General features: G+C 53.8%; 409 protein-coding genes, 11 tRNA genes, 4 pseudogenes and 2 riboswitches (1 of these 426 cut by a window edge). Of the genes and pseudogenes, 216 read left to right on the top strand and 208 right to left on the bottom strand.

All coding sequences use genetic code 11. The annotated features are described in order from the left end of the window. Positions 1–919 carry the 5' portion of a hypothetical protein gene (locus tag IE090_RS02995; protein WP_189386836.1) on the bottom strand. The gene continues 131 nt to the left of window position 1, outside the view, so the window shows 919 of its 1,050 coding nt (coding positions 1–919); its start codon is at positions 917–919; the stop codon falls past the left edge of the window. Positions 920–1,045: 126 nt separating this feature from the next. Continuing rightward, the gene (locus IE090_RS02990; protein WP_189386835.1) at positions 1,046–5,914 is read right to left on the bottom strand and encodes an NAD-glutamate dehydrogenase; all 4,869 of its coding nucleotides are present in this window, start codon (positions 5,912–5,914) and stop codon (positions 1,046–1,048) included. Positions 5,915–6,240: 326 nt separating this feature from the next. Here IE090_RS02990 and IE090_RS02985 point away from each other — a divergent pair, with 326 nt between their 5' ends. The 7 genes from IE090_RS02985 (at position 6,241) to IE090_RS02955 (ending at position 14,260) form a co-directional block, all read left to right on the top strand. Continuing rightward, positions 6,241–7,200 carry an AAA family ATPase gene (locus IE090_RS02985; protein WP_189386834.1) on the top strand — a complete coding sequence of 320 codons (960 nt, stop codon included), beginning with the start codon at positions 6,241–6,243 and terminating at the stop codon, positions 7,198–7,200. Beyond that, positions 7,200–8,129, top strand: a complete 930-nt coding sequence (locus tag IE090_RS02980) for a DUF58 domain-containing protein (RefSeq protein WP_189386833.1) — start codon at positions 7,200–7,202, stop codon at positions 8,127–8,129. Before IE090_RS02985 ends, IE090_RS02980 begins: the two co-directional genes overlap by 1 nt. Next, a complete protein-coding gene (locus tag IE090_RS02975; protein ID WP_189386832.1) occupies positions 8,126–8,578 on the top strand; it encodes a DUF4381 domain-containing protein in 453 nt (150 codons plus the stop codon). The genes IE090_RS02980 and IE090_RS02975 overlap by 4 nt, the downstream gene beginning before the upstream one ends. After that, complete coding sequence (locus IE090_RS02970) at positions 8,571–9,569, top strand: vWA domain-containing protein (RefSeq protein WP_189386831.1); 999 nt, start codon at positions 8,571–8,573, stop codon at positions 9,567–9,569. The genes IE090_RS02975 and IE090_RS02970 overlap by 8 nt, the downstream gene beginning before the upstream one ends. After that, positions 9,566–11,503, top strand: a complete 1,938-nt coding sequence (locus IE090_RS02965; RefSeq protein ID WP_189386830.1) for a vWA domain-containing protein — start codon at positions 9,566–9,568, stop codon at positions 11,501–11,503. The genes IE090_RS02970 and IE090_RS02965 overlap by 4 nt, the downstream gene beginning before the upstream one ends. Further along, the gene (locus tag IE090_RS02960; protein WP_189386829.1) at positions 11,497–13,170 is read left to right on the top strand and encodes a BatD family protein; all 1,674 of its coding nucleotides are present in this window, start codon (positions 11,497–11,499) and stop codon (positions 13,168–13,170) included. Before IE090_RS02965 ends, IE090_RS02960 begins: the two co-directional genes overlap by 7 nt. 73 nt (positions 13,171–13,243) lie before the next feature. Continuing rightward, positions 13,244–14,260, top strand: coding sequence for a CNNM domain-containing protein (locus IE090_RS02955; RefSeq protein ID WP_189386828.1), 1,017 nt, complete (start codon positions 13,244–13,246; stop codon positions 14,258–14,260). A gap of 17 nt (positions 14,261–14,277) precedes the next feature. Here IE090_RS02955 and IE090_RS02950 read toward each other — a convergent pair whose 3' ends face one another. Then, positions 14,278–16,572 carry a methyl-accepting chemotaxis protein gene (locus tag IE090_RS02950; RefSeq protein WP_189386827.1) on the bottom strand — a complete coding sequence of 765 codons (2,295 nt, stop codon included), beginning with the start codon at positions 16,570–16,572 and terminating at the stop codon, positions 14,278–14,280. 205 nt (positions 16,573–16,777) lie between these two features. On the opposite strand from IE090_RS02950, the gene IE090_RS02945 reads away from it, so the two are divergent. The 3 genes from IE090_RS02945 (at position 16,778) to IE090_RS02935 (ending at position 19,563) form a co-directional block, all read left to right on the top strand. After that, positions 16,778–17,179: a RepB family plasmid replication initiator protein gene (locus IE090_RS02945; protein ID WP_189386826.1), complete on the top strand. Its 402-nt coding sequence runs from the start codon at positions 16,778–16,780 to the stop codon at positions 17,177–17,179. A 141-nt stretch (positions 17,180–17,320) separates the two neighbouring features. After that, positions 17,321–18,292, top strand: coding sequence for an Abi family protein (locus IE090_RS02940; protein WP_189386825.1), 972 nt, complete (start codon positions 17,321–17,323; stop codon positions 18,290–18,292). A 173-nt stretch (positions 18,293–18,465) separates the two neighbouring features. Next, a complete protein-coding gene (locus IE090_RS02935; protein ID WP_189386824.1) occupies positions 18,466–19,563 on the top strand; it encodes an endonuclease NucS domain-containing protein in 1,098 nt (365 codons plus the stop codon). 113 nt (positions 19,564–19,676) lie between these two features. Here IE090_RS02935 and IE090_RS02930 read toward each other — a convergent pair whose 3' ends face one another. Both IE090_RS02930 and IE090_RS02925 read right to left on the bottom strand, forming a co-directional pair. Then, entirely contained in the window at positions 19,677–20,459 is a 783-nt protein-coding gene (locus IE090_RS02930) for a Fic family protein (RefSeq protein WP_229815401.1), read from the bottom strand. A 402-nt stretch (positions 20,460–20,861) separates the two neighbouring features. Beyond that, on the bottom strand, positions 20,862–21,230 hold the full coding sequence (locus tag IE090_RS02925) for a helicase-related protein (RefSeq protein WP_268247111.1): 369 nt from the start codon (positions 21,228–21,230) through the stop codon (positions 20,862–20,864). A 201-nt stretch (positions 21,231–21,431) separates the two neighbouring features. Here IE090_RS02925 and IE090_RS02920 point away from each other — a divergent pair, with 201 nt between their 5' ends. The 3 genes from IE090_RS02920 (at position 21,432) to IE090_RS02910 (ending at position 25,941) form a co-directional block, all read left to right on the top strand. After that, positions 21,432–21,674, top strand: a complete 243-nt coding sequence (locus IE090_RS02920; RefSeq protein ID WP_189386822.1) for a hypothetical protein — start codon at positions 21,432–21,434, stop codon at positions 21,672–21,674. A 10-nt stretch (positions 21,675–21,684) separates the two neighbouring features. Then, positions 21,685–25,677, top strand: a complete 3,993-nt coding sequence (locus IE090_RS02915; RefSeq protein ID WP_189386821.1) for an RNA-directed DNA polymerase — start codon at positions 21,685–21,687, stop codon at positions 25,675–25,677. A gap of 75 nt (positions 25,678–25,752) precedes the next feature. Then, positions 25,753–25,941 (top strand): hypothetical protein, encoded by a 189-nt coding sequence (locus IE090_RS02910; RefSeq protein WP_189386820.1) that lies wholly within the window; start codon positions 25,753–25,755, stop codon positions 25,939–25,941. Positions 25,942–25,988: 47 nt separating this feature from the next. Here IE090_RS02910 and IE090_RS02905 read toward each other — a convergent pair whose 3' ends face one another. The 3 genes from IE090_RS02905 to IE090_RS02895 all read right to left on the bottom strand — a co-directional run bounded on the left by IE090_RS02905 (position 25,989) and on the right by IE090_RS02895 (position 27,676). Then, the gene (locus IE090_RS02905; RefSeq protein ID WP_189386819.1) at positions 25,989–26,522 is read right to left on the bottom strand and encodes a GNAT family N-acetyltransferase; all 534 of its coding nucleotides are present in this window, start codon (positions 26,520–26,522) and stop codon (positions 25,989–25,991) included. Between the two features lie 402 nt (positions 26,523–26,924). Further along, positions 26,925–27,012, bottom strand: a tRNA-Ser gene (locus tag IE090_RS02900). A gap of 97 nt (positions 27,013–27,109) precedes the next feature. Further along, positions 27,110–27,676 carry a nitroreductase family protein gene (locus tag IE090_RS02895; RefSeq protein ID WP_189386818.1) on the bottom strand — a complete coding sequence of 189 codons (567 nt, stop codon included), beginning with the start codon at positions 27,674–27,676 and terminating at the stop codon, positions 27,110–27,112. 201 nt (positions 27,677–27,877) lie between these two features. Between IE090_RS02895 and IE090_RS02890 the strand changes: the two genes are divergently transcribed. After that, positions 27,878–29,266 carry an adenylate/guanylate cyclase domain-containing protein gene (locus IE090_RS02890; RefSeq protein ID WP_189386817.1) on the top strand — a complete coding sequence of 463 codons (1,389 nt, stop codon included), beginning with the start codon at positions 27,878–27,880 and terminating at the stop codon, positions 29,264–29,266. Positions 29,267–29,328: 62 nt separating this feature from the next. Here the strand turns inward: IE090_RS02890 and queF are convergent, their stop codons facing one another. The 3 genes from queF to IE090_RS02875 are packed head-to-tail and all read right to left on the bottom strand — an operon-like array spanning position 29,329 to position 31,856. Next, entirely contained in the window at positions 29,329–30,150 is an 822-nt protein-coding gene (gene queF, locus IE090_RS02885) for an NADPH-dependent 7-cyano-7-deazaguanine reductase QueF (protein WP_189386816.1), read from the bottom strand. 12 nt (positions 30,151–30,162) lie between these two features. Continuing rightward, positions 30,163–30,939 (bottom strand): ABC transporter permease, encoded by a 777-nt coding sequence (locus IE090_RS02880; protein WP_189386815.1) that lies wholly within the window; start codon positions 30,937–30,939, stop codon positions 30,163–30,165. Beyond that, positions 30,936–31,856: an ABC transporter ATP-binding protein gene (locus IE090_RS02875; RefSeq protein WP_189386814.1), complete on the bottom strand. Its 921-nt coding sequence runs from the start codon at positions 31,854–31,856 to the stop codon at positions 30,936–30,938. The genes IE090_RS02880 and IE090_RS02875 overlap by 4 nt, the downstream gene beginning before the upstream one ends. A 10-nt stretch (positions 31,857–31,866) precedes the next feature. Between IE090_RS02875 and IE090_RS02870 the strand changes: the two genes are divergently transcribed. After that, on the top strand, positions 31,867–32,280 hold the full coding sequence (locus tag IE090_RS02870; protein ID WP_189386813.1) for a PA2817 family protein: 414 nt from the start codon (positions 31,867–31,869) through the stop codon (positions 32,278–32,280). Positions 32,281–32,697: 417 nt separating this feature from the next. Here IE090_RS02870 and IE090_RS02865 read toward each other — a convergent pair. The 6 genes from IE090_RS02865 to IE090_RS02840 all read right to left on the bottom strand — a co-directional run bounded on the left by IE090_RS02865 (position 32,698) and on the right by IE090_RS02840 (position 33,879). Then, positions 32,698–32,773 (bottom strand) — tRNA-Gly (locus tag IE090_RS02865). Between the two features lie 3 nt (positions 32,774–32,776). Continuing rightward, positions 32,777–32,852 (bottom strand) — tRNA-Glu (locus IE090_RS02860). 520 nt (positions 32,853–33,372) lie between these two features. Further along, positions 33,373–33,448, bottom strand: a tRNA-Gly gene (locus tag IE090_RS02855). Positions 33,449–33,451: 3 nt separating this feature from the next. Next, a tRNA-Glu gene (locus IE090_RS02850) sits at positions 33,452–33,527 on the bottom strand. 176 nt (positions 33,528–33,703) lie between these two features. Further along, a tRNA-Gly gene (locus IE090_RS02845) sits at positions 33,704–33,779 on the bottom strand. A 24-nt stretch (positions 33,780–33,803) separates the two neighbouring features. Further along, positions 33,804–33,879: transfer RNA gene (locus tag IE090_RS02840), tRNA-Glu, on the bottom strand. A gap of 153 nt (positions 33,880–34,032) precedes the next feature. On the opposite strand from IE090_RS02840, the gene IE090_RS02835 reads away from it, so the two are divergent. Beyond that, positions 34,033–34,779 (top strand): hypothetical protein, encoded by a 747-nt coding sequence (locus IE090_RS02835; protein ID WP_189386812.1) that lies wholly within the window; start codon positions 34,033–34,035, stop codon positions 34,777–34,779. A gap of 71 nt (positions 34,780–34,850) precedes the next feature. Further along, positions 34,851–36,914 (top strand): response regulator, encoded by a 2,064-nt coding sequence (locus IE090_RS02830; protein WP_189386811.1) that lies wholly within the window; start codon positions 34,851–34,853, stop codon positions 36,912–36,914. A 21-nt stretch (positions 36,915–36,935) separates the two neighbouring features. On the opposite strand, the gene IE090_RS02825 is transcribed toward IE090_RS02830, so the two are convergent. The 3 genes from IE090_RS02825 to msrB form a co-directional block, all read right to left on the bottom strand. Continuing rightward, complete coding sequence (locus IE090_RS02825) at positions 36,936–37,397, bottom strand: MarR family winged helix-turn-helix transcriptional regulator (RefSeq protein WP_189386810.1); 462 nt, start codon at positions 37,395–37,397, stop codon at positions 36,936–36,938. A gap of 26 nt (positions 37,398–37,423) precedes the next feature. Next, positions 37,424–37,903, bottom strand: coding sequence for a glutathione peroxidase (locus tag IE090_RS02820; protein ID WP_189386809.1), 480 nt, complete (start codon positions 37,901–37,903; stop codon positions 37,424–37,426). A 92-nt stretch (positions 37,904–37,995) separates the two neighbouring features. Next, entirely contained in the window at positions 37,996–38,409 is a 414-nt protein-coding gene (msrB, locus tag IE090_RS02815; RefSeq protein WP_189386808.1) for a peptide-methionine (R)-S-oxide reductase MsrB, read from the bottom strand. Between the two features lie 87 nt (positions 38,410–38,496). On the opposite strand from msrB, the gene IE090_RS02810 reads away from it, so the two are divergent. Together IE090_RS02810 and IE090_RS02805 are read left to right on the top strand one after the other, a co-directional pair. Next, positions 38,497–39,714: a pyridoxal phosphate-dependent aminotransferase gene (locus IE090_RS02810; RefSeq protein WP_189386807.1), complete on the top strand. Its 1,218-nt coding sequence runs from the start codon at positions 38,497–38,499 to the stop codon at positions 39,712–39,714. Positions 39,715–39,724: 10 nt separating this feature from the next. Next, a complete protein-coding gene (locus IE090_RS02805; RefSeq protein WP_189386806.1) occupies positions 39,725–40,132 on the top strand; it encodes a hypothetical protein in 408 nt (135 codons plus the stop codon). Between the two features lie 15 nt (positions 40,133–40,147). On the opposite strand, the gene pdxB is transcribed toward IE090_RS02805, so the two are convergent. Then, on the bottom strand, positions 40,148–41,407 hold the full coding sequence (gene pdxB, locus IE090_RS02800) for a 4-phosphoerythronate dehydrogenase PdxB (RefSeq protein WP_229815391.1): 1,260 nt from the start codon (positions 41,405–41,407) through the stop codon (positions 40,148–40,150). A 268-nt stretch (positions 41,408–41,675) separates the two neighbouring features. On the opposite strand from pdxB, the gene acnB reads away from it, so the two are divergent. Further along, the gene (acnB, locus tag IE090_RS02795) at positions 41,676–44,279 is read left to right on the top strand and encodes a bifunctional aconitate hydratase 2/2-methylisocitrate dehydratase (RefSeq protein WP_189386805.1); all 2,604 of its coding nucleotides are present in this window, start codon (positions 41,676–41,678) and stop codon (positions 44,277–44,279) included. A 265-nt stretch (positions 44,280–44,544) separates the two neighbouring features. Next, positions 44,545–45,519, top strand: a complete 975-nt coding sequence (gene yihG / locus IE090_RS02790; RefSeq protein ID WP_189386804.1) for a 1-acylglycerol-3-phosphate O-acyltransferase, YihG family — start codon at positions 44,545–44,547, stop codon at positions 45,517–45,519. Here yihG (IE090_RS02790) and cyoE read toward each other — a convergent pair. From cyoE to IE090_RS02770, 4 genes are read right to left on the bottom strand one after another with little or no spacing between them, the layout of a single operon-like run. Next, on the bottom strand, positions 45,442–46,353 hold the full coding sequence (cyoE, locus tag IE090_RS02785) for a heme o synthase (RefSeq protein ID WP_189386803.1): 912 nt from the start codon (positions 46,351–46,353) through the stop codon (positions 45,442–45,444). The genes yihG (IE090_RS02790) and cyoE overlap by 78 nt on opposite strands. Next, positions 46,346–47,386: a COX15/CtaA family protein gene (locus IE090_RS02780; RefSeq protein WP_189386802.1), complete on the bottom strand. Its 1,041-nt coding sequence runs from the start codon at positions 47,384–47,386 to the stop codon at positions 46,346–46,348. The genes cyoE and IE090_RS02780 overlap by 8 nt, the downstream gene beginning before the upstream one ends. After that, complete coding sequence (locus IE090_RS02775) at positions 47,379–47,885, bottom strand: hypothetical protein (protein WP_189386801.1); 507 nt, start codon at positions 47,883–47,885, stop codon at positions 47,379–47,381. The genes IE090_RS02780 and IE090_RS02775 overlap by 8 nt, the downstream gene beginning before the upstream one ends. Beyond that, a complete protein-coding gene (locus IE090_RS02770) occupies positions 47,867–48,610 on the bottom strand; it encodes an SURF1 family protein (RefSeq protein WP_189386800.1) in 744 nt (247 codons plus the stop codon). Before IE090_RS02770 ends, IE090_RS02775 begins: the two co-directional genes overlap by 19 nt. 21 nt (positions 48,611–48,631) lie before the next feature. On the opposite strand from IE090_RS02770, the gene IE090_RS02765 reads away from it, so the two are divergent. Further along, complete coding sequence (locus tag IE090_RS02765; RefSeq protein ID WP_308428478.1) at positions 48,632–48,817, top strand: DUF2909 domain-containing protein; 186 nt, start codon at positions 48,632–48,634, stop codon at positions 48,815–48,817. A gap of 3 nt (positions 48,818–48,820) precedes the next feature. On the opposite strand, the gene IE090_RS02760 is transcribed toward IE090_RS02765, so the two are convergent. From IE090_RS02760 to aspS, 5 genes are all read right to left on the bottom strand, one after another. Further along, complete coding sequence (locus IE090_RS02760) at positions 48,821–49,678, bottom strand: cytochrome c oxidase subunit 3 (RefSeq protein WP_189386799.1); 858 nt, start codon at positions 49,676–49,678, stop codon at positions 48,821–48,823. Next, complete coding sequence (locus tag IE090_RS02755; RefSeq protein ID WP_229815418.1) at positions 49,675–50,175, bottom strand: cytochrome c oxidase assembly protein; 501 nt, start codon at positions 50,173–50,175, stop codon at positions 49,675–49,677. Before IE090_RS02755 ends, IE090_RS02760 begins: the two co-directional genes overlap by 4 nt. Before the next feature lie 71 nt (positions 50,176–50,246). Continuing rightward, complete coding sequence (gene ctaD, locus IE090_RS02750) at positions 50,247–51,836, bottom strand: cytochrome c oxidase subunit I (protein WP_229815384.1); 1,590 nt, start codon at positions 51,834–51,836, stop codon at positions 50,247–50,249. An 8-nt stretch (positions 51,837–51,844) separates the two neighbouring features. Further along, entirely contained in the window at positions 51,845–52,993 is a 1,149-nt protein-coding gene (gene coxB / locus IE090_RS02745) for a cytochrome c oxidase subunit II (RefSeq protein ID WP_189386797.1), read from the bottom strand. A gap of 391 nt (positions 52,994–53,384) precedes the next feature. Beyond that, on the bottom strand, positions 53,385–55,157 hold the full coding sequence (gene aspS / locus IE090_RS02740) for an aspartate--tRNA ligase (protein WP_189386796.1): 1,773 nt from the start codon (positions 55,155–55,157) through the stop codon (positions 53,385–53,387). 339 nt (positions 55,158–55,496) lie between these two features. Between aspS and IE090_RS02735 the strand changes: the two genes are divergently transcribed. From IE090_RS02735 to IE090_RS02725, 3 genes are all read left to right on the top strand, one after another. Further along, a complete protein-coding gene (locus IE090_RS02735; RefSeq protein WP_189386795.1) occupies positions 55,497–55,835 on the top strand; it encodes an HU family DNA-binding protein in 339 nt (112 codons plus the stop codon). Between the two features lie 330 nt (positions 55,836–56,165). After that, positions 56,166–56,714, top strand: a complete 549-nt coding sequence (locus IE090_RS02730) for a uracil-DNA glycosylase family protein (RefSeq protein ID WP_229815382.1) — start codon at positions 56,166–56,168, stop codon at positions 56,712–56,714. Beyond that, positions 56,711–57,469, top strand: coding sequence for an SGNH/GDSL hydrolase family protein (locus IE090_RS02725; RefSeq protein WP_189386793.1), 759 nt, complete (start codon positions 56,711–56,713; stop codon positions 57,467–57,469). Before IE090_RS02730 ends, IE090_RS02725 begins: the two co-directional genes overlap by 4 nt. On the opposite strand, the gene IE090_RS02720 is transcribed toward IE090_RS02725, so the two are convergent. Further along, positions 57,435–58,223, bottom strand: coding sequence for a hydroxyacylglutathione hydrolase (locus tag IE090_RS02720; RefSeq protein WP_189386792.1), 789 nt, complete (start codon positions 58,221–58,223; stop codon positions 57,435–57,437). The genes IE090_RS02725 and IE090_RS02720 overlap by 35 nt on opposite strands. A 22-nt stretch (positions 58,224–58,245) precedes the next feature. Then, positions 58,246–58,704 carry an HIT domain-containing protein gene (locus tag IE090_RS02715; RefSeq protein ID WP_189386791.1) on the bottom strand — a complete coding sequence of 153 codons (459 nt, stop codon included), beginning with the start codon at positions 58,702–58,704 and terminating at the stop codon, positions 58,246–58,248. Positions 58,705–58,771: 67 nt separating this feature from the next. On the opposite strand from IE090_RS02715, the gene IE090_RS02710 reads away from it, so the two are divergent. The 9 genes from IE090_RS02710 to IE090_RS02670 all read left to right on the top strand — a co-directional run bounded on the left by IE090_RS02710 (position 58,772) and on the right by IE090_RS02670 (position 74,400). Continuing rightward, positions 58,772–59,899, top strand: coding sequence for a GNAT family N-acetyltransferase (locus IE090_RS02710; protein WP_189386790.1), 1,128 nt, complete (start codon positions 58,772–58,774; stop codon positions 59,897–59,899). Between the two features lie 101 nt (positions 59,900–60,000). Next, positions 60,001–60,366 (top strand): hypothetical protein, encoded by a 366-nt coding sequence (locus IE090_RS02705; protein ID WP_189386789.1) that lies wholly within the window; start codon positions 60,001–60,003, stop codon positions 60,364–60,366. Between the two features lie 75 nt (positions 60,367–60,441). Continuing rightward, positions 60,442–61,677 (top strand): TolC family protein, encoded by a 1,236-nt coding sequence (locus tag IE090_RS02700; RefSeq protein WP_189386788.1) that lies wholly within the window; start codon positions 60,442–60,444, stop codon positions 61,675–61,677. After that, positions 61,667–62,950, top strand: a complete 1,284-nt coding sequence (locus tag IE090_RS02695) for an efflux RND transporter periplasmic adaptor subunit (protein ID WP_189386787.1) — start codon at positions 61,667–61,669, stop codon at positions 62,948–62,950. The genes IE090_RS02700 and IE090_RS02695 overlap by 11 nt, the downstream gene beginning before the upstream one ends. 12 nt (positions 62,951–62,962) lie before the next feature. Further along, the gene (locus tag IE090_RS02690) at positions 62,963–66,097 is read left to right on the top strand and encodes an efflux RND transporter permease subunit (RefSeq protein WP_189386786.1); all 3,135 of its coding nucleotides are present in this window, start codon (positions 62,963–62,965) and stop codon (positions 66,095–66,097) included. Between the two features lie 92 nt (positions 66,098–66,189). Further along, the gene (locus IE090_RS02685) at positions 66,190–66,429 is read left to right on the top strand and encodes a hypothetical protein (RefSeq protein ID WP_189386785.1); all 240 of its coding nucleotides are present in this window, start codon (positions 66,190–66,192) and stop codon (positions 66,427–66,429) included. Between the two features lie 71 nt (positions 66,430–66,500). Then, a complete protein-coding gene (locus tag IE090_RS02680) occupies positions 66,501–72,326 on the top strand; it encodes a PAS domain-containing protein (protein ID WP_189386784.1) in 5,826 nt (1,941 codons plus the stop codon). Positions 72,327–72,349: 23 nt separating this feature from the next. Then, complete coding sequence (locus tag IE090_RS02675) at positions 72,350–73,246, top strand: diguanylate cyclase (protein ID WP_189386783.1); 897 nt, start codon at positions 72,350–72,352, stop codon at positions 73,244–73,246. Between the two features lie 35 nt (positions 73,247–73,281). Further along, entirely contained in the window at positions 73,282–74,400 is a 1,119-nt protein-coding gene (locus IE090_RS02670; RefSeq protein ID WP_189386782.1) for a response regulator, read from the top strand. Positions 74,401–74,428: 28 nt separating this feature from the next. On the opposite strand, the gene IE090_RS02665 is transcribed toward IE090_RS02670, so the two are convergent. Further along, positions 74,429–75,484 (bottom strand): tRNA-queuosine alpha-mannosyltransferase domain-containing protein, encoded by a 1,056-nt coding sequence (locus IE090_RS02665; RefSeq protein ID WP_189386781.1) that lies wholly within the window; start codon positions 75,482–75,484, stop codon positions 74,429–74,431. A gap of 57 nt (positions 75,485–75,541) precedes the next feature. Between IE090_RS02665 and IE090_RS02660 the strand changes: the two genes are divergently transcribed. From IE090_RS02660 to IE090_RS02615, 10 genes are all read left to right on the top strand, one after another. Beyond that, on the top strand, positions 75,542–79,012 hold the full coding sequence (locus IE090_RS02660; protein ID WP_189386780.1) for an ATP-binding protein: 3,471 nt from the start codon (positions 75,542–75,544) through the stop codon (positions 79,010–79,012). After that, a complete protein-coding gene (locus IE090_RS02655; protein WP_189386779.1) occupies positions 79,009–80,265 on the top strand; it encodes an ABC transporter substrate-binding protein in 1,257 nt (418 codons plus the stop codon). The genes IE090_RS02660 and IE090_RS02655 overlap by 4 nt, the downstream gene beginning before the upstream one ends. 45 nt (positions 80,266–80,310) lie before the next feature. Beyond that, a complete protein-coding gene (locus IE090_RS02650; protein ID WP_189386778.1) occupies positions 80,311–82,872 on the top strand; it encodes a hybrid sensor histidine kinase/response regulator in 2,562 nt (853 codons plus the stop codon). Positions 82,873–83,140: 268 nt separating this feature from the next. Continuing rightward, a complete protein-coding gene (gene rimO / locus IE090_RS02645) occupies positions 83,141–84,508 on the top strand; it encodes a 30S ribosomal protein S12 methylthiotransferase RimO (RefSeq protein WP_189386777.1) in 1,368 nt (455 codons plus the stop codon). Positions 84,509–84,709: 201 nt separating this feature from the next. Then, positions 84,710–85,882: a N(2)-acetyl-L-2,4-diaminobutanoate deacetylase DoeB2 gene (gene doeB2 / locus IE090_RS02640; RefSeq protein ID WP_189386776.1), complete on the top strand. Its 1,173-nt coding sequence runs from the start codon at positions 84,710–84,712 to the stop codon at positions 85,880–85,882. A 261-nt stretch (positions 85,883–86,143) separates the two neighbouring features. Then, positions 86,144–87,400 carry an aspartate aminotransferase family protein gene (locus IE090_RS02635; RefSeq protein WP_189386775.1) on the top strand — a complete coding sequence of 419 codons (1,257 nt, stop codon included), beginning with the start codon at positions 86,144–86,146 and terminating at the stop codon, positions 87,398–87,400. 2 nt (positions 87,401–87,402) lie between these two features. Further along, positions 87,403–88,731, top strand: a complete 1,329-nt coding sequence (gene doeA / locus IE090_RS02630) for an ectoine hydrolase (RefSeq protein WP_189386774.1) — start codon at positions 87,403–87,405, stop codon at positions 88,729–88,731. An 11-nt stretch (positions 88,732–88,742) separates the two neighbouring features. After that, the gene (locus IE090_RS02625) at positions 88,743–90,113 is read left to right on the top strand and encodes an NAD-dependent succinate-semialdehyde dehydrogenase (RefSeq protein ID WP_189386773.1); all 1,371 of its coding nucleotides are present in this window, start codon (positions 88,743–88,745) and stop codon (positions 90,111–90,113) included. A 145-nt stretch (positions 90,114–90,258) separates the two neighbouring features. Then, entirely contained in the window at positions 90,259–92,472 is a 2,214-nt protein-coding gene (locus tag IE090_RS02620) for a DUF6351 family protein (RefSeq protein ID WP_189386772.1), read from the top strand. A 37-nt stretch (positions 92,473–92,509) separates the two neighbouring features. Then, positions 92,510–92,797, top strand: coding sequence for a hypothetical protein (locus IE090_RS02615; RefSeq protein WP_189386771.1), 288 nt, complete (start codon positions 92,510–92,512; stop codon positions 92,795–92,797). Here the strand turns inward: IE090_RS02615 and IE090_RS02610 are convergent. Beyond that, the gene (locus IE090_RS02610; protein WP_189386770.1) at positions 92,788–93,426 is read right to left on the bottom strand and encodes an LON peptidase substrate-binding domain-containing protein; all 639 of its coding nucleotides are present in this window, start codon (positions 93,424–93,426) and stop codon (positions 92,788–92,790) included. The two genes, IE090_RS02615 and IE090_RS02610, sit on opposite strands and share 10 nt — an antisense overlap. Before the next feature lie 202 nt (positions 93,427–93,628). Between IE090_RS02610 and IE090_RS02605 the strand changes: the two genes are divergently transcribed. Further along, positions 93,629–95,809 carry a DUF6351 family protein gene (locus tag IE090_RS02605; RefSeq protein WP_189386769.1) on the top strand — a complete coding sequence of 727 codons (2,181 nt, stop codon included), beginning with the start codon at positions 93,629–93,631 and terminating at the stop codon, positions 95,807–95,809. An 81-nt stretch (positions 95,810–95,890) separates the two neighbouring features. On the opposite strand, the gene IE090_RS02600 is transcribed toward IE090_RS02605, so the two are convergent. Next, positions 95,891–96,451 (bottom strand): DUF3833 domain-containing protein, encoded by a 561-nt coding sequence (locus IE090_RS02600; protein ID WP_189386768.1) that lies wholly within the window; start codon positions 96,449–96,451, stop codon positions 95,891–95,893. 70 nt (positions 96,452–96,521) lie between these two features. Between IE090_RS02600 and IE090_RS02595 the strand changes: the two genes are divergently transcribed. Next, on the top strand, positions 96,522–97,154 hold the full coding sequence (locus IE090_RS02595) for a class I SAM-dependent methyltransferase (RefSeq protein ID WP_189386767.1): 633 nt from the start codon (positions 96,522–96,524) through the stop codon (positions 97,152–97,154). Between the two features lie 54 nt (positions 97,155–97,208). On the opposite strand, the gene IE090_RS02590 is transcribed toward IE090_RS02595, so the two are convergent. Continuing rightward, positions 97,209–98,384, bottom strand: a complete 1,176-nt coding sequence (locus IE090_RS02590; protein WP_189386766.1) for a permease — start codon at positions 98,382–98,384, stop codon at positions 97,209–97,211. Next, positions 98,381–98,827: a MerR family transcriptional regulator gene (locus tag IE090_RS02585; RefSeq protein WP_189386765.1), complete on the bottom strand. Its 447-nt coding sequence runs from the start codon at positions 98,825–98,827 to the stop codon at positions 98,381–98,383. Before IE090_RS02585 ends, IE090_RS02590 begins: the two co-directional genes overlap by 4 nt. A 151-nt stretch (positions 98,828–98,978) precedes the next feature. Here IE090_RS02585 and IE090_RS02580 point away from each other — a divergent pair, with 151 nt between their 5' ends. Beyond that, a complete protein-coding gene (locus IE090_RS02580) occupies positions 98,979–100,571 on the top strand; it encodes a diguanylate cyclase domain-containing protein (protein ID WP_189386764.1) in 1,593 nt (530 codons plus the stop codon). Here the strand turns inward: IE090_RS02580 and purT are convergent. Genes purT through IE090_RS02560 form a run of 4 tightly spaced genes read right to left on the bottom strand, consistent with a single transcriptional unit; the run spans position 100,525 to position 103,075 of the window. Next, positions 100,525–101,760: a formate-dependent phosphoribosylglycinamide formyltransferase gene (gene purT, locus IE090_RS02575; RefSeq protein ID WP_189386763.1), complete on the bottom strand. Its 1,236-nt coding sequence runs from the start codon at positions 101,758–101,760 to the stop codon at positions 100,525–100,527. The genes IE090_RS02580 and purT overlap by 47 nt on opposite strands. Next, positions 101,757–101,966, bottom strand: a complete 210-nt coding sequence (locus IE090_RS02570) for a DUF1289 domain-containing protein (protein ID WP_189386762.1) — start codon at positions 101,964–101,966, stop codon at positions 101,757–101,759. The genes purT and IE090_RS02570 overlap by 4 nt, the downstream gene beginning before the upstream one ends. After that, a complete protein-coding gene (locus tag IE090_RS02565) occupies positions 101,963–102,487 on the bottom strand; it encodes a gamma carbonic anhydrase family protein (protein WP_189386761.1) in 525 nt (174 codons plus the stop codon). Before IE090_RS02565 ends, IE090_RS02570 begins: the two co-directional genes overlap by 4 nt. Positions 102,488–102,502: 15 nt before the next feature. Then, positions 102,503–103,075, bottom strand: coding sequence for a CoA pyrophosphatase (locus IE090_RS02560; protein WP_189386760.1), 573 nt, complete (start codon positions 103,073–103,075; stop codon positions 102,503–102,505). 159 nt (positions 103,076–103,234) lie between these two features. On the opposite strand from IE090_RS02560, the gene IE090_RS02555 reads away from it, so the two are divergent. Beyond that, positions 103,235–103,618 carry a DUF3135 domain-containing protein gene (locus tag IE090_RS02555; RefSeq protein ID WP_189386759.1) on the top strand — a complete coding sequence of 128 codons (384 nt, stop codon included), beginning with the start codon at positions 103,235–103,237 and terminating at the stop codon, positions 103,616–103,618. Positions 103,619–103,676: 58 nt separating this feature from the next. Continuing rightward, positions 103,677–104,216: an NUDIX hydrolase gene (locus IE090_RS02550; RefSeq protein WP_189386758.1), complete on the top strand. Its 540-nt coding sequence runs from the start codon at positions 103,677–103,679 to the stop codon at positions 104,214–104,216. 11 nt (positions 104,217–104,227) lie between these two features. On the opposite strand, the gene IE090_RS02545 is transcribed toward IE090_RS02550, so the two are convergent. Then, positions 104,228–104,539: a YqfO family protein gene (locus tag IE090_RS02545; protein WP_189386757.1), complete on the bottom strand. Its 312-nt coding sequence runs from the start codon at positions 104,537–104,539 to the stop codon at positions 104,228–104,230. A gap of 396 nt (positions 104,540–104,935) precedes the next feature. Here IE090_RS02545 and IE090_RS02540 point away from each other — a divergent pair, with 396 nt between their 5' ends. After that, positions 104,936–106,546, top strand: coding sequence for a methyl-accepting chemotaxis protein (locus IE090_RS02540; protein ID WP_189386756.1), 1,611 nt, complete (start codon positions 104,936–104,938; stop codon positions 106,544–106,546). A gap of 6 nt (positions 106,547–106,552) precedes the next feature. Here IE090_RS02540 and IE090_RS02535 read toward each other — a convergent pair whose 3' ends face one another. Both IE090_RS02535 and IE090_RS02530 read right to left on the bottom strand, forming a co-directional pair. After that, positions 106,553–106,804: a YkgJ family cysteine cluster protein gene (locus IE090_RS02535; RefSeq protein WP_189386755.1), complete on the bottom strand. Its 252-nt coding sequence runs from the start codon at positions 106,802–106,804 to the stop codon at positions 106,553–106,555. Further along, on the bottom strand, positions 106,804–107,184 hold the full coding sequence (locus IE090_RS02530; protein ID WP_189386754.1) for a hypothetical protein: 381 nt from the start codon (positions 107,182–107,184) through the stop codon (positions 106,804–106,806). Before IE090_RS02530 ends, IE090_RS02535 begins: the two co-directional genes overlap by 1 nt. A 135-nt stretch (positions 107,185–107,319) precedes the next feature. On the opposite strand from IE090_RS02530, the gene IE090_RS02525 reads away from it, so the two are divergent. Genes IE090_RS02525 through IE090_RS02515 form a run of 3 tightly spaced genes read left to right on the top strand, consistent with a single transcriptional unit; the run spans position 107,320 to position 108,662 of the window. Then, entirely contained in the window at positions 107,320–107,826 is a 507-nt protein-coding gene (locus tag IE090_RS02525) for a hypothetical protein (protein ID WP_189386753.1), read from the top strand. A gap of 33 nt (positions 107,827–107,859) precedes the next feature. Next, positions 107,860–108,012, top strand: coding sequence for a cell developmental protein SirA (locus IE090_RS02520; protein WP_189386752.1), 153 nt, complete (start codon positions 107,860–107,862; stop codon positions 108,010–108,012). Next, positions 108,009–108,662 carry a pseudouridine synthase gene (locus IE090_RS02515; RefSeq protein ID WP_189386751.1) on the top strand — a complete coding sequence of 218 codons (654 nt, stop codon included), beginning with the start codon at positions 108,009–108,011 and terminating at the stop codon, positions 108,660–108,662. Before IE090_RS02520 ends, IE090_RS02515 begins: the two co-directional genes overlap by 4 nt. Positions 108,663–108,671: 9 nt before the next feature. Here IE090_RS02515 and IE090_RS02510 read toward each other — a convergent pair whose 3' ends face one another. Next, positions 108,672–108,908: a GrxA family glutaredoxin gene (locus IE090_RS02510; protein ID WP_189386750.1), complete on the bottom strand. Its 237-nt coding sequence runs from the start codon at positions 108,906–108,908 to the stop codon at positions 108,672–108,674. Between the two features lie 282 nt (positions 108,909–109,190). Between IE090_RS02510 and IE090_RS02505 the strand changes: the two genes are divergently transcribed. The 3 genes from IE090_RS02505 (at position 109,191) to IE090_RS02495 (ending at position 115,120) form a co-directional block, all read left to right on the top strand. Then, the gene (locus IE090_RS02505; RefSeq protein WP_189386749.1) at positions 109,191–110,210 is read left to right on the top strand and encodes an efflux RND transporter periplasmic adaptor subunit; all 1,020 of its coding nucleotides are present in this window, start codon (positions 109,191–109,193) and stop codon (positions 110,208–110,210) included. Further along, on the top strand, positions 110,207–113,407 hold the full coding sequence (locus IE090_RS02500; RefSeq protein ID WP_189386748.1) for an efflux RND transporter permease subunit: 3,201 nt from the start codon (positions 110,207–110,209) through the stop codon (positions 113,405–113,407). Before IE090_RS02505 ends, IE090_RS02500 begins: the two co-directional genes overlap by 4 nt. Positions 113,408–113,518: 111 nt before the next feature. Further along, positions 113,519–115,120: a sensor histidine kinase gene (locus IE090_RS02495; protein WP_189386747.1), complete on the top strand. Its 1,602-nt coding sequence runs from the start codon at positions 113,519–113,521 to the stop codon at positions 115,118–115,120. Here the strand turns inward: IE090_RS02495 and IE090_RS02490 are convergent. From IE090_RS02490 to IE090_RS02445, 10 genes are all read right to left on the bottom strand, one after another. Next, positions 115,114–115,434 (bottom strand): putative signal transducing protein, encoded by a 321-nt coding sequence (locus IE090_RS02490; protein ID WP_189386746.1) that lies wholly within the window; start codon positions 115,432–115,434, stop codon positions 115,114–115,116. The two genes, IE090_RS02495 and IE090_RS02490, sit on opposite strands and share 7 nt — an antisense overlap. Positions 115,435–115,516: 82 nt before the next feature. Further along, positions 115,517–116,545, bottom strand: a complete 1,029-nt coding sequence (locus IE090_RS02485) for a 3-deoxy-7-phosphoheptulonate synthase (RefSeq protein ID WP_189386745.1) — start codon at positions 116,543–116,545, stop codon at positions 115,517–115,519. Positions 116,546–117,016: 471 nt separating this feature from the next. Continuing rightward, positions 117,017–117,901: a DMT family transporter gene (locus IE090_RS02480; protein ID WP_189386744.1), complete on the bottom strand. Its 885-nt coding sequence runs from the start codon at positions 117,899–117,901 to the stop codon at positions 117,017–117,019. A 39-nt stretch (positions 117,902–117,940) separates the two neighbouring features. Further along, positions 117,941–119,131 carry a quaternary amine ABC transporter ATP-binding protein gene (locus tag IE090_RS02475; protein ID WP_189386743.1) on the bottom strand — a complete coding sequence of 397 codons (1,191 nt, stop codon included), beginning with the start codon at positions 119,129–119,131 and terminating at the stop codon, positions 117,941–117,943. After that, a complete protein-coding gene (locus IE090_RS02470) occupies positions 119,132–120,013 on the bottom strand; it encodes an ABC transporter permease (RefSeq protein WP_189386742.1) in 882 nt (293 codons plus the stop codon). Positions 120,014–120,211: 198 nt separating this feature from the next. Further along, on the bottom strand, positions 120,212–120,763 hold the full coding sequence (locus IE090_RS02465; RefSeq protein WP_189386741.1) for a methylated-DNA--[protein]-cysteine S-methyltransferase: 552 nt from the start codon (positions 120,761–120,763) through the stop codon (positions 120,212–120,214). A gap of 202 nt (positions 120,764–120,965) precedes the next feature. Further along, complete coding sequence (gene cmoB, locus IE090_RS02460; protein ID WP_189386740.1) at positions 120,966–121,949, bottom strand: tRNA 5-methoxyuridine(34)/uridine 5-oxyacetic acid(34) synthase CmoB; 984 nt, start codon at positions 121,947–121,949, stop codon at positions 120,966–120,968. 38 nt (positions 121,950–121,987) lie between these two features. Beyond that, positions 121,988–122,725 (bottom strand): carboxy-S-adenosyl-L-methionine synthase CmoA, encoded by a 738-nt coding sequence (gene cmoA / locus IE090_RS02455; protein ID WP_189386739.1) that lies wholly within the window; start codon positions 122,723–122,725, stop codon positions 121,988–121,990. Positions 122,726–122,806: 81 nt separating this feature from the next. Further along, entirely contained in the window at positions 122,807–124,288 is a 1,482-nt protein-coding gene (locus IE090_RS02450; protein WP_229815379.1) for a DNA recombination protein RmuC, read from the bottom strand. 2 nt (positions 124,289–124,290) lie between these two features. Then, a complete protein-coding gene (locus IE090_RS02445) occupies positions 124,291–124,854 on the bottom strand; it encodes an outer membrane beta-barrel protein (protein WP_189386738.1) in 564 nt (187 codons plus the stop codon). A 157-nt stretch (positions 124,855–125,011) separates the two neighbouring features. On the opposite strand from IE090_RS02445, the gene IE090_RS02440 reads away from it, so the two are divergent. Further along, positions 125,012–126,121 (top strand): endonuclease/exonuclease/phosphatase family protein, encoded by a 1,110-nt coding sequence (locus IE090_RS02440; protein ID WP_189386737.1) that lies wholly within the window; start codon positions 125,012–125,014, stop codon positions 126,119–126,121. After that, on the top strand, positions 126,112–126,996 hold the full coding sequence (locus IE090_RS02435) for a hypothetical protein (RefSeq protein WP_189386736.1): 885 nt from the start codon (positions 126,112–126,114) through the stop codon (positions 126,994–126,996). Before IE090_RS02440 ends, IE090_RS02435 begins: the two co-directional genes overlap by 10 nt. Positions 126,997–127,013: 17 nt before the next feature. On the opposite strand, the gene IE090_RS02430 is transcribed toward IE090_RS02435, so the two are convergent. Both IE090_RS02430 and rpe read right to left on the bottom strand, forming a co-directional pair. After that, positions 127,014–127,700: a phosphoglycolate phosphatase gene (locus tag IE090_RS02430; RefSeq protein ID WP_189386735.1), complete on the bottom strand. Its 687-nt coding sequence runs from the start codon at positions 127,698–127,700 to the stop codon at positions 127,014–127,016. After that, positions 127,693–128,364, bottom strand: coding sequence for a ribulose-phosphate 3-epimerase (gene rpe, locus IE090_RS02425; protein WP_189386734.1), 672 nt, complete (start codon positions 128,362–128,364; stop codon positions 127,693–127,695). The genes IE090_RS02430 and rpe overlap by 8 nt, the downstream gene beginning before the upstream one ends. Positions 128,365–128,484: 120 nt before the next feature. Between rpe and IE090_RS02420 the strand changes: the two genes are divergently transcribed. The 3 genes from IE090_RS02420 to IE090_RS02410 are packed head-to-tail and all read left to right on the top strand — an operon-like array spanning position 128,485 to position 131,081. Continuing rightward, positions 128,485–129,699 carry a DUF3530 family protein gene (locus IE090_RS02420; protein ID WP_268247109.1) on the top strand — a complete coding sequence of 405 codons (1,215 nt, stop codon included), beginning with the start codon at positions 128,485–128,487 and terminating at the stop codon, positions 129,697–129,699. Between the two features lie 35 nt (positions 129,700–129,734). Next, positions 129,735–130,325, top strand: coding sequence for a hypothetical protein (locus tag IE090_RS02415; protein ID WP_189386732.1), 591 nt, complete (start codon positions 129,735–129,737; stop codon positions 130,323–130,325). A gap of 21 nt (positions 130,326–130,346) precedes the next feature. Next, positions 130,347–131,081 (top strand): oxygen-binding di-iron domain-containing protein, encoded by a 735-nt coding sequence (locus IE090_RS02410; protein WP_189386731.1) that lies wholly within the window; start codon positions 130,347–130,349, stop codon positions 131,079–131,081. A 65-nt stretch (positions 131,082–131,146) separates the two neighbouring features. Here the strand turns inward: IE090_RS02410 and IE090_RS02405 are convergent, their stop codons facing one another. From IE090_RS02405 to fadB, 3 genes are all read right to left on the bottom strand, one after another. Next, the gene (locus tag IE090_RS02405; RefSeq protein ID WP_229815377.1) at positions 131,147–132,520 is read right to left on the bottom strand and encodes a YjiH family protein; all 1,374 of its coding nucleotides are present in this window, start codon (positions 132,518–132,520) and stop codon (positions 131,147–131,149) included. A 362-nt stretch (positions 132,521–132,882) separates the two neighbouring features. Then, entirely contained in the window at positions 132,883–134,058 is a 1,176-nt protein-coding gene (gene fadA / locus IE090_RS02400) for an acetyl-CoA C-acyltransferase FadA (RefSeq protein ID WP_189386730.1), read from the bottom strand. Positions 134,059–134,082: 24 nt separating this feature from the next. Next, positions 134,083–136,230 carry a fatty acid oxidation complex subunit alpha FadB gene (gene fadB, locus IE090_RS02395; protein WP_189386880.1) on the bottom strand — a complete coding sequence of 716 codons (2,148 nt, stop codon included), beginning with the start codon at positions 136,228–136,230 and terminating at the stop codon, positions 134,083–134,085. Positions 136,231–136,650: 420 nt separating this feature from the next. Between fadB and IE090_RS02390 the strand changes: the two genes are divergently transcribed. Continuing rightward, entirely contained in the window at positions 136,651–137,445 is a 795-nt protein-coding gene (locus IE090_RS02390; protein WP_189386729.1) for a hypothetical protein, read from the top strand. Positions 137,446–137,448: 3 nt separating this feature from the next. On the opposite strand, the gene IE090_RS02385 is transcribed toward IE090_RS02390, so the two are convergent. Beyond that, entirely contained in the window at positions 137,449–138,210 is a 762-nt protein-coding gene (locus IE090_RS02385; protein WP_189386728.1) for a sulfite exporter TauE/SafE family protein, read from the bottom strand. A gap of 334 nt (positions 138,211–138,544) precedes the next feature. On the opposite strand from IE090_RS02385, the gene IE090_RS02380 reads away from it, so the two are divergent. Then, complete coding sequence (locus IE090_RS02380) at positions 138,545–139,729, top strand: aromatic amino acid transport family protein (protein ID WP_189386727.1); 1,185 nt, start codon at positions 138,545–138,547, stop codon at positions 139,727–139,729. Positions 139,730–139,806: 77 nt separating this feature from the next. Further along, on the top strand, positions 139,807–140,565 hold the full coding sequence (locus IE090_RS02375; protein WP_229815376.1) for a substrate-binding periplasmic protein: 759 nt from the start codon (positions 139,807–139,809) through the stop codon (positions 140,563–140,565). 41 nt (positions 140,566–140,606) lie between these two features. Here the strand turns inward: IE090_RS02375 and IE090_RS02370 are convergent, their stop codons facing one another. The 6 genes from IE090_RS02370 to IE090_RS02345 form a co-directional block, all read right to left on the bottom strand. Beyond that, positions 140,607–141,860: a DUF945 family protein gene (locus IE090_RS02370; protein ID WP_189386726.1), complete on the bottom strand. Its 1,254-nt coding sequence runs from the start codon at positions 141,858–141,860 to the stop codon at positions 140,607–140,609. A 196-nt stretch (positions 141,861–142,056) separates the two neighbouring features. Next, on the bottom strand, positions 142,057–145,176 hold the full coding sequence (locus tag IE090_RS02365; RefSeq protein ID WP_189386725.1) for an efflux RND transporter permease subunit: 3,120 nt from the start codon (positions 145,174–145,176) through the stop codon (positions 142,057–142,059). A gap of 5 nt (positions 145,177–145,181) precedes the next feature. Then, on the bottom strand, positions 145,182–146,309 hold the full coding sequence (locus tag IE090_RS02360; RefSeq protein ID WP_189386724.1) for an efflux RND transporter periplasmic adaptor subunit: 1,128 nt from the start codon (positions 146,307–146,309) through the stop codon (positions 145,182–145,184). Then, a complete protein-coding gene (locus tag IE090_RS02355; protein WP_189386723.1) occupies positions 146,306–147,688 on the bottom strand; it encodes a TolC family protein in 1,383 nt (460 codons plus the stop codon). Before IE090_RS02355 ends, IE090_RS02360 begins: the two co-directional genes overlap by 4 nt. Positions 147,689–147,822: 134 nt before the next feature. Continuing rightward, a complete protein-coding gene (locus IE090_RS02350) occupies positions 147,823–148,311 on the bottom strand; it encodes a chemotaxis protein CheX (RefSeq protein ID WP_189386722.1) in 489 nt (162 codons plus the stop codon). A 156-nt stretch (positions 148,312–148,467) separates the two neighbouring features. Beyond that, positions 148,468–149,031, bottom strand: a complete 564-nt coding sequence (locus IE090_RS02345; protein WP_189386721.1) for a hypoxanthine-guanine phosphoribosyltransferase — start codon at positions 149,029–149,031, stop codon at positions 148,468–148,470. A 152-nt stretch (positions 149,032–149,183) separates the two neighbouring features. On the opposite strand from IE090_RS02345, the gene dapE reads away from it, so the two are divergent. The 5 genes from dapE (at position 149,184) to IE090_RS02320 (ending at position 155,811) form a co-directional block, all read left to right on the top strand. Continuing rightward, positions 149,184–150,314 (top strand): succinyl-diaminopimelate desuccinylase, encoded by a 1,131-nt coding sequence (dapE, locus tag IE090_RS02340; RefSeq protein ID WP_189386720.1) that lies wholly within the window; start codon positions 149,184–149,186, stop codon positions 150,312–150,314. Beyond that, positions 150,311–151,141 (top strand): putative RNA methyltransferase, encoded by an 831-nt coding sequence (locus tag IE090_RS02335; RefSeq protein ID WP_189386719.1) that lies wholly within the window; start codon positions 150,311–150,313, stop codon positions 151,139–151,141. Before dapE ends, IE090_RS02335 begins: the two co-directional genes overlap by 4 nt. Positions 151,142–151,340: 199 nt before the next feature. Next, positions 151,341–151,772 (top strand): DNA polymerase III subunit chi, encoded by a 432-nt coding sequence (locus IE090_RS02330; protein WP_189386718.1) that lies wholly within the window; start codon positions 151,341–151,343, stop codon positions 151,770–151,772. Positions 151,773–151,777: 5 nt separating this feature from the next. Continuing rightward, the gene (locus tag IE090_RS02325) at positions 151,778–152,503 is read left to right on the top strand and encodes a hypothetical protein (RefSeq protein WP_189386717.1); all 726 of its coding nucleotides are present in this window, start codon (positions 151,778–151,780) and stop codon (positions 152,501–152,503) included. Positions 152,504–152,862: 359 nt separating this feature from the next. Beyond that, the gene (locus IE090_RS02320; protein WP_189386716.1) at positions 152,863–155,811 is read left to right on the top strand and encodes a valine--tRNA ligase; all 2,949 of its coding nucleotides are present in this window, start codon (positions 152,863–152,865) and stop codon (positions 155,809–155,811) included. A gap of 84 nt (positions 155,812–155,895) precedes the next feature. Here the strand turns inward: IE090_RS02320 and IE090_RS02315 are convergent, their stop codons facing one another. Next, entirely contained in the window at positions 155,896–156,135 is a 240-nt protein-coding gene (locus IE090_RS02315; protein WP_189386715.1) for a DUF3297 family protein, read from the bottom strand. A gap of 187 nt (positions 156,136–156,322) precedes the next feature. Between IE090_RS02315 and IE090_RS02310 the strand changes: the two genes are divergently transcribed. Then, positions 156,323–156,559 carry a hypothetical protein gene (locus IE090_RS02310; RefSeq protein WP_189386714.1) on the top strand — a complete coding sequence of 79 codons (237 nt, stop codon included), beginning with the start codon at positions 156,323–156,325 and terminating at the stop codon, positions 156,557–156,559. A 28-nt stretch (positions 156,560–156,587) separates the two neighbouring features. Here the strand turns inward: IE090_RS02310 and IE090_RS02305 are convergent, their stop codons facing one another. Further along, on the bottom strand, positions 156,588–156,875 hold the full coding sequence (locus IE090_RS02305; protein ID WP_229815373.1) for a hypothetical protein: 288 nt from the start codon (positions 156,873–156,875) through the stop codon (positions 156,588–156,590). 106 nt (positions 156,876–156,981) lie between these two features. Further along, positions 156,982–157,710: a Bax inhibitor-1/YccA family protein gene (locus tag IE090_RS02300; RefSeq protein WP_189386713.1), complete on the bottom strand. Its 729-nt coding sequence runs from the start codon at positions 157,708–157,710 to the stop codon at positions 156,982–156,984. A 141-nt stretch (positions 157,711–157,851) separates the two neighbouring features. On the opposite strand from IE090_RS02300, the gene IE090_RS02295 reads away from it, so the two are divergent. Further along, a complete protein-coding gene (locus IE090_RS02295; protein ID WP_189386712.1) occupies positions 157,852–158,775 on the top strand; it encodes a LysR family transcriptional regulator in 924 nt (307 codons plus the stop codon). Here IE090_RS02295 and IE090_RS02290 read toward each other — a convergent pair. Both IE090_RS02290 and IE090_RS02285 read right to left on the bottom strand, forming a co-directional pair. After that, on the bottom strand, positions 158,720–159,850 hold the full coding sequence (locus IE090_RS02290; protein ID WP_189386711.1) for a putative solute-binding protein: 1,131 nt from the start codon (positions 159,848–159,850) through the stop codon (positions 158,720–158,722). The two genes, IE090_RS02295 and IE090_RS02290, sit on opposite strands and share 56 nt — an antisense overlap. A gap of 358 nt (positions 159,851–160,208) precedes the next feature. Further along, positions 160,209–162,137, bottom strand: coding sequence for a beta-propeller domain-containing protein (locus tag IE090_RS02285; protein WP_189386710.1), 1,929 nt, complete (start codon positions 162,135–162,137; stop codon positions 160,209–160,211). Positions 162,138–162,566: 429 nt separating this feature from the next. On the opposite strand from IE090_RS02285, the gene IE090_RS02280 reads away from it, so the two are divergent. Further along, positions 162,567–162,788, top strand: coding sequence for a DUF6584 family protein (locus IE090_RS02280; RefSeq protein WP_189386709.1), 222 nt, complete (start codon positions 162,567–162,569; stop codon positions 162,786–162,788). A gap of 26 nt (positions 162,789–162,814) precedes the next feature. Here the strand turns inward: IE090_RS02280 and rsgA are convergent, their stop codons facing one another. The 4 genes from rsgA to IE090_RS02260 all read right to left on the bottom strand — a co-directional run bounded on the left by rsgA (position 162,815) and on the right by IE090_RS02260 (position 167,786). Beyond that, a complete protein-coding gene (gene rsgA / locus IE090_RS02275) occupies positions 162,815–163,846 on the bottom strand; it encodes a ribosome small subunit-dependent GTPase A (protein ID WP_189386708.1) in 1,032 nt (343 codons plus the stop codon). Between the two features lie 266 nt (positions 163,847–164,112). Then, entirely contained in the window at positions 164,113–165,279 is a 1,167-nt protein-coding gene (locus IE090_RS02270; protein ID WP_189386707.1) for a nucleotide sugar dehydrogenase, read from the bottom strand. A gap of 86 nt (positions 165,280–165,365) precedes the next feature. Then, entirely contained in the window at positions 165,366–166,823 is a 1,458-nt protein-coding gene (gene sbcB / locus IE090_RS02265) for an exodeoxyribonuclease I (protein ID WP_189386706.1), read from the bottom strand. 15 nt (positions 166,824–166,838) lie between these two features. Further along, positions 166,839–167,786 (bottom strand): alpha/beta fold hydrolase, encoded by a 948-nt coding sequence (locus IE090_RS02260; protein WP_189386705.1) that lies wholly within the window; start codon positions 167,784–167,786, stop codon positions 166,839–166,841. 213 nt (positions 167,787–167,999) lie between these two features. Between IE090_RS02260 and IE090_RS02255 the strand changes: the two genes are divergently transcribed. The 7 genes from IE090_RS02255 to IE090_RS02225 all read left to right on the top strand — a co-directional run bounded on the left by IE090_RS02255 (position 168,000) and on the right by IE090_RS02225 (position 179,625). Beyond that, positions 168,000–170,663: a DUF349 domain-containing protein gene (locus IE090_RS02255; protein ID WP_189386704.1), complete on the top strand. Its 2,664-nt coding sequence runs from the start codon at positions 168,000–168,002 to the stop codon at positions 170,661–170,663. Positions 170,664–170,823: 160 nt separating this feature from the next. Further along, positions 170,824–173,103, top strand: a complete 2,280-nt coding sequence (locus tag IE090_RS02250; protein WP_189386703.1) for a response regulator — start codon at positions 170,824–170,826, stop codon at positions 173,101–173,103. Positions 173,104–173,181: 78 nt separating this feature from the next. Further along, positions 173,182–173,424 carry a glutaredoxin family protein gene (locus IE090_RS02245; RefSeq protein WP_189386702.1) on the top strand — a complete coding sequence of 81 codons (243 nt, stop codon included), beginning with the start codon at positions 173,182–173,184 and terminating at the stop codon, positions 173,422–173,424. A gap of 56 nt (positions 173,425–173,480) precedes the next feature. Next, positions 173,481–174,632: a patatin-like phospholipase family protein gene (locus tag IE090_RS02240; protein ID WP_189386701.1), complete on the top strand. Its 1,152-nt coding sequence runs from the start codon at positions 173,481–173,483 to the stop codon at positions 174,630–174,632. Between the two features lies 1 nt (position 174,633). Further along, positions 174,634–175,323: a Sir2 family NAD+-dependent deacetylase gene (gene cobB, locus IE090_RS02235; RefSeq protein ID WP_229815371.1), complete on the top strand. Its 690-nt coding sequence runs from the start codon at positions 174,634–174,636 to the stop codon at positions 175,321–175,323. 148 nt (positions 175,324–175,471) lie between these two features. Continuing rightward, positions 175,472–176,560, top strand: coding sequence for an efflux RND transporter periplasmic adaptor subunit (locus IE090_RS02230; RefSeq protein ID WP_189386699.1), 1,089 nt, complete (start codon positions 175,472–175,474; stop codon positions 176,558–176,560). Positions 176,561–176,562: 2 nt separating this feature from the next. Continuing rightward, a complete protein-coding gene (locus IE090_RS02225) occupies positions 176,563–179,625 on the top strand; it encodes an efflux RND transporter permease subunit (protein ID WP_189386698.1) in 3,063 nt (1,020 codons plus the stop codon). 65 nt (positions 179,626–179,690) lie between these two features. Here IE090_RS02225 and IE090_RS02220 read toward each other — a convergent pair whose 3' ends face one another. The 3 genes from IE090_RS02220 to IE090_RS02210 all read right to left on the bottom strand — a co-directional run bounded on the left by IE090_RS02220 (position 179,691) and on the right by IE090_RS02210 (position 183,256). Next, on the bottom strand, positions 179,691–181,262 hold the full coding sequence (locus IE090_RS02220; RefSeq protein WP_189386697.1) for a BCCT family transporter: 1,572 nt from the start codon (positions 181,260–181,262) through the stop codon (positions 179,691–179,693). Positions 181,263–181,397: 135 nt separating this feature from the next. Next, positions 181,398–182,771, bottom strand: coding sequence for an AmpG family muropeptide MFS transporter (locus IE090_RS02215; RefSeq protein WP_189386696.1), 1,374 nt, complete (start codon positions 182,769–182,771; stop codon positions 181,398–181,400). Continuing rightward, a complete protein-coding gene (locus IE090_RS02210) occupies positions 182,771–183,256 on the bottom strand; it encodes a YajQ family cyclic di-GMP-binding protein (RefSeq protein WP_189386695.1) in 486 nt (161 codons plus the stop codon). The genes IE090_RS02215 and IE090_RS02210 overlap by 1 nt, the downstream gene beginning before the upstream one ends. Before the next feature lie 137 nt (positions 183,257–183,393). On the opposite strand from IE090_RS02210, the gene IE090_RS02205 reads away from it, so the two are divergent. From IE090_RS02205 to IE090_RS02185, 5 genes are all read left to right on the top strand, one after another. Then, positions 183,394–184,332 (top strand): hypothetical protein, encoded by a 939-nt coding sequence (locus IE090_RS02205; protein WP_189386694.1) that lies wholly within the window; start codon positions 183,394–183,396, stop codon positions 184,330–184,332. A gap of 85 nt (positions 184,333–184,417) precedes the next feature. Further along, positions 184,418–185,305, top strand: a complete 888-nt coding sequence (locus IE090_RS02200) for a ketopantoate reductase family protein (protein ID WP_189386693.1) — start codon at positions 184,418–184,420, stop codon at positions 185,303–185,305. Beyond that, a riboswitch (cobalamin riboswitch) is annotated at positions 185,302–185,492 on the top strand. Its footprint overlaps the gene before it by 4 nt. Positions 185,493–185,576: 84 nt before the next feature. Next, positions 185,577–187,478, top strand: a complete 1,902-nt coding sequence (locus IE090_RS02195; protein ID WP_189386692.1) for a TonB-dependent receptor plug domain-containing protein — start codon at positions 185,577–185,579, stop codon at positions 187,476–187,478. A 10-nt stretch (positions 187,479–187,488) separates the two neighbouring features. Then, positions 187,489–188,718 carry an NHL repeat-containing protein gene (locus IE090_RS02190; RefSeq protein ID WP_189386691.1) on the top strand — a complete coding sequence of 410 codons (1,230 nt, stop codon included), beginning with the start codon at positions 187,489–187,491 and terminating at the stop codon, positions 188,716–188,718. Positions 188,719–188,727: 9 nt separating this feature from the next. Continuing rightward, a complete protein-coding gene (locus IE090_RS02185) occupies positions 188,728–189,285 on the top strand; it encodes a cob(I)yrinic acid a,c-diamide adenosyltransferase (protein WP_189386690.1) in 558 nt (185 codons plus the stop codon). A gap of 63 nt (positions 189,286–189,348) precedes the next feature. Here IE090_RS02185 and IE090_RS02180 read toward each other — a convergent pair whose 3' ends face one another. After that, positions 189,349–191,370, bottom strand: a complete 2,022-nt coding sequence (locus IE090_RS02180) for a methyl-accepting chemotaxis protein (RefSeq protein WP_189386689.1) — start codon at positions 191,368–191,370, stop codon at positions 189,349–189,351. Positions 191,371–191,584: 214 nt separating this feature from the next. Between IE090_RS02180 and cobO the strand changes: the two genes are divergently transcribed. After that, positions 191,585–192,175: a cob(I)yrinic acid a,c-diamide adenosyltransferase gene (gene cobO, locus IE090_RS02175; RefSeq protein WP_189386688.1), complete on the top strand. Its 591-nt coding sequence runs from the start codon at positions 191,585–191,587 to the stop codon at positions 192,173–192,175. Between the two features lie 33 nt (positions 192,176–192,208). On the opposite strand, the gene secF is transcribed toward cobO, so the two are convergent. The 5 genes from secF to queA all read right to left on the bottom strand — a co-directional run bounded on the left by secF (position 192,209) and on the right by queA (position 197,689). Continuing rightward, entirely contained in the window at positions 192,209–193,123 is a 915-nt protein-coding gene (gene secF / locus IE090_RS02170; protein WP_189386687.1) for a protein translocase subunit SecF, read from the bottom strand. Further along, positions 193,120–194,979 (bottom strand): protein translocase subunit SecD, encoded by a 1,860-nt coding sequence (gene secD / locus IE090_RS02165; protein WP_189386686.1) that lies wholly within the window; start codon positions 194,977–194,979, stop codon positions 193,120–193,122. The genes secF and secD overlap by 4 nt, the downstream gene beginning before the upstream one ends. Positions 194,980–195,058: 79 nt before the next feature. Beyond that, positions 195,059–195,421: a preprotein translocase subunit YajC gene (yajC, locus tag IE090_RS02160; protein WP_189386685.1), complete on the bottom strand. Its 363-nt coding sequence runs from the start codon at positions 195,419–195,421 to the stop codon at positions 195,059–195,061. A gap of 56 nt (positions 195,422–195,477) precedes the next feature. After that, the gene (gene tgt, locus IE090_RS02155; RefSeq protein ID WP_229815364.1) at positions 195,478–196,638 is read right to left on the bottom strand and encodes a tRNA guanosine(34) transglycosylase Tgt; all 1,161 of its coding nucleotides are present in this window, start codon (positions 196,636–196,638) and stop codon (positions 195,478–195,480) included. Continuing rightward, on the bottom strand, positions 196,628–197,689 hold the full coding sequence (queA, locus tag IE090_RS02150) for a tRNA preQ1(34) S-adenosylmethionine ribosyltransferase-isomerase QueA (protein ID WP_189386684.1): 1,062 nt from the start codon (positions 197,687–197,689) through the stop codon (positions 196,628–196,630). Before queA ends, tgt begins: the two co-directional genes overlap by 11 nt. A gap of 270 nt (positions 197,690–197,959) precedes the next feature. Between queA and IE090_RS02145 the strand changes: the two genes are divergently transcribed. From IE090_RS02145 to IE090_RS02095, 11 genes are all read left to right on the top strand, one after another. Then, positions 197,960–198,046, top strand: a tRNA-Leu gene (locus IE090_RS02145). 36 nt (positions 198,047–198,082) lie between these two features. Continuing rightward, a tRNA-Leu gene (locus IE090_RS02140) sits at positions 198,083–198,169 on the top strand. Positions 198,170–198,238: 69 nt separating this feature from the next. Then, positions 198,239–198,325, top strand: a tRNA-Leu gene (locus tag IE090_RS02135). Positions 198,326–198,512: 187 nt separating this feature from the next. Beyond that, the gene (locus IE090_RS02130; RefSeq protein ID WP_189386683.1) at positions 198,513–200,789 is read left to right on the top strand and encodes a c-type cytochrome; all 2,277 of its coding nucleotides are present in this window, start codon (positions 198,513–198,515) and stop codon (positions 200,787–200,789) included. 9 nt (positions 200,790–200,798) lie between these two features. Further along, a complete protein-coding gene (locus tag IE090_RS02125; RefSeq protein WP_189386682.1) occupies positions 200,799–202,151 on the top strand; it encodes a DUF1501 domain-containing protein in 1,353 nt (450 codons plus the stop codon). A 63-nt stretch (positions 202,152–202,214) separates the two neighbouring features. After that, positions 202,215–202,688 carry a TlpA family protein disulfide reductase gene (locus IE090_RS02120; RefSeq protein ID WP_189386681.1) on the top strand — a complete coding sequence of 158 codons (474 nt, stop codon included), beginning with the start codon at positions 202,215–202,217 and terminating at the stop codon, positions 202,686–202,688. Between the two features lie 10 nt (positions 202,689–202,698). Next, positions 202,699–202,902 carry a DUF4266 domain-containing protein gene (locus IE090_RS02115; RefSeq protein WP_189386680.1) on the top strand — a complete coding sequence of 68 codons (204 nt, stop codon included), beginning with the start codon at positions 202,699–202,701 and terminating at the stop codon, positions 202,900–202,902. Continuing rightward, positions 202,902–204,077, top strand: a complete 1,176-nt coding sequence (locus IE090_RS02110) for a DUF3570 domain-containing protein (protein WP_189386679.1) — start codon at positions 202,902–202,904, stop codon at positions 204,075–204,077. Before IE090_RS02115 ends, IE090_RS02110 begins: the two co-directional genes overlap by 1 nt. Further along, the gene (locus tag IE090_RS02105; protein WP_229815362.1) at positions 204,074–204,943 is read left to right on the top strand and encodes an FAD:protein FMN transferase; all 870 of its coding nucleotides are present in this window, start codon (positions 204,074–204,076) and stop codon (positions 204,941–204,943) included. Before IE090_RS02110 ends, IE090_RS02105 begins: the two co-directional genes overlap by 4 nt. A 126-nt stretch (positions 204,944–205,069) precedes the next feature. Further along, complete coding sequence (locus IE090_RS02100) at positions 205,070–206,653, top strand: amidase (RefSeq protein WP_189386678.1); 1,584 nt, start codon at positions 205,070–205,072, stop codon at positions 206,651–206,653. Continuing rightward, positions 206,650–207,471 (top strand): SDR family oxidoreductase, encoded by an 822-nt coding sequence (locus IE090_RS02095; protein ID WP_189386677.1) that lies wholly within the window; start codon positions 206,650–206,652, stop codon positions 207,469–207,471. The genes IE090_RS02100 and IE090_RS02095 overlap by 4 nt, the downstream gene beginning before the upstream one ends. A gap of 6 nt (positions 207,472–207,477) precedes the next feature. Here the strand turns inward: IE090_RS02095 and IE090_RS02090 are convergent. From IE090_RS02090 to IE090_RS02040, 11 genes and pseudogenes are all read right to left on the bottom strand, one after another. Next, positions 207,478–207,809, bottom strand: a pseudogene (locus IE090_RS02090) (SMR family transporter). A gap of 84 nt (positions 207,810–207,893) precedes the next feature. After that, a complete protein-coding gene (locus tag IE090_RS02085; protein WP_189386676.1) occupies positions 207,894–209,048 on the bottom strand; it encodes a porin in 1,155 nt (384 codons plus the stop codon). A 73-nt stretch (positions 209,049–209,121) separates the two neighbouring features. Beyond that, a complete protein-coding gene (gene choV, locus IE090_RS02080; RefSeq protein WP_189386675.1) occupies positions 209,122–210,291 on the bottom strand; it encodes a choline ABC transporter ATP-binding protein in 1,170 nt (389 codons plus the stop codon). A 2-nt stretch (positions 210,292–210,293) separates the two neighbouring features. After that, positions 210,294–211,124, bottom strand: a complete 831-nt coding sequence (choW, locus tag IE090_RS02075; RefSeq protein WP_189386674.1) for a choline ABC transporter permease subunit — start codon at positions 211,122–211,124, stop codon at positions 210,294–210,296. 60 nt (positions 211,125–211,184) lie between these two features. After that, on the bottom strand, positions 211,185–212,078 hold the full coding sequence (locus IE090_RS02070; RefSeq protein WP_229815409.1) for a choline ABC transporter substrate-binding protein: 894 nt from the start codon (positions 212,076–212,078) through the stop codon (positions 211,185–211,187). Positions 212,079–212,131: 53 nt separating this feature from the next. Next, positions 212,132–213,814, bottom strand: a complete 1,683-nt coding sequence (gene betA / locus IE090_RS02065; RefSeq protein WP_189386672.1) for a choline dehydrogenase — start codon at positions 213,812–213,814, stop codon at positions 212,132–212,134. Positions 213,815–213,821: 7 nt separating this feature from the next. After that, positions 213,822–215,276, bottom strand: coding sequence for a betaine-aldehyde dehydrogenase (betB, locus tag IE090_RS02060; RefSeq protein WP_189386671.1), 1,455 nt, complete (start codon positions 215,274–215,276; stop codon positions 213,822–213,824). Continuing rightward, positions 215,267–215,881 (bottom strand): transcriptional regulator BetI, encoded by a 615-nt coding sequence (gene betI, locus IE090_RS02055; protein WP_189386670.1) that lies wholly within the window; start codon positions 215,879–215,881, stop codon positions 215,267–215,269. Before betI ends, betB begins: the two co-directional genes overlap by 10 nt. A 571-nt stretch (positions 215,882–216,452) precedes the next feature. Continuing rightward, on the bottom strand, positions 216,453–217,565 hold the full coding sequence (locus IE090_RS02050) for a porin (protein WP_189386669.1): 1,113 nt from the start codon (positions 217,563–217,565) through the stop codon (positions 216,453–216,455). 152 nt (positions 217,566–217,717) lie between these two features. Further along, entirely contained in the window at positions 217,718–218,836 is a 1,119-nt protein-coding gene (gene zapE / locus IE090_RS02045) for a cell division protein ZapE (protein ID WP_229815360.1), read from the bottom strand. A gap of 97 nt (positions 218,837–218,933) precedes the next feature. Then, complete coding sequence (locus IE090_RS02040) at positions 218,934–219,569, bottom strand: alpha/beta hydrolase (RefSeq protein WP_189386668.1); 636 nt, start codon at positions 219,567–219,569, stop codon at positions 218,934–218,936. Positions 219,570–219,740: 171 nt separating this feature from the next. Here IE090_RS02040 and cysD point away from each other — a divergent pair, with 171 nt between their 5' ends. Beyond that, positions 219,741–220,649 carry a sulfate adenylyltransferase subunit CysD gene (cysD, locus tag IE090_RS02035; protein WP_189386667.1) on the top strand — a complete coding sequence of 303 codons (909 nt, stop codon included), beginning with the start codon at positions 219,741–219,743 and terminating at the stop codon, positions 220,647–220,649. Next, on the top strand, positions 220,649–222,259 hold the full coding sequence (gene cysN, locus IE090_RS02030) for a sulfate adenylyltransferase subunit CysN (RefSeq protein ID WP_189386666.1): 1,611 nt from the start codon (positions 220,649–220,651) through the stop codon (positions 222,257–222,259). The genes cysD and cysN overlap by 1 nt, the downstream gene beginning before the upstream one ends. Before the next feature lie 46 nt (positions 222,260–222,305). Here cysN and IE090_RS02025 read toward each other — a convergent pair whose 3' ends face one another. Together IE090_RS02025 and acs are read right to left on the bottom strand one after the other, a co-directional pair. Further along, positions 222,306–222,995 carry a response regulator transcription factor gene (locus IE090_RS02025; RefSeq protein ID WP_189386665.1) on the bottom strand — a complete coding sequence of 230 codons (690 nt, stop codon included), beginning with the start codon at positions 222,993–222,995 and terminating at the stop codon, positions 222,306–222,308. 191 nt (positions 222,996–223,186) lie between these two features. Then, the gene (gene acs / locus IE090_RS02020; protein WP_189386664.1) at positions 223,187–225,136 is read right to left on the bottom strand and encodes an acetate--CoA ligase; all 1,950 of its coding nucleotides are present in this window, start codon (positions 225,134–225,136) and stop codon (positions 223,187–223,189) included. Positions 225,137–225,533: 397 nt separating this feature from the next. On the opposite strand from acs, the gene IE090_RS02015 reads away from it, so the two are divergent. Next, the gene (locus tag IE090_RS02015) at positions 225,534–226,670 is read left to right on the top strand and encodes a DcaP family trimeric outer membrane transporter (RefSeq protein ID WP_189386663.1); all 1,137 of its coding nucleotides are present in this window, start codon (positions 225,534–225,536) and stop codon (positions 226,668–226,670) included. Between the two features lie 38 nt (positions 226,671–226,708). Here the strand turns inward: IE090_RS02015 and IE090_RS02010 are convergent, their stop codons facing one another. The 4 genes from IE090_RS02010 to IE090_RS01995 all read right to left on the bottom strand — a co-directional run bounded on the left by IE090_RS02010 (position 226,709) and on the right by IE090_RS01995 (position 229,579). Further along, positions 226,709–228,091 (bottom strand): substrate-binding domain-containing protein, encoded by a 1,383-nt coding sequence (locus tag IE090_RS02010; RefSeq protein WP_189386662.1) that lies wholly within the window; start codon positions 228,089–228,091, stop codon positions 226,709–226,711. Between the two features lie 97 nt (positions 228,092–228,188). Next, positions 228,189–228,452, bottom strand: a complete 264-nt coding sequence (locus IE090_RS02005) for a TIGR03643 family protein (RefSeq protein ID WP_189386661.1) — start codon at positions 228,450–228,452, stop codon at positions 228,189–228,191. Between the two features lie 42 nt (positions 228,453–228,494). Then, positions 228,495–229,175, bottom strand: a complete 681-nt coding sequence (locus IE090_RS02000; RefSeq protein ID WP_189386660.1) for an START domain-containing protein — start codon at positions 229,173–229,175, stop codon at positions 228,495–228,497. 101 nt (positions 229,176–229,276) lie between these two features. Further along, the gene (locus IE090_RS01995) at positions 229,277–229,579 is read right to left on the bottom strand and encodes a BolA family protein (RefSeq protein WP_189386659.1); all 303 of its coding nucleotides are present in this window, start codon (positions 229,577–229,579) and stop codon (positions 229,277–229,279) included. Between the two features lie 123 nt (positions 229,580–229,702). On the opposite strand from IE090_RS01995, the gene IE090_RS01990 reads away from it, so the two are divergent. Continuing rightward, positions 229,703–230,257 (top strand): hypothetical protein, encoded by a 555-nt coding sequence (locus tag IE090_RS01990; RefSeq protein ID WP_189386658.1) that lies wholly within the window; start codon positions 229,703–229,705, stop codon positions 230,255–230,257. A 7-nt stretch (positions 230,258–230,264) separates the two neighbouring features. Here IE090_RS01990 and IE090_RS01985 read toward each other — a convergent pair whose 3' ends face one another. Continuing rightward, positions 230,265–230,456: a hypothetical protein gene (locus IE090_RS01985; protein ID WP_189386657.1), complete on the bottom strand. Its 192-nt coding sequence runs from the start codon at positions 230,454–230,456 to the stop codon at positions 230,265–230,267. A 283-nt stretch (positions 230,457–230,739) separates the two neighbouring features. On the opposite strand from IE090_RS01985, the gene ylqF reads away from it, so the two are divergent. Further along, complete coding sequence (ylqF, locus tag IE090_RS01980; RefSeq protein WP_189386656.1) at positions 230,740–231,642, top strand: ribosome biogenesis GTPase YlqF; 903 nt, start codon at positions 230,740–230,742, stop codon at positions 231,640–231,642. Here ylqF and IE090_RS01975 read toward each other — a convergent pair. Continuing rightward, the gene (locus IE090_RS01975; protein ID WP_189386655.1) at positions 231,605–232,042 is read right to left on the bottom strand and encodes a DUF695 domain-containing protein; all 438 of its coding nucleotides are present in this window, start codon (positions 232,040–232,042) and stop codon (positions 231,605–231,607) included. The two genes, ylqF and IE090_RS01975, sit on opposite strands and share 38 nt — an antisense overlap. A 135-nt stretch (positions 232,043–232,177) precedes the next feature. Between IE090_RS01975 and IE090_RS01970 the strand changes: the two genes are divergently transcribed. Both IE090_RS01970 and IE090_RS01965 read left to right on the top strand, forming a co-directional pair. After that, positions 232,178–232,654, top strand: coding sequence for a DUF2489 domain-containing protein (locus IE090_RS01970; protein ID WP_189386654.1), 477 nt, complete (start codon positions 232,178–232,180; stop codon positions 232,652–232,654). Between the two features lie 33 nt (positions 232,655–232,687). Further along, positions 232,688–233,257 (top strand): YceI family protein, encoded by a 570-nt coding sequence (locus IE090_RS01965; protein WP_189386653.1) that lies wholly within the window; start codon positions 232,688–232,690, stop codon positions 233,255–233,257. Here the strand turns inward: IE090_RS01965 and IE090_RS01960 are convergent. The 3 genes from IE090_RS01960 to IE090_RS01950 all read right to left on the bottom strand — a co-directional run bounded on the left by IE090_RS01960 (position 233,254) and on the right by IE090_RS01950 (position 235,503). Next, entirely contained in the window at positions 233,254–233,484 is a 231-nt protein-coding gene (locus IE090_RS01960) for a hypothetical protein (protein WP_189386652.1), read from the bottom strand. The two genes, IE090_RS01965 and IE090_RS01960, sit on opposite strands and share 4 nt — an antisense overlap. 109 nt (positions 233,485–233,593) lie before the next feature. Next, positions 233,594–234,421, bottom strand: a complete 828-nt coding sequence (gene ppk2, locus IE090_RS01955) for a polyphosphate kinase 2 (RefSeq protein WP_229815358.1) — start codon at positions 234,419–234,421, stop codon at positions 233,594–233,596. A gap of 65 nt (positions 234,422–234,486) precedes the next feature. Further along, the gene (locus tag IE090_RS01950) at positions 234,487–235,503 is read right to left on the bottom strand and encodes a sensor domain-containing diguanylate cyclase (protein ID WP_189386650.1); all 1,017 of its coding nucleotides are present in this window, start codon (positions 235,501–235,503) and stop codon (positions 234,487–234,489) included. A gap of 126 nt (positions 235,504–235,629) precedes the next feature. Between IE090_RS01950 and murI the strand changes: the two genes are divergently transcribed. From murI to cls, 3 genes are all read left to right on the top strand, one after another. Beyond that, positions 235,630–236,418 carry a glutamate racemase gene (gene murI / locus IE090_RS01945; protein WP_189386649.1) on the top strand — a complete coding sequence of 263 codons (789 nt, stop codon included), beginning with the start codon at positions 235,630–235,632 and terminating at the stop codon, positions 236,416–236,418. An 82-nt stretch (positions 236,419–236,500) separates the two neighbouring features. Next, positions 236,501–237,055, top strand: a complete 555-nt coding sequence (folE, locus tag IE090_RS01940; RefSeq protein WP_189386648.1) for a GTP cyclohydrolase I FolE — start codon at positions 236,501–236,503, stop codon at positions 237,053–237,055. Positions 237,056–237,111: 56 nt separating this feature from the next. Continuing rightward, on the top strand, positions 237,112–238,494 hold the full coding sequence (gene cls, locus IE090_RS01935; RefSeq protein WP_189386647.1) for a cardiolipin synthase: 1,383 nt from the start codon (positions 237,112–237,114) through the stop codon (positions 238,492–238,494). 187 nt (positions 238,495–238,681) lie between these two features. On the opposite strand, the gene IE090_RS01930 is transcribed toward cls, so the two are convergent. Continuing rightward, complete coding sequence (locus IE090_RS01930; protein ID WP_229815350.1) at positions 238,682–239,269, bottom strand: OmpW/AlkL family protein; 588 nt, start codon at positions 239,267–239,269, stop codon at positions 238,682–238,684. A gap of 351 nt (positions 239,270–239,620) precedes the next feature. Here IE090_RS01930 and IE090_RS01925 point away from each other — a divergent pair, with 351 nt between their 5' ends. Further along, the gene (locus tag IE090_RS01925; protein WP_189386646.1) at positions 239,621–241,408 is read left to right on the top strand and encodes a hypothetical protein; all 1,788 of its coding nucleotides are present in this window, start codon (positions 239,621–239,623) and stop codon (positions 241,406–241,408) included. 121 nt (positions 241,409–241,529) lie between these two features. Here the strand turns inward: IE090_RS01925 and IE090_RS01920 are convergent, their stop codons facing one another. After that, on the bottom strand, positions 241,530–243,254 hold the full coding sequence (locus IE090_RS01920) for an AMP-binding protein (RefSeq protein ID WP_189386645.1): 1,725 nt from the start codon (positions 243,252–243,254) through the stop codon (positions 241,530–241,532). Positions 243,255–243,547: 293 nt separating this feature from the next. On the opposite strand from IE090_RS01920, the gene IE090_RS01915 reads away from it, so the two are divergent. From IE090_RS01915 to IE090_RS01900, 4 genes are all read left to right on the top strand, one after another. Further along, the gene (locus IE090_RS01915; protein ID WP_189386644.1) at positions 243,548–244,567 is read left to right on the top strand and encodes a helix-turn-helix transcriptional regulator; all 1,020 of its coding nucleotides are present in this window, start codon (positions 243,548–243,550) and stop codon (positions 244,565–244,567) included. Between the two features lie 64 nt (positions 244,568–244,631). Beyond that, complete coding sequence (locus IE090_RS01910; protein ID WP_189386643.1) at positions 244,632–245,723, top strand: fatty acid desaturase family protein; 1,092 nt, start codon at positions 244,632–244,634, stop codon at positions 245,721–245,723. Between the two features lie 21 nt (positions 245,724–245,744). Beyond that, on the top strand, positions 245,745–245,999 hold the full coding sequence (locus IE090_RS01905; protein ID WP_189386642.1) for a DUF2789 domain-containing protein: 255 nt from the start codon (positions 245,745–245,747) through the stop codon (positions 245,997–245,999). A 128-nt stretch (positions 246,000–246,127) separates the two neighbouring features. Continuing rightward, the gene (locus tag IE090_RS01900) at positions 246,128–246,586 is read left to right on the top strand and encodes a hypothetical protein (protein WP_189386641.1); all 459 of its coding nucleotides are present in this window, start codon (positions 246,128–246,130) and stop codon (positions 246,584–246,586) included. A gap of 37 nt (positions 246,587–246,623) precedes the next feature. Here IE090_RS01900 and IE090_RS01895 read toward each other — a convergent pair whose 3' ends face one another. The 6 genes from IE090_RS01895 to IE090_RS01870 all read right to left on the bottom strand — a co-directional run bounded on the left by IE090_RS01895 (position 246,624) and on the right by IE090_RS01870 (position 252,414). Then, positions 246,624–247,787, bottom strand: a complete 1,164-nt coding sequence (locus IE090_RS01895; RefSeq protein WP_189386640.1) for a dihydrolipoamide acetyltransferase family protein — start codon at positions 247,785–247,787, stop codon at positions 246,624–246,626. A 13-nt stretch (positions 247,788–247,800) separates the two neighbouring features. After that, entirely contained in the window at positions 247,801–248,784 is a 984-nt protein-coding gene (locus IE090_RS01890) for an alpha-ketoacid dehydrogenase subunit beta (RefSeq protein WP_189386639.1), read from the bottom strand. A gap of 3 nt (positions 248,785–248,787) precedes the next feature. After that, on the bottom strand, positions 248,788–249,855 hold the full coding sequence (gene pdhA / locus IE090_RS01885) for a pyruvate dehydrogenase (acetyl-transferring) E1 component subunit alpha (protein WP_189386638.1): 1,068 nt from the start codon (positions 249,853–249,855) through the stop codon (positions 248,788–248,790). Further along, entirely contained in the window at positions 249,843–250,925 is a 1,083-nt protein-coding gene (locus tag IE090_RS01880; protein ID WP_189386637.1) for a Glu/Leu/Phe/Val dehydrogenase dimerization domain-containing protein, read from the bottom strand. Before IE090_RS01880 ends, pdhA begins: the two co-directional genes overlap by 13 nt. A 236-nt stretch (positions 250,926–251,161) precedes the next feature. Then, entirely contained in the window at positions 251,162–251,644 is a 483-nt protein-coding gene (gene bamJ, locus IE090_RS01875) for a BamJ family beta-barrel-assembly machinery protein (RefSeq protein ID WP_189386636.1), read from the bottom strand. Further along, positions 251,644–252,414 carry a DUF599 domain-containing protein gene (locus IE090_RS01870; protein ID WP_189386635.1) on the bottom strand — a complete coding sequence of 257 codons (771 nt, stop codon included), beginning with the start codon at positions 252,412–252,414 and terminating at the stop codon, positions 251,644–251,646. Before IE090_RS01870 ends, bamJ begins: the two co-directional genes overlap by 1 nt. Before the next feature lie 189 nt (positions 252,415–252,603). Here IE090_RS01870 and IE090_RS01865 point away from each other — a divergent pair, with 189 nt between their 5' ends. After that, the gene (locus IE090_RS01865; protein WP_229815343.1) at positions 252,604–254,271 is read left to right on the top strand and encodes an amidohydrolase; all 1,668 of its coding nucleotides are present in this window, start codon (positions 252,604–252,606) and stop codon (positions 254,269–254,271) included. Here IE090_RS01865 and IE090_RS01860 read toward each other — a convergent pair. Further along, the gene (locus IE090_RS01860) at positions 254,268–255,149 is read right to left on the bottom strand and encodes a LysR family transcriptional regulator (RefSeq protein WP_189386634.1); all 882 of its coding nucleotides are present in this window, start codon (positions 255,147–255,149) and stop codon (positions 254,268–254,270) included. The genes IE090_RS01865 and IE090_RS01860 overlap by 4 nt on opposite strands. 134 nt (positions 255,150–255,283) lie before the next feature. On the opposite strand from IE090_RS01860, the gene IE090_RS01855 reads away from it, so the two are divergent. Then, entirely contained in the window at positions 255,284–256,534 is a 1,251-nt protein-coding gene (locus tag IE090_RS01855; protein WP_189386633.1) for a saccharopine dehydrogenase family protein, read from the top strand. Here IE090_RS01855 and IE090_RS01850 read toward each other — a convergent pair. The 10 genes from IE090_RS01850 to IE090_RS01805 form a co-directional block, all read right to left on the bottom strand. Further along, the gene (locus IE090_RS01850) at positions 256,531–256,887 is read right to left on the bottom strand and encodes a hypothetical protein (protein ID WP_189386632.1); all 357 of its coding nucleotides are present in this window, start codon (positions 256,885–256,887) and stop codon (positions 256,531–256,533) included. The genes IE090_RS01855 and IE090_RS01850 overlap by 4 nt on opposite strands. A 20-nt stretch (positions 256,888–256,907) precedes the next feature. Further along, the gene (locus IE090_RS01845; protein WP_229815341.1) at positions 256,908–257,579 is read right to left on the bottom strand and encodes an SDR family oxidoreductase; all 672 of its coding nucleotides are present in this window, start codon (positions 257,577–257,579) and stop codon (positions 256,908–256,910) included. A gap of 113 nt (positions 257,580–257,692) precedes the next feature. Further along, positions 257,693–258,832 carry a fatty acid desaturase gene (locus tag IE090_RS01840; RefSeq protein WP_189386630.1) on the bottom strand — a complete coding sequence of 380 codons (1,140 nt, stop codon included), beginning with the start codon at positions 258,830–258,832 and terminating at the stop codon, positions 257,693–257,695. Between the two features lie 191 nt (positions 258,833–259,023). Next, on the bottom strand, positions 259,024–260,247 hold the full coding sequence (gene nqrF, locus IE090_RS01835) for an NADH:ubiquinone reductase (Na(+)-transporting) subunit F (protein ID WP_189386629.1): 1,224 nt from the start codon (positions 260,245–260,247) through the stop codon (positions 259,024–259,026). 11 nt (positions 260,248–260,258) lie between these two features. Next, positions 260,259–260,873: an NADH:ubiquinone reductase (Na(+)-transporting) subunit E gene (gene nqrE, locus IE090_RS01830; RefSeq protein WP_189386628.1), complete on the bottom strand. Its 615-nt coding sequence runs from the start codon at positions 260,871–260,873 to the stop codon at positions 260,259–260,261. Then, on the bottom strand, positions 260,873–261,535 hold the full coding sequence (locus IE090_RS01825; RefSeq protein WP_189386627.1) for an NADH:ubiquinone reductase (Na(+)-transporting) subunit D: 663 nt from the start codon (positions 261,533–261,535) through the stop codon (positions 260,873–260,875). Before IE090_RS01825 ends, nqrE begins: the two co-directional genes overlap by 1 nt. A gap of 1 nt (position 261,536) precedes the next feature. Continuing rightward, on the bottom strand, positions 261,537–262,340 hold the full coding sequence (locus IE090_RS01820) for a Na(+)-translocating NADH-quinone reductase subunit C (RefSeq protein ID WP_189386626.1): 804 nt from the start codon (positions 262,338–262,340) through the stop codon (positions 261,537–261,539). Continuing rightward, positions 262,330–263,541 (bottom strand): NADH:ubiquinone reductase (Na(+)-transporting) subunit B, encoded by a 1,212-nt coding sequence (locus IE090_RS01815; RefSeq protein WP_189386625.1) that lies wholly within the window; start codon positions 263,539–263,541, stop codon positions 262,330–262,332. Before IE090_RS01815 ends, IE090_RS01820 begins: the two co-directional genes overlap by 11 nt. A gap of 2 nt (positions 263,542–263,543) precedes the next feature. After that, positions 263,544–264,878 (bottom strand): Na(+)-translocating NADH-quinone reductase subunit A, encoded by a 1,335-nt coding sequence (locus IE090_RS01810; RefSeq protein ID WP_189386624.1) that lies wholly within the window; start codon positions 264,876–264,878, stop codon positions 263,544–263,546. A gap of 381 nt (positions 264,879–265,259) precedes the next feature. Then, complete coding sequence (locus IE090_RS01805; protein WP_229815339.1) at positions 265,260–266,705, bottom strand: glyceraldehyde-3-phosphate dehydrogenase; 1,446 nt, start codon at positions 266,703–266,705, stop codon at positions 265,260–265,262. Positions 266,706–266,847: 142 nt separating this feature from the next. Here IE090_RS01805 and mfd point away from each other — a divergent pair, with 142 nt between their 5' ends. Together mfd and IE090_RS01795 are read left to right on the top strand one after the other, a co-directional pair. Continuing rightward, a complete protein-coding gene (mfd, locus tag IE090_RS01800) occupies positions 266,848–270,357 on the top strand; it encodes a transcription-repair coupling factor (RefSeq protein WP_373296367.1) in 3,510 nt (1,169 codons plus the stop codon). Continuing rightward, complete coding sequence (locus IE090_RS01795; RefSeq protein ID WP_189386623.1) at positions 270,354–271,142, top strand: CsiV family protein; 789 nt, start codon at positions 270,354–270,356, stop codon at positions 271,140–271,142. The genes mfd and IE090_RS01795 overlap by 4 nt, the downstream gene beginning before the upstream one ends. A 37-nt stretch (positions 271,143–271,179) precedes the next feature. Here IE090_RS01795 and IE090_RS01790 read toward each other — a convergent pair whose 3' ends face one another. Together IE090_RS01790 and yaaA are read right to left on the bottom strand one after the other, a co-directional pair. Next, on the bottom strand, positions 271,180–271,764 hold the full coding sequence (locus tag IE090_RS01790; RefSeq protein ID WP_189386622.1) for a YajG family lipoprotein: 585 nt from the start codon (positions 271,762–271,764) through the stop codon (positions 271,180–271,182). After that, on the bottom strand, positions 271,742–272,527 hold the full coding sequence (gene yaaA, locus IE090_RS01785) for a peroxide stress protein YaaA (RefSeq protein WP_189386621.1): 786 nt from the start codon (positions 272,525–272,527) through the stop codon (positions 271,742–271,744). The genes IE090_RS01790 and yaaA overlap by 23 nt, the downstream gene beginning before the upstream one ends. A 53-nt stretch (positions 272,528–272,580) precedes the next feature. Between yaaA and IE090_RS01780 the strand changes: the two genes are divergently transcribed. Further along, a complete protein-coding gene (locus tag IE090_RS01780; protein ID WP_189386620.1) occupies positions 272,581–273,288 on the top strand; it encodes an adenosylcobinamide amidohydrolase in 708 nt (235 codons plus the stop codon). On the opposite strand, the gene IE090_RS17980 is transcribed toward IE090_RS01780, so the two are convergent. Further along, a complete protein-coding gene (locus IE090_RS17980; RefSeq protein ID WP_308428477.1) occupies positions 273,236–273,712 on the bottom strand; it encodes a prepilin-type N-terminal cleavage/methylation domain-containing protein in 477 nt (158 codons plus the stop codon). The genes IE090_RS01780 and IE090_RS17980 overlap by 53 nt on opposite strands. 166 nt (positions 273,713–273,878) lie before the next feature. Here IE090_RS17980 and IE090_RS01770 point away from each other — a divergent pair, with 166 nt between their 5' ends. The 5 genes from IE090_RS01770 (at position 273,879) to IE090_RS01750 (ending at position 279,875) form a co-directional block, all read left to right on the top strand. Beyond that, positions 273,879–275,177: an acyl-CoA dehydrogenase family protein gene (locus IE090_RS01770; RefSeq protein ID WP_189386619.1), complete on the top strand. Its 1,299-nt coding sequence runs from the start codon at positions 273,879–273,881 to the stop codon at positions 275,175–275,177. Positions 275,178–275,252: 75 nt separating this feature from the next. Continuing rightward, entirely contained in the window at positions 275,253–276,473 is a 1,221-nt protein-coding gene (locus IE090_RS01765; protein WP_229815337.1) for an acyl-CoA dehydrogenase family protein, read from the top strand. A gap of 29 nt (positions 276,474–276,502) precedes the next feature. Then, on the top strand, positions 276,503–278,350 hold the full coding sequence (locus IE090_RS01760; RefSeq protein WP_189386618.1) for a long-chain-acyl-CoA synthetase: 1,848 nt from the start codon (positions 276,503–276,505) through the stop codon (positions 278,348–278,350). Positions 278,351–278,614: 264 nt separating this feature from the next. Then, positions 278,615–278,965, top strand: a complete 351-nt coding sequence (locus IE090_RS01755) for a DUF3892 domain-containing protein (protein WP_189386617.1) — start codon at positions 278,615–278,617, stop codon at positions 278,963–278,965. A gap of 238 nt (positions 278,966–279,203) precedes the next feature. Beyond that, positions 279,204–279,875 carry a phospholipase D-like domain-containing protein gene (locus IE090_RS01750; protein WP_189386616.1) on the top strand — a complete coding sequence of 224 codons (672 nt, stop codon included), beginning with the start codon at positions 279,204–279,206 and terminating at the stop codon, positions 279,873–279,875. A 251-nt stretch (positions 279,876–280,126) separates the two neighbouring features. On the opposite strand, the gene IE090_RS01745 is transcribed toward IE090_RS01750, so the two are convergent. The 7 genes from IE090_RS01745 to IE090_RS01715 form a co-directional block, all read right to left on the bottom strand. Further along, positions 280,127–280,849 (bottom strand): hypothetical protein, encoded by a 723-nt coding sequence (locus IE090_RS01745; RefSeq protein ID WP_189386615.1) that lies wholly within the window; start codon positions 280,847–280,849, stop codon positions 280,127–280,129. 75 nt (positions 280,850–280,924) lie between these two features. After that, entirely contained in the window at positions 280,925–282,550 is a 1,626-nt protein-coding gene (locus IE090_RS01740) for a PepSY-associated TM helix domain-containing protein (RefSeq protein ID WP_189386614.1), read from the bottom strand. Then, positions 282,550–282,834 (bottom strand): hypothetical protein, encoded by a 285-nt coding sequence (locus IE090_RS01735; protein WP_189386613.1) that lies wholly within the window; start codon positions 282,832–282,834, stop codon positions 282,550–282,552. The genes IE090_RS01740 and IE090_RS01735 overlap by 1 nt, the downstream gene beginning before the upstream one ends. Then, positions 282,834–283,106, bottom strand: a complete 273-nt coding sequence (locus tag IE090_RS01730; protein ID WP_189386612.1) for a hypothetical protein — start codon at positions 283,104–283,106, stop codon at positions 282,834–282,836. Before IE090_RS01730 ends, IE090_RS01735 begins: the two co-directional genes overlap by 1 nt. Positions 283,107–283,163: 57 nt before the next feature. Beyond that, complete coding sequence (locus IE090_RS01725; RefSeq protein WP_189386611.1) at positions 283,164–284,093, bottom strand: helix-turn-helix transcriptional regulator; 930 nt, start codon at positions 284,091–284,093, stop codon at positions 283,164–283,166. Between the two features lie 329 nt (positions 284,094–284,422). After that, the gene (locus IE090_RS01720) at positions 284,423–284,995 is read right to left on the bottom strand and encodes a glutathione peroxidase (protein ID WP_189386610.1); all 573 of its coding nucleotides are present in this window, start codon (positions 284,993–284,995) and stop codon (positions 284,423–284,425) included. 42 nt (positions 284,996–285,037) lie between these two features. Beyond that, positions 285,038–285,925, bottom strand: a complete 888-nt coding sequence (locus tag IE090_RS01715) for a LysR family transcriptional regulator (RefSeq protein WP_229815334.1) — start codon at positions 285,923–285,925, stop codon at positions 285,038–285,040. 92 nt (positions 285,926–286,017) lie between these two features. Between IE090_RS01715 and IE090_RS01710 the strand changes: the two genes are divergently transcribed. After that, positions 286,018–287,142, top strand: a complete 1,125-nt coding sequence (locus IE090_RS01710) for an S-(hydroxymethyl)glutathione dehydrogenase/class III alcohol dehydrogenase (RefSeq protein ID WP_308428476.1) — start codon at positions 286,018–286,020, stop codon at positions 287,140–287,142. A 9-nt stretch (positions 287,143–287,151) separates the two neighbouring features. Next, the gene (fghA, locus tag IE090_RS01705; protein ID WP_373296366.1) at positions 287,152–287,994 is read left to right on the top strand and encodes an S-formylglutathione hydrolase; all 843 of its coding nucleotides are present in this window, start codon (positions 287,152–287,154) and stop codon (positions 287,992–287,994) included. 39 nt (positions 287,995–288,033) lie between these two features. On the opposite strand, the gene IE090_RS01700 is transcribed toward fghA, so the two are convergent. After that, positions 288,034–289,326: an NCS2 family permease gene (locus tag IE090_RS01700; protein ID WP_189386609.1), complete on the bottom strand. Its 1,293-nt coding sequence runs from the start codon at positions 289,324–289,326 to the stop codon at positions 288,034–288,036. Between the two features lie 157 nt (positions 289,327–289,483). On the opposite strand from IE090_RS01700, the gene IE090_RS01695 reads away from it, so the two are divergent. Together IE090_RS01695 and IE090_RS01690 are read left to right on the top strand one after the other, a co-directional pair. After that, positions 289,484–290,026 carry an adenine phosphoribosyltransferase gene (locus IE090_RS01695; RefSeq protein WP_189386608.1) on the top strand — a complete coding sequence of 181 codons (543 nt, stop codon included), beginning with the start codon at positions 289,484–289,486 and terminating at the stop codon, positions 290,024–290,026. Between the two features lies 1 nt (position 290,027). After that, positions 290,028–291,062 (top strand): nucleoid-associated protein, encoded by a 1,035-nt coding sequence (locus tag IE090_RS01690; RefSeq protein WP_189386607.1) that lies wholly within the window; start codon positions 290,028–290,030, stop codon positions 291,060–291,062. 8 nt (positions 291,063–291,070) lie between these two features. Here the strand turns inward: IE090_RS01690 and IE090_RS01685 are convergent, their stop codons facing one another. The 5 genes from IE090_RS01685 to IE090_RS01665 form a co-directional block, all read right to left on the bottom strand. After that, positions 291,071–291,754 (bottom strand): hypothetical protein, encoded by a 684-nt coding sequence (locus IE090_RS01685; RefSeq protein WP_189386606.1) that lies wholly within the window; start codon positions 291,752–291,754, stop codon positions 291,071–291,073. A gap of 119 nt (positions 291,755–291,873) precedes the next feature. Beyond that, entirely contained in the window at positions 291,874–292,665 is a 792-nt protein-coding gene (tcdA, locus tag IE090_RS01680) for a tRNA cyclic N6-threonylcarbamoyladenosine(37) synthase TcdA (RefSeq protein ID WP_189386605.1), read from the bottom strand. A 33-nt stretch (positions 292,666–292,698) separates the two neighbouring features. After that, positions 292,699–293,304 carry a hypothetical protein gene (locus tag IE090_RS01675; RefSeq protein WP_229815333.1) on the bottom strand — a complete coding sequence of 202 codons (606 nt, stop codon included), beginning with the start codon at positions 293,302–293,304 and terminating at the stop codon, positions 292,699–292,701. A gap of 265 nt (positions 293,305–293,569) precedes the next feature. Beyond that, positions 293,570–294,916: a TonB family protein gene (locus tag IE090_RS01670; RefSeq protein WP_189386603.1), complete on the bottom strand. Its 1,347-nt coding sequence runs from the start codon at positions 294,914–294,916 to the stop codon at positions 293,570–293,572. Positions 294,917–295,029: 113 nt separating this feature from the next. Then, a complete protein-coding gene (locus tag IE090_RS01665; protein ID WP_189386602.1) occupies positions 295,030–295,497 on the bottom strand; it encodes an SUF system Fe-S cluster assembly regulator in 468 nt (155 codons plus the stop codon). Between the two features lie 206 nt (positions 295,498–295,703). Here IE090_RS01665 and sufB point away from each other — a divergent pair, with 206 nt between their 5' ends. The 6 genes from sufB to sufT all read left to right on the top strand — a co-directional run bounded on the left by sufB (position 295,704) and on the right by sufT (position 301,562). After that, positions 295,704–297,197 carry a Fe-S cluster assembly protein SufB gene (gene sufB / locus IE090_RS01660; protein WP_229815324.1) on the top strand — a complete coding sequence of 498 codons (1,494 nt, stop codon included), beginning with the start codon at positions 295,704–295,706 and terminating at the stop codon, positions 297,195–297,197. A gap of 87 nt (positions 297,198–297,284) precedes the next feature. Further along, positions 297,285–298,040, top strand: a complete 756-nt coding sequence (gene sufC, locus IE090_RS01655) for a Fe-S cluster assembly ATPase SufC (RefSeq protein ID WP_189386601.1) — start codon at positions 297,285–297,287, stop codon at positions 298,038–298,040. 12 nt (positions 298,041–298,052) lie between these two features. Next, positions 298,053–299,363, top strand: coding sequence for a Fe-S cluster assembly protein SufD (gene sufD, locus IE090_RS01650; RefSeq protein WP_189386600.1), 1,311 nt, complete (start codon positions 298,053–298,055; stop codon positions 299,361–299,363). An 11-nt stretch (positions 299,364–299,374) separates the two neighbouring features. Beyond that, positions 299,375–300,592: an aminotransferase class V-fold PLP-dependent enzyme gene (locus IE090_RS01645; RefSeq protein WP_189386599.1), complete on the top strand. Its 1,218-nt coding sequence runs from the start codon at positions 299,375–299,377 to the stop codon at positions 300,590–300,592. A gap of 19 nt (positions 300,593–300,611) precedes the next feature. Then, positions 300,612–300,986, top strand: a complete 375-nt coding sequence (locus tag IE090_RS01640) for a HesB/IscA family protein (protein WP_189386598.1) — start codon at positions 300,612–300,614, stop codon at positions 300,984–300,986. Positions 300,987–301,034: 48 nt separating this feature from the next. After that, the gene (gene sufT / locus IE090_RS01635) at positions 301,035–301,562 is read left to right on the top strand and encodes a putative Fe-S cluster assembly protein SufT (protein ID WP_229815323.1); all 528 of its coding nucleotides are present in this window, start codon (positions 301,035–301,037) and stop codon (positions 301,560–301,562) included. Positions 301,563–301,647: 85 nt separating this feature from the next. Here sufT and IE090_RS01630 read toward each other — a convergent pair whose 3' ends face one another. Beyond that, positions 301,648–302,946, bottom strand: coding sequence for an acetyl-CoA C-acetyltransferase (locus tag IE090_RS01630; protein WP_189386597.1), 1,299 nt, complete (start codon positions 302,944–302,946; stop codon positions 301,648–301,650). Positions 302,947–303,224: 278 nt separating this feature from the next. Here IE090_RS01630 and IE090_RS01625 point away from each other — a divergent pair, with 278 nt between their 5' ends. Both IE090_RS01625 and IE090_RS01620 read left to right on the top strand, forming a co-directional pair. Further along, a complete protein-coding gene (locus IE090_RS01625; protein WP_189386596.1) occupies positions 303,225–304,643 on the top strand; it encodes a 3-oxoacyl-ACP reductase in 1,419 nt (472 codons plus the stop codon). 99 nt (positions 304,644–304,742) lie between these two features. Further along, positions 304,743–306,929: an EAL domain-containing protein gene (locus tag IE090_RS01620; RefSeq protein ID WP_189386595.1), complete on the top strand. Its 2,187-nt coding sequence runs from the start codon at positions 304,743–304,745 to the stop codon at positions 306,927–306,929. 30 nt (positions 306,930–306,959) lie between these two features. Here the strand turns inward: IE090_RS01620 and IE090_RS01615 are convergent, their stop codons facing one another. After that, positions 306,960–307,142: a tRNA (uracil-5-)-methyltransferase gene (locus IE090_RS01615; RefSeq protein ID WP_189386594.1), complete on the bottom strand. Its 183-nt coding sequence runs from the start codon at positions 307,140–307,142 to the stop codon at positions 306,960–306,962. Positions 307,143–307,245: 103 nt separating this feature from the next. On the opposite strand from IE090_RS01615, the gene hrpB reads away from it, so the two are divergent. The 7 genes from hrpB (at position 307,246) to IE090_RS01580 (ending at position 314,487) form a co-directional block, all read left to right on the top strand. Beyond that, positions 307,246–309,690: an ATP-dependent helicase HrpB gene (hrpB, locus tag IE090_RS01610; protein WP_189386593.1), complete on the top strand. Its 2,445-nt coding sequence runs from the start codon at positions 307,246–307,248 to the stop codon at positions 309,688–309,690. Positions 309,691–310,510: 820 nt separating this feature from the next. Then, on the top strand, positions 310,511–311,050 hold the full coding sequence (locus tag IE090_RS01605) for an NYN domain-containing protein (RefSeq protein ID WP_189386592.1): 540 nt from the start codon (positions 310,511–310,513) through the stop codon (positions 311,048–311,050). A 113-nt stretch (positions 311,051–311,163) separates the two neighbouring features. Then, the gene (locus IE090_RS01600; RefSeq protein WP_189386591.1) at positions 311,164–311,883 is read left to right on the top strand and encodes a DUF4339 domain-containing protein; all 720 of its coding nucleotides are present in this window, start codon (positions 311,164–311,166) and stop codon (positions 311,881–311,883) included. A gap of 261 nt (positions 311,884–312,144) precedes the next feature. Continuing rightward, positions 312,145–312,423 (top strand): hypothetical protein, encoded by a 279-nt coding sequence (locus IE090_RS01595; RefSeq protein WP_189386590.1) that lies wholly within the window; start codon positions 312,145–312,147, stop codon positions 312,421–312,423. Between the two features lie 640 nt (positions 312,424–313,063). Beyond that, on the top strand, positions 313,064–313,525 hold the full coding sequence (locus tag IE090_RS01590) for an aegerolysin family protein (protein WP_189386589.1): 462 nt from the start codon (positions 313,064–313,066) through the stop codon (positions 313,523–313,525). A 90-nt stretch (positions 313,526–313,615) separates the two neighbouring features. Next, positions 313,616–313,867, top strand: coding sequence for a LysE family translocator (locus IE090_RS01585; protein WP_268247107.1), 252 nt, complete (start codon positions 313,616–313,618; stop codon positions 313,865–313,867). A 263-nt stretch (positions 313,868–314,130) separates the two neighbouring features. Next, positions 314,131–314,487 (top strand): LysE family translocator, encoded by a 357-nt coding sequence (locus tag IE090_RS01580; protein ID WP_308428481.1) that lies wholly within the window; start codon positions 314,131–314,133, stop codon positions 314,485–314,487. Positions 314,488–314,591: 104 nt separating this feature from the next. Here IE090_RS01580 and IE090_RS01575 read toward each other — a convergent pair whose 3' ends face one another. Further along, positions 314,592–316,619 (bottom strand): OPT family oligopeptide transporter, encoded by a 2,028-nt coding sequence (locus IE090_RS01575; RefSeq protein WP_189386586.1) that lies wholly within the window; start codon positions 316,617–316,619, stop codon positions 314,592–314,594. A 1,079-nt stretch (positions 316,620–317,698) separates the two neighbouring features. Between IE090_RS01575 and IE090_RS17800 the strand changes: the two genes are divergently transcribed. The 4 genes from IE090_RS17800 (at position 317,699) to IE090_RS01560 (ending at position 320,263) form a co-directional block, all read left to right on the top strand. Then, positions 317,699–317,917 (top strand): DUF6500 family protein, encoded by a 219-nt coding sequence (locus tag IE090_RS17800; protein ID WP_229815322.1) that lies wholly within the window; start codon positions 317,699–317,701, stop codon positions 317,915–317,917. Positions 317,918–318,030: 113 nt separating this feature from the next. Beyond that, positions 318,031–318,537, top strand: a complete 507-nt coding sequence (locus IE090_RS01570) for a GNAT family N-acetyltransferase (RefSeq protein WP_189386585.1) — start codon at positions 318,031–318,033, stop codon at positions 318,535–318,537. 15 nt (positions 318,538–318,552) lie between these two features. Beyond that, the gene (locus IE090_RS18045) at positions 318,553–319,020 is read left to right on the top strand and encodes a GNAT family N-acetyltransferase (RefSeq protein ID WP_189386584.1); all 468 of its coding nucleotides are present in this window, start codon (positions 318,553–318,555) and stop codon (positions 319,018–319,020) included. A gap of 553 nt (positions 319,021–319,573) precedes the next feature. After that, positions 319,574–320,263, top strand: coding sequence for a DUF2711 family protein (locus IE090_RS01560; RefSeq protein WP_189386583.1), 690 nt, complete (start codon positions 319,574–319,576; stop codon positions 320,261–320,263). A gap of 428 nt (positions 320,264–320,691) precedes the next feature. Here the strand turns inward: IE090_RS01560 and IE090_RS01555 are convergent, their stop codons facing one another. Continuing rightward, entirely contained in the window at positions 320,692–321,630 is a 939-nt protein-coding gene (locus IE090_RS01555; protein WP_189386582.1) for a LysR family transcriptional regulator, read from the bottom strand. A gap of 130 nt (positions 321,631–321,760) precedes the next feature. Between IE090_RS01555 and IE090_RS01550 the strand changes: the two genes are divergently transcribed. Continuing rightward, positions 321,761–322,660 carry a DMT family transporter gene (locus tag IE090_RS01550; RefSeq protein WP_189386581.1) on the top strand — a complete coding sequence of 300 codons (900 nt, stop codon included), beginning with the start codon at positions 321,761–321,763 and terminating at the stop codon, positions 322,658–322,660. Positions 322,661–322,708: 48 nt separating this feature from the next. Here the strand turns inward: IE090_RS01550 and IE090_RS01545 are convergent, their stop codons facing one another. The 3 genes from IE090_RS01545 to IE090_RS01535 form a co-directional block, all read right to left on the bottom strand. Further along, positions 322,709–323,431, bottom strand: a complete 723-nt coding sequence (locus IE090_RS01545; RefSeq protein ID WP_308428474.1) for a MarC family protein — start codon at positions 323,429–323,431, stop codon at positions 322,709–322,711. Positions 323,432–323,611: 180 nt separating this feature from the next. Beyond that, complete coding sequence (locus IE090_RS01540) at positions 323,612–326,656, bottom strand: efflux RND transporter permease subunit (protein WP_189386579.1); 3,045 nt, start codon at positions 326,654–326,656, stop codon at positions 323,612–323,614. A 7-nt stretch (positions 326,657–326,663) separates the two neighbouring features. After that, positions 326,664–327,665 carry an efflux RND transporter periplasmic adaptor subunit gene (locus IE090_RS01535; protein ID WP_189386578.1) on the bottom strand — a complete coding sequence of 334 codons (1,002 nt, stop codon included), beginning with the start codon at positions 327,663–327,665 and terminating at the stop codon, positions 326,664–326,666. A gap of 233 nt (positions 327,666–327,898) precedes the next feature. On the opposite strand from IE090_RS01535, the gene IE090_RS01530 reads away from it, so the two are divergent. Continuing rightward, positions 327,899–328,915, top strand: coding sequence for a helix-turn-helix transcriptional regulator (locus tag IE090_RS01530; RefSeq protein WP_189386577.1), 1,017 nt, complete (start codon positions 327,899–327,901; stop codon positions 328,913–328,915). A 149-nt stretch (positions 328,916–329,064) separates the two neighbouring features. Here IE090_RS01530 and IE090_RS01525 read toward each other — a convergent pair whose 3' ends face one another. Continuing rightward, a complete protein-coding gene (locus IE090_RS01525) occupies positions 329,065–331,680 on the bottom strand; it encodes a TonB-dependent receptor plug domain-containing protein (RefSeq protein WP_189386576.1) in 2,616 nt (871 codons plus the stop codon). 843 nt (positions 331,681–332,523) lie between these two features. Here IE090_RS01525 and IE090_RS01520 point away from each other — a divergent pair. The 8 genes from IE090_RS01520 to gcvP all read left to right on the top strand — a co-directional run bounded on the left by IE090_RS01520 (position 332,524) and on the right by gcvP (position 344,031). Next, positions 332,524–334,677: an ABC transporter substrate-binding protein gene (locus tag IE090_RS01520; RefSeq protein WP_189386575.1), complete on the top strand. Its 2,154-nt coding sequence runs from the start codon at positions 332,524–332,526 to the stop codon at positions 334,675–334,677. Between the two features lie 7 nt (positions 334,678–334,684). Continuing rightward, positions 334,685–335,659, top strand: a complete 975-nt coding sequence (locus IE090_RS01515; RefSeq protein ID WP_189386574.1) for an ABC transporter permease — start codon at positions 334,685–334,687, stop codon at positions 335,657–335,659. After that, complete coding sequence (locus tag IE090_RS01510) at positions 335,656–337,032, top strand: ABC transporter permease (RefSeq protein WP_189386573.1); 1,377 nt, start codon at positions 335,656–335,658, stop codon at positions 337,030–337,032. The genes IE090_RS01515 and IE090_RS01510 overlap by 4 nt, the downstream gene beginning before the upstream one ends. After that, the gene (locus tag IE090_RS01505; protein ID WP_189386572.1) at positions 337,032–338,645 is read left to right on the top strand and encodes an ABC transporter ATP-binding protein; all 1,614 of its coding nucleotides are present in this window, start codon (positions 337,032–337,034) and stop codon (positions 338,643–338,645) included. The genes IE090_RS01510 and IE090_RS01505 overlap by 1 nt, the downstream gene beginning before the upstream one ends. 90 nt (positions 338,646–338,735) lie before the next feature. Next, entirely contained in the window at positions 338,736–339,371 is a 636-nt protein-coding gene (locus IE090_RS01500; RefSeq protein ID WP_189386571.1) for a TetR/AcrR family transcriptional regulator, read from the top strand. Between the two features lie 124 nt (positions 339,372–339,495). Beyond that, complete coding sequence (gene gcvT / locus IE090_RS01495) at positions 339,496–340,593, top strand: glycine cleavage system aminomethyltransferase GcvT (RefSeq protein WP_189386570.1); 1,098 nt, start codon at positions 339,496–339,498, stop codon at positions 340,591–340,593. Positions 340,594–340,690: 97 nt separating this feature from the next. Next, on the top strand, positions 340,691–341,074 hold the full coding sequence (gene gcvH, locus IE090_RS01490) for a glycine cleavage system protein GcvH (protein WP_189386569.1): 384 nt from the start codon (positions 340,691–340,693) through the stop codon (positions 341,072–341,074). A 62-nt stretch (positions 341,075–341,136) separates the two neighbouring features. Further along, positions 341,137–344,031: an aminomethyl-transferring glycine dehydrogenase gene (gene gcvP / locus IE090_RS01485; RefSeq protein ID WP_189386568.1), complete on the top strand. Its 2,895-nt coding sequence runs from the start codon at positions 341,137–341,139 to the stop codon at positions 344,029–344,031. A gap of 39 nt (positions 344,032–344,070) precedes the next feature. Here the strand turns inward: gcvP and bla are convergent, their stop codons facing one another. Beyond that, positions 344,071–344,925, bottom strand: a complete 855-nt coding sequence (bla, locus tag IE090_RS01480; protein WP_229815320.1) for a class A beta-lactamase — start codon at positions 344,923–344,925, stop codon at positions 344,071–344,073. A 190-nt stretch (positions 344,926–345,115) separates the two neighbouring features. After that, positions 345,116–345,219: riboswitch (glycine riboswitch) on the top strand. A 23-nt stretch (positions 345,220–345,242) separates the two neighbouring features. Between bla and IE090_RS01475 the strand changes: the two genes are divergently transcribed. Beyond that, complete coding sequence (locus IE090_RS01475) at positions 345,243–345,854, top strand: trimeric intracellular cation channel family protein (protein ID WP_189386567.1); 612 nt, start codon at positions 345,243–345,245, stop codon at positions 345,852–345,854. 36 nt (positions 345,855–345,890) lie between these two features. On the opposite strand, the gene IE090_RS01470 is transcribed toward IE090_RS01475, so the two are convergent. The 3 genes from IE090_RS01470 to IE090_RS01460 form a co-directional block, all read right to left on the bottom strand. Further along, a complete protein-coding gene (locus IE090_RS01470) occupies positions 345,891–346,550 on the bottom strand; it encodes a hypothetical protein (protein ID WP_189386566.1) in 660 nt (219 codons plus the stop codon). A 113-nt stretch (positions 346,551–346,663) separates the two neighbouring features. Further along, positions 346,664–347,272: a 3'-5' exonuclease gene (locus IE090_RS01465; protein ID WP_189386565.1), complete on the bottom strand. Its 609-nt coding sequence runs from the start codon at positions 347,270–347,272 to the stop codon at positions 346,664–346,666. Beyond that, positions 347,272–349,068: a DUF294 nucleotidyltransferase-like domain-containing protein gene (locus IE090_RS01460; RefSeq protein ID WP_189386564.1), complete on the bottom strand. Its 1,797-nt coding sequence runs from the start codon at positions 349,066–349,068 to the stop codon at positions 347,272–347,274. The genes IE090_RS01465 and IE090_RS01460 overlap by 1 nt, the downstream gene beginning before the upstream one ends. A 238-nt stretch (positions 349,069–349,306) precedes the next feature. Between IE090_RS01460 and IE090_RS01455 the strand changes: the two genes are divergently transcribed. Together IE090_RS01455 and IE090_RS01450 are read left to right on the top strand one after the other, a co-directional pair. Continuing rightward, on the top strand, positions 349,307–352,729 hold the full coding sequence (locus tag IE090_RS01455; protein WP_189386563.1) for a PAS domain-containing hybrid sensor histidine kinase/response regulator: 3,423 nt from the start codon (positions 349,307–349,309) through the stop codon (positions 352,727–352,729). Positions 352,730–352,783: 54 nt separating this feature from the next. After that, complete coding sequence (locus IE090_RS01450; protein WP_189386562.1) at positions 352,784–353,806, top strand: DUF2804 domain-containing protein; 1,023 nt, start codon at positions 352,784–352,786, stop codon at positions 353,804–353,806. Positions 353,807–353,817: 11 nt separating this feature from the next. On the opposite strand, the gene ccmI is transcribed toward IE090_RS01450, so the two are convergent. From ccmI to ccmA, 9 genes are read right to left on the bottom strand one after another with little or no spacing between them, the layout of a single operon-like run. After that, on the bottom strand, positions 353,818–355,044 hold the full coding sequence (ccmI, locus tag IE090_RS01445; protein ID WP_189386561.1) for a c-type cytochrome biogenesis protein CcmI: 1,227 nt from the start codon (positions 355,042–355,044) through the stop codon (positions 353,818–353,820). Beyond that, positions 355,041–355,502: a cytochrome c-type biogenesis protein gene (locus tag IE090_RS01440; protein ID WP_189386560.1), complete on the bottom strand. Its 462-nt coding sequence runs from the start codon at positions 355,500–355,502 to the stop codon at positions 355,041–355,043. The genes ccmI and IE090_RS01440 overlap by 4 nt, the downstream gene beginning before the upstream one ends. After that, the gene (locus IE090_RS01435; RefSeq protein WP_189386559.1) at positions 355,502–356,023 is read right to left on the bottom strand and encodes a DsbE family thiol:disulfide interchange protein; all 522 of its coding nucleotides are present in this window, start codon (positions 356,021–356,023) and stop codon (positions 355,502–355,504) included. The genes IE090_RS01440 and IE090_RS01435 overlap by 1 nt, the downstream gene beginning before the upstream one ends. Then, positions 356,020–357,987 carry a heme lyase CcmF/NrfE family subunit gene (locus tag IE090_RS01430; RefSeq protein WP_189386862.1) on the bottom strand — a complete coding sequence of 656 codons (1,968 nt, stop codon included), beginning with the start codon at positions 357,985–357,987 and terminating at the stop codon, positions 356,020–356,022. Before IE090_RS01430 ends, IE090_RS01435 begins: the two co-directional genes overlap by 4 nt. A gap of 23 nt (positions 357,988–358,010) precedes the next feature. After that, positions 358,011–358,475 (bottom strand): cytochrome c maturation protein CcmE, encoded by a 465-nt coding sequence (ccmE, locus tag IE090_RS01425; RefSeq protein WP_189386558.1) that lies wholly within the window; start codon positions 358,473–358,475, stop codon positions 358,011–358,013. Further along, positions 358,459–358,647: a heme exporter protein CcmD gene (gene ccmD / locus IE090_RS01420; RefSeq protein WP_189386557.1), complete on the bottom strand. Its 189-nt coding sequence runs from the start codon at positions 358,645–358,647 to the stop codon at positions 358,459–358,461. Before ccmD ends, ccmE begins: the two co-directional genes overlap by 17 nt. Continuing rightward, complete coding sequence (locus IE090_RS01415) at positions 358,629–359,393, bottom strand: heme ABC transporter permease (protein WP_189386556.1); 765 nt, start codon at positions 359,391–359,393, stop codon at positions 358,629–358,631. Before IE090_RS01415 ends, ccmD begins: the two co-directional genes overlap by 19 nt. A 7-nt stretch (positions 359,394–359,400) precedes the next feature. Continuing rightward, positions 359,401–360,069 carry a heme exporter protein CcmB gene (gene ccmB, locus IE090_RS01410; RefSeq protein ID WP_189386555.1) on the bottom strand — a complete coding sequence of 223 codons (669 nt, stop codon included), beginning with the start codon at positions 360,067–360,069 and terminating at the stop codon, positions 359,401–359,403. Next, positions 360,066–360,713: a cytochrome c biogenesis heme-transporting ATPase CcmA gene (gene ccmA, locus IE090_RS01405; protein WP_189386554.1), complete on the bottom strand. Its 648-nt coding sequence runs from the start codon at positions 360,711–360,713 to the stop codon at positions 360,066–360,068. Before ccmA ends, ccmB begins: the two co-directional genes overlap by 4 nt. Positions 360,714–360,928: 215 nt before the next feature. On the opposite strand from ccmA, the gene IE090_RS01400 reads away from it, so the two are divergent. Both IE090_RS01400 and IE090_RS01395 read left to right on the top strand, forming a co-directional pair. Further along, entirely contained in the window at positions 360,929–362,842 is a 1,914-nt protein-coding gene (locus IE090_RS01400) for a flagellar hook-length control protein FliK (protein WP_189386553.1), read from the top strand. A gap of 9 nt (positions 362,843–362,851) precedes the next feature. Then, positions 362,852–363,163 carry an EscU/YscU/HrcU family type III secretion system export apparatus switch protein gene (locus IE090_RS01395; RefSeq protein ID WP_189386552.1) on the top strand — a complete coding sequence of 104 codons (312 nt, stop codon included), beginning with the start codon at positions 362,852–362,854 and terminating at the stop codon, positions 363,161–363,163. Position 363,164: 1 nt separating this feature from the next. Here IE090_RS01395 and IE090_RS01390 read toward each other — a convergent pair whose 3' ends face one another. Continuing rightward, complete coding sequence (locus tag IE090_RS01390) at positions 363,165–363,827, bottom strand: TetR/AcrR family transcriptional regulator (RefSeq protein ID WP_189386551.1); 663 nt, start codon at positions 363,825–363,827, stop codon at positions 363,165–363,167. 302 nt (positions 363,828–364,129) lie between these two features. On the opposite strand from IE090_RS01390, the gene hemN reads away from it, so the two are divergent. Together hemN and IE090_RS01380 are read left to right on the top strand one after the other, a co-directional pair. Next, positions 364,130–365,506: an oxygen-independent coproporphyrinogen III oxidase gene (hemN, locus tag IE090_RS01385; protein ID WP_189386550.1), complete on the top strand. Its 1,377-nt coding sequence runs from the start codon at positions 364,130–364,132 to the stop codon at positions 365,504–365,506. Next, positions 365,475–366,008: a TlpA family protein disulfide reductase gene (locus IE090_RS01380; protein ID WP_189386549.1), complete on the top strand. Its 534-nt coding sequence runs from the start codon at positions 365,475–365,477 to the stop codon at positions 366,006–366,008. The genes hemN and IE090_RS01380 overlap by 32 nt, the downstream gene beginning before the upstream one ends. Here IE090_RS01380 and IE090_RS01375 read toward each other — a convergent pair. Then, a complete protein-coding gene (locus IE090_RS01375) occupies positions 365,990–366,598 on the bottom strand; it encodes a hypothetical protein (RefSeq protein ID WP_189386548.1) in 609 nt (202 codons plus the stop codon). The two genes, IE090_RS01380 and IE090_RS01375, sit on opposite strands and share 19 nt — an antisense overlap. 109 nt (positions 366,599–366,707) lie before the next feature. Between IE090_RS01375 and IE090_RS01370 the strand changes: the two genes are divergently transcribed. From IE090_RS01370 to IE090_RS01325, 10 genes are all read left to right on the top strand, one after another. After that, positions 366,708–367,469, top strand: coding sequence for a GNAT family N-acetyltransferase (locus IE090_RS01370; protein ID WP_189386547.1), 762 nt, complete (start codon positions 366,708–366,710; stop codon positions 367,467–367,469). A 72-nt stretch (positions 367,470–367,541) separates the two neighbouring features. Next, a complete protein-coding gene (locus tag IE090_RS01365) occupies positions 367,542–368,012 on the top strand; it encodes a DUF4442 domain-containing protein (RefSeq protein WP_189386546.1) in 471 nt (156 codons plus the stop codon). A gap of 64 nt (positions 368,013–368,076) precedes the next feature. After that, entirely contained in the window at positions 368,077–368,415 is a 339-nt protein-coding gene (locus tag IE090_RS01360) for a hypothetical protein (RefSeq protein ID WP_189386545.1), read from the top strand. A 75-nt stretch (positions 368,416–368,490) separates the two neighbouring features. Further along, positions 368,491–369,312, top strand: coding sequence for a glucosaminidase domain-containing protein (locus IE090_RS01355; protein ID WP_189386544.1), 822 nt, complete (start codon positions 368,491–368,493; stop codon positions 369,310–369,312). Between the two features lie 3 nt (positions 369,313–369,315). Then, on the top strand, positions 369,316–369,678 hold the full coding sequence (locus IE090_RS01350; RefSeq protein ID WP_189386543.1) for a PilZ domain-containing protein: 363 nt from the start codon (positions 369,316–369,318) through the stop codon (positions 369,676–369,678). Between the two features lie 20 nt (positions 369,679–369,698). Then, complete coding sequence (locus IE090_RS01345; protein WP_189386542.1) at positions 369,699–370,889, top strand: acetate/propionate family kinase; 1,191 nt, start codon at positions 369,699–369,701, stop codon at positions 370,887–370,889. After that, positions 370,886–373,000 carry a phosphate acetyltransferase gene (gene pta / locus IE090_RS01340; RefSeq protein WP_189386541.1) on the top strand — a complete coding sequence of 705 codons (2,115 nt, stop codon included), beginning with the start codon at positions 370,886–370,888 and terminating at the stop codon, positions 372,998–373,000. The genes IE090_RS01345 and pta overlap by 4 nt, the downstream gene beginning before the upstream one ends. Before the next feature lie 13 nt (positions 373,001–373,013). Further along, entirely contained in the window at positions 373,014–373,898 is an 885-nt protein-coding gene (gene yihG / locus IE090_RS01335) for a 1-acylglycerol-3-phosphate O-acyltransferase, YihG family (RefSeq protein WP_189386540.1), read from the top strand. Between the two features lie 251 nt (positions 373,899–374,149). Continuing rightward, positions 374,150–375,100, top strand: coding sequence for a cysteine synthase A (cysK, locus tag IE090_RS01330; protein WP_189386539.1), 951 nt, complete (start codon positions 374,150–374,152; stop codon positions 375,098–375,100). Then, complete coding sequence (locus IE090_RS01325) at positions 375,101–375,694, top strand: alpha-ketoglutarate-dependent dioxygenase AlkB family protein (RefSeq protein ID WP_229815318.1); 594 nt, start codon at positions 375,101–375,103, stop codon at positions 375,692–375,694. It abuts the gene before it with no gap. Here the strand turns inward: IE090_RS01325 and IE090_RS01320 are convergent. Together IE090_RS01320 and IE090_RS01315 are read right to left on the bottom strand one after the other, a co-directional pair. Further along, positions 375,688–376,674 carry a hypothetical protein gene (locus IE090_RS01320; protein ID WP_189386538.1) on the bottom strand — a complete coding sequence of 329 codons (987 nt, stop codon included), beginning with the start codon at positions 376,672–376,674 and terminating at the stop codon, positions 375,688–375,690. The genes IE090_RS01325 and IE090_RS01320 overlap by 7 nt on opposite strands. Before the next feature lies 1 nt (position 376,675). Then, positions 376,676–377,536, bottom strand: a complete 861-nt coding sequence (locus tag IE090_RS01315) for a cation diffusion facilitator family transporter (RefSeq protein ID WP_189386537.1) — start codon at positions 377,534–377,536, stop codon at positions 376,676–376,678. Between the two features lie 191 nt (positions 377,537–377,727). Between IE090_RS01315 and IE090_RS01310 the strand changes: the two genes are divergently transcribed. Beyond that, entirely contained in the window at positions 377,728–378,579 is an 852-nt protein-coding gene (locus tag IE090_RS01310) for a response regulator (RefSeq protein WP_189386536.1), read from the top strand. A 220-nt stretch (positions 378,580–378,799) separates the two neighbouring features. After that, a complete protein-coding gene (locus IE090_RS01305) occupies positions 378,800–379,591 on the top strand; it encodes a tetratricopeptide repeat protein (RefSeq protein ID WP_189386535.1) in 792 nt (263 codons plus the stop codon). Between the two features lie 13 nt (positions 379,592–379,604). Here IE090_RS01305 and choX read toward each other — a convergent pair whose 3' ends face one another. From choX to IE090_RS01275, 6 genes are all read right to left on the bottom strand, one after another. Next, complete coding sequence (gene choX, locus IE090_RS01300; protein ID WP_189386534.1) at positions 379,605–380,549, bottom strand: choline ABC transporter substrate-binding protein; 945 nt, start codon at positions 380,547–380,549, stop codon at positions 379,605–379,607. A 153-nt stretch (positions 380,550–380,702) separates the two neighbouring features. Further along, on the bottom strand, positions 380,703–381,638 hold the full coding sequence (locus tag IE090_RS01295) for a glycine betaine ABC transporter substrate-binding protein (protein WP_189386533.1): 936 nt from the start codon (positions 381,636–381,638) through the stop codon (positions 380,703–380,705). Positions 381,639–381,812: 174 nt separating this feature from the next. Continuing rightward, the gene (locus IE090_RS01290) at positions 381,813–382,565 is read right to left on the bottom strand and encodes an S-methyl-5'-thioinosine phosphorylase (RefSeq protein WP_189386532.1); all 753 of its coding nucleotides are present in this window, start codon (positions 382,563–382,565) and stop codon (positions 381,813–381,815) included. Positions 382,566–382,595: 30 nt separating this feature from the next. Continuing rightward, positions 382,596–383,639, bottom strand: coding sequence for a beta-N-acetylhexosaminidase (nagZ, locus tag IE090_RS01285; RefSeq protein WP_189386531.1), 1,044 nt, complete (start codon positions 383,637–383,639; stop codon positions 382,596–382,598). After that, on the bottom strand, positions 383,621–384,151 hold the full coding sequence (locus IE090_RS01280; RefSeq protein WP_189386530.1) for a L,D-transpeptidase: 531 nt from the start codon (positions 384,149–384,151) through the stop codon (positions 383,621–383,623). Before IE090_RS01280 ends, nagZ begins: the two co-directional genes overlap by 19 nt. Before the next feature lie 60 nt (positions 384,152–384,211). Beyond that, positions 384,212–384,844 carry a TetR/AcrR family transcriptional regulator gene (locus tag IE090_RS01275; protein WP_189386529.1) on the bottom strand — a complete coding sequence of 211 codons (633 nt, stop codon included), beginning with the start codon at positions 384,842–384,844 and terminating at the stop codon, positions 384,212–384,214. A 180-nt stretch (positions 384,845–385,024) separates the two neighbouring features. Here IE090_RS01275 and lexA point away from each other — a divergent pair, with 180 nt between their 5' ends. The 7 genes from lexA to IE090_RS01240 all read left to right on the top strand — a co-directional run bounded on the left by lexA (position 385,025) and on the right by IE090_RS01240 (position 390,574). Beyond that, a complete protein-coding gene (lexA, locus tag IE090_RS01270; protein ID WP_189386528.1) occupies positions 385,025–385,621 on the top strand; it encodes a transcriptional repressor LexA in 597 nt (198 codons plus the stop codon). 17 nt (positions 385,622–385,638) lie between these two features. Then, on the top strand, positions 385,639–386,064 hold the full coding sequence (locus IE090_RS01265) for a SulA-like leucine-rich domain-containing protein (RefSeq protein ID WP_189386527.1): 426 nt from the start codon (positions 385,639–385,641) through the stop codon (positions 386,062–386,064). Positions 386,065–386,131: 67 nt separating this feature from the next. Further along, the gene (gene purE, locus IE090_RS01260; RefSeq protein WP_189386526.1) at positions 386,132–386,626 is read left to right on the top strand and encodes a 5-(carboxyamino)imidazole ribonucleotide mutase; all 495 of its coding nucleotides are present in this window, start codon (positions 386,132–386,134) and stop codon (positions 386,624–386,626) included. Positions 386,627–386,649: 23 nt separating this feature from the next. Continuing rightward, positions 386,650–387,723 carry a 5-(carboxyamino)imidazole ribonucleotide synthase gene (locus tag IE090_RS01255; RefSeq protein ID WP_229815316.1) on the top strand — a complete coding sequence of 358 codons (1,074 nt, stop codon included), beginning with the start codon at positions 386,650–386,652 and terminating at the stop codon, positions 387,721–387,723. Between the two features lie 3 nt (positions 387,724–387,726). Further along, positions 387,727–388,272 carry a DUF2058 domain-containing protein gene (locus tag IE090_RS01250; protein ID WP_189386525.1) on the top strand — a complete coding sequence of 182 codons (546 nt, stop codon included), beginning with the start codon at positions 387,727–387,729 and terminating at the stop codon, positions 388,270–388,272. 179 nt (positions 388,273–388,451) lie between these two features. Further along, on the top strand, positions 388,452–388,901 hold the full coding sequence (locus IE090_RS01245; protein WP_229815314.1) for a BLUF domain-containing protein: 450 nt from the start codon (positions 388,452–388,454) through the stop codon (positions 388,899–388,901). Further along, positions 388,895–390,574 (top strand): methyl-accepting chemotaxis protein, encoded by a 1,680-nt coding sequence (locus tag IE090_RS01240; protein ID WP_189386524.1) that lies wholly within the window; start codon positions 388,895–388,897, stop codon positions 390,572–390,574. The genes IE090_RS01245 and IE090_RS01240 overlap by 7 nt, the downstream gene beginning before the upstream one ends. Positions 390,575–390,622: 48 nt before the next feature. Here IE090_RS01240 and IE090_RS01235 read toward each other — a convergent pair whose 3' ends face one another. The 8 genes from IE090_RS01235 to IE090_RS01200 all read right to left on the bottom strand — a co-directional run bounded on the left by IE090_RS01235 (position 390,623) and on the right by IE090_RS01200 (position 401,384). Continuing rightward, positions 390,623–393,052 (bottom strand): TonB-dependent siderophore receptor, encoded by a 2,430-nt coding sequence (locus IE090_RS01235; protein WP_189386523.1) that lies wholly within the window; start codon positions 393,050–393,052, stop codon positions 390,623–390,625. Between the two features lie 426 nt (positions 393,053–393,478). Then, positions 393,479–394,960, bottom strand: coding sequence for a PepSY-associated TM helix domain-containing protein (locus tag IE090_RS01230; RefSeq protein WP_189386522.1), 1,482 nt, complete (start codon positions 394,958–394,960; stop codon positions 393,479–393,481). Beyond that, complete coding sequence (locus IE090_RS01225; protein WP_189386521.1) at positions 394,951–395,184, bottom strand: hypothetical protein; 234 nt, start codon at positions 395,182–395,184, stop codon at positions 394,951–394,953. The genes IE090_RS01230 and IE090_RS01225 overlap by 10 nt, the downstream gene beginning before the upstream one ends. A gap of 392 nt (positions 395,185–395,576) precedes the next feature. Continuing rightward, positions 395,577–397,148 carry a methyl-accepting chemotaxis protein gene (locus tag IE090_RS01220; RefSeq protein WP_189386520.1) on the bottom strand — a complete coding sequence of 524 codons (1,572 nt, stop codon included), beginning with the start codon at positions 397,146–397,148 and terminating at the stop codon, positions 395,577–395,579. Positions 397,149–397,600: 452 nt separating this feature from the next. Next, positions 397,601–398,461 (bottom strand): HDOD domain-containing protein, encoded by an 861-nt coding sequence (locus tag IE090_RS01215; RefSeq protein ID WP_189386519.1) that lies wholly within the window; start codon positions 398,459–398,461, stop codon positions 397,601–397,603. A gap of 79 nt (positions 398,462–398,540) precedes the next feature. After that, the gene (locus IE090_RS01210) at positions 398,541–400,505 is read right to left on the bottom strand and encodes a methyl-accepting chemotaxis protein (protein ID WP_189386518.1); all 1,965 of its coding nucleotides are present in this window, start codon (positions 400,503–400,505) and stop codon (positions 398,541–398,543) included. A 136-nt stretch (positions 400,506–400,641) separates the two neighbouring features. Then, complete coding sequence (locus IE090_RS01205) at positions 400,642–401,013, bottom strand: DUF3127 domain-containing protein (RefSeq protein ID WP_189386517.1); 372 nt, start codon at positions 401,011–401,013, stop codon at positions 400,642–400,644. A gap of 89 nt (positions 401,014–401,102) precedes the next feature. Next, on the bottom strand, positions 401,103–401,384 hold the full coding sequence (locus IE090_RS01200) for an antibiotic biosynthesis monooxygenase family protein (RefSeq protein WP_189386516.1): 282 nt from the start codon (positions 401,382–401,384) through the stop codon (positions 401,103–401,105). An 89-nt stretch (positions 401,385–401,473) separates the two neighbouring features. Here IE090_RS01200 and IE090_RS01195 point away from each other — a divergent pair, with 89 nt between their 5' ends. Beyond that, positions 401,474–402,190: an SDR family NAD(P)-dependent oxidoreductase gene (locus IE090_RS01195; protein ID WP_189386515.1), complete on the top strand. Its 717-nt coding sequence runs from the start codon at positions 401,474–401,476 to the stop codon at positions 402,188–402,190. Between the two features lie 118 nt (positions 402,191–402,308). Further along, positions 402,309–402,488, top strand: coding sequence for a hypothetical protein (locus IE090_RS01190; RefSeq protein WP_189386514.1), 180 nt, complete (start codon positions 402,309–402,311; stop codon positions 402,486–402,488). Between the two features lie 110 nt (positions 402,489–402,598). Here the strand turns inward: IE090_RS01190 and IE090_RS01185 are convergent, their stop codons facing one another. Then, positions 402,599–403,225, bottom strand: coding sequence for an alpha/beta fold hydrolase (locus IE090_RS01185; protein WP_189386513.1), 627 nt, complete (start codon positions 403,223–403,225; stop codon positions 402,599–402,601). 419 nt (positions 403,226–403,644) lie between these two features. Between IE090_RS01185 and ccoN the strand changes: the two genes are divergently transcribed. The 12 genes from ccoN to ttcA all read left to right on the top strand — a co-directional run bounded on the left by ccoN (position 403,645) and on the right by ttcA (position 414,832). Continuing rightward, positions 403,645–405,078, top strand: a complete 1,434-nt coding sequence (ccoN, locus tag IE090_RS01180) for a cytochrome-c oxidase, cbb3-type subunit I (protein WP_189386512.1) — start codon at positions 403,645–403,647, stop codon at positions 405,076–405,078. Between the two features lie 13 nt (positions 405,079–405,091). Further along, complete coding sequence (gene ccoO / locus IE090_RS01175; RefSeq protein WP_189386511.1) at positions 405,092–405,700, top strand: cytochrome-c oxidase, cbb3-type subunit II; 609 nt, start codon at positions 405,092–405,094, stop codon at positions 405,698–405,700. 4 nt (positions 405,701–405,704) lie between these two features. After that, a complete protein-coding gene (locus tag IE090_RS01170; RefSeq protein WP_189386510.1) occupies positions 405,705–405,881 on the top strand; it encodes a cbb3-type cytochrome oxidase subunit 3 in 177 nt (58 codons plus the stop codon). 3 nt (positions 405,882–405,884) lie between these two features. Continuing rightward, positions 405,885–406,808, top strand: coding sequence for a cytochrome-c oxidase, cbb3-type subunit III (gene ccoP, locus IE090_RS01165; RefSeq protein ID WP_189386509.1), 924 nt, complete (start codon positions 405,885–405,887; stop codon positions 406,806–406,808). A gap of 195 nt (positions 406,809–407,003) precedes the next feature. Then, positions 407,004–408,413, top strand: a complete 1,410-nt coding sequence (gene ccoG, locus IE090_RS01160) for a cytochrome c oxidase accessory protein CcoG (protein WP_189386508.1) — start codon at positions 407,004–407,006, stop codon at positions 408,411–408,413. 116 nt (positions 408,414–408,529) lie between these two features. Next, on the top strand, positions 408,530–409,033 hold the full coding sequence (locus IE090_RS01155; protein ID WP_189386507.1) for a FixH family protein: 504 nt from the start codon (positions 408,530–408,532) through the stop codon (positions 409,031–409,033). Further along, positions 409,030–411,444 (top strand): heavy metal translocating P-type ATPase, encoded by a 2,415-nt coding sequence (locus IE090_RS01150; protein ID WP_189386506.1) that lies wholly within the window; start codon positions 409,030–409,032, stop codon positions 411,442–411,444. Before IE090_RS01155 ends, IE090_RS01150 begins: the two co-directional genes overlap by 4 nt. 2 nt (positions 411,445–411,446) lie before the next feature. Next, positions 411,447–411,635, top strand: a complete 189-nt coding sequence (ccoS, locus tag IE090_RS01145) for a cbb3-type cytochrome oxidase assembly protein CcoS (RefSeq protein ID WP_189386505.1) — start codon at positions 411,447–411,449, stop codon at positions 411,633–411,635. After that, positions 411,628–412,299, top strand: a complete 672-nt coding sequence (locus IE090_RS01140) for a sulfite exporter TauE/SafE family protein (RefSeq protein ID WP_189386504.1) — start codon at positions 411,628–411,630, stop codon at positions 412,297–412,299. The genes ccoS and IE090_RS01140 overlap by 8 nt, the downstream gene beginning before the upstream one ends. A gap of 198 nt (positions 412,300–412,497) precedes the next feature. Next, positions 412,498–413,259, top strand: coding sequence for a fumarate/nitrate reduction transcriptional regulator Fnr (gene fnr, locus IE090_RS01135; RefSeq protein WP_189386503.1), 762 nt, complete (start codon positions 412,498–412,500; stop codon positions 413,257–413,259). A 163-nt stretch (positions 413,260–413,422) separates the two neighbouring features. Next, positions 413,423–413,917, top strand: a complete 495-nt coding sequence (locus IE090_RS01130; RefSeq protein WP_189386502.1) for a hypothetical protein — start codon at positions 413,423–413,425, stop codon at positions 413,915–413,917. A gap of 63 nt (positions 413,918–413,980) precedes the next feature. Next, the gene (gene ttcA, locus IE090_RS01125; RefSeq protein ID WP_189386501.1) at positions 413,981–414,832 is read left to right on the top strand and encodes a tRNA 2-thiocytidine(32) synthetase TtcA; all 852 of its coding nucleotides are present in this window, start codon (positions 413,981–413,983) and stop codon (positions 414,830–414,832) included. Between the two features lie 17 nt (positions 414,833–414,849). On the opposite strand, the gene IE090_RS01120 is transcribed toward ttcA, so the two are convergent. Further along, positions 414,850–415,317, bottom strand: a complete 468-nt coding sequence (locus IE090_RS01120) for a hypothetical protein (protein WP_189386500.1) — start codon at positions 415,315–415,317, stop codon at positions 414,850–414,852. A gap of 9 nt (positions 415,318–415,326) precedes the next feature. Further along, entirely contained in the window at positions 415,327–415,869 is a 543-nt protein-coding gene (greB, locus tag IE090_RS01115; RefSeq protein ID WP_189386499.1) for a transcription elongation factor GreB, read from the bottom strand. Between the two features lie 127 nt (positions 415,870–415,996). Here greB and IE090_RS01110 point away from each other — a divergent pair, with 127 nt between their 5' ends. Genes IE090_RS01110 through IE090_RS01100 form a run of 3 tightly spaced genes read left to right on the top strand, consistent with a single transcriptional unit; the run spans position 415,997 to position 417,946 of the window. Beyond that, positions 415,997–416,266, top strand: a complete 270-nt coding sequence (locus tag IE090_RS01110; protein ID WP_189386498.1) for a hypothetical protein — start codon at positions 415,997–415,999, stop codon at positions 416,264–416,266. Positions 416,267–416,316: 50 nt separating this feature from the next. Next, positions 416,317–416,913, top strand: coding sequence for a DNA-J related domain-containing protein (locus tag IE090_RS01105; RefSeq protein ID WP_189386497.1), 597 nt, complete (start codon positions 416,317–416,319; stop codon positions 416,911–416,913). 4 nt (positions 416,914–416,917) lie between these two features. Further along, positions 416,918–417,946, top strand: a complete 1,029-nt coding sequence (locus IE090_RS01100) for a polysaccharide deacetylase family protein (RefSeq protein ID WP_189386496.1) — start codon at positions 416,918–416,920, stop codon at positions 417,944–417,946. On the opposite strand, the gene IE090_RS01095 is transcribed toward IE090_RS01100, so the two are convergent. Continuing rightward, positions 417,933–419,054: a DNA alkylation repair protein gene (locus IE090_RS01095; RefSeq protein ID WP_189386495.1), complete on the bottom strand. Its 1,122-nt coding sequence runs from the start codon at positions 419,052–419,054 to the stop codon at positions 417,933–417,935. The two genes, IE090_RS01100 and IE090_RS01095, sit on opposite strands and share 14 nt — an antisense overlap. Before the next feature lie 140 nt (positions 419,055–419,194). Continuing rightward, positions 419,195–419,890 (bottom strand): M48 family metallopeptidase, encoded by a 696-nt coding sequence (locus IE090_RS01090; RefSeq protein WP_189386494.1) that lies wholly within the window; start codon positions 419,888–419,890, stop codon positions 419,195–419,197. 58 nt (positions 419,891–419,948) lie between these two features. Here IE090_RS01090 and IE090_RS01085 point away from each other — a divergent pair, with 58 nt between their 5' ends. Continuing rightward, on the top strand, positions 419,949–420,521 hold the full coding sequence (locus IE090_RS01085; protein WP_189386493.1) for a YecA/YgfB family protein: 573 nt from the start codon (positions 419,949–419,951) through the stop codon (positions 420,519–420,521). A gap of 53 nt (positions 420,522–420,574) precedes the next feature. Here IE090_RS01085 and IE090_RS01080 read toward each other — a convergent pair whose 3' ends face one another. Continuing rightward, positions 420,575–421,654 carry a DUF4377 domain-containing protein gene (locus IE090_RS01080; protein WP_189386492.1) on the bottom strand — a complete coding sequence of 360 codons (1,080 nt, stop codon included), beginning with the start codon at positions 421,652–421,654 and terminating at the stop codon, positions 420,575–420,577. Positions 421,655–421,707: 53 nt separating this feature from the next. Further along, the gene (locus IE090_RS01075) at positions 421,708–422,823 is read right to left on the bottom strand and encodes a 1-acyl-sn-glycerol-3-phosphate acyltransferase (protein WP_189386491.1); all 1,116 of its coding nucleotides are present in this window, start codon (positions 422,821–422,823) and stop codon (positions 421,708–421,710) included. Positions 422,824–423,002: 179 nt separating this feature from the next. On the opposite strand from IE090_RS01075, the gene IE090_RS01070 reads away from it, so the two are divergent. After that, positions 423,003–423,395, top strand: coding sequence for a hypothetical protein (locus tag IE090_RS01070; protein ID WP_189386490.1), 393 nt, complete (start codon positions 423,003–423,005; stop codon positions 423,393–423,395). Here the strand turns inward: IE090_RS01070 and IE090_RS01065 are convergent. Together IE090_RS01065 and IE090_RS01060 are read right to left on the bottom strand one after the other, a co-directional pair. After that, positions 423,377–424,999 carry an ATP-binding protein gene (locus IE090_RS01065; protein ID WP_189386489.1) on the bottom strand — a complete coding sequence of 541 codons (1,623 nt, stop codon included), beginning with the start codon at positions 424,997–424,999 and terminating at the stop codon, positions 423,377–423,379. The two genes, IE090_RS01070 and IE090_RS01065, sit on opposite strands and share 19 nt — an antisense overlap. 30 nt (positions 425,000–425,029) lie before the next feature. Then, positions 425,030–425,593 carry a helix-turn-helix domain-containing protein gene (locus IE090_RS01060; RefSeq protein ID WP_229815312.1) on the bottom strand — a complete coding sequence of 188 codons (564 nt, stop codon included), beginning with the start codon at positions 425,591–425,593 and terminating at the stop codon, positions 425,030–425,032. Positions 425,594–425,790: 197 nt separating this feature from the next. Here IE090_RS01060 and IE090_RS01055 point away from each other — a divergent pair, with 197 nt between their 5' ends. From IE090_RS01055 to IE090_RS01045, 3 genes are read left to right on the top strand one after another with little or no spacing between them, the layout of a single operon-like run. Continuing rightward, a complete protein-coding gene (locus IE090_RS01055; RefSeq protein ID WP_189386488.1) occupies positions 425,791–427,539 on the top strand; it encodes a response regulator in 1,749 nt (582 codons plus the stop codon). A 50-nt stretch (positions 427,540–427,589) separates the two neighbouring features. Next, on the top strand, positions 427,590–427,850 hold the full coding sequence (locus IE090_RS01050) for a hypothetical protein (RefSeq protein ID WP_189386487.1): 261 nt from the start codon (positions 427,590–427,592) through the stop codon (positions 427,848–427,850). 19 nt (positions 427,851–427,869) lie between these two features. Next, positions 427,870–430,683 (top strand): insulinase family protein, encoded by a 2,814-nt coding sequence (locus tag IE090_RS01045; protein WP_189386486.1) that lies wholly within the window; start codon positions 427,870–427,872, stop codon positions 430,681–430,683. A 75-nt stretch (positions 430,684–430,758) separates the two neighbouring features. Here IE090_RS01045 and IE090_RS01040 read toward each other — a convergent pair whose 3' ends face one another. Both IE090_RS01040 and IE090_RS01035 read right to left on the bottom strand, forming a co-directional pair. Continuing rightward, positions 430,759–432,612, bottom strand: coding sequence for a TIGR03545 family protein (locus tag IE090_RS01040; protein WP_189386485.1), 1,854 nt, complete (start codon positions 432,610–432,612; stop codon positions 430,759–430,761). A gap of 3 nt (positions 432,613–432,615) precedes the next feature. Beyond that, positions 432,616–433,122: a TIGR03546 family protein gene (locus IE090_RS01035; protein ID WP_189386484.1), complete on the bottom strand. Its 507-nt coding sequence runs from the start codon at positions 433,120–433,122 to the stop codon at positions 432,616–432,618. A gap of 187 nt (positions 433,123–433,309) precedes the next feature. On the opposite strand from IE090_RS01035, the gene IE090_RS01030 reads away from it, so the two are divergent. Continuing rightward, positions 433,310–433,897 carry a chalcone isomerase family protein gene (locus tag IE090_RS01030; RefSeq protein ID WP_189386483.1) on the top strand — a complete coding sequence of 196 codons (588 nt, stop codon included), beginning with the start codon at positions 433,310–433,312 and terminating at the stop codon, positions 433,895–433,897. On the opposite strand, the gene IE090_RS01025 is transcribed toward IE090_RS01030, so the two are convergent. Genes IE090_RS01025 through IE090_RS01015 form a run of 3 tightly spaced genes read right to left on the bottom strand, consistent with a single transcriptional unit; the run spans position 433,894 to position 436,840 of the window. After that, positions 433,894–434,271, bottom strand: a complete 378-nt coding sequence (locus tag IE090_RS01025; RefSeq protein WP_189386482.1) for a DUF4124 domain-containing protein — start codon at positions 434,269–434,271, stop codon at positions 433,894–433,896. The two genes, IE090_RS01030 and IE090_RS01025, sit on opposite strands and share 4 nt — an antisense overlap. A 14-nt stretch (positions 434,272–434,285) precedes the next feature. Then, positions 434,286–435,980: a single-stranded-DNA-specific exonuclease RecJ gene (gene recJ / locus IE090_RS01020; RefSeq protein WP_189386481.1), complete on the bottom strand. Its 1,695-nt coding sequence runs from the start codon at positions 435,978–435,980 to the stop codon at positions 434,286–434,288. Between the two features lie 11 nt (positions 435,981–435,991). Next, positions 435,992–436,840, bottom strand: coding sequence for a DNA ligase (locus tag IE090_RS01015; RefSeq protein WP_189386480.1), 849 nt, complete (start codon positions 436,838–436,840; stop codon positions 435,992–435,994). 102 nt (positions 436,841–436,942) lie between these two features. Between IE090_RS01015 and folK the strand changes: the two genes are divergently transcribed. Next, on the top strand, positions 436,943–437,332 hold the full coding sequence (gene folK, locus IE090_RS01010; RefSeq protein WP_189386479.1) for a 2-amino-4-hydroxy-6-hydroxymethyldihydropteridine diphosphokinase: 390 nt from the start codon (positions 436,943–436,945) through the stop codon (positions 437,330–437,332). On the opposite strand, the gene IE090_RS01005 is transcribed toward folK, so the two are convergent. Both IE090_RS01005 and IE090_RS01000 read right to left on the bottom strand, forming a co-directional pair. Beyond that, positions 437,311–438,021, bottom strand: coding sequence for an SDR family oxidoreductase (locus IE090_RS01005; RefSeq protein WP_189386478.1), 711 nt, complete (start codon positions 438,019–438,021; stop codon positions 437,311–437,313). The genes folK and IE090_RS01005 overlap by 22 nt on opposite strands. A gap of 82 nt (positions 438,022–438,103) precedes the next feature. Further along, positions 438,104–438,427, bottom strand: coding sequence for a hypothetical protein (locus IE090_RS01000; protein ID WP_189386477.1), 324 nt, complete (start codon positions 438,425–438,427; stop codon positions 438,104–438,106). Between the two features lie 190 nt (positions 438,428–438,617). Here IE090_RS01000 and katG point away from each other — a divergent pair, with 190 nt between their 5' ends. Both katG and IE090_RS00990 read left to right on the top strand, forming a co-directional pair. After that, entirely contained in the window at positions 438,618–440,813 is a 2,196-nt protein-coding gene (katG, locus tag IE090_RS00995) for a catalase/peroxidase HPI (RefSeq protein ID WP_189386476.1), read from the top strand. A gap of 172 nt (positions 440,814–440,985) precedes the next feature. Beyond that, complete coding sequence (locus IE090_RS00990; protein WP_189386475.1) at positions 440,986–441,447, top strand: hypothetical protein; 462 nt, start codon at positions 440,986–440,988, stop codon at positions 441,445–441,447. A 222-nt stretch (positions 441,448–441,669) separates the two neighbouring features. Here the strand turns inward: IE090_RS00990 and IE090_RS00985 are convergent, their stop codons facing one another. From IE090_RS00985 to IE090_RS00960, 6 genes and pseudogenes are all read right to left on the bottom strand, one after another. Then, positions 441,670–442,032, bottom strand: coding sequence for a hypothetical protein (locus IE090_RS00985; protein ID WP_189386474.1), 363 nt, complete (start codon positions 442,030–442,032; stop codon positions 441,670–441,672). A 61-nt stretch (positions 442,033–442,093) separates the two neighbouring features. Further along, entirely contained in the window at positions 442,094–442,414 is a 321-nt protein-coding gene (locus IE090_RS00980; protein ID WP_229815310.1) for a GFA family protein, read from the bottom strand. Positions 442,415–442,478: 64 nt separating this feature from the next. Continuing rightward, a pseudogene (locus IE090_RS00975) lies at positions 442,479–442,844 on the bottom strand (GNAT family N-acetyltransferase); the annotation flags it as partial. Between the two features lie 219 nt (positions 442,845–443,063). Further along, complete coding sequence (locus IE090_RS00970) at positions 443,064–444,068, bottom strand: transposase (RefSeq protein ID WP_189386472.1); 1,005 nt, start codon at positions 444,066–444,068, stop codon at positions 443,064–443,066. Between the two features lie 103 nt (positions 444,069–444,171). Continuing rightward, positions 444,172–444,273 (bottom strand): annotated as a pseudogene (locus tag IE090_RS00965) (alpha-amylase family glycosyl hydrolase); the annotation flags it as partial. Positions 444,274–444,559: 286 nt separating this feature from the next. Beyond that, a complete protein-coding gene (locus tag IE090_RS00960) occupies positions 444,560–445,369 on the bottom strand; it encodes a DUF7947 five-stranded beta-barrel domain-containing protein (RefSeq protein WP_189386471.1) in 810 nt (269 codons plus the stop codon). A 983-nt stretch (positions 445,370–446,352) separates the two neighbouring features. Here IE090_RS00960 and ccoG (IE090_RS00955) point away from each other — a divergent pair. The 3 genes from ccoG (IE090_RS00955) (at position 446,353) to IE090_RS00945 (ending at position 449,542) form a co-directional block, all read left to right on the top strand. Next, complete coding sequence (gene ccoG, locus IE090_RS00955) at positions 446,353–447,684, top strand: cytochrome c oxidase accessory protein CcoG (protein WP_189386470.1); 1,332 nt, start codon at positions 446,353–446,355, stop codon at positions 447,682–447,684. A 327-nt stretch (positions 447,685–448,011) separates the two neighbouring features. After that, a complete protein-coding gene (locus IE090_RS00950; protein ID WP_189386469.1) occupies positions 448,012–449,382 on the top strand; it encodes an aspartate aminotransferase family protein in 1,371 nt (456 codons plus the stop codon). 69 nt (positions 449,383–449,451) lie between these two features. Continuing rightward, a tRNA-Ser gene (locus IE090_RS00945) sits at positions 449,452–449,542 on the top strand. 132 nt (positions 449,543–449,674) lie between these two features. On the opposite strand, the gene IE090_RS00940 is transcribed toward IE090_RS00945, so the two are convergent. Then, positions 449,675–451,267: an OmpP1/FadL family transporter gene (locus tag IE090_RS00940; protein WP_189386468.1), complete on the bottom strand. Its 1,593-nt coding sequence runs from the start codon at positions 451,265–451,267 to the stop codon at positions 449,675–449,677. 249 nt (positions 451,268–451,516) lie between these two features. On the opposite strand from IE090_RS00940, the gene tsaA reads away from it, so the two are divergent. Further along, a complete protein-coding gene (gene tsaA / locus IE090_RS00935) occupies positions 451,517–452,227 on the top strand; it encodes a tRNA (N6-threonylcarbamoyladenosine(37)-N6)-methyltransferase TrmO (RefSeq protein ID WP_229815308.1) in 711 nt (236 codons plus the stop codon). A 112-nt stretch (positions 452,228–452,339) separates the two neighbouring features. On the opposite strand, the gene tmpT is transcribed toward tsaA, so the two are convergent. The 3 genes from tmpT to IE090_RS00920 form a co-directional block, all read right to left on the bottom strand. Further along, positions 452,340–452,999 (bottom strand): thiopurine S-methyltransferase, encoded by a 660-nt coding sequence (tmpT, locus tag IE090_RS00930; RefSeq protein WP_189386466.1) that lies wholly within the window; start codon positions 452,997–452,999, stop codon positions 452,340–452,342. A 114-nt stretch (positions 453,000–453,113) separates the two neighbouring features. Next, positions 453,114–453,452, bottom strand: a complete 339-nt coding sequence (locus tag IE090_RS00925; RefSeq protein WP_189386465.1) for a VOC family protein — start codon at positions 453,450–453,452, stop codon at positions 453,114–453,116. Positions 453,453–453,489: 37 nt separating this feature from the next. Further along, on the bottom strand, positions 453,490–454,053 hold the full coding sequence (locus IE090_RS00920) for a PhnA domain-containing protein (protein ID WP_189386464.1): 564 nt from the start codon (positions 454,051–454,053) through the stop codon (positions 453,490–453,492). 93 nt (positions 454,054–454,146) lie between these two features. Here IE090_RS00920 and IE090_RS00915 point away from each other — a divergent pair, with 93 nt between their 5' ends. Next, the gene (locus tag IE090_RS00915) at positions 454,147–454,929 is read left to right on the top strand and encodes a substrate-binding periplasmic protein (RefSeq protein ID WP_229815305.1); all 783 of its coding nucleotides are present in this window, start codon (positions 454,147–454,149) and stop codon (positions 454,927–454,929) included. On the opposite strand, the gene IE090_RS00910 is transcribed toward IE090_RS00915, so the two are convergent. Further along, the gene (locus IE090_RS00910) at positions 454,926–455,774 is read right to left on the bottom strand and encodes a metal-dependent hydrolase (RefSeq protein WP_189386463.1); all 849 of its coding nucleotides are present in this window, start codon (positions 455,772–455,774) and stop codon (positions 454,926–454,928) included. The genes IE090_RS00915 and IE090_RS00910 overlap by 4 nt on opposite strands. Positions 455,775–455,898: 124 nt before the next feature. Here IE090_RS00910 and IE090_RS00905 point away from each other — a divergent pair, with 124 nt between their 5' ends. From IE090_RS00905 to IE090_RS18040, 5 genes and pseudogenes are all read left to right on the top strand, one after another. After that, on the top strand, positions 455,899–456,921 hold the full coding sequence (locus IE090_RS00905; protein WP_189386462.1) for an AraC family transcriptional regulator: 1,023 nt from the start codon (positions 455,899–455,901) through the stop codon (positions 456,919–456,921). A gap of 86 nt (positions 456,922–457,007) precedes the next feature. Further along, the gene (locus tag IE090_RS00900; protein ID WP_189386461.1) at positions 457,008–458,369 is read left to right on the top strand and encodes an RsmB/NOP family class I SAM-dependent RNA methyltransferase; all 1,362 of its coding nucleotides are present in this window, start codon (positions 457,008–457,010) and stop codon (positions 458,367–458,369) included. Between the two features lie 818 nt (positions 458,370–459,187). Further along, on the top strand, positions 459,188–459,637 hold the full coding sequence (locus IE090_RS00895) for a hypothetical protein (RefSeq protein WP_189386460.1): 450 nt from the start codon (positions 459,188–459,190) through the stop codon (positions 459,635–459,637). A gap of 412 nt (positions 459,638–460,049) precedes the next feature. Then, positions 460,050–461,054, top strand: coding sequence for a transposase (locus tag IE090_RS00890; protein ID WP_189386459.1), 1,005 nt, complete (start codon positions 460,050–460,052; stop codon positions 461,052–461,054). Positions 461,055–461,290: 236 nt separating this feature from the next. Beyond that, positions 461,291–461,373, top strand: a pseudogene (locus IE090_RS18040) (Type I secretion system protein TolC); the annotation flags it as partial.

The raw sequence follows: 461,373 nt of genomic DNA, 5'->3' as shown, positions 1-461,373 counted from the left end.
AATGCTCTGCCAGCACCGATAATCCCTGAGCATTTAGCAAGCGCTGAGCTAACGCCTGATAACGCTGCTTGGGCAACTGGCGCGGTGTGCAGCTGGGGCCATGTTGGGCGACCTGTTTTAACAACGCAGGCGTGCGCAAAGCCACGCAGTTAATGCTCTCATTCCAGCCGGCATCGACGTAATCAGCCAACCAAAAATTACCAGAAACGCGCCAGCGCTTATTTTCACAGCGAACATAGGGCTCTGGCGTATTGCCAATCAGCGGATCGCGCTGGCGCGCTAAAATTCGATTCCAAAAACGCAAACCTTGGTAGTTCGCTACCAAATCAGCAAACGAAAACACCCCCGTGGTTTGCGCACCAAAATACAAAGACTCCGACCAATCACCAAACAACAAACCAGCATCAACACCCTCTTCTAGGCGATCGGTAATTTCGAAGTAGCTGCTGCCTTCGGTAAAAAAGTGGCCAAGTTTATCTGTGCCGATTTCATGCTCGCCGATGCGAATAACGGCGGCCAAGCGCTCGCTCAGTACCAAAGACGGCGATTGCTGCCAGGGAAAATCGCGATAAATGGAGTTTTTAAAACCAACGCGACGCTTTTCAACCAGTGGCGAGCGCTCAGCAAAGGTTTCCACTTGGCCAATGACGGGCCGCGCTAAGTACCACCGCAAGCTGTCGTATAAACGTTCTTCATCGCACTGTGGTCGCCGGCGCATGGCATGGACTTTATAGGGGCGTTGCCTAGGGTAAGGGCTATTGGCTAGCTCCACCGCACGCTCAATACGGCGCATGACCTCACGTTCAATAACCGCCGCACTGTCTTTTAACTGTTGCGGTTCAGCTGAACTGAACTGATCGACCTCGGCCGCGCGAACTGCGACGGAGCAAAACATCAGCCATAACAGGATTTGTCGCACGTTTGCCCCTCCCCCAATGTTGGCAGGCATTATCCATCGCAATCGAGCCGTCGTCACCCAATCAACAAATCATAGGCATAAAAAAGCGCTGCCCTGGGGCAGCGCTTTGATCGCATTCAGCGCCGCTTATTCAGCGCTGGTCGATGCCTCTTCGGCCACTGTCTCTACCACCGCTTTATGGCGGCGACTGGCTTGCGCTAAGTCCAACAGTTCCCGCAGAGCGACCGCAACCATGGCGAACTCAAGACCATCGGCGGCCTTGAGCTCTGCCAACATGCTGCGCCAGCGCGATACCAGCGCATCCTGGTCTGCGGCCCAAGCATCAATCGACTCATCCAAAGTAGCGTGACCGCTGTAACCAGACAACAAACCAACCGTCAAAGCGCGTTGCTGCCAATCCAAATCGTCGCGCAGGGTCTCACGCGCTAAGGCTTCCCAGTGATTCGCCATGGGCAACAGGTTAATCTGCTGCATAAACCAATCCAGCGATAAATGCTCGCCTATTTCGAAGTAGGCTTGTGCCACCTCTTGCGGCTGTCGCTCGGTTTGGCCAGCGGCTTCAATGATGCCCAGCGCCGAGTAGAGGTTAGACGCGCCCGCGGTAATGGCGGCCAACTCTTCTGGTACACCAGCTTCAACACGCTGATTGTAGGTGTCGCGCCAGCTTTCCAAGGCAGAGCCTTTAAGCGTGTCGCCCAGCTGGGTGGCCAATGTGCGTACCGGCTCGCGGAACTTCTGCACCTCGGCATCAATGTCATCCAACATGCGACGGTTACGCAAGAACCAACGCGTCGCGCGGCGCACCAAGCGCATCAGATCGGCCATCATGCTTTCTTGCACATCGGTATCAATCTGATAATCCAGCTCGGTAATTTGCTGCCATAACAGCGGCAAATCAAATACATCGCGGGCGGTTAAATAGGCCCGGGCAATTTCCGTCACGCTAGCGCCGGTAGAAGCCTGCTGGCGGTTCACAAAGGTAATGCCCATGTAGTTAACCATGTCATTGGCTAACTGCGTGGCAATGATTTCGCTGCGCAGGCGGTGACGGTACATAGCCTCACCAAAGCGCTCGAACAAGTTCTCTGGGAAGGCCGTGGTTAAAATGCGCGAAATGTAGTTATCGGCGCAAATTTCGGCGGTATTTAAGCGCTCTTTTAAATCCGCTTTAGTATATGAAATCAGCACCGACAACTCTGGGCGCGTCAGGCCTTGGTTATCGCTGCGGCGATCCTGTAACGCTTCTTCTGTAGGTAAAAACTCCAGCGCGCGATTAAGCTTGCCTTGGCTTTCGTAATCACGCATCAGACGCGAATACTCATCCAGTCGGGTTTTACAATCACGCTCGGCCAAGGCAATGGCTTGGGTCTGGTAGTAGTTATTAGTCAACACCAGATCCGCTACTTGATCGGTCATGGACATAAAGATCTCGTTGCGCTGTTTGCGCGTCAGATCGCCGTTATCCATGATCTCGTTCAGCATGATTTTGATATTCACTTCGTGGTCGGAGCAATCCACACCACCCGCGTTATCAATAAAGTCGGTGAACGATGCACCCCCATTCAAGTTGAACTCGATCCGTCCGAGCTGGGTAATGCCCAGGTTGCCGCCTTCACCGATCACTTTCGCGCGTACTTCGTTGCCGTTAATACGCACGCCATCATTGGCTTTATCGCCCACCTGCGCATGGCGCTCGCTGCTGGCTTTGATGTAGGTGCCAATACCACCGTTCCAGATCAAATCCACTGGCGCCCGCAAGATGGCGCGAATCAGTTCGTTTGGTGGCAAACGGTCGTCATAAATGCCAAACAGCTGCTTCATTTCACGAGAAATCGGGATGCTCTTGGCATCGCGCGAGAAAATACCGCCGCCACGCGAAATTAACTCGCGGTTGTAATCGGCCCAGCTGGAGCGTGGCAATTCAAACAAGCGCTTGCGCTCTTCAAAGCTGCTGGCCGCATTGGGGGTTGGGTCAACAAAAATGTGCATATGGTTAAAGGCCGCCACCAGGCAAATATGCTCAGACAACAGCATGCCGTTACCAAACACATCGCCGGCCATGTCACCAATGCCGACCACGGAAAAGTCTTGCTTTTGCACGTTAACGCCCAGCTCGCGGAAGTGGCGCTGTACCGATACCCAACCACCGCGTGCGGTAATGCCCATTTTTTTATGGTCATAACCAATCGAGCCACCCGAGGCAAAAGCATCGCCCATCCAAAAGCCGCGCTTAACCGCAATTTCATTGGCAATGTCGGAGAAAGTCGCCGTACCTTTATCGGCAGCAACCACCAAATAAGGGTCATCGCTGTCGTGGCGAATCACTTGCTGCGGCGGTACCAGCTCACCTTCTACTAGATTGTCGGTAACATCCAGCAGCGCCGAAATAAAGGTTTGGTAGCAGGCAATGCCTTCGGCCATAAAGGCGTCACGACCGCCGTCTTTAGGCAGCTGCTTGGCAACAAAGCCACCTTTGGCACCCACAGGCACGATCACAGCGTTTTTCACCTGCTGCGCTTTTACCAGACCCAGCACTTCGGTACGGAAATCCTCGGTGCGGTCTGACCAGCGCAAACCGCCGCGAGCTACGCGACCACCGCGCAAGTGCACACCCTCGACACGCGGCGAATACACAAAGATTTCGAACATCGGACGTGGCAGCGGCATGTCCGATACCGCCGATGGGTCAATCTTCAGTGACACGTAGTCTTTCGGCTGACCTTGCTCATCACACTGGAAGAAATTGGTACGCAGCGTCGCTTTCATCAGCTCGACGTAGCGACGGAAGGTGCGGTCTTCGTTGAGCTGATCCACTTCATCAATGGCCGCTTTCAGCTGTTCTTCGCATTCTGCCATTTGCAGCAGACGCTCTTGCTGGCTATCGAACTGCAAACCAAAGCGCAGGTGGAAAAACTCCACCAAGCGCGCAGCAATCGGAATATAACGACTCAGCGCATTGGCGATGTAGCTTTCAGAAATACCAAAGCGAATCTGCTTCATGTAGCGCGCGTAGGCACGCAAAATGGCAATGTCTTTCCAGCCCAGCTTGCCGCCCAACACCAAACGGTTAAAGCCGTCGTTTTCAGCACGCCCCTGCCAAATCGCACGAAATGCATCTTGGAATAATTTTTTCACTTCCGCGATGGTGATTTTATCGGACAGTGTGTATTCCAATAAGAAGTTGTGGATCCACACAGTGCGATCGCCATCAACGGTGATCTCGTAAGGATGCTCACCCAAAACGCGCAAGCCGAGGTTTTCCAACACCGGAATCACATCAGACAGCGGCAAAATGGTATCGCGATTAAACAACTTAAAGCGCAGCTGGTTGTCGTTTTCTTCCAGCTCGCGATAAAAACTCATGGCCAAATCGTCTTCACACTCGTGTGTGAACAACGACTCCATATGCTGTACATCAGACACCGCCGTGCGCGGCGTAAAGCTCTCACGGTAGCCCGCAGGGAAGGCCGCACGATAACGATTAAACTGGCGATTGCCTTTTTCTTCACCCACTTGCTCAACTAGGGCATCGTGCAAATCGTCCTGCCAAGAGCGCGCCACTTGGCGAATCTTGCGCTCAACTAAATCAGCGTCGTACTTAACCGGTTTATCTGGGTCGAGACGCACCATAAAGTGGGTACGTGCTAGAACTGACTCAGAGAAATAGGTGTTAAATTCAACATCGGTGGGCGAAAATTCAGCCTCCAATACCGATTCGATTTTCTGGCGCAGTTCGGTGTTGTAAATATCCCGCGGGGTATACACCAAGCAAGAAATAAACTTGCCATAGGTATCACGACGCAAATACACACGCGTTTGACGGCGCTCTTGAATGTTCAACACCGAAATCGCAGTGTCGTGCAGTTGCTCCACCGAGGATTGGAAAAGCTCATCTCGCGGATAGACTTCCAAAATACGCGCCAGCTCTTTACCGCTGTGCGAGTTCGGATCAAAGCCCGCCATCGCGCGCACATCATCTAGCTTCTGGCGAATAATCGGAATGTTATTAGGCGACTCGATATACACCATCGAGGTGTACAAACCTAAAAAGCGCACACCGCCAATCACTTCGCCTTCGTCATTGAGGCGCTTCAATACCACGTAATCTGGGTACGCTGGGCGATGCACGCGGCTACGATAGCCAGATTTCATAAAGCTGATCAGCTGTGGACTTTTAATAAAGTCCTGAATTTCTTCAGGCAGCTCATCCAGCTTTAAGCGATCATGCTCAGCTTTGCGAAAGCGGAACACACCCAAGTCGGCAGCAGAATTACGGCACACGTATTGAACGCCGCCGTCACTTTGCATCTCAAACTCGTCATACGCCAAGAAGGTAAAGTGGTTATCAATCAACCACTGCAAAAACTCGCGAGCTTCTTTGCGCTCTTTGGTACGCTTGCGGCCGCCTTCCAAACTGCTCACGGCTTTGTGGGCGTGATCCATAATCGCTGGGAAATCGGCGACACAGCACTGCACCTCGTCCAGCACGCTGACCAATGCTTGACGCAACTCCTCCAACACTTCTGGGCTGGAGTGGTGATCAATTTCGATATAAATAATGGCTTCTGGGTGCGTGGCTTTGCCTGCTTTTTCCCAGTTACCGGAAGGTTTTAGCTGGCCATCTTTATTGCGCTCAACGTTCCATACGCAGTAGTGGATGGCGTGCAGCGCCATCTGCCGTGCGTTCAGCTCAATGCGTACCGAGTCTACAAGGAAGGGAACATCCTCGCAGACAATTTCGATAATGGTGTGGTTGGACTGCCAGCCATGATTTTCATAATCTGGGTTAAGTACCCGAACTTTGTTTTCGCCAGTCGGGCGCTGTTGCACCAGTTGCCAGCAGGACATGGCTGCCCCATAAATGTCTTCTACTGGGCGAGCCATGACCTCTTCCATCGGGGCACCCGAATAGTAGAGACTGGCAAAGCGGCGCAAAATGTCGGCTTGCTTTGCGTCATTGCGTTCGTCAATGAGATTATTGAGCGCAGTCAGCATTGAATCCTTCCTTATCGAAATATCGGCACAGAGTAAGGGGCAAAGTTGACCACACAGTGGCATGTGACTTCAGCCCCATAAATCGCGTAATTGACAAATAAAACTACGTACGTTGAAAGCCTAGTAAAGAACTGGCTTTCTGCGCGTTGCCATCAACACACAGCAAGGCAGTGTGTCGCCGGTGGAACTAAGCGCATTAATTCAGGGTCTCAGGCCCGGTTTTGACTCTGGCCCAGATAGCAACATAAAGCGCCGCGGACCATTGAGTCATTGGCAGTTTCACGCATAAAATCATGCGCCTCAACGGCATAGGAAGACAAGCTCACATGGCAGTAAAAGACGCTGTTCTGGCCCTGCGCCAACAATTGCAACAACAAATCATCGGCCAGCCTACGTTAGTCGATCGCATGCTGATCTGCTTGCTCGCAGACGGCCATCTATTGGTTGAAGGTGCCCCGGGCCTGGCTAAAACCAAGGCGATTAACGCCTTGGCGCGCCAGCTTGAGGGTGACTTCAAGCGCATCCAGTTCACTCCGGACTTGCTCCCTGGTGACATCACCGGCACCGATATTTACCGGCCACAAACCCAGAGCTTTGATTTTCAGCCCGGCCCTATTTTTCATCATTTGATTCTGGCCGATGAAATCAACCGCGCCCCCGCCAAGGTGCAAAGTGCTCTGCTGGAGGCCATGGCCGAGCGACAAATCACCGTCGGCGGGCACACACGTGCGTTACCCGAACTATTTATGGTGATGGCAACGCAAAATCCGATTGAGCAAGAAGGCACCTACCCGCTGCCGGAAGCCCAGCTGGATCGCTTTTTGATGCAAACCCTCATCGACTACCCCGACGCCGATGCGGAACTGAATATTTTGCGCCTAGTGCGCGGCGAGGCTTTGCATCAGCCGGTGGCAGATGCTCCACACCTAAGCCAAGAGAGTATTTTCGCTGCACGCCAAGAAATTCTTGGCCTGCACTTTAGCGCCAGCGTCGAGCAATATTTGGTGCAACTTGTCATCGCCACCCGTAAGCCCGAGCGCTATGACCAAGAGCTGGCGCAGTGGCTGGAATACGGCGCTAGCCCACGTGGCACCATCGCCCTTGAGCGCTGCGCACGCGCCCACGCTTGGCTGCAAGGCAAGGACTACGTCAGCCCGGATGACGTGCAAGCCGTGATTCACGATGTGCTGCGCCACCGTCTGATTTTAAGCTTTGAAGCGCAAGCCAGTGGCGTGGGCATCGAACAGGTAATCGATCGCTTAGTGCAACACGTACCGGTTAGCTAATGAGTCAGGTCGAGTTCAGCCGCGGAGCGGCCATTGGTCGCGATAATTTAATTGCCTTACGGGCATTAGCGAGCCAGCTACCGCTGCGCCGCCAACGCAAAGTATTGAGCGACCAAGCCGGCACCCACACCTCCGCCATGCGTGGTCGCGGCATTGACTTTGCCGAAGTGCGCGAGTACCAAGCAGGCGACGACATTCGCGCCATGGACTGGCGGGTGACCGCCCGCACCGGCGATGCCCATATCAAGGTGTTTCGCGAAGAGCGCGAGCGTCCAGTCATGCTGGCATGCGATTTACGCCAACATATGCGCTTTGGTACTCGTCGCGCATTCAAACACGTGTTAGCCGCGGACATCACCGCGCTGTTGGCGTGGGCAGCCCTGCAAAACGGCGACCGCATCGGCGCCCTGTTATTTGATGATGGCCACGAAATCGACCTGCGCGCGCGCAACGGCCAGCGCCAAGTGCTGGCATTGCTGCATCAACTGGCCAGTTGGGAGGCATCCAAGCAAGTGTGTTCAGCTCAGCGCCTGGGGCAAATGCTGCGCCATACCCAACGTTTGTGCCGGCCTGGCACAGCGGTTTATGTGATCAGCGACTGGTATGGCTTTGACGACACCTGCGAGCAGGCACTGTTTCGTCTTAGCCGCCATTGTGATGTCACCGCCATTCACCTTTACGACCGCCTAGAAGCCACCCTGCCACCGCCCGGCGATTACGACCTCAGCGATGGCCAACAACGTTTGCATCTGGACACTCATAGTAAGGCGCTGCGTCAACGTCACGAACAGGCGTTCGATGAGCGGCGCAACGCCATCAAACAGGCGTTAGTACCACTGGGCATCCCTTGGTTATCGTTAGCCACCGACGACGATGCCCTAACGGTCCTTCATCAAGGGCTGGGCTTGCAGCGGGAGAGCAAACGATGACCCCAGAGCTGCAATTAGAACCTTTGATTGAACCCAGCGCCGTCAGCCAATGGCCGGCCTACGGCTGGTGGCTGCTGCTGGCTTTAATACTGACTCTGGTCACCGTCATCGGTGGGTGGCTATGGCGACGCTGGCGCTGGCAGCGCCCCTTAAAACAAGCGGCACAACTGCTGCAGCAACACCCGCCCGAGCAGCCTGAGGCGCTGTGTCAGCACTGCAATGCCCTGCTTAAGCGCGCCTGCCATCAACTCGACCCCAGTGCCTTAACACTGCACGGCCAAAACTGGCAGCGCTTCTTAGAACAGCGCGGCATGCCAGAGCGCAGCAGTGAGGCGCTGGCCTTTGGCGGCTATAACCCACAGCTGGCCCAGCAAATAGATGCACCCACATTGCTGGCGGACTGTCGTCGCTGGCTATTAAGCCAACGCCCAGGAGGTCGCCATGTTTGAGTGGAGCTGGCCTTGGGCCTTTTTACTGCTGCCGCTACCGCTCTTGGTACGGTGGCTGCCGCCTCGCACCCAGCCACGCGCGGCGCTAAAAGTGCCAGAGCTGGAAAGCTGGCAAACACTGGCCAGCGATCACGCCGCCAGCCCACTTAGGCAACGCTGGCAATGGCTATTGCCAGCGTTAATTTGGTGCGCCCTGGTCACAGCCTTGGCACGCCCACAAATCATTGGCGAGCGCGTCGAACTGCCACAAAGTGGCCGCGATTTGATGCTGGCGGTGGATATTTCGCAAAGCATGAGCTTGGAAGACATGCAGTGGCAGGGCCGCACCGTCGATCGCTTAAATGTGGTCAAAGACGTGCTCGATGATTTCATTACCCAGCGTCGCGGCGATCGCTTAGGGCTGATTTTATTTGGCAGCCAAGCCTATTTGCAGTCACCCCTAACCTTTGACACCGAGACAGTGCGCACCTTTATGCGCGAAGCGGCCATCGGCTTGGCCGGCAAGCAAACCGCCATTGGTGATGCCATTGGCCTCACCATCAAGCGCTTACAAAATAACCCGCAAGATAGCCGAGTGATGATTTTGCTGACCGACGGCGCCAATACCGCAGGCGAAGTCGAACCATTGCGCGCCGCCGATCTGGCCGAACAGGCTGGCGTAAAAATCTACACCATTGGCTTAGGCGCCGAAGTGATGGAAGTCAGCAGCTTTTTTGGCACCCGCCAGGTCAACCCGTCGCGCGACCTCGATGAGCCCACCCTGCGCCGGATCGCCCAACAAACCGGCGGCGCCTTCTTCCGTGCTCGCAACAGTGACGAGCTGCGCCAGATTTATGCCTTGATAGACGAACTTGAACCCACCCCCAAAGACCCACAAACCCTGCGGCCCAGACGCAGCCTTTACCACTGGCCGCTGGCCGCAGCCGTGCTGCTGGGTCTGATGCTGACGTTACAGCAAGCAGGTGCTTTACGCTTTAGGAGCCAAGCATGATGGAGTTTCAGCTGCTGCGCCCTGAGTGGCTGTTAATGTGGTTGCCGCTGTTCGCCGTCTGGTGGTTATGGCGCCAGCGCCGGGCCCGCGCGGGCCAATGGCAACAGGTGGTCGATGCCGAGTTATTGCCGTATTTGGTGGAAACCGGACCGGCGGTCAAACGTCGCTTCGATGGCTGGTTGCTGGCCATTGGTACCCTAGCGATTATCGCTTTGGCCGGCCCAGCGTGGGATAAACAGCCAACAGCGGTGGCCGAGCAAGAAGACGCAGTGGTGATCTTGCTCGATCAATCCCTATCCATGGCAGCCACGGATCTAACGCCCGATCGCCATACCCGCGCGGTGCAAAAAATCACCGACATATTGCGCAGCCGCCACGATGGCCAAACCGCACTGGTGACCTACGCTGGCAGCGCACACACAGTAACGCCTTTGAGCAATGACATGGCGACGCTGGAAAACTTATTGCCCTCGCTGTCACCCTTCATTATGCCCAAGCCCGGCAGCCGCCCCGACATCGCCATCGAGCAAGCGCAGCAGCTGGTGCAGCGCGCCGGCATCAGTGCCGGCCGCTTGCTGCTGCTGACCGATGGCATTCAGCCCAAAGACATTGAGCGCATACAGTCCGCACTGAACGCCCGTCAGTTTAGCCTCGGCATCATTACCGTTGGCACCGCCGAAGGCGCCCCTGTGCCGATGGCCGAGCAAGGCTTTTTGCGCGATGGCAATGATCAAATCGTACTGCCCAAGCTAGATACCACGCCGATTCAGCGCCTAGCACAGCAAAACAGCGCCATCGACTGGCGCACGCTGCAGCTGAGCGATGACGATTGGCAAGGGCTATTGCAGCAAGGTCAGCAACAACAGCGTCTGCGCGAGCAGCAGCAAGGCGAGTTTGATCAATGGTACGACCGCGGTTATTGGCTGATTTGGCTGCTGTTGCCGGTAGCATTATTAACCTTTCGACGCGGCGCTCTGCTGTGCTTGCCGCTGCTTTTGTGGCTACCCATCGACGCCACTCAAGCAGAGCCGCAAGCGGCGGATGCCGAGCCCAGCATCAAAGAGACCGTGACACAAGCCTGGCAGCGTGCTTGGCAAACGCGAAATCAACGCGGCGAAGCGCTGCTGCAACAGCAGGATTACAGCGCAGCCGCCGATGCCTTTGAACGCCCCGACTGGCGTGGTTACGCCGCTTACCAGGGCGGTGATTATCAGCGGGCGGTCGATGCCTTTGCCCAGGGCGATTCTGCCGCCGACCACTACAACCGCGGCAACGCGCTGGCACGCAGCGGTCAGTTGCCGCAAGCCATCGACGCTTACGATCAAGCGCTGGCAAAAGACCCAGCGCTGGAAGCCGCAAAAATCAACAAGCAACGCGTGCAAGAGTTGCTTGAGCAGCAACAGAACGAACAGCAGAATCAGCAGCAACAAGATCAGCAGCAACAAGATCAGCAGCAAAACCAGCAGCAAAACCAGCAGCAGAATCAGCAGCAGAATCAGCAGCAGAACCAGCAGCAGAACCAGCAGCAGAATCAGCAGCAGAATCAGCAGCAGAATCAGCAGCAGAATCAGCAGCAGAATCAGCAACAGAATCAGCAACAGAATCAGCAACAGAATCAGCAACAGAATCAGCAACAGAATCAGCAGCAGAATCAGCAGCAGAATCAGCAGCAGAATCAGCAGCAGAATCAGCAGCAGAACCAGCAGCAGAACCAGCAGCTGAATCAGCAGCAAGATGCGCAACAAAGCCAACAGCGCGACGCCGCTGATCAGCAAGACGAAGCGCTGCCGCAGCTAGACCGAGAACAACAGGCCGCACTGCAACAGTGGCTTAATCGCGTGCCCGACGATCCGGGCCAGCTTTTGCGGCGCAAATTTTTATATCAGTACCGTCAACAACAGCAACAGCCGCCTGAGGAGGAAGTGCTATGGTGAGCCCACGCATCTGGTGGCTCTGCCTGTGTTTATGGCTGCCAGGACTGGCCCTGGCCGCTACCGAGTTCAGCGCCAGCGTCGATCGCAAACAACTGACCGAGCAAGACACCTTTAGCTTGCAGCTGCGGTTTCACCAGCAAGTGATGAGCGGCCAGCCGGATTTCAGTCCGCTGCAAAAAGATTTCGAAGTGCTCAATACCCGCCGCTCTAACCAGTTCCGCATGGTCAACGGCCAAAGTGAGTCCTATACCGAGTGGCAACTGCGACTGATGCCCAAGCGCACCGGCCAGCTGATGATTCCCGCCATCAGCTTTCGTGGCAGCCGTACCACGCCCATCAATATCAGCGTCAGTCCATTGTCAGAGGCGGTACGCCAACAAAAAGCAAAAGACGTTTTTTTTCACGTCGAAATCAGCAACGGTCCCTATCCGGTACAGGGGCAGATTCTGTATATCGAAAAGCTCTACTATCGCCAAAATCACGAAAACGCCAGCCTCTCTGAGTTGAAGGTGACCGACGCTCGGGTAGAACCACTCGGCGATGTGCGTCAGTACACCACCGTCATCGACGGTGAGCGCCTAGGCGTGTATGAACGCCGTTACGCAATATTTCCAGAGCAAAGTGGCGAGCTGGTGATTCCCGGCCAGCGCTTTCGTGCACGACTGATCAACCCCTACAATCGCTGGGATCGCGGCCAAGAAGTGTCTGCTGTGAGTCGTTTAATACGGCTAACGGTGGAGCCCATGGATGATGCCTACCCACAAGCTCCGTGGCTGCCCGCGCGTCAGCTCACCATCATGGAAACGCTATCGAGCCAGCAATGGCAGGTGGGCGAACCCGTGACCCGCACCTTTATGGTTACGGCCGATGGTTTGAGCGGCAGCCAAATTCCGGCACTGGCCATGCCCGAGGTCGATGGCCTGCGCTACTATCCGGATCAAAACCAACACCAAGACAGCGTGGGCGACAAAGGCATTACCGGCACCCTGACCCAATCGCTGGCCATCGTGCCGACGCAAGCGGGTCAACTGACGCTGCCTGAAATTCGCGTGCCTTGGTGGAATATGCGCAGCCAACAACTGGAGTACGCCACCGTGCCAGCACGCACCATCGACGTGGCACCGGCGGCCAACAGCGCCCAAAACAGCACGCCATCCAGCGCACCGAGCAATGCCCAAGCCAGCGGCCAAAATAACCAGATACCCGCCCCGGCACAGCCCATTGCGGCGACCTCAGCCACGCCCGCATGGTGGCCGTGGCTAACGCTGGCATCGGGCGTGATGAATCTGCTGCTCATTGCCGTAATCGCTTGGCTGTGGCGTCGCCAGCCAGCAGCAACCAAGCCAACCGCTCAGGCAACCCCAGAGATCAGCACAGAGCCGCTCAAGCAGGCCTGCCGCAGTGGTGACCCGGCCCGCATTCGCACCGCAGTAATAGCCTGGGCTAAGCAACAGCCGACCTTGCAAGGCTGCCATAATTTGCAGCAACTGGCGCAGCGCATCGACCAGCCAGAGCTGAGTCGCGCTTTAGCCGAGCTAGATCACACCCTCTACAGTGCCAGCGGCAACAGCGCCTACCAGGCAGAGCCACTGTGGCAACTGCTGCGACGCTGGCAGCCCAACGATCAAATCAACAACAATGGCGAGCTAAAGCCGCTGTACCCGTGACTTTGCATTTATTGACGGCATTGAAGCAGGGCTCAGTGTAAGCTGAGCGCCTGACTCATCAACGACCACCTTTATGACCCTACTGATTGTTTTTGCCTTATTGTCCATTTCGGTATCGTTCGTGTGCTCGGTACTGGAAGCCTCCCTGCTGTCGCTGACACCCAGCTACATCGCCAGCCTAAAAGAAGAGCGCCCAACTCTGCATTTGCGTTTATCGCGCCTAAAAGATGCCCTCGACCAACCGCTGGCCGCCATTCTGACGCTCAATACCATTGCCCACACCATGGGGGCGGCTGGCGTCGGTGCTCAGGTGACCAAGCTCTATGGCGATGCCTATTTGGGCGCAGCCTCGGCCATTATGACGCTACTGGTATTGGTGCTTTCAGAAATTGTGCCGAAAAGTCTGGGCGCACGTTATTGGCGCCGCCTAGCGCCCATGCTGCCTAGCGTGCTGAACACCATGATTTTGCTGCTCAAGCCGTTTATCTGGCTGTCGGATCAACTGCTAAAACTGCTCGGCAGCCATGAGCCGCATTCGGATTTGCGCCATGAAATTAAATCCATGGCTTCGATGGGGTATGAACTAGGCCAACTGGACCGCGACGAACAACGCGCCATTATTAACGTGCTCGACCTGCACGACATTCGTGTGCGTGACATCATGGTGCCACGCACCGTCTGCACCACACTCTCCCCCAGCGCCAGCATTGAAGAAATCCGCCACTACAGCCGCAAGCAGCCGTTTTCACGCTTTCCCGTGTTAGACGACGACAACGCCCCAGTGGGCATTTTACTGCGTCAGGATCTATACGATCAGGACCGCGACCCACAGCGCTCGATTCGGCCATTGCTTAAACAAGCGCACGTCATTCTCGACCAAATGAACGCCGAGCAAGCCATGGGCCTGCTGCTGCGCGAGCGCCAGCAAATGCTGCTGGTATACGATGAATACGGCAGCTGGCAGGGTCTGATTACCATGGAAGACATTCTCGAGACCATTCTTGGTCAGCCGATTCTCGATGAGACCGACACCATCACCAACATGCGCCGTTTTGCCCGCCGGCGCTGGCAGTATTTGAACCGCAGTTGAACGCGGCCGCTCGGCTATCAGCGCCCAAGGGCCTGCTGCACCTCATCCAATTTGGCCGCCACGGTATGACTGAGGGCTTCTACCTGCGTCAACAGCTGCTCAGCTTGGGCCGGATCACCGGCCTCCTTGGCACTCATCAGTTCACCGATGGTGGCATGCAGCTGGGCATGCGGTTGCTCAAGTTGCTGCATGGCCGGTAAATGGCGCAGGTGCTCACTGGCAGTGCTGTAATACCACCGGCCGAGCTTGCAATTATGATGATTGGTGGCTTCTTCTCGAGTCATCACCTTATCGCCGTCGCGCGCATTTAAATAGGCGCGCAGTCGTGCCTTCCAAGCCAGATGTGCAGACCGCGCCTGAGCCAGCGTCAACTCATCGCTGGCACTGTTAAACTGCCCCAGTAATGCCATCAAGGCTTCCGTATCACTCGCCAGCTGTGCCGCAATGTCGGCGGTATGTTCACTCACTTGGGCAGTATGATGGGTGATATCGCGAATGGTCAGGACATTGCGGTTTATTTCTTCGCTGACACTGCTTTGCTGTTCTGATGCGGTAGCAATCTGGGTATTCATGTCACGGATTTCATCGACCGCCTGCTTAATGCGTGTTAGCGCCAAGCCTGTGGCTTGAGCCTCATCCACGCGCTGCCCCACTTGCTCACGACTCAACCGCATTTGCTCAACGGTTTGACTGACGCTGCTCTGCAAGCCTGCAATCATCTCTTCGATTTCGCTGGTCGACTCTTGGGTGCGCTGGGCCAAGGTTCTCACCTCATCCGCCACCACCGCAAATCCACGCCCTTGCTCACCGGCACGCGCGGCCTCAATAGCAGCATTCAAGGCCAACAAGTTGGTCTGCTCGGCAATGTTGCGAATCACGCTCAGTACCTTGGCGATACGATCCGAGGCGCTCACCACCTCCTGCACCACCTCGGCTGTTTCGCCGACCGCGGCCGATAAAGTCTGCATACCCACAATACTGTTTTCCACCAGCTGCACTCCCTGAGCCGCTTGGTCATCAGCGTTGACGGCACTTCCTGCAGCCTGATTGGTGCTTTCGGCGACGCTGTGCACCGTGCTGACCATCTCGGTCATGGCGGTGGCGATCTGATCGGTCTCATCCTGCTGGTGCTGCATTCCGGCGTGCGCCTGCGCCGCCTCATCGGCCATGATGGCGATTTGCGCAGTCATATCACACACAGCCTTCACCAACTCGGATACCGTTCGCCCCAGTTTGGTTGTGAAGGCATTAAAAGCCGCGGCAACCTGCTCAATTTCCACCACGCCCGAGACCTGCAAACGATCACTCACACTACCTTGGCCACTGGCCAGCGCCTGCATGGCGACAATCAGCTGTTTCAGCGGCCGCATGCTGCGCCGCACCAAAACCGAAAACAGCGCACCAGACAACACCACCATCAAGCCGCCGAGCCACACCATCTGCCAATGAGACTGCGCTACCGCCTGCGACATATCGGTGCGATCACGCATCAGCTCAACCACCCCGATGCTGTGGCCACTAAAGTCTTTTAATGGCGACAGCAACACCTGATAAGCGCGCTGATCAAGCGATAAACGCTGCTGCTGCGCCGTGCTCAAAGCCTGCTGATAACGCTCGCGGGGTAAAGGTCGTGGACGATATTGTGGCGCCAACGCAGTCTGCCAACGGCCATCCTGATGCAGATAAATCGCCATATCCAAGCGTTCATCCGCTAGTAAAGAGGCAAACAGCTCGCGGTTTAACGCCATGCCCATTTCCACCGTACCAACATGCTGGCCCCGATAGTTGACCGGCACAACGGCACGAATACCGGCTCCGGCAACGCCCTGTTCTAGCCCAACAACTGCCCGACGACCTTGGTTGGCTGCCACCACAGTTCGGCGAAATGACGACAAGTCATCGCCATACTTTTCTGGACGATGAACGCGATAAAACGAGGTAGCATCCGGTAAATGAAACTGAAACTGCGCCATGCCTTGCGCTTGAAAACGTGACCACTGGGGTTGATACATGGCCGCCAGCGCCTCACGGTCGGCACTGGCTAGCGCAGCACCTACTTGAGGGTTAGCCGCCACCGCCAATGCCGCTAAATGGGCACGCTGTGATAACTCTGCAATAACCCCTTGAGTACGCTGCTCTAAGGCCTGCAACGCCATTGCTTCATATTCATCACTGAGGTCTGTGGTCGACTGCCAAGCTAGCGTAATTAACAAGCCGATGGCCAATAACAAAGCGGCAACACCCGTCACTACCACCCGAAAAGACAAACGCCGAGGATTCAGAAAAGCCTCCTGAGAGCCAAACGAAGACATAACGCCACTACCCTTTCATCAAATTCATCAGCAAATAAAACAACCGCTATTGATAGCCTTCACACAACCATCAGCGAGGCTTCACTGGTCATGGCATATCTATCGGCCGTTCAACCCTGTACTTGAGCAACCTTGGTATCACGACTCCAACCTGGCGCCAGCCTATGCAATAGTAAACATACACCCAACCTGACTGGAGACAGCCATGACCGCTGGTTTGTATTTGCGCGAAATGATACGTGACTTGCTCTCCATGACCTTGGCCGAGCGACGCTTGATTTTACTGACCTGCACCAAGCTGGAGCGCGACTTGCAAACGCTCACGCACGTTCACAGCGTATCCGCCCAACAATGGGAGAGCGTATTTGGCCAAGCCGACATACCGGCCTACACCCTGATGGCCGACGCCGCCGACACCCTACTGCACCGGCCACCTACCTCCGTCGGCAACAGCAGCCATGTTGAAACCTTTCATTGGCTGTGCAGCGTGAATTTTTTGCCCAGCGCCCAAATATTAGAAGTATCACTAACGCCGACAACGTCGTTTATTTTTCAAGGGCTCAGCGTCGGTGATGGCAAATTTGAAGTGCTGACGGGGCTGAGCTGAGCACAACATTAGTTATCATGAAGCAGTGCCGAACGCGGATGAGTACAAGCTGAACTTTGTTCAGCCTGAGTAAAAAAGTCCTGCAAAGCATTTTCATTGCATTACGATGGCACCGTAACTGGTTAGATTGATGGATAAACGATGACCTATACCCGCCCATGGCTTAGCTTCGAGCAACAACTTCAGCAACTCAAAGGCCGCGGCATACAGGTTTCTGACGATGCTGCGGCCCTCAAGGCCCTAGAGCAATTTGGTTATTACCGGCTGAGTGCGTACTGGTATCCCTTCAGGCAAAAGAAGTTTGATGCAAAGGGACGAGTATCAGGTGTAACAGATGATTTCATTCCCAATACTGAACTGAAAGACTCGGTACAACTTTATCTATTTGATAAGAAGCTCAGATTGCTTCTACTCGATGCTCTGGAGCGCATTGAGATTGCATTGCGGGTGGATATCGCTCACCTGTTGGGCAGACTAGATACCTTTGCACACACCAAGCAAGACAAGTTGCACAGATCATTCGCCAATAAAGCCAAGGGCAGTGGCAAGCAAACTGCATTCGATGCCTGGAATAAGAAGCGTATTAACGTTGAAGCACGTTCTAAAGAGGACTTCGTCGAACATTATAAGACGAACCATGGTCCAGACTTGCCTATCTGGGTTGCCGTAGAGACTTGGGACTTTGGTGCTTTATCGCAATTATTTGCCATGATGAGAGTAAAACATCAGACTCAGATTGCCCGAAAATACGGGGTACCTGATTGGGAAGCCTTCCAGAGCTGGCTACGTTCTTTAAACTATCTGCGGAATATCTGTGCGCACCATAGCCGCTTATGGAATCGCAACATTATCGACCAGCCTTCTTTACCCAGTTCAGGAGCACTTTCGTGGCTGGATCAACTACGATCAAGTGGCCTGACAGACGACGAACTCAAATCCCGTCCTTTCCTGTTAGTCACTATATGTCGCCACATGGTCTTGCAACTGAATCCTTCGAGCAAATGGCACAATCGCGTGAGAGAACATCTGAATGAATTCCCTAGCGTTGCTTCAGATTACAAGGTTAGCATCGAAGCAATGGGGGCTCCGAGCAACTGGGACACGTGGTGGTAGGCTTTCATCAGGCAATAAAAAACCCCCGCGTATGACATCCTACCGAAGTAAGAGCAAAGAGGCGAGGGCCGTGTTAGCAACAACTTTAGTTGCTAACCTTGCATCCCGTCAAGCAACTATTACCTGTAAGGTTAACAACTCTCAGTTTGGAATAAATAGTCAGGAAAAATCAAATGGCCATTCAACAAGGCATTTGGCGCATTAACACCACCAACAACACCAGCGCGCAGCGGCTGCAGACCGCCCGCCTGGACGATGAAAACCAGCTGGAAGCGCTGATTGTGCAAGACGTATCCATCATCAATGCCGACTGGTTGATTATTGGCCGCCAGGTGCGCACCAGCTTTGATAAACGCATCGACCTGCTGGCGCTGGATGCCAACGGCCAGGTCATTATTATCGAGCTGAAGCGCGATAAAACGCCGCGCGATGTGGTGGCTCAGGCCATCGATTACGCCTCTTGGGTCACCAAACTGGAGGACAATGATCTGGTGGATTGCTTCGTCGAGTTTGCCAGCAAGCACCAGTTAGACACGCAAAGTCTGGATGTGGCGTTTCAGAATAAATTCCATCTGCCGCTCAGCGATGTCACCTTAAACGAAGCCCATCAAATCGTGATTGTGGCATCGGAGCTGGATGCCAGTACCGAGCGCATCATTAATTATCTGAACGAGCAACACGGTGTTGGCATTAATGCGGTGTTTTTTTCCGCTTTTAGAGACGGCGACCATCGCTATTTGTCCCGAGCCTGGATGATCGATCCGCAAGAGGCACAACAGCTCAGCCAAAACCGCGGCGCCAAGCAGGCCTGGAATGGCGAGTTTTACGTTTCCTTCGGTCAGGACCAGCGCCGCAGCTGGGAAGATGCCAGACGCTACGGCTTTATCTCCGCAGGTGGCGGCTCTTGGTATTCCAATACGCTCAATATGCTGTCCGAAGGCGATCGGGTGTGGGTCAATATTCCCAAAACCGGCTACGTAGGCGTTGGCATTGTCAGCGGCGAGCGTTGTCGAATCCATGACTTTACCGTCGATGGTAAAACACTCGCCGAACTCGATACCGTCATCGACTACGACCTCTTTCTACATGAGCCAGATGACGACGCTGAGTACGCCGTACCAGTGAAGTGGCTGTACACCACCGAGCTGGCCAACGCCTTTAGCGAAACCGGGTTATTCGGCAACCAAAACAGCGTCTGCAAGCCCACCGCCGCCAAATGGGCACATACCATTCAAAGGCTTTGCAGTGTGTGGCCGATGCACGAAAAATGAAGGCACCAGCTAGGCAAGGCTGCAGAAACCTGCCCGCTTGCCCGCCATTAGCGAATAGCTTGCATCACTAAGTCAGCATGTTGCTAAAGAGCTCACCCAGATGGGTGCTTAGGTTACTGGTCATATCCCAACCCCTCCAGATGCTGAGCAACGTCAACTTCAATGCCTAGAGCCCACCAGTAGGGCGCAAAACTTTTTTCAACCGCCTTGGCGACCAACTCGATAAAATCGCTGTAGTCATCGCTGCAATGGGCTTTGTCTAATGCTTGGTAATAGTGCAGTCGTTGGGCCACTTCGATGACGGTGGCGGGAAAGCCGGCTTTCATCAGCTCTAGGTTCATCAGCAGACGTGAGGTTCGACCGTTGCCATCGGCAAAAGGGTGTATTTTGACAAACTCGCCATGCACACGGGCCGCACGCTCGATGGGATGCAGTTGCTGTGCGCCATTGCGGCACCATTCGCTGAAGGCCGCCATTTGTTCTGCGACTTGTAAGGCGCTGGGCGGGCGGTGTTCGGCACCAGAAATCAGTACATTCACTGTTCGGTAGCGTCCAGCGTTTTCTGTGTCGATATTTTTAAGCACCAGCTGGTGCAGGTTTTTGATGGTCCATTCATTCAGGGGTTGCTGCTTCTCGACCAGCTCTTCCACCATCAGGATGGCATCACGGTGGTTAATGGCTTCAAAGTGTTCGCGCAGGGTTTTGCCGCCAATGGTGATGCCTTCCAGCGCGACCTTGGTTTCTTTCAGCGTCAGGGTATTGCCTTCAATGGCGTTGCTGTTGTACGTCCATTGCAGTACCAGCTCTTCGTGCAGACTGGCGGTAACGGTCTTGTCTAGCGGCCGGTATTCGTCCAGTTTGGCTTTCAGGGCATCGAGCTTAGCGAATGGATTCATAACCCTACTCCTCATACTTGGCCATCTTAATTTCCAGCTCGGTCAGTCGCGTTTTAAGTTGCTCACGCTCGGCACGCACCGCCAGCCAATCAATTTTTTAATCTTCTTCAAAGGTACCAGCACAGCGCGGAATGTTCAGGTTATCGTCGTTCCACAGCGCGTGGTTGATGCTGCCTTGGCCGATTATACCAACCAAGCTGATGGCGCACGGTCCGGATGAACCTGGTTGCTGATCATGTGATTGAGGTCATATGCAAATTGTGTAAACAACTTCCAATCAAGGTGTATCCATACCGGGTGTCGTCGGATTTGGGCTTATTATACTAAGCCTTATGTCAATGTCCTGCCGGTGACTCACTCACGTGGGTCCGCTTAACTGCTGCACCGGCACTCTTTATGCTCTCACGATAACCCCAGCGCTTTTGTCATCGCACTCTCGGTAACACCTTCGCTGGTGACCACCGCATCTTTCAGCATCAGCTTGCCTTGCAGCAGCCGATCGAGGTGCACGTCAAAAGCATCGTGCTGTGGGTGCAGCGCTGCGGGCAGGTAGATACTGACGGGCTTTTTCTGGCCGATGCGGTACACCCGGTCAGAGGCCTGTGCCTCTTTGGCTGGGTTCCAATGGCGCTCAAGGTGCACAACATGATTGGCTCCAGTAACGGTTAACCCCACACCCGCCGCCACCGGCAACATTATCAGGATGTTGAACCTTTCATTGGCTGTGCAGCGTGAATTTTTTGCCCAGCGCCCAAATATTAGAAGTATCACTAACACCGACAACGTCGTATATTTTTCAAGGGCTCAGCGTCGGTGATGGCAAATTTGAAGTGCTGACGGGGCTGAGCTGAGGCCACTGCAAGCCTAAGTATCGGTTCGCCTTGCCTGAGCGGCGCCCGTGCTTTTCGATACAACAGCGGCTGTAGTAGACTCACTGCTAAGAAAAAACTCAACTAGAAGCCACTGGGTCTTATGGATAAGAAAGCACTAACAGAGACGGATATCCGCACCAAATGCATTTCCCCCGCCATCGTCAGCGCCGGGTGGGATATTCATAGCCAGGTCTACGAAGAGTTCTCCAATACAGATGGCTGCGTCGGTGCCAAAGTCGACAGGCTATTCGCCCTATGCGGCCAGCAAAAAGACCAACTTCAGCAAGCCGGCGATACCGAACGACACCTCACCAACGCCATCGTTGAGCAGGCGCTGAGTTAAGGACAACGTAATGCCTCAAATACAAGAAAAATACGACAGCCTTAAGCTGACGAAAGACTACCTGACCGATCCTATGCTGATGGCTTTGGCATGGAAGAAGGCACATGAATATATCCGCAATACCAATTGGTATGCCGATAATTTTGAACTCGATAAGTCGGCTCTGAATCTGCCGAAGCTATGTGAGGAATGGCGTAATGGTATTCTAGGGGGCTCAATACGGTTTGATGACCTTAAGCTCGTACCAGCGCCAAAGACCTCCCAATGGCACTTTACGCCCCGGAAAACTATGGACGAGTTGCTAAAAAGCAACTTCGATGAAGTGGATTTAGAAGTAAAAAATTGCTACTGCTTAAAATGGCAGCCAGTCCACCTGAGAGATGTAAAGTTACGGCCACTCGCCCATATCGGCATCAAAGAACAGACAATCATGACTCTAGTGATGATGTGTCTGGCCAACGAAGTCGAAGCACTGCAAGGCGATCCATCGACCGATTACGATGAAGTTCACGATAAACAGGTAGTCAGTTATGGGAACCGCCTTTACTGCACATACAACGAAGAGTCAGAAGGCAAGCTAACCGCAGAACACAACTACGGCGCCACGACCATCTACAGCAAGTATTTCACGGATTACCGTAAGTTTTTGCAGCGGCCCTATCACTTTGCAGCAAAAGCGCTTCCTGAGAAATCACCGGATGAAGAGATCTATCTGATTGAGCTAGATCTTAGTCAGTTCTTTGATCTGATCAATAGAAAAAAGCTCTTAGAAAAAATTACGGGCGTCGTGCGAGATAAGCAGAACGCGGCAATTAATGAAAAAGGTGCAGTAGAAACCCTGCTACAGGCATTTGATGATTGGGACTGGTCTGCGTGCGCTAAAGAAAATTATCACATCTGTGCGACAGAAGAAGTTAAAGAACCAAGAAAAGGCTTACCTCAAGGGCTCGTCGCATCGGGCTTTCTATCTAATATTTACATGCTCGACTTTGATTCTCAGATGCTTGCCTGGATTAAAAATGGGCTACCGAAAGAAACTGCAAAGACCCTCACCCTGATTGACTACTGCCGCTACGTAGACGATATGCGACTGATCGTAACAGGGCCAGCAAGAGGTGAAAATAACTCTAAACCCCTTTCCAATATTCGAAACGCAATAAATACCTGGCTCGAACCGGAGCTTAAAAAAAATGGACTGAAACTAAATAAAGAAAAAACAAAGGTAGAAGTCTATCGTGGTAAATCAAAAGGGATATCCAGCTCGCTTGAAGCTCTACAAAGCAACCTGAGTGGCCCTTTGAGCAACGAGGGTGCTGATGAGCTGGTTACCCAGCTAGAATCGCTGTTAATGCTCTCTGATAACTCTAAGGTTGATCAGAGTTCGGAAGAAGGCGAGTGCCGTATAAACCGGCTCGCTATGATTGAAAAAAGTGTCTTCGATGTACGAGAGGACACGCTTAAACGCTTTGCAGCCAATAAAATCTCTCGTGTACTTAATGAGAAGCGTCACTTCACTTCACGGAAAACCGATGCAAACGGCAATCCGATAGCTGGTGATTGGGATTACCTGCAAGAGCGAATGGCAAGGCGCTTGGTTGGGGCCTGGTCCATGGACCCAGCACTTGTTTTACTTCTTAAAAAAGGGTTAGAGCTTTACCCTAGCCCCAAACTCCTTGAACCAGTTCTGGAGCAACTGAACAACGTACTGCTGAGGAGGCTACAGCCTTCAGATAAGCCAGAAGAAAGAAACGAGTCAGAACTAAAGCAAGCAGCGGTGGCCACTTATTGCCTAGCCGAGATTTTCAGGCATTCTGCAGTAACGATTCACCGTAAAGATCCACAGGCCATTCCAGCACATGCCGATGTCGATGGGTACTTTGAGCTTCTGCAAAGTCGAGCTGTTCAGGTCTTAAAAGAGAGTGCTGAAGAGTCGCCCTCAGATTGCGAAGAAGACGATAAATCCACGTCGACCTCAGACAAAGAGAAGCCATTCAATCTACTGGCTGAACAAGCCAGATTCCTGCTTCTCGTCAGGCTGGATACTACCCTCGAAGAATCGTGCGGTGACAACGAACAAGACTTGATATTTAAGCTAGCTAAGGGCTTCCGCAGCATATCTCTGGATACTAGTACTACTTCCGAAACCGTTGCCTCATGTATTCTCTTAGCCAACCAACTGGCTGGCGATCAAAAAACAGTACTTCGCGCTACTAGCTGTCTGCTTGATGCACATATGCAAACCATGAACATTAAGGATGTCGTTGAAAAGATGGCGACCCAAGATGCATCCTTTGTTCGCTCGCTGATACTCCATGCTAGGGCGATTAAGTATGAATGGTATATAGCAAACAAGACTGGATTCATAAGCGCGCTATCCGAAAGCCTGTACCTAAATGTCAAACCATCAGCGAAGCCATTGAACGATATTTCCAAACCGATGGGGATTTATCAGCTCAGTAGTCGTGATGACAATCCATTCGGCAACGAGATAATGGCACTCAAGCTTTTTAGTGCTTTATTGGAAGCTAAAAATAAATCGTCAATTAACTATCTGAAAGTTATTGACCTGAGCCGTACCAAGGTCAAAAGCGCCTCCGGATACAGCAACCCTCCCTCCTTTTCAGCCTTTGATAAAGAGTTAACAATAGACGAACTCGTCCTTCAGGAATCTCTACCTAAAGTATCTGAGCATCTGAAATATTTTGAAAACGAACCTATAGCGCTGCAACGTATAGCTTTAGCAATGCGTGCAGTGCTGGCTGGCTCTGCAGATCCAACTGGCTTTGGTCAGTCATTTACTCCAAGAACTGGTTACCGTGGCCTGAAGTCGACCAGCTTCAAACGCCAATTCGGCATGATGACAACCCCAGAAGCGTTGGCGGGTGAGTCTGCGCAGTTTTCCACATGGCTATCGACCCTGTTAGCCAAGCTACTTCGCTGGCCCGGCATTCACGTTAATGACCAAGGCTTTGAATGGCCAAGGGAGTACACGTTTAAAAACGTCAGCGAGTTGGTTAACAAGCGACTTGAGGTTCTCAAAGAAAACTATTGCCAGTTCTCCAGCATGCCAGGCTTACCAGAGCTGATAATGCCAGCCTGGCATAAAGAAAAGACTTCTCTTAAAGTCGCCATGGTTCAATCTAAGCTTCCGATGAAAGATGACTTCGGAAGAGCCGGTTTGCTTCTGAATGATCCAGACTACCGCTACAAACATCGTCGCCACGTCGCGCGTGTCGCAGAACTGGTCGTGAAACACGTGAAAGCTCAGCGAGTCGAAGACTGCCATGACGGAGAACGGGAGCAAGATATTGACCTGATCGTATGGCCCGAACTATCGGTACATGAAGATGACATCGATATACTGATTCAGCTTTCTCGGCAGACCCACGCGGTTGTTCTGGCAGGTTTAGGTTTCATTCATCAAAAGGGAGTTCCGGGCCCTAACAACTGCGCCTTGTGGATCGTTCCTCGTAAACACAATGGCAATCAGAACGAGATTAAGCGCTATCAAGGCAAGTTTCACATGATGGCCGACGAGAAAGGAAAAATTCAACGCTGGCGTCCTTATCAACTCTTCATTGAACTTAAGCACCCTAAGTTCAAGGATAAACTGGGGTTTAAGCTGACAAGCGCAATCTGTTACGACGCTACGGATATCAAACTCAGCGCAGACTTACAGGACAAATCCAATGCGCTCCTCATCCCTGCTCTGAATAGAGATGTGGGAACCTTCGATACCATGGTGGAAGCAATGCACTATCACATGTATCAACCTGTTGTACTCGTCAATACCGGTGAGTTTGGCGGCTCTTACGCGAGGGCCCCATACAAAGAAAGCCACAAGCGCCTGATTGCCCATTCAACAGGTAATAACCAGGTAGCGATCAACACGTTTGAAATGAACATGTTCGACTTCAGACGGGATGGCGTAGGTTCGAGCATGACTTCAGGGTTAAAAACAAAGACGCCACCAGCCGGCGTCCCACTGAAGCAACGGAATTAAGGACGAGCCCATGAATTTACGGTCGATGGCAAAACACTCGCCGAACTCGATACCGTCATCGACTACGACCTCTTTTTGCATGAGCCAGATGACGACGCTGAGTACGCTGTTCCAGTGAAGTGGCTGTACACCACCGAGCTGGCCAACGCCTTTAGCGAAACCGGATTATTCGGCAACCAAAACAGCGTCTGCAAGCCCACCGCCGCCAAATGGGCACATACCATTCAAAGGCTTTGCAGTGTGTGGCCGATGCGCGAGAAATAAGGGCACCAGCTGGGCAAGGCTGCAGAAACCTGCACGCTTGCCCGCCATTAGCAAATAGCTTGCATCACCAGATCAGCATGCCGCCAACTATACAGCCACTCTTTAACTTTTTCGCCATCGCCCGGCGGCTGCCACCATTGGCTTTTGACCGGTTTGCCGGCCAAGCCCTGATAAAACCTCTGCGCCTGCTGGTTATCCGCCAGCACCTCAAGATACAGCCCTTTACTCGCGCAATTATGATTTACCCACTCAGCCACGGTGTGCATTAACTGTCGGCCAATACCCTGACCTTGATAAGCCGCCGCGACGTGCAAGTTATCAATAAAGGTACCTAGGGTTTCGTGCTCATCGCCATAAATGCAGATAAAGCCAGTCAGGTCGTCGCCTTCTTCAGCCACCCATATTTTTTGATTGTTTTTTGCGCAGTTAAACTTTTCCTGCCAGGCCTTTAATCTATCAGCAGATACTTGGTTACCTAGGAATTCATCGGACAAAATGCCGCAATAGGCAATGCGCCAACTGTTGGCATGCAGGTTTGCTATGGCTTCAGCATCTTCTATGTGAGCAGGACGAATACGCACGAAATTTCCCAACCAGTATATTAATGGCTGCCATGATACGAGGGAGTTTATCGAGAGGCTATTCGCATTTTTGGGGTGTGGGGAAGTGAGGGAGGGATGATGCCACTTCGGCCTCCGGAAAGTTGGTATTAATCGCTGCGCTTGGTATGAACAACGAGGGTTCTCGCCCTGCCCTCATTAAAACCTCTTTTTCTCGTTGTCGCGGTGTTGAACAGCCTCTCAGGATGCTCATTTACTCGCCAGAGGGAGGGATTACTCCCCTTCGGGCCGTTGGCAAAGCCAACGTTTGTCGCTGCGCTCGGCACGACCCCGCGAGTGTTCTCTGTACCCCCCCCCGTCCCCGCAAATGTTAGGCATAAAAAATCCCCTGTCTCACGACAGAGGATTTTTTATCTTAATTCGTGGCGGTGAGGGAGGGATTCGAACCCTCGATACCTTTCGGTATACACGCTTTCCAGGCGTGCTCCTTCGACCACTCGGACACCTCACCAGTTATTAGCCAGCAACGAGAGTTGCGCTAATCAATGGCGGCGAACTATACGCACCTGCCTGGTGAGCGTCAAGCGTTTCTCGCTAATGTGTTGTTTTTACTCGCAATTCCCACGCCATTCGGTAACAAACTGAGCGTGATCAAGCTCCGGTGGCTGCTTTAAACGGCAGTTAACGTGGCCGATGTAGACGAAGCCGACCAGCACGTCATTTGTCTTAAGCCCCAGGGCGTTATGCACGGCCTGGCTGTGAGCCATGTCGCCGGTACGCCAAATGGCGCCCAAGCCCAGTGCCCAGGCAGCGTTAAGGATGTTTTGAATGCCAGCACCAGTAGACAGAATTTGCTCATCACGCGGGACTTTGGCGTGTTCCGTCACTCGGGTAACTGCGGCAATCACCAATGGGGCTCGGCACAGCATGTTTCGGAACTTTTCTTGCTTGTCGTCGGATAATTGCGACCAGTTATCCATACCCTGCAGAAAGCATTCGCCTAATTGCTTACGCTGCGCGCCGCGAATAATCAGGTAGCGGCTAGGTCGCAACCAAGCGTGGTCGGGCGCGCGCAGTGCGGCCTGCATCATTGTGTGGATGTGCTCGTCGCTGATGTCTGGCCCAGTAAGCTGCGGAGCGGATACGCGCTGCGTTAAAACGTCGATCGCATTCATAGAAAGTGTCACTGTACGGAAAAAGATGACCAATATTGTAATGATGGCTGTTACGGAACTAAACCATGCATTGCTTGATCTGCGCGAAGCTGGCTGCCATTGTCTCGCGCAGTTGCTTGCTAGACCTCACTATTCTCGGTATACAGAAGGGTTTGCGGGCAACCTGTATGACCATAACGACAACAACAGTGGAATGCGTTCATGACCAGTCAGGCTGACGACGCTCAGTTCAGCGAATCTACCCTACCCAAACAGGATTACATGGCCCGCGTATTGGGCTACGGCGTCGCCGCTGCCACCACATTGGTCGGCTTTTTCAACGACTATTTTGGCCCAGGCGCATTGGTAGTCACCCTGATCTGCCTGCTGTACCCGCACATCGTTTATGTGGCCAGCAAGCCGTTTCGACAACGCCGGGGTTACACCACTCGCCAGCTATTGATCCACGGCGACGCCCTGCTCACCGGCTTATTTTTGTCTTACATTCAACTGCCGATGCCACTGGTGATGTTGTTTCTGATTATGATCAACACCAGTTTTATCATTGTTGGCAGTTTTACCGCTTGGGCCTTTTGCATTATTTCGTTGGTGTCGGGGGCGGCCATTGGCTACTTGGTGTTTGGCTATCAAACGCCCGCCCCGGTGCCCGATTCGGTGTTTTTAACCGCCGCCATCGGCGTGGGCATTCACCTGGCAATTTCGGGCTTTAACAGCAACCGCCAAGCGCGTGATTTGATTCGCTTAAAGCGCAAGTTTCAGGGCCAGGTGTCGCGCTTTCAGGCCTTATCGCACCAGGTTTCTAAGTACGTGGCGCCGCAAATTTGGGAGTCGATCTTCTCTGGCAAACGCCAAGTAAAATTAGAAACCCAACGCAAAAAACTGGTGGTGTTTTTCTCCGACATCGTTGGCTTCACCAGCTTGTCGGAGCAAATGGAAGCCGAAGCCTTTACCGACTTGCTCAACACCTATCTCACCGATATGTCGCGCATTGCGCTCAAATATGGCGCCACCATCGATAAGTTTATCGGCGATGGCATTATGATTTTCTTTGGCGACCCGCGCACCAAAGGCACCAAGCGCGATGCTCTGGCCTGCGTGGCCATGGCCATTGAGATGCGTCGGCATATGCTCAAGCTGCGCAAGCAATGGGCCGAGCACGGCATGACGGCGCCGCTGCAAATTCGCATGGGCATCAACACCGGCTATGTCACCGTGGGCAACTTCGGCACCGAAAGCCGCATGGATTACACCATCATCGGCAAAGAGGTAAACCTGGCGGCACGCTTAGAAAGCGAAGCGGAACCCGGTGAGATTTTGATCTCACACGAAACCTATGCCCTGATCAAAGATAAAATCATCTGCCGTACCCGTGGCACAGCTCAAGTCAAAGGTTTTAGAGACCCAGTGCCGCTTTATCAAGTGGTCGACTACCGCCGTGATTTGGGTGCCAACCCCAGTTTCGTCAATCACGACACCGAGGGCTTTTCACTCTATTTGGAGACCGACAAAGTTAAGGACGTGGAGCGTGAAAAAGTGGCCGCAGCCTTGGAGCGCGCCGCGCGCAAACTGCGCAAGCAGGTCGATACCTAAAGCAGCTAGACCTAGCGCACCTAGAAAAATACCCAATAAGAGGAGGCTGAGCGCCTCCTTTTTTATTGCCGCGCCAAACGAAAGTTTAATGCCTGTGGCTCGGCCTCGCTGCTGCGCAGCGGGTTAATATCCAAACCACCACGACGCACATAGCGCGCATACACAGTGAGCGCTTGTGGCTGACAAGCGCGCATCAAATCCAACCAGGTACGTTCAACGCATTGCTCGTGGAAATCCTGATGCTGGCGCAGGGAAATGATGTATTTCAGCAACGACGCCTCATCAATGCGCTGACCGCGATAATAAATGTACACACTGCCCCAGTCCGGCTGGCCGGTAACCGGGCAGTTGGACTTCAGCAAATGACTGCATAGCCAGCCTTCAAACTGGCCTTCAGCGCAGCGCAGCAGGCTCGGATCGGGCTGGTATTGCGTGACTTCAATGTCCAACTCATCAATGCACAGGGCTGGCGGCGGCGGTGGAAACGCATGATCCACGGCCAATAAGGTCACGCCAACGTCACCGCCGGCGGCGGCGCTTAAATCACGCTGCAGGCGCTGCTGCACCTCGTCACGACTGGCAAAACGCGTTTGATTAAACGAGTTCAAATACAGCTTGAAGGATTTCGACTCCACCAAATACGCCGTGGTGGCCGGAATGCGAAACTCAGCCATCGCCACAATGGGCTTGCCACGCTCATTCAACCATGACATTTCATAGGCATTCCAAATATCAACACCATAAAAACCGGCCTGATCGCGTGACTGCCCCAAGCTCTGCCAGCTTTCTTGGCGCTCAATTGGGTACAGCAACGACGGGTCGTACTGATCTTTGTACTCGGACGCTTGCCCAAGCGGATTGTGGTCACTGTGAACCGAAGCCATATTGCTCTCCCGTTATTGTCGCATGCCTACACCACGGCGAATCAGCCACACACAAATGGCCGTCAATGCCACGATAAAGCCGATCAGCATTACATAAGCATGCAAAATGTTGACGTCACTCACCCCAAGTACGCCGTAGCGAAAGGTGTTGACCAGATACAAAATCGGATTCAGCGCCGACACCGCGCGCCAAAATTCCGGAAGTAAGTCGATGGAGTAAAACACGCCACCCAAATACGTCAGCGGTGTGATCACAAAGGTTGGAATGATCGAAATATCGTCAAATTTGGTGGCGAAAATGGCGTTAATAAAACCACCCAAAGCAAACACAATGGCCGACATCAATATGACCGAAATCACCACCCAGATATTGTTAATCGCCAAATCGGTAAACCACAGCGACAACAGGGTAACAATCAACCCCACCAACACGCCACGCGTAACACCGCCAGCAACAAAGCCAAATAAAATGGTCAGCGGATGCACCGGCGCCACCATCATTTCTTCAACGCTGCGCTGAAATTTATTACTAAAAAACGACGACGCCACATTGCCATAGGCGTTGGTGATCACACTCATCATAATCAGGCCAGGCACAATAAAGGCCATATAATCGACCCCGCCCATCTCACCAATGCGCGAGCCGATCAAGTTGCCAAAAATCACAAAATACAACGTCATGGTGATGGCTGGCGGTAGCAAGGTTTGCTGCCAAATGCGCATAAAACGGCGTACTTCTTTCACCACAATGGTGCTAAACGCAACGCGCTGAACCTGCCAGTTGCTCATGCCCTGCCCTCCTGAACCAAATGCACAAATAACTCCTCCAAGCGGTTCGATTTCGTGCGCATGCTGCGCACCAACACCTGATGCTCGCTCAACACTTGAAACAAGGCATTTAAGTCTTGTCCTTTTTCAACCGTGACTTCTAAACCATCGCTGGCCGATTGCACCACCTCATAACCTGGCAGTTGCGGCACTTGCTGCAGCGGTGCGGTTAAATCCAGTACAAAGGTTTCGGTATGCAGGGTCGACAATAGCTCGCGAGTGCTGGTGCTTTGAATGATATCGCCCTGATTAATAATGGCGATGTTACGACACAACTGCTCAGCTTCTTCTAAATAGTGGGTGGTCAACACAATGGTGACGCCCTCACGGTTAAGCTCTTGCATAAAACGCCACATGGAGCGGCGCAGCTCGATATCAACTCCGGCGGTGGGCTCATCCAAAATCAACACCTCGGGCCGATGCACCAGTGCCCGAGCAATCATCAGGCGGCGCTTCATACCGCCCGACAGCATGCGCGCTGGCTGCTCGCGCTTATCCCACAGATCCAACGCTTTTAAAAGCTCCGCCGTGCGCTCGCGCGCATCAACGGCACGCAAGCCAAAATAGCCCGCTTGCGTGGTGACGATGTCCTGCACTTTTTCGAACTGATTAAAATTGAACTCTTGCGGCACTACGCCTAAGCGGCGGCGCGCTTCGTACAACTCGCGATTGACATCAAAACCCATGATGCGGGCTGCGCCGGATGTTTTTTGCACCAGACCCGATACAATACCCAGCGTGGTCGACTTGCCGGCACCGTTAGGGCCGAGCAAAGCAAAAAAGTCGCCTTGCGCCACACTTAAGTCAATGGACTTCAACGCCTCGAAGCCATTGGCGTAGACCTTACGTAATGAACTCACTTCCAATGCCGGAGTCATGACTGTACCTATGTCAAATCAATTAAGTCCGCGTTCGCAATACCATTTAGAGCTGCTGCTGCAGCTGCAACAGCGCCTGCAACGCGCCAGCGAAGCCCTGAGCCAAGATACGCTAACCGCACTTGAGGACGTCATCCAGGCACTGCAACAGAAGGCTCCCAGCGCCTATGAACTTGGCCAAGACTGGCTGAGCAATATCGCCACCCACCAGCCACAACTGGTGCCGGCCATTGACCGAGACATCTTCTGGTTCTTTGGCGGCAGCTGCCTGCACACCCTCACTGATGAGGAAATTGAGCGCTTTCAGCAATTAGATGAGCAAGAAGCGGAAGCCGAGGCGCAACAGCAACCATTCGACCGCGCCAGTGCTAAACAGCAGCTGTTTAATGATGCCCAGTCAGGCCAGGCGGCGCAGGATAGCTAAAGGCCACAGTGAATACCAGCCGCTCTGCCACACCAGACTGTTGCAGGCTGACTTTGCACTGCTTTTTAAGACCGGGAGCGGGACAAAAATGCCGGGAGCATTTTTGCGAGAGCGCAGCGAGCCCGAAGGGGCGGTACAGGGACGATACCGACACCAAAATGCCGGGAGCATTTTTGCGAGAGCACAGCGAGCCCGAAGGGTCGGTATCAGGACGATGCCGACACAAAAATGCCGGGAGCATTTTTGCGAGAGCACAGCGAGCCCGAAGGGTCGGTACAGGGACGATACCGACACTAAAATGCCGGGAGCATTTTTGCGAGAGCGCCGCGAGCCCGAAGGGTCGGTATCAGGACGATGCCGACCAACTCCGCGACCAATAAAAAAGCCCAGTCAATTGCTTGACTGGGCTTCTAAATCTGGAGCGGGAAACGAGATTCGAACTCGCGACCCCAACCTTGGCAAGGTTGTGCTCTACCAACTGAGCTATTCCCGCAAATGGCATCCCCAAGGGGATTCGAACCCCTGTTACCGCCGTGAAAGGGCGGTGTCCTAGGCCTCTAGACGATGGGGACGCATCGCTTAGATGCCGTGCATGATACCTTCATCTATTTGATTTGCAACACTTTTTTTGAAAAAAGTTACGCATCTTGCAACACCCGCCTGGCAAAACGTCATGACCCAAGCAACCCCCTCCAATGAGAGCCCCCTTGGTTGTGATTGTGCTAGCGGATGTCTTCGACGCTGCCAACTCCCATGCACAAACTCAAAACCCAGAAACGAAAAAAGCCGACTCATTTCTGAATCGACTTTTTAGAATTTGGAGCGGGCCAAAAATGCCGGGAGCATTTTTGCGAGCGCGGAGCGAGCCCGAAGTGTCGGTACAGGTACGATACCGACACCAAAATGCCGGGAGCATTTTTGCGAGAGCGCAGCGAGCCCGAAGGGGCGGTACAGGTACGATACCGACACCAAAATGCCGGGAGCATTTTTGCGAGAGCGCAGCGAGCCCGAAGGGTCGGTATCAGGATGATGCCGACCAACTCCGCGACCAATAAAAAAGCCCAGTCAATTGCTTGACTGGGCTTCTAAATCTGGAGCGGGAAACGAGATTCGAACTCGCGACCCCAACCTTGGCAAGGTTGTGCTCTACCAACTGAGCTATTCCCGCATGTGGCATCCCCAAGGGGATTCGAACCCCTGTTACCGCCGTGAAAGGGCGGTGTCCTAGGCCTCTAGACGATGGGGACACACCGTATTGCAGCGCCTAGTGCTGCTTTCCTGATTGCAAACGCTTAGCTTGCGCTACTCCACTCATATTTTGAGTTGGAGCGGGAAAGAGATTGACTGGGCTTGCATTCCAGCTCGCGACCATGGTCGCGTCAATCTAGCCTTACCCTCTACTGTTCCAATTCAAAACTTGAACTGGAGCGGGAAACGAGATTCGAACTCGCGACCCCAACCTTGGCAAGGTTGTGCTCTACCAACTGAGCTATTCCCGCACTTAATGCATCTTCAAAAGAAGATGGCATCCCCAAGGGGATTCGAACCCCTGTTACCGCCGTGAAAGGGCGGTGTCCTAGGCCTCTAGACGATGGGGACGTCTCAATCAAGGAGCGCGCATTCTAGGTTCGGTCATGGCGGTCGTCAACCCCCTGCCCTCACTTTTTTATCATTTTTTTCGATGCAGCCTTTTACTTCGCCGACGGCTACACTAAGGCACTGCGATAGAACTTCGAAGGAATGGCGATCGTTATGTCCACAGTTGGACTGGTAATTCTGGCATCCATCGTTGCCTTGGCAGGCGTGGCTGCATTGGGCTTTTTGCGCTGGCGGGAACAACAGCGCTTAGAACAGGCACGCAAGGCCGTCGCCCTAACGGATGATATGTTTCAGCAAGCCAATGTATTAAGCGTGCTGGGCCCACATTTAAGCGAAGCCGCCCGACATCTTGCTGCACACCATATTGTCGACTGTCACCAACAACTCACCGCATTGGCGATCAAACCTAACCAAGCCATCAAGCGCAGCCTGGTACTGGCCCATGAAATTTTGGAGAGCCAGCCGTCCACTAAACGACCTGCTCTACCCACAGAAACTAAAACAGCGCAGCAATTTAGTGAGCAAACGCGCCACTTACTGACTCTGGTACGCAAGGCCTATCGCCAGCAAAAATTGGATCAAAGCAGCGCCACAACCATTGCGCGTGAGGCACGCATACTCAATCTAAGAGTGTGTTTTGGCGTTTACGAAAGCAAAGCACGAGCCGCCCTACAAATGAACAGCCCTTCACGCGCGGTGCGCTTTGTCGATAAAGCGTCGGCATTGATGAAAAACAACCGCGATGATGTACCTGCCCTGCAGCAAGCGTTACAACAACTGCAGCAGGATCTGAAAACCGCGCAACTGCAGCACGCACCTGAAGCTGGGCCGTCACGTTTGGAAGCCGGCGCACAAGAGCTGGAGGAAGAGGAAGACGCCTGGAAAAAGAAACACTTTTAAGCCAGCCAGCATAGGGCTAGGATGAGCCATGCCTAAACGGCTCAGACTTCAACGACGGATGCCTCCCCACTATGTTTCGCCGCATCAATAACAAGATTGCCCGGCGCACCGCCCTTTGGGTCAGCCTACTGTTATTAGCAATTAGTGTGGTACTCAGCCTGTTTAGTCTTTACCAGACGACCCATAAGCTGCGCCAGCAGCTCAACAGCGAACCACAACAGTTACTGCGCGCCAATCTACCCGCCTTTAGTCTGGCCACCTTCAACTATAACGACCGCCTCAATCAGCAGCTGGCAGAAGGCCTCATTCAACACCCAGCGGCACTGATCGTCTCGGTCATAGACAGCACAGGGGCTGAACTGGCCCATGCAAGCCGCGCCCCCAACTGTTCGATCACCAGCATTGAACATGCCTTATTAGAAACTCGTGATGTGCAAGTGGCCAACTTGCAACATCGCAATCTGCCGGTCGGCAAGGTGGTGATGCGAACAGATCTTTGCCCCTTTATCATCGAATTTCGACAAACCGCCACTCAGGCACTGAGCTACACCCTGTTATTGTGCTTATTGGTGACAGGCTTTATCTACGCTAGCCACTATCGCCTGTTAGCCAAACCGCTGGCCATACTGACTCAGCGCGCCGAGCGCATTCATGGCCAACCGTTAAGCGACGAGTTATTGCAGCAGTTTGATAGCCAACGCAGTGATGAGATCGGCAGCCTCAGCCGCGCTTTTCATCGGCTACTCACCAAGCTCAGCGCCGAAATTCAAGCGCAGCGGCGGGCGGAAGCACAAGTCGCTGACTACTCCGCCAAGCTCGAACAGCTGGTAAGACGGCGCAACTTGGCCCTAAACGACGCACAAAAACAATTGCGCAATAGCGATACGCCTCTTAGCCGCGCGCGCCAACGCTTATTGGATGGAGTTGTGACACAACTCACCGCCAGCGATCAAGCCATAGACCGTCGCCAACTGCAGTCAGACCTGCAACTTGTGCGCTGGCTAGAGCAAATGCAAACACCTGCAGACTCCGAGGACCTGGCCACCCCAGTTAACGAGTGGGTGACTCGTTTACTCAACCAGCAAGGCCTGTACCCAACCCCAGTCTCTGGCATTGAAGCCAGCGACGAAGAAGTACTACTGGCCACCCAGCTGCATCAAGGCCTGCTAGCGCCGCTCACCACCCTACTGGCCAGCGTCAGCGCCTCCAGCCTTACCCTCAGCGTCAGTCTAGAGAGCGACGATCAAGGCGAGTTTTTGCTGTATCAACTTCATAGCGCCACCCTCAATCGACCGCAGCAGCTAGAGGAAGACCTAATCCACTTAGAGGGGCAAAGACTGCCTGGCTTACATGCCTATCGCTACATCGCCGAACACCAACAAGGCCAACTGAACTGGCAGCCCGAATCATTAACGCCACTGAGCTGGCGCCTACCTTGCCGTAGCCAACAAGCCCTGCTGAGTGGCATTCGCCAGCACTGCCCACAACTGCAACTGCGCATCAACAGCAGTCGCCTGCGCGATAAGCTCGAGCCACTGCTGCAGAGCTGGCAGCTAGCCTACCAATACAGTGACGCTACCCCAAACGCCGAGACCCCAGACGCTTACCTCATAACCGACGACCCTGTTCTGGCCGACCAACCCGGAATCTTAGTACTGGGTCATGACTCTGGACTGCCAGCCAACTGGAACAGCACCCAACTGCTACTGTCACTGGCCGAACACTGCCAGCTACCCAACCAACATCGCCCGCATTGGACGGTACTGGTAGCGGAAGACAACACCATCAGTCGCATGCTGTGCCAACGCTTTTTGAAAAACTTGGGGGTTGAAACGCAACTCGCCGACAATGGCTTACATGCGTTAGAGATGGCGCGCCAACGCCCCTACGATTTGATCTTGATGGATTGTCAGATGCCGGTAATGGATGGCTTTGAAGCCACTCGCCAAATTCGCGAGACCTCCCTCAATCAAGCCACGCCCATTTTGGCTCTAACTGGGCTGAGTGGCGACAGTGAACGTCACGCCTGCCTCAATGCCGGCATGGACGACTTTATCGGCAAACCCTTTACCCAAGATCAGATTCAATCGGCACTGATGCAATGGCTGAAGCAACGGCATGACGAGTTGCCCTAGCCTCGGTGACGGAAACAACGGCTACAACAACTGCTGCAACTGACGCTGCCACTGCTGCAGTTGCTCACGCATGCGCTCCACTTCTTCGAGCGGCAACGACAACCGACACAGCAACTGCTCAGGAATGGCCTGCGCCTTATCGCGCAGCTGCAAACCGGCTTCTGTCAGGTCAATCAGCACGCGGCGCTCATCTTGCTGGCAGCGTTCACGCGTTAACCAACCACGCTCCGCCATGCGCTTCAGCAGCGGCGTCACCGTGCCAGTGTCCAACATCAGCTCTCGACACAAATCGCTGACCGCCAGCGGCAAGCGCTGCTCGGCCTCAGCTTGCCACAACACCAGCATCACTAAGTACTGCGGGTAGGTGAGCCCGAGCGGCCGCAACAGCGGCTGATAAGCCTGAGTCACCTGACGCGACAAGCTGTAGAGTGGAAAACACAGCTGCTGATCCAGCCGCAATAAACGCGAGTCTTGATGTGCCAACTCAAATACCTTTCATGTGATGCCTGCTATGACGCCAGCGCTTTTTCGATATCTGCGGCCATGGCCTCGGGCTTAGTGGTGGGCGCGTAGCGGTCAATGACTTGGCCATCGCGACCAATTAAGAACTTGGTGAAGTTCCACTTAATGCCCTCTGTACCCAATACGCCCGGCGCTGCGGATTTCAGCCGCTGATACAAAGGCGCGGCATTGTCGCCATTGACTTCGATCTTGGCAAACATCGGAAAGCTAACGCCGTAATTCTTTTGACAGAAAGCACCAATGGCGTGCTCATCGCCTTTTTCTTGCTGACCAAACTGGTTGCAAGGAAAGCCCAGAATCACCAAACCCTGCGACTCATACTGCTGCCACAGCTTCTCTAGCCCCTCGTACTGTGGCGTAAAGCCACACTCGCTGGCGGTATTGACCACCAACACCACCTTGCCCTGATACTCAGCCAGGTCTTGCATGTCACCGTTTAAGCGCTGCATCTCGCCAGATAAAATCATCTCGACCACCTTTATTGTTCAAAACTAAATTGTGCAAAACACATTAGCCCATAAAAATGGGGCCGCCAAGCCCCATCGTTCAACACTGTGTTTCAATCTTCACCATCGGCGCCCTCTTTGGCGACAAAGTCCAATGAAGCCGAGTTAATGCAATAGCGCAACCCATTCTCCCCCGGACCGTCGGTGAACACATGCCCCAAATGGGCATCACATTGTTGGCATACCACTTCGGTGCGCACCATAAAGTGACTGGTATCCAGATGCTCTTCCACCGCCTGCTCCGCCAGAGGTTGGGTAAAGCTCGGCCAACCGCAACCTGCATCGTACTTGCTGTTGCTTAAAAACAGTGCCGCTCCACAGCACACGCAGTGGTAGGTGCCCTCTTCGCTAAAATCGTAATACTGGCCCGTAAAGGGGCGCTCGGTGGCCGCCTCGCGGGTAATGCGGTAGGTGTGCTCATCGAGCTGCTCGCGCCATTGCTCTGCGGTTTTTTTGATTTTTGCCATGCTGTGCCCTTGCTCACTTTCGCCTGTTGCAGGCAAAGAGTATGATGCTGAGTTTCCTATAGATTCAACACAGGCGTGCGTAGTTCCATGAAGGAAATCGTTAAATCTAATAAGTTGGCCAATGTTTTTTACGATATTCGTGGACCTGTGCTGCAAGCCGCCAAGCGCATGGAAGAAGAAGGCCATCGCATTCTCAAGCTTAACATCGGCAACCCCAAGCCCTTTGGCCTAGATGCACCGGAAGAAATCATTCAGGACGTGATTTACAACCTGCCAGACTCCGAGGGCTACGCCGATTCTCGTGGCTTGTTTTCTGCTCGCAAAGCCATCATGCAATACGCGCAGCAAAAAAATATCGCCAACGTCGGCATTGAAGACATCATTATCGGCAACGGCGTCAGTGAGCTGATTGTGATGTGCATGCAAGGCCTGATCAATAATGGCGACGAAGTACTGGTGCCAGCGCCAGATTACCCGCTGTGGACGGGCGCCGTCAGCCTAGCAGGCGGCCGTGCCGTGCATTACATCTGCGATGAAGGCAGTGACTGGTACCCAGACCTAGACGACATGCGTCGCAAAATCACCGATAAAACGCGTGCCCTGGTGTTAATCAACCCGAATAATCCGACCGGCGCTGTGTATCCGCCCGAGATTTTAAAAGGCATGCTGGAGATCGCGCGCGAGCATCAACTGGTGGTGTTCTCGGATGAAATTTACGACAAAATTTTGTTCGATGGTGCGCAACATATCTCCACCGCATCCTTGGCCGATGACTTATTAATCATCACCTTTAACGGCTTATCGAAAAATTATCGTTTGGCAGGTTTTCGCGCCGGTTGGATGATTATTAGCGGCGCCAAACACCTGGCTAAGGACTACCTCGAAGGCTTGGATATGCTGGCCAATATGCGCCTATGCGCCAACGTGCCCGCCATGCATGCCATTCAAACCGCACTGGGCGGCTACCAGAGCATCGACGATTTGGTGGCCCCCGGTGGTCGTATTTGCCAGCAACGCGACATTGCCTATGAGGTGCTCAATAGCATCGATGGTGTGTCCTGCGTTAAGCCCAAAGGTGCGCTGTATTGTTTCCCTAAAATGGACACGCAAAAGTTCAACATCGCCAACGACGAGCGCATGGTGCTGGATTTACTAGAGCAGCAAAAAATTCTGATCGTGCATGGCACGGCGTTTAACTGGCCCTATCCGGATCACTTCCGTGTGGTGTTCTTGCCAAGGCCAGAAGATTTAACCGCCGCCATGGAGCGTATGCAGCAGTTCTTTGCGGGCTATCGCCAGCTGTAACGGAGGCATCATGCTCGACGTTCACATTGATGACTTTTACAAAGACTGCGCTGCTGCTCTATTGATTGGGTTTCGCTGGTTTCCACGCCAGCAAACCCTGTTTATCGAAGATATTTCAGGCCCAGACGAGATGGATGAGTTTGGCCTGCACTCGCCGCGACACATGGCCGCCTTAGGCGCGGTGCAATGGCTGCAAGATGAAGGCTTTGTGCGCTTTGGTGCGCGCGATGCGTGCCGCTCGGTGGACGACTTTGTGTTAACGTCCAAAGCGTTTGCCCGCCTGATGAAATCCATCAATGCCGACGACCCCACTCAAACCCTGGCGCACGCCCTAGAATATGCCCGCCTGCAAGGCGACACCCTAACCCTAGGGCGACTGCTGCAGGCGCACGTGCTATGTCAGGAGCAGCTGCTCTAGCTGCCCCTAAGAACACTACTTCGGCCGCACATCAAAGCCCGCTGCTTCTAACGCTTTCGCCATATCCTGACAGCGCGCCGGCACACCCACACGCAAGTTAGGAATATCACGACGCAGCGGATACTGACGGCGCAGCTGATCAAAGGTGGTGCGCATGTTGTCACTGTGACGCAAGGCCGAGCGCATAATGCCATCATCGACACGCACTTCATAAGCCGCCCGAATGGCGGTGCGCAGCGCTTGCCCAATCGGTAACCGGTCGGAAAAGTTCACGCGCTTCACGCCCGGTTCAGGTAAAAATTGCGCCAGCTTGCGCCGCACCGGCAGACCTAAAAATTCACTCACGGCCTGATAAATCATTTCTGTACCGCGCATCTTGCCATCCACCGAGTAGCCGGCAATGTGTGGCGTCGCTAACATGGCGCGGTGCATCAGCGCCAAGTCCACGTAGGGCTCGTTTTCCCACACATCCAAGACGGCTTCAAAATCCGGATGATTTTGCAGATGTGTCAATAACGCCTTGCCATCCACCACATCGCCGCGGCAGGTGTTGATTAAGCACGCCTGCGGCTGCATTTGCGCCAACTCATCTGCACCGATTAAATGCTGCGTGGGGTGCTCACCGTCGACGGTCAGCGGCGTGTGCAAGGTCACCACATCGGCTTGCAACGCTTGCTGCAGTGTTACCAGCTCGCCACCGGCTTGCTCTGCGGACTTAAACGGGTCGACGGCCAACACGTGCACGCCCATGGCCTGCAAGCGCTGACGCAACAAACCGCCAACATTGCCCACCCCCACCACAGCAACACTGAGGTCGGTAAAGCTCAAACCGCGACTGTCGATTAAAACGCTCAATGCACTGAGCACGTAATCCACCACCGCCTGAGCGTTGCAACCGGGCGCGCTGGCAAAAGCAACGTTGTTGGCTTGCAGATAATCGGTGTCGATGTGATCGGTGCCAATGGTGGCGGTACCGACAAATTTCACTGGCGAGCCAGCCAGCAGCTCAGCATCTACACGGGTCACGGAGCGCACCAGCAGAATATCGGCCTGCTCAACATCAGCACGACAGATTTCGCGTCCGGGGCGACGCTCAATGCTGCCGATGTCGGCAAAAAATTCGTCGATTAAAGGGATATTTTCGTCAGCCAGAATGTGCACGGCAATGTCTCGAATAAAAACCAGCGCACATTCTGGCAACCGCAGCGGCCCCTGACAATGGCCAGTCTTGGTCGAGCAGCTGCATTCACTCAGAAAATAGTGAACATAAGCCAAACAAGCGCACTTTATAACCTATTCGACCATCGGCTTCCTTAACCCAAAATGGGCAATGACCTATACTTGCGGCCTGAATTCCGCGAGGGAGCCTTTGAATAATCCGGTAGCAGCAGTCGATAACGGTACGCCCTTGCTCCACCCCGCGATACCGCGCTTGATCTGGTTATTCAAAGGCTCCCTGGGGAAATGCAACCATCTGCCGGCCGCAGGCGGCCACAAACCCGTGCTGGTAGTGCGGCAGATATAACGAGACGAGGATATAACCGTGTTAGAAGCTTATCGTGCTCACGTCGCTGAGCGTGCAGAGCTGGGCATTCCACCCAAGCCACTGAACGCAGAACAAACAGCCGCTCTGGTCGAGCTGCTGAAAAACCCACCTGCCGGTGAAGAAGACACTCTGGTAGACCTGTTGGCAAACCGTGTACCGCCAGGCGTGGACGAAGCTGCTTATGTCAAAGCCGGTTTCCTCAGTGCCATTGCCAAAGGTGAAACCACCTCACCGCTGCTGAGCAAAGAAGACGCCGTCAAGTTACTGGGTCAAATGCAAGGCGGTTACAACATTGCCACGCTGGTTGAGCTGCTCGACAACGAAGAACTGGCCAGCTTGGCCGGTGAGCAGCTGAAACACACTCTGCTGATGTTCGATGCTTTTAACGACGTTAAAGATCGCATGGACGCTGGCAACAGCGTCGCCAAAGCGGTGATGGAATCATGGGCCAACGCCGAGTGGTTCACCAAGCGTGACAAAGTGCCTGAGAGCATCAAGATGGCGGTATTTAAAGTCACCGGTGAAACCAACACCGATGATTTGTCGCCGGCACCTGACGCCTGGTCTCGCCCAGATATCCCGTTGCATGCCCGCGCCATGTACAAGATGACCCGTGACGGCCTAGAGCCAGAAGAGCACGGCGTCACCGGTCCTTTGAAGCAGATCGAAGAAATCCAAGCCAAGGGCCTGCCGGTTGCTTTTGTTGGTGACGTGGTGGGTACGGGTTCTTCACGTAAATCCGCCACCAACTCTGTACTGTGGTACTTCGGTGAAGATATGCCGGGCGTACCAAACAAGCGCAGCGGCGGTGTCTGCATCGGTGGCAAAGTGGCCCCTATCTTCTTTAACACCATGGAAGACGCGGGCGCACTGGTATTCGAAGCACCGGTCGACAACCTCAACATGGGCGACATCATTGAGATTCGTCCCTACGACGGCAAAATCCTGAGCGAATCAGGCGAAGTGCTGTCTGAGTTTGGCTTCAAATCAGAAGTGATTTTGGATGAAGTTCAAGCCGGCGGTCGTATTCCATTGATCATCGGCCGTGGTCTGACCACCAAAGCGCGTGAAGCGTTAGGTTTGGGCGCTACCGATATTTTCCGTCTGCCTGTTGACCCAGAAGCCGGCAGCAAAGGCTTTACCCTGGGCCAAAAAATGGTCGGTAAAGCCTGTGGTTTGCCAGAAGGCCAAGGCGTACGCCCAGGCACTTACTGCGAGCCCAAAATGACGACCGTAGGCTCGCAAGACACCACCGGCCCAATGACGCGTGATGAGCTGAAAGACCTGGCCTGCTTGGGCTTCCAAGCCGACTTGGTGATGCAGTCGTTCTGTCACACCGCGGCTTACCCTAAGCCTGTAGACGTAGAAATGCAGCACACCATGCCAGACTTCATTCAGACCCGTGGCGGTGTGGCACTGCGTCCAGGCGACGGCATCATTCACTCGTGGCTGAACCGTATGCTGTTGCCAGATACTGTGGGTACGGGTGGTGACTCTCACACCCGCTTCCCGATGGGCATTTCCTTCCCAGCCGGTTCTGGCTTGGTGGCCTTTGCGGCAGCAACCGGCGTTATGCCGCTGGACATGCCAGAGTCCGTTCTGGTGCGCTTTAAAGGCAAAATGCAGCCGGGCATCACCCTGCGCGATCTGGTACACGCGATCCCGCTGTACGGCATCAAGCAAGGCATTTTGACGGTTGAGAAAAAAGGCAAGATCAACGAATTCTCAGGTCGCATTCTGGAAATCGAAGGTCTGGAGCACCTGACCGTTGAACAAGCGTTCGAACTGTCTGACGCTTCTGCCGAGCGCTCTGCTGCGGGTTGTACCATCAACCTGTCAGAAGAATCTGTGGCCGAGTACCTGCGCTCTAACATCGTCATGCTGCGCTGGATGATTTCTGAAGGCTACGGTGACCCACGCACACTGGAGCGTCGCGCTCAAGCGATGGAAGCTTGGCTGGAAAATCCAAGCCTGATGCGCGCTGACAAAGACGCAGAATACGCTCACGTAGTCGAGATTGACCTGGACGAGATCAAAGAGCCGATCGTTTGCTGCCCGAACGACCCAGACGACGCCAAAGTGCTGTCTGAAGTCGCTGGCGACAGCGTCGATGAAGTCTTTATCGGTTCTTGCATGACCAACATCGGCCACTTCCGTGCCGCCGGTAAACTGCTGGCGCGTCACAAAGGCGGCCTGTCGACGCGTTTCTGGATGTCACCACCAACCAAGATGGACGAAGCTCAGCTGATGGAAGAAGGCTACTTCAACATCTACGGCACTGCGGGCGTGCGCACCGAAATGCCAGGCTGCTCTTTGTGCATGGGTAACCAGGCACGAGTCGCACCGAACACGACCGTATTGTCTACTTCAACGCGTAACTTCCCTAACCGTTTGGGTGATGGCGCCAATGTTTACCTGACGTCTGCCGAGTTGGCAGCGGTCGGTGGCATTTTGGGCAAGCTGCCAACACCAGCCGAGTATATGGAATACGCCAAAGAGCTGGATAGTATGTCCTCCGACATCTATAAGTACCTGAACTTCGATCAGATGGATCAGTACACCAAAAAAGCAGCAACGGCCGTCATCGCTTCCGATAAATAAGCGCTGACAGCTCGACCATGAACCCGGCTACGGCCGGGTTTTTTGTGCCCGATATTTGCCCCCTGCACGGGATCGGTCTTTCTGCACTCCAGAGGCGACACAGTAACCCAATAACAGCTCACATTGTGTCCCAGGCCAACTCCCAGCAGCGCTGATTTTTCTGCCAGCCAGTAAGCAAAATGGCGTTTTAAAGCCCCCACTTAAATTGATCTGCAGCCAAAAAACAGTAGTATCCACCTTTGGTTTATCACAGGATGATTCTGCAATGGCCAACGCATCTGTACCTCATCGTGGCTCTGCCTGGCTCGGCCTGCTGAGCGGCATAGCATTACTGGCACACACCGTGTTTCTCGGCGTGTTTTTGTATTTGATGATCGCGGTAAAAATCCTGCTGCCGCCGCTGCGTGAACGCATTGCCGACCCAGCCATTGTGGCCATCGCCAGCCTGTGGATTCGAGGCATATTGTGGTGGAGCAATCACGTCGCCAAAGTGCAGTGGGACATTCGTGGCCTAGAGCGCAGCAGCGCCAATCATTGGTATTTGATTACCGCCAATCACCAGAGCTGGGTCGATATATTTGCCTTGTATCAGGTTTATCTTGGCAAAGCACCGCTGCTGAAGTTTTTTATCAAACATGAATTAGGCTACCTCCCCATTGTCGGGCAGGCTTGGTGGGCGCTGGATTTCCCCTTTATGCGCCGCTATTCCAAAGAGTATTTGCGCAAGCACCCGGAGAAAGTCGGCCAAGATTTGATAGAAACTCAGCGCGCCTGCCAGAAGTTTTCACGCACGCCCACCAGTGTGATGAACTTTCTAGAAGGAACACGACTGACACCGGCCAAGCACAGCCAACAACAATCGCCCTATCGCCACTTATTAAAACCCAAAACCGGCGGCCTAGCCTTTGCCATTCAATCGTTAGGCGAGCGCTTCGATGCGCTGACCAACGTCACCATTGCCTATCCAGATGGCACCCCCTCGTTCTGGGATTTAATGTGCGGCCGCGTTGGTCAGGTAATAGTAGCGATTGAAGAGTTGCCTATTCCTGCGCATTTCAGCCAGGGCGACTACCAAAACGACGCGGCATTGCGCGCTGAAATGCAGCAATGGACATCACAAATTTGGAAGAAAAAAGACGCCCAAATCGGACGCCTGTTAGAGTCAACGCCCCATCAAGGCCAGCGCCACAAAGTGGTCCAACAACAAAGCCGCGAACAGCCAGAGAAGGTAGCGAATTGAAAACCAGAACGCCTGCATCGGCACATCTGTGTCTTGCGGGCGATAAAATACCCGCCCGTTAAACCACAGCCAGCGGGCATTGAGTAACAGCACCGCGGCCAGATAAATCCAGCCACTCATGCCGGTTACAAACGGCATCAGCGTCGCCGCCACCGTCAGCCAGGCATACAGCCATACCTGCAAACGTGTGAACGCCAAGCCGTGCGTTACCGGCAGCATGGGCACACCCGCACGGCGATACTCCTCATGCTTATGAATCGCCAGCACCCAAAAATGCGATGGCGTCCAAGCAAAGATAATCAACACCAATAAGATGGCATCGCCTTCGAGCTGACCACTGACCGCTGTCCAGCCCAACAGCGGTGGTGCCGCCCCTGCCAGACCGCCGATGGTGATATTTTGTGGCGTCGCGTGTTTTAAAAAGGCGGTATAAATCAGCGCGTACCCCAACAATGACGCCGCGGTTAATGCCGCCGTTAGCTCATTCACCCAAACCGCCAACAGCCATAACCCCAACACCGACAAAGCACTGGCGTAAGCAAACACCTGCCAGGGGTGTAATCGGCCTTGCGCCAAAGGCCGGCGCGCGGTGCGCACCATCAGGCGATCGAAGCGCTGATCCAACAAATGGTTAAACGCTGCCGCCCCCATGGACGCAAGGCCGATGCCCACCATAGCCAACAGCAACAGGCTTACATCTGGCAGCCCTGGTCGCGCTAATAACGCCCCTACCAAGGCGCATACCAACATCACCATGACTACCCGAGGCTTGCCTAACTCCCAATAATCACGCCAGCGAATGCGGCGCTGAACCACTAACATCGAATCATTCATAGGTCACCTCCGCCATTGCCAAAGAGCAATCCTGACTTTCATAAACCCGCCCCGCCTGACGCCAGGCATACAGCACCAGCACCAACAAACCTGCCGCCACCGCCGTATGCGCCAAAGCGATCCACAGCGGCATGCCTTGGGTCACCAGAATGATCGCCAGTGCAATTTGCAATGCATACAGCCCCATCATCACACCCAATGGACGCTGTGCCTGACTGTGACAGCGGCGCGCGCCGTGCCAGGCAAATAGCAACACCACCCCCAACAACACAGCATTAAGGCGATGCATAAAATGAATTGCCGTGCGTGCTTCAGCATGCAATTGGCCATACAGATAATGCGGGCCAATGGATTGGGTAATATGAAAACCTTCCGACATATCCATCGCTGGCCACCACTCACCGTTGCAAGTCGGAAAGCCAACGCAGCCGGTGCCGGCGTAGTTGCTGGACGTCCATCCACCCAGCGCAACTTGCAGCACCAACACCGACAACAGCAAAGCCAAACGACGACGCAGTGAGCGCCGGGCTGCCAGGTTCAGCTTGGCAGCAGATGGCTCTGTACGCTTACAGCACCAATACAGAGCGACAAACAACGACAAACAAGTGAGTCCACCCAGCAGGTGCGCCGTCACGACCTGAGGCCATAACTGCAACGTCACCGTCCAGGCACCAAACGCGCCCTGAAGCAGCATCATCAGCAATAAAGCGAGGGCCCAACGAAAAATCGAAGGTTGTTGGCGACGAATCCGCCAAGCTAAGCCAACCGCCACCAGCGCCAGCAGCCCCAACGAACTGGCGAGATAGCGATGGATCATTTCCATCCAAGCCTTCACCGGCTCTAACGGCTGCGATGAAAAGCGTGCGGCCGTCTCGGCATCGGGCACGACTAAGCGACCATAACAACCGGGCCAATCAGGACACCCCAAGCCAGCATCCATTAAGCGCGTGGCCACGCCCACCAGCACCACCACAAAGCAAAAAACACTGCCACCTAACGCCAGCGAGCGAATAGTGCGAACAGAATCAGTCATCTTGATCCTCCAGCCAATAATCCGGCTTAGCAGGCACGCGCTTGAGCACGTAGCGCACATCGCGCAATATTTGTCGGTCATCTAGATGTTGGAACAGCAACACGATGCGACCTTGGTGATCGGCAAGCGCTAACGGGGCCTTAAACGGCGCCGGCACCGCTTTTAGGGATTCACCCGGAAGCCCAGACTGCGACAGCGTTTCGCCCACACGCCAGCGCCACACCCGCTCAGCATCGCGACCCAACGCCCTATGAATACGCCAAATGCGCTCAGCCGGGCACTGCTGCTGGCAATTTAGCAGCAAATAAAAATCCGCTTGGTGCTCATCGCCAAATTCTGGCAACCACTGGGTGAGCGGCGCGATTTGCGGCTGCACCAGAGCCTCCACTCCCACACCATCAGGCACCATCCACTGCCAATGCCACATGGCCCAAGCCACCGGAACCGGCGCTGCCAACACCAGTAGCAACAGCAACAGCTTTATTCTTGGTCGCCACATTTTGCTTTCCTCCATGGATCCGCCATCAACGCCATCAATGCCGCCAGCAGTGCCAGCAATAGCCACTGCATCGCATAACCCAGATGCCTCTCCGGTGGCATAGCAAGCGGCTGCCACCATGCTGGTCGGGTGCCATTGTGCTGATGCAGCACCCCCAGATAAGCCAGCTCTAAAGGATGCAAACGCTGCTGCCAGTCTTGCGCCAGTAAAGCCTGCAGTCGATTCCCCTCCTGCAACTGCCCCAATACCAGAGGCTGCTTGCTCTGCCAGGATTGCCAAATGCCTCGAACAGTTACCAGCTCTGATGGACCTTCCGCTGGTAATGCTAAGCTTTGGCGATGCCCACCCGTGGCCTCAAAGCCACGATCCACCAAAAACACTTCGCCCTGCGTGTTAATCAAAGGTGTAATTAATGCAACGCCCACCGCGCCTTGATATTGGCGGTTATCTAGCCAGTAACTGTGCTGCAACAACCAGTGCCCCTGAATCTCGATTGCTTGCCCAGAAGACGGCTGGCTTTGCGCGGCTTGATCGGGCCGCCATATGTCGGCATGAGATTGCAATTGACGCTTGTCGGCGGCGCGCTGATATTGCCAATGAGCCAACACCAAACCCAGCGCCAGCAACGAGCACCAAAACAGATACCAAAGATAGCGACCGATAGGCCAAATACGCTGCGCTGGGCTTGACCCCAAAAACACCGTCATGCCTACTGTGACAGCCATTGAATTAAAAAGGACGATATTTTGTTACATGCCATCATCGCCGTTTTATTCCTTATTATGTTGGCCAGCCTAATGGCTGGCGCCGGCTTTTTACTGCGTGACAATGGTCAATCAAAGCGCCTGTTAACCTCGCTGAAATGGCGCATTGGTTGTGCTGTGCTGCTGGTGATAACGCTTATTTATGGCTTTAGCAGCGGCCAGCTGTAATTTTTAAAAAACATACACAAATAAGAACAGGCCGATCCAAACCACATCGACAAAATGCCAATACCACGCCGCCGCCTCAAAACCAAAATGCTGATGGCCGGAAAAGTGCCCGTTCATCAGCCGTAGCCACATCACGGCCAAAATAATTGCGCCCAAGGTAACGTGAATACCGTGAAAGCCAGTGAGCAAAAAGAAAGTTCCGCCATAAATACCCGCCTGCAGTGTCAACCCCAGCTGCTGGTAGGCTTCTACATATTCAATGCCCTGTACCACCAGAAACACCGCACCTAATACCAGAGTCAGACCCAACCAGTTTAAGCAGGTGAAGCGCTTATCAACCTTCAGCGCATGATGCGCCAAGGTCAGCGTCACACTAGAACTAATCAGTAGCACGGTGTTAATCAGCGGCAAATGCCAAGGGTCGACGGTGCCCGTTGGCCCCTTCACTTCTGACGATGGCGGTGACATCAAGGGCCAGCTTGCTGTGAAATCTGGCCACAATAAGGCGGTAATGCCCTTAGCCCCTTCTCCGTCCAACCAAGGCAGAGCAAAAGCACGCACATAAAACAGCGTGCCAAAAAAAGCAGCAAAAAACATGACTTCAGAAAAAATAAACCAGCCCATCCCTTGGCGAAAAGAGCGATCCATTTGCTCATCGTACAAGCCTGCCCGAGATTCACGCACGACATCGGCAAACCAGTGAAAAATCACCCACATAATGCCGAGCAAACCGAATACCAGCAGCATGCCGCCGCGCCCATAGGCCAGCTCATTGCCAGCTCCCACGGCCATCAAGGCAATGGCAACCACAGCAGCAATTGGCCAATGACTGGCCGCTGGTACATAATAAGAACCGCTCATAAAGATGCCTCCTCAGCCACAGCCGGCGCGTCAGCAACCGGATAGACCGTATACGAAAGGGTGACCGCAGCCACATGATCAGGCAGCTTGGCCCCGACTAAATACATCAAGCCCACCTGTTTTTTCTCGCCCGCTTTCAGCACCATTTCCTGAAAACAGAAGCATTCGATTTTCAAAATATGAGGGCTGGCTTCAGGTGGGCTGATACTAGGGACCGTGCGCACCAACAAATCAGTGTCACTCTGATTTTCAAAGGTAAAATGCGTTTGATTGCGACCGCCGACGACCGGCCGCTGCGCTGCCTGCTGCGATCGAAACTGTACCGGCAGACCTTGCCCAACTCGGGTTACGAACTGCATCTGAAGCGGCCTTTGCTGAGAGCGACTTAGAGCAGCCTGCAAGGCTGCATCATCGACCCTTCTGGGTTTACCGTTAAGACCGGTGACTTCACAAAATACGTCGTAAAGTGGCACCAAGGCGATGGTAAAGATCACCATCAGCACTAACAGACCAGATAACTGCCACAGTGTTTTACGAACTCCACGCTGCTGCTCGCTCATGATTCACCTCACGCGCGACTGGGCGAGTCACGTTGTGGATCAAACACGGGCGGCTGCTCAAAGGTATGCAGTGGCGCTGGGCTGGGCACCGTCCATTCTAAACCTTCTGCACCTTCCCATGGTTTCGCTGGCGCAGGCTTGCCGCCTTTGACACAGCGATAAATCACAATCAGTAGCAGTATCTGCGATAGACCAAAAATAAAGGCCCCTAGAGACGACACCATATTAAAGTCGGCAAACTGCAAAGCGTAATCTGGTATGCGGCGTGGCATGCCCGCCAGGCCAGAGAAATGCATGGGGAAGAAAGTCAGGTTAACCCCGATCACAGATAGCCAGAAGTGCAACTTGCCAAGACTTTCACTGGGGTAAAACCCCGTCCATTTCGGCAGCCAATAATAAACACCGGCAATGATGGCAAAAAGCGCGCCTGGCACCAGCACATAATGGAAATGTGCCACCACAAAATAGGTATCGTGATACTGATAATCCGCCGGAACAATAGCCAGCATCACACCCGACAGCCCACCAATTGTAAACTGCACTATAAACGCCAAGGCGAACAGCATAGGCACTTCAAAGCTAATGGACCCACGGAACAAAGTGGCTATCCAGTTGAAGACTTTTACCCCAGTGGGTACAGCAATCAGCATGGTCATGTACATAAAGAATAGCTGCGCAGCAAGTGGCAACCCGACAGTGAACATATGGTGCGCCCACACAGTAAACGACAGTATCGCAATAGAAGCCGTGGCATAAACCATGGAGCGATAACCAAATAAACGCTTACGAGCAAACGTCGGTACAATCAAAGAGACAATGCCAAAGGCCGGCAGGATCATGATGTACACTTCTGGGTGGCCAAAAAACCAGAATAAGTGCTGGAATAACACAGGGTCACCGCCACCTGCGGCATTAAAAAAGCTGGTGCCAAAGTTAATATCCAACAACATCATGGTCACCACACCGGCCAACACCGGCATCACAGCCACCAGCAAAAATGCCGTAATCAGCCAAGTCCAGACAAACAGAGACATATCCATCAAACGCATACCTGGCGTGCGCATATTAAAAATGGTGGCAATGATATTAATGGCACCCAATATCGAGCTAATGCCGGCAATATGAATGGATAAAATAAAGAAACTGGTGGACGGAGGCGCGTAGGTAGTTGAAAGTGGTGCATAAAACGTCCAACCAAAATTGGGGCCACCGCCTTCCATCCATAACGTCGACAACAATAAACCAAACGCTATCGGCAACAGCCAGAAGCTGAAATTATTCAAACGCGGCAACGCCATATCCGGTGCGCCTATTTGCAGCGGTATCATCCAGTTGGCCAACCCAACAAACGCTGGCATCACGGCACCAAACACCATGATCAAGCCATGCATAGTAGTCATCTGATTAAAGAATTCTGGCTGAATCAACTGCAAACCCGGCTGGAATAATTCAGCACGGATAATCAACGCCATAATGCCGCCAACAAACAACATCGCCAGCGAAAACAGCAAATACAGGCTACCGATTTCTTTATGATTGGTGGTCAGCAACCAACGCATCCAACCCCTTGGTGGCTCATGAGCGTGTTCCGTTTGCATCTGCATACTCATTTCTCCCCGCCCAGCATGGTATTGATGGTCTCAGGTTGAACAACATCACCGGCATCATTGCCCCAGGCATTGCGCTCATAGGTCACCACGGCTGCAATGTCCGCTGCTGAAAGGGTTTCAGCAAAACCTGGCATTGCTGTACCCGATTTGCCGTATAAAACTCGCTCGATGTGCCCTTGCAAGCCACTGGCTTCGATCATATTGGCATTGCCTGCCAGCGCCGGGAATGCCGGCGGCAAACCTTGCCCTTGTGGCTGGTGGCAAGCTGAGCAATAAGTGGCATAGACCTGCTCGCCTTTGGCCATCAACTCATCTTTACTCCATTGCTTGCTTTCGCTGGCTTTTTCAGCCTCAGCCTGAGCACGTTTTTGTGCCAAGAATTGTTGAAATTCATCCTGGCTAACCGCTTTCACTTCAACCGGCATAAAGGCATGGTTGCGCCCGCACAGCTCAGCACACTGACCGCGGTAAGTGCCCGGCTCTTCAATGCGAGTCCAACTTTCGTTTATAAACCCGGGTACAGCGTCTTTTTTAACCGCCAGTTCAGGCACCCACCAGGAGTGAATCACGTCATTCGATGTCAATAAAAAACGGACCTTTGTGCCCACGGGCACCACGAGAGGCTCATCGACTTCGAGCAAATAAGTATCTGACTTTTGCTGCTGATTTTTGATTTGCTCAGCCGGCGTCGATAAGTTTGAAAAAAACGACACGCCTTCATTTAAATATTCATAGCGCCAACGCCACTGGTAACCCGTGACCAACACATCCACTTCCGACTCACTGGCGTCGTAAATTTTTTTGAGTGTCGCGGTGGCTGGCACCGCCATCGCCACCAAAATAACAACGGGAATCGCCGTCCACAGTATTTCGACTGCGGTACTTTCATGAAAGTGCGCCGATTTTTTGTTTTGGCTGCGGCGATAGCGAATCAGTGACCAAAACATGACGCCGAATACGACCACCGCAATGGCGACACAAATGGCGAAGATAATCATATGAAGGGAATGTACTTCGCGGCTGAGCTCCGTTACCCCCGTGGTCATGTTCCAGCGCGACCCGTAGTCGACGCCCTCTCCTTCCTTGGCAGCCACTCCCAATGGCCATAATAGCCAAATGGTCAGCAGCCCAACGACAGATCGCATAAGCACCCCCTGCAAGCAGGATGGCTCTCAACCTCAACCAACAGACTGAGAGCGTTTTATTATTTGTTGTGACTGACAGTTAAGACCAGACAATCTCACTGGCTCAAGCCGGCTTGCTCAAATAGTCATAGAACGAAACGTTATCTAAAGAAGTGTCATGAAAGACAAAGAAATAAAAGGACACTGCTCAGCGAGGCTGAACAAGGAGGAAAACTACTTAAAAACAATACCTTGCATCATATGCATGCAGCGCTCATCAGTTATTGAGTCACTGAATAACAAAGTATTTTTTAGACTTTTAGGAGATATAAAAGGAAATGAAATATACGAAAAAAGACTGGTAAGACGGTGCCCTGCTGGGCACCGAGTCTTTCAGATATTTACTACGAGATTATTCAGCCTTCGGCTTATCACGCAGCTTAATATGCAACTCACGCAACTGGGCATTGCCGACTTGGCCTGGTGCTTCTGTCATCACACAGGCCGCCGACTGAGTTTTCGGGAAGGCAATCACTTCACGAATCGAGTTAGCGCCGGTCAGCAACATCACCAGACGGTCGAGGCCAAAGGCCAAACCACCGTGCACAGGAGCGCCGTATTTCAGAGCATCGAGCAGGAAGCCGAACTTCTCTTGCTGCTCTTCCTCGCTGATACCGAGGACGTCAAATACCGTTTCTTGCATTGACTGCTCGTGAATACGAATCGAACCACCGCCCAGCTCACAGCCGTTCAGCACCATATCGTAGGCACGTGACAGCGCTTTGGTTGGCTCGGCTTTCAGCTCTTCTGGCGAGCAGCTTGGCGCGGTAAATGGGTGGTGAATGGCGGTAATGCCACCGTCTTTGGTTTCTTCGAACATGGGGAAGTCGACCACCCACAATGGCGCCCAGTCGCAGGTGTACAGATTTAAATCTTCACCCAGCTTGCAACGCAGCGCGCCCAGCGCTTCGTTCACAATCACTTCTTTATCAGCACCAAAGAAGATGATATCGCCGTTTTCTGCACCCAGCTTGTTCATAATGCTCATGGTGTTTTCTTCACCAATGAACTTAATGATCGGTGACTGCAGGCCTTCAACACCTTTTTCAATCTCGTTGACCTTAATCCAGGCCAAACCTTTAGCACCGTAAATGCCGACAAACTTGGTGTAGTCGTCGATTTGCTTACGGCTAATTTCAGCACCACCCGGTACGCGCAGAGCAGCGACACGACCTTTTGGATCTTTGGCAGGGCCGGCAAACACTTTAAATTCGATGTCTTGCAGGAACTCAGCCACGTCCACCAACTGCAGCGGAATACGCAGGTCAGGCTTATCTGAACCGTATTTTTCCATTGCCTCGCGGTAAGGCATGCGTGGGAATTCACCCAGCTGTACATTCAGCTCTTTTTCAAAGATTTCGCAGATCATGCCCTGGGTCAGCGCCATGATTTGCTCTTCGTCGATAAACGACGCTTCGATATCGATTTGGGTAAATTCAGGCTGACGATCAGCGCGCAGGTCTTCGTCACGGAAGCATTTGGCGATCTGATAATAACGGTCAAAACCAGACACCATCAGCAGCTGCTTAAACAGCTGTGGTGATTGCGGCAGCGCAAAAAACGAACCTTCGTGAGTACGACTTGGCACCAAGTAGTCACGTGCCCCTTCGGGTGTGGCACGGGTCAGAATCGGCGTTTCAATGTCCAAAAAGCCGTTGTCTTCCAAATAGCGACGAATGTGCGAAGTCACCTTAGAGCGGAAGCGCAGTTTTTCTTGCATCTCCGGACGACGCATATCCATGTAGCGATATTTCAGACGAATGTCTTCGCCCACGTCGGTGTAGCCGTCGAGAGGGAACGGTGGCGTAGCTGCTTTATTAACAATATTAATTTCTTTGCCCAGCACTTCGATTTTGCCGGTTTTCATATTGTCATTGGTGGTGCCTTCCGGACGACCACGCACACGACCGGTGATTTGCACCACAAATTCAGAGCGCACGCTGTCGGCGGTATTAAAGGCATCGACCGTATCTGGGTCGAATACCACCTGAACCAGACCTTCGCGATCGCGAACGTCCAAGAAAATAACGCCACCGTGGTCACGGCGACGATGAACCCAGCCACAGAAGGTGACGGTTTGGTCGATCAGTGTTTCGTTAATATCACCACAATAGTGCGTGCGCATGGTTGGTCCCGCATCCCTAGTAACAATCTGTGAATCTTCACCGGCCTGGCGATGGTAACGCCAGCGGTACCTTGCCTGCGCCTAGCGGCGCGGCAAAAGTGGGGCATTATAGCGGAAGACCGCCCTGACCTGACAGCCCAATCGCACAAGGATGCGAGCAATCGCAACAACCCGCGTGATTATTCAACCAACACCAGGCATCACCACTTGCCGACAACGCCGTGTTTAGCTACAAACAACGTGTTTGGGGCCTGTTCAACCAGGCATAACAAGCCCTACAATCGCTCCCAATCAACAAAAACCGTCAACAACGCCCGCTAATAACAAAGGATATCTTCCATGACCGCGCGTAAAATCACGGCCGTTCGTGAAAAATACACCAAGACCCAACTGCTAAACGAAATTGCTGACAACACTGGCCTGAGCCGTAAAGATGTGGCCGCAGTGCTGGATGAACTCGGCATCGTCATCGAACGTCATATCAAAAAGCGCGCTGTAGGTGAGTTCACACTGCCAGGCTTGCTGAAAATCAAAACGGTTAAAAAACCGGCGCAAAAAGCCCGTAAAGGCGTACCTAACCCGTTCCGCCCAGGTGAGACCATGGACGTTGCTGCCAAGCCAGCATCAACCAAGGTGAAAGTGACCCCTCTGAAAAAGCTCAAGGACATGGCACTGTAACTCCTAGTCACCATGTCGGGCTTGCCATTCAACCCGCCGCAATCATTAGCGCAGTTGCTGCAGCAAGTCCGCCAATGTCGCATATGTGCGCCATGCTTACCCCACGGGCCAAGACCCGTGGTGGTAGCTCACTCTCGTGCCCTGAATCAGAAGTTCGTATATTTTCAGAGCGAATGGAAAGCGCTAGTGCAAGGTGCTGTTCGCAGGAAATATCAGGATCTTTTCAAGAGCAGCAACGCCGCAATGGGGCTTTCCATTCGTTCCCGTAGGGCGCGCCCTTCAAGCCCTCTGACTTCGTTCTGCCTCTTGCCAATGGAACCACCATTGCCTGTGAGCCACGTCTTGCCAGAGAACTGGAATGGCCCGCTGAAAGCATGCGAGCTTCTAATTCAGGGCACTGCACGCATCCTGATTATTGGCCAAGCACCTGGCAAAAAGGTCCACGACACCGGCATTCCCTGGAACGATGCCAGCGGCCAGCGTTTACGTCGCTGGTTAAATGTCGACGACCGCGTTTTTTATAACCCCGAACATTTTGCCATTGTGCCAATGGGATTTTGCTACCCAGGTAAAGGCAAAAGTGGCGACCTGCCCCCGCGTCCAGAATGCGCTGCCAACTGGCATGCACCCATACTTAGACAACTGCCGAATATCCAGTTAACACTGCTGATTGGCCAATATGCTCAGCGCCATTATTTAGCCAGCCAGCCTGACACCTTAACCGCAAGGGTCGATGCACTGCGCCATTTACAGCAGTGGCCAGATAAAATCCCCCTGCCACATCCATCGCCGCGCAATCAATTATGGCTAAAACGCCATCCTTGGTTTGAACAAGAGGTCATACCGCGGCTGCAACAACGCATCAGCGAGCTGCTATGAAACACTGGTTAAGCTACTTGGGTTATGTCGCGTTATTGCCCACCCTGCCCTGGGTCATGGCACAAGGACGACGGGTGCGTCGCGACACACCGCGCTTAGCCGCCAGCGGCGGTGACTGTGACGGCAGCGCTTTAGGCGATGGCAGCGCGACATTGAACCTGTTGCACCTAGGAGAAAGCACCGTCGCCGGAGTCGGTGTCGATGACATCCAACAAGGGCTGACTGCGCAACTGGCGTGCCATCTACAACGCCTTAAACCAAACACCTGGCGGCAAATACGCTGGCGCACCATCGCCGAAAACGGCACCACAGCGGCGCAACTGCTGGCCAAACTGCCTAAGCCAATGAGCGCGGATGTGCTGATCGTTACTCTCGGTGTCAACGACACCACTGGCTTTACCCGACGCTCAAATTGGGAGGCACACTTGCAAGCCATGGTGGAACGAGTGGACTGTCAGCATGTGGTCGTGACGCAGGTACCGCCGATGCAACACTTCCCGGCCCTGCCGAAACCGCTTAACTGGTGGTTAGGCCTGCGCGCCTGGCAACTGGATCAAAGCTTACAAACTCTGGCTCAGCAACACGACTGGCTGCACCAGCCCTTTGTTATGGCGTTGCAACCCCAATGGATGGCCAGCGATGGCTACCACCCCAACGCCAATGGTTATGATTTATGGGCCAATGCGATCGCAGAGTGCTTACTGGCCCACGGCAAGCCAACTACCACTGATCGCGCAGCCGACGCAGCGCCTTAAACACATCGCGATCACTGTCGCCTAAATCAGGAAACTGCTCACGCAGCCGCTGACGCATGGCATCGGCATGCAGCCGCAAAAACGGGTTGTACTCACGCTCCTGCCCTAACGTCATCACCGGCATGTCGTCTTCACCCAGCAGAGCCACTTGATCTTGCCAGTACGCCGCCATGGTGTTTTCAGGCTCGCGATCAAGCGCAAAACCCAAATTGTTTTTCATGTAATCGTGACCTGGGTAAAGCAAGGTGTCATCGGGCAGCGGCATCAGTTGCGACACAAAAGAGTCGTACATATCATCGACATTGCCACCGTTTTTGCAGTTGCCGGCACAAGCATTAAATAAGGTGTCGCCAGAGAACAACAGCGGCACCTCATCGTATTCACTGGCCGGCGCCAGCAAACACAGATGCACGGGTGTATGCCCTGGCGTATGCAGGGCCTGCAAACGCATGGTGCCCAGTTCAATCCAGTCGCCGGCCTTAATGCCATGGGCTTGATTAGGAATGCGGGCATTTTCATGCGCCCACACCGGCGCGCCGGTGGCGGCTTGCACCGCCGGGTTGCCTTCAATATGGTCGTGATGCTCGTGGGTATTGATGATGAGCTTGATGGTTAAATCGTGCTGCTGCGCCAAGGCCACCATGGCATCGCCGTCCAGCGGGTCCAAGGCAATGGCCTGGCGGCTGTGCTCACAGGCCAACAAATAATTAAAGTTGCGCAGTGCATTGTTCATGTAGCGGCGAAAAACCAGCATAACTCCCCCACAGCCTCAGCGATTACCAGTAAACGTTATTGGCCGCATCGTCGGCGGCTTCAACATCCTCAACAAAGTGTGAGCCCAGCAAGCTCTTCAGTTCAGCAACACGCTGCTCGAGCAGCTCAGCATCGTAAGGCTGTGGCGCGCTATGGCCCCAAACGGGTGCTGGCCAAGCCGGGTCATCCTCTTTGCGTACCACATGATGCACATGCAGCTGCGGCACGATGTTGCCCAGGGCACCAATATTCATTGAGCGAGCGGCAAAGTGGTCGGCGAGTTTTTCGGTGACCAACGCCGATTCTTTGGCCAGTTGAATACGGTCTTGCTCAGACAGGTGGTACACCTCAAATACGTCGGTACGCACGGGCACCAAAATCACCCAAGGGTAACGCACGTCATTCATCAGCAGCACCTGGCACAACGGCAGTCGCCCGACCCAGGCAGTATCGGCTTGTAGACGTTCATCCAGACGGAACATAATGCAATCTCCTGATTCTCAATTCCGCCCCCATAATAGGGCTGCAGCGCGCATAAATCACTGAAAGATGGCACTTTTTCGTATTTTTACCGACATCCATAAAGTCCCAGCGCCGGACTGGCAAGCCCTGGTAGGCAGCCGCTATCCGTTTCTCAGCCACGCGTTTTTAGCCGCCCTGCAAGACAACGGCTGCATTGGTGGCAACAGTGGCTGGCAACCGCTGTATCTTCTCAGCCAAGAAGGTGATTTAGCGCTGCCCTGCTTCGTCAAGCAGCACAGTTACGGCGAATACGTCTTTGATTGGAGCTGGGCGGATGCCTACGAGCGCCATGGCTTGGCCTACTACCCCAAACTTTTGTGTGCCGCGCCTTTTACACCCTCCTATGGCCCACGACTGCTAAGCGGCGAGCAACCACCCAGCGCGGAACAAATCCATCAAGCCACTCAAGCGTTGTCTGAGCTGTGCCAGCAACAGCAGTGGTCGGGCTGGCATTTAAATTTTATCCGCCCCGAGCTTAACGCACTGATGGCCGCCGAAACTTGCCATGTGCGCCTGGGCTGTCAGTTTCATTGGCACAACGCCGGCTACCAGGATTTTGATGATTTCCTACAGCGCTTTAACAGTCGCAAGCGCAAAAACGTGCGCAAGGAACGACAACAGGTGCACACCCAAGTGGAGCTTGAGCGTCTTCGTGGTGAGGCCATTCGCCCAGAGGACATCACTCGCTTTTTTCGCTGTTACCAGCTGACGTATTTAAAACGGCATTCCAGCGGCTATTTAAATGAAGCCTTCTTTCAGCAGCTGCGGCAAACCCTGGGCGAACAGCTGCTGCTGGTCAAAGCCAGCAAAGGCGGTGAAGGCATCGCCTATGCGCTGTATCTGTTCGATGACGACACCTTATACGGGCGCTATTGGGGCAGCCTGGAGGAGGTCAGCGGCTTGCACTTTGAAGCCTGCTATTACCAAGGCATTGAGTTTTGCATTGAACAAAAACTGCAGCGCTTTGACCCCGGCACCCAAGGCGAGCACAAAATCAGTCGTGGCTTTGAACCGACCCTCACCTACAGCGCTCATTGGCTGCGCCAGCCTGAGTTTCATGCCGCCGTCGGCGACTTTTGCCAAGAGGAGGCCGAGCACGTCAGGCGCTATCAAGACGATGCCGCCACCCTGTTGCCCTTTCGACGCGAGCCATAAACAAGCCAGCGTCAGATTGGGTAAATGGGCTTGCCTCGCGCGCCCAACCTGACTTTAATGGCAAGCTTATGAGTTCTTGTTATTCAGCCTGCCGAGCTTAAATGCGTTTTTTACTGATTGTGACATTGCTGCTGCAACACCTGGTGTTCAACACCGCGGTGGCCTCTGTGCATCTGTCACACAGTGAGCACGGTGGCCGCGAAACGCCGCATTTGCATGGCGATCAAATGATCAGCGACTTGCTGAATCTGGTCGGTCAAAACTCATTCGAACAAAACCACGAGCTAGAACACGAACATGACGGCAGCGAAGTGCATGTGCATGTGCATTTGCTTGCACCGCAAGCACAACTGCTGACCCCGAACTCCAACAACCTAAGCAGCCAGCGTTTTCAGCCGCCCTCATTGGGCGAGTTAGGGTTGCGCGCTCCGCCATTGCTGCCCCCTCCCAACCTTCTCCAGCACTAAATCGACAACAACGAGCGGCTACGGCCATGCAATGGCGCGCCGCACATGCGTATTTATTGTGTTTGGAGAACATCAATGATGTGTTTTCGCCATCGCCTGGCTATTTTGAGCCTGGCGCTGATCACCCCTGCCGCTTTGGCAGCGACACCACCCAGCAACTGGTGGTCGCAAGCCAGAGCGCAATTGCAACAACACCCCAACTGGCAGGCCACCCAGGCCCGCCACAGCAGCACTCAGGCCAGCGCAGAGCAAGCGGCCCTGCCGCGTTTCAACCCAGAGCTGGAAGGCGAATGGCAGCGCAGCAATGGCCAGCGCAGCTATCAAGTGGGTCTCAATCAAGAACTGGACGTCTGGAACAGCCGCCAAGCGTTGCAGCAGCAAGCACAACAACAAGTGACGGCCAGCCATGCCACCAACCGCTGGCGACAACTGCAGCAATGGATTAATGCCTTAAGCAGCGAGGTTAACTGGCAGGCCGCCCGCCAGCAGCAACAGCTGGCCGAGCAGCAGCAGCAGCGCTTATTGCAGCTGCAACAGCTGATACAGCGCCGCCAGCAACAAGGCGACGTCGGCCAACTGGATGCCGAACTGGCGTTTTTATCGCTATCTGAGCAGCGTCTAACGCTGGCGCAAAGTCAGCAACAGCAACTGCAAGCCGAGCAACAACGGCGCTGGTGGCTGGGTCAACTGGACGCCGCCCCAGAGCAGGCCTGGCAGCAGTTAAAGCAAGCGCAGCCTGAGTTTGAGGTCGACCAACATCCGCTGCTCCAAACGGCCAAAGCCCACTGGCAAGCCCAGCAAGCCACCGCCTTGGCCGCCCAGCGTGATCGTCGCAGCCGCCCCACCCTAGGGCTCACAGTGGGCAAAGAGGATCAGCAAACCGTCAGCGGTTTGAACCTGTCGCTGCCACTCAATGTTCGTAACGACTACGCCCCCGAGCAGCGGGCGCTGCAACAACAGGCATTGGCTTTGGAAGCCGATTATCGCGGCCAACGCCGCCAACTGCTGCAGCAATGGCAGCAAGCGCAGCAAAACTGGCGCAACTTCGACCAACAGTGGCAACAATGGCGCCAACACAGCCAGCAACGCCTGAGCCATACCGCCGAGCTTCTGCGCCAGCGCTGGCAGCAAGGTGACTTAAGCAGCGCCGACTATTTGCGCAGTCTGAATCAACTGGCCGCCAGCCAACGCGCCGGCATTGAACTGCAACGCCAAGCTCGACTGGCTAACTTGCAACGCTGGCTCAGCGCCGGACAACTCCCCACCTTCGTTCTTCCTGCCGCCACTGTGGAGACTCACCATGCTTCGTAATTTGACTTTGACCCTGCTGCTGGCTTCACCCGCCTTGGCGCTGGCCGGCGATGACCACTCAACCCATAGCCCAAACGGCCATGATCACGCATCACACAAGCAGCAACAGGCTGGCGACCATGACCACAGCGCCGATCATGCCAATGCCCATAAAGAGCACAAAGACGACGAGCACGATCATGCCAATCACAACCACTCAGGCGACGAGCATGATGAGCACACCCCAGATAAGCACGAGCATGCTGATGGCGATCACACTGAACACGCCAGCGCGGCCCATTTAACCGCACAGCAACAGCAACTGGCCGAACTCGAAATCGCCCCCTTGCAGCGAACCTCGCGGCCACACATCGTGCGCGCGCCGGCAGAAGTGGTCGCCAATGCCTATCAGACCTACGTCTTGAGCCCACGCAGCGACTCTTCTGTCGTGGCTCGGCACGTGGCGTTAGGCGATCACGTCAAAGCCGGGCAAGCCCTGGTCACCTTGTTTAGCGCCGACGTTGCCACCGCCCAAGCCAGTTATCGCCAAGCGCATTCAGAGTGGCAGCGAGTGCAATCGCTGGGGCGCAACACCGTCGGTGAGCAGCGCTACACCCGCGCACGCTCTAATTACGAGCAAAGCCAAGCGCAACTGCAGGCCTTTGGCCTCAATCAAGCGGACATCGAGGCTCTGCAAGGCAACGGCCAGCAACAGCTTGGCCAATATCAGCTGCGCGCCCAGGTCGATGGCACGGTCTTGAGCGATCCGTTTGAACAGGGCCAGCACCTGCCGGCCGGCACCGCCTTGATGCGCATTGCCAACGAACAGCAACTTTGGGTCGAAGTGCATTTGCCGGCTAGCGAAAACCTGTCGCTCACTCAGGCCCAACAGTTACGAGTCGCCATTGGCGACAGCCTGGTTGAAGCCCGTATTGGCCAGGATTCCCACACCATCGATCCGGTCACGCGCACGCGCAAGGTGCGTTTAGAAATCAACAACCCAGATCACCGCTTTCACCCCGGTATGTTTGCCACCGCCGAGCTGACATTTACCAGCCCGCCAGTATTGGCGGTGCCGGCGTCGGCCTTAATGCCAAGTCCGGATGGTCATTGGCAGGTTTTTGTGCAAACCGACAGCGATGCTTTCAGCGCGCAGGAGGTGGAACTGGGCCAGCGCTTTGGCGACTGGCAGCAGGTGCACGGCATTGAAGAAGGCGCTCGCCTAGTGATGCAGGGGGCGTTTTTTGTCGCCTCGCAACTGGCCAAAGACGGCTTTGACCCGCACAACCACTAGGAGCAAATGCGCATGTTAAACCAAACCATTGCCTGGGCCGTGCGCCAGCGCTTGCTGCTGCTCTTGGCTCTGATGGCGGCCAGTGTGTGCGCCATGCTGGTGATCCCTCGGCTCAATTTAGATGCCTTCCCGGACGTTACCAATGTCCAGGTCAGCATCAATACCGAAGCCCCCGGCCTTGCCGCCGAGGAAGTCGAACAGCTGATCAGCTACCCGATTGAAGCGGTCATGTATGCCTTGCCCGATGTCGAGGAAGTGCGTTCCGTGTCCAAAACCGGTCTGTCTGGTGTGACTGTGGTGTTTAAAGAAGGCACCGATATTTATTTCGCCCGCCAGCTGGTGTTTGAGCGGCTGCAAGCAGCGCGTGAGTTGATCCCGCAGGGGGTTGGTATTCCACAAATGGGGCCCAACACCTCGGGTTTAGGGCAAATATTTCAATACTTATTGATCGCTGAGCCAGACAGCGGCTATGACGTTATGGCGCTGCGCAGCCTCAACGATTGGCTGGTCAAACTGCTGCTGATGCCAGCGGAGGGCGTGACCGAAGTGCTGTCGTTTGGCGGCGAAGTGCGCCAGTACCAAGTCAATTTGCTGCCGGAGCGCTTGCTGGCCTATCAAATAACGCAACCACAGGTGATGGAGGCCATCGCCGCCAACAACCTGAATGTTGGTGGCTGGTACATGCCCCGTGGCCAGGAGCAGCTGGTGATTCGCGGCATGGGTTGGCTGGATGGCGGCCAGCAAGGCTTAGCGCAATTAAAATCACTGGCGATTAAAACCGTCGACGGCACCACCATTCGCCTGTCGGATTTGGCGCGCGTCGAACTTGGCGGCGAGATTCGCCAAGGCGCCGTCACCATGAGTCAGCGCCAGTCCGACGGCTCCGCCGAACCGTTAGGCGAAGTGGTCTCCGGCATTGTGCTCAAGCGCATGGGCGCCAACACCAAGGCCACCATCGATGCCATCAAAGAGCGCCTGCCCCGCATTCAGCAAGCTCTGCCAGACGGCGTGCGTTTGCAGCCCTACTACGACCAATCCAGCCTGATCGACCAAGCGGTGATGACCGTGGTCGACGCCTTGTTGATTGCCTTTGCTTTGATCGTGGTGGTGCTGGCGTTCTTTTTATTAAACCTACGTGCCACCTTGCTGGTGCTGTTATCGATTCCAGTATCCATTGGCTTGGCATTGATGATCATGGCGTTGCTGGGGTTGTCGGCCAACTTAATGTCGCTGGGAGGCTTGGCCGTCGCCATTGGCATGCTGGTCGATGGCGCCGTGGTGATGACAGAGCACCTTACCCGCCAACTGCAGCAGGATGAGCAAGAGCCAGAGCAAAACAGTCCGCAGCAGCGCATTGGTCAGGCTTGCCAGCAAGTCGCACGGCCGGTGTTTTTTGCCAGCAGCATTATTTTGGTGGTGTTTCTGCCGCTGTTCGCCTTTGAAGGCGTGGAAGCCAAGCTGTTCCAGCCCATGGCCATCAGCATTATGCTGGCGCTGTTGGCGGCACTGTTTACCGCGCTGCTGCTGATTCCGGCACTGGCGGCTTACCTGTTTAAAACCCCGCCACGACTGCGTCGCAACGCCTGGATCGACACTTGGCAACGGCAGTATCGCGCTGTGCTGCAGCGCCTCTTAAAGCGGCCGCGTGCGGTGTTGGCAGCGGTGTTGGCGTTGCTGCTGGCCACCAGCGCTTTGCTGCCGCGTTTAGGCACCGAGTTCGTGCCTGAACTGGAGGAAGGCACCCTCAACTTGCGCGTTACGCTGGCGCCTTCAGCCAGCCTAGATACCGCCTTGACTGTCGCGCCCAAACTCGAAGCGTTATTAATGACCTTCCCAGAGGTCACCTACGCCATGTCGCGCATCGGTCGTGCTGAAGTGGGTGGCGACCCGGAGCCGGTCAGCAATATCGAAATATACATCGGCCTTAAACCCGTTGCTCAGTGGCAAAGCGCTAGCAATCGCGTGGAACTGCAGCAAGCGATGCAAGCCAAGTTAGAGCAGCACCCAGGGCTGTTGTTTAACTTCTCACAACCCATTGCCACCCGCGTCGATGAACTGCTCTCCGGCGTTAAAGCTCAGCTGGCCATCAAGCTGTTTGGTCCTGACCTGGCGCAACTGGAGCAAACCGGCCTGGCCATTACCGAGCAGGTCAAGCAGGTCGATGGCACTCGCGATGTCGCTTTAGAACCCATTGCCGGCGAACAGCAATTGGTGGTGCGGCCGAATCGTGAAGCACTCTCGCGCTACGGGCTGGCCGTGGCAGATGTGCTGGCTTTGGTGCGCGATGGCTTAGGTGGCGCCAGTGCTGGGCAAATCATCCAAGGCAACGAGCGCTACGACATTTATGTGCGCCTGGCCAAGGAAAGCCGCCATCAGGTAGACGCCATTGCGCAGCTGCCGTTGATCAGCCCCAGCGGCGCTTGGCTGCGACTGCAAGACGTCGCCGAGGTCAACATCGAAGCCGGTCCACCGCAAATACGCCGCGACGATGTCCAGCGTCGGGTGGTGATTCAAGCCAACGTCGAAGGCCGCGATATGGGCAGCGTGGTGGCCGATATTCGCCAGCGCATCCAACAGCAAGTCGACATGCCCACAGGCTATTCAGTTGAGCTAGGAGGCCAGTTCAAAAGCCAGCAACGCGCCCAGCAACGTCTACTATTAGTGGTACCGCTGGCATTGGCGCTGATTGCCCTGCTGTTGTATCTGGCGTTTGGCCACTTGGGGCAAACGCTGTTGATTTTGGCCAATGTCCCCATGGCCGCCATCGGCGGGATTTGGGCGCTGTGGCTCAGCGGTCAGTATTTATCCGTCCCCAGCTCAGTGGGCTTTATTACCTTATTTGGTGTGGCGGTACTCAATGGCGTGGTGCTGGTGTCACAAATCAACCAGCAACGCCAGCGTCAAACATCCAGCCAAGTCCTAGATGAAGCCATTATCGAGGGCGCCGTGTCGCGTTTGCGCCCGGTGTTGATGACGGCCATCACCTCGGCCTTGGGGTTAATACCCATGCTGCTAAGTCAAGGCGTCGGCGCCGAGATTCAAAGGCCGTTGGCCACGGTCATTGTCGGCGGCTTGCTGACGTCAACGCTATTAACGCTGATTGTGCTGCCGGTGTTTTACCGCCGTTTTAGCCCTTCGCAAGGGTAATTCAACAGGCAAGGTCACCGCACCGCCACCATGCGTGGCGGTGTTTTTTTTGCTATAAAGCCGCCCTCGATTAAAACCGTGGCGGAGGCCAGATGCCCAGAGAGATCCCCCCCATGCGTGCCTATCGCGTGCGCCACCTGCTGGTGTTTGCCCGCAAAGGTACCGAAGCCAAACTGCTGGCGGCGCCGGAGCTGCGCCCCATGAGTGAGTGGCAACAGGATGTTTCCGCCTGGGTGGCTTTGCGCGCCAACCGCGAGCCTGCCTTAGATGATCAACTCGATGCCAGCCAAGCAGAGCCTTACATCGACCGTTCTCTGTCGGGCAAGCCATAAAACTGACATATCTGGCAGGCATGTACGACTGGGCTAGGCTGTAGAAACATTCTTCGTCCTGGCGCCCCTGCATGGCCAAGCCAAACGCCCAACCATCTGCCACTCGCGGCTCTCCGTTGCAGCGCTTTATCTTGCTCAGATTGCTGCTGATCGTGATGCTGCCCATGCTGGCGGTGGCCAGCATCAACCTCTGGCTTGCCAGTCAGCAGCTTGAACAAAAAGCCCGCCAACAGTTTGAACAACAAGCAGAGCAAAACGCCAAATTGCTGCAGCGCTGGCTAAACATGCGCCTCGCCGATGCGCGTTTGTACGCACGCGGCGCAGGCCTGGACACCATCACCCAGCGGTTGGTTGATCATTGGCAAAAAACTCAACTGCCAGCCCCAGAATTTATTGCCACGCCACTGTGGCAAAGCATTCACCAAGCCTATCAACAGCGCACTCGGGCATTGCCGCTGCACGACCAGCTATTTCATAACTTACTGTTGATCAGCCGCGATGGCACGGTTCTGCTGAGCGCCCGCCCTACCTCCTGGCTCGGCCAAAACCTGTTACAAGAGAAGCGCCCATCGCCATTAAGCACCAGCATTAAAGCGACACTGAGCGACGGGCTCGATCATTTATCGACGGCCCAGCCACTGGCAGGTGGCTTTAGCAGCTGGTATGTCGACACCCTAGGCGATGCAGGCTTAGTGGCCCTGCAGCTGGATTTCAGCCAGCTTGAGCATATCGTCGCCCCCCTTCATGGCCAGCGCCGCAACCTGATCGTCAACCAGCAAGGTGAGTTACGCACCCCCTTGCCAGCTTTCGTCGACAGCACCAGCAGCGGCCAAGCACACAAGGCACTGACCACAGAGTTCAGTGACGTGGGGCTGACGGACTATTTATCCTTCGATGGTGTAGCAGTGACGGGCATGCGCCACACCGTTAGCGCCGCCGATCAGACTTGGTATCTCATCACCGAAACCCCAACCGCTGAACTATCTCAAGCGGCACGCTACCTATGGCATACCGTCGCCCTCTATGTGCTGGCCGCAGCCCTACTCTCAATCGCAGCCGCCGCCCTACTGGCACGCCACTTGGCCGCTCCGATTCAGCGCCTCAGCCAGCCCGATAGCGCCCTGACCACCGCAGCCAGTAGCTCTATTATCGAACTGGAGCAAATACGCCAAGAGCTGCAAAACAACAACAAACGCCACCAGCAGCAGCAGGACCTAATCAACGACAGCTTGCTCAAATCACATCAGCATTTGGCACAACTGAGCGATCAAAAAGAAGCGCTGGATCAGCATTGCATTATCTTGTTGGTCGGCCCCGATGGTCGTATTAAAAATGCCAACCGGCATTTTTGTCGACTCAGTGGTTACCAACCAGAAGAGCTGTTGAACAAAACCCTAGACGAGCTGGACCCAGAACCCTTTGGCACCAGCGGCTGGCACATCAACCGCGCGCTGCAGCAAGGCCAGAGCTGGACCGGCGTTGTTCATGGCCATGACCGCCATTGCCAGAGCTTCTGGTTACAGGCCACCGTCATTCCACTGCGCCGCCAGCAGGGCACCATGTATGTTTGCACAGATATCAGTGTGCAGCAGCGCACCCAACAGGTGTTAACCGAGCTACATCAGATCACGTCCGATAACCACCTCAACTTAGAGCGGCGCATTAATGCGATGCTAGAGCTGGGCTGTCGAGTCTTTGAACTGCCGATCGGCATTGTCAGCGATATTCAGGGCAACACCTATACCGTGCGCTACGTTCAGGCCCCCGAAGGTGCTCTCAGTCGGGGCGACCAGTTTAATTTAGGCGATACCTACTGCGTACACACCCTGATGGCCAATGCCCCCATTGCCTATCATCACGCAGGCCATAGCGACATTGCTGAACATCCTTGCTACCAAAAATTTAAATTAGAGTCCTATGTTGGCAGCCCCCTATTTATACAAGGCCAGCGCCGGGGAACCGTTAACTTCTCTGGCCCTGAGCTGCGCTCACAACCATTCTCTGCGCAAGAGCTGGAGTTGGTGCAGCTAATCAGTCAGTGGGTCGGGCTAGAGATCGGGCGCGCCCAAGGCCAACAGGCGCTGCAGCGCCAAGACCGCCTGCTGCAGCAAGTCAGCACGCAAGCGCGAATAGGTGGCTGGGAAGTAAACCTAGTAGAGCAAGAGGTGTACTGGTCGGATATGACCCGCGCCATTCACCGAGTACCGGATGACTTTGTCCCTACGCTGGAACAAGGTATTGAGTTTTACAAGGCAGGCGCCAGCCGCGAGCGTATTCAAGAAGTCGTGCAACGAGCCATTGAGCACGGCACCCCGTGGGATGAAACACTGCAAATCGTCACCTACGATGGCCACGACATCTGGGTGCAAGCTCGGGGCCAAGCAGAGTTCAGGAAAGACCAATGCGTGCGTTTGTTCGGTTCGTTCCAAGACATTAACGACCAAGTGCTGGAGCAGCACCGCAACGAGCTGGTGTTACGCTCCACTGCCGTTGGTGTGTGGGATTGGCAACTGGACAGCGGCAAAACCCAGTTTAATGAGCGCTGGGCTGAGATTGTGGGCTACTCACTGGCTGAGCTGGAACCCACCACCATCGACACTTGGATGTCCCTGGCACACCCAGACGATCTGGCCGAGTCCGAGCGCCTGCTGCAGCAACACTGGCAAGGAGAAAGCGAGTATTACGTGTGCGAGGCGCGCATGCGCCATAAAGAGGGCCACTGGATCTGGGTGTTGGATACCGGCCAGGTCATCGAATGGTCAGAAGATGGCAACCCCCTTCGCATGATCGGCACCCACCTCGACATCAGTGAGCGCAAACGCAGTGAACAGGCACTGGCCACCCTCAATCAGCGCTTAAGCTTGGCCCGCGATGCCGCTGGCATGGGTATTTGGGAGGTCGACATCAAGACCGGCCACGTGATTTGGGACGACGGCATGTTTGAACTGTTCGGCGTGCGCCCAGAAAGCTTCAACCACAGCGCCCAAGATTGGCTCAACTGCGTTCATCCAGCCGACCGAGAACAGGCTGCCGAGGCATTCAAGCGCAGCGTCAGCGACAGACACAGCATGAACAGTGAATTTCGCATCATCAGCCACCCAGATGGGCTGCGCTACATTCAGGCCAATGCCCAAGTGGTGACCGACGACGACGGCAATGCCGAGCGAGTCATTGGCGCCAACTACGACATCACTGCCCTACGTCAGCAGCAACAGCAGGCTGAACGGGCACTGTCGCTGATCGAAGCCAGCTTAGAAGCCACCGACAATGGCGTGCTGGTCACCAGTACCGAGGGACGCATCTTGCGCTGGAACCACAGGCTGCTAGAAATGTGGCGACTGCAAAGCCACCAGCTGCAAGGCAAAACCCATAAACAGTTGCTGCAGCACATTGTCCCTCAGCTGCAGCGCGCCCAAGGGGTGAGCCAGCAGATGCAGGAGCTCTATGCCAACCCAGAGCAAGGGGCTTTTGATTTACTGGAGTGTGCCGATGGGCGTGTATTTGAGCGCTCATCATTGCCGATGATGGTGGAGCATCAAGCCATTGGCAGAGTTTGGAACTATCGCGATATCACCTCGCAACAGCGCAACCAAAAGGCTCTGATTGAGGCCCGCCAGCAAGCCGAGGCGGCACTGCTCGCCAAAAGTCAGTTCCTAGCGTCCATGAGCCATGAAATACGTACGCCCATGAACGGCATCATCGGCATGCTAGAGCTTATGCGCAATACACCGCTGACCGAAGAGCAGCAACACCGTATCAGTCTGGCCCGCAGCAGTGCTCAGTCGCTGTTGAGCTTAATTAACGACATACTCGATTTTTCCAAGATCGAAGCACAAAAGCTGACGTTAGCGGCGGAGCGCTATGACTTGGTGGCCATGGCAGGGGACTGTGTTGAGGGGCTGGCTCAACTGGCACAGGACAAAGATTTAGAGCTAATCCTCGACACCTCTGCCATCCAGTGCCAGCACATTCTCGGCGATGAGGGGCGCAGCCGTCAGGTTCTGACCAACCTAGTGGGTAATGCCATTAAGTTTACCGAAACCGGCGACATCGAGGTGTGCCTCCAAACCAGCGCAGCGGACAAGCGCCCCTGTCGTGTTGAGGTCGCGATACGCGACACTGGCATCGGCATTCCCGCAGACGCCCTAGCCAGCCTCTTTGACGCATTCAGTCAGGTCGACGCCTCACATAGCCGCCGCTTTGGCGGTACTGGCCTCGGCCTAGCCATCGTGCGCCAACTGCTGCAATTAATGCAGGGCGACATTCACGTCGATAGCGAACTGGGGCACGGTAGCGTGTTCACTGCCCACTGGTACGTTGATGAGGGCTGGTCAAGGCAAGCAGCCTCACAACCCAAACGCCAGATATTGATAGTAACCAGCCACTCGAAACTGGCGCACAGCATAAGCGCCATGCTGTCACACCTAAATGCCGACAGCACCACCTGCTTAACGGTGGAGCAAGCACTGTCGCAGGCCAAGCCAGGCCAGTTTGACACCGTATTAATGGATCACAGCCTGGCCTTAAGCGAAAACGCCCAGGGGCAATTGGCTAGCCACCAGTTGCAACAGCAGGCAGACTGTCGGCTGGTCATGATGACGCCCATGCATTTTCACAGTGAACCCGATGCCCTGAATCAGGCCGGCATCGACTGGTGGTTCCCAAAGCCGGTCACAGAGCAAGATTTGCTGCGCGCGCTGGATGAAAGCGCCAGCAGCCGCTGGCAACAACGCGACAGTTTTTTGGGGCAAGGCAGCTGGCAGCATTTGCTGTTAGTAGAGGATAACCAAATCAATCAACTGGTCGCCTCTGAGCTACTGGGGGCGATGGGCTATCGCGTCAGCATCGCTGACAATGGTCGGCAGGCACTGGCGCTGCTGCAGCCATCGAGCGATCCGATAGAGCTCATCTTGATGGACTGCCAAATGCCAGACATGGACGGCTATGAAGCCACTCGTCGCATCCGTGCAGGCGAGGCTGGGCCAGCTGCGGCTGAGCTGCCCATTATCGCCATGACCGCCAATGCGATGGAAGGCGATAAGCAAAGCTGCCTCGAAGCTGGAATGGATGACTATTTATCGAAGCCGGTTAATGTGCAAGCCGTGCAGCAGAAACTGAATCAGTGGCTGCAAGCGCCCATACCCAACCCCACACCCAACCCCACACCCAAAGCAGCTGCAGCCATTGACGCGCCCTCACCCACATCGCCTGCCGCACCAAAATCTACCCACAGGAGCGAGGCACAACGCGAGACCGTCAACGAGGCCGACACAAGCCAAGGTGAAGTGACTCAAAACAAGGAAACCATCGAGCCTATCTGGTTATCTGACGAAGCACTGCAGCGCATGATGGGCAACGAAACCTTATTGAAGCGCCTGCTCGATTTGTTCTTGCAAGAGCAGCCTGGCCGCATTGAAGCTTTAAAGCAGTCGCAACAACAAGGCAATGGCCCTGCCATCAACGCCGAAGCACACACCATCAAAGGGGCTGCAGCCAATCTTGGCGCAGAGCAAGTCAGACGACTGGCAGAACAACTGGAGCACAACAGCCGTCAAGCACCAGATGACGATCACAGCACAGCCATAGCCGAACTGGAGCAAGCGATACAACGCTTTAGCCTGCACATCCAGTCATTGCAGGCGGCGGATGAGCCAGCCAAGCAACCATCACCAAGTCGCGACCAGCTCAGCGAGGCTGACATCGCAGAACTGCGCCAGTTACAAATCGAGCTTGAGTTAGCTAACTATATTGATAGTAATGATTACGCTGTGCTCCATACCGAGCTGAGCGAACCGGCATTGGCGCAACAATTGCTTACTATTCGCCAAGCCATTGACCGTTTCGATAGCGAAACCGCCAACGCTCAGCTGCAAGCAGTGCTTAGACGTTTCTCTTAACCGGCCGTCATAACGGGTGATCGATGAATGAAAGTGCCAAGCACGATACAGAAACACCAGGTACGGTGCTGATAGCCGACGACAGCGCAGAAAACCTACAGGCGTTAGCCGCCTGTTTGCGCGATAACTTCCAGATAAAAGTGGCAATGGGCGGCTGTCAGTGTCTGGAGTTGGCTCAGCGCTTTGCTCCGGACGTGATTCTGCTTGATGTCGAAATGCCCGATATGAATGGCTTTGAAGTCTGTCAGCAACTGAAGTCCAACCACGTCACCCAAGACATTGCAATCATCTTTGTTACCGGCAGAACCCACCAGCGTTCAGAGGAGCAAGGTTTGGAGCTGGGCGCGGTCGACTATTTATTTAAACCTATTCGCCCAGCCATCGTGCGTGCACGCGTGCAAACGCACATTACCCTAAAGCGCCAGCGTGACCATCTCGCCCACTTGGCCATGCATGATCAACTGACCGGCTTGTATAACCGCCACTATTTAATGAACCATATTGATTACCGCTTGGCGCGCAGCCGCCGCCACGGCTATGAGCTGGCGGTTTTGCTGTTAGATATTGATCATTTCAAAACCATCAACGATGACTTAGGGCACCAACAGGGCGACAGGGTGCTAGCAGGCTTGGGGCAGTTTTTGGTGAGCTTTTTTCGGATAGAAGATTTGGTTGCCCGCATTGGTGGTGAGGAGTTTTTTGTACTACTAGACCCTTGCCCCTCCGATCAAGTCATAGCCAAAGCGCAACAGCTACGCATCGCCGTGAGCGAGTTTAACCCAGACCGAGTCCCCATTACTGTGAGTATTGGCGCCACCCATATCCATGCCGAGGACTCGCTAAACTCAGTGCTGAAACGAGCAGACTTAGCACTGTATGACGCCAAGCAAAACGGCCGCAACCAGGTTTGCCAACGCTAACGGCACCGTCAATAAAAAACGTCATGGAGCTTTGTATGGCCAAGATTTTAATCGTCGATGACGCCGCTGATAATCGCTTAATGCTGCAAACGCTACTCGAAACACAACACCAGATCGAGGAAGCCGATAGCGGTAAAGCGTGCTTACAAGCGGTAGCATCGAACGCACCGGACCTAATTTTACTGGACATTATGATGCCAGGCATGAGTGGCTATGAGGTTTGCGTCGAGCTTAAGTCGCACACGGCCACGGCTAATATCCCCATTGTTTTTGTTTCTGCCAAAGAGACCGCCGAAGAACGCTTGCAAGGGTTTGAAGCCGGCGCCGATGGCTACCTGACCAAGCCCGTAGACGGTCATAAGCTACAGCAGCTGGTGACAGATAAGCTCAAGCAAGCGCAGCAACAGAGTGAGTCCAAGGAACAGGCGAACCAAGCCATGCAGGTCGCTATGGAGGCCATGACGCACAGTTCAGAGCTGGGCAATATCATCGATTTTGTACGCCAAACTCAGCAAATACGCAGCGCTGAGTCGCTGGCTGCTGCGGTAATAGCCAGCGCTGCCTCGTTTCAGCTCAGCGCCTACGTATTAATCAACACAGATACTCCTGTGATCGTTGGCTGTGCGCCAGAGGATTTAGCCGGACAACTATTACAAAAGTTTCGCCACCACCCCAAAGGCATTACTCATCATGGTATCCGCACTATTATTCACGCGCCGCAAGTGGTGCTGCTAATTAAAAACATGCCGCTGGAGGATGAAAACCGCTACGGGCGTTTAAAAGACCACCTTGCCATTTTGGTCGATATTGCCTGCGGTCAGGCACAGCTATTGGTAGCAGAACAACGGTTCGAAGCGCTGCGCCAAGACATGCTCACCGAAGTCATTCAGCTAACCGAATCAACCATCAAGCAAACCAGTGCCGAGGTGCGTCAGCAAACAAACAGCATCAGCCAAGAAGTGATGGAAATGGTTGAGCAACTCGAATCCATGCTGTTTAGCCTCGGGCTTGACGAAGACCAAGAAACCAAGCTTATGCGCTTGGCTCACACAACGTCTGACCGATTAAGGCAAAAAAGCCAGTTACTGGAAGCCATCGACGAAGCGTTGGGCAAAGTATTAGAAGCGCTCTACGACTACCAGAGTCGCCACTAAAGCACTTCAGAATGCTACTTGCCACAGGCTAGGCCAAGCCGCCGTTGGAGATCTTCCCCAGCCAACTCTGCCAACGCGCCTTCACCGCCGGTGCCAGCCAAGCGCCAATGTCAGCCGCTGGTAGCTGCTGCCAGTTCTGTAACTTAGCGGCAGCCGCTTGCATATCGCCGGCAATATAGCGGCACTGCGGCGGATATTGCTCGCGATAACACAACGCATCTGGCACCAGAGGTTTGGCACCGGCACTCACGGCTTCCAGCATGGCTAGGCCTTGGAACTCATGATCAGCGCAGCTCACCGCTACATCCGCCTGTTGTAACCAGCGCAAATACTCATCTCGCGGCGGAAAGTCATCCACCACAATCCAATCACTAAATTCTTGGCGAATGGCCATTAAGGCCGCAGGCACCTGCTGCGGGCGACTACCCAGCAAGGCCAGCCTTACTGGCTGGTGCAGCTGGCGCAACAGTGCCAGAAAGCGATCGGGCCGCTTGTCATATTCCCAACGGTGGTTCCACAGAACCAAGGGCAGCGACGATGCTGCCCTCGGGCTGATCGCTACTGGCTCGACCATAACGGGCAGTATTTGACTGCGTTGCTGCAACTGTTCGACTACCCCCAGCGGCACTTGATCGGGCAGGCGCTTCAGTAATGCCGCCAGTCCCTGCAGAAAACTGTCACGATTGTAAGCCGAGTTAAACAGCAGCTGTTGTGCCGCCAAGGCACCGTAGAGCTGCACCATTTGCGGGTCAACGGAGGCATGTTGTTGCTGGCTCACGGGGTAAGCAAACTGGTTTTCATGAAAGTAATAACTGGCCGGCACTGCCGCCAGCTGGGGCAGCAAGCCACGCAAAGTGGCCAGATCGACCATGCTGGTCGCCAGCACATGATCCGGTTGCCAGCCTTGCAGAAGCGTTTGCAACGGCTGCAACCAGGACAACGGATTGCCCCGAATGCGCCAGCGAAAGTAGCGCCCAGGCAGCTCGAATACACGCCAGTCGGCCTGTAACTGCCTTTGCAAGCCATCTGCCCACTGGGCATGGCTATCACTGCGGTAGGCAGACAACATCAAGATGGATTTCATGGCTCAGTTGCGGGTTGGGGCTTTGCTGCTAGTTTACAGATATCAGGGAGAGAACTCATGATCACCGAGCCATCACTGCTGACCGACAGCAAAGATATGCGATTCCGCTTTGCCCAAAACATCTTTGCCGTCATCGTGGTATCGGCATTGCTGCTACTGGGGTTGGAGCAGTACCACTATTACGAAGCGCGCCAGCGCTTGCTGGAGGCGTTGCCACAGCAACAACAGCAAGCCGGCGACGTGCTGCAACGGAACATACAACAAGCATACAACTACCTGAGCTTTATTCATGCCACACCGCCCGTGGCCGCCTTGGTGAGAAGCACCCAAAATGGTGGGGTGGACCCTGCCAGCGGATCGACCCAAACCCAGTGGCAACAGCGTCTGCAGCAGATTCTATCGGCCTATATGAGCCACCACGGTGACATTCACACCATCCGCTACACCACTTACGACGGCGAAACTCTGGCGTTCATTAGTCGCCACTCAGGGGACCTAACGAGCCATGGCAGCAACCGCCATGTTGAAGCCGCCACTTGGCCAACCCTTAAGCCTGGGCAGTTTTATGTATCTGCGCCTTATCTGGCCAGGCGCCAGCAACAGCTGGTGTATCCGTTATGGCCAGCGCTGCAAATCGCACTGCCGGTATTCGATAGCGACAAATCGCAACCATTCGGATATCTGAGCTTTACGCTGGATGCCACGTCCTTATTGCAACAGTTGCGTACCAGCGTCGCCTCCCCCTACCAGCTACTGGTCACCGATCAACGCGGTCACTTTCTACTGCACCCACAGCGCGACTGGGAGTTCGCGCACGAGCTCGGCAGCGCCAAGCGCTGGCAACAGCAATACCCAAGCGCAAACAGCCGCCCCATCAGTGCCGGCATTCAAGCGTTCGAGCACGAGGGTAACCGCTTTTACTGGCGTGAGCAGAGGCTGCCATTAGGCTCACCCGAGCTGGGCCGCCAGCTCGTGCTATACACCCGCTTGCCCGAGGCCGGTATCTGGCAGGAGGTGCAGCAACGCCGTGGTACCGCACTGATCGTGACTTCTGTGCTGATTGGTCTCGTGCTGATGTTTATGCTCGGCTACCAGCGGTTTGTCGCTACCCGCCTACGTTGGCTGGCGGCCCAAGCACAGCTACTAGCCGTCGTTGAAAACGCCAACGATGCCGTCGTCATGCTCGGACTCGATGGCACCATTATCAGTGCCAATCGCGCGACTGAAAGTCTGTTTGGTCAGCACCAAGCCAGCCTGATGGGTCAGTCTGTGCACGGAACGCTGCTACCAGAGGACAGCGATAGCCCGACAGAACAGCAGCTACGGCAAGCATTGCAGCAGCGCCGAGCGCTCAAAGTTCAAACGTCAGGGTGTTATGAAGACCACACTTTTCCCCTCGCGCTAACTCTGATGCCCATTGTTGCGGCAAATGGGCGCTATATAGGTGCTTCACTGACACTGCATGACCTGAGCGAGCAGTCCGTACTGACCGAGCGGCTACAGCAACAACATCGACAACAGTTAAAACAACAGCAGCAACAGTTACAGGATACGCAGCAGGCTCTGACGGATGCTCGTCAGCTCAACAAAAGCAAAGAGCGTCTATTGGCGGCCATCAGCCATGAGATTCGCACCCCCATGAACAGCATCCAAGGTGTGCTTAACCTACTCGCCAAAGGCCCTTTAAACGCTGATCAGCAGCACTATGTGCAAATGGCCAGCAGCAGCATGCAGCACGCCGCCCAGCTGATAAACGATGTGCTGGATTATGCCAAGGTGCGCTCAGGCAACCTGTTTATCGAAGAGGTCGAATACAGCCTGACCGCGGTGCTCACACCAGTCGTTAAACGTCATGCCGAACAAGCCTTCAACAAGGGGCTAACACTTTTATGGGACACCTCATCGCTGGCATATGACCGCGTGCGCGGCGACCCTACCCGACTACGACAAGTGGTCGACAACCTTTTATCCAATGCCGTCAAGTTCACTCGTCATGGCTATGTGTATATGGAAATCAGCAGCGCAGAAGCACAGGACTATGGTATCGAGCTGCATTGCCGCATACGCGATACCGGCATAGGCCTGGAGCCGGACCAACAACAACATCTATTCTCAGCGTTTGATGAGAAAGACCAGCACCTGCATGAGCGCCTCGGTGGTGTTGGTCTCGGGTTAGCCCTAAGCCAGCGCCTGTGCCAACTGATGGGCGGCGAAATCACCGTGAACAGTCAGCCAGAACAAGGTAGCTGCTTCGAGTTTTCCCTCAATGTCAGCGCCGCCTCAGGCAACTGCCACCACCCATTACACCGCGATGGCGGCTACGCCGATAGCCGCTGGTTGTTGCGCCTAGATGATGGCTTGCAAGCCGATGTCTTGGCGCGCATGATTCGACGGCGCGGCGGCGATGTCGTAATCGCTGATGGCGGTGAGAACAGTGCCGATTTTGATGTACTCATTACCGAGGTACGCTACCTCAGCGACTATGCTTCGGCACTGCAAAGCAAAACGTCTACCCATGTCATGGCTCTCACCCCGCCTGGCCATTTAGGCAATACGCTACCGGATGGCTTGCGTCTGATCGAGTTACCGCAACCAGTTACCCAAGAAGAACTGGCCCTAGCCTATATCCACGCCAACGGTGATGCCTGCAGCGAAGCCATTCTTAGCTCTCAGACTGGGCTAGCTGACAGCCAGCGCTTCCAGCAACAACGGGTACTGGTGGTCGACGATGATGACGTCAATCTGGAGGTAGTAAGCAGCCTGCTGAGCGATATGGGCCTGCGCTGTGATACCGCAAATCATGGCGGTGCCGCACTCGAGCGGCTAGTGCACAGTGAGCTGTTTGACCCTTATTTGCTGATCCTAATGGATTGCCAAATGCCCCTGATTGATGGCTACAGTGCTACCCGACGCATTCGCCAAGGCGAAGCCGGGGCACGCTACGAGCAAATCCCCGTGATTGCGGTGACCGCGGCGGCCCAACCGGAAGATCGCCAGCGCTGTATCAGTGCTGGCATGAACGACTACATCGTCAAGCCGATGGCAGCTGATCAACTACGTCACCTGCTCAGCCAATGGCTCGAACGCCATACGCGCCCCTTAATGCCCCCACCTGCCAGTCAACCGCAAACCAACCCCCTGCCGACGAGCGAGACTACCACCACAAGCAACGCCCGCTCAGGCCAAGTGTGGGATAAAGACGGAGCCCTGCAACGGCTTAATCATAACGCTTCGCTGTTGCGACGTGTGGTTGAGCTGTTTCAGCAAAAAGCCAATCAGCAATTACTTACTCTCAGTCTCAATCACGGTGACCTTACTTCGCAGGCGGCCACGGTGCATACCCTGAAAGGCGCCAGTGCCAACGCCGGTGCCGAGCAGCTTAGCCAGCGTTTGCAACAGTTACAGCAGGCGCTGGAGCAAGAGCAAGCACAACCGGCGCAGGTGCTATTGGAGCAAGCCAAAACCGATTATCGAGCCTTCATCGACGCCGTTGCCAACGACAGCAACATAGCGGGGAGCGACCTATGACAACCACGCTCTCGCGCCGACAACTCATCAAAGGTCTGATCACAGGCGCCAGCGCCGTCGCCGCGCCATGGGTGCATACCGCTGGCAAGCCTAAGGTCAGAGTATTGGGTACCCATGTCACGCTGCAGGAAACCATACGTCAGCAAGCCATGCAGGACCTCAATATCGACCTGGTATTCGAGCCACGAGGCAGTGCAGCGGTACTGCAAAAAGCCTCCATGCACCCAGAAGCGTTCGACTTGTATGAGCAATGGTCCAATAGCCTAGGCGTACTGTGGCGTTCTGGTGCCATTCAAGGTATTGATAAACGCCGCATTCACTATTGGGATGAACTCAATGATTTAAGCAAAACAGGCAAACTCAGTGCCGACGCCAACCTAGGTGCTGGCGATGCGCCCTATCGCATTCTGCATATACAGCCCAATGGCGAACTGGGCATCGAGCATACCGACACACTCAGTTTTTTACCCTACGTGCACAATGTGGATTCCTTCGGCTACAACACTGAGTTCATTGCGCCCGGCATTCCCTACCAAACCGAAAGCTGGGGCTGGCTATTGGAACCGCGTTATCGCGGCCAGGTGGGCATTGTCAACGCACCGGCCATTGGTCTGTTTGATTTGGCGTTAGCGGCGCAGGCGCAGGGGCTGTTCGAGGTCGATGACATCGGCAATATGAACCGCACCGAACTGAACCGGCTGTTTGATATTCTTTTTGCGTACAAACGCGACGGCCATTTCAGTGGCTTCTGGACTTCTGTACCTGAGTCGGTGGACTTTATGGCCTCGGGTCGTGTGGTGATTGAAAGCATGTTTTCACCGGCGGTGGCTAGCCTAAATAGCCGCAATATCCCTGTGATTTATGCCGCGCCTAAAGAAGGCTATCGCGGCTGGCACGGTGTTATGTGTTTATCGTCTAACACCACAGGGCGCATCAAAGACGCCGCTTACGACTACATGAACTGGTGGCTATCCGGCTGGCCCGGTGCCTTTATCGCTCGCCAAGGTTATTACATCTCCAACCCACAGCGCTCGCGCCAGTATCTGAGCAAGGCAGAGTGGGACTATTGGTATCAAGGTCTGCCTGCCGCCACGGCGCTGCCTGGCACCGACGGTGCAATCGCCGTAAAAGCCGGTGAAGTCCGTACAGGTGGTAGCTATGTAAGGCGCTTTAGCAATGTCGCGGTTTGGAACACCGTCATGCCAACCTATGACTACAGTTTGCAGAAATGGTATGAGTTTATCAGCAGCTAGTATCCTGACTCAGGACGCAAGGCCAATGCTAGGGAAGCTGCCACCATGTCGTTAAAGCAGCAAATTCTGCTCTTGCTGGCGGCCATTGTGGCCAGCTTGAGCCTGCAAATCTTTCTTTCCTATCAAAATCAGCAAGCCTTGCTGCACGCCAACCAGCAAACCACCAATGCCTACATTGCTGCCGAGCATGTGTATATTCTGGAGCGCCATGTGCTGGATCTGCAGCGCAATGTACTGATCTATAAGCAAACGGCCAGCGCCAGCGCTGCACGTCGCTTCCAACAGATTTTAGCCGAGGTGTTTTCTCGCCTTGACCAGTTACAAGCCAACCCGCAGTTTCTTGAGTACCAGTCGATATTAGCGCGCATGCGTGAACACTTGCAGGACTATGGTGACAACTTCTCCGCCGTCACCCAAGGGCGCCAGCAGCAAGCACAGTGGGTAGCGCGCATTCGTCATCACAGCCTGCCAACGGTTTACCAACAGCTAAAGGGGTCAACGCTGGCCAACAGCCGCCTTGAGCAGCACTTTTATCAGTTTATTGCCACCTTTGATCACCAAGCCGCGGATGCCTTCACCGCCGAAATTCAGCGCTTACAATCGTCTCTGGCCAGTGACGCACTCTTGGCTCTTAACGATGAGTTCCGGCGCCTACGCCAGATCAACCGCGGCTATGTCTACCTAACCAATGTGGTGATGACAGGCTCCGCCAACGAGTTCTTACACCTCACTCGTCAATTACGCCAACGCACCAACGAACAACAGCAGCATGCAACAGCGCTAGCACTGCAAAGCAGTCAGAACATTCGCCAAAAAAATCGTCTGACGTCGGTGGCTGGGGTGCTGCTCACTGTGCTGGCGGCGGTATTTTTATTGCGCATGTTGATCCGCCCCATTCGCCGCCTAACCGATGTCTTCAGTACCCTAGCGCGCGATGGACAGATTTTGCCTTTAGGCGAGGTAAAGCGCAGTGACGAAATTGGTGCTTTGGCGCGGGCAGCGATGGTATTTCGGCAAAAAAATGAGCAAACCCGAGAGTTGCTGCACCAGTCTCAACAGCTCAATTACCGCCAAGAGCAACTCAATCAACAGTTAGAACAAGCCAAAGCGCGAGCCGAAAAAGCCACGGCGTTAAAAAGCGCTTTTCTGGCCAACATGAGCCACGAAATTCGCACCCCAATGAATGGCATCATGGGGCTGATTGACTTAACCCTGAAAACCCCACTGGGTGATAAACAGCGTTTTTATCTTGAAAAAGCCGCTTACTCTAGCCAACTCATGATGGGCGTCATCAACGATATTCTCGATTTTTCCAAAATTGAGGCCGGCAAGCTGGAGATCTGCCCAACCGACGTGGATTTAAACACCCTAGCCGAGCATGTCATTACTTTATTACTGCCCAAAGCACGCGAAAAATCGCTCATATTGAGGTTGCTGGTTCAGCCAGACTTGCCTGCCCATGTGCGGGCAGACCCACTGCGCTTGACACAGATCCTGCTTAATCTGGGCAATAACGCCATTAAGTTCACCCATCAAGGTCGGGTGGACATCCTACTGCAACAACAACAACAACAGCTGCTACTGACGGTACAAGACACCGGCATTGGCATGAGCGAGGAGCAGCTAAGCCGAGTATTTGAATCCTTTACCCAAGCGGACAGCTCTACCAGCCGACAATACGGTGGTACTGGGTTAGGGCTCTCTATCGTACGTCAGCTCACCGAGTTGATGGGTGGCACCATAGAGGTAACCTCCGAGCCAGACCAAGGCAGCCGTTTTCATGTCAGCCTGCCACTGGAGCCACTCAACGAGATGACCTTGCTTCCCGTCGACCTGTCACCGTCAACGCTTTTGGTATGCGACCAACCCAATCAAAGACAATTAGCGCCGGTAGGCATGTTTAAGCAGGTTGAGCTCATATCACTCAGCCAGATATCGCCGCAGCCAGAGTGCGAGCTTATTTTGCTGTGTATCCACAGCCAAGCCCAATATAACGATTGTCTGGCCTGGCTTAAGCAGCTTGCTGGCGACCATCACTTACCCGCTATTGGCCTGCTGCTCGACTGGCCCTGGCACCGCCAAATACCCGCGCCCAGAACAGCCAACATCCTGACTCAACCCTTTGCGCCACAAGCCCTGACGCGTTTTATTCGCACGCTCACTGGCGACATTAGCGCTGGTGTCGAAGCCAGCAGTGATAGCCCACCGCCCAGCATTCGCCTTCAAGGTCAAGTGTTGGTCGTGGAAGATAACCCCATCAATCAGCTGGTCGCTACCAGCATGCTCGGAGAGCTAGGCTTGACCTACGAGCTGGCCGAAAATGGCGAAGAAGCCATTGCCATGCTGAATGTTCACCCATATGACCTAGTGCTGATGGACATTCAAATGCCGGTTATGGATGGCTACGAAGCGACCCGCTTGATTCGCAGTATGGGGTTTAATCAGATGCCCATCTACGCCATGTCCGCCAATGCCCTGCAAAAACACATTGACCAGGCCCTGCAAGCCGGAATGAATGGCTATTTAGTCAAGCCCGTCGAGTTTGATCAGTTAGCCAGCGTCCTGCGCCAACATTTACCTACTGCAGACCAAGGCACGTCTGAATAATTCTGCACAGCTCTGCGCCAGTGCAACAGGCCGTCAGCGGGCCATTCAAGTTCTCTGGCGAAGCGTACTTCACAGGCAATGGGGGGTCATTAGCAAGAGGCTGAGCGCAGCGACGGAGTTGGAAGCAGGCGCCAAGGTATGCACACCATGGCCTACACTTCGGCATAGGCGTAAAGGTACCGAACTATTCAGACCTTGCCGACTCGCGGCTAGCCGCTCAACTTGGTGTCTGTATAATCGCCGCCATCAACCAACGTGATGGCTTGCAATGAAAGACAATCAACCTTCCAACCTGATTCAATCAGAACAGTCCAACAGCGGTCGTGTCGGCTTTGTATCCCTCGGCTGCCCGAAAGCACTGGTCGATTCCGAGCGCATTCTCACGCAACTGCGCATGGACAATTACGACGTGGTGAACAGCTACAACGACGCCGACGTGGTGGTGGTCAACACCTGTGGCTTTATCGACGACGCCAAGCAAGAGTCGCTGGATGCCATTCGCGAAGCCATGAATGAAAATGGCAAAGTCATCGTTACTGGCTGCATGGGCAAAGGCAAAGACGCTGAGCTGATTCGCGAACAAAACCCAGATGTATTGGCCGTCACTGGCCCGCAGGCCTATGAAGAAGTGATGGAAGCCGTGCACCAGTGGGTGCCGCCGGTGGCCAAAGATCACGACCCCTTTACTGATTTGGTGCCACCGCAAGGCGTCAAGCTGACACCGCGCCATTATTCGTATTTGAAGATTTCCGAAGGCTGCAACCACAGCTGCACGTTCTGCATCATTCCCGCCATGCGTGGCAAGCACGTCAGCCGGCCCATTGGTGACGTACTGGATGAAGCCAAGCGCCTGGTAGCCGCCGGCACCAAAGAGCTGTTGGTCATTTCACAAGACACCTCGGCTTATGGTGTCGATATGAAATTCCGCACTGGCTTTTGGGATGGCAAACCGGTCAAAACCCGCTTGTATGACCTGTGCAACGAGCTCGGCAACTTAGGCGCTTGGGTACGCCTGCACTACGTTTACCCCTACCCGCACGTGGACGACATCATGCCGCTGATGGCGGAGGGGAAAATCCTGCCGTATTTGGATATTCCTTTCCAACACGCCAGCCCACGCGTGCTCAAGCTGATGAAGCGCCCAGCACACTCTGAGAACACCCTGGAACGCATCAAAGCCTGGCGCCAGCAGGTGCCCAACCTGGTATTGCGCTCCACCTTTGTGGTCGGTTTTCCCGGTGAAACCGAAGAAGACTTTCAGATTCTGCTCGACTGGCTGGATGAAGCCGAGCTCGACCGCGTTGGCTGCTTTAAATACAGCCCAGTCGACGGCGCCAAAGCCAACGACCTCCCAGACCATGTGCCGGAAGACGTGCAACAAGAGCGTTGGGAGCGCTTTATGGCCAAAGCGCAAGAAATCAGCGCGCGCAAGTTGCAACGTAAAGTGGGCCAGCGCATGACGGTGTTGGTCGATGAAGTCGATGAAGAAGGCGCCATTGCCCGCTCGCCGGCAGATGCCCCCAACATTGATGGCATGGTTTACCTCAATGGCTTCCATGATTGCCAGCCCGGCGATTTTATCGAAGTCGAAGTCGAGCACGCCGACGATTACGACCTCTGGGCCAGCCCAGTTTAAGCCCTACCCTGGTGCGGGCATCGCCTGATGCCCGCTCACCATACCCGCTTCACACATACCCGCTTCACACATACCCGCTTCACACATAGCCGCTTCACACATACCCGCTTCACACATAGCCGCCCACACACAGCCGCTCATACAAGTCATGTCATGCAAGCCACTGGCAGAGCCGTTACACTGGCAGCAAAGGAGGTAGCTATGACCGAGCAAACCACATGGGCCCAGATCCTGGATCAGGCCATCGCTTTTCGCCACCAGCTGCACCAGTCACCCGAGCTGACTTGGCAGGAAGAACGCACCACCCAACGTATTCGCCAGCAATTGGACCAACTCGGCATCGTCTGGCGCGAATGCGGTAAGCATGGCACCGTCGCAACCCTGGCCGCCGACCGCTCTGGCCGCCACGTTGGCCTGCGCGGCGATATCGATGCCCTACCCATCCATGAAGCCTGCGATGTGCCGTTTAAATCACAAACCGAAGGCACCATGCACGCCTGCGGCCACGACGGCCATACCGCGGCGCTATGGGCAACAGCGGCATGGCTTAAGCAGCATGAAGACACCCTACAAGGGCCGGTGAGTTTTCTGTTTCAGCCCGCCGAAGAAGGCGGCCATGGCGCGGAATCCATGATTCAACACGGCGCATTGAACGGCATTGATGTGATTTTCGGCTGGCATAATTGGCCAGCCATGCCCTTTGGCCAAGCCGTGTGCCCAGATGGGCCAGTGATGTCGGGCAACGGCACTTTCACAATTGAAGTCATCGGCAAGGGCGGCCATGCCAGCCAGCCAGAGCTGTGCAAAGACCCCGTGGTGGCCGCAGCGGCAATTACCTTAAACCTGCAGCAAATCATCTCGCGCCAACTGCCGCCGCAAGCCGCTGCAGTGGTGAATGTTTCGTCCATTGAAGCGCCCAGCGCCAGCACCGTCATTCCCGAAACTGCCAAATTAAGCGGCAGCATTCGTCTATCGGACCCTAGCCTGCGCAGCCGTATCAACGACGCCATTGTTCAAATCAGCCAAGACACCGCACGAGCCTACGGCGTAGAAGCCCAAGTACAATGTGAAGCGCGCTATGACGCCACCATTAACCATGCTGAAGCCGCCGGTGAGTTTCGCCAGGCCTTGGCAGCGGAACTGGGCGATGACTGGCGCAGCACCGCCCTGGCCGTGCCCATCATGGCATCGGAGGATTTCAGCTACTACTTGCAACAAATTCCGGGCGCCTTTGCCCTGATTGGCATGCACGATGACGAAAAATTCCATCATCCTTGTCACAGTCCGCATTACCAATTCAACGACCAGCTCATAGAGCAAGTCGTGCGCTGCTTTGCCCGTTTGTGTCAGGCGCCCTTGCCTTGCAAGGATTAACCCTCACGCCTGTACTGCCGTTTCGTGGCCATAGGTTTTGTTTACTATTTAGTCAAAAGTCATTAGGCCCCTAAAAATCGGGGCCTGTTTGGTCTGTTGCAGCACCAGATTTGCGCAACTACCTTGGTGGAGAGCTTCGTCGGACAGCCACGAAGCCTCCCCGGAAGTCACAGCAACCGGAGCGTTGCTCACTGACTCGAGTAGTCGGGTTTAGTAATCGGCCATATCTGCTGGCCGTCGACAACTTCGGAGGTGGTGATCATGCAAATTTTTGAACAGTGGGAATCGGACATCCGCGGCTATTGCCGGGCTTACCCCACGGTGTTTAAAACGGCACAAAATGCAATACAAACGGATGAAAACGGCAAGCAATACATCGACTTCTTTGCCGGTGCCGGCGTGCTCAACTTTGGCCACAACAACCCACGCATGAAAGAAGCCATCATTCGCTACATCGAATCCGATGGCGTCGCTCACAGCCTGGATATGTATACCACCGCCAAGCGCGAGTTTATTGAGAGCTTTGTTGAGCGGGTATTAAAACCACGCGGCATGCAGCACAAGATGCAGTTTATGGGCCCTACGGGCACCAATGCCGTTGAAGCCGCTCTTAAAATCGCCCGCCGTGTTACTGGACGGCAGAACGTTGTCGCCTTTTCACAAGGCTTTCATGGCATGACCTTAGGGGCCCTGGCCTGCACCGCCAATCAGTATTTCCGCGGCGCCGCTGGCGTGCCACTCAACCACGTTCAACATGCCCCGTTTGAAAACACCATGGGCTGTGGCATGGGTTGCTTAAAGACCTTGCGCCAAGGTTTCGAAAACAGCTCCAGCGGCTATGAGCAGCCGGCGGCGTTTTTGGTGGAGGCCATTCAAGCCGAGGGCGGCGTTAATGTGGCCAGCCAAGAGTGGCTATTAGAGCTGCAGCAGCTGGCTCGCGACACCGGTGCACTGTTAATTATTGATGACATTCAAGCTGGCTGCGGCCGCACCGGCTCTTATTTCAGTTTCGATGGCATGGGTCTAGACCCAGACATTGTGTGCCTGGCCAAAGGCATCGGCGGCTTTGGCACCCCCATGGCGCTTAATTTGACCAAACCCGAATACGACAAACACTGGAATCCAGGTGAGCACACCGGCACCTTTCGCGGCCAAAACTTGTCGTTTATCGCCGGCACCGTAGCGCTGAGCTACTTCGCCGACGATGAGCTGATGACGCAAACCCAGCGCTACGGTGAGCAAATGGCCACTTTCCTGCGCGGCATTCGTGATAAATACCCGCAACACGGGTTTGACGTGCGCGGCAAAGGCATGATGCAAGCCATCGACCTGATGGATGGAGCCCTGGCTAAGCGAGTGCAAACCTTATGCTTCGAGCGTGGCCTGTTGATTGGCCCGTGCGGTGTGGGTGGCCGCGTGGTGAAGCTGATTCCACCGCTGACCATTGAAGCTGACAACCTTGAACGCGGCCTCAACATCCTAGCCGACGCCATCGATACCGCCATCGGGGAGGACTAATCATGCGTGAACGCGATGACATGACCTTTCCGTTTAGTGAGTATGAGCGCCGTATTCGTGAATTGCGTGAGCGCATGCAAGAGCGCCTGCTGGATGCGGTAATCATCTCCGACCCAGAAAATCTGATGTATTTAACCGATTATCAGACCACGGGGTATTCCTTCTTCCAGGCCTTGGTCGTCCCCCTCGACGATGAGCCCTTTATGATCACTCGCAAGCTGGAAGAATCGAACATTCACGCCCGTACTTGGGTGGAAAAAACCCGGCCCTACCCAGACACCGGCGATGCCGTGCAAATGCTGATCGGCGCTTTGCGCGAGTTTGGCTTGCAAGGCAAAAACCTGGGCTATGAGCGCAACAGTTACTTCTTGCCGGCATACCATCAGGATCAAATCCACACCACCTTTACCGATGGCCGCCTGATGGACTGCTTTGGCATTGTCGAAGAAGGTCGGGCCGTCAAATCTGCGGTCGAGCTGGACGCCATGCGCAAAGCAGCCGTGGCGACTCGCGCCGGCATGCTCGCTGGCATCGAAGCCACTCAGCCAGGTGTGACAGAAAACGACATTGGCGCCGCCATCAGCGCGGCCATGTTTCGCGCCGGGGGCGAGCCGCCCGCCGTGATGCCCTACGTCACGTCCGGCCCGAGAACCATGATTGGCCACGCCACTTGGGAAGGTCGCGAAGTACAGCCAGGCGATCATGTCTTTCTGGAAGTCGGAGGCTGTTACCGTCGCTACCACACCGCCATGATGCGCACCGTCATTTGTGGTGAGCTGTCCGATGCCATGTTCAAAGCGCAAGAAACCATGAAATATGCCCTGCGCCGGGTCCGAGAGGAGCTGCGGCCAGGCATGACGGTGTCCGACGCCGACAATCTGGTGCGCACCATCATTGTCGATAATGACGTCGGCGCTCAGTTGATTACCCGCTCGGGCTATTCCATCGGCATTGCCTTCCCACCGAGTTGGGATGAAGGCTACATCGTCAGCTTGAAACAGGGCGACTCTGCCGTGCTCAGACCCGGCATGACCTTTCACATCATTCCTTGGATGTGGGGCGTGGAGGGCGATAAAACCTGTGGCATTTCCGACACCTTCTACATTACCGATGACGGCTGTGACTCCTTTTTTGCCGACGTTGAGCAAGACTTCGTGGTCAAACCCGGCAGTGGCGAGGCCAAGGTAGTAGATGACCGTGTCTCGCACATCGGCAACCCCAATAAACGGCCGATGAAGAAAAAGTCTAAAAAAGCAGAGCCATTGGCTGACCCCAAAGCACCGACCAAAACGGACGACATCGCCCCACGCGATCACTCAAACCCAGCCTGAAGGAGCAAACCATGCTGAATGTCATCAACCCGACCACCGGCCAGCCCTTGCATCAGTTTGCCGCTCTGACCAGCCAAGAGCTCAACGATCGCATCGCCTGCAGCAAAGAGGCCTATTCCAGCTGGAAACACACCAGCTTTGCAGAGCGTGGGCAGGTGTTAAAAGCGGTGGCCGCAGAGCTGCGTGCCGATCAAGAAAAATACGCCCTACTGATGACCGATGAAATGGGCAAGCCCATCAATGAGGCGCTGGGGGAAGTCGAAAAAGCCGCCTGGTGCGCCGAGCATTATGCCGACCACGCAGAGCAATATTTAGCCACACAAGCCTTGCCCTCGGATGCCAGCCTTAGCTATGTGCAGCATTTGCCCCTCGGGCCAGTGCTGGGCATCTTGCCCTGGAATGCTCCCTTTTGGCTGGCGTTTCGTTTTTGTGCGCCGGCGTTAATGGCTGGCAACACCTGCTTAATGAAACCCGACCCGCATGTGCCCGGCTGTGGCGAAGCGCTGCAGGAGGCCTTTTACAAAGCCGGCGCGCCGGCCAATATCTTTTTAAACCTGCCACTCAAAAATGACGACGTCGCCACCGCCATTCGCCACCCAGATGTGGTCGCCGTCTCCTTCACCGGCTCAAGCAACGCTGGCGCCAAAGTCGCCATGACCGCTGCGGCTGAGATCAAACCTTTTGTGCTGGAGCTCGGCGGCTCTGACCCGGCCATTGTGCTCAACGATGCCAACCTGGATGAGGCCATTCCCACCATCGCCCTGTCGCGCATCATCAATGCTGGCCAGTCCTGCATTGCCGCGAAGCGCATCATTGCCGAGGCCGGCGTCTACGACCAAGTCGTCGAGGGCGTAAAAACCGAGTTAGAGAAGTTGCCCGTCGGCGATCCACGCGATTCGGCCAACCGCATTGGCCCCATTGCCCGCGCCGACTTGCGCGATCAACTTGCCAGCCAGGTTGACCGCAGCATTGCCGCTGGCGCCCGCTGCCTACTGGGTGGCGAGCCCCTCAGTGGCGAAGGTTTTTTCTACCCAGTAACCTTATTGGCCGATGTCACCAATGACATGCCGGCCTGTCAGGAAGAAACCTTCGGCCCGGTAGCCGTGGTGTTAAAAGCCGACGACGCCGAGCATGCGCTGGCACTGGCCAACGACAGCCAATACGGTTTGGCGGCCGCCATCTGGACCAGCCGTGAGCGCGGCGAAGCCATGGCCGCGAAACTCGAAACCGGCCAGGTGGCCATCAATGGCATTGTCAAAACCGACCCTCGATTGCCCAGTGGCGGCATTAAGCGCTCAGGCATTGGTCGTGAGTTAGGCCCACATGGCATTCTGGAGTTTGTGAATGCTCAGCAAGTGTGGATTGGCCCTAAAACTAGCTAGAAAACCTCTGGCTAACATAGATAGAAGCCTGGGCTCCCAGGCTTCCCACTCCCCCCGCCCCAGCCGCCTGATTTTTTCATCATTGTCCTGATTTACCCCTCAGCCGACGACTTGCCGCACTAAACTGAAAGTTCAGGAGGGCACCATGTCACGCAAACTACTGATTCTGGTATTTCTTACACTGGCAGGCGGCAGCGGTTTTATTTACCAGTATTACTTAGAGCTGCGCCAGCAAATCGGCTTGGATCGTGATTTCCCCGTGGTGCAGGCAACGCCCCCCGGCAGCCAGCGCATTCTGCAGCCACCGTATCAGGGGCCACATCCGGCACTCAGCGCAAGGCCTGCAGAGACGTTTCAGTTTCCCATCGAGTACGGCGATATTGGCCCTGTCGCCCCCTTATTTGCCGGGCCGCCGCAGTACCCCTTTGCGTGCCAGAGTGAGGAGTCCAAACTCGGGCAACCGTTAATCGATAACCAGCAAGGCTGGGGCGTGCCGGTGTTTGCCGAAAACGACGAGGGCAAGCGCTCGGAGCTCATCATCGGCTACAGCAAAGACTGCTTACTGCCCACCCGGCTGCATTATTTATACGACCCGGCCGACCACGAGGGCCGCCGTTTACCAAAACGCGTTGACGGTCCAGTTCACGACGTACCGACCGATGCCCAGCAGGTGGTGCGCGTCGAAAGCGGCACCATTAACCGCCATATTTATCTGCTAATGATGCCTACCAGCCACGATGATCGCTTGCACCACCCCGATCTATCGCAGTGGAATCGCAAAGCCATTTATTATTTTCGCGGTGGCATTAGCATTGGTTTTCAGCAAGGCAAAGCCGACTTGCGCCGCATCATGCGCACCATGCGACCGGCTTTGCGTCAGGGCTATGCCGTACTGTTTTCGACCGCTACTGAAACCGACAACACGTATAACATTCGCTTGCAAGAAGACACTGCCTTGCGCCTGAAACGCCAGTTTTCCGCTCGCTATGGCGAGCCAGAGTTTGTCATCGGCCTAGGTGGTTCGGGCGGTGGGTTGCAGCAATTTTTATATGCCCAAAACCAGCCTGGCATTATCGATGGCGGCGTTGCGTTAATCGCCTACCCGGACATGGTGACGCAAATCCAATACACCTTGGATTGCGAACTGCTGGAATATTATTTTGATCATTTAGCCAGTGATCGGGATGCTTGGCGCCAGCCTGAGATTCGCCAGGCGATCATGGGGTTGCCGGTAAGCAACCAATACCAACCCAGGTTGTCTTGGCTCACGGATGCGGCCTACCTGCTCCGAGGGCAATGGCCACCACCGCAGCCACCGGCGTCTGAATGCAGCAAAGGCTGGCGCGGCTCGGTGCCACTGGTCAATAACCCACGTTTTCATAGCGATTTTTACCGTTTTTCGCGCTCGGTACGCGAGCATACTTTTTGGACCCATTGGCAAGACAACCAAGACGTGTATGGCACCGACCAAGACGGCCGAGCACCATCCGTTTGGAGCAATGCGGGCGTTCAATATGGTTTACAGGCCTTACAACAGGGCCATATTAGCCCCGAACAATTTCTTGAATTAAATGCCCGCATTGGTGGCTGGAAACCCGCCAAAGACATGACCAATGCACGCTTTTGGCACGTCAGCGGTGACTCGCGCTTGTATCGATTCAGCCCTTATGGCGAGCACAACATGAGCCACTCGGGGCAGGTTATGGAGCTTGCTCCACGCTACCAGGGCAACTTGGCCGCCGCTAAAGCGGCCTATCAATCTGGCAATGTGTTTATGGGCAAGATGCAGATTCCAGTGATGGACGTGCGCATGTACCTGGACCATGAGCTCAATATTCATCACACTTGGGCGGCGGTGTCTACGCGCCAGCGGCTACTGAAGGCCGGCACCGATGCTCGCCTGCAACCCATTTGGATCAGCACCAAACCCTATAACCCCATGTGGGACGCCATCGCCGTGATGGACCAATGGCTCAGCGCCCAGCAAAACGGGCAAAGTCTGCTTCAAGCTAGGCCAGATGATGCCACCGATCGCTGCTTCGACGACCAAGGCCAGGTCATTGCCAGTGGCGCTGGGGTGTGGGATGGCGACTGGAATCAGCGCCCTAACGGCGCCTGTACTGAGCAGATGCCGTTTAACCAAGGCTCGCGCCAAGTGGCCGGCGAAGACATTGCTGGCACGGTCTTTCAGTGCCAGCGTCAGTCAGTTAAAGAAGCCATCGCCAGCGGTGTTTATCAGCCCGTCGATATGCGTCCTTATCAAGCCGAGTTAGAACGTATCTTTGCCGAGGGGGTGTGTGACTATGATCTACCGGATGCCGCTCTGCCGACCGGCTTACAAGCGCACCTCAGCCATTAATCTGTCTGCTATGATGACCAGGATTTAGGAGCACACCATGACCTTAACTGGGTTATTTTTAAGCCTTGCCGGCCAAGCGTTACTGGGATTTCTATTATGGTTTAGTGCCATCATTATTGGCACCTCGATTAACACAGACAGCCCCACCACCATCGAAATGCTGAACACTGCCATTTATGCCTTGCCCATATCAGCCGCCATTGCTGCGCTGGTGGTCATCTGCGGCTACCTTGTTGGCGGTGCGCGAGCGATTTATTTCGCCAATGCTCTGCCGCTGCTGGCTGCATTGATATACGCACTGTGGTTGGCCGTTGCTCAAGCCTGATTTAAAAGCTCCAAGGTGGTCTGTAAGCGCTGGTGAGCGCTGGGCATTTCCAATATGTGTTGCAACAGTTCGGCATCGAAGCGCACCAGACCAAACAGCTCAAAACTGAATGCACTGGCGTCTTTGTGCTGCCACTCTGGGGAGGTCAGCAACTGCTGCACGCCTTCCATGTCCGCCGCCAACGCCGCTAACCGATGCATGATTTTTTCTTTCAGCTGTTGATTTTCTTGCATTTCAGTATCAGTAGGTGAAATGTCGTTAAATACCTCAGCTTCATATACCTGATATGGCAGTAGTTGGCATTCACGCACGATGCGATAACGCTGCTCGATATGCACGTTCAAATACATGCGCCCGTCATCAGTGCGCTCGATCAGCTCGCACTGCCCGGCACTAACAACATCGTAAGGCCGGTAGGTCGCCTGATCTGAATTGAGCGCTTGTGCAACACTGTCATGGGCTTTGCCTTCGCTCAGCAACGCTTTGGTGTGGCAAATGGCCACCGGTGTTTGCGTCTCTAGACAGTGGGCAATCATGCGCCGATAGCGCGGTTCAAACACGTGCAGCGGAAATACGGTACCCGGAAAGGTCACACACTGTGGGATCGGAAAGAGGCATAGCTGTGTCATGACTTGTCCTTTTAATTGGATCTGTAAAGCATACCGACTTTACTCGCCATTCGTGCAAATAATTGACATTTCGCCACAGAGCGATATATCTGTGGTTTGCTTTTACATATCTACTGTCATGAGCCTCCACATTATGACTCGCCTGCGCGTATCATTGAGTTAATTCAGAGGCCATTTTCGAACTGATGCAAGGAGGCAGTCTGTGAACAGACTAATGCGCTGGGGCCTGCTATTGGTAGGCATTGTTGGCATCGCTGTTACCACGGGTTATTTCTGGTTAAAAAGCAGCCTAACCGAAACACTAAACTTGGAAACGCCTTGGCCGGGCGTCGTCGCCACCCCACCCAATGCTCTACAGGCTAATTTGCCAGCTTACAGCGGCCCTCACCCACGCACGATTAAACGCCCCACGGAGACCTATAGCTTCCCGATTCCATGGGGACAAAGCGGCCCGGCAGAACCTCTGTTTGCCGGTCAAAAACAATACCCATTTTTATGCCAAACGTTGGAGTCGGGGTTGGGCCAGCCCATCGCTGACAACCAACAGGGCTATGGCGTACCCGTCTACGCCGAGCATGACAGCGGAACATTAACAGACACCATTGTGGGCTACAGCCAAGACTGCCAACTGCCTACTCGACTGCATTATTTTTACGCTAACCAAGATGAGCCCAAACGGTTTAACGAAATAGAGCAGCCCCAAGCTGCCGACTTACTGCTGCGGGTAGAAACTGGCACTATTAACCGCTTTATTTATGCCTTGATCATCCCCACCACAACCGCAGACCAGCGCGATGCGCCCGACTTAAGCCGCTGGAATGGCCGCGCGATTTATCATTTTAAAGGCGCCATCGGCATTGGATTTCAACAAGGCAAAGCTCGCTTAAAACGCATTATGCGCGATATGCGCCCAGCTCTAGAGCAAGGCTATGCGGTGCTCTATTCCACCGGCAATGAAACCGACAACCTGTATAACATTACCCTGCAAGAAGATACTGCTTTGCGCGTTAAGCAGCAGTTTGTCGCGCGTTATGGCGAGCCACGTTACACCATTGGCATGGGGGATTCTGGCGGCGGTTTGCAGCAGTATTTATTGGCCCAAAATCGCCCTGGCTTAATCGACGGCGGTGTCGCCGTCATTGCCTATCCAGACATGGTCACACAAATCAGCTACGGCCTGGATTGTGAATTAATGGAGTATTATTTTGACCACCTCGCCGACGACAAAACATTTTGGCGCTCAGCCAAGCATCGCCACTATGTTCAAGGTTTAGCCTACAGCCCAACTCTCAGCCCCAGAGTGGAGTATTTAAATACCCTCGCCAGCTTACTGCGCTTTGAAATGCCACCACAGCACGATGGCGCTACGGAGTGCAATTATGCTTGGCGCGGCTCCACTGCATTAATTAATAACCCTAAATTTAATAGCCACTACCCGCGCTTTTCTACCGCCGTTAATGACAGCAATTTTTGGAGCCACTGGCAGGATAATCGCGATATCTATGGCACAGATGCAGGCGGCAGAGCGCCAGTGCCCTCCAGTAATGTTGGCGTTCAGTATGGTCTTAATGCCTGGAAAAATGGCCAGATCAATGCCGCCCAGTTTTTTGATTTAAATCGTAAAATCGGAAGCTGGAAAGCCCAAGCCGATATGCAGCAAGAACGCTTGTGGCTGGTGTCGGGTGATGATTCGCTGCGCCGCTACAGCCCGTATGGCGAGATGAATATGACCCATAATGGCAAAGCCATGGCACTGGCACCGCGCCGTCATGGCAGCCTAGAAGCCGCACAGGGTGCCTATGCCAGCGGTGATGTTTTTATTGGCAAGCTTGATATTCCCATTATTGATGTTCGCCCATACCGCGACCCACAGTTAGACATTCACCACAGCTGGTCAGCCATTTCTGCGCGCGCACGCATCATGGCCGCTAATCAAGGAAAGCACCAACGGCAGACGATTTGGATTAGCCACAGAAGTTATGATGCCCGTTGGGACGCTTTGCAGGCCATGAGTCGCTGGCTGGACAACCTAACGGATAATGATGCCAGCACCATTCCGCCGTATGCCGAAGATCGCTGCCTCGATGCCAACGGCGAGCTAATTGCCAGCGGCAATGATGTATGGAACGGCGACTGGAACCAGCAAGCACCCGGACGCTGTACCCAAGCATTCCCGTTTTACGAGAGCACGCGCCAAGCCGCTGGGGACGACAGCCGCGCCAGCACACTTTTCTGCCAGCTAATTCCGGTATCACAGGCCATCAGCAGCGGTTTATACGCACCCTTAGATGCCAGCGCTTATCAGAGCGAACTAGAAGCCACCTTCCCTGACGGCGTGTGTGATTACCGACAGAGCGACCGAGCTGCGCGGTTAGTAAACTAGCCGATCTGGCAATGGACTACACCAGTAGGCGATCAGCCGCTGTGCGTTAATTCTGGCCCTTACTCAGGTATATTAGTGTGTCTACTTAATACACTCATGCCCGTCATCCACCTTGCGCATCACCAGTAGTACTTGGCCCACATCAAAGCCCCATTTGCTCATGGTGGTTTCATTCACCACCACGCCGTCAGCGACTTTAAACATCCAATCGTCCATGGTGAGATCGATGGTGTCGCCCGGCTCGCCGTAGCGCAGCGTGTAGTTCATATGAATGGCGTTGCCGGCAAAATTCATCACGGTCGGTTCAGGCACATCATTGGCTTTAGCACGGTAAGCCCGTTGACCATCGGCGTTGGTGATGGGGGTTAAGGTCCAGATGCGGGTTTCGCGGCCATCATCAAACTGAAAAATCTCATCCAAAGTGCCAACGCCCTGTTCATCCCAGGTGGCGATGATGCTGGCGTTAAACTGGCGAATCTGCTCGCCTTTCCAGTCGCGCACCACGCCATCAGCACACAGTTTGCCATCGAAAAACTCACGCGGGTCAAGCGTTGGTTGGCGCTCGGCATAGTCTTGCACTGACACTGACGAGCAGGCCGACAGCAGCAATGGCGCGGTTAGGGCAAGCATCCACTTGTACATGGCGTATCCTCTTAAGTTTGCGATCTGAGAAAGCTAAACTAAGCAGACCATTAGCCAGCTATTATGTTCCATGCCACAACTTGAAGCGCTTCCCCAGCATGTTAAAAAAGCCTACGGTGTTTATTTATTTTCTGCCAGTCATTCGCTGATTAAACGTTTAAAGAAAGTCGCCCAGCCTAATGTGCACGGTCATAAAACTTGGGATTCCAGCTTTTTAATCATGGATTACCTGCAACACCAGCGCGTGCGCAAACGTTTGCGCATGCTGGAGCTGGGCTGCGGTTGGGGGCCAGCCTCTATATATTGCGCCAAGCAACTGAAGGCGAATGTCACGGGTGCTGATATTGACGATCAGGTCTTTCCCTACCTGGAGGTGATGGCGGCCGCCAATGATGTAAAAGTTACGCCGTGGTGCATTGCCTTTAATGATATGAAAGGCAAAAAGCTGGCGCAGTTTGATTATTTAATCGGTGCCGATATTTGCTTTTGGGAAAGTCTCACCGACGAATTGTTTCGCCTAATTAAGCGCGCCAAGCGTGCGGGCGTTAAACGGGTGCTTCTCGCTGACCCAGGCAGACCCACTTTTGAGGCACTGATTGAACGCTGCCAACGCGCCTGGCCACAGGCTGTTCGGCATGAACTGTGGTACGCCACCGAACCCAAGAAAGTTACCGGCCATATTCTCGATATCGTATTTGAGTAACGCATTTGAATAACGCATTTGAATAAAAGGGGCCAAGCCCCTTTCAAGGCCAAGTTACCCAAACAGATTGAGTAAATAGCCCACCAGCAACACCTGAGGCACGGTTACCAAAGGCAGAAACAGGGCAATTTTCCAGCTGCGGGTGGTGTCTTTCAGTGACATAATCTCGGTGTAATCCGTTGCCGCGCCCGCCATTAAGAAGGTAAAGGCATTACCCGGCGCGCCAGCGCGATTGACTAAGTCGGCGGCGATGGGGCTGCTGCCTTCTGAGCATACCTCTAAAATGGTGGTGACCAATAAGGTCATAAATAAGCCGCCTACGGTCGCGCCAAACCAGGTGCTAAACGCTTCTGGCGGCACAAAGGCGCGCACCAGAGCAATCAGTACAATGCCAAATACGATCCAGCGCAGCACCATGCGGGAATCTTTTAACCCTTGCCAAAATAAGCTGGCTAAGGCTGTAGGGCGCCAGTCGTAGCCACTCCAGCTACTTTTTAGCGTTGGCCAAAAGGGCAATTGCTGAAACTCCACCTGATTGGGGTTCGCAGGTAATACCTGACGCTCCACCAAGCGATCAAAAATCCAACCACTGATAAGCGCAATGACCATCGAACCGGCGATAAAGGTCAACGTCAGCGGCAAACCGATCAGGCCAATTAAAATCAAGGTTAAGGTCAGCGAGTTCCACGGGCTGGCAATCAAAAACGCCATCACCTGGCCAATGCTGGCACCGCGCTCATAAAGCTTCATGGCAATCATCAAAATACCGTGATTGCATAAATCCAACAGCAAGCCCGCTGCCGTGGCTCTGAGCAGTCCGCGCTTACTGCCGCCGCGCCCCAAGACCGACATCACCAGCTCACGTGGCACACGGGTGAGCAAACCGACAAAAAATGCCGCCATTAAAATGCCCCACCACATGGCATTAACCATTTCAAAGCTGGTGTGAAACATGGTGGCCAGCCATTCGGGCAGGCCGTCATGGCCAAAGGCTAGAAAACCACCGTAGCTTGCAATCACAACAGGCAAACAGGTCCACATGATCCAATCAATACGGGCTTTTTTTTCACTGCCACAGCAACCGCCGTCGTCTGTAGGCGTTACAGTGCTGGGGCAGCAGCCTGAACTGGCCGTAGCCCCACAGCTCGCTTGCGGTGCTGCTTTGTCGCTACAACTTGGCGTGCTAGCAACCGATGCTTTAGTACCGCAGCAGCTGGATGAACTTGTCATGACCCTATCTCCTTTGATGCATTGACCGCTTCTGTATGCAGTTCCTCATGCGGACCTTCAATTAAATGGCAAATATGGTAACCGCACGGGTGACAATCAGGCTGATGTTGCCACTGCTCTACGGCCATCTCCATGCGCTCGACCAGTTGTTGCATGGCTACCAGACGCGCGCGCGCCTCAACTAAACGTGGCTCAATCAGTTGCCGCACCGTTGGGCACGGGGACTCTCCCCGCTCGGCTTCGGCCAATATTTGCGCAATATCGTCGAGGGTAAACCCCAACTGCCGCGCCTGCATAATAAAGCGCAAGCGCCGCGCGTCTTTGGCCGTGAACTGGTGATAGCCGTTGTCGCTTTTCTGCGGAGTCAATAAATCGATTCGAACATAGTGGCGAATGGTATCCGCGCTTACGCCCGTTGCTTTCGCTAGCTGCTGAACCCTCATCACTCTGCCCCTATGGTGAAAAGATGGTACCACTGTAAACCTGCGAGCTACTCAAAGGTCAAGCCATAAACTCACTGTCATAGGCCAGTGTCAATACATACGGTGCTGTTAGTGTCTACACTGAGGGCGGTATTTAGGGGTTGGCGACTAGATGATCACTATTCGCATGTTGTCTTTATGGGCGACGTTGCTGTATCTGATTCTATTATTTCTCGGCTTTTTGGCGGTGCGCATCTGGTGGTTTTATCCCCAAGAGCTGGAGATTGTTCGCACCTATCAAGAGCATGAAATTCGCATGATTCACCGCCAACTAGAGCAGAAGTCGGAGCACTTGTTGGCCTTTGCGGTCGATTATGCGCGCTGGGACGATACTTATGAGTTCGTCGCACAAGACTTGCCAATGAATGCAGATCATCGCTATGTGCGCACCAATTTTATCGTTGACACCATGATCAACTTAGATATTCAACACGTGCTATTGGCGAACGACCAAGGCGAGTTGCGCTTATCCATGCGCCATCTTCTCGATAGTGGCGAAATACAGCGTTCGCTACCCTCACTTGAACAATGGCTGACCGAGCAAATCCGCTCAGGAAGCCTACACTTCGCCGCCCAACCCACCAGTTTTCAACACATCGATGGTGAAACCTATATTCTGGCAGTGGCTGCTGTTTTACGTTCTGATGGCAGTGGCGATATTCGCGGCTACCTATTAATGGTGCGCCGTGTTGACGACAGTTTCTGGGGCGCACTGAGTTATGGCCAACACCTTAAGATTATCGCTAGCCACAACCCGCCAGCCAACTGCCAACCCCTATACAGTCGCCTAGACGCAGCACAACAGCAACACCAACGCTGTTTAATGGATGTTTTTGGCCGCCCTTCCATTATGCTGACCTTCGACCATGGCAGCTCTCTGCCGCCCCTATTCAAACCGGCGGTGTTTGGCTCGTTTTTAGTATTGGCGTTACTACCAAGCCTGCTATTTTTTGTGTTTCTTAAAGCCATTATCACCCCCATTGTTCATGCCACTAACCACTTGCGCGATAATCGCCGTCAGGGCGAGTTCTCGCCGATACGATTTAGTGCCCCCTTTAAAATCAAGGAACTAGTTGAGCTGAAAAACTCCTATAACGCCGTGGTACAAGAGATTAACCGACAAAAATCTCAACTACTGGAAATGTCGAACACCGACCGTCTTACAGGTATTCATAACCGCCGTTATTTTGATGAGGCACTGCTAAATACTTGGCAGCGCTTGCAGCGCCACTCGGATGGCATGGCCTTGGTGCTATGTGACATCGATTATTTTAAGCGCTTTAATGACCACTATGGCCATATTGCTGGCGATGAAGCGCTGAGGCTGGTGGCCCAAGCCTTATCTAACTGTGCTCGGCGGGCGGATGAACTGACAGCGCGCTACGGCGGTGAGGAGTTTATTCTGATCACTTATGTACGTAATCACGAAGAGTTGTTCAACTTACAGCAGCGCATTAAAGACGTCATAGCACAGCTACATATCAGCCATGGTTTCTCAGATGCCAGTGATCATCTAACCCTATCGGCCGGCATAGCTTGGATTCCATCTCCAGACCGCTGGCTAGACAGCCTACAACCCCAAGGCTGGGTCGAGGCCGCAGACCAAGCGTTGTATGAAGCCAAAAACAGCGGTCGAAATCGTTCCGTAGTGAGGGTAATTAACAGTCCGGCAGATTGTCCGGCCGTGTCTCAAGCGCCGCAATAACCGCCTTGGCTTTATCACGAGCAGCTTCCACATGATTGGCCCTTGCCAGCGCCACCCCCATACGGCGACGGCCGCGAATTTCCGGTTTGCCAAACAGGCGTAAGTCGGTATCTGGTTGCGCTAGTGCCTGACGCAAACCAGCGTATTGCATGTGGTCGCTGTCTGCCTCAGGCAACAGTACAGCAGAAGCGCTGGCACCATACAGTTCGATGGCGGGTATCGGCAGCCCTAAAATTGCACGCGTGTGCAGTGCAAACTCCGACAAGTTTTGTGAGATCAAGGTTACCATGCCGGTGTCGTGTGGGCGCGGCGAGACTTCACTAAAAACCACCTCATCACCACAGATGAATAGCTCCACCCCAAACAGACCTAGGCCACCCAGCGCTGCGGTAATCTTCTCGGCCACTGCTTGGGCATGCTGCAGTGCAGCCGCCGACATGGCTTGCGGCTGCCATGACTCTTGGTAGTCACCATTTTCTTGGCGGTGACCAATGGGCGCACAAAACTGTGTTTGCACCTCGCCACTAGCATCGAGGCTACGCACCGTCAGCAAAGTGATTTCAAAATCAAACGCCACAAACCCTTCAACAATCACCCGGCCACCACCAGCACGACCACCCTCTTGGGCATACTGCCAAGCGGCCTCCAGCTCATTGGCATTGCGTACCAAACTTTGGCCTTTGCCGGATGAACTCATAACGGGTTTGACCAAACAGGGAAAGCCAATCGCGTTGGCGGCGCTGACAAACTCCGACCAATCGCCAGCAAACTGATAAGGCGAGGTCGGCAAGTTCAACTGCTCTGCCGCCAAGCGGCGAATGCCCTCGCGGTTCATGGTCAGCTGAGTTGCCCGTGCAGTTGGTACAACGCAAAACCCTTGTTGCTCCAACGCCACCAGCTCATCGGTCGCAATGGCTTCAATCTCTGGCACGATCAAGCTTGGCCGCTCTTGCTCGACCACGGCTCGTAATGCCGCACCGTCGAGCATATCGATCACATGGCTGCGATCTGCCACTTGCATGGCTGGAGCATTGGCGTAGCGGTCCACGGCAATGACTTCGCAACCGAGACGCTTCAACTCAATGGCGACCTCACGCCCGAGCTCTCCGGCGCCGCATAGAAATACCCGCGTCGCGGTGGCAGAAAAAGGAGTGCCTAGCAGCGGCTGTTCGGAAAACGGATGCGTCATGATGGCTCCTGATTTGTTACCTTGGGGGCAATGAAATTAAATGAAGCACGTTCACGCTCGGCTACCTGCTGTAGCACCGTGCGCTTTTCTTCGTCGCTCAAACGGCCCCAAGCGGTAATTTCTGCCGCCGTACGATAACAACCGAGGCAAACATCATTGTCATCCAAAGCACAGATACTGACACAGGGGGAAGCAACCGCAGTCATAGTTCAATCACCTTTAAATCTTGACGGTAACGCTTGGCATTGGCCACATAATGTGCGGCACTGGCCTCCAGTAATTGCTGCTGCTGTGGCGATAGCTGTCGTTTAATGACGGCTGGGGCACCTACGACCAAAGAGCCATCCGGAATTTCCATGCCCTCTGGCACCAGCGTATGTGCCCCTATGATGCAATGATGGCCAATGCGAGCATGGTTGAGCACCACAGCATGGATGCCAATCAGGCTAAAATCACCGACCACACAGCCGTGCAACATGGCCTGATGACCAACGGTGACGCCGCGCCCCAGAGTCAACTCAATGCCTGCATCGGTATGCAACACAGCGCCATCTTGCACATTGCTGTCTTCACCGATGGTAATGCGATGGTTGTCGCCGCGAATCACGGCCCCAAACCAGACGCTGCTGCGCGGCTGCAGCTCTACGTCACCAATAACCGTGGCGTTGTCAGCGACAAACACCTCATCTGCACAGTTAGGGCGCCGTTGGCCCAATTGATAAAACATGCCTGCCTCCAGGGATCAACCGATGCGATAGTCGATCTGGCAATCCCAGTAGTGGTTCATAAATTCGGTAATCATCATGGCCGTCAGCCCCCAAATATGAAACGACTGATAGTCGTAACTGGGAATGCGCACAGAGCCCCGCTCGAAGTAGCTGACGGGTGGCTGTTGAAACAAGCTAACGGGCGGTAGAAACAGCGCATCAAGCTCGTCTGGGCTCGGCGCCAAAGACAATCCGGGGGGAATCACCGCCAGAATAGGCGTTACCAAATAACCAAAACGCGACACCACTTGGTTGAGTTCCCCCACAACAGTGACATCTTTGGGAGACAAGGCGACTTCCTCTTCTGCCTCTCTAAGCGCAGTAATGATCAGGTCGTCGTCTTCTGGATCTTGCTTGCCACCTGGAAACGCCACTTCACCGCTGTGCGATGATAAATGCGCCGCTCGCTGCGTCAGCAATAATCGCGGCTCCGGCTCATCCGTCAGCGCCACTAGTACCGCCGCCGCTGCAAGATCGGCTTGATGAATGCGACGACGGGCCTGTTGTTGCCAGCGGCGCTGTAAATAAGGCACTAGAGCTTGGTTCATGTGCGGCAGTTTACTGAGTTTACCGGTGCAGCACCAGCTACAACAGGCGTTAGAAACCAGCAGAAACGTATAAAAGACAGCCCTTATCTAACGCTTTCATGCTGCTTTTCTCATGATTTTTTCGTACTCTGAACAGGTATTCAGCAAAGAGAATCTCCCATGTCCGTAGCCAGCCCAACCCACCGCGGTGAGCTGACTGAGTTGCCCGACCCGGAAGAGCTGCACCGCTTGGCAGAGCAGCAACCCGAAGCACTGGAAGCCCTGCGTCAACAAATGGTTCAGCAGCTGATCGATCATTCTCCACAGCGCCTTAAGCACCGCTTACAAGGCTTGCAGTTTCGTATAGATATGGAACGCCAGCGCTGTAAAACCCCGATGGCAGCGTGTCTCAAATTGTCAGGCATGATGCATGACAGCCTCGGCGATCTGCAATCGGCTCTGATCGGCGATTATCAGCCACCTGAGCGCTCTGCAGCCAGTGTCACGTGCATACAAAGCCGTGCCGAGGAGCAGCCAAAGCCTCTGTTAGAAGCTCACGACTAAGGGCTGTTCAGGCATCTCAGGCATCGTTACACTCGATACACAGCCAAGGAGATGCAGCATGAAGTATTGCAGCCATTGCGCCGCCACGGTCAGCACACGTATTCCTCAGGGAGATAACCGCGAGCGCTTTGTGTGTGACCAGTGTGACACCATCTTTTATCACAACCCCCGCATAGTGGCGGGCACGATTCCGGTGTGGGAAGACAAAGTCTTGCTGTGTCGGCGCGCCATTGAGCCCAGACGGGGTTTTTGGACACTGCCTGCAGGTTTTATGGAGAACGGCGAAAGTACCGAGCAAGCAGCACAGCGCGAAACCATGGAAGAAGCCTGCGCCGAGGTCAAATTAGGCCAGTTGTTCAGCATGATTACGGTGCCGCACATTGACCAAGTACACATTTTTTTCACCGCCGAACTGGTCGATGGCCGCTTTGCCGCTGGCGCAGAGAGCCTCGAAGTAGCGCTATTTGCCGAGCAGGATATTCCCTGGCATGAGCTGGCCTTCCCCACCGTCAAGCAAACACTGCAGCGCTTTTTCAAGCCTGATCCTGCCGGCGTGCATGTGTTCGATATTTTGCCTCAGCAAGCGCTGCGCCTTTAACCTACGACGGGCTACAAGTCGAGCAGTGGCCAAACTTCATAGGCAGGCTCTTCGTATGGGTGCGCTTTGCGCAGTGCCGCCAACGCTGCCTCGATGCAGTCTGGCGGACACAATAACTCCACCCGCAGCTCGAACACCCGTTCGAGATCCCCCACCTCCCCAATTGCCGGCTCAGCTCCCGGTAACGGGCGAAACTGGCCTTGGCCCAACGTCTGCCAGCAACATTCGGCATAGTTGCCTAGACGGCCAGCGCCGCTGTCGAACACGGCTTGCTTGACCTGCTCAGCCTCAGGTTCGGGGACAAAAAAAGCGAGTTTGTACATTTTCTTTCCTATTTGTTGAGTGGTTGAGCTTCTAACACCTTTAAGACAGTTTACCTACGAGGCAATAGTAAATGGGAGCCGCATTCAAAAGCGAAATTCAAAGTCATTAATGGGGATGTTGATCGACTTCGCACATCAAGGCATGGGTGAATCCTCTGCACGGCTGTGCGCGAATACTGTAGGCGCTTGGATAAAAGAAAAGGCAGACCCTTTTCAACATCGCCAATGACGCTATGCCCGTGCCCTAGGCGAGGAGAATTATTCAGGGCTGACTTAACTCAAACATGCACTGGCCGATACACCGTATAACTCGCATAGGCAGTGCACTTATTCTTATGCAGGCGTGGGACAGCTAAGCTAACCTTTATTAACTATTTAAGCAGGATCGGACTCAGCATGCCGCGGAAGGCGTTATCCATACAAGGTAAAGTGTATCTCGCACTCGGGACCATTTTTGTACTGGTACTGGCCGTCGTCATCAGTATCGCAGTGGATGCTGAGCGTGACCTCAGTCGCGACATGGTGCATAACCAGTTAAAAGACAGAGCCTCCAGTTACCTAGATACCATGAACTTGCTGATGATATCGGGAGCCATGGCCAACCGCGAAATGGTGCGCGAAAAAATGCTATCGGACAAAAACATTACCGAAGCACGCATGTTACGCACCCCCCTAGTGGACAAGTATTACGGCGAAGGCTTTCCCCACGAATATGCCCAAGATGAGTTAGACCGCAAAGCGCTCGCTGGCGAAGAGATATTCCACCAAGAGTTCGGTCCAAACGGCCATACCATTACCTTTGTCACGCCAGTGATCGCCGAGGAAGACTACCGCGGCACTAACTGTTTAACCTGCCACCAAGCCCAGCAAGGCGACATTTTAGGGGCCATCCGCGTCACCTACAATCTGGATGAACTAGACGCTCAAATCCGTAACAATATGGTGACCATGGGCGTCGCTCAAGGTGTTTTGTTTGTTGCAGCGCTGGTGATTTTATCCTTACTGCTGCGCCGCGTTATCATCAGCCCAGTGCGACAAATGCACCGTACCTTGGAGCACATGGAGCGTGAATCAGACCTTACCCATCGGGTCGAAATCAATAGCGATGATGAAATGGGTCACGCAGGCCAGGCGCTCAATCGCATGATTACGCGTTTTTCTGACTCCCTCAATGAAGTCGTGAAAGCCGCTACTGAACTGGAATCGTCCGCTCAAAACATCGACCAGTCATCACGCCAAGCACTGGATGCGGTGGATTTACAGCGCCAAGAAACCGATCAAGTCAATGCCTTAATTGAGCGTTTGCATGAATCCATTCACAGTGTGCAGTACAACGCCGAGCAAAGCTCGACTGCATCGCAAAGCGCTATTGAGGTGGCGCGAGCTGGAGTGGCTAAAACGGATCAGGCATCGGCCACCATTGAGCGTATGAATCAAGCGATTCGCGCTACTGCTGAGGTCATAGCCTCACTGGATGAACGCAGCGCCAATGTCGGTAACGTACTGAGCGTGATTAAAGGCATTGCCGAGCAAACCAACCTACTGGCGTTAAACGCCGCCATCGAGGCCGCTCGCGCTGGTGAAAGCGGCCGCGGTTTTGCAGTCGTAGCGGATGAAGTACGTACCCTCTCGCAACGCACCCATGAATCCGCTCAAGAAATCGAAGGCATGATCAGCCAGTTGCAAGATGAAGCGCGCAAAGCGGTATCTTCCATGGCCGATGCTCAGAGCACGTCAGAGAACGGCATGGAACAAGTGCAAGAGGCCGCTTCCGCGCTACATAGCATGGTCAGCCACGTCGAAAAAATGGCCAAGCTAAATCAGCAAACGCTGGAACGCATGCAGGACCAAGTGACGGTTGGCAAAGAAGTGGCAACCAGCGTCGAGACCATCTCTGAGCATTCCGTCAATACCACCCAAAGTGCTGCCCACACCACAGAGATTGCCAGCCGCTTGGTGGATGTTGCTCAGTATCTGGCCAAACTGGTGAAACGCTTCAAACTATAACAATGTTTAGGATGTCAGCTGCTCCAGCTCGATCAGATTCTCCAGTGCCTGCTGTCGATTTTCACCACAAACGCTTTGCTCGGCACTAAACGCGGCGCACACCTCAGGCCGACTGGGGTCGCCGAACAGGCGACAAAGGCCGGCGTCATCCAACTGTACACAAGCCACACCTGCGGGTTTTCCCTCTGGCATACCGGGAATGGGGACATTGATTGACGGCGCTATGCAGCAAGCGCCACAGCCTGAACGACATTCCATCAGTAACGGTACTTTTGCAACTGGCGACGCTCGTGCAAGCGCATTTCTTTCAGCACGGTCAGGTTATAGCGCAAGGCATAACCACGAAAACTGCGCAGCATGGCCGGATTTTCTTCGAGGTTGTCGAAGGTTTTCCAACGCCGGTTAAGCGACCGAATAGGATAGTCTTGGCTCAGCTCACGACGCTGCACGTCAGTCAAACCCGGAGTTTCCAGTGTTTCAGGTAGCTGAATGCCAACAAACTCAATGCGCCCTTCTGCCACCGCGGCTTTAGCATCCAACACCGGATTGGCCAGCTGGCTCAAATCATCCAGCGACCACACCCGTGCCGGCAGCAGCAATATCAGCCACCAGAACACGCCTAAAACTATGCGTTTCATACTGCCTCCCAATTAATTACGCCATGATACGCCTGTGCCAGCCGTACTGAAACCATGAGCCACCAGCTACAGTTGCTTGCGCCGCGACAGGCGCTGGGATAGCCTCTGCAGCCTATTGTTTGTGGAGCTCAAGCTATGTTCGCTCGTTGTTGTGGTGTGCTGTTGCTGTTGTGCTGGGTGACCGTGCAGGCTCAGGACTACACCAACTTTCGTGTTGGCGGTGGCATATGGCAGTTTTCTGTGGACCCCGGCCATCCAGACCATAGCGATTATGGTTATGCATTGATGGCTGAGTTTCCGCAAAGCGAGCACGCAGGCTCCCGCTTTCTGGTGGTTGGCCTCAATGGTGAGCAAGGCTTTTTATTGCGCGGCGTCGAGTCTCAACTTTATTGGGGTTGGGGCCTCGCCAGCCCAGGCTGGCGCTTATACAGCGGGCCCACATGGCACTGGCAAAAAGCACGCCACGCCAGCAGCCGTCACCAAGTCCACAATGGTTGGGGCTGGCATCTGGGAACAGGGTTTCAGTGGCGAGCACTAACCATCGACATCGCCGCAGGCTACCGTTTGGCCGATGACTATCGTCGTGACGGTAAAACCCCAACGGTGATGACCAGCAGTGTGATCGCCAGTTATCGCTTCTAACACCCTATTGAAAGCCACTACAAAGGACCATTTATGCTCAATCCCGTTGCGGTGCAATATATGTCGCGCTCTGAAATAGAGCGCCTGATGTATAGCCTCAAGGCCGACTCTGACAACACCCAAGCCCAGCTTTTTGAAGCCTTGGTGCGTCGACTATTGGAAATCATGGAGCAAGCGCCCTCTTGATTCCAGCGAACATCACTATCCTGCATCGCAGTAATGACTGGCTGGCCATCGACAAGCCCGCTGGTGCCAGTTTGCACAATGAAGATGGCCAAGGGCTACTAAAACAGCTCAGTGACGCGTGGCAGATGCCCTTGTGGCCGGTTCATCGGTTAGACAAAGTAACGTCTGGCGTTTTAGTTGTTGCTCTCAGTGCCGAGGCCGCGGCCAGATTTGGTTGCTTGTTTGAGCAGCGGCGTATCCATAAATACTACCTAGCCATCAGCAGCGTCAAAGCTAAGAAAAAGCAAGGTTGGGTCAAAGGCGATATGGTCCGCAGCCGCAATGGCTGCTGGAAACTAACCCGCCAGCAGACACGCCCAGCCGTCACTCGCTTTATCAGTCATTTCGACGGTGAGCACTCATATCGCCATTATTTACTAAAACCAGAGACAGGGCGCACCCACCAACTGCGTGTAACCATGAAAAGCCTAGGATGCCCTATCGATGGCGATGAGCGCTATGGCGGCAGGGGCGCACCACGCACTTATTTACATGCTTACGGCTTGGAGTTTGAAGACAGCGGCCAAACATTTCAGTTGCTATGTCCGCCGCCTCAGAGCTGGGGTAACTTGCCGGTAAGCTGGCAAACGCCTTGGCAATGCTTTTACTGAGCAATGCTTTTACTGAGCGTCCAGCAACGCCGCCAGCTCAGTGTAGCCACCCACATATTCGGTACCATTAAAGATTTGCGGTACCGTTTCGACCGGTTTACCTACGGTCTTTTCAAGGTCAGCTTTGCTGATGCCTTCTTCATTGATATCAACGTATTTGAATGGGATTTCTTTAATCTCACACAACTCTTTGGCGCGACGGCAGTAACCACAACCTTCACGGCCAAAAATCGTCATCGGTCCCATAGTATTCTCTCCTCTAATGGCCTTAGTCGGCCCGCCTAACAATTAATTAATGATGCACTCGCAGTCAGGCAATGGTCTGAAAGCCAAGGGATGGCTACATGACCAGCCTTCTTCGTCATCCAACTTGACTATAGTGTCAGTCATATCAGCCACAGATCACAATCGAAATTTCCAATCATGCTGATAGCAGAAAGAATCATCCACAAAGAATTACAATATTCCCATGAAGTAATATAAAATCAGTTAACCTTGTGATGACGCAACCAACAATGAGGAGTTGCCATGAATGCTTCGCTGCGCCGACTGACGCCGATACTGCTGATCACCCTAGCTTTGGCGGCGCCTTTCAGCCAAGCCGATATGCTAACGGCCAAGCCTACCACCGTAGATAATGTCGTACGCATTGATGCTCGCATTGAGCCAGTAAACGAAAGCACTATTTCAGCCCAAACTGCGGGGGCTGTGGTTCGGTTGCATTTTGATGTGAATGACCGAGTCAGTCAGGGCGACCTTTTGCTAGAAATTGATAGCACCGAGCAACGTGCCGGGGTTTCCCAAGCAGAAGCGAACCTTGCCAAGGCGCTGGCACAAAACGAGGACGCTCAGGTATTGCTGAAGCGTAACCAGCGCTTGTACCAACAAGGCACTCTGTCGAAGGGGGAGTTGGATAGCACCATCGCCACCGCCAAAAGCACCCAAGCCGCGGTGGAAGCCGCTCGTGCCGGCTTGGTTCGGGCACAGCAGCAATTAAGCTATACCCGCGTCAAAGCGCCTTACAGTGGCATAGTTAAAGCACGCCATGTAGAAATCGGTGAGTGGGTCAGCCCAGGACAGGCACTTATGTCTGGCTTTGCCCCCACACCGCTGAGGGCCGTTGCCGACATCCCGCAATACCTTGCCCAACAAGTAGGCCGTGTCACCGTCGAGACCGCTCAAGGATCGTATCCCGCGGTCAGTACCAATGTTTTTCCTTATGCTGACCCGCAACATCACAGTGTGCGCTTGCGCGCCCAACTGACAGAAGACACCGCGTTAATGCCAGGCAGCTGGGCCAAGGTGGCCATCACCAGCGGCCAGAGAGAGGCTCTACTGGTACCTGCCAGCGCTATTTTTCAACGCGGGGAAATTAGCGCACTGTTTATTGCAACGGATACTGGCACCCACCTCAGGCAGGTACGACTGGGTCATATTGTCGAACGCGATAATGCTCCATGGAGAGAAGTGTTATCAGGTCTAAGCGCAGGCGAGCGCTATCACAGTGACGCCTATGCACACCTGGCACAACAAGGAGGCAGTCAATGAGTCTGGGCATTTCTGGCCGCATTGCCGCTGCTTTCCAAAACTCCGCCATCACCCCTTTGTTGGCGTTGATTGGTTTGCTATTGGGTGCCTTTGCCATCGTCGTCACCCCCAAAGAAGAAGAACCACAAATCGATGTGACCTTTGCCAATGTCTTTATTGGGTTTCCCGGCGCGAGCGCTAGAGAGGTCGAGCAAATGGTGGCCATTCCTGCCGAGCAAGTGCTGTCGGAAATGGCCGGTGTGGATGATGTTTTCTCGATTAGCCAACCCGGCCAAGCCGTGCTAACCGTCGCATTTGAGGTCGGCATTCCGCGGCAACAAGCCATCGTCAATCTCTATAACCAAGTGCACTCCCACCGCGACTGGTTTCCGCCCAGCCTTGGCGTAATGCAACCCGTGGTTAAGCCCATGGGCATCGATGATGTGCCTATTATGAGCTTGACCTTATGGTCGGCAGATAATGACATCAGTGGTGCGGACCTGACCAAAGTGGCGCACACCCTCGAAGACGAGCTCAAGCGTGTCACCGGTACCCGCGATATCTACACCCTAGGTCAGCAAACCAGTTTGATAGATGTCGAGCTTGATCCGGCACGAATGAATGGCCACGGTCTGGCGTTTGACGATGTTCGCCGCGCACTGCAATCGGCGAATGTTGGTGGCCAGCTGCAGTCCACTGTACGCAACAACCAAATTATTCGGGTACAAGCCGGTGACTTTTTGCAAACAGCTGATGAGGTCGGTGCCCTAATCGTTGGCAAAACCAACCAGGGGTTGGTGTATCTGCGTGATGTTGCTCAAATTGCCCAACGCGCTGACACCCCTAATCAGCAGGTGCAGTTCGTGCAACCGGGTAGCCATAGCCAGCCCGCCGTGACCGTGGCCATTGCCAAGCAGCCCGGCACCAATGCCATCGACATCACGACAGCCATCCGCCAGCGCCTGACGCAACTGCAAGGCACCTTAATTCCCGATGCCGTGAACGTTGAAGTCACCCGAGACTATGGTCAAACCGCTAAAACCAAATCCGATCAGCTCATGGCCAAGCTGTTATTCGCCACCGCAGCCGTCGTGGTACTGGTATTGGCCACCATGAGCTGGCGTGAGGCTGTGATCGTAGGAGGCGCGATTTTCATCACCCTTGCCATTACCTTGTTTGCTTCTTGGGTATGGGGCTTTACTCTCAATCGCGTATCGCTGTTTGCACTGATTTTTTCGATCGGTATTTTGGTCGATGACGCCATCGTGGTGGTCGAAAATATTCATCGTCATATGCACCTCGGCGGACAAAAACTACTAGAGATCATTCCCCAAGCCGTCGACGAAGTGGGCGGCCCGACCATTCTCGCCACCTTTACCGTCATCGCGGCGCTGATGCCGATGGCTTTTGTGTCGGGATTAATGGGCCCCTATATGAGCCCAATCCCGATCAATGCCTCGACCGGCATGTTGATCTCACTGATCATCGCGTTTGTTGTGACCCCTTGGTTATCTTACGCCTTGCTACGCCGTCAATTTGAGCGCGATAAGGCCACCCCCAAAAATAGTAATGCTGCATCAGCCCATGAGCAGGAAATGGATGGTCGAGTGTATGCATTTTTCAACCGTTTGATGCGTCCATTTATCGACAGCGGTCGCCGGCGCTGGCTGCTCTTTGCCGCCGTTACTGCCGTCATTGGCCTAGCCGTAGCATTACCGGCAGCCAAACTGGTGGTGATGAAAATGCTGCCTTTCGACAACAAATCTGAGTTTCAAGTGGTGGTCGATATGCCGGAAGGTACGCCGATGGAGCAGACATTGGCAGTACTGGAGGCGCTCAGCGCTGAGCTGAGCAAAGTGCCAGAAGTTAAAGACATCCAGCTCTATGCTGGCGCCTCGGCACCGATTAACTTCAACGGCCTAGTGAGACAGTATTATTTGCGCTCACTGCCTCATCAAGGGGATCTGCAAGTCAATCTGGTGGATAAATCGCAACGTGATCGTCAAAGCCATGATATTGCCTTATCCGTAAGACCAGCTCTACACGCCATTGGCAAGCGCTATCAAGCCAACGTCAAAGTGGTGGAAGTTCCGCCTGGACCGCCCGTCATGGCACCTATTGTGGCCGAGGTATATGGCACTGACTACCAGCGCCAAATTGACGCTGCTAAGCGCTTACGGGCCGTCTTCGAAAACACCGCTGGCATCGTCGATGTTGATGATTGGGTTGAAGGCGACCAACCGCTACTGCGCATCAGCGTCGACCGTCAGCGTGCGGCCCAACTGGGTATCGCTCAGGCCACTATTGTGCAAGCCATTAATACGGCATTGGGTGGCGAGGATGTCAGCTACCTGCACAATGGTCAATCCAAGTACCCACTTCCCATACGTGTAGGCTTTGGTGATGGTGATCGCGCCAGTTTAGACGCGCTGCTGAGTATGAAAGTGCGTGCTGCTGGAGGACAGTTTGTAGCGCTAGGTGATCTCATCAGCGTGCACCAAGAACAGGTGGAAAAGAATATTTACCGTAAGAACCTACAGCCTGTTGTGTTTGTAACAGGTGACATGGTAGGCGACCTCGATAGCCCGCTGTATGGCCTATACGATATTACCCTGAATCTCGAAGAAGCAGGCCTCAACTGGCCACAGTTCTTTATTCGCCAACCACCGATGCCATTTGATACCGCCATCAAATGGGATGGCGAGTGGCAAATCACCTATGAAACGTTTCGTGATATGGGCATCGCTTACGCCATTGGCATGATCTTGATTTACTTACTCGTCGTCGCTCAGTTCCGCTCCTACTTAGTGCCCCTGATCATCATGGCACCCATTCCGTTGACCGTCATTGGCGTCATGCCTGGCCATGCTCTATTTGGCGCCCAGTTCACGGCAACCTCGATGATTGGCATGATTGCTTTGGCCGGTATCATTGTGCGTAACTCCATCTTGCTGGTCGACTTTATCAACCAGAAACATCAAGAAGGCATGGCGTTTAAAGATGCCATCGTTACTTCTGCTGCCGTGCGGGCTCGTCCCATCGTACTAACAGGCGTTGCGGCCATGGTCGGGGCCTTCTTTATTCTCGATGACCCCATCTTTAACGGCCTAGCGATTTCACTGATTTTCGGTATTTTAATCTCGACGGCCCTCACCCTAGTGATCATTCCGCTGCTCTATTACAGCGCTATGCATAAACGCATGACGCCTGCAGCGTGACCAGCGCGGGCAAGATGCCCGCGCCTCGCCACAGGTTCTATAAATGACGATGAAGCCCAATGACCCTTCGTCTACACTGTCGGTATTCATGTTGTTAAGGCGCCCTTTTGCATGCCAGCCACGGTTTCTGATACCCGCCCTGCCAGTCGCAGCAATCATCGCCACCAATCATTGGTGTGGCGCATTATTCTGTACTTTGCGGCGGCGTCACTGGCCTTGGCTATTTCTGTTGGTGCTGGCATCGCTTTCTGGAACTATCAGCAACAACTCGATACCTTCGAAAAACGCCTCGACGATATTCGCTCCAGTTATCTGGAATCCTTGGGCTTTAGTCTGTGGTTTTACGATGAGGTACAAATCCGCACTCAAGTACAGGGCATTGAGAACCTAGACGCCATTGCCTATGTGCGGGTAACCGATAATCTTAACCTTAATATCGAGCGTGGTGCCCGACCACATCATGATTACATTCATGATATGGACATTCGCTTTAATGAGCGCGTGCTGGGGAAATTGGAAATCGCCTTCGACCGAGAAGCTGTTTTTGACGCTGCTTTTCAAGCGGCGTTATCCAGCATTGTGGCTCAGTTGTTTAGCATGCTGTTGTTGGCCAGTTTGCTCGGCGCCGTGGTCCATCGCCTCATCAACCGCCGGGTATTGTCGATGGCGGCCGAGGTTAACGAACGTCTAAAGACGCAAAATCATGAGCCGTTATCTATCCATCAAAGCCAAGCTGGTGATGAAATAGACACATTGATTGATGCGTTCAACTCGCTCAGCGCACAGATGAACAATGAACTGCAACAGCGCACCTTAGCGCAGCAACAACTAAAAACCGTGAATGCAGAGCTCGAAGACAGAGTCATTGAGCGTACAGAGAACTTGCAAAAGACCGTCGACGAGCTCAATCACACCCTGTCGGAGCTGCACAGCACCCAAAGCAAGTTAATCGAGGCTGAAAAGCTGTCGTCTTTGGGCGGCATGGTGGCAGGCATCGCCCATGAAATTAACACTCCGCTGGGCCTTTGCATCACCATTCACTCCTACATAGACGACAACTACAAAGAGCTGCGTGAGCGCTTCGATAGCGGCAATATTCGCAAACAAGATTTTGTCGACTTTACCGCCATGATGGATGAAAGCCTCGGCATCCTAGACAAAAACTTGCAGCGTGCGGCGCACCTGATTAAGAGCTTTAAACAAGTCTCGGAAGATCAGACCGGTGCGCATATTCGCGAATTTAGCTTGCACGATTATTTGCATGAAGTCATGGAGACCCTATCACCGCGCTTTAAGCAAACACAGCACCAAGTTAATATTGATTGCTCTACCAGTTTGCGCCTGCAAACCTTGCCGGGTGCCATTTCTCAGGTCATTACCAATCTGGTGATGAACTCATTGCTGCATGGCTTTGAACACCGCAACGACGGTCACATTGACATTATTTGCGCCGAAGAGCGCGGCAACGTCGTTATTTGCTACCGCGATGACGGCTGCGGCTTATCGGATGAAGCCAAGCAAAAAATATTTGACCCTTTTTATACCACCAAGCGCGGCCAAGGCGGCACGGGCTTAGGCATGCATTTGGTTTACAACATCGTCAAACAGCGCCTGCAAGGTGACATTACACTGGACGAGAGTGAGCAAGGCACCGCCTTTCGCTTAGTGATTCCCAAAAAAATCAGTCCACCAGACGAGTCACGCTCTCATTGACTCACGAACAGCAGCGTCACCACAACACCGACGATAAAGCCCAGCATTACCCCATTGATCCAATCGGAGGACGACGAAGATGGTTCTTCCGGCGTAGCCGGCTGTTGTTGCTCCCATGCCTGAATGATGTCGCGAGCGTGGTCTACTTCATTATCATTTACTTGGATTCTAACCAAGTCCATGGTAGGCAGCTCTCCGACCGCACCCTGCAAACCATCACCTTCAACGCGTGCCGATACACAACCATGCTGGTGCAACAATCCTACCAGCATATGCGCCTCAATGGCATTTTGCGCTTGATAAATAACCGTCACGCGTCCTCCTGATGCTGAGATGTTTAAGCCATATAATCGGGCGTGGGTATTGCGCATACCCTCACCCGCCTAACAATTTAACCTACCAGCGAGTATGGTTTGCCGGCACGGATAACTGCTGATGCAGTTCCCTCAGCAGGGCTTCTGTTTGCTCCCAACCCAAACACGGATCGGTAATAGATTGCCCATACACTGAGCCATCATCACAGCGGCCTTCAACTAAAAAGCTCTCCAGCATAATGCCCAATACCGGCGCTTGCTGCTGCCGTTGCGCCACTACCTGACGGGCAATATCCATTTGCCGACGGTGCTGTTTCTCAGCATTGGCATGGCTGCAATCCACCAGCACCCTGGCGCTGCAGTGCGCCGCCTCGGCTGTCTGCGCAGCGTGAATGATGGAGTCAGTGTCGTAGTTGGTTAGCCCATGTCCACCACGCAAGACCAAATGGGTATCCGCATTGCCCGCTGTGGTCGCCATGGCTAACTGCCCCTCATCATTCATGCCCAATGTGTGATGAGGATGGCGCGCCGCTACCATGGCATTAATCGCATTATCGACGGAGCCATCCGTGCTATTTTTAATCCCAACAGGCAGTGGCAAACCACTGACTAGCTCACGATGGGGCTGGGACTCAGCTGTGCGAGCACCAATCGCTGCCCAACTGATCAAATCCTCAAAGTACGGCGACACTAACGGGTTAAGCACCTCATTCGCCAGCGGCAAGCCCAGCTCTAGCAGTTGACGCATCAGCCGTCGGGAGCGCGTCAGCCCTAGCTCCATGTTGCCCAAGCCATCACGCAGCGGGTCATAGGCCATGCCCTTCCAACCCACGCGCGTGCGCGGTTTTTCAACATAAGCCCGCATGACAATGAGCAGTTGATCCTGCAACTGCTCGCTCAACGCCCTCAGCTGGTTGCCATATTCCAGCGCGGCGCTGTCATCGTGCAATGAGCAAGGGCCAACGATCACCAATAAACGTCGATCGTCGCCGGATAAACAGCGCCGAATTGCTTGGCGGTGTTGTCTTACTTGCGCCTGCACTGCAGCGCTGAGCGGTAGCTGTCGGCGTAACTCAGCAACCGAAGCCACCGAGCTTAATTGCGTTGGCATAGGATTTAATGAATCGTCATTTGAAGCAAGTGCATGGGTGCAGCCAGTCATACATGTATCTCCAGAGTGATTGAAATCGGCTTAGAACTAAAAAATTCAATAACGATAAAATCGCCAGCAGATTCCAAACGCATACCACCAAGACACTGACTTGCTTGCACTGTGTTGCATAACTCTTCCTCACGTTCTGAGTCATCATGTGATGCAATGGCAAAAAAAAACCCCGAGCGGCGCGACTGCCGTTCGGGGTTTTCCGTTGGCAGTCCGAGCTGCCCGGACTGCCGATGTATCACTTATTAGCGACGGCCCGGGTACTGGCAAAAATAGCCATAACCAAACCAGCCAAAAAACACACACGCGCCCGCAACACGAACTGTTTTCAGTACGTGCTCAAATGGGATTTGCGAGGGTGTCATCAAATTCTTCATACGTTTGAGTATTCCGCTTTCTAACTGAAAGTGCAACCCCGACCTAGGAAGTTAGCCCAGCAGCTGGGGCAACGCGCTCAACTTTAGCAAAGCGTGCCTGAAAAATGCCGGCAACAATAATCACACCACAACCAGCCATTTGCAGGGCGCTTAATTGCTCAGCAAACAACCACCAGCCGAATACCACAACGGCCACCGGCTCACTGTAGGCCAGAGTGCCGAACACCGCGGTCGGCAAGCGCTGCATGGCCGCCACGGTTAGCGCCATGGCCAAAAAGCCCGGTATCAGCGCCGTTGCTAAGGCCCAAGGCAGCACCTCCAGCGGTACCATCACATTCTGCGGACCAGCCAATAACAACATTAAAAGTCCGCCTACCGCCAGCTGCCACAGCGTTGCCTGCGACGCTGGCAAGGTATCTTTATTGTGGCGATTTAATAGCATAAAAGCCGCGTAAGCCAGCATCGCCAGCGCCGCATAGGCCAGCCCTTTTGCATCGCTGCCGCTGATGTCTAAGCGAAACTCCATCACCATGGCGAAGCCAAATAACGCCACAAAAATGCACAACAACTGCCAACGATTAATATGCTCTTGCCAAATAAAATGGCCGGCAATCGCTGCACACACAGGCGCCAAGTACACCACCAAGATGGCATTGGCCATGGTGGTGTAATTCATGGCTTCAACATAAAACACAATAAAACCCGCGAGAAAAACACCACCAAGTAAGGTTAAAGCGCGTGGCTTATGCCACTGACAGCTTTGAGCCAGTAGCCACGCAAACACCAGCACCGCCCCCACTCCAAGGCGATAAAAGGTAATAACCGCAGCATCCACACCCGCGTTACGCGACATCACGCCCATGGTGGCCATGCCCACTGCACCGGCAACCGCCAGCCAGGCTGGATTAATGGCTGCATTATTTTTCATAACAACTCCGTAACTTGAGCGCAAAATGCGCTCACAGCATTATTTAACAGCTGAGCGGCTTAACACCTGCACCACATCATCACGACTGAGCTGGCCTGTCAGTTGGCCTTCGTCATCGACCACGGCCAGCGGCATGCTTTGCTCAAGCGTTTGCGGAATGACTTCCTCTAACACGGCATCGGGAGAGACAATGACCGCCTCTTCGTAGTGATCGTTTGCTAGTTCAGCGCTACCATCATGCTGCGCTAAGGTCGCCAAGCGCTGTTGGCTTAAGGCACCCTGATAGCCTTGTTCATTGACATAAAAAGCGTAATCCACTTGTCGTGTTCGCATCTGCGCCAAGGCTTCATTAATGGTGTTGACTGAAATTCGATGCTGCGCTGGTTGCATGACCGTGTTCACTGTCAGTGCGCGGGCACGATTAACATCGCGGACAAACTTCTCGACATAGTCATCGGCAGGGTGCAGTAAAATATCCGCAGGCGCACCTACCTGCACCAACTCACCGTCACGCAAGATTGCTATACGATCACCGATCCTTAAGGCTTCGTCGAGGTCGTGGGTAATAAACACAATGGTCTTTTTAAGCTGCCCCTGCAGCTCAATCAATTGGTCTTGCATTTCACTGCGAATCAGCGGATCCAACGCCGAAAACGCTTCATCCATCAGCAAAATTTCCGCATCGGTGCATAAGGCTCTGGCCAATCCTACCCGTTGCTGCTGACCACCGGACAGTTGCGCTGGGTATTGATCTTCATAGCCGCTTAGGCCAACGGTTTCGAGCCATTGGCGCGCGCTGGCCAAGCGTTGTTGCTTAGACTGGCTTTGTGCCTCTAAGCCAAACGCTACGTTATCGAGCACCGTATAGTGCGGCAGTAGACCAAAGCGCTGAAACACCATCGACATTTTGCGCTGACGAAAGCTGCGCAGCTGGCGGGCATTCAGGGTCATAATGTCCTGGCCTTCAACCACCACCTTGCCTTCGGTCGGATCAATCAAACGATTAAAATGACGAATCAAAGTCGACTTGCCAGACCCCGACAGCCCCATAATGACAAAGATTTCGCCAGCATTAATCGATAGATTAATATCTTTCAATCCCAACGTATGACCTGTGGCACTGAGAATCTCTTCTTTACTGTCGCCGGCTTTGACCCGCGCTAAATGCTGCTTGGCGTGCTCACCAAAAAGTTTGTATAAACTCTGAATTTCTATTACTGGCGAGCCCATTTATGCCCCCTTCATGTAGCGTTGGGAGCGACGCGCATACGCTTGAGACACGCGATCAAAAATAATTGCCAACACCACAATGGCACCACCATTTAACAGCCCAAGGGTAAAGTACTGATTGGTAATGGACTTTAACACCGGCTGACCTAAGCCCGAGACGCCAATCATGGAGGCAATCACCACCATCGCCAGCGCCATCATAATGGTCTGATTAATACCGGCCATAATATTGGGCAGCGCCAACGGCAATTGTATTTTTATGAGCCGCTGCCAAGGGCGCACACCGTAGGCATCCGCCGCTTCTAAAACGTCTTTATCAACTAGGCGAATGCCTAAACTGGTCAAACGAATCACTGGCGGAATGGCATAAATCACCACCGCAATCACGCCTGGAATTTTGCCAATACCCAGCAGCATCACCACCGGAATTAAATACACAAACGCCGGCATGGTTTGCATAACATCCAACACCGGCGTAATGACTTTTTGCGCACGATCACTGCGCGCCATCAAAATACCCGTCGGCACGCCCATCAAAATGGCTAACAAGGTACACACAGTGATGATGCTGAGCGTGCTCATGGTGTCTTCCCACATGCCCAAAAAACCCACACCAAAAAGTGCGATGCCAACGCCCAGGGTCAACTTAAGCGATCGCGCGGCCATATGGGTAATGGCCATCAATGCCGCAATCACCAACCACCAAGGCGCAGCAATCAAGAGCTTTTCAAACCACACTAGAAAAGTTAGCAAGGGGTCAAAGAAAGCTTCTATCGCACCGCCATGCTCACGTGAAAATTCTAGATACGCATCGTCCAGTGTTTTGCGTAATTGCATCAGTTCTACCCGGCTGAGTTGCGGGAACTCCGTCCACCAAGACATAGTTATTTCCTGCACAGGCCCAAGACCATGTGGCCAACAGCTGTGATCGCTTAGTTGAATGACTGCACCCGGCGACGGATCAATTCTCTGCGCCGGGAGCGATTGGGACAGGGAGTGTAACGGTCTTGCATAAGTTTTTCAGCCTAGCAGTGCCTGTCAGTTGCAATTAAGAACTTTGCTTGCCCTCATAATGAAGAGTCAGGCAAGAATACGGGCACGCTCCGCTTGCTCAGATTGACCGACTTGCAAGCCTTCATAAGCCAGCAACTTAATCTTGAGGTCTAGGCCACCGGCATAGCCCCGCAAGCGGTAATCACTGCCAATGACCCGATGACACGGCACCAGCCACCACCAAGGGTTGCGCCCAATGGCGTTAGCCACCGCTCGCACAGCCTGAGGCTTGTTAACCGCAGTCGCCACTTGTTGGTAACTAACAACGTCGCCTTGTTCAATGGTCATCAGGTGCTGCCAAATATCGCGCTGCAAATCAGAGCCTTGATTTCTGAGTGGAATACCTAACAGCCGTCCAGTTTGCCAGCCCTTTTGCCAGTTCACGACCAATGCCAATAACCAAGAGGGCCACTGTTCATCAACGGCATGTGCATGGGGTTGATCGGTATGATGGCATTGCCATAGCGAATGATCACAGGCTTGCAACTGCCAGTGCCCAACCGGGCTATCCAGACACACCTGCCAGCGCGGGCGCAAACAGTGACAGGAAACGAACAGGGAGTCGTGTGTATCTGACATGGCGGCTGCCCTCTTGAATGAACCCAGGCTTTCATAAAAGACCAGGCCAGCGTCAGACACAAGAGCAGGCCTTGGCATGTATGTCATGGCGCAGCAGGTATGTCAGGCGACAATCATTTTTAAGCTGTCGCCGCCTGTTTTATGGCGTATTCCCAGCAATACCATAGTGCCATAAACGGCGTTTAACGCCTGACGCATTCTATCAGGCGTTAGCCACAATCACCGCTCGCAAAGGCGCTGGATAACCTTCAGCCGTCAGCTTTGGATTGTTAGGATCAAGAAAGTCCGCCAGCGAGTTAAAGCGCATCCAATCCGTTTGCCGCTGCTCTTCCAAACTGGTTTGGTTTAAATCTACCAAACGAGCGTTAGATAGCCCTACACGTCGACACCACAACAACAAGGTCTCGACGGATGGAATAAACCAGACATTGCGCATCATGGCATAGCGATCTTCTGGCATTAAGCAATGCCCCAACGGGCCGTCGATGACCAAGGTTTCCAACACCAGTTCGCCGCCTGGGCGCAGAGCATCTTTCAGCTCCTGCAAATGCTCAATGGGCGATTTGCGGTGATACAAAACCCCCATCGAAAAAACAGTATCAAAGCCTTTTAGTTTGGCCGGCACATCTTCCATGCGCAGCGGCAATAAGTGCGCAGGTACCTCGGCTTGCTGGGTTTGCAGGTATTTTTTGTAGGCCTGAAACTGCATCAAAAATAGCCGCGACGGATCAACGCCAATGACCCGTTGTGCGCCTTCGCCCAACATACGCCATAGGTGATAACCCGAGCCACAGCCCACGTCCAATACCAGCCGACCTTTTAGTGGTGCGATATGCGGCTGCACCCGTTGCCATTTCCAATCCGAGCGCCACTCAGTATCAATATGGGTATCAAAAAATCGAAACGGCCCCTTGCGCCAAGGCATCAAACCGCGCAGACCTTGTTCGACCTGTTGCGCTTGCTGTGCGCTTAAACTTGGGCTGCTTAATGCGATGTCGTTAGCCGTTAAGTCGGCTTGTACCGAATCAATCGCTGGCAGTGATTCAAGAGCATCCAGCCAACGCGGTACATCACCGTGTTGCTTATCCACCAAAATTTGCTGCAATTGCTGCGGTAAGTGCTGCGCCCAAGGCGCCAGGGGAGACTGCGGCAACCAAGCCAATAAATCATCAAACCAAGACAACATAGTGTGCGCAGTGGCTGGCGGAGTGTTTACGTCAGGCATTATTTAATCGCTAGAAAAGAGGCAAAGTTAAAGCACTGATACCAGCGCACAACGTGGCGAAAACCGGCTTGTCGTAACCGTTCAATGTGCACAGCTTCCGTTTCAGGAATCAGCACATTTTCAATGGCACTGCGCTTTTGCGCGATTTCTAAATCGGAGTAGCCATTGGCGCGCTTAAAATCATGATGCAACTCGGTTTGAATGCGCTGCTCGATGTCATCGAAGCACAATTTCTCTGACAAAATCAGCGCGCCGCCGTCACAGGTTGCAGCCGCAATTTTTTGCAGCAGCGCTAGGCGCTCGCTCGGTGCGATAAACTGCAGTACGAAATTTAATGCCGTGACCGACGCATTGCTGAGCTCAACCTGAGTAATGTCCGCACAGTGCAGTTCTACCTCGACACGGCCATCGTCCAGCGCCACATAATGCCGCGCCCGCTCGATCATGGAGTCAGAATTGTCCAGGCCAATAATGCGACAGCCCTCAGCTTTAACGCCGTGGCGCATGGCCAGCGTCACCGCACCTAGCGAACACCCTAAGTCGTATAACCGGGTATTGGCTTGAGCATAACGACCCGCAATGATGCCCGACATGGCGACGGTTTCGGCGTAGCCCGGCACCGAGCGCTGAATCATATCGGGAAAAACGCGCGCCACCGCGCTGTCGAAGGCAAAGTCCCCGACCTCGCCTTGACGATGTTGATAAATACGATCTGGCTGTTGGTCAAACTCACTCATACGCGACTCAGACAGAAAAAAGGCGGCAGTATACCTGAGCGCGGCGCAGGCGCGAACGCCAAGCGGTGAGTTAGCGCCCGACTATTGCTCAGAGGATGGCGCCTGCAGCGATTCATACAGCTCAGCCTCGGCATTGGCTTCTTCCACCAAGGTCTGCGACAGCTCTTTTTTCACCCGCACACCCAGCTTCTGGAAGGTATCGGCGCGACTGAGTAAGTTGCCGCGTCCTTCACGCAACGAGCGCCACACGTCGTCGTAAGTGCCCTGCGCGGTATTGAGCTGCTTGCCCAGTTTTTCCATGTGCTCCACCAGGGTGACGACTTTTTCGTACACCAAGCGTGCCTGATCGGCGATTTTTTCGGTGTTACGATTGCGCCGCTCGATGGCCCACAAACTGGCCACCGTACGCAGTGTCGCCAGCAAGGTCGTTGGCGTAACCACCACAATGCGCTGCTCAAAGGCGTCACTGAACAGCTTTTCGTCCTGCTGAAAAGCCAGCATAAAGGCGGGCTCCACCGGCATAAACAAAAACACAAAATCGGGCGAATTAATGCCCTCTAATTGCTGATACGCCTTGCTGCTCAAGCCTTTAATGTGGGTGCGAACGGATTCAATATGGCGTTTCACCGCCGCTTCGCGGGCTTCGTCATTGCTGGCATTGACCGCATCGGCGTAGGCTGTGAGTGAGACTTTGGCATCGACCACTATGTGCTTGCCTTCTGGCAAGTTAATAATTACGTCTGGGCGATAACGCTGGCCTTGTTCATCGTGCAGGCTTTGTTCGCGCTGATACTCGATACCGGCGCGCAAGCCAGAGCGCTCCAGTACTGTCTCCAGCACCATTTCGCCCCAATTGCCCTGCACTTTTTGCTCGCCGCGCAGGGCGTTGGTCAACGCTTGTGCTTCGCTGCTCATTTGCTGATTGAGTTTATGCAGCTCGCTGATTTGGCTGCGCAACGAGGCCCGATCTTTGGCATCGTGCAGGTGTACGTCTTCGACCTTTTTACGTAATCCGTCCAGTTGCTCTTTAAAGGGATTCAGCAACGCATTGAGGCCAGTTTGGCTTTGCTCAGTGAACTGTTTTTGCTGCTCATTAAACTGCCGGCTTTTTTGCTCTAGCACCTGATTAGACAGGCGCTCAAATTCTTTTAATAGCTCTTCTTTATTGCTTTGCAGCAAGGCCAGTTTTTCTTCCATGCTTTGCTGTTGCTGCTGCCGTGCTTCCTGTTGCGTCGCCAACTCGGTTTGCAGCTGTTGTTGTTGCTGACGATTATCCTCCAGCGACTGCTCTAACTGCAGACTGCGCTGTTGTGCATGATTCAGCTGTTGCTGCAGCGACTCTGCTCGCTCTTCGCTGCGCGCCAGTTCTAGCTGCACGTGCTGCGCTTGTTGCTGACTATCCGCCAGTTGCTGCTGCTGTTGTTGCAGCTGTTGCGCCCAGTCTTGCTCCTGTTGGCGCCATGCACGCTGCTGCTTTTGTAGGTGCATGACCGACCAAAGCAGCGATGCCAGCAACGCCACTAAGGGCGTCATGACCTGAGGTAAAAGAAACGCTTCCAGCACAATTAAAACCTTGTTTTCAAACCGGCAATAATGCTGCCGGAGGTAATTTCATCAAATTCGGTACGCGAATACTCGGCATACAGCGCCGCACGACGCGCGGTGCGAAAACTAAAACCCGCCGCCACCAAAGGCGAGCAGCCGTCATCGTCCCATGGCTTAGCAATGCCCACCACAGACGCCGCCCAACAATGATGGCCATAGCGCACATAAGGCCCCACCACTGGGCCATTGGCATCGCCCAGCCACACATTAAGCGGCAGGTACGCCGTCGCCTCGACACCGGCACTGACGCCATCAAACTGCGCCACGTCCTCACCCGCTTTTGAACCCTGGCCGTACAACCACAGCGCCGCGCCAACGGAGAAAAACGGCGTAATTTGCACACCACCGCCAGCTTTGGCGACATCGGTCAATGCGGAGCGATCTTCGTCTTCTTGCTGACTGCGATCTATGGTTTGCACCCCCAACCCCACCGCGATATCGCCATAAAAACCCGTTTCCGCACTGGCCTGTGCGCTTAACAGCAAACACCCTGCAGCCAGCAGCGTCCGTAATCGGCTTGTCATTCTACTGTCATCCTTTTGTTGTCTCGTTGCGACGGCGGCCACAGGTTATCACTAATCGAGCCAATACGCCGTACGACTGAGGCCTGGCCCATCGCGCCCTGTGCATTTCAGTACTTTGGTACAAAATCAGACTAAAAAAACAACAACGGAGCTCAGCATGAACATCATCCGTCTCACCGCCAGCCTGGCATTGGCACTGCTTTCTAGCGCCACCTACGCCAGCTCAGACACTCCGGCCATGGACAGCTACTACTCCACTCACCCCATCGCTTGGTACAACGAGGTGTCGGAGTTGGAGTACTTTGATACTCAATTCACCACCACCTGGGTCACCAACCCCAGCTGCACAAGCGACGCTGACTTTACCAGCGTGACCTACAACATTTTTCATAACGTCGGCTTTGTTTACGACTTTGGCGATGAAATGGAACAGTCACTCGGCGAAGTCACTGCCTGCGCCGATGTCGTTCTGATTCAGGAAGCCTGGGACTACGACGACATGTACGAAGACGGCCCAGTGGATGACTTCGCCGCCCGCGGCTTTAGCGTCAGCTATGGCGGTGGTGATAATTACTGCAACGGCAGCGACATCGAAGGCGACTGCTCTGGGCTGATGATTTTCTCTCAGCACGGCTTTATCAAAGAGTTGGGTTATCACAAATACCAAGCCAGCAGTGGTATCGACAGCGTTAAAGGCAAAGGCATCATTGGCGCCATCATCGAAAAAGACGGCCGCTATGTGTACGTATTCAACACCCACTTGGTGTACGGCAGCGAGCAACATCTGGGCGGCAACAGCAGCGATGACCATGCTCGGCGCCTGCAAATGAGCGAGGCCATTCAGTGGATTCGTCAGCGTGTTGAGCAACATCAAGCGCAATACCCGCCAGCCGCCATCGTGTTCGGCGGCGACTTTAATACCGACTTGCAAAACAGCGGCGCCATTGCCGACGTTACCCAGCACCCACAGTGGCAGCAATTGGGCCTGATTCGCCAACAGGCGACGCAAGTGCGCGACGGCCTACGCTACACCTATTGGCCCAAAGATGATTGCTGCGAAGACACAGGCCCCAATGGTCTGGCCGAAAAAGATTACGCCTGGTTTGACTACAGCCTGGTGCTCAATGGCCCGCAGGGCTGTGTCGATGGCGTCAATACCAGCGTGTGGGCACCCGAATGGCGCGGCCAAGATGGTCAACGCTATCTTGCCTATTACACTCACAGTGATCATTACGGCAGTCTGACGGAGGTTAACTGGTGTCACTAAGGCTTTGGCCACTGGCGCTGCTCGCCATCATCGCTGTGGGGCTATGGCAGGCCCCCCAGCTGATCTATTCAGCCAGCGGCGAGAAAACGCCTCTGGCCGCAGCGCAGCACAGCGATGCAAAGGTACCCGGCAACGCCGATGACTTGCTGCGCGCGGGTGCCTTGGCTGCCAGCCAGCAGCGCCTGCAACAACAATTGCAGCAACTGATTTGGCAGCAATCCGAATGGTTGGTGACACCGGCTAAAGCACTGCAGCGTTTGCAGCGGGACTGTGAAGCCAGACAGCAGCACAGCGGCTCACTCCACAAGGACTCACTGCAACACAAGCTGCCCGACTGTCGCCAACGGCTTAGTGCGCAGCTGCAGCAACAGTGGCAACTGACGGAAGCGCAAGCAGAAACACTTATGCGCTACCACAGTGAGCTGGATTTTCAGCAGTTTACTCACGATTATCCGGTAACGGAATTTGAAACGCCGCTGGCCTTTTTTGAGGCGTTTTGGCAACAACAGGATGCCGTCTATGGCCAACAGCTCAGCCAAACCGTGTTCGCGCCTCAGCGCGAGCGCCTACGTTTTGAGCACCGTACGGAACTGTTTATCGAAACCAGCGGCGCTAGCCCGGATGAACGCTTGGCTTGGTATCAGAGCCAGATCGAGGCTTACCAGCAGCGCTTCGGCCAGCCGCCTTATGTCGAGCCGCGCGATCACGTCAATCGCTTGATCGCCCTCGGCGAACATTCGCAAATGAGCCCAGAGCAAGCCTTACAGCGACGCTATCAATTGCGCCAACAATGGCTAGGAGAAGAGCGCGCCCAGCGTTGGCATGAGCGCGAGCAACAGCAGCTGCAAACCCAGGGGCAGCTACTGCCGCTATAAGCGGTAAACCTAGGAGGCTAGAAGCATAATTGGCGCAAGTCATCCAGCAGCCAGTCTGGCTCACTGATGGCAATGTCTTCGCCGTGGTTGTAGCCATAGCTCACCGCGGCGCAGGCCATGCCGGCGGCTTTGGCCGCTTGTATGTCATTGCGCGAATCGCCCACCATCAGCGCTTGCTCCGGCGCCACTCCTAAGCACTCGCAAGCGGCCCAAAGCTGCGCCGGGTGTGGTTTTTTCTCAGCCAAATCATCACCACAGACAACCACCGCAAAACGCGACGACCACCCCAGCGACTCCAGCAACGGCTCAGTAAAACAGCGCGGCTTATTGGTCACCAACGCCATCGGCACAGGCAGCGCCTGCAAACAGTCCTCCACACCGGGATAAACACCGCTGGCGTGCTGCAGTGTTTGCAAGTACGCCTGATCAAACAAGGCCCTTGGCCCTTCAACCTGCTCGGGCGTCAGTGCCATGGCGGCGTTTTCATCGCCATCACACAGCGCCCGGCGCACCAAAGCATCGGCGCCATTGCCGACCCAATGGCTGACCTTTTCCTCACCTGCCGCGGCATTGCCCAGGTGCTGCAACATGGCGTCAATGGCCTGGGTTAAATCCGGCACGCTATCGATTAAGGTGCCGTCGAGGTCAAACAGCACTGCCTGAGGGGTAAAGCGTTCGCCAACAGCGCTGTGCCACTCAGCCATGGGCAGCGATTTCGTCGCGCATTTGGCTAATAATTTCAGAGTAATCCGGGGCGTTAAAAATGGCCGAGCCAGCAACAAACATATCGGCGCCGGCCGCGGCGATTTCACCGATGTTATCGACCTTGACACCGCCGTCGATTTCCAAGCGAATGTCATAACCACTGGCATCAATGCGCTGGCGCGCTTGGCGCAGTTTTTCCAGTGTCGCGGGAATAAATGACTGACCGCCAAAGCCTGGGTTAACTGACATCAGCAAAATCACGTCGAGCTTATCCATCACGTAATCCAGGTAATGCAGTGGCGTCGCCGGGTTAAACACCAGGCCTGCTTTGCAGCCCGCATCACGAATCAGCTGCAAGCTGCGATCAATGTGCTCAGAGGCTTCTGGGTGAAAGGTAATGTAGCTGGCACCGGCTTCGGCAAAATCGCCGATCATGCGATCGACCGGGCTGACCATCAGGTGTACATCGATGGGCGCCGTGACACCATGGTTGCGCAGCGCTTTGCACACCATAGGGCCGATGGTCAGATTGGGCACGTAGTGATTGTCCATCACATCAAAGTGCACCACGTCTGCGCCAGCGGCCAGTACCTGGTCGACTTCTTCGCCTAAACGGGCGAAGTCGGCGGATAAAATAGAAGGAGCGATCAAAGGTTGCTTCATCGGGCATGTCCGGTAGTCGAAATCAGCCGGCATTGTACTCAGGCTGGCCGTGCTTTTCATCCGGCCCGCGCTTTGCATAACTGAGCACTGGCACGAACCACACAGACAGGGCTTTTTATCATGCACGTTCGCCCATTTCTTTTGCTCATTTTGCTCGCCTTCATGTGCCCAGCTATGGCCGAAGATGACACGCCAGAAACAGAGACAACAACGCAGGCAGAATTAGAGCCCGATACACCATCACCCGCTACACCAACAGCGCCATCACGCGTTGCGCCCGACACCCAGCAGCAGCGCCATCAAGCCGTCATCGATCACCTTGAGCGTCTGGGGCGGGGCTATGAAATCGTCGAGTTGGTGGCAAATACCGAAGCGTTCAGCGGCCTGTATTTGCCGGAAAGCCGCGGCCGCCCACAAGGCGGCGTTGTATTGCTGCATGACCATGGTCAACACGGTCACTGGCCTGCTTTGGTCGCGCCTCTGCGAGAGTATCTTCCCCGCTATGGCTGGACCACCCTCGCCATTGAGCTGCCGGAGCCACCCGCCGCCCCGTTGCCCAGCGCCAATGAAGTGGCCACTTCCACCACGACAGCAAGCGAGCCCAAAGCCGAGCCAGAACAGCAGGGTACCGATGCCTCGGCCGAAGAGGAAGCGCCGACAGCCGCCGATGAGCCACTGGACAGTAACGGCATCAGCGTCTCAGGCACAGCAGAGAGCGATAACAACAATGAGCCGGATTTGCCGCCGTTAGAGCGCTTACCGGATCTACCAGTAGCTGCGGAGGAAAGCCCGGCAAGCACAGCGCCAGAGACCACAATGGATGAGCGCTATCGTCAGCAAGTTAGAGCCCGCATCGAAGCCGCCGTCAGCTATCTCAATCAACGTGGCCAATACAATTTGGTGATTCTGGCCAATGGCATCAGCGCCAGCTGGGCGGCCGATTTTATGCTGGCAGCACCGCCGACGGACGAGACCGACAACAACAACGAAGAAGACACCCCACGAGCGCGAGAACCTGGGCATACCTTGGTGTTGATCGATCCGCAGCAAGACCCTTACAGCCAGATTCCTTTGAGCGATCAGTTGCAGCAGCTGGACATTGCTGTACTCGACCTGCTGACCGATCTGCGCCAGGTAAACGCACACGAAGAAGCACGACGAGCCGGCGCCATGCGGCGGCGACAACGCCAGCAATACCAACAAATCGAGTTGCCAGCGCGCGCCACCGATGACGCTGCCACCAGTGTCATTTTACGCCGCGTGCGTGGCTGGCTGCGCACCCATGCTGCCGGTATGGAGGTCGGTAGCAACCCAGACAGGCGCAATGCGCCATGACCTCTATACTGCGTTGGAAGCGTCAAGGAAATCGCATGAGCACACCGATCTTTGTTACCGCCGCCAGCATTGCCGCCCAGCTCCATCAAGCCCAGCACCACGCTCGCGGCCTAGCGCTGACCGCCAAAAACGCCCGAGCCTTGGCAGTGCGAGCAGGCTCAAAAACCGTGGGCTTTAGGGCCATCACCCAGTTCATTGATGAGCTGGCCAGCGACATCATTCGCCAATCCCAATACATCAACCAGCTCTCAGAGCAGGTATCGCAACATGCGGTCGCACTGTGGCGCGGCAACATGGCCGACGGTCGCTTCGACTGGGTAATGGCGGAAAATAGCGAGCACCGTGCATCACTGGCGCATAGCCAGCGTCAATGTCGGCTGCGCAGCGATGAGTTATCCGAGCGGCTCAGGCGCGGCCTACGATTATTAGAGCAAGAGTTGGATGAAAGTGAGAAACACATTCGCACCGCTAACCTGATTGCCACCTCCAGTAAGGTTGAAGCGGCCTCGGCCGGTGAGTTTCGCGGTCAACTAGAGGTGATTGCCGAAAACATTAACGCCACCGCCAATCAGATTCGTGCGCACTTACAGCAAGCCAGACAACTATTAAGCCAGCGCCAAATATAAATAGAGGGATAGGGAAACCTTATGTTAGCCACCACCATTTACGAGCAAGGCGACCATCGTTGGATCATGTTTGGGCGCGACCCAGATAAAGCCGAAGGCATTATCGACACCAATCAATATTTGGTGATTAGCGGTGAAGAGGCTATTTTGCTCGACCCAGGCGGCATTGAGTTGTTTGCTCCCATGCTATCGGCGGTATTGAAATACGTGCCAGCCGATCAGATTCGCTATTTGTTTGCCTCCCACCAAGACCCAGACATTATCTCGTCCCTCGGGCTATGGGACCAGGCGCTGCCCAATGCCAGCTTGTATTCACCTTGGCTGTGGGAAGGGTTTATTCGCCACTTTGGCATGGAGCGCATTCGTTATTGTGCCATTCCAGACGAGGGCTTAAATCTGACGGTAGGCCGCATTCAACTGCAATTTGTACCCGCTCATTACCTACACTCTTCTGGTAACTTTCACGTGTATGATCCGAAAGCCAAAATCCTCATGAGTGGCGATGTGGGTGCCGCACTGGAACCTGGCGAGCCACCACTTTGGGTGGAAAACATGAGCCAGCACAGCGCTCACATGAAGACCTTTCACCAGCGCTGGATGCCATCCAATGAGGCCAAAGATCATTGGCTTAGACGCGTGCGCCAACTGGACATCGACATCATGGCGCCGCAACACGGACGACTGTTTAAGCAAGCACACGTCGATGAGTTTTTTAACTGGTTTGAACAACTCAGCGTAGGAATAGCGTTGCGCTAGCAGGCCATGCATAAAAAAGCCCCGCAAATGCGGGGCTTTTTTATATTGCAGCGACTCACATCAACTTAGAGCAACCAATGCGCCATTAAGGCAATCACAGGCAGTGTGATCAAGGTCCGTAGCAAAAAGATAATGACCATTTCAATGAAGTTAACCGGGATACGACTGCCCAACAGCAGGGCCCCTACTTCTGACATATAAATAAGCTGCGTCACTGACAAGGCTGCGATAATAAAGCGGGTTTTTTCGCTATCAATATCAGCGGCCAAGATGGCCGGCAAAAACATATCAGCAAAGCCTACTAAAATGGTACGCGAAGCCTCGACGGCTTGCGGTACATTTAACAACTCCAACATCGGAATAAAGGGCTTACCCAACCAGTTAAATAACGGTGTGTATTCCGCCACAATCAAGGCGGCCGTTCCCAGCGCCATGACGACTGGAAGCAAGCCCAACACCATTTCCAAAGCATTATGTAAGCCCTGCTTAATTTGCTGAGCTGGGCTGTCCATATCATTTACTTTTTGCAAAGCGTGAGCGATACCATAGCTTAGCGAGCTTTCATCACTGGGAATATCATCTCGATTGGCCGGTGCTTTACTGCCATCCACTAAGTTATCGGGTTTGCGCGATAACGGTGGAATGCGTGCCATTACAATGGCCGCGACGATGCCGGCTACGCAAATGGTGGCATAAAAGGGAAAAATCAAATGCTCAAGCTTTACCTGCGCCAATACCACCAAGGTAAACGAGATGGATACCAAAGAAAAAGAAGTACCAATAATGGCGGCTTCTCTCTGAGTATAAAAACCCTGATCATATTGGCGGCTGGTCATTAAGATGCCAACGCTGCCATCACCTAACCAAGAAGCTCCACAGTCAATGGCGCTGCGACCAGGCAAACGAAATACCGGACGCATAATAGGAGTGAGCAAGGTGCTCATCAGCTCCAACAAGCCAAAGTTCAGCAACAGCGGCAGGAATAAGCCAGCAAATACAAACACCGCCAGCAGCGAGGGCATTAAGTCGTTAAACAGCAGTCCGCCAGTATTGGAAGAATAAATGGCCTCGGCACCCACTTGGAAATACACCAGAGCCACCAATGCCGCCCCCACGACTCGTACCGCGCTCCAAAAGTGCGTCGGCCGTAGCAAATCGTTCCAAAACGTCGGCAACGCCGTTGTTGGCATCAACCAGCGAAACACGGCCGTCGCCAGCGCCGATAAGCACACCAAACCCAACAACAACTCGGCCATCACCGGTGCTAATAATGTTTTGAACTGTGATGCCAGAATGGCAACCGGTATGGTAAAGCCGCCTTCCGTCGGATACGGCATCATAAACAGAAAGATCCCGCATAGCGATGGCAGTAAAAACCACAGGGTATTACGAATAGAACCCAGCTCTGGCTGCTGCTGCAGCATTGCACCTTTAATCATACTCTTGCTCTTATCGTTGTTATGACTGGCGCAGACTAAACCAGCAAACGAATATCAGGTCCAGCAAAGCACCTGGTCGCCGCCGTATAAAATTCGGCCACTCACAACAGATTGTCGTCATCAACACCGCTAAACCGAATGCCAAAACACCCACATACAGCCACTGTACGTACTTGAAGTGCGGCCACAAAACAAAACCATAGCACCACAAGACGGACAAAAAACGGAATTTAGCGATTAACAAAGAAACATTATCGCGTGCGGGCTTATTACCCATTCGCCACAGGTCGTCATACTCCATGACCCGAGCACACACAAAAAAGCCCGGCAATGCCGGGCTTTTGTCTTCCGGGCAGTTCGGGTTACATGCGTTCCCAAACGGTCGCAATGCCCTGACCCAGACCAATACACATGGTCGATACGCCGTATTTCGCGTCCTGTTGCTCCAGAACGTTGATCAGCGTGGTCGAGATACGTGCACCAGAGCAACCCAGCGGGTGACCCAGCGCAATCGCACCACCATGAATGTTGACGCGATCTTCGGCAATGTCTTTCAGCTTCAGATCTTTAACACATGGCAGAGACTGAGCAGCAAACGCTTCGTTCAGCTCCCAGTAATCGATGTCGGTGGTTTCCAAGCCAGCACGCTTCAGTGCTTTTTTGGTCGCCGGCACAGGGCCATAACCCATGATGGCGGCATCAACACCAGCAACGGCCATGCCCAAGATACGAGCGCGCGGCTTCAGACCCAGCTCTTGAGCTTTTTCGTAGCTCATCAGCAACATGGCAGAACCACCGTCGGTGATCTGAGAAGAGGTACCTGCCGTCACGGTGCCGTTCTTAGGGTCAAACGCTGGGCGCAGGTTGCTCAAGCTCTCAACTGTGGTTTCTGGACGAATGGTTTCGTCTTCCGTCACCAGAATCTCTTTACCATCCGCATCGTGGCCGTACATAGGCACGATCTCGTTCTTGAACTTGCCATCCAGAGTCGCCTGGTGCGCACGACGGTGAGAGCGTGCAGCGAACTGGTCCATTTGCTCACGCGTGATGCCGTGCATCTTACCCAGCATTTCTGCCGTTAGGCCCATCATGTTGGACGCTTTGGCAGAATACTTAGAGGCTTCTGGGTTGTGGTCAAAGCCATGTTGCATGTTGACGTGGCCCATGTGCTCAACACCACCGACCACAAACACATCACCGTTACCGGTTTGAATGGCTTGGGCTGCGGTGTGAATCGCTGACATCGCAGAACCACACAGACGGTTAACCGTCAAAGCGCCGGCTTCTTTTGGCACCACGGTCATCAGACCGATTTGACGTGCGACGTTAAAGCCTTGCTCTAAGGTCTGGTTCACACAGCCCCAGATAATATCTTCGACCAGCGCTGGGTTAACGTCTGGGTTGCGCTCAAACAGCGCGTTGATCAGGTTGGCAGAAATGGTCTCTGCACGAACATTGCGGAATACGCCACCTTTGGAACGACCCATTGGTGAGCGCACTGCATCCACAACAACAACGTCTTTTGGATTGTAAGACATAGTGAAAATCTCCTAGTGCGCCTATTAACCGAAGTAGCTTTCGCCGTTCGCTGCCATTTCACGCATGCGATCGGTTGGTTTGTACAGGTTGCCCAGCTCAGCGTACTTGTCGCAAATCTCAACAAATTTCGCCATGCCAACTTCATCCATATAACGGCAAGCACCGCCACGGAATGGAGGGAAACCAATACCAAAGATCAGGCCCATATCGGCTTCGTTGGGTGTATCAACGATGCCCTCTTCAAGGCAGCGCGCCACTTCGATGCACATTGGAATCATCATGCGTTCGATGATTTCTTCGTCGGTGAACTCGCGGGTTTCTGCCACGATTGGCTTCAGCAGATCGTAAACCGCCTCATCGACGACTTTCTTCGGCTTACCTTTTTTGTCGGTTTCATACACGTAGAAACCTTTGCTGTTCTTCTGACCGTAACGCTCTAATTCGTACATCACGTCCATGGCGGTCTTGAAGTCAGCCTTCATGCGATCTGGGAACCCTTCCGCCATCACTTCGTTGGCGTGGTGACCGGTGTCGATGCCAACCACGTCCAGCAAGTAGGCAGGCCCCATTGGGAAGCCAAACTTCTCCATCACTTTGTCGACTTTCTGGAAGTCAGCACCGTGATTGACCAGACCAGCAAAGCCAGCAAAATAAGGGAACAAGACGCGGTTCACCAAAAAGCCTGGGCAGTCGTTAACGACGATTGGCGTTTTGCCCATTTTCTTGGCGTAAGACACCACGGTAGCGACCGCTTCTTCAGAGGTCTTCTTACCACGGATCACTTCCACCAGCGGCATCATGTGCACTGGGTTAAAGAAGTGCATGCCCAAGAAGTTTTCTGGACGCTTCAGATCTTCCGCCAGCAGGTCGATGGAGATGGTCGAGGTGTTAGAGGTAATGATGGTGTCTTCACGCACCTGGTCTTCCAGCTCGGCCAGCACCATTTTTTTCACTTTCGGGTTTTCAACCACGGCTTCAACCACGGTATCGACATCCCCAAAGTCGCCATAGCTCAAGGTTGGACGAATGCGGTTCAACGCTTCACCCATTTGTGCTGGCTTCATTTTTTTCTTTTCAACGCGCTTAGACAACAGCTTGTTGGCTTCATCCAGACCCAGCTGAATGCCGGCTTCATTGATGTCTTTCATCATGATCGGCGTGCCTTTCAGCGCGGACTGGTAGGCAATACCACCGCCCATGATGCCAGCGCCCAATACCGCCGCTTTGTTGGTATCTTTGGCTTGCTTGTCGTACTCCTTGGCTTTTTTCTTCAACAACTGATCGTTGTTGAACAAACCAATCAAGGCGTTGCTTTCAGAGGTTTTGGCCAGCTTGGCAAAGCCTTTAGCTTCAACATCCAGAGCTTTGTCGCGAGCAAAGTTTGCTGCTTTTTGCATGCTCTTAATGGCTTGAATCGGCGCTGGATAATGCCCTTTAGTCTGACCGGCAACGAAACCTTTCGCGGTTTCGAACACCATCATTTGCTCCATCGCGTTGAGCTTCAGCTTGGCGGTTTTTTCTTCACGACGCGCCTGCCAGTTGATCTCGCCACTGATGGCAGATTGCAACATAGCAATCGACTGCTCGCGCAGTTTATCGGCAGCGACGACGGCATCAACGGCACCGTCTTTCAGTGCTTTTTCAGGCTTGTGCTCGGCGCCCATGCAGATCCACTCGATGGCGTTATCTGCACCAATGACGCGTGGCAAACGCACGGTACCGCCAAAGCCAGGCATCAAGCCCAGTTTGACTTCTGGCAAGCCGACTTTAGCTTTGTCAGACATGACGCGCAGGTCCGTCGACAAGCACATTTCGAAACCACCACCCAGAGCGATGCCGTTGATCGCGGTCAGTGTCGGTACGTTCAAATCTTCGATGGCGTTGAAGACAACGTTGGCCTCCGCCACCCAAGCAGCGATGTCTTCTTCGCTATTCTTGAATGCATCACCAAACTCAGTGATATCTGCGCCCACGATAAAAACGTCTTTGCCAGAAGTGACCAGTACGCCCTTAACATCGCTGTTGCCCTGAATCGCTTCAACAGCGGCTTTCAAGTCTTCCAGCGTAACGCGGTTAAACTTGTTGACTGAGTCGCCTTGCAGATCGAATTTCAATTCGGCGATGCCGCCTTCGATCAGATTTACCGTGATGGCTTTACCTTCGTAAATCATCAACTGTTCTCCACATGGTGGTTAGCTTTTGACTGATGCCTACTCACACTGCACCAGCATTCTGCCTGGGTGCTTAGCCAGCTTGGCAGCCCCGTTAAAACAACACTCTTGCCCACAAATCGAACAATTCATACGAGCGTTTGAAACTGAGTGGCACACAATCGGTGAAAGCGTCGATAATGTCAATAGACAACCCGCTAAGGGTTTCTAATGCCGATGTCTGTAATAGTGCGCAGACAGCACCCGTCGTGGCTTTGTCATTTTGCAAGGAAGCGTCACTGCATTAACTGTCTGCTAACCCGATCGCACTCTGACAATGAGGTCGTACTTTTTTGTTACTGTTTGTAATTGGCCATAGGGCAATAGGAGCTGGATGCCATACACTCGGCAGACATAACAAAAACAACAAGAAGAATTGCCATGAAGTCACTAACGCACTGTCTGTTCGCATTACTTCTGTCTGCTGTTACCAGCTCAGCATTCGCAACGCCCCAGCAACTGATGCTCGATTTGCAACATATGCGGCTGGCCTCCACCAATGCCGTCACCAACTTTTATATGTTCTCTGGCCTTGATGCCGACAGTAAATATGACCGACGCATCGGCAAAAGCATGGAACGTTTCGACCAGGCTTTAACAAGTGCTAAACGCTTAGCCAGCGCTAATGGCATTCAGGCTGAGCTGGAGCAAATTGAACAGGAATGGAAAGACTTCAGCCGCTTAATGGATGAAAATCGCAGCGACATGCACACACGAGGCTACCCCAATGTGCGGCTAGTGGATGAGATGGGCAAACTGAATGTGGCCATCGTTGAGCAAGCTTCCGGAGCCTACGCCAAACTGCGTGACAACAGCGGCATCGAGCCCAGTCTATTGGTGCAAAAAAGCCGTGACTTGGCATTGCTAATGGAAGAAATCACCTCCCAGTACTCTGCCCGCGGCACCACCAACCTAGGGCAAGTGTTTATGGGTTACCAAGGCCGCAGCTTAGAGGACATGGCAGAAGAGTTTCAGGCGCAACTGAACCAGCTAGACAGCCTTATTCGCAGCGACAAAGCCCGCAGAATCATGGAAGACATTGCCGCCAAATGGCAATTTATGGAACGCTCGGTCCGCAACTACAACGAAAATACTGTGCCGTTTTTGGTGGTGAGCTATAACGATCGCATTGTTGAGCATTTTGAAGAGCTCGAAGCACTGATTGCGGCCAACTGAGCGTTAGCTGACGCTGAGCCCTTGCCACACCAGCCAGGTCGAGTTCAGCGCCAGCATGACCATCATGATGCGAAAAAACACCGCGTGAGCCAGTCGCAGTGACAGCCAGCGCCCTAGCAGCACGCCAGCCCAAGCCACGGGAATCAATATCAACGACAAGCCCGTAAAGCTGACGTTGAGCAGCCCCAATGCGCCATAGGGCAACAGTTTCAACACATTCATCAAGCCAATGGTGGCAGCGACCTGCGCCAGAAACGATTCATTGGGCAAGCGCTGAAGCAGAAAATGCGCTTGCAAGGGCGCAGCCCCTGCATGCGCTAGCGTACTTCCCAAGCCAGCCAAGCCACCGTTGACGTGGGCTTGTAACGACCCCGCCATGGCAGCGATCGTACGCTGCAGTGTGGGAGCAAAGCGCTGCAACAACACCCAAAAGCCCATCAAGCCAATCAGCAACTGGATACTGTGCTCATCGGTTTTCCCCAGCAGCCAGGTGCCACACGCGGTACCGACAACAATGCCTGGCACCAATGGCCGAATCAAAGACCAGCGCAACTGTCGTCGAAACGCCCACACCGTTTGCCCATCCATCAACAGCAACACAGGTAGCAACAAGCCAATGGCCGCATCACCACCGATAAAAGGCGCCATCATGGGCACCGCCACAACACCGATTCCGCCGGCAAAGCCAGATTTGGCAACCCCCGTCAGTAGCACGCCAACTGCAGCAACTCCGAGCAAGACAGGATCTGGCCACAACTCAAACATACAATGAATAACCTCTGCATTGTTGGCCAAGCCCGATCCGGCTTGGGGTAACTTTTGATCGCTTCACCGCAAGCAAGCTAGCAACACCGGCAACTACGCTCTAGCCCACACGGATAAACTGCAGCATGATAATTTATGTCCCTCATACAAAACCGTATAACAACGTGATTGGTATTCAACAAGGTGAACTGTGATGCAAACCATACCGCAACGGTCACTGTCCGAGGCCGTTGCTGCATTCCCACGCCGCCGTAACTTATAACAGCCGACTAATGGCAGGTGACAAGGTGGCGACGCATCATTACTATTTCGCGCTTTTGTCAGAGTTCACCCTATGAGTGCACAGCCGCAACGCGGTCGCGTGTTTGGTAGCGCCTTGATTATTGCCGGCACCACCATTGGCGCCGGCATGCTAGCCCTTCCCTTGGCCTCCGCTGGCTTAGGCATTGTCAATGCCAGCCTTCTTTTAATCGTGATGTGGGCATTGATGGCCTACACCGCTCTACTGATGCTGGAGCTGCATCAACATGCCGATGCCGATGCCACCCTCAACCGTTTGGCGCATCAGTTTCTCGGCCGCCATGGTCAGTGGCTGGCTTCGGCTGCCATTCTATTTTTACTCTACAGCTTATGCGCGGCCTACATTTCCGGTGGCGGCGGTCAGATGCAGCACAGCCTGCAGCAATATTGGCCACAAACCCCAAGCGGCAGTGGCATCGTTTTGTTTACTCTACTGGTAGCTGTGGTGGTGATACTTGGGACGCGCCAAGTCGACATCATTAACCGCGGCTTGTTCACCTTGAAGATCGTTGCTTTAGTAACATCACTGGTTTTAATTACTCCCCACATCAGCGCTGGCCACCTCGTCGACATGCCACTGCAACAAGGGTTATTGCTGGCCGCCATACCCGTGGTATTTACCTCCTTTGGTTTTCACAGCAGCATACCCTCGATCGTGCGCTATCTCGATTTGGATATCGCCAGTGTACGCCGCGCCTTGTTGTGGGGCTCGAGCTTGCCCTTGCTGGTGTACCTACTGTGGCAGCTGGCCAGCTTTGGTAGCCTAGGCGCGGATGAACTGCAGCGCAGCGGCTCCTTACCCGATTTTATGCAAGCCATTCGCGATGTCATTGCTCAGCCTATGGTCGCCAGCGGCGTCTCTTGGTTTGCCGATCTAGCACTGGCTACGTCTTTTTTAGGGGTAAGTCTTGGACTGTTTGATTTTCTGGCCGATACCTTTAACGCCAACAATAAGCGCGGCGGCCGCATCGGCGTTGGTCTGATTACCTTTATCCCACCGCTGCTGTTCGCCCTCTATTACCCTGAGGGATTTATTGCCGCACTGGGCTATGCCGCCATTGCACTGGCGGTGCTGGCGCTGTGGCTGCCTGCCGCCATGGTTTTTCAAAGCCGTCGGCGTCATCCAGATGCTGACTATCAAGTCATAGGAGGAGGCATAGCACTGGCTCTGGTGGCAGCATGCGGCGTGGTCATTATTGTCGCGCAACTGCTGAAGTAAGGAATCGTGACTTGCGCCCCAGCAAAAGTCTGTGACTTTTCTACACTATTATGGATTCCAAACCCGAGAGAGTGTTTATGAACCTGACCCGTCGTTTTCTTGCCAGCTTGGCACTGGCATTTATCATGCAGCCAGCGCTGGCTAATGACCTACCCAAGGTGCACCTATTTACGGAGCAGTTTCCTCCGTACAACATGACCTCCAATGCTGAACCTTTCGCTCACAGCGAAGATGACATCATGGGTCTTTGCACCAACTTGGTACAAAGCATCATGCGCGAGGCCAATGTCGACTATGACATGCGTCTACGCAATTGGTCAGCCGGCCTCAATCGGGCAACGCAGAAGCCCAACCATGGTTTGTTTTGCATGGCACGTAACGCCGAGCGTGATAAGCAGTTCATCATGGTTGGACCGTTGACGTCGTTGCGCTGGACGCTGTTTGCTGCCTCTAATTCAAGCATTACGCTAAATAACTTAGAAGACGCCAAGCCCTATACCATTGGCGGCTACGATGGCGACGCTATGACAGTGAAGCTGCAGGACATGGGACTGAACATCTCGGCCATCAGCAACGATCGCTTCAATCCGCGCCGATTAGAACTTGGTCAGATTGATCTGTGGATTTCTGACCGCCTGGCCGGACCTTATGTCGCCGCTGATGCCTTTGATATCGTCGGTCTGAAGCCGGTGCTTGAGTTTGAAACTATGGATCTATACTTGGGCATGAACCCAGACACAGACCCACGCGTTTTAAAGCGCATTCAAGAAGCGTATCGCACCTTAGAAAACAAAGGCACATTGCGCGACATTCGCCGTAGCCACGGCATGCAGTAAAAAAGATGGCGTGTTACTACGCCATCTTTTTGTTTATCGACTTATTGTGATGCTGGCATTGCCAACAACACTGGCATGAGCACCTGCATCGCCGGTGCTTGTGCCCCTGCAGCAAACTCCAGCTGGCCTTGCTGCAAAGAAACCTCCAGCTCATAGCGCCCATCACGCTGTTGAATCAACAGTGATTGCTGTAGATTCGTGAGTGCAGGCTGCAGCATCGGACTGGCTGCCAGCTCACCATCAAACGCCGCCCTCATCTCACCCGTGACAGCATTAAAATATTGCTGTTCATCCTCCAAAATATTGACACCATCCGAGGGCATGTCGAGCCGTAATTCGCCATTCAAACGATTGTTCATCAGGTCAATATCCAGTGTTTCAATAGCGACCTGAAAACCTTGGCCAAACAAGTCCCCAGCCGCTGCAATCAAATCTTGCTGCGCTTCTGGGCCTATCGCCTGCATTTGCTGTAGCGCCGCGTTCAGCCGTGAGAACGCGTTGAAGTCCATTCCCGTTAACGCTGCCACCAGGTTGATATCACCGATATGCTTACCATCTTGACTGATCGCTCCCACCCTCAGCGTAGAGCGGTTGTCGAGGGTGTTCGACTGTTCATCTAGGCTTACTCGATTGGACAACGCAATATCCTGAGCGGCGACCAAACCTTGTTCCCCACCATCGGCGATCACTTCGGCGATGGTGAGGCCCTGACCACCCAACAACACGTGATCACGCATTTGATAGTCGCCTTGGCTAGCAATGCCGCCCAAGCCTAGCTCGCCTTGGTTGTTCACCGTCATGACCACACTCGGCAGGTGAAACTGGTACTGCACGCGGCCATCCGCTGAGGCCTGCACATGCAAGTTCATAGCAGCGAAGTCGACGGCTGTCGTGTCAATGACGGTACTGTACTCCGCCATATCGACATCAACCCTTTGCTGACCAAACGGCGATAACTGCGATGTTATGGTAACCGGTAGTTGCAGCTGCTCAACGTCAGAAACGACAGTGACCCCTAGTACCCCATGCTGCATTTGATTATGTATCGTCCAGCTTATGGGCAAGCCAGCTTTTTCCAACACTGCATGAGCCTGCGAGCTGCGCGGCTCGGCATGTAAGGTAAAGGCCGATGATAAATAACCCGCTTCGTATTGACGCAGCGTTACATCCAAGCCCTGACTCTGTAGCTGAGAAACCATATTCTCAACTCGATGCTGCGCGATCTGCCCCACCGCAAACGGCCATGCCGCTGCTGCCGTCACACCGGCCACAGCCACCCATTTAACTGCACTCACAAAGATGCTCCCTATCGGTTATGCCTTCTTAGGCAACGGTTAACGGGCAGGCAGCAAAAAGAAAAGGGACGGAAAGAACATCCTTATCATTAGCAGCCTACCCTGGCCGGCGGGATTGTATAGAAGCGCCCGACAAACATCGAGCGATGCTGATCACAGTCAGGGCGAAACCACACCTACTAACAGCGCCATGGCGTTACTCTAACGCATCCGCCACTGCCTGGCTGGTGCGGCCCATCGCACGGTGCACGTTATCCAGCATGACGTACAAAGCTGGCAATACCAGCAGGCAAACAAAGGTGGTGAATAAAATGCCAAAGCCTAAAGATACTGCCATCGGGGTAATAAACTGCGCCTGACGCGAGGTTTCAAACACCATGGGCGATAAGCCACCAAATGTGGTTAACGTGGTCAGTAAGATCGGCCGAAAGCGGCGCACACCGGCTTCCATCACCGCCTGCATGGCACTTAACTGGGCCTCGCGGCGACGCTGATTGGCGTAATTCACCAAAATCAAACTGTCGTTGACCACCACACCGGCCAGCGCCACGATGCCCATGATGCTCATGATCGACAGGCCATAGCCGAGCATTAAATGGCCCATCATGGCGCCCACGGCGCCAAATGGAATCACCATCATAATCAGCAGCGGCTGACTGTAGCTGCGAAACGGAATCGCCAACAGCACATAAATCAGCAACATCGAAAACATGCCGTACAACTGCAGGCTTTGCTTGCTCTCTTGGGTATCGGCCTGGCGACCACGAAAACCAAAATCCACCCGCGGATACTTAGAGCGCAGGTCAATAAATACGTCGTCATTCAACACCGCCATGACGGCTGGAATTTGCTCCCTAGGCTCAACTTCAGCGGTCACTCGCACAATTTGCTGGCCATCGCGGCGACTGATACTGGCCGGCGAGCGGCTCTTTTGCAGCTCAGCAATTTCTACCAGAGGCACATAACCACCCGCCGGTGTGCGAATTTGCAGCTGCTCAATGTCGGCACTGTAACGGCGCTCTTGTTCTGGCAAGCGCACCAGCACTGTGACTTCATTGCTTTCCCGCTGCTGGCGCAATGCGCGCGCACCGTACAAGGCCGCCCGCACCTGCTGTGCAACGTCGTCGGCGCTCAGACCTAAACCACGCCCCATGGCATTGAGGGTGACATCCCACTGCGGCGTACCGCTGGTGAAACTGTTAGCAACGTCGGCCACCCCGCCAATGCTGGACAGTGCCTTAGCCAAATCGGCGCTGGCAGCGGCCAACTCTGTGGTGCTGGAGCCGCGTAATTCAACCGTCAATCCAGCGCCCCCCGAAGGGCCGCCACCGCGCTCAGAGTCGAAGGTCAGGCTGCGAATACCGGCGATTTCGCCCAGCGCCTCACGCCAGCGCTTGACCAGCTCCGCCGCACTGATGGGGCGCACGTCGTAATCCACCAGCCGGGCTTCAATTTCCACGGTCGAGCCCTGAATTTGCCCTTCAACACTGAGCACTAGGGTATTGCCTTCGGCCTCGATGGGAGCCACCACCTGCTGCAACCGTTGCTCCATCAGCTCGCGCATTTCACGCGCCTGAGATAACGGCGCATTGGGGTATAACTCAATGGTGGCGACGGCAAACTCGCCCTCCAGCCGCGGGAACATACTGAACCCCATGCGACCACTGGCCGGCACCGCCAACACAATCGCCGCAATGGTCACCGCAACGGCCAGGGTCATGCCAGGCGCACGCAAACAGCGCTGCAATACTGGCTTATAGGTGTTTTCAATAAATCTGTGCAGTCGCTGATCGACTTTTTCTTGCGCCGCATCCAGCCGCCGGCCCAGCTTGGATGCCGGCTGTTGTTTCATGTTGCCAAGGTGAGTTGGCAGAATAAATAAGGCTTCCAACCAGGAAATTAGGAAGCAACAAATCACCACCACAGGAATGGCAATAAACAACTTGCCCATAAACCCGGGCAAGGCCAACAAGGGTAAAAACGCGGCGATATTGGTTAAAATGGCAAACGCCAGCGGCATCGCCACCTCGCGCGCGCCATGCACCGCCGCATCCATCAATGGCATGCCACGTTGCATATGCTCATAAATGTTTTCGCCAGCAATAATGGCGTCATCCACGACAATTCCCAGCGCCACAATAAAGGCAAACATCGAAATCATATTGATGGAAATATCCGCCACTGGCAGCAGTAATAAGGCACCTAAAAAGGCGGTGGGAATGCCCATGGTGACCCAAAACGCCAGCCGATATTCGAGGAATAAACTGAGCAGCACCAGCACCAAAATCAAACCAATCGCCGCATTTTTTAGCAGCAAGCCGACGCGTTCACGGTAAGTTTTACCGTCATCGTCGGTCACGATCAGTTCAACGCCCGGCGGCAAGTTGGCACGTATATTTTCTAATTTGCCGTAAGCCGCCTCAACCACCGTCAATGGCGTTTGGTTTTCAGCGCGATAAATATCGAAGCGCAGCGATGTTTGACCGTTGTATGTCACCTCACGATTGCTGTCGCCAAAGCCTTCGCGCACTTTGGCCACATCGCCCAAACGCAATTGTACGCCCGCTGCGTCCGTGACCAGCGGCAGCTGGCGAAAATCGCGGGCCCAATAAGCTTTATCATCAAGGGTGACCAAAATATCACCGCCGGGAGATTTCACCTCACCGGCACTTTGCTCAAGCGCATTGTCTCCGATTTGGGTCGCAATTTGGCGCATGGTAAGGCCATAGCGCTGCAAATCTTGCTGTGTGACCTCCACATGAATTTCTTCATCTGGCACACCGAGAATCTCGACCTTGCTGATATCCGGCGATGACAACAGCTCCTCACGCACCTGCTCGGCTAAGCGCTTTAACGCAAACATATCCAGCGGCCCAAACATGGCCAGTTCCATCACTTCAATCGAGCGACTGGCAATACTGACGACCGGCCGCTCAATTTGTGCAGGAAAGGTGCTGATGCGATTTACCGCCTGCTGAATGTCTTGATAAGCCTGTTGTTTATCTGTGCTGTTTTCCAGCTCTACCCTGACCTGGGCCGAGCCTTGCGATGCCTCGGCGCGTATTTCTTTAAAACCATCGAGCTGCGACAGCTCGTTCTCAATCGGCAAAATGACACCGTTGGCCATTTCCTCTGGCGTAGCGCCTGGGTAGCCGACGTTAACGATGATCATGTCGGCTTCAAACGGCGGGATAAACTCCTTGCGAATGGTCAGTGACATAACAAAGCCACCGACAATTAAAAACAGCATCAGCAGGTTCGGCGCCACACCGTGACGCGCCATCCAGGCGATTGGGCCGCGCTTGTAGTTACTCATAGAACTCACCCGTTATCCGCGGTGGTGCGCACTTTCATGCCTTCTGTCACGGCATCAATACGGCTAAGCAACAACTGATCGCCCGCCTCAATGTCTCCGCGCAGCCACACCTGCTCACGCCCGCGATAAACAATCTCGGGTTGCAGCCGCTGCAGTTGACCAGCGCGAATCAGCCAGAGGCTGTCATCATCGTTGAGCTGACCCACGGCCACTTCGTAAACGTTATCGATGGGCTTGCCTGTCAGCACCACATCCACATAATCATTCACCAGCACTTGTGGCTGCGCGGCCAACGGCTGATCGATCGCCAACAGCAAGCGACTTTGACGATCACCGCTATCCACGGCCGGCAATAAACTGACAATGCGCGCCTGTCGAACTTGGCCCTGGGGCCAGTTGGGCTGACGCACTTCGACGGCTTGCGTGTCATCCACCCAGCTCAAGAACTGGCGCGGCACTTTGACTTCTACCCAAAACACATCCGAGCGCACCACATCAAATAAGGCCGAGCCAGCGCTGACCTGGCTGCCGGTGCTGATTTGACGGCTTATGATCTGGCCATCAAAGGGCATGCGAATTTCAGTGCGGGCCAGATTCAATTGCGCTTGCTCCAAATCGGCCTGCGCCTTACGCACAGCCGCTTCAGCCCGAGCCACCTGGGGTTCACGTAATACCAGTGCGCGCTCACGCGGCGACAGTTGCTGGGCCGACAGCTGGTACTCCTCACGCGCCAGCGCTGCCTCGCCGCGTTCCACTTCTAAATCGGCCTGAGCCTGAATCAAGGCCGCCTGACGCTGGCGCACCAGCAGCTCGTAATCGGCGGAGTCAATATTGGCCAGCAAAGCGCCTTTCTTTACGCGCTGCCCGGGCAAAGATTGCGGCGTCAAAGCGATCACAGCGCCACTGACTTGAGGGCTCAAGGTAGCCTGCTCCGCCGCCTGTACCACGCCACCGGAGCGCCACTTTGGCCTGGTAGTCACGGCTTTAAGTTCGGCCGCATCAACCAGGCGAGCCTGCTCGTCTGGCGCCTTGCGACCGGGCTTGGGCGCACTGGTGGCAATGCCATAGCTGACGATGGCGCCCACCAATAAAACACCCACCACACTCAAGGTCGATTTCAGTGACGGCTTCATGCCGGCTTCTCCTCTGCCAAATGCTCAGCCACGCCGGGGCTGACGGCGGTATAAAAGTTAATGCGGTATTGCAGCTGCTGAAGCTGCAGCTGCAGCAGTTGATTTTCGAGCTGTAAAACATCTTGCTGGGCGTTTAGTAGCACTAAAAAATCGGCCACGCCCTTGCGGTAGCGACTGGCCTGAAAGGCTTCGTTTTTGCGCGCCAGCGCTAATTGTCGACCGACACTGGCGACTTGCTGTTGCGCACGACGCTCTAAGATCATGGCCTGCTGCACTTCACGTGCCGCTTGCAGCCAAGTTTGGCGATAGCTGGCTAATTGCTCTTGCACCACCGCCTGATTGCGCGCCACTTCCGCACGGCGCTGACCGCCGTCGATCAGCGGCAGCACCAAATTAGCCGCTAAATTGGCTAACCAGTTGTCAAACAGATCGGCAAAGTCGCTGGTCTGCGAGGTAAGACTGGCACTGATGGATAAGCGCGGGTAGCGACTGGCCACCGCTGCCGCTAGGCCGGCATCGGCGCTTTGCAGCTGATACCAAGCCGCTTCCACATCAGGCCGCTGCAAGATGGCCTCACTGCTGACCTGCTGCGGCAACGCCGTCAGCTGCGGCAGCTCTGTCTGGGCATTAGGCAAGCCCTGGGTGTCACCGCCCACCCATAGCACCAGTGTTTGCCAATACAACTGGCGCTGTGCCTCGGCCACGGATTGCTCTGCCTGATTGGCTTCCAGCAGCTGTTGCTGCTGCCAAACGTCGGCAACGGACACCAGGCCGCGACGAAAACGCCCTTCGATGGCCTGTAAAGCCTCCGACAAGCGCTGGCGCTGCTCCACCAGCAAGGTCAAGCGCGCACTTTCCATTTGCCAGCCATACCAAGCCAAAGCAATTTCGCTGGCAACGCTGTTGGCTTGCAAGCGAGCACGTGCCGACTGGCTCAATAGGGACCATTGACCTTGCTCGGCCAATGCGTTGACACGCCCCCAAATATCCAGCTCGTAGCTGCCACTGAGGCCAGCACTCCACGCATTGCTGGCACTTTGCTCGCTGCCAGCGTCTTTAATGTTGCGTGAACGCCCCAAATTCGCCTCGACATTGGGATAACGACCGGCACCTGAGGCGCGCGCCGATGCCAAAGCTTGTTGGTAGCGCTGCTGCGCCGCCTGCAGGGAGGGGTTATGTTGTAAAGCACGCTTGACCCAAGACAATAAGGCCGGATCATCCAGCGCCTGCCACCAACGAGACTCTCCCACATAACCCTGAGATGGAAACACAGAACTCTCAAGCCCAGGCGCTTGCGGTGGACGCTCCATGCTGCTGCAGCCGGTCAGTGTCACACTGACTAGAATCAGCAACCAAATAGGCGATGATGAGCCAGACATAGCACATCCTTAGTATGGTGAGATATCAGTTAAGGCGATTATGGTAGGCAGCCTGACGCTATTGCCCTACTTTTTTTACCCTTGTTTACGTGCTGCGAAGTTAGCAGACGTTCAGGTCAACGGATAGTTCCGGCTCAGATTGGCAGACTGGCGCGCTGCAGTTTAGGTTGCAGCGCCACTTCGATAAAAAAGGCGCCATATTTACTATCAAAAGGAATCACCACCACAGGGCAAGGCTGCGCATGTTCAATCAAGCTAGGCCCCTGCTGCAAGGTCGGCGTCGCCATTTCAAAGCTAAAGCCACGCTCCCACAGCAGCTTGCGCGCACCGCCAGAGAGCATATTGGCCAACTCTCCCGCCAGCGAGGTACAGCTGTCGTTCAACTCATTGACCTCCTCGCCCAGCATGGCACTGGTGATGCCAATAATGGTCGATGAAGCAAAGCTGATGGCAAGAGACCCAGTGACCGCATCACCCTGCAAGGCAATCACACTGGTAACCTCGCCCAACGGATAGGCATCCTCTTTAAGATAGGGCTGACCATGGGCGCAGGTCATTTTAGCCATGGTATTGAGAATGTTAGTGATAGTTTCAATAAAGGGGTTTATGAACTCCACCTTCATAGCATCAACCTAGCTCGATAAATACAGCACATGCTTGCACGTACTTTAGTCGCTTAGAGAATGCGCGCAGCAAATAGAGAGGGGACAATTCTGGCAGGAATGTAAGAAATCAGCGCCTGCTAGGTTATTGGCAGCAGGCGCTAAACGATAGCAGAGCTACAGCCCTTTGACGGCATAAATACCTGGGGCGTTGCGCCAGTAGCCGCGGTAATCCATACCACAGCCAAACACATAGCGGTCTTCGACATCCATACCGACAAAGTCGATGACCAGATCGGTGTTTTTGCGATCATGTACCTTGTTGACCAACACCGCCGTTAACACCTCTTTGGCGCCTTGCTGCTGACACGCCTTAACCACTTCGGCCAAGGTGTTGCCTTCGTCGAAGATATCATCAAGGATCAGCACAGTGCGGCCCTCCATTGGAATGGAAGGCGGCGCCTGCCATTGCAGCTCGGCCTGCCCCTGGGTCTCACCACGATAGCGAGTGGCATGCATATAGCCCTGCTCCAGCGGAAACGGCAGCTTAGTTAGCAACTGCCCTGCCATAACTAGACCGCCATTCATAATGCCGTAAACCACGGGCATGCTGTCGGACAGCCGTGCGGTGATGTCTGCTGCTAGCCGATCCAGGGCCTCTTCTACTTGCTGCTCGGTTTTTAGTAAATCGGCTTCCTGCAGCACGGTGTTTAATTGTTCCAGTGTCAGGGGCTCTGTCATCTTGGTGCTCACTCAATTATTGCGGGGCCCGGGGGCGAGAAAGCGGCGTATGGTACCACCGCAATCGCGGAAGGCAACGCAGCTGCACTGCGGCGGCTGTGCTATCATGCGCGACCTTGTGTCATTTACCCCTTACAACCAGCTGGACCGCTATGACTCCCACTCTCGAATTGGCCTTTGACCTGATGGCTCGTCGCTCCGTCACCCCTGAAGACGACGGCTGCCAAGAACTGATGATGCAGCGCCTCAAAGCAGCAGGCTTTGACTGCGAACCACTGCGCTTTGAAGAAGTCGATAATTTTTGGGCCCGGCGCGGCCAAGACGGCCCACTGGTCTGCTTTGCCGGCCACACCGACGTGGTACCCACTGGGCCGGAGGCCAATTGGCAGCATTCACCTTTTGAGCCGCAAATCGACAACGGCATGCTCTGCGGTCGCGGTGCCGCCGACATGAAAGGCTCACTGGCAGCCATGGTGGTCGCCGTCGAGAACTTTGTGGCCAAACACCCAGGCCATAAAGGCTCCATTGCCTTTTTAATCACCAGCGATGAAGAAGGCCCAGCCAAACACGGTACCGTCAAAGTCGTTGAAACCCTCGAAGCGCGTAACGAAAAAATCGATATGTGCATCGTCGGCGAGCCATCATCCACCAATAAAGTGGGCGACGTGGTTAAAAATGGCCGCCGCGGCTCACTGGGCGGCGTACTGCGCGTGCATGGCATTCAGGGCCATGTTGCCTACCCGCATTTAGCGCGCAACCCAGTTCATCAGGCGGCACCGGCGCTGGCAGACTTAGCCAATGAGCACTGGGATGAAGGCAACGCGTTCTTCCCCGCTACTAGCTTCCAGATCTCCAACATTCACTCTGGTACGGGCGCCACCAACGTTATTCCTGGCGAGCTGGAAGTGGTGTTTAACTTTCGCTTCTCCACCGAAGTCACCGCTGACGAGTTAAAGCAGCGTACCCACGCCATTTTGGATAAGCACGGCCTGCAATATGACCTCGACTGGACCGTGAATGGCTTGCCATTTTTAACCGACCACGGCCCGCTGGTAGACGCCGCGCAGCAAGCCATCAAAGAAGTCTGTGGTTACGACACCGAGCTCTCAACCGCCGGCGGCACCTCAGATGGCCGCTTTATTGCGCCCACAGGCGCTCAGGTGTTGGAGCTTGGTCCTTGCAACGACACCATTCATAAGGTCAATGAGCGCGTTAAAGCCGAAGACCTGGACACCCTCACCGCCATGTACGAGCGCATTTTGGAGCTGCTACTGGCCTCATGAGCAACTGGATTTTAGCCTGCCCACACTGTGGGCAAGCACTGCATAGCGACGACCAACAGCATTGGTCCTGTGCCAGCGGTCACAGCTTTGATCGTGCTCGACAGGGCTATTTGCACTTGCTGCCGGTGCAGCACAAGCGCTCCAAACAGCCGGGCGACAGCTCGGATATGGTAAAGGCCAGGCGACGCCTGTTAGACAGCGGCCTGTATCAGCCAATTGCCGAGCAACTGGCGCAACAACTGCAAAAACCACAATCGGGCGACATTCATCAGCTTGCCGACATTGGCTGCGGTGAAGGCTACTACACCCAAGCGATGGCTGAGCAACTGCCACGGGCGCAAGTTTACGGCATTGATATTTCCAAAGACGCCGTCAAAGCAGCCGCTCGTCGCCACCCCAATGTTGCTTGGCTGGTGGCCTCAGGCGCGCACTTGCCCTTGCTGCCTGGCCAGCTGGACATGATAACCTGCTTATTTACCCGCCTGATGCCCGCTCAATTTGCCCAAGCATTAAAGGCCGATGGCGAGGTCATCATCTTAAGCACAGGCGGGCAGCACTTGCTTGAGCTGCGCCAACGCTTATATGAGCAAGTACGTGCATCGGGGTTTGATCCACAATCACACATGGCCGAACACTTCGACCTGCACAGCCAGCGGCGCATCCACTACCAAACCACCGTGCCACAGGCATTGATCGGTGATTTGATCATGATGACGCCACATTACTGGCGCTGCAGCGCCGAGGCCCGCGACGCCATTTGCCAAAGTGGCGATCTCGACGTCAGCATTGATGTTTGGCTGCACCGCTTTAGACGTCACTCAGCATGAAAAGTAACCCCAGAGCCCTGAACCAGAAGTTCGTATATTTTCGCAGCGAGTGGAAAGCGCGCGTTCAAGGCGCCATCAGAGCCACCTTGGACCCTTGTTTCGCCAGCAAAGCGCAGCTTTTTTTAACGCTGCCTTGCGAGCATTTACACACCTTACTGGACGATGCCGAGCCGTTCAGCGCCTTTGAAAAGGCCCAAGCATGACCCAGGTAAACTTCTACATACTCGCCAGCAGCGAGCTTGAACAGCGATTGCAGTTTGTCTGCCGCTTAGTGCAACAGGCCTTACTCAAGCAAGGCTGTGACGTTTTGATTCAGGTAGACAATGAGGCACAAGCGCGCGAACTGGACGAAATGCTGTGGGTATTTCAACCCGAAGCCTTCGTTCCCCATGCCCTATCGCATGCAAATAACTCAGAGCAGGCACCGGTTAACATTGGCTGGCACTCCGATCCAGGCCAACACCATCAGCTGCTCGTCAACTTGAGCAAGGAAATACCGCCATTTTTCGCCCGTTTTGAGCGTATGATGGAGGTTGTGGTACAACAGCAAGACGTCCTGCACTACACTCGTGAACATTACAAATACCTGCGCGATCGGGGTTATCCGATCACCGATCATGATATGAGATAGCGTGGATGAACGACGAATCCCGACACCTTTTGGATGAACTGCAGCGCTTACAGCAAGTGCTGGATAGTAACAACAGTGATGACGCTGGCGACTTTGGCGCTGACGACATTCCATTGCTAGACGATGTGCTTGATGCTGACATAGCAGATATCGCAGACAGCGAACTGCAGCCATCAGAGCCGCTGGCTAAGGCGCCGGTTATCAGTCTGAATCGTGGCCAGCCCGCCAGCATAGAAGCGGCAAGGCCAGCAGAGCCTGTGCAGGAACAAGCCAAGCAAGCGCCTGCTAAGCCAGAAGCGGTTAAACCGGAAGCCACTAAATCGGAGCCGAGCCAACCCCTAAGTGCCGCCGACTTGTTAGGCTTGGGTGAAGGCAGCAGCGGCCCGGATATCATCGACATGCTCGATCAGATGGACGATGGCGCTACCGACCAAGCTGCTGGCATTGGGCGTCAAGGCGGCAATCCATTTTTGCCGGCTTCTATCTTGGAGCGCTTAGCCACCGAGCGCGCCGCCGCGGAAGCCGATGCGCAACAAGCCAACGTGACCCTCAGCAGCCACCAGCGCCGCCATACGCAACGCGAACCATCGCCTAATCACGACTTGTTGAGCGACATTCCTCGCTTAAGCGAGCAGCAAAAACAAGCGCTGCTGGATGATTTGGTCGAAGAAATGCTCCCCACCCTACGCTACAAGCTGCGTCAGCGCTTAAAGGACCTGCTCTACTCCTAAGCGCACCTCTGGATAATTCGGCACAGCTCTGCGCGAGTGCGTCAGACTTTCAGAACAAGGCGGCGATGGCAGGAAATGGCCAGCCCTTTTCAACATCGCCAACGACGTTATGGAGGCCTGCCGCCCGCGCCCTGCGGGGGAACGCCAGCTCTGTGTCGCCGATTTTTGCTGTAGCTGGCTAAAGTGGCAAACCGGCATCTGATCTGAAGTCCTCCGGTGATCCACAGCCGGTACCGAATTATTCAGGGGCACCCCTTTTATTCATTGCGCCGGAGCCCTCCGGTGCCGTGCATGCTGCCACCGGATTCGGTTATACTCTGGGCCATTTTTCGACTCAGATAGCAAGCAGCATTCAGACTATGGATAAAACCTACAAACCCAGCGCCCTCGAGCAAGCCTGGTACCAACAATGGGAACAGAAAGGCTACTTTAGCCCCTATCAAGACGGTCTAAATGGCCCTGGCTATTCCATCATGATTCCGCCGCCCAACGTTACCGGCTCGCTGCACATGGGCCACGCCTTTCAGCACACCCTGCAAGACGCCCTAACCCGCTACAAGCGCATGGATGGCCACAAGGCCCTGTGGCAAGTCGGCACCGACCACGCCGGCATTGCGACGCAAATGGTGGTAGAGCGTAAATTAGCCGCTGAAGGTCAGCCAGACCGTCACGCCATGGGGCGCGACACCTTTATTGATAAAGTTTGGGAGTGGAAAGAGCACTCCGGCGGCACCATTACCAGCCAAATGCGTCGTTTAGGTAACTCCGTTGACTGGGATACCGAGCGCTTCACCATGGACGATGGTTTCTATAAAGCCGTGCAGGAAGTGTTTATTCGCCTCTACAACGACGGCCTCATTTACCGCGGCAAGCGCCTGGTGAACTGGGATCCAAAACTGCGCACCGCCATCTCTGACGTCGAAGTCGAAAACCACGACAAAAAAGGCCACATGTGGCACCTGCGCTACCCATTGGCCGATGGTGCACAAACGCAAGACGGCAAAGACTACATTGTGGTCGCCACGACGCGTCCAGAAACCATGCTTGGTGACACCGGTGTCGCGGTAAACCCAGAAGACCCACGCTACCAGCATTTAATCGGCAAAGAAGTGCTGCTACCACTGGTCGACCGTCGCATCCCCATCGTGGCCGATGAGCATGCCGATATGGAAAAAGGCACCGGCTGCGTCAAAATCACACCCGCCCATGACTTCAACGACTACGAAGTAGGCAAGCGCAATCAGCTGCCGATGATTAATATTCTGACCTTTAGCGCTGATATTCGCGACGAAGCTCAGACATTTAACAGTGACGGCAGTGTTAACGACGATATTTCCGGTTTTATCCCAGAAAAATATCGTGGCATGGAGCGCTTTGCAGCGCGTAAAGCCATCGTTGCCGACCTGGAAGAACAAGGCCTGGTCGACAGCATTAAAGACCATGAGCTGTCTGTACCCATTGGTGATCGCGGTGGCGTCGTCATTGAGCCCATGCTGACCGACCAATGGTATGTCGATGCCAAGACCATGGCCAAGCCAGCGATTGAAGCGGTAGAAAACGGCGACATCCAATTTGTGCCTAAGTCCTACGAAAACATGTATTTCTCTTGGATGCGCGACATCCAAGATTGGTGCATTTCTCGCCAGCTGTGGTGGGGGCATCGCATTCCCGCCTGGTATGACGAAGAAGGCAATGTTTACGTCGGCCATGACGAAGCAGAAGTTCGTAGCAACAATCAGTTGGCCGATGACGTTGAACTAATTCAAGACGAAGACGTGTTGGACACCTGGTTCTCCTCTGCCCTGTGGACCTTCGGCACCCTGGGCTGGCCCAATGTCGATGACCCGGAAGTGGCCCAACGCTTGGCAGACTTCCATCCAACCGACGTATTGGTCACCGGCTTCGATATTATTTTCTTCTGGGTAGCGCGCATGGCCATGATGACCATGCACTTTATAAAAGACGAAAATGGCAAGCCACAGGTACCGTTTAAAACCGTGTACGTCACCGGTTTGATCCGCGATGAAGTGGGCGAAAAAATGTCCAAAACTAGGGGCAACGTGCTTGACCCGCTGGACATGATCGACGGCATTTCACTGGATGAACTATTGGCCAAGCGCACCGGCAATATGATGCAGCCAAAACTGGCTGAAAAAATTGCCAAACGCACCCAAAAAGAATTCCCTGAAGGCATCAGCCCCCACGGCACCGATGCCCTGCGCTTTACCTTGGCTGCCATGGCGTCCACCGGCCGCGACATCAACTGGGACATGAAGCGCCTGGAAGGTTACCGCAACTTCTGTAACAAGTTATGGAACGCTTCGCGCTACGTCATGCTGTCCGTTGCTGGCGAAGAGGCGGTCGAAAAAGCGGCCGCCGACGGCACACCAATCGACGTAACCGATGACATGAAAGCCGCTTGCGGCGCTAATGGCGAACCGGGCGTGCTGTCGCTGGCGGATCGTTGGATTATCTCGCGCCTGCAGCGCGCCGAAAATGAAGTGCGCCGCCATCTTGATCAATACCGCTTTGATATGGCGGCTCAAGCGCTGTACGAGTTTATCTGGAACGAGTATTGCGACTGGTACTTGGAGCTGTCCAAGCCGGTATTGTGGGACCAAAATGCCAGCGAAGAAGAAAAGCGCGGCACACGCGGCACCCTGGTGCGCGTTCTGGAAGCCACGCTGCGCCTGGCACACCCCATTATTCCGTTTATCACTGAGTCGATCTGGCAGCAAGTAAAAGAGCTGGCAGGCAAAGCCGATGCCGGCGATACCATTATGCTGGCCGACTACCCGGTGGCTCAGCCAGAGTTGATGGACGCAGAAGCAGAAGCCGACATTGCCTGGCTGCAAGGGGTAATTACCGCGGTGCGCAACATTCGTGGTGAGCAGAACATTCCGCCGAGCAAGCCTTTAGAACTGCTGTTCAAAAATGGCGATGACGACGACTTCCGCCGCGCCGAAGAAAATCAGAACTTCCTGATGAAACTGGCCAAACTGGAAAAGCTCACCTGGCTGAACGACGGCGACGAAGAGCCAATGTCGGTAACGCAATTAGTGGGCAATATGGAAGTGCTGATTCCCATGGCTGGCTTTATCGACAAAGACGCCGAAGTCACACGCCTCAACAAGTCGATCGAAAAACTCGGCAAAGAACTGGAGCGAGTGAACAACAAACTCGGCAACCCAGGCTTTACCGACAAGGCACCTGCTGCTGTGATCGATAAAGAGAAAGAAAAAGCTGCAGGCTTTGAGCGTGATATCGTTAAACTGAAAGAGCAGATTGAGAAAATCAAGGCGCTGTAAGCAGCACCTATCGCCTTAACGCTGCACAATAAAAAACGCCCTGGTGCATTGCCAGGGCGTTTTTTTAGCCATTCAATTTGGCGTTTACTTATAAAACGCTTCCACTTCGCCTTTCAACTTCATCAACATAGGGTTACCAAAGCGATCTTTTGCCGTTGGCGAGGATACTTTTACCCAGCCTTCACTGATGCAGTACTCTTCTACATTGGTGCGCTCTTTACCATTCAAGCGAATGCCAATGTCATGCTCAAAGTACTCTTCTGCATAGAACTTGCTCTTAGGGTTTACCGACAAGTGATCTGGCAGTTCGGGTTTATCGCTCATAATTACCACCTTGCTAATGAAAGGCCGACATTGTAAGGGAAAGCAGACACCAGATCAGCCTCTGCAACCAAGCATAGCCAACTAAGTCTTAGCGCCAACGGCCAAGCAAACTCCCCAGAGTAGACTATTATTGTAGAGTGTGACCGCGATTGTCGCGAGACAAGGCCAACTAAGGAGACAGTGCGCCATGGCAGACTCGGCAGCTTCACAAATTTCCCCAGAAGACGACGTAGAGCGCTTGCAGGAGCAGATCAATTTATTGGAGCAAGAAGCTCAAAAGATCAACAATAAGCTCAACAATGATGGTTTCGTTTGCCGCGCTCCAGCAGCCAAAATAGAAAGCGAGCGCCAACGCATGGAAAAGTGCATGGATTTAGCCAAGCACTACCGTGAGCGCATTGCTCAGCTCCGTTCAGACTCATAACCGCAAAGTTAAGCCATCTTCGCTGGTATCAGCGTACGCGATACCAGCGCGTGCGCTTGCGAAAGACGGCGTTGCAGTCTTCATCGACCAAAGTAAATATGGAGTAGTAGCGCTGACCGGCTTTTATGTAGCTGGCAATTTCCTTGCGCTTGGTCGGGTGATGCACCTTTAGCACCTTCGCTGGATGAGATATTTCGGCCTGACGCAATAGACGCAAGGCCAGTTCATCACTGGCAGTCATGGCATCACGATCTCGACATTCCGCCACTGCTGGCATTATTACCGCAAGCAACACCATTCCTACCCATAACTTCATCACGGCTCCAACACTATTAGGCCCTACCTTTATAGTACGCACAAAAAAGCCCCACCAGCAAAGCGGGTGGGGCTTGAGAGTGGGATTAATGAGCGAGCCGTGACACCTACTCATCGCCTCCCATAACACCGAAGATTTGCAGCAACGACAGGAACAAGTTGTAAATCGCTACATACAAGGTAACGGTTGCTGAAATGTAGTTGGTCTCACCGCCATGCAGAATGGCGCTGGTTTGGTAAGCAATCAAGCCCGACATCAAAATGATGAACATGCCCGAAACCGCCAATGCCAACGCTGGGATTTCAAAGAAAAAAGCGCCTAGGCTCAGTACAAAGGCCATCAAGATACCGACCATCAAGGTCTTGCCCCAACCACTCAGGTCTTTACCAGTGCTCAGCACCCAACCCGACATGGTCAGAAAAATCAGACCCGTCGTACCCATCGCCATGGCAATCAGTTCACCACCATTTTGCAGCTGGGTCAGATAGAAGCTCAGGATAGGGCCTAAGGTGACGCCCATAAAGCCGGTCAAAGCAAACACGGCCACCAAGCCCATGGCGCTGTCTTTGGTCTTTTCAACAAAGAACAGCAGGCCGAAGTACACCAACAGTGTCCACAAGCCAAAGTGCGGCACGTTGAACGCCATCGAGGCCATGGCCATAACGGCACTGAAGATTAGCGTCATGGACAACAGTGCATAGGTATTGCGCAACACCTTGCGACCATCGGTAGAGACCACCTGATCACGGCCATAGCCTTCAAAGGTGTCGCTGGTAGCGACGCGGCTATCAGCGCTCTGGTCGCTTTTCATATTCAGGTAATCTGGACGATTCATAGCTCAACTCCTTTCGTGTGAGTTCCGTCAATTGTAGGACTGGTCGAAGAAGAATAATATTCGAATTATCTTGCCACAACCATTCGGTTTTTTTTGATCTTTCTGGTTGGCGCTTGGTTCCTGTACGAGCAGAGGAAGTTAATGAAACCCTTAAACTTCAAGCATTTGTTTTACTTTCAACAGGTAGCCCAAGAAGGCAGCGTACAGGCTGCCGCCGCTAGGCTCAACGTAACACCGCAAACCATCAGCGGCCAGCTGCGCCTACTCGAGCAACAACTGGGCGCTGAGCTGCTGCGTAAATCTGGCCGCCAACTGGAGCTTACCAGTGCCGGCCGACTGGCCTTGCACTACAGTCGCGACATTTTTGATCTGGGTGAGCAATTACGCGATGCCCTACACCACGGCGAAGAGCAACAACCGCGGCAGTTTCGCGTGGGCATTGTCGACGCCCTGCCCAAAGCCATCGCTCATCAACTGTTGCTGCCCGCCTTGGACGCTGGCCCCACGCAGCTGATCTGCCGTGAACAGCCGATGCCTGACCTACTGGGCGAGCTGGCCGTCGGCAAGCTCGACCTAGTGCTGGCCGACAGTCCAATACCGGCCAATATGAAAATCCGCTGCTTCAGCCATTTGCTCGGCAGCAGCCGCATGGCGTGTTTTGCTGCACCGAGCTTGTCGGCTCAATGGCCAGGGGAGTTCCCACATTGCCTACACGGTGCTCCCCTATTACTGCCGACGGATACTCATTCAGGCTTGCGCGCCAGTTTATTAAGCTGGCTGGCTCGCCATCAAGTACAGAGCCGCATCATGGGCGAGTTTGACGACTCAGCGCTGCTGAAGGCGTTTGGCAGCCAAGGGCACGGTTTTTTCTTTGCACCAGCCGTCATTCGCAACGACGTTTGCAGTAAGTACGGCGTGACGCTGGTTGGTGACGTGGACGAGCTGCAGCAAGCTTTTTATGCTCTGTGTGCCGACCGCGACGGTGGCGATCAAAGCATTGAACGCATCATCACCGTTGCTCAGCAGCAACTGCATTCGCCTCACACTCCCAAGACTGCGGATTAATGCGGCAACGTACCTTGCGCTGCAGCGCCAGCATTTCTTGATCGTATAGGCCTTGCTGCAGTAACCGTTGTCGCAGCTGATGCCAATCGCGCTGCAATTGCGCTTGAACTTGCTCCGCTACCGGCTTCCAGCTGGCTGGTGGAATTGCACGTCGCTCTTGATCGACGCGACGCATATAGCTATCAAACTTGAACAGGAAGTCTTCGCGCAGCATCTGCGCCAGTCCGGTTGGGAAGCGCTCACTGTGACCAATCATCTGAATAGTGGATTGAGCCACCGGCACATCAAAGATATGTACCGGCTGGCGCAACTGGCCAGACATCACCGGATAAACCGCCACCGGTGCCAACATAGCCGGCAGCTGCTGTCGAGCAAAGCCATCAACCAGTTGCGCCAACGGTATGACGGTTGCCTGACCGCCCAAGTACTGAGCCGCGGCCTGGAGCGAGGGTTCATTCGGCACCACAGCAATGGGGCCTTGGCGCAGCTGGTTGAGTTGCGCCAAGTCGCTTTGGGAGGCAAAGAAGTAAGATTCTCCCAACGGCGCTACGCCCAGCAAGGTGTAACCGTTGTGGCTGAGCTTATCCGCCAGCTTAGGGCTGGCCAACACTTGCATCAACACCTGTAAATGGCGACGATCAGGTACCCCACCTATGGCTTCTAACGTCGCCGCAAAACGACTGAATTCATAAACTCGATTGCCGCGCACCAACGCCGCATCGCATTGACGCTGCTCAAAGGCAGCCAGCAATGCGTCTTCATCCTGATAGGCCTCCACAGCCAACACCAAGCCGTAATGTAACGAGCGCAGCGTTTGCTCGTGCACGGTGGCGTATATCGGACCACCGCGCCCCAGTGGGTCCCACACACAAAAGCGACGATGAATTTTACCATCCACCAGCAAATCAGCATGACGCTGTTTTAATGCGCGAATGCGCTGAGCGAGCGGCAAGTTCGGATTCATGATGGTGCTGTCCAAACGCTGCAAACGGCGCTGATCATTGGCTTCTAGGCCAGAGACGTGGAGCGGTAATAGCGACACCAACAGCACTGCAATTAACGACAGTCGGTTCATGGCGGGTACCCTGTGGTGATTATTGTTGTTATGCCTCCATCTAACACCGCGTCACAGCAAGCAGCAATGTCCAAAGAGGCCGATCTGACGTATCAGCATCCAGCTATGATTCACTCAAAACCAATACACAGAAGGGCCTAGCCAGGGCGTGAACATGCGTCTAAGTGATGAAAATGAAAGCCAGAAAAAAGAGCCGTTACTGATATAAGCAAGTTACCTAGAGCCGCAACCGCCGAGGCTGTTACGTGAAAACCACAAAAAAGCCCGGCGAAGGCCGGGCAAGCAGGCTGCTCACAGAAGCTCCTGGCACGCTGATGCACCTTGGCAATGGCAAAAGCCGCCAGCAACTAAGCCTGAACTATTGTTGCCACTGCAACAGGGTTTTCGAGGTTACGGCGCCATCATTCACTAGGTGCACACCATCGTTGTGCAACGGTACACGGGTATAGCTACCACCCCATGGCTCGTTGGTTTTATAGGTGTTGTCCACCTGCACCTGCATTTGTTGCTGATCATGATCAATGTCCACCACGTGCAGCTTAGGGACGGCTTGATAGCTGTCCGCCGGATAGTCGTTCCAAGCAAACGCCATGCGCGTAACGCCATCTATCTCTAAAAAGCTAATCGCGCGATGATTCCACAAGGCATCGGAATACGCCCAGCGCTCGCCCAATGCATATGACTGCAGCTCCACCGGAGCGGCGGGGTTAACGGTGCTAAACAGGCTCAGTTTCAGGCCGGTAATATTACCTTCTTGGTCGGCACTGCGACCCAGGCCCAGCAATAAATCATTAGCCAAGGGATGTAGGTACTCAGAAAACCCAGTAACTTCGAGCTCGCCTTCGATAAAGGGGTCGGCAGGATTGCTGAGATTAATCACGTACAGCGGGTCGGTGCGCTCAAACGTCACCACGTAGGCTTTATCGCCGCGATAGCGCACGGATTTCACTTCTTCACCCGGTTTGCCTATGGCAGCGGGGCGCTGCTCATTGGGCAGTACCGCTACCTGATCAAAACCGCCCTCCGCGTTGGCTTTCAACACATATAACCTGTGCTCTGGGCCTTCAGGCTCCGGTTCTGAAGCAGTCGTTGCCCCCATAACCTCAGGAATACCAATCCAGAAATCATCTGTGCTGCTAGTGACAACACGCAGGTAGCCATCTTTTTCGCTTAAACGAAAGCTCGGCATAGAGCCAGACAAGTTGCCTGCCACTTTACCCGTCGCGACGCGAGTAAAGCTCTCTAGGTCGTATTGGTCAATGCGGGTTTCACCGCCGTACCAGCCACCGGTAATGAAAAACGCATTGGCGGAGGCATACACACCGTCGATACGGCCACTGGCACACTGGCTTTCCCAGTTTTGCGGGTTGGATAAATCCACCTTAGTAATGGCAATAATGCTAGGGTAACCGCCTTGATCGTCTTGGTCAGGCAAGTAACATTTGCCATCGGTAAACAAACGCCCTGCTTCCTCACCATTAACCCAGTAGCGCGGCAGCATATCTTCTAGTGGCGTCTCTTCTATTCGGCGCTGCCAATCTTCCTGACTGACGTCATCCCAATACGGCACGGCAATGGCGGGGGAAAACTTACTCACCATATATAAGGTGTCGCCAATGCGACGGCTGCTAATTAAGTAACCCTCAATGCTTAGATCCGTTAACCGCTCTGGCAGTGCCGGATCTTGCAACCCGAAAACCGTTACCGAGGTGGTTTGCTGCTGCCCATAAAACGGCTCACTAACAGCGCCGTCAGCGGTGGACGCAAAACCACTGTCCATCGCTGCAACGGCCATACTGGGCACGTCGCCGTGGGCGATGGTGACCAAGGCATCGTCAACTAGGTACAAGCCTTCTACGCCCCAACTGATATCAGGCAAGGGAACACTGCCCTTGTGCTCGCTAGCAATGGGATTGCCATCAATTTCGTACACCTCGATGCTAGCGTGACGCCTGCTGCCAGCATCGTATTGACGTGGCTTATAGGCATACAAATAGTTGCTATTGAGCTTGATGAGGTCGGCTTCATCAACGCCAGCTTCTTGGGTATTGGTATCAGACACCCCACCGTCGCTGACACTATCACTTACGTCGGGCGGTGCCGCTGCATCATCTTCGTAGATATCTTCGCTGCGACTGTTAACAAAGCCTTGCTTTAAATACTGCTCCAAGCTCCCATCAGGGCCCAGCTGCGGGTCATCTGTGCCATTGCTGCTATTGCCGCCACAGGCAGCGATGGCAAATGCCAGCACCGATACGGCCAGCGGCCGGTAAGCATACATCGCCATATTCATATCTCCTTATCTCTTTGGGGTATTCCAACACGCCAACAGTATATGTGGGATTTTTTCCCACAGTGTCCAGCATTTGTAAAGTCCCAGCAAGCCCGCAATCCAATTATTCAACTGACCAAATTGTTAGCCTGTAAAAAACGACGCCATGGCCAAAGCAGTACACATTCGCACAACAACAGAATGACGGTTAGCGGCTACCGCTCCTACACCACGTCAGTCATACCAACAGCCGGTGACATTCATCGTCACTTTGTGACACAAATCCCTGCTAGGGATGGCTTTTTTTCGTATGCTGACAATATGTTCAATAATGATTTCAAAGCGCGCTCGTCTGCTTCGCGATTCGCTGCTACTGCAACATTGCTGGCACTGGCTACCGCCATAACCGTGGCGGTTATCACGCTGCCGTTGTCGCATCTGTCAATGCTTAGCCTGATCCTCGGCTTGAGTGCCTTGATCTGGGTGGTGTTACAGCGCTGGTTGAACCCAGGCCATTCCAGTGACCGAGAAATCAACCAACAGCTGAAAGAGATTGACGTTATGCTGGCTTATGGCCGAGTGGAGCAGGCGCAGCAGCGATTGCAAACGCTGCAACAACGCTACCCACACCACCCGGAAATTGCCCAGCGCCTCGATTCATTTTGAGGCGCTGGCTTTGAGGTGCTGACAGCTCAACCGCGCAGCAGTTTTTTCTGCGCCACGACGGTTCGGGCATGATGGGCAAAACGCCGTTCTGCCTGACGCCTTTCGGCCAAGGTGGCGCTGTTGCGCGCCTCTTCACGCTGCAGCTTGAGGTAGTTACGCCAACGGCGCTCATCTAAACGCCCGTCGTCCAACGCCGCTCGTATGGCACAGCCAGGTTCTTGCTGATGCTGACAATCGCTGAAGCGACATTGCGCCACCCACTCACCCACATCGGCAAATGTTTGCTCCAGCCCTTGCTGACATTGCGTCAGCTGCAGCTCGCGCATGCCCGGCATATCCATCAGCAACGCTCCGTTGTCCAAACACAACAGTGAACGGCCGGTGGTCGTATGACGCCCCTTGCTATCGTCAGCCCGAATGCCCCCAGTAAGCTGCAGATCGCTGCCCAGCAAGGCATTGCTCAGCGTCGATTTACCCACTCCGGATGACCCCATCACCGCCAGCGTTCGCCCTGGACGACACCAAGGCTGCAACTGCTGGCGCACATCAGCCTCATTCAAAGCGTTCAATGCCAACACCGGCAGCAGCGAATCAATGGCCTGCACGGCGTCGACATAACCGTCGATCTCACTGCATTCATCTGCACGCGTTAAAACCACCACGGCCTCGGCACAGGCTTCGTTGATCAGTGCCAGATAGCGCTCCAGACGATTGAGATTAAAATCGTGATTCAGCGCCATCACAATGAGCACCGTATCGACATTTACCGCAATTAACTGCGCCACCGATTCATTGCCAGCACGGCGCCGCTGAAACACCGACTGGCGCTCCAGCAAGCGCAGCGGACGTGACTCTTGCAGCAGCATCCAATCACCCACACAAACGTGCCAATCCGGCACCGCGGTGACGATACGCTCCCCCGCTTCACCAGATAGATGCCAACGATCACGGTGCTGGTGCATTAAGCGCATCGGTTCAGCGTCGGTGCATTCCTGCAAAGACAGTTGTTGTTGAAAAAACGTCTGCCAACCCAAGTTGAGCAAAGAAAAATTAGACATGATAACCCCTGACGCAATGCGTCATCGTTTGCCAATTACTGCAAAACTAATTACTGCAAAAAATACAGCAATATCAGGGGCGAAAGCCCCCGGCGAGTGCCGGGCAGCGATGCGAGCTAACGGTAGTTGGTGTTAGCGGCAGGCCCGGCCGGAAGTCATTACAATCATCAAATATCCTCCAGCCAGTTAAAAAGAAGAGCGCATATTAGCGCTCTTTCAGATGCAACGATACTAAAAGTACTATCTTTACTCTTTTCTGAAACATTTTAATCGTGGCCAAACAAATCGCGCGTATACACTTTTTCTTTTACCGGTAGCAGTTCATCTGCCAAACGATTCGCCACGATCACATCCGACAAGGCTAAAAATTCATCCAAGTCATTGATTACCCGTGAATGGAAAAAATGCTCTTCTTGCAGCACTGGCTCATACACCACGACCTCGATGCCCTTGGCCTTGATGCGTTTCATAATGCCTTGCACGGCAGACGCGCGGAAATTATCCGAGCCAGATTTCATCACCAACCGATAAATGCCGACCACATTCGGCCTTCTGTCGATGATAGAGTCGGCGACAAAATCCTTGCGAGTACGGTTGGCATCAACGATGGCGCGCACCATGTTATTCGGTACGTCTTCAAAATTGGCCAATAATTGCTTGGTGTCTTTGGGCAAACAATAGCCACCGTAACCAAACGATGGATTGTTGTAGTGCTGGCCAATGCGTGGGTCCAAGCCGACACCTTCAATAATTTGCCGGGTATTTAAGCCGTGTACTTGGGCGTAGCTGTCTAGCTCATTAAAATAAGCCACGCGCATGGCCAAATAAGTATTGGAAAATAATTTAACGGCTTCGGCTTCGGTCGAATCAATAAACAGCTGTGGAATATTATCCGCCACAGCACCTTGTACCAATAAGCCAGCAAAGCGGCGTGCTCGCTCGCTGTCTTCGCCAATAATGATGCGTGACGGATACAAGTTATCGTACAGCGCACGCCCTTCACGCAAAAACTCTGGCGAAAAAATAATGTTATCGCAGGCCAACTCATGGCGAATACGGGCGGTAAAACCAACCGGCACCGTCGATTTGATCACCATCACAGCGTCGGGGTTGATGCGCATCACATCGTGCATCACCGCTTCTACACTGCTGGTGTTGAAGTAGTTGGTATCGACATCGTAATCCGTTGGTGTGGCAATAATGACGTAATCGGCGCCACGATAAGCCAGCTCTTTATCCAGCGTGGCGGTAAAGTGCAAATCATCGCGCGCCAAAAAACGCTCGATATCGTCATCGGCAATGGGCGACTGACGCTGATTTAATAACTCAACTTTGTGCGCGTCGATATCGAGGGCCACCACGTCATTGTGCTGAGCCAACAGCATGGCATTGGACAACCCCACGTAGCCGGTTCCGGCAACGGCAATTTTCATTTCAGCAGTACCTATGTTCTCAAACGGCCACTGGCGGCCAAAATGGGCGCACACTAACAGCCGCGCCCTCGCTGTCAATATTTGGGTTAATCATCGAGCGGATAAAGCGACTCGGCGTAAAATTGCAGCTCTTGCAGCCACATCAAACGACGCTCATCCCCTGCTTCCAGCAACTGCTGGGCCAAGCGCTGCAACTCGCTGGCAAACTGCTCGAACGTTAACAGTGGTGAGCCGCTCACACCATGAATCAAACGCTGGCGACGAAAGTCTTCCCAGCGCTGGCGCTCATCGCCTTCTAGGGTTTCTGGGTAATTACGCGCCCGATAGCGAAACAGCATTTCCTCGCCGCGACTGTCGGCAAACGGTGATGGCCAATCCACCAAATCCCAACCGCTTAAGCGCCGCACATCTTCCATCGCCTGCTTGTCGTTGCGCGAGAAAAAACCGTCATACAGGCGACCGTCGACATCCTCAACGGCGCCAAACTCACGTGCGGCAAATACCTGATGCAACTTGGCGGTCAGGCTGCCGTGCTGTTTTTCATACGCTTGGATCAACGCCAGATGGCGGCGCAAGGTATCGCCACTGATGTCCCAATGCTCGGCGCGGTCTGGGGTCAAGGTTTTGGCCGGCGCCAAGATCGGCGCCTTATTGATGTGCACCTCTTTGATGGCTAAGCGTTCGACGCCTTCTGGCAGCTCGCTTTGGCGGGTAAAGATGCGCAAGGCAATGTCTTCGGCGCTGAGCTCAAACAGCGGCGTTGGATCTTGGCTCAAGTCAAACGCGACAAAGGAATTTTTGTTACTGGGATGCCAGCACAAGGGCGCAACGATGGCCATGCAGCCTCGCTCCACCGGGTACATGCCAGAGATGTGCACCAAGGGCCTATGATTTTGAACATCCACCAAGGCACCCACTTCTGTTTTCAAGCGCAAACCATAAAGGTAACGGTATAATTTTGGCTGTTTCTCTTTAATCAGCCGCGCCAAGGCGATGGTGGCCCGAACATCAGAAACGGCATCATGGGCCTGACCATGATCAAGCCCGTTGGCGGCGGTTAAATGCTCCAGTTTGAAGCTGGTGCGGCCATCTTCATGCTTGGGCCATTCGATGCCATCCGGGCGCAAGGCATAAGCACAGCGCACCACATCGAGAATGTCCCAACGTGAATTACCGTTTTGCCATTCGCGCGCATAGGGGTCGTGAAAGTTGCGATACAAAGCGTTGCGAGTGACCTCATCATCAAAGCGAATGCTGTTGTAGCCGGCGCTGCAGGTCCCCGGCTGCGCCAGCATATCGTTGATGCGAGCAATAAACTCGTTTTCAGCAACACCGCGCTGATTGCATTCCTGCGGCGTCAACCCAGTAATCAGCACCGCTTGCGGATGCGGTAAATAGTCGTCTGCCTGGCGGCAAAACAACTCGACCGGCGGCTCTATTTCATTCAGGTCTTCATCGGTACGAATGGCGGCAAACTGTGCCGGCCGGTCCCACGCCGGATGAGCGCCAAAGGTTTCGTAGTCATACCAGACAATGCTGTTCACACAGTCTCCAATTGTTCAGTCGGCGGCCACACTGGGCCGTTGGATAAATCGGTGGGCGTCGAGGGCGCTGCGCTGGGGAATTTCTTCCATCGGCATATGGCCCACCCCCGGATACACAATGCGCTCAGCATGCGGCAGATCGTCAGCAAAGCGCTGCATCACCGCCAGCGGCACCCAGTCGTCTTGCTCGCCCCACATCAGCAAGGTGGGCATTTGAATGCTGGGCACCAGCGCCCCTAGGTTCGGATTATCGCTTTGCTCACTCATGGTACGAAAAACCGCGGTCAAGCCGGCTCGGTTGCCGGGGCGCAGCGTTAAATCGTGATAGCGCTGCACCAGCTGATCGTCGACTTTGTCCGCATCGCCATAGGCCGCTCGAATGTTCATACCGACAATAAAACGTGGCATAAACCATTGGCTCATATCGCCTATCACCGGCCACGAGGCCAGCGACATGATAAACGGCATGTCTTGCGGATAGCCGGCGGCATCCACCAAAATCAATTTGCTGACTTGCTCAGGGTGCGCGACGGCATAGTTCCAGCTGATGTAGCCGCCCAGAGAGTTGCCGGCCAACACAAAAGAGTCCAGGCCTAGCGCCTGGGTAAAACGCTGCAGCACCGACACCATGTAATCTATGTCATAGCGCTCGCGCTCAGGATCCGGACCGGTGAGACCGTGAGCCGGCAAATCTAACCGAATAATGCGGTAGTGTGGCGCCAGCGTCTCGACCCAGCCATCCCAAGTATGCAAAGACGACGCCACGCCATGCAGTAACAGCAACACAGGGCCGTCACGACGGCCTTCGTCGCGGTAATGAATAGCCAGCTCGCCCACCCGCAGCGTGTGCGAGTCGTCGTTGGTGTAACGTGTTTGCAAGGTTTCTAGCGGCTGATCTGACAGCCCCAGCGTCGTGCAACCCGTCATCGATATCAGCAATAGCAGTAGCCCCAGTCGCGTCATGAAGGTGAGTCTCTTTCTTATTATCGTTGGGCGCGCAGATTATCATATTCATGCCACCACTTCCCCTTTGGCCATTGGGCGTTAAAATGGGCGCCCGCCGATGATCTGGGTTCGCCTGCAAGCAGCAATGCAAGCTTCCCAGTTAGGCAACACCGAACATGCTGCGACCTTGTGCGTAGCAGCCAGCAAACAGTGGGATAGTGGAACGGGTCAATGGCATTACTGAAGAAGTTTTTTAAACCTAAGTGGCAACACGACAACCCGGAAGTCCGTCGCCAGGCACTGAGCGAGCTACAGGACGAGCAAACACTGTTGACCTTTATCGAGCGCGAAAGCCAGGTGGATTTGCGCTCGCAAGCGCTGGGTAAAATTCGCAACGCCGCACTGCTGGAGCGCTTAAGCCAGCACCAGGTAAAAGAAGTACGCCAACAAGCAAAGCAACAATGGCTGCAGCAACTGCTGCCGGAGCAAGGCATCGAGCAGGTCAGTGACAATCGCAAGCTGGTGCAAATCGCCGCCTTAACCGACGACCAAGCACTGCGCTTGGCCGCCATTGGCCGCATCACTGACCAGCAAGAGCGTTTACAGCTGGCCATGGAGCACCCTGTTGCGAAAGTGCGCCTGGCCGCCGCCGAGGGCATTGTCGATGGCGACAAACTGCAGCAGTTACAACAACATGCCCAAGGCAAAGACAAAGCCGTTTACCGCTGGTGCAAAGAGCAATTGGCGCAGGTGAAGGCTGAGCAACAGCAGCAACAAGCGCTGATAGAGCAACAGCAACAGCTGCAACAGCAGCTGAACTACCTCATTCGGCTGGGTTATCAGCCTGACTTTTATGCGCGTCTGCAAGTGCTAGAAAAAGACTGGCAACAGCTCAAACCGCAGCTTGGCAACGACCAACATGCCGTCATCGACACCGCCTTAGCGCAAGCCCGCAACGTCTTGGCAGAGCACCAACAGCAAGAGCAGCAGCGTCAGCAAGAGCAACAGCGTCAGCAAAACGCCATGGAGCAACAGCAACGTGTATTGCAACAACTGCAAACGCTGCAGCAGCGCTGCCAGCAGGAAACCCAGGTCGAGCCGCTTAACGCCGAGTTGAAGCAACTGCAACAACAATGGGACGAAGCCTTTGTCCAAGCCCGCCCCAGCGATGAGCACATCCGGCTGTTTGAAAACACCCAACAAGCCTTGCTGACCCAGCTCAACACCCTCTCTTATCTGGCGCAACAACAGGCCGACCTAGACGCTTGGCTAGCAGCCGACGTTGCCGAACAGCCTAAAGCGCTGGAACAGCAACTGCGCCAGGCGCAACAGTGGTTAAAGCAACTGCCCTGGCCGACCAGCCCGGCGCCAGAGTGGCGCCAGCCGCTGCAACAACGCTTGGAACAGCTGCAGCAGCAGCAACAACAGCTGCAGGCCAGCGAAAGCAGTCGCTTAGCGGACATCGACCAACAGTTGAACACCTTGCAGCAGCAACTGGACGATGGCCACGTCAAAGAGGCTCAGCGTGTGTTGGGCCGACTGCATTCGCTCACACAGGCCGGCAGCAAAGTCAGCCAGCAACGTCGCCTTAAAGCACTGACGGCACGCTTGAATGAAATGCGCGACTGGCAAGGTTTTGTCACCACTCCCAAGAAAGAAGCGCTGATTGAGGCCATGGAGAGCCTGGTTGATGCCGAGCTCCCACCAGAGTTGTTGGCAGAAAAGATTCACGACCTGCAAGAGCAATGGAAGCAACTGGCCAGTGGCAAACCGGATCAAGCGCTGTGGGATAAATTCCAAGCCGCAGGTGACCGAGCCTTTGAACCCTGCCGGGCGTTTTTTGCTGAGCGAGCGCGCCAGCGCGAGCAGTTTGTTGCCGCACGCCGCCAGTTGATTGCTGAGCTGCAACACTACGCAACCGCCATGGACTGGAATAACGCCGACTGGAAAGCGGTGCAAAAAACCCTCGATGCTGCGCGCGACGCCTTCCGCCAGTATTCGCCGGTTGATCGCGCCTCCCACAAGGCCACCCAAGCCGAGTTTCGCAGCGCGTGCGATGCCATTCAGCAGCAACTGCAACACGAGTACGACGCCAACTTGGCGCGCAAGCGTCAACTGGTCGATGCCGCAGAATCCTTGCTAACGGCAGACGACTTGGATGCCGCCATTGAGCAAGCCAAACAACTGCAGCATGACTGGAAACAGGTCGGCGTGACGCCGCGTCGCGACGATCAAAAGCTGTGGAAGCAGTTCCGCCAGCATTGCGATGCCTTGTTTGCCCGCCTGAATGAGGAGCGCCAAGCACGCAAGGCCGATATCGAAGAAGCGATCCAGCAAGCTCAAGCACTGGTTGAGCAAGCCGAAGCCCTCAGCGCCGAAGATGCCTCAGGGCTGACTCAACTGCAGCAGCAATTCCAAGCCATACAGCTGCCGCGCAGCGCTCATCAGCGCCTATCGCAGCGTTTGAAGCAGGTGGAACAACAACAGCAAGATGCTCAGCAGCAAGCTCGCCGACAAGCCGAGCGTGCGCGCTGGCAAGGCCTAGTAGATAAACTGCAAGCACTGCAGACTAACGATGAATCGACCTGGCAAGCGGCGCAACTGCCACCCGGCTGTGATCCGCAACTGTTCGAGCACGCTTGGCAAGGTCAGCTGTCGGTCGAGCACGATGCGCGTGAGCTGTGCATCCGCCTAGAACTGCTGGCCGACCTGGACAGCCCGGCAGAAGATCAGGCCCAACGCATGGCGGTGCAAGTACAGCGCCTGGCCGACGGCCTTGGCAAAGGCCTTGATCGCAATGCTGAGCGCTTACAGTTAGTGCACCACTGGCTGTGCAGCGACCGTCCCGACGACTTATTGGCGCGCTTCACCGAGGCTTTGCGCCATAGCCTCTAAGGCATCTCAGTCTCGGTGACGTTTTGTAGCACCGACTGGCAAACCCCTGTATCGCAGCCAATACTAAGGAACGTTGTGGCTGCTTACAGGGATGCATCTTATGGCCGCGGTTGCCCGCCAGACCCTTTTTTTATTCGCGCTTGTGATTGGACTGCCAGCTTTGGCACTGCCTAACCTGCAGCAACTGCCGGACCCTACCGGCAGCCTATCCATTGACTATGTTCAACGTCATCTGCAAGCGTTTAAAGCCACGGAACATGCCCCTGTTTTAGGGCGCGATGCCAACGTCATTTGGTTAAAGATCAACCTACCACCAGGTAAACAAGACAGACTGGTGGTGCGTCAACCTTTGCTCGATCGCCTTACCCTCTACGACACAGTCGACCATAACTACCGAGTATTAAGCGATATCAGCGCGCCAGTGCGCCCTATCAACCAACTGGCCTTGCCGCAACGTTCAACCAGCCAAATATTGCTGTTGCGTCTACAAGGAAGTAGCTGGGGCAAAGTTGATATTGGCCTCAGCAATGCCGCACAGCTCAGCCGCTTCGAGCAATATCAAACCCTGATTATGGCCAGCGGCCAGACACTGCTAGCACTGATACTGCTCGGCTCGCTCCTCATACTTCGCCGCAAGCGCAATGCAACCATGCTATGGCTAGCCGCTTCAGTGATCCTGAGCAGTATGTGGCTGGCAGTGAACACCGGCTGGCTTAATAGTGGCCCAAGCTGGTTATCATTTGCATTGCTAATTCTGATTTTGGCCACGCTGCATGGCTTGATCACCAGCCTAAGCCAAGCTGACGAGCGCTCACTGGCGGTGCTATTGCTGCCACTATTGTGCTGCCTAGTGGTAGCCACCACCTTACCTTTGCTTCCACCGGTAGCGCGCCAAGTCGTTATCATCGGCGGTTTAGCTTTGTTTGCAGTGCTGTGGTGGCTAGTGTTGCACCCGCAACCACTGGCCGCCAAACGACTAACGATGTCCGCCTGCCTGAGCTTCATTGTGGGTGTCGTGGCTTGGCACCTGAGCACCTGGGTTACCACAGCCCTCTCACACTGGCCGCTACTACTGCTAACGCTGACACTCATCGGTTGTCATGCCCTGCTGGCCATCTATTACGCGCTTGGCCAATACCAGCAGCAACAGCAGGAATACCAGCAGCTGGGCCACCAGCAGGTGCAGCTTCGCGATGAAATCGAGCGCCTACGTCTTATTAACCAATCCCAAAATCATTTTCTAGCCACCATTAGCCACGAGTTTCGTGGACCTTTAAACGGCATCCTCGGTTCGATTGAAAACGCATTGCTGCAACCCTCTCATCAACATAAAGAAGAACTGCTCGACGCCCGCAGCAGCGCCGAGGAAGTGCTGGACCTCGTCAATCAAATACTGACCCACACAGAACTGGAAGCCGGCTACCATCCGCTGATTCTCGAGGATATCTCCATCGATGCATTGTTAGAGCCTGTGCTGCAGCAACTGCGCAGTGGTTGCGACAGCAAGGGCCTGACATTACGGGTTGATCTCAGCCATGAGCTGCCCGCTCAGCTGCGCCTTGACGCCCCGTGCATTCGCCAAGCACTTAAAGCACTGGCCGACAACGCATTGCGCCTAACTTCAAATGGCAGTCTGCACTTGTGCGTGCGTCCTTGTGCTCTGCGCGGTGAAGCTGGGCTGCAAATCACCCTAAAAGACAACGGGCCTGGTCTCAGTGACAAAGAACTGCAACGCTGGCAAGCCTACTTTCAACATGCCAATGGCACACCGGCTTATCAGGATTTGCAAGCACCACCGGGGGTGGGGCTAGCATTGGTCAAGGCCGCCTGCTACAGCCTACGCGGCGATTTTATTGTGGAAAATCGCAACCCTGGGTTAGCCGTTAGCTTGGTATTCCCAGCAGCGGCAGTCGCGCAGCAACATGAGCCACTGGAACAGCCTACTCCATCTAGCCAGCCCTTTGCACAACTGGCACAAGACCAGCGCGGCCGCATCTTGGTGGTTGAAGACAACACGATTAATCAACGCGTGATTAAGACCATGCTCGAACGGCTGCAATTTGATGTCGACTTGGCAGATAACGGTGAACACGCGCTAGAACGTTTGAGCAACAACAATGGCCAGCGTTACCAACTGATTTTTATGGACTGTGAAATGCCCTGCATGGACGGCTACACTGCCACACGGCGCATACGCCAAAGCCATTGGCCAGAGAGCATTTGCCCCATTATCGCCATCACGGCCCACGCCCTCCCCAGTGATCGACAACGCTGTTTAGAATGCGGCATGAACGACTACATGAGCAAACCCATTAACATGCAGCAGCTGCGAATGATGATCAGCCGTTGGTGTGCTCGCTTACCTGAGCAACGCGCCAGCGTCACCACATTGGCGCCCGACAATGAACACAGTTCCGCCAGCCATCACTTCAAGACTTAGGCAGCACAGCCATGTCGATGTTCGCTATACTGGCAGCCTTTGTTAACCGTCCTTCCTTAACGAGAGGTATCGACTGCCATGAAGTTGGCGTTACATTATTACGATGCGTGCCCATTCTGTCAGATGGTGTTGCGCGTTCTGCCGCAAATCGACACTGAGGTCGAGCTACGCAATGTGTTGAGCAACCCCGATTATCGCCAAGAGCAACAACAAGCAACTGGCCGTACTACGGTTCCTTGCCTGCGACTTGAGGATGATCAAGGCCAGGTGCAATGGTTGTATGAATCCATGGACATCGTTGAGTACTTAAAGGCACTCTAAACTGGCAAGCCACGCACTTGGTCCTGCGAACCGCTGGGCATTGAGGAGCCAGATTGATGATGCAAAAAACCGGACTGATTTTATCAGGCGGCGGTGCTCGAGCAGCCTATCAAGTCGGTGTTTTAAAAGCCATTCATCGGCTGCTGCCAAAGGGGCACTACTATCCTTTTGATATTATTTCCGGCACCTCCGCCGGTGCGATAAATGGCGCCGCACTCGCCAGTTTTGCCAATAACTACCGCATCGGCATCCGCCACTTGGAGCGCATCTGGTCAAACTTCAGCTGTGACCAAATCTACCATACCGATACCGTTGGCTTGTCACGTGCATTAATGCGTATGACCGGTGGTCTGCTGCTCGGTGCAAGGCGACGAGAAGTACCGCTCGCTCTGCTTGATAATACGCCGCTGCGCCAGCTGCTGGCCGAAGTGATTCGCTTTGACGCCATTGAAGATGCCATCAATAACCAGCATTTACACGCTCTGGCTATCAACTGTTCTGGCTTAAGCAGCGGCCAGTCAGTGGCTTTTTTCCAAGGTCACTACAGCCTCAGTAACTGGCAGCGACAACGTCGCATTGGTCGGCGCAGCGAGCTTACCTTGGATCACTTAATGGCCTCAGCGGCGATTCCCATGATTTTCCCCGCAGTGCGCCTACACCATGAGTTTTATGCTGACGGTGCCGTGCGCCAGTTAGCGCCGATGAGCCCAGCACTGCATCTTGGCGCCGAAAAACTGCTGGTCATTGGCGTCAGCGGCCGCGCCCACCGTTCCAATCCTCCGCCAATGCAAGACGAACCCTACCCCACCCCAGCCAAAGTCATGGGCCATATGCTCAATGCTGCTTTTCTTGACAGCATGGAAACTGACATTGAACGCTTGCAGCGCATCAACCGCACCGTCAGCTTAATCCCAGAGAAAGTCCGTAAACGCCAAGCGATGGAGCTGCGTCATATTGGCCTGCTCGAAATCAGCCCCAGCCAATCTTTGGACGATATTGCTGGCCAGCACGTCAATGAAATGCCGAAAGCATTGCGTCTGCTGCTTGGCGGCAGTGGCAATGCTGCCAATAACGGCAGTGGCATACTCAGTTACCTGCTATTCTCGCGCGGTTATTGTCAGGCACTGATTCAGCTCGGTTATGATGATGGCCTGCAACGCGCCGATGAAATCCGCCAGTTTTTTTCTGACCATTTTCAGGACCAATAACATGACCCAACGTATCGTGGTACTGACCGGTGCCGGCATTTCTGCCGAGTCTGGCATCAAAACCTTTCGCGACAGCGACGGTTTGTGGGAAAACCACCGCATCGAGGACGTTGCCACACCCGAAGCATTTATTCGCAGCCCCGATCAAGTGCAGCATTTTTACAACTTGCGCCGAGCACAATTGGCCGAGGTTGATCCCAACGCTGCCCATCAGGCACTGGCCAACTTCGAGCAAGAATTTAACGGCGAGTTTTTGCTTGTCACTCAAAACGTCGATAACCTACACGAGCGTGCCGGCAGCCAGCAGCTGCTGCATATGCATGGCGAACTGTGTAAAGCGCGCTGCCTTGCGTGCGATCATGTGCAACCCTGGTATACAGATATCGACGCCCACAGCGAGTGCCAACACTGCCAAGCGACACAACTGCGTCCGCACATCGTTTGGTTTGGCGAAATGCCGTTATTTATGGACGACATTTATCAAGCGCTAGCGCGCTGCGATTTATTTATCAGCATTGGCACCAGCGGCCATGTTTACCCAGCAGCGGGGTTTGTTGAAGTAGCCAACGCCGCCGGTGCTCACAGTGTCGAGATCAATTTGGAGCCATCTAATACCCAAGATGCCTTTGCTGAGCACCGCTACGGCAAAGCCGGCATTGAAGTAGCGCGCTATTTACAGTCTCTGCTCTAACGCTCCAGCACCAACCGGGGTTTAACACCGATAACGATGGCAGATTGTTGCAAGCTCAGGACAAGCGGTTGTTTGATCTGCGCCTTATGATCATCGACCAGAATGTCCTAAACTTGCTGGCCAACTGGCCAGACTGGGTTTTAAGGACATGCGAACGTTATTATTGCTGCCATTGGCAGCATTGCTACTCAGTGGCTGCGAACAGCCACCTTTAGAAGAAACCGTTGACAACGATCAGGCCAGACCGGCCAAACTCTACCATGTGCCCAACCCGGGAGAGCAGCTACTACGTCGCTTTCCCGCCAAAGTACAAGCCGCTGAACAAGCTGAGCTGGCCTTTCGAGTAGCCGGTGAGCTGCAGTCACTGCCAGCAAAACCAGGCCAAGCCGTTGACCGGGGTGACATCTTGGCCAGCCTCGACCCATCGGATTATCGCATCAAGGTTAATGATCGCCGTGCACGCTATGAACTCGCCAAAGCACAATTCGATCGTATCGAGGGCTTATTCCGCCAGCAGCAAGTGTCGCAGTCGCAGTTTGACCAAGCCAAAGCCGAGTTGGATATTAGTGCTGCCGCGCTGCAAGCAGCAGAAACGGATTTATCCTACACCGTATTAAAAGCGCCGTTTAAAGGTGAGATTGCCCAGGTTTACACAGACAAACACCAGCCTGTAGCGGCTGGGCGCACCGTCATTTTATTGCAGGCACGCGATCAGCTAGAAATCAAAATTCAGGTGCCTGAGAATCTGATGGCTAGGCTGACAGAGTCCAAGCATACCGCTAGCTACCAACCTGAAGTCGAATTCGAAGCCATGCCAGGGCAGCGCTTTATGGCCAGCTACAAAGAGCACAATGCCCAGGCCGACCCTGCCACCGGCAGTTTTACCACCACGTTAACGCTACCTCGCCCACCTGGGCTCAATCTATTACCTGGGATGTCCGCCAGCGTCTACGTGGATTTAAATCAGGTACTAAGAGACCAGCCCACCGTACTCATGGTGCCCTCCAGTGCCGTATTGCAACATGCCAGTCAGGATCAAGGCAGCGAGGCCAGTGTCTGGGTCGTCAGTGCCGACATGACGCTGGTGCGCCGCGATGTGGAGATTGGCCGCATTACCTCCCAAGGCATTGAAATTTTGGCCGGTCTGCAGCCCAGCGAAACCATTCTCGCTGCCGGTGTGCATCAAGCGACCGCGGGCATGCGGGTACGTCCTTGGGTTCGTGAGCGAGGTCTTTAAGCATGGCAGCCGAAAACAGCGCCACCTATTTTATTCGCCACGCCACCACCAGCTGGATGGTTCTACTGATTTTACTGATCGGCGGTGTGATAAGTTATCTCAACCTCGGCCGCCTAGAAGACCCACAGTTCACCATTAAAGAAGCCATGGTGGTTACCTTTTATCCCGGCGCCAGTGCGCTGCAAGTGGAAGAAGAAGTCACCGCGCCGTTGGAAAATGCCATTCAATCACTGGCGTATATTGATTACGTTGACTCCATTTCTAAAGCGGGTTCATCACAAATCCACTTGGTCATCAAACCCGAATACCAGTCTGAGCAGCTGCCACAAATCTGGGATGAGTTGCGACGCAAAATTCGCGACCGTCAGGGCAGCCTGCCCCCTGGAGTTAAAACGCCCATCATTAAAGACGATTTTGGCGATGTCTTTGGTGTGTTACTGGCGCTGACAGGCGATGAGTACACCTATGAAGATTTGTCCGACTACGCCGACTTTTTAAAGCGCGAACTCACTACCTTAGAGGGCATCGCCAAAGTCGAAATTACCGGCACGCAAACCGAGCAGGTATTTATTGATATTTCCCGCGAGCGCATGACCAATCTGGGCATCCCCATCTCACGCCTGTACGGTTTACTCAATACACAAAACACCGTTAATAGCGCCGGACACATTCGCATCATGGATGAGTACGTGCGGATTTATCCCACGGGGGAGTTTCAATCGGTGCAAGAGCTGGGGAACTTGCTGGTCAGTGAACCGGGCTCTGACAAGCTCATTTATCTGCACGATATCGCCCGTATATCAGAGGGCGTCGCCGAGGTACCGACTCACCTCACCAATTATCAAGCAGAGCCCTCGCTGCGCATCGGGGTTGCGTTTAACAGTGGCGTCAATGTGGTGGAAGTGGGTAAGCACTTACGTCAACGCCTCGCTGACTTAGAAGATAACCGGCCTTTGGGCATGGAGTTGCACACCCTCTATGACCAGCCCGCCGAAGTGGATAAATCTTCTACCGGCTTTGTTTACAACCTACTGGCAGCCATCGTCATTGTTATCTTAGTGCTGCTGGTCTTTATGGGCATGCGTGCCGGTTTAATCATTGGCAGCATCCTGTTTTTGACTGTACTGGGTACCTTTATCGTGATGGAAACCATGGGTATTCAGCTGCACCGAATATCACTGGGCGCTTTAATTATCGCATTGGGTATGCTGGTAGATAATGCCTTGGTGGTGACCGAAGGTATTATGATCGGCATTCAGCGCGGCTTAAGTCGCCGCGAAGCAGCCTATCAAATTGTGCGCCAGACACAGTGGCCATTATTAGGCGCCACTGTCATTGCCATCACGGCTTTTGCCCCCATCGGCCTATCACCAGACTCAACCGGTGAGTTTGTTGGCTCTTTGTTTTTCGTACTGCTGATTTCTTTATTGCTAAGCTGGCTCACGGCGTTATCGCTGACCCCCTTCTTATGCAACCTGCTGTTTAAAGATGGCCAAGCCGACAACAATGCAGACGCAAACGAGACTTACAAAGGCCTACTGTATGATGTGTATCGCGCCATTTTAAGCCGTATGCTGCAGCACCGGATGATCACTATGGTGTCGATGGTGGTCGCCATGATCATCGCCATCGTCGGCTTTGGCCAGGTCAAGCAGAGCTTTTTCCCACCGTCGAACACGCCGATGTTTTTAGTCGACATCTGGCTGCCAGAAGGCACAGACATTCGCGCCACTCAGCAAACCGCGCGACAACTGGAGCAGTACTTCTTGAAGCAGCCTAGGGTGGAGTTTACCTCCTCCACCGTCGGCCAGGGCGAGCAGCGCTTTATGCTGACCTATGCCACAGAAAAACAGTACCCAGCCTATGCTCAGGTCATGGTCAGAGCCGAACAACGGGAGCACATCCCCGCCCTAATCGACGACGCGCGCCAGTGGGTAGCCGATCATATCCCAGGTACTTTTATTAAGTTCAAGCGGCTGCAAATTGGCCCCGGCAGCAGCGCGAAAATCGAAGCGCGTTTTTCTGGCCCAGATCAAACCGTACTGCGTCAACTGGCTGAAGAAGCCACACAAATCCTTCGTGATCACGACTACGCCGCTAATATTCGCTACGACTGGCGCCAACGCGTTAAAGTGATTCGCCCAGCGTTTAATGAGGACAATGCCCGCCGCGCCGGTATTTCCAAGCAAGACTTGGACGATTTACTACAGCTGAGTGTTTCTGGCCGCACCGTGGGCTTGTATCGCGAAGGCACCACGCTGAAACCCATCGTGATTCGCCCACCAGAGCAAGAACGACTGAACGTCGACGGCCTGATGGATTTGCAAATATGGAGCCCGGTCTTTAAACGCTACATTCCCATCCAGCAAATTGTTGAACGCTTTGACGTGGTGTTTGAAGACCCCATCATCGCCCGCCGTGACCGCAAACGCACCATTGAGGTCTATGCCGACCCTGCGGCCAACGCACCGATCAATGCTAACGCTTTGTTCAAACAAGTGCGCCCGCAGCTGGAAGCCATTGCCCTACCGACCGGCTATCAGTTGGAATGGGGCGGCGAATACGAGTCCTCACGCAAGGCTCAAGCCAGTGTGTTTGCCTCCTTGCCACTGGGCTATTTGATTATGTTCATCATTACGGTGCTGCTGTTCAATGAGGCGCGCAGCGCCATTGTCATCTGGTCCTGCGTACCGCTGGCCATTATTGGCGTGACGGCGGGAATGCTGCTGTTGCAGGCTGAGTTTGGCTTTATGGCTTTGCTCGGATTTTTAAGCTTGTCCGGCATGATTGTGAAAAATGGCATCGTGTTAGTGGATCAAATCCGCTTTGAGCTCGATAACGGCAAAGCCGGCTACGACGCCATTTTTGAAGCATCGGTCAGTCGCTTACGCCCCGTCACCATGGCGGCCTTAACCACCATTTTGGGCTTGTTGCCGCTGCTGGCTGATCCGTTCTTCAGCGCCATGGCCGTGGTTATCTGCTTTGGTTTGGGCTTCGCCACCGTCTTAACCCTCGGCGTGGTGCCCGTGATGTACTCATTAACTCACGGCATTAAGCGCGCATAAAAAAACGGCCCATGCAGGGCCGTCTTATTCACGAAAAAAGAGCCAGCATTGCTGGCTCTTTTTTGTTAGCGTCGCTCGGTCCGTAAACCCATGATTAAACTGACGCACATAATCAAAAGTACGATGGTGAACGGCAGGCCGGTTGAAATCGCACCGGCTTGCAGCGCTTGAATCGCCTCTGTGCCGCCAATCCACAGCAAAGCTGCCGCAATAGCACCTTCGATGCTGGCCCAGAAAATACGCTGAGGCACTGGTGCATCAATTTTACCGCCTGCGGTAATGCTATCGATGACCAGCGAGCCTGAGTCCGATGACGTGATAAAGAATACCAACACCAAGACAATGGCAATCATCGACAGGATATTACCCATTGGCAGCGCATCGAACATTTGGAACATGGCCAGCGGTACTTCTGTTAGGCCATTTGCACCCAGATCACCAATGCCATCCACCACTTGCTCAATGGCAATGCCACCGAAAATTGACATCCACAATACGGTCACCAGCGTTGGCACAATCAGCACGCCCGCAAGGAACTCACGGATGGTACGACCTTCAGACACTCGTGCGATAAACATACCCACGAATGGCGACCAAGAAATCCACCATGCCCAATAGAACACAGTCCAACCCTGGAACCAGGCTTCGTCTTCTCGACCGTGTGGATTGCTCAGCGGTACGATGTTTTCAAGGTAGGCACCGATGGTGGTTGGAATATTCCCCATAGCGACGGCAAAACCGACCAATGCCACAAACACCATCAATGCCAGAGCAATCAGCATATTGACGTTACTGAGGACTTTCACACCGCCCTCAAGGCCACGTACCACAGAAATAATCGCCAGTGCGGTAACACCAACAATGACCAATACCTGCGTGCTGATGCTGCTTTCCACACCAAATACGTGCTCAATGCCGCTGGCAGCTTGTTGCGCGCCCAGTCCTAACGATGTTGCCAGACCAAACAAGGTCGCTAATACCGCCAGAATGTCAATGATGTGACCAGCCCAGCCCCAAGTGCGATCACCTAAAATGGGGTAAAAGATCGAGCGAATCGACAGTGGCAAGCCCTTGTTATAAGCGAAAAAGGCAAGCGACAATGCCACGACACCATAAATAGCCCATGGGTGCAGGCCCCAGTGATACATGGTGGCCCCCATTGCCAAGCGCGCCGCCTCAGGCGTATTGGCCTCAACGCCTAACGGTGTTTCATACCACCCTGTAAAATACGCTACCGGCTCGGCAACCGCCCAGAACATCAGACCAATCCCCATGCCAGCGGCAAACAACATGGCCAGCCAAGAGATCATTGAATGCGCCGGCTTAGCATTGGCGCCGCCAATGCGAATCTTGCCGTAGGGAGACACCAACAAGGCCAAACAAAAGAGCACGAAAATATTGCCTGACCAAATAAACAGCACATCAAAAGTGCCGATGATGTCCCACTTCAGGCCATCCAGTGTCGCTTTCGCCGTGGCCGAGTCGGTCACTAACACGGCAATCAGAAACAGTAAAATCAGGCCGGCACTGATACCAAAAACAGGGTTATGAACATCAAACCCCCATTTTTGAACATTGTCCTGACCAACGGTGTAGTCAGTATTTTCAATACTGTACTTATCGTGGTGGCTACTCATATGTTTTCCTGACAGTGAAATTCGTTAGTACACTAAAGGAAATGCCACCTTATGCTCAAGCACTGGGCCATAAAAAAGTAAATTTTTGCCAAATTTGGCTGCCATTGTGTCACTTTTATGACCACTGCTGCGCAATTATTGAACAGCGCTATCGGAAGCAACCTCTACTTCCGACGCACTCACCTGCCGTGATAGATAGATAACCAATATAATGGCGGGCAGCCCTAGTGCGGCAGCAACGATAAAAAATTCGATATAGCCATACGCGTCGACCACCACGCCAGAAAAGCCACTGATAAATTTGCCCGGCAATGTCATCAAGGAGCTAAACAACGCGTATTGAGTGGCGGTGTAATGCCGGTTCGTCAAACTCGACAAATAGGCAATAAAGGCCGTGCCAGCAATGCCTCCGCTGAGATTATCGGCACTGATGACCAACGCCAACAACAGCAAAGAGGGCGTGTCTGCAGCCCCCACCCAAGCCAACCAGGCGAACAATAAGTTGGTGATGGCCACCAACAGTGCACCGGCCAATAGCGGTCGATAAACCCCTAAACGCACCACCAGCACACCGCACAGCGCAGACCCCGCAATGGTCATGAAAAAACCAAAGACCTTCGCCACCGAAGCAATATCGCTTTTGCTGTAGCCAAGATCGAGATAAAACGGGTTGGCCATGGCGCCCATGGCCAAATCACTGAGGCGAAAAACAGCGATAAACGCCAAAATGCTTAAAGCCAATAAACCGTTGCGCTGAAAAAAATCCAGAAATGGGCACACCACGGCACCCAACCACCAGCGCTGCCAAGCCGGGCGCTGCGACATGTGCATGGCTCGACCAAAGGTTTGGTCGACCAGCTGATCCTCCAAACGGCGCTGCTCCGTCGCTTTGACCTCCACCGCCGCATCGGCCCATAAAGTCACCACAATAATGCTGATGGCGATCACAGCCATCACCATGTACGCCAGCGACCAACCTCCCCACTCGGCCAAATACAATGCACCGGCCCCCGCCACCAGCAACGCAACCCGATAGCCAAAAAAGTAAGCGGCAGACAATGCCCCTTGCCACTGCTCACTGGCGATTTCAATTCGATAGGCATCAATCGCGATGTCTTGAGTAGCGGACGAAAATGCGACCAGCACCGCCAACGCCGCCACCGCCGTCACTTGGGCGGCAGGGTCTAACTGGCTCATCAGCAGCAAACCGGTAGCCACCCCCAGCTGCCCTAGCAAAATCCAACTGCGACGCTTGCCCAGCCAGCGTTGCAGCAGCGGCAAGCGCAGGCGATCAATCACTGGAGCCCAAAACACTTTAACCGAGTAGGTCATACCGACCCAGGCAAAAAAACCGATGGTGCTGCGCTCTAGCCCAGCTTCAGTCAGCCAAGCAGTCAGAGTGGTAAACACCAGCAAAAAAGGCAGCCCAGCAGCAAAGCCCAAGGCTGCCAACACGGCCACATGCTTGTGGCCATAGGTATCAATAAACTGCTGGGCCCAGGCTGGCATCAGTCTTTAAAGTTTTTAAACATCAGCGGCAAGGTAATGCTGTCTTCTGCTTTTAGCAGAGCCATCACTTCTTGCAAGTCGTCACGCTTTTTACCGGTGACGCGTACCATTTCGCCCTGAATAGCCGCTTGCACTTTGATCTTGCTGTCTTTAATCAGTTTGACCATTTTGCGGCCCAAGTCTTTATCAATGCCCTGGCGCAAGGTGGCCGTCATTTTTACCAGCTTGCCAGCCCCTTGTGGGTCACTGTATTCAAGGCAACTTACTTTAATGCCACGTTTAATCAGCGCGCCCTCCAGCATGGGTTTCATTTGCTCTAATTGAAACTCATCGCTGGCGGTCATGGTGACGTTCCATTCTTGCAGGGCATACTCAGCCTGACTGCCTTTAAAGTCGTAGCGGCGCTCCAGTTCACGATTCGCCTGATCAACGGCATTTTGCGCTTCGTGCTTGTCAATTTCCGATACCACATCAAAAGAAGGCATAAATCATCTCCGCTAAATAAATGGCTGGCATATATACTCTGGCGATGCACTAAATGCAAAGCAAGCGACCAACAACGACTATATTGAAACGGCAAAGTCAGAAGAACTCAGCTAAAGTGACTGCCATGGAAACGAAAATGACACTGCACGGTCCAGGAACGTATTATATTTCTGTAACCGGCGCCAAGGACCAGCCCATTTTTTACTCGGTTTTCGAGTACCGTTACGCTGAGCAAATTCTCGCCAACCTAAACGGCACACGCCTGATTGCTTACGTTTTTAACGCCAATGAAATTCAATGCGTACTGCACTGCCAGCGTGACTGGACGGAAGTCATTGACGATTTGCACCAAGCCTTTGATGCCATGCACGAGCGCTGCTGGCAACGCCGCCACCAGGCGCTATCTGATCAAAGTACCGTATTGTTAGTGGATGACAGTGCCTACCTGGTCGAGCTGGTACTGCAGCTGCACCGCTGGCCGGTGTTGCAACGCCTGGTGGCCAGCGCCGATCTTTACCCGTGGAGCAGCGACCGCTACTACCGCCAGCCTCACCCACCCACGTGGCTAGACAGTCGCAGCATGCTGAACTGGTTATGCCACAGCCGCCGTAATCAAGCACAGCATTATTGCGACGTCATGCAGCAGCCCGCACGCGCCACGTTGAACTTGCTGTCTGGCAATCATCCTATGTACCAAGCCTTGGCACGTGACGAGTTTATTCAGCGTTTTTTACGCAAAGAAGCGTTATCCCAATCGGCACGCTCGGCCGAAGAAGTACGTCGTTTATTTGAAGACGCCTGCCAACTGGTCAGCCAGCGCTTAGGCGTCGCCGTCGAGCAAATGTGCAACCCGCTTAATCGGCGTGATTTTCATCGACTGATGCCCATTGTGGTGTGGCTGCTGCGCGAACGCGGCATTCATTACGACGACATCGCCCGCTTAGTAGGTGAAGACGAAGAGCGCTTACAACTGTGGCTGCGCAACCTGCCGGCGGATCATCAACCGCCACTGCTAAATACGCTCATGCAGTTGTGGTCACCGCCCCCGCCTGAAGGCGCCTTTGCGGATTACTAGGGCGCCGAATTATTCAAAGGTGGCCTAAAAGCCCACTCGCAACCTCCTTTCTCCCTTTGCAAAGGTGCCGGTGTATACTGGCGCCATGATGACCATAGCAATATTAGGTGCCGGTGCCATCGGCACCTTGATGGCCTACCACTGGCGACAGTTACACCCCATGATTGCCGGCGCCGACCAACCCGTCATGCGCCAGCTTCAACACCAGCGCAGCACATCACTGACTCTGCCAGCCTGGCAAGGCCATGAACTCGATTGGCTGGTGGTATGCACCAAAGCCAGTGCCACCTTACCCGCCTTGCAACCGCTGGCCCCCCACTTGGCTAACGTCAAGCACATCGCCTTACTGCAAAACGGCATGGGTCAACAACACGCGCTGCAGCAATGGTTGGATCAACAGCCCAAGGCACCCCAATTGTGGGTGGCCAGCACCACAGAAGGCGCCTACCGGCGCAGCCCGAGCGAGGTGGTTTATGCCGGCCAAGGTGACACTGTGATCGGCCCTTGGCGCTCGACCTCCGAGCCTTGGCCGCCGCTGCCACCTAGGTGGCAAGGCGTGGAAGATATCCAGCAACGTCTGTTTCACAAACTGGCCATCAATGCTGTGATCAACCCTCTTACAGCGCTGCATCGCTGTCGCAATGGCAAGCTACTAACACCGGCTCACCGCCCACAGCTACTGGCACTTTGCGGTGAAGTCAGCGCGACCTTTGCGGCTCTGCAGTGGCCACAGCCCGCAGAGCTCACCGCCACTGTGATCAAAGTGGCCGAGGCCACCGCCTATAATCAGTCCTCGACCCTGCAAGATTTGCTGGCCAATCGCCCCACCGAGCTGGACTACATTACGGGGTTTATCTTGTCACAAGCGCAGCAAAACTCAGTGTCCACACCGCTGCAGCAGGCATTGGCGCAGCAACTTAAGCTAAAACTTAAGCTAAAACCGAGCATTGACCCGCCTGCTCCAGGCCGCTAGTCTTGCCGGCCTCAGGTGCCTGCTGCGGCAGGTTAAACGGGAAGTCTGGTGAAAAACCAGCGCTGCCCCCGCAACGGTAAGCGATGATCGCAACGACCAAACCACTGTGCCAATGCATGGGAAGGGGTCGCTGCGGAGCCCAGCTCGCATCGCCAGCCCGGATACCGGCCTGAAAGCAATTACCAGCGACTGCGGTGGGCGGTGGCGGAGGTTCCCAACTGGTTTAGCGCCAGGGCGCCACCGTGCTGCCTGCCTGTATTTGAGGCCCGGCGTGCGCTATATCCTTGTACTGACTTCTACTCTCTTCAGTGTTTTTTGCCTGGCAGAGGAGTCCCTCGACACCGTCACTGTGCTCGGCCGCGACGACGCCGATGAACAGAATACTGTCGATGGCCGCTATTTCAGCCGTGACCAGCTCAGCCAAGGCCAAACGACACTGGCGGACTTTCTGCAGCAGCAGTCTGGCGTGCAGGTGCAATCGACGGCAGCGCTGGGCGATCCGGTCATGGTCAGCCTGCAAGGCGCAGACCCGCGCCAAACTGCGGTACTGATTGATGGTTTGGAAGCACCGAGCAATCAATACGGAGGTTACGACCTAGGGTTGCTACCGCTGAGCCAGATCGACAGCGTTGAAGTCAGCAGCATGCACAGCGATGCTAGCGCCATCGGCGGCACGGTCAACATCACCACACGCCCGCCCGATTCCGCCCAGCTGGATACCCAAGTAGGCGCCTATGGCTTACGTCAACTGAGCTGGCAGCAGCCGCTTAACCAGCGCACCCATGTGCGCTTGCATCATCTTGCCAGTGCCAACGATTTTGATTATCCGGTGCCCAGTCCACTCAACGCCCCCAACGCCCGTGGTCAGCAGCAAGCGCTCAACAATGCTGACTATAAGCGCTACGACCTTGGCTTAGAGCAGCGCTGGCCATCGCTGCGCTGGCAATTGGATTACCAGAATTCCCGCAAACAGTATCCGGATTACTTCACCAATCAAGCACAAGACGCGCACTACCAGCAGCAAGCGCTGTCGGCTCGCATTAGCGGTGACTGGCACCAAGGCGATGGCCATCAGTGGCAGCTGGCTTGGCGTGGTCATGACGACCATTATCGTGATCGAGACGGCAACATTGGCTTGGGCCAGCAAGACAACCGTTATTTCGGCCACCACATCAACGCTCTGTGGCGCAGCCATTTCAACCGTGGCCAACAGCGCACCCAGCTCACCACTCGCCTACAGCAACAGCGCTATGTCAGCCGCCACCAGCTCAACACGGCCAGTAAGGATTGCCAGCAAGTACGCGCCGCTTGCGATTTACTCAGCCTGCGCCGCCAACTCAAACTGCAACTGATGCAGCAGTGGCAATGGTCGCCGTATCAGCTGCAATGGTCGCTGGGTCAGCGCTTTATTCGCGACGACAGCCGCACTCGCAGCGGCCAATCCGAACAACAACAGCAGCAGTGGCAGAATGGTCACATAAGCCTCAGCCGCCAATGGCAAGGCTGGCAAGGGCAACTCAGCGCCAAGCGCGCAGTACGCACCGCCAGCCTGTTCGAACGCTTCGGCGACCGTGGCCTGCTGCGTCCCAGCCCAGGTTTAAACGCTGAACGGGCTAACAGCCTGCATCTCGACGTGGTCATAACACAGCCTTGGCAAAGCCGTATCAGCCTGTTTTCGCGCTGGCTCAACGACGCCATTGTGCCGGTTTACGACTCGCGTGGCATTGGCCGCTATGAAAACACCGATGCCGCGCAAGTGCGTGGCCTAGAGTGGCAAACCCGCAGTCCCAGTTACACCATTGGCCCATGGCAGCTCGAGGCCAGCGCGGCTGGCAGCCATTACCAAAGCCACACCGACAGCGATTTAAAAGCCTTTGCCGGCCAGCAACTGGCAGGCATTTATCATCAGCGCTGGCACTTCACACTGGCTCTGCAACATGAATCACAGCGCCTGCAGCTGAGCCATGAGTGGGCCGACGATTTGTACATCGACCGTGCCAATCTGATTGCCGGCGATGGTCGCCGACTGTGGCAACTGCACTATCGCTGGCAGCGTGCGCGCTGGCACAGCGGCCTGCGCATCAACAATCTCACCGATCAACGCTATCGCGATTTCAGTAACCGCCCAGCCCGCCCACGCGACTGGCAAATTTACTTCAGCATGCAGTTTTAGGAGCATCACCATGCAATTAACGCCCCGCTATAAATCTTGGGTTTTACTGGCCCTGAGCGCAGGCCTAGCCGCCTGTGGCAGTGACAATGACTCCTCCTCCAGCAACGAGGTGCCCGACATTGATCAGCCACACTATGTCGCACAACTGGTGGCGCCCGATTACAGCAGCAGCCAACTGGCGATGGGCGCCGTCAACGGCGATCGCAGCGCCACGCAGGGCTTATTGGTAAAAGACCAATCTGACTTTGGCTTCAGCACCTACAAGGGCACGCTCTACCATTTGGGTCGGTTCGAAATCGATACCGTCAGCCGCTATGACAGTGGCGACCTGAGCACAGCGCGTTGGACTTACAGCAGCCGCCAAGCTGGCGAACAGGCCTCAGCCAACACCTATCAACTGGTGCAGCGCAGTGCAGACGAGGGCTATCTGATTCGCTACGGCAGCCCACTGGTGTTGAAGGTTAACCCACAAGCGACCCAGGCCGATGAGTTCATTGTCGCCAGCATTGATTTGTCGGCCTACGCGCCAGAAGGCACCGACACGCCACGCATGCATCAGGCAGTGATTGATGGCGACCGTTTGTTTGTCTCCATGCAACGCCTGGATGCCAATTGGAGCGCACAAACGGCCTACATTGCGGTGATTGACTTAGGCACATTGACCGAGCTGGACACCGACCCACAAACCACTGGCCTTGCGGGCATTGCGCTGGAAGGCAGCAACCCTGGCAACTTGGCGCTGCACAATGGCCGTTTGTACGTCAGCAGCCGCGGCGATTACGGCAGTGACAGCGGTGCTCTGGAAGTCATTGACACCACCACGTATCAACGCACCACACTGGCCGACGGCACCACCTTTGCCCAGCTGAATGAAAACCTGCAAGACGACGATGCCAGCAATGATGTGATCTACCACATTCGCGATGTTGCCATCGCCAGCGACCAACTGGGCTTTGCGCTGCTGAGCTTGGAGCAAGGCTACACTGCCGTCAGCAGCCAGGTCATGCCATTTAACCCACAAACCGGCACGTTCCAGACAGCGCTGCAACAAAGCGCGACGGCACTGACCGACCTGCAGCTAAGTGACATCGAAGTCGGTCCAGAAGGACGCTTGTGGCTCAGCGTTAGCGATGCCAGCGCACCTGGGCTGTATGTGGTGGATCAGGACACCCTGACCATCAACGGCGACTTTATCGAGCTGGACATGCCAGCTACGAAAATTGGTTTTTTGTCTAACTGAGGTAGCGACATGGGCAACCGGCTTTCCAAAATATCGACCAAAACCGGCGACCAAGGTGAAACCGGCCTCGGCGATGGTTCACGAGTGAGCAAAAGCAGTCTGCGCATTCAAGCCATTGGCGATGTCGATGAACTTAACAGCTGGATCGGGCTGCTACGCACCGAGCTCACCTTAGAGGATTCGCTGCAAGCCTTGCTGGATCAAGTACAACACGACTTGTTTGATTTAGGCGGTGAGCTGGCCGTGCCCGGCTTTAATGCTCTGAGCGAAACCCTCATCGCAGACCTAGAAGCCGAGCTGGAGCTGTTGAATCGTGAGTTGCCACCGCTAAAGGACTTCATTTTGCCCGGCGGCAGCAAAGCCGCCGCTCAGTGCCATATGGCACGTGCCGTCTGTCGGCGGGCAGAGCGGGCGCTGGTGGCTCTGCAACAACAGGATGAGGCCAATCCGTTGGCGCTACAGTATTTGAATCGCTTGTCCGATTTACTGTTTGTCGCCGCTCGCGCCTTGGCACGCCGTGATGGTGGTCAGGAAGTCTTGTGGCGTAACCGCTACCAAGCCAACTAGCTAGCTCAGTCAATCAAGCCGACTGGGGGGGGCTCCCTTAAGCCTAAGCAGTTCAAGATCGGCTTAGTCGACCTTGAACTGCTCCACCCGTTGGGCCAACGATTCAGCAATGGCCTGGGTTTGTTGCACCGCTTGCACAGTGCCCTCGGCGTTGTGCTCGGTTTCTTCACCGCCGTGGCGAATTTCAGTGAGATTGTCTTCTAAGCCGGCCGCGACGTCTTTTTGCTCGTTGGCGGTATCGACAATGCTGTTGGTTTTTTGCTGGATGTCGCCCATGCTGAGTTGGATTTCTTCCAGCGTGACGCCAACCTGCTCCGAGCGTGACACCGTTGACGTCACCATATCGTGATTGATTTTCATGGTATCGACGGCACGCACAATGTTTTGCTGCACGTCTTGAATCAGCTCTTCAATTTCTTGTGCCGACCCCTGCGTGCGACTGGCCAGCGTGCGCACCTCATCGGCCACCACGGCAAAGCCACGCCCTTGCTCACCGGCGCGTGCGGCTTCGATGGCGGCATTTAAAGCCAATAAATTGGTCTGCTCAGCGATGCCCTTAATGGTCGCCAAAATGGCCGAAATGCTGCTGGAGTTGTCGGCCAAGCGATTCACCGCCGCCATGGAGTTTTGCATTTCTGCTGACAGCTGACGCACTTCTTCCATTACTTCGTGCACCACTTGCCCAGCCTGGTCAGATTTGCCCTGCCCTTGAAGCGCCGCTTGCTGGGCCTCACTGGCCAGTGCCGCCATGCCAGCCGACTTTTCGACCATGGCACTGAGCACATCCGATACTTGCTGAGTTTGCTCGAGCTGACGCTGCACCGCCAGGCGAGAGCGGTTAGCGATAGACTCCACCTCGTTAACATTACTGCTCACCGAACCGGCAGACTCTTTAACCGCGGCCAACGTCGCGCGAATGTTGTCAATCATTGCATTAAACGCATCGCGCAAACGGCCCATTTCATCCTGACCTTTAAAGTGAATCACCTGGGTTAAATCACCGCGGGCAATTTCTCCTGCACCGTCACTAAAGCGCTTGATGGTGAAGCGGATCGACATAAAAAATGCCAGATACAAATAAATGATAATGGTCAGTGTCACCAACAGCACACTGACCAGCCACAGCATGCGCTGCTGCTGGCTTTGCAAGCGCTGCTGCAAGCGCTGCTCAATCATCGGCAAGGCCCGTTGTTCGAGTTTTTCTAGGCTAGCGACCTGCTGCTCAAAAAAGTCATTAAATGCCCGCCAGGGCATTTCCACACTGACAGCGGCGATGATTTCATCGTCAATTTTAAAGCGTACGGACTCCAGCGCGGCAGCACTGCCACGCGCATGCTCCATAAGACTGGCATCGCCAAGGTAATCAGCACCCGACACCAACAGCTGCGCTGATGCTTCAGCCTCCAGCAGCTGGTCGTAAACCCGGTTCATCTTGTCGTAGGTGGCAGATTGCAGATACTGTTCGACGAAGGCAAAGATGGCCGCCGAGCGCGCCGCTCCCAAGGTCGAGGACAACGCCGGCAGATCGCCCAACACCATGCTATTGAGTCGTTGAATTTGCGCATCTGGGTCCAGCGCCAGGCCTGCGGCTTGGGCATACTGGCGCAGCAGCACATGAATATCATCGATGGCTAGCTGAAAATATTTAAACTGATCAACGTGGGTGGGTTGGCGATGCTCGCCTTCGTAACTGAGGCGCGGTAAAAACTGTTGCTGCCATTGCAGCAAAGACGCCTGCAAGGCTTCGTCTTCTGTGGATACCAGCAGCTGATCTAAGCGATTAGGCAAATCACTGGCGGCTTGATCCACCATGGCAACCAGATCCGCGTTCGACTGAAACGGCACCACGGCGGCGAGGTCGCGAAAATCTTCCAGTGCATGAGTAAAGCGCAGCAATGCTTTTAAGGTATCCACGGCGGCGAGTTCTTTTTCGGTTTTACGCACCGACTCAATGGCCGACCAGAATACTTGCCCACCCAGTACCACCAGCGGCACCATAAACAAAAAGCTGATCAGACCAAACTTGGCGGCGTAACTTAATCGCCCCATAAACTTGATGGCTGGCCACATGAGGACTTTAAACATCGTCTGCCTAACCTTTATTCATATTGTTATTATCAGTATCGGCCAATGCAGGTTGAACTCCAGTGTCTAACTCACTGGCGCTGCACAAAAACCGTCTTAGCCTGCCATGGAAACCGATAAGACTACACAATACTGTGTAGATTATGTAACCAGCCTAAACCATTCCGGCGACTTATGTCATTTGTCGCCCAGAGTCCGAACCGATAGGATCCCCATGACCGACAAACATCAGCAGAAAATGCAACGCCATAAAGAAAAAGTGGATGCTGCCATTGCCCGCGCCCAAGAAGAGCGTGGCGTTATCATTGTGTTAACCGGTGCCGGCAAAGGCAAAAGCAGCTCCGGATTCGGCACACTCATCCGCACCCTGGGCCATGGTTACCGCGCCGGCTTAGTGCAATTCATCAAAGGCACTTGGGACTGTGGTGAAAGCAAGATTCTGGCTCAGCTGGATGGCTTGCAACACGAGGTAATGGGCTCTGGCTTCACTTGGGAGACCCAAGACCAGCAACAAGATCAAGCCGCCTTTGACGCCGTGTGGCCGAAAACCCTGGCCATGCTGCAAGACCCAGAGCTGCGCACCGTGATGCTGGATGAGATCACCTACATGCTGGCCTACAAGCTGTTAGATTGGCCACAGTTAGAACAAGCACTGCTGCAACGCCCAGCGCATCAAAACGTTATTTTGACCGGTCGCGGCGCACCCAAGGCATTGCGCGACTTGGCGGACACAGTCACAGAAATGAAAATGGAAAAGCACGCCTTTAAAGCCGGCATCAAAGCCCAAGCCGGCATTGAGTGGTGATACAAAAAACCCGGCCGCAGCCGGGTTTTGCAATTAAGGCCGGTCATCGACCTCTTCTTCCAACTCTGGCGGCATCAAATCTTCACGGCTGATGTTCATCAGCAATAAGATATTGGCAGCCACATAAATGGACGAATAGGTACCCACCAACACACCGATCATCAAGGCCACGGCAAAGCCGTGAATCATTTCGCCACCGAAGATCATCAAGGCAAACAGCACCAAGGCCGTGGTCAATGACGTCATCAACGTCCGGCCCAGGGTATTGTTTAACGACTCGTTGATCACGTCGATGGCGCCGCCACGACGCACGATGCGGAAATTTTCACGAATGCGGTCCGACACCACGATGGTGTCGTTAAGCGAGTAGCCGATCACCGCCAGCAACGCCGCCAGCACGTTTAAATCAAACTCCCACTGGAACAGCGAGAACAGGCCAACCACAATCACCACGTCGTGGAACAAGGCCGCCACCGCACCGACGGAGAACTTAAACTGGAAGCGCACGGCAACGTAAATCATCACCACCGCCAGCGCCATCAGCAGGGCCAGACCACCCTCGTCGCGCAGCTCTTCGCCCACTTGGGAGCCGACAAACTCACTGCGCTCTAGGCGAATTTGGTTGTCTTCCGGCAACTGCTGGCGTAACACCTCTAAGACTTCTAGGCCTAAGTCGTCGCGAAACGCCTCGGACATCCGCACCAGAACGTCGGTCTCGGAGCCAAAGTTCTGCACCGTGACATCACGATAGCCGGCGCCTTCCAACACATCGGTCACTCCCTGCAGCGCGACTGGCTGATCGTATTGCACTTCCAGCAAGGTACCGCCGGTAAAGTCCAGCCCTAGATTAAGCCCTTGAGTGGCAATAGAGCCGATGGAGCCCAGTACCAATATCAACGACAGCGCCATGGCAATGCCACGGGCTTTCATAAAGTCCAGTTGTTTCATACCCGACCTCCGATCGACAAAGACTCCAGACGACGGCCGCCGTACACCAGATTCACCATGGCGCGGGTCAGCACAATGGCGGTAAACATTGAGGTCAAAATACCGAACGACAGCGTCACGGCGAAGCCTTTAACCGGGCCTGTGCCTGCGGCAAACAAGATCACCGCCACCAGCAAGGTGGTCAGGTTGGCGTCCAGAATGGTAACAAAGGCGCGGTTGTAACCTTCGTGAATGGCCTGCTGTGGTGAGCGGCCGTTTTTCAGCTCCTCGCGAATGCGCGCAAAAATCAGCACGTTGGCGTCCACCGCCATACCCACGGTCAAAACGATACCGGCAATGCCGGGCAAGGTCAGGGTGGCGCCGACAATCGACATCAAGGCCACCAGCATGACGATGTTCACCAGCAGTGCGATGTTGGCCATCAAACCGAACGCGCGATAGAAGACCAGCATGGCCACCAATACCAGAGCCAAGCCCACCAGCACAGATTGCACACCCATCTCGATGTTTTCTTTACCCAGACTTGGGCCCACAGTGCGCTCTTCAACGAAGTACATCGGCGCCGCTAAAGCACCGGAGCGCAGCAACAGTGCCAGCTCGCTGGCTTCCGCCGCTTGCAAGCCAGTAATGCGGAAGCTGCTGCCCAGCGTGGTTTGAATGGTCGCCAAGCTAATAATGGATTTTTCGGTGATCTGAACGGTTTTGGTCACTTCTTCGCCATCGACCATTTCATAGGTGGTCTTTGGTTTACGCTCGACAAACAGCACCGCCATGCGACGCTGCACCGCCTCACGCGTGACCTGGGTCATGCGTGCGCCGCCCTTGGCGTCGAGATCGATGTTGACCTGTGGCATGCCATTTTCATCAAACGCCGAACGAGCGTTAGTAACACTGTCACCCGTGGTAATAACGATCTTCTCCAACCGCGCGGTGCGGAACTCGTCGTTGCGGAATGGGTATTCTTCGGTGGCAAAGCGGCTGGCCCCAGGCTTAGCTTCTAGCCTGAACTCCAGATTGGCGGCCTTACCCAGAATTTTCTTCGCTTCGGCGGTGTCCTGCACACCGGGCAATTGCACCACAATGCGATTGCGGCCCTGACGCTGCACCAGAGGCTCCGCCACACCCAGCTCGTTGACTCGGTTGCGAATGGTGGTCAGGTTTTGTTTAACGGCGTAGTCTTGGTAGGTTTTGACCTGTTCTTCGGTCATGCGCAGCTTGAGGTCAAAAAACTCGGCAGAATCTTCGCTCACGCGGGCAAACTCAGGGTATTCACGAATAAAAAAGTTATCCGCTTCATCACGGGTAGCGGCGTCTTCAAAGCTCAGACGCAAATAGTCGCCGTCGACCTGAATGCGGCGGTAGCGAATGTCTTCTTGGCGCAAACGCGTGCGCAGCTCTTGGCGATAATTAGCGACCTTGTTGGCCATGTATTCGTCCATGTCCACTTCCATCAAAAAGTGCACACCGCCACTTAAATCTAGGCCCAAGGTCATCGGGCCGGCGCCCAGGCTCAGCAGCCAGTCTGGCGTCGTCGGTGCCAAGTTTAAAGCGACCACAAACTCATCGCCTAAGGCACGCTGCACGGCCGCTTTGGCTGGTAGTTGATCTGCGGTTCGCTGCAGGCGAAATAATGCCGTGCCGTCGTTAACTTCCTCACCAAAAAATTCGAGGCCGGCATCGGTCAAGGTTTGACGAATACTGCCTAGCGTGGCTTCCGACATTTCAGCACCCGCCCGAGCAGGCGTGACCTGAATGGCTGGGTCAGGTGGGTAAAGATTCGGCGCTGCGTATAGGGCTGATATCACCAGCACCAACGCAATCAGTAGGTTTTTCCACAAAGGATACTTATTCAGCATGGGATGCCACGGTTCCTATTATCTGGCGAGGTAAATCCTGCACATGCAAAGCGGCACCTTAAAAAGGTGCCGCCAATGCTTAAGCTTTAACTTCTTTTAAAGTGCCTTTCGGCAATGAGGCGGTTACTGCGACTTTTTGCACTGGCAGTTGCACGTTGTCTGCAACTTCAATCACCACAAAGTCATCGGTCACTTTGACGATTTTGCCCAACATGCCGCCAGCAGTGATGACTTCATCGCCCTTCTCCAGGCCGCCGATCAAGGCTTTGTGCTCTTTCTGGCGTTTGCTTTGCGGACGCCACAGCAAAAAGTAGAAGATCAGCAAGAAGCCGCCGAGGAAAATCAGCTGACCCGTCACCCCCATAGGCGCCTGACCTGCTCCGCCCTCTGCCAGGGCACTGGCCGATGTCAGCAAAGCCGCCGCAGCGATCAATAATTTCATTAATATCTCCCCATTAATTAATAAGGCCGGCGCCTTGGCACCGACGGTAAAAAGCGTTAACTCTGTGCGCCATCTGGCGTCTCTAGCGCCGGCGTTTGCAGCCCACGTTTGGCATAGAAGTCATCCACAAAGTCGGCAAATGTACCCTCTTCCAATGCTCGGCGCAAACCGGCCATCAGGGTCTGGTAGTAGTGCAAATTGTGAATGGAATTCAAGGTCGAACCGAGGATCTCTTTACAGCGATCCAGATGATGTAAATAAGCCCGACTGTAGTTTTTACAAGTGTAACAATCGCATTCAGGGTCCACAGGTCCGGTATCAGTGCGATTGGCGGCGTTACGAATTTTCAACACGCCGGTGGAGGTAAACAAGTGGGAATTGCGCGCATTGCGGGTCGGCATCACACAATCAAACATATCAATGCCACGGCGCACACCTTCAACTAAGTCTTCGGGCTTGCCTACACCCATCAAATAACGCGGTTTATCCGCCGGCATTTTCGGTGCGGTATGCCGCAAAATGCGCATCATGTCAGGCTTGGGTTCGCCCACACTCAAGCCACCGACGGCATAACCGTCAAAGCCGATATCGGTCAGCCCTTCAAGGGACTCGTCGCGCAAACCTTCGTACATACCGCCTTGAATAATGCCAAACAGCGCAGCACTGCTGTCACCGTGCGCATCCTTGCTGCGCTTGGCCCAGCGCAATGACATGCGCATGGAATCCGCCGCTTCTTTTTCGGTGGCTGGGTACGGTGTGCACTCGTCGAAGATCATCACCACATCTGAGCCCAACTCGCGCTGCACCTGCATCGAGCTTTCTGGCGTCATCAACACCTTTTCACCGTTGACGGGTGAGCGAAAGGTCACGCCTTCTTCGGTGATTTTGCGCATTTCCCCCAGGCTAAATACTTGAAAGCCGCCCGAGTCGGTGAGAATGGGCTTATCCCAGTTAATAAAATCGTGCAGATCGCCGTGCTGTTGAATGATGTCAGTGCCAGGGCGCAGCATTAGGTGAAAAGTGTTGCCAAGAATGATTTCCGCGCCCAGCGCTTCAACTTGGTCGGTGGTCACGCCTTTGACCGTGCCGTAGGTGCCGACGGGCATAAAGGCCGGCGTTTGCACATCACCGCGTGGAAACGACAAGGTACCGCGACGGGCAAAACTGCTGTCATCCTGCCCCAGCAGGGTGAAATTCATATGACATTTACGCGTCATGGTGTGCTCCCTGGGCTGTGGCGCCCGCTTGAGGATGAGACAGGAACATGGCATCGCCATAGCTAAAGAAGCGATAACGCTCTTCCACGGCAGCGCGGTAAGCATTGAGCGTATGCTCGCGCCCAGCAAATGCCGACACCAGCATAATCAATGTCGACTCCGGCAAGTGAAAGTTGGTAATCACGGCATCTACGCTGCGAAACTGGTAGCCTGGGTAGATAAAAATATCGCTATCGCCATAAAACGGCGCGATCACGCCACTTTGACTGGCGCTTTCTAGGCTGCGAATCGACGTCGTGCCCACCGCGACAACACGTTTGCCCGCCGCCCGAGTGGCGTTAACCGCCTCCACCACAGAATCGTCGACCTCAATGTACTCTGCGTGCATTTGATGGTCGGCAATGTCGTCGACCTTGACCGGCTGAAAGGTGCCAGCCCCAACGTGCAAGGTAACGTAGGCAAAGCGCACACCGCGCTGGCGTAAGCGCTCCAGCAGTGGCTCATCAAAATGCAGGCCGGCAGTCGGGGCCGCAACGGCGCCGGGTTTTTCGGCATACACGGTTTGATAGCGCTCGCGATCCAACTGGTTATCTTCGCGCTCCATATAATGTGGCAGCGGGATATGCCCCACCTGCTCCAGCAGCTCCAGCACCGGCTGCTCCATCAAAAAGCGCAAGCGAAACAAGCTGCCCTCACGGCCCAGCACCTCAGCGCGCTGGCCACCGAGTATGATTTCTTGGCCTTCTTTCGGAGAGCGCGAGGCGCGCACATGAGCCAGCACTTCCTGCTCTGGCAAGATGCGCTCGATCAAAGCCTCCAGCTTGCCGCCACTGGCTTTTTCGCCAAACAAGCGCGCCGGAATCACGCGGGTATTGTTAAACACCAGCAGATCACCTGGCTCCAGCATTTGCTCTATGTCGGTAAACCGATGATGCTGCAACTGGCCGTCGCGGCCATCCAAGCACAACAGACGCGAAGCACTGCGCTCGGCCATGGGTTCGCTGGCAATCAGCTCTTGGGGTAGATCAAAACTAAAATCGCGGGTTTTCATAACGTATCCTGAAGAAACGGCGAAACAGGCCGAATCACGCCGAGACGCCAACTAGCGGTTAGCGGTCAGCACCAAAAACTCGGCAAGGCTACCTGAGCACCTTCTAGTTGTTAAGACTGACTGACAGAAACTGTCATTTAAGTGGCGTTTTGCTTTAACCAAAAACCACGGATTCGAGTTAACTGCCCGTCAGATAAAGATTTTTTCAAAAAAAGTTTGACAGTGAAAATTTCGACGGTAATATACGCGGCCATCAAGCAATACCGACGAGCCAGAGTGGCGAAATTGGTAGACGCAGGGGATTCAAAATCCCCCGCCCTAGCGGGTGTGCCGGTTCGAGTCCGGCCTCTGGTACCACGCTTACGGATTGTTTGATCAGAACCTTCAAGGTTCGCCCAGGTGGTGGAATTGGTAGACACGCTGTGTTCAGGTCGCAGTGAGCTTACGCTCGTGAGAGTTCGAGTCTCTCCCTGGGCACCAACCTAATTACTTAAATCAGCGTTGGTGCAAAGCTGACTTTCTGTCAGTACGAACGTTCAAAACGGTGCCGCCGAAGTGGTGGAATTGGTAGACACGCTGTGTTCAGGTCGCAGTGAGCTTACGCTCGTGAGAGTTCGAGTCTCTCCTTCGGCACCATACCTTATTACTCCCCTTTATTTCTTACCAATACAAAATCGCTCACTCATTTATTGGCGACAGTTCGCTGATATTGGTTTTCGCTAATGTTGGTTCTTGCTGCAGTTGGCACCTAGAACTCAACACCCATCACAGTCTGTGGTTATGCCCTTTGCTAAGGTAGCGGCATTGATGGGAGAACATAACAATGACCGGCTTGCGACTTATCTGTGTCTGCTGGCTGCTGCTGTTGGGCGGCTGCAATAGCGATTATTCCGGCGATGTGGGCGGTAACTCTGGCGGCAACGACGGCCACCAATACACCCCAGCCAACCCCGAAGGCAAACGCTTATACGAGCAAATGTGCGCCAGCTGCCATGGCGTCAGCGGCAACGGCTCTAGCGCAGGCAGCTCTTTGGTCGGCTGCGCCACCTGCACCTCGGTGGGCGTGTTGGCCGATGAAATTGCCCGCACCATGCCGATTGCCAATGTCGACGCCTGCGTCGATGACTGCGCCACCAATACCGCCGAGTACATCTTGTTTGCCTTTAACGGCCGCAGCAGCCAAAGCTTGGCGACCGAGCTGAGTGATGCCAGCAATGAAAGCGCCATCGCCACCCTGCGCCGCGCCACCCTGGCCCTCGCCGGTCGACTGCCGAGCGAACAGGAAGAAAGCCATGTACTTAACAATGGCGATGCCGGCCTAGAAGATGTGCTCGATCAAGTCATGCAGGAAGAGGCGTTTTATCAGCGCCTAATGGAAATCTATAACGAGCAGTTCCTGACCGATAAGTACCTGTCGCGCAACCTCAATGAGGGCGGCATCAATTTGCTCGACGCCGACGACTACCCCAACCGCAAATGGTACAACGACGCTTATCCAGGCGATGACAACAATGACTTTCGTCGCTGCGTGCGCAACCAAACCAACGACGCCGTGGCCCGCGAAGGTCTGCAGCTGATTCGCCATGCGGCGAAAAACAACCTGCCGCATACCTTGTTTGTCAACGCCGATTACATGATGGTCAACTGGTACAGCCAAAAGGTGTATGACGCCGAGCTGGTGGATGGCGGTGATTTCCGCCGCTTGTCTGAGCCGGTATGTGAAGGCAACGGTCAAACACTGTATTACGACCCCAATGATTTTCGCCCAGCGCGTATTTTGAAGCCAACAGAATATGAAATCGGCGGCATTCCCCACGCGGGCATATTGACCTCGGCTATGTTTCTCAATCGCTACCCAACCACGCAAACCAACCGTAACCGCCATCGCGCTTACAAGGTGTTCGACTACTTCCTGGATACCGATATTTTGCGCATTGAAGGCGACCGTCCAGGCGATGGCATCGGTGAAGAAAAAGCCAACCCGACCCTGCTCGACCCGGCTTGCTATGGCTGCCACCAAGTCATGGACCCCGTCGCCTCCAGCTTTCAACACTGGACCGATCGCGGTCGCTACATTGTGACCGGCAACAGCTCGCGCAATCGCTGGGACAGCTCCGACATCGAACCCGCCGGCCTGAGCGGCAAAACCCTGCCCTTGTCTGGTGCCGATGGCCATTTCCGCAACATGCTGCAATGGCTGGGCGCAGAAATCGCCCAGGACCCACGCTTCGTGCGCGCCACCGTGCGCACTCTGTTTAAAGGTTTGATCGGTCAAGAGCCATTGCGCACCCCGGGCGACAACGCCAGCAGCAGCGACACCGCCGCCTTTAACGAGCAACGTGCGGTACTGAATCAGATCGGCCAAGCCATGGTCAGTGACGGCTGGCGCATTAAAACCGCGGTCAAGGGCATTGTGATGAGCCCCTACTTCCGCGCCAGCGCCAGCACCGCGCCTGAGCGTCACAAGCAACTGGGGGCGCGTCAGTTCCTCAGCCCAGATCAGCTGCAGCGCAAACTGAACAGCACCCTGGGTTTTGGCTGGGATGAGCTGCGCCACGAAAACAACCGCATCATGCTCGGCGGCATGGACTCCGACAGCGTGACGGAGCGCATTCGTGAGCCCAGCGGCTTGATGATTGCCATTCAGCAGCGCCTAGCCGCAGAAATGGCCTGTCGCGCCACCGCCCTTGACTTTACCCGCCAACAGCGCCTGCTGTTTCCGTATGTGGAAGTGGGCGACAACGCCAACGATGCTGCCGCACGCCAGCGCATCATTGCCAACCTGCAGCACCTACATTGGCGCTTATTAGGCGAGCGCTTAGACGCCGACAGTCCAGAGCTGCAGGCCAGTCTGGAGCTGTATCAACAGGTGCAAAGCAGCGGCCTAGCCTTATTAGAAAATCGCGACCAGTACGAGCCTAAACCCAGCGATTGGCTGCAATGGGAATGCCGTGGTCGCTGGCAGTGGCAAAGCGACGGTCGTCGCGGCGAGGAGCTGGCAGAAGAGCAGCGCATCGAAAAAGACGACAGCTACAGCTTGCAGGCCTGGCAGGCCGTGCTGACCTACTTGCTGTCTGATTATCGCTTTATTTACGAATAGGATTACGCCATGCAACGACGTCATTTTCTGCATTTGCTGGCGGCCACGGGCCTGGTGGGTCACTTGCCACTGAGCAGTCGCAGCGCACAGGCCGCCGATTTGGATCGCTTTTTAGTGGTGGTTAACGCCGCCGGCGGCTGGGACCCAACGTCGCTGTGCGACCCGAAAGGCCTCAACCGTGCCTATCAGGACAACAGCGATCGCCATGAAGGTTCAACCAACTCCGTCGACCTCGACGCCAGTAAGCGCTACGGCGATATTCAATGGAGCGCCATCCCGGAAGACGCCTCCAACAACGTCGAGGTGCGCCAGCGCATCAACAGCCAATTCGACCGCTTCTTTACCCAACATGGCGATCGTATGCGCGTCATCAACGGCATCGATACCGGCACCAACAACCACGATACCGGCAACCGCGCAGTATGGTCCGGCCAGCTAGACGAGGGCTACCCTAGCCTCGCCGCCTTATTTGCCGCCGCCAATGGCCCTGGATTGCCAATGTCGTACATCAGCAACGGTGGCTATGACTTTACCGACTCGCTGGTTGCCCGCGCGCGTGCCAGCAGCGCTGGGTTTGTCAATCAGATTGCCGACCCCAACCATTACCACGACGACAAAGGCTTTTTGTATCGCAGCGATAACCGCAGCGTCGATCACTACGCCATGGTCGCCCAAGCCCAGCAACAACGCTTGCAACGACAGCAGCAAGCAGCCAACCTGCCACTGACCCGACGCCAGCTCAGCCAGCTGTTTACTGTGCGCAACACCGACACCAATTTAGAGCAGCTTACTGTGCACTTGGACGCCATTCGCGCCAGCGTCGATCGCAACCAGCACTGGCATGAAAACCGCGCCAATTCACTCAAAAGCCAAGCCGAGGTGGTGGTCGCAGCCTTTCGCAGCCAACTGGCCGCCAGTGCCAACCTCAATACCGGCGGCTTTGACACCCACGGCAACCATGACGCCAACGCTTATCCGCGCTTGGGTGATTTGCTCGAAGGGGTGCATTTTTTGATGCAGTGCTTGGAATCCGCCGGTTTGGCGCAGCGCACCACGGTGGTGATTGGCTCAGATTTTGGCCGCACCCCGTATTACAACTCCGGCAACGGCAAAGACCATTGGCCGCTGACCAGCATGCTGGTAATCGACTCACGCTTAAGCGGCGGCCGAGTATTTGGCGCCACCACAGCGGACTTTCGCGCCCAGCCTGTCAACCGGCGCAGTGGTCGCCCTGATAGCGGCGGCGAGGTTTTAACCACTGCCCATGTCAACGCCGCCTTGCGCGACTTTGTTGGCATCGGCGACCATACTAGCCTCAGCCCCTACCCGTTGAACGATGGCGGCTTTCGCCTGTTCAGCTAACGCCTGATCGGTCAGGGACCTATTAAAACCGCCACCCGTTTGAGGTGGCCGATGGAGAGTGTTATGACGCGTGCATTGATTTTTTTGTTGGTGTTGATGAGCTGGCCAACTCAGGCCAGTGAACCGGCGCCAGCCTTTACCCTGCCCACCTTGGATGGCAACGGCGAGGTAAGCTTGCAGCAATATCGTGGCAAGGTGGTGTACGTAGACTTTTGGGCCTCTTGGTGCGGCCCTTGCCGTAAATCCCTGCCACTGCTAAATGAGATGCGCAACGAGCTGCATGAGCAGGGGTTTGAGGTCTTGGCCATCAACCTAGATGACCAAGCGGCCGATGGCTTGCGTTTTTTAGAGCGCTTCCCCGTTGACTATCCGACACTGCACGACGCAAGTGGCGACACTCCACAACGCTATGGCGTGCGCGGCATGCCAACTTCGTACTTAATCAATCAGCAAGGCGAGCTGGTGGCGGTGCACGAGGGCTTTAAACCATCGGATATGAAAAAAATTCGCCAGCACGTGACCGAACTGCTGCCCTAAGGAGAACATTATGCGTCTGCTACTGCCTTGCTTGCTGTTGATGCTCGGAGGCTGTGCCCAAGTTCAGCCTTGGGAGCGCGGCTACTTGTCTCATGACGTTATGGCCTGGGATGTCGACCCGATGAAAGCACGCCTTGACCGGCATATCTATGCCAGCAAAGAAGGCTCATCCGGCGGCGGTCAGGCCGCTGGCGGCGGCTGTGGATGTAATTGATGAACAAGACTCTTTCGACTTTGGCCGCCCTCAGCAGTGCCGCGGCGGCCATGCCAGCCCAAGCAGCGGCAGTACCAACCGACACCGTCAGCAGCTATCGCTACAGCCAATACCGCGAAGCAGACGCCCCTGCCAGCCGTGTATACGCAGGTGATATCGAGCGCTACAGCATTGACGTGCACCAGTTACATCATGCCCGCCCGCTGGCAGAGCAGTGGTATGTAAGCGGAGACGTTCAATACGAGACCCTCTCGGGTGCCTCGCCTTGGAAAACCTACCAAAATACCGATGATCAAAGTGTGCTAATTATGAGCGGTGCCAGCGGCGAGGGCATCACGGATACGCGCATTGATATCAACAGCCAAGCTAAGCGCTATTTCGACGAGGGCACGTTAGGCGGCCAAGTGGGCGTGTCGCATGAAAACGACTACCAATCCCTGGCGCTGGGGGGCGATGGCAGCTTGGAGCTGTTTGATAAGCACACCACCCTCACCTTGGCATTTAGCACCTCATTTGATCGCTTATCGCCCACGGATGCCGAGCAATATGGCGGCGGTCGCAGCCGCGCCGACGGTCGCAGTAAGCGCACAACCTCCACCTACCACGGCATTAGCCAAGTACTGGATGCCCGCCGAGTGATCAGCGCTGGCATTGGCTACACCCATCACAGCGGCTTTTTATCCGACCCGTATAAACTGGATGACCGCCGCCCAGGGGAGCGCGATCAGTTCACCCTAGATGGCCAGTACCGCCACCATTTTGATGTGTTTGCCGGGGCCGCGGCGCACCTCGATTATCGTCTCTACCAAGATGATTGGGGCATTAACTCCCACACCTTAAGCGTGCGTTGGTCGCAGGCATTTCAGTGGGGACAATGGCGCTATCAAGTCACGCCGCTGCTGCGTTATTACCGCCAGACAGCCGCCAACTTTTACAATTTGGAGGAGCTCCCCCCCGCTGATGACTACGCCAGCTCCGACGCACGCCTCTCCAGTTTTGGTGCCATCACCGCAGGCTTACATCAGCGCTTAAGCTGGCAGCAATGGAGCGTCAGCCTGGACTATCAAACCTACCAGTCTGATGAGCAGCTCACGTTAATTTCCACCACCGAGGATGAAGCCCCCGGCCTGGTCGATTTCAGTATTTTCAGCCTGGGGCTGGAGTATCGCCATTGATCGATCACAGCTTTACCGCCATGGCCTCGCCTTGCCGGCTATTGCTGCAGGGTGAGCCAGAGGCCTGCCAAGCTGCCGCCCAAGCAGCAGAAGCGGAGGTTAAGCGCATCGAGGCCAAGTACAGCCGCTATCGCGACGACAGCGAGCTGAGCCGCATCAACCGCTTGGCTGGCCAGATCACCGACATCGATAGCGAAACCCAGCAATTGTTGCACTATGCCCAGGTGTGCTGGCAGCAATCGGACGGTTTGTTCGATATCAGCGCAGGCATTTTACGCCAAGCCTGGGATTTTAAAACGCAGCGCCTGCCCAGCCAGCAACAACTGCAGCCACTGCTGCAGCGCATTGGCTGGCAGCGCGCCGAACTCAACGAGCACAGCTTGCTGATGCCCACCGGCATGGAAATCGACCTCGGCGGCCTAGGTAAAGAATACGCAGCTGATCAAGCCGCTTTGATGTGTCGCCAGCACGGCATCGACACCGGCATCATTGATTTGGGCGGTGATTTGCACATTCTAGGCCCACGCGGCCAGCACCCCTGGCAACTGGGCGTGCGCCATCCCCGTGAGGACAAGGCCTTTGCACAACTGCCGGTATACCAGGGCGGCATGGCTTCTAGCGGCGATTACGAGCGTTATTTTGAGCGAGATGGCCAGCGCTTTTGTCACCTGCTCAACCCCCATACCGGCATGCCCGTTAGCTATTGGGCCTCCATAACCGTTTTGGCCCCTACTTGCTTGCTGGCGGGCACGTTATCGACCATCGCCATGCTGAAACAGCACCAGGCCCTGCCTTGGCTTAAGCAACAGCAGCTGCATTTTCTCGCCATTCGCCCCGACTTGAGTTACGAGCTGCGCAGCTGCTAATTCTCTCCCCCTTCTCCCCGCTCTACCCTCCCTAATGCCACTGACACAGCCCAGATCAGTCGTTACTATTGCCGTTACTAGTACCGTTACTACGACGACATAACAAGAAGATCAACAAGGTGCACCATGTCAGCAACGCAAGCCCCCGAAGCCTCGCAAGCCCCAAGCTTGTCGCCAAACCAGAAACAAACCGATGACTATGAACAGTACGACGCCACCGGCCTGGCCGAATTGGTCAAACGTGGCGAGGTCAGCGCCCAAGAGTTACTAGAGCAAGCCATCGACCGCGCCGACACGCGCAACCCTGCCATCAACGCCATCATCACTCCGCTGTATGATTATGCGCGCGCGCAAATTGAGCAGGGCCTGCCCGCCGGGCCTTTTCAGGGCGTGCCCTTCTTGATGAAAGACCTGATCAGCGAGCTGGCCGATACGCCTTTGAGCAGCGGTAGCAACGCCCTAAAATACTATCGCTCAACGCGCGACAGCGAGCTGACCCAGCGCTACAAAAACACCGGCGTGGTGATATTTGGCAAGACCAACACACCAGAATTTGGTCTTATGGGCGTTACCGAACCCAAGGCCCATGGCCCCAGTCGCAACCCTTGGAACCTAGAACATACGCCCGGCGGCTCTAGCGGTGGCTCGGCAGCGGCCATTGCTGCAGGCATTGTTCCCATGGCCTCAGGCGGTGATGGCGGCGGCTCGATTCGCATTCCCGCCGCCTGCTGCAGCCTGTTTGGCCTTAAGCCCAGCCGTGGCCGCACACCCACTGGCCCCTACTACACCGAGTTTTGGGACGGCGCGGCGGTGGAGCATGTATTAACACGCAGCGTACGCGACAGTGCCGCCATGCTTGATGCCATCGCCGGGCCGGACGGCTCCAGCCCTTACCCTGTGCCCGCCCGACATGATTTTCTGCAGTTAAGCCAGCAGCCGGTAAGAAAGTTAAAGATTGGTTTTAGCAGCCGCTCATTTGTCGGCCGCCCCGTCGCTCCAGAGGCCGTGCGTGCCGTAGAAAAAGCGGTTAGCTTGCTGCAAGACTTGGGGCACGACGTCGATGAAGTCGACATTCAATTGGACGGCGAAGCCTTGGCTGACTCCTATTTGACCATGTATTTTGGTCACGTCGCCGCCGACTTGGAGCACGTGGCGCAACTGATTGATAGCCGCCCCCGCAACCTCGACGTTGAACTCACCACCCGCACCGTTGGCATGATTGGCAATTGCATCAGTGCCGGTGAGTTTGTGAGCGCCAAACGGCGCTGGAATCAATTTGCCCAAACCATGGCCATGTTCCACCAGCGCTACGACTTGCTGTTAACGCCAACGCTCGGTGCTGAGCCGGTTAAAATCGGTGCCTTTGAGCCACCTTTACTAGAGCGCATCGGCATGCAGCTCATTAATGGTTTAGGGCTGCATAAATTGCTGTTAAAAACCGGCAGGGTCAAAGCCATGGCGATGGATAATTTAGAAAAACTGCCCTTTACCCAACTGGCCAATTTAACCGGCGCACCCGCTATGTCGGTGCCCTTATATTGGAGCGATAACGGCTTGCCGCTGGGCGTACAATTTATGGCACCGCTGGGCGATGAAGCCACCTTGCTGCAATTGGCTACTCAGCTGGAACACGCTGCCCCTTGGTTCCAGCACTTATCTCCGCTGGCACAATCCGCCTCAACCACATCCACACAGCAGGAACCCGCATGAATCAGGTCGCTTTAATTACCGGCTGCTCCAGCGGCATTGGCGCAGCCCTGGCCAAAGAATGCTTGCACCAGGGCTGGACTGTGTACGCCGGCGTACGACGTTTAGACTCTTTGCCGCTGGCACAGCACCCCAAGCTTTACCCGCTGCACTTAGACGTTAATGACGCCCAAGCCATTCAGCGCTGCGCGGCACAAATTCAACAACAGCAAGGTCGGCTGGATTATTTGATTAACAACGCTGGTTTTGCCGCCATGGGGCCATTAATGGAAATGTCGGAGGAGCGCTTAGCACAGCAGTTTCGCACCAATGTATTTGCTCCCATCCAGCTGACCCAAGCCTGCTTGCCCCTACTACGGGCAGCAAACTCAGCCAGCGTGATCAATATAGGTTCCGTTAGCGGTATTTTAACCACACCGTTTTCCGGCGCTTATTGCGCTAGCAAAGCGGCATTGCACTCCCTCAGTGACGCACTTCGGTTGGAACTAAAACCCTTTGGGATTAACGTCATTACCGTGCAGCCTGGTGCGATTGAGTCCGGCTTTGGCGACAATTCTCTGGCCGGCCTTGATAGCATCGCAGAAGGGTCGATCTACGCTCCTTGGCGCCAACACATAGAAGCGCGCGCAGTGGCATCACAGCAGAACCCAACAGCGGCCACAGAATTTGCCCAGCAATTATTAGCTCGATTAAAACAAGCGCCGAAAGCAGAAATTCGACTTGGCAATGGCAGCTCCGCACTGCCGGCCATGAAGCGCTGGCTACCGACGGCTTGGCGGGATCGAATATTAGCCAAGCGTTTTGGGCTTAATAAAAAATAAAACAACTCAGTGCGGCAGCACGGAAGAAAACACGTTAATCAATACCACGCCGGCCACAATCAGGCTCATGCCGATAATGGCCGGTAAATCCAGCGACTGCCCAAACCACCACCAGCCCGCCAGCGAAACCAGCACAATACCGGCGCCGGACCAGATGGCGTAGGCCAACCCCACTGGCATCACCAAGAGCACACGACTCAACCAAAAAAAGCCAGCGAATAACCAACAACCACCAATAAAGACGGCCCTAACCGAGTAAAACCTTCACTGGCTTTTAACGCCGATGTAGCAACCACCTCAGCGGCAATGGCCAATAACAACATACCGTATAACTTCAATACTTGCCCTCTTAGCTTTTTCCAGCACAAATAAAAACACCCGCCGAAGCGGGTGTTTTTTACACCAATAATCGATCAGATCGATTAGAAGTTTTGGCGGAAGGATACCAAGGCGATAGTGGCATCGCCTTCTGCCGCTTTGTTATCCGAGCTGTAAGACACTTGCTCCAGCTCTAAACGCACATGGCTACTGTCAGAGGTAGCGTAAACCACTTGGGCAAACAGGTTGCTGTCCAACTGAGCCGCCATGTCGTTGTCATCCTCACCCATACCGAAACCGGCGTGGAAGTGAACGTTTTCGGTCAGCTGGTAGTCGCCGCCCAACACCCAAGAAGAACGACCGCTGTCATTCTCAGTGTCTTTATCCATCAACTGGTAGTTAAAGCCCAAGTTAAAGCCATCCATTACGGCATAGCGAGCACCCAAAGACATGATGGATGGTGCTTCTAGGTCACCTAGGGCATCATCAGTACCTGCTGTCGCTTTTTTAGCTTCTTTATAAGCATCGGACTCAGAAACCATCGAGGCCTGATATGCGCCGGTGAGAGCCAAAGAGCCCAAGTTCACTTCGGCACCGGCAGTCACACCTGTAATACCAGCAGTGTTATCGAAATCTCCACTTTTATCACGACCATCTTCAGCGATATGGGCTGCCAGGGTTGCCGTGAACACGTCGCCACTGAAAGCACCGCCGCCAAAAGTATACGAGATGGTACTGTTAGTACGGAACGAAGCACTCATGGATCCTGGCATGTCTATGGTGTTGTAGTAATACGCACCAAAACCATGCACTTCACTGATTTGTGCGTTAAAACCGCCATACATGGTCAGATAGTTATCTTGAGCACCCACTTTCAGCATATGTGGGCCTTTGGCAATACTCAACCAAGCTTGACGCGTGGCAGGGGCTTTACCATTGGTCAGGGAGTCGATGCGCATTTCATACTGATATGCCAGCGTCAGACCTGAATCAAGCTCTTGACTGCCCTTAACGCCCAAGCGGGAGTTATTACCATTGGTCATGGTAAACTCGCGCTCATCGTTATACTCAACTTCGTCTGCGCCAACCGACGCCTGCATGCCAGGGAAGACATCCTTTCCCCCCACACCGTCTTCATCGCTGTAGTACTCGACACCTAAATCAATACGACCGTACAAATCAACGCTTGGAGCGGCCATAGCACTGCCTGCAAATGCAAAGCCTGCTACCGCCAAAGCGAGGGATGATTTCTTGAACATAGTCTTTCCTTCCTCTCTCTTAGTTTAAAGAGCTCTTGTGAGCCATGCTTACGCATCTTTTTTGGTCAGACACTTAAGCGGCATCTGACGTCAGGCGACCTAACATAGTGTGGTACAGCTGCTGCTCACCAATCACCCCGGTTATTACACCCGATTCTTTCACCATTACAGCATGCCCTGTCTGTGAGCAGATTTCCATAACCCGTCGAACAGGTGTATGGGCTGAAACAGCGAATGGCTGTTTTGCCAGATTTTCAATATCCATGTCTGTGTCAAAATCCACCACATCCAAGGACGTATCACCAAAGCTTACTGAGCTCAGGTCTCTGGACAACCAGTAGTCTTGGTCATCACGCAAAGAATATCCAGTTTCTGTGGCAATTATTTCAGCCAACGGCTGCATAATAGACGCGGCTTTGAGCACGTTCAGCGGGTTCGTATGAGCAACGAAGTTCTGCACATATTCGTTGGCCGGCTTGAGAACAATATCTTCCGGGCGACCATGTTGCACAATTTCGGCATCTTTCATAATGGCAATGTGCGTACCCAATTTCAGTGCTTCATCTAGATCATGACTGACGAATATGATGGTTTTTTTAAGGCGTTCCTGCAACTCCAGCAGTTCATCCTGCAATTGATTACGAATCAAGGGGTCAAGGGCAGAAAATGGCTCATCCATCAGCAAAATTTCTGACTCTGTTGCCAATGCACGGGCTAAACCGACGCGTTGTTGCATACCACCAGAAAGCGCCGCCGGCTTATGGTTGGCCCATTCTGCCAAACCAACAATCTCTAACTGCTGCTGTACCCGTCGATCAATTTCTGCTTTTTCCAAGCCTTGCAACTCTAATGGCATGGCCACATTTTGCGCCACAGTTAACCAAGGCATCAGGGCAAATTTCTGGAACACCATAGAGACGCTGTTACGGCGAATATCACGCTGCTGCTGCGCCGATGCCTGTACAAAATCTACCCATTCGCCATCAACCTGAATCTCAACACTGCCGCGAGTGACCGGGTTTAGGCCGTTTACGCAACGCAGCAAGCTGGATTTACCTGAACCCGACAGGCCCATAAGAACGCAGATTTCACCCTTGGCGACTTCCAAGTTTACCTGACGCACACCCAGTACTAGGCCGGTTTCATCACGAATCTGGTCACGGTCTTTGCCAGCATCAATTAACGGCAAAGCCGGTTCAGGACGCTCACCAAATACCACGTCCAGTGATTGAATACGGATCATAATCAAGCCTCCTGTGGGCGTGGTTTACATAAGCGGTCCATGACAATAGCCAGCAGTACAATAGCCAAGCCAGCCTCAAAACCACTCGCAATATCAACAGTATTTAGCGCTCGTACAACCGGCTTACCCAAGCCATCGGCACCGACCAGAGCGGCAATCACCACCATCGACAAAGACAACATAATGCACTGGGTAATACCCGCAGCAATACTAGAAGCCGCCGCCGGCAACTCAATACGCCACAATAATTGTGAGCGGGTAGCACCAAAACTCTCGCCCGCTTCCAGCATTTCTTTCGGCACTTCAGAAATACCCAAATAGGTCAGACGAATGGGCGCCGCAATGGCAAAGACAATGGTAGAAATCAACCCAGGTACCACACCCAAACCAAACAGAGTTAACGTTGGGATCAAGTAAACAAATGGCGGTACGGTTTGCATTAAATCCAGTATTGGCCTTAATGCACTATAAACCCGAGGGTGGTGAGCTGCGTAAATGCCCACGGGTACGCCAATCAATACACACATCAAAGTGGCATAGAGCACCAGAGATAAGGTCTCCATGGTTTCTTGCCAGTAGTTCAAGTTCCAGATCAGCAACAGCGACAAGGCGGTAAACACAGTCAAAGAAATAGAGCGCTGACGCCAATAGGCAAAGGCACTGATAGCAATAGTAAAGGCTAACGGGTGGATCCAGCTCAGACCATCTGTAGAAGCCACCAGCAGCCATTCTAGGCTTTCGGCAATGACATCAAAAAAGCCGGAGGCATTATCAATCAGCCAATCGAAAAACAGTTCGAGATAGTCGCCCAACGGCAATTTATATTCATTCATAAGAGTATGCCCGACCCTGTTGCCAGGGTCGGTAGGTAGTCAAACACAAAAGAGAGAGGATTAATCCAGCGCCGCCACAGCAGCGTTCAAGGCAGGCTGACCGTCGCGGGTTTTTACACCTTCCAACCAACGGTCCAGCACTTCGGTATTGCCAGCGAGCCAGTCACGCGCGGCCTGTTCCGGCTTTTTGTCGTCGTCTAAGATGGCACCCATGACCTCGTTTTCCATTTCCAGGGTAAAGGTCATATTGGTTAGCAAACGCCCCACATTCGGGCAGGTATCGACGTAGTCTTGGCGAGTATTGGTGTAGACACTGGCACCACCGAGGTTAGGACCAAAGAAGTCGTCACCACCTTCGAGGTAGGCCAGTTCAAAGTTGCTGTTCATCGGGTGTGGCTCCCAACCCAGGAACACAATCCACTTATCGCGACGAGTGCTGCGCTTCACTTGCGACAACATCCCAGCTTCACTGGACTCCTTCACGCTAAAGTCTTTCAAGCCAAAAGCGTTTTGGTCAATCATTTGCTGAATCAAGCGATTGCCATCATTGCCTGGCTCAATACCATAGATTTTGTTATCGAACTTATCCGCGTATTTGGCGATATCGGCAAAAGTTTTAACACCGGCATCGTAGACATATTTAGGCACCGCCAGGGTGTATTTCGCGCCCTCTAGATTTTTCACCACGGTGTCCACCGTGCCCGCTTCGCGATACTTTTTGATATCGCCTTCCATGGTCGGCATCCAGTTGCCGAGAAAAACGTCGATGTCGTTGTTTTCCAGCGACTTATAGGTCACAGGCACCGACAACATTTGAGTTTCAGTGTCATAACCGATGGATTCCAGCACCACAGACGCCAAGGCGGTGGTGGCGGTGATATCGGTCCAGCCAACATCAGAAAAACGTACCGTGCCGCATTGCTCTGGCTCCGCTTGGGCTGCCATCGGCAGCATGATTGCAGCGCTCAGTACCAGTGATTTCATTTTCATTGTTTTGCTTCTCCTGCTCAGTGTTCAAAGACTCTGTTGGGGGATTGATTCCGTTGCTTATTCTTCCAGTCGGCTTCCATGCCAACTTCCGCCTGGCTGGGTGCCAGAGCTGTGTGGTTCTGGATTAAATCGGCGGCGCGCTCAGCCACCATAATGGTGGGGGCATTGAGGTTGCCGTTAGGAATGGTGGGGAAAATGGACGAGTCCACCACCCTCAAACCGTCGATGCCATGTACGCGCGTCTGTGAATCGACGACGGCCATATCATCGCGCCCCATTTTGTTGGTACACGATGGGTGGTACGCACTTTCGACATTGGCGCGCACAAACGCGTCGATTTCTTCATCCGTGCGTACTTGCTCACCGGGCTGAATCTCGCCATCACGATAAGGGTCCATGGCCGGCTGGTTGATGATTTCACGCGTTAAACGCACGCAATCGCGGAAACCTTCACGATCTTGCTCAGTCTGCAAATAGTTAAACAAAATCGACGGATGATCTTCCGGGTTGCTGCTAAGCGCGTGCACACGGCCGCGACTGCTGGGTTTGTTATGACCAATGTGCACCTGAAAACCATGACCATCAAAGGCCGCGCGGCCATCGTAGCGCATGGCGGCAGGCAAAAAGTGGTACTGCAAATCTGGCCATTCAACGCCCGCTTTCGAGCGAATAAAGCCGCAAGATTCAAAGTGATTGGTGGCGCCCAAGCCTTGGCGCGTCAGAATCCAGCGCGTACCAATCAAAAACTTGCGCCACAGGCTCAGCTCACCGTTAAGCGTAATGGGCTGCTTGCAGCGGAACTGAAAATAAAACTCCAGGTGATCTTGTAAGTTTTCACCCACCCCAGGCAGCTCATGTTGGACGTCAATGCCTGCTTGCTTAAGCACATCGGCATTGCCAATGCCGGACAATTGCAAAATATGCGGCGAGCCAATCGGGCCTGCCGATAAGATCACTTCTTTGCGCGCCTGTACCTGCTCGGTTTTACCCGCACGACGGTAGCGCACGCCGGTGGCTTTTTTGCCGTCTAACAACACTTTTTCGACCTGCGCCTTGGTAACCAGCGTCAGGTTAGAGCGCTGCATCGCAGGGCGCAGATAAGCATTAGCGGTTGACCAGCGGCGGCCATTCTTGACCGTCATATGCATGGCGCCAAAGCCTTCTTGCTGCTTGCCGTTGTAATCATCGGTAAACGCATAACCCGCCTGCTGCCCCGCGTCGATAAAGGCCTTGTACAGTGGGTTTTTCATGTTATTACCGTTATTCACCCCTAACGGACCACTGTCACCGCGGTAGTCATCGCCACCAAAGGCCCAGGTTTCGGCTTTGCGAAAATACGGCAAGCAATGGGCGTAATCCCAGTCATCGGCGCCCTGCTCTGCCCATTCGTCAAAATCGCGCGCATGGCCGCGCACGTACACCATGCCGTTAATGGATGACGAGCCGCCCAGCACTTTGCCACGTGGGCAATGCATAACACGATTATCGAGATACGGCTCCGGTTCGGTATGGAACTGCCAGGCATACTTCTTGGTGTTCATTGGGATCGACAGCGCCGTTGGCATTTGAATAAAAATGCTTTTATCGCTACCACCGGTTTCAATCAGCAGCACCTGGTTATCTGGGTTCTCCGTTAAACGGTTAGCCAACACACAACCTGCAGAGCCAGCGCCGACAATAATGTAATCAAAACTGCTCATAGACACCTCAGAACGGGCTTTCCAATGGCTGCATGCCGACGTACACAGATTTCACCTGGGTATAATGCTGCAAGGTCAGCAAGCCATTTTCACGGCCAATACCGGATTGCTTATAACCGCCCACTGGCATTTCAGCCGGTGACGCGCCATAGCTATTGATCCAGCAAATGCCGGCTTCGATTTGATGAATGACGCGATGGGCACGGCGAATATCACGGGTAAAGACGCCCGCCGCCAGGCCCAAATGGGTGTTATTGGCGCGGCGAATGACTTCGTCTTCATCTTCGAAGGTCAATACCGACATCACCGGGCCAAAGATTTCTTCTTTAACAATGGTCATGTCGTCGTGACAATCGACAAACACGGTAGGCTCAACAAAATAGCCGTTGGCTGCAGAGGCCGGCTGCATGGCGCTGCCACCCGTTAGTAGCGTGGCCCCTTCAGCCTTGCCTTTAGCGATGTAATCCAGCACCAGCTGATGATGCTTGGCAGAAATCAGTGCACCAAAGTTCACCTCTGGGTCCATCGGGTCGCCGGCAATGATGTTGTTTTCGGTGCGCTCTTTTAAGCGACGTAAAAACTCATCGCGAATGTCTTGGTGTACAAACACCCGCGTGCCATTGGTACAAATTTCACCCTGGGTATAAAAGTTGCCCAGCATGGCAGCGGATACCGCATCGTCGATATCGGCGTCTTCAAATACGATCAGCGGCGACTTACCACCCAATTCCATGGTGACGTCTTTCAAACTGCCAGCCGCCGCCTGCATGACTTTTTTGCCGGTGCCCACTTCACCAGTGAACGACACCTTGGCGATGTCATCATGGTGAGTTAACCATTGGCCCACCTCAGCGGCACCGTGTACCACGTTAAACACACCCGCTGGCACACCCGCTTCAATAAAGATTTCCGCCAGTTTAACCGCACCGTGGGGGGTTTCTTCCGATGGCTTGAAGATCATGGCATTGCCACAGGCAAGCGCTGGGGCTGATTTCCAGCAAGCAATTTGCAGCGGGTAGTTCCAAGCACCGATACCGGCACAAATGCCTAGCGGCTCGCGACGGGTGTAGTAAAAATCACCGCCTAAATCCTGCTGATTGCCTTCAATGGCAGGGGCTAGACCTGCAAAGAACTCAATTGAATCGGCACCGGTAATCACATCCACCACGGATGCTTCTTGCCAAGGCTTGCCGGTGTCGATGACTTCAATTTTGGCCAGCTCATCGTTGCGCTCGTGCAGCAATGCTACGGCGCGTTGCAAAATACGGCGACGCTCAATGGCCGGTGTTGCCGACCAAGCGGCAAAGCCCTTGTGCGCACTTTCAATGGCGGCCTGGCGAATATGCTCATCGGCAACTTCGACTTGGTAGGCGACTTCACCCGTCGCCGGATTAATCACTTCAAACGTCTCGCCCGAGACATTGGCGAGTGACTCGCCATGGATAAAATTGGTTAAACGCATTCTTGATTCACCCCGCGCACAATAATGTCGATGTAGTCTTTGCACAGGCGCTCGGCCCGGGCGAAGGCGGCTTCAGGGTCCCGACTGAGGACACTGCGCAGCCACATGCCGTCAATCAAAGCTGCCATACTGGCGGCCGCATCCTCAGCACTTTGCGGGTCGTTGATCATCTGGCGCAGCGAATACAGCAAGTTACTGTGCAAGCGGCGCGCATTAACGGCCTGCAAACGAGCCAACTGCGGGTCATGCACGGCACTGGCCCAAAAGGAGAGCCAAGTCGCCGCTGTCGATGATGAGCGCTGAAAGCCCGTAAAGTTGGTTTCGACAATCATGCGCAAGCGCTCTGCTGGTGTGACTTGCTGGCGTCGCGCCTCACGCAACTGCACCAACAAACCGTCTTTCAGCTGCTCCAGCATGTGGCGAATGGCTGCCTCAATCACTCCCTGCTTACCACCGAAATAGTGACTGATGATGCCAGACGACATACCGGCCAAGCGGCTGATGGTATTGATCGTCGTGCCCTGAAGTCCATTGTCCTCTATCGACTTCAGAGTGGCTTCAATCAGCTGTTTGCGGCGAATGGGTTCGATTCCAACTTTTGGCATTTTTCTTTGATTGATCGTTCAATTAATTTCAGTCTAAAGTTTAGGACTGTAACGATCAACCCTGTTTTGGACTTGAATTTTGACAAAGATGCCATCTCGAAAACCCTGATTTTGCGATAAAGCGCGCAACCATAGGCTTCGAAGCCTATATTTGGTCTAACCAATAATCATTAGACTTCTATGCTATCGGTATGCCAATTGCGGCTCATTTGCAGCAAAAACCTGAGAACCCAACACTCTAGCAATCTGCAAGATGGCACTTTAGACATCCCGCAAAAGAGGCGCTTGAGCACAGGCAGCGCGGCAACCCCATAGAGGGCGATTGACCGCTTGGTCAGACCTGAAAAGTGATAGCGCCCAAAATCAGAGGCTCACATGCTGGCAGCGAGCCATTCAGACTGGCAAGCAATGGTGGTCATGGCCGGGAGATAGAACGCCGCGAGGGGGGGGCTGAAGGAAACGCCCCAAGGGAGTGGACAGGCATAAAAAAATCCAATGACGCTCAACGCCACTGGATTTTCTTGTAAGCACCCTTGGCTACCCATAGGCGCACGGGTGCTCAATGACAGGCTTAGAAAGCTTGGCGCATACTCAGCAAGCCAACGGTCATATCACCGCTGTCTTCGTAGCTGACTTGCTCAAACTCAAAGCGCACATGACGGTGACCCGAAAGCTCGTACTGCAGCATGCCAAACACGTCGCTTTCAAGCTGCAGCTGCTCATCATCGTCGTCACTGCCCACGCCGTAGCCTAGGTGCAGGGCCAAGTCGGGGGTAATTTTGTACTGCACCGACACGGTAGTGGACTGACGACCACTGTCTTTGCCCTCGTCACGATCACCGGCACGATAGGCCAGGCCGAAATCCAACTCATCGGTTGCACGAACTTTGGCACCTACGCTGTAAATAGACGGCGCGGCAACGTCGATATCTGCAGCCTTCGCGGCGTCACTCTCTTTAACGATGGATTGAATATAAACGCCGTTGACAGTGACCGGACCAAAGGTCGCCGCAGCGCCCAGCGTGGCTGCGGTAATGCCGCTGTCGTTGAGTATGTCATCACCAGTTTTACGATCATCTTCATTTACGTGCAACGCCACGGTGGCGGTAAATGGGCTTTGACCAAAGCCACCATCGCCATAGGTGTATGACACGGTGCTGTCATTGCGATACCCATACTGGGTCGAGCCGACCATCATGTTGGTAATATAGAAGTAGCTGCCAACGCCATGCACTTCAGAGCGATGGGTATTAAAGCCACTGTAAGCAAAATACGGCGACCATTGCGCGCCAACCTTAAAGTGGTGCTGATCTTTGGATAAACCAAACCAACCCAAGCGAGTGCGGAACGCATTGCCACCGTCTTGAAGCACATTAGCTCGCAGCTCAATACGGTATTTGCCTACCCAGCCGTCTTCTAAATCTTCCTGACCACGCACACCCAGACGTGACTGCGAACCATTAGTCAGCGAGAACTCTTTGCCATCGGTATTGGCCACTGGCGCGTCGGAGCCAGGGTACACCACCCGGCCAGACTCTTGTTCTTCAGCAATGGCGAAGTCGGATGACTCAGAGTAGGACTCCACGCCAATGTCAACAAAGCCATAGATTTCTGGAGCTGACAGAGCAGCGGCCTGAGCACTGGCTAGGGCGAGCGCCATTGCCAAGGGAGTGGAACGGAACATAGGATCTCCTTCTGAATTGTTATATACCAGCTGCAATTCCACCAACCGCAGCGGCTGGCAAGAAAAGTACCCAGTTATTCAGAAGGAGCCAATCAGTTAATTCAACGATTTCTACCTAATACAACGACAAAAAATACCGCAGCGCCGATTTTTTAATCAGCGCGGTGCTCGCGTGTTAGATATTCATGCGACTGCATTTCCAGCATACGCGAGGTCGTGCGCTGAAATTCAAACTCCAACTTGCCTCGGCCGTAGATATCTGGAATGGCGACCTCAGCAGACATAATGACTTTGACGCCGCGATCATAAAACTCGTCGATCAAGTTGATAAACCGACGGGCTAAATCGTCATTTTTCAAACCCATCACCGGCACATTAGAAATAATGACGGCATGAAAGAGCTTGCCCAGCTCAATGTAATCATTTTGTGAGCGCGGCCCGTCGCACAGCGCATAGAAATCAAACCAGGCTACGTCCTCACATACTTCAATCGCTGGGATGTCACGCCCCAGAATTTCGACACTGCCGCCTTTGCAGGTTTGACGCGCATCAGGCAACAGGCTCTCAAAGCTTTTGCGCAGCGAGACTTCGGCGCCTTCATCCAACGGGTAGTGGTACAACTCCGCTTGCTCTAATGTACGCAAGCGATAATCCACACCACTGTCGACGTTGACGACTTCGGTAAACTCATTTAACAAGCGAATCGCCGGCATAAAGCGCTCGCGCTGCAAGCCGTCTTTATACAAGCCATCGGGTACAATATTTGACGTTGCCACCAAGGTAACGCCGCGATCAAACAGCTCTTGCATCAAGCCACCGAGAATCATGGCATCGCCGATGTCTGAGACAAAAAACTCGTCAAAGCAAATCACCAACGCTTCTTCAGCGATGCGATCCGCCACGATGGTGAGCGGGTTTTTCTCACCGCTTAGCTCCGTTAACTGCTGATGCACACGCTGCATAAAACGGTGAAAGTGGGTGCGCATTTTGCGCTCAAACGGCAGCGCATCGTAGAAGGTATCCACCAAGTAGGTTTTGCCGCGCCCTACGCCCCCCCAGAAATACAGCCCCTGCTGCGGCCTGCGCTTGTTGCTTTTGCTCAATTTACTGGCCCAGCGAGCCAACACACCTTGCGAGCTCAGCGCCTGCTCTGCTGCCACCAAATCATCATAAAGGCGCTGCAAGTGCTTAACCGCCATTTCCTGGGCAGGATCGTAGGAAAAGTCATCACGTTGCAAATCAGCCTGATACAACTCCATCGGCGTGGACACAGCATTTCTCCGCAGGTTAGAAAGGGTGCGCAATTTAGCCAACCGTCAACAAAAGTGCAATTAGCAAAGCGATTGCACCCCAGCCGCTACCATAAAGTCAGCCGATTAACGCCTCTAAATCGCGCCGCGCACTGGCTTGCAAATCGGTCAAGCGGCCATGAAAGAAGTGACCACCTTTCTCAAACACTTCCCAATGCGGCTGTGGCACCACACGCGAAACCCAGTCGTCCACATCGTCAAACGGCACCACTTCATCGGCATCGCCCATATAGACGAAGGTTTCAAACTGTAGTGGCAAAGCGCTGGGGGCATCAAAGTTATGCACGGCAGGTGCAATTAAGAACAAACCCGCGATGTCGTCTGCCGCTTGGGTCGAAGCCAAACAAGCCATGCCCGCCCCAAAAGAAAAGCCAGCCAAATACAGCCGTTGCCAACCGAGCTGTTCGCGCGCATAGCGCAACGCGGCCAACACATCTTGCTGCTCGCCTTGGCCATGGTCGTGCTCGCCCTCACTGCCACCGACGCCACGAAAGTTAAAGCGCAGCGTCGACAGCCCTAAGCGGCTGGCGGTGCGCGTCATACTGGTGACCACTTTATTGTTCATGGTGCCATCAAAGAGCGGATGAGGATGACACATCAATAGCCCATCGCAGGACTCGTCTTTGCCTGGCTGCCAGCGTGCCTCCAGCACACCCGCTGGCCCTTGGATTTCAATTGCTTGTTCGGTTGCCATAACGCCTCTTTAAATGTTGGGACTGTGCACCGGTCGGTGGTACACCGCCCTATATCCATATAGCCAAATGTTATCAGCCTCAGCTTCTTATATACCAGGCATCTTGATATATTGCCGAGCATCTCAGTACATTCAGGGGCGTTGATCAACGCCCATCCGGAACCCAATATCATGACCGACTACAACCTGACTCACCTGAAACAGCTTGAGGCGGAGAGTATTCATATCATCCGCGAAGTAGCCGCCGAATTCGATAACCCGGTGATGCTCTATTCCATCGGCAAAGACTCGGCCGTGATGCTGCATCTGGCACGCAAAGCGTTTGCACCGGGCAAGCCGCCTTTTCCACTGCTGCATGTAGACACCACCTGGAAGTTTCGCGAGATGATCGAATTTCGTGACCGCATGGCCAAAGAAATAGGCATGGAGCTACTGGTGCACACCAACCAGGAAGGCGTTGAGCAAGGCATCAACCCGTTTGATCACGGCTCATCCAAGCACACCGACATCATGAAAACCCAGGCGCTCAAACAGGCGCTGGACAAATACGGTTTTGATGCGGCCTTTGGTGGCGCCCGTCGTGATGAAGAAAAGTCACGTGCCAAAGAACGTGTTTATTCCTTTCGCGATGGCAAACACCGCTGGGACCCCAAAAACCAGCGCCCTGAGCTGTGGAACATCTACAACGGCAAGGTAAACAAGGGCGAAAGCATTCGTGTTTTCCCACTGTCGAACTGGACCGAACTGGATATCTGGCAATACATTTATCTGGAGGACATTTCGATTGTGCCGCTGTATTACGCCGCTGAACGCCCTGTAGTCGAGCGCGATGGCATGCAAATCATGGTCGACGACGACCGTATGCCGCTGGCACCCGGTGAAACGCCAGAAATGAAGTCCGTTCGCTTTCGCACCTTAGGTTGCTACCCGTTAACTGGCGCCGTCGAGTCGAAAGCCGCGACCTTGCCAGAAATCATTCAAGAAATGCTGCTGACCACCACGTCTGAGCGTCAGGGCCGAGCCATTGACCACGATTCATCCGGCTCAATGGAGAAAAAGAAGCAAGAGGGTTACTTCTGATGTCGCACCAATCTGATCTGATCGCTTCCGACATTCTCGAATATCTGAAGCAGCACGAAAACAAAGAACTGCTGCGTTTTTTGACCTGCGGTAACGTCGATGATGGCAAATCCACATTAATTGGACGCTTGCTGCACGACTCAAAAATGATCTATGAAGATCAGCTCGCCGCCATTGAAAAAGACAGCGCCAAAGTCGGTACTACCGGCGAGAAAATTGATTTAGCGCTGTTGGTCGATGGCTTGCAAGCAGAGCGCGAGCAAGGCATCACCATTGATGTTGCCTACCGCTATTTCAGCACCGCCAAGCGTAAATTTATTATTGCCGACACCCCAGGGCACGAGCAGTACACACGCAATATGGCGACCGGCGCCTCAACCTGCCAGCTGGCCATCATTTTGATTGATGCCCGCCACGGCGTGCAAACGCAAACCAAGCGCCACAGCTTTATTGCCTCCTTACTGGGCATTAAGCACGTTATTGTTGCCATCAATAAAATGGATTTGATGGGCTTTAGTGAACAGCGTTTCAACGAAATTCGCGACGATTACTTGGCCTTTGCAGAAAAGCTGCAATTACAAGACATTCACTGCGTGCCTATTTCGGCACTGGACGGCGACAACGTCGTTGAGCGCAGCGAGCGTTCAAGCTGGTATCAAGGCCAGACATTAATGGAAATTCTGGAAAGCGTCGAAATTGCCGCCGATAAAAACTTGGAAAACTTCCGTTTACCGGTGCAATACGTCAATCGCCCCAACCTGGATTTCCGTGGTTTTTGCGGCACCATTGCCGCCGGCACCATTCGCCCGGGCGAAACTGTGATGGTGTTGCCGTCACAAAAAACCAGCAAAGTAGAGCGCATCGTTACTTTTGATGGCGACCTTGATGAAGCCTTTGCCGATCAGGCGGTCACACTCACACTGGAAGATGAAATCGACATCAGCCGTGGCGATATCATCGTTAAGCCAAACGATCTCCCCATCGTTAGCCAGCGCCTAAATGCCGATGTAGTTTGGATGACCGAACAACCATTGGTGCCGGGCCGCCCGTACGATATCAAGTTTGCTTCCAGCAGCACCTCTGGCAGCTTCAGCCGCATTCACCACTTGGTGGATGTCAACACCATGGAGCAAAGCCAAGCTGAGCAAGTGCAACTGAACGAAATTGCTCTGGTTGAGCTGACACTGGATAAGGCCGTTCCCTTCGACTGCTACAGCAAAGTGCCAGACACAGGCGCGTTTATCGTCATTGACCGCTTAAGCAACGTCACCATCGGTGCCGGCATGGTGGTGGGCGATGCACAAACGGGCTCTGACAGCTTGCAACCGTTAAGCGCCGAGGACAAAGCACGCCGCTTTAACCAGCGCCCGGCCATCGTCGCCATTAACGCTGTCGACGCCGAGCACATTGCCCAGCTTTTGGATCGTCGCTTATTTGAGATGGGCCGAGTTGCCGCCATTGCCAGTGCCGAGCAAGCACCGATTTTAAAAGCGGCAGGCCTTGTGGCCTTGGTGGCCGGCGGAGCCGATGGCGCCGACATCAGCCTTGCTGCCGATCAGGAGCCGCTCGACAGCTTGATTGCAGACTTGCAAGAGCAAGGCATCATTTAACGATGCCGCCGCTGAAAAGACCTCTTTTCAGCGGTTCAGCGCAGATTTATTCTGTTTCAGAGCCGGTAGCATGGGGCATTAGTGCTTCCGGCTTTTCTATATCCAAACTCTGTACAGCGATCACCGCCTGCGTGCGCGTGCGCACCCCCAACTTGCGAAAAATCGCCGTGACATGGGCCTTAATAGTGGCTTCACTGACTTCCAAGTCATAGGCGATTTGTTTGTTTAACATGCCTTCCGACATCATGGTCAACACGCGAAACTGCTGCGGCGTCAAACTCGCTAAGCGCTCAGCCAAATCCAGCGCCTTTTCATTGGGTTGATGTTGATGACGGCGCGCCACTTCTGGCAGATACACATCACCTTCTAATACACAGCCAATGGCATCAGAAATGGCCTCTAATGGCGACGATTTAGCGATGTAGCCAGAAGCTCCATGGTCGAGTGCCTGGCACATGATGGCCGGATCTTCACACGCCGACACCACGATCACCGGAATTTCTGGATAATGCGAGCGCAAAAACACCAGACCTGAAAAACCGTGCGCACCGGGCATTTGTAAATCGAGCAATACCAGATCGGCGTCTTTGTGTTCTTCCACTCGAGTTTGCAACTCGGGTAATGATTCCGCCTGAGCGATGATAACATCGGGTACCAACTGCTTAACCGCCTGCTGCATGGCAGTGCGAAACAGCGGATGATCGTCGGCAATCAGTATTTTATTGGCCAGCTGCATGATTTCCCCTCAGAGCCTGTCGTATGCGCTTAATAAATAGCAACATACGTACATCCATCTGTCACGCCCATACATCCAAATACGCTCGCAACAGACACTTGTTATTGTTGTTGTCCATTGTCGCTGAAACGCAAAAGGCTGTCCGCAGAAATCTGCGCACAGCCTTGAGGAAAATCAACCCAAATGCTCCATTAACGGTTCAGACGATTCTCAATCAAAGTATCAACCACCGAAGGGTCAGCTAAGGTCGAGGTATCCCCTAATGCGTCATGCTCATTCGCGGCAATTTTACGCAAAATACGCCGCATGATCTTACCCGAGCGAGTTTTGGGCAGCCCAGGCGTAATTTGAATTAAATCTGGCGTCGCCACCGGGCCAATTTCCGTACGCACCCAGTTGCGCAGCTCTTTGGCCAGCTCTTCAGATGCTTCTTCACCCGCATTTAAGGTGACGTAAACATAAATGCCCTGACCTTTAATGTCATGCGGATAGCCGACCACCGCTGCCTCGGCAACCTTATCATGCGCCACCAGCGCGCTTTCTACTTCAGCAGTGCCCATGCGATGACCCGAGACATTGATCACGTCATCTACGCGACCAGTGATCCAAAAATAGCCATCTTCGTCGCGACGAGCACCGTCACCGGTAAAATACATGCCACGGAAAGTTGAAAAATACGTTTGTACAAAGCGATCATGATCACCGTACACGGTACGCGCCTGACCGGGCCAGCTGTCAATAATCACCAAGTTGCCCTCGGTCGCGCCGTCCAGCAGCATACCGGCGTTATCAACCAGCGCAGGCTGCACCCCGAAGAACGGACGCGTTGCAGACCCTGGCTTCATGTCTGTGGCACCAGGCAGAGGCGTAATCATGATGCCGCCCGTTTCGGTTTGCCACCAGGTATCCACGATGGGGCAACGCTCTTCACCCACCACGCGGTAGTACCACTCCCACGCTTCCGGGTTAATCGGCTCCCCAACGGAGCCCAGTAAGCGCAGGGATTCGCGATGGGTTTGCTCCACCGCGGCCGAGCCTTCCGCCATCAATGAACGAATGGCCGTGGGTGCGGTGTAGAGAATATTAACCTGATGCTTATCGACGATTTGCGATACCCGATTAATATCCGGATAGTTTGGTACGCCTTCACACATCAATGTGGTACCACCATTGGCTAAGGGGCCGTAGAGCAAATAGGTATGACCGGTAATCCAGCCAATATCGGCCGTGCACCAGTAGACATCGCCATCGTGGTAATCAAACACATATTGGTGAGTAATGGATGCCCACACCATGTAGCCGCCGGTAGTGTGCAACACCCCTTTGGGTTTGCCGGTGGAGCCGGAGGTATACAAGATAAACAGCGGATCTTCAGCGTTCATTTCCTCCGCTGGGCAGTTTGGTGAAGCCAGCGCCATCAAGTCTTCGTACCAAACATCACGGGCATGATGCCAAGCCACGTCAGCGCCAGTGCGCTTAACGACGATGACCTTTTCCAGCGAGCGAATACTGGGGTGCGTCAGCGCCTCATCGACATTCGCTTTAAGGGCAACATGCTTACCACCGCGCACACCTTCATCAGCAGTAATAACGATTTTGGCGTTACTGTCTTCAATGCGGCCAGCCAGCGCATCTGGTGAAAAACCACCAAACACCACAGAGTGAATCGCACCGATGCGGGTACAGGCCAACATAGCAACGGCGGCTTCTGGGATCATCGGCATATAAATGCACACCACATCGCCGCGACGTACCCCTTGCCCACGCAAGGCGTTGGCAAATTTAGAGACCTGCTCATGCAACTCGCGGTAGGTAATGTGTTTATCTTGGTCGGGCTCATCGCCCTCCCAAATAATGGCCGTTTGATCGCCTCGGGTTTCTAGGTGCCGGTCCAAGCAGTTCACTGACGCATTCAAGGTGCCATCTTCAAACCAGCGAATATCGACATGATGATCATCAAAAGAGACGTTGCGTACTTTGGTGAACGGGCGCATCCAATCAATGCGCTGCTCGGCCTGCTCGCGCCAGAAACCATCCGGATTAATCACCGACTGCTGGTACATTTGCTGATATTTGTCGTTATTGATCCAAGCCGAGTCGGCAAACTCCTGTTTAACCGGATATACCTTTTGCTCGCTCATAGCGTTTCCTCTTATTCAGCTCAACCATGACGCTGCTCACTGCAGTAACTGACTGCGACCGATGGCGCCTTGTTGTTTTTGTTTGATTCCAGTTTGGTTGGCAGAGCGCTATTACTGAAATTAGACAATGGTCTACTCATCCGCACCGCTATTGACTGAACCATGGCCACCTATCTCGACCAAGCCCTACGACCTTACTGTCCTTAAGTCTCAAACTTTTGCCTGAACAATAGTCCATGGAAGAGTGGCAATGGCGCAACCACTGACTAAACCTTGCTGATACCAAAGCAAACCGGCTAATCCACTGTGGTTGACGGCTGCGACTTATGGCTAATTTATGACATTGGCAGCTGTACACCATAGTGAGGTGCACAATGACAATAATTGGAGAGCGAGCATGCGCCTTTTCCCATCTCTTTTGCTAGCAACGGCAGCCCTTCCCCTGGCCGTCCAAGCAGCCAATACCGAGTTTTCTTACGGTGGCTACATTAAGTTTGATGCCATGATGAGCACGTATTCCGATGGCGATGTAGGCTCTGCCTCACTCGCTCGAGATTTCTACGTCCCTTCGGGCACCCCAGTAAGCACTGGCGATGTCGACGAAACCAGTCACTTCGACATGCACGCCAAAACCTCGCGCTTCAACTTCAAAACCAATACTGATTTGGGCAACGGCCATTCCGTCATGACCTTTGTCGAGGCCGACTTTCTTGGCTCAACGCAAGGCAATGAGGTGGTCTCGAACTCCTACAGCCCTCGCCTGCGCCACGCGTTTGTGCGCACGGGTGCATGGACGTTCGGCCAGACCTGGTCGACCTTTATGAATGTTGGGGCTCTGCCGGAAACCGTCGATTTCCTTGGCGTCAGCGATGGCACAGTGTTTGCCCGCCAAGCCCAGGTGCGCTACACCCGTGGCGGCTTACAAGTGGCGCTGGAAAACCCAGAAACGAACGTTGCGGGAGTCGGGGCAACGGACGATGCCGGTATGCCAGACATCGTCGCACGCTACAACATCAGTGCGGGGGATCATGCCTTTAGCGTCGCCGCCATCGCCCGCCAACTGGCCGTAGTCGCTGATCTTGATGATGACGGTGACAATGAGCTAGATGAAAGCACCACAGGCGTTGGCTTTAATGTTTCCGGCAAGGTCATGATCGGCAAAGACGATCTGAAGTTCAGCTACACCCAGGGCAATGTCGCCCGCTATGTTGGCTTAGCCGCAGCGGCAGATGCCGCCATCAGCACCAATGGCGATTTGGAAGCAACCGACGTCAGCGCCGCGTTTATTGGCTTTCGCCATCACTGGAGCGACCAACTGCGCAGTACGATTGCTTATTCAATGCTGGAGGCTGATTACGACGACGTCGTCGCTAACGACACAGAAAAAGCCACCAGTTGGCGCGTTAACCTGATGTATTCACCGGTTAAAAAAATGACCTACGGCGTAGAATACAGCCAAGCCACGCACGAGAACGTCAACGGCGCTGAAGGCGATTTATCACGCATTCACTTCACCACCAAATACGTTTTTTAAAAAAATTTAGCCGCTGCTCTGCAGCGGCTTTTTTAGGATTACTCAGAAGCCAATACTGGGTTGTCACGCAGCCACACTTCAACACGACGGTTTTTAATCTGCCCTTCTTTGCGATTGCCTGAGGCCACCTGCAAGTTCACGCCATAACCAACGATTTCTTTCGGGTAAATACCGCCACGCTTTACCAGCTCACGTCGCACTGCCATGGCACGCAGCTTAGACAGTAACTCAGAGCGTTCCTCGTTACGTTTTTCGTCGCTAAAACCGATCAAAATGATCTCGGGGTCTGACATGCTTTCCAGATACTCAATCAACCTATCGACATCGCTCAGCGCTTTATTATCGAGGGTGGCGCTGCCTTCGTAAAAACGAAAGTTAATCGTCAAACGCTTAGCGCCCGCCGTTAATTGACGAAAATCCTGCGGTAGCTGCGGGTAAAACTCCGGCACCACCGCTTTCAGTTCCTGCGATACAAAGCCATTATCCGCTACTATTTGCTGCCCTTGGTCGGCCAGCGCGAACTCGATAAATTCGCTGACATACGGGTTGGAGGGCTCGTCATCTGTATACAAATACAAGCGCCGCGATAAAGCGTAATCTTCCGTGGCAACCGTCAGTTTGTTGGGGATCAGAGATTTAGCACCACCGTCTGACACCGCGACAACCTTGCTATTGCGAACCGCCGATAGTGCCACAAAGCCAATGCCGTTAGGATCACCGGCAACCGCATCAGACAACACATCATTGGACTCATAGCGCTGTGCTGAACTCACCAGCTGACGCGTTTTTCCCAGCACCATGCTACGAAAGCTGTCCCAAGTACCGGATTTGTCATCACGGGCATAAACACGAATCGGCCCAGCTGATCCTCCCAGTTCGGACCAATCCTGATAGTGGCCAGCAAAAATATCGGCCAGCTCAGTCACACTCAAATCATCCACGCGGTTGGCGGGATTGACGATGATCGCCAACCCATCAATACCGACAATGTGCTCGGATTGAGGGCTGCGCATGTTAGACAACTGCGCCAGAGCGTTCGCTTCCTTGTCTTTAACGGGGCGAGAGGCGGCGGCAATTTGCGCGTTGCCGTTGGCAAGGCCGCGAAAGCCAGTGCCTGATCCGTGCGCTTCAATACGAACTTTGACCTGACTGCGGGAAGCAGGATGCAGGCCTTGCACCCAGTGCTCGTTGGCGACTCCGGTAGCAACCACCTCTACCTGTTCAGCGCCTTTGGCTTGCAAATACGCTTTGACCAAACCAGGACCAAGATGCGCACCAATGGTATTGGAACCATGTATGGCGAACAGTTCGACTTCATCGTCGTAGGGTAAATCCGTGAACGGCTCGGGCATCCGAGCAAGCGCAGAATGGGCCAGCAACCAGCTGGTAACGAAAGCGAACAGCGCGCGTTTAAAGGTCATCACTCAACTACCAACTGAAAATTTTGGCGGCAGTCTAGGAGTTAAATATTACAGTTATGTTACAGGCGACGTTGGGTGACGCTGATCACAGCAGACCCTATTTATGCTTGTACTGGGTCGGACAGTAGGCGCGCTCAATGCCGGCCGGGCGCAACGCTTGATGCTTCGTCACGCGCCCGCTAACGCGCTGGCGCCATAAACGAAATGACGATGGTCTTAACTCACGACGCATTAACTGTCGCAGTGCCGGCTCGTTTAAACCATACAGTTTTTCGATAGCATCTAGCGGTGTGCGATCTTCCCAAGCCATTTCAATAATGCGGGAAATATCGCTGTCACTTAATGACTTATGCGCCACCATGCAGCAAGTACCTCATCTTATTAGCTTTCATTGAATGTCATGTTAATGCGGTGCAGTCGTTTTCGACACAGTGACCTCGCGAATAAACGAACGTTCCGCTTCTTGGTACTTAGGCGTTTGCACCCATTGCCGAAAGGCTTTAAGCGTATAATAAGGTGTCTCCTCTACCACGCTGTTGGCCAGCCAGGACGGCAAGCTACCGCCTGGGTCAGCGTGTGCTTGATATTCAACCTTTAAATAGCCATCGGCCTGCGGGGTAAAACGCCAAAAGCCCTGCATCTTGGGGATGCGAACAAACTCGTCATGTACTGGCAAGACATCGTCGCGACTGTTCACTGTCAGCGTTACCACCCCCAGATCCGACTGACGAATCTGGGTTTCAACAATCACATCGCGATCACTCACGGGCCAAGGCGCTTCAGATATCATGTACGACACCGCCTGAGTCGGCGACACCTGCTCAATCACCTCTATGCCGCCACAATTGTGCATCCACCGAGGAGCCACGGCATTGTCTTCCAGCAAAGCTACCGCCGCGGTCAAACGGCTTTTGACGCGAGTTTCGCCCCGAAATGCCTGCAACGCAGATCCCTCGACCGGACGCAGCCATACTTGAACATCACTCTCCTGATCGTCAATCACACGCCGCCAGTCGGTGTCGGCATACGCGATCGAGGCAAGCCAACTGCACAGGGTAAACAGCGTCAGCCATTTGATTATCATATCGTTACCTCAGCTCAGAGATGCTGATACAGCTTGCCAGCCTTACTGACCGCCAGCGGTGGCCGAACTTAGGCACCCTGTGCAGCCACAGTCATTGACAATCAGCCGACTTTGCTGCCGCCGCGGCAATTAGGTGACAGCGGTACCGTCTGAGGGTCAAACTCGCTCGGCGTGTAAGCGTGCACACTCAGTGCATGCACTGGGCCCTCAAGCTCAGCAGAGAGTAATCCATAGACGTTTTGATGACGCGCCACCGGGCGCATGCCCTCAAAGGCGGCGCTGACAATCACTACTTTAAAGTGCGAATCTGTGGCTGGGCCCGAATGCATGTGGCTTTCATTAACGATATCCAACACCTCTGGGGCCAATGCCGCCAGCTTTTCGGCAATTTTTTCTGCAATCATGCGGATGCTCCTTAATTTTGCGGCCAGAATATCAATTCCGTGGCTTTCACGGTAGCGCGGCGAACGGCCTTGCGAAGCCACCGGCACGGCCATTAAAGTAGCCTTTTTTTCAGGAGCAGCCTTATGACTCAAGACATCAGCATGACGCAATCATTGCTGGAGCGGTACTACGAAGAAGAAAAAGCGCGCCAACAGCGCGAACTGAGCCTGGCAAGCCTGCATGTGCGGCTGGATGCCAGTGATCTGGCAATGCTCAGCGGTATTGCCAAGCGCTTCCAAAAAAGCCGTGACGAACTGGCCAGCGAGCTTCTGTCCACCGCACTGCTGGACTTATTTGCTCGCTTAGAAGCAGGCGAGCGCAAACTGATGGCGCGCGACGCCGACGAAGCCGCACGACAGCTGGCGGATGAAATTGCCGAAGAAAACGGCGTGCACAGCATTGAGTTTAAGTCCGGTGTTTGGGCCAATCACGAACGTCAGATCACCAAAGAAGAACGCAAACGCGCCAAACAACAGGCTGATTCGAAAAAAGCGTCGTCTCAAACCCAGCCGCAAAAAGCTGAGATTTCAGAGCAGCAAGCGCCCAGCGAGCCGCAAGAGGCAGACGCGGCACCCGCCGTGGCAGAAGAGCCATCCACTGCAGCGAATGGCTCGAGCGAGTCGGTATTTACAAGCTAGCCTAAGGCTATTTTCTCCAGATGCGCAGTTCCCGGAATTCGCCGGGGCCTGCCTGCATCCACAGCAGCTCCATTTGATCAGAAAAGACAAAGCGGTTACCAACCAGAAAGCCGCTGCGACGGCGGCCGGAAACAGTTGCCGAGGCTTGGCGCCCCTGCTTTTTGGCGGAACGAGCAAAATCGTCTGGTAAGACGTCCATGATGACCTCCTCATCCAATATCACTGCAGCGCAGCCTGGAAGTAGCGATGTCAGGGACCCGCCCGAGCTCCCAGGCAGTCTGGGTGTGGCGCCATAAAAATGACAAACCACGACCCGCAGACCACCATAATGCCGCAGTATGACAGCTAAAGGTCAGTGATATACGTAAATGCTATAAAACAAAGTTGACAAATAACTAATCCGCCTCGCGGCAGGCGTCCCTTGTGTCCGAGGTCGACTGCTTTACAATATGCGCCCTTTTTCAATAGACGAGCACCTCAGCATGGCGATTCAGTGGTTCCCCGGACACATGAACAAAGCGCGCAAGAAAATTGCCGAAGCCATGCCAGCCATTGATCTGGTAATTGAAGTGCTTGATGCCCGCCTGCCGTTTTCTAGCACCAATCCATTGGTCGATGAACTGCGCGGCGACACGCCCTGCATCAAGCTGCTGAACAAAGCCGACTTAGCCGACGACAAGGTCACCCGCCAGTGGGTCGCTCATTTCGAGCAGCAACATCAAGTGCGGGCGATGCCGTTGGTAGCGGAGCAGAAGTCTCAGGTCAAACAGGTGGTGCAATTGTGCAAGCAGCTCGGTCAGCACCGACTTGAGCGCAAGCGCCCGGTGCGCATCATGATCATGGGCATTCCCAATGTCGGCAAATCCACCCTCATTAATGCACTGGCTGGGCGCCAAGTTGCTAAAACCGGCAATGAGCCAGCCGTGACGAAAGCCAATCAGATGATTGATCTGAAAAATGGCTTGGTGCTGTCCGATACGCCAGGAATACTCTGGCCCAAGTTTGAACCAGAGAGCTGCGGCTATCGCTTAGCTGCCAGCGGTGCCGTTAAAGACACGGCCATTGAGTATCAGGACGTGGCGTTATTCGCTTTAGAATACTTACTGCACAATTACCCACAGGCGTTGCAGCAGCGTTTTAAGTTGAAGGCGCTCCCCGCCTCCGCAGAGCAAGCCTTGGATGACATTAGCCGCAAACGCGGCGGCTTAAAACCTGGCGGCATCGCCGATACGCACAAAGGCGCGGAAGTGTCACTGCATGAGCTAAGAGCGGGCAAAATAGGCCGGATTTCTTTGGAAACACCGGCCCAAGTAGAACAAGAATTGGCTGCCTTAGCAGCACTGAAAGCTAGCTCTGAGGCTGAATCGCCTGATACACCTGACTAAAGGTATGCCACTGAGGATCATCGTCAGCCACCACCTCGATCGGGTATAACCCTTGGTCGGTCGGGATGCGGTTTAAGTCCTGCTCCAGCTGCGACAGGTCTTGGCAATAAATGATCCATTGATTGACGCCAGAGTGGGTAATCATCATCACCACCACGGCGTTTTCTTGTGGCTCCAAAACCGCTTGCAATGCCTCGTGAAAGCGCACGATGCGTTGTTGCTCTTCAGCGCCGGGAAAGCCGCTGCTGTCATCACGGGTGGTCGCGTTCCAAGCGATCTGCACACACTGGTGGTAATTGCCCATCTGCTGGGCAGATTGCCAGTCCTTGCGGTATTGGATACTGATCGGCACATCATTTAAATCGCCCGAAGCCCGTACCCAGATGTTATTCACCAGCATGGTTTAATTCCTACAGTTGTCATAACTTATCAGACTAACGAAAAAACACAGAATTGCCAGCCTGACACTCACTGACTGGCATGGCCTGGCGCGGCTGGCTATCATGCCGCCTCACACAGAGAACATGGCAGAAAGATGACGACCTTTTTAATCCTGATCGCCGTGGCCATCGTAGCAGGGTTGGCCGGTTATGCCTGGACGCTGACACGCCGAGTTAAGGATATGCAACAGCGCCAACAGCAAGAAGAAGTGGCCGCCGCCGAGGCACTGCGCAATAAGCAGCTGGAGCTGATGAACGACGTGCAGTTTGTGGCTCGTGCCGTCATTGCAGAGCAGTGCGAAATCACCGAAGGCGTTTTACGCATTCATTATTTGGTGCAAGCATTGGACCCGGCCATTTGGGGCATGGATGAACTGGCGACAATACGCAATCACCATCAGCAAACCTCCGACATGCCCATTTTGGATGACTATAAGAAGCTCGACAAACGCGAGCAGTTCCGCCTCGATAAACAGCGCTGGCAGCTGGAGCAGCAACACAAAGCCGCCATTGTGCGTGAACTGGAGTGGTTGGTGGCGTATCGTTTCCCCAATGTGACCTTGCTGCACTAATATCAGCAACTTTGACTAGTTAAGGACTGCAACATGAAGCCGTTAATTTCAGCCGCACTGTGCTGCGCTCTGTTGCCAGCAGCGGCGATGGCCGACTGGCAATTAACACAGCCATCTGAAGTGAGCTTTGTCAGCTTTAAAAACACCCATTTAGCCGAAAACCATCGCTTTGAGCACCTGCAGGGCTCCGTTAGCTCAAGCGGTGAAGCCTTGGTTCGCATCGATTTAAGCAGCATTGACTCGGGTATTCCCGTTCGCGATGGGCGCATGCGTGAGTTGCTATTTCAAGTCGGCGACTTCAGCCACGCTGAAATCCGTGCTGCCATTCCAGCAGCGGTATTGAACACCGACACACCGCAGCCCTATGAGCTGCAAGGTCAGTTAGCACTGCATGGCAACCAAGAAAGTTTTCGCACCACAGTGATGGTCACACCGGCGGCTGACGGCACCACCACAGTAAACAGCTTGACCCCTGTTCTCGTGCATGCTGATAGTTTTGCGTTGAGCCGCGGCATTAGGGAGCTACGCGACATCGCCAAGCTCGACAGCATCGCGGAAGTAGTGCCTGTGAGCTTTAGCCTGACCTTCAAGCCCGCCAACTAATCGATATGGCCGGGCATGCGCCTACGGGTGCGCTCGGTCAATGCCTCCAGCTCGTTCACACTCACTTGCAAGGCATGATAAGCATTGCTACTCAAAGCCGACTCGATCATCAACGTCAGTGCATCGACGTGAGTCGGACCTAATTGGTCCATCAATTCTGGGCCAATTTCCTGACAAAAGTGATCGACCACGCGTTTGGCTTGCGAGAAATACGGGCGCGTATGCATGAAGGAAACCTCTAAATAATTCGGTGCACGTTATGAATCGCCAGAGGGCTCTCGCCCACAAAACTTATGTGCCGCTTAAGCCAACATCAACGACACCGAGCTGGCGTTCTCAGCAATCCATGGCCTGGGCGGCCGGTTGAATGATTAAAGGGTCGGGCTCTAGCTCAAGCTCAGTGGATTTATTGGTGTAATCCAGACTGTTCAAAATAAAACGCATGGCATTTAAGCGCGCCCGTTTTTTATCGTCAGAGCGCACCACAGTCCAAGGGGCATCCATATGATTGGAATAATAAAACATGGCTTCTTTGGCTTCGGTGTAATCATCCCATTTATCAAGGGATGCCAAGTCCACAGGGCTCAACTTCCACTGTTTAAGTGGATCAACCTGACGTTTTTGGAAGCGCCTTAACTGCTCATGGCGACTCACCGAAAACCACAGTTTGAATAAGTGCACACCCGAGCGCACAAACATGCGTTCTAGCTCCGGCACCTCACGCATAAACTCCATGTAATCTTTGTTGTCGCAAAAGCCCATCACCCGCTCGACGCCAGCACGGTTATACCAGGAGCGGTCAAATAATACGATTTCGCCATCACAGGGCAAGTGTTTGATGTAGCGCTGAAAGTACCACTGACTGCGCTCTCGCTCGGTCGGCTTTTCTAACGCCACTACACGCGCACCCCGTGGATTCAAGTGCTCCATAAAGCGCTTAATGGCACCGCCTTTGCCGGCGGCATCACGCCCTTCAAACACAATCACAATTTTTTGACCGGTTTCCTTCACCCAGCCTTGCATCTTCAGCAGCTCAATTTGCAGCTGCTGCTTTTGCTTTTCGTAAGTCGTGCGTGACATGCGCTCGCCGTAGGGCAGGTGCGCAGTTTTCTCTTCCGCCGCAGGCGGCACAACTAACGGCAAATGCGATTCATGGTCGCTCATAAACATTCTCATCATGGCTGTAATACCACCATAGAACAGAGCCGCTGTGTCTGCGCTGACCCAGATCAGCTAGGTTTCCCATGCCCGCCATGAGACGCATCTAAAAAGCGATTGCGCCCCTGCTGTTTGGCTTGATAAAGCCAGCCATCCAATAACTGCAGATACTCGTCCATATGTGCCTCGCGATGGGCACGAGGCGTGACCGTCAGATAACTGCCAGAGGCACTGACCGCCAGAGGCTGGCCCTCATCTGTTTGCACATTGAGGGCGGCAATGGCGGTTTGTAAACGCTCGACCACGTCAGCCAGTTCAGGCGCACGGCAGCCAGATAGAATCATGGCAAACTCCTCCCCTCCTAAACGCCCGAGATGATCTGTCGGTCGCAGCAGTCTTTGCAACGTCTGACACAGAGCCACTAGGACACGATCGCCACAAGCATGGCCATGCTGATCATTGATGCGTTTAAAATGATCAAGATCCAACAACACCAACCCAAATACATGATATTGCCGCTGACCTCGTGCCCATTCGCGCTGAAACGCACGCGCAAAGCCACGACGATTTTCTGCACCGGTTAACGGGTCAGTCAGAGCCAATCGCGCCTGCACTTCGGTTTTGTGCACCAGCTCCAAACATGCCGCCACCACCGCCGCCAAATGCTGCATAAAGTCCAGCGCCATGCCAGCTTGAAAGCGCTCAGGTTGATAGGAATACAAACATATGCGGCCTAGAGGACGTTGATTACGCTGCAACGGCAACATCAAACCAGAGTGATACGGCGCTGCTGGTGCCAGTACTCGGGTCTTTGTTGGCACGGCCTCGCCATCGAAGCACACTCCTTGCAACAACTCGGCTTGATCAATATCAAGGCTATGGTGCATGGACTGGCGTAGCTGACCATCACCATCGACCAGAGAGAGGCTGATGGCATCAAGTCCAAATTGTTGCGGTAGCCGTTGCAGCAGGCAACGCAACCAGTCTGCCCAACTCTGGCATGCCAGCAACTCCAGTTCGTAGGCTTGTAGCCGCTTGAGCAAGGCTTCGTTACGACGGGCATTGGCCAGCAATTGGTTCAGATCCACGACGACTCCGGCAATGATAGAGTGTGGTTGGTGTATCATTCTGCCGACAGACAGGCAAGCATTCACCCGCTGGAGCTGATAAAATCCCGCGCTTTGGCTTCACGGCAGTGACGAGCTATAGCAACAATGACGGCAAACATTCTGGTATTTGACTCTGGCGTGGGTGGACTCAGTGTGACCGATCACCTAGTACAACAGCTGCCCAATGCGCACTTGTTTTACCTGATGGATCGTGCATTTTTTCCCTATGGCCAACTCGCCGATGAAGTCCTGCAAGAGCGCGTCGTCACGCTGTGTCAACAGGCCACTTTGGCCTGGCACATTGATTTGATTGTCATTGCCTGCAACACGGCCAGCACCTTGGTGCTGCCCTCCCTACGTCAACGCTTGCAAATCCCCGTGGTCGGCGTAGTACCGGCGGTCAAGGTCGCAGCGCAGCTGGCTCAAGGCCAAGCGATCGGAGTACTGGCCACACCGGCCACGGTGCAAAGGCCTTACTTAGATCAACTGATCAAAGATCACGCTGGTGCCAGCCCAGTGCATAGATTGGGCAGTGCTGAACTGGTGCAATGGGCCGAGCAATGGGTTTATCAGCAGCAAGCGGCCACAGCCTTACCCGAGCTGCTGGGCCCCTGGATAGAGCGCTGCCAACTGCGCCATGTGGTACTGGGCTGCACCCACTTCCCATTGCTCACATCACAGCTGCAGCAGCATTTTCCGGAAGTACGGTGGATTGACTCCGGCGCTGCCATTGCCCGCCGAGTCAGCAGCCTGTTGCCAGCTAATTCTCAGACTCAGGTCGACGCTGCTTCTGTTACCATCGGCTGGGCTGGCGACGCACCCGATCAAACAGCGTTACAGCATTTCTTGACACCGTGGCAGCGACCTTTAGCGTGGCATGCCATCGAACAATAGTTATACAGAAAATAATGTTTGTATAATTTTTATATTTTTGAGTAAACTACTCAGGTATTCACCCAACCATCAGGGTCAGATAATGTCAAAACTGGAAACCCTTTATCAGCAGGTGCTCACCGAATTGGGTGAGGACGTAGAACGCGAAGGCCTGCTAGATACCCCCAAGCGCGCTGCCAAAGCCATGCAGTTCCTAACCAGCGGCTACGACATGGAGCTCAAGGAAGTCGTCAATAACGCTGTATTCAGCAGTGACAATGACGAAATGGTGGTGGTTCAAGGCATCGAATTTTACTCGCTGTGTGAGCATCACACCCTGCCCTTTTTGGGCCGCTGCCATATTGGCTATTTGCCCAATGGCCATGTGTTGGGCTTATCGAAGTTTGCTCGCATCGTCGATATGTTTGCCCGTCGCCTACAAATCCAAGAAAACATGACCAAGCAAATCGCAGATGCGGTATCAGAAGTCACGGGCTGTCGCGGCGTCGGCGTCATCGTTGAAGCACAGCATATGTGCATGATGATGCGCGGTGTGCAAAAGCAGAACTCGATGATGCGCACCTCGGTCATGAAAGGCGCCTTCCGCGAAGATGCCGCTACCCGCAACGAGTTCATGCGCTTGATTGATAAAACCTGATAGTCTTGACTCGCTGGGCCTGCCATTTGTGACAGGCCCATGATTGAGGAGAGACCATGCTGACTCAGGACTGGCTGACCTGGTCTTTATTGCTTTACCCCCTAGGGCTTGTAGCTGCCATTGACGCCCTCTGGAGCGGTCGCACAGCGCAAGGTTCGCTGGCGTGGATGCTGTCGCTGTTGGTGATTCCACAGCTGAGCCTGCCTGCTTACTTACTGTTTGGTTCGCGCCGACTGAAAGGCTATCGCCGTGCAAGGCAAAGGGTGGATGGCCACCTGACCGGAATAGGTGCGCGCGTCGAACAACAGTTACTGCCCTACCGCCGTGACGCCAACGCGACCATTCGCCCGCTGTTAGCATTGTTTCGAAGCCCGATGCTCACGGGCAATAAAGTTGAGCTCCTCACCTCAGGTGAGCAAACCTTTGCCGCCCTGTTCGAGGCGCTGGATCAAGCTCAACACAGTATTTGCCTGCAGTTTTATATCATTCGCGACGATGACCTTGGACAGCGGCTACTGTCGGTGTTGCAACACCGAGCCGCCGCCGGTGTTCGCATTTACATCGTATTTGATGAAATCGGCAGCCATGGCCTTACCCGCCACTACCGCCGCCAGCTGCGCGCTGCTGGCATTGAGTTTTCGCGCTTTAACCCCATTCGCTTGCGCAACCGCATGCAGCTGAATTTTCGTAATCATCGCAAGCTAGTCATCATCGATGAGCAAGTCGCTTTTATCGGTGGCTACAACATCGGCGATGAATACCTCAGCGCTAACTGGCGCGATACACACTTGCGCATCCAAGGCCCAGCCGCGCTGAGCTTTCAACTGGGTTTTGCCGAAGATTGGCACTGGGCCACCGGTCGTGACCCCGAGCTACAATGGCAAGCGGCCCCCAAAGCTGGCGAGCAAGCCGTGATGTGTATTAACCCCGGGCCCGCGGATCAATTTGAGTCCGCCAGCTTATTTGTTTGCCAAATGATTCAAGCCGCACAGCAGCGCTGCTGGCTGGTAAGCCCTTATTTTGTGCCCGATCAGGCCGTGATCAGCAACTTGCAACTGGCAGTGCTGCGCGGCGTGGATGTGCGCGTTCTAGTGCCAGAAAAGACCGACAACCGCGTGGTACAGCTGGCGATGATGCGCTACATCGAAGAGCTCAGTCAGGCCGGCATTCGTTTTTCGACGTATCGGGCGGGCTTTCTGCATCAGAAGGTGATGCTCATTGACGACGAACTGGTATCCGTTGGTAGCGCCAACTTAGATAACCGCTCGCTGCGCATTAACTTTGAAATGAACGCCCTGATACAGGACCGAACCCTGGCCAAACAAGTGGAAGCCATGCTGCAGCAAGACTTCTTACAGTCGACATCGGCACAAGTCAGCACTCGCTGGCACCAACAGTTGTTAGCACGACTAGCACGATTGCTAGCGCCACTGTTGTAGGCGGCTACACACCCAGGCATAACAACACAGTTGTGATTTGCCACAACATTACTGCTCTGCGTAGCCAGCCTGGCACTTGTCGACAACAGCATTCATTAATATGGCAGCGCTCATAAAAAAGCGCCCCAACCATAAAGGCAGGGGCGCCGAACAAACCGGCATGACACCGGCAGGAGCAAGCGAAAGATTAGAACTTCATACCGCCGCCAATCATCACTACCAGCGGATCGATTTCTACATCGTTGCCGCTACCATCCAACTCGGAGTCAATATCCATTTTCCAGATACCAACATTCGCCATAAAGCTGTCTGCAATCTCGTAGTTCATACCTGCAGAGAAAGCCAATCCCCAGCTTTTACCCAAATGGTTAATGGAATCACTCTCATCAAAGAAGAAGGTATGGTTCACGCCCAAGCCGACATAAGGCTGGAACTTAGAAGCAGGGCTCATTGGGTAATACTGCGCCGACACGGTTGGTGGCAAATGCTGGGTATCACCAATTTTGTCGCCTTCCAGCTCAATGTCATGCTTGAACGGCGTAGCCGCCAGAACTTCAACACCAACCTGTGGCGCTACCATGTAGGTTAAGGTCAGACCCAGCTGGGTATCGTCCTTTACCTCCACCGTACCCACACCGTCCAGCTTCAGGTTATCGCTCTTAGGTGCAACATTCACCACACCTGCCTTAACGATAATATCACCGGCTTCATAAGCCAGCGCTGGCACTGACGCTGCTGCAATAGACGCTGCCACTAGGGTTTTCAGCATTTTCATTACGCACTCCTTAAGTTTCGTGCTCAATCAAGTTGCGCTCAGAATAGCCGGCCACCATTGCCCTGTTTTGATGCAGATCAAGCCATTTCAGTGCATCCGCTCTGGGCTGTTTTTTTGTTGTGACAGATCAAGATTGTCCCCTGATACCACTCATTACCCCCTAACATGGCATAACTATTTCATGCAGAGCCGTTAAGCCCAGCTGCAATCTGGCCGTTTACCGCATCAGAGCTATAGTAAAAACACAATCGCTTTGGCGCCCAACTGTACAGCACCGTTGGTGTTAGCGACGTGTGGCATCGATTGAGCCAAGGGTACCGAATCCATTCATTGCGTGACTAGGGCATTCATGTGACGGCACAGCAAAGCGAAGATCACGAGCAACAGCACCGCCCCAATGCACAAGTCGGCTCACGTATCGGACGGCGCCTGTTATCTTATATTCTGGCATTTAGTTTCTTGGTCACACTGGCGACAACGGCGTTTATTCTATTTAGCGACTATAAGCGCGGTCTGAGTAGTTATGATCAGAATATCCACCAAATTCGTAGCAGCTACCTTGATAGCATCAGCTACAGCTTATGGAATTTTGATATTCCCCAGCTGGAAGCTCAGCTTACCGGCATCCTCAACTTTCCTGGTGTCGCCTATGTGTTTATCGAGTCCTCCGATGGCACCCTATTTTCTGCCGGAGATGTCATGCAAGGTGCTGATATCCGCCACGACATTCAGGTTTTCTTTCAAAGCAACGAGCGCGAGTTCAACTTAGGTACGCTTCACATTGATATTGACTACACCACACTATTTTCTGAATTAAAAAGCAAAGCCATTAATATTTTAGTGACACAATTTATTAAAACCTTTTCTGTTTCGATTTTTATTCTATTCATTGTAAACCGCTTACTAACTCGGCGCTTACAGCGCATGTCAGAGTGGGCCGGACAATTTTCACTGCACCAGTTAGAGCATCCCCTGGATCTTTCCCTGATTAGAGGGAAGGCAGATGAGCTTAATGATGTCGCTGACGCCATCAACCAAATGCGACTTAAGTTGCAGCAAGATGTCATACGCGAGCAGGCTGCGACGCAAGAGCTGAAAAACACCAAAGAAAAGCTGGCCGTTGCCATCGACAACGCTGCATTAGGTTTATGCGAATACAACACCGAGCAAGATCAATTTGACGCGAACAGTCATTTTGCTACGCACTTGGGGCTCACCCGCTTGGAGTTGGAACAGATTCCGCATCCGATGGAAATGCTGCTGTCTCTCATCAACGGCCCCGATGCTACCGAGCAGCAAGAGCGACTACACCAACTACTCTATGGGCGTATTCCACGAGTATTTGATACCTACCAGATATTCAACAAACGAGACGAGTTATGCTACGTTGATATGACGTTTCAAATCACTGACTACCAAGAAAATCGACCCGCTAATATTTTAATTTGCATGGTCAATAAAACCCAACAACATATCGCCAGTCAGCAAGCCGAAGAGCTCACCATTAACCTCGAAAATAAGGTAGCCAAACGCACCGAGGAACTGTACGACGAGCAAATGCGTGCCAAGTTATCCATGCAACGCCTATCGCAGCAACTGGAGCGCTGTCGAACCCAACTCAGTAATCAACGCCACAACAGCTTAAACCGGCTACTGCTACAAGAACTAACGCTGCACCAGCAACAGCACCCAACCAGGTTAGATATTTTTCAGCGTTATTTACACATCATTATCGACGATCACACTCAAACAATGGACTTATCCCTGCATTTGCAGCGCTGGCTCACAACCATTCCCGTCAAAGAAAAATCCGCTGATTTGCCTTTATCCTTGGTGCTGGAGGAAAATGCTGAGTTATTTTCTTTTGTATTGGAGTTGCTAGTACCAGAGGAAAACTGGCCACAGCTACAACAACTCATGATCAAAGCGGGTACCGACGGTCGCTCTGGTTTTATTCAAGTTAAGCAAACGTTATCAAATCACCGGCAAGAGCCATATGGCTTTACACTGGCACAACATATTGCCGAAAACCGCTTAATGGGGGATTTAAAGTGCCAGTGGCAACAGGAGACGCCAACAGCAGAGAAAACAACACACACACTGATCATGGACTTACAGTTCAGCTTATCCAGCCGATAAAAACGCGCCTGAACGGCGCGTTGCTGATTGGCGATATTAACTCACAAAGCACTGAGTCATTTGACCCAGCTCTGACCTACCAGCACAGCTGGTGACGGCACAGAGCCGGCATCATCAACCATCAGGCAGGCTCGGCTTCTCGCTTCGCCTCTTCTTCATCTTTCAGCTCACGCCGCAAGATTTTACCTACCGGAGTCATCGGCAACTCTTCACGGAACTCAATGTGACGAGGGATTTTATAAGCTGTCAGATTTTCTCGGCAATAAGCACGAAGGTCATCAACCGTAACATTTGGATCACTAGCAATGACAAATAACTTAACAGCCTCACCGGTCTTATCGTCAGGAACGCCAATCGCAGCACAATTTTCTACCGCCGGATGATTGGCCACAACATCTTCAATCTCATTGGGATATACATTAAAACCAGACACCAAAATCATGTCTTTAATTCGATCCACAATGCTAACGAAGCCGTCATCATCAATAATGGCTACATCCCCAGTGCGGAACCACTTACCATCTGGAGTAAAGCTTTCAGCGGTGGCCTCCGGACGATTCCAGTAACCTTTCATTACTTGTGGGCCCTGCACACACAGTTCACCGCGCTCACCGATGGGCACTTCATTACCTTGGTCATCAATGCATTTCAACGCTGTCGCCGGTACGGCCTGACCGACGGTTCCCATGCGCTCCAGGCCACCGGCTGGGTTCATCGTCACGGCCGGTGAACACTCTGTCAGACCATAAGCTTCAGAGATGCCGCAACCGGTCAGCTCTTTCCAGCGCCGTGCGGTGTCATCCATCAACGCGGTGCCACCCGATAACGTCAATTTCAACTTGGAAAAGTCACATTGTGCAAATTCAGGGTGCTGCATCAGCGACACAAACAAAGTGTTGAGACCGATAAAACCGGTTAATTGATGCGGTTTTATCATGCGCACAAACATATTGGTATCGCGCGGGTTGGCGATCAAAATACTATGGTCGCCCATATTAAACAGCGCCATTAAATGCACAGTAAATGAATAGATATGATATAGCGGCAAGGGTGCAACAATTTTGGCCCCGTCGGCTGGCTTGATCGTTTGTCCATGCTCGTCTTGCTGACTGAGCTGCGCTTTGGCCTGCAGCATATTGGCAACTAAGTTACGATTGGTCAGCTCTGCACCTTTAGCAACACCAGTAGTGCCGCCTGTGTATTGCAGAATAATGGTCGCATCAGGGTCACGAATGTAATTGGCTTGATGCGGACCCGCTTGTTGTCCCTGAGCTAACGCTTTGCGGAAGGATATCGCTTCAGGCAAAGAGTAGGCAGGTACCATTTTTTTAATGTAACGCGCGGCGGCGTTAATCACCGTACGCTTCAGCAATGGCAACATGTCGGCCAGGCTGGTCACAATAATGTGCTCAAGACCGGTATCGGCTTTGATGTTTTGCACCGAGCGCGCAAACACGTCCATGCAGACGAGTGCTTTAGCACCTGAATCGTTAAACTGGTGCAGCATTTCTCGCTCGGTGTAGAGTGGATTCGTGTTAACCACTACTAGCCCCGCACGCAATGCCCCATACATTGCAATGGGGAATTGCAAAATATTGGGCATTTGAATAGCAATGCGATCACCGGGCTTCAAGTTGGTATAATTTTGTAAATAGGCGGCAAAAGCAGCACTGTATTCGTCAATTTGACGGTATGTCAGAGTGTAATTAATGCTGGTAAACGCCGGGCGGTCAGCATAGCGTTGCATCGCCCCTTCGATCACCTCTACAACGGCATTAAACTCGCTCAGATCAATCGTATCTGGCACGCCAGGGGCGCGCTTTCCATCCCAGAATGAAGCATCCACAGCTCAGTCTCCCATGGTTCTGTTGTTGTTTTTGTCAGGGCCTTTGGCGGTCAGTCCCAGACTATTACCTACCCGCGCTTGCCACTACTGCCGCACTCGTCGGTGACAGCCAGCCATTCGCAGCACGGGGGCAGACCTGTATGTGTAAGCACTGACTCGCTAGTGTTTTTATTAAACTCTGCGCCTTGTTAGTGTGCAACCAAGCCCAAGCCAGAACTATGAACTAAAGGCGCATTGAGGGAAAGAGCATAACCTGTAACACTTTCTGTCATTTCACGTCATGCAGCTCTGAAATGAACGTCTCACCATCATCGCTAAATAAGCAACCATCACGCTTGGCGCAGCAGCATCTGAATTATTTAATTGAAACACTGCATGCACTAGGCGCACCTACCACCGAGATCTCACCCACGCAATTGCAGCTAACCGGCATGGCTACCGGAGCAGTGCTACAGCGCGTTATTCATAAGGTTGTATCTGTAACCGAAGAGCCATTACTCGGGCTCATTCATGGTGCTCGCATTCCATTAGCGCTACGTGGGTTTGCTGGACAGGTGTTTCATGCCGCCAGCACTTGGGAAAATGCCTTCAGTTGGTTGATACGCTACGTCAATAACTTCAGCTTGTTGGGCAAGTTCCGTTGCCTGCAGCATGAGGATCAGCTGATTATAGAGATTCACCAAAGCGGTAACATGCCCGTCGTCTCTAGCTTCGCTCAGCACTACTTACTGGCACTGCTAACGACGCTGCTGCGTGATTTAGGCGGTGACGATGCGCTTCCCGCTTTGGTACAGCTCAAAGAATCCCCTCAAACCCTGACATTGCGCTACGAAGAACAGCTACAACTGGCTGTCGCCTTTAACCAACCACGCAATGCGCTATGCCTGCCCATTGATCTAATTACTCGCCCAATCACAGGTGTAAGCCTGCTCAACCGCCGCCAAGCTGAGGTGGAGTGCGAGGCTCATCTCAGTGCCATGGCAGTACAACAAGACCTGGCCACACGCGTGCGTTCACAGCTATTGCAACAACAGGTTTTTCCTACCTTAGCGATGCTCGCAGGGCAACTCAGCAGCAGCCCTAGGACCGTCAACCGACAAATGGCAGAACTCCTCACCAGTTACCAACAAATGGTGGAAAGCGCACGTTGCCAACTGGCCATGCACTATTTGCAAAATACACCGCTCAGCATCGACCAGATTGCTCACCGCCTAGGGTATAACGACCCTTCTAATTTTGGCCGTGCCTTTCGCCGCTGGCTGGCTGTATCACCGCGCCACTTTCGACAACAGCAATCCGGCTTTGAAAACTAGCTTGCATTTGTACCCGTGTACCAATATCGCTAGGATAGCGCCACAACAATAAGAAATGCTCACTATGACCCAGGTTCGCTTCGCACCGACTGACCGCCAGTTTTATCAGCACTTATCTGATCAGGTCAGCGATTTACTCCAACGGCAACAGCACACTAAAACAGGCAACATTAAGCTGTGGCGCAAAGCCGCCATTGTTTTAGTGCTGTATGTCAGCAGCTATGCCTTGCTAGCACTGCTGCCACACTGGCATTGGCTGTGGTGGCCACTGCATGGTCTGGCCACGGCGCTGGTCGGCTTTAACATCATGCACGACGGTGCGCACGCCTCCTTCAGCTCGCGCAGCTGGCTGAATCGCCTCGCTGCCAGCAGCTTTAATCTGATTGGTAGCAACCGCTTTTACTGGGCCCAAAAGCACAACCGCAATCATCACAGCTTCACCAATGTGGATGGTCTGGATGAAGACATCGATGCCATGGGGCTGCTACGAATGAGCCCACACCAACCTCATTACCGCTTCCATCGCTGGCAGCATTGGTATGTTTGGCTGCTGTACCCACTGACCAGCCTGTTCTGGTTTTTTGTACTGGACTACAAAGCCTATTGGCGCCAAAAAATTGGGCAACGCCCTTTCAGCCATGCACTGACGCGCTGGGACCATATCGAGTTCTGGCTCTCAAAAGCTCTATACCTGCTGCTGTATTTGTGGCTTCCCGCGCAATGGCTGGGCTGGTCAGCTACGGTGGCCGGCTTCTTACTAATGCATGCGGTGTTGGGCAGCGTCTTCGCCATTGTATTTCAGCTGGCTCATGTGGTGGACCAAGCGGACTTTCCCCCAGTTAGCCATGGCCAGCTGAGTGATGACTGGGCCCACCATCAGTTGCGCACCACCGTAGACTTCGCGACCGATAGCCGTTGGCTAACCTGGGCATTGGGTGGTCTGAATTTTCAACTGGAACACCATTTGTTTCCGCGGATTTCCCATGTTCACTATCCAGCCATCCATGGCCTGCTGCTATCACTCGAGCAGCAAGGCGAATTGCGAGTCAGACGCTATGCCAGCTTAGGTGCCGCGCTTGCTGGACATTTTCGCCACCTTCGCCAGCTGGGGCGGCCGTCATTGCAGACTGACGCAGCGCTTCTAGACTTCCACTAAACACGCCACCGGGAGACTTGCATGGATACCTCAGCTCACGACCTGCCCGCCCTGTTTTCGCAACTGGGCCTGGACAATAGCGATGAAGGCATTGAACGCTTTTTAGAGCAGCACAAACCCATCGCCCCAGGCGCGGCATTGGTGGATTTACCCTTTTTCAGTGCGGCGCAGCGCAGCTTTTTGCAAGAAGCACTGGAACAAGATTCCGACTGGGCCGAGGTGGTCGACACACTCGATGCCTTGCTGCGCCAAGAGGCCGATATTCGGCCATCCTAACGCAGCGTTAACCGCAGCAGCGCTGACAGGCTGGGCATCCGAGTCACGGGTAGCGCTGCACAGACTTGACCACGCCCTCACTCCCTCGCACACTGGCGCCGCTCCATCACCAGCCAGGGGAACAACCCATGATTGCACCACAGTTTATTGCCATTGATGCCAGCTCCTGGGAGGACAATGGCCACCCTATCGCCATCGCCTGGAGTCTCAGCGATGGCCGCATTAAAACCACGTTGATTCAGCCCGAGGATGATTGGCACGACTGGGATTACGCCCTAACGGACCTGCACGGCATCAGCCCAGATACCCTGTATCAGCGCGGTGAGACTTGCTGGTCGGTCATTAGGGAGCTGGAGGAAGACCTGCAAATCAGCCAGGTAATGACCGATGATGTGGAGCAAGTAGAATGCATGTTAGATCGACTCTATGACGCCTGTCAGCGCGAGTCCAGCTTAGAGCTGATTCGTGCAGAAAATGGCCTTAATGATTTGCAGCAAATGACCTGTGACGAGCGCGTGCACGCCATGCTGCTGGCCTGGGCCGGCGAACATGGCAGTGACAGTTTTCAACACAGTGATCATGATTAGTGTTCTGAGAAAGCATGCGAACTTCTGATTCAGGACACTAGCGATCAATCACCGCCGGCTCGCGCTGCAAGTCGGCGATTAACGCACCCAAAAAGCGTGACGCCTCACCGCCAGTCACCACACGATGGTCAAAAGTCAGCGACAATGGCAGTGTCTTGCCAGCGTACAGCTCTCCCATGCTGACCATCGGCTTTTCCTGAATACGCCCCGCGCCGACGATTGCCACGGTGGGGGGCACCACAATCGGGGTGCCAAAGCTGCCAGCCGCTTGGCTGCTACCGGCCAATGAACCGTAGTTCGACAGCGTGATGGTGGCACCGCGGAGCTCTTCCGGCGGGATGCTGCGATTTTTCACATCGTCACGTAATCGAGCCAGCCCAGCCCGCAGATCCTCGGCTGGTCGCTGTGCTACGTCGCGCAACACAGGCACAAACAACCCCTGTTCAGTGTCCACGGCAATGCCAACATCCACTTGCTGCAACAGTCGCAGTTGCTGGTCATCAAACCAAGCGTTAAGCTGCGGCTCGGCCTGACACGCCGCGGCAATCGCCTGCAACAAACGCACCGTGATGTCTTCTTGAGCCTGCCATTCTGTCACGTCGGCTTCATCAAATAAGGTGACAGGAACCACAGACGCGTGAGCACGCGCCATGTTTTTGGCCATGGATTTGCGCACGCCCGACAGAGACTGACTCGGCCCATGGCTAGCATTTACACGCCCAGCACGCTCAACGTCTTCCGCCGTAATGCGGCCATCTGCGCCACTCCCCGCCACGCCACTGAGCTCCACGCCTAAGCGCCGCGCCAGTGCCCGCACACTGGGAGAAGCGCGAACGCCGGTCGCTGCGGTTGGCGCAGCACCAATGGTAAAGCGATCCTCTTTTACCGCCGCATCCTGCGGCAGCTCCCCCACCACCGTCGCCTTGTCGGTACCAGATGTTTGCTCGCTGTGCTTGTCGTCGGCCCCTGCCCCCTTGAATTCCACCAGCGGCTCACCGACATTGACGCTGTCGCCAACGGCGGCAAAGCACTGGCCAATGGTGCCGGCTTGGGGACTGGGCACGTCGACGATGGCTTTATCGGTCTCGACCGCGACCAACGGCTGGTCAATGGCCACGGTATCGCCCTCGCTGACGTACCATTCAACGATTTCGGCTTCTTGCAAACCTTCCCCTAAATCTGGCAATGCAAAATAACGCATGGGCTGCTCCCGATTAGTAATCCATTACCGCCTTCACCGCGGCGCAAATGTCATCTGCATCCGCCAGATACCATTGCTCCTGACGGAAGTAAGGCATTGGCGTATCAAAGCCGGTGACGCGCTGAATCGGTGCCTGCAAATAATCAAATGCCTGCTCCGCCAGCTGCGCGGCAATATCAGCGCCTATACCACCACTGCGACAGGCCTCATGCACGATGACGCAGCGCCCGGTTTTGATCACCGACTGGCGCAACGTCGCCATGTCCAGTGGCGATACCGTCGCGACATCTATGACTTCAGCAGCGATTCCCCGCTCCTGCAACTGATCGGCAGCCAATAAGGTTTCACGCACACACGCTCCCCAAGTAATCAAAGTTACATCCTGACCTTCTCGCAGCGTAAAACAACTGTCCAAAGGCAGGCGCTCGCCATCGTCGGCCAGCGGTTGCTTTTGCACTCGATATAAGCGTTTGGGTTCAAGAAACACTACGGGATCCGGGCTATCAATGGCGCTAAGCAGCAACCCATAGGCACGCCGTGGCGACGACGGAATGACCACTCTGATACCGGGTATATGCGCCAACAGCGCCTCTGTGCTTTCGGAATGATGTTCAGGCGCATGAATGCCGCCACCGAAAGGCGCGCGCACTACTAATGGACACTGCATGCGCCCTCGAGTGCGATTGCGCATTCGCGCGGCATGCGTGATCAGCTGTTCAAAAGCGGGAAAGATAAAGCCCATAAACTGAATTTCCATCACAGGCTTCAGGCCGCTGGCCGCCATGCCGATGGAAGCACCCGCTATCAAGGTTTCCGCCAACGGCGTGTCCATTACTCGCTGCTCGCCAAACCGCTCTTGCAGCCCCACCGTGGCACGGAACACCCCGCCATTGACGCCGATGTCCTCCCCTAAGCACACCACCGACTCATCCGCAGCCATGGCCCGATGCAGGGCTAGGTTGACGGCCTCAACCATGGTCAAATCTTGAACACTCATGCGCTACTCTCCCAGACGCCGCTGACGTCGTTCGGCAAAGGCCTGCAACTGATCCTCCATCACCGTTGGCCAGTCTTCATAAAGATGATCAAACATGGCTTCCGGCAATTGCGGTGAATACTCGAGATAATGCTGCACTGCGCTGTTCACGGTGTGCTGGCAATGCTCGAGCCATTTTTGCTCTAAAGCTTCTGTCCAAGCTCCCTGGCTGGTGAGAAAGCGCTTGAGGCGTGCCACGGGCTCCTTTTTCCAAGCCTGCTGCAGCTCCTCTTGTGGGCAATAGCGGCTGGCGTCATCGGCGGTGGTGTGATCACTCAAACGATAACTGATCGCCTCAATTAACGTCGGCCCCTGCCCAGCGCGAGCGGCTTCTAATGCTTGAGTCAACTCATCAAACATGGCGATAACATCATTGCCATCGACCTGCACCGAGCGCACTCCCGCCCCCATGCCTTTCAAAGCCAAGGCGCTGGCTGCGCATTGCTTTTGCCGCGATACGGAGATGGCCCATTGGTTGTTGTTGAGCACAAACACCACCGGCAGCTGCCACAAGCCCGCCAAGTTGAGCGCTTCTAGAAAATCCCCTTTAGATGACGCGCCATCGCCCAATGTGCAGGCCACTGCCTGGGAGCGCCCCTGCAGCTGCAACGCTTTTGCCGCCCCCACGGCGTGGCCACATTGCGTGGCGATGGGTACACAAACCGGGAAGTCTTGCTGCGGGCCCGCAGCACTGCCGCGTTCATCACCGCCCCAGTAGAGCAAGATGTCTTTCATACCGCAGCCGCGTATCAACTGGGTGCCATGGTCCCGGTAATAGGGCACCAGCACATCATCGGGCTCCATTGCCAACCCCAAGGTCACGGCAATGGCCTCTTGCCCAAGACTGGACGGATAAGTGCCTAGTTGGCCAGTGCGCTGCAAAGCAATGGCCTTTTGGTCAAACTGGCGGGTGAGCAGCATCCAGCGATAACACTCCAGCAGCGGCTCCATTTCGTGTGCCCACAATGGCAGCTCTTGGCAGGTATGACCTTGATCATCCAAGTAGCGCACCGTTTGCATTACAGGCTCCATAGTGCCTCCTTGCCCATGTCATGGGTGGCAGGTTGATAGTGGCCGGCAGCAATGGCTTCGTCAGCCAGTTGATCGGCCAATACATTGACGGCGATGTCGCGCTGTTGTGATTGGCGCAGTAAGTCACCCAAATGTTCAGTAATGCTGTCAATTTGGGCCGCTATGCGTTCATCTGACCACCCCTGATAGCGGCCTGAGGCAAACACCAAACCGCCCGCATTGACCAGATAATCCGGAGCGATAACAATGCCCCGCTGATGCAGTTCACGCCCACAATCGGCGTCTTCGAGCTGATTATTGGCTGCTCCAACAATGGCTTGGCAATTAAGCTCATCGAGATTGCCGGCATGAATGACCCCACCCAAAGCACAAGGGGCCAATAAATCTACCTTCTGTTGCAGGATTTGCTCCGGCGCCACCACGCTGGCACCCATGCTCTGAGCCTGCTGACACCGATCTGAATTGACATCACTGACGACCACCTGCACACCGTTATCTAACAGGTGTTGTGTCAACAACATACCCACATGCCCTAACCCTTGCACAGCAACCCGGCTCTTGGTCGGCGCTAGGCCAAGCACCTCATGGAGCACATAGCGAATCGCCTGCCACACCCCTCTGGCTGTATGCGGTGAAGGGTCGCCAATCTGGCTGTGACTGGCAACATGACGGGTGTGGCGGAAAATCTCATCCATATCTTCCACTTGCGTACCGGCATCCATGGCGGTGATGTATTCACCTGACAGGCGTTCGACACAATGGCCAAACCAACGAAACAGCGCCTGCCGGTCGAACACGCCCTCGGGCATCATAATGACGGCTTTACCACCGCCTAGATCCAAGCCGGCCAGCGCCGCCTTGCGACTCATCCCCTGGGCCAAGCGCAGGGCATCTTGGAGCGCATCATCACCGCTTTGATAAGGCACAAATCGGCAGCCGCCCAAGGCTGGCCCTCGCCGGGTGGAGTGCACGGCGATGACGGCACGCCAAGGTGCATCTGGGTTGTTGTCAGGAATGTGTACGAAGCTATGCACCGCCTCACAGCGGTGTTGAACGATGGGATCAAACATGGCTATACCTCCGGCTTGTGGCCGATTTCTAACGCCTGATCGATGGCTTGTGGCCGGATCAGGCAACGAAGCCTGTTGACGGCGGCGGGCTATGCGACGCATTCGATGCGAAGCCTAATCACCCGCCAATTAGGCTTAGGAGTAGCGCAGAGGCAGCAAACCAGACAAGCATTGTCTGGTTTTTAGAAGAAAAATGACTGAGAAAAAAATTGACTAGAACGTCGCTGGTCAGGCTATCAGTTGGCTTCTACTGCCAACAACTCAAGATCAAAAATCAGTGTGGAATACGGCAATATTGCACCGGCTTTGCGACGACCATACGCCAACTGAGCAGGAATGGTGAGTTCAACGCGGTCGCCCACGACCATGGTTTGCAGTGCTTGCTGCCAGCCGACAATGACCTGGTGAGGGCACAACTGCAGCGCTTCGCCGCGCTGACGTGAGCAGTCGAACACAGTGCCGTCCACCAACCGGCCGGTGTAATGAACATGAATACGTTGAGTTGCCTGCGGTGACTCTGTGCCTGCACCGTGCTGCTGATATTCCATCAGCACGCCATCACCGACCTCTACAACACCTTCCCGCTGACGCTGCTGTTGCCAGTAGCGCTCACCTTCGCGCTTATTGTGCGCCCAGCGCTGACTTTGCTGCTTGGCTCGGTACCAGCCATAGCCGACCAGAGCCAGCACAACGATCAAGCCAATGATATCCAGTGCCATTAATGCGCCTCATCATTCTTTTTAAGTGAGCGACGGTACAGGTCTTTGTCATCATGAAACAGGCGCTCGCCGACATTTTCTACCTGCTTTAACGCTTTCAGCGAAGAAGAGCGAAACTCGCGTTGAAACAACACGCCCACCACGGTGGTGGCTGCTGCGACAAAATACCAAGGGCCTAAAAACCAGCTCACCGCCGCTAATGAATAATAAAATGCCCGCAGGCCGTAGTTGTAACTGTGGCTGGCCTGATCAATGACTTTGGCGGCAAATATTGCAAAATTACGCCGCTCATTGGCCGTGACATGATCATCTTCCGGCGCCGGCGCCGCACCGACCAACACAGATGCAAAACCAAACTGGCGCATCGACCAGGTAAACGTGAAAAAGGCGTAAATAAAGATGCCAATCAACAGCAAAATTTTCAGTTCCACCAACAAAATGGAGCTTTCTGCCGCAAAAGAAATATCAGCAATAACGTCATGAATTTGTTGCGTCGCCGTCAGCGCCGTTAATAAACCGGCCAACACCAGCACACAGGAAGAAGCGAAAAACGTGACGTTGCGTTCCAAGTTGGACAGCAATGCGGCGTCACTGACACGGACTTCTCGCTGCAGTAAACGCCGCATCCAGTTGATTCGATGCACATGCAACACAGACGACAGGGACGCCGTATTTTTTGCCCGACGCTTAGCGAATAAGGAGTAGCTGATCCAACACCACATAAACCAGCCCAATGCTGCCCAATCTAACCAACCTACGCTTGTCGACATTGCCTCTCCACTGTCGCCACCTTAACTTAACACCACACTCAAGCTTATCGGTCACACCGAGCTGGCGCCAGCCAGTACATTACGCACGGGAAACTACCGCCGCTATCAAAAAAACAGATAGCGACTCATTTTTGCCCACCGAGGCGCTGGTCTAAAGTTTGCCCAACCTTATTGATTGTTGACCTTGCCATGAAAACTTTGATGACACTATTGGCCAGCGCCACCTTGCTGGCCTGCCACTCGACCGCCGAACCCACAACCACTAACCCTGCCACAGTCTTTATTAATGCTGACCTGATCACCATGACCGACGCCCCGCATTTGCACGATGCATTAGCGGTGCGCGATGGTCGCATTGAGTTTATCGGCAGCAGCCAGCAGGCACAGCAGCGCTACCAACAAGATGCCGACATCATTGACCTCGAAGGCCTGACCATCATGCCTGGTATTCATGACAGCCATGTGCACGCATTGGAGGCCGGTGCCGAAGTGGGCGGCAATTGCTGGCTAGAGGCCGATAACTTGGCTGAGCTGCGCCAGCCCTTGCTGGATTGCCGTCAGCATCAAGTCGGTACCGACTGGCTGACCGCCTATGGCCATGAGTTGCACTGGCTCATCGAAGAAGACAACCCTCGCCAACTGCTCGATCAATGGATCAGTGACAGACCGGTTGTCATTATGGAGCAAAGCTCTCATTCCGCTTGGGTTAACTCTGAAGCACTGGCGCGACTGAATTACCACGCTGACAGCCATAATCCACCCGGCGGCATCATCTTGCGCGATAAAGATGGCGAGCCTAACGGTATTTTATTGGAAACGGCTGCCGAAGCGGCGTTTGATCTGGCTTACCAGCCGACGGAGGAAAGCTTCGATCTCTATTACGATGGTCTGCTGTGGGCCATGGATGAAATGGCGCGCCATGGCATTACGTCGATCGCTGATGCACGGGTTTACTGGCAACGTGGTTGGCTGGATGTTTGGCACCAGGCAGAGCTCGATGGCGCGCTTAAAACGCGCGTCAATTTGGGGTTATGGGCCTACCCGCTCATGGCTGATGCGGCACAAATTGACTTTTTGAAGCAGCAATATCGCTACGATCCCAAGCGCTTATTGCAAATCAATCAAATAAAAATTTACAGCGATGGCATTATTCACAACACCACCGCGGCGTTAAAACAACCCTATCAACACAGCTTGCCCGATGTGCCTACGCGCGGGTTGAATTATTTCGACCAGTCGCGGCTGGCGCATTATATTGCTCAACTGCAGCCCGCAGGCTTTGATTTTCATATCCATACCATTGGCGATCGTGGCGTGCACGAAGCATTAAATGCCATTGCCAGCCACCCCGCCCCGCAGCAACGCCATCGCCTGACCCACGTTGAAATGGTCGACGATGACGACTTGCCGCGCTTTGCACAATTAGGTGTGATTGCCGACATGCAGGTCGCGGGGGACTTTACCCTGCCCCACAACCATGACTGGCAAAGACCGTATATTGGTGATCGCATTGACCAAGCTTACCGGTTGAAAGATTTGCTCGACAGCCAGGCAACCGTGGTGCTGAGCAGCGACTGGACCGTCAGTAGCCTGAACCCATTTATTGGCATTCACAATGCGGTGAATCGAGGCGAGCAAAGCATTCGAGTGGAGCAAGCTTTGGCGGCCTATACCCGCGATGCCGCTTTTTTAATGCGCAGCGAAGAGCGCACCGGCACGTTAGAGGTCGGCAAACACGCCGATTTGATCGTAATTGATCAAAACCCGTTAACGGTGGCGCCACAGCAATTACGCGACACACGCGTATTGCTGACGATGATGAATGGCGACATTACTTTTCAGCACGAAGATTTTTAACGCCGTGGCTTTTTAACGCCGTGCTGCACCAATAACTGCTGCAAACTGGCCACTGGCGCTTGCAACTCCAGCCCAGCTGGCCATAGCATTTCAATGCGCCTGACCAAGGTGGGTGTTTCAAAGGTCGGCTGAAACACCTGCAAACTGCCGACAGTCAGTTCCTCAGCCACCGCCCACTGTGGTAACAACGCATAGCCAACACCCTGACACGCCAGCTGCTTGAGCAGCGTCAGTTCTGCTATCAGCCAAGCATTGAGATTCAAGGCGGACTCACAGCCATCGCTGGCTTGTGCCCACACCAGCTCGGTGGCCTGCCGCAGCGCTGCGGCATCGAGTTTGCTGTGCACAGACGCCAGCCAATCCGGGCTGGCCACATACACTTCCGTTAGCTCACCCAAGCGCTGATAAGACACTTCGGCCATGTGATCTTCGTGTTCATAGCCCACCCCGAGATGCCAATGCTGTTGTTGCAAGCCATCAATCAATTCATCGCGACTGCAGCCACTGAGCTGAATACAACGCCCGGGCCATTGCTTATGCCAGTCGCGCAGCGCTGGGGCGAGCCAGTCGGCGGTTAAACTGTGCTCAATCGCTAACTGCAATTGCCACAGCTCATCGCCGGCCAGCGCTTGGGTTCGCCGCTCCAGCGCTTCCAACTCCGACAGCGCCTGTTGCGCCCATGGCAACCACTGCCAGGCTTGCGATGTTGGCACCGCACGATTGCCGCTGCGCTCGAACAAGGCCAACCCCGTATCGGCCTCCAGCTCACTGATCCATTGACTTAACAGCGACTGACCTTTACCCAGCTGGCGGGCAGCCGCCGACAGCGAACCGCAGTCCATGACGCTGACAAACGCTTTAATGTGCTTTAACTCCACAATCTCACACCACCACTTATTTTTTGTTCTGACCAAATGGCCACTGTGCCGATATGGTTTGCGCAAATGCCCCTTACCGGTCACGCCAAACACTGTAAACTTGAGCGCCAAATAAAAACGCATCGAGGAACATTATGGCGCACTACGATCTCGTGGTATTTGGAGCCAGCAGCTTTGTTGGCCAAATTCTTACCCATTATCTGGCCAAGCAATTTGGCCTCGACGGTGAACTAAAATGGGCCATCGCTGGACGCTCAGAACGCAAGCTGCAAACGCTGCGCGGCAGTCTATTGGACGAACTGGGCGATGAAGCTGGCCGTGTGCCCATTATTGTTGCCGATGCCGCCGATGAACAAGCGCTGCAAGCCTTATGTGAACAGACGAATGTGGTGGTCTCTACGGTGGGGCCATACGCTTTATACGGTGAAACACTGGTTCGCGTTTGCGCCGGCTCAGGCACCGACTATTGCGACTTAACCGGTGAGCCGCAATGGATTCGAGCCATGATCGATAAATATGAGGCCCGTGCCCAAGAGAGCGGCGCTCGCATTGTGCACAGCTGCGGGTTTGACTCGGTGCCCTCTGACATGGGCGTTGCTTTTTTGCAGCAGCACATGCAACAGCGCTTCTCTCAGCCGGCACAACAAGTACGCATGCGCGTTAAAGCGGCCAAAGGCGGCATGTCTGGCGGCACCGTTGCCAGCATCGTCAACCTCACCAAAGAAGCGGTGGCCAACCCAGATTTACGCAAACAATTGGCCAACCCTTATGCCCTGTGCCCTGCCGGCCACGGTTTTAGTGCGCGCCAGCCCAACCTAAAAGGCGCCAAACTGGATGCCGATTTTAACGCCTGGTCCGCGCCTTTTATTATGGCGGCCATTAATACCCGCATCGTTCATCGCTCCAATGCCCTACTCAACAACGCCTACGGCGATGATTTTATTTATGACGAAGCCATGCTCACCGGCCGCGGTACGCGTGGTCGTTTAACCGCCATGGGATTAGTCGGTGGTTTGGGTGCTTTTATGGCCGGCGCGGCACTCAAACCCAGCCGTTGGTTATTGGAAAAAACACTGCTGCCAAAACCCGGCGAAGGCCCTAGCCCCGAGCAACAGGAAAACGGCTTTTTTGATATTCGCTTTAAAGGCATCAGCCGCGACGGGCAAAGCATGCAGGTAAAAGTCACGGGAGATCGCGACCCGGGCTACGGCTCAACCGGTAAAATGCTCGGCCAAGCCGCGGCCTCACTGGCCCTTGATCTGCACGAAAAAGGCCAGAAAACTGGCCCTAAAGGCGGCTTTTGGACACCGGCATCGGTGTTTGATCAGCGCTATATTGAGCGCCTACAGCAACATGCCGGCGTCACCTTCGAGGTGTTGGACTAGTGCGCGTGGTCGTCGAAGTCGACGGCCAAATACAACGCCGCTTGTGGGAAGCGTGCGGGATAACACAAGAAAAACTGTGTGCCTTCCTCCAGCGGCCACCAGCACGACGCGTCGCGCGGTACTTCATTTAACTCGACGCGTTCAATGCAGTAATTCAACGCCATGGTGTCCAGCTCAGGAAAGGCTGCCAGTAAATCTGCTGGCATGCCTTCTTGAGCGCTTTCCAGCACCTGCTCGCCTTCTAATGCTTGCAGTTTGGTCGCCCATTGAGGATCTTGACTGCATTCAAATAAAAACTCCGCCTGATAGCGAGTGTGCAGTTTCTTTTCTATTCGCGCTTTACGTGTGCTCATGTTGCTGCTCCTAAAATCAATTACCAGGGAAGTGCTTCGCCATTGGCATGCCAAAAAGACCCGGTGTTAGCCAGGTTGAGTTCATCGATACGCTGAATCAGCCCGGCTGCAGATTGCTCTGGGGTAACATCCCCGTTAAAGCCCACCATGCGCGTTTGCACAAAACCAGGGTGCAACACGGCGACGGCAATGCCCTGAGGGTGTAAATCCAGCGCCAGGCTTTTGCTCACCGCATTGAGTGCCGCCTTAGATGCACGGTAGCCGTAATATTGCCCTGAGCCATTGTCGGCAATGGATCCCATGCGGCTAGTGATGTTGACCAGCTTGCTGCCTGCTACCATTAACGGGCTTAAATTTGCCGCCAAGGTTAACGGCGCAATGGTGTTCACCTCAAACTGTTGACGAATACTGTCGGTGTCCAACTGCTGCAGAGACTCATTGCGAAAAACACCGGCATTGTTAATCAAAATATCCAGGTCGCCATCGAGTATTTCGCTCAATATGGTTTGCAACCCGCGCACGCTGTTTTCATCCGTGACATCAATACCTGAGACGATTTGATCGGCCACCGCTTCCAGCTCATCACTGCTGTCACGACAAACCGCCGTCACCCGGTCACCTCGCGCAGCCAGTTGCTGCGCCAGCGCCAAACCAATCCCGCGGTTGGCGCCGGTAATCACTACATTTGCCATCGTCATACACTCCCAATTCGGTCCGCGGCCATGGTAACCCTGTCACTGTTACGACACTACCTACAGACACAAAAAAGCCCCGCAAGCGGGGCTATTTCATGAAAAAGCGGCCATCAACTGGTGGCGAACTGCGCCATCATGATTTTTAGCCGCTTCTGCTGCATTTTCAGCGAGTATTCCAACTCCTGATAACGAGTACGCAACGCCGCGGTTTCCCATTTGTGCTGCAAGCTGCGGCGCGTCTCTTGATAGCGCTCAGATTGCAAGCTCTTCCACTCAGCCAACATGGTTTTAAACTGTTCGTACTCTTTTTCCAGTAAGTCTGACCATTGTTCACGATTTTGAGCTTTGGCCAGCTTCTCTTGGGCACGTTTAAACTGCATATCCAGACGTGCCCGCTGGATTTTAAAATCCGGCACCACGCGTAAATTACGCGCCAAGCCTACCAACTCACAGCTTTTGATCAGCCATTTCGTTGGGTCCCATTGCCACCATTTAATGCCATTACGGTAGTCATTTTGAAAAATATGGTGGTAATTGTGATAACCCTCGCCAAATGTCAGGAAAGCAAAAAAGTGATTATCCCGCGCCGTATTTTCATCCGTGTAAGGTTGCGAGCCCCACTTGTGGGCAATGGAATTAATAAAGAAGGTGAAGTGGTGAGTCGTCACAATGCGCAGGAAACCTGCCAGCAAAATCATGCCCCACAGGTCTGAAAAAATGACGCCCAGAGCAATAGGAATAACAAAGTTCATCGCCAAGGCAATGGGCACATAATACTTGTACTGCCACATCACAATGGGGTCTTTGGTCAGGTTTTTGACATTATCGAAGTTTACTTCACCGCTGGGGTAATGACGCAGCATCCAGCCGATGTGTGAAAACCATAAACCACGTTTGGCCGAATAGGGGTCGATATCAACATCATCGACATGGCGATGATGAACCCGGTGGCCAGAGCTCCAATGCAGCACGGTATTTTGTAACGCCATGGCGCCAAACAAGGCAAACAACAAGCGCACACTCCAATGGGCTTCGTAGGCGTTGTGCGCCCACAGGCGATGGTAACCTGCGGTAATGGCCAGTTCGGTCAAAGACGTAAGCACGATATAAGCCACCACGGCGGCCAAGCTGTAGCCGTAGCTAAAGCCATACCAAGGCACGGCAATCAGTGCTACCAGGGCGGTGACAGAGAACAAGGTCGCAGGCACCCAGTTGATGGGGGCGTTTTCAAAGGTAATGGGTCGGGACATAAAAAATCTCAGAGAGCGTACTATCGAATGGATAATAGCTGAAGCCAGCAAGCGACACTATGACCACAAAAGGCTTAGAAGGCGTCATTTGCGGCAAGTCAATGAAGCAAGGTGATATAACTGGCTCGCGTGACTTTTGCCCATAAAGAAAAAGAGTATAAAAAAGCCCGGCGAACCGGGCTTTTTGGGCATCAACCGCCGAAGTCATCCAGCATGATGTTTTCAGGCTCTACGCCGAGACCTTCCAACATCTTGATGACCGACTGGTTCATGATCGGGGGCCCACACATGTAGTACTCACAATCTTCGGGAGCCGGATGGTCCTTCAGGTAGCGTTCGTACAACACGTTGTGAATAAAGCCAGTCAGACCGTCCCAGTTATCTTCTGGTTGTGGATCCGACATAGCCACATGCCACTCAAAGTTTTCATTTTCAGCCGCCAGCATGTCGTACTCATCCTGGTAGAAGAGTTCACGCAGAGAGCGCGCACCGTACCAGAAGCTGATCTTACGCTTAGATTTCAAACGCTTGAGCTGATCGAAAATGTGCGAGCGCATCGGTGCCATGCCCGCACCACCACCGATAAATACCATTTCGGCATCGGTATCTTTGGCGAAGAACTCGCCAAACGGACCATATACCGTCACCTTATCACCTGGTTTCAGGTTGAAGACGTAGGTCGACATAATGCCGGGTGGGATATCTTTAGACCCTGGTGGTGGCGTTGCAATACGAATATTGAACTTCACCACACCCTTTTCCTCTGGGTAGTTGGCCATCGAATAGGCGCGAATCACGTCTTCTTTGTTGACCGCTTTCAGGTCAAAGAAACCAAAGCGCTCCCAGTCACCGCGATATTCGTCTTCAATATCGAAGTCAGAGAAATTGATCTCATACGGTGGGCACTCAAGCTGAACGTAACCGCCAGCGCGGAAATCCACGTTTTCGCCTTCTGGCAGCTTCAGCGTCAGTTCTTTAATAAAGGTCGCCACGTTCGGGTTAGACACCACGGTGGTTTCCCATTTTTTCACGCCGAAGACTTCTTCCGGCACTTCTACGTGCATGTCTTGCTTAACCGGCGCCTGACACGACAAGCGCCAGCCCTCACGTGCTTCACCTTTGGTGAAATGCGACTCTTCCGTCGGCAGCATAGAGCCACCGCCTTCGGTAATGCGGCACTTACACTGGGCGCAAGTACCGCCACCGCCACAGGCAGAGGACAAGAACACGCCGTTAGCGGCCAAGGTGCCTAGCAGCTTGCCACCGGCTTCGGTTTCAATTTCGCGCTCACCGTTGATCAGGATTTTTACATTACCTGAGCTCACCAGTTTGGCACGGGCACTTAAAATGACGGCCACCAGTGACAGTACAATCACGGTGAACATCACCACGCCTAAGATAATCTCGATATCCATTGCCTAACTCCTTACAGTGATACGCCAGAGAAGGACATGAAGCCGAGGGACATCAAGCCAACGGTCATAAAGGTAATGCCCAGACCCTGCAGGCCTGCCGGCACATCGCTGTACTTCATTTTTTCGCGAATACCTGCCAGCGACGCAATCGCCAGTGCCCAGCCAAGGCCTGCACCCACGCCATAGACGACACTTTCACCCAGGTTGTAATCACGCTCGACCATGAACAGTGAGGCACCCATGATGGCGCAGTTCACGGTGATCAGTGGCAAAAACACACCCAGAGCGTTGTACAAAGACGGAACGTACTTATCCAGCACCATTTCCAGAATCTGTACCATGGCAGCGATCACACCGATGTAGGTCAACAGGCCCAAGAAGCTCAGATCAACCGTGGCAAAATCTTCGCTGATCCAGGTCATTGCGCCTTCTTTCAGCAAACCGGTGTAAATCAGGTTGTTCACCGGCACCGTAATCGCCAGTACCAGAATCACAGCGATACCCAGGCCAATGGCGGTTTGGATCTTCTTAGAAATGGCCAAGAAGGTACACATGCCCAAGAAGAAGGCCAACGCCATATTTTCAACGAAGACCGCCTTAACGAACAGGCTGAGGAAATGTTCCATTAGTGGCCTCCTGAGTGTTCAGTGTTTGGCAGAATCTTAAAGTCTGGCTCTTCCACCTGGTCTTTCTTCCAGCTGCGCAGTGCCCAGATGAACAGACCAATAATGAAGAAGGCAGACGGTGGCAGCAGCAGCAGGCCGTTCGACTGATACCAGCCACCATCGGTGACCAGCGGCAGAATTTCGACACCCAGCAGCTTACCTGCGCCAAACAACTCGCGAATGGTTGCCACAACGATCAGCACAACCGAATAGCCCAGGCCATTGCCCACGCCATCAAAGAAGCTCAATACAGGGCCATTTTTCATGGCAAAAGCTTCAGCACGGCCCATCACGATACAGTTGGTGATAATCAGGCCCACAAATACTGACAGCTGCTTACTGATTTCATAAGCAAAGGCTTTCAATACCTGATCAACCACAATCACCAACGAGGCGATAATAATCATCTGCACAATAATCCGAATGTTGTTCGGAATATGGTTACGAATTAACGATACGCCGACGTTAGAAAACGACGTCACCGCAATCACCGCCAAACACATCACCAAGGTGACTTGTAAGCTGGTGGTTACTGCCAGTGCCGAGCAAATCCCCAGGATCTGCAAAGCAATTGGGTTTTTATTAAATAAGGGTTCGGTCAGAACGTTTTTAATCTCAGACACCTTAAGCCCCCTGTGATTTCATTTGATTCAGCAGTGTGCCAAAGGCTTGCTCGCCCACCCAATAACGCACCAGGTTGTTAACACCGCGGCTGGTCAGCGTAGCACCGCTTAAGCCGTCTACCTTATGCTCAGAGTCGCGAGGGGCTTCACCCTTGATCACTTCAATGGCCAACTTACCTTGCTCATTGTGAAGCTCTTTACCAACCCACTTGGCTTTCCACAACGGATTGTCGACTTCACCACCCAGTCCCGGCGTTTCACCATGCTCATAAAAGCCGAGACCCGCAATGGTTTCTAAATCACCCTTCAAGGCAATAAAACCGTACAGGGTGGACCATAGGCCATAGCCATGGATAGGCAAAATCAGCTTCTCTAGCTGGTCGCCTTCTTGCACCAGGTACACAGCCGCATATTTGGAGCGACGCTTGATACTGGCTGGGTCTTCACTGCCGGCGAGTTTGTCGGACAGCTCTGGCATTTGTGAGGCTTTGCGCTGATCAAATTTGCTGATGTCATTCAGACCCATCAGTTTTTTGATGTCGTTAACTTCGGCTTCGGTCGCAAAGCGGCCTTCTTCCAAGTTAACGATGCGCGTCGTCACCTGCTCAAACTGTTCAGTAACGCTTTTGCTGCTATCCAGCAAGCCTGCCGCAGCCAAGATGTTTTTCTTCATATCCTCTGTTTTGTTGGCTTGCTGCAGCGGTTTCAGTGACACTGCGGCACCCGCCACAATCACAGAACACACCAGACACAGCAGCACCGCCACGATCAGAGTTTTTTGGATGCTGTCGTTATTAGCTGACACGAGCAACCCTCCGTTTAATATTGGACTGCACCACAAAATGGTCGATCAGAGGTGCAAATAGGTTGGCAAACAGAATCGCCAGCATCATGCCCTCAGGATAAGCCGGGTTAGCTACGCGGATCATAATCACCATCAGACCAATCAGAGCGCCAAAGTAGAATTTGCCGGTATTGGTCATAGAAGCGGACACAGGGTCTGTGGCCATAAAGATCATGCCGAAGGCAAAGCCACCTATGACTAAGTGCCAATACCAAGGCACAGCAAACAGCGGGTTGGTGTCCGAACCGATGAAGTTAAACAGCCAAGTAGTCGCCACCATGCCGACAAACACACCCAGAACAATACGCCAGCTAGCGATGCCCATGCCCATCAGCACCACACCGGCCAATAAAATCGCCAGCGTGCTGGTTTCGCCCATGGAGCCCTGAATAGTGCCGAAGAAGGCATCAAACCAAGTCACACCACCGTCAATGATGGCTTGAACACCACCTTCCTGTGCATTGCTCAGCGGCGTTGCGCCCGAGAAGCCATCTACCGCAGTCCATACCGAGTTACCAGACAAGTCTGCAGGGTATGCAAAGAACAGGAAGGCACGGCCCGTCAGCGCTGGGTTCAGGAAGTTCTTACCAGTACCACCGAAAATTTCCTTGCCGATCACCACACCAAAGCTGATGCCCAGGGCAACTTGCCACAGAGGAATGCTTGGCGGCAATATCAAAGCAAACAAGACGGAAGTAACAAAGAAGCCTTCATTCACTTCGTGCTTGCGCACCACGGCAAACAACACTTCCCAGAAGCCACCCACCGCAAAGGTCACGGCGTAAACCGGTAAGAAGTAAGCCGCGCCAAAGGCAAAGTTATCCCAGAAGCTGGCTGGGTTGTGGCCACCGCCGCCCAACAAGGCAATCAGCATTTCACGCCAGCCTTCAATCGCAGTACCTGCACCGGCGGCAATGGCTTCATTGGCCTGCAAGCCAATGTTATACATGCCAAAGAACATGGCCGGGAAGGTACAGATCCACACTGTGATCATGATGCGCTTCAGGTCGATGCCGTCACGCACATGAGAGGTGTTGTTGGTCACATTAGGTGGATGGAATAAACCGGTATCCACGGCTTCATACAGAGGATACAGCTTTTCGTACTTACCGCCTTTTTCAAAGTGCGGTGCCATGTTGTCAAAAGTAGAACGCAGACCCATGATCAACCCTCCGCCTCAATTCGCGTTAAATTCTTGCGCAGGATGGGGCCGTACTCGTACTTACCTGGGCAAACAAAACTGCACAAAGCGAGGTCTTCTTCCTCCAGCTCCAATGCACCCAGTGCAATCGCGGTTTCCATATCCTCCACGATCAGCGCACGCAGCAACTGAGTTGGCAACATATCCAGCGGCATAATTTTCTCATATGCACCGATCGGTACCATGGCACGCTCACTGCCGTTAGCACTGGTACTGAACGGGAACAGCTTGTTCATCAGCTTAGAGATGTAGATGGGCATCACCGAAAAGCGTTCATTACCGGCACGCAAATAGTGCAGCATTGGACGATCACGGCCCTCACGCAACACAGACACCTGATTGTGGAAACGGCCTAAAAAAGCTTCAGGCCCAGCAGCGGTGCGACCACCAAAAACAGAGCCCGAGATGATGCGGTTTTCACCGTCCACCAGCTCACCTGCTGTCAGTTCGGCCAAGCTCGCGCCTTCGGGCACACGCACTAAGCGTGGCTTGCTGACCTGTGGGCCAGCCAGTGATACCACACGCTGGCTGTACAAGCGGCCAGTGGTAAACAAATGACCAATGGCAATCACATCTTGGTAGCCCACCGTCCATACCGTACGGGTCTCGCTGACGGGATGCAGGTGATGAATATGGGTACCGCTCAGACCTGCAGGGTGTGGGCCGGCAAACTCTTCGGTTTGCTCCACACCGGCGGTCGGAATATCGGCTCCGGGTGCTTTGCACACATACAAAGTGCCTTCCGTCAAAGGCTTCAGGACCTTCAAACCATTGGCAAAGGCTTCGCGCTGCTCATTAATAACCAGAGCCGGATCGCCCGCCAGAGGATTAGTATCCATGGCATTGACGAAAATCGCCTGCGGACGGCTGCTCAAAGCCGGAGTACGAGAGAACGGACGTGTACGCAGTGCTGTCCACAATCCAGACTTAACCAGATTATTCTCTACTTGCTCGGCTGTCAGAGAGCTGAGTTGCTCTGCGCTGTAGCTATCAAAGGTAATTTCTTCGTCACCTTCAACGCCAATCACGACAGACAAAAAACGTCGGCGCTCGCCGCGGTTAACCGCATTGATCACGCCAGCGGCGGGTGCGGTGTACTGGACACCGTCAGTCTTTTTATCGGTGAATAACACCTGGCCTTTTTTCACCCGATCACCGACCTGAACTTCCATCGTCGGCTTCATCCCGACGTAATCCGGCCCCAGCACAGCGACTTCGCTGATTGCTGGGCCATCATAAATGGCTTGTTCAGGGCTACCGGTGATGGGCAAGTCAAGACCTTTCTTGATGTTGATCATATGCCTCGCCTAATCACAATTGCCTCAAGATGCGTGCCTCCCATGTACAAAAAAATCGCACAGCAGACTCCCCCAACAGAGGAAGTTCGCGGTACGTCACGATAAGGACCGTGTTTTTGCACTGGAAACAAGCACTTGGACTCATTTCCCAAGTTAAAAAAATCGCGCCAATTATAAAGATGGTAGGGCCAAGAATCCACCGCACCAGGGGCCATAATCTGGGGCCGGTTCACACTCGGCTAGCGGCTTAAAAACGGGCTCGCAGGTCAAAACGAACAAACACATACCTTAGTCGAACAACACATCATTTGACCCTTCCATAAAATGCTTGAAGCTTAGCCAAAAAAAAGCCGCTGCACAGGCAGCGGCTTTTTGGGTCGCTTAACGCGCCGGGTAGGTCGCGTAATTAACACCGCACACTTGCTGGGCGATGCGCACCACCTGACGGCTGTAGCCGTACTCATTGTCGTACCAAACGTACAAGTTAACGTGTTGGCCATTAACGATGGTGGCCTGAGCATCAACGATGCCAGCGTGGCTGTTGCCAACAAAGTCTGTAGAAACCACTTCTGGTGAGTTGACCCAATCGATCTGCTTTTGCAGCTCTGAATGCAGTGACTGCTCACGCAGGAAGTCATTCACTTCGTCCACGCTTACTTCTTTATTCAAGTTGAGTGACAGAATCGCCATCGAAACGTTCGGCGTTGGCACGCGAATCGCGTTGCCGGTCAGCTTGCCTTTCAGCTCTGGCAGCGCTTTAGCAACGGCCTTAGCTGCGCCCGTTTCTGTGATCACCATGTTTAGTGGCGCACTGCGGCCACGACGGTCACCCTTGTGGTAGTTGTCGATCAGGTTTTGGTCATTGGTGTACGAGTGCACGGTTTCAACGTGGCCACTTTGAATACCAAAGCGGTCGTGCATCACTTTCAATACCGGCGTGATGGCGTTGGTGGTGCAAGACGCCGCAGACAAAATCTTGTCGCTGCTGTCGATGTCGCCATTATTGATGCCGTAAACGATGTTTTTCAGGTCGCCTTTGCCTGGCGCCGTTAACAATACGCGCGCGGTGCCTTTGGCTTGCAGGTGCTGACCCAGGCCGTCTTCGTCACGCCATACACCGGTGTTATCGATGACCAGGGCATTGTTGATGCCGTATTGGGTGTAATCGATTTCAGCCGGGTTGTTGGCGTAAATCACCTTGATGTAGTTGCCGTTAGCAATGATGGCTTCGTTTTCTTCATCAATGCTCAAGGTACCACGGAAAGTGCCGTGTACTGAGTCACGACGCAGCAGGCTAGCACGCTTCACCAGGTCATCGCCCTTGCCGCGACGCACAACGATCGCACGCAAACGCAAGCCGTTATCACCGCCGGATTTTTCTACCAGGATGCGCGCCAGCAAACGACCAATACGGCCAAAGCCATACAGCACTACGTCGCGGTCTTCGCCTTCGGCAGGTGACTGACCCATGATGTCTTTGAGCTCATCAGCAACGAACTCTTTAACATCGCGACCTTCGCCTTCTTTGCGGAACTTGACCGCCAGCTTGCCGATGTCAACGTGGGCACGGGCGATGTTCAGCTCGCTCATGGCTTTCAATACTGGATAGGTGTCGTGTACCGACAGCTCTTCGTTCTCCATATGGCGAACAAAGCGATGCGCCTTGATCAACTCAATCACAGAACGGTTAATGACTGGGCGACCGTACAGCGCCGTGACGACGTTGTTTTGACGGTACAAACCACCGATCAGTGGAATCATGGACTCAGCAATGGATTCACGCTCCATCCAGTCCTTCAAACAGGCTTCACGCATGTCTTGGCTCACGGCACACCTTCCGTTAAACAAATTAATGGCAAATTCGGGGCGCACATTATGCCCGTGTCATGCCGGATTCACAATTGTGTGTTGCCGCAAGTGATGCGCTGCATCGCGGCGCTCGGTGAGTTTCGGTACACTGAGCGCCCTTTTGTCATCCAGCAAGGAGCTTGCCCGCGTGGTGTCTGCCAACCAACCTCTGTTATTGCAGCCAGAACTTCCAAGCCGTGCCGGCGAACGCCGCTTCTGGGGTCAGCTTGAGGGTGCCAGCCAGGCACTGGCCATCGCTGAAGCGGCCACAGCGCGAACCGGCCTGACGCTGGTCATCACCACCGACACCAGCAGCGCTTTGCGCCTGGAAGACGAACTGCGCTTTTTTGCCAGCCAGCTCCCGGTATTGCACTTCCCAGACTGGGAAATCTTGCCCTACGACGTGTTCTCGCCGCACCAAGACATCATCTCGCAGCGCTTGGCGACGCTGGCGCAACTGCAGGACACTCGCCACGGCGTACTGATTTTGCCCATCAGCACCCTGCTGCACCGCTTGCCACCGGCCAGCTTTTATCAAGGCCAAAGCTTTGCCCTCGACGTCGGTGCTCGGTTTGATGTCGACAATACACGCCTGCAATTAGAAGCGGCCGGCTACCACTGTGTTGATACCGTATATGAACATGGCGAATATGCCGTGCGCGGCGCCATTATGGATATTTTCCCGATGGGCCAAAGCCTGCCGTTTCGGGTTGAGCTGTTTGATGACGAAGTCGAAAGCCTGCGCACCTTCGACCCAGACAGCCAGCGCACCATAGCTACCGTTGAGCAAATTCGCATTTTGCCGGCGCGCGAATTCCCGCTGGATAAAGCCGCCATGCGCTTATTTAAAAGCCGCTGGTTTGACTTTTTTGAACAAGACCCGAAATCCAGCAGCGTCTACACCGATGTCAGCAACGGCATCGCCCCGCCAGGGGTGGAATACTATTTACCGCTGTTTTTTGCTGACCCACTGGGCAGCCTGTTTGACCACCTGCCCAAGCAAACCCTGATCATTCACGATGCCGAGCTGGAAACCGCGGCTCAGCAATTTCGCCAGGAAGTCGAGCAACGCTATGAAAGCCGACGCTACGATCGCCAGCGCCCTATTTTGCCGCCCGCGGAGCTATTTCTCGCCACCGACCAATTATTCACCGCGCTAAACGAGCACCCGCGCATTCAGTGGCATCAACAAAACCTGCCTGAACGCGCTGGCGCCGTCGCTTTTGCCACCCAGCCCCTGCCTGACATCAGCACCGACAGCCGCTTGGAGCAGCCGCTGCAGCGCCTGCAACATTGGCTGCAAGAACAACCAAGACGCGTGCGCTTTTGTGTGGAATCAGCAGGCCGACGCGAAGCCCTCAAAGACCTGTTACGCCGCGCCAAACTGGTGCCAGACGAGTTCGACAGCTGGGCCGATGCCGCCAACGACCCTGCGTCTTTAGGCATTGTCGTCGCGCCACTGGAGCAAGGCGTCGTTATCCACACCAAGCCTGACGGCCAGCCACCCTTGGCTCTGGTGACGGAAAACCAGCTCTTTGGCCAGCGCATTCAACAACGCCGCCGCCGCCAAAAACAGCGAACCGACGCCGAACTGGTGGTACGTGATTTATCCGAATTGCAGCCAGGCACTCCGGTGGTGCACCTAGATCATGGCGTAGGCCGCTATTTAGGGCTAGAAACGCTGGATGCCGGCGGTGAAGTGAACGAGTTTTTAAAACTCGAGTATTCCGGCGGCGCCAATTTATACGTGCCCGTATCATCGCTGCATTTAATTTCTCGCTACGGCGGCGGCGATGGCAGCCAGGCACCACTGAATAAACTAGGCACTGAAAAATGGGCCCAAGCCAAGCGCAAAGCGGCAGAAAAAATTCGTGACACCGCTGCCGAGTTGCTCGACGTTTACGCCCGTCGCGAGGCACGCAAAGGCTTTGCCTTTGACGCCCCCGAGCAAGACTATGAGCGCTTTGCCGCTGCGTTTCCGTTTGAAGAAACCCCCGACCAGCAAGCCGCCATCGACGCCGTGATCAAAGACATGTGCTCTACCCGCCCCATGGATCGTCTGGTGTGCGGCGATGTTGGCTTTGGCAAAACCGAAGTGGCCATGCGCGCGGCGTTTTTAGCCGTGCAAAGTGGCAAGCAAGTGGCCGTTTTGGTGCCGACCACCTTGCTGGCCCAGCAACACTATGAAAACTTTGCCGACCGCTTCGCCGAGTGGCCGGTAAAGGTGGATGTGTTGTCGCGCTTCAACTCTGCCAAAGACACGCAAGCGGCGCTGGATCGCATGCTGGAAGGCAAAACCGACATTGTGGTTGGCACACATAAACTGCTGCAAAAAGATGTGAAGTTTGATCACTTAGGCCTGTTAATCATCGATGAAGAACACCGCTTTGGCGTGCAGCAAAAAGAGCGCATTAAATCGCTGCGCGCGGAAGTGGACATTTTGACCCTCACCGCCACGCCGATTCCGCGTACGTTAAATATGTCGATGGCGGCGATTCGCGATTTATCCATTATCGCCACGCCACCGGCCAAACGCTTGAGCGTAAAAACCTTTGTGCGCCAGCACGACGGCCCCACCATCAAAGAAGCGATTTTGCGGGAAATATTACGCGGCGGTCAGGTGTATTACTTGCACAACGAAGTCAAAAGCATCGACAAAACCGCGCGCGAGCTGAGCGAAGCCATTCCCGAAGCACGCATTGGCGTCGCCCATGGGCAAATGTCCGAGCGTGAGCTGGAAAGTGTGATGAGTGATTTTTATCACAAACGCTTTAATGTCCTGGTGTGCACCACCATCGTCGAAACCGGCATCGATGTGCCGTCGGCCAATACCATTATTATTGAGCGCGCCGATAAATTTGGTCTGGCACAGCTGCACCAGCTGCGTGGCCGAGTGGGTCGCTCGCACCACCAGGCGTATGCCTATTTATTAACACCGGATAAAAAGCTCACCAAAGACGCCGAAAAACGCCTCGATGCCATCAGCGCCGCGCAAGATTTGGGGGCTGGCTTTATGCTCGCCACCCACGATTTAGAAATTCGTGGCGCCGGTGAGTTATTAGGGGAAGAGCAAAGCGGCCAGATCGAAACCATTGGTTTCACCCTGTATATGGAAATGTTAGAGCAAGCGGTTAAAGCCATGAAGTCGGGCAAAACACCGTCGGTGGATTTAACCCTCAACACTGGCGCCGAGGTCAACTTGCACCTTCAGGCGCTGATTCCGGAGGATTACCTGCCCGACGTTAATAGCCGCTTAACCCTGTACAAACGCATTGCCAGCGCTAAAGACGACACCGAGCTGAAAGAGTTGCAGGTAGAAATGATCGACCGCTTCGGCTTGTTGCCCGATGCGGTAAAAAATCTGTTCCGCCAGACCAGCTTGAAACTGCGACTGCAACCCATGGGCATCAGTAAGTTGGATGCCGGCAGCGACGCTGGGCGCATCGAATTTGCCGCCGACACCCAGGTCGACCCCTTTGTGCTGGTGCGCTTAGTGCAAACTCAGCCACAACACTACAAGTTAGAGGGCGGCCACAGCTTGCGTTTCTTCTTTAATATGAGCAGTATCGACGGCCGTTTCAGTGTCATCGACCAGGTACTGACCGAGTTACAAAAGGACCCTAACGCGTGAACCGGCTGATTTTCTGCGCTTTGGCGTGTTTGCTATTGCTCTCTTCACAAGCCCAGGCCACGCCCTGGTATCGCATTGAGCTGATGCTGGTGGCCTACCTGGATCAAGCCAGCCAAGACAGCGAGCAATGGCCCGTGGCCATCGACAGCCCGATTCCAATGGCATTGCCAGACGATCCAGCCAACGTCAATTGGTGGCTGAATGCCGACGGCGGCGACCAGCCTAATCAGGCACTGCTGTCGCGCTTTGGCGTACTGCCAGTGCCCGAAGCCAAATGGCCACCGGCGTTAACCGAAAGCACTGTCTACGAGCTAGACGACCCAGCGGCGCGCATTCGCTGGCGCAAAGACATGCAGCTGGTGTATCACAAAGCCTGGGTTGAACCGGTGCAGGAGCAAGACAGCGCCATCCAGCATCCGTTGAGCATTCGCGTGGATGGCGATTTAAGCATGGACATTCGCGGTACGGTATCGATTTACCTCAGCCGCTACCTGCACTTCACCACCGACTTAGTAGTGCAGCACTACAAGCAGCGGCAAGATTTGCTGGGCCGCACCCGAGTGCTGGCCAGCGAGCTGAGCAAAGATCTAACAGCCGAGCGCTATCAACGCAGCTTGGCCAGCCAACAACCCGAGCTAATACCGCTGCGTGCGGCCCATGTGCGCCAAGCCAGGCGCATGCGCTCGGGTGAGTGGCATTACATTGATCACCCGATGCTGGGCGCCATCATTAAGATCATTCCCATTAATGATGCTAAAGATCTCAATGGCGAGCCGGTCAGCTGACCGGCTCTTTGCCATCTAACGGATCGACTCACCGGCTTTATGCCCCCAGCGCCCGGCGCAGCTCGCCGTCGCTAAACATATGCTGCCACAGCGAATCCAGCGCTTCGTTGATCCATTTCTGGTTGTAATCTTGCACCGGCGACACCGCCAGCTCGCGCGTCTGGCGCAGTCGATAAGGCTTACTAAAACGGCCATCGTCATCGATCACCGTGACTTCCAGCTCGATCTCTAAACCACATTCATTGACGATGACACCTTCATTGCACTGGTACATAAACTGGTTAATGTCGAGCTGCACTTTCAAAGGCGGCAATGGGCCGCTGCCAAAGCCCAGCTGGCGCAGTGAATCCTGCAAGCGCTTGCTGAGGGCAGCATCCAGCGACTCACTCACCAATAAAGGCGAGTTTTCTGGTGCTCGGCCACCACGATGACCAATCCAATCTGGTGATTTTGAGCGCTGATCCACCACTCGCACCAAGGCATCGCGATTGGGCACGCTGTTGCCAGCGGCCAATGCCACACTGTCGTTTAGTTCGATGGTTTGTGGCGCCAGCACGCAGCCACTCAAAGCACTGACCGCAGCCACCAGCGCCAACGGTTTAAGCAGGAATGTCCTTTTCATAGCGTTTAAATACCCATTCATTATCACGACTGTCTTCCTCACTAAAACGATAACCGGCGACATCAAAAGCCTTCAAAGCTTCGGGGGTATCGATGGTGTTACGCACCATGTAAGCCGCCATCATGCCACGGGCTTTTTTGGCGTAAAAACTAATGATTTTAAATTGACCATTCTTTTCGTCTTTAAAGTTCGGGGTAATCAGCTCAGCTTGCAGCTGCTTTGGCTTCACCGCTTTAAAGTATTCATTAGACGCCAGATTCACCACCACAGCGTTGTCATGTTGCGCCAGCTCTTCATTTAGCGACTGGGTAATGCGATCCCCCCAAAAGGCGTATAAATCCTTGCCGCGCTGATTGGCAAACTTAGTGCCCATTTCTAAGCGGTAGGGTTGCATCAAATCCAGCGGTCGCAGCACGCCATACAAGCCGCTGAGCATGCGCAAATGCTGCTGAGCAAACGCCAGTTGCGACTCGTCGAAGGTCTCGGCCTCAAGGCCAGTATAAACATCGCCTTTAAACGCCAATATCGCCGCTTTGGCATTTTCTGCAGTAAACGGCAGCTGCCAGTCGGCAAAGCGCTGCGCATTGAGGTCAGCCAACTTAGGGCTGAGCTTCATCAACTGGCCGATGTCGTCGGGCGATAATTGCTTCAGCTCGTCCACTAAGGCAGCGGAGTCGTCTAAAAATCGCGGCTGGGTGGCTTGGTCCGTGGTGGGCGGCGTGTCAAAATCCAGCGTTTTCGCCGGGGAAAGCAGCGTTAACATGGCGCAAATTTCCTTTGTCTTTAAATGATGCTCATCATAACGACAGCCCGCCCATGACCCAAATGCAATCCCCCTATCAGGCTGATAATTTGCCGCAGTTACGGCAGCACGCCAACAGCATGACGCTCTCTTTTGCCAAGCCACAGCGCTGTCTCAGTTCAGCGGTGCTTAATGGCGGTTATGGTTTGGCCGACGCTTGGCTGAATTTGCACGTCAGCGGCGCCGACTGCCATCAGCCACCCGCACACACCCTACAACAAGAGGCAGAGCGTTTGGCACTTAACGGCCGAGTGGTCGGCATGATGACCGCCGCCGAGCTGAGCAGCCTGCACCATCAAAGCGCTGTAGCGGCATCACAGCAGGTTCACTGCTGGCTCACCTGTGGCTTGAGCAACTGCCGCCGCATTGGTGACCCAGCCGATGATGCTCCCGTGCCTGGCACCATTAACATTGCGGTATGGATCAGTACCGCTTTGTCGGCGGCTGCACTGGCGGAGGCGTTAATGCTGGTCACGGAAGCACGCGTGCAGGCCTGCCTGGATGAAGGCGTAGTCAGCCCGATTAGCCATTTACCCGCCGGCGGCACCGGCACTGACAGCCATGCTGTGTTTTGCCCAGATCAAGGCACAGAAGCCAGCTATTGCGGCAAGCACACGCCCCTGGGGCAGGCATTGGGAGAAAGTGTTTATCAGGCTTGCCGGGCTGCGGTTAACAGCCGCTGGTCACCACGGTCACCGTGCAGGCAAACGAGTCGTAAATAACGGTACAGGTATTAAAGTCGTAACCGACCCAGGTGCTTTGATTGTCCACCTGCTGCTGCAAGCCACCACTGCCAGACAGCCCGATATGATCCGGCATGGCTAAGGTATCGCCCAGCTCGGCTCGGCTCTCTGGGCATAGGTTGCGCCAATCCACCTCGGACGTGCCCGCTTCTGTAGTGACTAAAAAGCCAGACTGATTGCCACCAGACACCGGATTCGATGCCACCGGCGATAGGCCCTGCGCCCTAGCCTTGCTTTGCACAATGGCAATGGTGGCACGCATACTGCCGGCCACACCGTTCAGCGTGCTTATGCGCGCTTGGCGCTCTAGGTCGACAAAGCGCGGTAACGCGAAAGCGGCCAGCACGCCAATAACCACCAAAACTAACACCAGCTCGATAAGGGTAAAGGCCCGACTGACCACGCTGTCTCCACAATACAGTGAACAAAAATCAGGCAAACAGTGTATACCAGCTGCCTGCTCACGCCTACGCCACTGGCACGGCCGCCCGTACCGTTCGACACCTGCGCCAATGATTAGCACCTCATAGGCAGAGACACTGATGCAAGTTTTTAACGAGGTGAGCAGCATGGCAAAAGACATTCAGGGCGTGGGCCTAGGCTTGGCAATCCGCTTTGCTGGCAGTGCTTGGGCACAAAAATACGGCTTGGCCAAACCGGCCGAGCGCTTGGCTTACCATTCCACCCGCAATGGCTTTAAATGGGCCGGCCAATGGCTGGCCAAGCGCCAGCCCAAAACACCGTTATTGGCCGCTCCTCAACAGCGCCAACTGTTTGATTTGAGCTTGTCCGACGAGCAGCAAATGATTCAGGACAGCATGCGTGCCGTGGCCAGCGATGTTTTGCGCCCGATGGCACTGGAAGCTGACCAACAGCTCAGCGTGAGCGCAGAGTTTTTTCAGCAATGCCATGAGCTAGGCATCAGCCACCTGGCCGTGCCGGAATCCTTTGGTGGCAGCGCCTGCGATGATGGTCAAAGCGTGACCACCAGCGCCGTACTGGCAGAGGCGCTGGCCTGGGGGGATTTGTCACTGGCCTATACCGCATTAGCCCCGGCAGCCGTCGCCAGTGCCATTCGCCGTTGGGGCAGCGCTGAGCAACAATCGACCTGGCTACCGGCCTTTGTGCAAGAGGCCCCCTATCAAGCCGCCATCGCCGTACAAGAGCCACATCCATTATTTGAAGCGCACAACCTCAGCTGCAAAGCGCACAAAACCCGCCGCGGCTTTCGTTTAACCGGTGTAAAAGCTCTGGTGCCGTTAGGCGGCAAGGCCGAGCTGTATTTAGTGGCCGCACGCTTAGGCGGCAAGCCGCGCGTGTTTATTGTGCCCGCGGACACCCCAGGCCTGAGCTTTAAAGCCAGCCCAGCCATGGGGTTGCGCTGCGCCACCACAGGCACACTGACCCTGAATAAAGTGGATGTGCCAGAAAGCCATTTGTTAGGGCGCGGCGAGGCATTCGATTACCAAGCCTTTATCGATTTGGGCCAGCTGCATTGGTGCGCCTTGGCTACTGGCACTGCCCAGGCTGCGCTGGATTATTTAATCCCTTATTGCAACGAGCGCGAAGCGTTTGGCGAGCCCATCAGCCATCGCCAATCCGTGGCTTTTGCACTCGCCGACATCGCCATTGAACTGGAATCTATGCGACTGCTGACCTGGCGCGCGGCGGCGCGAGCCGATGCCGGCATGAGCTTTCATCGCGAGGCGTACCTGGCGCATACGCTGTGCGCAGAAAAAGCCATGCAAATTGGCACGCAGGCCGTGCAGCTGCTGGGCGGCCACGGGTTTACCAAAGAGCATCCAGCCGAGCGCTGGTACCGAGATTTGCGTGCCCTCGCCTGCCAAACCAGCGGGCTGCACCTGTAAAAGCCACCTGTAAAAGCCACCTGTAATGGCTGGCCGTAAGCGCCACCGACAAGGCCCACTCGCAAGGAGACAGCCATGATTCATTTAGAAACTCCGAAAAAACTGCGCCCTCTGGTCAACCAAGCGCGCCAAGTTGCTGAGCAGGTATTTCGGCCCATTTCACGCAAGTACGACCGCGCCGAGCATGCCTACCCGGTCGAGCTGGATATGCTGGCGGCCATTATGGATGGCATGAACGACGCTGTGGCCGAAACGGGCCAAGGCAACAGCGCCGGTGCCGGCCAGCTCAAGCAACAGCGCAGCAAAGACGCTGGTAATCACAACGGCAGCAATATGACTACGGTGCTGGGCCTGCAAGAGCTGTGCTGGGGCGATGTTGGCCTGGCCCTAACCCTGCCGCGCCAGGGTTTAGGCAACGCCGCCATTGCCGCCGTCGCCAATGATGAACAGCTACGCCGTTTTGGCCACTGCTGGGCCGCCATGGCCATTACCGAGCCCGGCGCCGGCTCGGATTCCGCCGCCATTCGCACCACCGCCACGCGCGATGGCGAGGATTACATCATTAATGGCGAAAAAATTTACGTGACGTCAGGCGAGCGTGCCGATGCCGTGGTGGTGTGGGCCAGTGTGGACCGCAGCCTAGGGCGCGCGGCAATTAAATCCTTTGTGGTGGAAAAAGGCACGCCTGGCATGGAGGTAGTGCGGCTGGAAAAAAAACTCGGCATTAAAGCCTCAGATACCGCCGCCATTACCTTTACCGATTGTCGTGTGCCGGCGGCCAATTTATTAGGCTCTCCCGAGGTCAATACCGAACAAGGTTTTGCCGGTGTTATGCAAACCTTTGATAATACACGGCCGGTGGTCGCCGCCATGGCCGTTGGCCTGGCCAAAGCCGCGTTAGATCGCACCCGCGAGCTGCTCGCCAATGTCGGTATTCGCGCCGATTACAAGCGCAGCTTAAAAAATAGCCATGCCATTGAAAACCAGCTGTATCGCTATGAAGCCGATTGGGAAGCAGCACGCCTATTAACTCTGAAAGCCGCTTGGATGGCAGACAACGGTTTGCCCAATTCCAAAGAAGCCTCCATGGCCAAAGCCAAAGCCGGCCGCAGTGCTAACGCCATTACCTTGGGTTGCGTCGAATTATTAGGCAGCATGGGATACAGCGAAGATGAATTATTAGAAAAGTGGGCGCGCGATTCAAAAATTCTCGATATTTTCGAAGGCACGCAGCAAATTCAGCAGCTCATTATTGCTCGTCGCTTGCTGGGCAAAACCTCTGCCGAGCTGAAATAACCCATAACAATAAATAAAACGAGGCCGCCATGAGTTCCACCACCAGCTTGCAACAGCTACCGGAAAACGGCATAAAACAACGCGAAGTCAGCCTATGCAACATCATTCGCCAAGCCATTGCCCAAACGCCGAAACTGCCCACCACCCTAAAAGGTTTGGCAGCACTCATTGCCACCAAGCCTCAACGCCAGCGCTCCATTGGCTTATTACTGGAGCAGCATGCCGCACGCCAACCTGAACATATTGCCGTGCGATTTGAGGGCATTACCTACAGCTATGGCGAACTCAATCTACGCGCCAACCAGCTGGCGCATTTTTTGGCCAGCCAAGCCGTGCACAGCGGTGATGCCGTCGGTATCCTGCTGGAAAACCGCCCAGAAACTCTGATTGCCGTGTTGGCGACGGTAAAACTCGGGGCCATTGCCGCCATGCTCAATACGTCGCAACGTGGCGAGGTATTACTACACAGTATTAATCTGGTTAAACCCAAGTTAATCATTTGCGGCGAAGAGGTGGTCGAGCATTTAAGCACGGTAGAAAGCCAGCTCCCCGTTGAGCTGGCCACTCAGTTGTATTACTGGCGCGATCACGGCCAATTAGAAAAACCCGCCCACTACCAAGATATTGACGCCGTTATGATGGCGCAGCCCTGCCATAACCCGGCCAGTACCGCACAGGTGAAAATGCATCAACCTTGTTATTACATTTTCACCTCCGGCACCACAGGCATGCCCAAAGCCTCCGTGATGAGCCATTACCGCTGGCATAAATCCATGGCCGGTATGGGACTGGCTTCGATGAAGCTGACCAAAAAAGATACCCTCTACGTCAGCCTGCCGCTGTACCATAACAATGCATTAACCGTTTCTTTGGCAGCCGTTTTAGGCGCCGGTGGCTGCATTGCCATTGCACGGAAATTCAGCGCCAGTCGGTTTTGGGACGATATTCGCCGCCATCAGGCCACGGCCTTTTGCTACATCGGCGAGCTGTGCCGCTATTTACTCAATCGCCCGGAGCAAGCCGACGACCGCCAACATTCGGTACGCGTTGTGGTCGGCAATGGCCTGCGACCCGAAATTTGGATGGCGTTCAAACAACGCTTTGGCATTGAGCACATTAATGAATTTTACGGCGCCAGCGAGTGCAACCTGGTATTTACCAATGCCTTTAATTTGGATAAAACCGCCGGCGTTTGCCCGCTGCCCTACAGCGTGGTGGAATTTGATATTGAAGAAGACACACCCAAACGCAACGACCAAGGCTTTATGACCAAGGTGGCGCGCGGCAGCAGTGGCTTGTTAATTACTGAAATTAACGACAAACAACCCTTCGAAGGTTATACCGACGCCGAAGCGACGGAGAAAAAACTGCTGCGTGATGTTTTTAAACCCGGCGACTGCTGGTTTAACACCGGCGACCTGGTCATAAATCAAGGTTTTCGCCACATCGCCTTTGCCGATCGCACCGGCGATACCTTTCGCTGGAAAGGAGAAAACGTCGCCACCACCGAAGTGGAATCCATCTTGATGGAATTCCCCGGTATTGAGCACGCCGTAGTGTACGGTGTTGAGGTGCCAGACTGTGACGGCCGCGCTGGCATGGCAGCGCTTACGCTCAACATCGATGCCAACCATCTTGATTGGGGGCGGCTGACCCGCCACTTGCAAGAAAAACTCCCTCATTACGCCATTCCGGTATTTATGCGTCTTAGCCAACAAGCGCAGGTGACTGGCACCTTCAAGTACCGCAAGGTCGAACTGAAGCAAGAGGCGTACTACCCAGAGCGAGTCAGCGGTCCGGTTTGGTGGCTCGCCCCCCACACCCATCAATATCAACCATTAACCGGTGAGCAAGCGCAGCAATTGCGTAACCTATAATTTTTGGGGCAACGCCTTCTCGAGAGTGTTGCCTTATTTGCCCATAAAAATGCCACTTCGCCTCAGAGCTGCCATTCACGAGCGACTCTCCTGACGTTCTACTCGGCCAAATAGCGCCACCCCCTGACACTGGCTGGAATGATTGTGATATAACACACAGTTATAATAGATCTGTCACTGAAACGACCTACCCTAATGACAGATTCATATCAGGTGATCAATTGTTGAGCTGGTTCGCACAATCATTTTATGTCAGGCAGTAACATGACTTTAAAGCATGACCAGAGGCGTATCTCCATGACTGCCAGCCAAGCACACGTCAGTCTCACGCCGGACTTTGTCGTCACCGCCGTGCGGCGCGATGGTCATCAGGTGAGTCATGTGCGCTTACACGCCTGGAGCGGCCGCACCTTGGGCAGTGGTTACACCATTCGGCGTGAAGAGCTGATTCAATCCTTACGCCGTGGCGACCTAGTTTACGCCGCTCGCCCCGAGCAAGGCGAAGTACAGTTACTGCGAAAAATCGTCAGCATCGGCATTCAAGGCGAGCGCTTTGTTAAAACCAGCCTCGACCGCCAAGCCCGTGATGGGCTCGACGAGCTACCCGACTTTTAACCGCCAACGCATGCGGATTGCCATCGGCAGTAAGGCGCTATAAAGTTGGCTTCGTAGCCATATCATTCGCCGTTATATGGCAATGCTTCCGAAGCGCCAGTCCTTAAGCTCAAAGTGGCCGAGGCAGATGCACCTCTGGAACGGGCCATCACCAGCCACGCCCAAAACTGCCCAACGCTGGTATTCGAACGCCAGATCACACTAAACTGAAGATCCAGTGACTCGCACAGGGATTGGCATGGCCCGCTTTCTATCCACCCAAGATCTCACCCAGGCGTTGCATGTACTGATCAGCAACAGCAAGAAGCATCTGGTGCTCATTAGCCCAGTGGTTCGACTGAACACAGAGCTGCAGGCATTATTGGCCAGCAAAACCCAGCAAGGAGTAGAAATACGAATTGTATGTGGTGACAAACGCCTCAGCCCTGATGACCACCATTGGTTTAAACAACACCCAGCAATACAACTGCGCCATGTCGCAGGCTTGCAGGCCCGTTGCTACATCAATGATAACGCCACCATTATTACCAGTTTGGGCTTGGACGACTTTGGCCATGATCAGCTGGCGGAAATGGGTGTACTGGCGACATTAAAAGATGACGCGGAACTCTATAAAAACACCATTAAAGAAGTGGGGCGTATTTTGCGCCAGGGTGACCAAGTCGTATCCAAGCAAGAGCTCACCAACCAACAAAGCGACACTGCCGAGCGCCTGACCATTCCACAACTGGCAAAAGCCCATCATTTATCGACTGCTGAAATCATCGCCCAGCTACTTAAAAAAGGCTACATGACCGAATACGAAGGCATGTTTATTCTCACCAATGCAGGCAAAGAAGCTGGCGCACGCCTGGTCACTAGCTCACATGGCGTGTCTTTTTCCTGGCCTGCGGATATTTTTCAGCCATAACACTCGCTTACTAGCTGCACTGACCCTTCAGCCCAATAACCTTCATGCGTGCTTTAGCAGACCATCCCAGTTATATGGCGAGGCGTGCCTCACAGACAATAGTGGCCAGACACGGAATAACGCGGGAGAGTTTGAACGGCGCATTTAGGGGAGTTTTTGACCCATACACTGTCCCGATAGTTCGCCTAGGTACGATATCGGTACCGCCGCCGACTACGGCCGCTACTGCAGCCGTAGACATAATACGTTGGTTAAAGTGACTGCGGCTTCAACACCAACTCTGCGCTGACATACCAAATGCTGGTGGTGGATTCAAAACCTGAATCTGTGCCAACGATGACCCAGGCTTCGCCGTCGGCGGTACTGGTGAGTTCGATCGGTGTAGTGGTACTGACAGTTTTTAACTCATAAGGCGTTTCTGGATTCATTCCACAGTCTTGGCTATTGGCAAAGTCACCCAGTGTTTTCACACGCTTGCCGGAAGCCGACTGATCACCATGTTCAAAATTCGGAGTAAACAAACCTTCATCCCCCACGCTGACCTGCGGCTCAATTTGCTCAACACCAGCCTTAACATAAACGCTTTCACCGGGTGAGCCACCGACGCCAAAACAATCGCTGGCCACATTAGTGGCAAAGGTCAGCTCGATATCCGCCTGATAGTTTTGGCTGGCTTTTAACCCGGTCAGTTTACGGTGGGCAAACATGAATAAGTCATCACTGCGGTTGGTGCCTTGCAGATTTAACCCACGCAGTTGTTGAAGCGGCGCCGGCAACTGACCAATGGTTGAGCTGAGTTGATAAATATCGTCGCTGCCGTCTGGGTAGTCGGCAAACTCTGCCGTCCAACCCTCGGCAAAGGTTAAGTCAAACGCCACTTCTTTAGCGACCGAGCCTTTTACCGGATCGTTATCGCTACCGCCGCAGGCGACACACAACAGGCTCATCGGCAATAGTGCAGCTAATTTCTTCATGTTAACTCCCAGTTGATATGTAAGTCACTAGAAGACCAGCTGCTCGCCTCGGGTACAAGAGTCCAAAAAACATGTTTACACCGACTTTGCATCCGTCCTAGCCAGCGCTTGAGATGGCTCCATGGCCGGCACGCGCCAAAGGCTGTCTGCCGCCCATTGGCGCTGAGCCAAACGCTTCGCGGCAACGAAACTCAATACGGCAAAGACTGCAGCCACGGCATCGACACCCCAGCCAGTACCGGATGACGGCCACAGACCAATATCGGTTACGCATGCCAATAGCGACGTAATGGGGACCAAAGCGCAGGCCAACGACAGCAGCCTCAGCAAAGTGAGCAAAAGCTCACCGGCCGTTAACCGCCAAGCCGCAAATAATGACAGCGACACGGTGATATAAAACAGCCCAATAAAATCCCAGTTAGAATGCTGCGGCCACAATGCCAGCCATTTTGACAGCGCCAAGCCTAGGGCCACCGCCAATACGGTCGCCAACGGAATGGCCACCGTCAGCTTAGCCATCACACGCACTGACAGTGGTTGGCTAACTTCGCTACTGTGGCGCCGTATTTTTTTACGTCGAGCCTCCAGCCACAGCAAATTGCCGCTGAAAAATAAAAACGCCCCACCCAAACCTAATAAAAAATAGGCCCAACGCATGGGGGTGCCGCCAAAGCTGCCAAAATGCAAAGCAAAAAAACTGGTAACGGGCACCATCCAGCCAGAATCGCTGTCTGGCATATAGGTATCATCAATGATTTCACCGCTGTAAGGGTTCAATAGCAGGTAGGCTGCGTGCGGCCCACGCACCACGGCGCTGTTGTGCTCCAAAGACGCACGCAGCGAGGCGCCTGGGCGATTTAATCTCAAGTATTCCAACTGACTGAGCTGGTAATCCGGTGCGCGCTGCTCTATTTGGGCAATGACGTTACTCAACGGAGCCAACTGCTGCAATGGTTGCTGTTGCTGGGTTACGCCGTTGTTGAAATCAAACATGGGCTTGTCGCCGTACACCGCCTCTTGTAACGAGCCATAAAAAACATCATGAAAAGCGAACACCACAACGGTGATGCTGATCACCAGATGAAAGGGCAAACTGATAATTCCAACGGCATTGTGGCCATCGAGCCAAAAGCGTTTTTTATTGCGTCCATTGCGCATTGCGAATAAATCTTTGCGCCAGGCCGGCAGCCATAAAATCAACCCAGACACCAGCGCCAGAAAATACAGCAACGATGCCACGCCCATAATAATGACACCCAAAGACTCATGCCCCAACGTACCTGGAATGCCCGCCGTTTGGTGCAACTGGTCAATGAGCGTGGCCAGGTTAGACGGTTGCTGTTGCTGCAGCTCTAGCTGGCCGTCACCATCCAAACTGGCCAACCAGAGATTTGGATTAACGTTAAAACCGCGCTCTCGCCCCCATACCATAGGCGCCAGCGCTTGATCATCGAAATTCAAGCTAAAGCCGCTTTCTGGCGGCTGCTCAGTGGCGGCCACATGCTCGATTAGCTGCTCCATTTGCGCAACGTTGAGCGCGGCTAAGCGCGTCACCGGCGGTTGGCTCCAGTCGTCCAGCGTGCGCTCGAACATGGTTAATGCACCGGCAAAAAAGCCGATAAACAACAGTAAGCCAGCAATAATACCCGTCCAGGTGTGCAGGGCTTGATAGTTTTTAATCACATGAGTTGGAACCCGCATCACCACACTCCCCGATACGCTAATAAGGTAATATTCAGCACGCTGGCCAGCGCCACGGCAAACAGCCACTGACGAGCCGAAAATAAATAACTCACGCTCCAAAACAGCAGCCACACGGGCGCAATCGACCACATTAAAAATTGCACTTTATCGTTGCCGTCCAAACCACCAGGGGTCAGAAAACCCAGCCAGCCAACAAAGCCGATGGCCAACAAAAAACCCACCACCAAACCGAGCAACGTGTGCCAGCACCAGCGCCAGCCGCGAATCACTTGAGTACTCATCAAAGGCGCCCTCTTGCCGCCAGCATTACACTGAGCCAAGGCCACGCACTGTAGGCCAACATCAATACCACCAGTGCCGTAAAACTCCCAGTTAAGCCGCCCATTTCGGCAATGCCCCACCCTGTTGCCGTGAGCTGCAAGCCCACGCCAGCGATGCCCCATAAAGGCGTCAACGGTTGCTGTCGCCAGCTTTGATTAGGGTGGGTTAAATAGCTGAGCACACTGCCCAGCACCAGCAGCAGCACATAAGCCAGCCAGCTCAATGCGGTCATGTCGCCTCCTTCAGCGCTCGTTAAGATGCCGCCGCGGCGTACTTGAGTTAAGCCTGACTAGACGGACACCAGACATTCCCCCGGGGTTTTACCAAACCGCCGTTTAAATGCCGTATTAAAGTTGGATGCATGGCGGTAACCCGCCTGATAGGCCGCCTGATGAATGGTCAGTTGGCCGGTGCGCAAGCCGTCATACACGGCATCCAGACGCCTCTGGCGCTGATAATCGATAACGGTCACGCCAGTGGCTTGCTTAAACTGGCGCTGCAAACTGCTCACACTTAAGTGCGCAGCGTCAGCCACCTGCGCCAATGTCAGCGGCTGAAACAAGTGCTGCTCAACAAAGCAGACGGCTTGTGCAACCCCACCCCTATTCTGCTGAGCGCGGTCCATGCCCAGCGTTGCCGGTGCCAAGGCCGAAAAAAATTCGACCAACAGTGCTAACGCTTGTTGCTCCAGTTGCAGACGCCGTTGCCAACTGTCTTCCACAGCAGCCAGCTCCAATATGCGAGCCAAAATGTCCATGGCAACCTCAGACGGCTGCCAACGCCAGGACTGCAGGTGATGACTGATCAACTGCTGCAATGTCGCGGGCAAGGCACTGTGTTGCTGCAGCCATTTGGGTGTTAATAGCAAATGCACTTTGCGTTGACGCTGCCCGGGGTCGAGCCAGCGTTCCAAGCTGCACATGCGCTGCACATTGACCGCCAAACCCTGCCCACTGCGTAGCCGATATTCGCTATGGTCATAGGCAAAGCGCACCCGGCCTTGCTCAACCAGGGTAACAATCAGCGCCGGCTGCACCGTCGCAACCGCCAGCCGTTGTTGCTGCTCGATGTAATCGCCACCCAGCAACTCCAGACCGGAAGCAAAGGTTTGCCGAAAGATGCACCCCTTGACCCAACGCTCCTGGCCATCGTGACTGCCAATGCCATCGGCATAGACTCGCCGCCCAGCGCGCACCAATCGTGCTGACGCTATTGTCATAGACCCGCCCCCGCTTCCAAAGCCAATGCCAGGCTACGCATAACAACCTGACGATTAGTAATAAGCATTCTCAACAAGGTGGGTGTTTTAACACAAAATGGGCCAACGCCGTAAATTCTGACTCGAGGCACCAGGGATATAACGCGAAGCACTCAGGGTGGTGAGGTAAGTAAGATTTTATTCTTAGAAGGTGGGAACCAAACAATGGTGAAGGTATCACACGTGGGTATCAATTCTTTTCTCCTTCCTCTCTCTCCGAGTGAGAATTGATCCTTTGTTTTGGCGCCCCATCGGGCGCCTTTTTTATGCGCGCTTACTGGCCTGCGCGCTTACTGACCTGCTAACAGAGCTTCAATTTCATCGTCGTCGGGCAAGGTCATGCTGGAATTTGAGCTCACCACCTGCCCCTGGCGATTGATCAAATACTTGTAAAAGTTCCACTTGGGCGCCGTATCCTGGCGTGCCACTTCGGCAAACAGCGGGTGAGCGCTGTCGCCACGCACCGGCACAGTGGCCAGCATGGTGAAGGAGACGCCAAAATTCTTAAAGCAAATTTCTGCGGCTTCTTCTTCGCTTTCGGCCTCCTGGTTAAAGGAATCGGAAGAAACGCCCATCACCACCAAGCCTTGATCTTTGTACTTGTCGTGGATGGCTTCCAAATCGCCAAATTGGTCGGTAAACCCGCAATGACTGGCAGTGTTCACCAGCAATACCGGCTTGCCGTCCACCACGTCGCATAGGTTGAGCACGTTCGAGCTGTGTAACTGCTTCATCTCATGCTGGAAAATCGCCGGACACTGCCAGTCACTGCCATCGGTCGACGCTGGCTCATCTGCGTGGGCCGGCAACGTCAATGCGCTGGCCATCAAAAAGGGGAGAAAAACTCGGTAACTAAGCATCATGCAGTCGCTCCTTAAATTTTATACAAGGACTATACAGTGACACTAAGGCAACACCAAGCGTTCACTCAGATAGTCGATCAGCAAACGAATTTTGGGCGAAGCGCGCAAGCTGTGTGAATACAAAGCCCAGATGCCTTCGTCTTGCGGTTGATAGTCTTTCAGCACCGCCTCCAACTCACCTGATTGCAACATGGGCGCGACGTAATAGTCCGGCAATTGTGCCACCCCCAACCCTTTTAAAGCCGCATCCAGCAGTGCCGGGCCGCTGTTAGCGCGTAAACGTGGCGTAATCGCCACCACTTCGTCGCCAGCAAAGCGCCAATGGTCGAGGGTACCCGCCAAGCAATGGTGTTGGCGCAACTGCGACGGTGTTAGGGGACGGCCAAAACTGGCCAAATACTGCGGTGAAGCACAAGTAAACAAGCGCCGGCTGGCCAGTCGCTTAGCGATTAACCGACTGTCTTGCAACGGCCCCACACGAATCGCCAAATCATAGCCTTGCTCGACTAAATCCAAGGTTTGATTGGTGAGCCAATAATGCAGCTGCAACTGCGGATGACGCGCCGCAAAGTTATTCAGCAAGGGCGCCAAATGGCGCTCGCCATAGCTCATGGGAGCGGTGATGCGCAGCCTGCCCGTTGGCGTCGCCTGCCACTGCCCCAATGCCCGCTCCGCCTCCGCCAAGGCGTCCAGCAATGGTCGGCATTGCTGCCAGAACTGCTGGCCGGATTCGGTCAGGCTGACTTTGCGCGTGGTGCGATGCAGCAACACCGTGCCCAACCGCTGCTCCAATGCCTGCACCTGCCGACTGATATGTGCCGTTGACGTTTTTAACCAGCGCGCAGCGCCGGTAAAACTGCCTTGCTCAGCCACGGCGACAAACTCGCGAATGCCCTCCCACTGGGGTAAGGGCATATCATTATTACTCATCTGTAACACTTATTTTATGAAAGCGGGAATTATCAGAATATCTGAAAAGATTACACTCAGCCTTTGTTTGTGACCAACACAGGAACGTCATTATGTCTGCACAAACCCTGACCTGCCGCGCGGCTATCGCCTGGAAAGCCGGCGAGCCACTGAGCATCGAAACCGTTGAAGTTGACCCGCCGAAGGCCGGCGAAGTGCGAGTGCGCATCGTCGCCACGGGCGTCTGCCACACCGATGCCTTCACCCTATCGGGCGAAGACCCTGAAGGGATTTTCCCGGCCATTTTGGGCCATGAAGGCGGTGGCATCGTGGAGTCGGTGGGCGAAGGCGTCACCAGCGTCGCCGTCGGCGATCACGTGATTCCGCTGTACACCCCAGAATGCGGCGAGTGTAAATTCTGTTTATCGGGCAAGACCAACCTGTGCCAGAAAATTCGCGCCACCCAAGGCCAGGGCTTGATGCCAGACGGCACCAGTCGTTTTCGCTGCAATGGCGAAACCATTTACCACTACATGGGCTGTTCAACCTTTTCTGAGTACACAGTATTGCCAGAAATCGCCCTCGCCAAGGTCAACCCCAAAGCGCCTCTAGAAGAAGTCTGCTTGCTGGGCTGCGGCGTCACCACGGGCATGGGGGCCGTCGTCAACACCGCCAAAGTGGAGCCAGGTTCAAGTGTGGCGGTATTCGGCTTGGGCGGCATTGGTTTGTCGGCCATCATCGGCGCGGTCATGGCCGGTGCCACCCGCATTTTGGCCATCGACATCAATGAATCTAAATTTGAGCTGGCACGCCAGTTAGGCGCTACCGATTGCATCAATCCGCAGCAATATGAGCGCCCGATTCAAGAGGTCATTGTCGAGCTGACCGACGGCGGTGTCGATTATTCATTCGAGTGCATCGGCAATGTGGATGTGATGCGTTCAGCGCTGGAGTGCTGCCATAAAGGCTGGGGGGAGTCGGTCATTATCGGTGTGGCCGGTGCCGGTCAGGAAATCAGCACCCGTCCTTTCCAGCTGGTCACCGGACGAGTATGGCGCGGCACGGCATTTGGCGGTGTTAAAGGCCGTTCCGAACTGCCGGATTACGTTGAGCGCTACTTAAATGGCGAATTTAAACTCAGCGATTTTATTACCCACACCATGACCCTCGACCACATCAATGAAGCGTTTGACCTGATGCACGAAGGCAAAAGCATTCGCAGCGTGATTCATTATTAAGGAGACCGCATGAGCGCTTTGACCCTGATCAGTCAAAACCAGTGCTTTGGTGGCTGGCACCGCCGCTATCGTCATCACTCAAGCAGTGTTGACGGCGACATGACCTTTGCCATCTTTTTGCCGCCTGGCTGTCAGCCAGGCAACCCCATGCCAGTGCTTTACTGGCTGTCGGGGCTGACCTGCAGCGATGAAAACTTTATGCAAAAAGCCGGTGCCATGCGCACCGCTGCAGAGCTAGGGCTGGTACTGGTCGCCCCAGACACCAGCCCACGCGGGCCTAATGTCGCCAATGACGACGGCTACGACCTGGGCCAAGGGGCGGGCTTTTATGTCAATGCCAGTCAAACGCCTTGGGCCCAGCACTACCGCATGTTCGATTACATCAGCGAAGAGCTACCCGCGCTGATCCAAGCGGAGTTTGACGTCTCGGAGCAGTGCAGCGTCAGCGGTCATTCCATGGGAGGGCACGGCGCCCTACTGTGCGCATTGAAAAAACCGCAGCAGTATCACTCTGTTTCGGCCTTTAGCCCCATCGCCAGTCCGATGCACTGCCCCTGGGGGCAAAAAGCCTTCAATGCCTACCTGGGCAGCGATCAGAGCACTTGGGCCGAGTGGGACAGCAGCGAACTGTTGGCCAAGGCCGAGCAGGCCCTGCCCGCTTTAGTCGACCAAGGCCTGGCGGATGAGTTTTTGGTCCAGCAGCTGATGCCAGAGAAGTTGGAGCAGGCCGCACGCATCAGCGGCTACCCGCTGACCTTGCGCCAGCACCCTGGCTACGACCATAGCTATTACTTCATTCAAAGCTTTATTGAGGAGCATTTGCGTTTTCATTACCGCCATTTAAATCTATAAAAAAGCCCCGCATTGGCGGGGCTTTTTTGTGGCTGGCGATCAGTCAACAAAGATCACTTTCAGCAACAACAGCGCAGCAATCACAAACACGCCAACGCTGACATCGCGGTGCTTGCCGGCCAGCAGCTTGGCACCTGCGTAGGTGATAAAGCCCAAGGTAATGCCGTGAGCAATGGAGAAGGTCAGCGGCGTCATCAACAGCACCACGGCGACCGGTGCCGCTTCTGTTAGGTCATCCCAATCCACTTCTTTGAGGGTGAACATCATCAGCACCGACACATAGAAGATCGCGCCAGCAGTGGCGTAGGCGGGAATCATGCCGGCCAGCGGTGCAAAGAAAATGGCCAGCAAAAACAGCACACCCACGGTGACTGCGGTCAAACCCGTGCGGCCACCGGCGGCCACACCAGACGCACTTTCGATATAACTGGTGGTGGTCGACGTACCCAGAGCAGCACCGGCCACCGACGCGGTACTGTCCGCCAACAAAGCACGGCCCAAGCGTGGCACCTCGCCTTGCGGTGTGGTCAAACCGGCACGCTGGGTCACGGCGATCAAGGTACCCGAGGTATCAAACAAGTCCACAAACAAGAAGGCAAACACCACACTGATCATGGCCAGGTCAAAGGCTGTGGCCAGATCCATTTGCATAAAGGTGGGAGCCAGCGAAGGCGGTGCAGAAGCAATGCCATTAAAGGTCACATCACCTGCCACCAGGCCAGCGATGGTCACCAGCATAATGGCCAGCATCACTGCACCCGGCACATTGCGCTGCACAAACATAATGATCAAGAAGAAACCTAAAATCGCCAACGCCGGCGACAACTCAGTCAAATCGCCCAGGCCCACCAAAGTGGCTGGGTTATCAACGATGATGCCGGCATTTTTCAGCGCAATCAGTGCCAGAAAGGCACCGATACCGGCAGCAATGGCTTTTTTCAAGGTGGCGGGAATGGCATTGATGATCCACTCACGCACCTTAAACAGACTCAAGGCTATGAACAGCAAACCCGATAAGAACACCGCACCCAGCGCTGCCTGCCAGGTGTATCCCATGCCCAGCACCACGCCGTAAGTGAAAAAGGCGTTCAAGCCCATGCCTGGTGCCAAGGCGACGGGCAAGTTCGCCCAGAAGCCCATAATGAAACAGCCAATGGCCGCCGCCACACAGGTGGCCACAAACACAGCGTTGTAATCCATACCCGCGTCAGCCAGCATCGCCGGGTTCACGAAAATGATGTAAGCCATGGTCAGGAAGGTGGTGGCACCGGCCACCAGTTCTTTACGTACATTGCTGCCGGCTGCCGACAGCTGGAACAGTTTTTCCAGCATATTTCGCTCTCATAAAGGGGTTGGGTAAATCTCGCTGACCGTACGGGCAGATTTCTATTTGGCGCGCAGTATAATGGCTGGCTTTTTGAGCGTCACCCAAACGGCCGCTACAATTGCCGACTTTGGCGCAGACAGCAACAGCAACGATGAGACCACTATGAGTGCATACAGCCAGGAAATCCGCGAAGCCATCCGTACCGTGCCCAACTGGCCAGAGCCTGGAGTGATGTTTCGCGACATCATGCCCTTGCTGCAACGTCGCGAAATTTTCCGCAAGCTGATCGACAGCTTCGTGCATCGCTATCAGAACATGGAGCTAAACGCCGTGGCCGCGATTGATGCCCGCGGCTTTATCTTGGGCGCACCATTGGCCTATGAGCTGGGCTTGAGCCTGGTGCCGGTGCGCAAAAAAGGCAAACTGCCCTTCGATACCGTCACCCAGGATTACAACCTAGAGTACGGCAGTGCCACCATCGAGCTGCACACTGACGCCTTCCGTGCCGGTGACCGGGTATTGGTGATGGACGATTTAATCGCCACCGGCGGCACCATGCTGGCGGCCTGCCAGTTAGTACGCCAGCTCCAAGCCGAGGTGGTCGAAGTCAGCGCCATCATTGATTTGCCAGATTTAGGCGGCAGCAACAAATTGCGTGCTGCTGGCTTTGATGTGTACGCCGTGTGCGAATTCGACGGTCACTAACATGCCTTTACTCCACTTTATTACGCACCGCATCGAAAAAGACGCCCAGCAGCCCGGTGCCAAGCTCACTCATAGCGAGGACGAGGCCAACCTGGAGCAAGAGCCATTAGCGGGCTTTTGTCAGCACACCGCGCGTGAGCTAAAAGGCATTCTCGCCAAACGCGGCGGCCGCCGCTATGGCGCCTTTCATCCAGAAATCACCCACGTCCCGGCGCTATTAAAGGACTGGCAAGGCGAGCGCCAATCTTTTGCCGCCGTCAGCCGACGCATTTGCCAGCACCTGGCCAACAGCTTGGACAACACCGAGTTTGCCATCGATGGCTTTTTCGCCTGCTTTGTTGAGCAACTGGCCGACAGCGACCGTCTGTATTTATTTCATTTACAGCACCGCACCAGCGTCAGCGTGACCGCTGACATGAGCCTGAGCGAAACCCACTATCTGGACTTTGCCAGCACCGGTGTGGGCATCATGCTTAACCTCAGCGATTGGCAGCAACAGCAGCCCAACTACCTGACCCTGACCTATGGTCGCGCTGACCGCGCCTTGCAAAATCACTTCGCCGAGGCACTGGGCTTTTGCGACACCCTCGACAGCGCCGAGGAAACGCGTGAGTTTCTGCAAGCAGTTGAAGACTACAGCCAGCAACTGCCGGCGGAGAAAAGCCACGAATATAAAGCCAAGGTGGTGGAATACTGCGTTGAGCAGGACATGCGCGGCGAACAGGTAGACGTGAAAGAGCTGTCCGACTTCGTCAGTGCCACCGTCGAGGCCGAGCAACCCGCAGGCCAAGACTTTGCGCACTACATTACCCAGCGTCACAGCAACAACGACGACAAGCCAGCACTGCCGGAGCAACTGACGCCGGATCGCAAAACCCTGAAGCAGTACCTGCGCTACAACGGCAAGAACCGTGATTTAAGCATCAGTTTTGCCGCGCATTTGCTGGATGAAACGATTCATTACGACGCCGCCAGCGACACGCTGACCATCAAAACGCTGCCCGATAGTCTGCGCAAGCAATTAAAAGGAGACTAGCGAGGCTGCTAGTTCTCTTGAGCGACCAACGCTTCGCTTAGCATGTCGCGAATGGAATCGGTGGTGCGGCGCACAATAAAGACCGCGCTGTTCTGGTTGTAATCCAGCACCGCGCCTTCGATAAACGACCATTTGCGCTCCACCCGTTGGCGCAGAGGCTCTGGCAAACCTGGCAGGGCTTGGCGAAACGACTGCGTGGCGGTTTCAATGATGTTGTCGGTGGCCGACAGGCCACCAAACACATTGATATTGAAATACAAATAGCCAGCCACGGTCTGCTCCAAAGCAATCAAAGCACGCAGAACGGCCCGCTCATTAGCTCCCTGATTTTGCTCACGAGCTTGCTCAATGGCTTGGTAGAGCGCCTGCTGGCGCTCATCTAGGTTCACCGGATAGCGCACATCGCCATTGGCCGCCGCCAGTTCAATATTGGCCTCAATAAACTCGCGACTGAGCTGCCACTGCTCGCCCAGCTGCGGCCATTGCGAGGCCAGGGCATCCACTTGGGTTTGCGTCGCTTGCAGGGTTTGAGCCAGACGCTGGCGTGACATGGCATCGCCTTGGCGTAAGGAAATCAAACTGGCATCCGCCGTCACCTTATACGCCATGGCGTGCAAACGCATGAGCTCAGCATCGTCCGCCAGCGCCAGCAACGGACAACACAACACCCACCACATCAATACCCGGTACATACACTGATTTCCTTAGCACTGTTGTTATTTTGGCCAATAACATAACGGTAAAACGGCGCCAAGCAAACGACCAGCCAGGACACAGTGAATGTCTTCTCGGCCAATACTCGCTGTTGCAATCAGGCTTTTTTCGATGAGCCCATCGCTAAGCGCTCCACCACCCGCGCCGCTGCCACAAAACCAAAGGTGCCGGTCACCATGGTGACGGCACCAAAGCCGGAAGCACAATCCAGCCGCGTGCTGTCGGTCAGGCTTTTGGTTTGACAGACACTGCCATCTGGCTGCGGGTAGCGCAGCTGCTCCGTGGAGTACACACAGGGAATGGAATAATTACGTGAAGGGTTACGCGAGAAACCGTACTCGCGGCGCAGCAGCGAGCGTGTTTTGCGCGCCAAGGGGTCATTATGAGTTTTATTGAGGTCGGTAACGCTGATCTTGGTGGGGTCGATTTGCCCGCCAGCAGCCCCGGTGGTGACCACGCGAATCTTGTGGCGCTTGCAATGTGCCAATAGCGCGGCTTTGTTTTTTACGCTGTCAATGCAGTCGATGACGTAGTCGAATCCGGTGTGAATCAACTCAGCCACGTTGTTGCGCGTTACAAACTCCGCCAGCGTTTCTACCTGGCATTGCGGATTAATCGCCACTAAGCGCTGCGCCAATGCTTCTGCTTTGAGCTGGCCAACGGTGCTGGTGAGGGTGTGCACCTGGCGATTGGTGTTGGTCACGCAAATATCGTCGAGGTCCATCAGCGTCAGCTGGCCAATGCCAGAGCGCGCCAGGGCCTCAGCAGCCCAACTGCCCACGCCGCCAATGCCAATAATGCAGACATGAGCGGCCTGCAAACGCTGCAGGCCATCGACACCGTAAAGGCGGCCAATGCCGCCAAAGCGATCAAGATATTCAGGAGTCACGCGCCATCCGTCTATGCAAAAGCGCGCAGTATATCAGAGGGTGCTGATTTGCACGTCACTCTGACGCAGCCAGCGAGAGGTCTGAGCGATGCGGCGCAGCGATGGCTCAGTGCTGTCAAACTGATTCAGCAGCTCGCGCTTTTCTTGCGCCGACAACTTGCCAGTAAGGCCGCGCTTCAGCTCTGGAATCGGCGCAATGCGCGCGGTCAGTGTTTTAACCAAGGTCGGTAAAAACTCTGCCGACAGCTGAGCGTGATCACTGTAGTTCAAGCTAACAGCAACATGGTCGCCACGCTGCTCCAGCACCAAATGATCGCCCGTGCGCAGCGGTCCTTGGATGACCGAGGCAAAGGCATCAAAGTCGCGCTGCAAGCTTTTCATAGCGGCTTGCGATTGCCCTACCGCCATGACTTCGAGCCACAGCTGGCGAAATTTGCGCGCGGTGATTTTGTCTTCCAACACCTTGATTTCCATGCGCAGCTGGCGCTCGCCAGGTGTCGCATCGTAGTCCGCGTACAAGGCGGTTATAAACCAAGGTTTGTTCAGGGTTTCAAACACCCCAATCCCTTCAAATTCTGCAGCATTTGCTGCCAAGGCCATTGTCGTCCCTAACATAAGCGCTAACAGTCGACGGAACATAGCCATTCCTCCACACCATCCAAAGCGGCTAACAACCAGGTCAATGACTGCCACTTTTTGGTACCAATTGCTTATGTGTCTATTACAGCGCTTATCGCGGCGCTCAGCAACGACGCACTACGCCATACCGACAATTAAATCGTGATGGCGTTAGCAAATTTGGAAAAAGGTGACGATTTTTGTCACTGGCGATCAAAAAACAACCGTCAAAGACAACCAATCGCGACAGGAAAGCTTGCCCGAGACCTCCACTCGGGCAACGCGGCTAATCCGTCAACGCAAAGCGAAACGGCAGTTCAAACTCCAGCATATTTTCATCCAACAACTGGGGAGCAGGTGGATATGGCGCCGCGGCTACCACGGCTTCTTCAGCGGCACGATCCAACACAGAAACGCGCGAGCTAGAACTGGTGGTGACTTCTTTGACTTCCCCACTGGCATCGAGCTTGACCAGCACCCGAACCTCGCCTTCATAGCCGCGCATCAAGGCGCGCTTAGGATAGCGAACAGCCTTGGTGGCTTGCGCAATCAGGGTGCGGTAATACTCGATTTCGGCCATTTGCAAAGCCGCCCAGTCGATTTCAGGCTCGCTGACTACGGGCTCAGCCGCATCCGTCGCAATCGTAGCCGAATCCTCAGCTGCGACTGCCTGGGGTGACAAATTTTGCCCATCCGCGTCCGCCTCAGGACGGCCAGCACTCTTGCCAATGGACTCTGTAGCCGACTCTACCGCCGCTGTTTCTGGCGACGCAACGGTTGCCAACACAGGTGCAGCAGCAGGTGCGGTCGACCCGCCATCCTTTGGCTCTGATTGCGAGGCAACGTTGGCAGTTTCAGGTTGGCTTTGCTTAGGAGTTTGCGACTGGACTTTAGCATCGCGCTGAGGCTCTGCTTGAGGCTGGTTAGATGCCGGCTTGGCTTCTGTCTGAGCTTGCGCTTGAAGGCTGGGTTGCGGCTTGGGTTGCGGTTTAGGCTGTGGTTGAGCTTGGGCAAGGGCGACCGGCTCTGGTGAGGGTTTGGGCTCTGGTGTCATCCATTCGCGAATCACCTGCTTTCTGCCCGGTGCCGGCTGAATTGCTTCCACCGCCGCCAACGCACTGGCTCTGTCATCAAGACTGAACAACTGGCGCTGAAACGCCGGCGAATACGGTACTGAGCCTGCCCAAGCGTTAGCCAGCAAGGGCACCAACTCTGGCTGTGGCCAATCAAGCACCTCAACGTCATTGATGGTGACCTGACTGCGACCTTCCAAGTTGCTGATTTGCATCACATCACCTGGCTGTAACGTACCTTTGACGCAACGCAAAAAACGGCCAATCGGCTCAGCAGAGCGGCGCAGCTGCTCATCGTTGAGATTGATCGCCAGCGCTTCGTTCCAAATGCGGTAAAAACGCCGCGCTGACATCGAATCAGAGACCACCCTCATTTCCAGCACCAAACGCGCATTCGGCTCCATCCAAGTGCGCCACTCCGGCGCCTCACTGTAAACAGTGGCGCGAAACATATCCGTATTTAGGCGTTGATAGACGGCGGTGCCCTGAATGGGCGGTAATGCACTGACCATGCAGGCATAAAACATCGTCAATAGCCCGCACCATCGTAACTGCTGCATGACTCTTCTTCCTCTCTTACTTCTTGTTGTCGTGGAGTCACTTGGCGCCCATCATCTGCAGCGCCAGCTTGATCCCAGTATGCCTGACCTCGCTCAAAAAACGCACACCGGCGTCACAAGTTAATCAGGCGGATACGCTGATTAGCATCGAGCAGCGTTGATGGCAAGTGCTGGGACAGGGTCTGCTGGCGCACGTCTTCTAGGGTAACGCGTGATAGAATCTGCATGAGCAGCTCATTCACCCCCATCCAGCCACTGACCAGCGAGCAGCTGGATTGGATCTCACAATCGGAGGCCGATTGGCTGCATTCCGTCAGCGCCACTGGGCCTTCAAAGGCTTCGACCACATCCAAAATCCGAATCTGCTGAGGTGAGCGCGCCAGCTTATAGCCACCGTGAGCACCGCGGCGAGCGATCACCAAACCGGCGTCTACCAAGGTCTTCATTACTTTGCGCAATGTGGACACTGTTAGCCCCGTTGCCGTCGCCAACTCTTCCGTGGATTGCTTCACCGCTCCCACCTGAGCCAACGCATCCAATACTAAAATGCCGTAGTCCGTCAGTTTGCCAATTTTCAGCATAAGCCATTCCCCCCACGCCGCATTTAATGAGAAATGCTCTCGATTGGTCAAGTTTCAACCATTTTGATAGCATGCGCGCCAGATAAAGCATACCAGTGTGGTAATCTTTCCAATACCTGAGTAAAATACTCGGAATTGGTCGCAAGACCCGTGATTCCACATGCTGTACAACCTGAGGCACCCAGGTGCCACTGAGAGAGATCGCTATGAGCAGCCAGATTGAAACCCAAGCCGCCACGACAGAAACCGTCGTGCTGGAAGGCAAAGACGCTGAAATCGGTCGTCGCATCGGCAAAGAATATCAGGCCGGCTTTGTCACCGAAGTCGAATCCGACACCCTTGCACCGGGTTTGGATGAAGACGTCGTTCGTTTTATCTCGGCCAAAAAAGGCGAACCTGAGTGGCTAACCGAGTGGCGTTTAAAAGCATTTCGCGCCTGGCAAGAAATGCAAGAACCTGAGTGGGCGCACGTCACCTACGAAAAGCCTGATTTTCAAGCACTGTCCTACTACTCCGCGCCGAAAAGCATGGCCGATAAGCCCAAAAGTCTGGATGAAGTCGACCCAGAACTGCTGCGCACCTATGAAAAACTGGGGATTCCGCTGCACGAGCAAATGGCCCTCGCTGGGGTCGCCGTCGATGCCGTATTTGACTCGGTTTCCGTCGCGACTACATTCCGCGAAAAATTAGCCGAAGCGGGCGTTATTTTTATGCCCATTTCTGAAGCGGTACACGAATACCCAGAGCTGATCCAAAAGTATCTCGGCACCGTCGTGCCGCAGCGCGATAATTTTTATGCCGCACTCAACTCGGCGGTATTCTCCGATGGCTCATTTGTGTACATCCCCAAAGGCGTGCGCTGCCCGATGGAGCTGTCGACCTATTTCCGCATTAACGAAGCCAAAACCGGCCAGTTTGAGCGCACGCTCATCGTCGCCGATGAAGGCTCTTACGTGAGCTACCTCGAAGGCTGTACCGCGCCCATGCGCGATGAAAACCAACTGCACGCCGCAGTGGTGGAGCTAGTGGCTTTAGATGGCGCCGAAATCAAATACAGCACGGTGCAAAACTGGTATCCGGGCGATGAAGAAGGCAAAGGCGGCATTTATAACTTTGTTACCAAACGCGCCGTTGCCCACACCAATGCCAAAGTCAGCTGGACCCAAGTCGAAACCGGCTCAGCGGTTACTTGGAAATACCCCAGCTGTGTATTAAAGGGCGACAATGCCGTCGGTGAGTTTTACTCCGTCGCTTTGACCAATAATTTCCAGCAGGCCGATACTGGCACCAAAATGATTCATTTGGGTAAAAACACCAAATCGACCATCATTTCTAAAGGCATTTCAGCCGGTAAAAGTGAAAACTCTTACCGCGGCCTGGTGCGCATGAATCCGAACGCCGAAGGTGCGCGCAATTACACCCAATGTGATTCGCTGTTAATCGGCGATCAGTGCGCCGCACATACCTTCCCGTATATCGAAAGCAAGCACCCATCGGCGGTGGTTGAGCACGAAGCCACCACCTCTACCGTCAGCGACGATCAGCTGTTCTTATGCCAGCAGCGCGGCATCGACACCGAAAAAGCCGTCTCCATGATCGTGAATGGTTTCTGTAAAGAAGTCTTTAAAGAGCTGCCCATGGAGTTTGCTGTTGAAGCTGGCAAGTTGTTGGAAGTGTCTCTCGAAGGCTCCGTCGGCTAACCCTATTTATTATGACAGCCCCCAGGGCTAACCCGTTTGCTCCCGGCACCGCTTGGCGGTGCCCGTATTTATAAGGTACAGGCAATTATGATCAGCATCCAAAACCTGCACGCCAGCGTCGAAGACAAAGCCATTCTCAAAGGCTTAAACCTTGAGGTGAAAGCTGGCGAAGTACACGCCATCATGGGCCCCAATGGCGCCGGTAAAAGTACCCTAGGCAATGTTTTGGCCGGCCGCGAAGGCTACGAAGTGACCGGTGGCAGCGCCACATTAAACGGCACCGACATTTTGGAGCTCGACCCAGAAGAACGTGCTCGTTTAGGCCTGTTTTTGGCATTCCAGTACCCAGTCGAAATTCCTGGCGTTTCAAACCTGGAGTTTTTAAAAGCCTCCGTTGACGCCGTGCGCGAACAGCAAGGCAAAGAAGCTCTGGATTCTGTGCAGTTTTTAAAGCTGGCACGCGAAAAGTGCAAAGCCGTTAACTTAGACCAAAGCTTTTTAAAACGTGGCGTTAATGAAGGCTTTTCTGGCGGCGAGAAAAAGCGCAACGAATTGATGCAAATGATGCTGCTAGAGCCCAGCCTGTGCATTTTGGATGAAACCGACTCTGGCCTCGACATCGACGCGCTGCAAGTGGTGGCTGAAGGCGTTAATGCCATGCGCGATGCCAATCGCAGTTTTATTGTGGTGACCCACTATCAGCGCCTGCTGGACTACATCGTGCCTGACTATGTGCATGTATTGGCCAATGGCAAAATTGTTAAATCGGGCGGCAAAGAACTGGCTCTGGAGCTGGAAGAAAAAGGCTACGGCTGGCTCGAAGACGCCGCTACAGCTGAGTAAAGGGGCGCGATGATGAGTGAATTTATTCAGCAACAATTGCAGCATGTCGACGCGTTAGAGCGGTCAGCCTGGCTGCAACAAGCCACCGACGGTAGTCGCGATGTATTTGCCAACGCCAGTGTTCCTACGCGTAAAACTGAGCTGTGGAAATACACCCCAGTACGCGCGTTGACCGAAGGCGTCTACGCGCAAGCGGCGCAAACCTTCAGCGCAGCAGGTTTGGATGAGTACGCCACCATTCCGGCTTTGGGCAGCCACCGCTTGGTGTTTGTCAACGGTCGCTTATCGCAGGAATTATCCAGCCACGAAGCGTTGGCTCAGGTCACCCTCTTTAGCCAAGCCGATGAGCAACAGCAGCAGCTGATTCGCCAACACCTAGATGACGTCATGCGCGGCAGTCAGCGTCACTGGCTCAACGAATTAAACAGCGCCGCAACCAACGACGGCGTATTAATTCATGTTGGTAAAAACCAGCGCTTGCAACAGCCGCTGCAAGTAACCTGGCTAACCACCCCACAAGCGCAAGCATTTAGTGTCAATGCGCGTTTGCTGGTAGTGCTGGAAAGCGGTGCCGAAGCCACCTTGGTAGAACACTACGATTCCGCCACCGATGCGCAAAATAGCTTCACCAATGCGGTCACTGAAATTCGCTTGGGCGCTAATGCACAGTTGCAACATTATCGCTTGCAACTGATGCAGGAAGACGCATTGCATGTGGGCGCCGTGCATACCGACTTGGGCCGCGACGCGCGCTATCAATCGTTTCATGTCAGTCTCGGTAGCCGCTTAAGCCGTAATGATCTGGTGGTAAACCACACCGAAGGCGGCTCACATTGTGAAATGCACGGCGTGTACGTGCCGCAAAATCAGCAGCTGGTGGACTTTCACAGTTGCATTGAGCACGCGGTGGCTCATTGCACGTCCAATGAAGTTTTTCGCGGCATCATGAACGACAGCGCCAAGGCGGTGTTTAATGGCCGCATCCATATTCATCCGCAAGCACAAAAAACGCTGGCAGAGCTGAGCAATAAAAACTTGCTGCTCACCAATAAGGCAGAAATCAACACCAAGCCTGAGCTTGAGATTTATGCCGACGACGTTAAATGTGCGCACGGTGCCACCGTTGCCCAGCTAGAAGAAAAGGCCCTGTTTTATTTGCAAAGCCGCGGCATCAGCCGTGACGAGGCCGAAGTCATGCTGAGCTTTGGCTTTATTAATGAGCTGTTAGAAGCACAACCACACGACGCCCTAGTGCAGTATTTACGCCCGATTTTGGCGCGTCGCTTTGGTCGTGATTTTCAACTCAGCCGTCACCTGCTTTAACGGAGCGTTATATGAGCGACCTGATTCACACGCTGCGGGCCGATTTCCCCGCACTGGCACAGCAGGTTAATGGCAAGCCATTGGTGTATTTGGATAACGGTGCGACGACGCATAAACCGCAGGCGGTGATCGATGCCATCAGCCAGTTTTACGCCCAAGACAACTCCAACGTGCATCGCGGCGCTCACACGCTGAGCGATCGCGCTACCCAAGCTTTTGAGCAAGCACGCGAAACCGTGCGTGATTTTCTTAATGCTGGCAGCACTAAAGAAATCATTTGGACGCGCGGCACCACCGAAGCCATCAACTTGGTGGCGCACAGCTTTGGCGCACAACTACAAGCAGGCGATCAAATTCTGATTTCTGCCATGGAGCACCACGCCAATATCGTGCCTTGGCAAATGCTGTGTGAGCGCAGCGGTGCTGAGCTAAAAGTTATACCAGTAACCGAGCGCGGCGAGCTGGATATGCCGGCGTTCGATGAGCTGTTAACGGACAAAGTAAAACTGGTCGGTGTGGTGCACGTCTCTAACGCTTTGGGCACCATTAACCCCATCGAAGACATCATCGCCAAAGCCCACGCCGTTGGCGCTAAGGTGCTGATCGATGGCGCACAATCGGTCGCCCACTGGGACATCGATGTGCGAGCACTGGATGCCGACTTTTTTGCTTTTTCTGGCCACAAATTATTTGGCCCAACCGGCATCGGGGTTTTATACGGCAAGCAAGCCTTGTTAGAAGCCATGCCGCCTTATCAGACCGGCGGTGAAATGATCGAGCATGTCAGCTTTAGCAGCACTCGATTCAACGGCCTGCCATTTAAGTTCGAATCTGGTACGCCGAATATTGCCGGTGCGATTGGCCTTGCAGCCGCCATTCGCTATCTCAATCAATTAGATCGTGACGCCTTGCTGCAGCACGAGTACGCTTTATTGGCGCGTTTGCGCGAGCGCGCGAGTGATATGCCAGAGCTGCGCTTAATTGGCGATGCCGAGCATAAAGCCAGTATTTTTGGTTTTGTATTAAACGGCGCCCACCCCGCTGATGTTGGCACTTTGCTAGACCAGCAAGGCATTGCCGTACGCACTGGCCACCACTGTGCCATGCCCATCATGGAGCAGTTTGGTGTACCCGGCTCCGTGCGCGCCTCGTTTAGCTTTTACAACACCTTGGATGAGGTCGATGCTTTGTTCACTGGGTTAGAAAAAGCTAAATTGTTTTTGCTGTAATCGCCATAAGGATACAGATATGAGCATCGAAACCTTTGACCCCAGCACGCAAGCCCAGCCAGATAATACTCAGGTCAGCATGACTGAGGCTGCAATCAACCATGTGCGCAAACAACTGGCCAAGCAAGCCGATAAACAAGGCGTGCGCTTAGGTGTTAAAAAAAGCGGCTGCTCGGGCTTTAAATACGACATCGAGTTTGTTGATCAGCCCCAAGAAGGTGACCTGAGCATTCAGGTAGCGGATGATTTGACCTTATTTGTTGCCGCGGACGCTGCACAATTTGTGCAAGGCACTGAGATCGACTTCAGCAAAGAAGGGTTGAACAGCACCATCAAGTTCAACAACCCCAATGCCAAAGATTTGTGTGGTTGTGGCGAGTCGTTTTCGGTTTAATAGCGCCCCAATTCATCTTTGCTAATCGATAGCGCGTAGGAGCATCACGTGGAAAAACGCATGGTCGTTGCCCAACAGGACTGCCCAGCTCGGGCTGTGCCGTCCGGCGTACCAACCACCATTCCGGCCGGCTCATTTGTCACCATTAACCAGGCACTGGGCGGTAACTACACCGTCACCTTGAACGGTAATATGGTGCGCGTAGACGGTACCGATGCCGCTGCTTTAGGGCTAGAAACGGAAGCCATCGAATTTGAGCAGCGCGCCGATGGCAAGGTGCATGAAGATCAAGTTCGCCAAGCACTTCGTACCATTTTTGACCCGGAAATTCCGATCAATCTGCTCGATTTGGGGTTGATTTACGGCATCGACATCGACGGTCAGCAAGTCAATATTCGCATGACACTGACCGCTCCCACGTGCGGCATGGGCCCGGTGTTGGTGTCCGATGTAAAATACCGCGTCGCCAAGGTGCCCAATGTTGAGCACGTTGAGGTTGAACTGGTGTTTGATCCGCCGTGGCACAAAGACATGATGACCGAAGAAGCCCAGCTGGAAGCCGGGTTATTTTTCTAACGGCACATAGCAACATCTATAAAAAACCACCTATAAAAAAGCCGCTCTCAGACGAGGGCGGCTTTTTTATCTGCGTGTTTTTTATTTACGGACGCTCTAAAATCGCCACTGCACCCTGCCCGCCAGCGGCGCAAATTGAAATCAAACCACGGCCTGAGCCTTTTTCTTCCAGCATTTTGGCCAATGTTGCAACGATGCGCCCGCCGGTGGCGGCAAACGGATGGCCGGTGGCAATGGAGGAGCCATTCACATTAAGCTTGCTGCGATCAATGCTGCCGAGCGGCGCCTCTAACCCCAAACGCTGCTGGCAAAACGTTTCGTCTTCCCAGCTTTTTAATGTCGATGCCACCACCCCAGCAAAGGCTTCGTGAATTTCATAAAAGTCAAAATCCTGCAACGACAGGTTGGCACGCTTAAGCATGCGTGGCACAGCGTAGGCTGGCGCCAGCAATAAACCCTCTTTGTTTTTGCTGCCATCTTTGCCAAAAAAGTCGACTGCCGCGGTTTCATAAAAGGTTAAATAGGCTTTGACTGGCAGATCGTGCGCCTTGGCCCAATCCTCTGATGCCAGCAGCACCACCGAAGCTCCGTCCGTCAACGCCGATGAGTTGCCTGCGGTGAGTGTGCCCTTGCCTGACTTTTTATCAAACGCGGGCTTTAAACTGGCCAGCTTTTCCATATCTGGTTTGCGTGCCAAGTTATCGCGCTCCAAGCCCATAAAAGGTGTGACCAGGTCGTTAAAGAAACCGCGCTCGTAGGCTGCCAAAAGATTTTCATGGCTATTAAAGGCAATTTGATCCTGCTCTTCACGACCAATGCCCCATTCTTTTACCGTCAGCTCGGTATGCTCCCCCATAGACAGGCCGGTGCGTGGCTCACCGTTGCGCGGCACCAGCGGCATCAAATGCTTGGGGCGAATCTTAGTCAGCAGTTTAAGTTTGCCGGCGTTGCTTTTGGTGCGGTTTATTTCCAGCAGAATTTTGCGCAGCCCCTCACTCACACCGATGGGCGCATCACTGGTGGTGTCTGAGCCGCCAGCAATGGCACTGTCGATTTGCCCCAAAGCAATTTTGTTGGCCGCCATCATAATGGCTTGCAGGCCCGTGCCGCAGGCTTGCTGAATGTCCACGCCTGGGGTTTGTGGGTCGAGACTGGTGCTCAGTATCGATTCGCGCGCCAAGTTAAAATCGCGACTGTGCTTAATGACAGCGCCAGCAATAAATTCACCGATGCGCTCACCTTGCAGGTGGTAGCGATTAACCAAACCATTGAGTGAGGCGGTCAGCATGTCCTGATTTGAAGCGTGTGAATAGGCGGTATTAGAGCGAGCAAAAGGAATGCGATTACCACCAATGATGGCCACGCGGCGCACAGTCTGAGTCATAGCAAGGTCCTGACAAGGTTAAATCAATAAATCAACGCCATGGCGACGCTGCTGACAATGGCAGGCTCGATACCCATAGGCCCGATACCCACTGCAATCAGGCCAGTGTAAAGCGGCGATGTGCGTCTGCATTGGCTGAGCTGACGGTAGCCCGACCTGAGGCTGTCAATTTCAGTCTGCAGCGTAACTGCTGTAATCTGAGGACTATCGCAGCGTCTGCTTGTTTACTGTGCGCAGGTCGCATTGGCTTTGCCCATTTCACATCACGGGACACTACCATGAGCAATTTTTACGAAACCATGTTGAACAACCAGCTGGGCCGCAACCTATTAAAAACGGTTGGCCTGCCGACCCCAGTTGAACTAAAGCGCTACCGCCGCGAGCAAGCCACATTTTTTAGCGGCAAAGTACTGATAGGTGCCAGCCAAGATGCGGCCTTACTTGAAGACACGCTGCGCAACCTCAAAGACAGCGATGCTCAGGTATTTTTCCCAGCAGCAGCGCGCACAGCCTCAACCTTGGTCAGCGCCGCTGAAAAAGTCGGCGTACAAATTACCGGCATTGAATGCAGCAAAGACATGCGCGATAAATTTGATGCTCTGCTGTTTGACGCCTCAGGTTTTCAGCACGCCGAAGATTTGCATCAACTGTATTACTTTTTCAACCCAGTTATGCGCCGCCTCAACAACAACGGCCGCATCGTGCTGCTGGGCCGTCCGCCAGAAAATGCCAGCAGTGGCGAGCAAGCGGCGGCCATGCGTGCATTGGAAGGTTTTTCACGCAGCCTAGCCAAAGAAATTGGCAAAAAAAGCGCCACCAGCCAGACCCTCTATGTTGCCACAGATGCGGAAGCGAACATGGACCCAGCGCTGCGCTTTTTGCTGTCGGCTAAATCTGCCTACGTCGATGGCCAAGTCATTCGGGTGCGTAAGGCCAAAGCCCAAGCCTACCCTGACTGGCACCAACCGCTGGCCGGCAAAGTCGCCTTAGTGACCGGCGCGTCGCGCGGCATCGGTGAAGCCATTGCCCGCACACTAAGCCGTGATGGCGCCAAAGTGGTGGGCCTCGACATTGCTCCGGCAGAAGACGACTTACGTCGCGTCATGGCCGAACTGGGCGGTGCTTATGTCGTTGCGGATATCAGCTCTGCCGAAGCGCCCCACACCATATCTGAGGCGCTTAAAGAGCATGGCGGTGCCGACATCGTGGTGCACAACGCTGGGGTGACGCGCGACAAAACCTTGGCCAATATGCCAGAGCACTGGTGGCAAATGACCATCGAGATCAACTTGGCGGCGGAAGAGCGCATTAACCAAGCGCTGTTTGAACACGGCACGCTGAATAAGGGCGGCCGCATTATTTGCGTTTCTTCCATGAACGGCATCGCCGGCCAAGTGGGCCAAACCAACTACGCGGCGTCAAAAGCCGGCGTCATCGGTTATGTCGAATACATGGCCGACGAGCTGGCGAAAAAAGACATCACCATCAACGCCGTTGCCCCAGGCTTTATCGAAACCGCCATGACCGACGCCATTCCCTTTATGACGCGCGAGGTCGGCCGACGTTTAAACTCGTTGTCGCAGGGCGGTAAACCCATCGACGTGGCGGAAACCATCGCCTTTTTTGCCAACCCAGCGGCCGGCGGCATTAATGGCAATGTGGTGCGGGTGTGCGGCCAATCGCTGGTGGGGGCTTAAGCAGGGCCTGAGCAACGCCTAGCCAAGGCTAGGATAAGACCATAAGACAAGGGACTGTCATTCATCCTATACTTAGGCGGCATTGTATGAGCCGCCTTTATGCCGAACGTTATATCGCCATCGACGGCCGCGCCCAGCGGTAACACATTTAATCATTACACTCAGTTGCTGGAGCAAATCGTCTCTGGTCAACCGCTGGCCACCATTCTGACGGCCATCGCCGAACTACTAGAAGAGCAACTGCCCGATGCCTTGGCCTCTATTTTATTGCTCAGTGAAGATGGCCAGTTTTTGCGTCACGGCGCTGCGCCCAGCTTGCCGCAGAGCTACAACGAGGCGATTGATGGCGTCGCCATCGGCACGGGCGTTGGTAGTTGTGGCAATGCCGCGGCGACTGGGCGCATTACCATTGTCGAAGACATCGCCAGCCACCCCTTCTGGCATGACTACAAAGCCATCGCCTTGCAGGCAAACTTGCGCAGCTGTTGGTCGCAGCCGATCTTAAACCAGCAGCAGCAAGTCATCGCTACCTTCGCTATTTACCACCGCCAGCCACAAAGCCCCAAAACACAACATCTGCAAACTCTGGCCAATTTATCAGCCCTGACCCGCGCAGCCATTGAGCACAGCCAAATCAACAAGCGCTCTCGTCTGGCACAAACACTCACTCAGCACTTACCCGTCGGTTTAATGGTCACCGACCGCCACCAGCGCATTGTCGATGCCAACCCATCTCTGTGTTATGCCACTGGCTATCAACGCCAACAATTAGTGGGTGAGAGCCCAGAGCTGATAGCGCCGGAGCTAAACCCAGCTAGCTTTGCTGCGCTGGTGCAACAAGCAGGGCGCGAAGGTTGGCATGGCGAGTTATTGTGTCGTCGTCGCAACACCGAGAGCTATACCGCCGAGGTGCGTGTGTCGGCGGTGCACAATGAACACGACGAGCTGCAATACAGCTTGGTTTTGCTTACCGATGTGTCTGAGAACAAGCGCTCGCAAGAAACCATTCACTATTTAGCCAACTACGACGTACTCACTGACCTGCCCAACCGCAATTTGTTTTATCAGCACCTCAGCGACAGCATGGAGCGCGCTCGCCGCCAGCAGCAAGCGTTTGCCTTGCTGTTGCTGGACTTAGATTACTTTAAAGAAATTAACGACCAACTGGGCCACGAAGCCGGTGATGAGCTGCTGATGAAAACCGGTAGCCGCATTCGCCAATGCTTGGGGCCTAGCGATGTGCTCGCGCGCTTAGGCGGCGATGAGTTTGCCATCATTTGCCACGGAGACTGGTTAGAGATGGCCAATCAGGTCGTCAGCACCGTGCATCAACCTTGTCGTTTGCGCCACATTCATCAGCAACGCGTCACCGCCAGCATTGGCTTAGCGATTTACCCAGAGCACGGCGACACCATTGAGCGCTTAATGAAAGCCGCCGATCAAGCGGTGTACGGTGCCAAGGCCCTGGGCCGCAACGGTTACTGCTTATTCGACAGCCATATGGAAGAGTCAGCACGCGAGCAGGCCAGCTTGCACCAAGAGCTGCACACCGCCCTAGAAAAGCAGCAATTGGCATTGTTTTATCAGCCCTTGGTGGATGTACGCTCAGGCCAAGTCTGCCAGCTCGAAGCCCTATTGCGCTGGAACAATCCGCGCCTAGGGCTGGTCAGCCCAGATAAATTTATTCCGCTGGCGGAAAAAACCGGCTTGATTCGCAGCATTGGCCATTGGGTACGCGAGCAAGCCATGCAGCAATATCAGCGCTTGGTCGACCTGAACTGCGCCGTTCCCATCGCCGTGAACTTATCTTCAGCCGAGCTGTATGACGATCAATTGGCGGCGCGCATCGGAGCGCAATATCAGCACTACCAGCTGCCACCACAGGCGTTAATTATTGAAATTACCGAAAGCCTATTGATTGAGAGCAAGCAAAACACACAAGCGTTTTTACAGCAGCTGCAAGATTTGGGCATCAGCATTGCCATTGATGATTTTGGCACCGGCTACTCATCGCTGTCTTATTTAGCAGCGTTTCCCGTGCAAAAACTAAAAATTGATCGCAGTTTTATTCAGCAAATTTTGCAAGACGATCGCAAACAAGCCTTAGTCAGCACCATGATTAATTTAGGCCACGCGCTGGGCATGGAAGTCACGGCAGAGGGCATAGAAACTGAGCATGAGCGCCAGCTATTAGCGCAGCAAGGCTGCGATACCATTCAAGGCTATTTAATCAGCCAACCCATGCCAGCCGATGCCATTGAAAAATACTTGCAGCAAATCATCTAGCGTCCTGAGTCGCGAAGCCGTTTTGCCGCTCTAGCGCTGCTTTTTCGCCCGCTTTTTCTTTAAATAGTCTTTTACCGGCGTCGGTTTATCCGGTAACGCTTTAGCAAAGCGCTGACGCATTTCGGCGACCTTTTTCTCCTTGCGCTGATGCTCTTTTTCCTGCTGCAACGCTGGGCGACGTTTTTGCAGAGGTACGACATTCGAATCTGACATACACCACCTTAACACTCTGACACCGCCGCAACTCCACCGCCGCAACAGTATGATGACCATGCTACTATGCGCGCCACCAAAAAACGATGCACGCAAGCTCAGTATGGCGAACTCACTCCCCATTGATCTGTTGCTGGATGACATCAGCCAGCAGCTTGAACAACACCACAGCTTAATTTTGACCGCCGAACCCGGTGCTGGCAAAACCACACGCTTGCCTTTGGCACTGCTGCAGCAAGCGTGGCTGGCGGGCAAGCGCATCTTGATGCTGGAGCCACGGCGCATGGCGGCGCGCAATGCCGCCACCTTTATGGCCCGCCAACTGGGCGAAGCGGTCGGTGACACCGTGGGCTATCACATTCGCTTAGAGCGCAAAGTCGGCCCCAATACGCGCCTTGAAGTCATCACCGAAGGGCTGCTGACCCAGCGCTTGCAAAGCGACCCCGAGCTGGCCGACGTTGGCCTGATTATTTTTGACGAGTTTCACGAGCGCCATTTGCACGCCGATTTGGCACTGGCGCTCAGCCATCAATGCCAACAGCTGTTGCGTGACGATTTGCGCCTGCTGATCATGTCCGCCACCCTGGATGCCGACGCCCTTAGCCAGCAGTTGAACGCCCCTTGCCTGCATGCACCTGGGCGCAGTCACCCAGTCACGGTGCATTACCGCCCGCCCCAAGGGCAAGAAAACCTGCACCAGCACAGCTTACGTGTTTTGCGCGAGGCACTGCGCGACAACAGCGGCGACGTGCTGATGTTTATGCCCGGCGTTGGTGCCATTCAAGCCGTAATCGACGCCTGGCAAGACGACCGTGTTATTTTGCTGCCCTTGCATGGCCAATTAAGTGACGCCGAGCAGCAGCAAGCGCTGCAACCACAGCCTAAGCGCAAGGTCATCGTTGCCACCAATATTGCTGAAAGCTCACTCACCATTGACGGTGTCGACACCGTCATCGACAGCGGCCTGGAGCGGGTGGCGGTGTTTCAGCCAGCACGCGGCTCACAAACCTTGCAAACTCGCCCGATTGCTCAAGCCTCAGCCGATCAGCGCAGTGGCCGCGCTGGCCGTCAACGCGCTGGGCAAGCCTACCGTTTATGGGCGCAAAGCCAGCACCACACACGGCCTGGCGAGCGTGAAGCAGAAATCAGCCGTTCAGATTTGGCCGCCTTGCAATTGGAATTGCTGCGATGGGGCGCCCATGCCGATGAGCTTTTGTGGCTGAGCGCACCACCGCCAGCGCTGCTCAAGCAAGGCATGGCACTATTGCAGCAACTGGATATTTGCAATGACGGCGGCCAGCTAACAGCTCACGGCCAGCGCTGCGCACAACTGGGGTTAGAGCCGCGCTGGAGTCATGCCTTAGTGATCGCAGCCCAGCATGGCAGCGCCCAACTGGCCTGTGAACTGGCTGCCTATTTACAGCAGTGGCCAATGAAGCAACGCCGCAGTGACGACCTAGAGCGTGAGCTGCTGTATGCCCGCCAGCAACCGTTATGGCGCAAACGCATTGCCCCCCTTGCCAAGCGCTGGCAGCAAACATTGGCCGCTATCCAGAACACCGAGCACACTGACACCGAGCCCCTCGATCTGGCAGCGCTGCTGTGCCTCACCTTTCCCGATCGCATCGCCAAACGCCGCAGCCAAGGGCTGGGGGTATTGATGGCCAATGGCAGTGGTGCCGAGCTCGGGCCAGATTCACATCTGCAGCAGCACGATTGGCTGCTGCCCGTGCAGCTAGGAGGCCAACAAACGGCGCGCATTGAGCTGGCCATGGCTTTACCTGGCGCCGCCTGGTTGCAACAACAGCCAGGGCTCAAGCCCCATAGCCGCATTGATATTGACTGGAATGAGCAAGGGCAACTGCAAGCGCTGGAGAAAACTTGCCTCGGTGCTTTAGTACTGCAGCAGCAGCGCTTACAAAAACTCAGCGACGAGCAATGGCACAACGCCTGGGACAGCTTTTTTGCCAGCCGCGGCCTTGGCGATTTGCCCTGGGACCCGCGCGCGCGGCAGTTGCAGCAGCGCATGCAACGAATGAGACAAGATCAGGGCGAAAACTGGCCTGAGTGTGATGATGAAGCACTGCTCAAACGCCGCCAGCAATGGCTACTGCCCCATGTGGCAAGCTTTCGTCATCAGCGCCAGCTGCAGCAACTCAACCTGCATCAGTTGCTATTGCAACAACTGGACTGGCAGCAACAACAAACATTAGAGCAGCAGCTACCGGAGAAATGGCAAAGCCCAGCGGGCAATGCACTCAGCATTGATTATGGCCAGCACCCACCCAGAGTGAGCGCCCGCTTACAAGAGTTTTTGGGCTGCCAACAGCACCCCTGCATCGGCCAGCAACGACAACCGCTCAGCATTGAGTTGCTGTCACCGGCACAGCGGCCGATACAAATTACCGCCGATTTGCCCGGCTTTTGGCACGGCAGCTACAGCGAGGTACGCAAAGACATGCGTGGCCGCTACCCCAAGCATTATTGGCCGGAAGACCCAGCCACCGCCGAGCCGCAGCGCCACAGCATCAAACGCAAGCCGCAGTAACCGAAAAAGCAGTTAAACGTAAAGGTTAAAGACCATCAAGCGCACGGCGATTGCACGGCCAGCGTCTTGCTTTGCTTGGCCAGCAGGACTCAGGGGTAAGTTGTGTGACTGGAGTGGGTGTTCTGCGAATGCCATTCTTTTCCGCCAAGCCCTATGCCCTTTATCCCTCACGCCGAACGAGCGACGAAAAGCGCCCATCAAAGCAGTTTCTGCAAGGCATTTGCATCAGTCGCTGGGGTCAGAGCTTAAGCTCTGACCCAGTATCTGCTTTTCCGCTAAATCCTATGCCCTCCTTGAGGTTATCCCTCACGCCGGGCGGGCGAGCTCCCTGCCTTGCGCTGCACAGGCCGTGAATCCTGAGCTGCCAATGCTGTGGTCGCCGCAACGCCAACAGCCTGCATCCCGGCAGGATGTTGACTGAGCAGCCCCTGCGGGCACAGCCATTGCCAACTCAGGCGGCCTGCTAAGGCGCGGAAAACCTTGGCGCAACACCGCCCTCAGAGAATAAAGACGATGCCTTATTTGTGTTTAAAAGCGACAAACAGCGACGCACACTACCAGTCGGCTTGCCTGTATTTTCACAGGATGGTAGCTTAAGTGACAAAACAATCAATCGGTTCGTATGTGCGCGCCTAGGCTTTGAGGCGTGGATGGAGGGCAAGGACTTTGTTCAGGAGGAAGTGTGAAAGAAAGGAAGGCATTCAGTTGCCAATCAATAGGTTGGCAGAGATAGCTCGAATGGTTCTAGCTGGAAAAACAGGCACGTACATTATTAAACTGTTAACACTCAAACCCAAACCACTATCACATAGGAAAAAGGATGCTTTCGTACACATACGTAGATAATTCAAATGTATTCATTGAGGCTCAACGGGTTTCAGCCGTTGAAGAAGGGATGGCCGCCGATTTAAATGATGCTATTGATCGGCGAGTATTTAACTTCAACTACAAACTCGACTACGGCAAACTTTATGAGTATCTCTGCGGCGAGGATGACCGCCAAGTAGGATGCGCTAAACTTTGGGGGTCGCCACCACCATCGGACAGTTTCTGGGCCATGGTAGAGAGCAAAGGTTTTGAAGTTGTTACATACGACCGTAATGCAGCAGGTAAGGAAAAGAAAGTTGATGTTGCCATCGCTCACGCCATTACCAAGGATGCATATACCAAAGTAAATAAAGACGACTCCGAAATAGTATTAGTCGCCGGAGATAAAGACTACGTGCCAGTCATCGAAGATCTAAAATCCGAAGGGTATAGAGTCGTGGTCGTCTTTTGGGATCACGCGGCTTATGAGTTGAAGCAGGCAGCTAACAAATTCATCTCATTAAACCAGTGGCTTAGTTATCTGCAAAAGTAAGTGTTAACAAGACCAGGCAGTGCGACGCCAAAATGCGGCGCGCCTGCTGGCGGCGTTAGGCGGTTTTGCCCTACGCCTGATCCTACCAATCAAAAGGGCATGGAGAGCTAAAAATGACAACATGGCACTACGTTGAAGGTGGGGCTCAAGTGGGCCCATTAACAATAGATGAAATGAAGGGCGCTATTAGCGATGGGAAAGTAACTCCATCGACTAAAGTTTGGCCAGGTGAAGGTGACTGGGTTCATGCCAGCGAAACTTTGCTATCGGAGTTTTTTGGTGCGCGTGAAAGCACCACACCTCCTCCTTTGGCAGGAGAAGATATCGACAATAAATTTATGTGGATATTGGTAACAGTTCCAATCATTGGGGTGTTCATTGATTTGATCGTAGGAACTGTTCTATTTCTCCCATCAATAATTGCAAATATTGCGCTCTGTATTCTTGACGAGAAAAAATTGAAAGCGGCAGGTCATGCTGCACCAGAGCATTGGTCAGTATTTATTGTGCCAGTATATATATGGAAGCGAGCAACCTTGCTTAACCATAAAAAACACTACTTTGGTGCTTGGGTTGCAGCGTTCATTCTATCAATCATGCTTGATATTGGAGGAGCAGAGGCTGCGATTGAGGAAGCTGCTTGCCCAATAGTCACAGATATTATCAAACAACAGCTTTACGGTTCGGCTAAATGTATGGATGTCACCATTGATAAGGAAGTAACAGCAGGTTTCTATAAAGCAACTGCGACCTTGGATAATGGCAACGAGTTAATGATCACTATTGAAGAGCAAGACGATGATATGATCTACGTTCAAATACCAAACCAGTAAATCGCCTAACAAGCGCAAGCAGTCGGAAAATTTACTCGCTTGCGCTCCTAAACTTCTGCTGTTGCGGGCGTTATGCCTATCTGTGAGAACACAAAAAGGATGAATTATGTTTGTTAAAATTCTTATTTTTTTAGATGGCTTTTGAGCTTGTGGAATAATTTATCTGACGAAGATAAGGAAAAGATTGTAGATATGATAGTGGATTCTTTTACACATATATTCAAAGCATTCTATCGTTCATCAAAGCAATCGGAGGAGTAGATGAAAAATTTGAAAGAGTTTATGAGTGCGACTAAAGATAGATCGGCCTCTAAAGAGTTAGCTCTTAAAAATATATCTACTGTAGTAGCAAGTGTAGTATTGCTAAGTGGTGTGGTCAGCACTAAAAGTAAAGCTGAAAAATTTGGACAAGAAGTAACAAAATTAGCTGGCAGTGAAGACGTTATATCAGAGTTGAGTGAAGAGGTGGGCGCACCACTATCAAATGAGTCTGACAGCACAAAGCAGACACCCACCCGACTTCCTAGACCAAGTCGCTAAACTATCGGTCTCGCGCCTAGGTTTTCCGCGCCTTAGCAGGCCGCCTGAGTTGGCAATGGCTGTGCCCGCAGGGGCTGCCCGGATGGCAGCACCAGCCAACATCCTGCCGGGATGCAGGCTGTTGGCGGTGCGGCGACCACAGCATTGGTAACTCAGGAATCACGGCCTGTGCAGCGCAAAGCAGGGAGTTCGCCCGCCCGGCGTGAGGGATAAGATCCCTCAAGGAGGGCATAGGGTCGTGCGGGTTGGTAAACTGTAAGCCGAAAAAACTGCAAAAGCTGGTTGGACTGCACATACAGATGCACAAACCAGAGAACGAAAGAGCCCGACATCCATCCCTGCCCCTCGAAATCTGAGCGTGGCAGCTTTCCTCTTGACCCGCCATCCTTTTGCTCATTACCGAACGTCATCAAAACAAAACTCAGATTTAACCAATCGCTATAAGTTACCCAAGGTCACACAGTTTTGGCGACAAACGAACATCTACCCTCTATTCCTAAAGCACCTCATCAAAAGCGAGAGGGGTACTGGCATCAAAGCGCTGTGCTTGCCAGTGTTGAATTTTTAAACCATGTAGAGAGCCGCTGATGATCCTAGATGGATACCAACAGAGTTAGAGGCTCTAGACTAGGAGGTCGCTATGAGTGCAAGAAGTGCAGTAATCACCCTCGTCAACCATACCAATTTTGATTGGGCGTTCAAAAGTGCCAAGGATAAGCACGGTAAATTTGACGGCAAACCTAATCCTCACTCGGACGAAGAAGGCCATCATTTTTTCCCAGAGCGAATACCCGCCCAAGGTTCCGTTACCTTTACCGTCTGTAATCGCTCGGGGGCCATGATTGGCCCAGAGGGGTGGGTGGAATACTATGTCTTGGACGATATCAAGCCTATCAATACGGTCATGCGATGCCGCTTTGATCACCCTTATGACAAAGGCCCCAGCTACTATTTAGCCGAGTTTGACCACACTGAAGACGATGCCTACGAGTTCCTCGGCCAGGGCACACTGGAGCCCAGCCATCCCAGCGGTCATCACCAAAAAGTCACCTTAACAGTGACCGGCAAACAAATCGCTAAACAGCAGTCCAAGGCCTCCTAGGCTCTGCCCCGCAGCCAGCGCTGCGGGGCTTCTACTTCTGCAAGCGCATTTCTGCTACTGTGGACGCTTTCTTGCTATTCGAGACGCCCCATGGACAGCGCTTGGTTATTTATTCTCTCCTGCCTGGTTTTTTCCTTGGTGCCAGGGCCTGCCATGCTGTACACCGTCTCGCGCACACTTAAAGAAGGCCGAGCTGCGGGCCTGCGCACAGTGGCAGGCATTTTTTGCGGCTCGCAGCTGCATGTCGTCATTGCCGCCAGTGGCGCGGCAAGCTTTTTACTGACGCAACCCGAGCTGTTTAAGTATTTGCGCTACGCCGGTGCTGGGTATTTTATTTATTAAGGGAAACTCTGAATAACTCTGCACAGCTCTGCGCGAGTGCAGCAGGCTTTCAGAACAAGGCGACGATGGCAGGAAATGGCCAACCCTTTTCAACATCGACAACGATGTTATGGACGCCTGCCGCCCGCGCCCTGCGGGGATCGCCAGAGAGCTCCAACTCTGTGTCGCCGATTTTTGCTGTAGCCGGCTATAGCGGCAAACCGGCTTCGTGATTCTGAGCCCTCTGGCGACCCAGAGCGGGCACCGAATTACTCAGAGTTTCCCTGCCACGCCAGCTGTACTGGCTGCACGTTAAGCCGCCGCCGTCTGATAGCGCTGAGATACACGCCGCCTCCTTTCGTGAAAGCGTCACGGTGGAAGTATTAAACCCCAAAAGCTCATTATTCTATTTGGCGTTTATTCCTCAGTTCTTACCAACCAGCAGCGAGCACCCGGTAGCGATGTTATTTTTAATCGGCACGCTGGCCAATGTCATTATGTCACTCACGGATGCCGTAATCGTCGTTGGCGCAAGCCGCCTGCAACGCCAACTCGCTCCAACCTCAAGCCAACGCGCCATGGGTGAATACGGTGTGTCAGCGGTATTTTTAGCTTTGGCGGCTGGCGTTATTTTAAGTTAGTGCTCGATAAGACACTCCAGTTTGAGCAATTGCATACCCGCACGACTCGCCCCAGAGCAAGCTATTTAGGTCACAGCCAGGCAGTGGCTGTGATCCACCAGCGGCTATTGAGTTTTCATCGTTTGGCGATACTGATAAGCAATCACAAACGCCATGGCCGCCAACCCAGCATAAGGCGCGATGGCCAACGGTGTTGGCAGCGGCATCACAAAGGCGGCGATCACCGCAATCAATACGCCCATCAATGCCTCACCCGTGATTAAACCAGAAGCCACCAGTAAGCCTGAGTTTTGGCGACGCTTCTGCACGGCGGCTGATGCCTGCGCGCTGCGTTTGTGTACATAGTGCGCCAACAGTCCACCAATAAAAATCGGCACCGACAGACCCAAGGGCAAATAAATGCCGACGGCAACCGCCAGTACTGGAAAGCGGAACGACGACCCTCGCCGCTCTTGAATTTTATCCAGCACAATCAAAACTACGGCTAAAGCAAAGCCCATATAAATAAACTGCCACTCAATGCCAGCGCCAAATATGCCCGTCGATAAGTCTTTCATCAGCCCAGCCTGCGGCGCGGATAAAAAGGACTCCGACGTACCCACCGGGCTTGGGCGACCAATGCCATAGCCTGCATCCAACACCTGCAGCACCAAAGGAATCACAAAGGCCGCCGCGACCACGCCAACGACTTGAAACAGCTGCTGACGCCAGGGCGTTGCTCCAAGAATATGGCCGCATTTCAAATCCTGCATATTGTCGCCGGCAATGGCTGCGGCAGAGCAAATTAAAGCCGCCAGATAAATCACCGCCACTGGGCCTAAGCGTCCAGCAATGCCGTCACCGCCCATAAGCTGCAATAAAATCAACGATGAAATAATAACGGTGGCAATGGTGACGCCCGAAATCGGGTTGTTGGAAGAGCCGACCAACCCTGCCATGTAGCCCGCCACGGAGGCAAAAACAAAGCCAAATACCAACATAAGCGCCGTCATAAACAGCGAAATACCCAGCCGGTCTGGGTATTCGGCCAACCCGGTATAAAACACCAAAAATAACGGAATGGTGCTCACCAAGGCCACCGCCAACACATAGGGAATCGGTGTATCCAATTCCGTGCGCAGCACCTTGCCTTCACTGGAGCCGAATGCTTTATAGGCAGCAAAACTGGCTTTAATACCCGCCATCAGGGGTTTTAACAGCGCAATCAGCGACCAAATACCGCCGATGATCATCGCCCCAACGCCAATGCGCCGGTTGTCAGACCAAGTCTGTGACGCGATCGCCTGCCACTGCTCTAAGCTGTAGTCGGACGCGGCCAAATCAGAAGAAATACCCACCGTTTGAAGCAATGCATCACCGTTCAACAGCCAATTCAAAGGCACTCCGATCAAGGTGCCAATAACACCGCCCAAGAACACCAAAAAAGCGACATTGAGCCCAACAATGTAACCAACGCCCACCAAGGCGGGAGACAAGGCAATGTCGCCCATAAACAAAAAACGTCCAGATAACCAGGCCGACACATTGGCAACACCGCCAGCAATCACGCCAAAACCCGACTCTAACGCCTTAAAAACTGCCCCGAGCCCAGCCGCCAGTAATAATTTTTTAAAGCCCTGGCTGCCCGCGTCGTTATTGTCTGCGGTTGCTTCTGGCTTAGTTTCGATGCCACCGGTTTTTAATACTTCCGCCGTGGCCACCCCTTCAGGAAACTTCAGTTTGGCCTCAACAATCAATGCACGGCGCAATGGAATGGTAAACGCCACCCCCATTACACCCCCCAACACCGCGACACTGACCAACGGCCAATAAGAGTATTCTGACCAAGCGCCCATCAACACCAATGCCGGCACGGTGAAAATGATACCCGCCACCAGCGACTCACCCGCCGATGCAGCGGTTTGCACCATATTATTTTCAAGAATATTAGAGCGCGGGAATAACCGCAGTATTCCCATGGAAACCGCCGCCGCCGGAATAGAAGCAGAGACAGTTAACCCCACCAGCAAGCCGATATAAGCGTTGGCCGCCGCCAACAGCATGGAAAGAAATGCACCTAATAACAGAGCTTTTAGGGTGAGCTCATGCAACTGTTTTTCGGCTGGCACCAACGGCGCCGAATGATTTGCCATGACATAGTCCTTAGTCGTTGTTCAATACACCCGCCCTGGTGGCCGCTTTAGCTGGCATGTCTATTGAAACGCAGCCAAGCGGGTGCTTTGCATCAACCCTGAGAAATATATAAAAGTCCTTAGATATTAAACACTTACAGCCGCCGTGCAATACCTTCGCCTGAGTTCGAGCAAGGCAGCCGATGCGACGATCTCAAGCACTTTTTATCAAGACTGCTGTATTTGCACCGCTAGCCCTATGCCCTCCTTGAGGTTATCCCTCACGCCGAGCGAGCGACGGCAAGTATTCATCGAGGCAGCTTCTGCTGGGCATTCGCATCAGTAGCTGGGGTCAGAGCTTAAGCTCTGACCCGTATCTGCTTTTTCCGCTAAGCACTGTGCCCCCTTGAGGTTATCCCTCAAGCCGAGCGAGCAACGGCATGCGTCCATCGAAGCAGCTTCTGCTGGGCATTCGCATCAGCAGCTGAGGTCAGAGCTTAAGCTCTGACCCGTATCTGCTTTTTCCGCTAAGCACTGTGCCCCCTTGAGGTTATCCCTCAAACCGAGCGAGCGACGGCAAGCATTCATCGAGGTAGCTTCTGCTGGGCATTCGCATCAGTAGCTGAGGTCAGAGCTTAAGCTCTGACCCCGTATCTGACCATGGTCACCGCAAAGCCACTGGCCTGCATCCCGGCAGGATGTTGGCTGAGCAGCCCCTGCGGGCACAGCCATTGCCCACTCAGGCGGCCTGCTAAGGCGCGGAAAACCTTGGCGCAAAACCGCGCTCAGAAAATAAAAACGATGTCTTATTTGTGTTTAAAAGCGACAAATACTGACGCACATTAACCGTCGGCTTGCCCGTTTTTTCCCAGAGTGGTAGTTTGAACGTCAGAAAAATCAGTGAGTTAGCTTTTGAGCACCAGAACTTCGAGGCGTGGATAGTAGGCAAGCACGTTTTCCAGGAGGGAATGTGAAAGAAAGGAAACTATCTAGTTGCAAATCAATAGGTTGGCAGAGATAGCTCGAATGGCTCTAGCTGGAAAAACAGGCGCGCACACTATTAAACTGTTATGTGATAAATACGGTATAGGAATGCAGCTTTGAGGAAAGAACTTAGAGAGAAAATTTTAGAAGTATGCAATCAAAAAATCGATCAGAAGGGAACGGGAGTCGGACTGTCGTTTTACGCATTCTTCAAAAATAAAAACGATCAGCCAGAGGTTCTGATGGAGGCGGCCCGGTGGTGGATTGAAACCCATAAACTGGATCACTTCGAGAAAGCCGTGAAAATCAGAGATATGGTGAGATCTGGTGTTTAGTCGTCCCTGCAAATCACATAACAATCGGCTGTTGTCGCCCCTTCGGGGCTGGGACGACCTTTCCGCCGCTGCGCGGCTCCAAGTCAGCCCCAAAGCCGGGCGTTAGGGCTACTATGGATATACAAACATACTCATCAGAAAGGGCGAAGGAGATTGCTGACTTATTTCATCAGTCTGTTCATGCAATTGATCCATCCGTGTATTCACCAGAGCTAAAAGAAGCTTGGGCCCCAACACCTATCAATTATGAACGCTGGTCTGAGCGATTAAACGAAAAAAAGCCGTTTATGGCAGTAATTGAAAATCGTGTTGCTGGATTTATAGAATTGGATGCAGATGGTCACATTGATTGCACTTATACTCATCCAGATTTTCAGGGAAAGGGTGTTGCATCCACCCTGTTTGAATATTTGCTTGAGGAAGCAAAATCCAGAAATATTAAGAGGTTATACGTTGAAGCATCACTCATTGCTAAGCCATTCTTCGAGCATCGTGGATTCTCTGTGGTCAAGAAGAATGAAGTACAAAGAAACGGTGCGTCCTTAGTTAATTTCTCAATGGAAAAGTATCTAAACCCTAACAATCAAATCCAGCCGACCACTATCTCGTCGGCTGATTAGGGCGTTACAAATCATATGCTCCGATATACGAAAATTGACTTAGAAAGTAATATAGATAGTTGTGCAAAGTTTCGAAAAGACTCCTATGTTGCCAGCTTTCCGAATTCGGATGACTGGAAGCAATATTGGAATGAAGATTCGTACCGTAATTCTTTGCAAAAACATGCCGAACAATTTCCTGACGGTCTTTGGCATGTTTGGTTGCAAGGCGAATTGATTGGGCAACTTGAGTTCGCTTATAGAGATGGTCATGGGCATGTTAATTTGTTTTATTTGCGTCCTGAATTTCGGGGGAAAGGGTATTCTTCGAATCTTCACGAGCATGTTTTAGGTATTCTACGATCACATGATTGCCAAACTGCAACACTCAGGGTTACGCCACAGAACATTAGGGCTAGGCAATACTATGAAAAGCATGGCTGGGAAGATAAGGGAATTGACAGCCACTATGACTATGTTCACCTTTATTCGAAGGATTTGTAACAAAACGCTGTAGCAATACGGCCCTAAATTCACCGCTTCGCGGCGGGCCTAGGATTCACTCCTTCGTCGCTCACCGCTAAGCTAAGCATTAATCGTCTCAATCTATGAAAGTGGTTACCTGGAACGAAAAACAAATGAGACACCTACCCCTGCTCTAAGCACGGTCTCGCGCCTAGGTTTTTCGCGCCTTAGCAGGCCGCCTGAGTTGGCAATGGCTGTGCCCGCAGGGGCTGCTCAGCCAACATCCTGCCGGGATGCAGGCTGTTGGCGTTGCGGCGACCACAGCATTGGCAACGAAGGAGATACGGCCTGCGCAGCGCAAAGCAGGAAGCTCGCCCGCCCGGCGTGAGGGATAACCTCAAGGAGAGCTTAGGGCTTGGCGGAAAAAAGCAGATACGGGGTCAGAGCTTAAGCTCTGACCCCAGCTACTGATGCGAATGTCTTGCTGAAACTGCCAAAACAGGCTGCACAGATAGATGCACAAACCTGACAACCCGCAAACCAAACCCGCAACCCCAAAATACATCCGTAATTTTTTTAGATATCTCATACCATGACGAATAGAGTATTACCAACACCAGAGAAGTTCGCATCTTGTCCTTATGATGGAAAGATTCTCTCTTTTTATGAGGGACAGTTTGATTGCGTCTATGTGCTGTTGCATCCGTTTCTTAGACCTACAACTATTGATATCGAACGTTTTTGTCCGTCGATGTGGCCTGATAAGCATGAAATCATTAATGGCTGCGATGCCATCAGCTGGCAAGAGATCATCGAGATTTCAGGCCTAAACAGCTTGTCTGATATTGATGTAGGTTTGAGAACCAGCATTGGTGGTTTAAAAAAAGAATTGTCAAACGAGCTGTTTGCAAAAAAACTAGTTGAGCTGGAACAACAACATATCATTCATCCACAGGAAGGTGATATTCCCCCGTTGCTTGAAAATCGCCTTCTTAAAACAATCAAAGAGCTTGGTCATAATTGGCTTTGGGTAGGTGATGAGTTTGGCACAGAAAGGAAGCTGCTCTGGATTGACGATCTAGTGGAGCAAGATGAAATTCCACCTCATGGCTGCATATTCACTCACGACCATAGTTTGCTGGTTACTACACATTGGGATAGTCACTGTTCTTTTTTATGCTCTTCAAAAGAAATGGTTGAAAAAATACTGTCACTAGACCCATTTGAGGGGTTTTATTGCACCGCAAACACAGAAGTATACTGGGGAGCATATGACATATAACAAGCGTATCTTATCGGGCTCCAAATCAGCCATAAACTGCACAAACCAAGTATTGATCTGAGCCCTGTAGGTAAGTCGTTGCGCTCTCGCGCCTAGATTTTAGGCCGCCGGAGTGGGCAATGGCTGTGCCCGCAGGGGCTTTTGGCGGTGCAGCGCGACCACAGCCTGATACCGGGTCAGAGCTTAAGCTCTGAGCCCAGCGGCTGGTGCGAATGCATTGCAGAAACTGCTTCGATGGACGTTTCAGCCTCTCGCTCAGCGTGAGGAATAACCTCAAGGGGGCATACGGGCTTGCAGGCTTGGTAACAACCGGCCCACAAAACACCCACACCAGCCCTCACCCCAATACAGCCTTATAGTTTGACCAGCCCATACACAAGGCGATTTTTAACCAAGCATCACGCCAAGAGAGGCTTTCTGATGCGCCCTTAGCGCAGACCGTCGGCCTCGGCCTGATCTACCAGCCAGCGCCGCAAGGCTTGAATGCCACGCTCACGTCGGCGGCTGGTTTTCCAGGCAAAGTGAAAGCTGTCTCCCGTCACCAGGTGATGGCACGGGATGCGTACAAAGTCATCGGCATCGTCCAAGGTGCTGAGCATATAGTCGTTGGTCAACACAATGCCCTGATGGTAGCGAGCGGCCTCCAGCGCCAACAGCATATGGCTGAAATGCTGCATGCGGGCAGTCGCAGGAACGTCTAAATCGACGACCTTGTACCAAGCCTGCCAATCGCCGGCCTGGCGATTAAAAATGGTTTGCGTCGACAGCAGAGGAAAAGCCGCCAACTGTTCGGGCGCCAGGGCTTCGCGATCCTCACCGGCTTGGCGGTCCAGTTGCAGTTGGCGGCAAATGCGTTGCCAATAATCACTGCTGCATACTGGAAACAAGCGCTCGGTGTACAGCAACTCGTAGCTAAACGCCGGTGACGAGGTATCGATGGTGATAAAGCAATCCGCCACCCGATCGGACAGCTGCGGATTTTGAATGGTCATCTCCAGCGCCAGATCCAGCTGGGGTAGCGCACGCTGCAAATCTGGCAGACGCGGAATCAACCAACGCACCGCAAAGGAGCTAAAGCACGCCAATCGCAGCCGCGACTCCTCACGACCCAGCATTTGCTCGCTGGCGCGCTCTATTTGCAGCAATGCCGAACCCACGGCCTCTAAATATTGCTTGCCTTCCTCCGTCAGCGTCAGCTGGCGGCCACTGCGCAAAAACAGCGCCTCGCCCAAGTAAGTCTCTAGCTGCTTGATCTGATGACTGACGGCACTTTGGCTCACCGCCAGCTCCTGGGCTGCGAGCGAAAAGCTATTAAGACGGGCAACGGCCTCGAACACAGGCAAAGCTTTCAACGGCGGCAGTTTCATTATCTAAAAACCTAATACCAGATCAATAAACATCATTTTATCCAATGACAGTTCAAGCCTACACTGCCCGGCTTAGAACACCACCTTTAATCGTGCTTAACCGTACGCCTTCATACCCCAGAGGAACCCTATGTCTGGCAAGACCGTCAGCAGTGCCATTTTGTTGTTAATCATCGGCAATGCCTTGGCCCTAGTTTCCGACGTGTTTATCAAACTGTTGGAGCCCGATGCGCCAATTTTTCAGTTTGCCTTTCTGCGCTGTGCGCTAACTCTGTTGTTGCTGTTGCCTTTGGCGAAGCGAATCGATCGTCGTAAATTGTTCGAAGGCGCACGCTTGCACTGTGTGCGCGCCCATATTCATCTCGGCGGCATCCTGTGCATGGTGATTGCGCTGGGGTCATTGCCACTGGCCACCGCCAATGCCGTTTTTTACGCCGCGCCGGTGCTGGTGATGGTGCTGTCGGTGGTGGTATTTCGTGAGCGACTCACAGCGCTCAGCGTGCTCGCAGTGGTGTTTGGCTTTGTTGGCATCATCGTGATTCTCCGCCCAGCAGCCTTTAATTGGGGCGCCATTGCCGCCTTAGGCTCTGCAGCAGCGTTAGCCATCAATGCCCTAACGGTGCGCAAACTGCCCAGCGAGCAGAGCACGGTGCACAAACTGTTTTTGACTTATTTGCTGGTGCTGCCAGCCACTGCGGTACTCATGCTATGGGAGGGCGCTCAGTGGGATGCCTCCATTTTGATCAGCGCCCTAGGCTCGGCACTGTTTATTCTGGGTTACAACGTCACTGTGCTACTGGCGTACAAGCAAGTAGACGCCAATCAGGTCACCAGCGCCGAATACACGGGTCTAATTTGGGCGGTAGCGATTGGCTGGCTATGGTTTGGCGAGGTGCCAGACGCCTGGTTTGTGCTGGGCAGTTTGATGATCGTGGTACCGCTGCTGCTGATTGGCCTACAGCACCATCGCAAGGCAAGAACAGAGAGTCATTACCTTGCTGATAGCAAGTATCACGGCGCCAGTGGCTAACGGACGATGCTTCACGATGATATGGGTTTGCGACAAGGGCTTGGCCAGTTACGCCAGCCCCGCCGACTTAACAAAACCGGCAATGCCCGTCAGCACGATCTCCGCCGCCATGGCAGACAGAATCAAACCGCTGATCTTGGACAAAATGTTAAGCCCGGTCTTGCCCAAAATGCGCTCCAAGTAACCAGAGAGATACAGCAGCAGCGCCAGCAAGGCCAGGCCCGTTACCAAGCCCAGAACACCGCCCGCCACCTCCGGCACAGACTTAAGTTCAGCGCCATACACTAGGATGGCACCAATGGTGGCTGGGCCAATAATCACCGGAATCGCCATGGGCACCACCGCGATATCATCACGGTCCTCTTGCGGCAAGCCGGTAGCATGGTTACGCGTGCCGCTGTTCACCAAGCTGATTGCCGTTAAAAACAGCAACGAACCAGCGCCAATGCGAAACGAGTTCAGCGTGATGCCAATGGCGTTAAACAACACCGGGCCGGCAAAGAACAACACCAGCCCCAACACCAAGGCCGCCAACGTCGCTCGGCGAATAATGGAGTTTTTCTCCACCGCCGGCTGGCCGCGCGTCAGGGCCAGAAACATGGTCACCACAAAGAATGGCGCCAGCAGAAAGACAAAGCGCACGGTACTGCTTAGATAAGTGGCGAAAAACTCTGCAAACATAACTCGGGTTACCTCAAGTGAAGGGCGCGCATAGTAATGCTTTAATTCACCGCTGTCCTCAGGCGCTTGAATTAACGAGTGCGCTGCCATGCAAGCCAGCTTAGTGGCCCCACCAGCGCCACCCGTTAAAAAATGTAGCAGTAGAATGTTGGCTCTGTGCGCCGGTGTTTGCCCTCGGTGTTCGTCCCTCGGTGTATAGCCAGCTAGAGTCGCTGGCTAGAGCGATAAGCCAGCTTCATGACCTTGAGGCGATCCAGAACGAGCACCGAGTTATTCAGAGACTCCCTGATTCATTCGCCCTAATAATTGATACAGCACCGGCACCACAATTAAGGTCAACAGGGTCGATACCAGCAAGCCGCCAATAATGGCCCAGCCCATGGGCGACCACATACTGGAGCCGGCCAACGTCAGCGGTAACAAACCACCAACGGTGGTCAGGGTGGTGAGCACAATCGGCACAAAACGCGTGCGCGCCGCCGCGGCAATGGCCTCCAATTTTTCCATACCGTTGTTACGCATTTGATTGGCGTAATCAACCAAAATAATCGAGTTATTGACCACAATTCCCACCAGCGAGGTCAAACCGATAAAGGCGGTAAAACTGAAGGTATAACCGGTGATAAACAGCGCTAACAAAGCACCGATAAGCGCAAACGGAATGGCAGCAAACACAATAAGCGGTTGCACAAAGCTGCGAAATTGCAGCACCAGCACCGCAAAAATACCGAATACAGTCAATAACAAAGCTTGCGCCATGCCACCAAAGGCTTCTTTGCGGTTTTCTTGCTCACCACCAATCGAAAAGCGCATGCCTTCTGGCCAATCGTATTGCTGCAAGCGTTCGATCACACTGTTAGTGACCGCCTCTGTGGTGTAGCCAGGCAATACATCGGCGGTGACTCGCGCCATGCGCTCTGTGTTGTAATGCTGAAAACGAGCAATGCCGGTTTGCAGTTCAATATTAGCGACTTGCCTTAACGGCACCAGTTGGCCATTAGCCGCTGGCAAATAAATGGAGTCAAAAGTGGCCAGCTGCGGCTGCGGAAATTCGGCAAAACGCAGGGTTAACGCAAACTCTTCACCTTCATCATCCCGAAACGTTCCCATTTGACTGCCCACCAGTGCCGTGCGCACGGTTTGGTCTATGACGCTCAGCGGTATGCCCAGCATGGCGGCTTTATCGCGATTAATATCGACGTGCAAATCGACCTTATCTTTACCCACAGGATTATCGACACCAATAATGCCAGACGTGGCATCCATAATATCGGCGATGTCGCGCGAGACCCTTTGCAGCTGCGCCAACTCTTCGCCAATCACACGCACGGAAACCGGCGCTTCGATCGGTGGGCCTTGCAGAAACTCTTTCACCAAAATATGAGCGCCGGCAATGCCATTGAGTTGCTCACGCAAGCGCACCACCAAAGGCTCGACTTGATCGAGTGAGCCGGTTTCTAAAGTGACAAACAGCTGAGCAAAATTAACGGTTTGCCGAGTGGGCATAATGTTGTAATAAATGCGTGGATTACCGCGACCAACATTTTGCGCAATATCCACCACTAAGTCTTGTTGTTGCACGATGGCTTCCACCTGATCGGCGACGCGCTGAGTTTCCGCAAAGCTGGTGCCCTCTGGCATATCGACATTTACCAGAATCATGGGTTTTTCCGCTTTGGGAAATAAGCTCACACCAATCACAGGGAACAAACTCAAACTGGCCACCAACAACACCACAGACACCAACATAACCTTGACTGGGTTATTGAGTGCACGCTGCAAACCGCGCTGATAGCCACCGGCAGCAAAGCACTCCAACCACTGCTGCGCCTTCGGCACCGGCATGGAGGCACGAGCAATCTTGCTGGCCAACAGTGGCGTTAACATCAAAGCAATCAACAAAGAGGCGAACAACGTCAGCGTGACCGTTACCGGCATGGCGCGCATAAAGGTACCCGAGCCATTTTGCAGCATCAGCATGGGCAAAAACGCCAACACTGTAGTGAGGGTGCCACTGGTGACGGCCCACGCCACCTGGCGACTGCCTTCAATCGCCGCTTCGCTGGTAGAGTCGCCATCGCGCAAATGACGCGACACGTTTTCAACCACCACAATGGCATTATCGACCAATAAACCCAGCGCAATGACCAGCCCCACAATCGACATTTGCTGCAAACCAAAACCGCTAAAGTCGACCCAACCGATGGCAATAAAAATCGACAGTGGAATCGCCGCCACCACCACTAAGGCCGGTCGCCAGCCCAACACCAATAACGCCAAAATGGCGACCAATACCAGCCCCTGATTTAAATTATCAAAAAAGCCGCTGATTTGGCGCTCAACGCTGACGCTTTGATCCATCACTCGCTGCAACTGAATATGCTGCGGCAGGCGTGATTGATAATCCTCCAAGACGGTATTCACCGATTTCATGACTTGAAATATTTGCGTACCTTTGCGCTGCACCAGGGATAAAAACACCGCTTTTTCGCCATTAAAGCGAGCACGGTAGCTGGGCAAGCCTTCGGTTAAACGCACTGTGGCTAAATCGCGAACATAGATCACGCGACCATCACGGGCACTGAGCGGGGTATCGCGAATTTGCTGCAGCGAGTCAAAATCACCGCTGGTACGTACAGTAAAACGCCGGCTGCCGGCATTCACATGGCCACCGGGCACATTGCCTGCGGCTTGCGATACGGCGTTTATAACGTCATTTACGCTCAGTCCTAGCGCATTTAAGCTGCGCTGGTCGGCCTGAACTTGCACTTCTAAGGCAGGCAGCGCGGCAATATCGACACGCTTGACACCAGCCACCCGCTCCAAGCGCTGCTCCAACGCTTCTGCGTGACGCTGCAGTTCACGATAACCCGCTTTTTCACCGGTTAATGCCAGCTGCAAAATACTGACATCGGCCGGCGATATTTTATCTATGTCTAAATCCACAATGCTGTCGGGCAGTTGTTCGCGTACCCGCGCCACCGCAGCCACCACATCGTCGTATTTATCGTCTGGGTCGGTGCCGTATAAAAACTCAACGCGAATCACCACCAAACCATCTTCAATGCTGGTTTTAATGACGCGCAAATCGTCCAGTTCATTAATAGCAGCCTCAATGGGATCGGCCACCAGCTTTTCCATATCGAGGGGTATGGTGCCAGGGTTGACCACCTTAATCACGGCAGCAGAAAAATCGAACTGTGGGTCTTCTGACCTTGGCATGGTGAAAAAAGACACCACGCCCAATAACAGCAACAGTAAAAACATCACCCAAGTAAACTGGTGATTGCGCACGGCGAGTTCTGGTAATTGCATACGCGCCTCAGTCCTGCTGGCGAATGGCAACGCCATCGCGTAAATATTGCGCCCCGCGTACGATCACATCGGCATCGTCTGCCAAGCCGCTCACCCACACACCGTTATCCTCTAACGCCACCAGCGGCAAACGCCGCAGTTGCGCTTGCTGATTTTGCGCGACAAAAAACTCCACCTCGCCGTGATGACCGCGCACCATGGCCGTTAGCGGTAAACGTGTGGCGGTCTGAGTTTGCTTGGGCGTAATTACAGCGTGACCCACCAGGCCGGCTAATAATTGCGGCGAATCTGTGGTTAACCGCAATGCCACCCGATAGGTGTGCGATGCGTCGGCACGACCGGCCATTTCACTGACCACTGCCGGCCAGCGCTTGGCAGGAAAGGCATCAAACTGCAGTTCAGCCGCATCGCCAGGCTGCAAACGCACCACATCGCGGTCGGTCACGCCGGCCGATAACACCCAGCCATCGGTATGGGCCGCAAAGGCAAACATGGGCGCGCCCACGGCGGCCATTTCATTGGGTTCGATAAAGCGCTTAAGTACACGACCGTCGGCAGGGGCACGAATCACCGCGTGGCGTTGATTAAAGCGCGCTACGGTTAGATCAGAACGTGCCACTTCGACTTGAGTTTCCGCCTGTTGCAAGCGCTCGATGGATAATGCATTGCTGCCCTGCAATGAGCGAAAACGCTTTAATTGCCGCTCGGCATTGGCCAATACCGACTGCGCTTTGTCGACCTGAGCATCGATTTCTTCTAGGTCCAACGCCGCCAACACTTGCCCAGCCTTTACCTCACTGCCCTCTTCCACCCGGACTTTGCGCACCAAACCTGGCACCTTAAACGCGAGGGTTTGCTCTGACTGGTTTTCCAACACGCCGCTGATGCGCACGGTTTGGGCATAAGATTCAGCAGCGAGGCGTTGCGTCTCGACCACCACCGCAGGCTGCGCCATGGCCATGGTTGCCAGCAAGCTACAAAAAACAGAAACGATCCACCGGGCTTTCATTGTTGTTCCTCTTATCAGCCGGAGTACAGAAATGTTTACACTGAAAACATATCTGGCCACAGCTGTGGCAGAGGGTCAACATCAACGTACTGTTGCACACAGAAAACGACGAAAGTGATCGACTTTGCAGGTCTATTTATGCCGGAGAGCGGAGGAAACTCGCCAGATCTGACATTGATCTTGTCAGGCAAGCCATTAGAGTAAAAGCTCTAGCTCAACTCAGGTGCGCAACCATGGATGCCACTCACTGCCCACGAGAAACCTTGCATCTGGCTTTGACGGTGCTGGCTCGCAATGGCATTCGCCAACCGCATAAGCAACTGCCGAAACTTCAAGACTGGCTCGGAAGCGCCCATCAACCGCCCAACTGGAACGATTTAGTCGCCTTGCTCCGCCAAGCACAAGATTTGACCGGTAACCCGGCATTAATGTTGGAGTTTGGCATGCTGCTGGGTCTACAACATGGCTTAGAAACGCCACAACGACTGCCGCGCAGCTCTCCGCTAGAACAACTTTGGCGCTTTGAGATACAAGCCCAAACAGTGCAATGGCACTGGCGCTTAGCCGTCAACGATCCGTGTGGTCTAACGGAGCTGCTGCTGGCGTACACCCATAGCCGCTACCCAATCAGTCGCGATCACGATCAGCTGGTGCTGCATTTGCCATTTGCCAAACCGGCCCACGCCCATCTGTATGCCCTCTATATACCACTGCCCATCGAGTTTGCTAGCGACAACCTGGCGCTGTCGAACACCGCACCGTTTTGGCCATGGCAAATGCAGCTCGGCACAGAGGCGCTGCCATCATCCAACACTGCCGCCAATGCACCGCTGACGCCGGCTCGTGTGGTGGTCGAAAAAACTCTAAATGCCCTGCGAGCCAACCTGACCAATCCGCCTTTACAGCAACACATCGCGCAGCGCTTATTGCTATCGGAGCGCACGTTCAAACGCCGCTTACAAGATTGCCAATGCTGTTATCAGGAGTTGCTGAGCGATCTGCGCTTGCGCCTCGCTTGCCAATGGCTAAATCAAGGCCAGCTCTCAGTAAGCGACATCGCGCAACGGTTGGGCTATGCCAATGTGGCGAATTTTTCTAAGGCGTTTAAGAAATGGAAAGGGTGTGCACCGTCGCGGTGGCATTCCCAGTCAGTTAGCGCACCTATAGCCGTAGAAAAAGCAAAGGAAGAATCAGAATTAAACAGCCAGAGCTCGGTGACAGATGAGCAACTACTACCAGCAATGCAGTGACATGGCCATATTCAAATAGCCAACTTTTAAACTCTTAATCGTTCGCCAATACAGGCACCTAAGCAGCAGCGAAGACATAACGTAGAGATACAAAAAAAGCGGATACGTTAAACGTATCCGCTTTAGTGTGCTCAATAGGAGTTATTTAATTAGAACTCGTATTCAACAGAACCTAAGAACGTGCGACCTGCCGTGTCATAGAGACTCAGCGCAATCTCACGGGATGCATCCCAGTTGTCGCCAGCGATAGATGGATCTTCATCTGTCACGTTACGAATACCGAAGGATACTTTGGCGTTGCTCATTGCATTCCAAACAACGTTTACAGTGTGCATACCCCAAGCGTCGTACTTATCACCAGTCGACGTCTCTACACCGTCGGTGTAGTTGTATACCCAGTTGGCATCAATAGCGCCGTAGGAATAGCCCATGGTTGCACTGGCGCGAAACTCAGGATAGCCCGTTGAGCTGGTTGCTGTACCAACGCGACGCAGTGTTGCGAAAGGGGTTTCTTCTGTATAGGTGCGTAGTTTTGCCACCTGCAACTCAGGGTTAAAGATACCAAAGTTGGTATCGAGGCTGTACTGAACACGCAAGTCCATACCGCTAACTTCTTGGCTGTTCAGGTTGGCCACGGCGTTGATCAAACCACACTCTGGGGGATTGCCTGTTACACAACGCAACAGTGTACCCGGAACGCCATTTTCACTAGGGTTACGGTTAACAATAATACCAGCTGGCAAGCTACCAGATTGCTCCAGAGTCATGATGTCTTGCTCGCTGAGGCTAGCGATCACATCGTCTACTTTCACCTGGTACCAGTCCAAACTAACCATCAGGTTATCAACTGGCTCAGCAAATATACCAAAGTTGATCGAGGTTGAAGTTTCTGCCTCCAGCTCAGGGTTACCCGTTTGGTAAACTTCGTACTGGGCTGTTTCACAGTCATCATCAGAAATGCCCTGTGCTGCACAACGAGTGGTATCTTTGAAGTTTTCAAATGATTGCGCAGGCTTCGAGTAGATGTCCGTCAGGTTTGGGGCTTTAAACCCTTGACCAGCAGAAGCACGCAAAGTCAGGCGCTCAAATGGCGAATATCGCAATGCAATTTGCGGAGACAACTGAGAGTCAAAGTCGCTGTAGTCGTCAAAGCGAGCAGCAACAGTTACATCAAACTCGTAAGTAATCGGCAGGAACATTTCACCATAGGCCGCCCAGCGATCACGATCACCAGAAGCAGAGTTACCAGCAGAGCCGATGATGTTCTGAGCTTCGCGTTGAGTATCATACAAGTCACGATACTCTTCTCGTGCGGTTTCGATACCAACCGCCCAACCTACGTTTGAGCTTAAGCCAAAGTCCAACTCACCATCGAAGTTAACCATGAAGGCGTAATAGTCAGTGGCCAGATCACGAGACAGTGTCGCCGCACTCTTGTTCACAGCGTCACGGTTGTCTTCGCTACTCGGATTCAGGAAGTCATACTCACCATCCGCCACCAAGCGCTCAATCTCAGACTTGATGATATAGGTCCGACCCTCTTCGTTAGCGTCATAGTTGTACTGCTGAGCAGCCACACTATAGTTGATACCTGTATCGAATATTTGGCCTTCAATACCAACAGTGGTATCAAACTGAATAGCCGTCGTACTGTCGTCACGAGGACCATGCGCTGTAAAGCGGTGGAACAAGTCATAAGCTTCGCCACGGTCGTTCAGCGGCGCATCCTCAGCAATACGGAAGAAACCAACGGCTGGTGCAAATCGACCGAAAGTTTCCATTTTACTGATGCGATTTTCTAAAAACAGAGTATGGGTTTCACCAATATTCTGGCGCGCATTCATAAAAGTGGAGAAGCGCTCAGATCCCATCGTGATAGCAGCAGAGCTGGTGTAATCATAACCACACACGTCACCAGAAGTGCCAAATGCATCCTTAACGATCACAAATCCGTCTCGCGAACAGTCATCGACTAGGAAAGACTCGGTAAACTCGGTGTTAAATCCGGTATTACCACCCGCACTGATACCGCTAGTTGAAGAAATAGCCGGCTTATCGTTAGTGAAACTTGACTTCGAGTAGTCGCGATTCGCAGCATACACAGGGTCCTTACGCTGCCAATCGAGGGAGAATACTAGGCTAGAGTCCTTATCTGAGGCGCCATAAGTCACTTTCACAGCATTGGTGTTTTCATCACCATGTGAGCCTTGCTCACGACTGTATTTGACTTTGGTGCCGTTGTAATCGCTTTTCATGATGATGTTAACAACACCACCAATGGCATCCGCACCATAAACAGCTGAGGCGCTATCGGTCAATACCTCAATCCGCTCTACTGCTGACATAGGGATGGTGTTCAAGTCAACTGCTGAAGAACCAGTAAAAGGCGTACCAGGGACTCGGCGACCGTTAATCAACACAGCTGTGCGGTCTGCGCCTAAGCCACGCAAATCGATCAAAGCGGCGCCACCGAAGCTGGAACCAGACTGCTCACGATAAGAACCCAGCGAGTTGTATGGCGTGTTGCGCAAAGCATCTGCGACGTTTTCCAAACCAGCAGCCGCCATTGCATCACCATCTAGAACGGTAACTGGGCGAGGTGAATCATTGACAGTGGTTGAAATCCGTGAACCAGTTGCGATTACTTCCTCGATGACCTCTTTTGACTGGGTTTCTGCAGCCATCGACACCATTGGCACAGCGGCCAAGGATGCTGTACCGATCGAACCGAGGATAATGGCTCGGGACAGAAGGGTTTTTCTCATTAGATTCTCTCCAAGTTGAAGCCCGTTGGTCGAGGCTTCTTCTTCGTTCTCGGTGCTGCATGTCACGCAACACGTCTGTTTTTATCTCCGCTGTAACGGAAACTTTCAGGCTTCCCAAAGCAGAACATGGGCCAATGTAACAGATAGTTCATATAGAGTTGCTAGTCAGTTCCATAAATTATAAACAACCTGATCATTCACTAAATAAATAAACCCATCAACATGGGGCTGAGCGGCACTTTCAGCACTTTTTGCTGATTAGTTTTTTCTTATTGGGCCACATCCGAACTTTCTTCGATTCCACCCCTTGTTTTTCGCACCACTTTGATGCATCCGGTAACAACAAGGTAACAAATTGGTGCATGTGTAACCTTTCGTAGCCATGAGTTAACAAACAAGTGTTACCCCTCGAAATATAGACATTTCTATTAATAACCCTATAAGAATCTGCAAGCCTTTGATTCTGCGTGAGTTTGAACGAGTGCAAATCGAGGCCAACAAACGCCGGTAACGTCGGCCACAGGGCCTGCCACATGGGCATATGCTCTTGGTGATATAGGTATTAGAAGCGAGACTCAAGCACCATAAGTGAGCCCGTATTAGTACCAATGCGACTTGCCAGACCCAGGGCAAAGCCGTACATTTGCCGACTTTGCCAGCGGCTTACCACTGCTGGCTTACTTTATGCTAAGGGATGCAACGCTGCCCAATAGGCACTTGGAAGCCTCTGATTTTTCGTCGTTTTATGCGAGCGGCGAAACGCAGAAGTAACCTAGATAAATTAACCGAACTGGCTGTGTAGCGGCCACAAGCTGTCACAGTAACCGAGTCCGAGTAATCACCATGAACCTTGTTCAACGACTTAGCGCATTGTTGGCCCTCTCCTTAATGGTGAGTGGCTGTGGCGATGCAATATGGAATAACCCACACCCCAGTGCAGACCGCGATGAAGTGGTGCTGTATTCCAACTTCAGCGAACGTCCAAAACATTTGGACCCAGCGCGCTCCTACAGTGCTGATGAATCTCAGTTCATCGACCAAGTGTACGAGCCGCCGCTGCAGTATCACTACCTTAAACGTCCGTATGAGCTAGAGCCGGCCACGCTTACCCAGATGCCCGAGCTCTATTTTCTTGACGAAGAGGGCAACCGCTTACCCGAGGATGCTGAAAACCCAGCTTACAGTGTCTATGACCTCACACTTAAGCCTGGCATCATGTATCAACCGCATCCCTCTTTTGCGCGCAACGACGATGGCAGCTTTTATTACGACTTTGCCAATGCCGAAGAAAGCAGCGCTTACCGTACTCTGAAAGATTTCACCGAAATGGGTACCCAAGAGCTGACCGCGGATGATTACATTTATCAGATCAAACGCCTGGCCGACCCCAAACGTCTGGCCCCTCTGCGCGGTCTGCTAAGTAAATACATTGTGGGCATGAAAGAGTTCAGCGAAGAGGTCGCCGCCCGCCGTGAAAACATGGGCAGCAACGATTGGTTGGACTTGCGTGAACTGGAAATGGCAGGCTTGGAAAAGGTCGACGATTACCGCTTCCGCATTAAGTTAAAAGGTGTATACCCACAGTTCCAGTATTGGTTAGCTTTCCATTTCTTTGCTCCCGTACCCTGGGAAGTTGACCGCTTCTATCACCTGCCTGGCTTGCCTGAACGCAACATCACCCTCGACTGGCACCCAGTCGGTACCGGTGCCTTTATGATGGTGGAAAACAACCCGAACTCTCAAATTGTGCTGCAGCGCAATCCTAATTTCCGCGACGATTTCTACCCGACAGAGGGTATGCCAGAAGATCAGCATAACGGTTTGCTGGCCGATGCTGGCCAAAAAGTGCCCTTTATTGACCGCGCCGTGTACCGCTTAGAAAAAGAAGCCATCCCCATTTGGACCAAGTTTATGCAGGGCTACTACGACCGCTCTGGCATCAGCAATGACAGCTTCGACCAAGCGGTTGATATGAGCAGCGATGGCATTAATCTTAGCGATGACATGCGTTCTAAAGGCGTGCATCTCGACAAAGCGACGCGCCCTTCCACCTTTTATCTCGGCATGAACATGCTTGACCCGGTTGTCGGTGGTGACTCAGAAAGAGCACGCAAACTGCGTCAGGCCATTGCCATTGCTTACGACACTGAAGAGTTTATTCAGATTTTCCTTAATGGCCGTGGTGAGCCAGGCATGAGCCCTGTTCCACCTGGTATTTTTGGTCATCAGGTCGGCGAAGAAGGCATTAACCCACTGGTTTACGATTGGGTAGATGGCAAGCCACAGCGCAAATCCATTGAAGAAGCTAAACGCTTGCTGGCTGAAGCCGGTTATCCAGATGGCCGCGACGCCGAAACCGGCGAGCCGCTGGTGCTCAATCTTGATATTACCTCAACCAGCAGCACCAAAGCGCGCCTGGCGTGGATGCAGAAGCAATTCAACAAAATTGATTTGCAACTCAATATTCGCGCCACCGACTACAACCGCTTTAAAGAAAAACTGGAAACCGGTAACGCGCAAATCTTCTTCTTTGGTTGGCTGGCCGATTACCCAGATCCTGAAAACTTCCTGTTCCTGCTGCATGGCCCGAATGCACAGGTAGATTCCAAGTCTGGTGTCAATGCCACCAACTTCAAAAACGCTCGCTACGATGAGCTGTTTGCTCAGATGAAGCTGTTGCCAAACGGTCCTGAGCGCATGGAGGTTATTCGCGAAATGATTGATATTTTGCGTACTGAAGCGCCTTGGACATCCATGTTCCACGGTCATGACTACATGCTTAATAATGCTTGGGTCAGCAACAGCAAGCTGCACGGTATTTCTAAGGCCACTTTGAAATACATCAAGATTGATCCTGAGCTGCGTCAGCAAAAGCAACGCGAATGGAACAAACCCAACCTAGTGCCTCTGGTGTTGGTGATTTTGTTGCTGGCTGCCCTTATTTTCCCCGCCATCATGGTGTATCAGCGCCGCCAGAAACAGACGATTGGAGAATAATTAATTCATGGCTACTTATATTATCCGGCGTTTGTTGTACGCCATCCCAATTCTGATTGGCGTTAATCTGCTGACCTTCGCTTTGTTCTTTATGGTCAATACCCCAGACCAAATGGCGCGGGTACAGCTGGGTGAAAAGCACGTCACCGAAGCAGACATTGAACAGTGGAAAGCAGAACGTGGCTACGATCAGCCGCTGTTTATTAATAGTGAAGCAGAGGGTATGGGTACCTTGACCCAAACCATCTTCTTTGAAAAGTCGATCAAGCTACTGGCGTTTGAGTTCGGTAAGTCCGATGAGGGCCGCTCCATCAGTGCTGACATCAAAGAGCGCATGTGGCCATCGTTGGCGGTATCCATCCCGACCTTTATTGTCGGCATTCTGGTCAATATCTGCGTTGCCTTGCTGGTGGTGATGTTCCGTGCCACCAGCTTTGAAGTCGCAGCGATGGCTTTGTGCGTGATGCTGCTATCGATTTCACCGGTGTTTTATGTGATTGGTGGTCAGTTCTTTTTCGCCAAGCTGTGGGCACTGGTGCCTATTTCGGGCTACTTGCCTGAGGAGCCTTGGCGCTTCGTTCTTCTGCCGGTGATTGTTGGTGTCATCGCAGGTATCGGTGCTGGTACACGTTTGTACCGCACGGTGTTTATTGAAGAAGCGAATAAAGATTACATTCGTACCGCGCGCGCTAAAGGTGTGCCTGAGTTAACCGTTCTGTTCCGTCATTTGTTGCCGAACGGCATGATCCCGGTACTGACCAGTGTGGTGGTAATCATTCCATCACTGTTTATGGGCAGCCTGCTGGTGGAGTCCTTCTTTGGTATTCCCGGTCTTGGCAGCTACACCCTAGACGCCATTAACGCACAGGATTTTGCCATTGTGCGCTCCATGGTTTTCTTAGGGTCTGTCCTCTACATCATTGGTCTGTTACTGACCGACATCTCCTACACATTGGTTGATCCGAGGGTGAAGTTGTCATGATCAAGCCGGTTATTCTTTGGAGTGACGTCCTGATTTACCTACTGGTGATCAGCGTCGTTGCCTTTTTAATTCAACTCCGTAAGCGCCCACAAACCCGTGAGCGCTGGCGTTCTGTTTTCACCAGTAAAGTCGGCATGGTCAGCTTTGTGGTCATTGCTTTTTACGTGCTGGTGGCACTGCTCGACTCACTGCACTATCGCGAAGCATTGCCACCGTCTGGCGAAGGCGAGCAAACCACGGCGTACAGTAGCGAAGTAAAGTCGGTCTTGGATGTCGTGCTGCATAACCTGCATGAAAGCAATGAAAAGACCTACTCCGCGCCATTTGCCATTTATTCGTTTGCTAAAGAAAACCTAGAAGCTGACGATGGCTCAATTTACCGCGATTACCCGCGTCTTGAGCATGCAGGCAAACACCTAGACGACCCATCCGAGCGCACGGGCGATATCTTGTGGCGCACCTTGGTCGCGCTGATGACTGGGCTATTGATTGCGGCAGTGCTGATTGGTCTGCATAAATACGTACTGCGCGGTAGCGATGGAGACAATGGCATCCCTTGGAAAGCCGCCTACATCACCATTGCTATTTTGAGCATGTTCACTTGCTGGGTGATTCAGTTGAGTGAGTTTTATCACGTCATGGGTACCAACAAGGTCGGTGCCGACGTGATGTACAGCAGTATTAAAGCCATTCGCACGGGTGTATTGATTGGTACTCTGGCCACCATGGTAACGCTGCCGTTTGCCATTATTTTGGGCATCAGTGCCGGTTACTTTAAAGGCTTGGTCGATGATATTGTGCAATATCTGTACACCACCTTAAGCTCGATCCCCAGCATTCTATTGATTGCCGCTTCGGTGCTGTTGGTGGATGTCTACATCGAAACCAATGCTGAAGAGTTTAATCTGACGATTTTGCGCTCAGACTTTAAGTTCTTAGCCTTGTGCGCCATTTTAGGCTTAACCAGCTGGACCACGCTGTGCCGCCTGTTGCGTGCCGAAACACTTAAGGTAAGCCAGTTAGAATACGTGCAAGCGGCGCATGCCTTTGGTGTCAGCCACGGCAACATTATTAGCCGTCATATTTTGCCCAACATTACCCACATTATTCTGATCGCCCTGGTGCTGGATTTCAGTATGTTTGTACTGGCCGAAGCACTGCTGTCTTACATTGGTGTCGGTGTCGATCCAAGCATGCACAGCTGGGGTAACATGATTAATGCCGCCCGCTCGGAACTGTCCCGCGACCCATTTGTTTGGTGGCCAGTGATTTCAGCTTTCTTGTTGATGTTCACCTTGGTATTGGCTGCCAACCTGTTCTCAGACGAAGTACGTAACGCCTTTGACCCGCGGACTGTAAAGGAGGGTAACTGATGACTAACAATACAGTACTGCAGGTTAATGACCTCAAAGTACGCGTTGGCCAACGTGGCCACGAGCTGGTCAAAGGCATCAGCTTTCATATTGACCAAGGCGAAATTTTCGCCTTGGTGGGTGAGTCGGGCTCCGGTAAATCGCTGACTTCACTGTCTATCATGCGCTTACTGCCCAATGCGTTGCAGGTAGCAGGTGGCAGTATTGTGCTGCGTGATACGCATTTGTTCCGCCTCACGGAAGCACAAATGAATGACGTGCGCGGTAAGCGCATTGCCATGATTTTCCAAGAGCCGCAAAGCTCGCTTAACCCAGTGCAAACCATTGGCGATCAGCTGAAAGAAGTGATCCAGTTGCACCAGGACATTGCCGCCAGCGAGATGAATCAGAAAATGATTTCTCTGTTGGAAGAAGTCGGTATTCCTGAGCCTGCAGCGCGACTGAAGTGGTATCCGCATCAGCTGTCGGGCGGTCAAAAGCAGCGCATTATGATTGCCATGGCTTTGGCGTGTGAGCCAGAGCTGTTGATTGCCGACGAACCCACCACGGCATTGGATGTGACCATTCAGCGTCAAATCCTAGAGCTGCTCGATAAATTGCGCAAAAGCCACAATCTCAGCGTATTGCTGATCACCCACGATATGGGCGTGGTGGCTGAAATGGCCGACCGTGTGGCAGTGATGCAATACGGCGAAATTCTTGAGCAAGCCGACCGCGATACTTTCTTCAAAAACCCGCAGCATGAGTACAGCCGCCGGCTGATCAACTCGCTACCGGGCATGGATCACTACCTGAGTGCCAACAGCCAAGACAACCTGTTGAGTGTTGATGGCTTGAAAATCTGGTTCCCGAAAAAGAAAGGGATTTTGCAGCGCACGGTGGGCCACACGAAGGCCGTCGATGACGTTTCTTTTAGCGTAGGTAAGCAAGAAACCTTGGCTCTGGTAGGCGAATCTGGCTCGGGTAAAACCACCACAGGTAAAGCCATCCTGCGCTTAAACGAGATTTATGGTGGTTCTATTCGCTTTGACGGCCAGGAAATTACAGACCTGAATCGCAAAGCCTTTATGCCGCTGCGCCGCGATATTCAAATCATTTTCCAAGACCCGTTTTCTTCGATGAACCCGCGCATGAGCATTCGCGAGATCATTGAAGAAGGCATGCTCAGCTTAGAGGTCGGCCAAAATGAGCAGGAACGCGAAGCGACCATGCAGCGCTTACTGGATCGGGTTGGCATGCTGCCGGAGCATTTAAATCGCTATCCGCATGAGTTCTCGGGTGGTCAGCGTCAGCGCATCGCCATTGCCCGCGCCCTGGCGGTGAACCCTAAGCTGATCATCTGCGACGAGCCAACGTCTGCACTGGATGTATCGATTCGTGGCCAAGTGTTGGATTTGCTGCGTGAGCTGCAGGATGAGCTGGGCGTTTCTTACCTGTTTATTACCCATGATTTGTCCATCATTCCACACCTAGCGCACCGCGTTGCGGTAATGAAAAACGGCCAAATCGTCGAACAGGGTGCCACTGAGCAAATCATGCGCTCACCCCAGCATCCGTACACGCAACAACTGTTGGCTGCCGCACCGCGCTCGCCTCTAGAGCACGCGAGTTAACGGCCCTGATGGCCGGCACTGCCCGGCCTTAAGTTGACAGCGCACACATCCTTGGGTTGAATGATTTGATCATTTGACCCAAGGTCCCGCATGAACTCTGCCTCCTATCATCACGGTAATTTACGCCAAGCTCTGCTGGACGCGGCACTGTTATTGATTCGCCAACGCGGCATTGAGCAGCTCAGCTTACGTGCTATTGCTCGCGAGGTCGGTGTGTCTCAAACCGCGCCCTATCGCCACTTTGCTGATAAGAATCGGTTACTGGTCGAAATTGCCATTCAAACCTTTAATGAGCTGGCTCAGCACTGCCAGGCAGCGCTGCAAGCAGATGCCTCAACACCCGAAAACATCCGTCTCTGCGGCTTGGCGTATTTACATTTCGCCATTGCCAACCCGGAGCGCTATAAACTGACCTTCGGCCAGAGCATTGAACACCGGCAAGACTACCCAGAGTTAATGGCGGCGGGCATGGATTCCTTTGCTGTTTTGCTCGACTTGGTTGAGCAAGGCATTCAAGACGGCTCGTTACTCGCGTTAGATGCGCAATTAATGGCCAACACCTGCTGGTCGACCATTCACGGTTTCGCCTCATTGGCCATTGATGGTTTCTACCAACGCCAGTGCCTCACACTCAGCAATGACCAGCTGATCAACAATATGATCGACCTGGCAACCCGCGCCATTTGTCGTCAGCCGCCAGATCTGATGAAAAATACTGACCAATAAGGCAAAAATTACCTAAGACCAAAGTGGTACTACCGTTCGGGATTGGCTCATCCCAGGGGTGTTCGCCGCGCAGCAACACGCTATACTGCCGCCCTTTTATGACATGGCAGTAAGGCAGCGCACTATGGCTAAACAGACCGCACTGTACCAACAGCACCTCGAAGCGGGTGGCAAAATGGTGGATTTTGGTGGCTGGGATATGCCCATTCACTATGGTTCGCAAATTCAGGAACACAACGCCGTACGCGAGCAAGCCGGCGTGTTCGACGTCTCCCACATGACCATCGTCGACATCACCGGCAGTGACGCCAAAGCCTATTTGCAGCGTTTGCTGGCCAATAACGTCGATAAACTCAAAACCCCAGGCAAAGCCCTCTACAGCGGCATGCTGAACGAGCAAGGCGGCGTCATCGACGACTTAATCGTATATCTAACCGAAGACGGCTACCGCACCGTGGTGAACTGCGCCACGCGAGAAAAAGACTTGGCGTGGATGGAGCAGCAACGCGAAGGCTTTGACGTCACCCTAACAGAGCGCCCAGAGCTGGCCATGTTGGCGGTACAAGGGCCAAGCGCCATCGCCACCGTCGCCCATATTTTTAACACCACGGGTCGTACTCACATGGCCGAGTTGGTGCAAAACCTAAACGTTTTCCAGGGCCTGCCCTGCGATGGCTGGTTTATTGCCCGCACCGGCTACACCGGCGAAGACGGCTTGGAAATCATGATTCCTGAGCAGCAAGTCGCCGATTTCTGGCAAGCATTATTAGCCAACCAAGTGCAGCCTGCGGGCCTGGGCGCACGCGATACCTTGCGCTTGGAAGCCGGCATGAACTTATACGGCAACGATATGGATGACAGCGTCAGCCCGCTGCAAGCCGGCATGGGTTGGACCATTGCCTGGGAGCCAGCCGAGCGTGAATTTAACGGTCGTGCCCCACTGTCTCGCGAAAAAGAAGCCGGCGACAGCCCCAAACTGGTGGGCCTGATTTTAGAAGGCCGCGGCATTATGCGCGCCCATCAAAAAGTGGTGGTCGAGGGCGTTGGCGATGGCGAAATCACCTCCGGCACCTTTTCTCCGACCATGCAAAAATCCATCGCCATGGCGCGCGTGCCACGTGCAACCGGCGATAGCTGTCAGGTTGAAGTGCGTGGTAAATTGGTGGCCGCCAAAGTAGTAAAACTGCCCTTTGTCCGCAACGGTAAAATCGTCTGCGAATAATTCACCCATACAAAAACACCGCCGCCAAGATACCCGCGGCGATGACGAGCGGCCACGACGAGAGTGCAATGCGCCGCAAGCTAACAGGAGAGATACGATGAGCAACATTCCACAAGACTTAAAATACGTAAAATCCCATGAGTGGCTGCGTTTAGAGGACGACGGCAGCGTAACCGTTGGCATTACCGATTACGCGCAGCAGCAACTGGGTGACGTGGTCTTTGTTGAACTGCCAGAAGTGGACACCGAAGTCGGCGAAGGCGACGACATCGCTGTGGTGGAATCGGTTAAAGCAGCTTCTGATATTTACGCCCCACTGCCGGGTAAAATCATCGCCATTAATGAAGCACTGGTGGATGCGCCAGAAAAAGTCAATGAAGACCCCTACGGCGAAGCTTGGTTCTTCCGCATGGAACTGGCCAATGCAGACGACATGAACGAGCTGCTGAGCGCTGAAGACTACGCCGCCGAGTGCGAATAATCGCCCACCCGCCGGGCTAACCTGCCCGGCTCTCTCCCCGTTTTTTTAGTACGAGCAAGCCCATGACCACATTGTCTTTAAAACAACTGGAACAGCACGACAGTTTTGTTGGCCGTCACATCGGCAGCAATGGCGCCGGCCCTGATGCACGCGAAGAAAATGCCATGCTGAAGGCGATTGACGCTGAGTCCCTCGACAGCCTGACGGCAGAAATTGTGCCGCATGATATTTTGCGTGAGCCATTTCTAAATATTGCTGACAGCCGCAATGAAGCCGAAGCCTTGGCCTATTTGCGCAGCCTAGCCGAGCAAAACCAGGTGTTTAAAAGCTACATTGGCCAAGGCTATCACGACACCATTATTCCACCGGTGATTTTGCGCAACGTACTGGAAAACCCGGGGTGGTACACCGCCTACACGCCCTATCAGCCAGAAATTGCCCAAGGTCGCTTAGAAGCTTTGCTGAATTTCCAGCAAATGGTGATCGACTTTACCGGCATGGAGTTGGCCAACGCCTCTTTGCTAGACGAAGGCACTGCCGCCGCGGAAGCCATGGCAATGGCCAAGCGCTCGGTTAAGAAAAATAAGTCCAACATCTTTTATATTGATGAAAACTGTCTGCCACAAACCATCGACGTGGTTCGCACCCGCGCCGATGCCTTTGGCTGGGAGTTAATGGTCGGCCCCGCCGAGCAAGCAGGCGACCATGACGTTTTTGGCGCCTTATTCCAATACCCGGGTAAAGATGGCGATGTGCAGGATTTCACCGACGTGATTGCCAAGCTGCATGCCAATAATGCCTTGGCTGCTGTTGCCACGGATTTAATGGCACTGGTCATGCTCAAAGCACCGGGTGAAATGGGCGCTGATATTGTACTGGGCAACGCTCAGCACTTTGGTGTGCCGATGGGCTTTGGTGGCCCACACGCGGCCTTCTTTGCCACTCGTGATGCCTTTAAACGCTCAATTCCGGGCCGGATTATCGGGGTTTCCGTCGATGCCAACGGCCAACCTGCGCTGCGCATGGCATTGCAAACCCGCGAGCAACACATTCGCCGCGAAAAGGCGAATTCCAACATTTGTACCGCCCAAGTATTGCTGGCGAATTTGTCGTCGTTTTATGCCGTCTACCACGGCCCGCATGGCCTTAAAACCATTGCCCAACGCATTCATCGCCTAACCGATATTCTTGCCAAAGGCTTAACTAGCAAAGGCCTGACTATTGTTAATCAGCATTGGTTCGACACCCTTACCCTGCAGATTAAAGATAAAGACGCGGTGCTGGCACGCGCCCAACAAGCCGGCATTAACTTGCGCATTGACCAAGGCGACACCCTGGGTGTGAGCTTGCATGAAAAAGTCACGGCTAGCGATGTACAGCAGTTGTTTGATGTCATGCTGGGCGAAGGCCATGGCTTGGATGTGTACGCATTGGATGGCGAAGTGCAAACTGCCAATACTATTCCAGCAGCCGTGCAACGCGACACACCGTTCCTAGAGCATCCGACTTTTAATCGCTACCACACCGAGCATGAAATGCTGCGCTATATGAAGCGTTTGGAAGCGAAAGACCTAGCCATGAACCACAGCATGATCACCCTGGGTTCGTGCACCATGAAACTCAATGCTACCACGGAAATGATTCCGGTGACCTGGCCTGAGTTTGCCAACATCCATCCTTTTGCCCCGCGTGAGCAAACCGTCGGCTATGAAAAAATGATCGCCGAGCTGGACGATTATTTAAAAACCATTACCGGTTTTAACACCATTTGCATGCAACCTAACTCTGGCGCGCAAGGTGAATACGCCGGCCTGCTGGCGATTAAAAAATACCACGAAAGCCGCGGTGAAGGTCATCGCAATGTGTGCTTGATTCCACGCTCGGCTCACGGCACCAACCCGGCCTCGGCGCAAATGGCTTCCATGCGCGTGGTGGTCACGGAATGTGACGAGCATGGCAACGTTGATTTTGCTGATTTAAAAGCCAAAGCCGAAGAGTTAAGCGAGCAACTGTCTTGCTTGATGCTGACTTACCCCTCTACTCACGGGGTGTATGAAAAAGGCGTTAAAGAAATTTGCGACCTGATTCACCAGCACGGCGGCCAAGTATATATGGACGGTGCTAACTTGAATGCCCAAGTGGGCCTCACGTCTCCAGGTCATATTGGTGCCGATGTTACCCATATGAACCTGCACAAGACCTTTGCTATTCCCCACGGCGGTGGCGGCCCTGGCATGGGTCCGATTGGTGTGGCCGATCATTTAGCGCCGTTTGTGGCGAACCATTTACAGCGCCCGATCGAAAACGCCGCAACGGGCAATGGGCCGGTATCCTCAGCGCCGTTTGGTTCATCCAGTATTTTACCCATTAGCTGGATGTACATTACCTTGATGGGCGGCAATGGCCTGCGTAAAGCAACCCAAAATGCCCTGTTAAAAGCCAACTATTTGGCCAAGCGTTTAAGCGCCCATTACCCGATTTTGTACAGTGGTGATAATGGTCGTGTGGCGCACGAGTGCATCGTCGACTTACGCCCCATTAAAGCCGAAACCGGCATTACCGAAGTAGATATTGCCAAGCGCTTAATGGATTACGGTTTTCATGCACCGACCATGTCGTTCCCTGTGGCGGGCACCTTTATGATCGAGCCAACGGAATCGGAGAGCATGGCGGAAATTGATCGCTTTGCCGATGCTATGATCGCCATCAAGGGTGAAATCGACGCCGTCGCCAGTGGTGAGTTGGACAGTGAAGACAACCCACTGAAGCACGCACCGCATACTGCCGAAGCCATTGCCGGCAATTGGCCGCATAAATACAGCCGTGAACTTGCCGCCTACCCCAGCCGCAACCTAGGGGCGCACAAGTTCTGGCCCAGTGTCGGCCGCATTGACGATGTCTATGGCGATCGCAACTTGATTTGCTCTTGCCCAGCCATCGAAAACTACGAGGATTAATCCTCAAAAAAAACAGCCGGCTCTGCCGGCTGTTTTTTATCATCTCAGCAGCTGATTAAATAGTTGCTGCCCTATGCTGGCTATGGCGGCATTTCTATCGTCAAAGCTGGCCTCGGTTTCAGCCATATAAATCGCTATCACCCAAGGCTGCTCAACTCCCGGCGGCCACACCAGCGCCGTTATTGCACGCGCACCATGACCGCCAGCACCACTGCGATCGGCTATTTGCCAACCTTTGGGCAACACCTTGCGCAATAAACCATCGGCCACCTGATTGTTTTGCATCCACGAGCGCAATTGCTGCTGCGCTGCTTTAGGCAAGCCCTCAGCGACGAGTAAGCGATGCAGGGTTTTGCTGATTGCGATGGGCGTGGTGGTATCGCGCTCATCACCAGGAATGGCGCTATTTAACTGTGTTTCTCGCCGGTCCAAGCGGGTGATGTCATCGCCTTGCTGGCGCAAGAACTCGGTGAGCGCGGGCGGACCACCTAAGGCATCTAGCACTAAATTGGCGGCGCTGTTATCGCTGGTCGCCAAGGTGATGGCACACAGCTCAGGCAACGCCATGGTAGCACCTACACGCTCTTTCATAACGGGCGCGTAGCTGACGATATCCGTCTGCTTAACCGTCACTTCTTGCTTATTCATATTTGGAGAGGCCAACAGCTGCGCACAAAGAAGGCTTTTAAAAGTGCTGGTCAGCGCAAAACGTTGCTCGCCCTGATACGACCAGGCCAAATCGCCATTGGGTGCTAGCAACGCAACGCCAACTCTGGCTTCTAGATCACGCTCGATGCCTCGCGTAACTTGCTCTACCTTGGACCAATCCGCCCACGCCATAGCGGGCAGCCAAGCCGCGATCAAAGCCATGGTGGTTAGAAATCTACAATACATGGGCACTGTCCTTAAAAAGCGCGATTCTACGGCGTTTCACCGCTGGAAAAAATGACACGCCCTCCATACTGGCGTCATTTGCCATTTACTCTGCGAATTATTACTATGCTCGCCCCGCAGGAGAGAAGGCTTAGGCCTCGCCGAAGGCGCAAACTCCCATAAACGCTCAGGCACCCGGACTGCGGCATCTAAAACGCCAACTGGAGAGCGGTTGCAACAGCAACCCACCGACGGGGCAAGCAATGTCTGAGTGGTCATTGCTAAACTCTCAGGTAACCGGACAGGGGGAGGGGCACAGATAACTGCAGGAGTACTGCATGCTGACCCTCGCCTATTTGATTGCCATTACCGCTGAAGCCATGACGGGCGCCTTAGCCGCCGGTCGACGACAAATGGATTTATTTGGCGTTTCTTTAATTGCCTTTTTAACCGCCCTGGGCGGCGGTACCGTACGCGATGTCTTGCTGGGCAACTTTCCCGTTAACTGGACCCGCCACCCTGAATATATTTACCTCACCATTGGCGCTGGCCTGTTCACTTGGCTGATTGTGCGCTGGGTGCATAAATTGCGACAGTTGTTTTTGGTGCTGGATGCCATTGGTCTGGTGGCTTTTACTCTGATTGGCTGTAACGTTGGCTTAGAGCTAGGGTACGAGCTGCCCGTAGTGGTCATGGCCGGCATCATTACCGGCATATTTGGCGGCATTTTGCGCGACATTTTATGTCAGCGCGAACCTGAAGTGCTGCATCGCGAGCTCTACGCCAGCGTGTCACTGATCGTTGCCTTGCTGTACTTGCAACTGCGCCACCTGGGCATCAACGAAGACAGCACCTTATTGGCCGCCTTTAGCGTTGGGGTGTTACTGCGAATGTGTGCATTGCGCTGGCATTGGCAGTTGCCGACGTTTCAGGTGAAGGCCACGGCATAAAGACCAAGGCAGGAGAGCCAACTGGCTCTCCTTAGGTTAGAAGCCAAACAGTAGGTTCATATCCAAGGTGAACAAGTTAGTGCGTGGTTTGATTACCAAGGATGAGCTGCGAGCATACATACCATCGCTGTCATTGTATGGCTCAAAATCGTACCAGATAAAACGACGGAACTTGCCACCAATATCAAGCTTCATTGACGACGACAAATCCATCGTGCCACCCATGGCCAAGGCCAAAGACCAGCCAAGTTCCAGATCTTGCCCGTCTACTGTAATGTGCTCGTTATCATTCCAGCCATAGAGGCCGACACCGCCCCCCACATAAGGTGTCATGGCAGAGCTGCCTACCCACTTCAGCCAATCCACTTCAAAGCCGTAATAGGTAGCAGAATCAAACTCATCGTGCTCATAACCACTCAGTGCATCGTCGTTATAACTGACACCAATGCGATTCAGGCTGTATTCAATACGATGATTACCGGGGAACACCATGCCCAATAGAATGCGCTGATTAAAGCTTTTTAAACCAACGTCTTTATCACCCACATCCAGACTGCCATAACCGCTTCTGGTTTCAATATCGTAGGTTTCAAGCCCCAAACCTACGCCACCACCAACGCCTGTATATATATCCATCGCTTGGGCGCTATTCACAGTCAGCGCCAGCATTGAGGCAGCCATCAATTGCTTTTTCATCAAATCATCCTGTTATGCTATCTTCCTGCTGAGGCATTTATTAATGAGCCCCAACTTTGGCGCGGCGATTATGCGTGGGATGAGACCAGTGATCAATCACATCAGAACAATAGTCAGCGCTTGAACTGCGTCAGTTTTATATACATCAGTGCCGTTGAAATCACATCGCCGATGGCGGTGTGACGTTCAATAACGGGCACTTGCAGGTCTTTGGCCAGCCCCTCAAAGGTGAGGTCCAGCTGCAGTTCTGGAATATAACGGCGCTTTTGATTGACGTAGATTTCTGAGACTTCGATAAAGCGGTTCGGTAATTTAAAGTTGTATAAGCGCTTAATGTAGCGATTCAAAATTGCGCGATCGTATTCAATGTAGAAACCACAAATCGGCCGGTTACCGACAAAATCCAATACTTTTTCAATCGCCTCTGCACTGCTAACACCGAGGTGGCGATCTTCACGGCGCAAATAGTGCACGCGAACCGCATTTTCATCGGTCTTCGCCGTGGATTTTACCGTCAAATCTAACGCCTGTGACAGCTGAATCTCTTGGCCCTTGACCACCACCGCAGCCACACTCAGCAATTCGCCTTTGCGCTTGTCGAACACGCTGGTTTCGCAATCCAGCACCACCACTTCGTCGCCATCATAGGGGTCGGCCAAATGCCGCCAACGCCCTTCGGGCGGCAAAAAGCCTGGCAGTTGTCGCCTCAGCCAGTAACGCATCAGAAGCTCTCCAAGTGGTAGTGATGCACCAGCAATTGCTTGAATTTTTTCACTCGATGCAACGCATGGCGCAGCAGGCTGCGATCCACACTGCGCAAATGCTCAAGATTTAACTGCTGGCTTAAACCCGGGTTATCGGCCTTGATCGCTAACTGCTGGCGCAAGCGTATGCGCACAAATAATAACAGTGCATCCTTTAAGCCTTGCACCACTTCTTCGTCCAAGATCTGATGCTGCTGCAGCCAATCGAGGCGCTCTAGGGTATTGCAAGCATCCACCGCGTGCTCAAAAGCCAAGGCACGCACCCCATGCACCAAGGGAAAAATACCGCCTTTTTTAATATCGATTTTGCCGTGATCCTCACGGATTTTGCCCAAGAAAGTGAGCGGCGTTTCGAACTGCAGCGCCGGCTTGGCAAACCAGGCAGAAATCATACTGGAGCGTAAATCACTGTGCTGCCAGCGTGCTTTAACGTCGTCAAACAGGTTTTTATCACCACAAACAGGTTCGCCATCCATCAAAATGGCCATGTTCATCATGGCATCGGGCGAGCCCGAGTTAAGCCAACGCCCGACCTTGCCTTGCCAGCCTTCGACGGTGTTGATCCAGCTGTCGTTAATAAACATCACACCACCTGGGCAGGGTGGATAGCCAAATTCCAACAGTGCCTGATGCAACTGATTAAGCAGCGGCATCACCGCTTCGCGCTCGTGCTCTTGCTTTAAAATAACGGCGTTGTCTTGGTCTGTTTTCAGGATTTGCTCGCCCCGCCCTTCACTACCCAACACCAAGATGCACACCCGGTCGCGCAAGCGCGGTGGAAAGATCAAATCGAACGCGCGCTGCAGCAAGCGTCGATTGAGCGTGGTCACCAGCTCCATAATGGCCGCCATTTTTACACCTTGGTCTGACAACGAACGAATCAAGGTGTCTAACCTTTGTGCCGCCACCACCAGCTCTTTCAAACTGCGCGATTGCTCAATGCGCATGGCAATAACGTGGGAGTGAGTGGAAAACAAACTGAGCATATCCATCAGCTCTAACATGCCAACGATATCGCCCTGACGGCGCACCACCACACGTTCGATTTGATATTGCGTCATTTGCAACAGGGCTGAGAACAGAAACTCGCCGTATTCAACTGTGATTAAATCGTATTGTGCAATTTCTGCTACGCGCGTTTGCTTGGTTTTATCGCCCATCAAGGTGGCTTTCAGTAAGTCGGTGCCGGTGACGATGCCAATACCCCGGCTGGAGCGCACTAACACAGCATCGTACTTTTGCTCATGCATCAACTCAGCCACGCGCGCTAGGTTGGTCTGACCATTCACATAAACAGGCGGACGCATGGCGCTGTCATCAATGCGCGCCAGAATAAACTCCGACACACCGCTATCACGCTGCTCGACCAAAGATGCTTGGGTACCCAAGTCGGTTTTAAAATAAATAGAAAAGTCGTCGCTATCGTCTAATAGCTTAATAAAGTCATCTGCACGCAATAAATAGCACAAGGTTTCTTCACAGGCGGTGTAGCGGTGTTTGCACGCAGACTCTAATACCGCGCGCACATCGAATATGTCCTCGCTGCCGTACTGCGAAAACACTTGTCCTTGGCCGTCACTTTCTTCTACCACGCCTTTATAGACGATGAATAAACCGGGAGCGACCTGACCTTCATCAAGAATGACCTGGTCGGTCTGGAAGAACACCAGGTCCAATCGCTGGGTCAGCCATTGTCGCTGCTCTGTCGATAAAAAACTGAACGGTGGCTGATTGAGGTTGATCTGTATCGACATATCTTGCCCTCCTGGCGAGCACTGTCTGCATCAGCCAAACTCGAGGCCGGCGACAGGGCTGGGCAGTCTTGAACTATTCACGTTCAGTGTAACCTTGCTCCTGCCAACACCCAGCACGACATTGGTCTAGCAGGCTTACCAACCCGCGAGAATGCAGGCGATATCCCCAACCAGCATAAGGATTCAGCGCATCAATAGGCCATGCTATAGTGGCCGAAAACAATAAGCGAAGCCTGTTATGATTCCCGCTTGGCAGTTGATCGCCATTTCTGTGCTCTACATTGCCACTTTGTTCGCCATCGCTTGGTATGGCGATAAGCGCGCGCATCAAGGCCGCCCGATTCATCGCAGCGGGGTGATTTATAGCTTATCGCTGGCGGTGTATTGCACCTCCTGGACGTTTTATGGCGCTGTCGGCCAAGCCGCCACCACAGGTTGGACGTTTTTATCTGTGTATTTAGGGCCGACGCTGTTTTTGCTGTTGTTCTGGCGCATGATGGGCAAGATCATTCGCATCGCCAAAGAAAAGCGCCTGACCTCCATCGCCGACTTTATCGCCACCCGCTACGGCCGTGATCATACCTTGGCCATTTTGGTGACCTTGGTGGCGGTACTGGGGGTCATTCCCTACATTGCGCTGCAATTAAAAGCCATCGCCACCGGCTTTGAGCTGGTGACACAGCCCCTCGGCAATCATCGCGGTACCGACGTCAGCATGTGGCAAGACACGGCTTTTTATATCAGCTGTGCCATGGCGGTGTTTGTCATTATGTTCGGCACCCGCGACATCGATGCCAGTGAGCAGCACCCAGGTATGATCATGGCGGTGGCGTTTGAGTCTTTGGTGAAGCTATTAGCGTTTGTCGCCGTGGGCATCTGGGTGATGACCAGCCTATATGACTCGCCGCTCGATCTGATCACGCTAAGTCGAGAGTTCGCATCCGATCATATTCTTTTTAATAGCGACATCATTTCCGTCAGTTTTTTACTGCAAACCTTGCTGGCCGGCTTTGCCATGTTGTGTCTGCCGCGACAATTCCAAGTGGGCATCATTGAAAACGAGTCCATTCGCCATATCCGCACCGCACGCTGGTTGTTTCCCCTCTACTTATTACTGCTGATGCTGTTCGTGATGCCCATTGCCCTAAGTGGCGATTTATTTCTCAAGCAACTGGGCTTTGCTCCCGATACCTATGTGCTCAGCTTGCCAGTAGCGCTGGGGCATGAATCCCTAGCAGTGATGGCTTTTATTGGCGGCGGCAGTGCCGCCACCGGCATGATTATTGTTGCGACGGTAGCCATCAGCACCATGGTCTCCAATGAGCTGGTGTTGCCGGTGTTTTTCCGCAGCCCCCAACATCAGGTGGAGCTGCAGCAATCGACCACCGTCAGGGCCCTGGTGCTGACCGTTAGACGCTTGGTCATTGTCGCCATGATGCTGCTGTCGTATCTGTTTTATCGCAGTGTCGGCGAGTTTGAATCGTTGGCGGCCATCGGTTTGCTGTCCTTTGCTGCGGTGGCCCAGTTTGCACCGCCTTTGATTGGTGGTTTGATCTGGCAAAATGCCAATCGTCAGGGTGCCATGGCAGGCTTATTAAGCGGTACCTTTATCTGGTTTTATACCCTGTTGTTACCGTTATTGACCGAAACCGTATCCAGCAACGGCACCCTGTTGAGTTATGGCCTAGATGACTTCAGTTTTGGCGTCATCATGAGCCTTGTGGTCAATGTTTCTTTCTTCGTTTTATTCTCCCTAGGCACTAACGCTTCCGTGCGTGAGCGCATGTTGGCTTCCGATTACACCAGCACCAAAGCACCACTGGCAGGTAACAAAGTAGCGCCCAGCTTTGACTGCAAAGTCGACGACGTGCGCGTGGTATTAGAGCGCATTTTGGGTGTGCGCAAATGCGAAGCATTTTTTGCTGACTACCAATCCAAGCACGGCGTGCAATATGACCATGCCATGGCGTCTACCACGTTATTGCACGATGCCGAAAAACTGCTGGCATCGGTGGTGGGGTCATCATCGGCACGGGTGATTTTTTCCACCTTGCTGGGCGGCGAGCAAATTCAAATTCGCGATTTGGCCTTTTTGGCCAGCGAAGCCAGCCAAGCCTTTGCCATGAGTCGTGAGCAGCTGCAGGCAGCATTAGAAAATCTGCACCAGGGCGTCAGCGTGGTGGATAAAAACCTGAATTTGGTCGCCTGGAACCGGCGCTATCTGGAGCTGTTTGATTACCCAGAAGGGTTTATGCAGGTCGGCAAACCCATCGAAGATATTATTCGCTACAACGCTGAGCGTGGCTATTGCGGCCTGGGCGATGTCGAGCACATGGTGGCAAGGCGGATGAACTTTTTGCGCAGCGGCTCCGCCCATCACTTTGAACGTGATTTACCCAGTGGCACCGTACTGTCGATGCAGGGCCACCCCATGCCCGACGGCGGCTTTGTCACCAGTTTTACCGACATCACCGCCCACCGCCGAGCGGAAGAAGCCCTGCAGCAAGCGAACATTACGCTAGAGCAGCGCGTTGAAAAACGCACCCAAGAATTGGAAGATTTAACCTCACGCTTAATTGAAGCCAATACCAGTAAAACTCGTTTTTTAGCGGCCACCGGACACGATTTAATGCAACCGTTAAATGCCGCCAAACTGTTCGCTTCAACCTTGTCACAGCACCCGCTGAGCGATGAGCAGCGCCACTTGTTAAATCATCTAGAAGGCTCGCTGCAATCGGCTGAAGATGTGTTATCTGTGCTGGTAGAAATATCCAAACTGGACGCAGGCGCTTTAGAGCCTGATCTACGCCCAGTGAAAGTCAGTGATATTTTGCGCCCACTGCGCGACGAATTTACCGCCCTAGCCCAAGACAAAGGCCTGCGTTTGACCGTGCGTGATTGCCCTTATTGGGTGATGAGCGATGCGCATTGGCTGCGGCGCATTATTCAAAACCTAATCAGCAATGCCGTGCGCTACACCGAGCAAGGCGGCGTTTTAGTGGGCTGTCGCCAACGCGGCAATACCTTAGTGGTGCAAGTGTGGGACAGCGGCCCGGGCATTCCGCAATCTAAATTAAAAGAAATCTTTGGCGAATTTAAGCGCCTAAACCAACCCAAACAAGACAAAGGGCTGGGCTTAGGCTTGGCCATTGTTGAGCGCATGGCCGGGCGCTTAGACCACAGCGTCAAGGTTGATTCTTGGGTCGGTCAAGGCACTCGCTTTGAAGTCAGCATGGCGCTGACCGACGCCCTGCCCGACAAACCCCAACCGCGTTTTCGTGGTCGCTCAAATGGTTCTTTCAGTGGCATGGCGACCTTTTGCATCGACAACGACCCAGAAGTATTAACCGCCATGAACGCACTGCTCGATAGCTGGCAGTGCGACGTGTACAGTTGCAGTACCCAAGAGGAAGCGGCGCAGATTGCCTTTAAACCGCAAATTATGTTGGCCGACTATCAGCTCGACAACGATGAAACCGGCCTGGAAGTCATGACCATGCTGCGCCAACAGTTTGATGACCCAGAGATTCCGGGCGTGCTGATCACCGCCGACCCACGGCCGGAAGTCGAAGAACAAGCTAAGCAACTGGGTTTTTACTTTTTACGCAAACCCATGCGTCCAGCCGCGTTGCGGGCGCTGATCAGCCGTCTGGTGAAATAACAGCGGCCGCTTAACATTCATTCATTCACTCACACTCACCACAGAACCGCTTTCATGTCGATAAAACAACAACTCATCGACCGTCACGGTCAACCCGCCTTCGGCACCTTTGCCGACGGCGTGCACGACATTAACTATCTCGATTACGACCTGCGCTCGCCCATGGATCGCCGCCTAGGGCCGCTGGCCAAACGGCTAAAATTCAACCAGTTTCAGTTTATCGGTCTGCTCAGCCCGCAATTGATTGTTGGCATTGCCATTGTCGATTTAAAAATTGCCAGCAATGCCTTTGTGTATTTGTACGATCCCAACAGCGGCGAATTTGACGAATACAGTTTTATTCAACCACTGGCCCGGCACACCCACATCGATACCCATCCGAACGATGGCGAAGCGGTGTTTCGCAAGGGCAAGCAGCGGCTGTCGATTCGTGCCACGCGTGTACCCGGCGTGCGTCGGGTGCAGGTCAGTCTCAGCAAGGGCGTTGAAATTGACGTCACCATTGATGAATCCACGTCTTATCAACCGCTGGCGATTTGCACTCGGGCTGGTTATCAGGGCTGGGTATTTACGCAAAAAAGCACCGCCTTGGTGTGCAATGGCAGCGTGCGTTGGCGGGATCGCAGTTATGACATGCAACAAATCGGCGCCCTCGCTTCCGTCGACTGGACTGCCGGCTACATGCGCCGCGAAACCTTTTGGAACTGGGGCAGTTTGTCTTGCCGCTTAAGCGATGGTCGGCGCTTAGGTTTTAACCTGGCCGCCGGCGTGAACGAGACGGGCTTTACCGAAAATGCACTGTGGCTGGATGGCAAGCGCATTAAGGTCGACATGGTCGATTTTCGCTTCGATCGCTATCAAAAGCAGCATGCTTGGGAGCTGCACTCTAACGATGGCCAAATTCGCCTGCATTTTGAGCCGGCCGGGCAGCGCCAGGAAAAGATGAACGCCATCATTGCCGCGTCCAACTTTACCCAGCATTTTGGCCGCTATTTTGGCGAGATTCGTCTCGCCAATGAAACCATTGCCCTGCATGGCGAATGGGGCTTTACCGAGGATCATTACGCCCGCTGGTAAGCGGGCGCTGCTTAGCCTTCTGCCGCTACCGGCTGGTTAATGGTCAGCTGCAACACGTCGTCGACACGATTGGCGACGGGTTCTAGCAGGCCCTGCCAATCTCCCGGCTGCGCTACCGGTTGGCCACTGCGAGAAATGCGTGCTACCACCGTTACTTGCTTGAACTGGCTGAGGTTCATGCCCGGCGCCATGGCTTGATCATCGCTCAGCGTAATGACTTGTGGCAAATCAGCGACGGTCAGTTTTTGCACCGCCAACGGCATGGGGGGGCCATTAAATGCCCGCGCCAATACAAACACAGTGTCATCCGGCTGTGCTTGTGCTTTAGCCTCGGGTGCCAGAGATACCAATACCTTCAGCTCGGCACGCTCTAACCACACCAACGACACTTCACCGCCCTGCTCACGCAAATGCTCGGCGGCGCGGCGAATGCCCTGCTCCAGCTGCGACGCTTCTGGGCCAGCGGGCAAACGCTTCCACAGGCCGCGCCAGTGCTCAATGGCATCGCCGTATTGCTCTAACTCAAACGCCAAAATGCCCGCCATGCCGAGCGCCTGGCGGTGATCCGGCACCAAGGTAAGTGCTTCTTGCAGCAAGGCGTATACTTCAGGATCGGCCTTTTGCTCAGCGGCAAAAAAACGTGCCTGCGCCAGCATGGTCAGGGCTTCGGCGCGGTCAGCTTGGGCCTCAGCGGGCAACTGCTCCAACATGCCAGCAAAAGCATCGGCAGCCTCTGCGTATTTTTGCTCGGCCGATAAAATGCGGCCACGCAAATACGCCCACTCGACGTTATCCGGCTCACGCTCAGTTGCACGGGCCAGGCGCTGCATCAACTCTTGGCGCTCTAACTCACTGAGCTGGCTTTGGCCCGACATCATCAACAGCTCCGTCGCGCGCAGCTCGTTGCTGGCCCCCCATTTTTGATACAGCCAAACTGTGCTAGCTAAGGTCAGCACGATTAATGCAATGGCCAACGGAATGCGTTCTCGCTTGCTGCCAGTTTTGAACGCCAGGCCAGCGCCATCGGCGGATGCCAAAAACTCACGATCCAGCTCTAGCTGCAGGGTGTTTTTCTCATCTTCAGGAAGGTCGCTATCGGCCAGCTCTTGGGTGCGCTCTTGGTATAGGCGCAGGTTTTCTTCGCTCTGGCTGACCTGCTCGGTGGACGGCCGAAACCAGACCGGCTTTAACAAAAACATCGCCAGCGGAATGGCCAGCAACAACAACGCAAGCATCATGAGCGGTTTGCCTTTTTCAGTTGTTCCAGTCGTGCTTTTTCAGCCTCAGACAAAGGTTTTGGCGCAGAATTCTGGCTGCGCCAGATCAGCACCAGCAAGCCAATGCCCAGCAGTAAGGCCAACGCAGGGCCGATCCACAAAAGCAAAGTGTCCATGCGAAACGGCGGGTTGTAGCGCACAAAGTCGCCGTAGCGCGCCACCAAATAATCAACGATTTGCTCGTCGCTTTGATCCTCTTGCAACAGCTCATAGACCTTGTCGCGTAAATCTACCGCCACCGGCGCATTGGAATCCGCCAGGTTTTGGTTCTGACACTTAGGGCAGCGCAGATTTTCCGCTAGCTGGCGAAAGCGCTCGGCTTTTTCTTGATCTTCGAACGGGTACTTATGACCATCGACAATGGCCAAAGCAGCCAGCGGCCAACAACATAAGCACACCAATAACAGTCGTTTTATCATCACTTCATGGCCTCAAACTGAGGTTGCAAGGTTTGCCAAACACGCGTGTTTAAATCACCAACGTGCTTGCCACGAATAATGCCCTGGCTGTCGACCAAAAACGTCTCAGGTGCGCCGTAAACGCCCAGCTCTAAACCCAGTTTGCCGTCTGGATCAACGATATTAAACGCATAGGGGTCGCCAAAAGCTTTTAGCCACTCGCGGGCTTTGGCGCTGTCATCTTTGTAGTTAATACCGACAATGGTGATGCCTTGCTTGGCCAGTTGATTTAAAAATGCGTGCTCGGCTTTACAAGTCGGGCACCAAGTAGCCCAAACGTTCACTAACATGGGCTTGGCCGGCAGCGAGCTTTGATCCAGCGCCTCATCGGTCAGCAAGGCGACCGCGTTAAATGCCGGAAACGGCTGGCCGACTAAGGGCGATGGCAATACGTCTTTATCTTCTTTGCCCAAACCAATCCAGAACAAAACCCCCAGCGCTAGAGCCAGCGCCAGTGGGATAAACAGCAGCCAGCGCATCATGCCACGGCCTCCTTTGCCGCGGGTGCAGCAGCGCGTTTGTGCTGGCGCGCGCGGTAGCGTTTATCCATGACCGCCAATAAGCCACCAATGGACATAAAAATGGCGCCCAACCAGACCCAACGCATATAAGGCTTTACTTGCAGGCGCATGCCCCAGGCACCGTCAGGCAGTTCTTCACCCATAGACACATACACATCGCGAAATAGGCTCACGTCGATGGCGGCTTCGGTCATGATTTGACCACTGGCGTTGTAACGGCGTTTCTCTGCCGTCAGCACCTCCATTAGCTTGTCATCACGCCATACTTTAAAGCGAGTGGCATCAGATACGTAATTTGGACCTTCAATATGGCCCGCTTCGGCAAATTCGAACCGGTAGCTGCCCAGCTCGGTGGATTCGCCCGGTGCAATTTTGACGGCTTTTTCCAAGCTGTAATTCGACACCATGGTGACGCCGATAATGGAAATGGCGACGCCCACATGCGCCAGCACCATGCCATGAAAACTCACCCCCAACTTCGGGATGCGTGCTAACTGGCCGCGGGATTTTTTCCACACGTCCACCAAGGTGGCGCCAATCAGCCAGAAGCTCACGCTCATGCCCATTACCACCTGCCAGTTCCATTCGCCGGAGGCCAGCAAAGGCACAGCGGCGCCTAATAAAATGGCTGCCAAACAGGCCCATTTTAATTCTTGCCCTAGGCGGCTAAAGGCATCGGACTTCCAGCGCGACATCGAGCCAATGCCCATCACCAATGCCAGCAACACAGACAGCGGCACAAACATGGTGTTAAACCAAGCAGCGCCCACGGATAACTTGCCCAGCCCCATAAAGTCGTGCACCAAGGGGTACAAGGTGCCGAGCAAAATGGCAAAAGCCGATACTAATAACAGCAAGTTATTGACCAGCAGCGCACTTTCGCGCGACACCCACTGATAGCGCCCCACCGAGGCCACGGTGGGCGCTTTAATGGCATATAACAACAGCGAGCCGCCGACACAGATGCCCAACAGCGCCAGAATAAAGACACCGCGATCAGGGTCAGATGCAAAAGCATGCACAGAGGTCAGCACGCCCGAGCGCACCAAGAAGGTACCAAGCAAACTCAATGAAAAGGCGAAAATGGCCAGTAACACAGTCCAGCTTTTAAACAAGCCGCGTTTTTCAGTGACCGCCAGCGAGTGCATCAGCGCCGTCGCCACCAACCAAGGCATCAGTGAGGCATTTTCGACCGGATCCCAGAACCACCAGCCGCCCCAGCCCAGCTCGTAGTAAGCCCACCAGCTTCCCAGCGCAATACCTAGGGTTAAAAACACCCAAGCGGCGGTCGTCCAAGGTCGTGACCAACGTGCCCAAGCCGCATCTAAGCGACCGCTCATCAAAGCGGCCAGCGCAAAAGCAAACGCCACCGACAGGCCGACGTAGCCCATGTAGAGTGTGGGTGGGTGCACAATTAAGCCAAAATCTTGCAGTAAGGGGTTTAAATCCGCGCCTTCTAACGGAGCTGAGGGCAAGTGCCGTTCAAATGGATTGGAGGTATGCACGGTAAACAAGATAAAACCCACCGACACCATGCCCATAATCGACAATACACGCGCCACCATATCCAGCGGCAAGGTGCGACTAAACCAAGCAACCGCCAAGCCCCAAGCGCCAAGCATGGTGACCCACAACAGCAGCGAGCCTTCATGCGCGCCCCAAACAGCACTGATTTTGTACGGCGTCGGCAGCTGGGTATTGCTGTTGGTCGCGACATACACGACCGAAAAATCGTCGGTGACAAAGGCATACGTTAAGGCCAGCAAGGACACCATCAAGAACACCGCCTGCCCTGCTGCCAGTGGCCTAGCGTAGGCCATCAGCCATTCTCGGCCCGACTGTACGCCCACCAAGGGTATCACCACCTGCATGGCGGCCAGCACCAAGGCGATGATCAGAGCTAACTGGCCAAATTCGGGCACCATCATTGCTACTTCTGCGTTCATGATTAATATCCTGCCGCTGCTTCTAGATTGGCTTTGCCTGCCTGATGGGCTTTTTCTAGCGCTTCCTGTACTTCCGGTGGCATGTAGTTTTCATCGTGTTTGGCCAGCACTTCAGAGGCCTGCAAGACACCCGCTTCATCAAGCTGGCCTAAAGCGACAATGCCCTGCCCCTCACGGAAAAGGTCTGGCAAGATGCCATCGTAAAAAATCGGCACGCTGGCAACGCCATCGGTGACTTTAAAGGTCACGCCCAAGCCTTCTTCCGCTCGCACCACACTGCCATCCACAACCAGACCACCGGCACGAATAGTACGTCCGATAGGGACCTCACCATTGGCGATCTGAGTGGGTGTTTGAAACAGGTTGATATTCTGTGACAGCGAATACATCAGCAAGCCAACGGCGGAGCCAACCCCTACCACCAAGAATAAGATCAAGGTCAGTCGTTTTTTACGTTGAGGATGCATGCTTCTTCTCCCGGCGCAAACGCTGTGTCTGTTGTTTAATCAGCTGCCTGCGGCGCAACCAAGGCTGCACCACGTTAAAGGCGATGATCAGGGCAGTCAGGCCATACGACAGCCAAACATAAAATCCGTGCCGTCCCATGGCGAAAAACTCACTTAAGCTGCTGAATTCCATCGCTTCTCCAGTAGTTGCTTAACCCAGGTACGCTTGCGCTCATGCCATAAAATCTCGTTGCGGGTGCGCAAAATCACCAGCAAGGCGAAAAACACATAGGTGGTAACGATCATAATCAAAAGTGGATACAGCATGTCAGGGTGCATACTGGGCTTTTCTGTCAGCTTCAATGTGGCCGGCTGATGCAAGGTGTTCCACCACTCCACCGAATACTTGATGATAGGAATATTAACCAGTCCAACCAAGGCCAAAATGGCACTGGCCTTATGACCGGCTTCGTCAGTTTCCATCGCTTGCTGCAATGCCATGACGCCAAAAAACAAAAACAACAGCAGTAACATGGAGGTCAAACGGGCATCCCACACCCACCAAGTGCCCCAGGTAGGCTGGCCCCAGATGGCACCGGTGAGCAACGCAATCAAACAAAAGCTGGCACCAATTGGCGCAATCACCCGCGCCACCCAGGCCGCCATTTTCATGCGCCAAATCATAAACACCGCGCCGGCAATGGCCATCATGATGTAAGCACTTTGACTGATCAGCGCCGCTGGCACGTGAATATATATAATGCGAAAGCTGTTGCCTTGCTGGTAATCCGCCGGTGCAAAGGCCAGCCCCCAAACCAACCCCACCACACCGCCGAGCACGGAAAAGCCAATCAGCCAGGGAATCCAACGGCTGGTGAGGTCATAAAACCATTTCGGTGAGCCCAGCCGGTGATAGAGGGTTTTTAACCATTGCCACATACGCACACTACCGCGATAAGTTAAGTTTTAGCGCCGCCGCTGACGCGAATGGCGTCAAACAGACCGCCAGCGCCAGCAACGCACCCAGAAAGCCGATTTGGCCGTTGTAGTCCATGCCGATGCTGGCGTGATAGACCGCCGAAGCTGCAAAAATCAGCACGGGAACATACAAAGGAAGAATCAACAGCGTCAGTAACAAGCCACCACTGCGAACGCCAGCGGTGAGCGCAGCGCCCACGGCACCCAACAAGCTCAGTACCGGCGTACCCACGGCTAGACTGACAATCAAAGCCCAATAAGCACTGTCAGGGAGGTGCAACATCAACCCCAGCAACGGCGCCATCAGGGTTAACGGCAGCCCACTGATGCACCAGTGCACCAACGCCTTGACCAACGCCAGAGCATACAGGGACTCTCCCGATGCCAACCACTGCTCTAAGGTGCCATCGTCAACGTCGGTTTTGTAAAGGGCATCCAGCGACAGCAAGGTGGCCAGCAAGGCCGCCACCCAGATCACACCGCCGGCAATTTTGCTAAGAAACTTGGGGTCTGGGTCAACGGCCAGCGGGAACAGCGCCGCCACCATCAAAAAAAACATCAAGGGATTCAGCCACTCGCCTGGATTGCGTGCCGCCAGCAGCAAATCGCGCCTCAATGTTGCCGTTACCAGACTCATAGCGCATCTCCGGCCCAGCGTGACAGATCCAGCACTTGCAACCCCGGAACCGCTTGCAAGGCATGGTGACTGGTAATGACCACCGCACCGCCTTGCTCTACATGCTCGCGCAAGCGCTGCTCCAACCAAGCGACCCCTTGTTTGTCGAGGGCGGTAAAGGGCTCGTCCAAAATCCACAGCGGCGCTGGCACCACCAACAAACGCGCTAAACTGACGCGCCGTTGCTGCCCGGCCGACAGTTGCTGACAGGGCGTCATTTCGTACCCCATCAACTCAACCGCCTCCAAGGCTTGCACTAATCGATCCTCATCGATTTGCCATTGCGAGGTCAGCCAACGCAGATTTTCCAGTGCTGTGAGACTTTTTTTAACCGCCGCCAGATGCCCCATATACAAGCGTTGGGCAGCGTATTCGGGGTAGATGGAGTGCAAAGGCTCACCGTTAAACAGCACATCGCCTTCAAAGTCATGATTGAGACCGGCCAGTATGCGCAACAAAGTGGTTTTACCCGCACCGTTGGGGCCAGCCAGTTGCACCAGCGCGCCGCCACTGAGGTTCAAATCAAAGTGCTCAAACAGCACGCGATCATCGCGCTCGCAAAATACATCTCTGGCTTGCAGCTCTACTGGAGCCTGACTAAGCATGCCTCAACCTTTGGGCCCACAGTGGGCAACGGGCCTATAAAAAATACGGGGATTCATCAAAACTAAAGCACACTGCAGGCAACCCAGAGGCCACAGTGGCATAGTCCGGCACGACACATTTGTCTGCCATAATGAATAAAGCCGGCGCATTATATACAAAATGACTCTTCAGCGAGTTTTGCCAGCGAATTAACATGGGTAAAGATGAGTAAACCTTGGCCGACATCAATTCTATGCGCATTCCATCCGTCCCACTCATCAGCGAGCGCAGCCTGCAGCAAGCTGGCTTGAGCTCAGAGTCGCCTCCTCGCAATGCCTTTGCCGCCGAAGTCAGCCAAGTCACGCCTAAGCGCAATGAACAAGGTGAGGTACGCTATCAACTCACCGTGCGCGCCGGCGGCCAGCAACTCACCCTAGACAGCGACAAACCACTGCCAGAGGGCAGCCAGGTCATTTTGGCGGTCACTGATGAACAGCCTCCCAGGGTACGCTTGGTATCACAGCAGCCACCCAATGCCGATAAAGCGCTGCAACAATTGCTAAGCCAATGGCTCGCCAGTCGCGTGCCGTTAATACCTGCGGCCCAAACGAATCAAGGCGCCAAAGCGCAGCTGCTTCTCAATAGCCTGCAGCAGCTCAGCCAAGCACCGACAACGCCCACCGCCGTGCGCCAGGTGATTGAGCAGTTCTTGCAACAGCGGCCGCTGCTGCCCAGCGTTGAACAAGCCAATACCCATGAAAATGCCGTGGCAGTCCGCAGCGCGCTACAGAACTCGGGCCTGTTTTATGAGCAGCGGCTCTTGGCCGCATTGCAATCCATAGCCCCACGCTCGCAGGTGCCGACTCCAGCAAGCCAGCAGCAGAGCAGCACTGGCCAATCAGCCAGCGCACACTCCAACCACGCCGCGAGCAGTGCAATCCCGTCGATTGCTGGCCAAACAGGCAGTCCGCAAAGCTTGGCGCTGCGTTTGTCTTCAATCTTTCAGCAGGCTTGGCAAGCGACCAAAGCCAGTACCAGTCAGCACAACATGGCGCGGCCAAGCACTCATTCTTCCCCGAGCCTGCCTAGCGGCAATACTCAGCCTTTGCCGCCACAAAGCTCAGTTCTGCCCAAGCTGGTGATACCATCCCCTCTGCTCACTCAGCATCAGAATTCAACAGTGCCTGGTTCTGCAACACCCGTGACGCCGGCCAATGAGTCATTATTGCCCAGCAGTGGGGGTTCGGTACTGGTGCAACTGCTGGAGCCTATGACCCCAACCAAATTGCCTACGCCTCCTTGGCTGCTAGCCACAGTTACCGGCCATCAGAAAACAGCCACCACCGTTGCTGATCCGGGCATCAATTCAGCCAGTACTGCGCAGTTAACGACTAAGCCAAGTCTGTTGCAACAGCTGGCACAGCGCCTAGAGCAACAAGCTCAAACTGTGCGGCAAGCCGCGGCACAGAGCACTTCAACCAACACAGAAGAGGCCTCTCCCTCCCTTGCTCAAGCACTGCTTACGCCGGGCTTGATAAGCAGCCAAGACCTAAAAGCCACGCTATCACGAGCGTTGCAGCTATGGCTCAGCATCATTCAAAACGGCAGCTCTGAGCGCAGTCAGAACTCAGCACCAAAGCCAGCACAAGCACAGCCTTTGCCGCTGTCTTACGGCGCAGGCCCACGCCCAGAAGGCTTGCGCTTGCTGCAATCGACCTTGGCGCAAATAGAAACCGAGCAGTTTCAGGCACTGCGCTCTGAATCCAATAGCAGTGATTCAACACCTTTTAACCTGCCGCTGTTTATGCGCCAGGGCGAGCATATCCGCAGCATCGACCTAGAAATGCAAACACCCAAACAGCAAGCTGCGGCCGGCCGGCGTCATGGCTGGCGGGTGGTTTTGCACTTTGACTTAGCACAAGCAGGTCCACTCGATGTGGAGATCGAGCTCAACCAACAGCAAATCGCAGCCACCTTTTGGTCACAACAAAGCCAGACCCTGCAACAACTACAGCAGCAGCTGCCACCGCTGCGCAGCAAGCTCACCAGCTTAGGCGTTGAGGTAGACGTGCTCACCGCACGGCACGGCCAACTGCCCGTCGGCGAGCACAATCAAATTCGTACCCGATTGGTCGATCTACATACCTGAGGATGCCACATGCAAAATATTGAAGAGCGCATACCCGAGTCACTGTTGCAGGCCACTGAGGCAGTAGCCGTGACCTATCAGCCAGAATCAGGTCAGGCACCTTATATCAGTGCCCAAGGTGACGACGAGCTGGCGCAGGCCATTATTGCATTGGCCATGCAGCATGAGGTTCCCATTTATGAAAATGCCAGTTTGGTGCGCTGGCTGGGGCAGCTGGAGCTGCATGAGGAAATACCAGAGACGTTATACCAAGTCATGGCCGAAGTCTTAGCGTTTGTATATGCCCTGGAGGGTAAAACCCCCAGTTCGAAATCAGGGTGACTCACACTTTGTCGGTGGCTTGCCGCTCGACTAAGGATAACAACCAGCTGATGTGTTCAAAGATCACATCGTGTGGAATCAGCTCAACGCCAGCCAGTAGCTCGGAGAAGGCCCGATAACGGTAAGCATCCACCAAACCGTGAACCGATGCAACGAAGAACAAAGCCAAACGCTTTTGCTGGGTATCTGACTGACGGGAGTAACCTGGCACCGCGTCTTTTAATAGCGCCAATATGTGCTGCTGCCATTCTTCCGCTTGGCGTTGCACTTGCAGCTGCAGTTGCTGATCGCCCAAATCAGACTCACTCAACCGCAAACGTGGTGGCTGAAACATCAGCTGGTAATAGCCAGGGTAGCGCTGAGCAAACTCGACCCATTGCCCAGTAAACGCATACAGTGCTTGCGTTGCTGTGTTGGTATCAGCCATGTGCTGGTGAATGGCTGCAAACATCAGCTCGAAGCCGCGCCGACGAGTTTGCAAAAACAGCGCTTCTTTGCTGGAGAAGTAGTTGTAGATATTACTGGCCGTCATCCCCAACTGACCGGCCAGCTTGCGCATAGACAAATGGTGAAAACCCACCTCAGCCATCACCCGTGATGCGCTGTCCATAATACGATCACGCTGCGCTTCCACTTCTTCTTGCGTAAACGGCTTCTTTGGCATACAACTCGTGTCCTGCATCTGTCTCGCATGGCCGAGGCTGATTCCCCAGCCCTCGATCATAACAACCACCAAAATTCCCACACGGGAACTGGCGCCTACTGTTATGGCTACTAGAGCCTTAGGCACCCGTATAGAACGATTGTCTCTTTGCAAAATCAAGACATTCGGTCCAATCTCATACCATTTGCAGTGTTATTGTCAAAAACCTGTCACACAAGTCGCACCCGCTGTTGATGCAACGCAAGACACTCAACCGCCACTCTGCCTAGACTGGCGTATTATCTTCAGCCGTTGTAATTGCTATGCATCAACATCTTGAATGGGACCCATTACTGGTCCAACGCTATAATCGCCCTGGCCCTCGCTACACATCCTACCCAACTGCGGTCGAGTTTGAGAGTTGCGCCGACGATGCTTATGAGCGCGATGCGTTGGCAGCTCGCAACCCCAGCAAGCCGTTATCGCTCTATATTCATATCCCTTTCTGCGCTCACGTTTGCTACTACTGCGGTTGCAATAAAATTGTGACCAAACGCCGAGAGCAAGCCGAGCCCTATCTGGAATTGCTCAAGCGCGAAATCGACATGAAGCGTGCGATGCTGGGCCGCGTGCGAGTTGAGCAGTTGCACTTTGGTGGCGGCACCCCAACGTTTTTATCCGACGACCAGCTGGTCGACCTAATTGATTATTTAAAGCAGAGTTTCGATTTCAGCACAGAGGCCAACGCCGACTTCTCCATCGAAATCGACCCACGCGAGCTGCGTGAAGACACGCTGCGTATCCTGCGCCAGCAGGGCTTTAACCGCATCAGCTTTGGCGTGCAAGACCTCGACGAACGTGTACAGCAGGCCGTTAATCGGGTCCAGCCAGAAGCCATGATTCGCTCCGTCATGCAAGAGGCGCGTGAGCTTGGCTACCGCTCGATCAATTTGGATCTGATCTACGGCTTGCCACATCAGTCTCTGGCCAGCTTCGCCAGTACCTTGCAAACCATCATCGAACTGAAGCCTGATCGTCTCTCCATATTCAACTACGCCCATCTGCCGGAGCGCTTTAAACCCCAGCGCCGCATTGACGTTAACGATTTACCGCCCGCAGAAGAAAAACTCGCGATTTTAGGCCACTGCATTCAGGCATTGGATCATGCAGGCTATCAGTACATCGGTATGGATCACTTCGCGTTGCCCGATGATGAACTAGCACGAGCGCAAAACACAGGTCAGCTGCACCGCAACTTCCAAGGCTATACCACGCATGGCAACTGTGATCTGGTAGGGCTAGGTGTGTCTTCCATCAGCCAAATTGGCGATTACTACCTGCAAAACCAGGTCACGGTGGATGCCTATGAGCATGCGCTGCAACAACAGCACTTGCCGACCATGAAATATCGCCACACCAGTGCCGATGATCGTTTGCGCCGCTTCGTTATTAAAGAGCTGTTGTGCCACCTTAAGGTCGAGTTCGATACCATCGACAAGATATTCGCTACTGACAGCCGCAGCGAGTTACAATCCAGCATCGACGCACTGCAACCGATGCAAGAAGATGGCTTGGTGATTTGCAACAGCAATGGCATTTGCATCACGGATCGGGGGCGGTTGCTGGTTCGCAACGCCTGTATGGCCTTTGACCGGTATTTGCAACAACATGAGCAACAACGCTTCTCCAAAGCCATTTAAACAGCGCATCCTTGCTTTGCTGCGACAGCCCTGGCTGTCGTGGCTGTTACTGCCGCTCGCCTTTGTCGCCATCAGCGCCTGGCTCACCCGCTCCATGTTAAGCAGTGGTGAAGTTCTGCCTGCTCTGTCCGTGCAGAAGCTCGATGGCTCCCCCGTACAGTTAGTGTGGCAACAGCCCACCACTCTGGTGTATGCCTTCGCGCCTTGGTGCGGTGTTTGTCGCCTAAGCATGCCCAGCCTCAATCTGCTGGATACTAAGCAAGTGCGCATTGTTGCCCTCGCCTTCGACTATGACAGCGCGCAACAAGTGGCAGAATACATTGGTGATATCGGATACGATGGCGAAGTTTATCTCGCTGATGCCAAGGTGTTTCAACAACTGAAGCTAAGCGGTTACCCGAGTTACTACCTGGTCGCCAAGGACGGCGAGGTGCGCCACAAAGATCGGGGATTCACGACGCCGCCCGGCCTTTGGTGGCGGCTTCAGAGAATGCCTGGCTGACCTTGCCAAAACCCCCAACTGCTGCCGTCGTGCATCAGAAAAACACGCTTCTCAAACGGTTTTTCAAACGACTCCTGGCTGCGCCGCAATGTGCGGGCCTGCAAAAATGCTGGGTCTGTTACCCAGTCTTGCAAGTCTTCGACATACCATTGGATATAAGCTTCGGCATAGTAATACTCACCAATCAGATACGCCGGTGACAGCTCCAGTATGTTCTTCAGGCGTCCACGGCCATAATAAAAACCCTCTACCGTACCGCTGGCTTCAGGCCGCACCGGATAATCGTAGCGCCAGCCCACCCGGACCTGGCGACGCGGACCACTGGGGCCTTCTACCGTCACCATCTCCATGGTGTCCTCGCGTATTACGAGGCCGTGATCATGAAGCGCCGACAACAAGCGCGCATCTTTATCGCGGCTAGAGCGCTCTACATCGTAAGGCAGAGGAAACGGCAACCAGATAAGCGGCTCGTTTTTCAACGCTTGATCAATCAACTGGCTGGCTTGCTCACGATCGAGCGGCGGCTGCGCCAACAGCGCCTTAGGCCACATTGCTAGCAGAAATAAAACTGTAATAATTGCTGGTTTCATCTTTTCTAACCGTCCCTTAGGATACAGACCCTAGACGAATGTCGAATATGTCACCCAACTGTCATACCTCGCCATTACTGTCACGACAAACATAACGATAGGTTTCACCATGCAACAAGCTACTGCCAGTCAGAGCCTTGCCGGCAGCGAGTCACCTCTGGTGGCACGCATTACACAGGATGCCGAAGAGATTCACCAGGCTCTGCAGTTACGCTACAAAGTCTTCGTTGAGGGGATGGGCGCGAAAGTTCCAACTGCCGAGCAAGGTATCGACCGCGATGAGTATGATCAGCACTGCCTGCACCTGATTGTGAAGGATGTACACAGTGACCAAGTGGTTGGCTACAGTCGCATTCTGACTAACGATAGAGCATCTGCAGCGGGTGGCTTTTATTCCGCCAGCGAGTTTGATTTGTCGCAAATTATCAAAGCCGATAAGACCTACATGGAAATCGGCCGCACTTGCGTTGACCCAGACTATCGCAGCGGCGCTGTAATCGGCATGTTGTGGTCGGGTATCGCCCAGTTTATGGCCGCTCACAACATCGATTATTTGATGGGGTGTGCCAGTATTTCTCTGGCAGACGGCGTCTCTCGCGCCATCGCCATCGTCGATCACTTGAGGGAGAAACACTTTACTGCTGCCGATATGCGCGCCGAGCCTAGGGTGCATTTACCACGCACTCAAGTCGATTTAGACGGCAAAAGTCTGGTGCCTCCCCTGCTTAAAGCCTACCTTCGAATTGGCGTTAAAGCCTGTGGCGAGCCCTTTCACGATAAAGACTTTAATGTCGCCGACGTGCTGATTCTGCTCGACAAAAACGACATGAATCAGCGTTACTTGCGCCATTTCGCCCGCACCGAAGGCTGACGCAGCCGGCTCTTGCCCGCAGTCATAAGGCGGAGTATGTTGCTCCGCCCCTGTTCACACACCGATCTTGCTATGAAAAAACGCTTGCTTGCCTGGCTCAACTCCCCTGCCGGATTGCGTCGTATTCTTAACTTATATGGCCCCTACCTAGGCGCCGGTGTGCGGGTTCGCCATTTAGCCAAAGACTACCGCGAAGCCCAAGTCGAGATGAAGCTGCGCTGGTATAACCGTAATTACGTCGGCACGCATTTTGGCGGCAGCTTGTTCGCCATGATCGATCCCTTCTACATGCTAATGCTGATGAACAGCTTAGGGCGCGATTACATTGTCTGGGACGCCAGCGCTGACATTGATTTCATAAAGCCAGGTCGCGGCACGGTAAAAGCACATTTTGTCGTCACCGATGCCATGCTGGCGGACATTCAGCAGCATACGGCTAACGGTGAAAAATACCTGCCTACTTACGAAGTCAATATTATCGATGAGCACGGTGAACTGGTCGCCAAGGCGCGTAAAACCCTATACATACGCCGCAAAGCCTGATTTGTATCAGGCCAGTTGGGCGCATTTCTGCTAGTGTTATTGCAGCAATCACAGCGAGGTGAATATGAGCAGCGCGACCATCAGCCAGGCCAATGAATTGATCTGGGAACTTCTCGAAGCTCTGGAGGATGCGTATTGGGAGGCCTCCACCTGTGAAGACAAAGACTGCAACTTCAACATGCTGCAGGTTCTTACTGCAGAGTATATGGAACTGTTAAAAGTCAGCGTGCAGGATCATCACTATGAATATGAAGTGATCTCTACCAGCCAAGATGCGATGAATCAGGCATTGGCTGAGTATCAGCAGTTCACCACCAACTACCCCCACCGCCTACGAACACAACAGCGCCTGCGCCGCTTGCTGAGCCAGTTCAGCTCTATGGTAACTCCCAGCGGACAGTAGCGGCGCTGGTGAGATTATCTTCACTAGGTGCTTTCGCGCTACAATCGTGGCAGTTTTCAGCTAAATGGATATCGCATGCGAACACTTGCCGGCTTGACCTTGTGCCTAGGCCTATTAAGCGGTTGCAACGAAGCCCCGCCAGAATCGACGACGTCATCACCTCCTGCGCCGACGCCTTTGCCTGATTTCACCGACTTTGACGATGTCGAGCGTAAGAAACAAGCATTTTTCGACTATCTGCTACCCATGATCGAGCAGGTTAACGAAGAAGTGCTAGCGCAGCGGCAGCAAGTAGAATCCATGCAAGAACCCTTTTCTGCCGCACAGCAGCAGCAGTTGCAACAACTGTCGACGTACTATCGCATCAAGGCATCGGAGCCAGAGAAGCAACGGCAGTCGTTATTGCGACGCTTGCTCCCCCTGCCACCATCACTGGTGCTGGCACAGGCCGCCAATGAGTCTGCCTGGGGTACATCACGCTTCGCCACTGAGGGTAACAACCTGTTTGGTCAGTGGTGTTTCTCTCAAGGCTGTGGACTGGTACCGCTGCAGCGCCCAGAAGGCGATATCCATGAAGTGGCAGTGTTTGAGTCGCCACTGGCCTCGGTGCGCAGCTATGTACGCAACCTCAACTCACACCCTCAATACCAATTACTCAGACGCCTGCGCTGGCAACAGTGGCAGCAGCAAGGTTATGCCGAAGGCCGTCATTTGGCCGCTGGGTTGCTGGGTTATTCAGAGCGGCGCGAGGAGTACGTGCATGAAATACGCAATATGATTAGCTACAACGAGCTGGATCAATACGACCATCCCGAAGGCGAGTCATCAATGCTGCAGCCGGATGCGCAGGTATCCATCAGTGACGCTAATACGCCAGAACCTTCACCACAGGGCTAACTCGTGACCGAACGACGTTTCCAGCAGCGCCACAGTGCTGCACCGCTCAAACTGACATTGCGTCGCCAATACTGGCTAGGCTTGCAAGGGCGAGAGTCCGAAGCCATTGGCCGTGATTTTAGCCGCAGTGGCATCGCCGTATTCAGTCAACAACGCTGGCGCCCTGGCAGCTTGGTCTTGATCAACTTGGAAAGCAGTGACCACCGCCTAGCTGCCGTGCCCGCTGAGCTGCTGCGTTGTGAAGCGAACGGCTCAGAGTATGTATGCGCCTTGCGTTTTCGCCTCGACCACTTATCTGATAATGCTCGCCAAGCCGTCGACACCGTATTGCAACGTTTGCAACATACGCTCGATTCGGCGGCCTAACTCTCTGTCTGGAGGACACTGTGACAGACTCGACTGCAGCACAGAAAGTGCTGGTGATTAACTGCGGCAGCTCATCCATCAAAAGCGCCTTATATGCGAATGCCGAAGCACATCAACCAGAGCTGACGGCATTGGCCGAACAGCTTGGCACTCCAGAAGCTAGGCTGCTCATTCATCAGCAGCCTGCACTGGCAATTGACGCGCCACACGATCATGAGGCGGCACTGCGTGCCTTGTTGCAACAGCTGTCGACACAGCTGCCAAGCATCGTCGGCGTCGGTCATCGCGTGGTCCACGGCGGCGAACGCTTCAGCGCCAGCACCGTCATCGACGACGCCACCCTTTCACAACTTGAGCAAGTCTCAGGTTTGGCACCGCTGCACAACCCAGTCAACTTGCTTGGTATCCACACACTGCGTCAACTGTTACCACAAGTGCCACAGGTGGCAGTATTTGATACTGCCTTTCACCAAAGCCTGCACCCTGCAGCCTACCTTTATGGCGTGCCATATGACTGGTATCAGCAAGATGGCGTGCGCCGCTATGGCTTTCATGGCACCAGTTATCGCTATGTCAGCCAAACAGCAGCACAGCAGCTGAATAAACCGCTCAGTGAATGTCGCTTATTAATCGCCCATTTAGGCAATGGCTGCAGCGCCTGTGCCATTGATGGCGGTCAATCGGTTGATACCACCATGGGTCTGACGCCATTAGAGGGGTTGGTCATGGGCTCACGCAGTGGTGATGTCGACGCTGGTATCTTTGACTATATGGCCCGCAGTCGCAACCTAAGTGCCGCTGATATCGTTCATGAACTCAACAAAAACAGCGGCTTAAAAGGTCTATCGAATGATCTAAGTAACGACATGCGCACCCTGCTAGAAGCGGAAGCTAACGGCAATGAAGACGCGCAGCGCGCCATTGACGTATTTTGCTTTCGCGCCGCCCGCCAGCTCGCCGCCCTACATGCCTCGTTACCTGCACTGGATGCCTTGGTATTTACCGGCGGCATTGGCGAGCACGCGGCCGCCATTCGCCAGCGCATCGTTTCTGCCTGGCGCAGCCTGCCATTTGCCCTAGACCCCAAGCTCAATGCCTCGCATGGTGATGCCACCGGCCGTATTAGTCAGCCAGACAGCCCCTTGGTCATGGTCATCGCCACCAACGAAGAGCGCATGATTGCCGCCGATACTTACGAGTGCATCGCATGATTAACCTGTTTATTGCTCCCACCAGCTTAGAAACTGGCCTCACCACCATCAGCCTAGGACTGATTCGCGCCCTCGATGCCCAAGGGCTAAAAGTCGGTTTTGTGAAGCCCATCGCGCCTAACTATGGCGACAGCGAGCGCTCCACCCACCTAGTACGGGCCGTGCTAGAGCTGAAGACACCCGATCCCATGCATTTGGGTGCCATTCAACAACGCGTCAGTCAAGGCAAGCTCGACCATGTACTGGAAGATGTCGTGGAGTTGCATGCTGCGGTGGCACAGGAATGCGACGTTGTGTTGATTGAAGGTCTGGTTCCTGATCGCAGCGAGCCCTACACCGCCAAACTCAATGCTGAAATGGCCAAAGCGCTCAATGCCGATGTGCTGCTGGTGGCCGATGGTCAGGCACGCACCGCAGAGCGCATTCAGGCCGATCTTCGCCTGCATACCGGTTTATTCGGTAGCCAACGCCTTAATTTGATGGGCTGCCTCATCAATAAAGTTGGCGGCCCGGCCAGTGAAACTGGCTTGCCGACCGATGAGATCGCCAGTGAGCGCTACATCATTGATCAATGTACCGAGCAGCAAGCCTGGGACATCAAGCTCGATAACTGTCCGGTACTGGGAGTCATCCCCTGGCAGGCCGAGCTGATCAGCCCGCGCACATTGGACGTCGCCCGCGCACTTAACGCCGACATTCTCCACACCGGCGAGTTAGCGCGTCGGCGTGTTTTACGCATCGCCCTGTGCGCACGCACACTGGGCAACATGCTCGATACACTGCGCCCGGGTAGCTTGGTAGTGACGCCAGGTGATCGCGACGATATTATTCTCGCCGCCGCCATGGCCGCCAACAATGGCACGCCCTTGGCAGGCCTGCTCCTGACCGGCGGTTTTACCCCATCGCCCAGCCTAATCAACTTATGCCGTAGCGCCCTTGATACCGGTGTACCAGTGATGCAAACGCGGCGTGATACCTTTGCCACAGCGCGCGTTCTGTCGAGCATGAAAACCCACGTCCCCATCGACGATGTCGACCGTGTGTACGACATCATGGCGACAGTGGCCGAGCACCTCGATGCTGAAGCCCTCAAGCAGCGCCTAGGCGCCCCCCATTCGACGCGTTTATCACCGGCAGCATTTCGGCATCAAATTGTTGCCCGAGCCCGCGCCGTGAAAAAGCGCATCGTGCTGCCAGAGGGCGATGAACCCCGCACGATTCAGGCCGCAGTAGCCTGCCAGCAGCGTGGCATTGCAGACTGCGTATTATTGGGTAACCGAACGCGTATTCGCCAAGTCGCCGAAGCGCAGGAGATCGCTTTACCCGACAGCTTGCAGATCGTTGATCCGGAGCAAACACGCGAGCGCTATGTTGCCGCCATGATGGAGCGGCGCAAACACAAGCAGCTCACAGAAGACATAGCGCTATCGCACTTAGAGGATAACGTCGTTCTCGGAACCATGATGTTGGCTGAAGGCGATGTTGATGGCCTAGTCAGCGGTGCCGTGCACACCACCGCCAACACAATTCGCCCCGCTCTGCAGTTGATCAAAACCGCAGCGGATGCACGCCTAGTATCGTCGGTATTCTTTATGGGGCTGCCTGACCAGGTATTGGTGTACGGCGACTGTGCCGTTAACCCAGATCCTAACAGCGAGGAGCTAGCCGATATCGCCATTCAAAGTGCCGAGTCCGCTGCTGCCATGGGCATAGCGCCGCGCATTGCCATGATTAGCTATAGCACCGGCGCCTCAGGCTCAGGCTCAGACGTTGAAAAAGTACGTGCCGCCACGGATATCGTGCGCCAGCGTCGGCCAGATTTAATCGTCGATGGGCCGCTGCAGTACGATGCCGCCACCACCGCCAGTGTGGCGCAAAGCAAAGCGCCAGACAGCGCTGTAGCCGGCCAAGCCACTGTGTTAGTCTTCCCCGACCTCAACACTGGCAATACTACTTACAAAGCCGTTCAGCGCAGCGCCAATGTCATTAGCATTGGTCCCATGTTGCAGGGTTTGGCCAAACCGGTGAACGATTTGTCACGTGGTGCGCTGGTGGAGGACATTATTTACACCATCGCTCTCACCGCGATACAGGCCCAACAACACAAATAAGGAAAGGTCTCGCATGGCATTGCTCACCGGTGTCATCGCCAGCCTATTGCTGGCGCTGAACACGCTGTTTTGGTGTGTTTTTCTGTTCTCTCTAACACTGCTCAAACTGCTCATACCCGTCGCTCGTTGGCGCCAGCAACTTAATCCAGCGCTGGTGTGGATAGCCCGAGCTTGGATTTATGGCAACGCCGCTTGGATGCATTTAACCCAACGCATGAACTGGGATGTGCAGCTACCTGATAACCTCGACCAAAACAGTTGGTACTTTGTCATCTGCAACCATCAATCTTGGGTAGATATTATGGTGCTGCAGCATACGCTCAACGGTCAGGTGCCGTTTTTGAAGTTTTTCCTCAAGCAAGAGCTGATCAAGGTGCCGGTGATGGGTGCTGTTTGGTGGGCGTTAGATTTTCCCTTTATGAAACGCTACAGCAGAGCCTACTTGGAGAAACACCCAGAAAAGCGTGGCCAAGACATCGAAACCACCCGCCAAGCGTGTGAAAAGTTTCGCCATATGCCCACCAGCGTCATGAACTTTTTAGAAGGCACACGCCTGTCGGCGGCCAAATATGAGCACCAACAGCCACCCTATCGGCATTTATTGAAGCCTAAAGCCGGCGGCATGGCCTTCGCCATCAATGCCATGGGGTCGCAATTTCGCTCGGTGGTGGATGTCACCATTTATTACCCAGACGGTGCCCCGACTTATTGGGAGTTTTTACAGGGTAAAATGTCACGCTGCGTGGTGCGGGTAGAAGAAAAGCCGATTCCTGAAGCCTTGCGCCAAGGCGACTACGAAGGCGACGCGGCTTACCGATTGCAGTTTCAGCAATGGGTACAGCAACTGTGGCAAGATAAAGACCAGCAACTAATACAACTGGCGGCAGCACAACACTGAAAGCAACGCCAGAGAAGAAACAGCACGATCGACAACACAGCTGCCCCTCGACGATGTCGGGAAAGGTAAAAATCAGCGCTAAGCGGCGCTGAGGAGCCGCCGTTGGTTGATCTGCTGCGAGACTGACCTTAAGGTACCCAGCTTTAGCCTGTCCTGCCTATTTCCTAAGCGGCGGGCAAGTTCATGCTAGTGCTAGGCTCCAGTTTGTGAGCCGGCCTTGAATTATTGACCCAACGATCACCGAGGACTTCATGAAGGTATACGACGACATCAGTCAGTCAATCGGTAACACCCCACTGGTGCGCATTCGTCACCTGACCGATCACCCACACCTCTATGCCAAACTGGAAAACCGCAACCCAGCGCACTCAGTGAAATGCCGTATCGGCTCCAACATGATCTGGCAGGCAGAGCAGGACGGTGTGCTCAAACCTGGCATGGAGATCGTTGAGCCGACCAGCGGCAACACGGGTATCGCCTTAGCCTTTGTTGGTGCCGCACGAGGCTACAAAGTAACACTGACCATGCCCGAGACCATGAGTTTGGAGCGTCGCAAAGTGATGAAAGCACTGGGCGCAAACCTGGTGCTGACCGAAGGCCCGAAAGGCATGAAAGGCGCGGTAGAAAAAGCCGAGCAACTGTTAGCAGAAGCGCCCGAGCAGCGCATTATGCTGCAACAGTTTAGCAACCCAGCCAACCCTGCCATTCATGAGAAGACCACGGGGCCAGAGATCTGGCAGGATACCGACGGCAAGGTCGACATCTTTGTGGCCGGCGTCGGCACTGGCGGGACGATAAGTGGCGTTTCTCGCTATTTGAAGCAGCACAAAGCCATTACCTCTGTCGCGGTCGAGCCAGCGGACTCCGCTATTATTGCCCAGCGTATGCGCGGTGAAGACATCACGCCGGCGCCGCATAAAATTCAAGGCATTGGCGCTAACTTCATCCCCGACAACCTCGACCTAGACATCATCGACCGAGTTGAAAGCGTCAGCAATGAAGACGCGATGGACATGGCGCATCAGCTGATGGCTAAAGAAGGCATTCTGGCGGGTATTTCTTGCGGTGCAGCGCTGCATGGCGCCCTGCGTGTGGCGGCTGAGCCAGAAAACCGCGACAAAGTCATCGTTGTGGTGCTACCAGATTCCGGCGAGCGCTACCTCAGCTCGCCGCTGTTTGCTGGCATGTTTGAAAACGACTGAGTGTTAACGGACCCAGTCACATTGCTCGATGGCCTGTTGGAGTACCACCCCCAGGCCATTGGCGCCGCAGACGCGCTGTTTGAGCAGTTACAGGATGAGCTGCCGTGGCAGCAAGATCAGATTCAAGTTTACGGCCGCTGGCATCCCATTCCCCGCCTGCAAAGTTGGCACGGCGATAACAACGCCCACTATCGCTATTCTGGTCATTTAATGGCGCCTAAACCTTGGACACCAGCCTTGCAACAACTGCGTGCACAACTGTCAGCATTTGGCTTGCATCATTGCAATAGCGTTTTGTGCAACCTCTATCGCAATGGCCAAGACAGCATGGGCTGGCACAGCGACGACGAGCCCGAGCTCGACCCAGACCAGCCGATTGTCTCCATCAGCCTTGGCACCACCCGCGACTTTTGTCTGCGCCCTCGTGGCAGCCGCCGTCAACACAGCAAAATCGCTCTCGCCCACGGCAGCGTGCTGGTAATGCACCCAGGCATGCAGCAGCAATGGCAGCATGCGTTGCCCAAACGAGCAGGCATTGCTTCGGCCCGCATTAACCTGACGTTTCGCCATATTTTAACAACCACCGCTCACTGACCGATCAGCGCTTCGACGCGAAACATAATCACAGGCGTGGTTTCATAGTCTTTATCACGCTCCCACACCAGCTCTTGGGCGATTTCGCCATAAACCCAATCTTGATATAAATTACGGCGATAGCGCACCCGAGCGCTGTAGTTGTAAAACGTCGCTTGCTCACGATTATCGCCACCGGCCGATAAGGTATACGCCAGCGCCGAGCGCCGACTAAGCTGATGGTACAACCCTAGGCCATAGCCCAAATCGACGTAATCGTTGTTCAGCCAGTATTCCGCTTGCGCTTCCACGCGAAACAGCTTTTCTACGTTCAATGGATGATCCAAACGAATATCCGTCTTTTCCCCCCAACCATCGAGGGTTCGATAATAGAACTGTTGCGTCAGACGCATTTCCCATTCAGAAAAATAGGCATAGCGTCTGGCTCTAAGGCGCACAAATGGATCGGGAGGAATGCCCCAACGAATACCGGTATCGATGTTGGTTTTCCAAGCGTCAGTTTCATTCAAAATAAAGCGCAGCGCCGCCGTGTATTCGGCGTTTTCGACCGACTCCAGCGGGTCAGATTCGCGACTGTCGTCATCCTCATCGGAATCCAACAGCAGGTTGAGGCGCTCGTTGGTATTCGGAAAGACCAGCTTCACACTGATGCCAAAGCGATAATCTACCGGATCGCCCAACTCCCGACGTGTGTACCAAGACAGGCGCGCTCGACTGCCATCAATGTCGTCTTCTGTTACGGTATCGCTAAAAAAGGTATCGACAAAAAAGCCATCAATATTCCCAGAGAGCGAATCGAGATAATCGGCTAACCAATCACGCGAGCGATTAACCATGTCTGCCGTCACCGTGGTCTGCAACGATGCGTCGGGTTCTGGCTCAGCTGGAATCACTGGGTCCGGCGGATTATAAAAATACGCTTTGGGAGGCAAGCCCCAAGCCATCAACGGCAAATAACCGAACAACAACAGCCAACGCATATCATACCGGATCATGATGAATTAATATTTCCGCACGCGGGAAGTGAGCCAATATGCGACGCTCCACCTCGTCACCGATGGCGTGAGCACTGCTCAACGACTGGCCACCGTCGAGGTCTAAATGCAGCTGAATAAACTGCACGGCACCAGCCTGGCGGGTGCGCAACTTGTGGTAACCCTGCACGCCTTCGACGGACTGAATAATACGGTCCAGTTCGGCCGCATCTTGCTCCGGTAGAGCCTGATCCATCAGCACTTGCAGTGCCGAGCGTACAATGCCCAGCACACTGTGCAGCAACAAGGCCACAATCGCCAACGCCACCACAGGGTCAAGCCAATACCAGCCGGCAGCGGTCGCCAGCAAGGCCACCAACACAGCAAGGTTGGCGAGAATATCGCTAACGTAATGGGCAGAATCTGCTTTCACCGCCAACGATTGAGTTTGTCGCACCACCCAACGCTGATATTGCACCAGCGCAACGGTCAACAGCAGTGAGAATCCCATCACCGCCAAGCTCAGCGGAATCGCTTGCAATGGTTGAGGGTTGGCTAACCGGTCCACCACCTGCAGCAGCAGCGCCACCGCTGAGCCGGTAATAAAGGCAGACTGCACCAGAGCCGCCAGCCCCTCGGCTTTACTATGACCGAAAGGATGGTCTTCATCCGCTGGCATAAGCGCATAGCGAATGGCGATAAAGTTTACCCCTGAAGCAGCAATGTCCATCAGCGAGTCCAACAAGGAGGACAATACACTGACTGAGTCGCTATACCACCAGGCCACCAGCTTGCTGACCAACAGCACCACGGCCACCACCACGGATGCCGTTGCTGCACGCTTAACCAGCCGCGCCCGATGATCCAAACCCTGCTCCTCGATGCCTGCTTATCCTGTAACTCAGCGCCATTATGCGCAATTCCCCTGCTGCTGACTATTGACCTGACGCTGCCGACTGCCCATATTAGCGGCGTTATTGCTTGCTTGCGGCTCTGTTCATTGCCAAGGACGCGTCAGTCGCGCAACAAGCCCCCTGTCAGATTATTAAGGAAAGCCCCATGGCGGTAAAAAATGCCCTAGTGGTAGACGACTCCAAGTCTGCCCGCATCATGCTGCAGCGCTTGCTCAGTCGCATGGACGTCCAAGTAGACGCCGTCGATAGCGCCGAAGCGGCACTGAAGTTTCTGGAAACTCAGCAACCAGACGTAATCTTTATGGATCATATGATGCCTGGGATGGACGGCTTAGAAGCTACTCAGCTGATTAAGGCCAACCCGGCAACCGCCGCTATCCCCACCATCATGTACACCTCAAAAGAAGGCGACGACTACCTGCAAGAAGCCCGCTCCCATGGTGCCCATGCGGTACTGCCGAAGCCGGCCAACCAGGAGGCCGTGATGGCTGTGATGGCAACCTTAGATGCCCCCGCAGCCAACGATGAAAAGCTGGCACCAGCAGCCCCTACGCCCATTCCTCTAGCGGAAGTAGATAAACTCATTCAGCGCCATCTGAAGCGCGCACTGACCGAGGCCAAAGCAGAAATCGCCGCCGGGCTCGACAGTACAACTCAACAACTGCAGAACACTCAGCAGCACAACACTGAGCAGTTACATCAGCAACTGCAACAACAATTGAGCCAGCAACTGCAAACAGCACTGCAGCCTAAGGTGCTGTTCGATAAGCTCAAGCCCCTGCAACAACGCTTGGCCGTCGGCGTTGCCAAGCAGCTGGATGAGCGCCAGAGTGAGCGCTTATTGTTGCAACTAGAACAGCAACAAGAGCAGCTAAAACAGCTAACCCACCAGCAACAGCAGCTCAGCCAGCAACTGAAGCGCAGCATGATCATGGCCACCTCAGCCGGCGCCATCATAGGTGCTAGCGTTGCTATTGCATTCAGCTTGCTTCTTTGACATCAGTCAAGGATACGGGATCAAAGGAGCGCTCATTGTCCATGGATGGCCTGTCTGTACCTTTTCTTAGCTCTAACCCGCTATTAGACTGAGGCCGCTTGAAGAATCAGACGGGTTGCGCCACGCCAGTGGTCATCACGTCACTGATGATCTATTACAAGAGCCAGCTTACCTGGCCAGCTAAGCTCACCACCATTGAACACCAGATCAGGGATATAACATGATCAAAGTTGCCATTATCGTCATTGCCGCCGCGCTGTCTGGGTGCGCTGCCACGACGCCTTTAATCGTCGCGGAGGCGGGTGGCCACCAGCTGGCGCGCAAAGATGAAGATCGCAAAGTTAGGGCTGCCGCGGCGTTACAGGAAGAGCCTGACCTACTGACCTACTCCGTCGATGCGATTGTGCGCGGCAAGACGGAAGAAGCCGTCGCCACCTACATGAAAGGCTACAGCGCCCCCAATTACAGCCAGAACATGAAGTCCTTGGCGCTGTACCAAGTGGCACTGCTGTATATGAACCGCTTTAACGATCAACGCGACGACAACAAAGCCCGCGCTTACTTAAAGCAGCACCGCATCGAGTTTCCTGAATCACGCCTAAAACCGCGTATTGATAAGCGCTTGGCCATTCTGGCTCAACGCCAACAGGATGCCGTTGATCTCAGCGCCAAGCAGCTACTCAAACGCGTTGATCGCAGTCAGCTGTTGCAACAAGATAAAACGCCTTTTGATGCCCAGCTGACGCCAATGAGCGAACGCGCCATTGCCCACGAGCGCGTCGCGGATGCAGAAACCGTATACCTTATCCTGTATGACAATAAAGCCTCTTCCGATGAAATGCGTGCTAAAGCTCTGTACCAGCTCGGCCTGATTTATATGAGCCCCTATAATCGTCATGGTGATAACGACAAAGCCCTAGCTTACTTCCGTAAGATTACTCAGGAGTTTGATCAAACCTCCGTCGCCACCGAGGCCAGCAAGCGCATCACCACCTTGATTAACCGCCAGTAAACCCTGCTGACCTTCAACTTCCGAAGGTCAGCTTCATGGCTTTAGCCAGTTGTGCGGCATCTACGCTTTCACCTTGTTGGCTGGTCACGCCGTCCAGCCAAGTTGACACCACTTGCGGGTTGGCGTGCATCCAAGCGCGCACAGCACGATCAGCGGGTACAAACTCATTTAGGATCATATCCATCATTTGGCCCTCCATGCGCACATCAAACTGCAGATTGCTCAGCAACTTCGCGGCGTTTGGGCATTGCTCGGTAAAACCACGACGCACATTGGTATAAACCGTGGCGCCGCCATAATCTGGACCAAAATACGCATCACCACCCGCTAAGTAATGAAGGTCAAACTGGTTGTTCATGGGGTGCGGTGCCCACGCTAAAAAAGCGATCCACTGCTGGTCACGCACATGACGCTCGACCTGACGCAACATTAAGCGCTCTGGCAGCTCCATGACATCGAAACCTGCCATACCAAACTCGTTGGCTTCAATCATAGAAAACAGCAAGCCGTTGCCATCATTGCCCTTTTCTAAGCCATAAATACGGCCATCAAAGCGCTCCTTAAAGCGCGCCAAGTCTTCAAAGTGACGAACTCCAGCGTTGTAAACATAATCCGGCACGGCCAATGTGTACTTCGCCCCCTGTAGGTTTTCCGCCAGCACTTCGACAGCACCGCTGTCCTTGTAAGGCGCCACCACGGACTGCATACTCGGCATCCAGTTGCCCAAGAACGCATCCACTTCGCTGGCGGCCAGCGAGCTATAAACTTCCGGCACCGACATTTCCTTGACCTCCACGTCATAGCCCAAACGCCGTAACAACTCAGACGCCACCGCCGTCGTTGCTTGTACATCCGTCCAGCTCACTTGCGCAAAGCGTACACTTTGGCACTGTGCCCAACTGGTCACAGGCACACAGGCTGCTATCAAGCCCATCACAGTTACAATGATTTTTTTCATATCCCCCCCCATACTTGGGCGGCGATGCTAACCAGTTTAAAAGAGCAGCAAAAGGGCCAAATCAAGACAAAGGGTACAAAAAAGCCCATGACGTTTAACGGTCATGGGCGAAGGAGAGATTCATTAGCTACGAGGCAGCGCCTCGTGTCGCTATCAGTTGCCGATGCGCAACTCCATGCTGGCCAGCAATTGCTCTAGGTTAATGGCCGAACCATCCGCCATGGCAACGCCGTCAAGCCATTCAGTTACCAGGTGAGGATGAGTAAACATCCAATGGCGCGCAGCACGATCAGCCGGAACAAATTGGTTGATCATCATGTCCATAATGCTCGCCACCTGTTCTGCTGGTAGCTGGATCTGAGACAACAGTTTGGCAGCATTGGCGCATTCACTGCTAAACGATGAGCGCGTGATGGTATGCACGGAAGACAGCCCCATGTCTTTGCCAAAGAAGTCTTCACCACCGCTTAAGTAGCGTACCTGATAGGTTTGATTCATTGGATGAGGCTCCCAAGCGAGGAAGGCAACCCATTGTTGATCTTTGTGATAGCGGTTGACTTGGCGCAACATCAAACGCTCGGGTAGTTCGATCACGTCAAATCCACCAAGGCGGTACTGGTTCTTGCTAACCAACCCTTTGAGGTAATCGTTAGCACTGTTGCCCTGCTCTAAACCATGTAGCCGACCAGCAAACTTTTCACGATAAGGGCCAATATCTTCAATGGAACGCACACCCGCTTCATACACATAATCTGGCACTGCCATGGTGTAGCGAGCTTCGGGAATGTTCTTGGCCAGCAAGGTTATCTGGCCTCGTGACAGATAGGAATCGATCTGCTCCTGACTGGAAGGCAGCCACAGCCCCATGAAAACATCGAGTTCACCACTTGCCAGCCGAGCGTAAATATCGTTTTCATCCAACTCGGTCTGACGCGGCCGATAGCCCAGCTCATTCAACAGCTCAGACGCAACGGCCGTCGTCGAGCGTAAGTCACTCCAATCCACCATGCCAAAGTGCACCGAGCGACACTCTGTTTCCGCCAAGACGGTTGATGTCCACAGAGATAAAAACAACCACCATGTCCGCATATCACAACCTTTTTTAATTGACCAGTCAGTAAGGGCGCGAAGTGTGCCACTGATTACTGTAGCGGGTTGTGACTCGGTTCTCAGGCACAAAGGGCAATGTTCACAGTCGAACACAATCAAGCATCAAGCTAACGTAAATATCGTGACTTTTTCACCACACATTACCCAGTGGTCTCAGTAATCGCCGCCTTCAAAATTGAGATGCAACTGCTCGATAAGGCGGATGACTTGCTGCATCCCCTCCGCCAGCACGGCGCGAATGTCTTCCATCGTAATTAGCTCATTGGACTTACCAGCAGCCGGGTTAACCACGAGGCAAACACTGGCGTAAGGGATTTCCAGCTCACGCGCTAATGCCGCTTCTGGCATACCTGTCATACCGACTACATCACAGCCGTCGCGCTCTAGGCGCTGAATTTCAGCAATGGTCTCCAGCCTTGGCCCTTGGGTGGCGGCATAGACGGCACCATCATGCACTGTGATCTCGGCACTCGCGGCCGCCTGCAGTAGCTGATGACGCAGCGTTTCGTCATACGGATGGGTCAAATCGATGTGTTGCAAGGGGCGAAAGTCGCCATCAAAAAAGGTCGACTCCCGACCCCAAGTGTAATCCACCAACTGATGTGGCACGACAATGGCGCCACTGCCCATATCCGGATGAATACCGCCCACAGCATTAACCGCGACAATGCGGGTTACGCCCAATTGCTGTAGCGCCAGCATGTTGGCGCGGTAATTAATGCGATGGGGTGCGATGGCATGTGGTTGCCCATGACGGGATAAGAATACGACGGACTGACCATGCCAGCACCCTACTTGAGGAACCGAAGAAGGCTCGCCTAGCTCGGTAATGATGGGCTTGGCACATAACTCCAAACCCTCTAGGTGGGTCAAGCCGGTACCACCGACAATGGCCGTGATAGTCATAACAGCGCCTCTGGTTAAAAGGCGTCGATTTTAGGCCATCAGAGCCTGAAGTCGAGCACGGATATCATCCGCCCGATCACTGACGTTAGCGGCTTTAGCCATCTGATAACAGTGCTGATTCGACCGCAATGACTGCAAAGCCAGTGGCGGCTGATCACTCTGTCGAACAGTTTCCAACACCTGTAAGGCGCCATCAGGGTCATTGCAGGCCAGCAAAGCATTGGCACCCGCCGCCATCGCTTGGCGAGCACGCTCACCATAACCGCCCACCGCAGCCGCACCAGCCATGGAAAGGTCATCACTGAAAATAATGCCAGTAAAACCGAGCTGCTGTCGCAACATGCCCTGTAACCAAAGCGATGAAAAGCCTGCCGTGTGATGCGCATCTAACGCTGGATAGATGACATGGGCAGGCATGATCGCCTCCAACACACCTCTATCTATCAGCTGTTTGAATGGCTGCAAATCCTGCTCTAACTGGGGCCAGCTGCGTGCGTCTCGCGGCAGTTCGGTGTGCGAGTCGCCAACCACACCGCCGTGTCCAGGAAAGTGTTTGCCCGTCGCCGCCATGCCCGCCTCTTTCATACCATCAACCCAAGCACTGGTCAGAGCCACAACACTGCTCACCTGGCGCCCAAAAGCCCGATCGCCAATCACTTGTGAGCAGCCATAGTCAATATCGAGTACCGGCGCGAAGCTTAAGTCGACACCGCATGCCAGCAACTCAACAGCCATCAGCCAACCGGCATCGCGCACCAAGGCCAGTGTTTGCTCAGGCTGACGCAGCCATGCGGATTCAAAACTCAGCATGGGCGGCAGCCGAGTAAAACCTTCTCGACAGCGCTGCACTCTGCCCCCTTCCTGATCAATACAGATCAGCAGCTCTGGGCGAACAGCGCGCACTGCTTGGGTCAGCCGCCACAGCTGTTGAGGGTTTTGATAATTGCGTGCAAACAAAATCAAACCAGATAAACAAGGATGTGCCAGCAAGGCATGCTCACTCGGCAGTATTTTTGGCCCCTGTAAATCCGCTACGACGCCAACAGCATCGGGAGTTAACTCAGGTTGCGACATGGAATACTGCTAAAGCTGTGGGGTTGTATCCAAACCAAGGTACCCGCTCGCACTTGATCAAACAGTGCCACCACATCCTTATTACGCATTCGAATACAGCCATGAGAGCGTGGCTCACCCATGGGTTCAGAGTCGGGGGTACCATGAATGTAGATATAGCGTCGCTGGCTATCGACCCCATTGCCGCGGTTAAAACCCACTTCTAGCCCCTGTAACCACAAAATACGACTCAAGATCCAGTCACGCTTGGGGAATTGCTGCGCGAGCCGGTGATTATAGATCTCCCCCGTCGCTCGCCTGCCGACAAAGACCGCACCCAGCGCCGCAGATTCGCCGATACAAGCACGCACACGATGCCAGCCACGCGGCGTTTGATGACTACCATTGCGCTCCCCCATACCTTTAGCCGCGGTAGAGACCGGATAAAGATGGCAGGCTTTCGGGGTCGATAAGCGCAGAGCTTGGTCAGCGATGGAAACTTCAATTAGTGGCAAATCAGTGCGTTCGAACATGCGGAGCCATTCCTGAGGACAAAGCAGAAAACTGCCATGCTTGACAGTTTTCGCTGTAAATTAGGCAGCTGTCATGCCTGCCGCAAGGAAAGGTACCAGCTTATCGACAACTTGCGCAATATCAGAACTGGTTCCGAGGTCATGCTCCGCCATAGCAGTCAGCGCATCGGCACCAGACAGCGTAAATACCGTCGCCCCCAACATAAAGTGAATACGCCAAAAACGTTCTTCGTTGGATAAGTCCGGCGTCGCTGCAGTAATTAACGCCATATACTCACGAAACAAAGTGCCATACTCATGGCGCAAGAACTTACGCAAGTGGCCCTGCCCCTGGGTGTATGCCAGCCCCAGTAAACGCATAAACATGCCCAAGCGCCTAGGGTTATCGCCACCGCTACGCATGGAGGCAGACGACAACAAACGCAGCAGCTCTCCCAACTGCGGCGGTCGCCCCTGCAAACGTTGCTGATAATCACGCAAATCCTGCTCAAGTCCCTCACTGAACGGGGTGAGAAAACGCGCAAAGACCGCCTGTATGAGTGCCTTTTTTGAGCCAAAGTGATAGTTAACTGCAGCCAGATTCACCCCAGCTTTGGTAGTGATATTACGCAGTGACGTTTCGGCAAAGCCACGTTCGGAAAACAATTCTTCAGCAGCATTAAGAATCGCTTTGGCGGTGTCTTTTTGGGCCATAACAGCATCTCTAAAAACGGTTGTTTCAAACATACGTTTAAAACAGTACGTGCGCAAGTCTATGAATTGCGTACGAGCTGCCCCCAAACAAGCCGAAGAACACCTACCCACTCGGTTTACACTGCCACCAATACTGTATATATTCACAGACACTGTATAAATAACCAGATGGAAAGTGACATGACCAAGCTGACGGCACGGCAACAACAAGTGCTAGATTTTATTCGCACCTCACTGGAAGCCACCGGCTTTCCTCCGACCCGTGCGGAAATTGCCAAACAGCTCGGGTTTCGCTCCCCCAACGCCGCTGAAGAGCACTTAAAAGCCTTGGCCCGCAAAGGCGCAATTGCAATTATGCCAGGCGCGTCGCGTGGCATTCGTGTTATTGAGGAAGAACTCCCTGGCCTACCCATCATTGGCCGGGTAGCCGCCGGCTCTCCGATTTTGGCGCAAGAACACATCGAAGAGTACTGCGATATTCCCGCCAGCTTTTTTAAGCCGGCTGCAGACTTCCTGTTAGAAGTCCACGGCGACAGCATGCAAGACATCGGCATTCTGGATGGTGATTACATTGCCGTCAGCAAGCGTGATACCGCGCGCAATGGCGAGATCATCGTTGCTCGAGTTGAAAACGAAGTCACTGTGAAGCGCTATGAGAAAAAGCGTAATAAAGTCTGGCTCCATGCTGAAAATCCAGTGTATGAGCCAATCGAAGTGGATCTAAAAAACACCGAATTTGCCATCGAAGGTTTATACGTCGGCGTGATACGCCGCTAACAATTCGCGGAGGCCCCATGCAACCAGCAGCTTTATCTCGTCAACGCCCACAGGCGTTTGCTCAGCTCCCTGCCAGCGGTAGCCTGACCGAGATGATTCTCAGTGATGGCAGTGCCATCAACCCGATGCAACTACTGCCATTGCTGTCACAGTGCAACCATGGCCAGCGCTGGCTGCTGTGGCTGAGCCCACACCCCAAAATGAACAAGCAATGGCTGCAAAGCTTGGGGCTGCATCAGGCGGCCGTGATTCAGCTTGATTGTCATTTAGACAACCAATTTGCGCGCTGTCTGCGCGCTATCGATGCCGGTAACAGCCATTTGCTGATCGAGTGGCAAGGCCCGCTGTCGGTGCTTCAGCGCCAGCAACTAGAAGACAGCGCCCGCAGCAGTCAAACAGAAGTCGTACTCATCCGGCGCCGCACTCACCTTGAGGCGGCTTAGGAGATGACCGCAACTCAGCAGCCTGTGCTAGAATGCGCCGCTTTCTCATCAAACTGAGGTGCACATCATGGCGGCCACCGTAGGAATTATCATGGGCTCGCGCAGTGACTGGCCCACTATGCAGTACGCAGCAGAAATGCTCGATAAGCTGCAGGTAGAGTACGAAGTCAAAGTGGTATCGGCGCATCGCACGCCAGACTTGCTGTTCGATTATTCGAAGCAAGCAGAGCAACGCGGCATCAAAGTCATCATTGCCGGTGCTGGCGGTGCTGCTCATCTGCCTGGCATGGTGGCTTCACAGACGGTACTCCCAGTTTTGGGCGTGCCCGTTAAATCGCGAGCTCTTAATGGCCTTGATTCTTTGCTTTCTATTGCCCAAATGCCCGGCGGCGTCGCCGTTGGTACGCTCGCGATCGGTGATGCTGGCGCCAAAAATGCGGGGCTGCTGGCCGCCCAGATTCTGGGTACTCACGATGCGGAACTGCAACAACGCATTGCTCAGTTCCGTTTGGAGCAGACCAACGATGTGCTCGAGCAACCTGATCCGCGCATCACAGACTGAGTAGCAAAGAGATTTTCCCATCTATGAAAATTGGTATTCTCGGCAACGGTCAGCTCGGACAAATGCTGGCCGCCAGTGTCAGCGATCTAGCCGAGCTGGATGTTCACCTCTACGACTTGCGTGCCTATCACGCCGATTCATTGAACGAGTTTATTGCTCAGGTAGACTGCATCAGCTTTGAGACAGAAAACATCAGCGCCGCCATCGTCGCTCAATTACAGCCTTTTGCCAGCAAGTTACGGCCCAGTCTCAATGCTTTGAAAACCTTTCAAGACCGCTTGTTAGAAAAGCGCGCGCTGCGTGCTGCTGGCATCGCCACCGCCGACTTTCGTGCTGTTAATTCGTTGGCCGATGTCCACCAAGCGATAGAGCAGCTGGGCCTACCATTGGTGCTAAAAACCACAACGGAAGGCTATGACGGCAAAGGCCAATTCGTTCTTCGAACGGCCGATCAGGCGCAACAAGCCTGGGATGCGATTGGTGGCCGTGAACTCATTGCCGAGGCATTCGTCACCTTTGAGCGCGAGACCTCAATCATTGCCAGCCGCTCTGCCGACGGCCAGCTAATGGTCTGGCCGATGACTGAAAACGTCCACCATGAGGGCATTTTGCGCTACTCGCTGTACCCAGCTGAAGCGTTGACGGCAGCTAAGCAAGCGCAAGCTGAGCGCTATATTCGCCAGCTCGCCGACAGCTTGGATTATGTCGGCACCATTACATTAGAGCTATTTGATACCAAGAACGGCCTGGTAGCCAACGAAGTGGCCCCTAGGGTTCATAACTCGGGCCACTGGTCCATTGAAGGCGCCCACACCAGCCAGTTCCGCAACCATATGCTGGCCATCGCTGGGCTGCCATTGGGCGATACGCAACCTAAGCATGCCAGTGTCGCCATGCTGAATGTCATTGGTGACGAACAGCCGGCCGAGGCAGCGGAGGCGTTGCAACACGCCCACCGCCACAGTTACGGTAAAGAAGCACGTGCCGGACGCAAACTTGGGCATATCACCGTCGTCGCCGAGAGTAATCAACAACGCGACGCCACCATTGATCAATTGCAGGCCGTATTACCGGCCGATACCTGGCCAATGAGGTAAGCCATGGCAAAATCACTACAAGAACAGTTGTTGGCTTCAGGCTTGGTCAACAATAAAAAAGCCAAGCAAGCGCAACGTGAAAAAAAGCGCCAGCAGCATCTGCAACGTACCGGCAAAGAAGACATCGTCGACGAGGCAAAAATCAATGCAGAGCAGGCACGCAAGCAAAAGGCGGAGCGTGACCGCGAGCTGAATCGTCAGCGCGAACAACAAGCTCACAAGAAAGCCATCGCCGCGCAAATACGCCAATTGGTGGCCAGCAATGCCATCGTCAGTGAACGTGCGGATGTGCGCTATCAGTTTGTTGGCCCAGATAAAAAGGTCAAACCCTTGCACGTCGACCAAGCGGTATTTGACCGTTTGAGCCGCGGCCAGCTAGCCATTATGGAGCTGGATAACAGCTTCGCGGTGATTCCCGTGCCCGTGACCGAAAAAATCCGCCAGCGCGACAGCGATATTTTTATCTACATCGCTGATGCCAAGGCTGACCAGCTGGATGAAGACGATCCGTATGCCGCCTATCAAATCCCCGATGATCTGATGTGGTAACTCTTCAGCGGCGCTGTGCGCCGCTTCCAACTCCGATCATCTCACCTTTAGCCCCTTCCTCTGACCTTCCCGCTCGGCACTGTCAAAGACGTTTACATGCGCCCGTGACAAAAGCTCACTGGCAGCAGACGCCATAACATCTACAGTAGAAACAAACACTTCGGCCAAACGAGTCGCTTATGCTGATTGAACTTCTCTACGTCAGTCGCTCGCGCCAACGCTTTGATGACCTAGCTCTGACCGAGCTACTCCGAGTTGCCCGTCGCAACAATCAATCGACGGGCATTACTGGGCTACTGCTCTATGACGGTCGCGGTACTTTTATTCAGGCCTTGGAGGGAGATGATGATCAAGTCATGCCCTTGTTTAATCTGATCACGACCGACGCGCGCCATGACCATGTCCATGTTCTCGGACGCCAACGCATACAACAACGCAGTTTTCCCGAGTGGCAGATGGGCTTTTTCCCCCTGTCGCCTGAGTTAATCGCCAAAGTCGAGGGCTACTCCGACTTTATGTTCGCCGACAGTCAGCAGCAGCTAAGCCAAGCAGAAACCTCATTTGCCTTTCGTATGCTGGATTATTTTCGCCTGAAAGCACGACTCGAACGGGAGCGCCATGCATGCTGAAGCAATTGAAAGTCGCCCATAAAGTCGCACTGCTCGCCATCGTACTGCTGCTGCTCGTACTCCTAACCGGTGCCAATGCCTACCTGACCATGAGCCAGATCGGCAGAGAAATTCATGACATTGCCAAGTTCGACGTCCCTATAGCCAATCAACTGTCTGAACTCAGCGAACAGCAGCAGCAGCGCAGCCTAATGTTTGAGCAAATACTACTGGCCATCGCCCTCAAATCCACGCATCAAGGCGATGATTTGAACGCTCAGCTCAGCCAGCTTGATCAAGGCATTCAACAACACTATGCAACATTGGGCGAGCAAATAAACCAAGCAGTAGCAGCCAGCCATGACAGCGATATCCAGGCCGTTTTACAAGCCACCCAACGCTTACTTACTCAAGCACAGCAGCAAGGGCGCAGTCTCAGCCAGCAGCGCAACTCACTGCTGCAACAAGCGCAACAGCAAGGCGTTCAGGCAGCTGCAGGGGCCATCAAAACGTTGGAGCAACAGCAGCTCACACTCGACGCCAAAGTGCAAAGTGCTTCTCAGCAAGTACGACAACTGACCCTACAGGCAGCACAGCGGGCCGATATAGCCGAACAGCAAGGCATACAAAACCTACTGATACTGCTACTAACCGCTTTACTGCTGGGAGGCGCCTTATCTTGGTTGATCAGCACGAGCATTGTTAAACCTTTGCAACAGATGAGTACGCGCCTGAAGCACATCGCCGACGGCGATGGCGATCTCACCCAGACTTTGGACGACAGCGGCAATAGCGAGTTAAGCCAGATCGGACGCGACTTTAACCGCTTTCTATCGGTTTTGCGCCAGCTCATTATCGCCACCAGCAATAACGCCAACGAACTGGGAAAATCTTCTGAAACAGCGCTGCGCATCATGCGCGACACGCTAGAAAACGTCGAGCGCCAATACGTAGAAACCGAACAAGTTGCCACGGCCGTCAATGAAATGAGCGCCACCACCGAGGACGTCGCGCGTAGCTCCAACAATGCCTCGGATGTTACGGAACAAGTACGTAATCAGGTCTTGAATGGTCGTGAAGGAGCGGAAGTAACGCAAACGACCATCAACCGCTTAGCACAAGAGGTCGACAACGCTTCCGCTGTGGTATCGGCCCTGGTAGAAGAAACCCGCAACATCGCCGCGGTATTAGACACCATTCAAAGCATTGCGGAACAAACCAACTTGCTAGCACTGAATGCTGCCATTGAAGCGGCTCGCGCAGGCGAACAAGGACGAGGATTCGCGGTCGTCGCTGATGAGGTGCGTTCTCTGGCACAGCGCACTCAGTCATCCACCGAAGACATTCAAAAACTGGTGCAACGCCTGCAAACCGAGGCCAATAATGCCGTCAATAGCATGCGCTCTGGTCAGCAAGCCAGCGAGGAATGTTTACAGCAAAGCCAGGCAACCGCCACCACGTTCGAGCAAGCTGCGCAAGCCGTTAATCAAATAACGGACCTTAACCATCAAATTGCCGCCGCCGCGGAAGAGCAAGCCAGCGTGGCCATTGAAATAAACCAAAACCTCAACAGCATTAGCGATCTGGCTGAGATTACCACCCAAGGCGCAAAAGAAACCCATGCCGCCAATGAAAACATCGCCATGCGACTCATTGACCTACACACCAAATTGAACCGTTTTAAAACGGAATAACGGCACCTATGGTGCCGTTATTCCGCTCTTGATGATTAACAGAAACCGCTAAAAACGATACTTAGCCGATACCGTCACATTGCGCGGATCGCCCGGCTGACCGCCAAGGAACATGGGCTTGCTGTAGTATGTCTCGTCAGTCAGATTATTCAGATTCAACTGCAAGGCCAGTTGCTCATGGTCGTAGCTGATGGCGGCGTCAAAGCGCGTGTATTCTGGCACCACAGCCTCATCAACGCCGAAGGACGATGAGTTAATGGTGCGTTCATCTTCATACTGTACCCCTACCGCTAGTGTGAGTGGCGCCGGCAGTTGGCTTAAAGGCAAGCTGTAGCGCGCCCAAAGATTAGCAAAGCGTTTTGGAATACCCTTTACCTGCCCTAGGTTTTCACCACTGCGTATTTGCTCAGCTTTTTGATAGGTGGCATTCATGCTGAGCTGCCAACGCTCTGCCAAAGCCAGCGCTAGGTCCAGCTCATAGCCACGAGTTTTATCTTCATCGTCATAGAAGTACTGGCGTACATCGACGTTGTAATCGGCATCGTCTGGGTTGTCATTATACTCTGGGTTGGCGTAACGCAGGTTGGTGCGACGGGTATCAAACCACACCAGCGAGCCATTGATACGCCCCGCCAGCGCCGCCCAGCGCAACCCGATATCCAGCGATTGTGACTCAGAGTCTGGACGGTCATCCTCGCCGCTCACACTGCCAAGAATGCTGTACGCCGTGCGACCTTTGGCATAGTTGGCGAAGGTTGCCAGCTGTGGCAGCCAACGGTAGTTCAGGCCAGCATTAAAGGTGTTACCAGAGTCGCTGGTGTCCGCTTCTGGCGTGGCCTGCGGGCTGTGATCGGTACCCAAGTGTTTATAACGCTGTTCGAGACGAGTATGCGCCAGACCGATACGTGCGGTCAGGCGGTCAGCCCAATAGAAGACCTCTTGCGCACTCACACCCTGGGCGATCAGCTCTTTGTTGTAATGGCTGCGTAGGCTATGGTCGTAGTCCATAAAATCGCCGCTCGGCCAGTTGGCATCGCGCATGTCCAAGATATAAGGAATCGGATTACTGCCATCGCTGCCATCGGCATCATAGGCAGACCAGCTTTTGAGTCTTATCTCGCGCTGATCATGATACAGACTGAGCAGGTGCTCACCAGAGAATTCGCCCAAGTTCCAGCTTTTTGAAATATCCGCAAAATACTGCCAGCTATCCTCGTCGACGACCTGACGGCGATACTCCTGACGGCGAACAGCAAATGGATAAAGCTCACCGTCGATCACCAAAGGCGCGCGCGGGTTGGCATTGATTTCACCACGGCGATTCCAGTACACATAGTTGTAAGCACCCGTTTGACGCACAAACTCGGATTCATAGCTGCGCTGCTGCAACTGGTGCACCAATGACCAACCACTGTGACCATGCCACTCATGAATCAATTTGAAACGTTGCTCAGTGCCCTCATTCGGCTCAGACAAGGGCGAAATCAGTGACGCACTGCCCAAATCGTAGGGCTCCAAACCATCGCTGGCGCGAATACTGTCCGCCAGCTGCTGGCGCTGCTCGGCGCTTAGCTGTAAGCCAAGGATGCCATCACCGTCGCCGTCGACATCATTCGGTAAGTCATCGGCATTGACACTGCCCGGTGAAGCCGATGTGCTATCCCAGTTCATAATGCGCACCGGATGGCCGACGGAGTCGATCTGCACGCTGTCATCGATGTACGCCATGCTAAAGCGTAACTGGTGTTTGTTATTCACTTGCCAACGCACGCTGCCATAGGCCTCGCTGCGCTCCGACGACAAATCCCGATAACCATCGCTTTGCTGGTGTCCGGCAACCAAACGATACGCAACGCGATCGTTGATTGGTGCCGTGGTATCAACTGAGGCACCCCATTCATTCCAGCGCCCGGCGTTGGCAGACACTTCAGTGTGAGCCTGGTTTTGCGGCTGCTTCTCAATCAGATTGATCACACCACCGGCTTCACCAATGCCATACAGGCCCGTCGCTGGGCCTTTGAGCACTTCCACCCGATCAATATTTAGCATCGAGCGCGTCGGGTTGTAGGTATTGCCCAAGCCACCACCTGCATACATGCCATCTAGCGCATAGTTCACCCCTAGACCGCGAATCACTAGGTTATCGCCAATGCCATAGTTATTACCGGCTTGGCTAATACCACTGATGTTGCGAATACTGTCTTGCAGTGTGTGAGCCCCTTGGCTATCGAGCAGCTCACGATCAATAACCACCGTCGCCGCTGGGGTTTGTAGCAAACTCATCGACGATTTGGTCGCCGTTGAGCCAACTTGAGGGGGCAAGCGTTCGTCCATGCCGGTCACTGTGACCTGTGCTAACTCTGTCGCATCCTGCGCTTGCGTCGTCACGGAAAGCCCCAAACAGGCCAATACGGAAACGTGTTGAATGGTGATACTCAGAGGATGGCGCAAGAAAAGCGCCGTTAGTCGTGCAGGCATAGAACTGCGTCCTGTGGTTAGACAAAAACGCCGCCATTATGCTGACAATAAAATCAAATGCAAATAATTATTAAAAACTTATAATAATAAACTCATTCTCATATGGCACTGAGATCAACCGTTGTCTTTAAAGGCGCCGATTAAGCTTGGCGCCAGCCAGCTGCAAACACCAGCGACATCCACTAGGCCACCACGCCAGGCTCAATCCAACCAGCATGCCGACCAGCATGAACTGACCAAGCGCGATTACAGCAGCTACCCCTATGCTGTGGTACTGACTTAGCCCCAAAACGGCCAACAAACAGCATCCCCAAGCTAACCCTTGCCAGAGCTGTCGCAGCCGTCGCTGGGGACGCTTCAGACCTAAACATTTGCGCTGTCGATTGCCACAACCACAGCCAAACACACACGCGAACCACAGCAATATCAGGCTAAGCATGACTGATCTCCTTTAACGCTCTGGCGTCTGTGTTGCCAAGCAATGACACTGAGTGCCAGTGCAGCCAGCCAGGCCAACAACTGCACAGCCAACCAATCCCCATCTAAGCGAACCAACGCCTGCCAACAGCTCCAAGGCGCTTGCCACCAATCAATGAGCGCCACCATCCACCAAGCAAGCGCTGCCAAACCATACAGGCTGGCAGGAGGACAACGAACAGCAGCCACCGTCAGGAGCAACCAGGCGACAAACAAACCGTCTTGGGCAATGTGTAGAGAGACCTCAGCCCCACGCAGTAACAATAAAAAACATGCAATGGCCGCAGGTAAGCCAGCAAAGCTGGCCAAATTCAATACTCGTACTAGATACCACCAACGATCACGCCGACGCTCGCGTTTGCGCAGCCAAATGACATGACCACTGGCGATCAAAATACAACCCAAAACACCCGCCAGCACATATAAGAAACGCAACCAAGGTGCTGCAAACAGACCTTCGTGCAAGCCAAACAACGCCTGTTGCAGTGTTTGCCCCCAAGGCATGCCGACCTCTTGTGGCAACCATTCACCAGTGCTCAAGTCGACATAGGCAAGCGAACCGCCACGTACAATACCCTCATCTGGTCCACTCAAACGCGCCATGCCAGTGGACCAATCAAGCCGTATATCAGATACGCCATGCCGGCCCCAATGCTGCCGTGCTTGCTGGTAAAGCTGCAGCAGCGAAATCCCTTCAGCTGGCAACAGTTCCGTACTTTCAGGCACGGGCTGACGCACACCAGCAAAGTACTGCGAACGCGCATCCTCAGCAAAATCAAACCCAGCCGCCACCGTGCCAGGCCAAACGGATGAGCCATAAAACAGCAAACCGCTGTACGCCATAACGAGATAAAACGGCAACGCCGTGACAGCCAATAGGTTATGGCCGTCCAACCAGCTACGCAGCCCTTTATCTGAGCGCAATAGCAGCATTTCTTGGAGGATTTTTTTATGCACCACAATGCCGCTAATCAACACTAGCAGCAGCCAAGCAGACAAAATGCAAGCCAGAGTACGGGCAACATCGCGCCCCAGGTAATGAAAACGGTAATGTAATTGATACAACCATTGTCCGCCCCACTGTGGCGTTGGCAACCACTGCCAATCGCCATCAATCGCTTGCAATATGGCTGATTGTCGCTCTTCAGCACGCCAATCGACCTCGTAGAACGGCCGTTGCTGACCCACAGGCAACTGAACCCGCCACTGCTGGGCCGACTGTTGCTGCAGATGACGCTCAACCTCCGGCAACATCTGCTCGGCCGGTAATGATCGCTGTGATACCAGTTTGGGTTGCAGCCAATGATCCAATTGCACATCTAAATAGCCGAGGGTACCGGTGACAAACATAAAAAATAGCCACCAGCCGCACAGCAATCCTAGCCAAGTATGCACACCATTGAGGCTTTGGCGCCAGCGCACTACTGCCATAGCCAGCCCCCGGCTAATGCCGTCATCATCGCCGCTAGCAATAATGCCGGCCCAGGTTGAGGACGACTGATCAAATAACAAAAGATAACGGTATAAAAAGCCAGCGAGAGCACCAATAATGCCATCACTACCTGAGCTGGGTTCCACCAGTGGGCCAACAACCACGATAAGGCAGCCGACAGCAAAGCCGTGACCCCATAAGACAGCAGCAGAGCGGGCAGCATATGCGCTACCGCCCAGCGAGCGCTACCTGGCCTGAACGTGCTCGACAGCACACTATCAAGAGAGAACAAGAATGCACCTGAAAATCACTATCAATTAGCGGCGCATTATAGTCAGATCAAGCGCGGGGTAAACATCTATTAATGAAGTTCTCAAGAATATCTCGCCAGCTAAGCGTATGCAGCGGCCTAGACACCGCAACCAGAAGCAAACACGGACAGAATTAACAGACATGATGCTGTAGCACTTGCACCAAACAAAGAGACAACGCCCACTCGCAAGTTTATTAACTTAAACCGTGATCTTACCGACCGTCACCACAAGAGGAAGGGCCGCCAGACAGCCATACCCGACGCTGCTGAGCTCCTCTGCCGTCACCCGTCGCCGGGCCCAATCAGCGGCTAAAACGACTTACGAGCTCCAGCTGCTGGTCAGCGGCTTGTTCCATCTCGCGGCTCAGCTTGGCATCAGCCTCAATCAACTCCGCCGCCTGCACACTGTTGTCACGGATTTGAGTCACTCGAGTGGCAATGTCCGTCGATACGCTGGATTGCTGCTCAGCACCTGCCGACATTTCCTGGGCGCTGTTGGCTATGGCATCGACGGACTGCAACAGTGCTTCCAGCTGCGCTGATACCTTGTGCATTTGCTCTTGCGTGACGGCTGCACCGTCGCGCCCTTCTTGCATACGACTGACCAACCCGCCAACTTGTTGCTGAATCTGTGCTAATGCCGTCTGAATGCGCTCCGTCGATTTTTGCGTATCTCCGGCTAGGCTGCGTACTTCATCTGCGACCACCGCAAAGCCGCGCCCTGCTTCGCCTGCTCGAGCCGCCTCAATGGCGGCATTTAAAGCCAGCAAGTTGGTTTTTTCAGCAATAGCATCGATTGATGTAGCGATGGTGCCAATTTCTGCCACCAGTTGGTTCAGCGCTTCGGCCTGTTCAGCATCCTGGATCAAGTGATCGTGCTGAGTAGTCACAAGCTGCGCCACTTGTTGAAGAACCTGACGACCCTCTTCACCCAGCTGACGCGATGCTTCAGCGTCGTGAGAAACCCGTGTCACGGAGAGGCTGATTTCATCAATACTGGTACTGAGCTGTTCTATCGCTACGGCAATTTGATCCGTTTCATAACTGAGTTGTTGCACACTGTGACTACTGTGGCCGGCGTTCTCTGCTACCTGATGAGATTTTTGTACCACATCATGGCTACTATGGCGCACCATGCCGGTAATCGTGCGCAGTGCTGATTGATCAATTATTTGCTGTAAACGGTAGCGCCCTAGGTTGCTGACCTCACCCGTAAAGATGTACTGAGTTAATGCATCTTGGCTGATCGGTGAGTTACATTTGTCTGCTGGCATCGTCCAATGTTGCAACCAAGTATCCAGCCATAGAGCTAGACCTGCTGTGCCAACAAGTACGGCAGCTGCGGGCCACCAAGCTGAGGCAATCAGCGCCAGCAACAGCGCACTTGGCAGAGCAAACAGCCCCCACATAGGCAGTAAACGCTTGATGCGCGGCCACAGTCTCTGTCCGATTGAAAATGGTTTTTTGCCAGCATTTAACCGTGCATACACAGCTTCAGCACGACGCACCTGGCCCGCACTAGGCTTCACCCTGACTGATTCAAAGCCACAGACTTTGCCAGCATCGTAAATAGGTGTGACATGGGCATTCACCCAATAATGGTCGCCGTTTTTACAGCGGTTTTTTACAACCCCAACCCAATGATGGCCAGCTTTTAAGTGATCCCACATCAGCTTAAATGCGGCCTGAGGCATATCTGGATGGCGAATAATATTGTGCGCCTGGCCAATCAGCTCAGCCTCTTCAAAGCCTGAAATATCGAGAAAGTCCTGGTTGATATTGCGGATCACGCCGCGCGCATCTGTCGTAGAAATAATCGACTGTTGCTCAGTTAACGGATGATCTACTTGGGTAACCGGAAAATTACGGCGCACAATGCAAACCTCGATAGATGGTATGGGCAGTCGCAGTAGACCTGTTGCTTTAGGAGCCTCTGAATCACTCTGCATCGCTCTGCGCGACTGTACTCAGCTTTCAAAACAAGGCTTGCCGCCCATGTCTTCACGAAAGCCAGAGAACTCGTTCTCTGAGTTATTGATGTCTGCCGCTGCTAAAGTGGCAAACAGGCTGCCTCAGTTAGAGCCCTTTAACGATCCAAAGCGGGCACCAAATGATGCAGAGACTCCTTAGGTCTAGCGGAAAACGCGACACATTACCAAAAGTGGCTCAAACTTACCGTTACAACTTGCTTCTAACTGTTACAGCCTTGGGTTTGCATGCAAAGCGATGAAACTCCTATAACAAGCCCAGTTGCCATGCTCTGTCCAAGCAAGGCTCACAGAGGCCTCCGACCACTAACACCAGCTCATGTTGGAAAGCTCCACAATTATTCGGCTTCCGTTGACCGCGCTCTTACGTCCATCAGCTCCTCGAGAATGTCTAGGTAATCATGCTCCATCATTCCCAGTTGCTCAAAGTACTGCTGCCGATGGGTTTGCCACTGATGATCATCTTTGGCCAACGTCAGCTGTCGGTAGAGGTTATCGGCAATTTTCAGTGCCGCTAACAGCATGTTTTCCTCGTAGTCTGTGTTGTAAGACAAATACTCAAGGTTGTGATGATTTAGAATAACGTGACAAATATCGGTGGGAAGGTTCCACGTATTTGCAATTAAAAAGCCCACAACGGGGTGGCTGGTGTTGTAAAACTGATCTTCGTAAACCGCCAACGAAACCTCATCATCGGCATTGGCGGCACGGATACATTCCAGATACGTGTCGTGATAGCGCATGGCCATCGCTGCAATACCGCAATCGTGAAACAACCCCGTGGTATACAGATTCTCCTGCGGCACTTCATCCTTAATGCGCCTCCCCAGATACACCATAATGCCGGCTACTTCAGTGGATTCATCCCACAGACGCTCAAAGCTGATCGCCGACTTGCCGTTAAAGGACTGCTTCAGCATCACTGCCGTCAGAACAGCGAGCGTGGCATCCAAACCGAGCATCATAACGGCTTGTTTAACATCACTGACGACGCGCCCAAAGCCGAACTGTGCTGAGTTGATGGTTTTCAGGATTGCTGATGATAAACCCAGATCACGGGCCACCAGGTCCGCTAAAGCACTCAGCTCAGGATCGGGCGCTTGCACCAGCGCCTGAGCTTGCAACAGCAGCTCTGGCGGCGATGGAATAAAGAAAGTTTTTTGCAGGTCATCCAAGTACTCTTGATCAAGTTTAAGCATCGCAATCCCCCTACACACAGGCACTAACGGTAGCCCATTTTTATCTGCCTAAGAGGACGGCGATGTGGGTTGTCCGGCGTTAAGTTTGACTAATGTCATGTAGGCGCTGGGCCAGTGCCGTTGAGTTTTGGCTCATACCATTCAATTGGCTAGCATCCTGCGCATTTTGCTCGGAGATTTGGCGAATGCGATCCGCCAGCTGATCAATTTCCTGAGTTACTCTAGCTTGTTCTTCGGCGGCAGTAGCAATGGAGCCAGTGCGGTCACGTATCTGATCAAAAGCCTTAACAATGTCAGCAAAGCGTTCGCGTGCACTATTAGCGCGCTCAATCGATTGCTGCGATAACTCTTGACTCTGGGTTATAACATCCACCCCTTGACGTGCTGCCGATTGTAACTTGGCGATCATGGTGTCAATTTCACTGGCTGACTCTTGAGTGCGTTGGGCCAAGGTGCGTACTTCATCTGCCACTACCGCAAAACCACGACCTTGCTCTCCTGCCCGCGCCGCTTCGATAGCGGCATTCAATGCCAGTAAGTTGGTTTGCTCTGAAATGGCCTTAATCACATCTAAAACAGTGCCAACCCGCTCTGTGTCGTCCGCCAGTCTGTCGATCACTTGACCAGCGTCAGCCAAAGCATCCGCTAACTGACTAATGGCTTCAGCATTGCGCCCCACCACCTCACTGCCATTATCGACTAGGGCTACAGCATCTTCCGCTGTTTGCGCTGCTTCGACTGTATTTTCTGATACTTCATGGGCACTGGCGGACATTTCAGTAATGGCTGTTGCCAAGGTGTGATTTTCCTCGGTCTGCTGCTGGGCTCGTTGAGTCAGTGTTTGACTCAAGGCCTGCAATGCCTCCGCTCCGTCTTTAACGGCTACGGATTCGTCACGCAGCTCATCTAACAACTTATTGAGATGATCACCGTACTGATTAACCGCAGCACGCAACTGACCGATTTCATCATTGCGGTAAATAGCCAGTCGTTCTGTACTGCGGCCTTGGGTCAATGCCTCAATCTGTTGTCTGGTTTCTACCAGCCAGCGTACGATCTGACGACCATAAAGGACCAAAACAGCAGTAAAAATCAGTACTAACGGCACCAATACGGCATATAACCCTAGAGTAATTTGGCGCAGAGTCGCCAGCGCAACGCCATCGGGCAAAATCAGCCCTAAACGCCAGCCCTGCTCCATATCGACCACCACTAACTGTGACGAATCTCCTTCTATCACGCCAGCAGGTAGTTCATACGCGCCTTCTCCTTGGCGCAGTGCATCCGCCAATGGTTGCAACGAACGATCTGAGCGAACGACATCGTCCAAAGGCTGTGCCGCCAACTCGTCATTGCGCAAACCGGGCATGGCAATAATGCGCCCAGATTGGTCCAAAGCCACGGCAACGCCGCCACTGCCAGCGCTCTGATCGGCCAACAGCTGCGACATTCCCTCTAGTCTGAGGTCGATGGTAGCCACGCCCCAGAAACGGTTATCACGACGAATCGCTACCGTACAGGTCGTCATCGCCACACCAGAGGCGGCGTCAAAGTAGACCTCAGACCAAGCGCATTGACCGTCACTTAGGCTGCGGCCAACGACATACCAGCTTTCATTGTGATAGCCAGAGCCTGACGGATCGTTGTAGTCATCTAGCAATGACAGCCCGCTACCGCTGCGCGCCCAAAACAATGATGCCCGTTGCTGGCCAGGAATAAGCTGCCCTGGCTCCGGCCAAATACCGCCACCGGCAATGCTGTCATCACCAAAGTGATGCACAAGATCACGTATATGTGTCTTAAACTGCTGTTCCTCCAGCGGCAGCGTCTGCGCCAGTGATGCCATATTACGGGTGAGTGCCCCAGCAGAAGCCAACACAGCGTTAACCTCCGCCACCATACCTTGCACACGATTTTCAGCGCCTTCCCTAGCCTGCTGGTAAAGCCTCGGCTGAGCGACCTGACTGGTAACAAAGTAAATACTGACGGTGGCCGCCAGCAACAGGGCAGCGCTCGCTATACGAATTCGATCGCGAAGCAACATAAATTATGGCTCATTCCGACGATTTTAAAGGTTGATTTATAGTATCGGCGGAGAGCTTAGTATATTTAGCGGTACTAAAGCGGATGGCGAGGCAGCCTGTGGTGATCAACTGCCCGAGCCGCGTCACTGCTATCGATTAAAATGGCACATCGTCGTCATAGGCTGGCGGGGCAAAGTCATCCGTAAAGCCAGTGGCTGGACCGCTGGACAAACGCTCCACTTTCCACGCTTGCAGGCTGGTGAAACATTTTTCTGGTTTACCTGGCGCATTCCACAAACGGCCAGATAAATTAAAAGTGACTTGAATTTCATCACCTGGCTGGAAACCGTCCATCAAAGCACACTTATCTTTAATCAACTCCAATGCGATAAAATTCGGGTAATCTGGGTTCTCGCCATCACCGGTGAGTTTGATCACAAACTCGCGTTTGGTAAATCCGTTCTGACCATATTCTCGAGTTTGGTCTATTGAATGGATAATCCCCTGAGCCTCGAAGCTTTTTGCCATAGTAGCACCTGAATTTTTTGGTCTAAATGAATCGGCTGCATCATACCATCGCACACCATCAGTGCTAGCTAGTATCCTGATTCAGGACACTAAGCCGTGAGAATGGTGATTTTTTCTTCAGTTTCCAGAATCGGCTGAATCGAAGCAATGGCGTTGCGGCGCTCTTGGGATTTAAACCACTGACTCCAAGCTTCTTGGTTCTGCCAGTTGGTGATAATGACTCGGTGGTTACCGTCTTTCATATCTTTATAGGTGGCGCCAGAAACATAGCCTTGTGCCTCTAACATGGCCCGCAAGGTATCCTTAATAGCATGGTCGTAGGTTGACTCCATGCCGGCAGCAATGTGACGCTCGATAATGACTTTAATCATGGTTGGAATCTCCTTGTTTCTTCTATATCAAAGCAAGCATAGTGATCTGAGCATACCCAATATTCATGAACAAATGGAATGATTAAGCAATGACGACCACCACTTTAATCAGCGGCAGCCAAAGCGGTATTGGTAAAGCCTTGGTGATCGAACAACTAAAAATAGGGCCAGTGATCAGCTTGTCTCGCCACCCCGAGCCGCCAGAGCAACTCCGGCATGATCAACTGACGCATATTCAAGTCGATCTGACTCAAGGTGACAGTGTGGCGGCCTTAAAATCCGAGTTGGCAGGGCAAGTCATCCAACGCGTTTTTGCCTGCCAAGGAGTACTGCATAGCCCTCAGCAACAACCAGAAAAGTCATTGCAAGCGCTCAGCTCCGATTGGTTAATGCACAGCATACAAACCAATGTCATGTGTCATGTGCACTTAGCTCAAGCTCTAGCAGGCAATGTTAGTCGCCGCCAGCCCCTGCGGTGGCTATCCCTGTCTGCCAAAGTGGGTAGCATCGAAGACAATCGCTTAGGAGGCTGGTACAGCTATCGAATGAGTAAAGCGGCCCTGAATATGTGGATCAAAAACTTGGCCATCGAATGGGGGCGCAAAAGCCCAGAAAGCATTATCGCCGCCATTCATCCAGGCACCACAGATACAGATTTATCCCAGCCGTTTCAAGCCAATCTGAGTGACGACAAACTCTACTCGTCGACCCTCACGGCACAGCGACTGAGCCAAGTCATGGCCAATCTAACGGCACAAGATCATGGCAAACTGCTGTTTTGGGATGGGTCACACTTACCTTGGTAACTGGACACTGTGGCCAAATGAGCAGGCAACGTTTAAGTAGCAGCACTATTATTGGGGTTAACACTGCATACACTAATAACGAATCAGCAGTGCTCTACATAGTTTTTTCGGAGGTTATATGAAACACCTTCTGCCCCCCAAAGCACGCAAGGACCTGCTGCTTCACTGGTTCAGCATTCGCCAGCACGACGCCGATCGCAGCGAAGAGCTGCAGCTCCGTCAGCAGTTACACCAGCCGCAGCCGCGCCAAGAGCAAGAGCACTGGCTTAACACCTTTTTGCATAGTTGGCGTAGTTAGGGCGCGTATTTGTTGTCGCCTCTTAACAATGACGCCCCGTACCTTTGAGTAACACGCTGCCCGAGAACCGGAATAGCCCGTAACGACATTTGAGCTTCTGACTCAGAACACTAACAAAGCCGCCTTACAAAATCGGCTACCCAATGGGCCGCCTGCTGCATGTGCTGCTCGTGCGTATGGCCACTGGCTTTGCGAGGCTTTAAATCGTGATTGCCATCGGCTAACCATCGCAACAGCAAACGCTCGTCCAGTGAGTATTGCGGCACTTCATCCACACTCCCCATCGCATCACGCTCCCCCTGAACAATCAGCTGCGGAAGTTGCAAAGACTGCAAGTGTTCCGTGCGCAAACGTTCAGGCCGCCCCGCAGGATGAAAGGGGTACCCTAAACAGACACATCCTCGCACTTGCGGCGTTACATCTTCGGTTTGGGCCAATATAGATGCAATGCGCCCCCCCATCGACTTGCCCCCCACCACACAAGGCTGGTCAACTTGCATAACTTGCTCACGATAGGCCTGCAACAACTTGTCTGCGCGATCCGGCGGACGTTTTTTACCATCCTGCTGGCGCTTGTGCATATAGGGGAAATCAAAGCGCCAAACCCGAATGCCCTGCTCGGCCAACAACACGGCCATTTGCTGCATAAAATCACTGGCACTGTCTGCACCTGCACCGTGCGCCAATAGCAATAAGGGGCCATCTTCTGGGCCATCTATAAAAGGGGTTTTAGACATAATTTTCGCTGATTGTATAAATGATCAAGACCTAAAATGATGGCATGAAAACACGCTAGGTCACGACTGAATCGTTCTTACCCAATGGCAAGCCGGCTGATTCAGGGTTGTTTGCAAGGTCTCTGATAGTGTTCTTGCGCTGCATCAATATATTGCCTTGCCGGCCTACTATGATGCATCTGTCCACCAGTAGAACAGCGTGTTTTTACTGGTAGCAAGAAGGTGCCTAAAGCGAGCGCAGAGTGACTGCCTGTTAGGCAGAAGTTCTGAAAAAGAATCGGCGGCACCTTCAGTAACTGGGGTTAACCTCATGTTATTCAAGGTGTTTACCGGCATTTCGTTGCAAATAGCAGGGTCTGTCGGGATAATGGCGCACCGTTTTCTAACCCTCAATCCTCGCTGTTAAATGGAATCTGATCATGAGCACAGCATTTGACCATCCCGAGTACAACTACAAGGTGGTAAGACAATTTGCCATCATGACGGTAGTTTGGGGCATCGTCGGTATGGCGGTCGGTGTTTTAATCGCCGCTCAGCTGGCCTGGCCTGCACTGAACTTTGATACCCCTTGGCTGTCGTTCGGACGCTTGCGCCCGCTGCACACCAATGCGGTCATTTTTGCCTTCGGCGGTAGCGCCCTGTTCGCCACCTCCTACTACATCGTGCAGCGCACCTGTCGCACCCGGTTGTTCTCAGACACGCTGGCTGCATTTACCTTTTGGGGTTGGAACGCCATTATTGTTGCGGCCGCTATCACGCTGCCATTGGGCTTTACTTCCACCAAGGAATATGCCGAACTGGAATGGCCCATCGATATTGCTGTCGCTATTGTTTGGGTAGCATACGTGGTCAACTTCTTGGGCACCATCGCGATTCGTAAAGAAAGCCATATTTACGTCGCCAACTGGTTCTTTGCCGCTTTCATGATCATGGTGGCCATCCTTTATATCGGTAACAACCTGTCCGTACCGGTATCTATGTTCAAGTCTTATTCCATCTACGCTGGCACCGTGGACGCCATGGTGCAATGGTGGTGGGGTCACAATGCAGTGGGCTTCTTCCTGACCGCAGGCTTCCTCGGCATTATGTACTACTTCGTACCTAAGCAAGCAGGTCGTCCGGTTTACTCTTACCGTCTGTCGATTGTTCACTTTTGGGCGCTGATCTCTATTTATGTGTGGGCCGGTGGTCACCACTTGCACTACTCAGCACTGCCAGATTGGGCACAAACTGCCGGTATGATTATGTCTTTGATTCTGTTAGCACCCAGCTGGGGCGGCATGATCAACGGCATGATGACGCTGTCCGGCGCTTGGCATAAGCTACGCAACGACCCCATTTTGCGTTTCTTGGTTGTGTCTCTGTCGTTCTACGGCATGTCGACCTTTGAAGGCCCAATGATGTCGATCAAGACCGTTAATGCCCTGTCACACAACACCGACTGGACCATTGGCCACGTTCACTCGGGTGCTCTGGGTTGGGTAGCGATGGTATCCATTGGTGCCCTTTACCACCTAATTCCGATCATGTTTGGCCGCAAAGCCGGAGACATGCACTCGGTCAAGTTAATTAACGTGCACTTCTGGCTGTCGACCATCGGTACTGTGCTGTACATCGCAGCCATGTGGGTAAACGGCATCATGCAGGGCCTGATGTGGCGTGCGGTTAACGCCGATGGCACCTTGACTTACAGCTTTGTTGAATCAGTTGAAGCCTCTCATGGTGGCTACGTTGTTCGTGTGCTGGGTGGCGCCTTGTTCCTACTGGGCATGCTGATAATGGCCTATAACGTGTACATGACTGTGCGCAGTGCCAATAAAGAAGTCGCGAACGCAGTACCGGCACAGGCTTAAGGAGTAGTAAACCATGATTAAGCATGATGATATTGAACGCAGTTTGCCCTTAATGGTGGTGATGATTGTCATCGCCTTGAGCTGGGGCGGCCTGGTAGAGATCGTTCCTTTGATGTTCCACGACGAGACCAATGAGCCGGTGGAAGGTTTGAAACCACTGAGTGCACTGGAACTGGAAGGTCGTGATATTTACATCCGTGAAGGTTGCCACGTTTGCCATACCCAAATGGTGCGACCTTTCCGTGCAGAAACAGAGCGCTATGGCCCCTACTCCGTTGCCGGCGAGTCCGTGTACGAGCACCCCTTCCTGTGGGGCTCAAAGCGTACCGGTCCTGACCTGGCTCGCTTGGGCGGTCGTTACTCCGACGAATGGCACCGCGCTCACATGTACAACCCTCGTGACGTAGTGCCTGAGTCCATTATGCCGTCTTACCCATGGCTGTTCGAAAACAAAGTCGATGGCCGTGATACACCGAAAAAAATGGAAGCATTACGTATGGTCGGTGTGCCATACACAGATGCAGACATTGAAGGTGCGAAAGACGCCGTAGACGGCAAGCCTGAAATCGAAGCGCTGGTTGCTTACTTACAGCAGCTCGGCACAGTGATCACTAAACGGTAACCCTATGGACATTAACGACGTGCGCGGTTTGGGCTCGATTTTCGCCCTTATCGCTTTTGCCGGGATCTTCTGGTGGGCTTACGGCTCCAGTCGCCGTAAGCGCTTTGAGGACGATGCTGAGATTCCATTTCGCGACAATGACGAAATGCCAGCGCACGACGATAACGATCGGAGTAAATAAGTTATGTTAGATTCATTCTGGCAAGGATGGATCCTGGTGATCACACTGGGTTCCATCATTGGTTGCGGGGTGCTGATTCAGTACACCAGTCGCGGCCAACGTAAAGAAGAGACCGACGAGACCACCGGCCACAATTACGATGGCATTGAAGAGCTAGATAACCCACTGCCGCGCTGGTGGGTCATGATGTTCTGGTCCACCATCGTATTTGCCGTCGCCTACATGGGAGTTTATGGCTACGGTAACATCAAAGGCTTCTTGACCGTGGAAGTCGACGGTGAGCAAGTGGCCTGGAGCTCGCACAACCAGTGGAAAGAAGAGGTGCAAACCTTCGAGCAAAAAATTGCACCACTGTACAACGAGTATGCCGAAACACCGATTGCCGAGCTGATTCACAATGAAGAAGCCATGCAAACCGGTCAGCGCCTGTTCAAAAGTAACTGCTCTGTGTGTCACGGCACGACGGCTAAAGGCGCACGCGGCTTCCCGAACCTGACCGACGATGACTGGCTGTACGGCGGCAAACCTGAGAATATCGTCCAGACAATCACCCACGGTCGCCAAGCAGCCATGCCAGCTTGGCAAAGCGTGCTGGGCGATGAGGGTGTTGCCGACATGACCCAGTATGTGCGCAGCCTGTCAGGTTTGGAGCACGATGCCGCGGCAGCTCAGCGTGCAGCGCCTAAGTACCAACAAAACTGCATGGTGTGCCACGGTGCCGAAGGCAAAGGTAATCAACTGCTGGGGGCACCCAACCTGACCGACGATGTTTGGTTGTACGGCGGCTCCACCAAAGACATTACCTTTACTCTGAAAAATGGTCGTAACGGTCGTATGCCAGCCTTTAATGAAATCTGGGATACCAACACTGACCAGAAGATCCATGTTGTCTCGGCCTACGTTTATTCTCTGTCGCAGAAAAAATAACGGGCAAACTCAAGAGCATTGCTTCTCTTGAGCTAAGACAATAAACCCAGAAAAAGCGGCTCTTGAGCCGCTTTTTTCGTTATCTAGAGGTCTTCAACACTATATAATTGGAGCGTTATATATAGAGCGTTACCCGCCCCCACCGGACGCAAAACGCCCGTACATGCGCCGCAACCAATAAGGTGATTTGCTGTTATGAGTGATGAAATTCCGGTCAAAAATGTCACCCCAGAAACTCAGTCCATGTACCAGAAACGTGAAAAAATATACGTGCGTGAAATACATGGCCTGTTTCAGAAAATACGCACCTACTCTCTTTGGGCGCTGATGCTGGCTTATTACGGTACGGCATGGATCAGCTGGGAAGGTCGACAAGCCGTACTGTTCGATTTGCCGGCGCGCCAGTTTCATATCTTTGGCGCCACCTTTTGGCCTCAGGACTTTATCCTACTGTCAACCCTATTGATTATCTGCGCCTACGGTTTGTTTACCATCACTAACCTAGCGGGTCGGGTTTGGTGCGGCTACACCTGCCCACAATCCGCCTGGTCGTTTCTGTTTATGTGGATTGAAGAGCGTACCGAGGGCTCACGCAATCAGCGCATCAAACTCGACAAAGAGCCCATGAGCAGCAAAAAGCTGCGTAAAAAAGCGCTCAAACATGGTGCTTGGCTAGCCATCGCCTTTTGGACTGGCGTCACCTTTGTTGGCTACTTCACCCCTATTCGCCAGCTAGTGCCAGATATTGCGGCCTTTAGCATCGGCGGCTGGTCGGCTTTCTGGATCATGTTTTTCACTCTGGCCACCTACATCAACGCCGGCTGGATGCGCGAACAAGTCTGTATTTACATGTGCCCATACGCCCGCTTCCAGTCGGTCATGTATGACCGTGATACCCTAGCGGTTTCCTACGATTACAACCGTGGCGAACCACGCGGCAAACGCAGCAAAAAAGCCAGCGACGCTGAGCAACAAGCACAACTGGGAGATTGCATCGACTGCTCATTGTGCGTACAGGTGTGTCCAACGGGTATCGATATTCGCGATGGCCTGCAGTATCAATGCATTGGCTGCGCGCTATGCATTGACGCCTGCGATTCCATCATGGAAAAAATAGACAAACCCAAAGGCTTGATTCGCTACACCACTGAAAACGAACTAGAAGGCCAAAAAACCCATTTATTACGGCCTCGACTGGTAGGTTATGCCGCTGTATTACTGGCGATGATTTCCGGCTTTTCTTACGCCATGATGACGCGCACCCCCTTCGAACTGGATATTGAGCGCGATCGCGGCAGCCTGTATCAAGTCACCCCCAATGACACCGTAGAAAACTATTACACCCTGAAGATGATGAACATGACACAGCAACCGCAAACGTATCAGTTACACGTTGAAGGTATTGATGGTGTGAAAATGGACATCGCAACGGAGTATCAGATTCCAGTCAATAAGGTTGAAGAACTGTCGTTAACGCTGGAGGTCGATCCAGACCAATCTCAGTTGACCGACAGCAAAACCTTGATTGAGTTTGTAGTGATTGACAAATCCACCGGCGAGGAAGTTGCGCGCGAAGAAAGCCGCTTTATTGCGCCACGTCTATAACCGACTTTCTCTGACACTTTGGCGCTGGAGCCACGCCGCCCAAATGATTACACTTGGGCGGCTTTGAGTTGCGCGACTCGCCGCCGCAGCGTCCTGTCTGAATTGCTGAGTGCAGTATGAAACCTGAACCACAAGAACCCGTCGTCCGCTGGTACAAAGAGCCCATGGTCTGGCTTGTTGCCGGTATTCCCTTACTCGCCGTGATCTGGGGCGGTGTCATGTTGACCCTCGCTCTAAGCACTAAGGACTCCTTGGTCAGTGACAGCTATTACAAAGACGGCGTCAGTTACACCGAAAATAAAGCCGCCTTTGAAACCGCCAGCCGTTTACAGGTAGAAGCCGACTTGCGCTTCAATGAGGATGAAGTCCGGCTACAACTGCGTGGCTATTTCGATGAACTGCCTAACACGCTGCAATTGCAGCTCATTCACCCCACTTTGGAAGAACGAGACCTAACCCTGTTTTTGCAGAAGATGGCAGATAACAGCTACGCTGGGGTCAACGAAATGCCGCTGCCAGAGCGCCGCCGTTTGTGGCTTACCAGTCCTGAGCAGGGTTGGCAAATTCGGGCAACGGAGCTGATCATGCCAGAGCAAGTGGTCAGTCTTAGTTATCAATGAACATTGCTGCATCCCATGCCACCCAATCCTGCTTTCATTGTGGTGAGCCCACCAATGAAGGCGAGCGTTGGGCGACGCAAATCGATGGTCAATGGCAACCCATGTGCTGCCCTGGCTGTAAAGCAGTCGCAGAGACCATCGTTGCCAGCGGCCTGAAGGACTACTATCGCCATCGCACCGATCTGCCTGAGCTGTCCCCAGCTGAGTTTGATAGCCAAGACCTGAGTGCTCGCGACACACTGAAAATGTACGACTCGGCCACGGTACAGCAACAGTTTGTGGTGCCGCATGGCGATGAACGCGAGGCAACGTTAATTATCGATGGCATCAGCTGCGCCGCCTGTGCTTGGCTAATTGAGCATCGATTAAAGCAACTCGCGTCGGTTCAGCAAGCCAATCTCAACCTGTCCAACCACCGCTTAACCTTGCGCTGGAATAACCAACAGCAACCGCTGTCTGAGCTGATGGAAGCCATTGTGCGACTGGGCTACAAGCCAGCCCCTTTTTCTGCCACCGAGCAAGAGGCTCAGCGCAATCGCGAAAGTCGTCAAGCCATTCGCCGCTTGGCAGTGGCCGGCATTGGCATGATGCAGGTGATGATGCTTTCTGTGCCCATTTATGTTGGCATGGAGTTGCAACACGAAAACTTCATGCGCATTGCCGCCATGTTGCTGACTTTTCCTGTGGTGCTATTTAGCGCCAAACCTTTTTTTGATGCAGCCATCCGTGACTTAAAAACTCGCCACTTGACCATGGATGTGCCGGTATCACTGGCCATTTTATTGGCGTTTACCGCCAGCATCTGGAGCACCTTTAATCAGGGAGTCGAAGTGTATTTCGACTCTGTGTGCATGTTTACCTTCTTCTTATTGCTAGGCCGGTTTCTGGAAATGCGCGCTCGTCACCGTATGGGCAAAGCCGGCAACAACTTGATGACATTGCTGCCAACGGTGGCACTGCGTCTGCAGGGCGAGGAGGAAGAGGTGATCGCCAGCAGTGAGGTTCGCGTAGGAGACGTGTTGCGTCTGCGACCGGGCCAATCCATTCCTGCAGATGGCGTTATTCTCAGCGGTCGTAGCTCCGTCGATGAAGCGGCACTGACCGGTGAGTACCTGCCGGTCAGTAAGCAAAAAGGAGACGCTGTGATTGGCGGCACCTTTAATGTCGAAAGCCCCATGACCATGCGCGTCACTGCCACAGGCGCAGAAGCACAACTCTCTACCATCATGCGACTGATGGACCGAGCACAGCAGGAAAAACCCGCCATCGCCCTCATTGCTGATCGCGTCGCCAGTTTTTTTGTCGCCGCGGTATTGGTGGTATCGGCATCCGTTGCCACGTTCTGGTGGCCACAAGGCCCGGAATATGCCTTTTTTGTCGCCTTGTCGGTATTGGTTGTCACCTGTCCGTGCGCCCTGTCCCTAGCGACCCCCACGGCACTGACCGCCGCCACCGCTTCACTACGAGAGTCTGGCCTGCTAATTAGCAAAGGTTACGTCTTAGAGGCACTAACCCATATCGATCGCGTGGTATTTGATAAAACAGGCACCCTGACGTTAGGGCGTCTCACCTTAGAACAATGCGAAGCCTTAGCGGATCGCAGCCAAGACGACTGCCTACAGTTGATTGCCGGCTTGGAACGTCACTCCACCCACCCGATCGCCAACGCGTTTCGCCATCTACGTGGCTACAGCGTGGAAGACGTGGAGCAGCTGGCCGGCGAAGGTATTCAGGGCCACTACCAAGGGCACTGCTGGCGTTTTGGTCATAGCCGCTATGCCGCTGGCGAGTCGTTGCAACCGCCGAGCCAAGAGCCAGGTCAATGGCTACTGCTGAGCTGTGACTACCAGCCCCAAGCTTGGGTGCGCCTTAACGACAGCACACGCAAATCCGCCCCAGCTTTGATCGAAGGTCTTAAACGACGCGACATCGCGATCTCTCTGCTCACCGGCGACCCAAGCAATAGTGGCCAGCGCTTAGCCGCAGAGCTAGGCATCGAGGATGTACGCAGCGGGCAATCGCCCGAGAATAAGCTTGAGGCGGTGCGCCAATGGCAAGCACAAGGGCAGCGTGTCTTAATGGTGGGCGATGGCATCAATGATGTCCCCGTCTTGGCTGGTGCCGACCTGTCGCTGGCCGTCAATGAAGCCAGCGATCTGGCCAAAACCAATGCCGATTGCATGCTCACCAATGGCCATTTGGATGTGATTCTACAGGGGCTAGAGCGTGCCCAGATGACGCGCCGTATCATTCGCCAAAATATCGCCTGGGCACTGGGCTATAACTTAGTCGCCTTACCAGTGGCTGCAGCCGGCCTAGTACCGCCTTGGGCGGCCGCAATTGGTATGTCGCTCAGTTCACTCTTGGTCGTTACCAACGCCTTACGCTTGGTGCGCCAACCGCGGGGATAAAAATGGACATTATTTACGTACTGGTGCCACTGTCGCTGGTTTTGCTGAGCGGTGCCATCGCTATTTTCTTCTGGGCAGTACGCAGCGGCCAGTTCGACGATATGGATTCGCCGGCCAGCCGTATTCTGTTTGATGACGACGAACAGGGGCACGACGCCGAGAACAATAATCAGGAACAGCACCGTGACTGAGCCCTTGTCGCTGCTCACCGCCGTTTTACTCGGTTTATTTGGAGCCAGCCACTGCTTGGTCATGTGCGGTGGCATCGCCGCCTCAATGGGCACACAAATGCAACAACAACGCCTAGTGGGAGCACTGCTGTTCAATGGCGGTCGCATTACCAGCTACGCCATGGCGGGGGCTCTAGTCGGCTTTGCGGGCTTATGGCTGCAAAGCCAACACCAATGGCTGATGATAGGCCTGCGCACACTGGCGGGCGCTTTGTTGATTCTTATGGGGTTGTATATTGCTCGCTGGGCCATGTGGCTAACACGCTTAGAGCAGCTGGGGCAGCGTCTATGGCGCCATGTACAGCCAATGGCGCAACAGCTGGTCGGCAGCCATGAGCTGATGGATCGCTGGTTATTGGGCATGCTCTGGGGCTGGCTACCCTGTGGCCTGATCTACAGCACCCTAAGTTGGGTCGCCGCCAATGGTGACCCCATCAATGGCGCGTTAGCCATGTTGGCGTTTGGCCTAGGCACACTGCCAGCGATGTTCACCAGCACCTTGGCCGCTTCAGCGCTCATTAATCTAATCAGTCGCCAGTGGGTACGCAGCGCATCTGGGTTGGTGCTGATCGGCTATGGCGTTTGGACCATAGTCGGTGCCTTTCCAGGCAGCCCTACCCATTAGAGCCACTATGATAAGTAGGGCTTTCCCTACCTATATTTATACGCCAGCAATGCGGTAGTTATACAAAACTTAAACTGTGGTTTTTTCGTCCGATATGCAACATACAATTACTTGACAGAGACGTCAGTCAGGTCAAACATTGGCACTATTATCATTAATCAATCCGTTGGGATTGAGCGCTTTGTTTGAGGCTCCCCTATGAAACCATCCGCTATCTCCAGCATGCCCCTGCGTGGCAGCCAGCCCCATTGTCAAACTTGCTCACTGAATGCGCTGTGCCTGCCGCTGTCACTCAGTGACAACGACATGGAGCGTTTAGACGACATCATCCGTCGTGGCCGCCCCATCCAGAAGGGGCAGTTGCTGTTTCAGCAAGGGGAGGATTTTCAGTCCGTATTTGCCGTACGCACCGGCGCCCTTAAGACTTACACCCTAGCCAGCAATGGTGAAGAGCAAATCACAGGCTTTCACTTAGCATCAGAACTGATCGGCTTGGCCGGTTATGACAATGGTCAGTACCCTTTAACTGCCAAAGCACTGGAAACCACAACGGTCTGTGAAATTCCATTAACGCAGCTGGAGGCCCTCGCTGACGATTTACCGGATCTGCGCCGCCAGCTGATGCGCACCATGGGCACGGAAATCCGCCACGATCAAAATATGATGCTGCTGTTGAGTAAGAAGAACGCTGAGGAACGCGTGGCTTCCTTCCTACTCGACATTTCTCAGCGCTATGCACGCCGCGGCTTCTCCGCTAACCATTTTCGCCTGCCGATGTCACGCGTTGACATTAGCAACTACTTGGGCCTTGCGGTCGAGACCATCAGTCGAGTCTTTACTCGCTTTCAGAAGAATGGCCTGATCGAAACCCAAGGCAAAGAAGTGATTCTTCAGGATGTGGCCACCCTACAGCAGCTTGCCGGCATCAAGGATGAAGAAGACTGCAGCCATCAGAAATAAGTACAGGGCGGCTCACTCCGCCCGCTCATGGCTTGGCACATTCACTGCATATTACCCATTGAGTATTTCCTGATTTGACGCATTTTTTGCGCCGTTTTACAGGCAGGTGACTAACACCTGATCTATGGTTGTGGTGCGGCGAAGAGGTTGCTGGGAGGTAAAGATGGGTATTTGTGCCAAAGAACTTCAGCGCTGGGTGATTGAACCCACCCTCCATACCATGGATTGCTGGTCCCCCGCACTGGTACAACTGCTGCTGGCCACGGCAGCGCAGGAATCTGAGCTAGGGCAACACATTCACGGCGAGCATCAACGCGGGTTGGGCATTTATCAAATCAGCAGCCGCACCCATCGCAATGTCTGGGATCGCTACCTGGTTCACCATCCAGAGTTGGCCAGCACGGTACGCGGTTTAGCCAGCCAGCACGATTTTTTACGCCACCCTCATGCCGAGCTAACCACCAACCTGTCTTACGCTACCGCCATTGCGGCGCTGATATATTTACGCAATCGACGTTTTAAACTGCCAGAAAAGCCCAGCGTCACCACCTTGGCACGCTTGTGGCGGCGCTATTACCACCGCAATAGCCACGTCAGCATTGATGCCTTCGCTGATCGCTACCTCACGCTGGCACCATCGGGTTTGCATGCAGCCTGATGCTGACTCCGGCGCGCAACTTGGTTAGAATGCGCGCCCTGTTCACTTTTTGATCCTAGCCGTATGACCAACGAAGCCGCCGAGCGCAAAGCCCGTACTGAGTTCAACAAACTGCAAAAACGCCTGCGCCGCAATGTCGGCAAAGCCATTGAAGATTATTGCATGATCGAAGAAGGCGATAAGGTGATGGTTTGCCTGTCTGGTGGCAAAGACTCGTACACCATGCTAGACATTTTGCTCAGTTTGCAAAAAAGTGCACCGGTGTCGTTTGAGCTGGTTGCCGTGAACATGGACCAAAAACAGCCCGGCTTTCCGGAACACGTACTGCCTGAGTACTTAGATCAGCTCGGCGTACCCTATTACATCGTCGAAAAAGACACCTATAGCATCGTCAAAGAAGTGGTACCGGAGGGCAAAACCACCTGTGGTTTGTGCTCTCGCCTGCGTCGCGGCACATTATATGGTTTCGCTGAAAGCATTGGCGCCAATAAAATAGCGCTGGGCCATCATCGTGACGACATCATCGAAACGCTATTTTTGAACATGTTTCATGGCGGCAAGCTCAAAGCCATGCCGCCCAAGCTGCTCAGTGATGACCAAAAGCATGTGTTGATTCGCCCACTGGCTTACTGCAAAGAAAAAGACATCGAAGCCTTTGCCAGCGCCAAGGGATTTCCCATTATTCCCTGTAACTTGTGTGGCTCACAGGAAAATCTGCAGCGTCAAAACATCAAGCAAATGCTGCAAGAGTGGGAGCGCCAACAGCCTGGGCGCAGTGAAAACATCTTTGCTGCGGTTTGCAACGTTGCACCGTCACAGCTGGGTGACAGAGAGTTGTTCGATTTTGTCAATTTGCAAAAACAGCAGGATAAATCCCACCTCTTTACCCGCCTAGACGCCGTTAATATTGACTGATCAACGGCTCGGCTAGATCACTGACCCACCATGAGTTTGTGGGTCACATCCAAATGGTAGTGGCCGGGCTTGTCTTGACTCAACTCATACTGCATCAGGTAACGCCGTTCGCTATGAATGTCTTCGGCCATGGCCTGCAGCTCACAGCCACCCGGCTTTAACGGCTCTGGCAACTGGCTGCGTACCTGATACTGCTGCTCCAGCTCTTCAACGGCCACCGTCGAAATGGCTTCCGTCGGGCCGCCAGCAATGCCTTTGCGAATCCACTGGAAAAACAACCGGTGCTGACCTTGTGCACTGGTTCGAATCACCCGCACATAACCTTCGCCGCCATCCGCGCGCCAAGGGCAGACACGCTGGGTTTCAGCAACCCAGACCGGCAATTTGTAAATCGCTTTGAGTTGTTCATCCCCCTTTGCAGCCCAACAGGGGTTGGCCATCGCACTCACGCTAAAAACAGCCAAAACAGCGGTTCGAACCTTCATGATGGCTCCTTAATCTTCTACCCAGCGGCTTTGCGTCTGCCGCCCAGGATCCCAGTCAGGCACATCGTAGTTGACCGATTCAATGTAGTATTCCACTTCACCCTTGGGCAGCCGCACACTGACATCATCGCCCACCGATTTACCAAGCAAACCACGCGCCAGTGGCGCATCGACACTGATGTAACCGCGCGGCAAATCAATTTCATCCTCACCGACAATACGATAGCGGTGTAACGCACCGTCCTCGTCTTCTAAAACGATCCAGGCGCCAAAATAAACCTTTTGCGGATTATCCGGCCGCCGCTCGACCACAGTGACTTGCTCTAGCCGTTTACGCAAAAAACGCAGGCGGCTATCAATCTGACGCAAACGCTTTTTGCCATAGATATACTCGGCATTTTCCGAGCGATCGCCTAACTTGGCAGCATCGGATACTTGTTGAGTGACACGAGGGCGCTCAGTACGCCAAAGAAAGTCATGTTCGTCTTTCAATGCTTGTTCCCCTTCTGGGGTAATCAAGTGGGCGCGGCGCGGTAAAGGTTGGGTGCTCATACTCTCGTCATGGTTTCGCAATTTATCTGGTTGATAATCAGGATTTATGCCACCGTGAGCAAGCCCTAGGCAGATCTGAATAATTACCTGAGTGGCCGTACTCATGTCCTTGCAAGTGAGATAACCCATGTTGCAACGCAGTGCCAGGCTGGCCATCGGCGGATTGTTGGTCGTCGCCGGCTTGATCATGATGCCTATGCCCATTCCTTTGGGACTGCTGTTTATGTTGCTCGGCTTGTCGTTATTGATCAGTGTTTTGCCAGCACTGCGCCTGCGCATCTTGGCGCTGCGTCAGCGATTTCCCAAATGGTCTCGATCATTACAGCGACAAAAGCGCTATTTGCCGGCCGCTTTACGGCACTTATTGGACGATACCGATCCGGAACAACACCCCTAGTATCCTGACATTAGGGTGAGAGACCCAAGCCAACATGCTAAGGTCAGGCCATGGAATACGATTTTCACGCTGGCATAGCGGCTGTTCGCCATCATTTAGCCGAACAACTGCAGAGCCAACAGTCTTTTACTGAGCATCAGTTGATCCAGGGTCTGCAGCAGCAAGGGCTGGTCGCGGGCGACGCGCTGCGTGATTCACTCACCCTATTTCGCTGCCATTTTATTGTCATGCATTGCCTTTACTCGCTGCGTCAGCAATGGCGCGCAGAACAGCGCCAAGATCTGATCATCGGTGCCCTGCACATTCAGATTGTTCCCCTCGATGGCCATTATCAAGCCGACAACCCCGGGGATGCGCTGCAAACCAACGACCCCTTAGCAACGTATTACCTTGATTTAACTCAGCTCAGCACCGATCGCACCGCCGTCGAAGAAATGCTGCGGAGTTTTTGGCAACGCTTGGATGCCAGTGAGCATCAACAACGCGATCTTGAGGCGCTAGAGCTAACGGCCAACGCCAGTAGCTCGCAAGTGCGCCAACAATACAAACGCTTGGCCATGCGCTATCATCCTGATCGCGGCGGCGACCAAGAACAGTTTCGCCGCATCAGCCAAGCCTACGAGCGGTTAAAAACCCAGTTTAATTAGTCTTATGCGCGCTTTTTTATTTATTTTTTTATTGTTCACCCTGCCGGTTCAGGCACAGCTGGTGGTATTGCAGTATCACCACGTAGATGTCACGACACCTGCCATTACCAGCGTGAGCCCAGAGCAGTTTGAACAGCACTTGCAGTTAATTGAGCGCTTGGAATTACCCGTCATCGACTTGGCAGATGCACTGCAACGCATTGATGCTGGCCAACCCTTGCCCCAAGGTGCCGTGGCCATTACGTTTGACGATGCTTATCAGTCCATTTACGAGCATGCGCTACCAGCCTTAGAAAAACGTGATTGGCCGTTTGTGGTGTTCGTTAATACCACCGCCGTCGATGAAAACCATCAGAGCGTGATGAGCTGGCAGCAGTTGCGTGATATGAAACAACGTGGCGCTACCCTGGCCAACCACAGTGCAGATCACCCTTATTTGCTCGAGCAGCCTGAGGGCATGGACTTGGACGCTTGGCTGCAGCAGCAAATTAGCCAAGCACAGTTGCGCTTAGAGCAAGAAACCGGGCCCACGCCCAAATTATTTGCCTACCCCTATGGTGAGTTTTCATTGCCCATGACCGAGTGGCTGGCGCAACAGGGCTACAAAGCTTTTGGCCAGCAATCTGGCCCCATTGGTCGCGATTCTCACCCGCAAGCACTGCCACGATTTCCCGCTTCTGGCATTTATGCCAACCCGAAAACCTTAGCCACCAAGTTAAAGACTTTGCCGCTGCCGATTGGAGCAGAGCAAATGCTCTCCCCGATTTTGCAGCACAATCCGCCCCTACTGACGTTAACGTTTGCCCTGCCAACAACTGCCGCCAACGGCTTTCAATGCTTTGCCAGTGGCCAGGGGGCGATTCCAACGCAACAACAACGAAGTGGCAAACAATGGCAGCTCAGAGCACAAGCCGAATCGGCGATTGGTGGCGGCCGCTTTCGCTACAACTGCACGGCAGCCAGCCGTGAACATTCCGGCTGGCATTATTGGTATTCGCAGGTGTGGATAAATACCGACATCATGCCTCGCTGAGCAGCTCAAACTCGCTGCTCGCCACGCACTCGCCATTGACCAATAAATCGACTCGATGCCGCCCTGGATAATAGCGCCGAGTGGTAACGGCTTTGATGGCGTGTTGTTTTTGCCACACCACGCTTTGCCCTGCCTGCAATTGCAACTCTCGACCTTTAAACACTTTCACTGAAGTTGCACCATTCGCTCGCAGCAAATGAATAGCAAAATCGACCACCACAGGCTGAGAACACACGGCGATTAGCTGCGCCTGCAGCTGCAAGCTGTGGCCCAGCACAATCGCTTGCGGCGACACGCTAAAACTCACCTCACTGAGTGTGATAGGCTGCCAGCCAAACACCGCCAACGTGGCACGATGGCCTTGCTTGATCAAAGTTCGACACCCATGGCGCAGCAATTTTTGCCGCGTTAAAGGCGCATTCTGCATCCATTCGCGAGCCAGTTCAGCGATTAACTCGGGGTGATCTTTGGCAATATCATTTAAATGATTGGCAACAGAGCGGCGCACATACTCGCTGGAATCATCACGCAGCTGCTCTAATAACGGCAGCATCGGCCGAGGGTCAGCAATAAACTGTGTGAGCCGTATGCCCCAAGGCAAGCGTGGACGTGTGCCTTCACTCACTAAGCGGCGCACATGCTCATCGTCGTCATTGACCCAGTGCTTTAATGCCGCCAGCGTTTGTTCAGGAAAACGCTGCAGTAAGGGCCGTATGGCAAACTCACTGCTAAAACGCGACGTCATGGCTTTTAATAAATCCAGGGCCAGTGGCAAGTGTTGCTGCCCCTGCTCTGCCACATAATCCGCCAGTGGCATAATGAGCCAACCACTCACGCCATCGCCGTCACTGGCTTGCCAGCCTTTTTCTGCTTTGGGCGCCAAGCAACGATAAAGAACATCGGCACTGACAGCAAAATCGGAGGGTAAATAACGCCCCAGCTCACGCTGAATTAAAGCGCTGCGTTGTTTTAACGCCAACGCTGGCAAGTGTGGTACCACCGCTGCGACAAACGCATCGCCGTCAAACTCAGGCCATGTGCTTTGCAATTGCGACGCCAGCGTTTTCACGGCCTCGTGATTAAAATGCTCTTTAAATGCTTGTGCCATTAAAAAACCAATAAACGTCGTATTATTGTTGCAGGAAGGAAATAACTGTCGCCACCGACGATAAAGTGCGCGCACATCACCACGCTACTCTCTTATGTAAGCGCTGCATAAGGCCATTGACAGCCATGTATCAGTAAAGTTTATAACAGCATACTACCTTGTTGTTGCAACCGCCGCTCGCGTTGCTGCCAGTCGGGCAAATGCTGCGTCATCAACTGCTGAAAACCGCGACCGTGATCAAAATAGCGCAAATGACACAGCTCATGCACGACCACCAACTCAATCAAATCCGGCGCACATTGCATCAGCGCGAGGTTCAAATTGATGTAGCCGCGCTTAGATAAACTGCCCCAACGGGTGCGCATTTTTTTAACTCTGAGAACAGGCTTATCACCGAACTGGGCAAACGCTGGCCACCAATGCTCGATCAAGCCCTGATAACGGCTCTTGGCTTGCTGGCGAAACCAAGCATCCATAGCGGTGGCGATGTCGCTCGCCTGCCACTGCGCTGGCACCCAGATACGCTGCTCAGCCACTAAAAACTCATTATCTGGGCTTGTTGATACAGGCAGCTCACGTCCCAATACCATAATTGCCTGCTGCCAGCGCTGCTGCTGTTGCGCCAAGCGCTGGCGCTGCTGGAGCAACCATTGCTCATGCCGCTTAACAAAAGCCAGCACTTCACTACGTGGGGCTCGCAGTGGGATGCGCAAATCCACCGCACCCTTGTCGGTTAAGCTCAAACGCATGCTTTTGCGCCGAGATGCCTGAATATGAACCGCAACCTCTTCACTACCCAGAACAAGTTGCAAGGTTTGCTGATATTGGCGGGACATTTGCTGACGGTATTCCTAGTGTTCGTGATAGCATGAGCGGCAATTGCAGGAGTATTGTATGACCGACTTAAACAGCATCCCAGCCCTGTCTGAAGAAGCGCTGGAAACTCTAGGCCTGTTGCTGGAAAAAGAAGCCGAGCAACAGGACAGTTTTGACTTTTTCGCCATGCACGGTTTGCTGACCGCACTGGCCGTTAGCCCACTGCCATTCAGCCTAGACGACGTTTTTGCCAGTGCCTTTGATGATCAATTAAGCCTGAGCAAGCCCGAGCAGCAGCAATTGCGCCAGCTGTTAGGAGAGCTCGCCACTGAGGTTCAAGCCTGGCTGGACTCCGGCGTTGATTTTCCAGTACCGGCCGAGCTCACCCTGGTGGATGAAGAAGATGAGCCGCCGCTGGAAAGCTGGGCCATGGGCTTTATGACCGCGGTGCTGCTACAAGAAGAAACCTGGTACGCCCAAGAAGAAGATAAAGTCGCTCAGGGTCTATTCCCTATCATGTACGCTTCCGGACTTTTTATGGATGAGGCGGAAATGGCGGACATCGATGAAGACATAGAGCTGTCAGACCGCATGTGCGGCAACATTCCCGCCGCTGTCATTGAGCTGTATTTATTGCTGCACGGCGCCTGAACCGCCCGTTGCCCTAAGCCAACTAGCGGCTTAGGGCTCGATGTCGTTAGCGATTAAAAATCCCAATCGACATTTTCATCGCATTGACGCAGCAAATTGAGCGTTTCTGCATGGCAAGTAATTTCTTCCAACACCAGACCATCACTGCCCACATAAGCTTGCAGTAATAGCCAGTCATCGTCTTCGATGTAATCGTCCAACTTGCTGCATGCTGAGCCGCAAGACAGTGTTAAGTCTGCGCTGTCGTATAACGCTACTTTGCCATCGCTGCTGTCGTCTAACAGTCTGCCTTGCAATACAAAATAGAAATCATTAGCTTCGCCACTGCGATCGCGCGGCGCAGCATCCTCTTTCTTGAGCGTCGCCGCGGTAATGCGATTAGCGTCGGAGCGGGTCTCCCTAACTTCTATCTCGTATTCCTTACCCCACTGGTGCTCAAAACCTTCGATCTCGACGGGCAGTAACTCCCAGTCATCGGAGCTATTTAGGCGATACAAATAACACAGCTCGCCATCAGCATTGCCACAATCGCTAAGGAAGTGTGCGACTTTCCAAGTCGCATCTTTTTTGCCACCACATTGCTCGTCGTAGTTATCTTCGCCTGCACTGCATTTAATTTGGGTAAGCGTCAAAGTATCGCTTTCCACTTCAAACTCTAGTTCTGCCAGCTGGCTATTATTAATGATATGGGTTAATGAAGCACAGTCTGTTGCGCAAGTGAACTTTTTGTCCTGCAAAAACCAGTCACTGCCAGACTGAGATACAATGCCCGTGCTGGCATCGATTTTGAGCGCAAACGTATTTTCTGCGCTCGTAATGGCGGTTTTTTCTTCCACGCGCAAAAAGCGATAGCGGCTGGCATTGCCGCTGTTATTAAACGATGTTTCGACTTCCAGCGTATAACGGTAGCCCCACTCAAACTCATCAAAGTCTGAAAGCTTTGGTGCGTCATTGCGCCAACTATTGGTGTCCTTCTCGCGGCTGCGAAAGCATAAGCGACTGTCGTCATCGTCGCAGGGCACCTTATAAAAATCGACATACAGAGTTTCTTTTTTATCGTCCCAGTGATAACCCAACTGGCAACCAGATATAACCATGGTTGCTAGCGCTAGCAGCATCCATTTTGCCAACACGTGACACCTCCCTTAATTGGCCGAATACTATATTCGCCAGAATAAATTGTTGTTTAGTAGTTAAGTAGCGGCGCGGCATAGGTTTGCCACACCCGACGTCGTACTTCAGCTGACTCTTGAGCCACTCGTGCTTGCAAGACTTTTCCTGCCTCACTGGCTGGTTCACCCTGATTGCGATCCAACAGCGCTACCGCGGCATGCTGTACATCATAAACCGGCGTCATATCCAGAATTTGCCGATCGATGGCTTCTGCCATGTATTCCGCTGAGGCTAAATCCTGACTGGTAAGCGGTTGGCCAAATGACACACAGACTTTGCCTTTAAAGCCCGTCAATCCTTGAATAATGCTGTGCATATCTTCGTGATCTTGCTTGTGGTACTCACCCTGCTCACTTAACGCTACCAGCTCACGTGCTTTTAACACATCACATGGATCCCACTCGTAATAAATACACACTGGAACTGGGTTCAGTGCTGCCATAGCGTCAGTAAAGCTAAGTTTTTCTGCACGCCCATAGAGCGACAACATTTTTAATACCGCGGTGTCGGTTAGATCACGATTGTCTTTGGCGCGCCCCTCACGCTGAGCAATCCAGACACTGTGACCCTGCTGATTCGATTGTGCAATAAATTGCGACAAACGCGTCAGCTCTTGTAACTTTTCCCGCCGGCCACTTACCGTGCGCTTGACCACAAAGCTTTTGTTTAGCCGCATAATATCAGCCACATCTGGGTCCGACAAAAGGTTATCGCCTATGGCAATACGGCTAGTCGGCCAACCGGCGCGATGCAGGGTAAAGTTAACAAAGGTAGGGTCCATGGCGATATCGCGATGATTGGATATCCAGGTGTACGCTTTGTTTGGCTGCAACTGCTCTAGTCCACGTACTTCCACCTCAGTGGTGGTCGCTAACAATAAGCGCTCAATTTGTGGCTCCAACCACTGCTGAAAATCGGCCACTGAGGCGGTGTTTTTCAGTTGTTGCGCTAAACGCCGCCGCAACCAAGGACGCAGCAACGGGCGTTGCCAAGCATGGACGGCAGTGAGGCGATGATTAATGACCGCATCCACCACCCTTGGCGAGTGCAGCAAACGCTGCAGTACCGGCGCGACTTCGTGGTCGCTATAGGGGCGGATGTCCGCATACGGGTCATTTAAATCTGGCATGTATCCTTGGTGCTCCATTAAAAACTACGTCAAAGCTGCGCCCAAGCGATGATAACAGCTGCGGGCCGCGGTTAAAGCGCGGGAACGCACATTTGCCATATGGTTGACGGCGCTTCATCGACGGCCTCCCATGCATTACAATTCCGACTTAATCACTCAGACATTATTTGGGAGTTCGCATGATCGAGCAATGGCAACCTGCCACCACGACCCACGCCATCGACCTTGGCGTGCTCCAACGCCTAGCCAGCGAACCGCACACCGACGCTAAGCTCAATACCGAGTTGCTCGATAACGACCAACTGACGCAACTCAAAAGCTGGATTCAACACTCCGAACAACAATGGCAAAGCGTTTTGCCACAGCTGAGTGATGATCAACTGCTGGTGATTGCCCGCTGGTATGTGCGTGCGGAAATGGAGCTCAGCGGTTGGGAATCCGGCGCTAATAACCCAGCCATTTGGGTATTTCGCTGGCTTAAGCAGCAACAGCGGCTGCCTGCCAAAGAGCATATACGAGCCCTCAAAGCACTAACGCAAAACCGCTTTATTCCTTACGGCAAGGTACTTTGAGGTAGGAACTTAGGTAGCTGGCGCTGCAGCTCCTGCAAACGAATAGGTTTGGATAAATAACCGTCCATACCGGCCTCATCACATGCTTGGCGCTGCTCGCCCATAACATCAGCCGACAAGGCCACGATGGGCGTGCGCTGCCCCGGTTGCTCTTTGGCGCGTATCCGGCGCGTAGCTTCAATGCCGTCCATGACTGGCATATGGCAGTCCATCAGCACCAAGTCAAACTGATCGGGTTGCCAGTAGTCCACTGCTTCTTCGCCATTCACCGCTAAAGTCACTTGGCAACCTAAGCGCTCTAACATCTGCACCGCGACTTTTTGATTTACCAGATTGTCTTCAGCCAGCAGTATGCGCACATTGAGCAAGTTGGTCGTGGCGGTCGGTTGCTCTAAATTGGCACTCTGCGCTTCGCTTTCGCGCACGGCAGGTAGCTGCAGCTCCAGCCAAAAACATGCGCCTTCGCCCGGCATACTGATCACGCCCACACGCCCGCCCATTAACCGCGCCAAGCGCTTACAAATGTGCAGCCCTAAGCCAGTACCGGAGGTTTGATTTGCCTGCTGCTGACCTTGGGCGTATTCCTCAAATAGCTGCAGAGCTTGCTCTGCATCGATGCCCTCTCCGCTGTCGGTCACACAAAACACGAGCCAGTCTTTTTCCGCTAAGGGTTTCAGTGTCAATCGAATACTGCCAGAAGCGGTAAACTTTAAGGCGTTGGTCAAAAAGTTCATTAATATTTGCCGAATACGGACCACGTCCCCTCGCAGCTGCTGGGCCACGGCTGCTGCCACCTCCCATTCCAAGGTGAGTGCGTCTCCCTCAGTCGCGTGGCTGGTTTTGACTCGGCTGGAACCACGTACGGATTCCAGCAGCTCCTGTAGTAACTGCCGAGGTTCAAAGGGCTGCTCACTGATGGCCAGCTTGCCCGCCTCAATTTTCGATAAATCCAAAATATCGTTGATGATGGTGAGCAAGTGCTCCGTGCTGTGCTGCATAGTCTCCAACAATGACTGCTGCTCACTATTGAGCTCGGTTTGCTCCATAAGCGATACCGTGCCCAGCAACCCCGTCATCGGTGTTCGAATCTCATGACTCATGGAGGCCAGAAACCGACTACGTGACTCCAATTGCTGCTGCAGCTGCAAATACCTTTGTTGAGCCGATTGCTGACTCGCTAAGCGCTCACTGATATTTTCGACCTGTAGTAGCCAATAAGACTGATCTGCCAGCGGCGTCAAACAACAACGCCAACGCAGCCCTTCCTTTTCAGGTGTCAGCCAAAAGATGCAGCTGCGCCTTTGCTGTGGCTGGCTCATCCAACGCGCCAAGCAGTGTGGCGACACCGGAGCGCCTTCGAATAAGGACTGGTACTGCCATTGTTGAGGAAGGGGTTTATTGTGAAGAACGGTTCGACCGTGATGATCCAATAACATCAAGATGGGCGTAACGTGCTGTAATTGCAGCTCAGCCAGCATGTGCTGTCGCTGCAAATGCTCTAGTGTTCGATTTTGCTGCGCAAGCCGCTTTATGCAAACAATCAATAAAGCCAACAGCAAGGCCGTCATGAGTGCCAGAGCAAAGGCCAGTAGCCCATTTGTCATCCGTGACCTCGCTGACAAATAAAAGCCTGGTTATTGGCGCTCGTTGCTGCCTTCGCCACTCAGCAATGCGGCCAGCGTGGTTGACTGGCGAGGCCAAGCGATATGTGTCCAAGCAGGATGATCAGAGGCACCGTCGATATCGCCGCTATCAATTAAAATAAACAGGGTTTCACGGCCGTCTTGATCACGCAGCAAGCGCTCTACCGACTGCTGCGCGCTCACTCGACTCACCGCCACCGCAGCCGGCTGACGTTCGCTGATTAAAAAGCCGAATTGAATATCGTCACTGGTCATCATTACCTCCCAACCACTGCGACGTACAAGGGAGGCAATTTCGGCGCAGGCCGGGCTATCGTCGGATAAAAACACCAAGGTCTTGCCGCCCAGCAGTAACTCATCAGGAACCGGCATATGGTTGTCTTTGAGAAACTCCACAAAGCCGCTAACTGGAATGCGATTGTCGCCGCGTCCAGGCAACTTGTACGCCTGCAGATGACCGCGTTCAATCCAGCGGATAACGGTACGGAAGTTCACACCACAAAATTTGGCGACTTCGCCTGTAGTCAGAGCTTGTTTTTCCCTCACTGTATCCACTCGATCGTTGTTGCTTTCGACTCAGTATAGATAGCATTGGCAGATTGCAAGGGAAGCTGCAAAGAATTCTGCGCGCCTGCCCCTCGCACCCTGCGCTGGCACTGGCCCAAACAGCATCGCCTTGCTGCGAACAGGTTCTTTCATCCAGCAACAGCAGCGGTGCTACAGTAGTGAGGAAACATTCTGGGAGAAAACCGATGCAGTACCAGCTGCTGATTGTTGACGATGAAAGCGGTATTTTACAGGCCATTCGCCGCATGCTGCGTGCAGAGCCGTGGCAGATATTTGAAGCGCATAATGCCGACCAAGCCTGTGATGTGCTGATGCAGCAACGCATCGATCTGTTACTGACAGACTATAAAATGCCGGGTATGAATGGCATCGAGCTATGTCGCTTTGCTCGCCAGCACTCTCCCACCACATATCGCTTATTGCTGTCTGGCCAAGTGGATTACAACTCCCTGCGCAGTGCTTGGCGCCATGGCGATATTCATCGCTTTGTTGCCAAGCCATGGGACAACCTGCTGCTGACCATGGATATCCGCGAAGGTCTGCGCCAGCATGATTTGCTGCAACGCACCAGTGCCATCCAGGAAGCCGTGGGTTCGGAGCAACCCCTGCTGTTGACCGACAGCAACTGGATTATTCGTCTTGCTAACCAAGCCATGTGCCAACTGTTGCGGTTGCCAGAGTCCAAACTTTGCGGTACCAATTTGTTTGCTCCGACACTGTGCGATGCCCCAGTTACGCTGGAAACCGAAATCACCCGACAAACAGACGGCGGCGAAGTCTGGCTCGGTTTGTTCGCGCTCATCGATCATCAGCAACAGCCTATTCCCAGCTGGATGACTATCAGCAGCCTAGGGCCGTTTCGGTTGTGCATTGCCCAGCGCATGTCTGAGCATATGCCACTGCCCGTCTCGCCGGTGGAAGATACGGACAGTAGCCTGTCAGCGCCGCGTCCCACACCCGCACCATCGTTGCTGGCCATCGACTTCGATGCCGATCAATTAGAGGAGCAACAGCTGGCACCCTACTGCTATCAACGCGTACAGCAATGCATTGGCGATCAGTATGAGCTATACACGCCCAATGCCCATCAGTTGCGTATTTTGATACCCGCAGACGTCAGTGCCAGTGAAACAGAGCAGTTACAACAAGACCTAAGTGCCGATTTACGCGATCCTTTAATAGCAGGTGAGAAGAGCGTGCGCTTGCGTCGTTTAATCCGTATTGAGCACTGCCCCCCAGAGCAGCCGGATTGGCGCGTCTGGCTGCGCCAACAGCTTGGCCTGATGGCGACCACACCTCAGCCAGCCGAAACTGCTCGTCCGTCCGAGGGCCTGCAAGTATTGCCGGTGTTCAATCAGCGCGGCGCGCTGGTGGCGTTGCAAGCGCCACGGCGAGTCGAACAATGGCAAGCTTGGCTGGATGCCGTCATACAGTTGTGCGGGCAGTTCTTTCCTAGTATTCCACCCATCGTTATTAATCTGGCAGAAGGCTCCGCCACCGCTGTTGATAGCTTGCCATGCCTGCAAGATAAAGGCTTGCAGTGCTACGCCATCGTGAATGAAGAACAACTGTTAAGCGATGACGAAAGACACATTCAATTGCGCCAGCGCTTATATCAACAGCAATGCAAACTGCTGGTCGCCGAATTTGGCCGTAGCTTTCTCAACTCACGCCAGCTGTTGTCATTGCCGGTCAGCGGTTTAAGTTTGGCGCCTGAATATCTAGCTCACATGCGCACTCACAAATCCATGAGCCAGAGCCGCCGATTGCTGCAGCGCTTACAAGAGCATGAGCTGATCCTTTATGCCCCTGGTATTGACGACCCTGAAGCACTGGCCGCAGCACATCATCACCAAGCCGATTGGCTCAGCGGCCAGCTGTTGTCACAGGAGGTGGACATAAGCCAACTGCAATGGTTTGCAAACGGGGATTAACATCCGCCTTGAGGCAGGTATGATGGGCGCATTCTGTATGGAGTACGCCCGTGAATAAAGATCAAGCCTACCATCAAATTGCCCTGGCCTGCCTGAAGACCCTGCGCGAAGCACCGACTGGTGAAAACGACAACCGTGTCGATGGCCTGTATCAGGCCATCGATGAGGCGTTTCAATCACAACTGGGCCTGCTCGCCGACGAGTTGGAACAAGCGCGCCAGCGCCTGCAACTCATCGCTCAACTGGATCCGTCCAAACACAGTCTGGCCGATGCCCAGACCATTGCCCAATCGAACGAAACCGCTCACTGACTGGCAGTAAGGAGTCGGCATGTTATCGCCCCGCTACTGGACCTTTTTGCTCATTGTTTTGGCTGCGATTGCTTATTCTATGTATCAAAAAATGGACGCAGAAGACTTGATCACCAGCCCATCAGACCCGAACGAGTATCGCTACCTACAGCTAAAAAACGGCATGCAAGTACTGCTGGTATCGACAGCAGATGCTGACAAAGCCGCTGCTGCAGTATCCGTTGATGTCGGCAGTGGGGACGACCCTAAAGACCGCCAAGGCCTAGCACACTTTCTTGAGCATATGTTGTTTTTGGGCACCGACCCTTACCCAGATGCCGATGAGTACCAAGCCTTTATCAGCCGCAACGGTGGCAGCCATAACGCCTACACCGCCCATGCGCAAACCACCTACTTTTTCGAGCTCGATAACAGCGCCATGGAAGATGCGCTGGATCGCTTTGCGCCGTTTTTTATCTCACCCCGTTTTGACGAACAATACGTCGAGCGCGAGAAAAATGCCGTGCACGCCGAGTTTAAAGCCAAGTTAAAAGACGATTTCCGGCGTATTTTTTCGGCGGAAAAACTGGCGATGAACCCAGAGCATCCGTATGCCAAATTCTCGACCGGCAACCTCGATACACTGGCCGATCGTCCTGATAGCGATATTCGCGATGAGTTAATCGAGTTTTACCGCAACCACTACAGCGCCGATCGCATGACTTTGGTACTGGCCGGTCACTACTCACTTGACCAGCTACAGCAGTGGGCCGTTGATAAGTTCAGTGCCGTACCCAAGCACGACGTAGCACCGCGCGCGCAGCGTCCCCCTTTGTTTATTGCCGAGCAACTGCCGCTGGACATGAACATTGAGCCGGTTAAAGAGCTGCGTCGTCTGCAATTCACCTTTCCGATGCCAGAAGCGACGTCACTGTATGAGTTCAAACCCATACAAGTGCTGTCGAATTTGATTGGCCACGAAGGTGAAGGCAGCTTGCTGGCGTATCTGAAAGAGAAAGGCTGGGCCGAAGGCTTAAGCGCTGGCCAACGCATCAGTACCGAGTTCGAGTCGACCCTGATGGTGCAGATTCAACTCACTCGGTTGGGCCTAGCCCACACCGAAGAAATTACCGCCGCCCTGCAACACTACATAGAACTCATGAAACAACAGCCATTGCCGGACTATTTGCTACAAGAGCAGCACCAACTGGGTGAAATGGCATTTCGTTTCCAAGAGCAAAGCCGGCTGTCAGACTATGTCGTGCAACTGAGCAGTAACCTGCTGCGCTATCCACCCGCAGACAGCATTTATGGTAGCTACCGCTGGGATGTCATCAGCCAGCAACAGCTGCAGCCCTTTTTGGATGCCCTCAATACCGACAGTATGCTGCGTACATTGATTGCACCTGGCGTTGAAACCGACATGGTCGACCCTTTGTACGGTACGCCAATACGCATTCGCCCCAGCGACTTTGGTAAGCAGCCGGTGGCAAAGCAAGACTTAAGCGGCCTGCATTTACCCGAGCCCAACCCTTTTATTGCTGAAAACCTCAGCCCTACCGCGGAGCAATCCTTCGAGGTCCCCGCACAAATATATGCATCGCCGCAGCGTGAGGTTTGGTTTTATCCAGAGCAAGACTTCAAACAGCCAAAAGCACGCATTTATTGGCAACTGGAACTGGCTAATGCGCGCCAGTCCGAGCACGACCGATTATTGGCTTCTCTGTATGCGCGCAGCGTTAGCGAAGCACTCAACACCTACAGCTACCCAGCGCAGCTGGCTGGCTTAAGCTACAACCTCAGTGCCAATGACCAAGGGCTACGCCTCATCATCGGTGGCTACAGCGACAAACAGCCACTATTGCTGGAGCAGATACTGAAGACCATGACCACGCTGAGCGTCGACGAGCAAGCGTTTGAACGCTATAAAGCGTCACTGCAGCGCTCTTTGCAAAACCGCTTAAAGAATAAGCCCTACGAGCGCACATTAACCGAGCTCAAGCAATGGCTGTATCGTCCTTCGTTTAGCGAACAGCAATTATTGACTGCGTTGCCTGCTGTGACGGCCGACGATTTACGTGAGTTTGCTCAGCAGTTTCAGCAGCAAGTCTATAGCCGCTTACTGGTGCATGGCAGCATCAGCCAAGGTGAGGCGGAAAACATTGCCACCTTGATCGAGCAATACTTGCCAGCGAACCATGCCAGCATCGGCCTGCGCGATGTATTGCAATTACCGAACGGTCATTTTCAAGAAGCTCTGACCTTGGAACACCCAGACAAGGCCATTACCTTGTACGTGCAAGGCGATGATACCAGTGACCGCGCTCGTGCTCGCTATGCCTTATTAGGGCAAATTATGCGTGCACCCTATTACAACTACATGCGTACCGAGCAGCAGCTGGGCTACATCGTTGCCGCCACGCCCTTCCCACAGCAAACCGTGCCTGGGCTAGCGTTTATTGTGCAATCGCCACAAACGCTGCCACAGCAGCTGATTGATCACAGCAACTTATTCTTTGCTCAGTTCATCAATAAGCTAGAGCAGATGCCAAAGGAAGAGCTGCAAAACTACCAGCAAGGCCTGGTCACACAGTTACTGCAGCAACCGAAAAACATGGGTGAAAAAGCCAGTCGCCATTGGTCGGAGCTGGTACAAGGACGCAAAACCTTCGACACCAACAGCGCCATCGCCAAAGAAGTTGAAAAGGTCGAGCTGCAGGAGCTGATTGACCTGTACCAGCACCACTTCGGCACCGGCAGCCAAGCACCGCGCTTTGTGGTCACGCAAGGTGGCGGCGTTGACGGTTGGTCTGATATCAAAACCATTGAGCGCCAGCAACAGCCGGCGTTTTAATGACAGCCATAAAAAAGCGGAGCTGAGCTCCGCTTTTTTATGGCTAAAGGAACCTCCGAATGGTTCAGAAGCTTCTTAATTAAACAAAGACTTCAGTTTGTCTTCTGCTTTGCGTTTTAACTCATCGGTTTTTTCATCAACTTTTTTCTGTGCCTTTTCTTCAGCCCGGCGGCGCTGCTGCTCGACATAGTCATCCAGCTGCTGTTGCGCCAATTGCTGTAACTGTTCGCCCGTGGCGGCCAGCTGCTCATCCTGCAGATTGAAAAAATCGATATCGCCGGCCAGACCATCGGTATAGCCACTGATTTTTTGATTTAAATGGCGGTTAAAACGTTGCTGCAGTTCAGCTTGTTGCTGGCGCAAGCGCTCGCCCACGGCTTGCTGCAGCCGACGATCCAAATCTGAGCCCAGTTCTAACTCAGGGTCCGCCAGCGTGCCGGCAACGGCGGCATCCAAATTAAACTGATCGATTTGAGCCAACACCGCGAGCATTTCTTTGCCGGCGCGATTGTCAGCCTCGCCCTGGAACTGTGCCTGATTAAACTGCGCATCCAGCTGCGCGGTTAACCGACCGTCAGCCACCACCGCCAAGCCATCGGCGTCAATGACGGCACTGGCCAAATCCAATTGTGAATGCAGCTGCCAATCGCTTAACTGCCAGCCACGCACAGTTAACGTCAATGTATCGCGCCCAGGTGTGCGGCGATGGTCCAGCACCAGATCCGCAGTGACCGAAGCCACCTGCGGCAGTCCTTCGGTGGTCAAGGTCAAACGTGCAGGCTGAGGCATTAACGCAGGCTCGGGAGTTAAATCAGAGCCTGACAGTAACAGGCGTCCTTGTGGCAACTGCGCCGTCAATGATAACTGGCGCACCAAAAACTCAGGCCAGGGGTCGGCCGTAGGAAAGTGCACAGTCTGGCCACTGATGCGCACCGGCTCTGGTGCCGCCGCAGCGCTGTCTTCCGCCGCTGTGCGGTTTTTCGCCAACTCTGCGCCTTGCTGCAAATAAGGCTGTAAGCGCTGATACCAGTACAGCGCCTCGCTGCCCCATTGCCCCACTTCATCGCCCCACAGTAAACGACTCAGATTCACCGCACCTTGACCATCTAGGGAGTATTGCTGTTTCAACATGGCCAGATCCTGCGCCGGTGCCGCACGCAACTGCTGCAAACGGGCCGTCAATTCATCACGGCTATCACGAATTAAATCACGCACCGCCACCACCGCCTCGCGGTCACGACGGAGCTGTTGCTTTAACTCATCCAGTTGGGCTTTTTTACGCTGAAAATCCTCCAGCGATTCAATCTTGCCATTAATTAACGCGTTGACCTGTTGCTCGTACTGCTGCAGCTGCTGTTCATCCGGTAATTGGGCAATGCGCTGCTCGACTTCCGGTTTACGTTGTTCAACCAACTGGCGCAGCTCACGACCGGCTTTATCCGTTGCCAATGACTGCCGCTCCAGCACTTGCTCAAGCGACGGCACCGAGGCACTGAACTGGTTGGTAACGGCGTCTTCATCTGCCGCGGCCTCCGCAACCGCATTATCACTGCTCTGACGCTCAGGTAAGGCACCAGAAACGCTGCGCTCCGTATCAAAAGCCACCTCGGTAAGGGCCAGATCCTCAATAATAATATGGCCAGCTAACAGTGGTAGCAGTTCTAGTTGTGCCCGTGCCTGGCCAATTTCGACGGCATTTTCCATCGGATGACGACGGTCGGTGACGGCAATGCCTTTAATCTCCAATCCCAGTGGGTTGATGCTGACAGTGACCGAATCAACTTCGACCAGCGCCCCGTTGATTTTGGTTCCCAAGGTCTCAATGCTTTTTTCTACGGCAGGCCCAGCCAGAAGCAAGACAACGGCTGCGATTAAAGCAACGACGGCTGCCACCGCGAGCAAGCCCCACCAACGAATCCATTTTGTCATCTGTTACTCCACCGCAGCCTGATACCACTGATAAAACTTACTGGCTTTCAGCGCCTGCACAATTTTTAATTTTTGAATCCAGCGCAGCAGCCGTGCCCGATATTGCACCACCAACAGGCGCACCAGCATTGAAACCGGCAAAAAAGCCAGCAGGGCGATCACACTGCCGCCCAGCATCAAGGTGTTATTAAACTGCAGTACGCGCCAAAAACCGTGCTGATACAGCGCCGTCCACGTGTCTTGCAGCGAGGTCATTTGCAACAACGACGCCCCTAAGCGCTGAGAAATCGGGTCAATGGCGAGGGCCAGTAAAGAAAAGCCGGCTAAAGCGGCAAAAAAAGCGCTCAAATTCACACGTAGCATGAGCACCAAGGTAAACAGCAACAGGTTGTTGACCGTCCACATGGGCGTCAGTGCCATCCACAATGCAAAGGCAACGGCCAGTGCAATTTGACCGGGAGCCGACTCGGAATTTAACGCTTTCAGCAGTTGTGCCAATAGGTTAAGCATGGGTAATCTGTCCTAATTAAAAGGCCGTTGCCACCATAGTACAGAAGCCTGGCGGGCGGAAGCCTTGCCCGAGCCCCTTGGCTCAGCCCCTTGCTTAGGCCAGGGCAGGCAGCAGTGATTTATAACAATGACAATAACATCAGCACATGACTCAATCGCATGTCGCCACTCTCACTAGGAGCCTCACATGATTCGTACCACCCTTGCTGCACTCATCTGGCTATGTGCCGTTCAGGCCAGTGCCATCGAAGTTGAAGGTTTTGAAATCGCCCCGCAAATACCAGCCCACGACGAGCTGCCGGCAATGCAATTGCAGGGCATTGCGGTGCGCCATGTTTACGGTTTTGTGGAAACCTATGTTGGCGCCTTGTATTTGCAGCAGCCCCTGACCAACGCTGCCGACATATTGGCCACTGACCAGGCGCGTCGCATGATGTTTCATGTGTTGTCGTCGCGGGTCAGCGCACGGCGTTTTACCAACGCCATCGAAGAGGGCTTGGCCTTAAATCTCAGCGAAGCACAAAACGTGCAGCTGAAAGACCGAGTGCAGAAACTAGTAGCCTTGTTTGATCATAAGTTTAACCGAGGCACCATTGGCTACATTGAATGGCTACCCACCAGCCAGCAAACTCGCATTGTCATTAATGGCGAGGTAAAAGGCACGGTGCCCGGCAAGGATTTAAACGATGCCTTGCTGTCTATTTGGATTGGTGAAAAACCTGTCAGCGACTCGTTTCGTGATGCGATTTTAGACAGCAGCTTGGCCGGCTTTTAACAGCGCGCACGTATGCGCTCGCGCAACTGGCGCAAGCGCTCACGTCGTTCACGCGATTGCTGCAAATTACCGTCGGTTTTATTCAATGACATACGCCGTGCACGCAACTTAGCGGTGCGACATTGGCCATCGTCCCATTGTGGTTTAGCTGGGCTACTGCGGCGCTTTTTGCTCGGGCGCTTTTTTAACGCAGGTAGCGACTCAGGCACCCTAGGCTGATAAAAGTTGGTGTCGTTCACCTCAACTTTTTTGGCCGTTTGTTGGCTCGGTGGCTGGTCGCTAAAACGCACCCGGCCATTGTCATCGACCCAGCGATAAATCTCAGCTCCAGCCAGCAGCGGCCACAGCATTAACAACATCCCTGTCCATTTCATAGCGCCCTCCGTGACTATTCGCTTTGTAGGTGTTTCACCAATAATTGCAATTGGCGTCGTCCACGCCACTCGTTAACGTCGAGGGTGAAAGCCACTTGCACCGGCCCTTCTGCAGGCACACTGTCGGCCTCATAGTTAAACCAGATCGCGTCTACGGCAATGTCGGAGCCAGCTGGACACAGCACCATTTTCAAATGTTTTTCACCCACAATGCGCTGTTGCAGCAAGGTAAAAACGCCGTCGAATACCGGCTCAGGAAAGGCCTGCCCCCACGGCATGCCCCAGCGCAACTGCTGCGCCAGTTCGAGACTGAAATCGGCACTGCTGAGTTGGCCATCGGATTCAATCATGCGCTGCAGTGCTTCGGCACTGAGGTGCTCAGCACACAGCTGCTCAAACGCCGCTCGAAACTGCGGCAATCCATCGGCATGAATGCTCATCCCCGCCGCCATCGCATGGCCGCCAAATTTAATTAATATACCGGGCCAGCGCTTATCGAGTTGATCCAGCACATCGCGCATGTGTAACCCCGGCAGCGAGCGAGCAGAACCTTTTAACACGCCGTCGACGTCTTCAGCGAAGGCAACCACGGGGCGATGAGTGCGCTCTTTAATGCGCGAGGCCAAAATACCAATCACGCCTTGATGCCAGTCGGCCTGATACAAACACAAGCCGGCGGGCAACTCACTGTGCTCCACCTCAAAGTGCTGCAAGTACTGCTCAGCCTCGCGTTGCATACCCTGCTCGATGTCGCGGCGACTGCGATTCATTTCATCCAGCTGCTGCGCTAGCTCACGCGCTGTGGCGGGGTCATCGGTGAGCAAGCACTCAATCCCCAAGGCGATGTCATCCAACCGGCCAGCGGCATTGATGCGCGGCCCCAGCACAAAGCCTAAATCGGATGAGGCCAGCCGCTGCGGCTCACGCCCAGCAACGGCCAGCAATGCCGCCATGCCCGGCTGCACATGGCCACGGCGAATACGGCGCAACCCTTGCTCCACCAAGATGCGGTTATTACGATCCAAAGGCACCACATCGGCGACGGTGGCCAGGGCGACTAAATCCAGCCATTGCGCTAGGTTCACGTCGGCAGGCCAGCCTTGTTGCTGCAGCCGTTGGCGCAGGGCCATCAACACATAAAACACCACGGCGCAACCGCAGGCCGCTTTGCTGGCGAACTCACATCCGGGCTGATTGGGGTTCACAATGGCATCCGCCGCCGGCAGTTGCTCGCCAGGCAAATGATGGTCGGTCACCACCACAATCATGCCGGCCGCTTTGGCGGCAGCGACACCTTCGACAGCGGCAATGCCATTATCGACGGTTAAAATCACATCTGGCGCATATTGCCGAGCAATATCCACCAGCTCGGGCGATAAGCCATAGCCGTGCTCAAAGCGATTGGGAACTAGGTATTCTACCTGGGTCGCGCCCAGTGCTCGCAAAGCACGCAGTGCCAGCGCGGTACTGGTGGCGCCATCGACGTCAAAGTCGCCCACCACCAACAGCCGCTGCTGTTGAGTGACCACGGGCAGCAGGCAATCCACGGCCTGCTCAATGCCTTTCATGGACGCAGGGGGCAGCAACTGCGCCAGACGGTTCTCTAGCTCATCTGACTGGCGCACGCCACGGGCGGCCAGCACTCGGGCAAATACTGGGTGCAACCCAGGCAGTGGCTCGGCGCACACAGAGCGCTGAACAATTTGCATGCAGACTCCAATTATTCGGGGGGCCTGACACGTAGGAAGCGGGCAAAACGCGGCAAGCCGTTGGCTGTTTCGCCATTGTATTCAAAAGTGATGCGACTCCCCAGTGGCGGTGGGTCGCGGCGCTCATCTTCGCTAAAGCCGGTGCCAATGCGAAAACGCCGGCCGTCGTCGGTTTCCACTAATAAGGCCCCCAGCATTCCGCTGAACTTGCCATTACCGGGCAAATGGCCGACCACTCGTGCCTCATCATCTTGGTCGATTTTTAACTTGAGCATGGCATCAGAGCGGCTGGCTTCATAGCGTGCATCGGCACGGCGTAACATCAGCCCTTCACCGCCCTCCGCGACCACCTGTTTGAGCCATTGCTGCAGCTCTGCATCGCTGTTAACACGCCGGTGCGAGACCACCTGCAACCACGAACTGCGGGCTTGGGCAACCCAAGTTTTTAACACCCATAACCGCTGCTCGAAACCGGCATCAACGTCTGGCATATCAAATAGCATAAAGCGCACTTCCTGCCATGCCTCGTCGTCGGGATGATGACGGCGCACCAAGCCACTGACTTCCGCGAAGCGGCCACGGCCCAGCCATAGCTCGCCATCGAGTGGCTGGGGCGGCAACGGCGCGGTAAACCAATGAGGAGTGTGAATGCGGTGACCACCGCGAGTGAGAAGTTGGCGCCCATCCCAATAAGCGCGTACACCGTCGAGCTTTTCGCTGACCAAATACTGCTGCAACGCCGTCACCGGCTGATAAAGACGTGCCAGCATCACCGGCGGAGCGTCCTTGCTTGCCGCCCACAAAGGCGAGCTGATGCCGCATAAAGCGAGTGTTAGCAGCACAATAAGCATAAGGTCCATAAGCTGTCCTCCTTGACCTGCTGACCTCTTTACTCAAACAATGGAGCGCCAGTGTCGCCACTGACGCCGACTCGATTTCAGCCATAGGAATGAAACACCACTATGCCTTACTACTTGCTCGGTTTGGGCAGCAATATTAATCCTCGCCACAACTTGCAACAGGCGCAGCCCAAGCTAGCCGCTCTAGGCCAAGTCATTGACCAATCCGATATCGTTGAAACGCCTGCCGAAGGCAGCAGCTTCAGTGGTAGCTTTTGCAACCAACTGGTGATATTGCGCTGCGCGCTGCCGCCGACCATGGTGAAACACCGCTTGCAACGCATCGAAGTGGCCATGGGCCGAGAGCCGAAAAGCCCCAGCCGCAAAACCAAAGACCGCACCATTGACCTCGATATTCTTGGCCAAGCCAATAGCCTTGAAGCCTGTCGTCAGCTGCCTTTAGAAGACAGCTATTATCGGCAGGTGCAAGACTACTGGTCTGAGAAGGTTTGATCGTAGCGATTAGCCACAAAGCGGCCGCCATCAACACGCATCACGGTGCCGGTAATGGCGGCGTTACTAATTAAAAAATCAGCGCTGTCGACCACTGCTTGATAGCCCAGTTCATGTTTTATTAATGATTGCGACAGCACTTTTTGGCGATAGGCTTCATCGTGTTCCGGCAAAAACTGAATCGGCCCAGGCTGAATGACGTTCACTCGTACTTGGCCTGATAACCGCTGTGCCATGCTCAACGACCAATTTTGCAATGCCGCCTTCGAGGCGCAGTACACCGCAAAGCGCTGATTAGGAATGTCAGCATAAATATCACTGATGGTGACCGCGGCAGCTCCGGCTGCCCATTCGACCTGCTGGAAAATCAACTCCGGTGCTAGCACATGAACATGAAAGTGGCGGTTAAAGTGAGCAATACCATCCTCAGCTGCTCCATCGGGCGTAAAGCAGCTGGCGTTATGAATCATGGCATCCAGTGGCCCACACTCAGCCACTTGTTGCGCCAAGGCTTGTACCGCTTGAGGGTCGGATAAATCCGCCTGTAATTGCACCAGATTCGGCTGCGGCGCAAGCTCGCTGTGCGTGTTGTAGTGAGCCACTACTTGCCAGCCCTGCTGCAGCCAGTGTTGCGCCAATTGCTTGCCCATGCGCCGACCGGCGCCGGTAATAAAAATGCGTTTGCTCATTGTTGCCTCTTACTCAATACATAACTCCGGAAACACCCGGCACTGTAAAGCAAACAGTCAGAAAGCAACAAATGGCCAGAGTTCAACCGACGCGTGCATCTTCGTAATTGTGCACCAAGCTCAACCTAGGCCGCTGATGCTGGACCAGTTGATCGCACACAAACCAGCGATAAGGCCGTGTACGCGTATCGCATGCTAGGCCAAAGATTCCTGCTTCGTGCAGCTTTTTCATATCACGCTGTATGGTGCGGGCACTGACGTCGTAGCCCAGTTCAAACAATTTTTGCTCCAAGGTGACTGTATTGATGCGGTGTGGCTCTACTGGCACCAGTGACAATAGCGTCACTAAACGCACCGCTGTACTCAGCTCGCCCGGCAACGACTCTCCCTGCTTCTGTTGCAACATAAACCGCCCTCGCTTTTAACCATAAAACCGAGATCATAGAGTAAACATGCCGCTCAAAGAGCCAGAAGTAACACGCGGTTAGATAACCTCCACATAGGGCCTGACGATCAAGTCGATAGATCTAATTCAGTACAACTATCACAAAACGCCATCTATGCTGTGTTCACACCTCAAATACAAGGAGCGAGACATGTCCCATTCCAGCAGCGGCAAATGCCCCGTGATGCACGGCGCCCTCACCCACAGTGGCCAGACCAATATGGACTGGTGGCCCAACGCTTTAAACCTCGACATCCTGCACCAGCACGATCGCAAGACCAATCCCATGGGTGACGACTTCGACTACGCCCAAGCCTTTGCTGAGCTGGATTTAGAGGCCTTAAAAGCTGACTTAAAAGCACTGATGACCGACAGCCAAGACTGGTGGCCTGCCGACTGGGGCCACTACGGCGGTTTAATGATTCGTATGGCTTGGCACGCCGCCGGCTCCTATCGCGTTGCCGATGGCCGTGGCGGTGCCAATACCGGCAACCAACGCTTTGCTCCACTCAATAGCTGGCCCGACAACACCAACCTCGACAAAGCTAGGCGCCTGCTGTGGCCCATTAAAAAGAAATACGGCGATGCCATCTCATGGGCCGATTTAATCATTCTGGCGGGCAACATGGCGTATGAGTCCATGGGGTTGAAAACCTTCGGTTTCGGCGGTGGGCGGGAAGACATTTGGCACCCAGAAAAAGATGTTTATTGGGGCTCAGAAAAAGAATGGCTGGCCAGCAGCGACCAACCCGAAAGCCGCTATTCTGGCGACCGCGACTTGGAGAACCCACTGGCAGCCGTCATGATGGGGCTGATCTACGTCAACCCAGAAGGTGTCGACGGCCAGCCTGATCCACTCAAAACCGCTCATGACGTGCGTGAAACCTTTGCTCGCATGGCGATGAATGACGAAGAAACCGTCGCCCTCACTGCCGGCGGCCATACCGTTGGTAAGTGCCATGGCAATGGCGATGCCAGCCAACTGGGCCCAGACCCAGAAGCCGCCGATGTGTATGAACAAGGCTTAGGCTGGAACAACCACAAACAGCGCGGTGTTGGCAGCGATACCGTCACCAGCGGTATTGAGGGCGCTTGGACTACACACCCGACCCGGTGGGATAACGGCTACTTTCATTTGTTGCTCAACTACGACTGGGAGCTGCAAAAAAGTCCAGCCGGCGCCTGGCAATGGGAGCCAATCAACATCAAGACAGAGGACATGCCCGTTGACGCCGAAGACGGTAAAACGCGTCGCAACCCCATCATGACCGATGCCGATATGGCCATGAAAATGGACCCAGAATATCGCAAAATCTCCGAGCGTTTTTACAACGACCCAGACTACTTTGCCGATGTATTTGCTCGCGCTTGGTTTAAGCTCACCCACCGTGACCTTGGCCCCAAGACTCGTTATTTAGGCACCGATGTTCCCGCTGAAGATTTAATCTGGCAAGACCCAGTACCGAGCGTTGATTATTGTTTGTCGGATGCCGACATTGCCGACTTGAAGCAGCGCATTCTCGCCACCGGCCTCAGCGTCGGCGACTTAGTTGCCACCGCTTGGGACAGTGCGCGCACCTTCCGCCAGTCCGACTACCGCGGTGGCGCCAACGGCGCACGTATTCGCCTAGCGCCGCAAAAAGACTGGCTGGGCAACGAGCCAGAGCGCCTGCAAAAAGTGCTGACGGCCCTAGGCTCCGTACAAGCACAACTGAGCACCCAAGTCAGCATGGCCGACCTGATCGTGCTGGGTGGCTGTGCGGCCGTAGAAAAAGCCGCACGCGACGCAGGCGTACATGTGACCGTGCCCTTTTATGCCGGACGCGGCGACGCTACCGATGCAGATACCGACGCCGACTCCTTCGCCGTGCTAGAGCCGCTGCACGATGCTTACCGTAACTGGCTAAAAGAAGACTACGCCGTGCAGCCTGAGGAGTTAATGCTTGATCGCACGCAATTAATGGGCTTAACCGCGCCGGAAATGACCGTGCTGATTGGTGGCATGCGCGTATTAGGCAGCAATCATGGCGGCAGCGCCCACGGTGTGTTTACCGATCGTGTCGGCGTGTTGAGCAATGATTTCTTCGTTAATCTGACCGACATGGCCTACCGCTGGCAGCCTAGCGGCAAAAATGAGTACGCCTTGGTAGAGCGCAGCACAGGCGCCACACGCTGGACCGCCACTCGAGTCGACTTAGTGTTTGGCTCCAACTCTGTTTTGCGGGCTTATGCCGAAGTGTATGCCCAAGACAATAACCGCGAAAAATTCGTGCATGACTTTATCCGTGCCTGGAATAAAGTCATGAATGCCGATCGCTTTGACTTGAACAACCTTCAGCACACCTAGCGTCAAGGGGCCGGAAGCGCCGGCCCCTGCACTCGCCCCCTGTACTAGCCAATGCTGTGCTTGTACGACAAGCCCTGCCATACCCGACAACCATAATATACATGAGGTTATTTGCGCTAGGCTCACGTTTTGACTCATTTCCTCACCAGCCCAAGCGGCGCCGAGGTCACCTGTGCACAGCAACGTCTTTCGCCTCATCATTGTTAACAACACTCGCTACAGCTGGCGCTGCCAGCCTAGCAACTTCTGTCACAACGACCGCTGCTTGCGCGTACCGGAGCCCACTGATGGCATGATTGCCCTCCAAGACAATGTCCTCCTGCCACCTGGCAGCCGCAGCCATTTGATTGCCGGTACTCAGTCACATGAACTGTGCATTGCCGCTAACTCAGCCAAGCATCAGCCGCAGGATATTTATTTTGACTTCCTTATGGAAAATTCACTAAATCCCCAGGCACATATACAACTCCCCGCCAACACACCACGCCGTGTCGACGATATTCGCGTCACTTTTAGTGGCCAACAAAATCAACACTACCAATTTCTGGTGGACAGCCAGATTACCTTCAACAACAGCACCAACGCATTAGTCGTGATCATCACCATTTTTGGCCATCTGATCGAGCGCTATTAGCCTGACGCCCTGCCGCCTAAGGGTCCTGCACTCGGGACATAGCCAAAAGCTCTGCTATTGGCTCAGGATACTAGCGCCAGCGTGATGGGTAAGATGCTTGAGGGAGGACGCAGGATTTTTCGACCCCCAAACAGGTCGCGCTATAAAAAGCGATATAAAAAATGGCATCGCTCGGGCGATAGCGACATTTAACAAAAAGCCGCGCGCAGCTCGGCACGCCTGTTACAGCTCTTTTGCTTGCTGCACTGCCCTACCTAATCGTGCGGCATCCAACGCTGCTATGACCCAGAGCACGATTAATACCCAAGTAGCGGTGTTGGCGCTACTGCCATCCACAGCCGCCATGGATTGCTGTACCAACTCGGTTATTTGCGCGATATCCAACGGTAGATCAGCAACGGTAATATTGGCCATCACTTTCTTGGTGACAGAAACGACGGTGGTCAATATGTAAAATAAACACACCGTCGAAGCCCCGAACAGCATTACGCCAGCCAGCGGCTTTTTCAGATAAAAATGCCCCATGCCTGGGAAAACCAAGGTAGATAGCAAAACTGCTTTAGTGGATTCTTTTACTTTCGCCATTGTTTTCCCCTTTACTCAGTGCAAGCATTTAGCCAGATATCTCTGGTTCAAGCCGTCAACATTATCTATCCGCAGGATGATTTACACCATCATTGGTCGCTATATCACCCAGCTTAAGCGGGTTAATGCTTTCTAAGCACGCGACGTTAAAGCCGTACTGACTTGGGTTTGAGCGGCGTTGGTGGTGGGTATAAATGCCACAATTCTGACAAAAATAGTGCTTAGCCGTCAGGGTGTTAAACTGGTACAGCTTTAGCTGATCTTCGCCTTTCATAATGGTAATGCCAGATAACGGCATAGAGGCAGTAATGGCCCCACAGCGGCGACACAAAGAGCAGTCACAACGACGCAGCTCTTCTAAACCATTCGGTAAATCAAACACGATTTAAACACTGCCGCAATGACAGCCGGCCTTATGTTAGTCAGCGACCCTTACACCATCAACTTCACGAGTTCCAATCGTTTTTCTCCTGCTTATCCAATGTCAGTTTTTGCCACTCGCTGGCATTCAACTCATAGTATTTTAACGTGTCTGGCCCGACGACCACATCGGCCTGATAGGTAAAGCCATTTTTCAGCATAACCTTGCCAGAGGCCGGATTATGGGGCAAATGTTGAGCGTACAGTTGCGCTAATTTTAGTTCGGCAAAGCCGTAATCTATCATTAACGCCGCCGCTGCGCTGCAGATGCCCCGCCCCCAGTACGGCACGCCGACCCAGTAGCCAAGATTGCCACGACTTTGCTTCATCTGGGTAATGCTGATCGCACCTACCAGCTCGCCCGAATCCGCCAATGTAATCGCCAGCACTACAGCTTCACGCCGGTCAAACCAGCCGGGGAATCAGAGAACAAGACAGCCACGCTAAGATAAGAATGGCGGTTTCTTGCTGAACTTAATCACTGGCCGCCTTGAACACCGTCTATCAATGAGTCAAAAAGTGATTTAGCTACCGAGAGAGAGTTTCAGACAAAGATAACCCATGCTTGTTGAACAAACAGGTTTTTGATGCAGAGATTTTACTGACTTCTGTTAAGTCAGAAGCTGCTGGCAAGCTCCGATGCCAGCCGTTCGATGTTGTTTGCTATCTTGGAAAAAGCAGCTCAGTTTGGCCTTTAGCTGCTGAGCACTGCCCACCAGGCCTTTAAACTGGCTTTCAAACTGCTGCGTCATCACCAGCCAGTGTTGTGGATCAATCCCCAGCCTGAGCAACGCGGGTGGTAAGCTTTGGTCGATATGACCGCGTTTATCGTCGCGTATTTGTCTGCCTGTCCAGTCCACCAAGTCGATGTAGTCGGTTAACTGCATTGGGATGCCTTCCGGCATTTTTTCACGAGGGTTACCAGCGAAGTTAAATAGCTCAGGGACTTGTTGGAACCGATGATTGGGTGAGTTGGCTTGCTGTGCTTTACGGCTACGTTTTTTGATCGAAGTATAATCAGACGTTTCTGGTGTTTTCGCCATGCCTGCTCTAATAGGGTTTAAATCCACGTAGGCCATGCAGGCAGCCAGTGCTTTTTCGTCGAGCAGCGCCTGAGATTTAAAACGACCTTCCCAGAAATGGCCAGTACATTCGTCCTCTTCGTTGGCCATGCGCGCAATTTTTTCATTCAAACGGCGCATAAACCAGCTAATGGAGGTTAAACGCTCGCGCCATTCGTTGGCGTACTTTTCAACTAATTGCTCTTCCACCGAGCTCAGTGCTTCTCCTAACAGATAGCGTTGAGTAAAAGCATTACCTTTGTACAGCCGGTGCCAGCGCTCAATCACTTCACGTACAGACCAGCTCGCAGCCTGGCCCTGCGCGACATGCAGCACCACATGAAAGTGATTCGACATCACTGCATAGGCTGCAATGTTTATGGCAAAGACTTGGGCTTGCTCCAGTAGCAATGACTCAATCCAGCCTCGGCGATGCTCAAAGCTGCGCCCTTCCTGATCAAAGCCGCATAAAAACGCACGCCGCACACAGCGTGAGACACAGTGATAATACGGCGTGGCCTCCAGAGAAACGAGTTCTTTGCGCGGTTTAGGCATGGCTGACTCCCAGTGAACAGGATCTGCTTACAGCCTAGCCAGTAGATTTAGGCGCAGCCATCAGGCAGTTTTCTTATCAAGACTGTCCTGATTATTACCCTTCCTGATCAAAGCCGCATAAAAACGCACGCCGCACACAGCGTGAGACACAGTGATAATACGGCGTGGCCTCCAGAGAAACGAGTTCTTTGCGCGGTTTAGGCATGGCTGACTCCCAGTGAACAGGATCTGCTTACAGCCTAGCCAGTAGATTTAGGCGCAGCCATCAGGCAGTTTTCTTATCAAGACCAGTTTTCTTATCTAGACTGTCCTAATTATTATCAGGCAGCTTTCTTATTGAGACTGTCCTGATTATTACTCGGCGAGTCACCTTACGTTTTTTGGCCTGGCCTTCGGCATCGGAGAAGCTGAGTTGTGACATATTCCTGCCCTTGCTAACTGGAAGATGGATTATCGCCTATTTTGTGGTGTTTTTCAGAGGTACCTTAGATTTATGCCTGCCGAATGCTAGATACAACATATCGTTTAACAACGCCTCTAGCTGTTAAAATTCGTTTTGCATCAATCAATATTTTCCCACCACCTTCAGATTCTTGAGCGTAGTGCATAGACCATGTGAGTAACTGCTTTTGAGTTGAACTAACATCTTCCTCTACTTTAAAAGAGACTGTTCTCTCAAGATCATCATCGTAAAATCGCCCATAACCTGACAGTATATTGTATCGCGTGATGTTCCCTTTGATATTTTCTGTTACTTCGGGCTCCGTGCGGAGGGAAACGCTTTTTAGCGTTTCAGCATCCAATCTAATCACTTCACCAACTCTTTGCCTATTTAACGCTATGACCATTTCAGGGTTTTGTTTGATAGGGCGATGAGCTTGCTCAAGAGGTACTTCAAGAACCTCCTCCATCTCACCTATAAATGGCTCTATACGTTCAGACAACTTCTTAACATGAGCAGTCTCTGGTTCATAGACTAAATCGAGAGTCTTTGACCATGTCCATTTTATTAAATCATAAAAAGCTGCAGCCGCAACGCTAGCACCAATAGATTCGGGGTTAGTGATAATAAAAGTGACAATTTGCTCGAAGCTGCCCTTTCGAGAAGGATTTATAAAGAGCTCGCCACCTTGAATGCTATGCCCTTTCCTTCGAATTTCTCCATCATTCAATAAAGCATGAGCTGTAATAGATAATGCTTTTGCAAAACCTTGGAACGACACCGCTGCATCGTACATATCCAAGCGCCCTTGTTCAGCATCCCCGTAATGATACTTGATTGCAAAGGTAATCTTAGTCAAGAGTCCCTCCCTGTCTTTTAAGTAAACCCAACAGTTTAATAGTGTGCACGCCTGTTTTTCCAGCTAGAACTATTCGCGCTCTTTCTGCCAAACCATTGATTTACACTGGATATCTTCTTTTCTCGCACATTTCTTCCTAGGAAAACGTGCTTGCCTGCTATCCGTGCCTCAAATTTCTGACGCGACAATGCCAACTCACTGACTTATCGGTCATTTAAGCTACCACCCTGAGAAAATACAGGCAAGCTGACTGAAAAACGTGCCTGCTCCTTGTCTCCTGCGGAAACATACTGGCTGTATAAGGCTCATCACCATCTTTGCTGATTGCTCGCTCTCGCGTCTAGGTTGACCGCGCCTTAGCAGGCCGCCTGAGTTGGCAATGGCTGTGCCCGCAGGGGCTGCCCGGATGGCAGCACCAGCCAACATCCTGCCGGGATGCAGGCTGTTGGCGTTGCGGCGACCACAGCATTGACAACGAAGGAAACGGCCTGCGCAGCGCAAAGCAGGGAGCTCGCCCGCCCGGCGTGAGGGATAAGATCCCTTAAGGAGGGCATAGGGTTTAGCGTTTAAAAAAATCTGCGCTGTTTTGCGGGGTCAGAGCTTCAGCTCTGACCCCAGCTACGAGAGCAAATGCCTAGCGACAACTATCTCGATGTGCGCTTTCAGTCGCTCGCCCGCCCAGCAAAAGGGATAACCTCAAGCAGTGCATAGAGCATCTAGACCGCGCTAAGCTTTCCCATCACCCGCCTCCACCGACAACTACCATACCTTTGGCTGAGACCCACATCGCCAAACAACTCAAGCGCCGCCGATTCACCCACGATATAGCGCGCTACGCGATATATCGCGCCCATATACCGTGCCACACTTCTGCTTGTAAATGCTCACTATCACCACCAAGCCCAGCCAGTCGGCCTCGGCATCGCTGGCACGCTTTATGTACTTAGGGCGGCGATACCGTGATTTAAATAATGAGGCTTGCCATGCCATCCAATTCCCGTGTGATTGCCACCGATGCTCCGCTACCGCATCGCGTGCGTTTGTTCGCCGGTCGCTTCCGTAACTGGCGTCGTGCTGTTAGTTGGCCATTACTGGCATTTTTCTTTTTGACTCCTTGGCTCAGCTGGAATGGCGAGCCGGCCGTATTTCTCGATATTAATCAAAAAGAGTTTCATATTTTTGGCTGGCTGTTGTGGCCAGAAGATTTATTGCTGTTAACGCCGGTGATGATCGGCAGTGCCTTTGCGCTGTTTTTTGTTTCTATGTACGCCGGGCGTTTGTGGTGTGGTTATAGCTGCCCGCAAACCGTGTGGACGTTTTTATTTATCTGGCTGGAAGAAAAAATCGAAGGCTCGCGCAACCAACGTCGCAAGTTAGATCAAGGCAAAGGCAGTGGCCTGCAAAAGCTGCGTCGCGGCGTTAAGTATGTGGTGTGGGCGGCTTTGGCCCTGGCCACGGCCATTACGGCGCTGAGCTATTTTTACCCGCTGGCACATTGGTGGGCCGACGTTAAACAAGGGGATTTTTCTGCCGTGGCGACAACGTGGGTGGTGATTATTGGCTCACTTACCTTTTTAAATGCCGGCTGGCTGCGTGAGCGCGTATGCACTCATATGTGCCCATACTCGCGCTTCCAGTCTGTGATGTTCGATACCCAAACCTACACCGTGCGCTACAACGCTGAGCGCGGCGAGCCACGCGGCAAAAAAGGCGCCAACGGCGAAGCCTTGGGCGATTGTGTTGATTGCGGCGTGTGTGTGCAGGTGTGCCCAACCAACATTGATATTCGCGACGGCTTGCAAATTGCCTGCATTGATTGTGCTGCCTGCGTCGATGCCTGCGACTCGATTATGGAAACCTTAAATCGCCCCACCGGTTTGATCGCTTATGAGCCAGAAGAGCAACTCACCGCTGCCCAGCGCTGGCGCTTGTGGGGCTATGGCGCCGCCGCCAGCGTGGCCTTTGTGCTGGCCATGAGCTTGCCGATGATGTCGCCTGATATTGATATCAGCAGCGAACGCGATCGCCAGCGCATGTACCAATTAACACCGTCGGATACGGTGGAAAACAACTACACCGTCAAAGTGCACAACCGCAAACAAGAAGCGGTGACCGTGGTGATCTTCGACGGCGAGCAAAGCCTGGGTGAAATGCACTTGCAACCGGGTGCGCGCGGCAGTGCCGATATTGCCATTGAACGCGACCTCGACTTTGCCGATGAGCAAGTCAGCATTCGCATTCAGCATGGCGATCAGCAAGCCGTCGAGCAGTTGAAGTTTATGAATCCGTATCGCCGTACCTTGGCTTCCAACTAAGTAGGCTGCCAATTAATCAGGCCTCCAACTAAACAGGCAGCCAACTAAGCAGGCTGTCGAGCATTTAACCCAGAGCCGTGCCACTGGCCGGCTCTCATATAACGGACTCCCCCTTTCCTCCTCGCGCGGTAACTCCTCCTGTTCCCGCCTTTGCCTGCTCGGTTTCATTTCGCTACCGAGCAGGCCTTTTTAGATTCTCCCTAATAGCAAATAGTAGCGAAGTCACATTCCTGCCAAGCCATGCTTAGCGACATTTGAATCGCCGCCACCAACGCGTATCATCGCGCCTTATTTTTTTACCCACTCGTGCCGCTCAGAGACGATGCCATGACCACAGCCGATACCCCCAAGCCAAAACGCGACGCCCTGTTAGCGACCGCTCACACTCATATGCCGATGGGCGTTGCCGACAGTTATCGCTACTGGGGCGATGACAACACGGTGTTTGTTGAATCGCTGAAGGGCTGTCGGCTAACCGATGTCGACGGCCAAGAGTTTGTTGATTTTCGCCTGGCGTATGGGCCGATCATTTTGGGCTATCGCGATGCCCGCATCGACAACGCCGTGATCGACGCCATCACCAACATCGGCACCATGTCTGGCTTTTCAACGGGCCTGGATGCAGAAGTCATCGAACTGGTGAAAAGCCTGTGCCCGCAAATCGAAAAAATGCGTTTTGCCAACTCCGGTACCGAAGCGGTGTTAGGCGCCGTGCGCACCGCACGGGGCTTTACCGGCCGCAATAAAATCGTAGTGGTCGAAGGCGGCTTTCATGGCTTGTATGACGAAATGATGTGGAAGCCAGATGTCGATAACTGGCAACCACAAGGCGACAGCGCGCCAGAGATCAAAGCCTTTGGCATTGGCATTCCCGAAGCCAGCCGCGAGCATTTAGAAACCATCTCGCTCAACGACGAAGCCGCCCTGATTGATGTATTCAAGCGCGTCGGCCATGACATCGCCGCCATTGTGATTGAACCCATCATGGGCAACTGTGGCTCCATCGCCGCCAGCCAGGCTTATATGCAAGCCCTGCGCGATCAGTGCGATGCCCACGGCGCCCTGCTGATTATTGATGAAGTCAAAACGGGCTTTCGCGTTGCTAAAGGTGGCGCGCAACAGCTGTATGGCATTTATGCCGACCTCACCACCTTCGCCAAAGCCATGGGCAACGGCTACCCGGTGGCGGCGTTTGGTGGCCGCGCTGATGTCATGAACACCATTCACTCCGGCACAGGCGGCGTCACCCACGGCGGTACTTACACCGCCAATATGATCGCCCTGGCCGCGGCTAAGGCCACCTTAAGCGTGTTAAAAGACACAGACGCCCTGGCCACCATTCATCAAACCGGTGCGGCCATTCAGCAAGTGCTGTCGCGGGTGTTTAGCAAGCATGGCATCGAGCATAAATTCGCTGGCCCAGATTCGATGTTTGGCATTCACTTTAATACCCGTGCCGATCAAGATGTGCCGCACAATTATCGCGATTGGAAGCAAACCAACAGCGAGCTGTACACCGCCTTTGCCCACCGTTTAATTGCCAAAGGCATTATGCTGGAGCCAGATTCTCGCGAGCCTTGGTTTATTTGCGAAGCGCACCAAAGCGTAGACTTGGCATGGCTTGAGCAGGTTGCCGATGAGGCGCTGGGCGAGGCCATTGCTGCTCAAAATACCAGCACAGAAAACAGCGACGCCTAAAGCGCACCCAATACTTTTGAAGCGCGGCTCTTTACTTTTATTCTGGTTGTAGTAAAGTACGCGCCGCTTGGAGGGATGGCTGAGCGGTTGAAAGCACCGGTCTTGAAAACCGGCATAGGTTAATAGCCTATCTAGGGTTCGAATCCCTATCCCTCCGCCATATTCAAAAAAGCCGCTGCAGAAATGCAGCGGCTTTTTTTATGCCTGCTTTTTATGTCGACGTTATAAACGCACAAAAAAACCGGGCAAAGCCCGGTTTTTTCACTCACTGTTTACGTCGAAGCCGCTGCCATTACATGCGGTAGTTCATTTGCAATGACACGCCCAGGGCATCCATATCGTAGGTGCCGGTCGCGTTTTGCAGACCTTTAACCTTGTCGTCTAGGTCGTAGTCGTACTCGTTCAAATCCGACTCATCAATCAGCAAGTAGGCCAAGCCCAGATCAAAACTGATGTCGTCATTGACCTTGTATTTTGCACCGGCGGTCAGCCACTGACGGTCGTTGTCAGGCACGCGCGCCGTGCGGTGTTGCTCGGCCACTGGCGACTCATCAAAGGCATAGCCAGCACGCAGCAGCCAGTTGTGGTTCACCTGGTAGCTAGCGCCCAACGCATAAGACCAAGTGTCGTGCCATTTTTCTACGATGTGGCCAATGTAGTTTTCGCCCAGACCGCTGATGTCATCAATGATGCCTGAGCGAGTGGCGATCACGTCGAAGTATTTAAATACCGACCAGTCCGTCCAAGTCGCGCCGCCTTGCAATTGCACGCGGTCGTTAATGCGGTGCGCCAAGCTAAAGGTGGCAGAGCGCGGCGTAGTCAAAGGCACGCGTGCGTCTTGATCTTTTACTTCGCCGCTAAAACCTTGCACGGTTTGCACCAGCTCAGCGTCGCTCAAACCAAACAGCTCGCCATTTTTGGCGGCAATAGCCGCGTCCGCCAGCACCACGCCGTTATTGTCGGCATCGAGTAACGGATGGCCTTTCAGCTCAGGCGCAAACACCTGCACGCCTTGGTTTTGCTTAAACTCGGCGGTGCCTTCTAAATCAAGGTCAATTTCTGAGCGATAGGCAAAGCCAAAGGTGGTGGCTGGGCTGATGTCCCACATCACGCCGAAGTTCCAGCCATAACCGCGGTCATCGCCTTCCACTTCAAACTTGTTGTCGTAGCCCATGTAGCTGGGGTCATTGAGGCCAGAAATGGCATCAATTTTGGCCTGCTGCTGAATAAAGGCTGCTGAGTTCGGGTCCAGGCCGCTGTTATTCAGCTGCATTTGCGCACCTTGCACATACGCGTCTGGCACGAACGGCACAGTGTCGAGCTGCTTAGACAGCAGGCCTTCTGCAAATACGATGTCGATGCCCACACCAATAGAAAGAGTGTCGGTCAGCTGGTAAGCAAAGGTCGGCTGAATGTCGATGGTGGTGAGCTTGGTTTCATCGGCAAAACCACCCACCAGCGCATTGGATTCGTAATCAGTGTGGGTACCAAATGGCGCAAAAATGCCCAGGCCAATCGCCGCTTTGTCATCCAGCGGGCGCACGTAGTACATAAAAGGAATGGTCGGATTCGGCACAAAATCGCCGCCATCACCGTAAGCGCCGGGTTCAAAATCGCTGGAAATACCGGCACTGTTTAAGCGCTCGCCCTCAAAACTGCCGTTCACATCAATGTACGTCACACCCACACTTAACTCTGGGCGCTTAAGACGAGTCATACCGGCGGGGTTATAAAACACCACCGAGGCGTCTTCGGCCACGGCTGCACGACCGGCATAGGCGTTACCGACGCCGCTGGCGCTTTGCTCATTGATTTTATAACCGGAGGCCATGGCCTGGCTGGCCAGAGCGACCGCCGTTGCTAACACAGACGCTTGCTTCAACATTTGAGGGTTTTCCTTACTGTTATGTTTATTGGGTGCCGGTCGCTGTACAGACACTGACGCACCAAAGAGAAAAACGGCCGGAGTATGCCAGCCAGCATCAGGCCAATTTGTAACAATTTGTGCCAAACCGGTAACATCGGGAAACAAAGCAGTGAGCCAAAGGCAACAAAAACCTTCGTTGAGCAGGCTGGTATACTGGGCCGGATTTTTCTTAAAGGCCGACACCGTGCCGTTTATCAGGTGGTTATTTTGCTGTCAGATGCACCGTCCTATGCGCTTCACCCCATCGCTATTGCTAACACACCGTTCCGTGAGAAGTTCGCCATTCCGCGCCAACCCAGATTGGCTCCGGCGGTCCAGGGCAGATTGCAATTGCTGCCCCCCTACGATGACCCCAAAGCCGTGGCCGGCTTGGAGCAAGTCAGCCATTTGTGGCTGACCTTTGTCTTTCACCAAACTCTGACCCAAGCCGACAAACCGCATTTGCAGGTACGCCCGCCGCGCTTAGGTGGCAATCAAAAATTGGGGGTATTTGCCTCACGCGCCACTCACAGGCCCAATAATCTTGGCCTTAGCGTGGTGGAGTTGGTCGCAGTGGAGCCCGGTGTATTGGTGGTAAGTGGGCTGGATTTGCTCGATGGCACGCCGATTGTCGATATTCGCCCCTATGTGCCTTACGCCGATCAGGTAGAAGAGGCTCACAATCACATCGCGCCGATGCCGCCTGCCGACATTGAGGTGCGCTTTAGCCCCACGGCCAAAGCGCAAGCCCTGAGTGCTGAGCAGCGCCTGCAGCAACCGGTAATGGCCGTGATTGAGCAATGCCTGGCACAAGATCCCAAACCGGCTTATCAACAACCTGGGCCCGAGCGCGAATACGGCGTGCGGTTATGGGATTTCAACCTGGTATGGCATTACCCAGAGCCGCACACAATCTGCGTATTGCGGCTAGAGGCTTAGTGCCCTCTGGCTGCGTTCTGCCTCTTGCCAATGGGACCATTGGCCGAGAGACACGCCTTGCCAGAGAACTTGGATGGCACGCTGACAGCATGCGCACTTCTAACTCAGGACACTAACGCGGCATCAGCTTATAAGCGCGCTGCACAAACGAATCCAGGCCACGCTCACGAAAACGCGGCTCTTGCTCAATCAGCTCACGGCTTTCCAGCAGTTCAATATGGTAATGACTGCTGTAATGCTGCTGCACTTCTTCGTCACTGATGGCAAACGGCGGACCGCTCATCTGAGCTTGTCGATAATCAAGGGTAATCAAAAACTGTGGCGCACTGCCGCTGATATGGCGCAGCTGGCGGGCGTAGTCGCGGCGCATGTTTTCGGGCAAGGCCACCAAGGCCGCGCGATCATAAACCCAATCGATGGGGCCAAGGGCGGGCTGGTCAAAAAAGTCACCGGCAATCAAGTTGACGCCCTCGCCCTGATACACCTTGCCCTGCTCGCGCTGCTCACAACTGAGCTCAATGCCCAGCTCGGTGGTCATCAGGGTGGCCAGCTCTGTCAGGGCGATGTCGCTTAACTCGATGCCCACCACCGAATGCCCTTGCTGGCGCAGCCACAACACATCCAACGACTTGCCACACAGTGGCACTAAAACGCGCTGCGGTGGCCGGGTGTTCAGCGTTGGCCAGTATTTCAGCAGCACTTTATTAACTTCATCCAGATGAAAACCGATTTCCATCTTTTGCCATTTGTCGATCCAAAATTGCGCTTCCACGTTACTACTCAACAAATCAGTAAGGGCCAGCCAAGCTAGCGCAAAATACGCTCGCTGGCCAGCGCCCAAACCTCAATGTCTGAGCCTCAACGTCTGAGCCTCAATGTCTAAGCCCTACGCTTCCGACCACACCGACAGTTCATTGCCGCTTGGCTCAATAAAGTGAAAGCGCCGCCCACCGGGGAAGCTAAAGATGTCTTGGCAGATATCACCACCGGCGGCTTTGACCTCAGCCAGCTTGGCCTCCAAGTCATCGACTTGAATCACCACCAAAGCAGCGCCGTTTGCCATACGGCTGGTGTTGTCGCTGCGATAAAAACCGCCGGGGGTGCCGGAATGACCAAAAGCAATGTAATCCGGGCCGTAGGCCTGAAACTGCCAACCGAAAACCTGTTCAAAAAATGCCTGAGTGGCCTCTAGGTTATGAGCGGGGAATTCAATGTAATTGATCATATAGACCTCCTTGTAGTCACCCGCCCATCATGCACCATCAGGACTTTTTTACATACTCGGCAATAATCACAATGCGCTGGCCATTGACTCGGCCTTCAATGTGCTTGGGGTTATCGCTTAATGAAATACCGCGCACGGCGGTGCCACGCTTGGCGGTAAAGTTAGCGCCTTTAACATCCAGGTCTTTAACCAGCACTACGTTATCGCCTGCAGCCAGTTGGGCGCCATTGGCATCCAACGTGGGCTCAGCGTTAAGATCCACCAGGCCGCGATCTGCCCACTTTTGCGTGTCTTCATCCAGGTAAAGCATTTCGAGCAAATCCTGCGCCCAGGTTTCGCTGCTAAGACGCTGCAGCATGCGATAGGCCAGTACCTGTACCGCCGGCTCGCTGTTCCACATGCTGTCGTTCAAGCAGCGCCAGTGATTTTGCTGCAACTCAGCGCCATTCACTTGCTCCAGGCAAGTACCGCATAACAACACGCTGTTATCGACTCGGGCATTGGTGTCGGGTGGCAACAAGTAGGCACTTAGGCTATCCGGGCTGCTACACAGCTCGCATTGATCGTTGGCACGCTGACGCAGGCTTTGCTCAAGACTCATGGTGATCTCCACATAAAAGAGGCGGGATTATGCCACAGCAGGGCAGCATTGTCGGAAGATGGTGACCACTGCTCTATACTCAGGCTTTCTTTCATGGACAAGGTCGTCGCAATGCGTGTGTGTTTATTAATCAGCTGGCTAATTGGCCTGATGCTACCGGCAGCACACGCCGAACCACGCCCACCACTGGAGCTGGTGACGCTGCAATATCCGCCTTACAGTTATATCCAAGCCGGAGAGCCTGATGGCGTTGCCGTGCAACTGGTCAAACAAGTATTTAGCGAAATGGGTGTTACGATAAACGTGCGCGTTTTACCTTGGGCCCGCGCCATCAGCGACATCGAACACGGGCGCGCCGATGCCATTTTTACCGCCTTTAAAACCCCGAAGCGCGAGCGCTTTGCCGATTACAGCCAAGAAGTGCTGTTCGTACAAAATATCAGTTTGATACAAGCCTCACCCAAACCACTGGCATGGCGCCAGGCCGGCAATGGTTTGTCAATGTGTGCGGTCAACAACGTCAGCTACGGCAGCTATATGGATCAGCTGCTAACGCAGCAGCACTTTGCCACCGTATACCGCATTAACTCGGCTGAGCAATGTGCCCTTATGGTTAGCAACGGCCGTGCTGACTTGTGGGTGAACAACGAATTTGGCGCGCGCGTCTTGCTGCAGCAAGTAAAACTGTCGCAGCCATTGCACATACTGCAGCCCCCGCTGCAAAGCACCAACAGCTACATTGCGTTTTCACGCCAGCGCCAGTTGACCGCCATTCGCGACCGCTTTGATGCGGCCTTGCGCCAGTTTAAACAGAGCGGTCGCTATCAGCAGCTGGTGGACGAAGCCATTCAAAGCACTCGCCCCGAGCTGCACTAACGCTGCAGCGCCGCCACATCCGGAAAGCGTTGCTGCCAGTTCTCGATCAAGGCTTGCTGATCGATATCCCAGGGGTGAAAGCCAGTTCGAAAGAACTTTGCCAGCCCCTTCATGTTGTCGCGCAAAATACCGCGTTTGCCCCAAAAAAACCGCCAGGCTTCGCGCCACTCACGCAGGCTCGGCCAATGACGATCGGCCCACAGCATTTGCACTTGATACCAAGCCAAACGCGAGAACAAACTCACCATGGCAATGACCATGACCCGCTTGCGCATAAACTCGTTATTCACACAGCGACGATACACATCAAACGCCACGGCTTTGTGTTCAATTTCTTCCACCGCGTGCCAAATCAGCATTTGCCGAATGGTGGGGTCAACGTCATCGAGAATGTCTGGGTTTTTTAATAAAAACTCCGCCAGCGAAGCAGTAAAATGCTCCATCGCCACCGTCAGCGCCAACTGGCGCGAGTGACTTAGCGTTTTTAAAAACTCGATGCGCTTTAGCATGGCGCCCGTGATCTTGCTCATCGGAAAGCCCAGCGATTCAATCGCCCGGTTCAGCTGCTCGTGGGAGACGCCGTGATGCGCTTCCTGGCCGATAAACCCCTTGATTTGCTGCTGCAGCTCTGGGTCTAGGATTTGCTCACGATAATGGCGCACCGAATGAATAAAAAAGCGCTCACCATCGGGGAACAATGCCGATAGCGCATAAAAAAACGTGCTGACTAAGGAGTTATCACGAAACGTGTATTTGCGCGCCGGCGGCTGGGTATCAAACGCCATGCGCCGTGGTTTAATCTCGGGTTGGTAGTGCGGAGTCGATGCCGATTTATTGTTATTCATAGGCTCACCTGCAAATTGTGTCCGGAGTCAGAAGTTCGACGCTGTCACTATGGCACAGTGCCCCGACCGCAACCCGGTGATATGCTTGCAAACGGCAGTGAAAAAATAACAACAAGGCACCGTCATGCAAACGAGCTCAATCGGTCGCGGCCATTATCGAATTTCGTCGGACTACTTAATTTTGCTGGCCGAAATGGCCTTTGAACACGGCATCAGCGCCAAGCAATTACTGCACGGCTCACAGCTGGAAGAATCGCTATTGCTGCAGCCCGGCGTATTGGTCGGCCATGAGTCCGGCGTTCGCTGTGTCGAGAACTTTTGCCAGTTGCTGCCCGAGCCACAACTGGCTTTGGAATACGGCAAGCGCATGACGCTTTCTAAACACGGCGCCTTGGGCTACGCCGCGCAATACAGCGCCACCATGACCGACGCCGCGATTAAAGTCATGCGCTACGTCGAGACGCGGGCGCAAATATTCACCATGCAGCGCCATGCCGATGCCGAGCAGCGCCAGCTGTTTATTCAACCCAAGTTCAACAGCAAGCACGCCGCGCCGTTTTTGGTGCTGGCGTTTTTAGCCAGCATTGAAACCATTTGCCGCACCCTGGTTGGCAGCCAAGGTGGCCAAACCGCCAGCTGCATCGAACTGAGTTGGGATTGGCCGCTTGCCGAGCAAACCATTTTGCCTCACTGCCAAATACTCAGCGGCGCCAGCGACAACTGCCTGACTTGGCCCAGCGCAGCACTGCAAGCGCCCCTGCCCTTTTTTGACCCCACCATGGAGCACATGGCCGAGCAAGAGCTAGAGATGGCATTGCGCGAGCTGCAAGGCCGACGCAACGTCAGCGACCAAGTGCGCGACTTAATCGCCGACCGGCTGCAGCAGCCGCTCAGCCTGGAGCAAGTCGCCGGCAAACTGCACATGTCGATGGCCACCCTCAACCGCAAACTCAAGCAAGAAAACACCAGTTATCAGCACCTCAAAGATGAGCTGCGCCAGCAGCAAGCGCGGCACATGCTGCGCACCAACGACCTCACTATTGATCAAATCGCCGAGCAACTGGGCTACTCTGATGCCAGCAACTTTACCAAAGCATTTAAAGCCTGGACCGGCATGCCCCCCTCTGTTTATCGCCGCCAAGGCTGAACACCGCCCCTTCGACGGGCAACAGGGCTGGCAATCGCCGGCGTTTTTCCGTATAAGGCGCAACCAGCCGATAGCACGAGTTGACCATGTCTAGATTCAGTCGAGTTCCCCGCCAAAAACCCCGTCGCCCACAAGCCGATGACCGCCTGCATTACCGCGAGCTCAGCGGCTTATGGTTGCAATGGCTGCAACGCCCCAACGCCATTCCACTGGATCGCTGGCTGCGCAAGCACAGCGGCAAAAATGCCGCCCTGCGCCAACAACCATCATTGGCACTGGCGCTCTATCAGGCGCAGCGTTTTTTACAGCTGGCATGCGCGCTAGAGCACCAGCAGCGCCAGGAACAAGCGCTCAACGACGGCCAATGGCAAGCCTGGGATAAAAACTGGCAACCCGCCGACGCCGATCAGCTCGACCCACACCACCTGTGGCATTGGGTGCAACAGCGCTGCCAAGAAAACTGGCGCTGGCCCGACGGCTTTCGCAACTACGAGCGCCGCACCGAGGTCTTCCGCCAATTTCGCGATCAAGCCGAGCAACCGCTGTCGGCAGCATGGCTATTGTGGCACGGCATTCGCCCTAGTTGGATGCCCGCCCTGCGCCAACGCCAAGAGTACAGCCAGTGGAGCGACGAGCAGTTTCAGCAATGGCTGCAACAGCAAAGCCAAGCAGCGCCTACTTGGTTGCGCATTAACCCCATTGCCAACCACGACGGCTTAGACATCGCCGCCGTGGCCCGTGAACTGCAGCAAGAAAAAGTCTCTGTGCAGCGCCGCGGCCAACAACTGTGCGCTTTAGGCGGCCGCGGCTTAAGCCAGAGCCAACTGTATAAAGCCGGCGTTATTGAAATTCAGGATTTAGCCAGCCAACACATTGTGGCCGCCGTGGCACCCAAGCCGGGTGAAAAAATCTGGGATGCTTGCGCCGGCGCCGGTGGCAAAGCCATTGCCCTGGCCAGCCAGATGAACAATAAAGGCGCGGTCATTGCCACCGATTTGTACGAGCAAAAACTGGTCGAATTAAAGCGCCGCGCCAAACGTGGCCAATTACTGAACATTCGCAGCTTTGTTTGGGATGGCCAGCAGCCGCTGAAATTGCCGCAAGAAATTGCCCGCCAACAAGGCTTCGATAAAGTATTGGTCGACGCTCCCTGCTCCTCCAGTGGCACCTGGCGCCGCAACCCAGACGCACGCTGGCGCTTAAGCGCCGACGACAACGCCGAGCTGATGGCACTGCAGCAACGCCTGCTGACCTTGGCCAGCCAATCCGTGCGCCCAGGCGGCGAGCTGTTTTACGCCACCTGCAGCTGGCAAGTGGAAGAAAACGAGCAGCAAGTAGCAGATTTTATGCAACAAAATGATGGCTGGCAGCTGCTGGAGCAAACCATGCTCGGCGCGCCTGAGCAGGACGCTGATACCATGTTTGTGGCCAAGTTAAAGCGCTTATGATGTGAGTTAAGCGCTGTTCGCTTTAATAAAAAGCCGTGGTGAATGTCGCGGCTTTTTTATGGGTGTTGTTTAAATTTTCTGGGCTGCGCAGATTTCTATTTAAACGCCAAACCCTATGCCCTCCTTGAGGGATCTTATCCCTCACGCCGGGCGGGCGAGCGACTGAAAGCGTACATCGAGATAGTTGTCGCTAGCCATTTGCTCTCGTAGCTGGGGTCAGAGCTCAAGCTCTGACCCCGCAAAACAGCGCAGATTTTTTTAAACGCTAAACCCCATGCCCTCCTTGAGGGATCTTATCCCTCCGCCGGGCAGGCGAGCTCCCTGCTTTGCGCTGCACAGGCCGTTTTTCCTTCGTTAACAATGCTGTTAGCGCCGCAACGCCAACAGCCTGCATCCCGGCAGGATGTTGGCTGGTGCTGCCATCCAGGCAGCCCCTGCGGGCACAGTCATTGCCCACTCAGGCGGCCTGCTAAGGCGCGGAAAACCTGGGCGCGAGAGCGAGTTTAAAAATTAGAGCCGCTGTCACAACGGCGCTGTAGCTAAACAGCCGACACAATCTGTCGCCTAGCAACCTTGCCGGTAGACTCGCCCAATGATAGCTTAACATCAATAATATCAGCAGCATGGAGCCTAAAAGCCGGAGCTTTGAGGGCACTAGCTGAAGGGATAGTAGGAATGCACGTTTTTCCCAAAGGAAGTGTGGAAGAAAGGAAGACATCCAGTTATAAATCAATGGCTTGGCAGAGATACCTCAAATGGTTCTAGCTGGTAAAACAGGCACGCATACTATTAAGCTGTTAGCTTTTTAAGGGGTTTTGATGGACATATCATGGGCAACGATAGGCAAAGTAATGCTGGTGGGGATTGGAACATACATTCTACTACCAGCTTTTCTTGTCGTCAGGGATGCTGTCCTTTGGTGGGTTATCAATCGCTACATTTTAACCGGACAAGCTCAGCTTAACGTGCGGCGACATGTTGAACTCGTGCACGAGTGGAATACTGAACACGTCGGCAACACAAGGATCGCGAGTGACGAACATGGTTCTAAACATTTTATTAATGACAATGAGGTCACGCCAGAGGAATTTAATCGCCACTTCAACCGCTCTGATGAGATTAGGCGAGAGATAAGAACACTAAAAATTGACCTGGACCGGCGGGCTAAGTTCTTAAAATGGATGCTCAAGCACTATCAGCAAGAACCCATAGACCCGATCAATGAATGGAAACAAGATGAAGAGAAGCGCTTGCGTAATAAAAGCTAACAATCGCAGGCACGGCGACGGCTTTTTCGTTTCGGCTGCGCCTTCACTACAAAGCCGCGCGTGCTGCGGGCGTTAGTATTTCTGAGCAAGGAGTAGTAAGTAAATGAGATAAGTAAATGAGATGATAAGTAAATGAGACACCCACCCTAACCTGACACTTCAATGGCAATCAGCTCCACAGCAGCTAGGCTCGTATCAGTTGCTCAGACAACAAACGAGACACCCACCCTAACCCCCACCCTCAGAAACAAACGAGACACCCACCCTAACCTGACAATCCAATGGCAATCGGCTCCACAGCAGCTAGGCTCGCGGAAACAAACGAGACACCCACCCTAACCTGACACTTCAATGGCAATCAGCTCCGCAGCAGCTAGGCTGATGTCAGCTGCTGCAGAACTGGAGTGTCATTATGCCCAAGCCCAGAAAACAGCAAGTCTCTTTGGAGGCGACACCCTATTATCATTGCGTATCACGCTGTGTGCGGCGGGCTTTTCTGTGTGGTACGGATCATATGACTGGCCAATGCTACGAGCATCGCCGTGGTTGGCTAGAAGACAAGTTACTGGCTTTGCCGCATGTATTTGCCGTTGAAGTGGCGGCCTATGCCATTATGAGCAACCATTACCACGTTGTTTTATTTATTGATGCTGAGCGCGCCCATCACTGGAGCGACACGGAAGTCATTGAGCGCTGGCACACGCTATTTAGTGGCAATATGCTGTCTCAGCGCTTTATAAACGGTGACGAGCTGGGCGTTGCTGAGCAAAAGCGACTGCAAATGTATGTGGAAGAGTGGCGCTCACGGTTATCTAGCATCAGCTGGTTTATGCGGGTGCTGAACGAGGCCATTGCGCGAGAAGCCAATCAGGAAGATCAGTGCACTGGCCGTTTCTGGGAGGGCCGGTTTAAATCCCAGGCACTCTTGGATGAAGCAGCACTGGCTGCGTGCATGGCCTATGTCGACCTTAACCCGGTGCGGGCAAATATGGCAGCCACGCCGGAAGCATCCGCGCACACCTCGGTGAAGCGGCGCATAGAAAAAGCAAAAACGAGCAAGCAGCCCAACCATCCGAAGCAACAACCCAAGGAATTATTACCCTTCGTTGGCAACCCTCGGCAAAATATACCGCTGGGTATTCAAATGAAGCTGATGGATTACCTCGAACTGGTCGACTGGACTGGCCGCATTATTCGCCACGATAAACGCGGCGCCATTGCTAAAAATACGGCGGCCATTCTCGATCGCTTAGGCATTGATGACCAACAATGGTTAGAAATGACCCAGCATTTTGAAGACTGTTTTAAAACCTTTGCCGGCGGTGAAGAAAAACTGCGCCAAGCCTGTGAAACACTGAATTATCAGCGCCCGCCTGGACTCAGTCGCTGCCGTTCGTTACTCAACCGATCAGCCTGACGACACCTCCTTCCACCGCATTCAGCATTATCAGGGCAGTCTGAGGGCAACACACACCCGAAATCGCTCAATGATGCTCGCAATTCATTACACTTCCTCTTCTACAGCCACTCTTCCCGCAAAGTCATGTTGCTGTGCAAAACAAACGAGACACCCACCCTAACCTGACACTTCAATGGCAATCAGCTCCACAGCAGCTAGGCTCGTATCAGTTGCTCTAGAGTCGGAATGCCATTATGCCCAAGCCCAGAAAACAGCAAGTCTCTTTGGAGGCGACACCCTATTATCATTGCGTATCACGCTGTGTGCGGCGGGCTTT

Origin of the sequence: Bacterioplanes sanyensis (genome assembly GCF_014652515.1) — a bacterium.
Classification (GTDB): domain Bacteria; phylum Pseudomonadota; class Gammaproteobacteria; order Pseudomonadales; family Oceanobacteraceae; genus Bacterioplanes; species Bacterioplanes sanyensis.
Note: the sequence above shows the minus strand (reverse complement) of the source record. Positions and strands in the feature narration are given on the sequence as shown.

Bases quoted from the DNA above. Each gene is read 5' to 3' on its own strand.
- IE090_RS02350 (WP_189386722.1), bottom strand. From the start codon at position 148,311: ATGAAGGTGGAGTTCATAAACCCCTTTATTGAAACTATCACTAACATT.
- IE090_RS01280 (WP_189386530.1), bottom strand. From the start codon at position 384,151: ATGTTCGAACGCACTGATTTGCCACTAATTGAAGTTTCCATCGCTGAC.
- ccoP (WP_189386509.1), top strand. From the start codon at position 405,885: ATGTTAGATTCATTCTGGCAAGGATGGATCCTGGTGATCACACTGGGT.
- IE090_RS02185 (WP_189386690.1), top strand. From the start codon at position 188,728: ATGGGCAACCGGCTTTCCAAAATATCGACCAAAACCGGCGACCAAGGT.
- IE090_RS01525 (WP_189386576.1), bottom strand. From the start codon at position 331,680: ATGAGAAAAACCCTTCTGTCCCGAGCCATTATCCTCGGTTCGATCGGT.
- IE090_RS01475 (WP_189386567.1), top strand. From the start codon at position 345,243: ATGCTGACCCTCGCCTATTTGATTGCCATTACCGCTGAAGCCATGACG.
- IE090_RS01415 (WP_189386556.1), bottom strand. From the start codon at position 359,393: ATGTGGCAATGGTTAAAAACCCTCTATCACCGGCTGGGCTCACCGAAA.
- nagZ (WP_189386531.1), bottom strand. From the start codon at position 383,639: ATGTCGCAACCTGAGTTAACTCCCGATGCTGTTGGCGTCGTAGCGGAT.
- IE090_RS02670 (WP_189386782.1), top strand. From the start codon at position 73,282: ATGGCCAAGATTTTAATCGTCGATGACGCCGCTGATAATCGCTTAATG.
- IE090_RS02755 (WP_229815418.1), bottom strand. From the start codon at position 50,175: ATGGTGATCTTTACCATCGCCTTGGTGCCACTTTACGACGTATTTTGT.
- rimO (WP_189386777.1), top strand. From the start codon at position 83,141: ATGAAAGACAATCAACCTTCCAACCTGATTCAATCAGAACAGTCCAAC.
- IE090_RS02480 (WP_189386744.1), bottom strand. From the start codon at position 117,901: ATGAAAAATAATGCAGCCATTAATCCAGCCTGGCTGGCGGTTGCCGGT.
- IE090_RS01235 (WP_189386523.1), bottom strand. From the start codon at position 393,052: ATGCCTGCACGACTAACGGCGCTTTTCTTGCGCCATCCTCTGAGTATC.
- IE090_RS02440 (WP_189386737.1), top strand. From the start codon at position 125,012: ATGAACATCATCCGTCTCACCGCCAGCCTGGCATTGGCACTGCTTTCT.
- IE090_RS01320 (WP_189386538.1), bottom strand. From the start codon at position 376,674: ATGCGTTGGCTGTTGTTGTTCGGTTATTTGCCGTTGATGGCTTGGGGC.
- ccoG (WP_189386470.1), top strand. From the start codon at position 446,353: ATGCCATCCAATTCCCGTGTGATTGCCACCGATGCTCCGCTACCGCAT.
- IE090_RS02565 (WP_189386761.1), bottom strand. From the start codon at position 102,487: ATGTTTTATCAATTGGGCCAACGGCGCCCTAACTGTGCAGATGAGGTG.
- IE090_RS02985 (WP_189386834.1), top strand. From the start codon at position 6,241: ATGGCAGTAAAAGACGCTGTTCTGGCCCTGCGCCAACAATTGCAACAA.
- ccmD (WP_189386557.1), bottom strand. From the start codon at position 358,647: ATGGAATTCAGCAGCTTAAGTGAGTTTTTCGCCATGGGACGGCACGGA.
- doeA (WP_189386774.1), top strand. From the start codon at position 87,403: ATGCGTGAACGCGATGACATGACCTTTCCGTTTAGTGAGTATGAGCGC.
- IE090_RS01915 (WP_189386644.1), top strand. From the start codon at position 243,548: ATGAACGTCTCACCATCATCGCTAAATAAGCAACCATCACGCTTGGCG.
- IE090_RS02635 (WP_189386775.1), top strand. From the start codon at position 86,144: ATGCAAATTTTTGAACAGTGGGAATCGGACATCCGCGGCTATTGCCGG.
- bla (WP_229815320.1), bottom strand. From the start codon at position 344,925: ATGTATTGTAGATTTCTAACCACCATGGCTTTGATCGCGGCTTGGCTG.
- choW (WP_189386674.1), bottom strand. From the start codon at position 211,124: ATGAATGAATATAAATTGCCGTTGGGCGACTATCTCGAACTGTTTTTC.
- IE090_RS01045 (WP_189386486.1), top strand. From the start codon at position 427,870: ATGTTATCGCCCCGCTACTGGACCTTTTTGCTCATTGTTTTGGCTGCG.
- cls (WP_189386647.1), top strand. From the start codon at position 237,112: ATGCTGACTCAGGACTGGCTGACCTGGTCTTTATTGCTTTACCCCCTA.
- IE090_RS01590 (WP_189386589.1), top strand. From the start codon at position 313,064: ATGAGTGCAAGAAGTGCAGTAATCACCCTCGTCAACCATACCAATTTT.
- ccmB (WP_189386555.1), bottom strand. From the start codon at position 360,069: ATGAGTCTGGTAACGGCAACATTGAGGCGCGATTTGCTGCTGGCGGCA.
- ctaD (WP_229815384.1), bottom strand. From the start codon at position 51,836: ATGCAAACGGAACACGCTCATGAGCCACCAAGGGGTTGGATGCGTTGG.
- IE090_RS00890 (WP_189386459.1), top strand. From the start codon at position 460,050: ATGCCCAAGCCCAGAAAACAGCAAGTCTCTTTGGAGGCGACACCCTAT.
- IE090_RS01040 (WP_189386485.1), bottom strand. From the start codon at position 432,612: ATGACAAAATGGATTCGTTGGTGGGGCTTGCTCGCGGTGGCAGCCGTC.
- IE090_RS02205 (WP_189386694.1), top strand. From the start codon at position 183,394: ATGACACTGCACGGTCCAGGAACGTATTATATTTCTGTAACCGGCGCC.
- IE090_RS02405 (WP_229815377.1), bottom strand. From the start codon at position 132,520: ATGATTAAAGGTGCAATGCTGCAGCAGCAGCCAGAGCTGGGTTCTATT.
- IE090_RS02200 (WP_189386693.1), top strand. From the start codon at position 184,418: ATGATGACCATAGCAATATTAGGTGCCGGTGCCATCGGCACCTTGATG.
- doeB2 (WP_189386776.1), top strand. From the start codon at position 84,710: ATGACCGAGCAAACCACATGGGCCCAGATCCTGGATCAGGCCATCGCT.
- IE090_RS01855 (WP_189386633.1), top strand. From the start codon at position 255,284: ATGGCGCACTACGATCTCGTGGTATTTGGAGCCAGCAGCTTTGTTGGC.
- coxB (WP_189386797.1), bottom strand. From the start codon at position 52,993: ATGCGATCTGTCGTTGGGCTGCTGACCATTTGGCTATTATGGCCATTG.
- IE090_RS02625 (WP_189386773.1), top strand. From the start codon at position 88,743: ATGCTGAATGTCATCAACCCGACCACCGGCCAGCCCTTGCATCAGTTT.
- fghA (WP_373296366.1), top strand. From the start codon at position 287,152: ATGAGCGCTTTGACCCTGATCAGTCAAAACCAGTGCTTTGGTGGCTGG.
- IE090_RS02330 (WP_189386718.1), top strand. From the start codon at position 151,341: ATGACCCAGGTAAACTTCTACATACTCGCCAGCAGCGAGCTTGAACAG.
- IE090_RS02430 (WP_189386735.1), bottom strand. From the start codon at position 127,700: ATGGCTGAGTGGCACAGCGCTGTTGGCGAACGCTTTACCCCTCAGGCA.
- IE090_RS01170 (WP_189386510.1), top strand. From the start codon at position 405,705: ATGGACATTAACGACGTGCGCGGTTTGGGCTCGATTTTCGCCCTTATC.
- lexA (WP_189386528.1), top strand. From the start codon at position 385,025: ATGACCAAGCTGACGGCACGGCAACAACAAGTGCTAGATTTTATTCGC.
- IE090_RS02570 (WP_189386762.1), bottom strand. From the start codon at position 101,966: ATGACTGCGGTTGCTTCCCCCTGTGTCAGTATCTGTGCTTTGGATGAC.
- IE090_RS02990 (WP_189386835.1), bottom strand. From the start codon at position 5,914: ATGCTGACTGCGCTCAATAATCTCATTGACGAACGCAATGACGCAAAG.
- IE090_RS01510 (WP_189386573.1), top strand. From the start codon at position 335,656: ATGATCAAGCCGGTTATTCTTTGGAGTGACGTCCTGATTTACCTACTG.
- IE090_RS01700 (WP_189386609.1), bottom strand. From the start codon at position 289,326: ATGCTGGAAAAACTGTTCCAGCTGTCGGCAGCCGGCAGCAATGTACGT.
- IE090_RS01975 (WP_189386655.1), bottom strand. From the start codon at position 232,042: ATGCTGGTGAATAACATCTGGGTACGGGCTTCGGGCGATTTAAATGAT.
- IE090_RS01670 (WP_189386603.1), bottom strand. From the start codon at position 294,916: ATGCAGCAGTTACGATGGTGCGGGCTATTGACGATGTTTTATGCCTGC.
- IE090_RS00985 (WP_189386474.1), bottom strand. From the start codon at position 442,032: ATGGCGAAAGTAAAAGAATCCACTAAAGCAGTTTTGCTATCTACCTTG.
- IE090_RS01355 (WP_189386544.1), top strand. From the start codon at position 368,491: ATGCGAACACTTGCCGGCTTGACCTTGTGCCTAGGCCTATTAAGCGGT.
- IE090_RS02735 (WP_189386795.1), top strand. From the start codon at position 55,497: ATGACCGCGCGTAAAATCACGGCCGTTCGTGAAAAATACACCAAGACC.
- IE090_RS01605 (WP_189386592.1), top strand. From the start codon at position 310,511: ATGCTTTCGTACACATACGTAGATAATTCAAATGTATTCATTGAGGCT.
- IE090_RS02720 (WP_189386792.1), bottom strand. From the start codon at position 58,223: ATGCTGGTTTTTCGCCGCTACATGAACAATGCACTGCGCAACTTTAAT.
- IE090_RS01780 (WP_189386620.1), top strand. From the start codon at position 272,581: ATGACCCAAATGCAATCCCCCTATCAGGCTGATAATTTGCCGCAGTTA.
- IE090_RS02345 (WP_189386721.1), bottom strand. From the start codon at position 149,031: ATGACAGAGCCCCTGACACTGGAACAATTAAACACCGTGCTGCAGGAA.
- IE090_RS02315 (WP_189386715.1), bottom strand. From the start codon at position 156,135: ATGAGCGATAAACCCGAACTGCCAGATCACTTGTCGGTAAACCCTAAG.
- IE090_RS01230 (WP_189386522.1), bottom strand. From the start codon at position 394,960: ATGGCAGTAGTGCGCTGGCGCCAAAGCCTCAATGGTGTGCATACTTGG.
- rpe (WP_189386734.1), bottom strand. From the start codon at position 128,364: ATGAAGCAACCTTTGATCGCTCCTTCTATTTTATCCGCCGACTTCGCC.
- IE090_RS02475 (WP_189386743.1), bottom strand. From the start codon at position 119,131: ATGGGCTCGCCAGTAATAGAAATTCAGAGTTTATACAAACTTTTTGGT.
- IE090_RS00925 (WP_189386465.1), bottom strand. From the start codon at position 453,452: ATGATCAATTACATTGAATTCCCCGCTCATAACCTAGAGGCCACTCAG.
- IE090_RS01240 (WP_189386524.1), top strand. From the start codon at position 388,895: ATGCTGAAGCAATTGAAAGTCGCCCATAAAGTCGCACTGCTCGCCATC.
- IE090_RS02420 (WP_268247109.1), top strand. From the start codon at position 128,485: ATGCACGTTCGCCCATTTCTTTTGCTCATTTTGCTCGCCTTCATGTGC.
- IE090_RS01625 (WP_189386596.1), top strand. From the start codon at position 303,225: ATGAGCAATTTTTACGAAACCATGTTGAACAACCAGCTGGGCCGCAAC.
- IE090_RS01265 (WP_189386527.1), top strand. From the start codon at position 385,639: ATGCAACCAGCAGCTTTATCTCGTCAACGCCCACAGGCGTTTGCTCAG.
- IE090_RS02390 (WP_189386729.1), top strand. From the start codon at position 136,651: ATGAAGTCACTAACGCACTGTCTGTTCGCATTACTTCTGTCTGCTGTT.
- IE090_RS01985 (WP_189386657.1), bottom strand. From the start codon at position 230,456: ATGGACGTCTTACCAGACGATTTTGCTCGTTCCGCCAAAAAGCAGGGG.
- IE090_RS01890 (WP_189386639.1), bottom strand. From the start codon at position 248,784: ATGAGTGTTCAAGATTTGACCATGGTTGAGGCCGTCAACCTAGCCCTG.
- cmoB (WP_189386740.1), bottom strand. From the start codon at position 121,949: ATGTTGTCTTGGTTTGATGATTTATTGGCTTGGTTGCCGCAGTCTCCC.
- IE090_RS01195 (WP_189386515.1), top strand. From the start codon at position 401,474: ATGACGACCACCACTTTAATCAGCGGCAGCCAAAGCGGTATTGGTAAA.
- IE090_RS02125 (WP_189386682.1), top strand. From the start codon at position 200,799: ATGCAACGACGTCATTTTCTGCATTTGCTGGCGGCCACGGGCCTGGTG.
- IE090_RS01150 (WP_189386506.1), top strand. From the start codon at position 409,030: ATGAACATTGCTGCATCCCATGCCACCCAATCCTGCTTTCATTGTGGT.
- IE090_RS02690 (WP_189386786.1), top strand. From the start codon at position 62,963: ATGTTAAACCAAACCATTGCCTGGGCCGTGCGCCAGCGCTTGCTGCTG.
- sufC (WP_189386601.1), top strand. From the start codon at position 297,285: ATGATCAGCATCCAAAACCTGCACGCCAGCGTCGAAGACAAAGCCATT.
- IE090_RS00910 (WP_189386463.1), bottom strand. From the start codon at position 455,774: ATGAATAACAATAAATCGGCATCGACTCCGCACTACCAACCCGAGATT.
- purT (WP_189386763.1), bottom strand. From the start codon at position 101,760: ATGACGCATCCGTTTTCCGAACAGCCGCTGCTAGGCACTCCTTTTTCT.
- IE090_RS01570 (WP_189386585.1), top strand. From the start codon at position 318,031: ATGGATATACAAACATACTCATCAGAAAGGGCGAAGGAGATTGCTGAC.
- IE090_RS01185 (WP_189386513.1), bottom strand. From the start codon at position 403,225: ATGTCTAAAACCCCTTTTATAGATGGCCCAGAAGATGGCCCCTTATTG.
- IE090_RS02290 (WP_189386711.1), bottom strand. From the start codon at position 159,850: ATGAACCGACTGTCGTTAATTGCAGTGCTGTTGGTGTCGCTATTACCG.
- IE090_RS01845 (WP_229815341.1), bottom strand. From the start codon at position 257,579: ATGGCAAATGTAGTGATTACCGGCGCCAACCGCGGGATTGGTTTGGCG.
- IE090_RS01970 (WP_189386654.1), top strand. From the start codon at position 232,178: ATGACGACCTTTTTAATCCTGATCGCCGTGGCCATCGTAGCAGGGTTG.
- cmoA (WP_189386739.1), bottom strand. From the start codon at position 122,725: ATGAGTGAGTTTGACCAACAGCCAGATCGTATTTATCAACATCGTCAA.
- IE090_RS02445 (WP_189386738.1), bottom strand. From the start codon at position 124,854: ATGACAAGCCGATTACGGACGCTGCTGGCTGCAGGGTGTTTGCTGTTA.
- IE090_RS02085 (WP_189386676.1), bottom strand. From the start codon at position 209,048: ATGTTCAAGAAATCATCCCTCGCTTTGGCGGTAGCAGGCTTTGCATTT.
- IE090_RS02510 (WP_189386750.1), bottom strand. From the start codon at position 108,908: ATGGGACCGATGACGATTTTTGGCCGTGAAGGTTGTGGTTACTGCCGT.
- IE090_RS01850 (WP_189386632.1), bottom strand. From the start codon at position 256,887: ATGAGCACACGTAAAGCGCGAATAGAAAAGAAACTGCACACTCGCTAT.
- IE090_RS01025 (WP_189386482.1), bottom strand. From the start codon at position 434,271: ATGAAATGGACAGGGATGTTGTTAATGCTGTGGCCGCTGCTGGCTGGA.
- ccmA (WP_189386554.1), bottom strand. From the start codon at position 360,713: ATGCTTAGTCAGGCTCCAGTAGAGCTGCAAGCCAGAGATGTATTTTGC.
- IE090_RS02895 (WP_189386818.1), bottom strand. From the start codon at position 27,676: ATGAATGCGATCGACGTTTTAACGCAGCGCGTATCCGCTCCGCAGCTT.
- ylqF (WP_189386656.1), top strand. From the start codon at position 230,740: ATGGCGATTCAGTGGTTCCCCGGACACATGAACAAAGCGCGCAAGAAA.
- IE090_RS02975 (WP_189386832.1), top strand. From the start codon at position 8,126: ATGACCCCAGAGCTGCAATTAGAACCTTTGATTGAACCCAGCGCCGTC.
- IE090_RS01465 (WP_189386565.1), bottom strand. From the start codon at position 347,272: ATGCGTTACTGGCTGAGGCGACAACTGCCAGGCTTTTTGCCGCCCGAA.
- IE090_RS02310 (WP_189386714.1), top strand. From the start codon at position 156,323: ATGGCAGACTCGGCAGCTTCACAAATTTCCCCAGAAGACGACGTAGAG.
- IE090_RS02355 (WP_189386723.1), bottom strand. From the start codon at position 147,688: ATGTCTGGCTCATCATCGCCTATTTGGTTGCTGATTCTAGTCAGTGTG.
- IE090_RS01440 (WP_189386560.1), bottom strand. From the start codon at position 355,502: ATGATAAAACGACTGTTATTGGTGTGCTTATGTTGTTGGCCGCTGGCT.
- IE090_RS01370 (WP_189386547.1), top strand. From the start codon at position 366,708: ATGCAACAAGCTACTGCCAGTCAGAGCCTTGCCGGCAGCGAGTCACCT.
- IE090_RS01155 (WP_189386507.1), top strand. From the start codon at position 408,530: ATGAAACCTGAACCACAAGAACCCGTCGTCCGCTGGTACAAAGAGCCC.
- IE090_RS02710 (WP_189386790.1), top strand. From the start codon at position 58,772: ATGGCACTTTTTCGTATTTTTACCGACATCCATAAAGTCCCAGCGCCG.
- IE090_RS02955 (WP_189386828.1), top strand. From the start codon at position 13,244: ATGACCCTACTGATTGTTTTTGCCTTATTGTCCATTTCGGTATCGTTC.
- IE090_RS02415 (WP_189386732.1), top strand. From the start codon at position 129,735: ATGAGCACACCGATCTTTGTTACCGCCGCCAGCATTGCCGCCCAGCTC.
- IE090_RS02540 (WP_189386756.1), top strand. From the start codon at position 104,936: ATGCCGCGGAAGGCGTTATCCATACAAGGTAAAGTGTATCTCGCACTC.
- fadA (WP_189386730.1), bottom strand. From the start codon at position 134,058: ATGTCTTACAATCCAAAAGACGTTGTTGTTGTGGATGCAGTGCGCTCA.
- choX (WP_189386534.1), bottom strand. From the start codon at position 380,549: ATGAAAAAAATCATTGTAACTGTGATGGGCTTGATAGCAGCCTGTGTG.
- hrpB (WP_189386593.1), top strand. From the start codon at position 307,246: ATGGCGAACTCACTCCCCATTGATCTGTTGCTGGATGACATCAGCCAG.
- IE090_RS01105 (WP_189386497.1), top strand. From the start codon at position 416,317: ATGGAATACGATTTTCACGCTGGCATAGCGGCTGTTCGCCATCATTTA.
- fnr (WP_189386503.1), top strand. From the start codon at position 412,498: ATGAAACCATCCGCTATCTCCAGCATGCCCCTGCGTGGCAGCCAGCCC.
- IE090_RS01730 (WP_189386612.1), bottom strand. From the start codon at position 283,106: ATGACCGCATTGAGCTGGCTGGCTTATGTGCTGCTGCTGGTGCTGGGC.
- fadB (WP_189386880.1), bottom strand. From the start codon at position 136,230: ATGATTTACGAAGGTAAAGCCATCACGGTAAATCTGATCGAAGGCGGC.
- gcvP (WP_189386568.1), top strand. From the start codon at position 341,137: ATGACCACATTGTCTTTAAAACAACTGGAACAGCACGACAGTTTTGTT.
- yihG (WP_189386540.1), top strand. From the start codon at position 373,014: ATGGCATTGCTCACCGGTGTCATCGCCAGCCTATTGCTGGCGCTGAAC.
- IE090_RS01205 (WP_189386517.1), bottom strand. From the start codon at position 401,013: ATGGCAAAAAGCTTCGAGGCTCAGGGGATTATCCATTCAATAGACCAA.
- IE090_RS01130 (WP_189386502.1), top strand. From the start codon at position 413,423: ATGGGTATTTGTGCCAAAGAACTTCAGCGCTGGGTGATTGAACCCACC.
- cysN (WP_189386666.1), top strand. From the start codon at position 220,649: ATGTCGCACCAATCTGATCTGATCGCTTCCGACATTCTCGAATATCTG.
- IE090_RS02485 (WP_189386745.1), bottom strand. From the start codon at position 116,545: ATGCCAACGCAATTAAGCTCGGTGGCTTCGGTTGCTGAGTTACGCCGA.
- IE090_RS01675 (WP_229815333.1), bottom strand. From the start codon at position 293,304: ATGTTCCGTCGACTGTTAGCGCTTATGTTAGGGACGACAATGGCCTTG.
- IE090_RS02665 (WP_189386781.1), bottom strand. From the start codon at position 75,484: ATGAAATCCATCTTGATGTTGTCTGCCTACCGCAGTGATAGCCATGCC.
- acs (WP_189386664.1), bottom strand. From the start codon at position 225,136: ATGAGCGAGCAAAAGGTATATCCGGTTAAACAGGAGTTTGCCGACTCG.
- IE090_RS02960 (WP_189386829.1), top strand. From the start codon at position 11,497: ATGGTGAGCCCACGCATCTGGTGGCTCTGCCTGTGTTTATGGCTGCCA.
- nqrE (WP_189386628.1), bottom strand. From the start codon at position 260,873: ATGGAACATTTCCTCAGCCTGTTCGTTAAGGCGGTCTTCGTTGAAAAT.
- aspS (WP_189386796.1), bottom strand. From the start codon at position 55,157: ATGCGCACGCACTATTGTGGTGATATTAACGAAACACTGATCGACCAA.
- IE090_RS01710 (WP_308428476.1), top strand. From the start codon at position 286,018: ATGTCTGCACAAACCCTGACCTGCCGCGCGGCTATCGCCTGGAAAGCC.
- sufB (WP_229815324.1), top strand. From the start codon at position 295,704: ATGAGCAGCCAGATTGAAACCCAAGCCGCCACGACAGAAACCGTCGTG.
- IE090_RS01900 (WP_189386641.1), top strand. From the start codon at position 246,128: ATGATTGCACCACAGTTTATTGCCATTGATGCCAGCTCCTGGGAGGAC.
- IE090_RS02240 (WP_189386701.1), top strand. From the start codon at position 173,481: ATGATGCAAAAAACCGGACTGATTTTATCAGGCGGCGGTGCTCGAGCA.
- IE090_RS01595 (WP_189386590.1), top strand. From the start codon at position 312,145: ATGAAAAATTTGAAAGAGTTTATGAGTGCGACTAAAGATAGATCGGCC.
- IE090_RS01645 (WP_189386599.1), top strand. From the start codon at position 299,375: ATGAGCGACCTGATTCACACGCTGCGGGCCGATTTCCCCGCACTGGCA.
- folK (WP_189386479.1), top strand. From the start codon at position 436,943: ATGCCTTACTACTTGCTCGGTTTGGGCAGCAATATTAATCCTCGCCAC.
- IE090_RS02095 (WP_189386677.1), top strand. From the start codon at position 206,650: ATGAATCAGGTCGCTTTAATTACCGGCTGCTCCAGCGGCATTGGCGCA.
- IE090_RS02700 (WP_189386788.1), top strand. From the start codon at position 60,442: ATGATGTGTTTTCGCCATCGCCTGGCTATTTTGAGCCTGGCGCTGATC.
- yaaA (WP_189386621.1), bottom strand. From the start codon at position 272,527: ATGTTAACGCTGCTTTCCCCGGCGAAAACGCTGGATTTTGACACGCCG.
- IE090_RS01365 (WP_189386546.1), top strand. From the start codon at position 367,542: ATGAAAAAACGCTTGCTTGCCTGGCTCAACTCCCCTGCCGGATTGCGT.
- IE090_RS02550 (WP_189386758.1), top strand. From the start codon at position 103,677: ATGAAGTATTGCAGCCATTGCGCCGCCACGGTCAGCACACGTATTCCT.
- IE090_RS01455 (WP_189386563.1), top strand. From the start codon at position 349,307: ATGATTCCCGCTTGGCAGTTGATCGCCATTTCTGTGCTCTACATTGCC.
- rsgA (WP_189386708.1), bottom strand. From the start codon at position 163,846: ATGTCTAATTTTTCTTTGCTCAACTTGGGTTGGCAGACGTTTTTTCAA.
- IE090_RS02650 (WP_189386778.1), top strand. From the start codon at position 80,311: ATGTCGTTAAAGCAGCAAATTCTGCTCTTGCTGGCGGCCATTGTGGCC.
- IE090_RS01290 (WP_189386532.1), bottom strand. From the start codon at position 382,565: ATGACTATCACGGCCATTGTCGGTGGTACCGGCTTGACCCACCTAGAG.
- IE090_RS01735 (WP_189386613.1), bottom strand. From the start codon at position 282,834: ATGAGTACTCAAGTGATTCGCGGCTGGCGCTGGTGCTGGCACACGTTG.
- ccmE (WP_189386558.1), bottom strand. From the start codon at position 358,475: ATGCATCCTCAACGTAAAAAACGACTGACCTTGATCTTATTCTTGGTG.
- IE090_RS02810 (WP_189386807.1), top strand. From the start codon at position 38,497: ATGAAGGAAATCGTTAAATCTAATAAGTTGGCCAATGTTTTTTACGAT.
- IE090_RS01630 (WP_189386597.1), bottom strand. From the start codon at position 302,946: ATGACTCAGACTGTGCGCCGCGTGGCCATCATTGGTGGTAATCGCATT.
- IE090_RS01245 (WP_229815314.1), top strand. From the start codon at position 388,452: ATGCTGATTGAACTTCTCTACGTCAGTCGCTCGCGCCAACGCTTTGAT.
- recJ (WP_189386481.1), bottom strand. From the start codon at position 435,980: ATGCAAATTGTTCAGCGCTCTGTGTGCGCCGAGCCACTGCCTGGGTTG.
- IE090_RS00915 (WP_229815305.1), top strand. From the start codon at position 454,147: ATGGACAAGGTCGTCGCAATGCGTGTGTGTTTATTAATCAGCTGGCTA.
- IE090_RS02535 (WP_189386755.1), bottom strand. From the start codon at position 106,804: ATGGAATGTCGTTCAGGCTGTGGCGCTTGCTGCATAGCGCCGTCAATC.
- IE090_RS00920 (WP_189386464.1), bottom strand. From the start codon at position 454,053: ATGAGTCTTGAGCAAAGCCTGCGTCAGCGTGCCAACGATCAATGCGAG.
- cobB (WP_229815371.1), top strand. From the start codon at position 174,634: ATGACCCAACGTATCGTGGTACTGACCGGTGCCGGCATTTCTGCCGAG.
- cobO (WP_189386688.1), top strand. From the start codon at position 191,585: ATGACCGACAAACATCAGCAGAAAATGCAACGCCATAAAGAAAAAGTG.
- IE090_RS02260 (WP_189386705.1), bottom strand. From the start codon at position 167,786: ATGACGCGACTGGGGCTACTGCTATTGCTGATATCGATGACGGGTTGC.
- IE090_RS02295 (WP_189386712.1), top strand. From the start codon at position 157,852: ATGAAACCCTTAAACTTCAAGCATTTGTTTTACTTTCAACAGGTAGCC.
- betI (WP_189386670.1), bottom strand. From the start codon at position 215,881: ATGCCAAAAGTTGGAATCGAACCCATTCGCCGCAAACAGCTGATTGAA.
- IE090_RS01015 (WP_189386480.1), bottom strand. From the start codon at position 436,840: ATGGACCTTATGCTTATTGTGCTGCTAACACTCGCTTTATGCGGCATC.
- IE090_RS01685 (WP_189386606.1), bottom strand. From the start codon at position 291,754: ATGTACCGGGTATTGATGTGGTGGGTGTTGTGTTGTCCGTTGCTGGCG.
- IE090_RS01210 (WP_189386518.1), bottom strand. From the start codon at position 400,505: ATGTTGCTTCGCGATCGAATTCGTATAGCGAGCGCTGCCCTGTTGCTG.
- IE090_RS01085 (WP_189386493.1), top strand. From the start codon at position 419,949: ATGACCGACTTAAACAGCATCCCAGCCCTGTCTGAAGAAGCGCTGGAA.
- IE090_RS01895 (WP_189386640.1), bottom strand. From the start codon at position 247,787: ATGCGTTATTTTGCATTGCCAGATTTAGGGGAAGGTTTGCAAGAAGCC.
- IE090_RS02325 (WP_189386717.1), top strand. From the start codon at position 151,778: ATGAACGACGAATCCCGACACCTTTTGGATGAACTGCAGCGCTTACAG.
- IE090_RS02270 (WP_189386707.1), bottom strand. From the start codon at position 165,279: ATGAAAATTGCCGTTGCCGGAACCGGCTACGTGGGGTTGTCCAATGCC.
- IE090_RS01615 (WP_189386594.1), bottom strand. From the start codon at position 307,142: ATGTCAGATTCGAATGTCGTACCTCTGCAAAAACGTCGCCCAGCGTTG.
- tgt (WP_229815364.1), bottom strand. From the start codon at position 196,638: ATGACGCGTAAATGTCATATGAATTTCACCCTGCTGGGGCAGGATGAC.
- IE090_RS01305 (WP_189386535.1), top strand. From the start codon at position 378,800: ATGATCAAAGTTGCCATTATCGTCATTGCCGCCGCGCTGTCTGGGTGC.
- choV (WP_189386675.1), bottom strand. From the start codon at position 210,291: ATGATCCGTATTCAATCACTGGACGTGGTATTTGGTGAGCGTCCTGAA.
- IE090_RS02780 (WP_189386802.1), bottom strand. From the start codon at position 47,386: ATGACTGATTCTGTTCGCACTATTCGCTCGCTGGCGTTAGGTGGCAGT.
- IE090_RS02920 (WP_189386822.1), top strand. From the start codon at position 21,432: ATGGATAAGAAAGCACTAACAGAGACGGATATCCGCACCAAATGCATT.
- secF (WP_189386687.1), bottom strand. From the start codon at position 193,123: ATGAAACAACTGGACTTTATGAAAGCCCGTGGCATTGCCATGGCGCTG.
- IE090_RS02595 (WP_189386767.1), top strand. From the start codon at position 96,522: ATGCCACAACTTGAAGCGCTTCCCCAGCATGTTAAAAAAGCCTACGGT.
- queA (WP_189386684.1), bottom strand. From the start codon at position 197,689: ATGAAAACCCGCGATTTTAGTTTTGATCTACCCCAAGAGCTGATTGCC.
- IE090_RS01005 (WP_189386478.1), bottom strand. From the start codon at position 438,021: ATGAGCAAACGCATTTTTATTACCGGCGCCGGTCGGCGCATGGGCAAG.
- IE090_RS02305 (WP_229815373.1), bottom strand. From the start codon at position 156,875: ATGAAGTTATGGGTAGGAATGGTGTTGCTTGCGGTAATAATGCCAGCA.
- IE090_RS01225 (WP_189386521.1), bottom strand. From the start codon at position 395,184: ATGCTGCCCGCTCTGCTGCTGTCTTATGGGGTCACGGCTTTGCTGTCG.
- IE090_RS01035 (WP_189386484.1), bottom strand. From the start codon at position 433,122: ATGCTTAACCTATTGGCACAACTGCTGAAAGCGTTAAATTCCGAGTCG.
- IE090_RS02410 (WP_189386731.1), top strand. From the start codon at position 130,347: ATGTTAGCCACCACCATTTACGAGCAAGGCGACCATCGTTGGATCATG.
- ppk2 (WP_229815358.1), bottom strand. From the start codon at position 234,421: ATGAGCGACCATGAATCGCATTTGCCGTTAGTTGTGCCGCCTGCGGCG.
- IE090_RS02010 (WP_189386662.1), bottom strand. From the start codon at position 228,091: ATGACCTTTAAACGCGCGCTGTTCGCTTTCGTTACCAGCTGGTTGCTG.
- IE090_RS02225 (WP_189386698.1), top strand. From the start codon at position 176,563: ATGGCAGCCGAAAACAGCGCCACCTATTTTATTCGCCACGCCACCACC.
- IE090_RS02655 (WP_189386779.1), top strand. From the start codon at position 79,009: ATGACAACCACGCTCTCGCGCCGACAACTCATCAAAGGTCTGATCACA.
- IE090_RS02875 (WP_189386814.1), bottom strand. From the start codon at position 31,856: ATGACTCCGGCATTGGAAGTGAGTTCATTACGTAAGGTCTACGCCAAT.
- IE090_RS01055 (WP_189386488.1), top strand. From the start codon at position 425,791: ATGCAGTACCAGCTGCTGATTGTTGACGATGAAAGCGGTATTTTACAG.
- IE090_RS02120 (WP_189386681.1), top strand. From the start codon at position 202,215: ATGACGCGTGCATTGATTTTTTTGTTGGTGTTGATGAGCTGGCCAACT.
- IE090_RS02965 (WP_189386830.1), top strand. From the start codon at position 9,566: ATGATGGAGTTTCAGCTGCTGCGCCCTGAGTGGCTGTTAATGTGGTTG.
- IE090_RS01075 (WP_189386491.1), bottom strand. From the start codon at position 422,823: ATGCCAGATTTAAATGACCCGTATGCGGACATCCGCCCCTATAGCGAC.
- IE090_RS01250 (WP_189386525.1), top strand. From the start codon at position 387,727: ATGGCAAAATCACTACAAGAACAGTTGTTGGCTTCAGGCTTGGTCAAC.
- IE090_RS01530 (WP_189386577.1), top strand. From the start codon at position 327,899: ATGGATGCCACTCACTGCCCACGAGAAACCTTGCATCTGGCTTTGACG.
- hemN (WP_189386550.1), top strand. From the start codon at position 364,130: ATGCATCAACATCTTGAATGGGACCCATTACTGGTCCAACGCTATAAT.
- IE090_RS01720 (WP_189386610.1), bottom strand. From the start codon at position 284,995: ATGATGCTTAGTTACCGAGTTTTTCTCCCCTTTTTGATGGCCAGCGCA.
- IE090_RS01470 (WP_189386566.1), bottom strand. From the start codon at position 346,550: ATGAAAAAGCAATTGATGGCTGCCTCAATGCTGGCGCTGACTGTGAAT.
- IE090_RS02320 (WP_189386716.1), top strand. From the start codon at position 152,863: ATGGATAAAACCTACAAACCCAGCGCCCTCGAGCAAGCCTGGTACCAA.
- IE090_RS01430 (WP_189386862.1), bottom strand. From the start codon at position 357,987: ATGGTGCCCGAATTTGGCCAGTTAGCTCTGATCATCGCCTTGGTGCTG.
- IE090_RS02500 (WP_189386748.1), top strand. From the start codon at position 110,207: ATGAGTCTGGGCATTTCTGGCCGCATTGCCGCTGCTTTCCAAAACTCC.
- IE090_RS02180 (WP_189386689.1), bottom strand. From the start codon at position 191,370: ATGTTTAAAGTCCTCATGTGGCCAGCCATCAAGTTTATGGGGCGATTA.
- IE090_RS02050 (WP_189386669.1), bottom strand. From the start codon at position 217,565: ATGTTCCGTTCCACTCCCTTGGCAATGGCGCTCGCCCTAGCCAGTGCT.
- cyoE (WP_189386803.1), bottom strand. From the start codon at position 46,353: ATGAATGATTCGATGTTAGTGGTTCAGCGCCGCATTCGCTGGCGTGAT.
- IE090_RS01555 (WP_189386582.1), bottom strand. From the start codon at position 321,630: ATGAAACTGCCGCCGTTGAAAGCTTTGCCTGTGTTCGAGGCCGTTGCC.
- ccoG (WP_189386508.1), top strand. From the start codon at position 407,004: ATGAGTGATGAAATTCCGGTCAAAAATGTCACCCCAGAAACTCAGTCC.
- IE090_RS02945 (WP_189386826.1), top strand. From the start codon at position 16,778: ATGACCGCTGGTTTGTATTTGCGCGAAATGATACGTGACTTGCTCTCC.
- IE090_RS02375 (WP_229815376.1), top strand. From the start codon at position 139,807: ATGAACCTGACCCGTCGTTTTCTTGCCAGCTTGGCACTGGCATTTATC.
- IE090_RS02775 (WP_189386801.1), bottom strand. From the start codon at position 47,885: ATGTGGCGACCAAGAATAAAGCTGTTGCTGTTGCTACTGGTGTTGGCA.
- IE090_RS01930 (WP_229815350.1), bottom strand. From the start codon at position 239,269: ATGAAAATGCTGAAAACCCTAGTGGCAGCGTCTATTGCAGCAGCGTCA.
- IE090_RS02680 (WP_189386784.1), top strand. From the start codon at position 66,501: ATGGCCAAGCCAAACGCCCAACCATCTGCCACTCGCGGCTCTCCGTTG.
- IE090_RS01790 (WP_189386622.1), bottom strand. From the start codon at position 271,764: ATGAAAAGGACATTCCTGCTTAAACCGTTGGCGCTGGTGGCTGCGGTC.
- IE090_RS02870 (WP_189386813.1), top strand. From the start codon at position 31,867: ATGTCAAATCAATTAAGTCCGCGTTCGCAATACCATTTAGAGCTGCTG.
- IE090_RS00905 (WP_189386462.1), top strand. From the start codon at position 455,899: ATGCAAACGAGCTCAATCGGTCGCGGCCATTATCGAATTTCGTCGGAC.
- sufD (WP_189386600.1), top strand. From the start codon at position 298,053: ATGAGTGAATTTATTCAGCAACAATTGCAGCATGTCGACGCGTTAGAG.
- betA (WP_189386672.1), bottom strand. From the start codon at position 213,814: ATGAGCAGTTTTGATTACATTATTGTCGGCGCTGGCTCTGCAGGTTGT.
- IE090_RS01815 (WP_189386625.1), bottom strand. From the start codon at position 263,541: ATGGGTCTGCGTTCTACTTTTGACAACATGGCACCGCACTTTGAAAAA.
- IE090_RS02495 (WP_189386747.1), top strand. From the start codon at position 113,519: ATGCCAGCCACGGTTTCTGATACCCGCCCTGCCAGTCGCAGCAATCAT.
- ccoS (WP_189386505.1), top strand. From the start codon at position 411,447: ATGGACATTATTTACGTACTGGTGCCACTGTCGCTGGTTTTGCTGAGC.
- queF (WP_189386816.1), bottom strand. From the start codon at position 30,150: ATGGCTTCGGTTCACAGTGACCACAATCCGCTTGGGCAAGCGTCCGAG.
- yihG (WP_189386804.1), top strand. From the start codon at position 44,545: ATGGCCAACGCATCTGTACCTCATCGTGGCTCTGCCTGGCTCGGCCTG.
- IE090_RS01695 (WP_189386608.1), top strand. From the start codon at position 289,484: ATGAGTGCATACAGCCAGGAAATCCGCGAAGCCATCCGTACCGTGCCC.
- IE090_RS02525 (WP_189386753.1), top strand. From the start codon at position 107,320: ATGTTCGCTCGTTGTTGTGGTGTGCTGTTGCTGTTGTGCTGGGTGACC.
- IE090_RS00900 (WP_189386461.1), top strand. From the start codon at position 457,008: ATGTCTAGATTCAGTCGAGTTCCCCGCCAAAAACCCCGTCGCCCACAA.
- IE090_RS02005 (WP_189386661.1), bottom strand. From the start codon at position 228,452: ATGGTGGCGCATAAGTCATTAAGTGACAGCGATATTTCCCGCATTATT.
- IE090_RS01840 (WP_189386630.1), bottom strand. From the start codon at position 258,832: ATGTCCCGACCCATTACCTTTGAAAACGCCCCCATCAACTGGGTGCCT.
- IE090_RS01200 (WP_189386516.1), bottom strand. From the start codon at position 401,384: ATGATTAAAGTCATTATCGAGCGTCACATTGCTGCCGGCATGGAGTCA.
- gcvT (WP_189386570.1), top strand. From the start codon at position 339,496: ATGGCTAAACAGACCGCACTGTACCAACAGCACCTCGAAGCGGGTGGC.
- pta (WP_189386541.1), top strand. From the start codon at position 370,886: ATGATTAACCTGTTTATTGCTCCCACCAGCTTAGAAACTGGCCTCACC.
- IE090_RS01360 (WP_189386545.1), top strand. From the start codon at position 368,077: ATGAGCAGCGCGACCATCAGCCAGGCCAATGAATTGATCTGGGAACTT.
- IE090_RS01770 (WP_189386619.1), top strand. From the start codon at position 273,879: ATGGCAAAAGACATTCAGGGCGTGGGCCTAGGCTTGGCAATCCGCTTT.
- IE090_RS01600 (WP_189386591.1), top strand. From the start codon at position 311,164: ATGACAACATGGCACTACGTTGAAGGTGGGGCTCAAGTGGGCCCATTA.
- IE090_RS02335 (WP_189386719.1), top strand. From the start codon at position 150,311: ATGAGCAACTGGATTTTAGCCTGCCCACACTGTGGGCAAGCACTGCAT.
- IE090_RS02705 (WP_189386789.1), top strand. From the start codon at position 60,001: ATGCGTTTTTTACTGATTGTGACATTGCTGCTGCAACACCTGGTGTTC.
- IE090_RS01540 (WP_189386579.1), bottom strand. From the start codon at position 326,656: ATGCAATTACCAGAACTCGCCGTGCGCAATCACCAGTTTACTTGGGTG.
- IE090_RS02760 (WP_189386799.1), bottom strand. From the start codon at position 49,678: ATGAGCGGTTCTTATTATGTACCAGCGGCCAGTCATTGGCCAATTGCT.
- IE090_RS01765 (WP_229815337.1), top strand. From the start codon at position 275,253: ATGATTCATTTAGAAACTCCGAAAAAACTGCGCCCTCTGGTCAACCAA.
- IE090_RS02210 (WP_189386695.1), bottom strand. From the start codon at position 183,256: ATGCCTTCTTTTGATGTGGTATCGGAAATTGACAAGCACGAAGCGCAA.
- IE090_RS01755 (WP_189386617.1), top strand. From the start codon at position 278,615: ATGACTTTAAAGCATGACCAGAGGCGTATCTCCATGACTGCCAGCCAA.
- IE090_RS01575 (WP_189386586.1), bottom strand. From the start codon at position 316,619: ATGGCAAATCATTCGGCGCCGTTGGTGCCAGCCGAAAAACAGTTGCAT.
- IE090_RS01375 (WP_189386548.1), bottom strand. From the start codon at position 366,598: ATGAAACCAGCAATTATTACAGTTTTATTTCTGCTAGCAATGTGGCCT.
- IE090_RS02300 (WP_189386713.1), bottom strand. From the start codon at position 157,710: ATGAATCGTCCAGATTACCTGAATATGAAAAGCGACCAGAGCGCTGAT.
- IE090_RS02830 (WP_189386811.1), top strand. From the start codon at position 34,851: ATGTTTCGCCGCATCAATAACAAGATTGCCCGGCGCACCGCCCTTTGG.
- IE090_RS01750 (WP_189386616.1), top strand. From the start codon at position 279,204: ATGGCCCGCTTTCTATCCACCCAAGATCTCACCCAGGCGTTGCATGTA.
- IE090_RS02385 (WP_189386728.1), bottom strand. From the start codon at position 138,210: ATGTTTGAGTTGTGGCCAGATCCTGTCTTGCTCGGAGTTGCTGCAGTT.
- IE090_RS02590 (WP_189386766.1), bottom strand. From the start codon at position 98,384: ATGACAAGTTCATCCAGCTGCTGCGGTACTAAAGCATCGGTTGCTAGC.
- IE090_RS02255 (WP_189386704.1), top strand. From the start codon at position 168,000: ATGGCATTACTGAAGAAGTTTTTTAAACCTAAGTGGCAACACGACAAC.
- IE090_RS02465 (WP_189386741.1), bottom strand. From the start codon at position 120,763: ATGTCAGATACACACGACTCCCTGTTCGTTTCCTGTCACTGTTTGCGC.
- IE090_RS01965 (WP_189386653.1), top strand. From the start codon at position 232,688: ATGAAGCCGTTAATTTCAGCCGCACTGTGCTGCGCTCTGTTGCCAGCA.
- IE090_RS01090 (WP_189386494.1), bottom strand. From the start codon at position 419,890: ATGTCCCGCCAATATCAGCAAACCTTGCAACTTGTTCTGGGTAGTGAA.
- IE090_RS01435 (WP_189386559.1), bottom strand. From the start codon at position 356,023: ATGATGCGCTGGCTGCTGTTTATCCCACTGGCGCTGGCTCTAGCGCTG.
- IE090_RS02660 (WP_189386780.1), top strand. From the start codon at position 75,542: ATGATCACCGAGCCATCACTGCTGACCGACAGCAAAGATATGCGATTC.
- IE090_RS01030 (WP_189386483.1), top strand. From the start codon at position 433,310: ATGATTCGTACCACCCTTGCTGCACTCATCTGGCTATGTGCCGTTCAG.
- IE090_RS02000 (WP_189386660.1), bottom strand. From the start codon at position 229,175: ATGATAATCAAATGGCTGACGCTGTTTACCCTGTGCAGTTGGCTTGCC.
- IE090_RS02470 (WP_189386742.1), bottom strand. From the start codon at position 120,013: ATGTCTTGGTGGACGGAGTTCCCGCAACTCAGCCGGGTAGAACTGATG.
- IE090_RS01545 (WP_308428474.1), bottom strand. From the start codon at position 323,431: ATGGCAGCGCACTCGTTAATTCAAGCGCCTGAGGACAGCGGTGAATTA.
- ccmI (WP_189386561.1), bottom strand. From the start codon at position 355,044: ATGATGCTTGCGTTGTTGTTGCTGGCCATTCCGCTGGCGATGTTTTTG.
- IE090_RS01560 (WP_189386583.1), top strand. From the start codon at position 319,574: ATGACGAATAGAGTATTACCAACACCAGAGAAGTTCGCATCTTGTCCT.
- IE090_RS01500 (WP_189386571.1), top strand. From the start codon at position 338,736: ATGAACTCTGCCTCCTATCATCACGGTAATTTACGCCAAGCTCTGCTG.
- IE090_RS02220 (WP_189386697.1), bottom strand. From the start codon at position 181,262: ATGAGTAGCCACCACGATAAGTACAGTATTGAAAATACTGACTACACC.
- IE090_RS02620 (WP_189386772.1), top strand. From the start codon at position 90,259: ATGTCACGCAAACTACTGATTCTGGTATTTCTTACACTGGCAGGCGGC.
- IE090_RS01505 (WP_189386572.1), top strand. From the start codon at position 337,032: ATGACTAACAATACAGTACTGCAGGTTAATGACCTCAAAGTACGCGTT.
- IE090_RS02215 (WP_189386696.1), bottom strand. From the start codon at position 182,771: ATGCCAGCCTGGGCCCAGCAGTTTATTGATACCTATGGCCACAAGCAT.
- IE090_RS01460 (WP_189386564.1), bottom strand. From the start codon at position 349,068: ATGTCGATACAGATCAACCTCAATCAGCCACCGTTCAGTTTTTTATCG.
- IE090_RS02970 (WP_189386831.1), top strand. From the start codon at position 8,571: ATGTTTGAGTGGAGCTGGCCTTGGGCCTTTTTACTGCTGCCGCTACCG.
- IE090_RS01715 (WP_229815334.1), bottom strand. From the start codon at position 285,925: ATGAGTAATAATGATATGCCCTTACCCCAGTGGGAGGGCATTCGCGAG.
- IE090_RS01870 (WP_189386635.1), bottom strand. From the start codon at position 252,414: ATGTCGACAAGCGTAGGTTGGTTAGATTGGGCAGCATTGGGCTGGTTT.
- IE090_RS01620 (WP_189386595.1), top strand. From the start codon at position 304,743: ATGCCGAACGTTATATCGCCATCGACGGCCGCGCCCAGCGGTAACACA.
- msrB (WP_189386808.1), bottom strand. From the start codon at position 38,409: ATGGCAAAAATCAAAAAAACCGCAGAGCAATGGCGCGAGCAGCTCGAT.
- IE090_RS02560 (WP_189386760.1), bottom strand. From the start codon at position 103,075: ATGAACCAAGCTCTAGTGCCTTATTTACAGCGCCGCTGGCAACAACAG.
- IE090_RS02280 (WP_189386709.1), top strand. From the start codon at position 162,567: ATGCTTAGCCTGATCCTCGGCTTGAGTGCCTTGATCTGGGTGGTGTTA.
- IE090_RS02725 (WP_189386793.1), top strand. From the start codon at position 56,711: ATGAAACACTGGTTAAGCTACTTGGGTTATGTCGCGTTATTGCCCACC.
- IE090_RS02555 (WP_189386759.1), top strand. From the start codon at position 103,235: ATGTCCGTAGCCAGCCCAACCCACCGCGGTGAGCTGACTGAGTTGCCC.
- IE090_RS02115 (WP_189386680.1), top strand. From the start codon at position 202,699: ATGCGTCTGCTACTGCCTTGCTTGCTGTTGATGCTCGGAGGCTGTGCC.
- IE090_RS01880 (WP_189386637.1), bottom strand. From the start codon at position 250,925: ATGTTTGATCCCATCGTTCAACACCGCTGTGAGGCGGTGCATAGCTTC.
- pdhA (WP_189386638.1), bottom strand. From the start codon at position 249,855: ATGGAGCCTGTAATGCAAACGGTGCGCTACTTGGATGATCAAGGTCAT.
- IE090_RS02610 (WP_189386770.1), bottom strand. From the start codon at position 93,426: ATGACACAGCTATGCCTCTTTCCGATCCCACAGTGTGTGACCTTTCCG.
- murI (WP_189386649.1), top strand. From the start codon at position 235,630: ATGACGGCAAACATTCTGGTATTTGACTCTGGCGTGGGTGGACTCAGT.
- IE090_RS02770 (WP_189386800.1), bottom strand. From the start codon at position 48,610: ATGGCTGTCACAGTAGGCATGACGGTGTTTTTGGGGTCAAGCCCAGCG.
- IE090_RS02675 (WP_189386783.1), top strand. From the start codon at position 72,350: ATGAATGAAAGTGCCAAGCACGATACAGAAACACCAGGTACGGTGCTG.
- secD (WP_189386686.1), bottom strand. From the start codon at position 194,979: ATGCTGAATAAGTATCCTTTGTGGAAAAACCTACTGATTGCGTTGGTG.
- IE090_RS01905 (WP_189386642.1), top strand. From the start codon at position 245,745: ATGGATACCTCAGCTCACGACCTGCCCGCCCTGTTTTCGCAACTGGGC.
- IE090_RS02285 (WP_189386710.1), bottom strand. From the start codon at position 162,137: ATGGCGATGTATGCTTACCGGCCGCTGGCCGTATCGGTGCTGGCATTT.
- IE090_RS02695 (WP_189386787.1), top strand. From the start codon at position 61,667: ATGCTTCGTAATTTGACTTTGACCCTGCTGCTGGCTTCACCCGCCTTG.
- IE090_RS02890 (WP_189386817.1), top strand. From the start codon at position 27,878: ATGACCAGTCAGGCTGACGACGCTCAGTTCAGCGAATCTACCCTACCC.
- IE090_RS02100 (WP_189386678.1), top strand. From the start codon at position 205,070: ATGTCAGCAACGCAAGCCCCCGAAGCCTCGCAAGCCCCAAGCTTGTCG.
- IE090_RS01745 (WP_189386615.1), bottom strand. From the start codon at position 280,849: ATGAAGAAATTAGCTGCACTATTGCCGATGAGCCTGTTGTGTGTCGCC.
- IE090_RS02685 (WP_189386785.1), top strand. From the start codon at position 66,190: ATGCCCAGAGAGATCCCCCCCATGCGTGCCTATCGCGTGCGCCACCTG.
- IE090_RS02190 (WP_189386691.1), top strand. From the start codon at position 187,489: ATGCAATTAACGCCCCGCTATAAATCTTGGGTTTTACTGGCCCTGAGC.
- IE090_RS02980 (WP_189386833.1), top strand. From the start codon at position 7,200: ATGAGTCAGGTCGAGTTCAGCCGCGGAGCGGCCATTGGTCGCGATAAT.
- IE090_RS01310 (WP_189386536.1), top strand. From the start codon at position 377,728: ATGGCGGTAAAAAATGCCCTAGTGGTAGACGACTCCAAGTCTGCCCGC.
- IE090_RS02025 (WP_189386665.1), bottom strand. From the start codon at position 222,995: ATGCAGCTGGCCAATAAAATACTGATTGCCGACGATCATCCGCTGTTT.
- IE090_RS02835 (WP_189386812.1), top strand. From the start codon at position 34,033: ATGTCCACAGTTGGACTGGTAATTCTGGCATCCATCGTTGCCTTGGCA.
- IE090_RS01390 (WP_189386551.1), bottom strand. From the start codon at position 363,827: ATGCCAAAGAAGCCGTTTACGCAAGAAGAAGTGGAAGCGCAGCGTGAT.
- IE090_RS02805 (WP_189386806.1), top strand. From the start codon at position 39,725: ATGCTCGACGTTCACATTGATGACTTTTACAAAGACTGCGCTGCTGCT.
- IE090_RS00940 (WP_189386468.1), bottom strand. From the start codon at position 451,267: ATGTTGAAGCAAGCGTCTGTGTTAGCAACGGCGGTCGCTCTGGCCAGC.
- IE090_RS01395 (WP_189386552.1), top strand. From the start codon at position 362,852: ATGCAAAATATTGAAGAGCGCATACCCGAGTCACTGTTGCAGGCCACT.
- IE090_RS02545 (WP_189386757.1), bottom strand. From the start codon at position 104,539: ATGTACAAACTCGCTTTTTTTGTCCCCGAACCTGAGGCTGAGCAGGTC.
- IE090_RS02820 (WP_189386809.1), bottom strand. From the start codon at position 37,903: ATGATTTTATCTGGCGAGATGCAGCGCTTAAACGGTGACATGCAAGAC.
- IE090_RS01995 (WP_189386659.1), bottom strand. From the start codon at position 229,579: ATGATTGCAGAAAAAATTGCCGAAAAGCTGGCGGCATTGGCCCCAGAG.
- IE090_RS01585 (WP_268247107.1), top strand. From the start codon at position 313,616: ATGGACAGCGCTTGGTTATTTATTCTCTCCTGCCTGGTTTTTTCCTTG.
- IE090_RS01215 (WP_189386519.1), bottom strand. From the start codon at position 398,461: ATGCTTAAACTTGATCAAGAGTACTTGGATGACCTGCAAAAAACTTTC.
- IE090_RS01275 (WP_189386529.1), bottom strand. From the start codon at position 384,844: ATGGCCCAAAAAGACACCGCCAAAGCGATTCTTAATGCTGCTGAAGAA.
- IE090_RS01515 (WP_189386574.1), top strand. From the start codon at position 334,685: ATGGCTACTTATATTATCCGGCGTTTGTTGTACGCCATCCCAATTCTG.
- IE090_RS02110 (WP_189386679.1), top strand. From the start codon at position 202,902: ATGAACAAGACTCTTTCGACTTTGGCCGCCCTCAGCAGTGCCGCGGCG.
- greB (WP_189386499.1), bottom strand. From the start codon at position 415,869: ATGAGCACCCAACCTTTACCGCGCCGCGCCCACTTGATTACCCCAGAA.
- ccoO (WP_189386511.1), top strand. From the start codon at position 405,092: ATGATTAAGCATGATGATATTGAACGCAGTTTGCCCTTAATGGTGGTG.
- IE090_RS02070 (WP_229815409.1), bottom strand. From the start codon at position 212,078: ATGCTGCCGATGGCAGCCCAAGCGGAGCCAGAGCAATGCGGCACGGTA.
- IE090_RS02015 (WP_189386663.1), top strand. From the start codon at position 225,534: ATGCGCCTTTTCCCATCTCTTTTGCTAGCAACGGCAGCCCTTCCCCTG.
- IE090_RS01960 (WP_189386652.1), bottom strand. From the start codon at position 233,484: ATGCATACGCGCCCGTATTTCTCGCAAGCCAAACGCGTGGTCGATCAC.
- IE090_RS01665 (WP_189386602.1), bottom strand. From the start codon at position 295,497: ATGCTGAAAATTGGCAAACTGACGGACTACGGCATTTTAGTATTGGAT.
- IE090_RS02915 (WP_189386821.1), top strand. From the start codon at position 21,685: ATGCCTCAAATACAAGAAAAATACGACAGCCTTAAGCTGACGAAAGAC.
- IE090_RS01740 (WP_189386614.1), bottom strand. From the start codon at position 282,550: ATGCGGGTTCCAACTCATGTGATTAAAAACTATCAAGCCCTGCACACC.
- IE090_RS02935 (WP_189386824.1), top strand. From the start codon at position 18,466: ATGGCCATTCAACAAGGCATTTGGCGCATTAACACCACCAACAACACC.
- IE090_RS01520 (WP_189386575.1), top strand. From the start codon at position 332,524: ATGAACCTTGTTCAACGACTTAGCGCATTGTTGGCCCTCTCCTTAATG.
- IE090_RS02950 (WP_189386827.1), bottom strand. From the start codon at position 16,572: ATGTCTTCGTTTGGCTCTCAGGAGGCTTTTCTGAATCCTCGGCGTTTG.
- IE090_RS01110 (WP_189386498.1), top strand. From the start codon at position 415,997: ATGTTGCAACGCAGTGCCAGGCTGGCCATCGGCGGATTGTTGGTCGTC.
- nqrF (WP_189386629.1), bottom strand. From the start codon at position 260,247: ATGGATATCGAGATTATCTTAGGCGTGGTGATGTTCACCGTGATTGTA.
- IE090_RS18045 (WP_189386584.1), top strand. From the start codon at position 318,553: ATGCTCCGATATACGAAAATTGACTTAGAAAGTAATATAGATAGTTGT.
- IE090_RS02380 (WP_189386727.1), top strand. From the start codon at position 138,545: ATGAGTGCACAGCCGCAACGCGGTCGCGTGTTTGGTAGCGCCTTGATT.
- gcvH (WP_189386569.1), top strand. From the start codon at position 340,691: ATGAGCAACATTCCACAAGACTTAAAATACGTAAAATCCCATGAGTGG.
- IE090_RS01255 (WP_229815316.1), top strand. From the start codon at position 386,650: ATGAAAATTGGTATTCTCGGCAACGGTCAGCTCGGACAAATGCTGGCC.
- bamJ (WP_189386636.1), bottom strand. From the start codon at position 251,644: ATGGCACTGGATATCATTGGCTTGATCGTTGTGCTGGCTCTGGTCGGC.
- IE090_RS01640 (WP_189386598.1), top strand. From the start codon at position 300,612: ATGAGCATCGAAACCTTTGACCCCAGCACGCAAGCCCAGCCAGATAAT.
- IE090_RS02880 (WP_189386815.1), bottom strand. From the start codon at position 30,939: ATGAGCAACTGGCAGGTTCAGCGCGTTGCGTTTAGCACCATTGTGGTG.
- ttcA (WP_189386501.1), top strand. From the start codon at position 413,981: ATGACCAACGAAGCCGCCGAGCGCAAAGCCCGTACTGAGTTCAACAAA.
- IE090_RS01910 (WP_189386643.1), top strand. From the start codon at position 244,632: ATGACCCAGGTTCGCTTCGCACCGACTGACCGCCAGTTTTATCAGCAC.
- IE090_RS01550 (WP_189386581.1), top strand. From the start codon at position 321,761: ATGTCTGGCAAGACCGTCAGCAGTGCCATTTTGTTGTTAATCATCGGC.
- IE090_RS01810 (WP_189386624.1), bottom strand. From the start codon at position 264,878: ATGATCAACATCAAGAAAGGTCTTGACTTGCCCATCACCGGTAGCCCT.
- IE090_RS01100 (WP_189386496.1), top strand. From the start codon at position 416,918: ATGCGCGCTTTTTTATTTATTTTTTTATTGTTCACCCTGCCGGTTCAG.
- IE090_RS01990 (WP_189386658.1), top strand. From the start codon at position 229,703: ATGACTCAAGACATCAGCATGACGCAATCATTGCTGGAGCGGTACTAC.
- IE090_RS02585 (WP_189386765.1), bottom strand. From the start codon at position 98,827: ATGAGGGTTCAGCAGCTAGCGAAAGCAACGGGCGTAAGCGCGGATACC.
- IE090_RS02600 (WP_189386768.1), bottom strand. From the start codon at position 96,451: ATGTACAAGTGGATGCTTGCCCTAACCGCGCCATTGCTGCTGTCGGCC.
- IE090_RS02520 (WP_189386752.1), top strand. From the start codon at position 107,860: ATGCTCAATCCCGTTGCGGTGCAATATATGTCGCGCTCTGAAATAGAG.
- IE090_RS02505 (WP_189386749.1), top strand. From the start codon at position 109,191: ATGAATGCTTCGCTGCGCCGACTGACGCCGATACTGCTGATCACCCTA.
- purE (WP_189386526.1), top strand. From the start codon at position 386,132: ATGGCGGCCACCGTAGGAATTATCATGGGCTCGCGCAGTGACTGGCCC.
- ccoN (WP_189386512.1), top strand. From the start codon at position 403,645: ATGAGCACAGCATTTGACCATCCCGAGTACAACTACAAGGTGGTAAGA.
- IE090_RS02040 (WP_189386668.1), bottom strand. From the start codon at position 219,569: ATGGCAACCGAACAAGCAATTGAAATCCAAGGGCCAGCGGGTGTGCTG.
- folE (WP_189386648.1), top strand. From the start codon at position 236,501: ATGTCAAAACTGGAAACCCTTTATCAGCAGGTGCTCACCGAATTGGGT.
- IE090_RS01690 (WP_189386607.1), top strand. From the start codon at position 290,028: ATGCCTTTACTCCACTTTATTACGCACCGCATCGAAAAAGACGCCCAG.
- IE090_RS00950 (WP_189386469.1), top strand. From the start codon at position 448,012: ATGACCACAGCCGATACCCCCAAGCCAAAACGCGACGCCCTGTTAGCG.
- IE090_RS02230 (WP_189386699.1), top strand. From the start codon at position 175,472: ATGCGAACGTTATTATTGCTGCCATTGGCAGCATTGCTACTCAGTGGC.
- IE090_RS02530 (WP_189386754.1), bottom strand. From the start codon at position 107,184: ATGAAACGCATAGTTTTAGGCGTGTTCTGGTGGCTGATATTGCTGCTG.
- IE090_RS01725 (WP_189386611.1), bottom strand. From the start codon at position 284,093: ATGACAATAGCGTCAGCACGATTGGTGCGCGCTGGGCGGCGAGTCTAT.
- IE090_RS01380 (WP_189386549.1), top strand. From the start codon at position 365,475: ATGAGCAACAACGCTTCTCCAAAGCCATTTAAACAGCGCATCCTTGCT.
- IE090_RS01190 (WP_189386514.1), top strand. From the start codon at position 402,309: ATGAAACACCTTCTGCCCCCCAAAGCACGCAAGGACCTGCTGCTTCAC.
- IE090_RS02360 (WP_189386724.1), bottom strand. From the start codon at position 146,309: ATGAAGCCGTCACTGAAATCGACCTTGAGTGTGGTGGGTGTTTTATTG.
- IE090_RS02715 (WP_189386791.1), bottom strand. From the start codon at position 58,704: ATGTTCCGTCTGGATGAACGTCTACAAGCCGATACTGCCTGGGTCGGG.
- IE090_RS02245 (WP_189386702.1), top strand. From the start codon at position 173,182: ATGAAGTTGGCGTTACATTATTACGATGCGTGCCCATTCTGTCAGATG.
- IE090_RS01760 (WP_189386618.1), top strand. From the start codon at position 276,503: ATGAGTTCCACCACCAGCTTGCAACAGCTACCGGAAAACGGCATAAAA.
- IE090_RS01070 (WP_189386490.1), top strand. From the start codon at position 423,003: ATGATCGAGCAATGGCAACCTGCCACCACGACCCACGCCATCGACCTT.
- katG (WP_189386476.1), top strand. From the start codon at position 438,618: ATGTCCCATTCCAGCAGCGGCAAATGCCCCGTGATGCACGGCGCCCTC.
- IE090_RS01295 (WP_189386533.1), bottom strand. From the start codon at position 381,638: ATGCGGACATGGTGGTTGTTTTTATCTCTGTGGACATCAACCGTCTTG.
- IE090_RS02365 (WP_189386725.1), bottom strand. From the start codon at position 145,176: ATGAGTAACTACAAGCGCGGCCCAATCGCCTGGATGGCGCGTCACGGT.
- IE090_RS02940 (WP_189386825.1), top strand. From the start codon at position 17,321: ATGACCTATACCCGCCCATGGCTTAGCTTCGAGCAACAACTTCAGCAA.
- IE090_RS02930 (WP_229815401.1), bottom strand. From the start codon at position 20,459: ATGAATCCATTCGCTAAGCTCGATGCCCTGAAAGCCAAACTGGACGAA.
- IE090_RS00895 (WP_189386460.1), top strand. From the start codon at position 459,188: ATGGACATATCATGGGCAACGATAGGCAAAGTAATGCTGGTGGGGATT.
- IE090_RS00970 (WP_189386472.1), bottom strand. From the start codon at position 444,068: ATGCCTAAACCGCGCAAAGAACTCGTTTCTCTGGAGGCCACGCCGTAT.
- IE090_RS02130 (WP_189386683.1), top strand. From the start codon at position 198,513: ATGACCGGCTTGCGACTTATCTGTGTCTGCTGGCTGCTGCTGTTGGGC.
- IE090_RS02615 (WP_189386771.1), top strand. From the start codon at position 92,510: ATGACCTTAACTGGGTTATTTTTAAGCCTTGCCGGCCAAGCGTTACTG.
- IE090_RS01095 (WP_189386495.1), bottom strand. From the start codon at position 419,054: ATGGCACAAGCATTTAAAGAGCATTTTAATCACGAGGCCGTGAAAACG.
- IE090_RS01450 (WP_189386562.1), top strand. From the start codon at position 352,784: ATGTCGATAAAACAACAACTCATCGACCGTCACGGTCAACCCGCCTTC.
- cysK (WP_189386539.1), top strand. From the start codon at position 374,150: ATGAAGGTATACGACGACATCAGTCAGTCAATCGGTAACACCCCACTG.
- dapE (WP_189386720.1), top strand. From the start codon at position 149,184: ATGACTCCCACTCTCGAATTGGCCTTTGACCTGATGGCTCGTCGCTCC.
- IE090_RS01865 (WP_229815343.1), top strand. From the start codon at position 252,604: ATGAAAACTTTGATGACACTATTGGCCAGCGCCACCTTGCTGGCCTGC.
- IE090_RS01065 (WP_189386489.1), bottom strand. From the start codon at position 424,999: ATGACAAATGGGCTACTGGCCTTTGCTCTGGCACTCATGACGGCCTTG.
- yajC (WP_189386685.1), bottom strand. From the start codon at position 195,421: ATGAAATTATTGATCGCTGCGGCGGCTTTGCTGACATCGGCCAGTGCC.
- IE090_RS01120 (WP_189386500.1), bottom strand. From the start codon at position 415,317: ATGAAGGTTCGAACCGCTGTTTTGGCTGTTTTTAGCGTGAGTGCGATG.
- betB (WP_189386671.1), bottom strand. From the start codon at position 215,276: ATGCGTTTAACCAATTTTATCCATGGCGAGTCACTCGCCAATGTCTCG.
- IE090_RS02580 (WP_189386764.1), top strand. From the start codon at position 98,979: ATGATCACTATTCGCATGTTGTCTTTATGGGCGACGTTGCTGTATCTG.
- IE090_RS01535 (WP_189386578.1), bottom strand. From the start codon at position 327,665: ATGAAAGCCCGGTGGATCGTTTCTGTTTTTTGTAGCTTGCTGGCAACC.
- cysD (WP_189386667.1), top strand. From the start codon at position 219,741: ATGACCGACTACAACCTGACTCACCTGAAACAGCTTGAGGCGGAGAGT.
- IE090_RS01000 (WP_189386477.1), bottom strand. From the start codon at position 438,427: ATGTTGCAACAGAAGCAGGGAGAGTCGTTGCCGGGCGAGCTGAGTACA.